This window comes from Streptomyces sp. NPDC091387, assembly GCF_044756945.1.
In the GTDB taxonomy this organism is placed as follows: domain Bacteria; phylum Actinomycetota; class Actinomycetes; order Streptomycetales; family Streptomycetaceae; genus Streptomyces.
Map to the genome: position 1 here is coordinate 1 of NZ_JBIVTZ010000004.1, position 458544 is coordinate 458544.

Below are 458544 nucleotides of genomic sequence, written 5' to 3' on the forward strand. Positions count from 1 at the left end.
TTCTCGACCGCCTTCGCCAGCACCAACGACGTACCGATCGCATCCGTGCCGTGCAGATCGTCGTCCTCGACGTGAACAGCCTTGTCCGCACCCATCGACAACGCCTTGCGCAACGCGTCCTTGGCATCCTCCGGACCCACCGTCAACACGGTGACCTCCGCGCCATCGACCCCGTCCGCGATCTGCAACGCCTGCTCGACCGCGTACTCATCCAGCTCCGACAACAGCCCGTCGACATCCTCACGATCCAACGTCAGGTCATCGGCGAAATGCCGGTCACCGGTCGCGTCGGGCACGTACTTCACACAGACAACGATCCTCAAGCTCACGCCGGCTCTCCTACTGCATCGTCATTTCCGGGCTGCCTTGTTGCACGCAGCATAGGCGCCTGATGGGGCGATTTCCGGTCGGTGCGACCGACGCTCCGACCGTAATATTACTCGCCAGTACACCCAGTACCTGCCCCATAGGCAAGCGCTCTGAACTGTGATCTGTCCAACGCCGCCCCGCCCCGTGCCACCAAGGGGTTCTCAGTCTCGCAGAGCCGTGAACCGCCCCTGGTGGTAGACCAGCGGCCGCCCGGAGCCGGCCGGGTCCCCGACCACCGCCTGGGCGATCACGATCCGGTGGTCCCCCGCCGGGATCCGCGCCACGACCCGGCAGACCAGCCACGCCAGCACGCCATCGAGCACCGGGACGCCTTCCGGCCCGCTGCGCCAGTAGGTGGACGGACCGAAGCGGTCGGCACCGCTGCGGGCGAAGGTGGCGGCCAGCTCCTGCTGGTGTTCGCCGAGTATGTGGACTCCGATGTGCTCCGCCTCCGCGACGACCGGCCAGCTGGAGGACGAGGTACCCACGCCGAAGGAGATGAGGGGTGGCTCGGCGGCCACGGAGTTGAGGGAGGTGGCCGTGAAGCCGACCGGCTGGTCACCGGCGGCGGTGATCACGGCGACTCCGGCCGCGTGCTGCCGGAACACGGAGCGGAGGAGGTCCGGGGATGCCGTCCGGGCGTTGCCGAGCTCGGGTGATGCCGTCATGGGAGATGCCGTCCTTCTGCGCGTCGGGGTACGGGGCCGTGGATGCTCAGGCGTCCGGACAGCGCGCACTCGCACAGCGGGCGAGGTCGACGTGGACCCGGCCGTAGAGAAGGAGTACTGGCGGCATAGCGTCAGACTGACGATGCATGGTGGGTGCAGTCAAGACCGTCCCACAAGGTGGGAGATGCGTCACGGTCCGTCATATCGCCAGCCCCAGTGCGGCCACGACATCGACGGTGCGTGGCTGCCCGACAGCCCGTCGGACGATCCGGCCCGAGGCGTCGAGCACCAGAACGGTCGGCGTTCTGCTGATGTCGAGCGCGCGCACGAGAGTGAGATGCGCCTCGGCGTCGATCTCCACGTGGACGACTCCGTCGACCATTCCCACCACCTCGTCGAGCGTGCGCCGGGTGGCCCGGCAGGGCTGGCAGAACGCGCTGGAGAACTGGACGAGAGTCGCCCGCTCCCCCAGTTCCACGCCGAGTTGGGCGATATCCAGCCTGTTCATCTGTGCCTGCCCGTCCACTTCCGGCCTCCTGTCAGAGCTCTGCCCAAAGAGTCAGCGTCCGCGTCCGCCGGGACATTCCCGGTTGTTCCACGTGACGAGAATCTCGCGCCCCGCGCCCGCCGAGACTGGCCACCGCGACGCGCATGGGGCACGATCGGCCCAATGCCGAAAACCTACGGCTGCGTAACTTCCGCCGGGAGGACCCTCCCCAGGCGCTGAAGAAGGGTCTCCCCCAGATGGCAGAACTCGTCTATCGGCCGGTCATCGGCGCCGCTCGTACGTTTTTCAAGGCGCTCGACCTGAAGATCGACACCCAGGGTTCGGAGCACATCCCGAAGACTGGTGGCGCGGTTCTGGTCAGCAATCACATCAGCTATCTGGACTTCATCTTCACCGGGCTGGCGACGCTGCCGCAGAAGCGGCTCGTCCGCTTCATGGCGAAGGAATCGGTCTTCCGGCACAGGGTCTCCGGACCGCTGATGCGTGGCATGAAGCACATTCCCGTCGACCGCAAGCAGGGCGAGGACGCGTATGCGCACGCCCTCGCCTCACTGCGCTCGGGCGAGATCGTCGGTGTGTTCCCCGAGGCGACGATCTCGGAGTCGTTCACGCTGAAGAACTTCAAGTCGGGTGCCGCCCGGCTGGCCCAGGAGGCCGGGGTGCCACTGATCCCGATGGCGCTGTGGGGAACCCAGCGGCTGTGGACCAAGGGCCGCCCGCGCAACTTCAGGCGCAGCCACATCCCGGTGACGATCCGCGTCGGCGAGCCGGTGGAGGCCCCCACCGACCAGTACGCGGGCGCGATCACCCGCCGGCTGCGGGAGCGGGTGCAGGAGCTCCTCGAAGCCGCTCAGCGCGCCTACCCGGTGCGTCCGAGGGACGCGAGCGACACCTGGTGGGTGCCCGCTCACCTCGGCGGTACGGCTCCGACCCCCGCCGAGGTCCGCGAGCGGGGCTGACAGCGACCGGGGCGTGGCCACGGCTGAAACGTCACTCCGGCCGGGTGTTCCCCGCCTGCGTGCCGCTCACTGATCAGAGTGCCGCCGGAAGCGTGTGCCAGAGCTGGGCTCGGTCGGCTGCGGCCCGCAGGCCGCGCAGAACCAGCGGGTGCGGTGCCGCATAGAGCTCCGGGTAGTCCGTTTCGTCGAACTCCGGCCGGACGGGCCAGGCCAGGTGCTCCTCATCCAGTGAGAACCGCGCGTCGACGCCCGGCCGGTTGCCTCTCGGGTCCTGACGGTCCCAGCGGTCCCGGCCGGGAAGGCGCAGCGCGATCAGGCCGTGCACGGGCCCCGGGTCCCCGTTGTCGTCGGCGAGCCGCTGGTAGCAGAGGGCTGCCGGGATGCCCTCCGCGCGCAGCAGGGCGGCCAGGGCGTGGGATTTGGCGTGGCAGATGCCGTTGCGGGTCGCCAGGACGTCCGAGGCGCGCCAGGTGACCCGCATGTCCCCCGAGTCGGCGGAGTGCGTGATGCTGTCGCGTACGAAGTCGAAGGCGGCAGCCGCGTATGCATATGCGTCTTCGGTTACGGAACGCAGGTGCGTGGCTGTCTCCCGGACCAGCGGGTGCCCGTGGTCCATCGCCTCGTCGGCAGCGAGGTAGGCGGCGCTTCCGGGGACCTGCTGAATCAGCTCCATGGCCGCCGAGCGTAGGTATGCGGCCGACCGGAAGTCAATGACTTTCCGGTCAGCCGCATATTCATGCAATGCTTACTGGGCTGCCATCTCTTCCTTGAGCGCGAGGACGAACGCGTCGACGTCGTCCTCCGTGGTGTCGAAGGCGCACATCCAGCGGACGTCCCCGGCCTTCTCGTCCCAGAAGTAGAAGCGGAAGCGCTTCTGCAGCCGCTCGCTCACCGCGTGCGGCAGTCGCGCGAAGACGGCGTTGGCCTGGACGGCGTGGAGGATCTCCACACCGTCCACCGCGCGGACCCCCTCGGCGAGCCGCTGGGCCATGGCGTTGGCGTGCCGGGCGTTGCGCAGCCAGAGGTCGCCGGCGAGCAGTGCCTCCAGTTGCACGGAGACGAAGCGCATCTTGGAGGCGAGCTGCATCGACAGCTTGCGCAGATGCTTCATGGCGCGGACTGCATCGGGGTTCAGGACCACGACGGCCTCGCCGAAGATCGCCCCGTTCTTCGTGCCGCCGAAGGAGAGCACGTCCACGCCCACGGTGTTGGTGAAGGTGCGCATCGGTACGTCCAGGGAGGCCGCGGCATTGGCTATCCGTGCCCCGTCGAGGTGGACCTTCATGCCGTGCCCGTGGGCGTGCTCGCAGATGGCGCGGATCTCGCCGGGTGTGTAGACCGTGCCGAGCTCGGTGTTCTGGGTGATCGAGACGACCTGCGGCATGGCGCGGTGCTCGTCGTCCCAGCCGTACGCCTGCCGGTCGATGAGCTCGGGTGTGAGCTTGCCGTCCTCGGTGGGCACCGTGAGCAGCTTGAGGCCGCCGACCCGCTCCGGGGCGCCACCCTCGTCCACGTTGATGTGGGCGGATTCCGCGCAGATGACGGCGCCCCAGCGGTCGGTCATCGCCTGGAGCGAGACCACGTTGGCGCCGGTTCCGTTGAACACGGGAAAGGCTTCGGCGGTGGGGCCGAAGTGGCTGTGCATCACGCGCTGGAGATGACCGGTGTACTCGTCCTCGCCGTAGGCGATCTGATGTCCGCCGTTGGCGAGGGCGAGGGCCGCCAGGATCTCCGGGTGGGTTCCCGCGTAGTTGTCACTGGCGAAGCCGCGTACCTGCGGGTCGTGATGACGACGCGCGTCGGTCCTTACGGTTGCGGGGTCAGCCACAGGCGCTTTCCGTTCACTTCCGGGGCAGGCCGGTCCCAGACGCCGGCGATGGCATCGGCCAGCTCCTTGACGTCGGTGAAGCCCGCGAACTTCGCATTCGGGCGCTCGGCGCGCATCGCGTCGTGCACCAGTGCCTTCACGACCAGGATCGCAGCCGCGCTCCGGGGGGCGTCCTCGCCCCCCGCCTTGCGGAAGGCGTCGGCGAGCGCGAGGGTCCAGGCCTCTGCCGCCGCCTTCGACGCCGCGTACGCGGCGTTGCCCGCGGTGGGCTTGCTCGCGCCGGCCGCGCTGATCAGCAGGTAGCGACCGCGGTCGCTGCGCTGCAGGCCACCCTGGAAGGCCAGCGAGGTGTGCTGGACGGTCCGGATCAGCAGCTTCTCCAGCAGCGTCCAGTCGGCGAGGTCCGTCTCGGCGAAGCCGGCGCTTCCGCGCCAGCCGCCCACGAGGTGGACGAGCCCGTCGATCCGGCCGAACTCCTTCTCCGTCCTGTCGGCCCACTCATGGGCGGCGCCGAGGTCGAGCAGGTCCACGGTGTCCCCGGTGACGGTGGCGCCGCCGTGGGCATAGCGGGCCGCGTCCACCGCCTCGGCGAGCCGGGCGGCGTTCGCGTCCGAGGCGACGACGATCGCGCCCGCCTCCGCGAGCCGGAGCAGCGTGGCCCGGCCGGCCGGTCCGGCCGCCCCCGCCACGGCGACCACGGCCCCTTCGAGCGCACCGCTCCCGCTGCTCCTGCCGTTTGTGTTCATGGTCACCGTCTCCTCGCTCCGTGCGCTCACGCGGCCGCCTGCCCGGCGTCCGCGGCGGTGATCCCCTTGGTGGAGGCGATCACGTTCTTCAGTTTCTTGGAGAGCGCCTCATAGAACATGCTGAGGGGAAACTCGTCCGGAAGCACGTCGTCGACGAGTTTGCGGGGCGGCTGGGAGAGGTCCAGGGCGTCGGGGCCCTTGGCCCAGCGGGAGCCGGGGTGCGGCGCCAGATACTCGGCGACCAGGTCGTACGCGGCGAACCAGTGGACGAGCTTGGGGCGGTCGATGCCGTCGCGGTAGAGCTTCTCGATCTCGCCGCAGAGCTGGTTGGTGATCTGCGGGGCCAGCTCCCAGTCGATCTTCAGGGTGTTGTCGGTCCAGCGCACGACATCGTGCTTGTGGAGGTAGGCGAAGAGGAGCTGGCCGCCGAGACCGTCGTAGTTGCGGACGCGCTCGCCGGTGACCGGGAAGCGGAACATCCGGTCGAACAGCACGGCGTACTGGACGTCGCGGCCCTGGCCGAAGCCGTCGGCCTCCAGCTTCACGGCCTCCCGGAAGGCGGTGAGGTCGCAGCGCAGCTCTTCGAGGCCGTACATCCAGAACGGCTGGCGCTGCTTGATCATGAACGGGTCGAACGGCAGGTCACCGTGGCTGTGGGTGCGGTCGTGGACCATGTCCCAGAGCACGAAGGCCTGCTCGCAGCGCTGCTGGTCGCCGACCATCTCGCGGATGTCGTCGGGCAGCTCGACGCCGAGGAGCTCGACGGACGCCTCGGTGACCCGGCGGAAGCGGGCGGCCTCCCGGTCGCAGAAGATGCCGCCCCAGCTGAAGCGCTCGGGGGCCTCGCGCACGGCGATGGTCTCCGGGAAGAGCACCGCGGAGTTGGTGTCGTACCCGGAGGTGAAGTCCTCGAAGGTGATCCCGCAGAACAGCGGGTTGTCGTAACGGGTCGCCTCCAGGTCGGCGAGCCACTCGGGCCAGACCATCCGGAGCACGACCGCCTCGAGGTTGCGGTCGGGGTTGCCGTTCTGCGTGTACATCGCGAAGACGACCAGGTGCTGCAGCCCGTCGGCGCGCTCCTTGGCCGGCTGGAAGGCGAGCAGCGAGTCGAGGAAGTCCGGGACACCGAAGCCGTCGGCCGCCCAGCGGCGCAGGTCCGCGACGAGGGCCCGGTGGTAGGCGGCGTCGTGCGGGAGCAGCGGGGAGAGCTGCTCGACCGCGGCGGTCACCCGGTCCAGCGTCGCCTCGGCGACCGCCGGGGCGGGTGCGCCCTCGGCGTCGAAGTCGATGGAGCCGTCCTTCGACTGCCAGGGACGGATCTCCTCCACGGCATCCTTGAGCGCGGGCCAGGCCGGGTGCTCGATCACCCGCTGAGCGGCAGTTATGCCGTCGGCTGCGGCGTCGTGCACAAGAATTTCCGTCATAACACTTCCTCCACAGGAGAACCTCGCGTCAAGTAACCGTATCCGTCTGTGGTTCTCCGAGACAAGTGGAGCCCTGGAAATTATCCTGTCCGACCCCATGGTCACCGCGTTTTTTCCTGTCGTGGAACGGTGCGGCAGTCGCTTCATTGGGCCGCCGGTCATGAGGGGCCCCGGAGGGGCTGGGCGCTCACCCGGCTTCGCACGGCCGCCCGGCAACCCCGTGCGAGACACGCCCACACACGAGTGACGCAGCTAGCGGGGCGCGCGCCGCGGCCGATAGGACGGACGGCGTCAGCTCTTCCCGTACCCCTCCGGAGAACCGCCGCGTGAGCATCCGTGCCGTCCTCGTCGCAGCCGTCATCACCGGGTTCCTGCTCGGCGCAGCCGATGTCCAGGGGCACGGCGCGCCGCTCGCCCGCCCGGCCGCGCCGCTCGCCGCGACGGGACGCCAGGGTGTCGAATCGCGGTCATGCCGTGGTGCCGCGTGGGTAGGAGCGGCACACGGGGAGACGCCGTCGACGGAAGCGAGAGTGCCTTGTCTTTTCTCACCATCGGTCACCGCGGGGTGATGGGTGTCGAACCGGAGAACACCCTGCGTTCGTTCGTCCACGCCGAGCAGGCGGGGATGGACCTCATCGAACTGGACCTTCACCTGAGCAAGGACGGCGCCCTCGCCGTCATGCACGACGCCGAAGTGGACCGTACGACCGACGGCAAGGGCCCGATCGCGGAGAAGACCCTGACCGAGCTGCGCGAGCTCGACGCCGGCCGGGGCGAGCGGGTGCCGGTCTTCGAGGAGGTCCTCGACGCCGTGGCATCCCCGTTGCAGGCGGAGATCAAGGACGTGGCCGCCGCCCGCACGCTGGCGGAGGTGATGCGGCGGCGCGATCTCGTCGACCGGGTCGAGGTGATCTCGTTCCATGACGAGGCGATCGCCGAGATCGCGCAGCTGGTGCCCGGGGTGCGCACGGCGCTCGTCGCCAGCCGCTGGGGCGGCGACCTGGTGGACCGCGCGAAGGCGGTGGGCGCCACCCGGCTGGTGCTCAACGTCCGGCGCATCACCCTGGAGCTGGTCGAGAAGGCGCACGCGGAAGGGCTGACGGTGGTCGGCTGGGTGGTCAACACCCAGGACCACCTGCGGCTCGCCCGGGGGCTCGGGCTCGACGGCGCGACCACCGACTTCCCGGAGATCCGCCGCGCGGGCCGGTTCACCGCATAGCCGCTTCTCAGCCCGTCGGCAGGTCCTTGACCAGCAGTTCGAAGGCGAGATCGTCGCGCTGCGGGATACCGAAGCGCTCGTCGCCGTACGGGAACGGGCTCATCTTTCCCGTACGGCGGTAGCCGCGCCGCTCGTACCAGGCGATCAGATCCTCCCGGACCGAGATCACGGTCATGTGCATCTCCCGCACACCCCAGCCCTCCCGGACCGTGCGCTCGGCCTCGGCGATGATCACCTTGCCCAGGCCCCCGCCCTGGAGCGAGGGACGGACCGCGAACATTCCGAAGTAGGCGGCCTCACCCCGGTGCTCGAGCTGGCAGCAGGCGACCGGTACGCCGTCGCGCTCCACCACGAGCATCCTGCTGCCGGGGGCCTCCACCACCGCGCGGACCCCCTGCGGGTCGGTCCGCCGGCCCTGCAGGATGTCCGCCTCCGTGGTCCATCCCGCGCGGCTGGAGTCACCGCGGTACGCGGACTGGATGAGCTCCACGAGTGCGGGGACATCCGTGTCGGTCGCGTCGCGGAAGGTCAGCTCTTCCGAATCCCGGGGCGGGGCGGTTTCCATGAGGGGGCTCTCCGATTCTCTGCTGTGGCCGTGCCGCAGCAGCGTAGCTCTGCGGCACGGCCTACGCTCCGGACCATGGTTCATGTGCTGAGCAGCCGGATCCTGTTGCACCCCACGGATCCCGAACGGTCACGTGTCTTCTACGGGGAGTCACTCGGGCTGCCCGTCTACCGGGAGTTCGGCACCGGTCCGGAGCGGGGGACGGTCTACTTCCTGGGCGGCGGCTTCCTGGAAGTGTCCGGCCGCGCTGACGCGCCACCGGCTCCCGGGCTGCTGCTGTGGCTCCAGGTGGCCGATGTGCGGGCGGCGTACGAGGAGGTGTCGGCCCGCGGTGTGGAGGTGCTGCGGGCTCCGAGACGTGAGCCCTGGGGGCTCGACGAGATGTGGATCTCCGATCCGGACGGGGTCCGCATCGCCGTCGTCGAGGTGCCCGAGGACCATCCGCTGCGCTTCCGGCCCTGACATCCGGGCCGCTCGCACCCCGCGCATCGCCATACACCCCCGTCGCGCGCTCCCCCAGTACTCCAGTGCGCCGCGTACAGACGTCCGGCCCCGGGCATCGACTAGACGACGGCGATGTCGTTCGCCCGGGGGAGGTCTGCTGTGCATGGACCGGCGGTGTCCGGCTGGCTGCTGATGGCGTTGTGCGCGCTGACGGGCGCGTACTGCCTGCTGCGTACCCGCGGCGGGACCGCGGAGGAGCGCAGGACGGCGCGTGCGGAGGCGCTGATGGGCTTCGGCATGGCCGCCATGGCGGTGCCCGCGGCCGTCGTCGCCCCGCCCGCGTGGGGATGGGCCGTGTACGCGGCGCTGTTCGGGGTCGCCGCGTTGCGCGCCCTCTGGTTCTCCCGCCGCAGCGGTCACCATCTGCACCATCTGGTCGGCTCGTCGGCGATGGTCTACATGGCCGTCGTGATGGCGGGTCCCGGCGGAGCGGCGCACGGCGGTCACGGATCGCACACCATGGCCGCGGCCGGGGGCGCCCCCCTGCTGACCGGACTGCTCCTCGCCTACTACGCCGCCTACGTACTGCGTTCGGGCGCCCGGCTGATCCCGGTGGCCGCGACGACGGCCGGTGGCGGGATCGTGGCGGGCGGACCGCCGTCGGCGGGCTGGGCGAACAGGCCGGAGCTGGCGCTGGCCTGCCGTCTGACCATGGGGATATCGATGTTCGCGATGCTGCTCACCCTGTGAGACAGCGGGCCCGTCAAACCGTGGCGTACGTCACTTGGCGGGCGCAGCCATACCCGTGCGTGCCGTGCCCCTCATAAGGTGACGCCATGTTGGTCTCCCTCGCGCTGCTGCTGCTCGGTGCACTGGCCGCCGTCGTGGCCCCGCGGCTGATGGCGCGGGCCGAATGGCCGGAGCGCGAGCCCGTCGTGGCGCTGTGGGTATGGCAGTGCGTGGTGGCCGGTGTTCTGCTCTCCTTCGCCCTGTCCATGACGTTCAGCGCGGCCGCGGCCTGGCAGGCGGTGCGCGGCCATGTCTTCGCCCCCGCGCCGCACGCCGTGGTCGACGCCTACGCCCTTGCCGCGTACGGGCCCTGGTCGGCGGTGATGGCGGTGCTGCTGGCACTGGGGGGTGTGTGGACGGCCGCGATGCTGACCCGGGAGATCCGCCGGGCGCAGCAGCGGCGCAGGCAGCGGCGTGCCGAACTCCTGGTGCGTTCCCCGCTGATGCCCGGCGAGGAGCCCGGCAGCGAACGGCTGGTGGTGCTGGAGGGGGAACGCCCCGACGCCTGGTGGCTGCCGGGTGCGGCACCCCAACTGGTCATCACCACCGCGGCGCTGGGACGGTTGAAGGGCCGTCAGCTGGATGCGGTGCTCGCGCACGAACAGGGTCACGCGAAGGCGCGCCACGACTGGCTGCTGAACTGCTCCTCCGCGCTGGCGTCCGGGTTTCCGCAGGTGCCGGTGTTCGCGGCCTTCCGCGGCGAGATGCACCGGCTCGTCGAGCTGGCCGCCGACGATGTGGCGTCCCGCCGCTTCGGCCGGCTGACGATCGCCCTGGCGCTGGTCGAACTCAACGAGGACCGGGGCGTGTTCGGCCCGTCCCCGACGCCGGACGCGCAGGTGCCGCTCCGGGTCGACCGGCTGCTGGCGCCTGCGGGGCGGCTCACCGCGGGACGCCGGCTGCGGCTGACCGCGGCGGCCGCGCTCGTGCCGGCGATTCCGCTGCTGGTCGCGCTCGTTCCGGCGATCAGCGCCCTGGGGTAGCGGCGCGGCGTCCCGGCCCGGCGGGACACACTCTCCGGGACCGGAGCACGGGAATGGCCCCACGTGCCTCGCGTCGGCGAGGATCCCTCCATGCACCACTCCCCGCCCCTCTCCCGTCCGGACCGCACCCGCGCCTCGCGGCAGACCCTGCGCACCGGGACCGTCTGCGCGGCCCTCTTCCTGGTACTGCTGGCCCTGGTCGCCGCGCGGTGGTCCCCGCTGACGAGCCTGGACCATACGGTCGCGGACGCGCTGCACCGGCGGGCGGTGACCGAGCCCGGCCTCGTCCACGTCAACCGGGTGCTGACGGACTGGCTGTGGGATCCCTGGACGATGCGCGGGCTGATCGCCGTCGCCGTGGTGGCCCTGTGGTGGCACGGCGCCCGGCTGCTCGCGGGCTGGGTGGCGGCGACGAGTGTGCTCTCCAGCCTGTTGCAGCAGGGGATCAAGGCCGCCGTCGGCCGGGAGCGTCCCCAGTGGCCGGACCCGGTGGACTCCGCCCACTACGCGGCGTTCCCCTCCGGGCACGCGATGACGGCTGCGGTGAGCTGCGGCCTGCTGCTGTGGCTGCTGCACCGGCGGGGCGCCGGACCCCGGATGTGGCGGGCGGCCCTGGCGGCGGCATGGGTCTCGGTGCTCGGGGTCGGCGTCACCCGGCTCTATCTGGGGGTGCACTGGCCGTCCGATGTGCTGGGCGGGTGGCTGTTGGGGGCCGCGCTGGTCGCGTTCTCGGTGGCGGGATTCGAACGGTGCGAGTCGCGCGAACGGCCTGCGCCGGGCGTCTGAACAGGCGTCCTTGCGGCGTCGTCGCCGCATCGGCAAGGATCGGGGCCATGCCGATCAAGGGTGTGCTCTTCGACTTCTCCGGGACGCTGTTCCGGATCGAGTCCGTCCGGTCCTGGCTCGCCGCGGCCCTCGCGGAGCGGGGGGTGAGCGTGGAGGAGTCCGACTTCGACCGGTACGCACGGGAGCTGGAGGCCACCTGTGCCCTGCCGGGCGGGCCCTCCCCGCAGCGGGTACCGGAAGCCCTGGCGGAGGACTGGGCCTCCCGTGACAAGAGCCCGCAGCGGCACCGGGCGGCGTACACCGGTCTGGCCCGCCAGGTCGCGCTGCCGGATCCCGGGCTGTACGACGCGCTGTACGAACGGCACCGGGTCCCGGCGGCCTGGTGCCCGTATCCGGACGCGGCCGAAGTGCTGGGCGGGCTGGCCGGCAGCGGCGTCCGGATCGGCGTGGTCAGCAACATCGGGTGGGATCTGCGGCCGGTCTTCCGGGCGCACGGCCTGGACGCCTTCGTGGACGCGTATGTGCTGTCCTTCGAGCACGGCACACAGAAGCCGGACGCACAGCTCTTCCACACGGCCTGCACACTTCTCGGACAGCGTCCGACGGATGTGGTGATGGTCGGCGACGACCGGCACGCCGACGCCGGAGCCGCCGCACTGGGCTGCGAGGTGCGGTTCGTGGACCACGCACCGCTGGCCGAGCGGCCCTACGGACTGCGGGAGCTCGGATTGGTGCCCGAGGTTGCCTGAGGAACATGTGAGAGATGTCCCTTGCGCCCAATGGGTCTGATAGACACATCGGGGCCTTAGCCTGGTAGGTATGCCCCCGACTCCGTGCCCGTCCGGTTCCGTGCGTTCCGCCGCAGTGGTGAATGAAGACATTCGCGAACTGTGGCAGCGCTCGGGCGGATGCCTGTCCCCGGAGGACGAGGAGCAGTACCAGCGACTGCTGGTCGAGTGGGCCGCGGCCACGGGCGGCGGCAGCCGGTCCGCTGCCTGAGTGCTGTCCGGTGGGGCGGCCCGGTTCGGCCCTCCGCGCGCCTCCCTGATCTGCCCGGGGCCGGGTTTCCGGTTCCCTGTGCGGCGGCCTGCGGCGCGTCGCACCCTGGAGGCATGACTCCTCCCCCGATCGTGATCTTCCGTCCGTCCCCCTCAGGCGGGCGACGCGTCACCGTCCAGCGCGACGGGCGGGTCCAGATACTCGGCCTCGCGCACTCCGACCACGATGTGATCGTGTTCCTGGAGGGCGCGGGGCTCGACGACCCCGAGCGGATTCTGGACAGCCCCGAGTGGGTGGAGTGGCGGGGCGGGCGGGCGCACCGGTACGAGGCGGCCTGAAACACCCCGGTGGGCCGGGCTCCGCGGGGTGCGGCCCCCTTGCACTCCGGTCCCGCCGGGTGAGGAACCCCGGCGGGACCGTGTGGCAGTCAGGGCCGGCGGGCCGTCCCGCCCTGCGGCGGTCCGGCCGTCGGCTCAGCGGTCGAAGTAGTCCGGCTGCGTCTGGACGTTCAGCTCGTCCGTCCGCACCCGCTTCGCGGGGTCGGTGCGCCGGTCGTCGATCCTCAGGACGTCGAAGCCCTTCTCGATGTCGTTGGAGTAGATGTAGCCGTTGTAGTAGTACGCCGACCACGAGCCGGCCGTGGTGACCTCGTCCGTGGTGACGGGACCGCGCTCGAAGAAGCCGATCTCCTTCGGCTTCGACGAGTCGGTGAAGTCCCACACCGAGACTCCGCCCTGGTACCAGGCCTGGACCATCAGGTCACGGCCCTTGACCGGGATGATCGAACCGTTGTGGGCGACGCAGACCTCGGTGTCGGCCTGCGGGCGGTCGATCTTGAAGTAGCTGCGGAAGACCAGCTTGCGGTGGTCACCCTTGCCGACGATGTCGTAGATGCCGTCGGCCCCGCGCTTCGGGCCGATCTCCTCGTTGCAGGTGGCCGCGCCGCCGCCGCCGAGCTCATCGGTGAAGACGACCTTGTCCGCGCGCTGGTTGAACGTCGCCGAGTGCCAGAACGCGAAGTTCACGTTGTCCTGCACCCGGTCGATGATCTTCGGGTTCTCCGGGTCCTTGATGGAGAACAGCAGGCCGTCGCCCATGCACGCGCCGGCGGCCAGATCCTTGGAGGGCAGCACGGTGATGTCGTGGCAGCCGGTGGTCTTGGACACGCCTGGATTCGTGGGGCCGCCCGGGTTCCCGCCGTCCGGGAAGAGCACCGGGAAGTTCACGACGCGGGACTTCTCGGGTGCCTGGCGCGGCACCTTGATGACGGAGATCCCGTCGTGCGGCGGCCGGCAGTCGGGGAACGTCTCGCTCGGCGAGTACGAGGAGACGTAGATGTAGACGTTCTTGCGCTCGGGGATGATCGTGTGGGTGTGCGATCCGCACGCGGTCTCGACGGCGGCGACGTACTTCGGGTTGCGCTTGTCGCTGATGTCGAAGACCTTCATACCCTCCCAGGAGGACTTCTCCGTGGCGGGCTGGGTGGTGCTCGCGCACGAGTTGTCGCTGCGTGAGGAGTCGGTCGACAGGAAGAGCAGGTTCCCGGAGACGGAGATGTCGTTCTGGGACCCGGGGCACAGGACCTGGGCGACCGTCTTCGGCTTCTTCGGGTTGCTGATGTCGAAGATCCTGAAGCCGTCGAAGTTCCCGGCGAAGGCGTACTTCCCCTGGAAGGCCAGGTCCGTGTTCAGCCCCTGGAGCGCGTCCTTCGGGACGTTGGTGAGATGGGTGATGTTGCCGCTGTGGACGATCTCGTCCACTCCGGGTATCTCACCGCTCCGGATCGCGGCGGTCGCCTCCGCCTCCTGGCGGGTGGAGACTTCGGTTCGGGTCGCGGCCGAGTCACCTGGGCCGGGTGTCGCGGCCGCGGGTCCGGCCATCAGCAGAGTGGCGAAGAGCCCGGCGGCGGCCGCCGCCACGCCCAGACGTCTGCGCCGCACCGGGGTGGTGTGCAACGAGGTCACTGCGTCCTCCCATGGATCCGAATGTGGTTGACCGGTTCACGGACTCCGGCAGTATCGTCCTTGCCATGGCCATATCAACAGATGGCAACAGAGACGTAATGAAAGTTTCTGATCGCAGCTGTGCGTTGACGTGCTAGGACAGAGCGAAACCAACCATGTCTCAACGGAGGTCGCTTTGTTGATTCGCCGTCAGGTCCGATGGTTCCGCGGATTCGCCCTCGCTGCCGCCGTCACCGCGGCCGTACTCACCTCGGCCGGCTGCGACGGGAGCGGCGGTGACAACGGTGCGAAGGACCGGGCGGGCGGCGGCGGTTCGGTCGTGGCGCCCGGAAAGCCGGGCGAGCCGGCACGTACGCTCTCGGCCTCGGAGGCCGCGAAGGCCGCCGCCGGGGCGGACACCCCCAACTCCGCCGACGTCCGCTACGTCCGGATGATGATCCAGCACCACTCCCAGGCGCTGGTACTGACCCGTCTCGTCCCCTCCCGCTCCGGCTCGGCCGCGGTCAAGCGGCTCGCCGAGCGCATCACCGCGTCCCAGCAGCCCGAGATCGGCGCGATGAAGGGCTGGCTCAGCCACCACGGCCGGACGGAGCAGGCCGACGGCCACGACCACGGCGCGATGCCCGGCATGGCCACCGCGGAGCAGCTCGAACAGCTGCGGGCCGCGAAGGGCAAGGCCTTCGACCAGCTGTTCCTCAAGCGCATGATCACCCACCACCAAGGCGCGGTCACCATGGCGACCGAGGTGCTCTCGCAGGGGAACAACATCCAGGTCGAGGAGATGGCCGACGACGTCATCGCCCAGCAGACCACAGAGATCAGCCGGATGCGCGCGCTGCCCTCCTGACGAAACACCGGCGCACCTCTCCCCCCGCCGGGCCCGCCGGTGCGATGCTGGAGGCACCCTCCGGGAAGAGGTGCGCCGTGCAACGCGTTGCCGTCGTCGGCTCCGGCCCCAGCGGGATCTACGCCGCCCAGGCCCTGGTCACCCACCCCCTGCTGCCCGATGAAGGAGCTCCGCGAGCTCGGCGGGCTTCCCGGGGCACGGATCGTCGTGGACCCGGCGGAGCTCGTCCTGGACCCCGCGTACGCCGGTACGGCACCGGGCGCCCCGGCGCTCCCGGCGATGGTGCGGCGGAACCTCGACGTGCTGCGCGGGTGGGCCACGGACGCCCCCGGCGCCGGACGCGCACCGGCCCGGACCCTCGGGCTGCGGTTCTACCTGCGCCCGGTCGAACTCCTTGAGCGCCGGGGGCGGGTGGCCGGTGTGCGGTTCGCCCGAACGGCACCGGACGGCAGCGGCGGCGTGCGGGACACCGGCACGTTCGAGGAGATCGAAGCCCAGCTCGTCCTGCGGGCGGTCGGCTACCGGGGGATGCCGCTGCCCGGCCTGCCCTTCGACCCGGTGCACGGGACGGTGCCCCACCTGGCCGGACGGGTGCTGCGGGACGGGGCCCCGTCGCCCGGACAGTACGTCGCGGGGTGGATCAAGCGCGGCCCGACCGGGGTCATCGGATCGAACCGGTCATGCGCCAAGGAGACGGTCGCGTCCTTGGCCGCGGACGCCCCGCTGCTCGCCGGACGCCCCTCCGCACCGGATCCGGTGGCCGTGTTGCGGGCGTACGGACTGCGGCCGGTGGAGTGGGACGGCTGGCTGTCGATCGAACGGGCGGAGGCGGCCCTGGGACGATCGCTCGGCCGCGGGCCCGTGAAGATCCCGGACTGGCCGGGACTGATGGACGCGGCCCGGGGCGACGGCCTCGCGTAGGGGCCCGCCCTGCGCTGGTGCGGGCAGCCGGCCGGCTTACGCGAACCCGTCAGCCCTCGCCGGAGCGGTCAGCCCTCGCCGAGCCGGTCCGCCTGCCCGTTCGCGGCTTCCAGCACACGGTCCAGCAGCCCGGGGAACAGCGCCTCCAGGTCCTCCCGGCGCAGGACGTTCATCTTGGCGGTGCCCCGGTAGATCTGCTGGACGATGCCGCTCTCGCGCAGCACCCGGAAATGGTGCGTGCTGGTGGACTTGGTCACCGGCAGATCGAACCGGGAGCAGGTGAGTTCCTCGTCGGCGGCGGCCAGTTCACGCACCACGCACAGCCGCACCGGGTCGGAGAGCGCGTGCAGCACCGACTCGATCCTGATCTCGTCACGTGCCGGGTGGGCCAGCGTGCGGGCGCCGACGACCGGGGCGGTGGCACTGGCAGGGGTCACGGTGGCTCCGCATCGTCGCTTCGTCCGGGGTTCCCATAATACGAGATCCGTCGTAGCTCGACGCCGGTCACACGAGGAGACCGGGCACACGGGCCGGCGGTGAGCCGTCACGCGTAGTTGCGCAGCTCGGGCCACATCACACCCCAGGGGCGGCGGGGGCCGGTGCAGACGTAGACGTGCCCTCCCGATTCGATGTTGTGCACGCCGCCGGGGGTGGCGAGGGTGGCGGCCACGCGGACGTGCCGGAAGTACCGGCGCAGGTGGGCGGTGTACCCGGGGGCGTACGCGGGGCCGGGGGCGACGGCCACCACGGTCGTGGCGTCCGGGTTGCCCGCGCCCCACCACCAGTCGGTGTTCTGCGCGCCCGCGGCGGTGGGCAGTCCGGCGCTCCGGCCCAGTTCGTTGATGGCGCCGGCCTCGCTGTAGTCCGCCGCGAAGATCACCGCGTTCGCACGCTGATCGGACGGGAGCCCGGTCCACACCTGCTGTACGGTGCCGACCAGTTGGGGCCAGCCCAGGGTCTCCCCCGACGTCGCGCTGATGCCGTACGTCCAGGCCACGTCCGAGGACGGCAGCACCGGCAGCACGATGACGGCGGAGAGCGTGGCCGAGACGGCCGTTCCGGCCAGCAGGGCGCGCAGCCGTTCGGGGCGGGAGTGCAGCCAGTCGTCGAGTCCCACCGCCCCGGCCGCCAGCAGGCACACGTACAGCCCGCCCAGGTAGTACACCTGGGCTCCGGTCGTCACGGCGAACAGCACGAACAGGACGGCGTACGTGATCGTCAGGCACCGCCACAGCGGTGGGCCGGACCGCCACAGGAACCTCAGGCCCGCCACCCACAACAACGTCATCACCAGACAGGACATGCTGAGCTGCCCCACGATCCAGGTGACGATGTTTCCCGGGCCGCCGTGCTCCGCGTTCAGTGCCCGCGTCATCTCGAACATGGCCCAGCCGTGCCGCGCCTGCCACCACAGATCGGGCAGCACGAGCAGCACGGCGATCGCCGCGCCCGCGAGCAGCCGGCGGTCGGCCAGGGTCCGGCGGGCCGGACCGAGCAGGGCCACGGCCAGCAGGACGGCCCCGAAGATCGCCGCAAGGTGATTGAATTCCGCGCCGATGCCGACCAGCGCTCCCGCGGCGAGCCACCAGCGCGTGTCGCCGGTCCGGCCGATCCGCGTGACCGTGAACGCGATCGCCGCCCAGGCCAGCACCTCGTAGGACGTCGTGTTGGCGACGTGCCCGCTGCTCAGCAGCACGGGCATGGTGCCCGTCGCGATCGCGGCGAGCAGCTGCGCCCGCCGCGTGCCGCCGAACTCCCGCGCGGTCAGCCCGCCCACGACCACCGTGCCGGCGGCGGCCAGCGCGGGCCACAGCCGCAGACCCGCCTCCGAGACGCCGAACAACGACAGCGAGAGCCGGGCCAGCAGCGGCGCCAGTGCCGGCTGATCCACGTAGCTCGCCTGGAGGTGCCGGGCGGAGTCGAGGAAGTACAGCTCGTCGCGGTGGAAGCCGTAGCGCGTGGACAGCGCCATCAGCAGGGCGAAGACGACGCCGGCGACGGCGAACACCCGCCGGTCCAGCGGCGCGATCCCCGCGCCGTCCGCCCCGGTCCGGGCGTCCCCGGTCCCGACTGTCCCGGTCCCGTCCGTACGCGCCGCGTCCGTCATCCCCGTCACCCCCCGGTGCTCGGCCCCTCGGTCGCGCCATCCGCGCGGCCGGGGCTGCCGGGCGCGCACGGCGCCCGAGCCGCTCGCACTTTACGCACCAGGGCCACACCCGGTGAAGAGATCCGGGCAAGCACGAGGTCAAGGAGACGAGGTCGGGGGAATGCGGCCCCGGGCAGGGCCCGGTACTCGGTTCCCGAATCCCCGTCAGCCGCTCAGCAGCTCCGGGTCCTTGGCCAGCGAGGCGAGACGGCCGCCCGGATCAGGGATCAGCCTGCGGCTCGACAGGTCGAGGACGCCCGCGACACCGGTGATGTCCGCCGCCACCGTGCCGTCCTCCTTGAGGATCTGCTGCGCGACCGTGAAGGTCTTTCCCTTCCCGTAGTCGAACCGGCAGGAGACCCGCACCCGCTCGCCGCCCCGCAGTTCCTTCAGGAACTTCACCGTGACCTCGAGCGCGACGGGCCCTACCCCGTCGGCCAGCAGCTTCTCCTGGGGCAGTCCGGCGGCTCGCAGCAGCTCCCAGCGCGCGTGCTCCGCGTACTGGAGATAGACGGCCTGGTTCAGATGGCCCTGCGTGTCGAGTTCGTAGCCCCGCACGGTCACGTCCACAAGGAAGGTCATGAACGCCGCAACAGCCGGGCGCAGTCCGGCATTCCCTCACAGGGGCCGGCGGGCGCCGCGGAGCACGGGCCGACCGTCGCTGTCCGGACCCTTTACGTACCTGTCATGCCCAGGTAACTTCCTGACCGCAAGAGATTGCAGCAAAATTCAGACAGCCCTTGCTGTCGGATGCACTGCTCGCCCGAACCCCGAGGCGCGTCCGGGTTCTCCGGCGGGACCCGCGGGTGCCCGATGGGCACCCCGCTGTTGGCCGCGGCGGCCCGGGAGGCCGTCGTCCTCCCCTGGAGAGACACATGAAACGCTCCCCCCACCTGCGGCTCAGACGGCCCCTGGCAGCGGCGGCGGCCGCGGCCGGGCTGCTGGGTCTGCTCACCGCCGCACCGGACCCGGCGGGCTCCTCCTCCGCCGTACCCGTGGCGGCTGCCGGGAACACGGCGACGGTCTTCTACTACACCAAGACCCGTGACTGGTCCGCGTACAGCCTCCACTACGCGCCCGACGGCGGTGCCTGGACCGCCGTGCCCGGCGTACGGATGGAGGCCGCGTGCACGGACTGGGTCAAGAAGACCGTTTCGCTGGGCAGTTCGGCGGGCCTGGCCGCCACCTTCAACAACGGGAACGGGGTCTGGGACAACAACTCCGGGAAGAACTACGCGCTGGGGACCGGCACCATCACCGTCAAGGACGGGGTGGTGGCGCACAGCGACCCGTGCGCCGGCACCGGGACCGATCCGGATCCCTCGCCCTCCCCGACCTCGGGTACGGGGAACACCGCATCGGTGTACTACTCGACCACGACCGTCGGCTGGAGCACCACCAACCTGCACTACCAGCCGGCCGGAGGCTCCTGGACCGCGGTGCCGGGCGTCGGCATGGAGGCGGCCTGCACCGGCTGGGTGAAGCGTTCGGTCGACCTCGGAACCGCGACGAACATGCAGGCCGCGTTCAACAACGGGAACGGGGTCTGGGACAACAACAACGGCGGTAACTACACCCTCCACGCGGGTGTTTCCACGGTCAAGGACAGGGCCGTGACCAAGGACGCCGCGGATCCGTGCGCCGCCGAACCGGCGGACACCGAGGCACCCGCCGCCCCGAAGGCGGTGAAGGCCGACGCGGACGGAGTGTCGGTCGTCCTCACCTGGGAGCCGTCCACCGACAACCGGGGCGTGACGAAATATCAGGTCACGCGTACCGGCGGCAGCGAGGGCGTGATGGTGAGCGACGTGGGCTCGACCGTCTTCTCCGACGCCGGTCTGGAGGAGAAGACGGCCTACAGCTACACCGTCAAGGCGGTCGACGCGGCCGGCAACACCTCGGCGGCCTCTGCCGCCGCGAAGGCGACCACGGGCACCAGACCGCCGGCGCCCGCACAGGGCAAGCCACTGGGCACCGACCCGCGCAAGGACCCGATCTACTTCGTCCTGACCGCCCGCTTCAACGACGGGGACGCCGGCAACAACAGGGGCGGCAGCCAGGACGTGAAGTCCGGCAACGCGGCCAATAAAGACCCCATGTTCCGGGGGGACTTCAAGGGTCTGGTCAACAAGCTCGACTACATCAAGGGGCTCGGGTTCTCGGCCATCTGGATCACTCCGGTGGTGCTGAACCGGTCCGACTACGACTACCACGGGTATCACGGCTACGACTTCTACAAGGTCGACGGCCGCCTCGAATCGGCGGGGGCCTCGTACCAGGACCTGATCAACGCCGCGCACGCCAAGGGCATGAAGATCTACCAGGACGTCGTCTACAACCACTCCTCCCGCTGGGGCGCCAAGGGCCTGTACACCCCGACCGTCTACGGCGTCCGGGACGACCAGTGGAGCTGGTACTACGACGAGAAGAACGAGGGCTTCGAGTACGACGGCGTGAGCGTCGAGACGAAGTCCGGGAAGTCGTACTACAACGGCGACCTGTGGTCCACCGCGGAGCCCTCGGGCAACACCTGCCTCAACTGGGGCAAGCCCACCGGATCCACCTCGGTCGAGGGGTACAAGATCTACAACTGCCAGTGGCCCAACCCGACTTCGGGGATGTTCCCGAAGGAGTACTACCACAACTGCTGGCTGGGGAACTGGGAGGGCGAGGACTCGCGCTCCTGCTGGCTGCACGAGGACCTGGCCGACTTCAACACCGAGTCGGCGCCGGTCCAGAACTACCTGATCGGCGCTTACAACAAGTACATCGACATGGGCGTCGACGGCTTCCGCGTCGACACCGCCGTCCACATTCCGCGCACCACCTGGAACCGCCGCTTCCTGCCCGCGATCCAGGAACGCGTCACCCAGCAGTTCGGCGCCGAGGCCGCGAAGAACTTCTTCGTCTTCGGTGAGGTGGGTGCGTTCGTCAACGACAAGTGGAACCGCGGATCGGTCAACCACTCGGCGCAGTTCTTCACCTGGAAGGAACGCAAGGAGTACAACGCGGACGACACCAAGGCCGCTCTGGAGATGTACGACTACGAGGAGAAGCTGGGCACCGGGGCGCAGCCGACCTCCAGCAACGCCTTCCTGAACGGAAATGTCTACCACACGCCGGACCACAGCGAGTTCTCCGGCATGAACGTCATCGACATGCGGATGCACATGAACTTCGGTGACGCCGACAACGCGTACAACAACGGCAAGGACTCGGACGACAGTTACAACGACGCCACGTACAACGTCGTCTACGTGGACAGCCACGACTACGGACCCAACAAGAGCAGCGAACGCTATGCGGGCGGTACCGACGCCTGGGCCGAGAACATGGCCCTGATGTGGACCTTCCGCGGCATCCCGACGCTCTACTACGGATCGGAGATCGAGTTCCAGGCCGGCAAGCAGATCGACTGCGGGCCCAGTTGCCCGCTGGCGACCACCGGGCGCGCCTACTACGGCGACCACCTCGCGGGCACGGTCGAGGCGTCCGGCTTCGGCAAGGTCTCCTCGGCCACCGGAGAGGTCGCCAGCACGCTGAGCAAGCCGCTGGTCAAGCACGTGCAGCGGCTCAACGAGATCCGCCGTGCCGTCCCGGCCCTGCAGATGGGCCAGTACTCCACCGAGGGCATCACCGGCCGGATGGCGTACAAGCGGCGCTACACCGACGCGGCGAGCGGAGTGGACAGCTTCGCCCTGGTGACGGTCACGGGTGCGGCCGGCTACTCCGGGATTCCCAACGGCACCTACAAGGACGCCGTCACCGGTGACACCCAGGTGGTGTCGGACGGCAAGCTGAGCGTGGCGGCCCCCGGCAAGGGCAACCTGCGGGTCTACGTCCTGGACCTCGGCGGCAGCAACGCGGCCCCGGGCAAGGTCGGGGCGGCCGGTCCGTATCTGAAGTAGCGCGGCGCACCAGGAGGCCCGGCCCGCGGAGTGCGAGACGTCCGCGGGCCGAGCCGTTCCATGGGGGCGGCCGGGGGTTCAGACCGTGACGGCGGTGAGGTGCGGGAACCTGAACTCGGTCCGGCTGCGGAAGACCTCGTCCGGGCGCAGCACGGTGCCGGGGTGGTCCGGCCGGTTGGGTGAGTCGGGCAGGTGCTGGGTCTCCAGGCAGACGGCGCTGTGGCGGTCGTGGCGGCCGCCGCCGGGGGCGGCCAGGGTGCCGTCGAGCTGGTTGGCGGTGTAGACCTGGATGCCGGGTTCGGTGGTCCACACCTCCATGATCCGTCCGGCGCCGGGGGCGGTGAGGCGGGCGGCCCGGCGCAGACCCGTGCCGGGTCCCCGGAGGATCCAGCAGTGGTCGAAGCCGCCCGCCCTGCGCAGCTGTTCGTCGGGGAGCGCGATGCGTTCCCCGACGGTGCACGGGGTGGTGAGGTCGAACGGGGTGGCGTGCACCGGCGCGGGCGGGCCCTCGGGGATGCCGTCCTCGTCGACGGGGAGATAGCGGTCGGCGTCCACCTGGAGGGTGTGGCCGAGGATGTCGCCCCGGGCGGCGAGGTCGAAGTAGGCGTGGTTGGTGAGGTTGAGGACGGTGGGGCGGTCCGTGGTCGCGGTGTAGTCGAGGGCGAGGGTGCCGGCCGCGTCGAGGGCGTAGGTGACGGTGACGTCGAGGGCTCCGGGGAACCCCATGTCGCCGTCGGGGCTGCTCAGGGTGAGGCGGAGTGCCGCCGCCGTGTCGGTGGCCTCCCCGACGGCCTGCCACACCCGGGTGTGGAAGCCGCCGGGCCCGCCGTGCAGGGCGTGTCCCCGGTCGGTGGCGGGAACCTGGTGCTCCGCCTCGTCGAGGGTGAAGCGGCCGTGCGCGATGCGGTTGGCGAAGCGGCCGATGAGGGCGCCGAAGAACGGGTTGCCGCCCGTGTAGTCGTCCAGGCCCGCCAGCGACCGGACGACCGAAGCGGGGGCTCCCCCGGTGTCCGGCACGGTGAGCCGGTGCAGGATTCCGCCGTAGGTGAGGATCTCGGCCCGGACTCCGGTGCCGGAGTCGAGCGTCCAGAGATCGACGTCCGTGCTCCCATGGGCGCCGAACGGTTTGCGGTTCACGGTGGGGCGGGGCATCAGAGATCCTTGCGACGAGCGGACGGCCGGGCGGGGTAATACCGGTCGGGGTGCTACGGTCCGGCCTGCTCGGCAGGGGGCCGGACGGTGGATTCCCGGACGATCAGCCGGTAGCCGGGCCGGGGCCGCCGGGGTGCGGGCACCGCGTCGCCGGAGAGGCGCTCGACGAGGCTGTCGACGGCGAGCCGGGCGATGGCCTCCTTGTCCGGGGCGACCGTGGTCAGCGTGGTGGCTCCGTAGAGGCTCTCCTCGATGTCGTCGAACCCCACGACGGCGACGTCCTCCGGGATGCGCAGACCGCGTTCGGAGAGGGTGCGCATCGCCCCGATGGCGATGAGGTCGTTGTACGCGAACACGGCGTCGGGCTGCTCCCCCCGGTCCAGGAGGGCGGCCATGGCGGTGGCCCCGTCCTCGCGGCCGTAGCCGTCGGTGACCACGACCAGCGACTCGTCGGGGGCGATGCCCTCGGCGGCGAGCTCCTCCCGCCAGCCGCGCAGCCGCAGGTGGGCCGGCTGCCGTTCACGGCCGGTGCGCGAGCCGAGGAAGGCGATCCGCCGGTTCCCCTGGTCGATGAGGTGGCGCACGGCCTCACGGGAGGCCGCCACGTTGTCGATGGCGATGTGGTCGTACGGTGCCTCGTACTCGCGCTCGCCCAGCAGCACCAGCGGTGCCGTCTCGGTGCGCGCCATCAGGTCCTCGGTCTCCAGGTGGATGGGGCTGAGGATGAGGCCGTCGATCACGTGGGACCGGAACCCCTGGCTGACCAGGAGTTCCTTCTCCCGCAGCCCGCCGGTGTGGTCGACCAGCACGGTGTAGTCGTGCCGGGCGGCCGCGTCGACGACCTCACCGGCCAGCTCCGCGAAGTACGGGTTGCCGAACTCGGGGACGGCGAGGGCGATGATGCCCGTGCGGCCCTTGCGCAGATGCCGTGCGGTGAGGTTCGGCCGGTAGCCGAGCTCGTCGATGGCCTGCTGCACCTTGGCGCGCATCTTCGGTGTGACGTGCTGATAGTTGTTCACCACGTTCGACACGGTCTTGATGGATACGCCCGCCCGTTGCGCAACGTCCTTGAGGCTGACGCCCACGGCACTCCCTGAATCGACTTGACGCGCGTTGACGCGCAGTGGCCCGGCTCCGCCGGTTCGGCTCGACCCGTGCCGGGGCCTCGGCCCCGGCACGGGTTCAAGTGGTTCTGCGGCTGCGCGCCAGATAGCGCTGGGCCACGACGACAACGATAAGGAAGCCTCCGCTGACCACCGACTGGTACGAGGAGTTCAGCGAGCCGATCTGATTGATCAGGTTCTGGATGACGGCGAGCAGCAGGACGCCCCAGAGCGTTCCGCTGATCGACCCGGCGCCACCGATCAGGAGTGTGCCGCCGATGACGACGGCGGAGATCGCGTCGAGCTCCATGCCCACGCCGACGATGGTGACCCCGGACGAAAGCCTGGCCGCGTTGAGCGCGCCGGCGAGTCCGGCCAGCAGTCCGCTGAGCGTGTAGACCAGCATCTTGGTACGGGCCACGGGCAGGCCCATCAGGGTGGCCGCGTCGCTGCTGCCGCCGACGGCGAAGAGCGTCTGGCCGAACGAGGTGCGCTGCAGCAGCAGCCCGCCGATGCCGAACAGTACGAGGGCGATGAGGATCGGGTAGCCGAAGCCCCACACGCTCCCCTGCCCGAGCTCGGCGAAGGCCGATCCCTTGGGGACCAGGTAGGTGGTGGCTCCCTCGTCGGTGAGGGCGAGGAGTATGCCGCGGGCCCCCAGCAGGGTGGCGAGCGTGACGATGAACGGTGCCATCCCCGCGCGGGCGACGAGGAAGCCGTTGAGCAGTCCGATCGCGCCGCACGCCACGAGTGGTACGAACAGTGCGGCCAGAAAGCCCCATTGGGAGGCCCAGGCGGCGAGCACGCCGCCCAGCGCGAAGACGGATCCGACGGACAGGTCGATGCCGCCGGTGATGATGACCATGGTCATGCCGAGGGCCACCACGGCGAGGAACGACGCCTGTACGGTCACGCCGCGGGCGTTGTCCAGGGTGGCGAACGTCGGGTAGATGAACGACGCGACGATCACGACCGTGAGCAGGACCGCGAGCACGCCCTGGCGCTGGAGGAGTTCGGCGAGCCGTTGGCCGAGCGGGGGTGGTGCGCCGGTCACGGGGCGGGGCGCGCCGCCACCTGCCGCTGCGGAGGTCTTACGCGGTGCCGGGGCCTGGGCCACCGGTGCGGGTGAGGTTTCGTTCATCGGGACCGACGCTCCCGGGCGACGTAGACGGCGGCGATGATGATGGCCGCCTGGGCGATCTGTGCGGTGGAGTCGGGCAGGTCGTGCTTGACGAGGGTGGCGCGCAGCAGCTGCATCAGCAGGGCGCCCGCCACGGTGCCGAGCACCCGGATGGAACCGCCGTTGAGCGGGGTGCCGCCGACCACGACCGCCGTGATGGCGGAGAGTTCCATGAGGGTGCCGAGCGAGGAGGGGTCGCTGGCGGTGAGCCTGGCGGTGGCGAGGATGCCGGCCAGTGCGGCGAACACCCCGCAGAGCACGTACACACCGATGAGCACCCGGCGCACGGGCAGTCCGGCGAGGGAGGCCGCGGACCGGTTGCCGCCGATGGCGACGACCTGGCGGCCGAAGGTGGTGCGCTGGACCAGGAAGGCTACGGCGACCGCGAGGACCGCCGCGATGAGGACGACCAGCGGGATACCGAGGAAGGATCCGGTGCCGAGCGACAGCAGGTCGGGGTTGACGATCTGCTTGAGCTGCCCGTCCGCCATGACGAGGGCCAGGCCGCGGCCGCCGACGAACAGGGCGAGTGTGGCGACGATCGGCTGGAGTCCGACGAGCGAGACCAGCGTGCCGTTGACCGCTCCGACGAGCGCACCGGCCAGCAGCGCCATGACGAGCGCGGGCACCAGCCCGTAGCCGAGATAGAGCGGCAGGAGCGCGGCGGCCACCGCCATGGTCGAGCCGACGGAGAGGTCGACGCCCTCGGTGCCGATGACCAGGGCCATGCCCAGGGCAACGATGACGATGGGTGCGACCTGGACGAGCTGGGTGCGGAGGTTGTCCGCGGTCATGAAGTGTTCGGTGAACAGGGCGTTGAAGAGGAGCACCACCGCGACGGCGACGTACACGCCGTACTCCTGGTACCAGGCGGGGTCGCGCAGCCGCGCCAGCGGGCGGGCGGCGGGGGTGGAGAGCGTGGCCTGGGTCATCGGGGGTCCTCCTGAGCGGCCGGGGCCTTCCCTGCGGGCGCCGGTGAGTGGTCGGCGAGCACTTCGAGCAGATGGCTCTCTGCCACCTCGTCGCCCGCCAGTTCACCCGCGACCGCGCCGCCGCGCAGGACGACGATGCGGTCGGCGCCCTCGATGAGCTCCTCGATGTCGGAGGAGATGAGCAGGACGGCGAGGCCCTCGCGGGCGAGGTCGTCGATGAGGCTCTGGACCTCGGCCTTGGCACCGACGTCGATGCCGCGGGTGGGCTCGTCGAGCAGCAGGACCTTGGGCTCCAGGCAGAGCCAGCGGGCGAGCAGGACCTTCTGCTGGTTGCCGCCGGAGAGCTCGCCGACCTTCTGTTCGGGGCTCGCCGCCTTGATCCGCAGCCGCTTCATGAAGATGTCGACGATGCGGTCCTGCCTGGCACGGGAGACGACACCGGCGCGGGAGAGGCGCGGCATCGCGGCCAGCACGATGTTCTCGCGCACCGAGAGACCCGGGACGATGCCCTCGGCCTTGCGGTCCTCGGGCAGCAGGCTGATGCCGGCCCGGACGGCTCCGGCGGAGGTGAGCCTGCGCAGGATGCGCCCGCCGACCCCGATCTCACCGGAGTCCAGGCTCAGCGCACCGGCCAGGGCCTTCGCGGTCTCGCTGCGGCCGGAGCCGAGGAGCCCGCCGAGGCCGAGCACCTCACCGGCGTACAGGGACAGTGATATGTCGTGGAGCTGGTGGTTGCGGGAGAGGCCGGTCGCGGTGAGCACCGGGGTGCGCGAGGCGTCGTGGCCCTCGGAGCCGAAGCTGGTGAGGCCGGTGCGGCGGACCTCGGCCATGTCGCGGCCGAGCATCATCGAGACGAGCTGCATGCGGTCGAGGTCGGCGAGGTCGCCGGTGTGGATGTGGCGGCCGTCGCGGAGCACGGTGACGCGGTCGCAGATCCGGTAGAGCTCGTCCATGCGGTGGCTGACGTAGAGCACCGCGATCCCGCGTGCGCGCAGGTCCTCGATGACCCGGAAGAGGGTCTCGACCTCGCGCGGCTCCAGCGAGGAGGTGGGTTCGTCCATGATGACGACCTGGGCGTTGACCGAGACGGCACGGGCGAGGGCGACCATCTGCTGGGTGCCGATGCCCAGGGTGTGCAGGGGCCGCTTCGGGTCGACGCGTACGCCGAAGCCGTCGAGCAGCTCGGTGGTCTCGCGGTGCATACGGCCGAAGTCGATCAGGCCGAAGCGGTTCTTCGGCTCACGCCCGAGGAATATGTTGCGCGCCACGCTCATCAGCGGGACGAGGTTCACCTCCTGGTAGATCGTGGAGATGCCGGCCTGCTGCGCCTCGAACGGCCGGGCGAAGGCGATCTGTTGCCCGGTCAGCCGCAGCTCGCCCTCGTCGGGCTGGTAGACGCCGGTCAGCACCTTGATCAGGGTGGACTTGCCGGCTCCGTTCTCCCCCACCAGTGCGTGGGTCTCCCCGGCGCGCAGGGAGAAGGAGACGTCGTCGAGGGCGACGACGCCCGGGAACCGCTTGCTCACCGAGCGCGCTTCGAGGACGGCCCCGGCCGGCGCGGGGGCCTGCTCCGCGTCGGTGGTCTCCTTCACGAAGGAGGCCGGCGTGGTGGATTCACCGGCGTCGGCGGCGGATGCGGTCGCCTCCTTCGCGTCGGCGGCCGGCTCCGGCGGCTGCGGTACTGCTTCGGGTGGTGCCATGGCTTGTCTCGGCCTTCCGCTCTTCCAAGGGTGTGGGCCCGGTGGCCGCCGTGACGGGTGGGAGCGTCATGGCGGCGGTCCGTCGCCGGGGAGCCGGTGGGAGCCGGGCGGGACGCGTGCGGATCGGTACGCGTCCCGCCCGGTCCGGCGGCTGCCTGGCGGTGCTACGGGCAGGTGGGGCGGGTCCTGTTCAGAACGCGCCGCCGAGCGAGGCCTTGGCGTTGGACTCGTCGTAGGCACGGTCGGAGATGATGACGTTCTCCGGGATCTCCTCGCCGCCGTAGAACTTCTGGGCGGTCGCGAAGGCCAGCGGGCCGAAGCGCGGGTTCGACTCGATGACGGCGTTGTACTCGCCGTTGACCAGAGCCTGGACGGCGTTGCGGGTGCCGTCGACGGAGACGATCTTGACGTCCTTGCCGGGCTTCTTGCCGGCGGCCTTCAGCGCGGTGACGGCGCCGAGACCCATCTCGTCGTTCTCCGCGTAGACGGCGGTGATGTCGGGCTTGGACTGGATGAGCTGCTCCATGACCTGCTGGCCCTTGTCGCGGGCGAACTCGCCGGTCTGCTGGGCGACGATCTTCAGGCCGGGCGCCTTGGCCTTGAGCTGGTCGACGAAGCCCTTGGTGCGGTCGGTGGTGACGTTGTTGCCGGAGGCGCCGAGGAGGATGGCGACCTTGCCCTTGCCGCCGGTCGTCTTGATCATCGCGTCCGCCGCGCGCTTGCCCTGCTCGACGAAGTCGGAGCCGAGGAAGGCCACGTAGTCCTTGCACGCGGTGGAGTTGAGCTTGCGGTCGACGGTGAGGACCGGGACCTTCTTGGCGGCGGCGGCCTTCAGCGCCGGCTCCAGGCCGTCCGAGTTCAGCGGGGCGACGATGAGGAACTGGGCGCCCTGGGACAGCATGTCCTGGATGTCGCTGATCTGCTTGGACAGCTGCGACTGGGCGTTGGTGGTGAGCAGCTTCTTGACGCCGACCTTCTTGGCCTCGTCCTTGATGGACTGGGTCTCGGCGATCCGGAACGGGTTGGCCTCCTTCTCCGACTGGGAGAAGCCGACCACCGCGTCCTTCAGGTCCAGCTCGGGCGACCCGTAGGTCTGCAGCGAGCAGCCGGAACCGGACGAGGAATCGGGGGACTTGGCCGCCTGGGCGCCCTGGCTGCTGTCAGCGCTCGCGTTGTCCGAGCCCTCCGACTTGGAGCAGCCGGAGGCGGCCAGCGTGGCGGTGGCGGCGAGGAGGCAGGCCACGGCGAGGGTACGGGTTCGGCGCTGGATCATCATGCGCGGGAGCTCCTTGGCGGGTTGACGGCACGCCGACGGGCGTGCGGTCGGGCATGGCTGGACGATGCATCGGCCGCTCGGCGGCTGATGTCACTGCATTGCTCACGACCCCCGCCAGTGCTTCACGGGGGTGGGCCCCAGCTGCACGAACTGCGGTCGTGAGAGTCTGCGCGGCCTCTCGGCGGCTCGGTTTACAACGTTATATAGGCGGCGCGGCACGGGCGGCAAGAGCGTTGTCGATGCGTTTCCAAAATGTGTCGGAGTTGCCCGCGGCCGAACGGCGCCCCCGGCCCGCCGGTTGCCGCCGCACCCCTGGACAGTCGCTCGACACCGTGTTGTCATACCGCCGGCAGTAATTTTTCCAACGTTGCAAGAACGTTGCCGTGCAGCCCTCCGGCCGCGACGGCGCTCCTTGCCGTGCGCACGCCCCGGCATCCCCCCCCGGACCGGTGCGTCACGGCAGCCCGCACGTGTCATGCGCCTTCCCCGAGCCGGAGTCCCCGCACGGCCGGCAGAGAGCAGGAGACCCCTCTCCATTCCCCTGAACCGCGGACAACTCATGGCGGGCGCAGTGGCCACGGCCGCCGCCACCACGGCGGCGACCGGCCGCTGGGCCACCACCGCGACCGCGGCCGAGCACCGGACCAGACCGGCTCACGGCGGTCACTACTCCCCCAACGCCGCGCCCCTGCACCCGACGGCGTTCCTGAAACTGCCGCCGGGCCGGGTCACCGCGCGCGGCTGGCTGGCCGGACAGCTGGGACTCCAGCTGGACGGCCTCTGCGGCCGGTACGAGGAGTTCTCGCACTTCCTCGACTTCGGCGCCACCTACTGGGTCCGCCCCGAACTGGGCGGCTGGGAGGAGGTCCCGTACTGGCTGCGCGGGTACACCGACCTGGCGATCGTCACCGGTGACGCCAAGGCGCCGGCGGCCGTCCGCCGCTGGTTCGACGCGATCCTCGCCACCCAGCAGTCCGACGGCTTCTTCGGCCCGAAGTAACTGCGTACGTCACTGAACGGCGGCCCGGACTTCTGGCCCTTCCTGCCGCTGGTCCAGGCACTGCGCTCCTGGCAGGAGTACTCCGGCGACACCCGCGTCATCCCGTTCCTCAGCAGGTTCTTCCGCTACATGAACGCCCAGGGGCCGGGGGCCTTCAACACCAGCTGGATCGCGCTGCGCTGGGGCGACGGCCTGGACAGCGTGTTCTGGCTCTTCAACCGCACCGGTGACACCTTCCTGCTGGACCTCGCCGACAAGATCCACGCTAACGGCGCCGACTGGGGCGAAACCTGGTCAACCCGCACAACGTCAACATCGCGCAGGGCTTCCGCGAGCCCGCCCAGCACGCGCTGCGCAGCGGTTCGGCCCAGGACACCCGCAACACGTACGGGACGTACGGCAAGGCTACGGACCAGTACGGCCGGTTCCCGGGCGGCGGCTTCGCCGTGGACGAGAACGCGCGCCCCGGGCACGGCGACCCCCGGCAGGGCTTCGAGACCTGCGGGATCGTCGAGTTCATGGCCGGCCACCAGTTGCTCACCCGGATCACCGGCGATCCGCTGTGGGCCGACCGCTGCGAGGAGCTGGCGTTCAACTCGCTGCCGGCCGCCCTCGACCCCTCGGGCCGGGCGGTGCACTACATCACCAGCGCCAACAGCGTCGATCTGGACAACGCCGCCAAGAAGGACCGGCAGTTCCAGAACGGCTTCGCCATGCAGGCGTTCCTGCCCGGCGTCGACCAGTACCGCTGCTGCCCGCACAACTACGGCATGGGCTGGCCCTACTTCACCGAGGAGCTCCGGCTCGCCACCCCCGACAGGGGGGCTCGTCGCCGCAATGTACGCCGCCTGCTAGGTCACCGCGAAGGTCGCCGGCGGCACCGAGGTCACCTTCACAGAGGAGACCGGATACCCGTTCACGGACACGCTGCGCCTGAAGGCGCCCGCGCGACTGCGCTTCCCGCTGGTGCTGCGAGTGCCCGCCTGGTGCGACGCCCCGGAGATCGAGGTGAACGGGCGCCTTGTGGACGCCCCTGCCGGTCCCGCCTTCACCCGCGTCGAGCGCAGCTGGTCCGACGGCGACAGAGTGACTCCGCGCTTCCCGCAGACGACCACCGTCCGCACCTGGGGGCGCAACCACGGCTCCGTCAGCGTGGACCGCGGCCCGCTCACGTACTCCCTGCGGATCGGTGAGGAGTACCGGCGCATCGGCGGCACCGACCGGTTCCCGGAGTACGAGGTGCATGCCACCGGTCCGTGGAACTACGGGCTCGTCCTGGACGGGAGGAAGCGGGCCGCCTCACTGCGCCCCCACACGGTCCGCCGCCCCAGGGACGCCAACCCGTTCACCCTCGACGGCACCCCGCTGACCACGACCGCGCGGGCCCGCCGGATCCCGGAGTGGACCGCGGACGGCGAGCACGTCGTCACCCCGCTCCAGGACAGTCCGGCCCGCAGCACGGAGCCGGTGGAGGAGGTCACGCTCGTCCCCATGGGGGCGGCACGGCTGCGCATCACCTCGTTCCCGACGGCCGTTCCCGGCGGCTCGCCCTGGCTGACCGGCGGCTGGTAGCGCGTCCGCAACCGGCATACCGGCAAGGTCCTCGGCGTCGACAACATGTCCACCGCAGACAGCGCCCACGTCGTCCAGTTCGACGACAACGGCACCGACGACCACCTCTGGCAGCTCGTCCGACCCGCGGCGTTCCACGTACTCCCCGCACAGCTCCCCGCGCCGCCCGGCGCGTGGAGCTTCCCCGTGACGGCGGCGACGGCCGGTGCGCTACCGCGTCGCGCCGGCCGGTGCGACGTAGGTGTGCAGCAGGGCCGTGCGGCCGTCGGCGGTCCGCCAGTCGCCGGGGCGGCTGCCGGCATGGCGCCAGCCGGCCCGCTCGTAGAGCGCGACGGCGGCCCCGCCGCCGTCCTCCACCTCCAGGACCAGCCGCAGACCGATGGCTGTCGCGGCTGTCGTCGCGGTCGCGAGCAGCGCACTCGCCACTCCGCGCCGCCGGGCCGATGCCGTGGCGAACAGCCTTGACACCGAAGCCAGTTCGTCCGGCGGGAGGCCCGCATCCGCCGCCATGACGCGGTCGGTCCGGGTGAGTGCCACATGCCCGAGGACGTCCGTGCCGTCCACGGCCACCCAGGCCTCCAGCAGACCGTCGGGGGTGAGCCAGCCCGCCGGGTCGGCCGGCCACCGCGCCGGGTAGCGGTCCGCCTCGTGCACCGTGGCCAGCGCCTCGACGCACGCCTTCATGTCGTCGTCGCGGCGGCGACGGATCTCGGGCCGTTCCATCCCTCGATCCTCACACGACGCCCGGACCGGCCGGGCCGCCGGGGCATGGCGCTGCCTGCCGTCACGGCTGTGACGGCAGGCAGCGGGTCACCGTGCCGTACGGTCTACGGCTGTTCGGTACCGTGCAGCTTGCTCACCTCGTCCGCGGTCAGGGCCTTGTCGTACACCCTGACCTGGTCGATGGAGCCGTTCCAGAAGTCGCCCTTCGCGCCCGCGTACTGGGCACGGCCCACGGAGAGCGGGCCGGTGCTGACGTCCGCGGATCCGGCCGGGGCCGTGGCGGCGAGGCTGCCGTCGACGTACAGCTTCAGCTCGTCGCCGTCGCGCACGCCCACCAGGTGGTACCACTTGCCGGTCTCGGGCGTCATCTCCGCCCGCGCCCGCTTCCCGCCCGGCGTGCTGAACGCGAACGCGCCCTGCCCGTACTGGAGATAGAACGGGTTCTCCGTGCGGCGGCCGTCCTGGCTGACCACCGTCGCGTAGTTGCCGGGCAGCGCGTCGAGCGAGGCCCAGGCCGAGACGGTGTAGTCGCCGGTGGTGTCGACGACCGGGCTCGCCGTCTCGGCGTACTGGCCCTCGCCGTTGAGCTTCAGCGCGGAGCCGTGGACGCCGGGCGTCCAGGTGGTACCGGCGGAGAGGGTGAGCGGGAGGTGGTTGGGGCCCTGGTCGCTCGCCTTGGTGCCCTTGCCCTCGTCGAGGTTCCAGGCGGCGCCGCCCTTCACCTCGTCGCGGTGGCCGGCGGCCGCACCGGCCGCGACGACCTGCTCGTTGATCTGCCGGACCTTCCTGGCATCGACCTTGATCTCGCGCCGGTCGTAGGTGTAGAGGCCGTTCAGCTCGTTCTCCAGGTCGCTGACCTGAGTGTACACCGAGCCGGACAGTTCGGCGCCGGCGGCCGCGAGGTAGTACGTGCGCGTGTTGTCCACGTACTTGGCCGTGAGGGCGTCCTTGTCCGCGACCCCGCTGTAGATCGCCGCGGGAGCACCCGGCCACATGTGGCCGGCGGTACGGAGCGTGAAGCCGCCGTGCTCACCGTCCATCGCCGCCCGGTCGTCCGGGAACGGTGCGTCGTTGTTGACGTAGTCGTGGTGGTCGATGATGTCGCCCTTGCCCGAGTCACCCTTGGACGAGCAGCAGTTGACACCGCTGTGCGCGTTGACGACGCGGGAGGGATCGGCGGCCTCGACCGCCTCGGTGATCTCGCCGGTCTCGGTGCGGTCCCACTCGCCCCAGCCCTCGTTGAAGACGATCCAGCCGCCGATCGAGGGCGAGTTGTGGAGCTGCTCCATCATCTGCTTGCCCTGCGAGAGGAAGGCCTGCTGCCCCTTCTCGCCGGTGATGTCGGAGGAGACGAAGTCCTGCCAGACCAGCAGGCCGAGCTGGTCCGCGTGGTAGTACCAGCGCGCCGACTCCACCTTGATGTGCTTGCGCACCGCGTTGAAGCCGAGCTTCTTCTGCGCCTTCAGGTCGAAGGTCAGTGCGGCGTCGCTCGGCTGGGTGTAGAGGCCGTCGGGCCAGAAGCCCTGGTCCAGCATGGCGAGGGAGAAGAACGGCTTCCCGTTGAGGACCAGCTTCTGGTAGCCGCCGACCTTCTGGATGCCGAGGGAGCGCATACCGAAGTAGCTGTCGACGGTGTCCTGGGAACGGCCGTCGGTGAGGGTGACCTCGAGGTCGTACAGGTAGGGGTCGTCCGGGGTCCAGAGGTGCTGCTTCTTGACGGGCAGGCTCAGCGCGTGGTTCGCCGGGCCGGTGACCGTGCCGACGACCTTGCCCTTCTTGTCCCGGGCGACGGCCTTGATCCGCGCGCCGGCCGAGGCGTCGGCGGAGTTGACCGTCAGGGCCAGCCGGCCCTTGCCGATGTCGGGGGTGGTCGTCAGGGTGTCCACGGAGGCGGGGGCGACCGGCTCCATCCAGACGGTCTGCCAGATACCGGAGGACGGGGTGTAGACGATGCCGCCGGGGTTGCGGGACTGCTTGCCCTTCGGCTGGTCGTCACCGGTGGTGTCGGTGACCGCGACGACGATCTCCTGCGGGCCGCTGCCCTTGACCGCGTCGGTGATGTCGGCGCTGAAGGAGGTGTAGCCGCCGGTGTGCTCGGCGACCTTCTTGCCGTTGACCCAGACGCGGGCCTGGTAGTCGACGGCGCCGAAGTTGAGCTTCAGCCGGTTGCCCTGCTTGCCCTTGCTCCGGCCCTGGTCCACGGACCACTTCTTCGGCACGGTGACGAGCTTGCGGTAGAACATGTGGTCTTCGTGGCGTTCGAGACCGGAGAGCTGCGACTCGACGGGGAACGGCACGGTGATCCGCTCACCGAGCTTCTTCCCGAACACGGGCTGCTCGCCCGCCGCGGCTCCGGCGAACTCCCACGGGCCGTTGAGGTTCCGCCACTGGTCGCGGACCTGCTGCGGCCGCGGGTACTCGGGCAGCGGGTGGTTGCGGTCGAGCTTGTCGCCCCAGGTCGTGGTCAGCCGGTGCGTGGAGAGGTTCCTGGCCGTGCGGCTGATCTCGGGGACGGCCTTGCCGCCTGCCGTGAGACCGCCCTTGCCGTCGTACGCGACACGGACCTGCTGGCCCTTCTGGACGGGCGCGGCCAGGGTGACGGTCAGGGCCTTGGAGTTGCCGGACGCGCGGGCGACGGACTTCACCGGGATCGGCGAGGTGTCCGCCTCGATCCTGAGGTGGTCCTTCACCTGGGAGAACGTGCCGACCTTGTCGTCGAACGTCGCCTGGAGCCGCTGCCCGTCGCCCGCGACGCTCAGCCCGACCGGATAGACCTCGAAGTCGGCCGGCGGGGTGAAGGCCGACTCGGGCACGATCTGCTTCGGGAGCTTCGCGCTGGACCAGCGCAGGAACATGTTGGCGCCGCCGGTGTCCTGGAACATCTCCAGCTTGAACGCGTGCGGCTCGCCGGCCTTCAGCGCGACCGGCTCGCCGGTCTGCTCGTTGTCCCAGTCGGGCTCCCAGTGGTCGATGACCACCTTGCCGTCGATGTAGAGCCGGAAGCCGTTGTCGCCGCTCGCGGAGAAGGTGTAGTCGCCGGTCTCGGGCGCCTGGATGCTGCCGGTCCAGCGTGCGGTGGTGTTCTCGGTCCGGCCGGTCGTGGACTCGAACGTGCCGGTGAGGCCCGGGAAGTTGATCTCCGGGTCGAGGGCGACTCCGCCGAGCTTGTCGAAGTCCCGCGCGCCGGGCTCGGACATGCTGAAGTACTCGCCCTTCAGCCCGTGCACGGCGGTGGCCGGATTGTCGGCCCCCTTCACGGAAGCGGCGGTGGCTGCGGAAGAAGCGGGGGCGGCAGCGGCGGCGGGGACCAGGGTGGCCCCGACGGGTATCAGCAGCGCGGCGGCGCAGGCCACCGTTCTGAGCAGAGCGCGGGGTCGGGGCATTTGTCGTCTCAAGGCGTCGTCCTGTCGAGAGAGCTGAAGTGCCTCGAACCTGTGAGGCACAGCACACAATCGAACATTGAGCCACAGCACCAAACGCAAAACAACAGTCGTGCACAGAGAATTTTCAACGATAGAAAGATGGGGTGCCCAGGGGTCGCCCCGTGTGGCGACGGGCCCCCGCGATCGGTCGCGGGGGCCCGTCGTCCGGTGATCGCGCGACTACCGCGGCAGCCCGGAAGCTCGTGGCCCAGGAGGTGTTCGCCTTCGTGGAGAGGCGGTAGGCCAGCGTGCCGCCCCTCGCGAGCAGGCTCGCGTCCGTCCACGAGCGGTCGCTCCGCCTGCCGTTGACCGTCAGCACGTCGATGTACGCGTGCGTGGCGTCGGCGGCCGGGGCGGTGATCGTGATGTCCCTGCCGTGCGGGCGGTCGATGACGGCCTTCGGGAACAGCGGGGCACCCAGCAGCATGGCGCCGCCGCCCGGCGACTGCGGGTACAGGCCGAGCGCGGAGAAGACGTACCAGGCGGACATGGTGCCCAGGTCGTCGTTACCGGGCAGACCCCTCGGGCCCGTGCCGTAGACCGTGTTCAGGATCTCGCGGACGGTCGCCTGGGTCTTCCACGGCTGCCCGAGCGCGTTGTAGAGCCAAGGGGCGTGGATGCCGGGCTCGTTGGTCGGGTCGTAGCGCACGGAGTCGCCGCCCTTCACCGACCAGGAGCCGTCCGCCTTGTGGAAGAAGCCGTCGAGGCGCTGCGCCGCGACGTCCCGGCCGCCCATCGCCTCGGCCAGCCCCTGGACGTCCTGCGGCACCATCCAGGTGTACGTGGCGCTGGTGCCCTGCGCGAAGCCGAGTTCGCTGCCCGGGGCGAACGGGGAGACCCATGAGCCGTCCAGGTTGCGCGCCTGGACGTAGCCGTTGGCGCCGGCCCCGTCGGTGGCCGCCGCGTTGAACACGTTGCGCCACCAGCCGCCGCGCTCCTTGAACGCCTTGGCCTCCTTGTCGCGGCCCAGCAGTGCGGCCCAGCGGCCGAGCGCGTCGTCGGCGACCGCGTCCTCCAGGGTCTCTGCGGCGCCGCCCCAGCAGTGACAGACGTCCTGCGGCGCGTAGTGGGACTTCAGGTACTGGGCCAGATTGGGCCGCTGGCCGGTGCACTGGCCGGGACAGCCGGCGTCCGAGAGGCCGTCGTCGACGGGGACGGTCGCCTGGCGCGCCAGCGACTCGTAGGCGCCCTCGTAGTCGAAGTTCCGTACCCCCATGGCGTAGAACGTGGCGAGGGTCGCGGCGGTGGGGTCACCGGTCATGACATGGGTGGCGCCGTTGATGTGCACCCAGCGGTCCCACACGCCGCCGTTCTGCCGGGCGAAGTTGTAGAGCGACTGGGCGAAGTCCCCGGCGATCTCCGGTTTGAGCAGGGCCAGCAGCTGTATCTGCGCCCGGTACTGGTCCCAGCCCGAGAAGTTGCTGTACTGCGCGCCCTGTCCACGCGCCACCCGGTGCGGGGCGCCGTCCATGCCCGGGTAACGGCCGTCGGTGTCGCTGATCACGTTGGGCTGCATCAGGGAGTGGTACAGCGCGGTGTAGAAGGTGGTGCGCTGCGCCTCGGTGCCGCCGCCCGTGCGTACGGAGTTCAGCTCCCGGTCCCAGGTGCGGCTCGCGGAGGCCGCCACGTCGTCCACGTCGGCGTGCGGGGCGATCTCGGTGCGCAGGTTGGCCTCGGCACCGGCCTGGCTGACGTAGGAGATGCCGATCCGCATGTGGACATCGTTGTCGGAGGCGGTGTCGAAGCCGACCCAGCCGCCCGATCCGCGGCCGGCCCGGTCCGCTCCGGTGGCGTAGCCCTCGCCGCCGCTGCCGGTGGTCGAGCCGGGGGCGAGGGTGCCGTCCTTCCAGGTGCCGGTGGTGGAGAAGGCGCGGTCGAAGGAGGCGCTGAAGTAGAGCCGGTAGTAGCTCTTGCGGTTGTTGGTACCCCCGTTGGCCCGCCGTCCGCAGAACGCGCCGGTGAGCACGGAGCCGGTGACCTTGCGGTGCGCGGTGTCGATCTCGACCTGCGCATCCTCGCTGCCGTTGAGCGAGTTCGAGACCCGGAAGAGGAGGTTGGCGGGCTTCCCCGCCGGGAAGCCGAAGTCGGCCACGCCCGCGCGGCGGCTCACCGCGAGGTCCGCGGTGGCTCCGGAGTCGAGGCCGACGGTGTAGCGGCCCGGGACGGCGCGCTCGTCGTCGTGCGAGAAGTCCGCGGCGTAGACGGCGTCCTTGGTGTCGGCGGACGGCGACGAGGTGACGTCCCCGACGAACGGCATGATCGGGATGTCCCCGGCCGCACCGGGATTGCACCCCGCGCCGTTGACGTGCGTGAGGCTCAGTCCGCGCAGCCGGGTGGCGCCGTACTCGTAGCCGTTCGCGGCGCCGGTGCTCGTCTGGTCGCCCGTCGTGCTCGTCGGCGACCAGCCGATCATGCCGTACGGGAGGGTGGCGCCGGGAAAGGTGTTGCCGCCGTTGGCGCTGCCGATCAGCGGGTCGACATAGGCGGTGGGGCGTGCGGTGGGGGTCGCGGCCTCGGCGGCCGGGGGCAGGACCGCGGCGGCGAGTGCGCCGGTGACAAGTACGGCGGCTGTTCGCGCGGCGAGGCGCCGGGCCGCGGGGAACGGTCTGGTGGGCATGTAGCGGTACCTTCCAGGGAGTTCGGACAACGTTGTCTTCGTCCGGGGTGGAGCCGGCGACAACGGTGATCGATGCGCGGCCGAGCGTAGATCCCCCCGGCGCGGGAGGGAATGCCTCAACCGTCATCCCTGATGAATGCGCGGTGAACGAATGCCGCGGCCCGCCGGGCACACGGCCGCCCTCCCCGTACGTGCCGGACGCGCCGCCGGAGGGCGGCGGGCCCGGACGCACGGAGAGGGCGGATGGCCTCGGGTGCGGTCAGATCGCGTAGCCGTACTGCTCGGGGGCGCGCACCGTGCCGCTCAGCTCGCGCGCCGCGTACTGCGCCCACGACGGGCTGCGCAGGAGTTCGCGTCCGAGGAGGACTGCGTCCGCGCGGCCCTCATTAAGGATCTTCTCTGCCTGCTGGGGATCGGTGATCAGGCCCACGGCCGCGACGGGCAGACCGGTCTCCCGCTTCACGCGCTCGGCGAAGGGGACCTGGTAGCCGGGCCCGGTCGCGATACGGGCGCGGGGGGCGTTCCCGCCGGTGGAGACGTCCAGCAGGTCCACTCCGTGGGCCCGGAGCTCACCGGCCAGCCGTACGGTCTCGTCGGCGGTCCAGCCCTCGCGCTCGTCCTCGGCGTTCTCGGTGAGCCAGTCCGTCGCGGAGATGCGGAAGAGGACCGGCAGGTCCTCCGGCCACACCTCCCGCACGGCGTCGACGACCTGGAGTGCGAACCGGACGCGGTTCTCGTAGCTGCCGCCGTACTCGTCGGTGCGCTTGTTGCTGTGCGGGGAGAGGAACTGCCCGATGAGGTAGCCGTGCGCACCGTGCACCTCCACGGCGTCGAAGCCCGCTTCGAGCGCGCGGCGCGCGGCCTCGCGGAAGTCGGCGACGACGCCCTGGATCTCGTCCGCGGTCAGTTCGTGCGGCACGGGGTGACCGGTGTCGAACGGCAGCGGGCTGGGCGCGACGGGCGTCCAGCCGTGCGCGTCGGGGCCGACGGGTCCGCCGCCGGTCCAGGGGGCGGCGGTCGAGGCCTTGCGTCCGGCGTGCGCCAGCTGGATTCCGACGGCCGAGCCCTGTGCCTTGACGAAGTCGGTGATCCGGCGGAACGCCGCGACCTGAGTGTCGTTCCAGATGCCGAGGTCGGCGGGGCTGATCCGGCCCTCGGGGCTGACGGCCGTCGCCTCGGTGAGGATGAGCCCGGTGCCGCCGGTGGCGCGGGCCGCGAGATGGGCGAAGTGCCAGTCGGTGGGCACACCCGCGTCGGGCCCCACCGGTTCGGCGCTGTACTGGCACATCGGTGCCATCCACACCCGGTTGGGCACGACAAGCGACCTCAGGGTGAAGGGCTCGAAAAGGGCACTCACGACGGACTCCGTTTCGCCGGGTACGGAAGGATCGCTAGTACGATACCTCCCGTACTACGACGTCCGTCAAATTACGATGCCTCCCGTACGAGGTCCGGGCCCGCGCCCCTCAGGTCAGTGGGTTCTCAGGACAGTGGGTAGGACGTCCGGCCGGATTCCTCGTCGATCTCGTCGTGGGCCTTGGTCAGCAGCTTCATCGCCAGCTCGTTGAGGGCGCGGGCACCCGCGATCTCCTCGCCCACCCGGGGCTGCCCGGAGTCCGAGGGGTGCCGGCTGGCGTAGCCGTGGGCGCGCACCTCACTCCCGTCGGAGAGCCGCACCAGAGCGGCGGCGCGGGTGCGGTGGGTGTCCTCCTCGAATTCCAGCTCGATGTGCCATCCGACAGCGGTCTGCGTCATGGTGCTCACCTCCGGAGCGTGTGCCTCCAGGGTGCGCCCCTTCCGGCGGCGATGCGCGGCGGATCAGTGCGCCGGGCGCCCTCGGCGGCGCAGGGTGATGCGGGCGTCCGCGTCGTACAGCTGGTTCCAGCTGCGTCCGGCGCCCGACTTCCAGGTCACGTGGACGGTGGCCCCGTCGGTTCTGACCCCGTCCACCGTCATCGCACGGTCGCCGTCGCGTACGTCTCCGCGGCGCAGCTCGTCCGCCCTGACCGTGACGGGGTCCGCAGAGCGCACGCTCTCCACCTCGTCCGCCGCGAGGCCGAGGGCGGCGGCCAGTTCGCGGGCCCGGTCGGGGGTGCAGATCAGCGAGAGCTCTCCCGACGGAGTGCCGAGCCTGACCTCGACCCCCGCCCCGACCGGGGTCACCTCCAGGTGTCCGGCCGGCGCACCGCTGTCCTCGTCGTTCGCACTGTTCATTCGCTCTGCATCTCCCTTGCCCGGACTTCCCGGGTCCTCAGTGCGGCCGGAGGCTCTCCGGCCGGGCCCAGGCAGCTGGGCTTGAGGCCGCCGGTGCCGATCACCAGGCTCTGGAGCACCACCGTCGGATCGGCCATCCAGAATTTGAGCACACGCACACCGGCGGCGGCGATGTGGTGCACCGTACTGGTGATGCTGACGCTGTCGGAGGTGTGGCGGGCCCACTGCTCGTCGGACGTGTCGAAAGTTTCGTGGACCTCCCCGCACGTCCGGCGGGGAGGTCCGCGGGCGGCCGGTCAGTGCGCGGCGGGCTCGACCGAGGTGCCGCAGACGAGCCGCCGCCGGTGGTCGACGGTCCGCTCGGGCCCGGTGAGGCGCAGCCGTACCGTCCGGCGGACGCCGGTGGCGGCGCTGGACGTGGCGAGCCGCAGTTCGAGCTCGCCGGGCTCGACGACGCGGCGGCCGCCGATGCCGGTGAAGGACACCAGGTCGGCGTGGAAATGGAACCGGACCCCGGCTGCCGCACCGGCGGCGAGCGGCACCCGCGCGTAGCCGATCAGCCGGGCCTGGGGGCGGGTCGTCTGGGCGACCGGGTCGTGGACGTACAGCTGCACGACTTCGGCGCCCTCGCGGTCACCGGTGTTGCGGATGGTGAGTGCGAGGTCGGCCGAGCCGTCGGTGGGGATCTCGGCCGGCGCCGGATCGCCCGGCTCCCAGTCGAAGGAGGTGTAGGACATGCCGTGCCCGAAGGGGTAGAGCGGTGTCGGGTCCAGATTGCTGACTCCGCTCGCCAGCCCCAGCGGAGGCTGCAGATACGTCCACGGCTGGCCGCCCGGACCCTTCGGTACGCCGACCGGCAGCCGGCCGGAGGGGTTGACCCGGCCGGAGAGCACCCCGGCCAGCGCCGGACCGCCCTCCTCGCCGGGGAAGAAGGCCTGCACGACGGCGGCCGCCCGGTCCGCCCATCGCCCCAGCGCGTACGGGCGGCCGGTGAGCAGCACCAGGACCACCGGGGTGCCGCCGGCCAGCAGGGCGTCCAGCAGCTCGCCCTGGACGCCGGGCAGCGAGAGGTCGGCGGCGTCGCAGCCCTCACCGGAGGTGCCGCGGCCGAAGAGACCCGCCCGGTCGCCGAGGACGGCGACACACACATCGGCGTTCCCGGCCAGCCTGACGGCGTCCGGAATCCCGGACGTGTCCGTGCCGTCCACCTCGCACCCTGCGGTGAATTCGACGTCCGCGCCCGGGAATTCGCCGCGCAGCGACTCCAGCACGGTCGGCACGTCGATTCCCATCGCGGTCTCGGGGTGCGAGACGCCGACATGGCTGGGGAAGGAGTAGCAGCCGAGCATGGCGAGCGCGTCGTCGGCGCGCGGTCCGACCACCGCGATCCGGCCGGGGCCGCGCAGTGGCAGTGCGCCACCGGGGTTGGCGAGCAGCACACAGGCCTGCTCGGCGAGTTCGCGGGCCAGCGCCCGGTTCTCCGGCGGGTCGAGGTCGACGGTGTCCCTGGCCCGCTCGGGGTCCGCGTCCCGCAGGGCGGTGGGCAGCGGCGACCAGTCGGGGTCGAGCAGGCCGAGTTCGCATTTCTGCAGCAGTACGCGGTGCAGGGCCCGGTCGACGAGTTCCTCGGCCACGGTTCCGTCCCGTACGGCGGCGACGAGGGCGTCGCCGTAGCTGCGGACGGTGGGAAGTTCCACGTCGACGCCGGCGCCCAGGGCGAGCCGGGCGGCGTCCGCGCGGTCGGCGGCGACCTTGTGGAGGGTCTCCAGAAAGCCGATGCCGAAGTAGTCGGCGACGACCGTCCCGGTGAACCCCCAGGTGTCCCGGAGCAGTTCGGTGAGCAGGGCGGGGTCGGCCGCCGAGGGCACTCCGTCGACCTCAGCGTAGGAGGACATCACCGAGCGGGCGCCGCCCTCGCGCAGCGCCATCTCGAAGGGCGGGAGCGTCACATCGGCCATTTCGCGGGCCCCGGCCCTGACCGGCGCGAGATTGCGGGCTCCGGCCGATGCCGCGTACCCGGCGAAGTGCTTGAGGGTGGCGACGATTCCGGCGGACTCCAGTCCGCGGACGTACGCCGTGCCGATGGTCCCGACGAGGTAGGGGTCCTCGCCGATGGTCTCCTCGACTCGGCCCCAGCGCAGGTCGCGGGCGACGTCCAGGACGGGCGCCAGTCCCTGGTGGACACCGACCGAGCGCATGTCGCGGCCGATCCGGCGGGCCATCTCGGTGACCAGTTCCGGGTTCCAGGACGCGCCCCACGACAGCGGCACGGGGTAGGCGGTGGCGCCCCAGGCGGTGAAGCCGGCCAGGCACTCCTCGTGCGCGAGGGCCGGGATGCCGAACCGTCCTGACCCGGCGATCCGGCGCTGGGCGCGGGCCAGGGCGAGGGCCCCGACCCCGGGGTCGACGGGGGCGGTGCCGAACGGCCGGGTGAGCTGGCCGAGGCCGCGGGTGGTGAGCTCGTCCCAGTCGACCGGGTCGACCATGTCGTTCTGGTGCGGTGCTACCCCGTCGCCGTCGGCGTCGGCGCCCACCCAGATTCCGTACAGCTGGGCGGCCTTCTCCTCCAGGGTCATCCGGGGGACCAGGTCGGCCACCCGTGCCTGCGGGGTGAGCGCGGGGTCGCGCCAGGGGCCGTCGGCGGCCGGGGCCGCCTCGGTGCGGCGGGCGTGCGGGACAGCGGGGATTGCCATGGGGGCAGGGGTTCCTCTCATGAGTGCGGTGGTGCGGGGCGGCGTGGGTGCGTTACTTGCCGCCCACCCCCATCAGTCCGTTGACCAGCGCCCTGCGCGCCACGAGGTACACGGCGAAGATGGGCACGACGGAGAGCACGATCGCCGCCAGTACGGCGGGGATGTTCACTCCGAACTGGGACATGAAGGTGAAGAGACCGAGCGTCAGGACGCGCTTCTCCTCCGACTGGGTCAGGATCAACGGGAAGAGGAATCCGTTCCAGGCCTGCAGCGCCGAGAAGATGGCCACGGTGCTGATGCCGGCCTTGGACATCGGGATGGCGAGCTGCCACAGCATCCGCAGGGGGGTGGCGCCGTCGAGCGCCATCGCCTCGTACATCTCCTCGGAGACGTCCCGCATGGTGCCGCTCAGGACCAGCACGGCCACCGGCATCGCGAAGGCCGCGGTCGGCAGGATGATCGCGGGCAGGGTGTCGTAGAGGCCCATCTTGCCGATCAGCAGGTACAGCGGCACGATCACGGCCTGCGCCGGGATGGCCACACCCAGCAGGAAGGTCCGGAAGGCGAGCGAGGAGAGCCGGCTGCGGGTGCGCACCGCGACATAGGCGACGGGCACCGAGAGGGCCAGCACGATGGCCACGGTGGAGGCGGCCACGATCGCGGTGTTGCCCAGCAGGGTGAGGAAGCCGCTGTGCAGCACGGTGTTGTAGTTGTCCAGCGTCGGGTCGGTCGGGAACGCCAGCGGGTCGCCGCTGAGCGCCTCGTCCTGGTGCATCAGCGACGAGGAGACCAGCGTGTACAGCGGTACGACGACGATGACGAGCCAGACCAGCGAGCCGAGGCCGGCCAGCGGGTTTCCCCGCTTCCCGCGCCGGCGGGCGGCCTTGCCCCCGGCCCGGACCGTGGGCACCGTGGGCGGCGCCGTACGACGAGTGTCGACTGACATGGCGTCACATACCTTCCCGCGTCGACCGCATGGCGCCGAAGCCGCTGAAGCGCACCAGAATCAGTGACAGACCGGTGGCGACGATGACCAGGGCCGTGGCGATGGCCGCGGCGTAGCCGAGGTCGTAGGTCTGGAAGCCGGTGCGGTACATCAGGTAGGGCAGGATCGTGGTGTCCGTGCCGGGACCGCCCTTGGTCATGATCAGCACGGTGTCGAAGTACGTCAGCGAGCCGACGATCATCAGGACCGAGGAGGTCGTGATGGTGTTGCGCAGCTGCGGCAGGGTGATGTGGAAGAACTGCCGCAGCATCCCGGCGCCGTCGATGGCGGCCGCCTGGTAGAGCACCTCCGGGATCTGCCGGGCGCCGCCCTGGTAGATCAGGGTGTGGAACGGCATGAACTGCCAGCCGCCGACGAAGGCCACGGTGAGCAGGGCGCCGGTGGACGAGCCCATGATGTTGGGATCGACGCCGAACCAGGGGCCGATCTGCTTGATCACACCGAAGTTGGGGTCGAGCAGGGCGTGGAAGAGCATGGCGATGGCGGTGGTGGAGAGCAGCAGCGGGATGAAGAAGACCGCGGAGAGGAAGGTCCGGCTGCGCTGCCGGCCGGCCGCCCAGACGCCCAGCAGCAGCGCCACCGGAGTCTGGAAGGCCCAGCTGACCGTGGTGAGCAGCAGGCTCAGCCAGGCGGCCTGACGGAACTCGTGGTCCTTGAACAGCCGGGTCCAGTTGTCCGCGCCGACCGGGGTCGGGGAGTTCAGCCCGTCCCAGTGGCAGAAGGACAGATAGACGGCGATGGCCAGCGGGACGATCGCGAAGACGGCGAAGAAGAGGATGCCGGGCAGGGCCCAGCCGACCGGTGGGCGGCCGACGTCGCCTGCGGCCGCCTTCCTTCCTCCACGCACCTCGGTGTACCGGGAGATGGGGGACATCGTTACTCGACGGCCTTCATCGCGGCGACGAACTGCTCGGGGGTCGACTTGCCGGCGAACAGCTTGCTGATCTCGGTGAGCAGCGGGGTGGCGATCTGCGACTCCAGCGCCTGGTCCCAGGAGAGCGTGAAGCTCGGTGCCTTCCGGACCATCGTGTACTGGTCGTGCGCGAACCGCGGGTTGGGTGAGGAGTCCAGCATCGAGGCGGCGTCCGACGTGGTCGGGATGTCGCCGTTGTCGACGAGGGCCTTGCTGTAGGACTTGGCGGCCGCGGTCTTCAGGAACGCGATGGCCGCGTCCTTGTGCTTGGTCCGGGTGTTGACGGACCAGTAATTGGTGGGGTTGCCGACGACGTCCGCGGCGTCACCGACGCCGCCGGCCACGGTCGGGAAGGCGGTCCAGCCGAGGTCCTTCCTGGCGAACGCGGGCGCCTTGCCCAGCTGGGTCGGGTACTCCCACGATCCCATCAGGTGCATGGCGGCCTTGCCCTTGTTGAGCAGGGTGGGGGCGCCCCCGTTGCCGTAGTCGACGGAGTTGAAGTTCTTGCCGAACGCCCCGCCGTCGACGAGTTCCCTGACCGTCTTCGCCGCCTTGAGGACGGCGGGGTCGTCCCAGCCGGAGCTGTCGCCGCCCTGGATCCCGCGGAAGACCCCGGGGCCGCCGATCCGGTCGAGGAGGTACTCCATCCACATCAGCTCGGGCCACTTGTCGGAGCCGCCGAGGGCGAACGGCGTGATGCCCTTGCCCTTGAAGGCGGTGATGGCCTTCTGCATGTCCTCCCAGGTGTTGGGGGGCTGGAGCTTGTTCTGCGCGAAGAGGGTCTTGTTGTAGAAGAGCATCACGGGCTGCATGCCGCGCATCGGGACGCCGTACATCTTCCCGTCGAGGCTGCCCGCGGCGACGATCGACGGGAGGAAGCCGTCCTTGAGCGCGGGGTCGTTCTTGATCGTCGACGTGAGGTCGACGACCTGCCCGGCGTCGACGTACGGCTTGATGGAGCCGCCGCCCCAGTTGTAGAAGATGTCGGGGGCGCTCGGGGAGCCCATGGCGCTGCGGAGCTTGTTGACGTAGTCGGTGCCGGGGACGGAGACGAGCTTGACCTTGACGTCGGAGGTCTTGTTGAACTCCTTCACCGCCGCTTCCTGGATCTTCACGGCGTCGTCCCCGTAGACGTAGGCGGTGAGGGTTCCGCCGCCGCCCCCGCTGTCGCCGTCCGAGCCGCATCCGGCCAGCAGGCCGGCCATGACCATGGCGGCACCGGCCGCGGTCCATCTCGCCGTACGTGTGCCCTGAGTGAAAATACCCGACCGCATGATCGCACCTCTGTCGAATGTTTCGGTGTGACTTACGAATGTTGCCGGAACGGTACGGTCGGGTTTCGGGTGCGTCAAGAGGCCGGGGAACGGTATTTACTCCCGCCTGACCCAGCCGCCGACCGGGGCCGCAGGAAGCTACGATCCCTTTATGAGACCCGCGAACGTCCAGTCACATCAGGAGAACGCGCCTGCCGGCGCATCGCCGGAAGGCACCGCCACTCTGGCGGAAATCGCCCGAGCGGCCGGAGTCTCGGCTCCGACAGTTTCGAAGGTGCTGAACGGGCGCGCCGATGTCGCCCCCGGCACCCGCACCAAGGTGGAGGAGCTGCTGCTGCTGCACGGCTACCGCCGCAGACGCGGCTCCACCACCCAGTCCCAGCTCATCGACCTGGTCTTCCACGAGCTGGACAGCGCCTGGGCCATGGAGGTCGTCCGCGGGGTGGAGAACGTCGCGAGGGAGGAAGGGCTGAGCCTGGTCCTCTCGGAGAGCGCGGGCCGGCTCACCCCGGGGCAGACCTGGGTGGACGGAGTGCTGGCCCGTCGGCCGGTCGGGGTGATCCTGGTGCTCTCCGACCTCACCGCCGCCCAGCGCGCCCAGCTGACCAGCCGCAGCATCCCCTACGCGGTCGTCGACCCGGCGGGCGATCCCGGCGACGACGTCCCCTCGGTCGGGACGACGAACTGGCAGGGCGGTCTGGCCGCCACCCGCCATCTCACCGCCCTCGGGCACCGGCGGATCGGGGTCATCAGCGGCCCGTCCCGGATGATGTGCAGCCGGGCCCGGGTGGACGGCTACCGCGCCGCCCTGGAGACCGCGGGCCTGCCGATCGATCCCGCGCTGATCCGCGAGGGCGAGTTCCAGCACGAGGCGGGATACACCGCGGGCCTCGACCTGCTGCGGCAGGCCGACCGGCCGACCGCGGTCTTCGCCGGCAACGACCTCCAGGCCCTCGGCGTGTACGAGGCGGCGCGGGAGCTGGGCCTGCGCATCCCCGAGGACCTCAGCGTCGTCGGCTTCGACGACCTGCCGCTCACCCGGTGGATCGGACCGCCGCTGACCACGGTGCGCCAGCCGCTCATAGAGATGGCCGAGACCGCGGCCCGCCTGGTGGTCGACCTGGGCCGGGGCCGGCAGCCGGCGACGACCCGGGTCGACCTGGCCACCAATCTGGTGGTGCGCAGCAGCACGGCCGCCCCCCGCAGCTGACGGCGGCCGTCGCGGGGCGACGGCCACGACGCGACGGCACCCACTTCCCTCGCACACCGCACCGCGACAGGCACGACCGCGGAAGGCGCCGGTGTCCCGCGCCGTCCTGCGCGCCGCTGTCAGTGGCCGGGTGCAGACTGGCCGGTATCCGGCACAACGGCGTCTCGGGAGGTTCGGGTCATGACCGATGTTCTGCTCACCGTGGGTACCCGCAAAGGACTCTTCATCGGCCGCAGGCACGCGGGTGCGTGGGAGTTCGACGGTCCGCATTTCAATGCGCAGGCGATCTACTCGGTCGCCATCGACACCCGGGCGGAGGTCCCCCGGCTGCTGGTCGGCGGCGACAGCGCGCACTGGGGCCCTTCCGTCTTCCACTCCGACGACCTGGGCGCCACCTGGGTCGAGCCCAGACAGCCGGCCGTGAAGTTCCCGGAGTTCACCGGGACATCGCTGGAGCGGGTCTGGCAGTTGCACCCGGCGGGCCCGGAGGCCCCCGATGTCGTGTACGCGGGCACCGAGCCGGCCGCGCTGTTCCGGTCGCGGGACAACGGCGAGTCCTTCGAGCTGGTCCGCCCGCTCTGGGAGCATCCGACGCGTTCGAAGTGGGTGCCGGGCGGGGGCGGCGAGGGGCTGCACACGGTCCTGACCGACGAGCGGAACGCTCAGGCGGTGACGGTCGCGGTCTCCACCGCCGGGGTGTTCAGGACCGCGGACGGCGGCGAGAGCTGGACCCCGGCCAACAAGGGCGTCTCGGCCGTCTTCCTGCCGGACCCGAACCCGGAGTTCGGCCAGTGCGTGCACAAGGTCAGCCGGGACGCGGTCGATCCCGACCGGCTCTACCTCCAGAACCACTGGGGCGTGTTCCGCAGCGACGACGCCGGGAGCAACTGGACTGACATCGGCGAGGGGCTGCCCTCCGACTTCGGCTTCGCCGTGGCCGCGCATCCGCACCGGGCGGACACGGCGTACGTCTTCCCGATCAACGCCGACGCCGACCGGGTCCCGGCCGAGCACCGCTGCCGGGTCTTCCGGACCCGCGACGCCGGCCACAGCTGGGAGCCCCTGTCCGCGGGACTCCCGGAGGGGGCTCACTACGGCACGGTGCTGCGCGACGCGCTCTGCACGGACGACGCCGATCCGGCGGGGGTCTACTTCGGCAACCGCAACGGCGAGGTCTACGCGAGCGCGGACGACGGCGACAGCTGGCAGCAGCTCCTCTCGCACCTGCCGGATGTCCTGTGCGTCCGGGCGGCGGCCACCGGCGGTTGATCCATACCGTCGTATCAGCAGTAGAGTGCCGCCCGTGGCAGCACGACCTCTGAAAGAAATCATCGAGCCCGGCTGGGCGCAGGCCCTTGAGCCCGTGACCGAACGCATCGCGGCGATGGGCGACTTCCTGCGCGACGAGATCGCCGCGGGACGCACCTATCTGCCCTCGGGCGCGAACGTCCTGCGGGCGTTCCAGCAACCCTTCGAACAGGTGCGGGTCCTGATCGTCGGTCAGGACCCCTACCCGACACCGGGGCACGCGGTGGGGCTGAGCTTCTCCGTCGCACCCGACGTCCAGCCGGTGCCCGGCAGCCTGGACAACATCTTCCGGGAGCTCCACTCGGACCTGGGGCTTCCACGCCCGTCCAACGGTGATCTGACGCCGTGGGCCGAGCAGGGTGTGCTGCTGCTCAACAGGGCCCTGACCACCGCGCCCCGCCGGCCCGCCGCGCATCGCGGCAAGGGCTGGGAGGAGGTGACCCAGCAGGCGATCACGGCGCTGGTCGCGCGGGGCACCCCGCTGGTGTCGGTCCTGTGGGGCCGCGACGCCCGCAATCTCCGTCCGTCGCTGGGAGATTTCCCGGCGATCGAGTCCTCGCACCCCTCCCCCATGTCGGCGGACCGCGGGTTCTTCGGTTCACGGCCGTTCAGCCGGACCAATGAGCTGCTGGAACGCCAGGGCGCCCAGCCGGTCGACTGGCGACTGCCGTGACCGCTGGGTCCGACGGGGCCGGCGTCCCCGAACGGCCGGACCGTGTCGGGGACGCCGTCCGCGACGCGTACGTCCTCGGGGTGGACTCGGGTGGTTCCGGACTGCGGGTGGCCCTGGGCGCCGTGGGCTCGGACGCCCCCCTGGCCACGGCGGCCTGTGCCGAACCGGTGCGGACCGGGCCCCGCGGCATCGACGCCGCCCACCTGCTGGAACAACTGCTGCCCACCGCCACGGAACTGCTCGCCCGGCAGGGCGGCGGAGGCCGGATCGTAGCCGCCGCGATCGGTGCGGCCGGTATGGCCACCCTCGGCGACCAGCTGCGGTCCGAACTGCCCGCTGCCCTGGCGGACGCGCTCGGTGTGCGACGGCTGGCACTCGCCGCCGACGCCGTGACCGCGTACGCCGGAGCGGTCGGGCAGCGGCCCGGCGCGGTGGTCGCGGGCGGCACCGGACTGATCGCCCTCGGCACGGATCTGACGCGGTGGCGGCGGGCCGACGGCTGGGGCCATCTGCTGGGCGACAGCGGTGGCGGTGCCTGGATCGGCCGCGCCGGTCTCGATGCGGCGATGCGCGCCCACGACGGGCGGCGCGGCGGATCCCCGGCCCTGCTCGCCCGGCTGGAGGCGGTGTTCGGCCCGGCGCCCGAACTGCCCGGCCTGCTCTATCCGCGTACCGACCGGCCCGCGGTCCTGGCCTCGTTCGCTCCCGAGGTGGCCGCCTGCGCGGCACACGACCCCGTCGCCGAAGGCATTCTCCGCGACGCCGCCGGGCACATCGCGGAGGCGGCCGCCGCCGTGTGCCCGAAGCCCGGAGCGGACGACGAGGAATACGAAGTGGCGCTGACGGGTGGCCTGTTCCGGATGGGCGACCCGCTGCTCGTACCGCTGCGCGAGGAACTGGCCCGACAGCTCCCGCAGGCACGGGCGGTCCCCGGTTCGGGTGATCCCCTGATCGGCTCCCTGCGCATCGCGCAGGCGCTGGCCACCGGCGGTCTGCTTCTGCCGCACCATCCGACGCTGCTCTGCATTCCGTTGTCCGGGCCGGATCAACGGTCCGGCGGAGGGGTGACAGAGCAGGGCAGTTGACCGTTAAGCGACCAGACGGATAAATGCGGACAGACAACGCTCGACCGGACCCTCCCCGCGCAGCGGGGTACCCAAAACCAGTAGCATGCGGCGCCATGAGCACCCCCACTGGGCCCGCTTCCGGCCTGCCTGTACGAATGCCGCGACCTCGCCAGTCCGGACGGCACCGCCGCCCGGAGCCCGTGGTCGCACCTGAGGGCGCTGCCGCGCTCGTTCTTGCCGTTCCCGGTACCCCCTCTTCGGCCAGCCGCAGTCTGGCCGAAGAGGTGATCAGCATTGCCCGCTCCGAGCTGCCCGGTCTGAACGCCCTGATCGGTTACGTCGACGGCGACGATGCCGAGTACCCGACTCTCGCCTCCGCGCTCGCGCACTCCGCCGCCGAGCGCGTCGCGCGCTTCGAACAGGCGACGGCCGCCGGTCGTGAGGTCACTCCGCCCGAAGGTCCGGCCGCCGTCGTGGTGCCGCTGCTCGCGGGACCGGACAACGCCCTTGTGCAGCGGATACGCCAAGCGATCACGGACAGCCAGGCACCGGCCGAGCTGACCGATGTGCTCGGCCCGCACCCGCTCCTCGCCGAGGCGCTGCACGTCCGCCTCTCCGAGGCCGGTCTCGCCCGCGCGGACCGGGCGAGGCTGTTCACGGTGGCCACGGCCGCCGACGGAATCGTGCTGGCCACGGTGGGCGGCGAGGAGGCCGTGCAGGCCGCCGGAATCACCGGCATGCTGCTGGCCGCTCGGCTCGCGGTGCCGGTGATGGCCGCCGCACTCGACGTCGAGGGTTCGGTCGCGTCGATCGCCGCACAGCTCAGGGACTCCGGCTCGCTCCAGCTGGCCGTCGCCCCGTACCTGGTGGGTCCCGAGGTGGCCGAAGGGCTGCTGGACTCCGCCGTCAAGGAGGCGGGCTGCGCGGCGGCCGAGCCGCTCGGCGCCTACCCGGCGATCGGCAAGCTGGTGATGTCGATGTACACCACGACGCTCGGCATCGCCGCCCCGGTGGCGCAGGGGGCCCAGGCCCACTGATCCGTTCCGGGTGCGTTCTGTGTCGCTGGGCGGGGCCCGGGACCGGCTGATGAAGCCGGCCCCGGGCCCCGCCCGTGACGGACGCGGGTGGCGCCCCGACCGGTTCACCACCCGTCCGCGTGTACGGACGTCAGGCGAAGATCACACAGGAGGCCGCAGGAGCCTCCAGTGAGCCTTCCTGGGCCGGGATACCTGTCTCCGGGTCAACGGCGAACCAGGCGACGTTCCCGGACCGCTCATTGGCCGCGTACAGCCGTCGCCCGGCGGGGTCGAGGGCGAGGTCGCGGGGCCAGTGCCCGCCGCAGCTCACGGTGGTGACCAGGGACGCCTTCTCGCCCGTGGCGTCGAGACCGAGCACCGAGATGCTGTCGTGCCCCCGGTTGGCCACCCAGAGGAACCGGCCGTCGTGCGAGACGACGACCTCGGACGCGTAGCTCGCCTCGGCGCCTTCCCCGGTCGCCTCCGCGGGCAGTACGGGCGTCTCGCCGACCGTTTCGAGTACCCCTGCCACGGCGTCCCACCGGCACACCGTGACCGTGGGTTCGAGCTCGTTCAGCACATAGGCGTGCGCGCCGTCGGGGTGGAAGGCGAGATGGCGCGGACCGGTGCCGGGCCGCAGCACCGTCTCACCGTGCTGGCGCAGCTCCCCGGTGTCCGGGTCGAGTGCGCAGATCCGTACCGAGTCGGTTCCGAGGTCGACGCCGAGCACCCAGTTCCCCGAGGGGTCGGGGAGGACCTGGTGGGCGTGCGGGCCCTCCTGACGGCCGGTGTCAGGCCCGCTCCCCTCGTGCCGGAGCACGCTGCAGGCGGCGCCGAGTGAGCCGTCCTCGCGCACCGACAGCACGGTGACGCTGCCGGAGCCGTAGTTGGCGGTGAGCAGTCGGCCGCCCGCGAGAGCGAGGTGCGTGGGGCTGTCGCCGTCCACCGGCCGGGCGGCGCCGATCGGCCGCGGCACGTCGTGGGTGATGTCAAAGGCCGCGGCCGCGCCGGGCTCGGTCTCACTGACCGCGTACAGGACCGCGCCGCCGGGGCCGCTGCCCCGTCCCAGCACCAGGTACGAGGGGTCGGGAACGGCATCCGTCGCGCCGAGGACGGTGAGCGCCCCGGTGTCCTGGTCCACGGCGACGGCGGTGACTCCCCGCCCGCCCGCCGAGGTGAACGACCCGATGAATGCCCGTCCGGCACCGTTGCTGCTGACCACCGCACTGCCTTTCTCCGCCGAGTGACCACGACAGTGGGGACCGTCGCGATCTTCCGCGGCGACCGTAGCAGTGCGCCAGTTGGTCTGGACCAAAGGGTGCGGGGTCGGGCGGCGGCCAAGCGGGCACGGGCCCGCCGCCGAGGAGCCGTCAGCGCGCCCACCCCCGCGCTCCCGCCGCGGGCGACGGTTCAGGCGCCGGCCGGAATCCGACGCGGCCTCCGCAGGGGGACGGCCAGTTCGATCAGAGCCCGCTCCAGCGCATGGAGGTGGGCGAGCACCGGTTCGACGCCCGCCGGCTCCGTGGCCGCCGCGTGGTCGAGCCGGAGGTCCCGCCCGACGGTCGGCGCATCGGTGAGGGCCTCGACAGCGGCCTCCACGCGCCAACAGGCCGCGGCGAGCCGGACGTCGTGCGAGGCCTCGGGGTCGGCAGCGACGGAGGCCAGACCGCGCACCTCGCGTGCGCAGTCGTCGAGCAGCGCGAGCACATGCCGCGCCCGCCGCTTGCGGTCCTTCGTCGGGTTGAGCGGATGCACCAGCGGGGCGAGCGACAGGCGCACCCGGCCGAGGATCGCCTCCAGTTCGGCAACGCTCCGCGGCGGGTCGGCGTCCTCGCTCCCCGCGAGCCGGGCGGCGGCCTCCGCCGTGCACGTGTGCACGCACCGCAGCGCCCTCTCCACCCATGCCTCGGTCACCGAGTGCGTGGTCACCGGCAACACGAACAGCACCGCCAGTACGGCGCCGAGCGCTCCGACCGTCGTCTCGGTCACCCGCAGCACCAACAGACCCGCGTCGAGCACGCCGAGCAGCCCGTACAGCATGCTCGCCATCACGGTCACGGCCAGCATCATCCAGGTGTAGGAGACAGCGGCGGTGTAGAAGATCCCGAAGACGCTCAGCGCCACGACCACCGCGGCCACGACCGGCTCGTGGTGCAGCGGCACGGCCACGACGAAGCCCAGGCCGATCCCGAGGACGGTCCCCAGGAACCGCCGGAACCCGCGCACGACGGTCTCGCCCCGCGAGGTCGTGGCCACGAACACCCACCAGGTGGCGCCGACCGCCCAGTACCAACGCTGGTCGGAGAGCACCTGCCCCACCGCGAGCGCGAACCCTGCCCCGAACGTCGCCTGCACGGCCTGCCGCGTCGTGATCCGCCCGAGCCCTGCCGCACCGGCAGGGAGGGCGGCTGTCGCGGGTGCCGCAAGCCGCCGTTCGTAGCACCACGCCCCGAACCGCACCGCCGAGGACGCGACGAGCGACAGCAGCACGGCCGCGTACAGCTCGGGCAGTTGGCCGGGCACGGTGTGCAGGAACTGGGCCGAGAAGTAGGCCATGAAGCCGAACACACCCAGCGAGTGCCCGCGAGGCCCCCACCGCCGCGCGTACACCCCCACCCCCACAACGGCGAGGAACGCCAGGTCCCGCGCGACGGGCACATCGTGCAGCACGGCGGCGAGCGTGAGCACCGGGAGACCGACGGCAGGGAGAAGGGCGGTCGTGATCGCCTGCCCACGCACCGTCGGGTCGGTCACCGTGAACAGGGCGAGCAGCGCGGCCAGGCCACCGGTGATGGACGCCGCCAGCGAGTGCCCGGCCGCTCCGCACAGCACGACGGCGAGCCCGATGCCGAGCACGGCCCGGGACGCGAACCGCAGCCGGATCCGTCCCGGATCGTGTGCGACGAACGCCCTCTTCAGCAAGTCGCCCCGCCCCTTTCGCGCATGGAACCAGCGCAGACATGAGAAAGGCGCCGCAGAGATCCCCGGAGGACCCGCAGCGCCATTGATAGATCCATCTCAGCACCTGGAGGGCTAATGGTTCAACTCAGACCTAAGCTTATGGACCAATGGCACAAGATCACCGCACCGTGCCCGACCACAGCGAGCCATCGGACCAACCTGCCACGACACCGGCGCGGCTCACCCGGCCGGCAGCCAGGTGCCGACGGCACCGGGGCGCGGTCGCCCCAACCGGGGCAGTCACGAGGTGGGCCGGCCGGAGCCGAAGACCGGCGTCCACGACCGCGGTGACGGACACATCCGACTGCCGTTCCATCCCGGTGCCGCGCCCGCGACACACCCGCCCTCCGTGCGGCACCCCCTCCGCGGAGCCCGGCAACAGCCCGCTCCGGACGGTATGGACACGGCTGGTTGACATGACTACGCTCACCCTTGGTCTAGACCGCAGAACTCTCCGGACATCACCCCACATCTCCAGGAGCTACGTATGCGCAGAAGGATCACCTCCTTACTGGCCGGGCTCGGCCTGGCCGGGGCGGCACTGTTCGCCACCTCCGGCAGCGCCCAGAGCCACGGCTACACCGACTCCCCCATCAGCCGTCAGCAACTCTGCGGGATCGGCACCGTCAAGCACTGCGGGCAGATCCAGTGGGAGCCCCCGAGCGTCGAGGGTGCCAAGGGCTTCCCCGCCCGCGGACCGGCCGACGGCCACATCTGCTCGGGCGGCATCGGCCGGTTCTCCGAACTCGACGACCCGCGTGGCGGCGCCTGGCCCGCCACCAAGGTCACCGCCGGTCAGAACTACACGTTCAACTGGCGGATCGAGGCCCGGCACGCCACGACCGACTTCCGCTACTACATCACCAAGGACGGCTACGACCCCACCAAGCCGCTCACCCGGGCGGACCTGGAACCCCAGCCGTTCCTCACCGTCCCCTTCGGGGGCCGGCTGCCCGGCTCGACGGTGAGCCACTCGGGCGTGCTGCCGCAGAAGTCCGGCAAGCATCTGATCCTCGGCGTCTGGACGATCTCTGACACCGAGAACGCGTTCTACGCCTGCTCCGACGTGCAGTTCTGACGTCCCGCCGCCGCTCCTGACCGACCCGCCCCGCCCTGGGCCGGTACGGGGCGGCGGCTCCGGCGGTGCGCCGGTGCGCCGGTGCGCCATTGGTACAGTCGCTGCCCCGACCGACGTACCAGGAAGAGGCCGGCGGACCATGGCGGTGGACGCGCTCGACACCCGCATTCTGCGGCTGCTCATCGAACAGCCGCACACCAGCGTGCGCGAGTACGCACGGATCCTCTCGATCGCGCGGGGCACCCTCCAGGCCCGCATCGACCGGCTGGAACGGGACGGGGTGATCACCGGCAGCGGCCCGTTCCTCTCCCCCGCCGCGCTCGGCCACCCGGTACTCGCCTTTGTGCACCTGGAGGTCACGCAGGGGCATCTCGACGATGTCGGCGAGGCGCTCGCCGCCGTGCCGGAGATCGTCGAGGCCTTCTCGACCACGGGCGGCGGCGACCTGCTGACCCGGGTCGTGGCCCGGGACAACGGGCATCTGGAGGATGTGATCCAGCGGCTGATCCAGCTGCCGGGCGTGGTCAGGACCCGGACCGAGGTGGCCCTGCGCGAGCGGGTGCCGCACCGGCTGCTGCCCCTGGTGGAATCAGTGGGCCGGGCGGCGGCGGGTGGCCCGGGATGATCAGCGGCTGAGAGCATGTTCACCATGAACTCATCACGTGCACAGGCCCCTTCGGTCGTCTTCGACCTGGACGGCACACTCGTGGACAGCGAGCCGAACGCCTACGAGTCGGCACGGCTGCTGCTGGAGCGTTACGGAGTACCGGACTTCACCTGGGAGCAGAACGCCCGGTTCATCGGAATCAGCAACCGCGAGGCGCTGGCCGTACTGCGCACCGAGTACGGCATCGAGGCCTCCGCCGACGAACTGGTGGCGGGTCAGGACGCCATCTATCTGGAACTGGCGCGCACCTCGACCGAGGCCTTCCCCGAGATGCGGAAGTTCGTGGAGACGCTGCACGCGCGCGGCGTCGCCATGGCGGTGGCGTCGGGTTCGTCACCGGCCGCGATAGAGGCCGTGCTGAAGAGCACCGGCCTCGACGCGTACCTCACCGAGTACGTGTCCGCCGAGGAGGTCGCGCACGGGAAACCGGCACCGGATGTCTTCCTGGAGGCCGCCCGGCGCCTCGGCGTCGCGCCCGCCGGCTGTGTGGTGGTGGAGGACGCCGTGCCGGGCGCCTCCGCGGCTCGGGCGGCGGGCATGCGCTGCATCGCGGTCCCCTACGTCCCGGCGACGGCCGGCGATCCGGTGTTCGCGGCGGCGGATCTGCTCTTCCCCGGCGGTCAGGGCGAGTTCAGCGCGCAGGCCGCCTGCGCGTGGCTGTTCCCACGATCCGTACCGACGCCGCCCGACGGTCATCCGGAGGCCGCGCGCCGGATATCCTGATCTTGCTGCGTGTCCCCCACCCCGTCAGTTCCCGATGAGGTCGCAGCCGCGGCAGTCGAAGCGGTCCTCGGCCCGAGACATTGGATAGGTGTGCGCAGGTGCTGGTTGCTGGTCGGTACCGATTGATATCCGCCATCGGTCGTGGCGGGATGGGTGAGGTCTGGCGGGCCGCGGACGAGGTCCTCGGCAGGTCCGTCGCCGTGAAGCTGCTGCTGGGGGAGCACGCCGACGAGTCGGCCACCGCGCGCTTCCGGCTGGAGGCCCAGACCGCCGCCCGGCTGAGCCATCCGCATCTGGTGGCCGTGTTCGACTTCGGGTCCTGGGAGGACCGGCTCTTCCTCGTGATGGAGCTCGTCGAGGGCAGGAGCCTCGCCGATCTGCTGCTGGCTCAGGAGCGGCTGGACCCGGAACAGGTCGCCCGCATCGCGGGCCAGGCCGCCGCCGGACTGGCCGCGGCCCACCGCCAGGGGATAGTCCACCGGGACATCAAGCCCGGGAACCTGATGCTGGACGCGGAGGGTGCCGTCAAGATCGGCGACTTCGGCATCGCCCAGTTCGTCGACGATCCCTCCGCCGCGCTCACCACCACGGGCCATATCGTCGGCACCAGCCTCTACCTCGCACCGGAGCGGGCCCTGGGCCGTACGGCCGACGCCGCGTCCGACATGTACTCCCTCGGCTGTGTGATCTACCAACTGCTGCTCGGCCAGCCGCCGTTCCGCTCGGACACCCCGACCGCCACCCTCTACCAGCACGTGGACACGCCTCCCGTGCCGCTGCGGCAGCGCGGGGTCGAGATGTCCGCCGCCTTCGACTCGTATCTGCTGGGACTGCTCGCGAAGCAGCCCGAGGACCGGCCGACGGCCCAGCAGGTCGCCGACTGGTTCACCAGCGAGGCATGGCGGGGGCAGGCGGAGCCGCTGCCGATGTACCGGCCCGCTCCCCCGCGCGCACCGGCCGCGCCCTACGCGCCGGTGTCCGCACCGCCCTCCCCCGCCCAGCACCGGTCCGGGACCGGATCCGGCGAGGACTCCGGTGCTCCGACGACCTACCGGCTGCCCCAGGCGGCCGCCGGTCACGGGCGGCGCGCGGCGGGCCGGTCCAGGAACGTCCGGCGGCGCACCACGCGCGAGGCGATAAGACGCCGCCCGAGAGTGGCCAGTGCCATCGCGGGCACGGTCGCCTTCCTCGCCGCCGTGTACCTGGGGATGAGCCTGTTCTCCCCCGATTCCAGCTCGGCCACCACGCCCGACGACCTGACCTCCACGAGCGGTGCGGAATCACCGGCCCCCGACGGGGGCCGGTAGCCCGTCCGTTACCAGCGGTCGTGAACCGTCGCGCGGATCCTGCGGTCGTAGAGGTCGCGTACCGCGTCGAGCGTCTTCTGCGGCAGCGGCGCCAGCGCGGCCGCGGCAGCGTTGGCGCGGACCTGCTCCACCGAACGCGCGCCGGGGATCACGCTGGTGACGCCCGGCTGCTGAATGATCCAGCGCAGTGCGGTCTGCGCCGGAGTCGCCCCTTGGGGAGCGAGTGCGGCGAATTCGGCCGCCGCGGCCACGCCGGTCGCGTACTCGACTCCGGAGAAGGTCTCGCCCTGGTCGAAGGACTCTCCGTGCCGGTTGTACGTGCGGTGGTCCTCCGGGGCGAAGACGGTGTCCTCGGTGTACTTGCCGGAGAGCAGCCCGGAGGCGAGCGGCACGCGTGCGACGATGCCGACGCCGGCGGCGAGCGCCGCCGGAAGAACCTCGTCCAACGGCTTGAGGCGGAAGGGGTTGAGGATGATCTGGATGCTCGCGACGCCGGGGCGGGCGATGGCTGTCAGTGCCTCGGCGCACGTCTCGACGCTCACGCCGTAGGCGGCGATCCGCTCCTCGGCGACCAGTGTGTCGAGGGCGTCGTAGACCGCGTCCGAGGAGTAGACGGCGGTCGGCGGGCAGTGCAGTTGCACGAGGTCGAGGGTGTCGACGCCGAGGTTGGACCGCGAGCGGTCGTTCCAGGCACGGAAGTTGTCCAGGACGTAGTTCTCCGGCACCTGCTCGACGCGCCGGCCCATCTTCGTCGCGACGAGGACCCCTGCGTCCGGGCGCCCCTTCAGATAGCGGCCGATGAGCTGTTCGCTGCGGCCGTCCCCGTACACGTCCGCGGTGTCGAAGAAGGTGACGCCTGACTCGACGGCCGCGTCGAGCACGTCGAAGGCATCGGCCTCCCGCACCTCGCCCCAGTCCCCGCCGAGCTGCCATGTGCCCTGTCCGACGACCGATACGTCCCGTCCGGTCCTGCCCAGTTCGCGCTGCTCCATGAGGGTCATGCTACGTCGGTACGGAGTCCGGCGGGGCCCCGCGGCCGCACCGGCGAAGGGGTCGCCTCCGCCGGTGGGACCGGGGACGTGGACGGCCTCCGGGAGCCCGTCAGAACCTGGTGGCTCCCGGAGGCCGTCCACCCCGGCCGACGGCGTGGATCAGCCGGTGGCCCGGCCGAGTTCCGTGAGCAGTCGCAGCTCGTCCTCGGTGAGCCGCAGGGCGGCCGCCGCGACGTTCTCGGTGAGGTGACCGGGGTTGCCGGTGCCCGGGATGGCCAGTACGTGCGGGCCGCGCTGGAGCGTCCAGGCGAGCCGGACCTGCGCGGGCGTGGCGTCGTGGGCGCGGGCGACAGCCGCCACAGCCTCGCTCTCGACGGCGGCCGCCCCGGACTCGCGGCCGTGGCCGGCGATGGCGTAGAACGGGACGAACGCGATGCCCTGCTCCCCGCAGATCCGGAGCACTTCGTCGGAGTCCGCATGGCGGCCGGTTATGCCGTACCGGTTCTGCACACAGACGACCGGCGCGATGGGCAGGGCCTCGGCGAGCTGGTCGGCGCCGACGTTGGAGAGGCCCAGATGGCGGATGAGCCCCTCCTTCCGCAGCTCGGCCAGTGCGCCGAACCGGTCGGCGATCGGGTCGGGCCCGTTCATCCGCAGGTTCACCACGTCGAGATGGTCGCGGCCGAGCTGGCGGAGGTTCTCCTCGACCTGGCCGCGCAGATCCTCGGGCCGGGCCCAGTTCAGCCAGTCGCCCGACGGTCCACGGCCGGGGCCGACCTTGGTGGTGATGACCAGGTCGTCCGGGTACGGGCCGAGCGCCCGGTTGATCAGCTCGTTGGCCGAGCGCATCGGTGAGAAGTAGAAGGCCGCCGTGTCGATGTGGTTCACGCCGAGGTCAACGGCGCGGCGCAGCACGGCGATGGCCCGGTCCCGGTCGTGCGCGGTGCGGTCGTGACTGAACGCGGCACCGTTCTGGGCCAGACGCATGGCGCCGAAGCCCATGCGGTGGACGGTCAGGTCGCCCAGCTGCCAGGTACCGGCGGCCGCCGCGGTGGTTGTTCCCGAAGTCATGGCTGTCGTCTTCCTCGTTGGTGGCGGACCGGAGCCGACCACGTGATGGCGCGTCAGAGACGCTTGCATAATTGAACGGAAGGTGATATAGTTAAGTTGGATATTTTCGTTGCGTGATCTTGAATGCGGGTGCATACTAAACCCCGCTCCGCCGATGTGTCCACCCCCTTTCTCGGTCCTCCGGCGCCCGGTACCTCCGCGCCGTCTACCGTTCGCGAGCCGCCCAGCCGCCGCACCTCCCCCTGCCGCACACCCGGGCGCTCCTGTGTGCCGGCTGTGCGATCCCACCAGGGCGACTTGACCAGACTTGCCAACTCCCTTCTGAGCGACCCCAGTTCGTTGACGAGGTCAGGGCCACGTGTGAGTGTTCGGTCGCTCGATCACGGACACCACCTGGGCGGACGGCCGACGGCAGCCGCACGGGCGGGCGCGTCTCCCCACGCCGCTGCTCGTGATCGAGGTCCCCACGAACCGAGGAGCCTCGATGAAACGCAGACCGATGACGGCCGGGACAACCCTGGCCGTCCTCGCCGGAATGCTGGTCGCCACGAGCGGCCAGTCAGCATCCGCGGAACCGTCTCCCCCCGCCCCCGCCCCCCTCGCGGCTGCCGTGTCGGCCGCCGACCGGGCGGCGGCGAGTGGCCTCGACGCCCTGGCGAAGGGGCCCGAGGAGCGCTACGAACGGCAGAACGTGACCCCCTGGGTCAACGGGCTCTACTCGATCGCGTACCAGCGCACCTACCGCGGACTGCCGGTGGTCGGCGGCGACGCCGTCGTGGTGGCGGACTCCAAGGGACGGGTCCGCGGCGCCCAGTCGGCTCTCTCGCGGCGCATCAACGTACCGACCACCGCGACCGTGTCGGCCGGAAAGGCCGAGGCCGCCGCGCGCAAGAAGCTCACCTCGGTGGAGCGGGTGGACAGCCACCGGCTGGTCGTCCGGGCCACCGGCAAGAAGTCCCGGCTGGCCTGGGAGACCGTGCTGACCGGCCGTACCGCGAAGGCCCCCAGCCATCTGCACGTCTTCGTCGACGCGGGCACCGGCGCGGTGCTCGACAGCTATGACGACGTCAAGGCCGGCACGGGCAACAGCCAGTGGAACGGGCCCTCCCCACTCTCCATCAACACCACTTCCTCGGGCGGCAGTTACTCCCTCCGCGACCCCGGCAAGCCGGGGCTGAGCTGCGCCGACTACAGCACGGGCGGGGTCTTCACCAAGTCCTCCGACTCCTGGGGCACCGGCAACGCCTCCAGCAAGGAGACCGGCTGCGTCGACGTCATGTGGGCGGCCCAGCACGAGTGGGACATGCTGCGTGACTGGCTGGGGCGCAACGGTCACGACGGCAACGGCCGCAGCTGGCCGGTCAAGGTCGGGCTGAACGACGTGAACGCCTACTGGGACGGCTCCACCGTCTCCATAGGCCACAACAACGCCAACCAGTGGATCGGGGCCATGGACGTCGTGGGCCACGAGTTCGGCCACGGCATCGACCAGTACACCCCCGGCGGCGCCAACAACGAGTCCGGTCTCGGCGAGGGCACCGGCGACATCATGGGGGCGCTCACCGAGGCGTACACCAACGAGCCGGCCCCGTACGACGACCCGGACTACACCGTCGGCGAGAAGATCAACCTCGTGGGCAACGGGCCGATCCGGATCATGTACAACCCGGGACAGATCGGCGACCCGAACTGCTACAGCTCCTCCATACCCAACACCGAGGAGCACGCGGCCGCCGGTCCGCTCAACCACTGGTTCTACCTGCTGGCGGAGGGCTCCAGCCCCGGCGGCGGCAAGCCGTCCAGCCCGACGTGCAACAGCTCCTCCGTCACCGGCGTCGGCATCCAGAGCGCCGGCAAGGTCTTCTACGGCGGAATGCTGCTCAAGACCAGCGGCATGACGTACAAGCGCTACCGCACGGCCACGCTCACCTCGGCCAAGAACCTCGACGCCACCTGTGTGCTGTTCAACCGGACGAAGGCGGCCTGGGACGCCGTCAGCGTCCCCGCCCAGAGCGGTGACCCGAGCTGCACCCCGAGCGGCAACAACGACTTCTCGATGTCCCTTGACCCGTCCGCCGGATCGGTGAAGCCGGGCAACTCGGTGACGTCCACGGTCAGGACGACCGTCAGCTCGGGCAGCGCGCAGACCGTGAACCTGTCCGCGACCGGTCAGCCGAGCGGGGTGAGCGTCTCCTTCAGCCCGTCCGCCGTGCAGTCCGGTGCGACCTCGGCCATGACCGTCTCGACGACGTCGGCCGCGGTGCCCGGGACCTACACGCTCACCGTGAAGGGCGCCGGCACCCAGGACCACACCGCGCAGTACACACTGACCGTCAACAACGGCGGCGGCACCCCGGGCGGCACGCCTCCGGACATCAGCGTCGCCAATGTGCAGTCCCACCTGTCGCAGCTCGGCACCATCGCCTCGCAGAACGGCGGCAGCCGCCGGGCCGGCAGCGCCGGCCACACCGCCTCGCTCGCCTATGTGAAGGGCAAGCTCCAGGCCGCCGGTTACACCGTCAGCGAGCAGACCTGCGGCAGCTGCACCTACGCGGGCAAGAACCTGATCGCGGACTGGCCGGGCGGTCCCACGGACCGGACCGTGATGTTCGGCGCCCACCTGGACGGCGTCAGCGCCGGGCCCGGCATCAATGACAACGGCTCCGGCTCGGCCACCCTGCTGGAGAACGCCCTCGCGCTGGCCCAGCAGAACCCGACGATGACCAAGCACGTGCGCTTCGCCTGGTGGAACGGCGAGGAGCAGGGCATGCAGGGCTCCGAGTACTACGTCGGACAGCTCACCGCGGCCCAGCGCACCGCCATCACCGCGTACTACAACTTCGACATGGTCGCCTCCACCAACGGCGGCTACTTCATCAACAACCTCAACTCGGCCGCCTCGGCCCCGATGAAGGAGTACTGGGCCTCGCTCGGCCTCGCTCCGGAGGAGAACGTGGAGGGCCAGGGCCGCTCCGACGACTACTCCTTCCAGCAGGGCGGCATCGCCACCTCGGGTTACGCGACCGGCGCGAGCGACACCAAGACCTCCGCCCAGGCAGCCAAGTGGGGCGGTACGGCGGGCCGTTCGTACGACCCGTGCTACCACCAGTCGTGCGACACCACCAGCAACATCAACGCGACCGCCCTCGACCGCAGCGCCGACGGAGTCGCCTACACGCTGTGGAAGACGGCCGTCGGCACCACGGCGCCGGCCGATGACTTCTCCGTCTCGGTGAACCCGGTCTCCGGCAACGTCCAGCCCGGCGCCTCGGCCACCGCGACCGTCTCCACGGCCACCACCAGCGGTTCGGGTCAGAGTGTCCAGCTGACGGCGTCCGGTGCGCCGAGCGGTGTCACCGTCTCCTTCGCCCCGGCGACCGTGCAGTCGGGGTCCTCCTCGACGATGACCGTCTCCGCGGGGGCGCAGGCCACCGCGGGCACCTACACGCTCACGGTGACCGGAACGGGCACCGCCACCCACACCACCACCTACTCGCTGGTCGTCGGTGGCGGCGGCACGTGCCAGGCACGGCAGGTCGTCGCCAACGGCGGCTTCGAGAACGGCACGGCGCCGTGGACCCAGACGGACGGCGTCATCAACAACCGGACCTCGGAGAAGCCCGCGCACACCGGCGCCTACCAGGCCTGGTTCGGCGGCTGGGGCAGCACCCACAGCGACAGCGCCTCACAGTCACTGACCGTTCCCGCGGGCTGCTCGACGTACAGGCTGTCGTTCTTCGTGCGCACCGACACCGCCGAGTCGGCGGGAGACGCGACCGCCTACGACACGTTCACCGTCAAGCTGGGGTCGCGGACGCTGGCCACGTACTCGAACCTCGACGCGAGCAGCGGTTACGTCCAGCAGAGCTTCGACGTCGGGTCCGCCGCGGGGCAGACGGTGACGCTGGGGTTCACCAGTAAGGAGGACGCTTACCTCCAGACCAGCTTCGTCGTGGACGATGTCGCGCTCGACGTGAGCTGATCCGGGATCAGGGGGGCAGGGGCGGGGCGTGGTCCACATGCCCCGCCCCTGGCGTTTCAGCGGACCACCGCGGCCAGTCTGCGGACGAAGTCCTCGGTCTCGGGCCGGCCGGCGCCGCGGGCGGCCAGTCTGCCGTGCAGCCCGCGCAGTTCCTGGCCGAGCAGGGTCGACGGGTTCACCTCTGTGGTGTCGAGCACCGGAGCGGCCACGGCCTGCGCCGCCGACGGGTCGCCCGCGCAGGCATGGGCATCGGCCATCCGGACCAGGAACAGCATCCGGGCCGAGTGCATCCCGGGAGGCAGCAGCCCGAGCGCGGTGCGGGCCGCCCCGACCGCGCGCAGGGCGAGCCGGCGGTCGCCGGTGGCCGCCGCGAGATCGCGCAGCGCGCCCGCCGCGCCCGACTCCACCCGTAGCCGCACCGAGGCCACGGAGAGCCAGGGCGCCTCCGTCTCGTCCCGCTCCTCGACCCGGTCCAGCTGGGACCGGGCGCGGTCGATGTGCCTCAGGGTCTGCGGGGCGTCCCCCCGGACCGCGTGGCCGCGCGCCTGGTACAGATCGCTCATGGCGCCCGCCCAGGGCCGGCCCGCCGCGGCCTGCCTGATGGCCCCGCCGTACGCCAGCGCCGACGGCCCGTCACCCTCCAGCCGGGCCAGGGTGCTCATATCGCTCAGGGCCGCGACCTCGGTCCCCACGTGACCGGCCATGGCGGACCAGAGCAGTGACCGGTCGAGCCAGGCCATCGCGGTGCCGTTGCGGCCCCACAGCAGCCGCAGGCAGCCGGCCGACTGCGCGTACTCGGCTGCCAGCGGGGCCAGTTGGCGCTGGTAGGGGGCGGCGGGCAGCGCCATCCACCGGAGCATGGCGTGCAGTGTGCGCTCGACGACCGCGGTCGCTCCCGGCCAGGCGCGTTCCTCGTCGGCGCGCAGGCAGACGGCGAGCAGGGCCGTGAGCGCGTGCACGGTCTCGGTGTCCAGTGCGGGGTGCGACGAGGTGTCCGGGCCCAGGGCGCAGAAGGCGGCGTGCAGTTCGACGACATCGGCCAGCGCGGGTACGGCGCAGCCGTCCCGGCCGTGGGCCGGACAGGCGAGGCCGTACGCGGGAAGGCCGGCGGGCAGGTCGGTGCCGGGCGGCAGCATCGCGAGGAGGGCGCCGCCCGCGGGCTCGCCGGGCAGCGGGCCGCGGCGGTCCGGGGTGTCCGCGGGAGCCGGGGCGCCGCCGGCACCGCCCGTGGCCAACGCGGACTCCCGCGCCTCGGCCGCCTCGCAGGCGGCGAGCAGGTCGCCGCCCGCCGTCAGGAGGTCGTCCAGCCTGCGGGCCAGGGGCAGCGGCGTCCGGCGGCTGCCGTGTTCGAGTTTGCTGATGGCGGTGTGGTCGTAGCCGACCCGGGCGCCCACCTGGGCCTGCGTCAGCCCGGCCCGTCTGCGCCACTGGCGCAACCGGGCTCCGAAGGATCTCCATGCCTCCGCGCCACCGGGTCCGGACGGCGCGGGGCCCATGTCCCCGGTCACCGGAACCACCGTCGCGCCTGGTCAAGGGCGCCGCGCGTGCCACGCTCACGGCTCATGCCCCGGAGGATAGCGAGCACTCGCACCCGCTGTCCCGGGAGGGCGGCAAGATGTCCGGTAACAGGCGCGGTGGCCTCCGGTGCCCAGATCCTCCGGCCCGCCGCCGACGTCCGCGGATGGGGTCAGGTTGCGGTGGCAACGGCATGTCTCGCATCCGTCACTCCATGCGTACGCACCATCATCACCTGAATCGACGCGGCGTCAAGTCTGTGACAACGGAGGTTTGAAGGCGTACGGAACTAGGTCAATCGTGAACCGCCCGTCATCAACTCTTGTTCTCAATGGCGCCCGACCAAGCGGGTGTTGCACACCTATTGACGCGTAGGGAACCGAGGGAGAAGTATCCCCATCGGTCGGAGAGAGCGCTCTCCGGCTTCGTGTCGTGCACCCGTACCGCGACTCAGGAGAGTTCCCCATGTACGCACCCCCCGTGTTCCACAGACCCGTGCCCTCGACCGGAAGAAGACGCACCGGCGTGCTGGCCGCCGTCGCCGGTCTCGTCGTCTCGCTCCTGGCCTTCGTCCCGTCGGCCCCGGCGAGCGCCGCACCCACGCTGCTCTCCCAGGGCAAGACCGTGACCGCCTCCAGCCAGGAGAACTACGGCACCCCGGCCACCTCCGCCGTGGACGGCGACAACGGCACCCGCTGGTCGAGCGCCGCCTCCGACCCCCAGTGGATCGAGGTCGACCTGGGCTCCGCCGCCTCGGTCAGCCAGATCGCGCTGAGGTGGGAGACCGCCTACGCCAAGAGCTACAAGATCGAGTTCTCCACGAACAACAGCACCTGGAGCTCCGCCTACTCGACCACCACGGGTCCCGGCGGGAACGAGACCCTGAACGTCTCCGGCACCGCCCGCTACGTCCGGCTGACCGGCACCGCGCGAGCCACCCAGTACGGCTACTCGCTCTGGGAGTTCCAGGTCTTCGGCACCACCGGCGGCGGAGGCGGCCCGCAGATCCCCGGCGGCGGCGACCTCGGCCCCAACGTCCTGGTCTTCGACCCCTCGACGCCCAACATCCAGGCCAAGGTCGACGAGATCTTCAAGAAGCAGGAGTCGGCGCAGTTCGGCACCGGCCGCTACGCGCTGATGTTCAAGCCGGGCACGTACAACAACCTCAACGCCCAGATCGGGTTCTACACCTCGATCGCCGGTCTCGGCCTCAAGCCGGACGACACCACGTTCAACGGTGATGTGACCGTCGACGCGGGCTGGTTCAACGGGAACGCCACGCAGAACTTCTGGCGCTCGGCGGAGAACCTGGCGCTCAACCCGGTCAGCGGCACCGACCGCTGGGCCGTCTCGCAGGCCGCCCCGTTCCGCCGGATGCACGTCAAGGGCGGACTGAACCTCGCGCCGAACGGCTACGGCTGGGCGAGCGGCGGGTACATCGCCGACAGCAAGATCGACGGCCAGGTCGGCCCGTACTCGCAGCAGCAGTGGTACACCCGCGACAGCTCGGTCGGCAGCTGGGGCAACGGCGTCTGGAACATGACGTTCTCCGGCGTCGAGGGCGCCCCCGCCCAGAGCTTCCCCGAGCCGCCGTACACCACACTGGAGAACACCCCGGTCTCCCGCGAGAAGCCGTTCCTGTACCTGGACGGCAACGACTACAAGGTGTTCGTCCCCGCCAAGCGCACCAACGCGCGCGGTGTCTCGTGGAACGGCACACCGCAGGGCGAGTCCATCCCCCTGAGCCAGTTCTACGTGGTCAAGCCGGGTGCCTCGGCCGAGACCATCAACGCGGCGGTGCAGCAGGGTCTGCACCTGCTGTTCACGCCCGGCATCTACCACGTGAACCAGACGATCAACATCGACCGCGCCAACACGGTCGTCCTGGGCCTGGGTCTCGCCACGATCATCCCGGACAACGGCGTCACGGCCATCAAGGTCGGTGACGTGGACGGCGTGAAGCTCGCCGGTCTGCTCGTCGACGCCGGTCCGCAGAACTCCCAGGTCCTGGTCCAGGTCGGCCCCGACGGCGCCTCGGCCGACCACGCGGCGAACCCGACCACCGTCCAGGACGTGTTCGTCCGGGTGGGCGGCGCGGGAGCCGGCAAGGCCACCACCGCCATGGTGATCAACAACGACGACACCATCGTCGACCACACCTGGCTGTGGCGCGCGGACCACGGCGACGGGGTCGGCTGGGAGACCAACCGTTCCGACTACGGCCTCCAGGTCAACGGCGACGATGTCCTCGCGACCGGGCTGTTCGTCGAGCACTTCAACAAGTACGACGTGCGCTGGTCCGGCGAGAGGGGCAAGACGATCTTCTTCCAGAACGAGAAGGCGTACGACGCCCCCAACCAGGCCGCCGTCCAGAACGGCAGCACGAAGGGGTACGCGGCCTACAAGGTCGACGACTCCGTGACCACCCACGAAGGGTGGGGTCTTGGCAGCTACTGCTACTTCAACGTGGACCCGACGATCCGCCAGGACCACGGCTTCGAGGCACCGGTGAAGCCCGGAGTGAAGTTCCACGACCTGCTCGTCGTCTCCCTCGGCGGCCAGGGCCAGTACGAACACGTCATCAACAACACCGGATCGCCCACGTCGGGGACGTCCACCGTCCCGTCGAACGTGGTGTCCTTCCCGTGACGCCCCTCATGAGGTGAACCCACGGCGCGGGGTCCGGCAGCCGCTGCCGGACCCCGCGTCGCCGCCGCCACCGCCCTATCCGGGTGGCGGCTCCGGCTCGTCGAGCGTCTGCTCGGACCAGATCACCTTGCCGCGTTCGGTGTAGCGGGTGCCCCAGCGCTCGGCGAACTGGGCGACGAGGAACAGCCCCCGCCCGCCCTCGTCGGTCGTCGCCGCGTAGCGCAGATGCGGCGAGGTGCTGCTGCAGTCCGACACCTCGCAGATCAGGGCCCGGTCGTACAGCAGCCGCACGGTGATCGGCTCGGAGCCGTAGCGGATGGCGTTGGTGACCAGCTCACTGAGGATGAGCTCGGTGACGAACCCCTCCTCGTCGAGCCCCTGGTCGGCGAGCCACCGGGTGGCCTCCTTGCGAACGCCCGAGACGGCCGAGGCGTCGGGGGCCACCTCCCACTGCACGCGCCGGGCCGGGTCCAGGGTGCGGGTGCGGGCCACCAGCAGGGCGACGTCGTCACCCGGACGGTCGGGCAGCATGGCCTCCAGCACGTCGTCGCAGGTCTCCTCGGGCGTCCGGTCACGGTCGGCCAGGGCTTGGCGCAACTGCTCCAGGCTGTCGTCGATGTCCCGGTCGCGGCGCTCGATCAGCCCGTCCGTGTACATGACCAGACGGCTCCCCTCCGGCACCTCCAGCTCGACCGTCTCGAAGGGCATCCCGCCGATCCCGAGGGGCAGACCGGCCGGGATATCGGGGAACTCGACGGTGCCGTCGGGCAGCACGAGGGCGGGCCCTGGGTGGCCGGCCCGAGCCACCGAGCAGCGCCCGGTGACCGCGTCGTAGATCGCGTACAGGCAGGTGGCCCCGGTGACCGGCACACCGCCGTCGGTCTGCTCGTCCTGGTCGATCCGGACGACGAGTTCGTCGAGGTGGCCGAGGAGTTCGTCGGGCGGCAGGTCCAGCGTGGAGAAGTTGTGCACCGTGGTGCGCAGCCGGCCCATGGTGGCGGCGGCGTGCAGACCGTGTCCGACCACGTCGCCGACGACCAGGGCGACGCGTGCGCCGGACAGCGGGATGACGTCGAACCAGTCCCCGCCCACCCCGGCCTGCGCGGGCAGGTAGCGGAAGGCGACGTCCAGGGCGTTCTGCTCGGGCACACCGCGCGGGAGCAGGCTGCGCTGCAGGGTCACGGCCATCTCGTGCTCGCGGGTGTAGCGGCGGGCGTTGTCGACGCTGACGGCGGCGCGGGCCACCAGTTCCTCCGCGAAGGACAGGTCGTCGGCGCCGAAGGGCTCCTCGTTCCCCGCGCGCCAGAAGTTGGCCATGCCGAGGATGACACCGCGCGCGTGCAGCGGTACGGAGAGCAGCGAGTGGAATCCGTGTTCCAGGATTCTCGCGGACTGCTCGGGGTCGGCCTGGCGCCACTGCTCGGACGTGGTCAGGTCCGGCACCAGCCAGGTGTGGCCGCTGCTGCTGCCGATGGCCTCGGGGCCGGTGGGCACGAACCCGATGACGCGGCCGAGCGGGTAGAGGGGGTGGTCCGTGCCGGTGCCGGAGATGGCGGTGCGGCGTAGACGTATGACGTCGCCGGAGGGTGTCTCCGGTTCCGCTCCGCGCAGGACCGCGTCGGCGAGGTCGACCGTCGCGCAGTCGGCGAATCCGGGGGCGGCGACCTCGGCGAGCTCCCGTGCGGTCGTCGCGACGTCAAGGGTGGTGCCGATCCGGGCACCCGCGCGGTACAGGAGCGTCAGACGCTCCCGTACGGTCTCCGCCCGGCCGGTGACGGCGCGCAGTTCCGTGGTGTCCCGCAGGGTCGCCACGACGCCGGGTGGCCCGCCGCGGTCCCCCGTGGGACGGAGGTTGACGGCCAGCAGCCGGTTCCCGGCGGGGCGCACCTCGTCCGTGGCGACCCGGCCGGAGGCCAGCAGTTCGGCGGTACGCGGCTCCAGCCCCAGGTCCGTCACGGAGCGCCCTTCGGCGTCGGCGGGCAGCCCGAGGAGTCTTCGCGCCTCGTCGTTGGCGAGCAGCAGCCGGTGCTCGGGGCCGATGATGAGGACCCCCTCCCGGACCGCGTGCAGCACCGCGTCGTGGTGCTCGTACATCCGGGTCATCTCGGCCGGGCCGAGGCCCCGCGTCTGGCGTCCCAGCCGTCGGCTCACCAGGACCGCCCCGCCCGTCGTGAGGGCGAGCGCGGCGACGGCGGAGCCGATGGCGAGCGGGATGCTCGGGTTGGCGAGCTTGTTCACGGTCTCGACCTTGATGCCCACGGACACCAGCCCGGCGGGCGTGCCGTCGGGCCGTGGCACGGGCACCACGGAGACGACGGCGCGGCCGCGGCTGCCCGTGTAGGTCCGGGTGAACCCGTGTCCGTTCAGGGAATCCTTGTACCGCGGATCGATCTGTGTGCCGATCCGCTGGAGGTCGGGGTCGGTGTAGCGGATTCCGTCGGTCCCGGTCACGACGATGTACTCGACGCCGGTCTCGATCCGGATCTGTTCCGCGAGCGGCTGGAGCACCGAGGTGGGCTCCGGGCCGTCCAGCGCGGCGACGATCCCCGGGGCGTGGGCGAACGCCTCCGCGACGCTCAGCGAACGGGCTCGGGCCTCGTTCATGCTGTCGCGCCTGCCCTGAAGCACCAGCGAGACGACCGCGGCGGTGATGAGCAGCACCACGATGCCCAGCATCAGGAAGAAGACCTGCCCGGCCACGGTGCGAAAGCTGAAGAGGGCGCGCAGCCGGTCCCCCGGTGAGGACTGTTTCGCGTCCGAGCCGGAGGGCGCGGGCCGGTCACCACCCGGGCGTCCGCCATCGTGCCGATGCGGCCGCCGGGCGGAGCGGTGAAACCACGCCCGGAACCGACCTGTACCACACACATCTTTAGGTTTAACACGAATTGCCGGGGTCGGAACGCGGAGCGGGCCTCCTGTGCCGGACCGGGCTGCCCACCCGGACCGGGCGGAGGTGTTCCGGGCCGGCGGATGTTCCGATCGGGTGATGCGGATCCCGCCGTGCGCGCCCGTCCCCCGGTGCCTGCGGCCGCCGGGCATGATCCGGAGATGGTGCCTGTGTTCCTGACCAAGGCGGTCGAGCTGCTGCTCGGCCGGGAGGGCCGTTCGCTCCATCTCAGGGCGGTGGGCTGGGCGACGGTGATCCTCGCCCTGACACTGCTCGTCGGCTCCTGGGCGGTGCTCATGGCGGAACAGCACGCCGGAAACGCCACCATCACCAGCTATCCCCGGGCGCTGTGGTGGTCGGCGGAGACCGCGACGACCGTCGGGTACGGCGACTTCTACCCGTTGACCCTGTGGGGCCGGATCGTGGCCGTCGTGGTGATGGGCGCCGGCATCACCACGTACGGGATGGTCACGGCGGCCCTCGCCACCTGGTTCGTGGGGCACGAGCAGAAACGCCGTCACCGGCTCGCCGAGGCGGAGCAGACCGCGCGCCATGTCCGGGAGGAGACCGCTCAGGTCCTGCACGAGCGCTTCGACCGGATCGAGCGGCTGCTCGCCGACGCGGGCCACGGGCCGTCGCGCTGAGGGCCGTCCCGTGGGCCGGAAGCGGTCACGGAACGCGATCACCGGCCCGCGGGGGTGTGAACGGCGTGGCGCCGGGCATAGGTCGGGTGACCGACAGGAGGTGGTGGCAGTGGGCCGCATCAGGGTTGTCAGACGTCCCCAGCTTCCGTCACGGCCGCCGCCGCTCGATCTGCGCACTCCGTCCGGGCGTCCGCTGCCGTACTGACTCCGTCGTCGTCCTCCGTCTCCCTCGGGGCCGCACTCCGTGCGGCCCCGATCCGCGTTGCGGCGGCCGCGCCGGAGGAACCGGAGGCCCACCCACCTCGCACTCATGATCGCCCTGCCGCTGAGCGGCGTGAAGCGGCAGGATGTCGGTGTATACGGCCGCCTTCCCCTGGCGGCTCCGGCCGTCCCAGGAAAGGGCTCCCGATGCGGGAAGCGCACGCAGAACAGTCCCCGCCGGACGAGGAGCCCCACGGCCGGTCCGAGGAGGCCCAGGTGATCGTGGTGGGGGCGGGACCGGCCGGTTCGTCCGCGGCCTTCCACCTCGCCCGAGCGGGTGTCGACGTGCTGCTGCTGGAGAAGTCGGGCTTCCCCCGGGAGAAGGTGTGCGGGGACGGTCTGACACCTCGTGCGGTGCACCAGCTCATCCGGATGGGCGTCGACATCGACGCACCGGGCTGGACGCGGTCGCGCGGGATGCGCTGGGTGACCGGCGACCGGCAGGTGCAGATCGACTGGCCCGCGCTGGGCGGCTTCCCGGACTTCGGACTGACCCGCAGCCGCCACGACTTCGACGACATCCTGGCCCGCCACGCCGTTGCCGCCGGGGCCCGGCTGCGCACCGGTGTGAAGGTGACGGAGCCGGTGACCGACCGGGCCGGACGGATCACCGGCGTGAGCGCGGTGTCCGGGGCGGCGGAACCGGTGGTGCACCGGGCGCCGGTCGTGATCGCCGCCGACGGCGCCTCCGCCCGGCTGGCCCTCGCGATGGGGCTGCAGCGGGACACGAAGCGCCAGATCGCGACGGCGGCCCGCCGCTACTACCGCAGCCCCGAGCGTTCCCGGGAGGAGTTCCTGGAGCTCTGGGCCGACCTGCGCTTCCCCAGGAGCGACCGCTTCCTGCCGGGGTACGGCTGGATCTTCCCGATGGGGGACGGCCGCGTCAACGTGGGACTCGGCGCGATCCCCCACCGCCGCCACGGCAAGCCCGACCTGCGGGCCACCCTGGACCAGTGGCTGGCCCGTACACCGCACGAGTGGGGGCTCCGCGAGGAGAACGCCGAGGGGCCCGTCCGCAGCGCCGCGCTGCCGCTGGGCCTCAACCGCCATCCGCTGTACACCCGGGGCCTCCTCCTGGTCGGCGACTCCGGAGGCATGATCAGTCCGTGGAACGGTGAGGGCATCGGCCAGGCGCTGGAGGCCGGGGAGGTCGCGGCCGAGAGCGCCGCGCTGGCCCTGGCGATGCCCCCGGGCCCGCGGCGGGAGCGGGCGCTGCACCACTACCCGGTCGAGATGAACCGGCGCTGGGGGCGCTACTACCGGCTCGGCAACACGGCCGCCGATCTCGTCTTCAGCCGGTCCGGGTTCCAGCCCGTCCTGAACCGGTACGTGATGGGCTCGCCGTTCCTCCTCAACACGCTGGCCCGGCTGCTCAGCAATCTGACGGACACCCCCTCGCGCGATGTGATCGACCATGTCCTCAACACCGCGGTACGCCTCGTTCCGGCCCCGAACGCCCGCAGGCGCTGAGCCGGCCGGGCGCGCGGCTCAGCCGCTGACGTCGCCGGAACCCTCCGCCGCCGCCCGCCCGGGGCCGGCGGTGGCGGGCCGCGTACCGAAGGCGCGCAGGAAGGTGTCGACGCCCGCGCTGACGACCTTCTCCACATCCACCGGGTCCAGGGGCCTGGTGCCGAGGGCACTCATCCCCGGCAGCTCCTCGTAGACCAGCGCGATGAACTGGTTGGCCGCCCTGACCGGGTCCTCGATCCGCAGGTGCCCGGCGTTCGCGAGGCGGGCGAGCCGGCCCGCGAGTGCCTCGGTGAACTGGTTGGGCCCGCTGGCCCGCACCGCGTCGAAGAGATCCGGGAAGCGCACGGCCTCCGCGTACAGCAGCCGGCGCACGGATTCCGACTGCTCGTCGCAGTAGCAGTCGACGAGCTTGCGCGCGAGGTCCTCGAGACCCGGCCGCAGCTGGTCCGGGTCGGCCGGGAAAGCGGTGAGCACGTCGAGCGTCTTGGCGTTCGACCGGGCGGCGGTCTCCGTCATCACATAGCGGAACAGTTTCTCCTTCGATCCCAGATGGTTGTAGATCGTCGGCTTGGACACCCCTGCCTCCGCGGCGATCACGTCCAGGCTCGCCTGTGCGTATCCGACCTGCGCGAAGACCCGCAGAGCCGCCTCCACGATCGCCCGGCGCTTGTCCAGCCGCCCTCGGTCCACCGGGCCCCCGGCCGTCTGTCCGTTCTCGCCAGCGCTCATGCGGCCATGCTACCGTGCCAGCCACCAAATTTAACTACCCAGTAAAGTCAACTGGGTTGAGTGGTTAAAAGGAGTTGCCGTGCCTGTAACAAAGGCGGTGGGGAACGGGCCTGCCCGGCTCGATGCCGCCCTGCTCACGCTCGTCGGCGTCATGGTGCTGGGCGGGATGATGTCGTACCTGGACGCGACGATCGTCAACGTCGGGATCAGCACGCTGGGCGGCGAGTTCCACGCGACGCTGGCCACCATCGAGTGGGTCACCACCGGCTATCTGCTCGCGGTCGCCCTGGCGATCCCGGTGGCGGGCTGGGCCGTGGTCCGCTTCGGCGCCAAGCGCATGTGGCTGCTGGGCCTCTCGGTCTTCCTGATCGGTTCGACGCTCTGCGCCTTCGCCTGGAACGCGGAGAGCCTCATCGCCTTCCGCGTCGTCCAGGGCCTGGGCGGCGGCATGGTCGACCCGATCATGATGACCGTCGTCGCGGGCGCCGCCGGGCCCGCCAGGATCGGCCGGGTCATGGGTCTGGTCTCCGTGCCGATCACGCTCGGCCCGGTGATCGGCCCCGTCGTCGGCGGACTGCTGCTGGACAGCTTCTCCTGGGAGTGGATGTTCCTGGTCAACATCCCGTTCGCGCTCGCCGCGATCGCGCTGGCGTTACGGGTGCTGCCGGCCGACGCGCCCTCGAGCGGCGACCGCGTCCCGCTCGACGCCCTGGGCGTCGCCCTGCTCTCCCCCGGCTTCGCCGCACTCGTCTACGCACTGTCCCAGGCCGGCGGCGACGGCTTCGGCAGCACCAAGGTGCTCATCGGACTGGCTGTCGGCATCGTCCTGTTCGCCGCGTACGCCGTGCACGCGCTCCGCACCACCGCGACCCCGCTGCTCGATCTGAGGCTGTTCGCGAACAAGGGCTTCGGCGCGAGCGTGACCACCATGTTCCTGCTGGGCGGCGGCCTCTTCTCCCTGCTCTTCCTGCTGCCGCTGTACTACCAGCGGGTCCACGGTCACAGCGTGCTCGAATCCGGTCTGCTGCTCGCCCCGCTGGGCCTCGGCACCCTGATCGGCATGCCGGTCGCGGGCAACCTCGCGGACCGGGCCGGCGCCCGGCGGCTGGTGCCCACCGGCGCCCTGCTCATCGGGGCCGGTGCCCTCGTCTTCACCGGATCCGGCCCGGACACCCCCCAGATCGCCCTGACCGCGGCGCAGTTCGCCGCGGGCTTCGGCATGGGACTGGTGGGCGCGCCGACGATGGGCTCGGTCTACCGGACAGTGCCGGGCGAGGCGGTCGCGGGCGCCACCGGTGCGGTCTTCGTCCTCAACCAGATCGGGGCCTCGCTCGGGATCGCGGTCGTCGCGCTGATCCTGCAGGACGGCGGCTCCCACGCGACGCCCGCCGCCGACTCGTACGCCCATGCCTTCTGGTGGCCGGTCGCCACGTCCGTCGTGGTCTTCGCCGCGGGTCTGCTGCTGCCGGGCAGGCCCAGGCCCGAACCGGCCGCGGAGGAGGCCGGGTTCCCGGCGGGGACGCCGTCGGTCACCGACAGCGCCTGAACCGTTCACGGGGTACGAGCCGCCTCGCCGTCCGTGTCGTTCCAGCGGGCGGCGAGCAGCAGGGCGATGTCGTCGGGCCGGTCCGGTGCCTGTCTGGCCCGCCCGATCACGTGGTCCGCCGTATCGGCCAGCGGGGCCGGGCCGAAGTCGGCGATCGTGCGGCGCAGCCGCTCGATGCCCACGTCGATGTCCGTGCCCGACTGCTCGACCATGCCGTCGGTGTACAGGGCGAGCATCGCGCCGGGGGCCAGGCGCAGTTCGCTGACGGGGTAGGACGCGTCGGGGTCGACACCGAGCACGACTCCGCCCGACAGGTCCAGGACCACGGCCGTGCCGTCGGGGTGGCGCACTACGGGCTGGGGGTGTCCGGCCCGTACGGCGTGCGCGATACCGGTGGCCGGGTCCAGGACGACGTAGCAGCAGCTGGCGAACTGGCCGGGGTCGAGGTCGATGAGGAGCCGGTTGGTACCGCTCACCACCTCCTGCGGGTCGTGTCCGCTGAGCGCGAAGGCCCTTACGGCGCTGCGCAGTTGACCCATGGTCGCGGCGGCCGCGACACCGTGTCCCTGGACGTCCCCGATGACCAGCGCCAGCCTCTCCCCCGTCTCGATGACGTCGTACCAGTCGCCGCCGACGTCCATGCCCTGGGTGCCCGCGAGGTAGCGGCCGGCGGTGTCGACGCCGTCGATGACGGGCAGCCGGTGCGGCAGCAGGACGTCCTGGAGCCCGCGGGCGAGGGCGGCCTCCGTGTCGTACCGCTGGGCCCGTTGCAGCGCCTGGGCGATGAGGCCGGCCAGCGCGGTCAGGATCGTGCGCTCCTCGGGGCTGAAGCCGCGCGGCTGGTCGAAGCCGAGGATGCACGAGCCGACGTGCTGCCCGGAGGCGATCAGCGGCAGGAAGGCGCGGGCGCCGACATCGGCGTCCATGGGGATGCCGGGGTAGGCGGCGCCCAGATGCTGCATGGACTCGAAGAAGATGGGGCGGCCGGAGGTGAGTGTCTCCACGCCGGGGATGCGGGCGTCCAGGCCGACACCGTCGAACCCGTCCAGGAAGCCCTTGGGGAAGCCGGTCTCCCACTCCAGGTAGAGGCGGCCCTCCTTGAGCAGGTAGATCGCGAGCTGTCTGCCGCCGAAGGCGGGCAGCAGTTCCTCGGTGACCACGGCGGACACCTGCCGGGCCGTCACCGCCTCGGTCAGCGCGATCGCCAGCGCGACCGGCCGGTAGAGCGCGGCGGAACGGTCCGCGGGGGAACCGAGGCCCAGCCCGGGTGAGGTCACGGACCCCGGTGTGTAGGAGGGTTCCTCCGTGGGGGTGAGTACGGCCGTCAGCCCTTCGTGGCCCGGGTACAGGGAGATCGCGAGCCAGGGGGGAGGGGTGCGCCGGGCGAGGAAGTGGACCGGGGCGTCGGAGATCATCGCGGCCCGGTAGTGGTCCTCGTAGGCCGCGTTCGCGAACCATGGAAGGGCCTCCCAGAGCACCCGCCCGACCAGCTCGGACCTGGCGTGGCCGAGGAGTTCCTCGGCCAGGCCGTTGAGGTAGGTGATCCGGCCGAAGCGGTCCAGGGAGAAGATCCCCCGAGGCAGCCGGTCGGCCGCCTCGGGGACGACCGGGCCGATGCCGAGGTCCACCAGGAAGCCGGTCAGATGGCTCGCCGCACCGGCCCCGGGCCCGGCCGCGCTGTCCCGGCGGCCCGAGACCTCCAGCAGGTGCGAGCGGCCGTCGGGGCCGCGCAGTCGCATCCTGCGCACGACGGGCCCGCCCGACCCCGCCGCCTGGCGGGCCAGGGCCCACAGCCCGTACACGTCCTCCGGAGCCAGTTGTGCGGCCAGTGCGTCGATCGTGCCCGGGAACTCGGCGGGTCCGGTGCCGAGGATCGCGCACAGCTCGTCGTCGGCGCCGACGGCTCCGGTGGCCAGGTCCCAGTCGAAGCGGCCGATCCGTACGGGCGGCGAGCTGCCGGCAGGCAGTTGCACGGGGAGTGGTTCCTCGTCCCAGCGCGGTTTCGTGCCGCTGGACTCCAGCTCCGTCAGTGCGGTGCCGAGCCGTTCGGCGACGCCCCGCAGTCTGCGCCGTTCCGCGGTTCCCACCGGCTTGCCCGGTGTCGCCGGGCAGAGCACCGTCAGGACTCCGACCGGTTTGCCGCCGCTGAAGACCGGCATGTGCAGGGAGCCGAACGGGAACGGCAGGCCCGCCATCAGCTGCGGGTAGCGGCGCATGCCCTCCTCGGCGTCGGCGAGGTGCACCGCCTGGCCGGTACGGAAGGCGTCGGCCACCGGGAACGGGCGGTTCACATGCATCCGCCACCAGGGGCGGAAGAGCGGTCCGGGCAGCCCCGCCAGTACCGCCAGCCGCAGCAGACCCGGTGTGAGGGAGCGCAGATAGACGCCGCCCGCCTGTCCGCTCGCGGCCTCGACCCCGCTCACGACGGCCTGGGCGAGCACCAGCGACAGTTCGTCCGGCGCCCGGCCGCCCTCGAGCCTCTCGGGCACGCTGCCGCCCTCGCCGAGCGGAGCACCCCGGGCCGCGCCGTACCAGGTCACTCACCCAGGATGCCCCTGCGCAGCCGTGCTCCGCACTTCAGACGGAGAGTTCCTTACGACCGGAAATGCACCCTTTACACTTGTATGCGAGTCTGAAAGGCGGCCCATCGTCCGACATCCGCACAGGAGGCACGATCATGGGCAAGAAGCAGAGCCGGCACAACCGTGGCGCCCGCAGCGGCGGCCATGAGCAGTCCGCGGCCACCGCGGAGCCCAAGGAACAGACGAGCGCGGCGCCCGAGCCCGAAGGGGTGAAGGCGATCTCGGAGCACGTCTCGCACAGGCGGGAGCGGAAGTTCGGCCACAACTGACCTCCGGCACCGCCGCCGCAAGCGCAATGGGGCGGCAGCCGCCATCGATGGCGGCTGCCGCCCCATTGCGCTTGCGGCGAGGGCCCGTTGCGATGATGCGAAGGCCTTCGGAACTTCGGGGGCACGCCCTACCTGTCGTCGGCGGGCGGCCGGTGGTCACCGAGCCGGTCATTGAGCTTCTGCTGGGCGGAGTCGACCTGGCCGCTGTACTTGCCGTGCGTCTTCTTGTCGACGAAGTCGCCACCCTTCTCGACTCCCTGATGGGCCTGGTCCGGGTGCCCCTTGATCAGGTCCTTGATCTTGTCGAGCATGCTCATGACTCTCCTCCTCATGGAACGCTGACCTTCCCAGCATCTATGCGACACCCCGGTGCCGCACCCCGGGGCGGAAGTGGCCGCGAGGGGCGGCGAGCGCCCGGGGCCCAGAGAAGTTACCCACAGGTATGTAGTGACTTCTTGCGCACGCGCCAGTAGAACTCGTTCCCATTCGATCGAGAGTGAGGAACGTCACATGACGGACTCAAGCTTACCGGACAAGGGGTCGAGCGGTGTCTCGCGTCGCAGATTCATCGCTAGAACAAGTTTCATTCTGGGGGCCGCGGCCCTCTCCGGTCACGCCACCGCCGCCCAGGCGACGAGCCGCGCCACGGCCACCGCTATCGGCAACGGGGAGCACGTCCCGGTCCTGGTGATCGGCACCGGGTACGGCGGTTCCGTGGCCGCCCTGCGACTCGCCCGCGCGGGCGTCCACGTCCATATGGTCGAGATGGGCATGTCCTGGGACACCCCCGGGTCCGACGGCAAGATCTTCGCCAACACCACGAATCCCGACGGCCGCTCGTACTGGCTCCGCACCAAGACCAAGCAGCCCCTCAGCAACTTCTTCGGCATCCCCATCGACCGCTCGATCCCCCGCTACACCGGAATCCTGGACGCCGAGGACTTCAGCGGCATCACGGTGTACCAGGGGCGCGGCGTCGGCGGCGGCTCACTGGTCAACGGCGGCATGGCCGTCACGCCCCGGCGGGAGAACTTCGGCGCCATCCTCCCCACGGTCAACACCGACGAGATGTACTCCACCTACTACCCGCGCGCCAACGCCGGCCTCGGCGTCGGGACCGTCGACCCGGCCTGGTTCGACAGCGTCGACTGCTACCAGTACGCCAGGGTCGGGCGTAAGCAGGCCCAGCGCTCCGGCTTCCCGTTCGTCTTCGTGCCCGACGTGTACGACTGGGACTACATGGAGAAGGAGGCCGCCGGCACCGTGCCCAAGTCGGCCCTGGACGGCGAGATCCTCTACGGCAACAACTACGGCAAGAAGTCGCTGCAGAAGACCTACCTCTCCCAGGCCATGGCGACCGGCAACGTCACCATCTCGCCCCTGCACAAGGTGACTTCGGTGTCCCCGGCGTCGGCCGGGGGCTACACGGTCGTCATCGACCAGCTCCGCACCGACGGGAGCACAGAGGCCACCAAGACGGTGACCGCGGACAAGGTGTTCTTCGCGGCCGGCAGCGTCGGCACGAGCAAGCTGCTGACCGAGTTCAAGGCCACCGGCAAGCTCCCCGGCCTCAACGACGAGATCGGCAGGGGCTGGGGCGACAACGGCAACGTCATGTGCGGCCGCGCCAACCACCTGTGGGACCCGACCGGTGCGGTCCAGTCGAGCATCCCCTGCGGCGGCATCGACAACTGGGACGCCGGTGGCGCGTTCGCCGAAGTCGCGCCACTGCCGACCGGGATCGAGACGTTCGCCTCGTTCTACCTGTCGATCACGAAGAACCCGAACCGCGCCCAGTTCTCCTGGAACGCCGCGACGGGCAAGGTCGACCTGAACTGGCAGGCCGCGTGGAAGCAGCCGTCCATCAACATGGCCAAATCGATCTTCGACAAGATCAACGCGAAGGAGGGGACGATCTACCGGACCGACCTCTTCGGCGTGTACAAGATCTGGGGCGACCACCTCACCTACCACCCGCTGGGCGGTGCGGTGCTGGACCGGGCGACCGACAACTACGGTCGCCTGCACGGGTATACGGGCCTGTACGTGATCGACGGCTCGCTGATCCCAGGCAACACCAGCGTCAACCCGTTCGTCACCATCACGGCACTCGCCGAACGGAACATCGAGAAGATCATCGCCACCGATCTGTGACACCGGCCAGAGCAACGGGCCGGCCGGCAGGAGGCGGCGCACCAGCCTCCTCCCGGGTACGCCCCGGGCAGACGCGACGGGTCCGGGGCGTCCGGCTGCTCAGTGGCCGGGCAGTCAGTGGCCGGGCAGCACACACACGGCGTCGAGACCCAGTACGTGGTTGAGCCGGCCGAACGCCAGCCACGAGCCGATGCTCATGCTCAGCTCGACGATCTCGCGCTGGCTGTAGTGCGCGGTCATCCGGGTCCAGAAGTCCTCGTCCAGACCGTGGTGGTCCAGGGCGTACCGCTCGGCGTACTCGGCGGCCAGCCGGGTCCGGTCGTCGAAGACCCCGGCGGTGCGCCACTCGTTCACCGCGTCGGCGAACTCCTCCTCGACCTTCTCGCCGTCCCGTTCGGTACGCCAGTCGAGGCAGAACAGGCACCCGTTGATCTGCGCGATCCGCAGCCGGGCGGCCTCGAACTCACGCAGGCCCAGCGAGGTGTGCTCGTACACCGACAGGGAGAAGTTCGCGGCGGCCATCCCGATGCCCGGGACCATGTCGCCCCATACGTAGCCGATCGGTTCCTGACCCTCGGGTATGTCGATGATCATGGCTGTTTCCTTCCGAGTCTGCCGGCTGCGGGGCGCAGGGGGACGTCGAGTGCGTCGTAGAGTCCGGGTTCCGCGTCCACCAGCCAGTCGATGGCGTTCACCAGCCGGCCGACCGCGGTGGCGTTGCCGCCGGCCGAGCGGTTCTCGTCCTCGTCGGTGGCCTCGACCGTGACCTCGATGCGCGGACGGCCCTCGATGATCACGCGGTGGGCACCGGCGCCGTCGGGCGGCGACGGCCAGTCGGGGGCGCAGGACGGGTGGATGCGGGTGATGTGCTCGATGACGATGCGGGGCTCGCCCTCGACGATGCCCTGCACCTCGAAGCGGACCGCGCCCTGGGTGCCCGCCTCGAACTCGCCCATCGTCCGGGTGGTCACCGTCGTCTCCAGCGGCCGGCGGGCCATGGTCTCGCGGATGTCGTCGAGCTCCACGCCCAGGGCCCTGGCCATCAGCCGTATCTGTCCGCCCCACACCATCGTCGGGACGGAGGCCGCGAGCATCAGCGGCTCGTACTCCATGGGGTGTCCCATGCCGATCAGGTGGCGGACCGAGTCGGGCTGGTCGTAGGTGGAGTAGTCGAAGATCTCCTGGCAGCGGATCACGTCGACCGTGGTCCCGAGTCCGCTGATCAGCAGGGGCAGTACGTCGTTGCCCCAGCCGGGGTCCACACCGGAGACGAACAGCGAGCCACCGCCGTCGGCGACGGCGGCCAGGACCGGTTCGCGCAGCTCCGGCGGGGCGCCCCGCCGGTCGTAGAGCGCGTACAGGGCGGGTGTGACGACCACGGCGCCCGTCCGGACCGCCCTGGTGATGTCGGCCAGCGCATCGTCGGGGCGGATGTCCCCGGAGGCCGCGTACACGACCGCGCCGGGAGCGGTGGCCAGCACCGCGTCGATGTCGTCGGTCGCCGCGACGCCCAGATCGCGCCCGGTCCCGGCGAGGTCGCCCGCGTCGCGGCCCACCTTGCCGGGGTCATGAACAAGCACGTGCGCCAGTTTCAGGGCCGGATGGGCCTCGACGGCGCGGATGGCCGCGCGGCCGACATTGCCGGTACCCCAGACCACCGTGGAAATCATGCGGCGGAGGGTAGCGCGCGGGATGAAAGGTTCATAGTGCCATCGCCCACCCGGTTGGGGAGGGCCGCCGGGCAGGCCCGAGGGCTCCGCCCGGCCACCCCCACTCCCTAGTCGTCGATCGCGGTCCCGAACGCGGCGCCGGCCGCCGGGCCGCCGAGGGATCCGCCGTCGAAGGTCCACCCTCCTTGGACCGTCACACCGCCCGCGTCCGCCCGGAACGCCCAGATGACGCCGTTGCCCGCGTCCTCACCCGGCGCCGCGGCGAGCAGGCCGAGGCGGCCGTTCCGGTCCGGGTCGCTCAGCCGGACCTGGCCGCCCCAGTGGTCGCCCTTCTCCGCGACGCCCAGCACGAACCCGGAGTTCTGGTCCCAGGAGGCCGCGTCGGCGGCGGTGAGCCCGTCGGCCGAGCCGCGCAGCACCCACACGGCGCCGGCGTCCGCGACGTCGTAGATGTCCTCGCCCGGCGCGCCGATCGCCACGTCCGCGTATCCGTCGGCGTTGATGTCGGCCACGGAGAGGTCGCTCCCCCAGCCGTCGCCGGCCTCGGCCTTGCCGGGGATGCCCGGGGTGTCCTGGGTCCACCACACCGGCGGGGTGCCCGGACCCCCGGCGCCGACCGGCCCGTCGCCGGCGCTGCCGTAGTACACGCCGACGGTTCCGCCGGTCATGGTGGCGCCGCCGTCGTCGGGGCTGTTCGGCTCCCCGGTGACGAGGTCGTCGTAGCCGTCGTTGTTGATGTCACCGGACGCGACGGCCGGGCCGCCGCGCAGATCGCCCTCGTAGCGGAGTCCCTGGACCTCGCCGAGGAACAGCGACGACCAGCCGTGGCCCGCTTCCTCGCCCGTGTTCACTCCGGCGATGACGAGGTCGGCGAGGCCGTTGCCGTCGTAGTCGCCCGTGGTCATGGCCCTGGGCGCGATGGGGCGGCCCGGGGTTCCGGGGGTCAGGCGGTGGCGCGATGCGGGTACCAACCGTGCGGACGTGCGCTGCGGCGCCGCGTCGTACTGGTACAGGCCGAGGTTGTCGCGGTCGGTCACGGCCAGCTGGTCGCCCGGGATGTCGGGGCTGAAGTGTGCCGCCGCGAGGGCGCTGCCGAACCGGGCGCCGACCGCGAGCTGGTCGGCCTGCAGCCAGTCGCTGTCCGCGCCGGAGAGCCCCTTCGGGGATCCCCACAGCACGACGATGCCGCCCGCGTCGGTCACCGGCTCGATGTCCTCGCCGGGCAGACCGACGATCGCGTCGTCGTAGCCGTCCCCGTCCAGGTCGCCGGTGGCGAGGGTGCTGCCGAAGCCGTCTCCCGCCTCGGCGGCCCCCGGCACCCCGGTGGTGTTCTGGCTGAGCACAACGGGGTTGTAGGTCCCGATGCCCGTCTTCGCGCCGTACTGCACGGTCACGTACCCCGCGCCCTTCTTACCGCCGACGGTTCCGCCGGGCGCGCCGATGAGCACGTCCTCGTACCCGTCGCCGTTGAAATCGGTGTTGCGGTCGTTCGCACGCGTTCCGCCGGGTGTGCCGGCGTAGGCGGAGGGGGCGGCGATGCCGGCCCCTGCCATCAGGAGGAACGCGGCCGCCGCGATGGCGGCCGAACGGTTGGTGCGCACGAGCGGCTCCTCGGTTCAAGGATGACCGGGCGAGTCCGGGGGGACGCCGGGAAGGGCCCGTTTCCTTCCTGGCGCCCCGTTCGACCGCCTATGAGGCGTAAGGGTTGTACGGCACGAGAAAAGGGGTGGGAGGGAGCCGCTCGGCTCCCTCCCACCCCTGCGCGTCCTGCTCCCCCCGAAGGCGGAGCGGCGGTATGTCAGTAGGCCCCGAAGACGTTGTCGATCGAGCCGTACGTGGCCGCGGCGTAGTTGCACGCTGCGGTGATGTTGGCGACGGGGTCGAGGATGTCCGTCGAGGTACCGGCCACGTGGTACGCCTCGAAGGTGGGCTGGATCACCTGGAGGAGGCCCTTGGACGGGGTGCCGGCGGCTGCGTTCGAGTCCCAGTTGTTGACGATCTGCGGGTTGCCCGAGGACTCGCGGATGACGTTGCGGTGGATGCCGTCGTAGCTGCCGGGGATGCCGTTCTGGGCCATCACGGCCAGCGACTCCTTGATCCAGCCGTCGAGGTCGTCGGTGTACGCCGTCGCGGCCTGGGCCGGAGCGGCGGTGTCGGTCACCTCGGCGATGGGCGTGACCGTCCGCTGGGAACGGTCGGCGCGGTCGGTGCCCTCGGCCCGGTCGGACGACTGCGAGGCGTCGGCCGCGGGCTTGGACTCCGTCGCGGGCTTCGCCTTCGATTCGGCGGCGGGGGCCGCCTTGGGCGCGACGGCCGCGGACTTGGCGCCGATGGTCAGCTTGAGGCCCGGGTGAATCAGGTCGGGGTTTCCACCGATCACACTCCGGTTGTCCTTGTAGAGCCGCTCCCAGCCGCCACTGAGGGAATGTCCCCGGGCGATCTTGGAAAGCGAATCGCCGGAGATCACGGAATAGACGGTGGACTCCGTCTTGTTGACGGCAATTCCCTTGGCCGCAACGGAAGTCGGTGCCGCCGCCCTTTCCGCGACGACAGCGTGTGCCGGTGCGGCAGAAGCCGATCCGGCCCCGATCAGGGGGAGCGCGAGAACGACTCCGCCCGTGCTCACGGCGATGAAACCGCGGGTCAGGGAGGTGGACTTGGAACGACGGTGCTTACCCATGATGGGCATGGCGCATTTCCTCTCCGCCGCCTGCGAGGTGAGCTGTCGGGTTCGGACTGGAGATGTCCGGCCGCACGTGATGGCGACTTCACCCCTAGCCGCTCCGGATACCGGACCGGCGGCAAACCTGGGTCCCCCGCTCCTGCCGTACGTGAGTGGGTCGGGTTACCGGACGGCGGCAGGATTCGGCGTTCCATCCGGATTGACGGCGACCGTAAGCGAGAAACACCGAGCGAAACAAGCCCTGAATTCCGGATCTCAATTGATTCGCAAGATCAATTAAAGGAAACGCCCACCATCAGACCTTCACGAGGAAGTCAACTTTCTTGGCGCAACAGAGAACCGAAGCCGGACGCCCCGCGCCCGGAGCCGGGAGAGTGACGCTGGCCACTGAGCCCGAAAAGGGCGATTTGCTCAATATTCGTAACTTTTGAGGCACAGAAAAGGGACTCTGAGGTTTATTAGTAACTACTCAGATTAATTACTCAATCAGGACATTTTGACTGGCTTCGTGAGGGCCTCGGGCAGGAGGGCCCGGCCGACAACGGCAACGCCACGCGTCCGCGGGCAGGCGCGGGCCCGATTGCGAGACGTCCCGGCACGACCCCGGCTTCAGCCCTCGCGTCGGAGCCGCGCCGAGAGGTGGTGCTGGAGCGGCAGACCGACCGCCGCGAGGTCATGGACGAATTCGAGCGTGCCGTCGTCCGTCAGGGTGTAGCGGCGGCGGGTGGCGCTGACCTCCTTGGCGGTGGGGGCGAGCGCGACCTGATGAGTGGCGAGGTCGGCCGTACCGTCGGCCGCGCGGCCCGTCAGGATCTCGGCGATACCGGTGGGCTGGGTGATCAGCGCCTCCACGCGCCCGTCCGGCTGCATCCGCCACCAGCCGCTCTCCCTGGCCGACGGCCGCAGCGGGGTGCCTTCCGCGTCGATGAGCCAGGCGCGCGTCTCGTAGTGGAGGAAGGGACGCCCGTCGTGACTGAAGGTCACCTCCTGCGCGTACCGGAACTCCTCGGCGAGCGTCGGATACTCGCCGCGGCCCCGCCCGGTCCAGGTGCCCAGGAATCCGGTCAGCGGTGCGAGCAGCGCGTGCGGGGCGGGCGCCTCGTCCGGCCGGATCGCGTCGGGATACGGGTGCTTCTGGAGGGGGTCGAACATCTTGCGCGCTCCTGGGTCGGTGATAGTGGCGAGGGTGCCGGCTGGCAGCCTAGGCCCACGGAACGCGAGTGGGCCGCTTCAACGTCTCCACGGCATGCGATCTGACGACCTGACGCCATTGCGCCGTGTCACCTCTCCTGGCGGAAGTCCAACATGCAGAAGACCTTGTCGTAGCGGCGTTCGCCGACGGCGACGAAGTCGGGCAGCCGCCCGTACTCGGTGAAGCCCAGCGACCGGTAGAGGCGCAGGGCACCGCTGTTGTCGCCACGGGCGTCCAGCGTGAGGACCTCGATCCCCGCCCGCCCGGCATCCGCGATCAGCTCGGCGGTCAGTGCCCGGCCGATGCCGCGGCCGTGGGCCGAGGCGGCCACCGCGATCTTCTCGAGATCGGCGTGCGGACGATGAGTGGGCCGCGTATGGCGCAGCCAGTACCCCAGCCCGACGAGCCGGCCGTCCAGGTACGCGGCACGCAGGGCGGCGTCCGCCGCGTGCACCGCGGCGAAGACGTGGTCGAGGAGTTCCGACACCTCGTCGAACGAGGGGGGACCGGTCCACCCCAGTGCGGCGCCTTCGCGGACCAGGTCCGCCAGGATGCGATGGGCCGATGCCGCGAAGCGGGCCCGGAGGTCCGGATCGGACGTCAGCTCCATCGCATCCAGGATGACTGGCTCAAGGGTTCCGCCGCTGGTCGAAGCCGTGTTCATGACCGGCAGCCTAACCAGCCCGGAGCCCCGAGCCCCGAGCCCCGCAGGGCATCCTCGGCCCACGGATACCTGCGGATGCCCTGCGGGAGTCTGGGTCAGTTCCAGCGGTCCTGGTTGATGAAGTGGCTGAAGCCGCGCCAGGAGTTGGGGCCCATCTCGCCGTCGATGGGGCCGGTGTAGCCGTTCTGGGCGGCGAGGCGCTGGAGAGCGGCCCAGGTATTCGTGCCGGGATCCCCGTCGATGGGTCCGGTGTAGCCCCAGTTACGCAGGTTCTGCTGGAGCGCGGCGTAGGTGTGGGGCCCGGGGACCCCGTCGATCGGGCCGGTGTAACCCGACTCGATCCGCAGCCAGTTCTGCGTCCGCTGCCACATCACCGGACCGGGAACACCGTCCTCCTCCGTCGACGTCTTCGGCAGCCCACCACCACCGCCGCCGCCCAGGTAGTCCAGCGGGTTGACCCGGGTGCCGCCCGGCGTGATCAGGTGCCAGTGCACGTGCGGTCCGGTGGAGCTGCCCGAGCCGGGGGCCCCGACGGCGCCCCCGGAGTACCCGACGATCCCGCCCTTGCCGACCGAGGTGCCGTTGGCCAGCAGGAACTGGGACAGGTGCATGTACTGCGTCCGGTACCCGTCGCTGTGGGTGATGGTCACCGTGTGCCCACCGGTACCGTTGTCCGGGATGTTCGTGATGACACCGGCACCCGCCGCGGGCAGCGCGGTGCCGACGCCCATCCCGTAGTCGAGTCCGCCCAGCGAGCCGTCGTTGAGGTGGTCCTGCCAGGTACCCGTGATCTGGTAACCGCTGAACGGGTTGTAGATGTCCAGCGCCTGTGCGGCATTGCCCGAGAACAGCACACCGCCGGCGGCCAGGCCCAGCGTGGTGACCGAGCCCCGCAGCAATGTGCGCCGGCTCATCTCGATCCGCGGCCGGACCCCCTGGCCGTCATCGGTCCCATGATTCTTGCGCACGTCAACTCCCTTGTCATTACTACGACTTGACTTGCCAGAGCGAGGCGGAGCCACGGTAACCTACGCGCATAGATTTTGATAAGCACATGACACATCTCCGACGGGCACACGGCACACCCACTGCCGGGAGCCCCACCCCCCACACCGGAGGAAACATGCGCAGGAGAGACCTGATTCGCGCCGCCGTGGCGACGGCCCTGGCCCCGGCCGGGCTGCTCACGGCCACCGGTACCGCGACCGCCGCCGGCCCGCCCCGCACCCAGGCGGCCGACCTGGAGGGCCTGGACGTCTCGAACAACCAGGTCGGCATCGACTACGCCCGCGTCGCCGCGGAAGGACGGCAGTTCGTCATCGTCAAGGCCGGCGGATGCCAGCTCGCCGAGGGCCCCTACACCTCGTCCTCGTATCCCGGCCACATCGACGGCGCCCGCGCCGCGGGACTACGGGTGGGCCACTACTGGATGTCGGGAGACTTCCTCAGCCCCGTCGCCGCGGCCGACTACTTCGTGGACCACCTGCACGACTACCGCGTCGGTGACGTGCTCGCGCTGGACGTCGAGGTACTCGACGACTCCACCCGTCTGTGGAACGACGCCGATGTGGCCGCCTGGTTCAACCGGGTGCGCGCACGCGTCGGAAGCTACGTGCCCTGGTTCTACATCAGCACGGGCGCTCTGCGCGAGCACCTGGACCGCCACCATCGCCGCCGGCGCCCACCTGTGGGCGGCCTCCTGGGGAGCCAACGACGGCACCTGGCCCGGCGCACCCGACCTCGGCGGCCACTACCCCGACTGGGCCGCCCACCAGTACGCGTCTGTGGGCTCCGCCGGCGGCGTGTCCCCCGTAGACGTCAGCCGCGCGCGCTCCTGGGCGTTCGATCCCACCGAGCCGACCGACCCGCCGTCAGGTGGTGGGCTGCCGAAGACGTCGACGGAGGAGGACGGTGTTCCCGGTCCGGTGATGTGGCAGCGGACGCAGAACTGGCTGCGGATCGAGTCGGGTTACACCGGCCCGATCGACGGGGTCCCCGGGCCCCACACCTACGCCGCGCTCCAGCAGAACCTGCGGAACTGGGGCTACACCGGACCCATCGACGGGGATCCCGGCACGAATACCTGGGCCGCTCTCCAGCGCCTCGCCGCCCAGAACGGCTACACCGGCCCCATCGACGGCGAGATGGGCCCCAACTCCTGGCGCGGCTTCAGCCACTTCATCAACCAGGACCGCTGGAACTGACCCACACCACAACCCCCGCGGAACCGTCCGGAGCAGGAGGAACGACTGTCCGGCGGCACAAGGAATCCCCGGTCCGCAATTGCGGACCGGGGATTCTCCCGAGTATATTGAGTGTTTCTGTGCGCCCACAGAAAAGGCCCCTCACCGGGGGCCACTAAGCAAAACCTTATCCGGCAGGGAGCCATTTTGTCAACTCGGGAACGCTCCGAATTGCAGGGGGAGCAGGAATTCATCGACCGGCTCTACGACCGTGTCGATGCGCTGCGCGGAGTAGCCGCCCAGCACGTCCAGGACGCGCTGACGCCGGTCGGAACCGGTCTGCAGGCCCGTCTCGAACGCGATGTGCTCGTCGCCGAACGCTCAGGTCTGCTGGCTGCCCTGAATGCCGTGGACGGCTCGCTGTGTTTCGGCCGGATCGACCTCTCCAGCGGAACGGCGCACCATATCGGCCGGGTCGGAATCCGTGAGGACGACACCGCACACACCCCTCTGCTGATCGACTGGCGCGCGCCCGTGGCCCGCCCCTTCTATCTCGCCACCGGTCACACGACCATGGGCCTGCGCCGGCGCCGGCACATCACCACAGAGGGCCGCGTCGTTACCGAGCTGCACGACGAGATCCTCGACGTCGGGGACCGGGAGCGTACCGGCTTCGAGGACCCGAGCGGCGACGCCGTGCTGCTCGCCGCCGTGAACTCCGCCCGCACCGGCCGCATGGGCGACATCGTGCGGACCATCCAGGCGGAGCAGGACCGCATCATCCGCGCCCCGCACCGCGGTGTGCTCGTCGTCGAGGGCGGACCCGGCACCGGCAAGACAGCGGTGGCGCTGCACCGGGCGGCCTTCCTGCTGTACGAGCACCGCGAGCTGCTCGCCAAGCGCGCCGTCCTGATCGTGGGCCCCAACCCGGCCTTCCTGCGCTACATCGGCGAGGTGCTGCCCGCGCTCGGTGAGACCGGTGTCCTGCTCGCCACCCAGGCCGAGCTCTTCCCCGGGGTCCACGCCGACGGCACCGACACCGGCCGCGCCGCAGCCGTCAAGGGCGGTGAGGCGATGGCGGAGGCACTCGCCCTCGCCGTCCGCGACCGGCAGCAACTGCCCGAGCCCGGCGCCCCGCTGGTCATCGCGCACGACGACGGCGACCTCGTCCTCGACTGGGAGATCGCGTACGAGGCCCGGCAGGCGGCCCGCGACACCCGCCTGCCCCACAACCTCGCCCGCCCGCACTTCGCGTTCCGGATCATCGACGCCCTCACCTCGCAGCTCACCGAGCGCATCGGCGCCGACCCGCACGGTGGTCCCAACTTCCTCGGTCCCGACGACATCGCCCAGCTCGGCAGGAACGTCGCCCTCAGCAAGGAGGTGCACGCCGCCGTCGACGAGCTGTGGCCACCGCTCACCCCGGAGCGGTTCCTCACCGACTATCTGGCCGGTCCCGTGTACGTACCGGCCGAGGACGCCGAAGCCATCCGGCGTACGCCCGGCGAAGGGAACTGGACACCGGCCGACGTCCCGCTGCTCGATGAGGTGGCCGAACTCCTCGGGGTCGACGACAGCGCCGAGCGGGCCGCCGCCGAGGCCGAGCGCCAGGAGCGGATCGCGTACGCACAGGGCGTTCTGGAGCTGTCGAGGGGGTCGGAGTCGTACGAGTTCGAGGACGAGGAGTCCGAGACGCTCGCCGCGCACGACATCATCGACGCCGAACGGATGGCGGACCGGCAGGAGGAGGCCGACCACCGCAGCGCGGCGGAGCGCGCCGCCGCCGACCGGACCTGGGCGTTCGGCCACATCATCGTCGACGAGGCGCAGGAGTTGTCGCCCATGGCGTGGCGGCTGCTGATGCGGCGTTCGCCGACCCGCGCGATGACCCTGGTCGGGGACCCCGCGCAGACCTCCGAGGAGGCAGGCGTCGGCTCGTGGGAGAAGATCCTGGCGCCGTACGTCGGTGACCGCTTCGAACACGCCACGCTCAACGTCAACTACCGGACACCTGCCGAGATCATGGAGCTGGCCGCCGGGGTCGTCCGGGCCGAGGACCCCTCCTTCGAGCCGCCGGGCTCGGTGCGGTCCACCGGCGAGGTGCCGTGGACGAGGGAGTCCGGGGAGGATCTGGCGGGTGCGGTGGCGCAGGCGGTCTCGGAGCTGACGCCCGACGAGGGACGCCTCGCGGTGATCGCGCCGGCGGCGCTCCACGAGGAGATCGCGGCGCCGCTGGACGGAGTCACGGCCGGTGCCGAACCCGATCTGGCGCGCCCGGTGGTGCTGCTCGACCCGCGGCAGGCCAAGGGGCTCGAATTCGACCATGTGCTGGTCGTGGAGCCCGCCCGGTTCGGAACCAGCGATCTGTACGTGGCGCTCACCCGTGCCACGCAGCGCCTGGGCATCGTCCACCGGGAGAAGCTGCCCGAGTCGCTGCGCTGACGGCGCGCCGGGGCGGGGAACCGGCCGCACCAGTGGCCCCGGCGGAGTGCGGCCGCCGGGGCCTGCGGTCCGGGCGGCCGGGCGGCTACAGCGGCGTCGCCGCTTCGAGTGCGACGAAGAGCGCGAAGGCCGCGTTCAGCGAGGACAGCGTGGACAGGGCCGTTCCCACCGCGGCGACGGACGCCGCGATCCCCGTCGGGGTGTGTACCGGTGGCCAGCCCTGCTCCGGCGGCACCGGGCCCAGCAGCGCGGCGACCCGCCGGGGGACGGGGCCGGCCGCGGCGAACGCCGGGACGGTCTCGGTGGCGGCCCGGTGCGAGATGATCGCCGCCTTGCCGACCGTACGGGCCGTGAGCCGCCGGTCCCCGGTGGTGACGGCGGCCTCCTCGTCGGCCCAGCGCTCCGTGCTGTAGGTGATGGCCGCACGCAGCGGCCGCAGCAGCGGGTTCGCGCACCCGGCCAGCTGAACGGCGAGCAGCAAGCGGTGGTGCCGGCCGGCGAGATGGGCCCGCTCGTGCGCGAGGAGCGCCCGCTGCTCGGCCGGCGTCAGACAGTCGAGCATCGCGGAGGAGACCATGATCCTGCCGGGCGAGCCCGGCAGGGCGTACGCGTAGGGCACGGCGTCGGGCAGCACGGCGACTTCGGCCGTCGTCGACAGCCCTGCCAGTGTCCGGTGCGCGCGGGAACGGAAACGGTAGTGGCGCCATACGGTGGCCGTGCACGCCACGGCCACCGCCGCGAGCGCGGCGATCGCCGTCTTGCCGACGAACCTGTCGTGCGGAACGGCCTTCCTGACCTCGTCGTCGGACCAGCCGTCAGGAAGCGGGTTGCCGGGCAGCTGGGCCGTGCCGACCACCACCAGCAGACCGAGGCACAGGGTGCTGCACGACGCCAGGATCACGGCGATGGTCGCGAGCAGACGGGCGGCGCTTCGCGGGTGCAGGTGCTGCTCCGCCAGGCGTGCGATGGGCAGCGCCGTGAGTGGCAGGACCAGGGGCAGACAGACGAAGACACCCATCGGTCAACTCTCCGATTCGTCCGCGGGCGGGCCGGCCGGGCCGGGGCCGCTCTCGCCGAGCAGCGACCGCAGCAGATCCTCGTCGTCCGGCGACAGCGCGGAGACGAAGCTGGAGAGCACCGCGTCCCGGTCGTCCCGCTGGTCGAGGAGCCGGCGCATCCGAAAGGCGGTGAGACCAGCCCCGTTCGCCGTCGACTGCCACAGCACCGGACGCCCCGAACCCGTACGGGTGACTGCCTGCTTGTCGAGCAGCCGGGTCAGGATCGTGATGACCGTGCTGTACGACAGACCACCGTCGAGACGCTCCTGCACCCATGCCGCGTTGACGGGCTCGCTCGCCCCGCCCAGCACGGTCAGCACCTGGGTCTCCAGTTCGCCCTGCCCGCGCCGGCGGGCCCGCGGCTCCCCCGGCCGGCCGTCCTTCTCCGCACCCACGACGCGGCCCCTTTCACGCGACTGCCCGACAGCTCGTTCACATGCCGGGCGCCGGGGCATATTACCCGGCCGCCCCGATGTCTCGTGGGCCCGGCGGAGCCCGGGGCCGCACCCACGCACGCAAACTCTACAGTGCTGTAGATTTCAGGTGCTGTCATTCGGTGCCCGCCCGGTCACGCGTGGGCGCAACGATGCGTAGAGGGAGAAGACATGGGTGTGAGCCTCGCCAAGGGCGGAAACGTCTCACTGACCAAGGAGGCCCCGGGACTTACGGCGGTCCTCGTCGGACTGGGCTGGGACGTCCGCACGACCACCGGCACGGACTACGACCTGGACGCCAGCGCCCTGCTGTGCGACGAGGCCGGGAAGGTCCCCTCGAACGACCAGTTCGTCTTCTACAACAACCTGAAGAGCCCCGACGGTTCGGTCGAGCACACCGGCGACAACCTCACCGGCGAGGGCGAGGGCGACGACGAGATCGTCAAGGTCGACCTCGCCGCCGTACCGGCCGACGTCGCCAAGATCGTGTTCCCCGTCTCGATCCACGACGCGGAGGGCCGGGGCCAGAGCTTCGGGCAGGTCCGCAACGCATACATCCGCGTGGTCAACCAGGCGGGCGGGGCCGAGATCGCCCGCTACGACCTCAGTGAGGACGCCTCCACCGAGACCGCCATGGTCTTCGGCGAGCTGTACCGCAACGGCGCCGAGTGGAAGTTCCGCGCCGTCGGCCAGGGATACGCCGCCGGACTCAGCGGCATCGTCGCCGACTTCGGAGTCAGCCTCTGACCCGGTCCGGGTCACCCTCGTACCACCCCCTGCCGAAAGTGGAGCCATGACCGTCAATCTGACCAAGGGCCAGCAGATCAGCCTCACCAAGTCCGGCGGCGGGGAACTCACCGTCGTCCGCATGGGGCTGGGCTGGAAGTCCGCGCCCCGCAGGGGGTTCCTCGCCCGGCTGACCGCCCGTGAGATCGACCTCGACGCCTCCGCCGTGCTCTTCGCCGGCCAGGCCCCGCAGGACGTCGTCTTCTTCCAGCACCTGACGAGCGACGACGGATCGGTGCGGCACACCGGTGACAACCGCGTCGGCGGCGCGGGCGAGGGCAGCGACGACGAGTCGATCGTCGTCGACCTGCAGCGCGTTCCGGCCCATGTCGACCAGATCGTCTTCACCGTGAACTCGTTCACCGGCCAGACCTTCGAGGAGGTCGACAACGCCTTCTGCCGTCTGGTCGACGAGACGACCGGGCAGGAACTGGCGCGGTACACGCTGACCGGCGGCGGACGCCACACCGCGCAGATCATGGCCAAGGTCCAGCGGGCGGGCGCGGGATGGCAGATGACGGCCATCGGCAGCCCGGCCGAGGGGCGCACGTTCCAGGACCTGATGCCGGCCGTCGCCGCGCACCTGTAGGACCTGCCCGCCGGCACTCACCACTACGACCGACCCTGGAGTATTTCGCATGGCACTGTGGGACCGCATCAAGGAATCGGCCTCGACGATGCAGACGCAGCTCAACGCCAAGAAGAACGACCTGAAGAGCGGTGGCTTCCGCGACGCGAGCATGGCCATGTGCGCCCTCGTGGCCGCTGCCGACGGCTCCATCGACCTCACCGAGCGGCAGCGGGTGGCTGCTCTGATCGCGGGCAACGAAGTGCTTCAGAACTTCCCCGCCGAGGATCTGCAGCGCCGGTTCAACGACTACTGCCAGCAGCTGACCTCCGACTTCGAGTTCGGGAAGGTCAGCCTCCTCCAGACCATCGGCAAGGTCGGCAAGAAGCCCACCGAGGCCCGCGCGGTCATCCAGATCGGCATCGTCATCGGCGGCGCCGACGGCGACTTCGACACCACCGAGCGCGCCGTGGTCCGCGAAGCCTGCTTCGCGGCCGGCATCACGCCGAACGAATTCGACCTGTAGGCCTCAGGGTCCCGGGCGTGCCGCCGTCCGTACGCGGCACGCCCACTCGGCTCGCGCTCCGACGAACCCGCGGGACCCGGCCGGGCCCTACCCGCCGCTCCCCCGGGACGATCCGGGGCGCGACACCCCGGCGTCCGGCCGTGGCGCCTTGAAGGCCCACGCCATCTCCGGCTCCATCGCGAACCGGAAGATACGCCGCACCGGTGGCGTACAGAGCACGGTGATCACCGCGGCGCCGATCAGGGTCACCGTGATCTCGCCGAGCGGCGTGTCGAGCCACCGCGCGTCGTACCAGCCCCAGAAGCGGGAGCCCTTGGCGAGGAACCCGTGCAGGAGGTAGCCGTACAGCGTGCCCGCGCCGAGGACCGTGAACCACGTCCTGCGGCGCGGCACCCACGCGAGGAAGCAGGCGACCAGGACCACCGAGCAGCCGAACATGGCAAGCGTCATGACGGCGCCGGTCCAGCCCGGCGCCCCCAGCTCCTGGGCGCTGTCGCGGCGGTAGAACCAGGCCGCGTTCATACGGGGAGCCGCCCAGTAGGCGAAGGCCAGCGCGGCGGCGAAGACCGGCACCGCCAGGATCCGGGCCTCCCGGCGGCGGACGAGCTGGAAGTGCTCGGGCCCGAGGACCAGGCCGAGTACGAAGAACGGCAGGAACTGCAGCACGCGTTGCAGGTCGAGGTCGTCCCCGATGTCGGGCGACACCGCCGCCAGGATCGCGATCGCGAGGGACAGCGACAGCGGCCACCGGACGTTCTTCCACAGCGGCGTGGTCAGCCGCCAGATGAACAGCGCGACGAGGAACCACGTCAGGTACCACGGATCCAGCAGGCTGATCGGGTAGCCCGGGTCGTCGTCGGCGATCCACTTGAAGACGGTGTACGCCACCTCGAAGATCACATAGGGCACGGCCACACCGGTGACCAGCCGCTTGACCCGGTTCGGGCTCGCGTCGAAGCTGCGCGAGAAGTAGCCGGAGATGACGATGAACGCCGGCATGTGGAACGTGTAGACCGTGATGTACAGGGCGGCCGCGGCGCGGCTGTCACCCCGCAGCGGCTCCCACGCGTGTGCCATCGCGACCAGCACGATCGCCAGGTACTTGGCGTTGTCGAAGAACGCGTCACGCGCCCCGCGGCCGCCGGTCCCGGCGGGTGCCACCGGCTCCGGGGAGGCTGATCGCGCCGACCGCTCGTCCCGTTCGGCCGTCTGCGGTCCGGGCAGGAGCGCCGCCGCCCGATGCCCGGACGGCCGCAGTGACTCACTCACGTATTTCCCCCCTCAACGGTGGAACCCGCACGCACTATTGCTCGTCTTAGAGGGTTTACGGGAATGGAGTGGCTGCGGAACATTCCCCGCACGGTAGTCACTGATCCCCCGTCCCGTAAACCGGCGCCGCCCGCGGGACCGCCCAGCTCACGGCGGCCGCGCGTGGGCCATGCACCGTTCGTGCGCGTACCCCCTCCCCCACGGCCCGACCGGTGCGGACGGCAGGATTCCGGGAATCCTTGACACCCCGGATCGGCAGGAGGAGCATCCTCACGTCGTTGACAACGTTGTCGGAGCGACGCCGTTCCGGAGTGGTCACGGCGGGCCCGCTCCCGCCGCGTTGACCGCTCGTCACACACGAAGGGCAGGAACGGTGTCAGACACGCACAACCACCGGACGCACACCGGACTCAGAGTCATCAGCTCCGTCGCGGTCGCCGCCATGGCCGCGCTGGGGACCGCCACCACGGCCGCCCCCGCCTCCGCGGCATCGCCGCACGGCACCGTCAAGAACCCCGTGTCGTACGTCAATCCGCTGATCGGCACGTCCCACGCGGGCAACACCTATCCGGGCGCGGTGCAGCCGTTCGGCATGCTGGCCTGGAGTCCGCAGAACTCGAAGGGGAAGCAGGTCTCGACCCCCGCTCCCGGCGGCTACCAGTACGACGCCACGAAGATCCGAGGCTTCAGCCTCACCCATCTCAACGGCGTCGGATGCTCCGGCGCCAACGGTGACATCCCGATCATGCCGTACGTGGGTGACGTCGACTCCTCGCCCAGCGCGGACACCACCGACGCGAAGTACGCCGACACCTTCTCGCACAGCGACGAGACGGCGTCGCCCGGCTACTACAAGGTCGGCCTGGCAAGCGGCGCGTCCGCGGCGCTCACCACCACCGCCCGCACCGGCTCCGGGAAGTTCGGCTTCCCGGCGGGCAAGCCCGCGAGCATGCTCTTCCGCACGTCGAACTCGGAGAGCGGCAGCACCGACGCCACCGTGAAGATCGACAAGGCGGCCCGGACCGTGACGGGTTCCGTCACAGCGGGCAACTTCTGCGGTCCGCAGAGCGCGAACAACCGCAAGGACCTCTACACGCTCTACTTCACCGCGCACTTCGACAAGGCGTTCGCGAAGACCGGCACCTGGACGGACGGCACGGTCAGGTCCGGCTCCACCACGGCCTCCGGCGGTACGGGGTACAGCTCGTCCGGCAACGCCGTGGAGGGCAAGGGCTCGGGCGCGTACATCACCTTCGCCGACGGGACCACCGAGGCCGGGGCCAAGGTCGCCGTCTCCTACGTCAGCCCGCGGAACGCCGAGGCCAACCTCCGGACCGAGAACGGGCCCCGCGAGACCTTCGACTCCGTCAGGGACCGGGCCGCCGAGGTCTGGAACAGGACGCTGAGGTCGGTCGAGGTGGGCGGCGGCACCGACGCCCAGCGCGCCACCTTCTACACCGCGCTCTACCACTCCATGCTGGAACCCACCCTGACCAGCGACGTGGACGGCCGCTATCTCGGCGCCGACCGCAAGCCGCACCGGCTCGCCAAGGGCCAGAAGGCCCAGTACGGCACCTTCTCCGGCTGGGACCAGTACCGCGCGCAGGTGCAGCTCATGACGCTGCTCAATCCGCGGGCCGGCAGCGACTACGCGCAGTCGCTGTACAACTATGCGGGGCAGCGCGGCGGCGAGTGGGACCGCTGGCTGCTGGAGAACGGCAAGACGAGCGTGATGTCGGGCGACCCGTCGGATGCGGCTCTCGCCGGGATCTACGCCTTCGGCGGCCATGACTTCGACGTCAAGGGCGCCCTGAAGTCCCTGGTACGGGCGGCGACGGTGCCCACGGCGAACGACTCGGACAGCTCCGGCTGCAACGTCGAGTGCGTGGGCCAGCGGCCCGCGCTCGACAAGTATCTGGAGCTCGGTTACGTGCCTGCGGACAACTGCCACTGCTGGGGTGGCGCGGCCGAGACCCTGGAGGACGCGGCGGCCGACTACGGCCTGTCCGAGCTGTCCCGGCAGACCGGGCGGACCGCCGACGCGAAGAGGTTCCTGGACCGCTCGGGCAACTGGACGAACGTCTTCGACGCCAACGCCACCCCACAGGGCGGCTACATACGCGACCGCAAGGCCGACGGCACCTGGGCGGGCACCTTCACGCCGGGTACCGGCAGCGGCTTCGTCGAGGGGTCCAGCGCGCGGTACACCTGGATGGTGTACTCGGACGTGGCGGGCCTGGCCGGCGCGATGGGCGGTGACGACCAGGCGGTGAAGCGGCTGGACGCCTTCTTCCGCACGCCGGACGGGAAGTTCGACTTCTCGGCGAAGGACGACACGCGCTACGACGCGACCAACGAGCCGGACATCAACGCCCCTTACCTGTACGACTACCTGGGGGCTCCGTACAAGACGCAGGAGACGGTCCGCGCGGAGCTGGACCAGCTGTGGACCGACACCCCGGGCGGCATCCCCGGCAACGACGACGCGGGAACCATGTCGTCCTGGTACGTGTTCTCGGCGCTGGGCATGTACCCGCAGAACCCGAGCCGGGCCGATCTCATCCTCTCCGCTCCCCTGTTCCCGCACGCGGTGGTGCACACCGGGCACGGGAAGACGATCACGGTCGACGCACCTGCCGCCTCGGCGGACAACTCCTACATCCACGGCCTGAAGGTCAACGGCCGGACGTCCACGAAGCCGTGGGTCCCCGCCTCGCTCGTCACCCGCGGCGGCAGGCTCGACTACACCCTGGGCTCGACGGCGGACAAGACCTGGGGCACCGCGAAGGCCGACGCTCCGCCGTCCTTCCCCGGCGGCGGTCTGAAGTACTTCACCGGTGCCACCCCCGAGCAACTGAAGGTCGAGCCGGGTTCCGGCAGTGCGAAGACGACCGTCAAGGTGCGGAGCATCGAGACGAGGGCCACCACCGTGCACTGGACGGCCAAGGCCCCGGCCGGTGTCACCGTCACCCCGTCCGAGGGCGACTTCACGGTCCCGGCACGCGGTTCGGTGAGTGCGGAGCTCACCGTGTCGGCCGCGGCGGACACGGCCGAGGGCCACTACACGGTCCCGGTGACCCTGAAGTCGTCCGCGGGAGAGGAGCTGCCGAGGACATCGGCCGCGGTGACCGTCGCCGAGCGGAACAGCATGCTGTGGAACCGCAACAGCACCGCTGTCTCCACCGACGACGACAATCCGCAGGCCAACTTCGACGGTGAGGGCTGGAGTTACTCGGCCAAGGCACTCGCCGCTGCGGGCGCGGCACCGGGTGAGACGGTCTCGTCCGGCGGCTTCGACTTCGGCTGGCCCGAGGTGGGCGCGGGCGACCCGGACAACATCGAGGTGGCCGGGACCGAACCGCAGGTGCTGAAGGTTCCGTCCGCCTCCGGGGACACCCGGCTCAGCCTGCTGGGCAGCGCGGCCGAGGGCGAGGCCTCCGGTCGGGCCACGCTGACGTACACCGACGGCACCACGCAGCAGGCGGAGATCGGCTTCAGCGACTGGACGCTGGGCGGCGGCGCGCAGCAGCCGTCGTTCGGCAACACGGTCGCCGTCCACACCACGTACCGCGACGTCCAGGGCGGCGGTACGGACCCGGTGGGTACCGAGGTCTTCGCCACCGCACCGATCGCGCTCCAGGCGGGGAAGCAGCTCGCGAGCGTGACCCTGCCGTCCACCACGGACGGCGGTGTGATCCACGTCTTCGCGGTGGCCACGGCCTGAGTCACCCGAACGGAACGGGCCGTCGCGGCAAGGGGGTTTCCTTGCCGCGACGGCCCGTTCGTGGTGATCAGACGAGGTCGAACCGGTCCAGGTTCATGACCTTGTCCCACGCCGCGACGAAGTCCTTCACGAACTTCTCCCTGGCGTCGTCGCTCGCGTAGACCTCCGCGACCGCGCGCAGCTCCGAGTTCGACCCGAAGACGAGGTCGGCGCGGCTGCCGGTCCACTTCACCGTGCCGGAGGCGTCGCGGGCCTCGAAGGTGGTGGCGTCCGCGGAGGTCGCCTTCCACGTCGTGCCCAGGTCGAGCAGGTTGACGAAGAAGTCGTTGGTCAGCACCCCGGGGGTGTCGGTGAGGACCCCGAGCGAGGACTGCTGGTGGTTCGCGCCGAGCACCCGGAGCCCGCCGACGAGAACCGTCAGCTCGGGGGCGCTCAGGGTCAGCAGGTTCGCCCGGTCGATCAGCAGGTACTCGGCCGGCAGCCGGTTGGCCTTGCCGAGGTAGTTGCGGAACCCGTCGGCGGCCGGCTCCAGCTCGACGAACGACTCCACGTCGGTCTGTTCCTGCGACGCGTCGACGCGTCCGGCCGCGAAGGGCACCTCGACGTCGAAGCCGGCGTCCTTGGCCGCCTTCTCGACACCCGCGGCACCGGCGAGCACGATGAGGTCGGCGAGCGAGACCTGCTTGCCGCCGGACCGGTCGGCGTTGAAGGACTCCTGGATGCCCTGGAGGGTACGCAGCGCCGTCGCCAGCCGGTCCGGGTCGTTGACCTCCCACGTGTTCTGCGGCTCCAGGCGGATGCGGGCGCCGTTGGCACCGCCGCGCTTGTCACTGCCGCGGAAGGAGGAGGCCGCCGCCCACGCGGTGGAGACGAGCTCGGAGACCGACAGGCCCGATTCGAGGATGCGGGCCTTGAGGGAGGCGACGTCCGCGGTGTCGACCGTCTCGTACGTCCGCTCCGGGAGCGGGTCCTGCCACACCAGTGTCTCAGCCGGGACCTCGGAACCGAGGTAGCGCACGACGGGTCCCATGTCGCGGTGGGTCAGCTTGAACCAGGCGCGGGCGAAGGCGTCGGCGAACGCGTCGGGGTCCTGGTGGAAGCGCCGCGAGATCTCCTCGTAGGCCGGGTCGAACCGGAGCGAGAGGTCGGTCGTCAGCATGGTCGGTGCGTGGGTCTTCGACGCGTCGAAGGCGTCGGGGACGGTGTCCGCACCGGCGCCGTCCTTCGGTCGCCACTGCTGTGCGCCTGCGGGGCTCTTGAACAGCTCCCACTCGTACCCGAAGAGGATGTCGAAGAAGCTGTTGTCCCACGTGGTCGGGGTGTTCGTCCAGATGCCCTCGAGCCCGCTGGTGATCGCGTCGGCACCCTTGCCGGTGCCGTACGTGCTCTGCCAGCCGAGGCCCTGCTGCTCCAGCGGGGCGGCCTCCGGGTCCGGGCCGACGTTGTCAGCCGGGCCGGCGCCGTGGGTCTTGCCGAAGGTGTGGCCGCCGGCGATCAGGGCGACGGTTTCCTCGTCGTTCATCGCCATGCGGCGGAACGTCTCACGGATGTCGCGGGCCGCGGCGATCGGGTCCGGAGTGCCGTTGGGGCCTTCGGGGTTGACGTAGATGAGGCCCATCTGGACCGCGCCGAGGGGGTTCTCCAGCTCTCGGTCACCGGTGTAGCGGTCGTCACCGAGCCAGGTGGTCTCGGGGCCCCAGTAGACGTCCTCGTCGGGCTCCCACACATCCGCGCGGCCGCCGCCGAAGCCGAAGGTCTTGAAGCCCATCGACTCCAGGGCGACGTTGCCGGTGAGGACGATGAGGTCGGCCCACGAGAGGTTCTTGCCGTACTTCTTCTTGACCGGCCACAGCAGCCGGCGTGCCTTGTCGAGGCTCGCGTTGTCCGGCCAGCTGTTGAGCGGGGCGAAGCGCTGCTGGCCGGCTCCGGCACCGCCGCGGCCGTCACTGATCCGGTAGGTGCCGGCGCTGTGCCAGGCCATCCGGATCATGAAGGGGCCGTAGTTGCCGAAGTCGGCGGGCCACCAGTCCTGCGAGGTGGTGAGCACCTCGGCGATGTCCCGCTTGACGGCCGGCAGGTCGAGGGTCTTGAAGGCCTCGGCATAGTCGAACTCCTCGCCGAGAGGATTGGCCACGGCGGGGTTCTTGGCGAGGATCTTCAGGTTGAGCCGCTCCGGCCACCACTGGCGGTTTCCGCCGCCCTGGGTCGGGTGCGGCGCACGACCGTGCGCCACCGGGCAGCCGGAGACCTCCTCCGCCTTCGGGTCGGTGACGATCGCGTCGTGGTTCTCAGTCATGGAAATCCTTCCGGACGGGGCGGATCACGTTGCTGTGGAACTGAGGGTGGCGGAACTGAGAGTGAGGGAACTGAGGGTGAGGGAACTGAGGGTGAGGGAACTGAGGGTGAGGGAACTGAGGGTGAGGGAGCTGAAGGTGGTGAAACTCAGGGGGCTGCGGCTCGGGGGCATGCAGCCCAGGACGGTGGCATCGCGGACCGGATGCCCACGTGAGCGCACCCGTCTCCTGAAGCCACTCAATTTCTCCTGCTGTCGACCTGTCCCTTGGCTGTCAGCCGGAACCGATCCTACGATGGACCTAGTCCAAGTCAATACGGCAGACGGTTCTGCACACATCATTCGTCGGACAACGCACAGTTAGGCTGGTGGGCATGAGTGACCTGCTGGAACGGCTTCGTGGACGTGGCTGGCGCATGACCGCGCAGCGCCGGGTGGTTGCCGAGGTCCTCGCCGGCGAGCACGTCCACTTCACGGCGGACGAGGTACTCGAACGCGCCACCGCCCTGCTGCCGGAGATCTCGCGCGCCACCGTGTACAACACGCTCGGCGAACTGGTCTCGCTCGGCGAGGTGATCGAGGTGGGCACCGACGGCCGGGCCAGGCGCTACGACCCGAACGCGCACCACCCGCACCAGCACCTGGTGTGCTCCGCGTGCGGCACCATCCGGGACGTCCACCCCGACACCGACCCGCTGGCCGGGCTGCCGCCCTCCGAACGGTTCGGCTTCACCGTCTCCGAGGCCGAGGTGACCTACCGGGGCCTGTGCCCCGACTGCGCCGGCGGCTGATCCGGACAGCCCGGGACCCCCGAGGCGTCCGTGCCCCGGAGGTCCCTCGACGCGTTCACCGGCGCCGCGTCGGTGCGGAGCCGCTCAGGGGAGCGAGATCTCCGGCTTGTAGAGGTCGAGCCACAGCGCCAGGTCCAGCGTGCGCTCCAGGCCGCGCCGGGACGCCTGGGTGATCTGCGGTGCGTCGTGCCGCGCAGCGCGCGCGACCCGGTCGCGGTCGACGAGGTCGAAGACCGGATGTGAGGGCTGCGCCAGCAGGTCCTTGGCGTGCCCCTGCAGGGCGAGCGCGTACTTGGGGTCCTGGGTGGAGGGGTAGGGGCTCTTGACCCGGTCGTAGACCGACTTCGGCAGCACGTCCGCCGTCGCCTCGCGCAGCAGGGACTTCTCCCGGCCGTCGAAGGACTTCAGCGACCAAGGCGTGTTGTACACGTACTCGACGAGGCGGTGGTCGCAGAAGGGCACGCGCACTTCGAGCCCGACCGCCATGCTCGCCCGGTCCTTGCGGTCGAGCAGAACACGCACGAAGCGCGTCAGGTGCAGATTGCAGATCTTGCGCATCCTGAACTCGAAATCGCTCTCGCCGTCCAGCCGTTGGACCCCGGCGACCGCACTGTCGTAGCTGTCCTGGATGTACGACGGGAGATCGAGGGCGGCCGTCAGATCGGGCCTCAGCACATCGGAGTCGTCACCGAAGTGCTGAGCGAAGCGCACGAGCCAGGGGAACGTGTTGGCGCGCCGCGCCTCCTCGTCGAAGAACTGCAGGTACCCGCCGAAGACCTCGTCGGCCGACTCCCCGGAGAGCGCGACGGTCGAGTGCTCGCGGATGGAACGGAACAGGAGGTACAGCGAGGCGTCCATGTCTCCGAAGCCCATCGGGATGTCCCGGGCCCGGATCACCTGGGCCCGCACCTCGGGGTCGGCCAGCGCGTGCGAGTCCAGCACGATGTCACGGTGGTCGGTGCCCGATGCCCGTGCGACGTCGTGCACGTACGGCGTGTCGGGGGTGGTGCGCAGCTCGTCGGCGACGAAGTTGTCGGCCTGGCCCACGAAGTCGACCGCGAAGCTGCGCACCGTCTCACCGTTCGCGGCAAGCTGACGGGCGGCGATCGCCGTCATGGCGGAGGAGTCGAGACCCCCGGAGAGCAGTGTGCAGCGCGGTACGTCCGCGACCAGCTGGCGCCGGACGATGTCGTCGAGGAGTGACCGCACATGGGCGATGGAGTCGTCCTTGCTGTCCGTGTGCGGGCGGGTCTCCAGCTGCCAGTAGACGTGCCGGCGCAAGCCGTTGCGGTCGACCGTGACAACCGTGCCCGGCTCGACCTCGCGCATCCCGTCCCACACGGCGTGGCCGGGCGTCTTGACGAACGCGAAGAGTTCGCGCAGCCCGTCGAGACCGACGCGGGCGCGGGCCAGCGGGTTGGCCAGGATCGCCTTGGGCTCGGAGCCGAACAGGACGCCGTCCGGGGTCTCGTAGTAGTAGAAGGGCTTGATGCCCATCCGGTCGCGGATCATGACGAGCTTGTCGTGGCGCCCGTCCCACAGGGCGAACGCGTACATGCCGTTGAGCCGCTCGGCCACCGCTTCACCCCACTCCAGATACCCGCGCAGCACGACCTCGGTGTCGGAGTCCGTGGTGAACCGGTGACCACGCCCCGTCAGTTCACGGCGCAGCTCGGTGAAGTTGTACGTCTCGCCCGAGTAGACGAGGGCCACCGTGCCCTGCGGTGTGTCGGCCGTCATCGGCTGGCGCCCGCCGGGCAGGTCGATGATCGCCAGCCGACGGTGCCCGAGGGCGGCCGGACCGTTGATCCATGTGCCGCGGTCGTCAGGGCCGCGGCAGGACATCGTCTCCGTCATCGCGTCCACGGTCGCGGACGCACTCCGCAAGTCGCGTTCGAAGGAGACCCAGCCGGTGATGCCACACATGCGCTACCTCCTGCGTGCTGTCGTCGGCCGGGGCCCGGGAACCACAGCTGAACAGCGGATTCGAGGTCTGCGCCACTCCTGGCCGAACTAGATGTACTGCACAGTTACGCATCGAGGGTGCGTCCTGTCATTGCATACGGTCAACGTGGCCGTAACACGACGGGGCCCGCCACCCGCAGCCTTTCGGCCGCCCGCCGCACCGCACGGGACCACGTCGTCACGGGCCGCGCCGCACCCCACCCGCTCGGGCGGGGGCGCGGGGCCGGACGGAGCAACACGTTCCGGCCACGGGCAAAGACTTACTCAATGTTGTGCATCGCTCCGCGGAGCGCAAGTGTGCTGGGCCGAACGTGGCAGGCATGTCGTCCGGGGGCGCGGTGCCCTAAAGTCGCCGGATGCGACGAAGGACAGGATTCGCGATGGCTGGGGTCGCGGCCCTGGCCTGGGGCGAGTGGTTGAACCGGCGCTGGTCTCGAGCCCTCGTGGGGAGCAGCGGGGGCGCATCCGAAGCCGTGGTCGTGTTGGGCTACCGGAACCCTCAATCGACGGCCAACTTCATCAACCGCTGGCGAGTCCGCGCCGGAGTTCGCTCCGTCGCCGCTGACAACGTGCGAGACACTCGCGTGATTTTCAGCGGCGGTCCAGCCGGCAGCCGCACTGCGGAGGCCCAGTTGATGGCTGAGTACGCGAAGTCGGTGCTCGAGTTCGACGGCACCGTTCTCCTCGAAGGCCGAAGTACGACGACATGGGAGAACATCACGAACGTGATCCCCTTGCTTGAGGACGTCGACCGCATCAAGATCGCCTCCCAGCCGGCTCACGCGTTCAAGGCCCGCGTGTACCTGCGACGACAGCGCCCTGATCTGGCCGAGAAGCTCGTGCGTGCGGATGACTACCGCCCCGGCGAGTGGATGGTCGCCAAACCACTGCTGGCTCTGTACGGGCTCTGGACACTCCGCGGGATCAGGGCCGGTGAACAGAAGACTTCGCTGTAAACGGCCGCTGTCCCGTCGGCGTCACAAACGGTGGCCCTCCCGCAAGGCCTCCTCGCGATCGGCGGGCGCCCATCACGCCCCCCTCGCCCCGGTCCGGGGCAGTCTCGTGGCCCCCGCGGCGGCGGAACTGGCAGAAGCCGAGGACCCGCCAGAAGGTGTCGCCGAAGGCCGCGGGGACGTCCGGGCCGCGGGCGGACAGCCGGTTCTGCAGGACCACGGCGTGGGCGGCGGTGCCGACCGAGCCGCCCACGGTGTTGAGGAGGTTGAGCGCCCCGGACGCACGCGGGAGTTGCTCGGGCTCGGTGCGGCTGTAGACGATGTTCATCACGGGCGCGCCGACCATGCCGATGCCGATGCCGCGGAGCGCGAGCGACGCGGCGATCACGGTGTCCGGGAGGTCGTGGCCGAGCTGGGTGAACGGGGCCGTGCCGATGAGGATCAGCACGATGCCGGCGACCACCAGGGTTCTCGGCACGGCCTTGTTGATGGTGCGGTTGACCAGCACCGACCCGGCCGCCGCGCCGAGCCCCTGGGGTGCGAGGAGCAGCCCCGCCTCCCAGGCCGACATCCCGCGGCGATCCGGCAGTACAGCGGCAGCAGGAACATCGTGCCGAACACCGACGCGCCCAGGACGAGCAGGGCGACGGCGGCGGCGCCGAAGGGGGCCGGGCGGACAGCCGGGGGTCGACCAGCGGGGTGCCGCGGGTCCGCAGGCCGTGCACGGTGAAGCCGGCGAGCATCGCCGGCCCCACGGACACTCCGACGGTGGCCGGGACGGTGCGGCCGTGGGCGACCTCGGTCAGGCCGAACACCAGCACGGCCAGGCCGGGTGAGAGCAGCGGGGCTCCGCGCAGGTCGAACGGGGTCGGCCGGTTCGATGGCGGTATCGCCGGCACATGGCGGCGGGCGAGGAGTGCGGCGACCAGGCCGACGCGCACAGCACCGAGCCGAGCAGGAACACGCCCACCGCGGCGAGCCACGTCCACCGGCCGCCGAAGCGGTCGGCCGGCCAGCCGGACGCGGGCACGGCGGCGACCACGGCCAGCAGGTAGGCGGTGGTGACCCACTGGACCTCCGCGACGGAGACGTCGAACTCGTCGGTCAGTGTGTCGATTCCGACGCTGACGATCGTGGCGTCCAGGGTGGCCATGAAGGTGCCGAGCACCAGCATGAACGCGATCCGCAGCAGGTGTCGGTCAACCCGCTCGTCCAGTGGAGCCGCATTCGCGCTCATCGGCCCTCCAAGAGGTCGAGCACGTCGTTGTCGAGGTGCTCGACCAGGGTGCGGAGCAGATCGAGCAGTTCCTCGGCGAGTCCGTCGGCGGCTGCGCCGATCCGGTGGGCGAGCACACCTGTCCAGCCGTCGCCGTCCGGCATGACGGTCAGGGTCACCGACAGGGGCCGGGCGGGGGATGTCGTCCGCGTCTTGGAGGCATAAGGCCCCCGCACCGCGCTTCTGGTGTGACTGAGCACTTCACTTGGCGAGTGAGCGCGTAAGCCGGGCACTGGAATATCCGGTACCGACGGCTTGGTGAGCCGGGACAAGGATCCACTCGAATCCACTGGCCTGAACGCCAACAAGGCGGACAAGACCGATGAGCGACGATCAAGTTGTCAGTGGCGGACTTTAGGGTCAGCCCTATGACAGCAGACCTGGTCCGGGCCTCCTGGACTCGCATCGACGCGTGGCTGCGCGAGCACGCACCCCGCACTTTCGCCACGCTACGGCCGCCCGCAGGGGACGACGAGATCGCGGCAGCGCAAGAGGAGCTCGGAGTCACCTTTCCTCCGGACCTGGTCGCTTCACTCCTCCGACACAACGGGGCGCTGGAGGGACCTGAGGCGTTCCGGTTCAGCACGGGCGACCGGCTGCTCGAAGTGAGCGGAATCCTCGGCGATACCGGGTTCATGCGCGGCATCGACCAAGGCCTCGACGGGGAGGCCGAGGGCTACTGGCTTCACGGCTACGTGAAGTTCGGTTCTCACGACGTGACGTCGGACGGTCTTCTGATGGACTGCCGTACTGGGCGGGACACCTTCGGCGCGATCGGGCGGTTCTTCGACGAGACCGGCACCGGTTTCGGGGAGGCAGACTCGCTGGGTGGGTATCTGGCCGAATTGGCCGGCCGGCTCGAGCGAGGCCAGGAAGCTGGTGTCGTCACGTTCAACGGCCGGCTGTTCTGGGAGGGACCTCTGCCTGCCAGGCCGGAGTTCAGTGCCGACGAGCCCCTTCCCGCACCGGATGAGCATCTTCCAGAGCTGGACCTGTCCCATGGTCCCACCGACCTCCTCCACGTGAGCTACCTGGACGGGCACGAGGGACTCGGTGCGCTGATCGCGATCCTGCCGTGCGAACAGGTGGTTGAGGCCGCGCGGAAGCAACTGCGCAGACTGGCGGTCGAAACAGGCCTGAACAACTACCCGGAGGTCGAGGAAGCCCTGAACGCGTGGGAGCGCGGTGCGGCCCCGCCACGGCCGGACCAGAACGATCCGCTCGCCCTGCGCCTGCGCGCGGTGCTCGCGCAGGCCGACACCGGCCGAGACAGCACTCGCAGGTGGGCCGCGGAGAAGATAGCCCTGGGGATCTGGGGATCCCCCTACAGGTCCGTGTGCGAGAGCGCGGAGATCCGGAGTCACTTCACTGTCGACTGGCGTGCGGATCTCCATGCGGACCTGGGCAATCCGCCGCTGCCACCGATACCTGACGACCAGTTCTGGGGAGCTCTGAGCAACCCCGCCATCGACTCCAGTTGGTACGCAGCTCAGTACGAGCAAGACCGGAGCTGACCCCAGGTTTTCCCTTCCGCGTGAGCACTTCGTCCGGCGAGTTGAGCAGGGTGCTGGTACGGCCCAGTTGTTGATGTTGTCTTGGGCCCTTCCCCGCGTACGGCGCGTGCCCCGCGGTGTGCTCTCGTCATGCCTGCGGGCAGTCCGAGCGCGGCGGTCATCAACCGACCGTGGCGGGCGGCGGGGTCCACCGGCGGGTGCGGGGCACCGTGCCGGAGACTCCGTAGTCCTTCTTGAGCTGTTCCGGGATGGCGTAGTGCATGACGCGTCCGCGGGTGAGGGAGGACAGTTCGAGGACGGAGGTGAGGTGGCCGAGGCGGTCCAGCGCCCAGGCGCCGAGCGGGGAGCGGTCCTCGATGGTCTCCAGCAGGCCGAGGAGGTGCGGGAGCGTCCTGACGACGGTGCTCCACGGCGTGCGGGGCACCGCGAGCCAGTCGGCGCAGGTGTCTCCGACGAGGTAGCGGATGAGAGCGGAGACGATCGGATCGAGCAGGGTCCCGGGCACCACCTCCTCGTAGAGGTCGATGAGCTGCCCGGTCAGGACCGCGCCCTCCTCGGAAGGCCCCATGTGCCGGACCATGTACAGGTCGAGGAACTGGCGGGCCTCGTCGAGGGTCTCGGGGACGGCGTCCTGGTCGATGCCGAGCATGGCACCGACGACGCGCCAGGCGTAGTAGTACGCTTCCGCGCCCTCCACCGACATGTGGATGCCCAGGCGGTGCAGGCTGTCCAGCACGAGCAGCGAGAAGAACATCTGCCCGCCGATCATGTCCTCCTGACAGATCGGCGTTCCGAGCGCCTCGGTGTCCCACCGGTCCTCGCGTGTGAGGTGGTGGCGGATGGAGGCGTGCAGGAGGCGGACCTTCTGGGCTGCCGGGATGAAGCGGCTGCCGGCCTCGAAGGCGTCGGGCTGCATCAGGTAGACGGTGAACTGCCCGGTCTCCGCCATCCGTTTGGAGGGGTACTTGAGCCCGTGGCTGGCCGACAGCAGCTTCGCCACATGCGGTACGACGTAGCAGGCGGGCATGGAGGCGAAGGACAGTGCGGTGGAGATGTGCAGATTGTTGTCGATGAAGAACAGCCGGGCCTTCTCCATCTCCTCCCAGTCCACCCAGGCCGGTGGGACACGGGTGGCATCGAGGTACTCGCGTGCGACGTCGGGCAGCCCGTCCGGCAGCGGGGCACCGGCGGTGGAGACGTAGCGCATCAGGGTGTTGAACGTGCCCACCTCCCCGCGTTCGAAGAGTGCGGCGACGGTGGCGTCGGCGAGTTCGTCACCGCCCTGACGCAGGGCGTCCATCGATGCCTCGGTGTAGGTCATGGCGGGGTTCCTTGCTTTCCACGGAATCGTCCACGGCCGGCGGGAGCGCCGGCGGCGGAGGGAGGCACGGGTTTGCGCCACCCCGGTGCGAGCGTCAGGACAGGCGGAGCGCCGCCGACTGTGTCAGCGCGGTGAGGGCAGCGGCGGCGTGCGACGGCACGTCCAACTCGTCGAGGGCGCCGAGCGCTTCCTCGACCCGTGCGTTGATCATGCCCTCGATGCGGGCGGGGGCCCCGAGCCTGCGCATCATCTCGCGGACCGCCTCCACCTCCTGCGCGCCCGGGTTGCGCCGGCCGACGAGGGTACGCAGCCGTTCCCGCTCTTCGTCGTCGGCGAGGCGCCAGGTCTCTGCCAGCAGGGCCGTGGGCCGGTGTCCGCGCACATCGTCGGCGTTGGCCTTTCCGGTCTGTTCCGGGTCGCCGAACAGGCCGAGCAGGTCGTCCCTCAGCTGGAAGGCCTCGCCCAGCGGCAGCCCGTACGCGCGGTAGCCCTCGCTCAGCCGCGTCCCGGCCCCTGCCAGGGCCCCGCCGATGAGCAGGGGCTGCTCGACGGTGTACTTGGCTGTCTTGTAGCGGATGACCTTCAGCGACGCCGCGGTGTCCGGACCGGCTCCGGTGCGCAGGATCTCCAGGCACTCGCCCGCGATCAGCTCGCGGGCCATCACCGACCACAACGGGCGGGCTCGGGCCAGATACGCGGCGGGCAGCCCGCTCTCGGTGAAGAGCTGCCCGGCCAGCGCCATCAGCAGGTCTCCCACCAGCATCGCCAGCGACCTGGCGGCAGCGTCGGCGCGCGGGCGACGGCGTACGGCAGCGCGCAGGGCGATGTGCGCGGTGGGCCGCCCGTGCCGCAACGGGCTGTCGTCGATGAGGTCGTCGTGCACGACCGCTGCGGCATGCACCAGTTCCAGGGAGGCCGCCGCCCGCACCAGCGCGTCGTTGTCCGGCTGTCCCACCGCGCGCCAGCCCCAGTAGCAGAACGCCGCCCGCAGCCGTTTGCCGTCCGCGACCACCGCCTCGAGCTGCTCGGCCACCGGGGCCAGGAGCGGGTCGATCTCCGCGAACCGGTCCGCCTCCTGGGCGACGAAGCGGTGCAGTATCCCGTCGACGCGGGTCTTGAACGCGGCCGGCTCCCACCGGTCGGACGTCACCGGCCTGCCTGCCGGTCCAGGGCGCGCCGGGCCAGGATCTCCAGGTGGGCCGGCGGGGCGGCCGCGTACCGGTCCAGCACCAGACGCCCGCGCGCCGTCAGATCGCGCTCGGCCTCCGCGACCAGCTCCGCGGCGTCCGAGCGGCGCAGCAGCCCCCGCACCGTCCCCAGGGCCGAGCCCAGCGTGCTCACGGCCAGATCGGTCAGCCCTGCCATCAGCAGTACCGCCTGGCCGTCCAGGCCCTTCCGTTGTTCCGCTTCCCGCGTCATCCCGTGTCCCCCGCCCGGTGCCCATCCAGACGGCGCCGGTCGCACGCCGTCCATCCGAGGATCGCGCCATACCCGGCCCGAAAGCGGAAAAACTCACGATCGAGTGATCACATCGTTCGACCGTACGGATCATGTTCCCGTGCCGGACACCGGCCAGGGCGTACGTCCCACCCCGCCACCGCAGGCCGTGCGCCAGGTGTCGGTCGGGGGTGCGCGGAGGCGGGCGGTGGGCGGGTGCCGTCGTGGTCAGCCCGACTTCGGCGGTTTCTGCGTGTCGAAGGCGAAGAGGGTGTTCTTGTCCGCGGCCACGATCACCGCACGCCCAGCGACGGTCACGCGCGGGCCGGCCCCCTGCTCGCCCGTCAGACCATCGGCCTGCGGGTCCGTCGTCCACAGGGTTTTGCCGTCACGCGGCGACAGCGCGACCACCCGGCCGGTGGCCGAGCTGAAATACAGCGCACCGGCTCCCGCGACGGGACCCGACGCGCCCTCCACGCCCATCTGCCGCGACCACTTCTTCCGGCCGGTCGCGGGGTCGAGCGCCGTGACGAGACCGGTCTGGCTGCTCACGTAGACGGTGCCGTCCGCCATGCCGGGCGTCCCCGCGTACGTCTTGGCCAGTCGGGAGTACGTGACCTTCCGCGCGGCCGGGTCGACCCGTGCCACCCCGTCGTAGCCGGTCAAGGCGGTGCCCTCGATGTGCTCCTGGAGGAGGACGAGCCTGCCGTCGGCGACGCCCGTCGGCACGGCGGGGCCGTCGACCGCGATGGGCCTGCCCAGCTTCCCCGAGGGGCGATCGACCGTGTACAGGGTGGGGTGGCGCACCTCTGAGGCGTCCACCTCCGCGTGCGTCGCGCACATCGCGAGGAGCTGTGGGCCCACCGGGACGGGGGCGCACAGCGTGCCCGCGGGGAACGACGTCGTCCAGGTGACGTCGCCGCTGTGCGCGTCCCGGGCCTCGAAGCGGGAGTTGGAGGCGTCGACCGTCACGACGGTGGAGCCGACCACGACGGCGTCCTGACTCCGTCCCGTGACGGCTGTCGACTGGGCGCCGGACGGCACGGACCACAGCTCACGCCCGTCGTCCGCGTCGACGGCCACCACCTCGCTGGGAGGGCCCTGCGGGGCGTCCTGGGCGGCGAAGCGGTAACCGAGCACCGTGTCGTCGGTGGCGCCCACCAGGTGCGAGCCCTGGACGGGGACGCCCGGACTCTTCGCCGTCCACACCCGCGAACCGTCCATGGCCCTGATGCGGGTCGCGACAACACCGCCGCCCCCGCAGAACAGCGCGTCGCCGCGCGCGACGCAGCGCAGCTCGTCGGGGATGTCCGCACGGCCGCCCGGCACGGTCTTGCGCCACGGCCGGAAGCCGTCCGGAAGTGCGGCGCCCGGCGCCGCGACGTTGCTGCCCTTGTCGGCGCTGATGGTCCCGGTGCCGTTCCCGCCGAAGCCGCCGGCCTGCAGCGTGGCGACGCCGCCGCCGATCGCTGCCACCGCGACGGCGGCCGCGAGCACGGGACGCCATCGGCGACGCAGACGGTGGCCGATGGGGGTGCCGGTGCTCCCCGTACCGGGACCGTCCGGGGAGGTGGTCGGGGCATTCGGCGCCGGGGTGGCGCGCGTCGAGAGGTGATACTGGGTGATCATGTCGCGGGTGCGGCCCGTGCCGGCCCCTTCCGCTTCGGTCCCACCGAGGTCGGCCGGCAGGTCCCGCAGCAGGACGAGGAGTTCGTCCGCCGAGGGGCGCCCCTCGGGCTCCTTGTCCAGGCACGGTTCGACGACAGCCCGCAGAGCCTCCGGCACGGCGCCCAGCGACGGTTCCTCGTGCACCACCTGGTACGCCGTCATGTACGGGCTGTCCGCGTCGAAGGGGCCGTGGCCCGTCGCCGAGTACACCAGCAGCGTCCCCAGCGAGAAGACATCGGACCGCGGCCCCACACCACGCGGCGCCTGCAACTGCTCCGGCGACATGAAGGGCGGCGTGCCGATGACCCGCCCCGTCATCGTCAGCGTCTGCTGGTCCACGGCGCGCGAAATACCGAAGTCGATGACGCGTGGGCCCTCGGGCGAGAGCACGACGTTCGAGGGCTTCAGGTCACGGTGGACGACCCCCACCCGGTGGATGTCACGCAGCGCCTCGGCCAGCCCGATGGCGAGCCGCCTCAGCTCCGCCCCGTTCAGCGGGCCCTTCATGGCGATGCGCTGGGCGAGCGTGTGCCCCTCGATATAGGTCGTCGCCATCCACGGCTGCTCGGCCTCGGGGGCGGCGTCGACCACGGCGGCGGTGAACGCACCGCTCACCCGCCTCGCGGCCGCCACCTCCTGCCGGAAGCGGATGCGGAACTCGTCGTCCCCCGCGTACTGCTGGTGGATCAGCTTAATCGCGACAGGCCGCCCCGAGCTCGTACGGGCCAGAAAGACCGTGCCCATGCCACCCGAGCCGAGCCGAGCCTCAAGCGGATATCCGCCGATCTCGACCGGGTCACCTCCGCGCAGCGACACTCTTCCCGACCTCCCGTCCCCCGTGCGCCTCTGCCGCCACGGGCCTGCGTACCTGTCCTGCGCACAAACTAGTGCCGCATCAGGCAACGTTTGCCCTCTTGTGATGTGACGCGCTACCCGGGTCCTGTCCTAGACAGCGCGTGGCCGTCAGGCTGTGCGGGTGGCAGAACGAGTACGCGTCCGTGAGATCGATGACGATGAGGGCAGACGGCTGCTGCGGATCATCCGCCGCGGCACCGGCTCGGTGGTGACTTGGCGGCGGGCCCAGATGGTGCTGCTGTCCGCGCAGGGCATGGCGGTGGCGAAGATCGCCGAGGTCACTTTCAGCAGCGCGGACCGGGTCCGAGACGTGATCCATAACTTCAACACCGACGGATTCGAATCCCTTTACCCGAAATACCAAGGCGGCCGGCCCAAGACCTTCACGCTGCCCGAGCGGCGCGAGATCAAGAAGATCGGCAAGTCCAAGCCAGCCGAGCACAGCCTGCCGTTTTCGACCTGGAGCCTGACCAAGCTGGCGGACTTCCTGGTCGCCGAGGGGGTGGTCGACGACATCAGCCACGAGGGCCTGCGCATCCTGCTCCGCGAGGAAGGCGTCTCCTTTCAACGGGTAAAGACCTGGAAGGCGTCCCGTGACCCGGACTACGCGGCCAAGAAGGCGCGCGTGGAGCACCTGTACGCGATCGCCGACGGCGAGGTCATACCTGAGGAGGGCGAACCGGAGGTGGTGTTCTGCATGGACGAGTTCGGGCCGCTCAACCTCCAGCCGCACCCGGGCCGGCAGTGGGCCGAACGCGGCGGCAGGCACAAGGACCCCGACCGCGAACCCAGGCCCCGGCGGCGGGCGACCTACACCCGCCCGCACGGGGTCCGGCACCTGTTCGCCGCCTATGACCTGGGCAAAGACAAACTCTACGGCCACATCAAGAAGACCAAGAACCGGTTGAAGTTCCTGGAGTTCTGCCGCTACCTGCGCACCCACTACCCGCCGACGGTCCGCCTGGCGATCGTGTGTGACAACTACTCGCCGCACCTGACCACCAAGCGATGCCGCCGGGTGGCCGACTGGGCCGAGGCCAACAACGTCGAGATCGCCTACACCCCGACGAACTCCTCCTGGCTCAACCGCATCGAGGCCCAGTTCACCGCCCTGCGCTACTTCACCCTCGACGGCACCGACCACGCCAGCCACAAAGAGCAGGGCAGCATGATCCGCCGTTACATCATCTGGCGGAACAAGCACACCGCCGATGAAAGCCTGCGCAAGGTTGTCGCCAGGGCCAACGTCGCTTGAATCAAGTGACGACCCGGCGATAGACCTGCCGTGAACCGCCTTCCGGCCCCGGATCTGCGGCCTCGGCAGGGGCGAAACCGAGACACTCGTAAAAGACGCGTGCGCCGCTGACAACGGCGCCCGGGTGGTCGGCCCCGAAGGTGACCACCTCAATGCTGCCCGGGCCGCGCACGAACCTTCGTGTTGCGTCCACCATCAGCGCACGACCGACGCCCTTCCCGCGTTCCTTCTCCGAGACGACGAGCCAGTGGACGTGGTAGGTCGGCTCCTTGGCACCGAACAACAGGCCGCCGAGGAGATCCGAGCACGAAGAGACGGCGACGAGCGCTGCAGACCGGCCAATGTGCTTGTCGACAGCGCTATGGAATCCGGGATCTCCGACCATCGGACCGAACCAGTGCTCGACCTGAGCTGCCAGGCCAAGAAAGCCAGCGAAGTCTTGCTCTCGTGCGAGTCTGACGATCATCCGAGCAGTCTGGCAGACGAGGCAAACATTGTCTGATGCGGCACTAGCCGCAGGGCGGTACGGGAGAGCAAAGCGGGTGACGAGCAGGGAGCCCAGGGCCGCTCCGGTGCAGTACGTGGTGCAGCCCCGCCAAGGACCTCGGCGGGGCTGCACCAGGCCGTGAGGCCCCGGCTCGGTGGGGCCCGTCGGCTACTGCTGAAGCGGGGCTGGGCGCGCCACGCGGTAGCGGAGGTAGACGACTCCTGAGCCGATGGTGCGGGTCTCGACGAGTTCGAGGTCCACCCGGCTCTCGTGGTGGGGAAAGAACGGAATACCGCCGCCCACCAGCACCGGGTAGACCCTGGCCCGGTACTCGTCGATCAGGCCCAGCGCGGCCGCCTCGGCGGCGAGAGCAGCGCCGCCGATCGCGATGTCGCCCGCGTCCGGCTCGGCTCGCAACCGCTCGATCTCCTCCGCCAGGCCGCCGGCGGCCAGGCGGGCATTGCCCTGCACCGTCGACAGCGTGGTGGAGAACACCACCTTGGGGAGCGGGTTCCAGATCGCGGCCCACTCACGCATCGAGTCGTCGAGCGTCGGGTCCTGGTCCGCGGTCTCCCAGTACAGCATCGTCTCGTACAGCCGTCGTCCCAACAGGTGGACGCCGACCTCCCGGATCTCGTCGGTGACGAAGCGGAAGATCTCCTCGTCGGGCGCCGTCCATGCGAAGTCGCCGTCCGGCCCGACGATGTAGCCGTCGAGGGAGACGCCCATCGAGTAAGTCACGCTGCGCATCGGAATTCCTCCTCGGGAGCAGGTTTCGACACTACGACCCGCCGGGTCGTGGGCCGCCGCAGGACTGGTCACATGGCCGCGCGTGGCACTCATCCGGCGGGTCAGGCGCTGGTCCGGTGCTGGTCGGCGGCCCAGGAGGCGAGGATGCGCAGGCCGTCGTGGGTTGGGGAGCCGACTTCGGCGGTCCATACGACGAGCTGCTGGTCGGGGTCGGTGCTGGCGGTCAGGGTGTCCCAGTCAAGGGTGAGCTCGCCGGCGACCGGGTGGCTGAGGACCTTCGTCCCCACGCTGAGAACGGCGACGTGGTGCGCGGCCCACCACTGACGGAAGTCCTCGTCCTGAACGCACAACTCGCCGACCAGAGCGGTCAGACGGGGGTCGTCGGGATACTTCGCCGCCTCCATACGCAATTGCGCGACCGCGGTACGGGCAACGCTTTTCCAATCGGCGTACAGGGTGCGCATCGCCGGGTCGGTGAAAAGAATGCGCACGTAGTTGCGGTGCTTTTCCGGGACGGCGGCGAAGTCGGTGACGAGGGCCGCTGCGAGAGGGTTCCAGGCGATGACGTCCATCCGGCGTCCCATCACGACGGCGGGCGTGGAGGTGAGGTCGTCCAGGACCCTGCGCAGCTGCGGCTGGACCTTCTGCCGGGCCCTGCGGCGCGGCTTCGCGGTCTCTTTCCCGGCCAGGCCGAACAGGTAGCGTCGCTGGTCAACGTCCAGCTGCAGGGCCTGGGCCACGGACTCCAGCACCGGCGCGGAGGGTGGCAGCCGCCCCTGTTCCAGGCGGGTGTAGTAGTCCGTGGAGATCGACGCGAGGTGAGCGACCTCTTCCCGGCGCAGCCCGGCGACCCGGCGCGGGCTCGCGCTGCTGGGCAGCCCCACGGCACGGGGGCTCAGCTCGGCTCGGCGGGCCTTGAGGAACTCACCCAGCTCGTTCAGGTGCGGTGTCGGACTCATACCCCCAGTGTGGCAGCGGGAGCGCCGGCGGTGAGGGGGAAGGATCCTTCCCAGGATGTTTCTTCCCAGGAACAAATCCTCCTCTGCACGGCCGCGCGCACAGGTGCAAACCTGGAATGACGCCGGGCAGGAAACGGGAGGAAAGAGCGTCGTGTGCATCGTGCCGGAAATGGAACCCGCACCGCGGAAGGTCATCGACGACGCCTCCCCCGGAACCACTGAGCCCTCTTCTTCCTTCCACGCAGGAGCTCCACTTCTCATGAGCAAGGTCATCTTGGTTACCGGTGCCGGCCGCGGCCTGGGCACCGACATCGCCCGCCAGGCCCTGGCCACCAGGTCGTCGCCACCGGCCACCGGCCCGAGACGGTCCTCCGGGCGCTCGGCGGCGAGCAGGACAACCTGCTGGTCACCGCGCTGGACATCACCAGCACGGACGCGGCCCAGACAGCCGTCGAGGCCGCCGTCACGCGGTTCGGGCGCATCGACGTACTGATCAACAACACCGCCATCTGACGTCCGTTTTCCCCAGACACCGGATCCGCGCCAAGGAGCACGTCATGGAATTCGTCAACCCGCAGCCCACCGGCAAGGGCCCCGAGGCCTGGTTCAACGGAGACGTCTGGTTCGACGTCATCCACGCAGGCCGGGAGCCTTCCCGTATCCGCGCCAACATGGTGCGCTTCGCCCCCTGCGCCCGCACCGCCTGGCACCGTCACGCCGTCGGCCAGACCCTCCACGTCGTCGCGGGCATCGCCCTGATCGGCACGCGCGACGGCACCGTGTACGAGGCGCATCCGGGTGAGACCGTCACCTGCCCGCCCGGCGAGGAGCACTGGCACGGCGCCACCGAGGACCGCTTCATGCAGCACCTCGCCCTGTGGGACGCGACCGCACCGGACGACGACCGCGCCGAGACGACCTGGCTGGAGCACGTCACCGACGCCCAGTACCAGGCACCTCGCACCCGCAGCAGCAGCAGCAAGAACAGCTGACTCACAGCGGTCGGCGACGGCGACGGGGTGGCTCTCGGCTGGAACGTAGCTGCGGCAACAGGCTGGAGGTTGAATCCTCCACGAAGCCGATGGTCACACAGGGGTGTTCGTCCGGCGGCTCTGCGCGGGCGTGGTCGCCCGGTCAACCGCCGCAGCAACACCGCGGGCATCGCCCGGTACACCCGTAACTCCGATCCGCAGAAACGATGTTCGTAGGCGCGTACCTGCCTGCGATGCAGCATCAAGATCCCCTGGGCGCGCTCCACGACCCACTGCTCGGCCTGGGTAACGAGTCCGGTCTGCGGTGGGGTTGCGCTCCACGACCTCCACCTCGATGTTCGCCTTCTCCCGCACCCGTCAGCGCAGCAGGTCGTGAATGGTCTGGTCGGTGCCGTCGTCGCGCCAGGTGCAGAAGTAGTACTTCACCGCGCTGGGCGGCTGAACTTCATGCGGAAGCAAGTCCCGCTGAGAACCGGTCCGCCCCTGGCAGAGCAGCGCGTTGATGATGTCCCGCATCTCGTACCGGCCGGGATGCCGCACAGCTACACGTTCAGGCGACGGAAGGAATGCCCCTGCTCTGGCATGCCGCCCTCTGAGACCCAGAGGGCCGCATCTCAGGGGCCTGTTCGTGGCCGGACCGCTCTCGCACCGACGACGCCGAGCGCCGCGCACGCAAGAAACGAGAACGCGGTGCCCATGTGGTCGGCGAGTGCGCCGACGACGGGGGAAGCCACGGCCTGTCCCGCAGAGATCATGAGGAAGCCCAGTGCGACCGCGGCAGCCGTGGTCTCGGGGTGCATGCGGGTGATCCAGAAGAAGATCACGGTGGTGAGCGTGACGTAGGCGGCCCCGAAGACCGCGATCCCGGCGAAAGCGGCAATGAGGTGGCCGGGCAGTAGTCCAATCACGGCGCTCGCCGTGCCCAGCAGGGCGAGGGCGATGGTCCAGACGCGACGGAGTCCGTGGCGTGCGATCAGGTCGCCGGCGGACAGGCCGACGAGTTCAGCCGCGCCCAGGACCACCCATAGCAGCACGGAGACAGTGGCACTCATCCCTCCGGCGTTCATGACGTGCTCACGGCCGAAGTTCCAGGTGGCCGAGCTGGCCGCTCCGAACAGTGCTGCCGCGCCCAGCGCCGTCCAGGACCTGCGGTCACGCGCCACAGCTGTCAGTGCGCCGAGCGGACGCACAGCGTGGGTGTCCGCACCGGAGGCACTTCGGCCCGGCAACAACAGGGTGACCCAACAGGTCACCGCGACAGCCACTACGGCGAAGGCCGCCCATGCGATGCGCCAGTGACCGAGGGCCGAGAGCGCCACGAAGCCGGAGGCCACGATGCCGGCGGCGGGACCGGCGTTGACGATGGCCTGGGCGCGGTCATGATGGCGCTGGGGGCCCCAGCGCCCTATCGCCTCGGCCAGTGGCGGGGATGCCACTCCGGTGCTGGCTCCTGCTATCAGTACGCCCATGGCCAGCATGCCTGCGTCTGTCGCAGCGGCGACCAGCGCCATACCCACCGCTGCGGTCACTCCGGCGGCAGCAGCCACTGGGCGCGGCCCGAAGCGCGCGACGGCCGCGGCCGCGGCAACGACGGTGACGCAGTACGCAGCGAAGCTGCCGCCGGCAATCACACCGGACAGAGTGCCGCCGAAGTGGAAGGCGTCCTTGAACGCGGGCAGGAACAGCCCGTAAGCGAAGCGCGCGAGCCCGTAGCAGACCGCGATCAAGGCCAGCCCCGAGGCGGTCAGCCCCCACGGGCGTACCACCGTCGACGATGGCGTCGCCATACCCTCACCTCCATGAGGTAGAACGGTCACTCTTCTATGTAGAACGATTGGTATCATAGTCGACGTGGACAACGTGAAAATCGATGCGCGCTCGGCCCGCAGTCGCCTTCTGGACGCCGCCGACCAGCTCTTCTACGCCCACGGCATCAACGCCACAGGCGTGGATGCCGTCATCGAAGCGGCCCAGGTGGCCCGCATGACCTTCTATCGGCACTTCGGCGGGAAGGACGCCCTCGTAGCGGCATACCTCCAAGCGCGCGATGCGCGCTGGCGGGCCACTATGGAAGAGTGCGTCAGCGCCGCCGGTGACGATCCCGACGCCCGGCTTCTCGCCGTCTTTGATGCCCTGCGTCTATGGCACGCGGACCCGCGCTTCCGCGGCTGCTCCTTCGCCAACGCCGCCGCAGAACTCACCGCGCCCGACCATCCGGCTCGCGCTGTCGTCACCGCCCACAAGCAGGCGCTCCGCGTCCGCATCACCGCACTCGCCCGAGCCACCGGACATCCCGCACCCGACCGGCTGGTCAATCAGCTGCTCCTTCTTTTCGAGGGCGCCACCACGACCCAGGCACTGGGCACCGTCAGCAACGCCGCGGACGAAGCCCGCGCCATCGCCAAGGACCTGATCAACTCCCACACGGGGACGTCGCACAACACCGCCTTGTAGGACGCCACTGGGCAGGGAGTTACCGATTCAGGCGGCCCGGACGGGAGCAAACCGGCGGTCGTCCACAAACGGTCTTTGCCGGGCACCCCTACCAGTGGCCGCTGGACCCGCCGCCGGAACCCTGGAGCTCGGGGTCGGCCCGGCCGTGCAGGGCGTCGGCATGGATGGAAACCGAACGCCGGGCTTCCGATCGGTGACACACGAATGAGTGCTGCCTGACGCCCAATCCGATCGCGAGGATCGGGACACCGCCGCCGGTCACATCAGTGGGTTCGGCAAGATACTCACCCAACGCCTCGGCGCCACGCTCCTCACCGGGATCGGCGCCTTGATGCCGGCCAACTGCCGGGCCTCACCGGCTTCGCGATCCACCTGCTCCGAGACCTCGACGCCGCGACAGCCGGACTCACCCTGGAGTGGAGTTCCGGCAGTGTTGAAGGCGCCGTGAACCGAATCAAGAAGATCAAAAGGCAGCCCTACGGACGAGCCTGATTTGAACTACTCCGCAACATGATGCGGCTTCAATAGCCCTCCACGACCGCTCTCCCGGTCTGCGGCAGAGCGGCGAAAGACATCGCCCGCGTGTTACCGGCCCTGACATGATCGGTGACATGAAGGTACTTGTGATCGGAGCGACAGGAACGATCGGCAGTGCTGTCACCAGTGCGCTAGAGGCTTCTCATCAGGTGGTCAAGGGATCCCGCAGGGGGCCGGTGAAGGTGGATGTGGAGGACCCGTCTTCCTTGGACGCCCTCTTCGACCAGTTGCCGGATCTCGATGCAGTGGTGTGCTGCGCCGCCAGCGGCCCGCTTGTGGATCTGGAGTCAGTGACGGATGAAGAGATCGCGGCTGGAGTACAGGGCAAGCTACTGGGGCAGGTCGCGCTGGCCCGACGAGCTGCGCGCCGTCTGCGCGACGGCGGCTCCATCACCCTGACCGGGGGCACCTTCGCCACCCCGCTGGCCGGCGGCTCGCTGGGAGCTCTCGTCAACACCGGCCTTGAAGGCTTCGTCCGCAACGCGGCCAGTGAGCTGCCGCGAAGGATCCGCATCAATCTGATCAGCCCTGGATGGATCAAGGAAACCCTGGAAAGCATGGGCGCAGACGGAAACGAGGGAACTCCCGTTTCAGAGGTAGCCCAGGCGTACGTGACATCGGTGGAAGGCACTGTGCAAGGCCAGACCATACGTCCGTGATCGTCAACGGAGGCCGGTCCGCCGCCCTCGAGTACGGCGGGCCGGCTACCTGAGTGCGGGACAGCCGAACGCCTCACGTTCAACGGCACCCTCATCGAAGCCTGCACCGACTCATACCGCCCCGCCAGCACCCGTGCCCCAGCCCAAGTAGAAGAACACTCCAAGGCCGGTTGACGTCACCCCCGGCTGGCCAACCGGATCCCGGACTACTGGCCTGACCTGGTCCAGAACTGACGCGGTGCGAACCCTTCGCGCCGCAACCAGTGTTCGGTATAGACAATCCGCTCCGCCTCGACCACGACGAGAGGTCCGGACGGAGGTTCATCGAGAGCGCGCGACCGCTCGACGTGGTCGGACTGCCAGCGAAACGCAGGCCAGTAGTGCTCGAAATCGGGGTCTTCCTCCGACAGAACGCGAGCCCGCCCGAAGACCTGAGCCCCTCGACTGCTGGCCTGTCCGACCAGCGGAGCGAAGACACCCGCCGACACCCGCGGGTCAGCAGCGAGGTTCCTCATTTTCGGCGATGCAGGATCCGTGCTGAACATCACGGCGAAGTCGAGGTGGAAGTACCGCACTGGCGTCGCGAGCGGCCCCTCCGGGCCTGCCGTCGCGATCACGCACATGTTCTGCGACGACAGCAGGTTGAGTATGCGCTCTTCCAGACGCTCTCGGTCAAGGTGCTTCTTCGGGGACGGGCCGGCCAGCCACTCGTTGGTCACAGGCATGATCGAGTCTCCCACGCTTCACCCCTTGGTCTTCCGAAGCCGGGCGGCCACGACAATCGCCAGCGCCGTCAAAGATGGGTTCTGGCACAGATCTTGGGAAGCTGTCGCGGAGCGTGACATCGTTGTTCGATCAGGAGGGACTGGCTCGTGCAAGACGGCGCACGCCTCGGCCTGCCGACAGCTGGAAGTGACGCACTATCAGGTCCCTGCCGGTCCCTGCCGGTCCCTGCTGCAATCGGTTGCCGACGGTGACGATGCCGGTCATGCAGACCGATGCACCGTTCTGGGACTCGCCGGTATGCGCCGGGATCGACGATGTGGAGGTCGAGGCGGTCACGGCCGCGTTCGGGTCGAGGCGGTGGCGAGAGGTCGTGCAGGCGGCGCCACGGCACTTCGGGACCACACCGCCCAGCCGTGACCGGGACCTCTCGCATGAGATTCAGGTCAGCGACGCGGAAGCCACAGCAGCAGCGATCATCCCGCTGCGGATCACCGCCCGCGTCGCCGAACTCGTCACCCAGGAGCACCGGGAGGTGGTGACGTGTTCCCTATTGAATCGGCGTGTTGAAGCCGACCTGACGGGGTGGCGCGGTGAGCAAGTGGCGCGTGTTCTGGGTCCCCAAGGCAACGCCGATCATGTCTCCTCACGCACCCGAGCTGGTGGGACAGGCAGAGCTGGCGGAGCGCGAACAGCCGACCGGGATCAGACCCGGCGATCCGATTCCGCTGGCACCGGACTGCCGCATCGACGTGGGGGCTCCAGCCCGTCCGCACTCGCACACACCGGCCGCCGATGCAAATGATCTGCGGCAGGAGGGATGCCGGCCTACTGCCGTGCATGGCGAATCGGGAGGAGCCTGATCGCCAAGTGACCCCACGGCGCGCCCCGGCCATCACCGACAGATGCGTTCTTTACCGTACCGGGAGTGGCTTGCCGCAGTCGCTGTCGGGACGGGGCCCGAAAATGCGCCGTTCCTCGGGGGCGATCTGCACGTCGTTGATGCTCGCCTCGCGGCGGGTCATGAGTCCCTGCTCGTCGAATTCCCATAGCTCGTTGCCGTAGGAGCACCACCACTGCCCGTTTTCGTCGCGGCACTCGTACTGGAAGCGGACTGCGATGCGCTGATCGCTGAACGCCCACAGCTCCTTGCGAAGCGCGTAGTCGAGCTCCCGCTGCCACTTGGCGGTGAGCAGTTCGACGATGTCGGCGCGCCCCGCGACGGATGTACCGCGGTTTCGCCAGACCGAGTCCTCCGAGTAGGCCAGCGAGACCTTTTCCGGATCTTGGGTGTTCCAGGCGTCTTCCGCAGCCTGGACCTTCTGCAGTGCTGTCTCGTGGGTGAACGGGGGCAGCGGGGGGCGATCCGTCATGGCGTCTCCTATGACCGACTCAGAGGGAGAACGGCCGTTCTCCCTCTCCTTGATACGGTAGAGAACAGAAATTCTCCCGTCAATGCGACCAAGACCGCAGCAACGAGCAGGGGCGGACCGTGAAACTGGACGAGGCCCGTGACCAGGCACTGGATGCCGCCGAGAACCTCTTCTACGCGCGAGGGGTCCAAGCCGTCGGAATGGCGCAGATCAGGGACGCCTCCGGGCTCTCCCTCAAACGGCTCTACCAGCTCTTTCCTGCCAAACAGGATCTCGTCGAGGGCTACTTGGCCCGCCGCGATGTCCGATGGCGTCGGAGCATCGCCGAGTACACAAGCCGCCACGAGGACTCCAAGGAGCAGGTCCTGGCCGTCTTCGACTGGCTGCGGCAGTGGTTCGAGGAGCCCGGATTCCGGGGTTGCGGCTGGATCAACTCATACGGGGAACTGGGCGCCGCCTCGCCGGCCGTCACGCAATTGGTCCAAGAGCACAAACAAGCGTTCGCGGATTGGCTGATCGATCTCGTCGGTCGCACCGGGCGGCCTGCTTCCACGGGCCAGCAGATCTTCCTGTTGGCAGAGGGTGCCATGGTCACCGCCGGCATCACGGGTTCCTCCTCGCCCGCGGCCCAGGCACGCGACGCCGCATCGGTCCTGCTCGCCGCCCAGGCCAGCACGGACTCCCCCAGATAACCCCACCGTCCGCGCAGTACGCCGAAGATGAACTTGAACACCTCGAGTCGCATAGCGCGGGCGGACCCAGATCACAACACCTCGCCCACCGTGGCGCCCCGAGCAGTCACTCACTTCAATGCGCCTGGCTGCGACCGCGCCTTCCTCACATAGCCCTGCACGTCATCCACGGGCGGGAAAGGGATTGAACCGCGGGCCAGTGGTACGGGGCAACAGCCTTCAACACGCAGAGCTTGACAGGGAACGACCACCACAAGGGCTGACCGATGTACTCGATGGGGGCCGCACTCGACCTCGATGTCGACCTGGCGCGCTCCGTCGTCGGCGAGCGGGCCCCGTACCGCGCCCGGAGCGCCCACTGCCCCGCCGGCGCGTGGCCGGGCAGCTTCGGCCCGAAGCCTCCAGGGCCGGCCCTCTGCCGGCCGTGTTCGTGCGGCTACGGTTAAACCGCTTTCACGGCGCCGGGTCCAGGCGCCGAAGGCCGGGGAAGGCGGCGGGGGTTGCCCAGCCGCGCAGTACGGCATCAATCGTTGACCGGAACGCGGTCTCGGCCGCGGTGCCGTCGAGACCGCCGGCGAGTTCGAGGGTCACGAGCCCGTGCAGGGCGACCCACAACGAGACGGCGATCAGCGTGGTGTCGCCCGCGAGGATCTGGTCCGCCACGGCACGGTCGATCGCCGCGACAAGCGGTCGCACCGGGTCTCGGTCGCCGACCCGGGTCGACGGCACGAAGGACTGTGCGCCCCCGAACAACACCGCGTACAGGTGGCGGTGTTCGCGTCCCCACTGGCGATACGCCACGGCCAGCGGTGGTGCCAGGAGCCAGTCAATGTCGCCCGAATTCTCGGGCCTCGGGCGCAACCGCGGTCTTCGGGGACCGGCGATCGTCCGATGGCGTTGGGCGTATCAGGCGCGGTCGTGGAGGGTGACCTGGTAGCCGTCGGGGTCGGCGAAGGCGAATGTCCGGCCGAAGGGGCCGTCAACCGGTGCGGAGACGATGGTGTGACCGTCGGCGACGAGAGCATCGTGGATGGCCTGGACGTCTGTGGCGTGGAGCCAGATCGCGGCACCGACGCCGGGCTGAGCAACGGATGCGAGATCGGTGCCGGGAACGACCTCGCGGAGTGCGAACGCGATCGGCTTCGTCTCGAAGACGACGGCGTGCGGAGGTCCGGCCTGCGAGCGGACGAGGCCGAGGTACTGCTCGTAGAACGCCTGCGAGGCGTCGAGGTCGCGCGCCTGGAGCGAAATGAAGTCGGGGCCGGTGGCGGGCATGATGATGCTCCTTCTCTTCGTGTCAGATTCCTGACACAGGCCAACGTATGTCAGAATACTGACATGAGTCAAAAAGGCGCCGGCGTCGACCTGGACAAATCACTGGGCTACCTGCTGAAAGAGGCTTCGAGCGCCTTGCGCTCAGCCATGGAGGAGGTGCTGCGGCCACTCGGAATGAGCGTGACGCACTACTCCTGCCTCGAGCTGCTGGCTCAACGGCCCGGCTTGTCGAACTCCGAGCTTGCGCGTGGCGCGTTCGTGACACGACAGTCGATGAACGTGCTGCTCCAGCACCTGGAACGAGAGGGCCACGTGACCAGGCCTGCGGAGGCGCCCGTCGGGAAGGCTCTTCCCGCGCGGCTCACGCCTCGCGGCCGACGGAGCCTGGAGAAGGCGACCGTAGCGGTCCGGTCCATCGAGGTCAGAATGCTGGCCGGTATGACCGAGTCCGAGCAGTCAGGCGCGTTCCGGATCCTGCAGAGCATGATTCATTCCCTGCGCGACAGCGACGACGGCGCATAGCTCGTTCCTCGACGTACGTCTCGCCGCACCCGGACAGGAGTGCAGCCGAGCGTGGAACTCCATGCGGGCGACCTCGAACCCGACGGCCCCCGTCCACACCCTCTTCCGCGAGGAACGCGGCCCCGGCGAATTACCTTGCCTTCCTCGGCCTCACCGCGCCCTGCCGGCACGAACAGCTACACGAACCGGCCCGGCGCACACGGCCTCATTCGGTCCCGACAGCATTCTGGATCAGGCGACTTGCCAGCGTCCGGCCGCGGCCGAGGGGATCCGGGGTCCGTCCTCGCTGCAGGCCGGCCATGGCTCCGTCGTACACGAGCAGTACGTCATCCGCCAGGGTGGCGGGATCGTCGGTGGCGACAGTCCCCGCGAGCCGGTTCAGCCGGGCGAGGAGGAGCGTGGACTCCGCCGTGATCACGGCGTGGACGGGGTGGTCGAGGTCGGGCAGTTCGGTGCACTGCCCTGGTGACGCGAATCGCTTCGTCACTGCCCTGGTGACGCGAATCAGTTCACCACTGCCCTCGGCGGCAGCATCGCCGACCCGAAGCGCTCTGGGCCCTCCGGTCCGCCGAGGCGCTCTACCAGGCCGGTCTGACAACCGAAGGGCGATCGGAATCAGTTTCCGCCGCATTCAGCACCCTGCCGGAGCGCGACGCCATCTGCCCCGCCGCGTGCACCTGCGGTACCGGCGCCGTCCAGCCGAACCGCACCGCACCCCATGGCACCCCACACACATGGCTGGATCACGCCCGCCCGATCATCGGGAACCGTCCCGGACCCCAGGCTGGTCGACATCACAAGGCACCAAGGGGAGGGGTACGGGCGTGGACGCTCTCGCGGCGGCGGTACACACACTTCTGGAAGATCCGGACGCGGCCACGGAAGTAGAGGTGACGACTCCGGAAGAAGCGGCACGCGCCGTCGGGCTCCTCGACCAAGGGCTGCGCAGCGGCCGCGGGGTCCACCGCAAGATGGCCGAGGGCGCGCTGCACGGCGCCAAGACACTCTCGACCGACCGGCTCCAGGTCCTCTCCGAGTTCGTCCAGAACTCCGACGACGCGGGAGCCCGACAGCTCCGCATCCTGCTGCGGTCCGACGACATTCTGGTCGCCCACGACGGAGCCGGGCTGCGCCTGACCGATCTCCTCCCGCTCGGCATGCCCTGGCTCACCGGCAAGACGGCCGACGCCGAAGCCACCGGCAGGTTCGGCATCGGACTGTCCACGCTCAGGGCCCTCACCACGGAGTGGGAGGTGCACTGCCACCCCTTCCACGTGCGCTTCTCCGGTACCGATCTCGAACCCGCGGCGCCGCCGGAACTCCCCCACGGGATCTCCGGACCCGAGTGGACCGTCTTCCGCATCCCGCTGGCCCCCGGCACGCTGACCGCGGCCCAGCTCCTTGAATGGTTCGCGGACTGGAACGACGCTTCCCTGCTCTTCCTGCGTCACCTCCGCGGCCTCGATGTGACGGCGGGCGAACACAGCACCGTACTGACCCTGTCCTGGGAGGACGTGACACAGCGTCGGCTTCTGATCGAGGGCGTCGAGCACGAGGTGAGTGTGCAGCACGCCCGGGCGACCGACGGAGCGCTGTGGCGTGTGTACACGGCGCAGGTGGCACCGCACCCCGACTGGGAACGGAGCCACAAGGCGCTGGGTTCCGTCGTGCCCGTGGGCATCGCGCTCCCCCTGGAGCGCGGGGCGAGCGGCAGCGTCCATGCCGGCCTGCCCGTCGCCCCGTTGGACGTGGCGGCCCGCGTCCACACTCAGTTCGACCCCGTCGCCAGCCGCGAGGGTTTCGCCGGCAGCCGCCTCAACGCGCAGCTCGTCCCCGTGATCGCCGACCTGTGGGCAGCCTGCGTGCGCGACGTCCTGGAGAGGGTGGATCACACAGCGTGGCACCTCATTCCGCTTCCCCGCCCGTCGGGCTCCGCGCCGGCCAACCTGCTCCAGGACCGGATCCGCACCGAACTGGTCACCCGCGCGAGACAGTTGCTCGCCGCCGAGCTGGCCTTCCCGGTCGCGGAGGGTGGCACCCAGGCCCCGCTGGCCGATTTCGCGGTCGAGGAGGCGCCGCTGTCGGGGGTCCTCGATGACACCGACATCGCCCGGCTGGGCAAAGCCCCGTACGCACTGCCTGCCGCCGTCCGCGACAGCGGGGGCCGCTGGCGGCAGGTCCTCGCGGACTGGCGTGCGGCGGGTGCCGCGGATCTGTGCGCCGAGGTGCGGGTCACGGACGCGCTCAGCCTGTTCTCCGACGACGGGTGGCAGGAGGTCCCGCGGCTCGTACGGCTCGCCGCGGTCGCACTCGACGCGGGCCACGAGTCCGTGCTCGCAGGCCGGCGTTGCCTGGTCACCGCCGACGGCCGCCGGCTTCGGCCGCAGCCCTCGGAGAACGTGTTCGCCGACGCGTCCGGCGAGGCCACGGGCCCCTTGGACGTACTGGGCGCGGTCATGGACCTGGATCCCGCCTACGCGGAGGACAACGCCTGGGCGAAGACCGTCACCGCATGGCTGCAGCGGCGGAACTGCCTGGTGCGCCGCGAAGACACGGCAGCCGTACTGAAGATCGTCGCACGGCGCGGAAGAGCCGGCGGGCGACTTCCCGACGGCGACGAGGCGGCGGAGGCCGCCCGGCTTGTCGCCCTGCAGCAGGCGCTCGGCGAGCTGCCCAAGAAGCTGCGCGACCCGCTCGGTCCGGGCATCGGACGGGCCGTCCTCCTCAACGGCTTCGCCTACGACAAGGACGGGACCGAGCAGTCCCACCGCGTGAGGCCCAACGCCGCTTATGTTCCCCAGGCGTTGGAGACCGCTGACGGAGACCGGTTCGAGGTCGCGGCACGTCGGACTCCCGGTCTCATCTGGGTGCGCCGCTCCTACGCGCGATCACTGCTCTCCGCCGCCCAGGCAGGCGGTCTGAGCCAGACGGCGTTCCTGCGGCTGCTGGGCGTGGCGGACGCTCCCCGGCTCACTCCGGCGCACGAGGCCCTTTACCCGGGCTACACCAAGACGTACCCGGGCGATCTCCGTCACGGCCTCGCACGGAACTGCACGTGGTCCGTCACGGACCGGCGGATGGAGATGATGTCCAAGGGAGCCGACCACACCCTGGACGACCTGACCAGCAACGACCTCGTCGCCGTGGTCAAGAACATCGCGGCCGAGAAGGACGTGACCGAGCGACGACGCCGCACAGCCGCCCTGCTGCGCACCCTCACCACGCCGCTGGCCAGTTCGGAGCAGTCCGTCGTCCCGATGGCCAAGGGCCACTACAAGTGGAACGTCATGGGTGAGACGGCGGCCATCTGGGTGTGGCGGCTCCGGGAGACCGCCTGGCTGGAGGACAGCCGGGGCCGGCTCCGCCCGCCGACCGAACTCACCCTGCGCACACCGGATACGGAGGCCTTGTACGGGCCGGAAGATCCCGGATATCTGCACCCGGCGATCCACAAAGCCCTGGCCACCCGCACGGAGGCCCTCACCACTCTCGGTGTCTGCGGCGATCCCGACGTCCCGCGCCTGATGGAACGGCTGCGTGAACTCCGGGACCGTGAGGCCGACGACACCGCCGATACCGATGTTCACACCGGTACGGGCGTGCCGGACAGCCTGAGGGCGGAGGCGCTGCTGGTCTATCAGTCCCTGGCGCGGAGTCTGACTCACCGTTCGGGAGAGGCGACCCAGACGGCGGTGGAGAAGCAGATCCGTCAGGAGTTCCGGTACCAGGGACTCGTCCTGACCGACCAGGGCTGGCTGGGGACCGGCGAGTGTTTCCGGGGACCTGCGATCCTGAGGGGCTTCCGTCCCTTCACTCTGACCGGGGCGGACGTCGACCCGCTGTGGCGGGTACTGGGCATCCCCGAACCCGGGCTCGATGACCTCATCGAGGTGCTGAAGGAGATCTCCGGGACGGGTACGGCCCCCGACGCCGAGCGCGAAAGGGTCATGCTGGAGGCTCTGCGCAGCCTGCGGGACGTGATCTCCTGCGACGACAAGCCGATGTCGCCGGGGCTCCAGAGCAGGCTGAGGAGTCTGCCGCTGTGGACCACGGCCGGCTGGGTCAAGGGCAAGGGCCGATCGGTGTTCGCCGTGGCCGACTCCGGGGTTGATCGGGTGCTGACGGACCGGCTGCCGCTGTGGAGGCCGGGAGGGAACGTGCAGCAGTTCGCGGCGCTGTTCGGGCGGCTGCGCGTCACACCCCTGGACGTCGCGGGCGCCCAGGTCGCGTACGAGACCGGAGGCGGCTGCGTGGACGGGGCTGCGGGAGCCGCCCTGGACCAGCCGGTCGACGCGAGCCTCACGGAGGACTTCCGGCGGGGAGTCGCCGCGCTCCAGGACCTTCTGGTGCGCGACGAGCCCGGGACGGCCGAGGCCTTCACCGGCTGGAACTGGCTGGCGGGCCTGGAGGTCCGGCTGCTCCCTGGCCTGCGGATCCGCCTCGATCCAGGAGAGACGTACGAGCTCATCGAGCTCCCCGTCGACGCGCAGATCGATCGCGGCCGCAACACACTGTTCCTGCGCTCGCACACGGCACTGACCACCAAGACGGGCGCGGGCGCGGCCATCGCCGCCCACTTCGCGCAAGAGCGGTCGCGGGTGGGCCACGGCTGGCGGGACGTCTGGGAGGAACGCCTGGTGGAGGCGGGGGCAGGAACCGCGCTCACATCGGCGGGCCAGCGGGACCGCGAGGAACGACAGCGGCTCGCCGAAGAACTGCACCGGCGGGCACAACGGGCTCCCGCCGCGCCGATGCCGACCGGGAAGCCGGCCCCTCAGCGAGGCACGGGCACGGGTCCGGCTGCGCCCGTCGGCCCGACCGGCACCATCCCGGCCCCCCGCAACGGTTCAGCTCCCGCGCCCGGAAGCCCCGGGACGGTGACCGGGTCCGGCCCCGGCTCCGGCACCCGGCCCGGCCCGCAGCACACGCCGGTCGCCCGCCCCCTGGTGGACGCGGTCCACTTCGACGTACTGCCCGGCAAGGTCACCCGCACGGGAACCCCGTCCACACCGGGCGGCGCCCCTGCCCGTACGCCGGGGACGCCGGGGTCTTCTCCCCGCCCGCCCGGAATCCCACTCCCCCGGCCCAGGACCGGAGGAGCCCCGCCGCGCAACCAGGCCTCACCGCTCGGCTACGCCGACCACCACAAGGAGGAGCTCGTCATCCAGGCGCTCCGCCGGATCCTCCAGGACCAGGGTGTCGAGCTGGACGACCAGCGGGGTGCGTCGGGGATGGGCGCCGACGCATATGACTCGACCGGGCGCTATTACGAGATCAAGGCCCACGGACGTGCTGTCCCGGGCGAGTTGACCCTGACGCGTACGGAGTTCGTCCGGGCCTGGTCCGAGGGCGAGAACTACACGCTCGTGATCGCCTCACACCTGGAGAAGGGCGCCGGCAAGCCGACCCTCCGCCTGGTGAACGACCCCGTGCACCGCTTCGAGGTCGAACCCCCCACGGATGTCCGTCTCAAGGGCGTGCGGGACCTGTCGGTGGAGTCGACCGTGTACGAGTGGCCCGGCACCGAGTAGTACCCCGCCTCACCCCGGGTCCGCAGGCTCGTCCCTGCGGACCCGGGGCGCAGGCAACCATCCGTAGCTGCCGACTGTCAGGTACGGCATGAAGATCTCTTTCCTTTTACACAACGCATATGGGATAGGAGGGACGATCGCTACTACGTTCAACTTGGCCCGAGCGCTGGCCGATCGGCACGACGTGGAGATCATCTCGGCTCTCCGGAACCGGGAACAGCCCCGCCTCACACCCGATCCGCGCGTGCGGCTGCGGCCCCTGGTGGATCTGCGGCACGAACAGAACGACCCGCGGCATCTGACACCGGCGAAGATCTTTCCCTCGTCCGAGTACCGCTACCGCGAGTACAGCGCGCTCACCGACGAGCGCATCGGCGAGGCACTGGCATCGCTCGACGCCGATGTCGTCGTGGGTACCCGCCCCGGCCTCAACGTCCACCTGGCTCTCCAGGCCCCCGCGCGGACTGTGCGGGTCGGACAGGAGCACCTCACGCTCGACAACCACCCGCCGCGGCTGCGCAACGCGCTGCGCCGGGTCTATCCGCGCCTGGACGCGATCACCCCCGTCACGGAGGCCGACGCCGCCGTCTACCGGCGCAAGATGCGGCTGCCGGGCGTGCGGGTGCAGGCGCTGCCCAACAGTGTCCCGGCCCCGACCCTCCCGCCGGCGGACGGCCGCGAGCGCGTCGTGGTCGCCGCCGGACGGCTGGTGCCGGTGAAGCGGTTCGACCTGCTGATCGAGGCCTTCGCCGCGGTCGCCGCGGAGTATCCCGCATGGCAGTTGCGCATCTACGGCAAGGGCGAGGAGCAGGAGCGGCTGCGTGGGCTCATCGACCAGCTGGGGCTGTACAACAATGTCTTCCTGATGGGCCCCGTGACCCCGATGGAAGCCGAGTGGGTCAAGGGCTCGGTCGGGGCGGCGACATCCGATTTCGAGCCCTTCGGCATGACCATCGTCGAGGCGATGCGCTGCGGGCTGCCGGTCGTGAGCACCGACTGTGCGTACGGCCCCGGCGAGATCATCACCCCTGGCGAGGACGGCCGGCTGGTTCCCGTCGGAGACCGGGACGCGCTGGCCGGCGCCCTGCTGGACCTCGTGGGCGACGGCGAACTGCGCCGGCGCATGGGGCGCACCGCGCTGGAGAACTCCCGGCGTTACGCACCCGCCCCCGTCGTGGCCCAGGCCGAGCGGTTGTTCGAGGAACTCCTGGCGGCCCGGAGTGACGGCCGGCCGGCGCGCGGGACGGACCATGCCTTGGTGAGCGGCGGTTACGCGGCCAGGGACACCATGCTCGTCGCGGCAGGCAATGTCGTGAGGGTCGCACGGAAGGCGCGGCGATGAGTGGCAACGACTGCGTCGGAATGAGTGGACAGGTAGCGAAGCCCCGCGGGGAGATGACGGTGGAGGAGGAAGGGCGGTTGGTCGTGCGCGTACGGCTGCCGCTGCCCGCCCCGGCCCGTCCCCGGCTGCTGCTTCAGCTGCGCCCGAAGAAGGGGGAGCCGGAGGAGACCGGCCGCCACGTCGAGCTGGAGCCCGCGGGGAAGGACCAGTGGCAGGGCGTACTGGAGGCGGCCCCGGCTCTTGAGGAAGGCCGCTGGGATGCCTACGTCGTGGGCGTACCGGGCGAGGAGCGCACACCTCTGCTGCCCGGTCTGCGTGATCTGCGCGCGCTGGTGTCCGGCGGGGGCGACGGCCGGACAGCGCCGGTGGCGGTCCGGATCCCGTACGCCACCAAGGACGGCCGGCTCGCCGTACGGGCCTGGTGGCGGGCCATGCACGCGGAGGCCGGCCGGATCGTCCTCGCGGGTGACTCGATGACCGTGACGGCGCGGCTGTTCGGCGCCCGGCTGGGCGAGGGCGCGGCGGTGTCGCTGCACAGACGGGGGCAGGGCACCGCCGTACGGCAGGTCGCACTCCGGGCCGAGGGCGACCAGGACTTCTCGTTCACCGTTGACTACGGGGAGCTCGTGGCGGACGGCGGAGGGCCGGGAGCAGGGAAGGCGCCGGTGGTCTGGGACGTGTACGTCCAGCCGGCCACCGGCGCGCCGCGGATCCGGGTGGCCCGGCTGCTGGATGACATCGCGGACCGCAAGGCGGTCTTCGTCTACCCGGCCACCGTGCTCGGCGGGGTATCGGCGCGTCCGTACTACACGTTCGACAACGACCTCTCCGTGGAGGTCGGACCGCACCGCGCGCGGTGAACGAAGGCGAAGCCGGCCTTCCCCTCACTGCGCACGGAGGCGGAAGAGCACCCATACCCACATAGCGGGGCACACCCGCATGGTCTTGCCGGGTGTGACGACGGCACGGTGCTCGATGTCGATTCCTCGCAGGTCGGGTCCGGTGCGAGCGCTGTCCCTGGCCGAGGTCGGCGACGGCAGCGGGCGTGCGGACGCGACCGGAGTGTGCCGGTGCCCTCGCTGGTAAACTGAAGTCACGCTTCGAGAATGTTGGGGCCCGTGCCGTGGGGTACGGGCCCCGGCGCGTTCCGGGCGCCAGACCGAGGAAGGTGCCCGATGAACGCGAAGCCGCCGGCCCCGAAGGGCGAACTCACAACGCCGCAGTCGGCTGCCCCTGGCCTGCCGCCGGTCGATTCCTTCGACGCGCTCGGACTCCCGCCGCAACTTACGGTGACGATGACCGGCCTCGGCGTGACGGAGCCCTTCCCGATCCAGGCGGCGACCCTGCCCAACGCGTTGGCCGGCCGTGATGTCCTCGGCCGCGCGCGAACCGGCTCCGGCAAGACGCTTGCCTTCGGACTCGCGCTGCTGGCTCGGACGGCAGGCAGGCAGGCGGAGTCGAAGCGGCCGCTCGCCCTGGTCCTGGTGCCGACCCGTGAGCTCGCGCAGCAGGTGAGCGACGCGCTGGCCCCGTACGCGCAGGCGCTGAACGTACGGCTGGCGACGGTGGTCGGAGGGCTGGCGATCAACCGGCAGGCGGCGCTGCTGCGGACCGGCGCCGAAGTGGTCATCGCGACGCCGGGACGCCTCGCCGACCTGGTGTCGCGCCGGTTCTGCGATCTGCAGCAGGTGCGGATCACCGTGCTGGACGAGGCGGACCAGATGTGCGACCTGGGGTTCCTGCCGCAGGTCTCGGAAATCCTGGACCAGGTCCGCCCCGACGGACAACGGCTGCTGTTCTCGGCCACGCTCGACCGCAATGTCGACCAGTTGGTGCGCGACTACCTGCACGAGCCGGTAGTCGCCTCGCTCGACCGGGTGGCGGGCTCGGTCGCCACGATGGAACACCACGTGCTGAACATCCACCCCGCCGACAAGTACGCGACCGCGACCGAGATCGCCGCGCGGGACGGCCGGGTCCTGATGTTCCTGGACACCAAGGCCGGTGTGGACCAGTTCACCCGGCACCTGCGGGCCAGCGGCGTACGGGCCGGCGCCCTGCACAGCGGGAAGTCGCAGCCGCAGCGCACGCACACGCTCGCGCAGTTCAAGAACGGCGAGATCACCGTGCTGGTAGCCACCAATGTCGCGGCGCGCGGCATTCACATCGAGGCGCTCGACCTCGTCGTCAACGTCGATCCGCCGGCCGACGCGAAGGACTACCTGCACCGTGGGGGGCGTACGGCTCGTGCCGGGGAGTCCGGGAACGTGGTCACGCTGGTCACCCCGAACCAGCGGCGAGACGTGAACCGGATCATGACCGACGCCCGGATCCGGCCGACTGTCACCCAGGTGCGCTCCGGCGAGGAGAAGCTGACCGCCATCACCGGGGCGAAGCGTCCGCCCATCGAAGGGAAGGGCAGCGGCAACGTCGCCTTCCGTGGCATGGGCACTCGTCCGGGCCGCCCCAAGGAGTCCCGCAGAACGGCCGACGCCCGCAAGACGGCGGAAGCACGCGCGGCGGCCCGCGTACGCAAGGGCCGCTGACCCGGACTGACTTACCGGAAGAGGACCGAGCGCCTCCGAGGCTGCCGCCCGCCCGAGCAGACCGGATCCGAGCCGCTCAGCAGTGGTGGTCTGCCGGGGCGTCGTGTTCGCCCGACCTTGTTGTCGATCTGCACGTGCAGTGCGGCCAAAGGGTGTTCGGATCCGTGTGCACAAACGGGTCCTGGATGCCCTTCGCCCGTACCGGGGAGTGAACCGCAGGGCAGGGCTGTGCGTCGCGTGGTGCGCGTCTGGCGGCCTACAGCGCCGTCTCCACATCGCTGGCGCTGTGCAGTGATCGCGAACTGCGCGACCTTGTGGATACGGCTGCGCCGATGGGTTCCGGCATCGGCGGGACCACAGCGTTGCTGGAGGTCGGCGGAACCCCCGTCTTCGTCAAGCGGCTGCCGCACCCCGGGCAGGCGCTGCCCGAGGAACTGGCCGACGTGGAGAAAGCTGTCGCCTACTGGGCTGAAAGGTCAAGGCCCTGGCCTGCCAACTGCCCGCCGAGACCTGCGCCCCGCTGTCGCGCTGGTCGTGCCCAAAACGGGCAGGCGAGGTCGTCGCCAGCCTGTCTGGTGGACGAGGTGATCAAGACCTCCGGTACGCGCTCACCGGCGGTGGACGCTGACGGCATAGCCGCCGCCGTCGTAAGGGTCGGCATCCCAGGTGGCGAAGCGGTCGACGAGGGTCAGGCCGGCCGCAGAGCAGGAGTCGTCGTAGTCCGCCAGTGTGAGGTTGGGCGGCACCGGCAGGTGGGCTTCGTCCAGGCCGAAGCCGGCGACGAGCAGGCCACCGGGGCGCAGGGCCGCGGACAGGTGCTTCACCACCGTCGTCTCGGTACCGGGGGCGAGCAACGGGAAGATATTGCCCGCAGCGACGACGAGGTCGAAGCCTCCCGCAATGCCGAGCAGGGCCGGCTCGAACTCGGCCAGATCGACCTGGAACCAGGGCAGTCCGGGCGACTGCTTGCGCGCCACCGCCAGCATCGACGCGTCAAGGTCCACCCCGACGCAGTCGTACCCGAGTTCCGCGAGTCGGATCATGACGCGTCCGGTACCGCACCCGGCATCCAGCACCCGCGCTCCGACAGGCACGAGCGCTGCGCAGAACCGCGCCTCACCGTGCACGTTCTTGCCACTACGGGCCAGGGTCTCGAATCGTGCGGCGTAGTCTTCCCCGGACGCTTTCCCGGCCATATCCGTCCAGCGACTCATAAGGCCAATCATAGGGTGCGCGTGTGGCCATGCGAAGAAGTGGCTGGACTCAGGGCGCTCCCCTCCGGTCCGAGCGGGAGCATCCGGCGCAACAAGCTCGTTCACGTCCCAGGACTTGTTCCGCGCCCGAATCACGAGGGTGGTCGGCAGTCTCCGGCGTACTCAGCCTCTTGTCAGACACCGCTGTTACGTTGAGGTGAGGATCTTGCCTCGACCCTGGAGAGGGCGCATGTACGACGAACGGCTCGCTGAGTTCTCCCGCGCGCGACTGGACGGCCGTCCGATACCCGACGATCTGCGCGTGCTGCTGGTGGCGCAGTGGGAAGGCCGCACCGACTTCGCCCGCCTTCTCCACCTCGAATTCTTCGAAGCGGGAGAGGACCACCCGCTCCTGGACACCAGCTATCTGAGCGAGAAGGAACTCGCGGACCCGGAGTTGCAGGCCGTCAACGCCGCAGCCGCGGAGATGGCCACGTACGTCAAGCTCGTGGCGAAGGGCGGAAAGGGGTGGATCGGCTACTGGCTGCACCCCGACGAGCCCACGGACCGTGCCTGGCACCTCATAGAGCTGGACACCGAGTTCACCTTCTGGAGCCTGGTCGGCCTCACGCTGACCGAGGGGGCCGCTGCCGAACAGGCGAGCTACCAGGATGAGCCCGACGAGCGAATCGCGTTCACACAACTCGCCGCCGAACTCGCCGCGCTCGGCCTGCCGCTGAGCACCCAGGACTACGACGCCCTCGATGACACCGAGTACAGGGTGGACCCGGAGAAACTCATGGAGGAGCTGGTCGAAGCCGAACACGCGAAGCGCGGTCCTCGCTGAGCGGGAAGACGCCGGGGCCCCGGGTGCCACAACGGGGAGTGGTTGCTCTATTCGCCGCCGCCGGTCATGAAGTATCTCGTTCGTCGGCCGAGGAGGCGAGCGGGCGACACGACGCGACGCGACGCGAAATTATGGCCTGCTAAATCCCATCAACTACTTGGTCTGTTTGGAGTCGTCATGATGTGGCGGGGTGGAGAACCCTGCTGATCGCGCTCCGTTTCATCCGCCTACGCCGCACTCGTTGCGACCTCAGGCGCCGCATCACTGTGCGCATAATCCGCTTTCCGCAGCCGGTTCTACGCCAGCTGTCCCGCAGGACTCGCCGGCCATCCATACATCACCACAGCCACGGACGGGGCCGAACCGCGAGCTTGGAAGCAGTGACGACATTTGCCCCACCCTGATCAGCTGATGGGAAGCGGGCGGGGGCAACCTGTGTCCGGATCGGTCCAGCGCGCGCGCCCCGTCCCGCTTCCCTCCGTTTGGTACCTTTCACTGGACACGTAAATCGATCGGATGTTCGTTTTTGGATCTCCGACAGTCCGTTGTCGGCAGCAGACGCCCACGTTCTCCGACGTGCGGCGGGCCACTCAATCGGACCGGGTGAAGCTCATGGCAGGAACCGACCACGAGAAGGCGCTGGACACCGCGCTCGCACAGATCGAGCGGAAGTTCGGCAAGGGCGCGGTCATGCGCCTCGGCGAGCGGACCAACGAGCCCATCGAGGTGATCCCGACCGGGTCTACCGCGCTGGACGTGGCACTCGGTGTGGGCGGTCTGCCGCGCGGCCGCGTGGTGGAGGTGTACGGACCGGAGTCCTCCGGTAAGACGACGCTGACGTTGCACGCAGTAGCGAACGCACAGAAGGCCGGCGGCACGGTGGCCTTCGTCGACGCCGAGCACGCTCTGGACCCGGAGTACGCCAAAAAGCTCGGCGTCGACACCGACAACCTCATCCTGTCCCAGCCGGACAACGGTGAACAGGCGCTGGAGATCGTCGACATCCTGATCCGCTCCGGCGCGATCGACTTGATCGTGATCGACTCCGTCGCGGCCCTGGTCCCACGTGCCGAGATCGAGGGCGCCATGGGTGACTCCCACATGGGTCTGCAGGCCCGTCTGATGAGCCAGGCGCTCCGTAAGATCACCAGTGCGCTCAGCCAGACGAGGACAACGGCGATCTTCATCAACCAGCTGCGCGAGAAGATCGGGGTGATGTTCGGCTCGCCGGAAACCACGACCGGTGGCCGGGCGCTGAAGTTCTACGCCTCGGTGCGCCTCGACATCCGACGGATCGAGACGCTCAAGGACGGCACCGACGCGATCGGCAACCGCACCCGCGTCAAGGTCGTCAAGAACAAGGTCGCACCGCCCTTCAAGCAGGCGGAGTTCGACATCCTCTACGGCCAGGGGATCAGCCGTGAGGGCGGGCTGATCGACATGGGCGTGGACAACGGCTTCGTGCGCAAGGCCGGCGCCTGGTACACGTACGAGGGCGACCAGCTCGGCCAGGGCAAGGAGAACGCCCGCACCTTCCTCAAGGACAACCCCGACCTCACCAACGAGATCGAGAAGAAGATCCTCGAGAAGCTCGGAATCGGGGTACAGCCGAAGCCCGCGGTCGCCGAGGACACGGGCACCGTCCCTGTCCCTGATGCCGCCGGGGCCTCGGCGGGAAACGCCGCCTGACACGTGCGGGCGCGGCCCGGCCGGAGGTCAGGATCCCGACGCGTTCAGCATCGCGACGCGCTCGGGGGGCACGGGTCAGTTGCGCGTCCCGCGCGAGCATTGTCGAGGTCCGCGTCCACCGAACTCCGTCGAGACAACTGCCCCGCTACCTGGTCGTGCCCTCCACTCGATGTGTCATCGGATGCGAGAGCCGTGTTCCGTGGCACAGGGCCTCGGGGCGTGGGCACTGCCGGTAGCGTGATCGTCTGCCGCATGGAATGTCCATGTGTCCGGTCGGCCCGTGCGGCGGATTCCGGTGGCGAGCGATGGGACCGTGATGAGCGAACTGACGAAGCCCAGAATTGAGGTTCTGGAGGGTGACGCGCCCACCGAGCTGACGATCCGGGACCTCGTGGTTGGGGACGGACCCGAGGCGCAGCCGGGCAGGGTCGTCCAGGTTCACTACGTAGGGGTCACGTTCGCGTCCGGAAGGGAGTTCGACTCCTCCTGGGAGCGGGACCGGCCGTTCAAGTTCGCCGTCGGCGGTGGCAGGGTCATCAAGGGCTGGGACCGGGGAGTGAGGGGAATGAGGGTGGGCGGCCGACGCGAGATCATCGTTCCGCCGCGTCTCGGTTACGGCAAGCAGTCGCCCTCTGCGTTGATCCCGGCGGGCTCGACGCTGATCTTCGTCGTGGATCTGCTCACGGTCGCGGGCGGGCCCGCCGGGGCGAGGCCAGGCTTGACCGGCTCGGCCTGAACCCGGCGCTCCTGAGGGGCCGGGGCGATCACTTGTTCTTCGACCCGCTTGGGGAGTGCGAGCGGGCCCGGGATACGGTCCCGGACCCCGCCTGCCCCGGCCAGTGGACGAGGACTGGGCCTGTCCCCCGGATGTTGAGCTGGAGCAGGTGATCGGCGTGGGTGAGGGGAATGGCGGAGCGGGAGTCCGGGGCCGGTTCCTCGGCCGGCGGCTGGTGGGTGAGGCCGTCGGTGAATCCGCGGGCGGAGACGGCGCAGGCGAGGAGAGTGTGGGTCCGGGGCGGCCGGGTCGTTCGATGTCCTACTGCGTACCGAGCTCCTTGAGCATTTGCTGTGGGTGACGATGACCGGTCGTCTCGTAGCCGATCACGGTGACGAATGGCGCGAGCATGACCACGACGATCCAGCCGGCCTGGACGATCAGCGTCCAGCGGATGTTGGCCATGCCGACGGCGTGGACCGGCGGGGACTGCCGGGCGGCGCGCCACCACTGGAGCACCATCGCGATCCGCATCACGACGTAGCCGATGACCATGGCACGCAGTTCGAGGTGGCCGCCCTCCCTGACGGAGTGGAACATCGCGGGCAGGCCGAGCGAGAACACGACGACGCCGATCATCTGCAGCATCGTCACGGCCCGGTAGAGCCAGTCGTCGGTGGCGAAGGCAGAGGCGAACCAGCCGAAGCTGATCCAGGCGATGCTGATCGCGAACATCGCCAGGACGAACGCGATGACCGCCTGGCCCGCATGTCCCTCGGCGACCATCTCGGCGAACTGGAACGCAGCCGTGCCGACGGCGACCACGAAGGTCAGGTCGGACAAAAGCTCCAGCGGCGAGGCGGTCCGTCCGTGCTCTTCCGGATCACGGCCGGTCATGGGGACCAGCCGTCGCGACAGACCGAGCTTGCCGGACTTGCCGATGGGTCGGGAATCATTTCATGTGCGGCAGTATTTCTGACGCCGCACCTGCTCGCCCGGCCACACTGCCGACGCAGAATCCTCCGGTGACAACGGCGGAACACCGTACCCGCCCGGTCCCCAACAGCAGCGCGGGGTAGGGCTGTTCGGGAAGCGGCGCTCCTGGACGGCGTTCCTCCCCGCGCCCCCGGGCGCCGCCGCGCTGGAGTCGCTGTTCACCGAGTACGCACTCGGTACGCGGTGCCTTCCGGGTCCAGCCGCAGTGGCTCAGGCTTCGGTGGGTCGCTCGACTGACGGGACTTCCGGGACCGGCGGTTCCGGGCTCGGCCTGCCCGGCAGCAGGAGGCACAGCGGGACGGCTGCGGCGGTGAAGGCAGCGGCCCACCAGAAGGCGTCGCCGAACCCCGCTGCCAGGTCGGTGGAGGTGTGGGCACCGGCGGAGGTGCGCTGCACGATCACGGCGAGGAGCGCGGTGCCGGCGGAGCCGCCGATCTGCTGGGCCATGCGGCCGATCCCGGAGCCCTGGGGGATTTCCTCGGGCTCGAGTCCGACAAAGGCGGCACCCATGATCGCGATCATGGCGGCGCCCAGGCCGATGCCACGTACGAACAGCACGGCCATCAGCATGGTGTTGCTGGTCGAGGCGGTGACGAAGCCGAACGGCACGGTGGCAGTGCAGGTGATGACGAGGGCGATGACGGCGACCGGGCGGGCACCGAAACGGTCCATGTACCGGCCTGCGAGCGAGCGGGAGATCAGGGTGCCCACGCCCTGCGGGATGAGCAGCAGGGCGGCGCCCAGGGCGGATTCGCCGCGGACCTGCTGCCAGTACAGGGGCAGCAGCAGCATGGTTCCGTAGAGAGCGGCGCCGGACAGGAAGACCAGTACCGACGAGGAGGCCAGGGCGCGGTGGCGGAACAGCCTGATGTCGATCAGGGCGTCCCGTCCGCGACGCAGTGCCCAGGCGAGGTAGCCGAGCAGCAGGGTGAGCCCGGCGATCAGGGGCAGCCACGCCTGAGGGCTGGTGAAGCCGTCGGATCCGCCGAGCTGGGTCAGGCCGTAGATGGCGGCGGCGACGCCGGGCGAGAGCAGGAGCATGCCGACGACGTCCAGGCGCGGGCGGGGAACAGGCTGATCCTTGGGCAGGTTGCGGGCGGCGAGCCAGGCGCCGACGGCGCAGAAGGGCACGTTGAACAGGAAGATCCAGCGCCAGTCGCCCAGGTGCAGGATGATGCCACCGAGGACCGGGCCGATGACCGGGCCGAGCGCGGTGGGCACGGTGATCAAGGACATGACCTTGCCGATGTTGCGGCCCTTGGCGGCCTGCATGATCAGGGTGGTGATCAGCACCATCATGATGCCGCCGCCGAAGCCCTGGACCACCCGGAAGGCGATCAGGCCGGCGACGTTCCGGGCTGAGGCGCACAGCAGTGAACCGATGAAGAACAGGCCCAGTGCCGCGATCCACAGACGCTTGCCGCCCAGGGCCGCCTGGAGCCATCCGACCACCGGCATCACGGTGGCCAGGGCCAGCAGGTAGGCGGTGCTCACCCACTGGACGGTGGAGATCGGGGCGTGCAACTGCCCGGAGAGGCTGTCGATGGCGACGCTCATGATCGTGGTGTCGAAGATGACGGCCAGCGCACCGATGATCAGGGTGTAGGTCAGGCGTCGCAGGGCCGGGTCGATGCGGTCGGGATCCGCGGCGACGGATGGTGGCTTCACGCCGTTGGCGTTCATCAACGCCTCCTAAGATATAAGTGCCTATCTTACGAGCGTCAGGTTAAGCCGCTAGAATTAGATAGGCAAATCTATCTACTCGTTCAGGGGAGTACGCATGGCCGAGCGACGGCGCGGAGCGGCACTGGAGGCGGCGCTGCTCGACGCGGCCTGGGACGAACTCACCGGCCACGGATATGCCAGGTTCACCATGGACGGCGTCGTCAAGCGCGCGGGCACCAGTCCCCCGGTCCTGTACCGCCGCTGGCCGGACCGCGACAAACTCGTCCGGGCCACCATCACGCACGCCCTGCGCAAGCACGTCCTGGACGTCCCCGACACCGGAAGCCTGCGCGAGGACGTCCTGACCCTCATGCGGGAGATCAACGCCACCCGCCTACCGCTGGTCACCGTCATCAGCACGTTCCTGGCCGACTACCAGCAGCAGACCGGAATCACCCCCAGCGACCTGATCGACCCTTCCGCCACAGGACGCAAGGAAGCCGTCGACGCACTCTTCGACCGCGCGGCCGACCGCGGGGAGATCAAGCCCGAACACCTCACCGAGCGCGTCAAATCCCTCCCCTTCGACCTGCTGCGCCACGAGTTCCTCACGACCTTCGCCCCCGCGCCCGACCACGTCCTCGAAGAGATCATCGACACGCTCTTCCTGCCCCTGGTGCGCTGAGCCGACAGCCACGGGGACAGAGCCCGGTCCAGGCGAGCGGCCGGTCAGGAGCCCTGGTGACGTCGGCAGGGACGTTCCACACGACGAGCGTCAAGACCGGGCTGGGGCCCGGCTGATGGAGACGGTCCGCAGGCAGGTTCCTCGGGGCACGCTCAGTTGGCGTTCGTGCCGTCCGTGTCGTAGTGGACGGCCTTGCTGACATGCGGTTCGAAGGCCGTGAGGACGCTCCAGCTCGCGCCGCCGTCCAGTCGCTTCCAGGCGGTCACGGGGCGGGAGTCCATCGTCACCGTCGCGATGTTCCGGTCGGTCACGATCGAGATGTGCAGCCGCACCGGGCTGCCGGAGGACCTCCCGCAGACAACGGTGAGCTTGCCGTGCGTGAACTCCTCGACCTCGTCGATCCGGGGAGCCGGAACCTTCTTGAGGGCGTACAGCACGCTGTCGGTGAGCTGATAGGGAGTCGTGCCGGTGGGCACCGGGACACGGATCTCGGCGGTGCACGGCACAAACGCGGCCTCGGCCGTCAGCGGCAGCCCGTGCCATGCGGTCGTGCGTCGGGCGTGCCACGTGTTCGACGTGGCGATCGCGACGGCGAGGACGGCTCCCGCCACAAGACCGAAGAGCGTGCCCTGGAGCAGCGAGTCCGCCCAGGCGCTCGAGTCCTCCGATATGAGCCCACCGACCATGGCACCGCTGACGACGACGGCAGTCAGGACGGTGTACACGGCGCTGCGACGCACGGTCGCGAGCCAGTAGCTGAGCATGTTCGAGGTTCGCGGTTCCTGTGTGAGGGGTGGATCGGATTGGGTCGGTGCCCGGCGGCTCTGCGGGCGAGCCGGGACGACAGGGCCATCGAAGGTCCTGTTTCGTTACAAGAGAAAGCACTTTCCCGGGTGAGGAAGCGTATCGGGCCGTACCCGTGCGTCCGCGTTGAGGGCAGCGGTCGCGGAATGGTCTCGCAGGCCGGGGCCGTGCTGCTGGTGGAGGCGGTCCGCGAGTCGGGCCTGGATGCCGATGCTGAGCCCGACCGGCCCCGCACGCTGCGGGAACCCAAGCGCCTGAGACCGCGGCTGTTCTTCGTACTGCCCAACTGGTCACACCACCACCAGCCACATGTGTCCTCCCCACGAGCACCGTTCCCACTGGTGTCTCGGCCACTCGGCGAACAACAGCTGTACCTACGACCGCCTGCGTCGATGGCTCCGCAGACGCGGCACACGCCCACACACATCGCTCACAGAGGCGCCGCATCCTCCGCCCGGCGCGGCCGCCACCGCTGGGGCGTCGAACGAACCGTGTCGGGGCTTCGGGTGATCTCCACCCGATGCCACACACCGACCCAACCCCTTTGTGGCCCCTGGGCTGCTCCCGGCCTCGTCCGATGGGGAAGACTGAGCTCATGAGAGACATCGTTTTCACGCGCGCGAGCGGCTGGATCCCCAACGTGATCCGTGAGGACGGTGAGCTGAAGCTGACGCTCGGTGCCGGGGCCGACGCCAACCATGCGCCTCGCACGTTCACGTTCCCGATCGGGGAAGCCCATCTCGCGGTGATCCGGGAGGACCTGGCCAGACACCTGCTGCTCTGGAGTGCGGTCCTTCCGTTGTGCGACGCCGCCGGAACCCGGGGCCGGCTCGACGAGAACGCCGCCATCGCGCTCCTGGACCCGGTCCTCCTCTCCACGCCCGCGGACGTCGACGCGCTCTTCCAGCGCATCCGTTGGGACAGGGGTCGGCTCATAGCCCATGGGGCTGCCATCGATCTGCTCGAGCGCGGTCAGGTCTGCGCGGCGATGCGCGCGGCGACGGAGACGCCCAACGGGAAACGAGCTCAGGAGTACCACGCGAACCGCCGTCGCACCGAGCGCGGTTCGGTGCTCGGCCCCCTCGACGCCGCGCTTCTGAAATACACGGGCCAGTACCTGCACGGCGCGACGGTTCCGAGGCGGATGCCCGACGCCGTCGACTCCGCGCTGCTGCCCGAGGTCATGCGTGTGATCGCCACCGCGGAGCAGGCATGCGCCGGGATGCGGATCGGCCGCGATCCGCGGCGGGGGAAACGCGCCACGGACAAACGCGACTGGGACCGGATGGCTACGACGGTCGACGCGGCCGTGCATCGCGCACACCCTGGGCTCGTCGACGAGGCGGTGCGCACCGTGAGCTTCCTGATGTGCTCGGAGGCCGCGGACCGTTCCAGGAGCACGCCCATGGATGATGACGCGGAGACGGCCGGTGACCGCGCCCACTTCGGCGGGGGTACGAGGAAGACGCCCTTGTCGTTCACCGACGACAAGGGCGTCGAGAAGAAGTGGCTCCCGGACAGCTCCCGCACTGCCACCGCCGAGTTCTGGGAGTTCGTCGGCGACCGCTCTGCCGCGGACAACGAAGTGTTCACCATCGAGGACGAGGAGATGGGCGAAGGAATCCAGCTCCACTTCTACGCGGACTCCATCGCCCGGATCACGACCGTGCGCGAGAGTGCAGGCGGCGGGTCGGATCCGGAGTACCGGGTCGAGTACAGCCTGGTCGACGGGATCGGCGGGTACCGGAACCTGGTGAGCGCGTTCGTCCGCGGCGGCTGCGCCGCACTCGAACACCACGGCTCTTGGATGCCGGATGCCACTGAGTTCGAGCGCGCGCGCCGGCGGCGCGACGCCAGGTAGTCCCAGCGGGAGCGGACCCACGGCGTGAGGGGTACGTAGATCCGGTCGCACGCACCCCGGCTCGGGCCAGGGGCATCGCGCTCTGGCCCCGGGCTTTCGTCACGAGTGGTGTCCGGTAGGTGGCCGGGAGCAGAAAGCGGTCCCGACCTGCAACGATAGGACGTGCTGGGGGTCCTGTGCGTGGCGAGGAGAGAAGCAACGTCCAGGTGAAGAAGGGTATCGGGTCCTGGCTGTCCGTCCGTGTCAAGGGCGTTGGCCGCTCGGTCGTCTCGCAGGCCTGATCGGTGCAGCAGGTCAAGACAGTCCGCAAGTCGGGGCTCGACCGGTCCCGGATGGTTCACAGTCCGATGTCGCGGCCGTTGATGTCGGCGAGCGACTCACGGCGTATGAGCAGCCGGGCGCGGCCTTCGTGGACGGCGGCCACGGGCGGGCGGCCGACCGCGTTGTAACTGGACGCCATGGAGAGGTGGTAGGCGCCCGCGACCGGGATGGCCACCAGGTCTCCCGGGTGGACGTCGCCCGGCAGTGGCGCGTCGGCGGCGAGTACGTCACCCGCCTCGCAGTGCCGGCCGACGACGGTCGCCGTGCAGGGCTCGGCCGTCGAGCGGCGGCCGATGAGGCGGGGCGCGTAGCGGGCGCCGTACAGCGCGGGCCGCGGGTTGTCGCTCATCCCGCCGTCCACGGCCACGAAGACGCGGTCGCCGGTCCGTTTGACGGCCAGTACCCGGTAGAGCGCCACGCCTGCGGGCCCGACCAGGGCGCGGCCGGGCTCGACGGTGAGACGGGGTACGGGGATGCCGGCGGCGGCGCAGCTCATGGCCAGTTCGCGGCGGACGCGGTCGCCGAGGGACGGAATGTCGAGCGAGTCCTCGCCAGGCCGGTAGGCGACTGCGTGCCCGCCTCCCATGTCCAGCTCGGGCAGCACGACTCCGTGCTGTCGGTGGACCTGGGCCAGCAGTCCGACCATGCGTCGGAGCGCGGTCAGGTAGGGCTTGGCCGTGGTGATCTGCGAGCCGATGTGGCAGTGCAGTCCGGCCAGTTCGAGGTGCGGCTGGTCGAGGATTCGGGTGATGGCGTGCTGGGCGCTGCCGTCGTTGAGGGAGAGCCCGAACTTCTGGTCGTCCGTGCCGGTGCGGATCGCCGCGTGGCCGCCCGCGCTGACGCCGGGGATTACCCGGACCAGCACCTTCTGCCGGACGCCGTCCGGGACGAGCACGGCCAGCCGGGCGATCTCCCACGCGCTGTCGATGACGATCCTTCCGACCCCGAGACGCAGTGCGGCGCTCAGGTCGTCCGGGCTCTTGGCGTTGCCGTGCAGCACGATGCGGTCGGGAGGAAAGCCGTTGGTGACGGCGAACTCCAGCTCACCTGCCGAGCAGACGTCCAGGCCGAGGCCCTCCTCCCGTACCCAGTGCAGGAGGGCGCGGCAGAGGAATGCCTTCGCCGCGTAGACGACGTCGGTGTCCGGGAAGGCCCGCACGTAGGTGCGGCAGCGTTCCCGCACCTCGCCCTCGTCGAGAAGGTAGACCGGGGTCCCGAACCGCTCGGCCGCCTCGACGAGCGACACCCCTGCGACCGCGACATCGCCGCGGGAGGTGAGCCGCGCGGAAGCGGGCCAGACGGACAGGGCTGCGGCGTTGCCCGGCGGCACCGGGACCGGCACCGGGACCGCGTGCGGCATCGTCGGTACGGATGTCGGAGCCGACAGGGCAGGCAGTGTCGTGTTCATGTTGTTCCCCCAGCCGGTCAAGAGGTCGATGCAGGAATCAGCGACGGTGTGCCGCTCGCGCTCAGCGCGTCGACCGGTCGCAGATCCCGCGCCGGACGGCGCTCCCGCCGAGGTTCGCCGGCCGCACGGCCGCCCGTCCCGGGGGCGGTCATCAGCGGGTCGACGGTGAGGCCGACGACGCCCAGGGGCGCGACGAGCGCGCGCACCGCCGGCTCGGAGAGCCGGATCCACGCCTGCTGCTCCCCGAGGGTGCGGGTCAGGCGCCGCTCACTGGTGAAGGCGACTGCGGTCCGGCCGCCGAGGGGCGTACGGAAGAGCCGCGCGCTGGAGCCCATGGCCCCCTGCCGGACCGGAACGAACAAGGCTCCGGCCCGGTCCGAATGAAGGGGGTCGGGGTCCTCGGTGCACTGGTTGTCGTACATGGCACTCCTCGTGGAGACGGGTGGCTCGCCCAGGACTCCTGGCCGGCCGGGTCGTACCAGTGACGCTATGCCCACTCCTGCGGGGCACGAGGTGTCCGTTAGCAGGCCCTTGATCCCGAACGCCGGACCCTTGACGCGTGATTGACGGCAGTGCTTCACAGCGACCTGTTCAACCCGGTGCCGGACGAGTGCCCGTACCGGAGATCGAGGAGCCCGGCCGGTGCGGATGCCCCGGCGAACCACAGGATCGCGATCGTCGACGCGTCGGACCGCCACGGCAACCTCGCCTTCGACAAGTCCGCCCGCGACTTCAACCCCCTGGCCGCCATGGCCGGTCAGGTGACCATCGCCGAGGTCGAAGACCTCGTGGAGCCAGGCACGTTGAGCCCGGACCAGATCCACCTGCCCGGCGGGTTCGTCCAGCGCGTCGTCGCGCTCACCGCGCGGCAGGCGTCCGACAAGCAGATCGGGAAGAGGACGGTGTGGCTCTGATGGCCTGCCGCGACCCCGCCGCACATGTCACGGACGGGCGAACCGCCGCGTGAGGTCTGCCGCCGGTCCGGTGTTCCCGGACAGCCACCGGACCGGCGTGCCCTGCGGGTGGCTGGCCGTACGCACCGACAGCGAGCAGGGATCAAGGGAGCGGTCCGTCGAGGATCCGCCCCACCAGGGCGCTCGGACAGTGCAGGGCGATCAGCTCGGCGAGCGGGGCGGGGCGCCCGCCGCCGGAGATGAGCATCACCTTGGTGGGTGGTCTGTCCGGCGGATCGCCCAGCAGCACGATGCGGTCCCGGCGGGCGTAGTCCGCCAGTGCGGGGGCAGCGCGGAGCACATGGGCATCGCGACCGCTGAAACCGGCCGCGCCCACGCCCTCGGGAAGGGCGGGCAGGACCAGGTCCCGGAGCGCTGCCAGACGGGGCCCAGGTCCAGGTCCACCAGTCGGTCACTGGTCCGGGGATCAGTGATGCGGGCCCCGTTGCAGAGGATCATCGGGGTGTCCAGCCCGAGTTCCCGGTGGTATGGAGTGGCGGACTACTCGTTCCGGCCGGTGGCGATGACGACGGTGCCGCCGCACTCCCGGTAGCGGCGCAGGGCCTCGACGCTGCGCGGGACCATGCCGAAGTTTCCGGTCGACCAGGGTGCCGTCCAGGTCGGTGACGATCCAGGCATGGCTCAGCCCGGCCTCCGGCAGGGCGGTCACCGGCCCGTCCCGGCGGCCCGGCTGGTGTACCAGTCGGTGAACTCCCGAAGGGCGGTGGGCAGCAGGTCACGGGTGTGCGCCAGGTAGCACGGCTGGTCCCAGCCGGGGTCGCCGCCGAACGGCACGTAGGTTCCGGGCGCGCCTGGCCGACGAGCAGCTGGGCGGCGCAGATGTCCCACGCGTTGACGGTCGTGCCCAGAGCCGCGTCGCTCCATCCCGCGGCCACATGCGCGAGGGTGAGTGCGGCGCTGCCCGTGCGGCGGACGGTGCCGTAACGGGAGACGAGGCCGGCGAACCGCGCCGCCGACTCGGGGTCGCCGGATGCGAGCTCCCTGCTGCTGGGGAATCCGGTGATCAGCAGTGCGCGGCTCTCCTGCGCCGTTCCGGCCGATACCAGCGGCCGGTCACCCAGGCGGGCACCGGAGAGGTCGGCCGAGAAGATGTGGCGCGCGATCGGGTCGACCACGGCGGCGGCCACCGGACGGCCGTCGAGCACGGCGCCGATCGCGGTACAGAAAAACGCCAGCCCGTGGGCGAAGTTGGCGGTGCTGTCGATCGGATCGACGCACCAGGAGATCCGGCCGCTGCCCTCCAGCCGGCCGCCCTCCTCGCCGACGACCGTGCTGTCCGGCACCTTGCCCAGCAGGGCGTGCCGGATGCGTTCCTCGGCCCGCCGGTTGTGCTCGGTCACGGGGTCGTGCGCGTCGCGCTTGAACTGCACGTCCATCCGGCTGCGGAAGGCGGCCCGCAGATCGGGCGCCACCGCGAGCGCGGCCTCCACCGCCACCGTGCGCAGATGGGAGGAGAGTGCCTCGGTCTCGTTCATGCCTGGCCCCCTCGGTCGGCCGTGTGGTCGCTCCCGGTGACTGCTCGACGGAGCAAGTCCAGCAGTCCGGTGCCGTCGTGGACGACGGTGTCGGGTCGCGGGGTGTGCGGCGTGGTCGAGGCGGTCCTCGGGGCGCATCAGCACCGTGCGTCCGACGCCCGCCCGGATCCCGCGCACCACGTCGCGGTCGTAGTGGTCGCCCACGTACCAGCAGCCGCCGGTTCCGTACTCAGGGCCTGTGCGGCCAGCAGGATCAGCCGCGGGCCGGGCTTGCGCAGTCCGGCCTCGTAGACGTGCACGCCGAGGTAGGGCGCGATGCGGCAGACCCTCCAGGCTCCTCAGCACCGACGCACGAGGCAATGCAGCCGCCACAACTGGCTCTGGTTCCACGAAAGTCATCGAGAGCGAGCCGAGCCGTTCGGTCACACATGGCTCAACCCGCCCGCCATATCGCGCAGTAGTTCCCGGACTCCGCGAACAGGGCGTTAACCGAAGGCATTTGTGGCGGCAGTTGAGTCGTGCACCCGGTGCAGGCGATCGGGCACTGGCCACCCCTGGTCTCGGAACGCCTGGAAGACGTCGGGAACTCGTTCGGCCGGCGCCGCGCTCGCATCGCGGAAGAGGGCGAGGCGGTCCTCTCGGTGAAATGGGTGCGGCCCGGAGATATTGAACCTGCCGGTCACGGTGGAGTGCGCCACGGCCAGGACCCCCGTAGCTGCCACGTCGGCAACGTCGACAGCCCGGTGCAGCAGGTGGCGGGCCCGCACAGGCAGTGGTTCCGGGAAGCACCGCGCTATGCGCAGCGTGACCGAAGGAACGGCGCAGGCGGCGACCAGTTCCTCCGCAGCAAGTTTGGTCTCGTCGTAGATGTCCCTGGGAAGCGGAGTGAGTTGCTCGTCCACCCAGACGGCACGGTCGGTGGGCACCAGGGCGTGTCCGTACACACTCGTACTGCTGATGTAGAGAACCCGCAGAACGCCGAGGCCGGCGGCATCGTCGAGCAGGCCCTCAGTCGCACCGACGTTCACGGCTCGGAACTCTGCATCGGCCAGGCGCCCGACGTGCGGGGCGTGCAGTGCGGCGGTATGGACGCGGACTCAGCTCGCGGCTGCGGTTCGAACCCCGGGGCAAGGAGCGTGTCCCTGCCAGGTCCGTACTGCGCCCGGTACAGATTCTCGCTAGCGTTGGTACGTACGGCGTGCCTCGACGAACAGGGAGCCCGACGATGCCCTCACCACCGCACCCGGCGCGAGGCGACATCGGCAGACGTGTTGCCACGCGCCGCAAGCAGCTTGGCCTGTCCACGCAGGACGTGGCCCTGCGTGCAGGTGCCGCACCCGGATATATCAAGTACGTGGAGGAGCAGTCGGCGGCCCCCGGGGTGGGCTTTCTGCTGCGGCTGGCCAACGCCCTCGAAACGACAGTCGAGGAGTTGACCGGCACTACCGCGGATCTGCCGACCGGGCTGGAGAAAGCGGCCCGGCAGGCCCGGATGGTGCAGCTCGACGAAACCGAGTCCTGGGCGTTGCTCGGCGATCACGGTGTGGGGAGGGTGGCACTGACCGGTGGGGACGGTCCGGTCGTGCTGCCGCTCAACTACCAGGTGCTGGACGGTGAGGTCGTGTTCAGCACGGGGGAGCACTCCCCGCTCGCCGCGGCAGCCGGTACGGAGATCGCCTTCGAGGCCGATCACATCGACGAAGCCTTCAGCAAGGGCTGGAGTGTGCTGCTCGTCGGCCCCCTTCGCGCCGTGACGGACGAGGAAGTCGCTCGACGGCTCCGGGAGGCGGCGTACTCGACACCGTGGGCGGGGGACGGGCGCGAACACGTTGTGGTTCTCGCGCCCCGCCGCGTCACCGGGCGCAAGATCATCGTTAGCGGTGCGCCGGGAGACGCCGACTGAGCTCGGGGGACATCCCCGAGGGCCCTCCCCCGGCGGCCTCCGGCGGACAGCCCCGCACTCCGGTGGAGCTCCGAGTGCCGGGACAGCTTCTGGCGGGCAGGAACGGATACGTGTTCCGCCTCATGACCCGTAGTGGCTGAACCCCGACGTCTGCCACACCCGACCGTCGGGCACGATCGCGAGCGCCTCGTAGCCGTCCAGTGTCTCCAGCGGGCCCTGTGCCCCCGGACCTCTGGCGGAGACCGCTGTGGCGTACGCGTCGGTCATGGTCAGCCTCGTCCCGACCAGTGTGAGTGAGGCGAACGCGCCGGCGAGGGTGCCGGTGAGCGGGGATGAGTGTCCTGCGGGCTCGTCGACGAGGTAGTACACGGTGGCCTGCCGGCGTGCGGCTATCGCGTCGATTTCACCGCGCAGGGCGAGGCCGTCGGCGCGGCGGGCCCGGTAGACGAGCGTTCCCTGTCCGGGCAGTGTCTCGAAGAGCGCACGCAGGGGTGTGATGCCGACGCCGCCGGCCAGGAGCAGGACCTTGGGTGTGGTGCGGAGGTTCGCGGTGAAGGCGCCGTAGGGGCCCTCGGCCCGTACGGCGCCCGGTGCCAGGTGGGCCGATGCGGCTCCGGTCCTCTCCATCGTTCGTGCCGTCATCAGCGCCCACGGCGGAACCGCCACCGTCACCAGCAGCCCTGGACATACCGGCTTCCGCCTGAAAGTGCCGAACTGACACCTTCCGGCGCCCGCCGGCGCACCGATGGATCGGGCCAGTGGGCCGCTCCGCCGGTATGTGAGGCCGTGGTGGGGAACCTGTCCGCCGGATGGTGCCGTGACCATGGTCCGGCCGACTGCGATTCCGAAGCACGGTGGCAGTGCCCGTCCGGCGCCCCCGGCGCCCGGCTCGCTCAGCCGTGGGGCTTGTCGGACAAGTTGCCGCGCCGGACGGAGACAGCGCCCGCGTCGCCGATCCGGTAGACCTGAATGACTGAGCAGCCGGCGACGACAACGGCCAGGACGACGCGACGGCGTGGACCGGAACGCGGAGGATCGCCGTCCCGGTCCGCCGGTTTCTCGACTGAGCCGTCTCGGAGGCGAAGGAGGACCGACGGCCCGCCCACCACACGGCGGCCGTGACGAGAAAGCTTGGTCCACCGACTGGAGAACCCGCCGGCGTGCGGAATTTCGGCGGCACGCACCTCTGGGAGCGATCTTGGTCAACCCAGGAAGCTCAGCCGCACCTGCCGGTCCGCGTTGTCGACGTTCGTGTCGACCAGGCACACCGACTGCCACGTCCCCAGCTCCAGCCGCCCCGCGATCACCGGCAGCGTCGCGTGCGGCGGTACGAAGGCCGGGAGTACGTGGTCGCGGCCGTGGCCGGGGCTGCCGTGGCGGTGCTGCCAGCGGTCGTCGGCGGGGAGCAGTGCGTGCAGGGCGGAGAGGAGGTCGTCGTCGCTGCCCGCACCGGTCTCCAGGACCGCGATCCCGGCTGTGGCGTGCGGTACGAAGATGTTGAGCAGGCCGTCCCGGCCCGCGGCGGCCCGGGTGAGGAACTGTTCGCAGTCGGACGTCAGATCGGTGACGGTCTCCGTGGTTCCCGTGGTGATGTGCAGGACGCTGGTGGTGAAGGCGGTGGGCATGGCTTCATTCTCCTGCCCGTACGGCAAGATCGCGCGTCCACGTGCCGAGACACCATTGACCGTTTCCTTGAGGGATCGCTACCTTCAGCGCCATGTTCCGATCAGCTCTGCTCACTTCGCGCGGTCACATCGACCTGCTGCGGGTGGCCTCCGCCGCGTGTTGTCGCGGCTGCTGACGTTCCCTCAGCGCTTTTCCCGTCAGTGACCGGGCGCGGGACGCCCGCACGCTCCTGACGACGTACGCGTCCTGCCCCGCCTCTCCCGTCATGCTCGGCCCCGTCCGACGCCCGCGCCGGGTCCTCCGCGACCTCCGCCGGTGCGGCGCGGCTGTCGCGTGCCCGGGTGCCGGGGCACGCCCCTCCCCATGAACCGCTCGTGGAGCCCTCATGACTCTCGACCATGCTCTCGCCCCACCCGGCATATCTCCTCAAAAACCGAAATCCGGCCCGCCGGAGGGTTCGGCCGGCCGCCGCCCGCTCGACCTGGAGCCCGTGACTCCGGCCGCCGCCCCCGGAGCGCGGCTGCGGAACGTGCCGCGGTGGCTCCGGCGCACCGTCGGGCCGCTGCTGCTGCTCGCCCTGTGGCAGGTGTTCAGCGCCACCGGTGTGCTGCATCCGGACGTACTGGCCTCGCCCGGCACCATCGCCCGCGCGGGATCGGACCTGATCGCCGACGGGACCCTGACCTCGGCGATGGCCATCTCGCTCCAGCGGGTGGCCGTGGGGCTGGTGCTCGGGGGCGCCGTCGGGACCGCGCTCGCACTGGTCTCGGGGCTCTCCCGGCTGGGCGAGGATCTGGTCGACGCGAGCGTCCAGATGCTGCGCACCGTTCCCTGGGTCGGGCTGATCCCCCTGTTCATCATCTGGCTGGGAATCGGCGAGGCCCCGAAGGTGGCGCTGATCGCGCTCGGGGTGGCCTTCCATCTGTACCTCAACGTCTACGCGGGCATTCGCGGCGTCGATCCCCAACTCATCGAGGCAGGGCAGTCGTTGGGGCTCGGACGCTGGGGCCTCGTACGGCATGTGGTGCTGCCGGGGGCGCTGCCCGGGGCCATGACGGGGCTGCGCTACTCGCTGGCGACCGCCTGGCTGGCGCTGGTGTTCGGCGAATCGGTCAATGCCGATGCCGGTATCGGCTTCCTGATGAACCAGGCCCGGGAGTTCTTCCGTACCGACGTGATCGTCGTCTGCCTGGTGGTCTACGCCTTCCTCGGCCTCGCCGCCGATGTCATCGTCCGCATTCTCGAAAGGCTGCTGCTGCAATGGCGACCGACGTTCACGGGCCAGTGATCACCCGCTCCCCCGCCCCGGCCGACGCACTGCCGGAGGCCGCCGTACGTGTCGAGGGGCTGACCCGCTCCTTCGACGGCCGGGCCGTCGTCGACGGCCTCGATCTGACCCTGCGTGCCGGGGAGTTCACCGTGCTGCTCGGGCGCAGCGGATGCGGGAAGTCGACCCTGCTGCGGGTGCTCGCCGGCCTCGACCGGGAGATCCGGGGGACGGTACTGGTTCCCCGGCGCCGGGCGGTCGCGTTCCAGGCGCCGCGGCTGATGCCGTGGAAGCGGGTCTGGCGCAACGTACTGCTCGGACTGCCCGGGAAGCCCGAACGCGCCGTGGCCGAGAAGGCGTTGGCGGAAGTGGGGCTCGCCGAACGGTCCGGGGCCTGGCCCAGGACGCTCTCGGGCGGTGAGGCGCAGCGTGCCTCGCTGGCCCGAGCGCTGGTCCGCGAGCCCGATCTGCTGCTGCTCGACGAGCCGTTCGGCGCACTCGACGCGCTCACCAGGATCAAGGCCCAGCAGCTGGTGGCCGAGCTCTGGCAGCGCCGCGGCTGCGCCGTGCTGCTCGTCACGCACGACGTGGACGAGGCGCTGCTCCTCGCCGACCGTGCGCTGGTGATGCGGGACGGCGCCATCGCGTACGAGACCCCGGTGACTCTGGACCGCCCCCGTAACCCCGGCACCCCGGAGTTCGCCGCGCTGCGCACCCGGCTGCTCACCAAACTCGGCGTGGACACGACTCCCGCGCCCGCCGATACCGCCTCGACGTCCTGAAGCTCCCGCACATCCCCTGTCCGGACCGGAGAGAGACGATATGAATCGCCGTACCCTGCCCGCGCTGCTGCTGCCCTTCGCCCTGCTGCTCACCGCCTGCGGCGGCGCGACCTCCGCCTCCACGGCGGGCAGCACCGACGGCAAGGGCAGCGTCACGCTCAACATCGGTGACCAGAAGGGCGGTTACGAAGCCATCCTGCGCGCCTCCGGTGAGCTGGACGACCTCGACTACCGCATCAAATGGTCCACCTTCACCTCCGGCCCACCTCTTCTCGAAGCGGTCAACGCCGGGGCCGTGGACATCGGCGGGGTCGGCAACACCCCGCCGGTGTTCGCCGCCGGCGCCGGTTCCAAGGTCGTGGTGGTGGGCGCCACCCACGGTTCGTCGGCAGGTGAGGCGATCGTGGTCCCCAAGGACTCGCCGCTGCGGGACCCGGCCCGGCTCAAGGGCGCGTCGATCGCTGTCGCCCAGGGCAGCTCCGCCCATTTCCAGCTGATCAGCTCGCTGAAGAAGGCGGGGCTCAGCCTCTCCGACGTGAAGCTGAAATACCTTCAGCCGGCTGACGCGCTGGCCGCGTTCAGCCGCGGCAAGGTCGATGCCTGGGCGATCTGGGACCCGTACACCTCGCAGGTCCTGCGCGGCGGCAAGGCACGGGTGCTGACCACGGGTGAAGGGGTCGTCAACGGTCTCGGGTTCCAGGTCGCCTCGCCCGCCGCGCTCAAGCAGTCCGGGAAGTCCAAGGCCATCGGCGATCTGCTGGTCCGGCTCAACCGGGCGCAGAACTGGGTGTTCAAGCACCCCGAGGCGTGGGCGAAGGTCTGGGCGAAGGAGACCGGGCTGCCCTACGAGGTGGCGCTGGACGCGGTGAAGCTGTCGTACGGCACCCGGGTCCCCGTCGCCATCGATCCGGCCGCGATCGCCTCCGAGCAGGAGATCGCGGACACCTTCGCCGATCTGAAGCTCATCCCGCACCGCTTCGTCTTCAAGGACTACGTCGACACCCGCTTCAACCGCGATCTCCCCGCGTCCTCGACGGCTCCCCGCTCGTACGGAAAGGCCTCCTCATGAATGTCCACCTGCACTGGTTCCTGCCCACGGGCGGCGACGGGCGCACGCTCGTCGACCGGCACGCGTACACCGACGGCGGGATCAAGCGGGACCGGATCACTCCGGTCAGCGGGGTGCGCGCGCCCGACATCGAGTACCTGGCGCAGATCGCCAAGGCCGCCGAGCAGCTGGGGTTCGAGGCTGTGCTGACGCCGACCGGGACCTGGTGCGAGGACGCCTGGCTGACGACGGTGGCGCTGGCCCAGCACACCGAGCGGCTGAAGTTCCTGGTGGCGTTCCGGCCGGGCGTGATCTCGCCGGTGCTCGCCGCGCAGATGGCCGCGACGTACCAGCGGATCACCCGGGGGCGGCTGCTGCTCAACGTCGTGACGGGCGGTGACTCCACGGAGCAGCGGAGGTTCGGCGACCATCTGGACCACGACCGGCGCTATGCCAGGACCGCGGAGTTCCTGTCGGTGGTGCGGGGTGCGTGGAGCGGTCAGCCGTTCGACTTCGACGGTGAGCACTACCAGGTGGAAGGCGGGCTGACGGCGCTGCCGCCGGACCCGCTGCCGGAGGTGTTCTTCGGCGGCTCGTCGGCGGCGGCCGGGCCGGTCGCGGCGAAGCACGCCGATGTCTACCTGACCTGGGGCGAGCCGCCGGCCGATGTGAAGAAGAAGATCGACTGGATCCGGGGGCTCGCCGAGGAGCAGGGGCGTACCGTCCGCTTCGGCATCCGGCTGCACACCATCTCGCGCGACTCGTCCCGCGAGGCGTGGGCGACCGCCGACCGGCTGCTCGGCGACCTCGACGCCGACACGATCGCCGCGGCCCAGCAGGCGCTGGGACGGAGTGAGTCGGTGGGGCAGCAGCGGATGCTGGCGCTGCACGGCGGTTCCCGCGACAAGCTGGAGATCGCGCCGAACCTGTGGGCGGGCGTCGGCCTGGTCCGGGGTGGTGCGGGCACCGCGCTGGTGGGCAGCCACGCGGAGGTCGCGGACCGGATCGAGGAGTACCACTCCCTGGGCGTGGAGCACTTCGTGTTCTCCGGGTACCCGCATCTGGAGGAGGCGTACTGGTTCGGTGAGGGCGTCGCTCCGGAGCTCGCGGCCCGGGGGCTGCTGTCGACGGTCCCGGCGTCCCCGCTGTCGGCGGTGCCCGCGGCGAACGGCCGTCCGGCCTCCGCGCCGGGCGGGGCGCCGCTGCTGTTCGCCGGAGGACGCTGAGCTCTCCACGGGACAGCGGGAAGATCCGCGACCCCGCCACAGTTGGTAGAAGCGTGAACAACACCGGGGTGCAGTCAGTGGATGTCGTGGTGGTAGGCGCCGGACAGGCAGGTCTGTCCGGCGCCTACCACCTGCGCCGTACGGGCCTGGAGCCGGACCGCGACTTCGTGGTGCTCGACCACGCCCCGCGCCCCGGTGGCGCCTGGCAGTTCCGCTGGCCGTCGCTGACGTACGGCAAGGTGCACGGTATGCACGCGCTGCCCGGCATGGAGCTGACCGGTGCCGATGACAGCAGGCCCTCCTCCGAGGTGATAGGCGAGTACTTCGACGCGTACGAGCGCGCCTTCGGCCTGCGGGTGCACCGGCCGGTCGAGGTGAGCGCGGTGCGCGAGGGCGACGGCGGGCGGCTGCTCGTGGAGACCTCCGAGGGTACGTACGCGACGCGGGCCCTGATCAACGCGACGGGGACCTGGGACCGGCCGTTCTGGCCACGCTACCCGGGCCAGGACACCTTCCGGGGCCGCCAACTGCACACGGCGGACTATCCGGGGCCCGCCGGGTTCGCCGGACAGCGGGTGGTCGTGGTGGGCGGCGGGGCCTCCGGTACCCAGCATCTGATGGAGATCGCCGAGGTGGCCGCGGACACCCACTGGGTGACGCGCCGGCCGCCGGTCTTCCGGGAGGGCCCGTTCGGCGCGGACGAGGGACGCGCGGCCGTCGCCATGGTCGCGGACCGGGTGCGGCGCGGGCTGCCGCCGCAGAGCGTGGTGAGCGTGACCGGGCTGCCGGTCACCGACGCCGTCCGGCGCGCCCGCGCGTCGGGGGTGCTCGACCGTCTGCCGATGTTCGACCGGATCACACCGGCCGGAGTCGCCTGGGACGACGGCCGCACCGTCGAGGCCGATGTCATCCTCTGGGCGACCGGCTTCCGGCCCGCCGTCGACCACCTCGCCCCGCTGAGGCTGCGCGAAGCCGGTGGCGGCATCCGGGTGGAGGGGACACAGGCGGTACGCGACGAGCGCGTCCAACTCGTCGGCTACGGACCGTCCGCCAGCACGATCGGCGCCAACCGGGCGGGGCGGGCCGCCGCACGGGCGATCGGACGGCTGCTGGACCGGGCCGAACCGGCTGCGGAACGTACGGCCGCCGCGGCCTGAGCAGGCGGGGGCGGGCGGCTGCCGGAGTCTTGAACGGGGCGGCCGTGGCACGCCGAAGGCGGGCGCCGGCCCGGTGCTCAGCCGTTGCCTGCGCTGCGGCGGTTGCGGTTGAACTCCGCGACGTTGCGCTGCTGCTCCGCGTAGTCGGCGGTGAAACGGGTGTCGCCCGGCGCGACGGTGACGAAGTAGAGCCAGGGGCCCGGGGTGGGGCTGATCGCGGCCACCATCGCCTGCTCCCCCGGATTGCCGATGGGTGTGGGCGGCAGCCCCTTGCGCTCATAGCTGTTGTACGGGCTGTCGATCTTCGTGTCGCCCGTGGTGGTGTCCAGGGTGCTGCGGTTCATCGCGTAGTTGAGCGTGGAGTCCATCTGGAGCGGCATGTCGCGCGCGAGCCGGTTGTGGACGACCCGGGACACCTTGCCCATGTCCGGCACGGTGTCCGCCTCGGCCTGCACGATGGCAGCGATCGTCACCGTCTGGTAGACCGTGACGCCGTTGCGCCGCGACCCGGCCGTGATGTGGTCCGCGCCGAACCGTTTGACCGCCGTGTCCACCATGTAGCGCAGCAGGCTCTCCGGGGTCGTACCGGAGGTGACGGGGTACGTCGCCGGGAAAAGGTACCCCTCGGGGTTGCCCTTCGCGGCGGCCGGCAGAGGCAGGTCCGCCGTGGCGACGGCCTTCTCCGCGGTGCCGGAGGGCTTGTCGAGAACCTTGTCCACGGCCTCGTACACCTGGGAGGCCCGCCACCCCTCGGGGATCACGAGGGACCGGGTCCGCTCGGTCGTCTGCTCCCTCGTCAGCAGCGGTACGAGTACGGCGGCGGCCACCACGAGGACGAGGACGGCACCGACGAGCAGCGCCAGCCGGCCGCGCCGGGTCGGGCGGAGCTTGCGACGGGGCGGGGTGTCCGGGGACTCGTTCACCATGCGGGCACGCTATCCCGCACCGATCCTTCCGTCCGGCACCCCGCCTCCGGCGACACGCACCCCGCAGGCAGCACCCCACGCACCGCGCCCCCAAGGCCGAACACGCGAACAGGGGATCGGATGTTCGCTGAAACGTGTGGTCGCATCGGTATTCGTTGCTCTACTGCTGTGCGGCACATGACGATTACAGGGTGCAAGCGAAGGGCTGCAGACCGCGACTGCGCTGCCCCAGAGATGCACCATGCACAAGGCGAAACACCAGATGAACGTCCTCACCAACCTGCTCGCCGGCGTCGTCCACTTCGTGGGTTGGCTCATCCGACCGTTGTTCGATCAGGCGCCGTCGCTCCCCGTCCCACGGAAGCGGCGGCGCCGTCGCGTGAGCCGCCCGCGCCCGTGCGCGGTTCACCGCCTCCGGGGGTTCACTGCGCCGCGAAGGCGGAGAACATTTCGACGAGCGGCTGCGGCGCCCGGTCGTTGAAGATCGCCTCCAGCCCCTCGGCGGACTCCTCGGCGCTCTTCCGGCTCCGCTCGAAAAGGGGTGCCTCGTAGGCGGCCAGGGCGGCTTCGATGTCACCCGGGTGAGCGGCCAGTGCCCGGCCCAGGTCCGCGCCGTCGATCATGGCGAGGTTGGCGCCTTCACCCGCGAAGGGGGACATCAGGTGGGCGGCATCGCCGAGCAGAGTGACGCCCGGGGTGCGCTTCCACTCGTGCCCGACGGGCAGTGCGTGGATGAGGCGCGGCACCGGCAGGCCGTCGCAGTCGGTGATCAGCCGGCGGAGGCCGGGCGCCCAGTCCGCGAAGTGCTCGGTCAGTGCGGCCCTGGAGGCCTCCGCGTCGGTGAAGTCGATCGTCGACAGCCAGTCCTCGGCCGCACGCAGCGCGGCGTAGACGTGGAGGCTGCCGTCGGATTCGCGGTGCGCGAGGAATCCCCGGTTGTCGCCGAGCGCGAAGAACATTCCCCCGCCGATGAGTTCGGCGCATTCGGGGTGCCGGGTGTCGGCCTCGAAGAGGTCCAGTTCCACGAAGGAGATGCCGGTGTAGGAGGGGACGGCGTCGGAGAGCAGCGGACGGATGCGGGACCAGGCGCCATCCGCCCCGACGAGCAGCCCCGCCGTGAAGGCGGCGCCGTCGGCGAGCGTGACCCGGTGCTGCCCGGCGTCGGCCGGCCCGGCACCGGTGATCTTGCTGCCCCAGCGCACGGTGCCTTCGGGCAGTGAGTCGAGCAGCAGGTCGCGCAGGTCTCCACGGTCGATCTCGGGCCGGTCGCCCGCACCGTCGTCGGCTTGATCCAGCAGCACCCGGGCCCGCTTGTCCAGAACCCGCATGGCCTCGCCGCCGGGGTGGACCTTCTCCCGGAAGCGCTCGTGCAACTCGGCGGCGCGCAGGGCGGCCTGGCCGGTGTCCTCGTGGATGTCGAGCATGCCGCCCTGGGTGCGGGCGTTCCGGTCGGCCTCCAGGTCGAAGACGGCCGCCTCGATCCCGTTGACGTGCAGGACACGGGCGAGCGTGAGGCCGCCGAGACCGGCGCCGATGATCGCGACGGGGTAGTGGTGCGTGGTGCTCATGGTGGTACCTCCAGCTCGTGCGGGAATACCGGCCGCGACGTCTGGTGCACTGCGAGCCGGCCCCCCTCGACGGCAACAGAAGGGCGAGGGGCACACACCCACCATAACGAACACGTTCGTAGCGAACAAGTTCGTTCCCGCGATGGGGTACCTACGGTCCGGCCGCTCAGCCTGTCGCGGGGGCCAGCTGGGTGTCCCTGCGGACCAGAGCGGCATAGCGCCCGTCCTGGTCGAGCAGTTCCTCGTGGCTGCCGCGCTCCGCGGTCCGCCCGCCGTCCAGGACGACGATCTGGTCCGCGTCGCGCACGGTGGAGAGCCGGTGGGCGATGGTGAGCGTGGTGCGTCCGGCGGAGAGCGCGTCGATGGCCTCCTGCACGGCGAATTCGGTACGGGTGTCGAGGGCGCTCGTCGCCTCGTCCAGGATCAGCACCGGCGGGTCGCGCAGGATCGTGCGAGCGATGGCCAGGCGCTGCTTCTCACCGCCCGAGAAGCGGTGGCCGCGCTCACCGACCAGGGTGTCGTAGCCGTCGGGCAGCGAGGCGATGTGATCGTGGATCTGTGCCGCGCGGGCCGCCGCCTCGATCTCCTCGTCGGCGGCCTCCGGCTTGGCGAAGCGCAGGTTCTCGGCGACGGAGGCGTGGAAGAGGTACGTCTCCTGGGAGACCACCCCGATGGCCCTGGCGAGGGTGTCGAAGTCCAGATCGCGCACGTCGACGCCGTCCAGCGTGACCCGGCCGCCGGAGACGTCGTACAGGCGCGGCACCAGGTAGCTGAGGGTGGACTTTCCGGAGCCGGTGGGACCCACGACCGCCAGGCTGCCGCCGGCGGGCACGGCCACGTCGACGCCACTGAGGATGGGGCCGCTCTTCTCGTCGTAGCTGAAGTCGACGTTCTCGAAGCGGATCTCGCCGCGGACCTTCTCCAGCCGGACCGGGTTCTCCGGCTCGGTGATGTCCACCGTGAGGTCGAGGTATTCGAAGATCCGCTGGAAGAGCGCGAGGGACGTCTGCATCTGCACCCCGGTGGAGAGCAGGCTCACGGCGGGTCGGAGCAGGCCCTGCTGGAGCGAGACGAACGCGACGAGCGTACCGATGGAGACGGCGGGTCCGCTGGACTGCAGGGTGATGCCCGCGGCCCAGTAGATGACGGCCGGCATGGCGGCCATGACGATGCCGATCGTCGACATCCGCCAGCGTCCGGCCATGCTGGAGCGCACTTCGAGGTCGACCAGCCGTTCGGACTCCTCGGTGAATCCCTTGGTGAGCGAGTCCGACCGGCCCATGGTGCGGCCGAGCAGGATGCCACTGACGGAGAGCGATTCGGTGACGGTGGCCGCCATGGCGGCCATCTGCTTCTGCCGCTGGGTGGTGATCCTCTTGCGCTCCCGGCCGACCCGGCGGCTGATCCAGACGAAGACCGGCAGCAGGAGCAGCGAGACGACGGTGAGCCGCCAGTCGAGCGCGAGCATGGCGACGACGGTGGCGATGACCCCTGTGAGGTTGGAGACCAGCGAGGTCGCCGTCGAGGTGACGGTGGCCTGCATGCCTCCGATGTCGTTGGCGATCCGGGACTGGACCTCGCCCGTGCGGGTTCTGGTGAAGAAGGCCAGCGGCATCCGCTGGAGCTGGGTGTAGACCGCGGTGCGCAGGTCATGCATCACGCGCTGGCCGACGGTGGTGGAGATGAGGGTCTGCAGCACGCCGAAGACGCTGTTCATCACGGCGGTGAGGATCATGCCGAGGGCGAGCAGCGAGAGCAGCCCGGTCCGCCCCTGCGGGATGGCGGTATCGAGGATTTCGCGCAGCAGGAACGGCGAGGCGACCGACACCAGCGACGAGGCGCCGACGAGCAGTCCGACCACCGCGAGGCGGCCGCGGTACGGATGGAAGAGGCGGAAGATGCGGCGCAGCTCGGCGGGCGGCTGCTCGGCATCCTTGGGCGGGGGCGTCCACGTGGGTTCGTCGGGTTTCATGGGCTCCTTCGTCGGGCGTGCGGCAACAGGGAGGGAAGGCTGCGACCGCCTGCGACGGTATGCGCGTCAGCGGTCCGCGACGGTCCGGATCGACGGCCCGTCGGGATTTCGGTCCGTGACAGTCGAGCAGATAGGAGCATAGCTCATTGTTACCTGTACTCACAGTGAACCACATCCTGATATTGTTCCCCGTATGGATTCCCCCGACCCCGACGGCCTGCTCGCCGAACAGCTGCTGCGGCTGACCCGCAGGCTCCAGCGCATTCAGAGCCGTCAGCTGGAGCCGGCCGGCATCACTCCCGCGCAGTTCCGGCTGCTGCGCACCGTCGCCCACTACGACGGTCCACCGCGGATGGCGGATCTCGCACAGCGCCTCGACGTGGTCCCGCGCGCCGTGACCACGCTGGTGGACGGCCTGGAGGCCAGCGGCCGGGTGCGCCGGGCCCCCGATCCGGACAGCCGCCGGGTGGTCAGGATCGAGATCACCGACGAGGGCATCGCCACCCTCCGGTCGCTGCGCAACGGGCGCCGCGCGGCCGCAGAGGAGATCCTGGCTCCATTGACCGCCGATCAGCGCGAGGTGCTCGGCGGGCTGCTGACCGCTCTGGTCGACGGAATGCCGGAGCGCCGCTGCTGACCGGGCGCGAAGCACCGCGCCGAGCCGCCGAGGGGATCTCGAATGCCGCTGCTGGAGCCGAAGCCGGAAGCCCTGAGCCCCGGCGCGATGCGCAGCCCCACCCACGACCGGGTGACCGACGAGAGGGCGCCGGGCACACCCGAGCCGCTGCGGAGCGAGCTGACCGCGCTGCTGGGGCAGGGGAAGGTGCTGTGGAAGATCTCCGACCTGGTGCGGTACGCCTCCGATGCGAGCCCCTACCGGTTCGTGCCCCAGGTCGTCGTCGTCCCCGAGGACATCGACGACGTCTCGGCGATCCTGTCGTACGCGCACGGCAAGGGCCGCAACGTCGTCTTCCGGGCCGCGGGCACCAGCCTCAACGGCCAGGCGCAGGGCGAGGACATCCTCGTCGACGTACGGCACCACTGGGCGGGCATCGAGGTCCTGGACGGCGGCGCGCGGGCCCGCATCCGGCCGGGGACCACGATCATGCGGGCCAACGCCACCCTCGCCCGGCACGGCCGGCTGCTCGGCCCCGACCCGGCCAGCGCCATCGCCTGCACGATCGGCGGGGTCGTCGCCAACAACGCCTCCGGGATGACCGCGGGCATCAGCCGCAATTCGTACCGGACCGTGTCGTCGCTCACCTTCGTGCTGCCCGGCGGCACCGTGGTGGACACCGGCGACCCCTCGGCGGACGAGGACCTGGCGCACGCGGAGCCGCAGCTCTGCGCGGGGCTGCTCGCGCTGAAGGCGGAGATCGAGGCCGATGCCGCGCTCACCGCCCGGATCAGGGCCAAGTACGAGATCAAGAACACCAACGGCTACCGGCTGGACGCCTTCCTGGACGGCGCCACCCCGGTGGAGATTATGCGCGGGCTCATGGTCGGCTCCGAGGGCACCTTCGGCTTCATCTCCGAGGTCGTCTTCGACACCCTGCCGCTGGACCGCCACCTCTCCACCGCACTGCTCTTCTTCCCCTCCCTGACCGCGGCCGCGGCGGCCGTCCCGCTGTTCAACGAAGCGGGCGCCATCGCCGTCGAGCTGATGGACGGCAACACCCTGCGCGCCTCCGTCAGCGTCCAGGGGGTGCCCGCCGACTGGGCCGGGCTCCCGAAGACGACCGCGGCGCTGCTGGTGGAGTTCCGGGCACCGGACGAGGCCGGCCGGGAAGCGTACGAGCGGGCGGCGGCCGGTGTCGTACGCCGGCTGGAGCTGGTCCGGCCCGTCACCTCGGTCACCAATGAGTTCACCCGGGACGCCGGGACGATCTCCGGCTACTGGAAGGCCCGCAAGGCCTTCGTCACCGCGGTCGGCGGCTCCCGGCCCTCCGGTACGACCCTGATCACGGAGGATTTCGCCGTCCCGCCCTCGCGGCTGTCCGACGCGTGCGAGGCGCTGCTGGCGCTCCAGGCCGAGCACGGGTTCGACGCAGCTGTCGCGGGCCACGCGGCCCACGGCAACCTGCACTTCCTGCTCGCCTTCGACGCGGCGAAGCCCTCCGACGTCGACCGGTACGCCGCGTTCATGGCGGACTTCTGCAAGCTGACGGTGGAACGGTTCGACGGCTCCCTCAAGGCGGAACACGCCACCGGCCGCAATATCGCCCCCTTCCTGGAGCTGGAGTGGGGACCCCGGGCGACCGAACTGATGTGGCGGACCAAGCAGCTCATCGACCCCGACGGGGTACTGGCGCCCCGCATCGTCCTGGACCGCGACCCCAGGGCCCATCTGCGCGGCCTCAAAACCATCCCCCGGGTCGAACCGGTGGCCGACCCGTGCATCGAGTGCGGGTTCTGCGAACCGACCTGCCCCAGCCACGACCTGACCACGTCACCGCGCCAACGCATCGTGCTGCGACGGGAGATGATGCGGCAGCCGGGCGGATCGCCGGTGGAGACCGGACTGCTCGACGCGTACGGCTACGACGCCGTCGACACCTGCGCGGGCGACTCCACCTGCAAACTCGCCTGTCCGGTAGGGATCGACACCGGCGCCATGATGAAGGACTTCCGCCATCAGCGGCACTCCCCGCGCGAGGAACGGATCGCCGCGCTCACGGCGAAGAACTTCCGCGCCGTGGAGGCGGCGGCCCGGCTCGCGGTCGCCGCGGCGAGCCGGATCGACGACCGGCTGCTGGAAGGCGTCACCGGTCTCGCCCGCCGGGCCGTGCGCCCCGATCTGATGCCCGCCTGGCTGCCGGAGATCCCCGGGGCCGCCGCCCGCAAGCTGCCGCGCACCTCCAGGGCGGGAGCGAGCGCCGTCTACTACCCGGCCTGCGTCAACCGCATCTTCGCCGGCCCCGAGGGGCAGCACGCACCGTCCCTGCCGCAGGCCGTGGTCGCCGTCTCTGCGCGCGCCGGAAAGCCGGTCTGGATCCCGCCGGACACCGCCGGGACCTGCTGCGCGACGATCTGGCACTCGAAGGGCTACGACACGGCGAACGCCGTGATGGCCAACCGGATCGTGGCGGCGGCCTGGGGCTGGACAGCGGGCGGAAAGCTGCCGCTGGTCGTGGACGCCTCCTCGTGCACGCTGGGCATCGCCCATGAGGTGGTGCCGTATCTGACCGAGGACAACCGGGCGTTGCACCGCGAGCTGACCGTCGTCGACTCCCTGGTCTGGGCCGCCGACGAACTCCTGCCGGAGCTGACGGTGCTGCGCCGCGCCGGTTCCGCGGTCCTGCACCCGACCTGCTCGATGGAGCACCTGGGCGATGTGGAACACCTGCGCGCGGTCGCCGAGGCCTGCGCGAGGGAGGTCGTGATCCCGGACGACGCCGCGTGCTGCGGGTTCGCGGGCGACCGCGGGATGCTGCACGAGGAGCTGACGGCCTCGGCGACCGCGAAGGAGGCCGCAGAGGTGAACACCCGGGAGTACGACAGGTATCTCTCGGCCAACCGGATGTGCGAGATCGGCATGGACCGGGCGACGGGCCGTTCGTACTACTCGGTGCTGATGGAACTGGAGCGGGCGACCCGGCCCGGTCCCGGTCAGGTCTGAAGGCCGGCGCGGTCGCCCATGACGACGACCGGGTGCTGCTTCGGGTCGAGGGTGCGCAGCAGCTTCTCCATGGCGGCCTTCGGCAGGCTCACACAGGCCGATGTGCCGCTGCCGTGGTCCATGTGCAGCCAGATGCTGCCGCCCTTGGACTGTCCCTCGGGTCGCGTGGGGTCGTTGGGAGCGGTGCCCTTGACGCGGTTGTAGTCGATGGCGATGACGTAGTCGAAGTCGTGCCAGTGGGACTTGGCCCAGTAGTGCGGGGCCTGGATGGACGCCGTCTCCGTGTACGGGAGCAGGGCGCCCGGGTCGGGCAGCACACCGCCCGCGTCGGTGAGGCTGAAGACACCGACCGGGCTGCGCTTGTCGTCCTCGTGGTGGTCGGCGGCCCAGCCCTTCTTGCCGTTGTGGGCCTTCCAACCGGCGGCCTTGTCCCAGGTGGATCCGGTTCTGGTGTAGAGCACGACCGTGGAGTCCGCGGAGTTCCTGCCCTCGCCGTAGACGGCGACGACCTGACGGGTGTTGTCCGGGATCTGCGACTGCAACCGGTCGCCGACATCCGGAATGCGCTTCAGGTCGGTCGTCCGCGCCTTGTCCTTGTCCTTCGGCTTCCCGGCGTCGGCCGACCGCGCGTCGCCCTTGTCCGCGTCGGAACCTCCGCCGCACGACGTCAGGGTCGTGAGCAGGACACCGCAGGCGGCCGCCGAGACCACCACTCGTACCGCACCGGCTATATGCATTCGCCCATGGTCGCACTCCATCGCGTTCGGCCCCGCCAGCCCGTGCGGGCCGCGGCGAATGCGTGCCGAATCTTTACTCCCGCACCCGCCGGCGCCTGCCGCTCGGCCGGCCCGGGTCCGTGCCCCGGCCGCTCTCCCGGCAGGTAAAAGGGTTTGCCGCGCCCCCGGCGGGACGCGAGGATTGGACGGTTTGGTCCCCCCACACGCTTCTCCCCACGTGCTTCTGGAGGTCCCTCGCGGACCTCAGCTCCTTCCGACCTCTTGGGACGTCATGCAAATTCGCGATCTTCCGTACTCGGATCCCGGCGATCCCGACGTCCGGTCGGGCCCTCGCTTCCTGATCTGGCTCGGCCGCAACCAGATCCGCGGACAGCTCAAGGCCATGTCATGGGGCCTGCTGCACCAGTGCTCCATCGCCGGGCTGCCGCTCGGCGTCGGGTTCGCCGTCCAGGCGGTCGTGGACCGGTCCGGCGGGCGGCTCGCGCTGGCCGGCGGACTGATCGCGGTTCTCGGCGTACTGATCGCCGTGGGCGACACCATGCTGCACCGGACCGCCGTCACCAACTGGATCACCGCCGCCGCCCGGATCCAGCAACTGCTGGCCCGCAAGACCGCGGAGCTCGGCTCGGCGCTGACGCGCCGGGTCGCCGCGGGCGAGGTCGTCGCGGTGTCGACAGGTGATGTGGAGAAGATCGGCTGGTTCGTCGAGGCGCTCTCCCGTTTCGCCGCCGCCGCTGCCGCCCTCGTCATCGTCTGTGTCGGGCTCGTCCTCTATCTGCCCTCGCTGGGCGTGCTCGTGGCGCTCGCCATGCCGCTGCTCGCCCTGGGCGTCCTGCCGCTGCTCCCCCGCGCCACCCGCCGCGCCGACTTCCAGCGCGAGAAGGCGGGCAAGGCCACCGAACTGGCGTCGGACACCGTGGCCGGGCTGCGCGTCCTGCGCGGCATCGGCGGCGAGGAACTGTTCCTCGGCCGCTACCGGCGTGCCTCGCAGGAGGTCCGCAAGGCAGCCGTGCGCAGTGCGCGGATGTGGTCGTTGATCTCCGCGATCCAGGTCCTGCTGCCGGGCATCCTGCTGATCTCCCTGGTCACGTACGGGGCCGCACTGGCCCGCGACGGGAAGATCGACGTCGGCCAGCTGGTGACCGTGTACAGCGCGGCGACGCTGCTGCTGTTCCCGCTGCGCCACTTCGAGGAGATCGCCATGGCGTACTCCTTCTCGCGGCCGTCCGCGCAGCGCGCGGTCCGGGTGCTCTCGCTCAGCCGGGTCGCCCGGCCGTCGACGGTCGACGCCTCGCCCACCGGGGATCTGTACGACCCGGTCAGCGGACTGATGGCGCCCGAGGGCCTGTTCACCGCGGTGGTCTGCGGCGATCCGGACGAGGCCGGGCGGCTCGCGGACCGGCTCGGCGGCCACGCCCAGCCGGAGGTGACGAAGGACGGTGCCGCCGAGGACGGGACGGCGGCACACGAGGTGCCGTCCGTGCTGCTCGGCGGTGTCCCCCTGGACGAACTGGACCTGGACGCGGCCAGGACCGCCGTTCTGGTCCAGGACAAGGACCCGGTGCTGCTCTCCGGCACCCTGCGCGACCTGCTGGACGTGCCGTCGTCCGGCCGGGTGACCGCCGGGGACGCGCTGTCCGCCGCGCAGTGCGACGACGTCCTGAACGCGCTGGCACAGGCGTCCGTGGACGCGGACGGCGACCCGATGAACACCCGGATCACCGAACGCGGCCGGTCGCTCTCCGGCGGCCAGCGCCAACGCCTGGCCCTGGCCCGGTCACTGGTGACCGACCCGGAGGCACTGGTCCTCGACGAGCCGACGTCCGCCGTCGACTCGCACACCGAGGCGCGCGTCGCCGCTGGGATCAAGGCGCTGCGCAAGGACCGTACGACGGTGGCCTTCGCCTCGTCCCCGCTGCTGCTCGACCTGGCGGACCGGGTGGCGCTGGTCCACCGGGGCACTGTGGTGGCCGTCGGCACCCACCGTGAACTGCTGCGCGGCGAACCGCGATACCGGGCCGTCGTCACCCGCGAGACCGACGACGAGATCCCGGACCGGCCGCGCAAGGACGAAGCGATCCACGCGATCGACACCATCGAGGAAATCGAGGAGCGCGCATGACCGGCGTCGCACCACCGGCCTACGACCCGGCCGCGCCCGAGTCGGCCACCACCCTGCCGGTCGGCACCCCCACGACCGTACGGACGTACGCCAGGGAACTGATCCGGCGCCACCGGCGGCCCTTCACCGTGGTCACCCTGCTCAACACGGTCGCGGTGGTCTCCTCGATCGCCGGACCGTACCTGCTGGGAGGGCTCGTCGAGGACCTGTCCAACGGGGTCACCGACCTCCATCTGGAGCGCACCGCCGCGGTGTTCGCCGTCGCGCTGATCGTGCAGACCGTGGTCACCCGGATGATGCGGCTGCGCAGCGCGATGCTCGGTGAGGAGATGCTGGCCGATCTGCGCGAGGACTTCCTCGTGCGGTCGGTCCGGCTGCCGCCGGGCGTACTGGAGCGGGCCGGGACGGGAGATCTGCTCTCCCGGATCACCACGGACATCGACCGCCTCGCCAACGCGATGCGCGAGGCCGTGCCGCAGCTGGCCATCGGTGTGGTGTGGGCGGGGCTGCTCCTGGCCGCGCTCACCGTCACCGCTCCCCCGCTGGCGCTCTCGGTGCTCATCGCGCTGCCGGTGCTGATCGTCGGCTGCCGCTGGTACTTCCGCCGGGCGCCGTCCGCGTACCGCTCGGAGGCCGCCGGGTACGCGGCGGTCGCGGCCATGCTCGCGGAGACGGTGGACGCCGGGCGGACCGTGGAGGCGCACCGGCTGGGTGCGCGCCGGGTCGCGCTCTCGGACCAACGGGTCAAGGAGTGGACGGCCTGGGAGCGGTACACGCTCTTCCTGCGGTCCGTGCTGTTCCCCATCATCAACGCCACGTACGTGACGATCCTGGGCGCGGTCCTGATGCTCGGGGGCTGGTTCGTGATCGAGGGCTGGCTCACCGTCGGGCAGCTGACGACGGGCGCGCTGCTCGCACAGATGATGGTCGATCCGATCGGTCTGATCCTGCGCTGGTACGACGAGTTGCAGGTCGCCCAGGTGTCGTTGGCGCGTCTCGTGGGGGTCCGCGAGATCGAGCCGGACGCGGGTGACGCGGCGGTGGCGCCGGACGGGCGTGATGTGCGCGCCGACGAGGTGCACTTCGGCTACCGGGCCGGTCTCGACGTGCTGCACAAGGTGTCTCTCGACGTCGCTCCGGGCACCAGGCTGGCGCTGGTCGGCCCGTCCGGTGCGGGCAAGTCCACCCTGGGCCGGCTGCTGGCCGGGATCTACGCCCCGCGTACCGGTGAAGTGTCGCTGGGCGGTGCGCGGTTGTCGGAGATGACCGCGGAGCGGGTCCGTACGCATGTGGCGCTGGTCAACCAGGAGCACCATGTGTTCGTGGGTTCGCTGCGGGACAACCTGTTGCTGGCCCGTGCCGGTGCCGGGGACGCGGAGCTGTGGGCGTCGCTGGCCGCGGTCGACGCGGACGGCTGGGCCACCGCACTGGACGAGGGGCTGGACTGCGAGGTCGGCTCGGGCGGTGTGGTGCTCACTCCCGCGCAGGCGCAGCAGATCGCGCTGGCCCGGCTGGTGCTGGCCGATCCGCACACGCTGGTGCTGGACGAGGCGACGTCTCTGCTGGACCCGCGCGCGGCCCGCCATCTGGAACGCTCGCTGGCCCGGGTGCTGGACGGCCGTACGGTCGTGGCCATCGCGCACCGGCTGCACACGGCGCACGACGCGGATGTGATCGCGGTCGTCGAGGAGGGCCGGATCAGCGAGCTGGGCAGCCATGACGAACTCGTGGCGGCGGACGGCGCGTACGCGGCGCTCTGGCGGTCCTGGCACGGCTGACCGGGGCGGGACGGTCCCCGGATCCACCGGCTCTCCGGGGATCGTTAGGGTCGGGTACATGGCAGATTCCTATGTGGATCCGGGGACCCCTGACTGTCGCAGCGCGCTGCGGTACCTGTGGTGGCTGGTCACCAGCCAGGGCCGCCGGATCGCCGCCGGTGCGCTGCTCGGCAGTGCCTGGATGGTCTGCCTGACGCTGCCGCCGTACCTGCTGTCGCGCGCCATCGACGACGGGCTGGAGCCGGGGCGGTGGCCGGCGCTGGCCGGCTGGGTCGCGGCGCTGCTGGGTGTGGGGGTGCTGAACGCGTGGCTGGCCATCATGCGGCACCGCACGATGACCAGGGTGCGGCTGGACGCCGTCTTCCGTTCCGTGGCGGTCGTGGTCAGGCAGGCGACCCGGCTGGGCGGGGCGTTGCCGCGCCGGGTCACGGCCGGGGAGGTCGTCACGATCGGGTTCCGCGATGTCGCCATGATCGCCGCCACATTGACCATCACCGGTCCCGGGGTCGGCGCGGTTCTCGCGTATGTCGTCGTGGCCGTGCTGCTGCTGACCGTCTCACCGCTGCTCGCCGTGGTGGTGCTGCTGGGGGTGCCGCTGCTCGTGGTGCTGGTCGGCCCCCTGCTGTGGCGGTTGCAGGGCGTCGAGGCGGCGTACCGGGAACAGCAGGGCGGGCTCGCCGCCCGTTTCGAGGACATGGCCAAGGGCCTGCGTGTCCTCAACGGCATCGGCGGCAAGGAGGTGTACGCCGAGCGCTACCGGCTCGGTTCGCGTGCCCTGCGGGCGGAGGGGTACCGCGTCGGTGCGGTGACCAGCTGGATCCAGGCCCTCGGGGTCGGCCTGCCCACCCTGTTCCTCGGTGCCGTGACCTGGCTGGCGGCCCGGATGGCGGCTCAGGGGACCATCACCGTCGGCGAACTGGTCGCGGTCTACGGGTACGCGGCGGTGCTGGTGGTACCGGTCACGTTCTTCATCGAGGGCGGCTACGACCTCAGCCGCGGCCTGGTCGCCGCCCGCAGGGTCATCCGGTTCCTGGTCCTGGAGCCCGACTCCGCGGGCGGGGAGCCGACTTCGGACGCGCCCGGCGCGCCGTCCACGCTCCGTGATCCGGAGTCCGGCGTCGAGGTGGTGCCCGGCGGGATGACCGCACTCGTCAGCGCCCGGCCGTCGGACTCCGCGGCGGTGGTCGACCGTCTCGGCCGGTTCGTGGAGTCGGCCGCGACCTGGGACGGGATACGCCTCGACGAGATCGACCTGACGCGGATTCGGCGGCGGATCCTGGTCGCGGACAACGAGGCCGACCTGTTCGCCGGACCTTTGCGCGAGGTGATCTCCGGGGCGCTGGACCGGGACGAGGAGACCATCGGGCGCGGCGTCCACACGGCCGTGGCGCAGGACGTCGTCCGCGGTCTGCCGGACGGACTCGACTCGCGGATCGACGCGCAGGGCCGCAACCTCTCCGGCGGGCAGCGGCAGCGCGTCCGGCTGGTCCGGGCCCTGCTGGCCGATCCCGAGGTGCTCCTGGCCGTCGAGCCCACCTCTGCGGTCGACGCGCACACCGAGGCGGCCGTCGCGGCCCGGCTGCACGCCGCGCGGTCCGGCCGCACCACGGTCGTCACCAGTACCTCACCGCTCCTGCTGGACCGGGCGGACACCGTGTACTACCTGGTCGACGGCTCCGTCGCGGCCGTCGGCAGCCACCGTGAACTCCTGGACGGGCCGCCCGGGTACCGCCTGCTGGTGTCACGCGGGACGGACGGCGACGACCCCGGCCGCCCGGCCGAAGGCACCGTCCCGCCGGCCCGGAAGGCCGTGCGATGACCGCCGGCCCACAGGCGTCGGACCGGGCCCTGCCCGTCGCCGACCCGGCACGGGTACGCCGGGCGGCGCTGCGGCTGATCCGGCTGGACGGCCGTGCCTTCGCCGCCATGATCGCGCTCAACGCGCTCGCCGCCGGCGCCGGACTCGTCGGCCCGTGGCTGCTCGGCCGCATCATCGACGAGGTCAGGGCCGGCGGAGGGGTGGCCGCGGTGGACCGCCTCGCACTCACCATCCTCGCCTTCGCACTGGCCCAGCTGCTGCTGGCCCGGTACGCCGGCTACGTCGCGCACCGCTTCGGCGAGCGGACTCTGGCGCGTATCCGGGAACAGTTCGCGGAGCGGGCACTCGCACTGCCCGCCGCGGTCGTCGAGCGGGCCGGCACGGGCGACCTGATGGCCAGGGGCACCACCGATGTCGCCGCGGTCGGCGCCACGCTCCGGGATGCCGGGCCCGACGTGCTCATTGCCGGGGTCCAGGCGCTGTTCATCCTCGGAGCGGTCTTCGTGCTCGATCCGCTGCTCGGCGCGTGCGGCGTGCTGGGTCTGCTCGGCATCTGGTTCGCCGCCCGCTGGTATCTGCGCCGGGCCCTCACCGCGTACCTCGACGAGGGAGCCGCCAACTCGGCCCTCGCCGAACAGCTCGCGGCCACCGCCGCCGGCGCCCGTACCGTCGAGGCCCTGGGGCTGGGGCAGCGCCGCATCGCCGCGTCCCAGGAGGCGATCGAGCGATGCCGGAGCACCCGGAACCGGACGCTCTTCCTGCGCAGTGTGCTCTTCCCCGCCGTGGACATCTCCTACGTCATCCCGGTGGCCGGCGTCCTGCTGATCGGCTTCGCGCTGCACGAGCACGGCGCGATGAGCCTCGGCGCGGTCGTCGCCTCGGCCCTGTACCTGCGGCAGCTGTCCCAGCCCCTGGACACCGTCCTCCAGCGGATGGAGGAACTCCAGAGCAGCAGGGCCTCCTTCGCGAGGGTGGAGGGCCTCGGCCCGGCGGCGCAGGCCCCTGCGCCCGCCTCCGTCACGCCGGACGGCGACCGGATCGACGTGGCCGGTGTCCACTACGCCTACGACGACGGGGCCGACGTCCTGCACGGTGTCGACCTGACGGTCAGGCCCGGCGAGCGGCTGGTGATCGTCGGCCCCTCCGGTGCCGGAAAGACCACGCTGGGCAGACTTCTGGCGGGCATGGACACGCCGCGGGCCGGCTCGGTGACGGTGGGCCGGGTCCCGGTCGCCGGACTGGACCCCGACGTGCTGCGCCGGCACGTCGTCCTCGTCACCCAGGAGCACCACGTGTTCCTCGGCACGGTGAGGGAGAACCTGCGGATCGCCTCGGCCGGTGCCACCGACGCCGAACTGCACGCGGCACTCGCCGCCGTCGGCGCCGAGTGGGCCGATGAACTGCCGGACGGCCTGGACACCGACCTGGGCCAGGGCGAGCACCGGCCGGACGGCGCCAGGGCGCAGCAACTCGCCCTGGCACGCGTGGTGCTGGCCGACCCGCACACCCTGATACTCGACGAGGCCACCGCGCTCCTGGACCCGAGGACCGCCCGGCACACGGAGCGCGCGCTGGCCGCCGTCCTCGAAGGCCGGACCGTCGTCGCCATCGCGCACCGCTTGCACGCGGCGCACGATGCCGACCGGGTGGCCGTGATGGAGGACGGCCGGATCACCGAACTCGGCTCCCACGACGATCTCGTGGCGGCCGGCGGCGCGTACGCCACGCTCTGGCGCTCGTGGCACGGCGAGCGGCCGCCTTCCCCCTGAACCGGCGCAGCCGGGGCGGACGACGCGTCAGTTCCCCGCCCCGGTACGGAAGTCGGTGAGCCACCTCGACGTGGCCCCGATGCCGCCGAAGGTGTAGAAGTGCAGCTTGAGGACACCGTGGCGGCGGGTGTCGTAGCCGTCGGCCAGGGCACGGATGAAGCGGTCGGGGCCGGCCGTGCCCATCAGGTTGGTGAGCGAGAATCCGTACTTCTTCGCGATGGACGTGCTCGTGCCGACGCCGAAACGCGCGGCGTACGTCATCAGTCGCTTGATCCCGGCGGGGCCGGGGACCCCGACGCGCACCGGTGCGTCGATGCCCCGTTTCCGTACCGCCTCGACCCAGGCGAGGACCGGGTCCGCGTCGAAGCCGAACTGGGTGATGACATCGCCGGACAGTCCACGCCGGGCGAGGGCGGCGGTCTTGTCCTCGATCGCCGACCAGAGCGCCGGGCCGGCGATGGCGGGGTGCCCCTCGGGGTAGCCGCCGATACCGACGTGCCGGACCCCGTACGACTGGAGCAGCCCGGACCGGATGAGCGCGAGGGCGTCGTCGTAGGGGCCGTGGGGTGTGGCGGGGTCTCCGCCGATGACGAGGACGTTGTCGGCCGTGCCGTCGGAGCGGAGCGCGGCGAGGAGTTCCTCCAGTTCGGAGCGGGAGCGCAGCCGGCGGGCAGAGATGTGCGGGACCGGGGTGTATCCGAGCCGCCGGACGGCGCGGGCCGCGGCCAGCCGCATGTCCAGGTCCTCGTTGCCGAGGAAGGTGATGTTGATCCGGGTGCCGGCCGGGATGCGGTCGCGGGCCTCTTCGAGCCGGGGGACGTCCTTGCCCGTCATCTCCAGGGAGAAGTCCTCCAGCAGCGCGGCGATGGCCGGGGCAGAGGGCGTGGAGAGCGCGTCCATGGTGCTCCTTGTCCGTGTGGTTCTCCCTTGACCACAGTTTGCCGGTAGGGGGGCGGGGCCGGGGCGCGGGGGTCCCCCGGCGGTGCGCGGGTGCGCTGCCGGGGGACCGCAGCCGTCCGTCAGCCCACCTGGGCCCGCCCGGCGGCCGGCGCGTCGCTGGAGGAGGCCGCGACGGTGGACGTCCCGCGCGGGCGGCGCAGGAGTGTCGCGGAGACCAGGGCGGCGAGCAGCGTGAGGGCGGCGGCGACGACCAGGCAGAGACGGAGGCCGTCGAGGAAGGCGTCGCCCACCGCGCCGAGGGCCTGACCGGTGCCGGCGCCCAGGTTCATCTGGGCGACCGCGCCGAGACCACCCGCTCGGGCGGTCTCGGTGATGCTCTGCCCGGCCGCTCCCGTGATCCCGGCGTCGGCGAGATGCGCGGGGAAGGTGTCCAGGGCGCGGGCGGTGAGGAGGGCCCCCAGGACGGCCGGGCCGAGTGCCCCGCCGACCTGCCGGAAGGTGTTGTTGCCGGCCGCGGCCATACCGGCCAGGTGGGGAGGCACGGCGGCGACCGCGGTCGCCGTCATGGGGGTCAGGACTCCGCCCATCCCCAGGCCCAGCAGCGCCAGCCGCCAGGCGATGGAGGCGAACGACGTGTCCGCGTCGACGGTGGTCAGCGAAAGCAGCGAGCCGGAGACGACGAGCAGTCCGGCGGTGATCAGGACGCGGGCGGACACGCGGTGCATCAGCCGCCCGACCGGGGCGCCGGCGACGATGGCGGCGCCGGTGACCATGAGGAGACGCCAGCCCGCCTGGAGGGTGTCGAGCTGCTGCACCAGGCCGAAGTAGAGGCTCAGGAGGAAGAAGAAGCCGATCAGCGCCAGGAAGGTGATCATCGCGACGAGCGTGGTGGCGGTGAACGCCGGGCTGCGGAACAGCGTCAGGTCCAGCATCGGGCTGTCGCTGCGCCGCTCGGCCACGACGAAGGCGACGGCGCCGGCCGCGGCGATGAACAGCGCCACCAGTACCGGGGTGTCGGTGAACGAACCGGCGCCGCCCTCGATCACGCCGTACACCAGCGCGGTGATCGCCGACGCGGCGGTGATCTGGCCCGGCCAGTCCAGCCGCCGCCCGTGCGGGGCCCGCGAGTCGGTCAGCAGCCGGGCGGCGACCCCCGCCGCGAGCAGCGAGACGGGAATGACCAGGAGATAGATCCACCGCCAGGCGGCGTGTTCCAGGATGACCCCGGCGATCAGCGGACCGACGGCCAGCGCCAGCAGGAGCGAGGTGGCCCAGAGGCCGATGAACTTGCCGCGCTCCCGGTGATCGGGGACGGCGTGGCTGATCAGGGCCAGCGTGGTGGGCAGCAGCGCGGCCGCACCGAGTCCGGCGATGGCCTGGCCGGCCCACAGCATCTGGATCGACTGGGCGGTCAGTGCGACGGCGGCGCCGACGGCGGAGAACAGCAGGCCCGCCTGGAACACCCTCTTGCGCCCGTGGACCTCGCCGAACACACCGGCGGTCAGGATGAACGCGGCCATGGGCAGGACGAACGCGTCCTGGACCCAGGACAGCTGGGCCGTCGACGCGCCCAGAGCCGCCTGGATGGCCGGCAGGCTCACGGAGACGGTGGTCACCGGCAAGTAGGCGACGAATACGCCCAGGCAGGCCATGGCGAGCGTGGCGGCCCGCCGGTCGGTCGGCCCGCTCGCCGAGGATGTGACGTTCACGGATGCACTCCTTTGCGGCGCAGCGCGCCGCGATTGATGTCCAGCGGGGGTTCCGTCCGCTCCGAGCGCCGGTTCCCGGCCGCGTCGGTGTCCCGTACGGCCCCGAGCGCCGATCCGCAGGTGGGAGACGGGGCCGGGGAATGTCGGGCCTTCGTCGGACGGACCCGCACGCCAGCATCCGTGACACCGGGCGGAATCAACGAAGCGGCTGCTTCAATTGATCGGAAACCTCTGCGGACTCGCACCCCATGGCACACTTCCACCGTGATCGACGCCCTGGACATGCACATCCTCCGCACGCTCCAGTGCGCGCCGCGCGCCCCGTTCCGGCTCATCGGCGAAGTGAACGGGGTGTCGGAGCAGACCGCGGCCCGCCGCTATCACGCGCTGCGCCGCAGCGGTGTGATGCGCGTGGTGGGCCTGGTCGATCCCGCTGTGCACGGGGAGGCGCAGTGGGTCGCGCGCATCCGCTGCCGTCCCGACCGGGTCGGCCCGCTCGCCGACGCACTCACCCGGCGCCCCGACATCGCCTACGCGAGCATCGCCTCCGGCGGCTCGGAGATCATCTGCGTCATCCGTTCACCGCTCGCCGCCCAGCGGGAGGACATGCTGCTCCAGCAGCTGCCCAGGTCCGCCGCCGTGCTCGACATGAGCATCGATCTGCTCATTCACCCCTTCGACACCCCCGGCGCGCCGGGGTGGACCGGCTACGGCGGACATCTCACCCCGGAACAGGAACAGCGGCTGACCGGCGGCCCGTCCCCCGCCCCGGCCGGGCCGCTCGTCCCGCCGACCGCCGAGGATGTCCCGCTCCTGGACGCCCTCGCCGAGGACGGCCGTACCTCGCACACGCAGCTCGCCGGGCTCACCGGCTGGTCCAAGGGCCGCGTCGCCCGCCGCCTGGAGGCCCTGGAGTCGTCCGGCACGCTCTCGTACGACATCGACCTGCTGCCCGAACGCCTCGGCTACCACCTCAACGCGACGCTCCGGCTGCGCGTCGCCCCCGCCCACCTGGAACGTGCCGGGCACGAGATCGCCCGGCACGAGGAGGTCGCGTTCGCCGGCGCCACCAGCGGCGACCACAACGTGATGGCCATCGTCACCTGCCGCGACGGCGAGGACTTCTACCGCTACCTGACCACCCGCCTCGCGGCTGTGCCCGGCGTCGACTCCTACGGGGTCAGCATCCGGGTCCGCCGCCTCAAGCAGGCCGCCTCGCTGATCTCCCACGGCCGCCTGGTGCATCCGGCACCCGGGTAGGAGCGGGTGCCGGGCGCGTCAGATGAGGTTCATCGCGGCCGCGCCGCCCACTCCCCCGAGCACCATGAACACCGGCATCAGCACCTTGATCTCCACCCAGCTGCCGGCCCGGAAGCGCATCGCCTTCGGCGGGCCGATGGGGTACCAGCGCTTGCGGCCCACCGGGATCGGCCAGAGGATCGGGCAGCCGGAGACGGTCAGCGCGTCGCCGATGTCGTGGACGAGAGCGCCCAGCACGATCGGCAGCCCGAGCCAGAGGTACTCCTGACCGGGGGCGTCGAAGAGCCAGTCCGAACCGTTGCCCGGCTTGTCCAGGACGCCCGCGAGGATCCACGCGCTGGTCGCGCCGAGCAGCCACACCAGGACGTCACTGGACACCCGGGCGGCCCGCCACAGCAGCCCCTCGACGGCCAGCACCAGGTGGACGAAGAGGATGCCCAGCACCGCCCACCGGCCGCCGGTGATCGCCGCGGCGGAGGCCCCGGCACCGATCAGGACCGCCCACAGCCAGGTGTGGGTCAGGGTCCGGTGGCCGCCGCTGCGGTTCGAGTCGCCCCGCATCTTGGTGGCCTTGTAGACGGCGTGCGAGAGCGTGTCGACTATCTCGCAGAGGCCTCGGGAGATCGGCCCGAAGGCGCGCGAGATCGTCGCCGACTTGTGGTCGAGATCCGGTGCCAGCGCGGCGCCCGCGGTGATCAGCGCGCCGACGACCAGGACGGGCCACGGCATGGCGTGGCCCGCGGCTGCCGCAGCCGCGCCCACCCCCAGCCAGGCCGCCGCCCCTGACAGAGAGTGTGCCGGTCCCATCATGACTGTTTCCGCCCCCGTAGGTATTGACCAGTTATTGACAAAAAGTTGACAGGTGTTGCCGCGTCCGGGCTCGGGCCACCGCCGTTGCGGTGCGGCCGAGTTGAGAGGGCAGCGTATCGTCCGTGATCTTCGTGCGATCCTCCGGTTCCCTCATCCGGGCGGAAGGCAGGCAAGATGGGGGCGTGACCCTAATCGATCAGCTGCCCCCGACCGACGACCCCGACGCCCTCTTCGAGGCATTCTCGTCATGGACCGAGACGCAGGGCATCACCCTCTATCCCGCTCAGGAAGAGGCGCTGATCGAGGTGGTCTCCGGGGCCAACGTGATCCTTTCCACCCCCACCGGCTCCGGAAAGAGCCTGGTCGCGGCCGGTGCGCACTTCACGGCTCTGGCCCAGGACAAGGTCACCTTCTACACCGCGCCGATCAAGGCGCTGGTCTCGGAGAAGTTCTTCGACCTGTGCAAGATGTTCGGCACGGAGAACGTCGGCATGCTCACCGGCGACGCCTCGGTCAACGCCGACGCCCCGGTGATCTGCTGCACCGCCGAGGTGCTGGCCTCCATCGCGCTGCGTGACGGGAAGTACGCGGACATCGGCCAGGTCGTGATGGACGAGTTCCACTTCTACGCGGAGCAGGACCGCGGCTGGGCCTGGCAGATCCCGATCCTGGAGCTGCCGCAGGCCCAGTTCATCCTGATGTCGGCCACCCTCGGCGACGTCAGGATGTTCGAGGAGGACCTGACCCGCCGCACCGGCCGGCCCACCTCCGTGGTGCGCTCGGCGACGCGTCCGGTCCCGCTCAGCTACGAGTACCGGCTGACGCCGATCACCGAGACCATCACCGAGCTCCTGGACACCCGGCAGTCGCCCGTCTACATCGTGCACTTCACGCAGGCGTCGGCCGTCGAGCGGGCGCAGTCGCTGATGAGCATCAACATGTGCACCAAGGAGGAGAAGGAGAAGATCGCCGATCTCATCGGCAACTTCCGCTTCACCACCAAGTTCGGCCAGAACCTCTCCCGTTATGTGCGGCACGGCATCGGGGTGCACCACGCGGGCATGCTGCCGAAGTACCGCCGGCTCGTGGAGAAGCTCGCGCAGGCGGGTCTGCTGAAGGTGATCTGCGGTACGGACACGCTCGGCGTCGGCGTCAACGTCCCCATCCGCACGGTGCTGTTCACCGCGCTCACCAAGTACGACGGCACCCGGGTGCGTACGCTGCGCGCCCGTGAGTTCCACCAGATCGCGGGCCGGGCCGGGCGGGCGGGCTTCGACACGGCGGGCTTCGTCGTCGCCCAGGCCCCCGAGCACGTCGTCGAGAACGAGAAGGCGGTCAAGAAGGCAGGCGACGACCCGAAGAAGAAGCGCAAGGTCGTCCGCAAGAAGGCGCCCGAGGGCTTCGTGTCCTGGTCGGAGAGCACGTTCGACAAGCTGATCCAGTCCGATCCGGAGCCGCTGACCTCCCGTTTCCGGGTCACGCACACCATGCTGCTGTCCGTCATCGCACGTCCCGGCAACGCCTTCGAGGCGATGCGGCACCTGCTGGAGGACAACCACGAGCCGCGCCGGGCGCAGCTGCGCCACATCCGCCAGGCCATCGCCATCTACCGCTCGCTGCTGGACGGCGGCGTGGTGGAGCGGCTCGACACCCCGGACGCGGAGGGCCGCATCGTGCGGCTCACCGTCGACCTCCAGCAGAACTTCGCGCTGAACCAGCCGCTGTCCACGTTCGCGCTCGCCGCGTTCGAGCTGCTGGACGCCGACTCGCCCTCGTACGCGCTGGACATGGTCTCGGTGGTGGAGTCGACGCTCGACGACCCGCGTCAGATCCTCGCCGCCCAGCAGAACAAGGCGCGCGGTGAGGCGGTCGGGCAGATGAAGGCCGACGGCATCGAGTACGAGGAGCGGATGGAGCTCCTGCAGGACGTCACGTACCCGAAGCCGCTGAGCGAGCTGCTGTGGCACGCGTACGACGTCTACCGCCAGAGCCACCCGTGGGTGGGTGACCACCCGGTGTCGCCCAAGACGGTGGTCCGCGACATGTACGAACGCGCCATGACCTTCACCGAGTTCACCTCGAACTACGAGCTGGCCCGGACCGAGGGCATCGTGCTGCGGTACCTCGCGGGCGCCTACAAGGCGCTGGAGCACACCATCCCGGACGACATCAAGTCCGAGGACCTGGAGGACCTCATCGCCTGGCTCGGCGAGATGGTCCGCCAGGTCGACTCCAGTCTGCTCGACGAGTGGGAGCAGCTCGCCAATCCCGAGGTGGAGACGGCCGAGCAGGCGCAGGAGCGGGCCGACGAGGTCAAGCCGGTCACGGCCAACGCCCGCGCCTTCCGGGTGCTCGTCCGCAACGCGATGTTCCGCCGGGTCGAGCTGGCCGCGCTGGACCGGGTCCGCGACCTCGGTGAGCTGGATGGCGGCTCGGGCTGGGACGAGGACGCGTGGGGCGAGGCGATGGACGCGTACTGGGACGAGTACGAGGAGCTGGGCACCGGTCCGGACGCCCGCGGGCCGAAGCTGCTGAAGATCGACGAGGACGCCGAGCACGGTCTGTGGCGGGTCCGGCAGACGTTCGCCGACCCGAACGGCGACCACGACTGGGGCATCAGTGCCGAGGTCGATCTCGCCGCGTCCGACGAGGAGGGCCGCGCGGTGGTCCGCGTCACCTCCGTGGGCCAGTTGTGAGGGCGTCCGTACCGACGGCGCCGCCGCGAGAGTGGAGACGAACAGCATGACGAACCCCGCCGAGCGCCTGGTCGACCTGCTCGACCTGGAGCGGATCGAGGTCAACATCTTCCGCGGCCGCAGCCCGCAGGAGTCCCTGCAGCGGGTCTTCGGCGGGCAGGTGGCCGGGCAGGCACTGGTGGCGGCCGGCCGCACCACCGACGGGGACCGGCCGGTCCATTCGCTGCACGCCTACTTCCTGCGTCCGGGCCGTCCCGGGGTGCCGATCGTCTACGACGTCGAGCGGATCAGGGACGGCAGGTCCTTCACCACCCGCCGGGTGACGGCCGTGCAGCAGGGGCGCACCATCTTCAACCTGACGGCGTCCTTCCACCGGCCCGAGCCGGCGGGCATCGAGCACCAGCTGCCGCCGGCGCGCGTGGTCCCGGACCCGGAGGAGCTGCCGACGGTCGCGGAGGAGGTCCGCGACCATCTCGGCGCGCTTCCCGAGGCGCTGGAGCGGATGGCGCGGCGCCAGCCGTTCGACATCCGCTACGTCGACCGGCTGCGCTGGACGCAGGAGGAGATCAGGGACGCGGACCCGCGCAGCGCGGTCTGGATGCGAGCGGTCGGCCCGCTGGGCGACGACCCGCTCATCCACACCTGTGCGCTGACGTACGCGAGCGACATGACGCTGCTGGACGCGGTACGGATCCCGGTGGAGCCGCTGTGGGGGCCGCGGGGCTTCGATATGGCATCGCTGGACCACGCGATGTGGTTTCACCGTCCGTTCCGGGCCGACGAGTGGTTCCTGTACGACCAGGAGTCGCCGGTGGCGACGGGCGGGCGCGGTCTGGCGCGCGGCCGGATCTACGACCGTGCCGGGAATCTGCTGGTGTCCGTGGTGCAGGAGGGGCTGTTCCGGCGGCTGGGCGAGCAGCCTTCCTGACGGCTCGGGCGCCGGAGCGCGCCTGACGGCTCAGGTCCCGGGCAGCGGGTCCTGCTCGGCCACGCGCCGGCGGGTGCGGATGTCGGGCGGCGCCGGGTGCAGTTTGGCGTCGCAGGCGGGGCCGAGACCGGTGCGGCGCGAGGCCGTACCGGTCAGCGGGCGCCCGCACAGCCGGCAGCGCACCTGGCGGCGGCCGGTGGCCGCGGTGGTACCGGGCAGCGGTTCGGCGTCGGTCGCGGTCAGCGCTTCGAAGGACTCCACCCCCCGATCCTCTCAGGATCCCGGCGCTCGTGCGGCGACTCGCGGTCGGCTCGCAGCGCCCCGAGGGCGCCCTGCCGCACTGTCAGAAGTCCTCCGCCCTCCGGGGTCCCGCGCAGAGCGCCCAGATGATGAAGACGTCGATGGCGATGAGCACGATGGACCACAGCGGATAGTGGGGCAGCCACATGAAGTTGGCGAGCGCCCCGAGCCCGGCCAGGACGACGCCGACGGCGCGCGCCCATACGGCGCCGGTGAACAGCGCGAGGCCGGCGAGGACGATGACGATGCCCAGGACGAGGTGGATCCAGCCCCAGCTGGCCAGGTTGAACTCGAACACGTAGTTGCGGGTGGCGACGAAGACGTCGTCCTTGGCGATGCCGGAGATCCCCTGGAAGATCGCCATGATCCCGCCGAAGATCATCAGAACCGCGGCGAAGACGGTCCAGCCCGCCAGAAAGGGGTGTCGTGGTTCCGCGGCGGTGCTGTGTGCCGCTCGCGGTTGGCTTCCGGTGCCGGCCATATCGGCCTCCTCGGGTAGCAGAACCACCCGGCGGGGCCCCACTGGCCCGGCCGGACCTCCCCCGGGACCCAGCCTCGCACGACAGCACCGGAACGGCAGCACGGCAGGTCGGCGGACAGGACTGCGCACCGGATTATCTCGGAACAGAGATATCATCTCTTCTGTGAGAGAGATGGGGAACGCCGAACCGGGCAGCGTCGATGCCAGGCTCGCGGAACGGCTGGGCGAACTCCGCGCGGAGCGCGGCTGGTCGCTGGAGGAGCTGGCGCACCGTACGGGGGTGAGCCGCTCGACGCTCTCGCGGCTGGAGCGCGGCGAGCTGAGCCCGACCGCCGCCCTGCTCGGCCGGCTGTGCACCGTGCACGGGCGGACCATGTCGCGGCTGCTGCTGGAGGTGGAGGCGGAGCCACCGCGGCTGGTCCCCGCCGGGCGCCAGCCGGTGTGGCGGGACGAGGAGTCCGGCTTCGTGCGCCGTTCGGTCTCGCCGCCTCATGCCGGACTGCGCGCGGAGGTCGTCGAGGGGGTGCTCGACGCTGGCGCCTCGATCGCGTACGAGAATCCGCCCGTCCCCGGTCTGGAGCAGCACATCTGGGTCCTGGAGGGAACGGTCGAGATCACCGTGGACGACATCGTGCACACCGTCAGCACCGGCGACTGCCTGCGGTTCCGGCTCCGCGGCCCTTCGCGTTTCCACTGTCCGGGCCCGGCGAGGGTCCGTTACGCACTGATGATCGTTCTGCCGTGAAAGGACCTGTCGCATGACCGAGATCGTCCCGGTGTCCGGACCCGAACTGGTCACGTACGCCGATGAGCTGGCCGCACTCCTGGTGGAGACCGTGGACGCGGGAGCCTCCGTGGGGTTCCTCGCGCCGATGGACCGGGGCGCGGCCGCCTGCTGGTGGCGGGAGCGCGCCGCGTCCGTGGCGGCCGGCCACCATCAGATCTGGATCGCCCGGGACGGTGAGCGGATCGCCGGGACCATCGCTCTGGTCCGGGCGCCGCTGCCGAACGCCCGCCATCGCGCGGAGGTCGCCAAGCTGATGGTCCGTCCGTCGGCGCAGGGCCGGGGCCTGGGCCGGTCGCTGCTGGACGCGGTCGAGCGCTCGGCGGCCGAGGACGGCGTCACGCTGCTCGTCCTGGACACCGAGAGCGGCAGCCCCGCGGAGCGGCTGTACCGCTCCGCGGGCTGGACCGAGTGCGGCTCCATTCCGGAGTACGCCGGCGATCCTGCGGGGGTCCTCAAGCCGACCACGTTGTACTACAAGGCGGTCGGCTCCGCCTGAGCCGGCGCGGACTCAGGCGGCGAGTCCGTCGAGGTCCTTGCGGACGACGCCGTCCTTCATCACCACGAGGACGTTCGCGGGATCACCGAGGGCGCGGATGCCGTCGAGCGGGTTGCCGCGGGCTATGACGACATCGGCGCGCTTGCCGGGCTCCAGGGTGCCGGTCTCGTGGGCGATACCGAGGAGCTCGGCGGCCTCCGCCGTTCCGGCGCGCAGCGCGCCCATCGGGGTCATGCCGCAGTCGACGAGGTGGCCCAGCTCGCGCAGGTTGGTGCCGTGCTCGGCGATGCCGCAGTCGGTGCCCATGGCGACCCGCACCCCGCGCTCGATGGCGTGCGGGATGTGCTTGCGGGCGACCTCCTGCCAGTGCTTCTTCTTCGCGTACGCCCAGGGCGCCGCCCTCTCCGGGTCCGGGTCGGTGTGGGCGGTGGTGAGCGTCGGTACGAGGAACGTGCCGCGCTCCAGCATCAGGTCGATGGCCTCGTCGTCGATCTCGTAGCCGTGCTCGATGCTGGCGACCCCGCCCCGTACGGCGTTGAGGATGCCGCCCCTGCCCTGGGCGTGGGCGGCGACCTTCTTGCCCCGGTGCCCGGCGGCGATCTCCGTGATCGTGCGGATCTCGTCCTCCAGGAATCCGTCGTCGTCGGGCTGGTCGGTGGGGCTCCACACACCTCCGGTCGCGGCGATCTTGACGCAGTCGGCGCCCTGGTGAGGGTGGCGAAAGGCTGCTCCACGGGGCGCCTCCGGGGCGGGAAACTGGCTGGATCTGATGAGGTAGGGCGATGCTAATCTCCGATCATCAGGTGACCCTGAATTGCTTATCCCTGTCATAAATCACGATCCAATGCATTTTTTTCCCATAATGCTTCCCGATGCGGATCTCAGATGACCGAAAACCTGCCCTCGCTCAGTGAGCTCGATCTGGCCCTGGTCAACGCGCTGCAGATCAGTCCCCGCGCACCCTGGACCGAGCTGGCGAAGGCCCTCGACATCGACGCCGCGACCGTCGCCCGGCGCTGGGAGCGGCTGCGGACGGCGGGCCACGCCTGGGTGACCGCCTATCCGTTCGGTGGCTCGGGGGCCGGTGCGCTGATCGAGATCGACTGCGCGCCGGGACAGGCGGGCGCGGTGGCCGAGCTGCTGTCGGCGGACCCGCACGCGGTGACCGTGGAGCACGCGGCGGGCGGCCGCGACCTGCTGATCACGGCCATGGCCACCGGCTTCGGCGCGCTCTCGCGCTACATCGTGGACCGGCTCGGCACGATCCCCGGCATCACGGCGACCCGGGCCCATCTGGTCACCCGCAGTTACACGGAGGGAAGCGTCTGGCGGCTGACGAGCCTGAACCGCTCCCAGCAGGAGACGCTGGCCGCGTCCCGGCGATCGGCACTGGGCAGCTCCCAGCAGTCGCCCGAATACGCGGAACTGGTCACGGCGATCGGCGAGAACGGGCGGATGTCACTGAGCGAACTCGCGGAGACCCTGGACGTCTCGGTGAACACCGCGAGCCGCCGGCTGAACCGGCTGCTCGAATCGGGCCGGCTGGTGCTGCGCTGCGACCTGGCGCGTTCGCTGTCCGGCTCACCGGTCGCCGTGACCTTCTTCGGTACTGTCTCGCCGGAGCACCTGGACTCCACGGCAAGGGAGTTGGCGAAGCTTCCGGAGATCCGGCAGTGCCTCGGCCTGGCCGGTCCACAGAATCTGATCGCGACGGTCTGGGTGTCGTCGCTGGTGGATGCCCAGGATCTGGAGGTGCGTCTGGCCGCGGCCCTCCCCCATCTGCGGATCGCCGACCGGGCGGTCGCGCTGCGCGCGGTCAAGCTGATGGGCAGGCTACTGGATCCGGACGGCCGTGCGATCGGCTTCGTCCCGATGAACCTGTGGGCATAAGTAGGGACCTGTGGGCGTAAGAATGGTTGTGCAAGCCACTTACGAGGAGACCCTCATGACGCTGTACGACATCCCGCTCCACACCCTGACCGGCGAGCCGACCACCCTGGGCGCCTACCGGGGCCAGGCCGTCCTGCTGGTGAACGTTGCCTCCAAGTGCGGACTGACCCCGCAGTACGCCGGCCTGGAGCGGCTCCAGAAGACTTACGGCGACCGGGGGTTCACCGTGCTCGGCGTGCCGTGCAACCAGTTCGCCGGCCAGGAGCCCGGGAGTTCGGAGGAGATCCAGGCGTTCTGCTCGGCGACGTACGGGGTGAGTTTCCCGCTGCTGGAGAAGACGGACGTCAACGGTGCGGGCCGGCACCCGCTCTACGCGGAACTGACCCAGCTCGCGGACGCGGACGGCGAAGCCGGTGACGTCAAGTGGAACTTCGAGAAGTTCCTGGTCTCCCCGGCGGGCGAGCCCGTCGCCCGGCTCCGTCCCGCCACCGAGCCGGAGTCCCCGGAGCTCGTGGCCGCGATCGAGGCCCAGCTCCCCGGCTGAGCGGAAGCTGTCGGGTGACCCGCGACCGGACCGTCGCCGGTCGCCCGACGGCGCTCAGGCGTGGCTGAGCAGGAGCGAGCCCTTGGGGTAGGTGACCCCGCCGTCCACGTTGGCCACCTGAATGCTCACGGGCGTGCCTTCCTTGATGTTGCCGCTCTTCCACGGGCTGCAGTAGGGGGAGTTGTGACCGCGCGTGCTCACGGTCCGGTCCCAGGTCCCGTCGCGGCCGATGTCGAGCTTGACCTCTATGCCCCAGCCGTCCGCGGTCGTGTCGCAGGCGCGGATCGCGTCGCCGGGGATGCCGCTGTAGGGGTCGGGGTTCCATCCGCCGTATCCGCCGAAGGTCGCCTCGATCGTCTTCGGCGCGGCGGACGCCGTGCCCTGTGCCGCGACGACGAGCCCGAACGCGGCGACGGCAGCGGCCACGACACGTCCCGCGGTGAACTTCAGCATGGGTGGGTCCCCTCCATCAACCGGGCACGATCTTCACCGGGAATCTACAGGGGATGGCAGGTGCACAGCATCTGCCACGACAGCGCCCCGGCCCCCGCTCCTGCCGGTGCGGCAGGAGCGGGGGCCGGGGCGTGCGGGCCGGGACCGGGTGTCAGCGGATGGGCATCCCGGACAGCGTGCGGGCGATCACCAGGCGCTGGATCTCGCTCGTCCCCTCGAAGATCGTGTAGATCGCGGCGTCCCGGTGCATCCGCTCCACCGGGTACTCACGGGTGAAGCCGTTGCCACCGAGGATCTGGACGGCCTGCGCGGTGACCTCCTTGGCGGTCTCGCTCGCGTACAGCTTGGACATGGAGCCCTCCGCGGACTCGAACGGCTTGCCGGCGGCCGCCATCCAGGACGCGCGCCAGACCAGCAGCCGGGCCGCGTCGATCCGGGTGCGCATGTCGGCGAGCTGGAAGGCGATGCCCTGGTTGTCGATGATCGGGCGGCCGAACTGGGTCCGGGTCTTCGCGTAGTCGAGTGCGACCTCGTACGCGGCACGGGCGGTGCCGACCGCCATCGCGCCGACGGCCGGGCGGGACGCCTCGAACGTGGCCATCGCGGCGTTCTTCACGCGCTCGCCACCGCCGGAGGCGGCACGCTCGTGGGCCCGTGCGAGGCGCTGGTCGAGCTTCTCCTTGCCGCCGAGCAGGCAGTGGCCCGGGACGCGTGCGTCCTCCAGGACGACCTCCGCGGTGTGCGAGGCCCGGATGCCGTGCTTCTTGAACTTCTGGCCCTGGGAGAGCCCGGGCGTGTCCGGCGGCACGATGAAGGAGGCATGCCCCTTCGAACCGAGCTCCGCGTCAACGACCGCGACCACGACGTGGACGTTGGCGATGCCGCCGTTGGTCGCCCAGGTCTTGGTGCCGTTGAGCACCCACTCGTCCTTGGCCTGGTCGTACACCGCGCGGGTGCGCATCGAGGCGACGTCGGAGCCGGCGTCGGGCTCGGAGGAGCAGAAGGCGGCGACCTTCACATCGTTGGCGTCGCCGTACATCTGCGGGATCCAGGTGCCGATCTGCTCCTCGGTGCCGTTGGCGAGGACACCGACGGCCGCCAGGCCCGTGCCGACGATCGACAGGGCGATGCCCGCGTCACCCCAGAACAGCTCCTCCATCGCCACCGGGATGCCGAGGCCGGTCGGGTCGAAGAACTGCTGGGCGTAGAAGTCCAGGGAGTAGATGCCGACCTTGGCCGCCTCCTGGATGACGGGCCAGGGCGTTTCCTCACGCTCGTCCCACTCCGAAGCGGCCGGACGGATCACATCCGCGGCGAAGCCGTGAAGCCAGTCACGGACCTGCTTCTGGTCGTCGTTGAGCTCGAGCGTGAACTCGGCCATATTCCCCTCCACGTACTGCCGTGAAAAACTGTTCGTTACTTGCGGTAACAACAGTCTGTTACCGGCAAGTAGCCTCTGTCAACCGGTCAGCCACAGATCCGCGCACCGCTGGGCAGGGTGTTACGTTGCGCAGGCAGGACGGACAAGCACGGCCAGGGGTGGGAGAAACAGCATGGAGACCACACGACAGGCCGAGCGCCAGCGGACCGCGGCCGGGCGCCGCCGCCGCGAGCTGCTCGAGGCCGCCGACCGCGTGGTGCTCAGGGACGGCCCGGGGGCCTCGATGAACGCCATCGCGGCGGAGGCCGGGATCACCAAGCCCATCCTCTACCGGCACTTCGGCGACAAGGGCGGCCTCTACCGCGCCCTGGCCAAGCGGCACACCGACGCACTGCTCAGCGCACTGCGGGCGGCGCTCGACGCCCCCGCCGACCGCCGCGCCCGGGTTGAGGCGACACTCGACACCTACCTCGCCGCGATCGAGGCCCGCCCCCAGGTCTACCGGTTCCTGATGCATCCGTCCGACGACGCGGCGCCCTCGCCCGAGCAGGGCTTCGACGTGGGACGCCACTCGGCCCCGCTGCTGCGCCGACTCGGGGAGGAGCTCGCCGCGGTCATCGCCGAGCGGGTGGACCTCGGGCCGGACAGTCAGGTCATGGCCCGGATATGGGGCCACGGCATCGTCGGCATGATGCACGCCGCGGGCGACTGGTGGCTGGGTGAACGCCCCTGCACACGGGCCCAGTTGGTGAGCAGCCTGGCCGATCTGCTGTGGGGCCGGCTGTCCGCGGCGGGCGACCGCCCCGGCGGCCCCGGGTTCTGAGCCCCCGACGCCGCCACCCGGTCAGCCGGTACGCCCCCAGGGCGCCCGGCGGGCCGCGCGCAGGGCGCGCGTCCGACGCAGCCCGGTCAGCCGGTCGGTGTAGACGGTGCCGTCGAGGTGGTCGCACTCGTGCTGGAGGCAGCGGGCGAAGAACCCGGTGCCGCTGACCCGGACCGGCTCCCCCTCGACCGTGACCCCCTCGACGACCGCGTGGTCGAAGCGGGGCGTTCCGGCCTCGATGCCCGGCAGCGAGAGACAGCCCTCCGGGCCCCGCACGGTGATGCCGTCGGCCTCGACGAGCGTGGGGTTGACGAGGTGTCCCAGGTGCCGGACGTCCTCGTCGTCGGGGCAGTCGTAGACGAACACCCGCAGCGGTACGCCGACCTGATTGGCCGCCAGCCCGACGCCCTGCGCCGCGTACATCGTGGCGTACATGTCCTCGACCAGCCGGGCGAGCGAGGGCCCGAAGTCCGTGACCGGTTCGCAGGTGCCGTGCAGCACGGGGTCGCCGAGCAGACTCATGGCCCGGACACGTCCGGAACTGCCGGGGATCGGGCGGTTTCGCATGGCGGACATCGTACGGTCCGCTGGAGCGTCGAACAGACAACCGCCCGTGGGACGGCTGCGCCCAAGCGGGACCGCCGTCGCCCGCCGCCGCAGCCGGGGTGACCTCGGTCACGCCGACCGCCTCACGGAGTCGCCGCCCCGCACATTTCCCCGCCCCGCGGGCGGCGGACGAGCCCCACCGGCGCCCCGGAGCGGACCCCGCGCCGCAGGGAACGGGTGTGTGGAGTGAGACATGACGGGCAGTCAGGCCTCTCGGCCCCTCCGGCATGACCCCGGCACCGCGACATGGCCGAGGTCCCGTCCGCGAGGAACCACGCCCCTCCTGAGCTCCTTGACCGAGGGATTTTCGGCATGGTGTTACTTCACCCGCCCCACATTCCACCGGAACTCCACGTCCCGAGCGGTGCCGCCGTGCCTCCGGCGCGCCGGACATCGATAGGCTGGGCGCGGACCGATGCAAGGAGGATCTAGGACGATGGCAGGCAACACGGAGCCGTTGTCGCCGCGGGCCAAGCTGGCCGTGACGGCGGGCAAGGCCGCTGCGGCGGTGTCGCGGGCAGCCGGGCGGGGCAGCGGATCGGTGATCGGCGGCCGGGTGGCGCTCAAGCTCGACCCCGACCTGCTCGGCAGGCTGGCACAGCACCTGGACGTGATCCTGGTGTCGGCGACGAACGGCAAGACGACCACGACCCGGCTGATCGCCGAGGCACTGCGGGCCGCCGGCCCGGTCGTGTCGAACGCGCTCGGCGCCAACATGCCCGCGGGCATCACCTCGGCCCTGGCCGGCGGCTCGGACGCGCAGTACGGCGTGATCGAGGTGGACGAGAAGTACCTCGCCGGGGTCGCCCGCGACACGACGCCCAAGGTGATCGCGCTGCTCAACCTCTCCCGCGACCAGCTGGACCGGGCCGCGGAGACCCGGATGCTCGCCGAGAAGTGGCGCGAGGGGCTGTCCGGCTCGAAGGCCGTGATCATCGCCAACGCCGACGACCCGCTGATCGTCTGGGCCGCGTCCTCCTCCCCCAACGTGGTGTGGGTCGCGGCCGGCCAGGCGTGGAAGGACGACGCCTGGTCCTGCCCGTCCTGCGGCGGTGTGATGCAGCGCCCCGGCGACGACTGGTTCTGCGGCGAGTGCGGTTTCCGCCGCCCGCCCCCCAGCTGGGTGCTGCACGGTGACTACGTGCTGGACCCGCACGGTTCGGCCTGGCCGATCCACCTCCAGCTGCCCGGCCGTGCCAACAAGGCCAACGCCACCAGTTCGGCCGCCGTGGCGGCCGTCTTCGGAGTACCGCCCCAGGTCGCCCTGGAGCGGATGTACCACGTGCAGGCCGTCGCCGGCCGCTACGACGTGGTCACCTTCCTCAACCGTGAGCTGCGGCTCCTGCTGGCGAAGAACCCGGCGGGCTGGCTGGAGACCTTCTCGCTGATCGACCCGCCGCCCACCCCGGTGATCCTCTCCGTCAACGCCCGCGGCGCCGACGGCACGGACACCTCCTGGCTGTGGGACGTCGACTACACCCAGCTCGCGGGTCACCCGATCTTCGTGCTCGGCGACCGCAAGCTGGACCTCGCGGTCCGGCTCGAAGTGGCCGGTCTCGACTTCCGGGTCTGCGAGAACCTCGACGAGGCCGTGCAGCAGGCACCTCCCGGCCGTATCGAGGTCATCGCCAACTACACCGCCTTCCAGGATCTGCGCCGTCGTGTCGGCAACTGACCCCGGCCCCGGGCCCCTCCGGAGAGGACGAAGCATGAGCAACAACAGCCTGCGGCTGGTGTGGGTCTACCCGGACCTGCTGAGCACCTACGGCGACCAGGGCAACGCCCTGGTGGTGGAGCGCCGGGCCCGCCAGCGCGGTCTCGACGTGTCGCGCGTCGACGTCCGCAGCGACCAGCCGGTTCCCACGTCGGGCGACATCTATCTGATCGGCGGCGGTGAGGACCGTCCGCAGCGGCTCGCCGCGGAGCGGCTGCGCCGCGACGGCGGTCTGAGCAGGGCGGCGTCCAACGGCGCGATCATCTTCTCGGTCTGCGCCGGCTACCAGATCCTCGGCCACGAGTTCGTCAACGACCTGGGCGAGCGCGAGCAGGGCCTCGGACTGCTCGACGTGGTCTCCACCCGCGGCGAGGGCGACCGCTGCGTCGGCGACGTGCTCGGGGACATCGACCCGCACCTCGGGCTGCCGCCGCTGACCGGTTTCGAGAACCACCAGGGCGTCACCCATCTCGGGCCGACGGCACGCCCGTTCGCCCGGGTGCAGTTCGGCCGGGGCAACGGCACCGGCGACGGCACGGAGGGCGCGTACAACGACACCGTCTTCGGTACGTACATGCACGGGCCCGTGATGGCGCGGAACCCGCTGATCGCCGACCTGCTGCTGAAGCTGGCGCTCGATGTGAACGCGCTGCCGCCGACCGACGACCGCTGGTACGAGGCGCTGCGCGCCGAGCGGATCGCGTCGGCGACACAGCCCGCCTGATGAGGCGAAATTCGCTCAGCTGAGCGGAGTCCAGCAGGCGGACGCCCGGTTCGGTCCCGCCACCCTGCGCCGGTAGGGTGGCGGGATTCCAGCCGGACGACGTGGTCCGGTCGTCGGCCCACGTTGCAAAGGTTTCCCGGGCAATGCGAATTGGTGTGCTCACCTCCGGTGGCGACTGCCCCGGCCTCAATGCGGTCATCCGTTCCGTCGTCCACCGTGCGGTGGTCGACCACGGTGACGAGGTCATCGGCTTCCACGACGGGTGGCGGGGCCTCCTGGAGTGCGACTACCGCAAGCTCGACATCGACGCGGTCGGTGGCATCCTCGCCCGTGGCGGCACGATCCTCGGCTCCTCCCGGGTCCAGCCCGCACACCTGCGCGGTGGCGTGGAACAGGCCAAGGGGCACGTGGCCGACCTCGGCCTCGACGCGATCATCCCGATCGGCGGCGAGGGCACCCTCAAGGCGGCCAGCCTGCTGTCCGAGGCGGGGCTGCCGATCGTCGGCGTACCGAAGACCATCGACAACGACATCGCCTCCACCGACGTGACGTTCGGCTTCGACACCGCCGTGGGCGTGGCCACCGAGGCCCTCGACCGGCTGAAGACCACCGCCGAGTCCCACCAGCGGGTCATGATCGTCGAGGTCATGGGCCGCCACACCGGCTGGATCGCCCTGCACTCGGGCATGGCGGCCGGCGCGCACGCCATCGTCGTCCCCGAGCGGCCCTTCGACATCGACGAGCTGACCGAGCTGGTCGGCCGGCGCTTCTCGGCCGGCAAGAAGTTCGCGATCGTCGTGGTCGCCGAGGGCGCGAAGCCGCGCGCGGGCTCCATGGAGTTCGAGTCGGGCGTCAAGGACGTCTACGGCCACGAGCGCTTCGCGGGCGTGGCCACCCAGCTCTCCATCGAGCTGGAGCAGCGCCTCGGCAAGGAGGCCCGCCCGGTGATCCTCGGCCATGTGCAGCGCGGCGGGACGCCGACCGCGTACGACCGGGTCCTGGCGACCCGCTTCGGCTGGCACGCGGTGGAGGCGGCGCACCGCGGCGAGTTCGGCATGATGACGGCGCTGCGCGGCACCGACATCACCATGGTCCCGCTCGCGGACGCGGTGGAGACCCTGAAGACGGTCCCGGCCGAGCGGTACGCCGAGGCCGAGTGCGTGCTCTGAACGACACCACCACCTGAGGACTGCCCCCGGCCGCAACCGCGGCCGGGGGCAGTTCTACTCTGGTCGGGACAACCGGCACGAAACGGGGACGTCCCGGCGACCCCATCAGGAGTGAACAGATGGATCACAGCGGGCACGGCATGAACATGGATCTGCCGCCGTTCACGCTGGGACGCGGGCTCCAGTTCTCCGCGGACCCGATCTTCCTGATCGGCTGCGTGCTCGCCGTGATCCTGTACGGATACGCGGTGCTGCGGCTGCGCAGGCGTGGGGACGCGTGGCCGGTCAACCGGATCGTCTTCTTCGTCATCGGTGTGCTGAGCATCGCCCTGGTGATGTGCACCAAGCTCAACGACTACGGCATGGTCATGTTCAGCGTGCACATGGTGCAGCACATGGTGATCAGCATGCTGTCACCGATCCTGCTGTTGCTGGGCGCACCCGTGACGCTCGCGCTGCGTGCGCTGCCGGTCGCGGCGCGTGGCCGGAAGGGGCCGCGCGAGCTGCTGCTGATGCTGCTGCACAGCCGGTACATGAAGATCATCACGCATCCGGTGTTCACGATCCCGCTCTTCATCGCCAGCCTGTACGGCCTGTACTTCACCCCGCTCTTCGACTACCTGATGGGCTCGACGGCCGGGCACCTCGTGATGATGCTGCACTTCCTCGGGGTCGGCCTGGTCTTCTTCTGGCCGATCATGGGCATCGATCCGGGGCCGCACCGCCCGGGTTATCTGATGCGGATGCTGGAGCTGTTCGCCGGGATGCCGTTCCACGCGTTCTTCGGCATCGCGCTCATGATGGCCTCCCAGCCCATGGTCGAGGTGTACAAGAACCCGTCGGCGTCCCTCGGCATCGACGCCCTGTCCGACCAGAACGCGGCGGGCGGGATCGCCTGGGCGTTCAGCGAGATCCCGTCGGTGCTGGTGCTGCTCGCCCTGGTTTTCCAGTGGTACCGCTCGGATCAGCGGACCGCGAAGCGCTCGGACCGGGCCGCGGACCGCGACGGAGACCAGGAGCTTCACGCGTACAACGCGTATCTCGCCTCGTTGCAGGCGCGCGGACAGTAGCGGTGGACACGCGTTCGGGGTGACGATGGCAGTCACGGCCGCGCGGCCGACGAGGAGCGTGCGCGCATGTCCGGATCCACGAAGACCATGGGAGTGCTCACCGTAGGGGCGCTGGTGACGGTGACCGGCTACACGGTGGCGCTGGGAAGCAACGGCTGGCTCTGGTTCGGCTGGGTGGTGCTGGGGCTGATAACGATCGGAATGGTGGCCACCCGCGAGACCTGAGCCGGGTGAGGCCTGGCCCGGCCGGGTCCAGGCCTCACCCGGCGGACTCAGAAGCGGAACACCGGGCCGGTGGCCGCGTCCATCGCGCACGCGCTGGGGAACGTGTGCTTCCAGTCGACGGCCTCACCCCGGGCGGTGACGGTCACGGGGTCGTGCTCGTGGGTGCACGGATGCGGACCACCGGCGAGGGCGTCGAAGTCGCCTTCCGCCTCGTCGAGGGCCGCGCAGGCGCCGGCCGCGTCGGGGTGCCGGTCCTCGGAACCGGGCGGGCAGTGCAGGACGAGCCCACGGATCCAGGTGTTCTCGCTGCCGGAGACGGTCAGGAGGATTCCCCGGTCCGGGGCCGGGGCGGCCACAGCGGGCACGGCCGCGCCGAGGGGCAGCAGGACGGCGGCGAGGACGGCGCGCACACGCATGCGGGGCTCCTGGGGTGAGCGTGCGGGAGTGACCGCGGCTTGCGGACTTGGCCAGACCATCCCGGCGCCGCCGCCGTGACAAGCCGCCGCGCCGCCCGCACCGCCTCCCGGTGGCGGGGCGGGTCCGGCCGGAGTACGGAGGGACCGGGCTCTGCCCGCCGCACACAAGGGCCCGTACACGTCGCGCAGGCCTTCGCGTACACCTTCGCGTACGGGGAACGGCACGCCCGGGGTACCTCGCGGCCCTCTCGTCCCTCGTACACCGAAGCAGCTGCCTGTCACTCTCCGTTGCGGGTGTGCACACGCGGCCCGATGCGTGTGAGGTTTGCCGTCCACCCGCACGCAAACACCCACCTCGCCCTCCGTTGCTGTGTCTCCTGGCAGGGACTTCTCCCCCGTTGGCCGCTCACCACACGGCACGCCCCTTCCCCTGCTCGCAGGCGTACGACGGCGGCGTCCGGGGCGGTCCGACACCGACGCACCTCGCCGAGAGGCACCTCCTCGGTCACCGAACGCATCCATCCAGAGCGTCACCACTCACGCTCCATCGGGGCTCCACGCAGCCGCCCGGACGCGATTGCGAACGCCCGCCACCGGGTGCGGTCGCCACGCCCGGAGGCCGTCAACCAAGCTTCACGCAGGGCCCGTTCGACGTGTGGCCGAGTTAACGCACTCTTAAGGCAGTTGTGATTTAAGTCTTGACAGGTGCCTATCACCACGCCACTTTGGGAGCGCTCCCACAATCAAGACCTGCACACTCCACTCCCTCCCTTCTCCCCCAATGCCGGGTGACGAGACGGGCGGTTCGGGGCGCAGCCGCGCTCCCCGTCCCGTTCCGCGCCGCCCGGCAGAGGAAGGCGTTTGTCATGAGCTTGGTGAAGCGCTGCAGGCACAGCCGCGCCGGGGTGGTCCCGGCCCTCCTGGTCGGCGCCCTCGCCCTCGCCACCACCCTGGTGGGCGGGCCGGCGACCGCGGCCCAACAGGGCACATTGCATGAACTCGCCGCCGCCCAGGGCAGGTACTTCGGCTCCGCCACCGACAATCCCGAACTGCCCGACGCCGCGTACGCGGCCATCCTGGGCTCCGAGTTCGGGCAGATCACCCCGGGCAACTCCATGAAGTGGGACACCACAGAGCCTGCCCAGGGCCGGTTCGACTTCGCCAAGGGCGACGTGGTCGCCGACTTCGCACAGCAGCACGGCCAGACCGTGCGCGGCCACACCCTCGTCTGGCACAGCCAGCTGCCCGGCTGGGTCGGCGCGCTGCCGTCGGCGCAGGTGGAGGCGGCGATGACGAACCACATCACCGAGGAGGTCACGCACTACCGGGGTGCGGTCGCCGCCTGGGACGTGGTGAACGAACCGTTCAACGAGGACGGGACCTTCCGCACGAGCCCCTTCCACACCGCCATGGGCAGCGACTACATCGCCACCGCCCTGCGCACCGCGCACGCCGCGGACCCGGACGCCCGGCTCTACCTCAACGACTACAACATCGAGGGGCTCGGCGCGAAGAGCGACGCGATGTACGCCCTGGCGAGCGAACTGATCGCCGAGGGCGTACCGCTGGACGGCATCGGGATGCAGGCGCATCTGGCCGTTCAGTACGGCTTCCCGTACCAGATGCGGGAGAACATGCGGAGGTTCGCCGATCTCGGCCTCGACGTCGCCGTCACCGAGCTCGACGTGCGGATGCGACTGCCCGCCGACGCGGCCAAGGTGACCACCCAGTCCTCCTACTACCAGCAGGTCGTCGAGGCCTGCCTCGCGGTCGAGCGCTGTGTGGGCATCACCGTGTGGGACTACACGGACAAGTACTCCTGGGTCCCGGGCACGTTCCCCGGTGAGGGCGCGGCCAATCTCTACGACGAGAACCTCGCGCCGAAGCCGGCCCACGACGCGGTACGGACCGCGCTGGGCGGCGGGGACGACGGTGGCGGGGAGGACGGTGACCCCGGCGCGCTGAAGGTGCGGTACCGCAACAGCGACGGCTCGGGTACCGACAACCAGATCAAGCCGGGCCTCCAACTCGTGAACACCGGCGGTACGGCGGTCAGCCTCTCGTCGGTGACGGTCCGGTACTGGTTCACGGGCGACAACGGGGCTTCCGCGTACAACAGTTGGTGCGACTGGTCCCCGATCGACTGCTCCACCGTGACCCACCGGGTCGTCGCCGTGGCCACTCCGGTGGCCGGCGCCGACCACTACCTCGAAGTGGGCTTCACCACCGGCACTCTGGCGCCGGGCGCCTCCACGGGCGAGATCCAGCTGCGCCTGAACAAGGCGGACTGGTCGAACTTCGACGAGTCCGACGACTACAGCCACGACAGCGGCACGTCATACGCCGACGCCGCCAAGATCACCGCCTATGTCGGGGGCGAGCTCGCCTGGGGCATCGAGCCCTGACCGCCGGCGCACCCCGCGTCCGCCTCCCCGCTCCTCCCCCGTCGCCGCTTCACATCCCTCCCCTCCGTCCCCCTCCCCAACGACACCCGCCACTGGAGGATTTGTGTCGATATCACGTAGAACATTCGGCAGCGCCCTGGGCGGCAGCCTGCTCGCCATGGGCCTGGCACAGGGCACCGCCGTCGCCGGGCCCGCCACCCCGGGTGCCGCCGGCGGCAGTGCCCGCGCCACGGCGGCCGACGACCCGTACACCCAGGCCTTCCTGACCCAGTACGGGAAGATCAAGGCGGCGGCGAACGGCTACTTCAGCCCGGAGGGTCTCCCGTACCACTCGGTCGAGACCCTGATGGTCGAGGCGCCGGACCACGGCCACGAGACCACGTCGGAGGCCGTCAGCTTCTGGATGTGGCTGGAGGCGGCGTACGGGCGGGTGACCGGTGACTGGGCCCCGTTCAACGCCGCCTGGACGGTGGCGGAGAAGACGATCATCCCGCGGCACGCCGACCAGCCGACCAGCGACGCGTACAACCCCGGAGCCCCCGCGACCTACGCCCCCGAGCACCCGCTCCCGGACGACTACCCCTCCGCCCTCGACGGCTCGGTCCCGGTCGGCACGGACCCGCTCGCCACCGAACTCGCCTCGTCCTACGGGACGATGGACATCTACGGCATGCACTGGCTGATGGACCTGGACAACGTCTACGGGTACGGCAACAAGCCGGGCACCGGCGGCGAGTCCGGTCCGGGCGCCGGGGCCTCGTACATCAACACCTACCAGCGCGGTGCGCAGGAGTCGGTGTGGGAGACGGTCCCGCAGCCCACCACCGACCTCTTCAACTACGGCGGTCCCAACGGGTACCTGGATCTCTTCGTCGGTGACGCGAGCTACGCCGAGCAGTGGAAGTACACCAACGCGCCGGACGCCGACGCCCGCGCGGTGCAGGCCGCCTACTGGGCGTTCCGCTGGGCCTCGGACCAGGGCAAGGGGAGCGAGGTCGCCGCCTCGGTGGCGAAGGCCGCCAAGATGGGCGACTACCTGCGCTACGCCATGTTCGACAAGTACTTCAAGCGGATCGGTGACTGCACCGACCCTGGATCCTGCCCCGCCGCGTCGGGCCGGGACTCCCAGCACTACCTGCTGTCCTGGTACTACGCCTGGGGCGGCGCCGCCGCGGGCAGCGGCGGCGGCTGGGCGTGGCGCATCGGTGACGGCGCCTCCCACCAGGGCTACCAGAACCCGCTCTCCGCCTGGGCGCTGTCCAACGTACCGGCGCTGACCCCCAAGTCGGCGACGGCCAGGGGCGACTGGTCCAAGAGCCTGACCCGGCAGCTGGAGTTCCTGACCTGGCTGCAGTCCAGCGAGGGCGCCTTCGCCGGCGGCTGCACCAACAGCTGGGACGGCGCGTACGGCGAGCCGCCGGCCGGGACGCCCACGTTCTACGGCATGGCCTACGACTGGCAGCCCGTCTACCACGACCCGCCGAGCAACAACTGGTTCGGCTTCCAGGCATGGGGCATGGAGCGCGTCGCCGCGTACTACTACGTCACCGGCAACGCGTCCGCGCGGGCGGTGCTCGCCAAGTGGGTCGCCTGGGCCTCCGGTGAGACGACGGTGGGCGCCGACGGCACGTTCCGTTTCCCCTCCACCCTGAGCTGGACGGGACAGCCCGACACCTGGGACGCGGCGTCCCCCGGGGACAACGCGGGCCTGCACGTCTCGGTCGTGGACTACGCCAACGACGTCGGCGTGGGCGCCGCGTACGTGAAGACGCTCACCTACTACGCCGCCAAGTCGGGTGACGAGGACGCCGCGGCGCTGGCCAAGGCGCTGCTGGACGCGATGGCGCTGAACACCACCGACAAGGGCATCTCGGTGCCGGAGACCAGGAAGGACTACAACCGGTTCAACGACGAGGTGTACATCCCGGCCGGATGGTCGGGCACGATGCCGAACGGCGACACCGTCGAACCGGGCGCGACCTTCATCGACCTCCGCAGCTGGTACAAGGACGACCCGGACTGGCCGAAGGTACAGGCCTATCTGGACGGCGGCGCCGCGCCCTCGTTCACCTACCACCGCTTCTGGGCGCAGGCGGCACTCGCCCTGGCCTTCGCGATCTACGCGGAGCTGCTGGTGGAGGGCGGCGGAACCGGCGGCGACACCGAGGCGCCGACGGCACCGGCCGGGCTCACCGTGACCGCGACGACCAGCAGCAGCGTGTCGCTGTCCTGGTCGGCCGCCACCGACAACGTCGCGGTGACCGGCTACGACGTGTACCGCAACGGGGTGCTGGCGGGCAACGCGAGCACCCGGACGTTCACCGACGCGGATCTCGCCGCGGCCACCGAGTACAGCTACACCGTCGCGGCCCGGGACGCGGGCGGCAACACCTCGCCGCTGTCGGCCGCGGTCACCGCCACCACGAAGTCCGGCGGCTCCTCCGGCACCGGTGCGGTGAAGGTCCAGTACAAGAACACCGACTCCTCCGCCACCGACAACCAGATCCGGATGGGCCTCCAGGTCCTGAACACGGGCAGCGCCCCGGTCGACCTGTCCACGGTGACGGTCCGGTACTGGTTCTCCTCCGACGGCGGCGCGAGCACCTTCGGCACGTACTGCGACTACGCCGCGCTCGGCTCGGCGAACATCACCCACAAGGTGGTCGCCGCGACCGGCGCGAAGACCGGCGCCGACCGGTATCTGGAGGTCGGCTTCACCGGTGGCGCGGGCACCCTGGCCGACGGCGCCTCGACGGGCGAGCTCCAGCTGCGCCTCAACAAGAGCGACTGGTCGAACTTCAACGAAAGTGACGACTACAGCCGCGCCACCGGCACCGTGTACGGCGACGCGTCGAAGGTCGCGGCGTACGTGGGCGGGGCACTCGCCTGGGGGATCGAGCCATGAGCGACTACCGCGTCAGAAGCACGGCGGCCGGACGTACCGGCCCCCGGTTCCCGGCTCTGACCGGGGCGTTGGCAGCCTTCCTCCTCGCCGCGGCGGCGATGCTCACCGGCGCCTCCCCGGCCTCGGCGGCCCCGGTCACCGACTGCACCCCGTGGGGGACCACCGAGCTCCGGGGCGGGGAGTACCTGTACCAGCAGAACGAGTGGAACTCCGAGTCCGAGCAGTGCGTCGACGTGGACCCGGACACGGGGTCCTGGAGCGTCACCACGTCCTCGTTCTCGCTGCCGACGAACGGCGCCCCGGCCACGTACCCCTCCAGTTACAAGGGCTGCCACTGGGGTCTGTGCACGGCGGACAGCGGGCTGCCGTTACGGGTGGACGAGCTGGGCAGCGTACGTACCGACTGGTCGACCACCCAGGTCGGCTCCGGCGCGTACAACGTGTCGATGGACCTCTGGTTCAACTCGGCGCCGGTCACCGACGACCAGCCGGACGGCACCGAGCTGATGATCTGGATGAACCACCGCGGCGGTGTCCAGCCCATCGGGTCCCGCACCGCGACCGTCCAGCTCGACGGCCGGACCTGGGACGTGTGGACCGGGCCGGGCGCCTCGGGCTGGAAGGTGATCTCGTACGTGCTGCAGAACGGCGCCACCGAACTCACCGACTTCGATGTGAAGGGCCTGATCGACGACGGTGTCGGCCGCGGCTCGATCAGCCCCGCGCACTACCTGATCGACGCGGAGGCCGGGTTCGAGATCTGGCAGGGCGGCCAGGGCCTGGGGATGGACGAGTTCTCCTTCGCCGCGAGCACGGAGCCGGAGAGCGGCGGGACGACCGGCGCGCTCAAGGCCCAGTACAAGAACAACGACGCGTCGCCCGGCGACAACCAGATCAGGCCCGGCCTCCAACTGGTGAACACCGGCACCACGCCCGTCGATCTGAGCAAGGTCTCCCTGCGCTACTGGTTCAGCGGTGAGTCCGGCGCGGCCTCTTACGGCACCGCGTGCGACTACGCGGTGATCGGCTGCGGCACCGTCACCCACCGGGTGCGGCCGGCCCATTCCCCCGCACCGGGCGCGGACCACTACCTGGAGGCCGGCTTCACGAGCGGCAGCCTGGCCGCGGGCGCCGCCACCGGTGAGATCCAGCTGCGGCTCAACAAGGCCGACTGGTCGGCCTTCGACGAGTCCGACGACTACAGCAGGGCCACCGGCACGGTCTTCGCCGACACCTCGAAGGTCACTGTGTACATCGACGGCGCCCTGGTCTCGGGCACCGCCCCGTGAGAGGCCGCTGAACCCGGCCGGCCACCCCACCGCACTCCCGATGGCGGGACGCCCATCCGCCCCGCTGCACCCGCCATCGGGGTACCACCGACGACCTCACCGACCCACCGCGGACCGCCCGTCTCCGCCGACGGCGGCCGACAGCACCACCCCCACGAACCCGTCTGCGGGGAGCTTCCGCAGACGTACGAGAGGAGCACGGAGCCGCAATGAGAACCAGAGGCACCATCACGCACGGGCTACGCCGAAGGCTGGCCGCACTCTCCGCCCTTGCCATGGGCGCGGCACTGGCGGTCGCCATCCCCACCCCCGCCTCGGCGGCGGCACGGGTGGACAACCCCTATGTGGGCGCCACGGCATACGTGAACCCCGACTGGTCCGCCAAGGCCGCGGCCGAACCGGGCGGCAGCTCCATCGCCGACGAACCGGGATTCGTCTGGATGGACCGCATCGCGGCCATCGAGGGCTCGGCTCAGGCGATGAGCCTGCGCGAGCACCTCGACACCGCACTGGACCAGGGCGCCAACCTGTTCCAGGTCGTCATCTACGACCTGCCGGGACGGGACTGCGCCGCGCTGGCGTCCAACGGTGAGCTCGGACCCACCGAGCTGGACCGGTACAAGGACGACTACATCGACCCGATCTCCGAGATCCTCGCCGACCCGGCGTACGCGAACCTGCGCATCGTCACGATCATCGAGCCGGACTCGCTGCCCAACCTGGTCACCAACGCGGGTGGTTCCGCGGGCTCCACAGAGGCCTGCGCGACCATGAAGGCGAACGGCAACTACGAGAAGGGTGTCGGCTACGCCCTGCACACCCTCGGCGCCATTCCCAACGTCTACAACTACGTCGACGCCGCCCACCACGGCTGGCTGGGCTGGGACTCCAACTTCGTCCCGGCGGCACAGGAGTTCAAGAAGGCCGCCACGTCGGAGGGCGCCACGGTCGCCGACGTCACGGGCTTCATCGTGAACACGGCCAACTACTCGGCTCTCAAGGAGCCGAACTTCAAGGTCACCGACACGGTGAACGGCACCCAGGTCCGCCAGTCCAAGTGGATCGACTGGAACTACTACGTCGATGAGCTGTCGTTCGCCCAGGCGCTGCGCACCGAGCTGGTGAGCCAGGGCTTCGCCTCGAACATCGGCATGCTGATCGACACGGCCCGCAACGGCTGGGGCGGCAGCGGCCGGCCCGCCGGCCCCGGGCCGCAGACCAGTGTGGACGCCTATGTCGACGGCGGCCGGGTCGACCGGCGCATCCACGCGGGCAACTGGTGCAACCAGAGCGGCGCCGGCATCGGCGAGCGTCCCACCAGCGCCCCCGAGCCCGGCATCGACGCGTACGTCTGGGCCAAGCCCCCGGGCGAGTCGGACGGCAACAGCGCCCCCGTCGACAACGACGAGGGCAAGGGCTTCGACCGGATGTGCGACCCCACGTACACCGGTAACGGCCGCAACGGCAACAACCTGACCGGCGCCCTGCCGAACTCCCCGCTCGCGGGTCACTGGTTCTCCGCGCAGTTCCAGGAGCTCGTCCGCAACGCCTACCCGGCGCTCGACGGCACCCCCGGCGGTGGCGGCAATGACACCCAGGCGCCGACCGCGCCCACCGGAGTGACCGTCACGGCGAAGACCAGCGGCAGCGTCTCGCTGTCCTGGACCGCGTCGACCGACAACACCGGCGTGACCGGCTACGACGTGTTCCGCGGCGGGGTGAAGGTGGGCTCCACCACCACGACCTCGTACACGGACACCGGTCTGACGGCCTCGACCGCCTACAGCTACACCATCAAGGCCAAGGACGCGGCCGGCAACGTGTCGGCGGCCTCCGGCGCGCTCTCCGCCACCACGTCGGCGGGCGGCGGGACCGGAACGGGCGCCCTCAAGGTCCAGTACAAGAACACCGACTCCTCCGCCACCGACAACCAGATCCGGATGGGTCTGCAACTGGTCAACACCGGCAGCACCTCGGTGAACCTGTCCACGGTGAAGGTGCGGTACTGGTTCACCCCAGAGGCCGGGGCGTCCACCTTCGGCACCGCGTGCGACTACGCGGTGATCGGCTGCGGAAACCTGACCCACGGTGTGCAGTCCTCCGGCAGCTCCGCGGCCGGTGCCAGCCACTACCTGGAGGTCGGCTTCGGCAGCGGCACGCTCGCCGCGGGCGCCTCCACGGGTGAGATACAGCTGAGGCTCAACAAGAGCGACTGGTCCAACTTCAACGAGGCGGACGACTACAGCCGTTCGACGACCACGAGCTACGCCGACGCGCCGAAGATCGGCGTCTACGTGACCGGCGCGCTCGCCTGGGGCACCGCGCCCTGACCGTCCCGCCCGGGGAACCGACCGGGCTGACCGGCCACCCCACGGCCCGCCCCCTGCCGGACATCCGGCCGGGGGCGGTGCCGTGCCGGGCCGCGGGCCCGGACGCGGTTCCGCCACCACCGGATGGCACACTCCCCCCATGAACACCGCACCGGAGACGACAAGCCATCGGGCAGCGGTCGCATGGACCCTCGCCCTCGCGGCACTCGGAGCAGTCACCGGCCTCGTCTGGGACGGACCGTTCCTCGCCGTCACCTGCGGCCTCTCGCTGGGAGGCGGCGCGGCCCTGGGTACGGCCCTGTCGCGCCGTCGGATGATCACGACCATCCAGGAGGACCGGGGCAAGGCCGTCGCGCTCGGGTACGCCGACGGGATCGGCGAGATGGTGGTGCTGGGGATATCCGCCTACGGGGTCTCCGTCTTCCCGCTCTCCGGCCCCGACGCGGTGCACCCCGCCGAGCGCACGGCGCGCCGCGAGGCCGCGTACCGGCTCACCGCGGCCGACAACCTCCCGCACCACATCCGCGAGGCCGCGGCCGCCGCGCTCGAAGCGATCGACGAGGAACGCGACGTGGAGGCCCGGTCCGCCATCGAGGACCTCATGAAGGCCGTCCACGAACAGCGCCGCGCCGCCTGACCTCCGATGCGGCCCCGGCCCCGGGGCCCGCAGGATGTGGTCGGCCGGCCGCCCCCACGCCGAAGAGCTCATCGCCCGGACGCATCCCGGCTGCATCGACCCGCCCGATGGCGGGTAGACGGGACGACGGCTGCACATAAGGTGTCATCTGCTGAGGTCTCCACTGACCTGGCAAAACGCAGCTGTGGAGCCGATCCGGCCGAACTGGGAGCCGCCCCGTGTTCTATTACCTGCTCAAGTACGTCGTCCTGGGGCCGCTGCTGCGGTTGTTCTTCCGCCCCGTCATCGAGGGCACGGAGCACATTCCGGCGGACGGCGCGGCGATCGTCGCCGGTAATCATCTGTCGTTCTCCGACCACTTCCTGATGCCCGCGATCATCAAACGCCGTATCACCTTCCTCGCGAAGGCCGAGTACTTCACCGGTCCCGGGGTGAAGGGCCTGCTGACCGCCGCGTTCTTCCGGAGCATCGGCCAGATCCCGGTGGACCGGTCCGGCAAGGAGGCGGGGCAGGCGGCGATCCGCGAGGGGCTCGGCGTGCTGAGCAGGGGTGAGCTGCTGGGCATCTATCCGGAGGGCACCCGTTCGCACGACGGACGGCTCTACAAGGGCAAGGTCGGGGTCGCGGTCATGGCGATCAGGGCGCAGGTGCCGGTGGTGCCGTGCGCCATGGTCGGCACGTTCGAGATCCAGCCGCCCGGCAAGGTCGTACCGCGCATCAAACAGGTCACCATCCGCTTCGGCCCGCCGCTGGACTTCTCCCGCTACGCCGGTCTGGAGAACGAGAAGGCAGCGATCCGGGCGGTCACCGACGAGATCATGTACGCGATCCTCGGCCTCTCCGGCCAGGAGTACGTCGACGAGTACGCGGTCAAGGTGAAGACCGCCGAACAGGCGGAACGTCCGGGAAAGTTCCCCAGACTCCGACGCTGAGGGCGGATTCGCGGTCCGTGAACCCCGCTGGTCGGGGCTCCGTACCGGCCCTAGCGTGCGGTGCATGAGCAAAGTACACGCATGGGTGCTGGGAGCGACGGGCCAGATCGGGCGGGCCGCGGTGCGCTCACTCGTCGAGGACGGCTGGACGGTGACCGCGGCCTCGCGCGGCGGCGGCCGTGACGACCGCTGGGACGAGGGAGTACGCACGGCGGCTCTGGACCGCGACGAGGAGGGCGCGCTCGCTGCGGCGCTCGGTGACGGCTGCGACGTACTGGTCGACATGGTGGCGTACGGAGGGCAGCACGCCCGGCAGCTGACGGACCTCGCGGACCGGATCGGGTCGGCCGTGGTCGTCTCCAGCGGTGCGGTGTACGAGGACGACCGCCGCCGCAGTTTCGATACGCAGGGCGAGCCCGACGGGTCGCCGTGCTATCCCGTACCGATCCCGGAGTCGCAGCCCACCGTCCCACCGGGCGAGGACACGTACGGGACGCGGAAGATCCAGCTGGAACGGGATCTCCTCGCGGCGGGGGACACACTGCCCGTCACGCTGTTGCGGGCGGGCGCCGTTCACGGTCCGTACTGCCGCTCACCGCGCGAGCTCTACTTCGTGAAACGCGCTCTGGACGGCCGCGCCCGGCGCGTGCTGGCGTACGGGGGAAAGTCGCGCTTCCATCCGCTGCACGCCGCCAACGCCGCCGAACTGATCCGGCTGGCCGCCCTGCGGCCCGGCTCCCGGGTGCTCAACGCCGCCGACCCCCAGGCGCCGACGGTCGCGGAGATCGGCGAGGCGGTCGACGCGGTACTGGGGCGGGAGACGGAGACCGTGCTGATGCCGGGCGCCGCCGCGCCCGGCGGCGTCGGTCTGTCGCCCTGGGGCGCCCCGCATCCCATCGTGTACGACATGACGGCCGCCGAACGCGAGCTCGGCTACCGGCCGGTGACGGGCTATACCGAGTCGCTCCCGGAATCCGTCGAGTGGATCACCGCGCACCTGGCGGGGCGTGACTGGACGGACGCCTACCCCGCCATGGCGCGGGCGTACGGCACAGGGCTCTTCGACTACGCGGCGGAGGACGCCTGGCTGGAGCGGTACGACCGGACGGGGTGACACGGCGTTCAGCCGGCCGCGGCCGTCAGCTCGTCGTGCGCACGGTCCAGCACGGCCCGCAGCTCCCTCGCGTCGGCGGCCACCGCCGTCACCAGCACGGCGGGTCCGGCGAGGCGGGTGAGCACGGTGGTCGGCCCCAGCAGTCCGCTCTCCGGAGCCTTGTCATCGAACGAGGGTTCCACGAAGAGCAGTTGACCGACGGCCCGATGGCCGCCGAGCACGGCCGGGCCGTCCCAGCCGCCGGGGGCGCCGGGCCCGTACGCCACCTGCTGGTCCAGGAGCGGGCGCCCGGCACGGCGGACGGTGAGCCTGCTGAGAAGGGTGCCGGGGCTCTCCCCGTGGCGGCCGAGGATCTGCTCCTCGCGCAGCACCAGCCGCGCGGTGGGCGCGAGTTCGGCGGTGGTGCGCATGATGAGTTCGCTGCCGTGCGCGGAGATGAGCTGTTCCGGAAGCCAGTTGAGTGCCGCCCCCTCCCCCGCCGTGAGCCGTACCTCGTAGTGGGCGGGTCCGGACTCCGGCCCGGGGCCGGGCAGGGCGACGGTGGCCGCCGCCGAGCCGACGGTGAGCCGGGCTCCGGGCTCGGCCCGCGCCTCGATGGCGAGCCGGTCGCCGCCGAGCGGTCCGCTCATCGCGCCGACGACGGTGACGCGGGCCGATCCGGGTGACCCGGACCTGGTCCGCCGCAGGGCGAGCGGCCCCTCGCTCTCCAGAACGGGCAGCGACGTGCCGCCCCGGTTGTCGCGTACGGCGGTGATGCGGGCGGTGGCCCGGACGCTCATGCGTTCCAGGAGGCGAGCTGCCCCCGTACCCAGGCGGCGACGGGTCCGACGCCTTCGCCGGAGGTGAGCGAGGTGAGCAGGACGGGCAGTTCGCCCCGCTGTTGTGCGGCGTCGCGCGCCATCCGGCCGAGGTCGGAGCCGACGTAGGGGGCCAGATCGGTCTTGTTGATCACGAGCAGGTCGGAGGTGGTGACGCCGGGCCCGCCCTTGCGCGGGATGTCGTCACCGCCGGCCACGTCGATGATGAAGATCTGGGCGTCGACGAGCCCCTTGGAGAAGGTGGCCGTGAGGTTGTCGCCGCCGGATTCGACGAGGATGAGGTCGAGCGGCCCCACCGCGTCCTCCAGGTCCTCGACGGCTTCGAGGTTGGCGGATATGTCGTCGCGGATGGCGGTGTGCGGGCAGGCGCCGGTCTCCACGGCCTGGATCCGCTCGGGCGGCAGTACCGCGTTGCGCAGGAGGAACGCGGCGTCCTCGCGGGTGTAGATGTCGTTGGTGACGACCGCGAGGGACAGCTCGTCGCGCAGGGTGCGGCAGAGTGCGGCCACGGTGGCGGTCTTGCCGGAGCCGACCGGTCCGCCGAGCCCGATGCGCAGGGCCCGCCGGGTGCCGTCGGGGCGTGCGGCGTCGGCACCGACCGCGGCCGGGCCGGGGTGGGAGTGGTCGAGGTGCATGGTGCGGCTCCTGGGCTGTGTCGGGGCAACGAGCGGGTCTGCGGGGCGGGGCGGGGCGGTTACGGGCAGGGTCAGGAGGCGAACAGCCGGACCGGCCAGGCGGCGTGGGCCTCGGCGGTGATGTCGAGCAGCGGGGCCGAGGCGGCGGGCAGGTCGTCGATGCTGCCGCGGGCGGCGGCGGCCGCCAGTCCGGCGACGTGGTCGAGGTCGGGGGCGAGCCGGGCGAGGACCGCGGTGGCGTCGAACGGGTTGAGGGAGAGCAGCCGGACGACCGCCGTGGCCGGTCCGCTGACCGCTTCGTACGCGACGCAGTGCGCGGCGTCCTCGGGCCCGAGCCCTGCCGCGCGGGCGGTGAGGCCCAGCACGACGGGCTGATGGGCGCCGCGCGGGCGGTCCCGCGCGAGCGCGTCGAGTTCGCCGCTGGGCCAGGTCGCGCGGGCTGCCCGCATCAGCTGGCGGCCGAGCCTGCGCGCGACCGCGCGCAGCGCCGGTGAGGGGGTGCGGGCGTCGGCGGCCTCGTCGAGGGCGAGCGGGTCGTGCCCGTGGGCGGCCGCCGCGGCGAGCGCCGCGGCGGTGAGCCCGGTGGTGTGGAGGCGGCCCCGGCAGAAGTCGGCGAGGTCCTCTGCGTTGCGGATGCGTCCTGCCCCGACGGCCGGTTCGGCGCCACCGGAGTGGGCGTGGCCGCCGGCGGGGAACCGGCCGTCGGCCAGGACGAGCAGGGCTGCACGGCTCATCAGGTGACCGTTCTCAGAAGAGGAAGTAGCGCTGGGCCATGGGGAGTTCGGTGGCGGGGTCCGGTTCGACCCGTTCGCCGTCGATGGTCACGGCGAAGCTGTCGGGGTCGACGTCGACCCGCGGCAGCGCGTCGTTCTCGCGCATGTCGGCCTTTCCGACCCCGCGGGTGCTGGTGATCGGGACGAACCGCTTCCCGAGTGCGAGCCGCTCCGGCAGGCCGTCCTCGATGGCCGCCGCTGCCACGAAGTTGAACGAGTTGGCGGCCGGCGCCCGGCCGACGGCGCCGAACATGGGCCGGGGCAGGACGGGCTGCGGCGTGGGTATGGAGGCGTTGGCGTCGCCCATCTGCGCGTACGCGATCTGGCCGCCCTTGATGACGGTCTGCGGCTTCACCCCGAAGAACGCCGGTTCCCACAGCACCAGATCGGCGAGCTTGCCGGTCTCGACGGAGCCGACCTCCTGGTCGAGGCCCTGGGCCACCGCGGGGTTGATGGTGTATTTGGCGACATAGCGACGGACGCGGTGGTTGTCCGCGCGCCCGTCGCCCGGCAGCGCGCCGCGGCGCCTCTTCATCACGTGCGCGGTCTGCCAGGTGCGCAGGACGACCTCGCCGATGCGGCCCATGGCCTGGGAGTCGGACGAGATGATCGAGATGGCGCCGAGGTCGTGGAGGATGTCCTCCGCCGCGATGGTGGAGGGCCGGATCCGTGATTCGGCGAAGGCCAGGTCCTCCGGTACGGCCGGGTTGAGGTGATGGCAGACCATCAGCATGTCGAGGTGTTCCTCGATGGTGTTGACGGTGTGCGGCCTGGTCGGGTTGGTGGAGCTGGGCAGGACGTACGGCTCCGAGACGACGCTGATGATGTCGGGCGCGTGCCCACCGCCCGCCCCTTCGGTGTGGTACGCGTGGATGGAGCGCCCGGCGATGGCGGCCAGGGTGTCGGCGACGAACCCTGCCTCGTTGAGCGTGTCGGTGTGGATGGCCAGCTGCGCGCCGGTCTCCTCGCAGACGCCGAGGCAGGCGCCGATGACGGCCGGCGTCGCCCCCCAGTCCTCGTGGATCTTGAAGCCGAGTGCACCTGCCCGCAGTTGGGAGTGCATGGCGTCACGGGACATGGTGTTGCCCTTGCCGAGCAGACCGATGTTGAGGGGGTAAGCCTCCAGCGCCGCGAACATCCGGGCGAGGTGCCAGGGGCCCGGGGTGATGGTGGTGGCCTTGGTGCCCTCGGCCGGGCCGGTGCCGCCGCCGACGAGGGTGGTGATGCCGGAGGAAAGTGCCTGGTCCATGAGGGTCGGCGAGATGAAGTGCACATGCGCGTCGATGGCGCCCGCGGTGATGAACTTCCCGTTGCCCGCGATGATCTCGGTCTCCGGGCCGATGACCAGCTCCGGATGGACACCGTCCATGGTGTCCGGGTTGCCGGCCTTGCCGATGCCGGTGATCCGGCCGTCGCGGATGCCGATGTCCGCCTTGACGATGCCCCAGTGGTCGATGATGACGGCGCCGGTGACGACCGTGTCGGGGGCGCCCTCCGCGCGGGTGGTGCGCGCCTGGCCCATGGACTCACGGATCACCTTGCCGCCGCCGAACACCGCCTCGTCGCCCGCGAGTCCGGGTCCGCCGCTGCGGTCCTCCTCGATCTCCACGAGCAGATCGGTGTCGGCGAGACGGATCCGGTCGCCGGTGGTGGGACCGAACAGGTCCGCGTACACGGCGCGATGGAGTTCAGCCATCGAGAGCACCTCCGGTCTCGCCGCGCAGACCCGGGACGATCCGCCGTCCGGCCAGGGGGACGAGTTCGATGTCGACGGGTATGCCGGGCTCGAAGCGGACGGCGGTTCCGGCGGCGATGTTCAGCCGCAGACCGCGGGCTGCCGTCCGGTCGAACTCCAGGCCGGGGTTGGCCTCGGCGAAGTGGTAGTGCGAGCCGACCTGGACCGGCCGGTCGGCTGCGTTGAGCACGGTGAGTCGCGTGACGGGCCGCCCCGCGTTGAGCGGCACCGGCCCGTCCGCGTACAGGATCTCGCCCGGGGTCATCGGCGGCCCGTCAGACGATCGGGTCGTGGACGGTGACGAGCTTGGTGCCGTCCGGGAAGGTCGCCTCGACCTGCACGTCATGGATCATCTCGGCTATGCCGTCCATGACGTCGTCGCGGCTGAGCACCTTGCGCCCGGACGCCATCAGTTCCGTGACCGTGCGGCCGTCGCGGGCACCCTCCATCAGATGGGAGGTGATGAGGGCCACCGCTTCCGGGTGGTTGAGCCGCAGCCCGCGGGCACGGCGCTTCTCCGCCACATCCGCGGCTACGTGAATGAGCAGACGTTCCTGCTCGTGCGGGGTCAGTTGCACGTGTCCACCTCACAGTCGTCCGCCCAGTACCGGCCCTGGGCGCAGCGCGACACTAGTCGCCCTCAACAGACTGTTGAATGCCGAACCGGTGTCACGCGGCGAGGTATTGCACGTTAGAGCCGAAGTTTTTCCGACGCGTTAACTGGTCTTTTGCACATCCATGGACATGAGCCCCCACAGCCCGTCCTCCAGGGTCTCGGGGCCGAGGTCACCGAACATGGCCGTCTGGACGATGAATCCCTGGGCGGTGGCGATCAACGTGCGGACGACCTGCTCGTCCGGCACGTCGGCGGTGAGCACGCCCTGCTCCCGGTACAGCCCGACCAGCTCGGACCAGGACGCCCGCAGCCCGTCGTACGCCTCGGTCAGGGTGGCCGCCAGCCGTTCACTGCGCAGGGTCTCGGACCACACCTGCACGATGAGCCCGGCGTACGCCCGCCGGTCCAGCCCGCGCCCGCCGTCCACGCCTTCGGCGAAGAGGGTGCGCACCACGCGGCCGATCAGCACATCGGGCGTGGGCGGCGGGCTGACCTGGGCCGCCCGCTCGAACGCCTGCCGGACACCACCGACCGCCTCCCCGGCGATGGCCGCGATCAGATCCTCCTTGCCACTGAAGTAGCGGTAGACCGCGCCGGCCGACAGCCCGACCTCCTTCAGCACGTCCTGCATCGAGGTGCCGTGGAACCCGTCGCGGGCGAAGCAGCGCGCGGCGCCGTCGAGGATCTGCCGGCGGCGGGCGTCGAGGTGTTCCTGGGATACACGGGCCATACCCCAATGTAAAACGAACATTCCTTCTTGACAAGCCTCCGGCGCCGGCGGGACAGTGGACCTCACGTAAAACGAACGATCATTCTCTTTGAATCGAGGCGCCCGTCATGCCCACTGCCCCCAACCGTCGCCTGGTGGCGGTCGTCCTCCTGGTGCCCGCCGTGGTGGCCCTCGCCCTCTGGGCCTTCGCCTGGCCCGCCGCCCGGATGGCCCCGCGCGAACTGCCCGTCGGCGTCGTCGGCTCCGGACCGGCCGCCGACCAGCTCCAGGAACGGCTCGAAGAGCACGACGGCGCTTTCGAGATCCACCGCTACGGCTCCGGGGCCGCCGCCCGTACCGCGATCGAGCACCGCTCCGTATACGGAGCGGTGGCAGTGACCGCGAACGGCCCCCAGCTGCTGACCGCGACCGCGGCGAGCCCGGTGGTCGCCCAGCTGCTGCACGACGCGGTCACCGCCCAGGCCCCGGACGGCGTCGCGGTCCCGGTGACGGACGTGGTGGCGGCACCGGCCGCGGATCCGCGCGGCAGCGTCCTGGGAGCGAGCATCCTGCCCCTGGCGATCGCGGGCGTGGCCGCCGGCGCCGCGGTGACCCTGCTGGGCCTGCGCGGCGGCCGGGCGGTCACGGCCCTGCTCGGGGTCGCCGTCCTCGTGGGCATGGTGTCCGCCGCACTCACGGACAGCTGGCTCGGGGTGATGGCCGGCGACTGGTGGAGCGAGGCGGGCGCGTTCGGACTCACGGTGCTCGCGATCGGCGCGACGGTGGCCGGGCTCGCCGCACTGATCGGCACCGCGGGCGTCGGGCTGGGGTCGCTGCTGATGGTGCTGGTGGGCAACCCCTTCTCTGGCGTCACCAGCGCACCCGAACTGCTCCCCCGGCCGGTCGGCATGGTAGGCCAGTGGCTTCCGCCGGGCGCGGGCGGATCACTGCTGCGGTCCGTCGCGTTCTTCGACGGCAACGCGGCGGGCCGGGCACTCCTGGCCCTCACCCTGTGGGCCGCCCTGGGGCTGACCGCGGTGCTCATCGGCGGCCGCCGCACGACCGCGACCACGCACTCCGCCGCCGAACCCGAGCGCCACCCCGCACTGGCCGGCTGACACCTCCAGGACACGCTGTGCACCCCTGCCCTCCACGGGCGGGGGTGCGCGGCGTTTCCGTGTCAGTTCCCCGGATCGTGCTGCCGCCGGTGCTCCGCGGCGATTCCGAAGCGGTGCCGTTCGCCGGGAGTGGATTGCAAAGAGCCGATCGAGGAGACCGAGCTGATCACCTGCTCCTGCTCCGCCGCCTCCTCGCCCTCAAGCCGCTCCAGGTCAGCGGCCGATACGAACGCCACGAGCGGCTTGCCGTGCCGCGTCACGACCACCCGCTCACCGCCGTAGACGACACGGTTGATCAGTTCGGCGAGCTCAGCTCGGGCTTGCGTCACCGGAATCTCGTAGGCCATGCTCCCTAGCTTATGCAACGTCCATCTTGTCCGCTGTGGTGGAGAGCGACGGCGAATGTGCGCACCTGGTGATCTCGTAGGGGAACCAGTACAGCCGGCATGAGGTGTAAGGGGTGAACTCCTCGATGCTGGTCATCGCCCCTATCCCGGACGGGATCCGGACCAGGTCGCTGCCGTGGAGCACGAAACGCTTGACCGCAGTCAGCTTGGCAATGCTCGGTGGCAAGGTCACGATCTGCCGCCGTTCCACTGGGCTGAGCTCAACCAAGGGACGGACCTCCTCCCGTCCGTCGGTCGCAGCCTCATCAACCAGCTCCAGCAGTCGCTGCCACCCAGGGGCCGAAGTGTCCTGAGACTCGGCGTGGAAGGCGACGCGCGCCCGCGAATGCAGCCTGGCCTGGTCGAAGCACCTGCACTCGTCCCGATAGGTGGCCCCCCACCGACGCCGGGTCCGATGTGTCGCCCGACCCCGACTCCCGTGCCCGCCCGTCGAATTCACCTTCCGTTCACGGGACAACCTTCTGCGCGTCGCGGGTGTCTCCTATGCGAGCTCTCACACCTCGTACGCCACTGGCTCCGCGTACGCGACCAAGGAGAATTTCGTGGGCATTCGCGCCATGCTGGCCGTAGCCGTCTGTGCTGCCACGGCTTTGTCGGGCGGCACGGCCGTCGCAGCTCCCGGCGGCACGTCCGCGGGTACGGCCGGACGTACAGCAGCTACCACCGTGCGCGAGGACTTCAACGGGGACGGCTATCAGGACCTCGCCGTCGCCGCCCCCGCCGCCACGGTGGCCGGCCATTCCTGGGCCGGTTACATCACCGTCAGCTACGGCTCGGCCAAGGGCCTGACGACAGCGAACACCACGGTCATCGATCAGAACACCCCGGGCGTGCCGGGGGTGCCCGGTGACGATCACGGCTTCGGCTACCGGATGTTCGCCGAGGACCTCGACCACGACGGGCTGACCGACCTCGCCCTGGTCACCCATGAATCGTTCTTGTTCGAAGGCTCCGCCATCAACGGCTCCGTCATCGTGCTGTGGGGCCGCACCGGCGGCATCACCGGGCAGGGCGCGGCCCGTATACCGGCTTCGAGCGACACCCAGGTGGGCGACAACCTCACCGCCGGTGACTTCGACGGCGACGGGACGAGGGACCTGATGATGCTTCACGGCGACGACGGGGATTTCCGCAGCGTGCTCTACGGGCCGTTCACCCGGGCCGGGGCACCCGCCCGCGAGCAGCGGATCAACATGTTCAGCACGGACAACTCCATGTCGAACACCGCGGCCGGGGACTTCAACGGCGACGGCATCGACGACCTGTGCACGTTCTACGTGTACGAGAACCACGCCGAGGGCGGCAAGCTGTGGCTGGGCACCCCGAAGGGCCTCTCCACGAAGTCCACCCCGCTCCCCGGCGCCGCGGCCACAGCGGTCGGTGACTTCGACAAGGACGGCAAGGACGACCTCGCCACCCGGGTGATCCCGAACGGCATCACGGAGGACCTGCCCACGGACCCCGGCACCGTCAAGATCTACTACGGTTCCGCGTCCGGGCCGAGCACGACCCGGACCAGGACGATCACCCAGGACACCACGGGCGTGCCCGGGGCGAGCGAGAAGGGCGACCAGTTCGGCGCCCGGCTCGGGGCGGGTGACGTGAACGGCGACGGGTACGCCGACCTGGCCGTGGGGGTGCCCTTCGAGGCCATCGAGTCGGTCAAGGGAGCGGGCGCGGTGGTGCTGCTGAAGGGCGGCGCGGGCGGTCTGAGCGGCACCGGCGCCAAGTCGTTCCACCAGGACACGACCGGCATGCCGGGGGTGGCAGAGAGCGGTGACCACTTCGGCGGCTCGGTCCGGCTGCTCGACATCACCGGCGACGGCAAGGCGGATCTGGCGGCCGGCGCCCCCGACGAGGACCTCGACGCGGTCGCGGACGGCGGTGCGGTGTGGTCGCTGCGCGGTGCCGCCGCCGGCCTGACCACGACGGGCGCCTTCGCGTTCAACCCGGTCGACCTGGGCGCCCTCGTGCCGGGAGCCCGGTTCGGTCTGGACCTGTCCAACGACAACGGGCCGAACATCGGATGACGGGCAGCGGGTCGCTGCCGCCGGCCGGTGGCAGCGACGATGGGATGGTCCCGTGATCAGGGGGAGCCGTTGCATCAGTGCAGCCTGGCGTTCTTGATGACGTTGATGGTGGCGGGTGCGGCTCCCCCGATCAGCCCGATGCCTCCCAGTCCGGCTGCGGCAGGGATGTGTTCGCTCCGGCCGGTGACTGCGAGGACCACGGCGCTGGCAGCGGCTAGCAGAGCCGTGAGCGATCCAGCGGCCTGAATCACCCGGGAGAGCCTGCTCTGCGGTGCTGCCGCTGTACCGTCCTCATTGGTCATTTTGGTCATTCATGCGCCATCAATCTCAGTGTTCGACTAGGACACGTCCCACCACGACCACCTGGGGAGTTCTCCCGCAGCACCACGCTCGCCAGAGCATCGGTGCAGCAGGAGGGCTCCCCAACATCGTTGTGGGGGACGTTTGTTGAAACCAGCGGCTTCACTCCGCATCTGGATCACGTTCCCGCGTAGACACGCCCGAAGGCCACTGCGGCTTGGCCGAAAGGTGATCTGACAGGGTGTTCTGGAGCCCCTGCCCGCTCCGCCGGCGCCGCCCTGCTGATCCGCTCAGCGGCGGGCGAGAGCCTCCGGGAGACGGTCCTCAGCAACGAAGTATGTGAAGCTGGACCGCTGACCGATCGTGTGACGAGCGTTCAGTTGAGGATCGTGTAGGAACGGTCAAAGGGGTCAACCAGTGCTTGCAGACGTGTGCCTGCAGACAGACCGGCGCCACCGGTGCGGCTTTGAGTCACTTCGAAGGGTTCGAATCCGAGCCCGCTGACCCGCATGGCCACCTCGTAGGTGTGCCCTTCATCCGACGCTGTGAGGGTAGCGGTGAGAACTTCCGCGGTCGCTCGGACACCAACGGCTTCAAGGCGTCGGGTTCCCGCGCGGTTGCGGCCGGCCAGAAGCCACAACGCGATACCCCCAGGAACGCTTACAGCTGTGGTGAGCGTTCCGGCGAGCAGAACGATCCAGTGACGATCGGGAAGCAGCGGCGTGACAGCGAGTACGGCCGGTCCGCAGGAGACGACCAGGGCCGCTACACCTTTCATGAGCACCGCACCGACGCCGTTGAGGGTCGAGACCTGGGAGGGTTGGGCCCCGCTGCTGGTGACCATCCCCGTAAGTTAGCCGCATGGTCCGGGTCGTGGCCACAGCAAAGAGGCTCGGGGGCCAGCAGATCGATCCGGGCCCTTCGAGGACAGCCCAGTACGACCCGTCGCCGGTCTCTGGGTCTCCGCGTGGTCCGGCTTCGGTGACAAACGGTCCAGGACCGATGTCAGCGGACAATGTCTTCGCGGAGCACGTCCTCTCGCCTACGGTCGTCTTCATGAACAGCGACGGAGTAGTGGTGGATGAGGCGGTCCGTGCGGCGTGGGACACCTACCGGGTCCTGGAGAGGCGGACGCCCGCCAAGGAGCGCCGGCAGGCGCAGCAGCGGGTGAAGACCGTGACGGACTCCGTCGGGCGTGAGGAGATCTCGCGGGGCACGGTGTTCCTGGTGGGGGTGCTGACCGGGTACCTGATCGCTGAGCCGCCCGGGGGCGGGGAGCAGCTCGATCCACTCAATGACCTCATTCCTGCCGTGATCCGCCGGCTGCCCTCCTTCGAGATGGCCGACCCGGAGCAGGTGCCGATGGTGACCGGAGTCCTCATGGCAGCCGCCATGGGCATGGATACCGTGGCCTGGCGCGACCGGTTCGGGACGATCCCGCCGAAGGAGGCCATGGTCCACGGCTTCGTACTCTGGCTGCTCGCGGACCTCTTCGACTCCATGGTCGATAAGCCGGGAACCATCGACCAGTTGATGCGCGAGACCTTCGAGACCATGGACACCTCGGAAGGCTGACGTGGTGGTGGGACTTCGTCAGCCGTCTGCCCGGCGCGGCGCCGCCTACCCAGCACCGACGCCCGGATCAGCTCTGCAGGCGCTGAGACCAATCAGTGGTGCACGCAACTCCGTACGCGCTGGAGCATATGGACAGCTGGCCCGGCCGTGGCCTTCTTCCCACGGCCGCTGCGCTTACCGAAGGCACTCCACCAGCCTTTGTCCCTGCAGATCCGCCAGGCGGTCCGCTCAGCCATCGGCTCACCGGCGGCCCGGGCCTCGTCGAGAAGGAAGCGGTGACCGAACTCGGGATCATCGCGATGCGCGTCGAACAGGACGTTGCCCCGGTACGCCTCGGCGAGCTCGGAACCTGTGACCGGCGAGGCCGGCCACCGGGAGTAGGCCTGGCGGGCCGGCCCGAGTACCCGGCACGTCACCGCCACCGGCACCAGCACCAGCACCCGGTGAGGGGCAGCGGCGGTGACCGGCTCGCGGACGAACGGGTACATCATTTTGGCGGCAGGTTCGCCTGCGACAGATACGCCGCAGCCCTCCGCAGGACCTCGTTCTCCTGCTCCAGCAGCCGGATGCGTTTGTGGGCCTGGATCCCTCATCGGTGCCTGCACGGCGCAGCCACTTCGACAGCGTGATCGAGTGGACGCCGAAGCCGGCGGCGATCTGTCCCAGCAGGACGCCGGGCTCACGGTTGCGCGCGACCCGCACGACGTCCTCGCGGAACCCCTTCGGATCCGGCTTGGGCACCGCAACATCCTTCCAGGCCGCCTCTCAGCAAGCCAGGTCAGGTGTCACCTATCCGTCCAGCAGTCCCTCTCGCCCCGTGGAACGTCGTCGAGGTCAGGGACTTCCTTCTCAGCATCCAGGGCGAACGTCTGCTCGCTTCACTCATACTCTGCCTCATGGGCCTCCGCCCCGCCGAGGTCGCCGGACTGCGCTGGGAGGACGTCAGCTTCGACGGCGGGATACCAACTCCGTACTTCGCGGGTGGCAATGGATGATGGGTTCCAGCGGGCATGCGCAGTCGTATGCCCTGCGGTTATCGGCGACCATCCTGTGCGCGCTCGCTGCGCCGGAGGGCCCGATGCCGCTTGCCCGGCAGGGTGGCGGCCAACTCGCCCACCAGGGAGACGTCGTGGCACGTGCCATCCCGGCCGCCCCGGCACCACCACACCGGTGGGCCTGCCGAGTCTGCTTCGCTCTGGCACCAGCCATCGGTGGTTCCTGCGGGCCGAGGGTGCATTCCGATGTTGTGTGCCGAGCAGATCGGCCAGACCTGCCAGAGCAGCTCCGCGAGGGTTTCTTGCGCCGCATCCGCGATCACGGACAGGACCGTCGCCGCATCGTCCGGCTCTGGCGGGTCGTCCTCCTCCAAGTCGCACGAATTGACCGAGTTGCCGTGCCAACGGCCGTCCGGCATCGCCACGTAGATCTGATCTCTATCGTTGGATCCCCGGGGCAGCGGCTCGCAAGACGGGGCAAGCATCAGTATCAGCGCGTCCTGGCCTGGCAGGGTTGCCATCAGGTCGCGGTTGACCACGGCGAGCGCGGCCTCCAACTTCGGCCACTGGCCGGGCTCGACTCGCCTGGGTTCCGGGAGATGCTGCCACTCGTGACCAGGACCGATACTGAAATGCGACATGTAGTTCACCGAGGCATCGTCCCAGCCATTCCATTGCTCACCGGTGGCTGAGGGCGAAACTCTTCTCCCTGCTAAGGCCGTTCAGGTCTCTGGCCAGCGGGGCTGTGGGTTCGAGGCCGAGGAGGTCGAGCTGGATACCCGGGGTGATGACGGTCGCGCGCAGATACGGCGACTTCAAAGGCCTGCTGGCCGTCACCCCCCTCTTCGTGCAGGACAACAAGCGCGTCGCCGCGCTGAATTGCGGTGATCGCGCTGGGATCGGCCTGTTCGGGAGTGCGAGTGGTCAGCAGCGCATACCAGCCGTCGACGGCTGCCGCGGGCTGGAGTACGTCTTGGTCGAAGTGCCAGGACAGGGTGGGCCGGCCGGTTTCGCCGGTGGTGATCTCGGTGTGCAGGCAGCCGGAGACCCGGCGGGTCTTGGTGATCACGCCGACGCGTGCGCTGATCTTCCCGGCGGGGTTGTAGGAGCGGCCGCCGGCTGAGTGCTGAAGCTTGTCGAGGTCCTCGCGGGCCTTGGCCAGGCGTTTGTCACGGCCCGCTGCTGGCCTTTGGCGTTGTCGGCGGAGTGCACCAGGATCCGGCGTATCTCAAGCGGAGGATCGCTCTCGCGGGCCCGGCCAGCAGATGGGTGTCCTCCGGGATCCGGTAGGTCTCGTGCGCTCCGGGGGGTGTCCTCGCCGCGGGCCGGGGTGTCGTCCATGACGGAGGCCGGTTCAGGGCCGAGGGCGGCGTAGGCCGCGTCCTCGACCTTGGAAGCGGGGGCCGGGGCGATGAAATCGGTCCCGGCCTTGATCAGGGCAGTGACGTTGCCGTACGAGATGAGCTTGCAATCGGCGATCAGCAAGAACTTCTTCGGCCTGGCCATCGCGCGCAGACTCTTCATGGTGCCGGTGATCTGCGAGATCTCCGCGGCTCCGCCCTCGATGACGCGGGACAGCAGCGGGATGCCGCCGCGCCGGTCACCGCCAGTCCGGTCTGGGTCTGCTTGAGGTCGCGGCGGCGGCCCTTGGGACGGCCGTGCTTGATGCGGGGATATTCCTCGGCCGGGTAGGCGCCATACAGCGACATCGATGTCATGTCCCAGTGGAACGTGGAGACATCAATGCCGAACTCGCTGATCGCCCGGGCCCGACGCTGTCGGTGATCTCCGTCAGGTGCGAGGCAACGGCATCCGGGGCCCGGCCCAGATGGTCGTCGTTGAGCAACTCCGGCTCGATCGCGAAGTCTTCCTCCACCGTCCACTCCCCGGCCCAGCGATCCACCCGCCACAAGTGCGTGGGCGCGGTCAGCCAGTTGACCACCACCTCATAGCCTTCTGTACGTCCTGTACATTTTCTACAGACGCGCGCGCAGGCGGCCTCACGGACCCCTGCGCGCCCCGGAGGAGAGGTCTTCGCCATGTACCGCCCCGCCGCCCGCTACGTACTGCCCGAGTTCACCGAGCGCACGTCCCAGGGGACCCGCACGCTCGACCCGTACTCCAAGCTGCTGGCCGAACGGGTCGTCTTCCTGGGCACTCCGGTCGACGACGTCGCGGCCAACGACCTGGTCGCCCAGTTCATGTACCTGGAACACAACGAACCCGACCGGCCCATCCAGCTCTACATCAACTCCCCCGGCGGCTCGTTCGGAGCCATGACCGCCGTCTACGACACGATGGCGTTCCTCACCTGCGAGGTGGAGACCTTCTGCCTCGGCCAGGCGGGCGCCGCAGCGGCCGTACTGCTGGCCGCGGGAGCCCCCGGCCGACGGCACGCGCTGCCCGGCGCACGGGTCGTGCTGCAGCAGCCGGAACTCGCCGAACCGGTACAGGGACAGCCATCCGATCTGGAGATCGAGGCCCGGGAACTGGCCAGGATGCGCGAGACGCTGACGGGCATGCTGGTCCGTCACACCGGCCGCTCCGCCGAACAGGTCACCGCCGACACCGAGCGCGATCTCATCCTCGACGCCGAGGGCGCCAAGGCCTATGGGCTGATCGACCACATCGTGCAGAGCCGGGGGCCCGTGCCGCCGCCGCCCGTCGCGCGGTGAACCCCCGATGCAGCCACCGGAGTTCCCGCCGCTGCCCGCCCTGACCCGCGCGGAGGGCGAGTTCATCGACCGCTATCTGCAAGTCGTCGACCAGGTGGGCCGGATCAATCCGGCCCACGCCGACGACACCTACCGGGCCCTGCGCGCCGCGCAGGCGCTCGCCTCGCACGCCGCGGCGCTGCGGGACGCGCTCGCGTTGATGCATGAGCGGGGTGAAGCCCGGATCCACTCCGCCACGTTGACGCGGGCGCTGCGGGTACTGGACGGCGAGCGTCGCGCCGGGCGGGTCACCGTGCCGCCGGCCCGGACGAGTTGATCAACTCACCTGCGCCGACACGCCCGACGGGTGGACCGAATTATCTCGCTCGTTCGGCGTAGGCGATACCTCGCACGAGGGACAGCTCAACTTGCGCTTTCGAGATGGGCTATGGGTGAAATCTCCCGTTCCGCCGCTGGTACGGCACCGGCAGGGGGCCTCCGGCAACGCCCCGAAAGGCCCCCTGTCCACCCGAACAGCCCAGCCGTGACGAGCCTCACATATCACTGTTTCACCTCGGAAATCCGGCGTTCGGTGAGTCAAGATCCCTGGGACGACAAGCCCCCGCCACCGCGGCGGGGCGGTCCGGGCGGACGCCGAGTCCTGCCGCTGTCCGGATGCCTGGTCGACAGGAGTGGATCGGCAGGAGTGGAGGACCCGAGCACAACGGGCCGACCGGATCTCCGGTTGTCCCTCGGGGTGAAGCCGCCTTGTGCGGCCGGGCAACTTCGCCAGCCCGAACCCGACAGGTCATCCTTCACAGGCGGCTGACGAAGGGTTGCGCATGAGTGCGCAGGTTCATGTCCCGTCTCTGCTCGGCCGGGCCGCGACGGCCTCGGTCATGACTCTCGCCGCTGTCGGTGGCACGCTGTTCGTCCCCGGCGCCGTGACCGACGCCCAGGCCGCGACCCATTCGATGAAGGCGCTCAACATCGCCGCGTCGAAAAAGGGATCGCCATACCGGTGGGGCGCGAGCGGCCCCAGCCGCTTCGACTGTTCAGGGCTGACGCTGTACTCGTTCAAGAAGGCGGGCAAAAGTCTCCCGCGCACGGCCCAGCAGCAGTACAACAAGACCCGCCACATCTCGGCCTCGAAGCGGCAACGCGGCGACCTGGTCTTCTTCCACTCCGGCCGCAGCGTCTTCCACGTGGGCATCTACGCGGGCAGCGGCAAGATCTGGCACTCGCCGAAGACTGGCGCCGTGGTCCGGCTGGAGAGGATCTGGACGAAGAGCGTCTACTACGGGCGGGTCCGTTGACGCCTCCGCCCCGCCATCGGATCCGCACCTGAGGTCAGCGCAGCAGGGTACCGGTCACCAGCACAGCCCCGAGTGCGGTGAGTGCCGCGCCGCTGCCGCCCTCGATCGCGCGGGCGGTGCGCGGCCGGCGCAGCCACCGGCCCAGGCGGTCCACCAGGAGCGCCACGGCCGGGAACCAGACCAGTGCGAGCAGCACGACGATCGCGGCCAGCAGCAGCGTCCTGGGCAGCGGGTCGGCCCCGGTGGGGACGAACTGCGGAAGGAGGCTGAGGAAGAGCACCGGCGCCTTGGGGTTCAGTGCGTTGGTCAGGAAGCCCTGGCGCAGTGCGCGTCGGGTCCCGATGACGGCCTGCCCGCCGTCCGGCCGCTCCCCCGCGGCTTCGGCGGCGTGCGCCCGCCCGTCGCGGCGCAGGGCGGTGCGCAGCGCGCTGATGCCCAGGTAGAGCACGTACGCCCCGCCGAGGAGCTGAACCGTACGGAACAGCACCGGGACCGCCACCAGTACGGCGGCCAGTCCGGCGACGGCGAGCGCGGTGTGGACGAGCAGGCCCCCGGCGACACCGAGCGCGGTCGCCACCCCCGCCGACCGCGAGGCGAGGGCGTTGCGCACGACGACGGTGAAATCAGCTCCGGGCAGCGCGACCATGGCGGCGGCGACTCCGAGGAAGGCAGTCAGTTGGGCGTCCATGGCTCCACCCTGGACCCGAACGGCCTTTAGCATGTACTTGCAATCTTGTGGGTCTGCCAAAAGGAATGCTTAATGTACGACCCGACACGGCTCGCGGCACTGGTGGCGGTCGCCGAGGCCGGTTCGATCACCCGGGCCGCCGCCCGCCTGGGCTACACCGCTCCCGCGCTCTCCCAGCAGCTCGCCAAGCTGGAGCGGGAGGCCGGTGCCGCGCTGCTGGTCCGGCACCACCGGGGCGCCCGTCTCACGGCCGCGGGCGAGCTGCTCGCCGGCCGGGCCCGACGGGTCCTGGACGAGATGGACCAGGCCCGCCACGAGCTGGCCCGCCTGGCCGGGCTCTCCGGCGGACGGCTGCGGGTCGGCACCTTCACCACGGCAGGTATCCATCTGCTGCCTCCCGTGCTGAGCGCCTTCCGCCGGGCACATCCGGACGTGGAGCTGGTCGTCACGGAGTACGAGCCGCCGGGCGGGGTCGCGGCGGTGGCGGCGGGCGAGGTCGATCTCGCGCTGACGCACGCGTACGAACCGGCCGCCGCGACGCCGCTCCCCTCGGGCGTCAGCGCCGAGCCCCTGCTGGTCGAGGAACTGGTGCTGATCACCGCTGTCGGGCAGGTCCTGGCCGACGGCAGCGGGCGGCTTCCGGTGACGGACCTGGCGGGCCGGCCACTGATCAGCAGCGCGCCCACGCATCCGCCGCGGCGCGGAGTGGAGAACGCGCTGGCCGCGGCGGGCGCCCTGCCGGCGGTCGTCTGCGAGTCGCCCGGCTACGCGCTGGTGTGCGCCCTGGTCAGCGCGGGCATCGGCATCGCGGTGGTTCCCGAGATGGTCGCGGCGATGTCGCCGACGCCGCTGTCCGTGCGGAGGCTGGAGCCCGCCGCGTTCCGCCGGACGATCTCGGTGGTGCACCGCGGTGACCGGTCGAGCGCCGCGGCGGCGACCCTGCGGGCCCTGCTGCGCAGCGGATTCGGCCGGGCCGCCGCGCCGCAGTGACCCTGACGGCGGGGCACCGGTCCGGTCAGCCCTGGACGGGGACGTTCCAGGGGAGGGTGATCCAGACGGTCTTGCCGCCGTCGGCGGTGGGTGTGACGGTCAGCCGGCCACCGTACTCCTTGGCCAGGGAGCGGATGATCACCATGCCGCGCCCGTTGTCCTGCTGGACGGCGGCGGGCAGTCGCTGGGGCCAGCGGGGGTGACTGTCCGTCACCCCGAGGTACAGCTGTTCCTCGCGCTCCAGCCGTAGGTCCACGGTGAAGGTGGGCGACTGGCCGAACGTGTGCTGGACCGCGTTGGTCGCGAGCTCCGAGACGATCAGCCGGATGGTGTCCGCGGCCTCGTTCCCGTCGGGCAGTCCCCATTCGGCCAGCACCCTGGCCACATACCTCCGGGCCGCGGAGACCGAGACCGGCTCGCTCGGCAGAGTGACGCTTGCCTCTTGATGGTCCGCCATGGCCGGCCGCCCCTTTCCCACCCGGAACCGACCCGCGATCGGTCCGTGTTGTGCTTCGCGCCAGATTGCCACTGATGCTGCCCTCTGTAACGACGATCCACCAAGATATGCATATATCTGTCGCTCAAAGCGGTGAACTCTTCGCTGGACGCGGTACGGGAGCGGCACACTGTCCGCTCGGCAGGGAGTGGGAGGGAGGCACCACATGCAGCACGGTCCTGCGGTGCGACGCCGCAAGCTCGGGGAGGAGCTGCGGAGTCTGCGCCATACATCCGGGCTCACCAGCCGGGACGCCGCGCAACTGCTCGGGTGGCACCAGTCGAAGGTGAGCCGGATCGAGACGGGTGTCAGTGGGGTGCGGCCGGCGGACGTCACCCGGCTGCTGGACGCGTACGCAGTGGACGACCCGCAGTTGCGGGATGTCCTGAAGGCGCTCGCCGGTTCGGCGGGCGGGGGTGGCGCGGGCTGGTGGCATGCCTACCGCGGCCTCATCCCGCCCCAGTACCGCGACTTCATCAGCCTGGAGTCACAGGCGCGCACCGCGCGCACGCTGGAGACCTCGGTGGTGCCGGGCCTGTTGCAGACCGCCGACTACGCGCGGGCGGTGACCCGGGCCGCGCTGGACGGGCTGCCGTCCGGCCAGCTGGACTCGCTGGTGGAGGTGCGGCTGGCCCGGCAGGGGGTGCTCCGGAGCGATCCGCCGCTGAGGCTGAGCGCGGTGCTCGACGAGGCGGTGCTGAGGCGCGCGGTCGGCGGCCCGCGGGTGATGAGGGAGCAATTGCGCCATCTCGTGCGGCTGGCTCAACTACCCCATGTGCAACTTCAGTTGCTGCCCTTCACGGTCGGCGGCTATGTCGGCCTCACCGGACCTTTCGTTATCTTCTCATTTCCGAGCACTTCTGATCTGGATGTGGTCGTTCTTGACCATTTGACGAGTAGCCTCTACCTGGAGCGGAAAGAAGACCTCGAGGCGTACAGCTCGGCCTTCCGCACTCTGCAGGCGCACGCGCTGTCGCCGGAGCACTCGTTGGACCTGATCGCCGCGATCGACCGCGCCGGTCAGTAACTACGGACTGCCCGAGGGGGGCGTCATGTCGGATTGCCTCGCACAGCACGCGTTACGTTGGCGGCGCAGCAGCCGCAGCACGGGAATGAACAACTGCGTGGAAGCCGCGCCGTTCGGCAGCAGGCGGCTGGCCGTGCGCGACTCCAAGGACGTGTCCAGGCCACCGCTCCAGTTCTCGTCAGCGGCCTGGACCTCCTTCGTCTCCGGTCTGAGCCTCGGCTCGGTCCGGTGACGCGGCGGCGGACCGGTCACGGCGCCGGACGACGGCGGTGCCGTCTCAGGCGTCCGGAGCGGTCCGCCGTACGGTCGCGACCGCGGTCGCGATCTGCTCGTCCGTCAGGTCGGCGCGTGCCGTCAGCCGCAGCCGGGAGATGCCGTCGGGCACCGAGGGCGGCCGGAAGCACCCGACCGCCATACCGGCCGTCCGGCAGTCGGCCGCCCAGCGGACCGCGGCGTCGGCCGACGGCGCGCGTACCGAGACCACGGCCGCGTCGGGCCGCACAGCGGTCAGACCGGCCGCGGTCAGCTGTCCGTACAGCGCGGTGGCCACCGCACGGGCCCGGCCCGCCCGTTCCGGTTCGCGGCGCAGCAGCCGCAGGCTGCCGAGTGCGGCGCCGGCGGCGGCGGGGGCGAGTCCGGTGTCGAAGATGAACGTGCGCGCGGTGTTGACCAGGTGGTCGATGACACGGGCGGGGCCGAGGACCGCGCCGCCCTGGCTGCCCAGGGACTTGGAGAGGGTGAGCGTGGCGACGACCCCGTCGCCGCCCGCGAGTCCTGCGGCCGCGAGCGCGCCGCGACCGCCGTCCCCGAGCACCCCCAGACCGTGCGCGTCATCGACGAGCAGCGCGGCGCCCTCGTCACGGCAGGCCTCCGCCAGTGCGCCCAGCGGCGCGGCGTCGCCGTCGACGGAGAAGACCGAGTCGGTGACCGCCAGCGCCCTGCCGCCGTGCGCGTGCAGGCTCTTGCGCACGGCGTCGGGGTCGGCGTGCGGCACGACGGCGGTCTCGGCCCGGGAGAGCCGGCAGCCGTCGACGATCGAGGCGTGATTGCCCGCGTCCGACACGATCAGGGAACCCCGCCCGGTGAGGGCGGTGAGGGCCGCGAGGTTGGCCGCGTAACCGGAGGACAGTACGAGGGCCGCCTCGAAACCGCAGAAATCAGCCAATTCCCGTTCGAGTTCGGCGTGCAGTGCGGTGGAACCGGTGACCAGCCGGGATCCGGTGGCCCCCGCACCCCAGCGGTGCGCCGCGTCGGCCGCTGCCGCGGTCACCTCCGGGTGCCTGGTCAGGCCGAGGTAGTCGTTGCTCGCGAGATCCAGCAGTTCCGTCTCGGCGGGCCGGGGCCGGAGCGTCCGGACGAGTCCGGAGTCCGCACGGCGGCGCGCCTCGTCGTCGATCCAGTCGAACGGGGCGAAGGGCATGTGCGGTCCCTTTTGTAGGCAACTCACAGACCTTAACCGGGGGCGAAGCCGTGCAGGGTGTGGCCATGCACACACCCTCGCGCCTCTCTGTTGTCCGGTTCTTCCTTGGCTCCGGGGCGTGCCGTGCGTCAGGATCATCGCCATGGACCTCCTGAACACGCTGGCGGACAAGGGGCTGCGGCGCGAGCTGCCGACCCGTGAAGAAGCGCTCGCCGTACTGGCGACCCCGGACGACGATCTGCTCGACGTGGTGGCCGCGGCCGGAAAGGTACGCCGCCAGTGGTTCGGGCGGCGCGTGAAGCTGAACTATCTGGTCAATCTGAAATCGGGGCTCTGCCCCGAGGACTGCTCGTACTGTTCGCAGCGGCTGGGTTCCAAGGCCGAGATCCTCAAGTACACCTGGCTGAAGCCCGACGAGGCGTCGAAGGCGGCGGCCGCCGGGGTGGCGGGCGGCGCCAAGCGCGTCTGTCTGGTGGCCAGCGGCCGGGGTCCGACCGACCGGGACGTGGACCGGGTGTCGCAGACCATCGAGGCGATCAAGGAGCAGAACGAGGGCGTCGAGGTCTGCGCCTGCCTCGGTCTGCTCTCCGACGGGCAGGCCGGCCGGCTGCGGTCGGCCGGGGCCGACGCGTACAACCACAACCTCAACACGTCCGAGGGGACGTACGGGGAGATCACCACCACCCACACCTACGCGGACCGGGTGGAGACGGTCCACCAGGCACAGGCGGCGGGTCTCTCCGCCTGCTCGGGGCTGATCGCGGGAATGGGTGAGAGCGACTCCGACCTGGTCGACGTCGTGTTCGCGCTGCGCGAGCTGGACCCGGACTCGGTACCGGTCAACTTCCTGATCCCGTTCGAGGGGACCCCGCTCGCCAAGGAGTGGAACCTGACTCCGCAGCGCTGCCTGCGGATCCTGGCGATGGTGCGGTTCGTCTGCCCGGACGTGGAGGTACGGCTCGCGGGCGGGCGTGAGGTGCATCTGCGCTCGATGCAGCCGCTCGCCCTGCACCTGGTCAACTCGATCTTCCTGGGCGACTATCTGACGAGCGAGGGCCAGGCCGGGCAGACCGACCTCGACATGATCGCGGACGCCGGTTTCGAGGTCGAGGGTGCGGGTACGACCACGCTCCCCCGGCACCGCGCGGATGCGGGAGGCAGCTGCGGTTCGCAGGCGGACGAGTGCGGTTCGCACTCCGGCGGCTGTGCGCCCTGCGGCGACGAAGCGCAGGCGCAGGCCGCTCCCGCGGAACCCTTGGAGGCCTCGGCGGCACGCACGGATCTGGTGACGGTCCGCCGTCGCGGCGCGGGGACGGATCTCGCACCCAATGCCTGAGCCGCTCTCCCCCGCGGATCTGCGCGCCCTGGACCGGGCCCACGTCTGGCACCCGTACGGCCCGATGCCGGGCCGGCAGGAGCCGCTGGTCGTGGAGTCCGCGTCCGGGGTACGGCTCCGGCTCGCCGAACCGGCCCAGGGGCACCACGAGCTGGTCGACGGCATGTCGTCCTGGTGGTCGGCCGTGCACGGCTACAACCATCCCGTGCTCAACGAGGCGGCCCGCAGCCAGCTGGACCGGATGAGCCATGTGATGTTCGGCGGGCTCACCCATGAGCCCGCCGTGCGGCTGGCGGCCCGGCTGGTCGAGATCACGCCGGAACCCCTGCAGCACGTCTTCCTCGCCGACTCCGGCTCGGTCTCGGTCGAGGTCGCCGTGAAGATGTGCCTGCAGTACTGGCGTTCGGCCGGCCGGCCCGCCAAGCAGCGGCTGCTGACCTGGCGCGGCGGGTACCACGGGGACACCTGGCAGCCCATGTCGGTGTGCGACCCCGAGGGCGGGATGCACGAGCTGTGGTCGGGAGCGCTGCCGCAACAGGTCTTCGCGGACGAGCCCCCGGCCGGTTTCGACACGGAGCCGGACGCCGCGTACGCGACGCATCTGCGGGAACTGATCGCGCACCACGCCGACGAGCTGGCCGCGGTGATCGTGGAGCCGGTGGTGCAGGGGGCCGGCGGGATGCGGTTCCACTCGCCGGGCTGGCTGCGCGTGCTGCGCGAGGCGTGCGACGCGTCCGGCGTGCTGCTGGTGTTCGACGAGATCGCCACCGGATTCGGCCGTACGGGAAAGCTCTTCGCCGCGGAACACGCCGGGGTCTCACCCGATGTGATGTGCGTGGGCAAGGCCCTCACCGGCGGCTATCTGACGATGGCCGCGACACTGTGCACGACCGCGGTGGCCGAGGGCATCTCGCGCGGCGAGGTGCCGGTGCTCGCCCACGGCCCCACGTTCATGGGCAATCCGCTCGCCTCTGCGGTCGCCTGCGCCTCCATCGACCTGCTGCTCGGCCAGGACTGGGAACAGGAGGTCAAGCGGATCGAAGCGGGTCTGCGCGACGGACTGTCCGCCGCGTCCGACCTGCCCGGGGTTCGGGACGTGCGGGTGCTCGGCGCCATCGGCGTCGTACAACTCGATCACGAGGTGGACATGGCGGCCGCGACCCGGGCGGCGGTGCGCGAGGGCGTGTGGCTGCGGCCGTTCCGCGATCTCGTCTACACCATGCCGCCCTACGTGACCGGCGACGACGACGTGGCGCGGATCTGCCGCGCGGTGTGCGCGGCGGCGCGGGAGGGCTGAGATGAGCGTTCTGGTAGTGACGGGTACGGGCACGGAGATCGGCAAGACGATCGTGACCGCGGCCGTGGCGGCGGCCTCGGCGGGCCGCCGCGTGGCCGTGCTCAAACCGGCCCAGACAGGTCTGTCGCCCGGCGAGCCGGGCGACGCCGCCGAGGTCGTGCGGCTGGCCGGCAGCCATGTGACGGCCGTCGAACTGGCTCGATTCCCCGAACCGTTGGCGCCCGCCACGGCCGCCAGACGAGCCGGCCTCGCGCCGGTGCGCCCGTACGAGGTGGCCGAGGCAGCCGAGAAGCTGGCGGCCGAACACGATCTCGTCCTGATCGAGGGCGCGGGCGGGCTGCTCGTACGGTTCGACGACGACGGGGCGACCCTGGCGGACGCGGCCCGGCTGCTTTCCGCACCGGTCCTGGTGGTGGCGCCCGCCGGCCTCGGCACGCTCAACTCCACGGCCCTGACCGCGGAGGCCCTGCGCGCCCGCGGACTCGACTGCCTCGGGGTGGTGGTCGGCAGCATGCCCGCCGAACCGGATCTGGCGGAGCGCTGCAATCTGACGGACCTCCCGGTGGCCGCGGGGGCACCGCTGCTGGGCGTGATCCCGGCGGGTGCGGGATCGCTGCGGCCGACGGAGTTCCGTGCGCGCGCCGGAAGCTGGCTGGCCGCACAGTTGGGTGGGGTCCGTCCGCCGGACTGACCCGCTGGACGGAGAGGCCGGGCTGACACTCTGGGCCGAGAGGCCGGTCAGAGAGCGCGTCATACCGCGTCACGCGAAAGATCTGTCAGAGATCTGTCATGGAGGAGGTCCGTCATGCGGTTGCGGAGCACGAGGAGTCCCGAGGACGCGGTGCACCATCCCGTCTTCGCCCGCTGCTACGCCCGGATGAGTGTGGCCGCGGAGACCACCGCAGGCCTCGCCAGGGTGCGGAAGGAACTGCTGTCCGGGCTCACCGGGCGGGTCATCGAGATCGGGGCGGGCAACGGGCTCAACTTCACCCACTACCCGCCGTCGGTCTCCGAGGTGGTGGCGATCGAACCGGAGCGCACGCTGCGGCAGTTGGCGGTACGATCCGCGCTCGGCGCCGGAATCCCGGTGGATGTCATGCCGGGTACGGCGGAGAACCTGCCGGTGGGGGACGAGACGTTCGACGCCGCCGTCCTCTCCTTGGTGCTGTGCACCGTACGGGATGTGCGGCGGTCGCTCGCGGAGGCCCGGCGGGTCCTGCGACCGGGCGGTGAGCTGCGCTTCTTCGAACACGTACGGGCCGACGACAGGGCCATGGCCGCCACGCAGCGCGTGCTGGACGCCACCTTGTGGCCGCTGCTCACCGGTGGCTGTCACACCTCACGTGACGCGTTGGCCGCGATCGAGGCGGCCGGGTTCGTGGTGGACACGCATCGGGCCGTCCGCGTTCCCGAGAGCGGTGTCCGGCTCCCCACGTCCGCCTGCGTGCTGGGAATTGCCCGGCGGCCCGGCGCGCGGCCGGAGGGGACTGAGGGGGCGGCCGCGGCCCACTGAGAGCGTTCGGTCACGGGGAGGGAGTCAGCCGCTCACAGGCTCCACTGGCGTAGTTCGTCGGCGATGGCACGGACGTCCGCCTTGCCCTCCTTGACCAGCAACGCCAGGTCGCGCACCTGCTCGGGCGAGGTGATGACCTTCAGCCCCGACGCGACGAGGTAGCCGTAGGCCACGGCGGAGGCGAACATCGCGTTGGACCGTTCCAGCGCGGGCACGTGCAACAGCAACTGCAACAGTGAAGCGGCCCGGGAGTGCGGGTCGCTGTAGACGGGGCTGCCGAAGATCTCCGCCTCGTGCCGGGCGACGGCGGCGACGAGGGCGCCCCAGTCGGTGACCTGCGGGTCGCCGGGCGTCTTGTGCTCCGCGACCATGAGCAGCCAGGAAAGATGGATCCGGAGATTCAACGGGTACCTTTGCGCTCCGGGCCGAACTCCTCGGCGAACACCGATTCGTACTGCTTCATGAAGTCGGCGGCTGCTTCGACGAAGGTGTGTCCGACCTCGCCGGCATCCTGTTTGACGAGCTCTTCTATGTAGCGGTTCACGCTCATCCCCCTCTGGAGCGCGCGCTGCCGCGCGGCCTCGGCGGTCGCCTCGTCCACTCGAACGTTCAGCTGAGTCTTGGGCACCCCATCACGCTAGCGCGGGATCGCTAGCATCGGCAAGGGGAACGGGCGCGGACGCCCCCGGACCCCCTGACGGAAGCCGGATCGCACTCGGCGGAGTCAGGCCGAGGGGGGCGCGTCCCGGCCCGCCCGGCGCACCTCCGCAGGCCGCCGGACCTGTCCGCGCGGGCCGGGCCGGACTCATCCCCGTGGGCCCGCCGGGCACAGGCGTCGGTGCCCTCGCGCGCCTACGGTCGAAAGGTGACCGACGGATACCCCACCCGATCTCCCCCTCGTCAGAACAAGTAGTCATAATTCCAGGTCAGGCAGGCGACGTCAGCGCGGTCGGACCAGAACGGCGTCTAATGCGTGCCAACCGTCCAGATCCCGCGACGACTCATGGAGTGCACATTGAGTACGACGTTCCGTTCTCGTCTCACCGCCAGGTTCGGTCGCAGTTATCTGGCCAGGATTCAGAAGCACGGAATCGGGTCCTCCACGATCAGGCTGCTGCCCGAGGAGCTGCTGATGCTGCTGCGCAGGGACGGCTTGGATCCGGTCCGGCAACTGGCCTGCACGCGGGCGGACGCTCCGGTGTCCAAGGTCTCGCTGCCGTTCGGTATGGACGCCTGGGTGGTCACCGGCTACGAGGAATCGAAGGCCGTACTCGGATCCGCCGAAGGATTCAGCACGGACTTCGCCCACCTGGCCACGAATGCCGGGATAGCCGCCACGCAGAGTCCCGGCGGACTCGGGTTCAACGATCCGCCCGTGCACACGCGGCTGCGCCGCATCCTCACCCCTGAGTTCACGATGCGCCGGCTCCGCCGCCTGGCTCCCAGGATCGACGCCATCGTCGAGGAGCGCCTCGACGCGCTGGAGGCCGTGCGGGGCCCGGTCGACCTGGTCCACGAGTTCGCGCTGCCCATCCCCTCCCTCACCATCTGCGAACTGCTCGGCGTGCCGTACAAGGACCGCGACGACTTCCAGCAGCTGGCCATGGACCGCTTCGACCTCTTCACTGGAACGACCGCGCCCTTCGGCGCCATGTCCGCATCGCTGGAGTACTTCAGGGAGGTCGTCAGGGCCCAGCGGAAGAAGCCGGGCGACGGCCTGCTCGGCATGATCGTGCGGGAGCACGGCGACAGCGTCGACGACGAGGAACTCGCCGGCCTCGCCGACGGCGTACTCACCGGCGGGTTCGAGACGACGGCCAGCACGATCGCGCTCGGCTCCCTCGTACTGCTCCAGAACGAGGATGTCCTCGCTCGGCTCCGTACGGACGACACCATGACCGTCCCGTTCGTCGAAGAGGTGCTGCGCTACCTCTCCGCCGTACAGATCGCCTTTCCCCGGTTCGCCCGGCAGGACATCGAGATAGCCGGGGTTGTCATTCCGCGCGGGGACATGGTGCTCTGCTCCCTGAGCGGTGCCAACCGGGACGAGTCGTACGTCACGGACGACGGCCGCTTCGACCCGCACCGCACCACCCCCGCGGGGCATCTCGCCTTCGGCCACGGCATCCACCGGTGCATAGGCGCCGAACTGGCACGGATGGAACTGCGCTCCGCCTACCCGGCCCTGGCCCGGCGGTTTCCCGGTATGCGGCTCGCCGTGCCTCCGGAGGATCTCGCGTTCCGCAAGCTGTCGATCGTCTACGGCATCGAGTCTCTGCCCGTGCACCTGCGCTGAGGCCGGTGCGGGCCACTGGGGCGCGTGATCGGGTCGGAATTCGTTCGCCGTACGGAGCGGCATTCTGCTTGGCTCACCCGATGAGTGATCTCCACATCCGCCGCGCCGCCCCCACGGACATCGACGCCGTGCTGCGATTCTGGCGTGCGGCGGCAGAAGGTACGAGCATCAGCGACGACCACGACGGGGTGGGACGTCTCGTCGCACGCGACCCCGAAGCCCTGCTCCTCGCGGAGCGTGACGGGGTTCTGGTCGGAACCGTCATCGCCGGTTTCGACGGGTGGCGGTGCTCCGCCTACCGGCTGGCCGTGGCCCCGGACTGCCGCCGACAAGGCATCGCCGGCGCTCTGATGGAGGCGGCGGAGCAGCGGTTCGCCGCACTCGGCGGCCGACGCGTCGACGCCATGGTCCTGGAGGCCAACGAGCCCGCACACCACACCTGGGACGCGGCCGGCTACCGCCGCGAGGACCACTGGCGGCGCTGGGTGAAGCCGCTGCGGGGCTGAGGGCGGAGATCTGAGTGACGCGTGCGAAAGCCGTCGGCGACGGCCTCCGCACGTCCTTCACTTCTCCCCTGCCCCCGCAAGCAACTTTGCCGATCCTTTACCATGGGTGCTCCCCTGCCGATCCATACGAAAGGTGTGAGCGTCCGTCCATGGGCGAGCCTCCCAGTAGCCGATATCGCCGATACCGAGCGATCCCTCTGTCCCTGCCCGATCATGGGACGGAGGTGAACCGATGATCGAAGTGCTTCTTCTGCTCGTGGCGGTACTGCTCTCCCTTGCCTGCGGCGCCTTCGTCGCGGCGGAGTTCTCCCTGACCACGGTCGAGCGCGGCCAGCTCGAACGGGCCGTGGAGCAGGGTGAACGTGGCGCGTCGAGCGCCATGAAGGCGGTACGCAGCCTCACCTTCCAGCTCTCCGGGGCCCAGCTGGGCATCACCGTCACCAATCTGGTGGTCGGCATGCTCTCCGAATCCTCGATCGCGAAACTGATCCGGGGGCCGATCGAGGCCGTCGGGCTGTCGTCCAGCGTGTCGTCGTCCGTGGCGCTCGTCATCGGTACGGCCCTGTCCACCGTGTTCCTGATGGTCGTCGGGGAACTCGTCCCGAAGAACTGGGCGATCTCCTCGCCGCTGGCGGTCGCGAAGACCGTGGCCACCCCGCAGCGCGTCTTCACCGCCCTCTTCCGGCCCTTCATCAGCCACCTCAACAACACGGCCAACCGGATCGTGCGCCGTTTCGGGCTCGAACCCGCCGAGGAGCTGGCAACGGCCCGCAGCCCTCAGGAGCTGGTGGCCCTGGCCCGGCACTCCGCAAAAGCCGGCGCCCTGGAGGCGGACACCGCCGAACTCTTCGTCCGCACCCTCAACCTGTCGGCGCTCACTGCGGAGAACGTGATGACCCCGCGGGTCCAGGTCACCGCACTGGAGGTGCGGGCCACGGCGGAGGACGTCGCCAACGCCACCCGGGCGACCGGACTGTCCCGGTTCCCCGTGTACCGGGGCAGCCTCGACACCGTGGTCGGCGTCGCCCACATCAAGGACGTACTGGCGATCCCCGCCGAGCAGCGACCCCGTAAGCGGATCGCCGACATGCTGCGCGAGCCGCTGCTCGTACCGGAGACGCTGACCGTGGACCGGTTGCTGGACCGGCTGTCCGGCAAGCTCGCCATGGCGGTCGTCATCGATGAGTACGGCGGCACGGCCGGGGTCGTCACGCTGGAGGACATCGTCGAGGAGGTAGTGGGCGAGGTGCGGGACGAGCACGACCCGCACGAGACGCCGGACCTCGCACCCGCCGGTGAGGACGCCGACGGACGCACCCTGTGGTCGGCCGACGGCGCTGCCAGGACCGACCAGTTGGAGAGGATCGGACTGAGAGTGCCGGACGGACCGTACGAGACCCTTGCCGGGCTGATCGCCTCGGAGGTGGGCCGGATCCCCGCCGTGGGTGATTCGGTCGAGTTCGCCGGCTGGCGGCTCGACGTGGTGGACGCCTCCGGGCGCCGCGCCGCGCGGGCGCTGCTGCACGCACCGCTGCCTGGCTCCGACGAGCCGTCGGAGGACGAGCGATGACCGCCGTACAGCTCTTCATCGGCCTGATGACGCTGGTCGTGAACGCCTTCTTCGTCGGTGCGGAGTTCGCTTTGATCTCCGTGCGGCGCAGCCAGATCGAACCGCAGGCGGAGGACGGGAACCGGCGCGCCCGCAGCGTCATCTGGGGCCTGGAGCACGTCTCCGCGCTGCTCGCCGCGGCGCAGCTGGGCATCACCCTCTGCACGCTGATCCTCGGTATCGTCGCGGAACCGGCCATCGCCCATCTGCTGGAGCCGGTCTTCGACGCCGTGGGCATGCCGCACGGGCTGGTCCATCCGATCTCGTTCGTGATCGCACTGTCCGTGGCGACGTATCTGCACATGCTGCTGGGCGAGATGGTGCCGAAGAACATCGCGCTCGCCGAGCCCGTGCGGACCGCGCTGCTGCTGGGTCCGCCGCTGGTGGCACTGGCCCGAACACTGCGTCCGGTGATCTTCGCGATCAACGCCTTCGCCAACGCTCTGCTGAAACTTCTGCGGGTGGAGACGAAGGACGAGGTCTCGGCCACCTTCTCGGACGACGAGCTGGCCCGTCTGGTCAAGGATGCCGGGGATGCGGGACTGGTCGACGACCGGGCGGCGGAGCGGCTGCACCACGCGCTGGAGCTGGGCCGCCGCCCGGTACGCGATGTGGTGCTGCCGGTGGACCGGGTGATGTACACGAGGGTCGGTACGACTCCCGAGGAGCTGGAGCGGCTCTCGTCCGAGACCGGGTTCTCACGGTTCCCGGTGATGGACAGCGAACAGCGGATCCTGGGCTACCTCCATGTCAAGGACGCCCTCGACGCCACGCCTCGCGATGTGCCGTTCCCGGTGACGGCGATGCGGCCGATCGCCCGGGTACGGGCGTCCACGCCTCTCGACGACGTGCTGACCGCGCTGCGGCGCAGCCGTACGCACCTTGCGGCGGTCGTCGACGAGGACGACCGGCTGGCCGGAATGGTGACGATGGAGGACGTGCTCCGGGAACTTGTGGGACGAGCGCAGTCCCGCTGATCTCGGAGGCGCGGGCCGGGCGGTCTGGAGCGGGGCTGGGCTGGATCTGGGGCTGGGGCTGGGTTTCTGGGGCTGGGGGCTGGGTTTCTGGGGCTGGGGGCTGGGCTACGTGGTCTGAGTACGGGTAGAGGCCCTGGCTCGGGCCCGCCGCTCCTGTCCCCTCCCCGGGCCCCAGCCCGCCTTCTCCGGACATCCGGGAGGGGCCGGGCGGCCCCGCGATACGATCGCATCGCCATGGAAATGAATGCCACCTACACCAGTCTCGTCGCGGTCGGCGACTCGTTCACCGAGGGCATGTCGGACCGACTGCCCGACGGTTCGTACCGGGGCTGGGCCGATGTCCTCGCCACCCGGCTCGCAGCCCGGACTCCGGGATTCCGATACGCCAACCTCGCTGTGCGCGGGAAGCTCATCGGCCAGATCGTCGACGAGCAGGTGGACGTCGCCGCGGACCTGCGGGCGGATGTCGTGACGCTGGTCGGCGGTCTCAACGACACCCTGCGTCCCAAGTGCGACATGGGTATGGTCCGCGGACGGCTGGAAGAGGCCGTGGAGCGCCTCGCGCCGTCATGCAAGAAGCTGGTGCTGATGCGCAGCCCCGGGCGCAACGGACCGGTGATGGAACGGTTCCGGCCGCGAATGGAGGAGTTGTTCTCCCTGGTCGATGAGCTGGCCGCCCGGCACGACGCGGAGGTCGTCGATCTGTACGGCTCACCGACGCTGGGCGACCCCCGGATGTGGGATGTCGACCGGCTGCATCTGACCGCCGAAGGACATCGCAGGGTGGCCGAGGCCGTCTGGCAGTCGCTGGGCCTGCCCCAGGAGAACGACTGGCAGTCGTTGCTGCCCGCATCCGCCCCGCCGCACTGGGCCACCCGGCGCGTCGACGATCTGCGCTTCGCCCGTGAGCACCTGTTCCCCTGGATAGGGCGGCGTCTGACCGGCCGCTCGTCGGGGGACGGACGGACGGGAGCGCAGTTCAGCGCCGAGCAGGGCCAGGCCTTCTGGGTGACCCCCGACGATGCCGCTGCTCCGGGCCCGGTCGGCGCGTGGCGCCGCGTGGCCGCCGGCGACTAGCCTCCCGCCCTCTTCGCGCTCTTCCGGACCGCTGCGCGCCAGGCTCTACCCCCCTTCCTGGTAAGGGAGTTGCTCCTCGGACAGGCTGGTGTGGACGGGGCCGGTGGGGAAGCATGGCCGTGCGCGGTACGGAGAGCGTCCGTGCACAGGCTGAGCGACGTGAAGAGGGTGGATGACGGATGGCTGACGAGCGGGACAGCCGGACAGCGGTGGACGGGATCGACACAGGCACGCCGCATTCGGCACGGGTGTGGAACTACTGGCTGGGCGGCAAGGACAACTTCGAGGCGGACCGTCGGCTCGGGGCGACGGTGGAAGAGCTGTACCCGCAGATCACCGAAATAGCGCGCGCCTCCCGGGCATTCCAGGCGCGAGCGGTGCGCTACCTGGCCGGCGAGGCGGGAGTACGGCAGTTCCTGGACCTCGGCACCGGCCTGCCGACGGCGAATGCGACACATGAGGTCGCCCAGAGCGTCGTCCCTGCAGCACGCGTCGTCTATGTCGACAACGACCCGATCGTCCTGGCCCACGCCCGTGCCCTGCTGTCCAGCCGGCCCGAAGGGGCTACGGACTATGTGCACGCGGACCTCACGGACGCGCAGACGGTGTTGCGCGAGGCCGCCCGGACGCTGGACCTGGAGCGACCGGTGGCCGTGATGGTGCTCTCGACACTGGGGCACGTGGCGGACCCGGACGAGGCTGCGGCGCTGCTCCGCAGCTACCTGGACGCACTGCCTGCGGGAAGCTGGCTCATGCTCTGCGACACCGTTGAGACGCCGGAGACCCGGGCGGGGTCCGACGAGTACGCCAGCGGGGGCGCCATGCCGTACATCTCGCGCCCCAAGGAGATCATGGCGACCTTCGCGGACGGACTCGACCTCGTGGAGCCAGGCTTCGGCTCGATCAGCCTCTGGCGCCCCGACGGGCCCGTGACCGGCGAGCCGGTCGACCAGTGGGGATTCGTGGCCGCCAAGCGGTAGCAACCGCTCGGGCAGGTCGGCGCTCCAGCCGTCCGGCACGCCAACTGTCACCGATCTGTCATCGCCCCTCGGCCACGGGCGGGGGCGAGGCGGGCACGAGGGCTGCGCGGGGCGAGGGCTGCGCGGGGGCGAGGGCTGGGCGGGGGCGGCAGAGACACCTGACACTCGTGACCGACGGAGACAGCCGGCACTCGTGACTGGGCACTCGTAGCAACCCACAAACCGGGCCGCGGCGCCGACCTGCACAAACCGCCAGTAGAATCACGACACGTGACTGCTGTGTCTGCGAAGCCTCGCATCCCCAATGTCCTGGCCGGCCGCTACGCCTCCACGGAGCTGGCCGTCCTTTGGTCCCCCGAGCAGAAGGTGAAGCTGGAACGTCAGCTGTGGCTGGCGGTGCTGCGCGCCCAGAAGGACCTCGGGATCGAGGTGCCCGACGCCGCTCTCGCCGATTACGAGCGCGTCCTCGACCAGGTCGACCTGGCCTCGATCGCCGAGCGCGAGAAGGTCACCCGGCATGACGTCAAGGCCCGCATCGAGGAGTTCAACGCTCTCGCCGGCCATGAGCAGGTCCACAAGGGCATGACGTCCCGGGACCTCACCGAGAATGTCGAACAGCTTCAGATCCGGCTCTCCCTGGAACTGATGCGCGACCGCACCGTTGCCGTGCTGGCCCGGCTCGGCAGGCTCGCGGGCGAGTACCGCGAGCTGGTCATCGCCGGCCGCTCCCACAATGTCGCCGCGCAGGCCACGACGCTCGGCAAGCGCTTCGCGACAGCGGCCGACGAGCTTCTGGTCGCCTACGGCCGCCTTGAGGACCTGCTGGGCCGCTATCCGCTCCGCGGTATCAAGGGGCCCGTCGGCACCGCTCAGGACATGCTCGACCTCCTGGGCGGCGATGCCGGCAAGCTGGCCGACCTTGAGCAGCGCATCGCCGGCCACCTGGGCTTCGCGCAGGCCTTCACCTCGGTCGGCCAGGTCTACCCGCGCTCGCTCGACTACGACGTGGTGACCGCACTGGTGCAACTGGCCGCCGCACCGTCCTCGGTCGCGAAGACCATCCGGCTGATGGCCGGGCACGAACTGGTGACCGAGGGCTTCAAGCCCGGCCAGGTCGGCTCGTCCGCGATGCCGCACAAGATGAACACCCGCTCCTGCGAGCGCGTCAACGGGCTGATGGTGATCCTGCGCGGTTACGCGTCGATGACCGGCGAGCTGGCGGGCGACCAGTGGAACGAGGGCGACGTGTCGTGCTCCGTGGTCCGCCGGGTGGCCCTGCCGGACGCGTTCTTCGCGTTCGACGGTCTGGTGGAGACCTTCCTGACGGTGCTCGACGAGTTCGGTGCCTTCCCGGCAGTCGTCGCCCGTGAACTGGACCGCTACCTGCCGTTCCTCGCCACCACCAAGGTGCTGATGGGCGCGGTGCGCGCGGGTGTCGGGCGTGAGGTGGCCCACGAGGCCATCAAGGAGAACGCGGTGGCTTCCGCTCTGGCCATGCGCGAGCAGGGCACGGAACGCAACGAGCTGCTGGACAAGCTGGCCGCCGACGAGCGCATTCCGCTGGACCGTGTCCAGCTGGACGAACTCATGGCCGACAAGCTCTCGTTCACGGGCGCTGCGGGCGACCAGGTGACAGCCCTCGTGTCCCGCATCGAGGAGATCACCAAGCAGCACCCGGAGGCCGCCGGATACACGCCGGGCTCCATCCTGTGACGGCCCTCGCCACCGGACGATGACACCCGACGAGCTACAGGCCGCCCGTGACCGCACTGTTCCCGATGTGGTCGCGGGCGGTCTGCGCGTGCTGTTCTGCGGAATCAATCCGAGCCTGATGACTGGTGCCACGGGCCACCACTTCGCTTTCCCCGGCAATCGCTTCTGGCCGGTTCTCCATCTTTCGGGTTTCACATCGCGGCAGTTGAGGCCCTCGGAACAGTCCGAGCTGCTCCAGTACCGGCTGGGCATCACCAACGTGGTCGCCAGAGCCACGGCCCGAGCCGATGAGCTGTCCGCCGAGGAGTTCCGCGCGGGGGGAGAGATCCTCACCGCGAAGGTGGAACGGCTGCGGCCGCAGTGGCTGGCGGTGGTCGGCATCACGGCCTACCGGACGGCATTCGGTGAACGCCGGGCCCAAATCGGACCGCAGGAACGGATGATCGGCGGATCGCACGTCTGGGCCCTGCCCAACCCCAGCGGCCTCAACGCCCACTGGACCACTCAGACGATGGCCGAGGAGTACGGGCGGCTCCGCACGGCCGTCGCCACTGACCCGCTCGCCGACACCGACGGGGCCTGACTGCCGGGGCCCGACGACTGCCGACGCCTGACCGCCGAAGTCAGGCTGCCGAAACAGGGAATCTGCTGCTCCTACCAGGACCCTGCTGCCGGAGTCGGGACCCGACTGCCGCTCCGACCCGGCCGCCGAACCGTTTGCTCGATGGGCGCGGCAAGCCGGGGCGACGCGCTCAGTAGAGGCACCGCCGGCCTCCCCTCACACACCTGAAGCGATCCACACGCCTCACAGCGGGTCTATCTCCGTCACTACGACGGTCAGCTCGCACCCGGGCCCGTCCTCCTCCAGGCAGAGCCCCAGGGCGATCCACCGTTCCTCGATGCGCCAGAGCCGGAAGTATTCGCAGCCCGCAGCTGTCTCGGCCCAGGGATCGGGTATCACCTCGCCGGACATCATGCGCTCCTGCGCGCTCCACAGACTGATCATCTGCGGCTCGCCCCAGCGCGCACCGAGCAAGGTGATCAACGCGTCGTGCTCCGCGAGACACTGCGCCCGGTGCTCCAGCCGCGCCGCCTCGTCCTCGTCCCAGGCATCGTCGTCCGCGTGCAGGAAGGCGGTGTGATAGCCGGGCCCGCTGACTCCCGTGCCCGATCGGACGCGCTCCACGGGAAACTCCCGGGCGCGCATCCCGTCGATGAGGCGGAGCTGATGTGCGGTGGTCATGCCGTCAGTAAACCGCCCGCCACTGACAACCGAAGCCCCGCCCCATGCTTTGAGCCGTTTTAGGACGCCTCGTCCCGGCATCTCAGCACCCCAACACCACCCGTCCCGGCGCCACAGTGTCCCGACATCTCCGCGCCCCGGCACCGCAGCGTCCTGCCGTTCTGGCAGGACAGCACCGCTCAGGCGTCGCGCCGTCTCAGCGCCCACCACCCGGCCAACAGCGCCGCCGCGGCCCAGGCCGCGGTAACGGCCAGTCCTGCCCAGGGTCCGAGGCTGCCTTCCGGGTGCTGGTGCAGCACCAACTGTCCAGCCCTGTCGGGCAGATAGTCCGCCGCGTTGCCTGCAATGTCCCCGATCACGAACGAGACGATCAGGATAGAAGGAATGAGCAGACTGAGCACGGCAACCGCGCTGCGCAGCAAGACCGTTACCCCCGCCGCGAAGAGTGCCATCAGAGCCAGATATATTCCGCCCCCGAACGCCGCTCGCACAGCGCCTGGTTCCCCCAGCCCGATGGCGTACTCCCCCATGAACAGCTGCCCCACCAGAAACGAACCGAACGAGGTGATGAGGCCTACCGTCAGCACCGCTCCACCGACGAGTGACATCTTGATCATGTAGAAGTGGGTGCGGCGCGGAACGGCCGCGAGCGACATACTGAGCGCGCCATTGAGGTACTCGGACGAAATCGCAGTCGCGCCGAAGCTGATGGCTGCGATCTGGCCGAAGTTCAGCGCGTAGAACGCGCCGAAGACGAGTTCAGCGTCCGCATTGTCCGCCTCGGCCTGGCCGACCGTGGCGAAGGTGAGCACCGTGACGACCATGGTGACGAGGAAGACGGCGATCAGGGATCCCAAGATGGAGCGCACCGATCTGATCTTGATCCACTCGGAGCGCAGGACTGCTGTTGTCGACATCGTCAGGCCTCCTGACGGGTGGTGGGCGGGACAGCGGCGGAAGCGAATTCCGCGGCACCGGCGGTGAGGTCGAGGTAGGCCTGTTCCAACGTGGCCTGCTCGTCGATGAGCTCAAGGACCGCGATGCCCTCTCTGGCCGCCATCGCTCCGATCTCCTCCGCCTTCGCGCCGTCGACGGTCCAACGCCCGTCGTCGCCCTGCGTGGTCCGGTAGCCCGTGCGCGTCAGAACCTCACCGAGCCGGGAGGGTTCGGTCGTGCGTATCCGCACCCTGGGCCGACTGCGGGAGTCGAGGAAGTCCCGCATCGGCAGATCGATGAGGAGCCGTCCCCGCCCGAGCACGATCAAGTGGTCGGCGAACGACGACGTCTCGTTCATCAGGTGACTGGAGACGAGCACCGTGCGACCTTCTTGGGCGAGCCGCTTCATCAGTTCCCGGATCCAGACGATGCCCTCCGGATCCAGCCCGTTCGACGGCTCGTCCAGCATGACCACCTCCGGTTCACCGAGCAGCGCCGCCGCTATACCGAGACGCTGGCGCATGCCGAGAGAGAACGTCTTGATCCGACGTCCGCCGACCTGGGCGAGGCCAGCCTCCTCCAGCACCTCGTCGACCCTCCGGGGGCCGATGCCGTTGCTCGTCGTGAGCGTGAGCAGGTGGTTGCGAGCCGTCCGCGATCCGTGAGCGGCCTGTGGATCGAGGAGTACCCCGATGCGGCGCAGCGGCTCGTCCAGAGCCGCGTACACCTGCCCGCCGATGGTGGCGGTACCCCCTGTGGGCCGGTGCAGCCCGAGGACCAGCCGCATGGTGGTGGACTTGCCTGCCCCGTTGGGCCCGAGGAATCCGGTGACCCGGCCGGGCCGCACGCTGAAGGTGAGGTGGTCCACAGCGCGGGTCGCGCCGTAGTCCTTCGTGAGCTCGTGGACATCGATGCTGGTCATGTCCTCAGCCTGGCGGCCCCGCCGGCGACGGTCCTCCCCCGGCGGGGTGGATCGTCTCCCTCGCTCGGGGGAGCCGCCGCACCCGAGCGCGCTGGCACGATGGGCGGCATGTTCCGCTTCCTCCACCCGTTGGCCGCGCAGGTCACCTACACCCGCTGGCTGCATCTGCTCATGCCGTCAGCCGTCGTGAGCGTGTGGCTGTTCATCTCGATGGACACCCCGTGGGTGCCCGTCGTCCTCGCGGCGCTCGTCGGCCTGATACCCGGCATGCGGCTCGCCGAAGGGTTCCAGGCGCAACTGCTGCTCACGCCCGCGGAGCGTGGCGACCCCGACGCGACCATCTCGGTGGCACCGTCCACCTCCTGGTCCGAGCGCTGGCGGACCGCGCTCTGGCTGGAGGTCCGGCTGCTGTGCGCGGGCCTGGCCGGCCTTGCCACGGTGTGGCTGCCGGCCACGACGTTCGACCTCGTCCGCTCCTCGGCCCTGGGTTCGAGACCGAGCGACGAATGGCTTGCCGGCGGACTCGAAGCGCACTGGTGGGCTGCGATTCTCGCTCCTGTTCCCCTGCTCTTCATGCTCGCCGTGATCGTGGGCTGCGGGGAGCTGATCACCGCGGCCGCCCGTTGGCTGCTCGGCCCGACACCGGCCCAGCGGCTGACAGTGCTGGAGGAGCGCACCGAGCAGCTCCTCGAACGCAATCGGATCGCGCGGGAGCTGCACGACTCGATCGGGCATGCCCTCACAGTGGCCGTGGTGCAGGCGGGTGCCGCAAGGGCGGCGGGCGACCCCGAGTTCACCGAACGGGCTCTGGTGGCGATCGAGGAGACCGGCCGTGACGCGCTCGAAGACCTGGAGCGGGTACTGAGGGTGCTGCGCGAGTCAGGTAAGCCTCCAGGGCAACGGCCGTCGCTGAGCGAGGCGGCTCGGTTGCTGGACTCCGCCCGGGGGGCCGGGGCCACGGTCGATGCCGAGGTGTCCGGTCCGCTGGAGCAAGTACCGGGGTCGGTGTCCCGTGAGGGGTACCGCATCCTTCAGGAATCCCTCACCAATGCCCTGCGGCACTCGGGGACCGTCCCCGTCCGGGTCCGTATCACCGTCGCGGAGGGAAGGCTGGAGTTGGAGGTGACCAACCCGTTCACGGGTTCGACCAGTACACCCGGAGGTGGAAGCGGGCTGCGGGGCATCCGTGAGAGAGCCGCCCTGCTGGGCGGAAACGCCAAGACCGGCCTGTACGGAGGGGAATGGATGGTGCACGCGAGCCTTCCGCTGGACCGCATACGCTGACCGGATGCCGGTTACCGTTCTTCTGGTCGACGACGAACCCCTGGTCCGCGCAGGTCTGCGAGCAGTCCTGGAGGCCCAGCCCGATATCGAGGTCGTCGGTGAGGCGGGGGACGGAGCCGCGGTGATGCCGCTGGTGCGTCGGCTGCGCCCCGACGTCGTCGCGATGGACGTCCGCATGCCGCTGATGGACGGGATCGAAGCGACCCGGGTGGTGCTGCGCACGGTGCCCGATCCGCCGAAGATCCTGGTGGTGACGACGTTCGAGAACGACGAGTACGTGTACGAGGCGCTCCGCGCGGGGGCGGACGGGTTCCTCCTCAAGCGGGCCCGGCCCGCGGAGATCGTTCATGCGGTGCGGCTGGTGGCGGAGGGCGAGTCCCTGTTGTTCCCGGCGGCAGTCCGGCAGCTCGCCGCCCAATACGGTACGAGCAAGGCGCGGAAGGCCATGGACCAGGCTTCGCTCACCGAGCGCGAGGCCGCGGTGCTGCGGCTGATGGCGCGGGGGCTGTCCAACGCCGAGATCGCCGCGAAGCTCGTGGTGGGTGTGGAGACGGTGAAGACCCATGTCAGCGGCGTGCTGGCGAAGTTGGGCGCCCGGGACCGCACCCAGGCGGTCATCGCGGCGTACGAGTCGGGATTCGTCACCCCCAGTTGAACCCCAGCTGATTCCGGTTCTTCCCGGACCGCGTTGCGTCCCGCGGTCGCCCTGCCCCTGAGCAACGAGTACGATCCGCCTGACATGCGCACGAGCTGGGAGGACACACCGTGGGCCGGCTGACCGGTGGGGACCCGTCGTTGCTGCGTCGGATCAATTCCGCGGTAGTGCTGCACGCCCTCAGGGGCGCCGGCTCCCCGACCCTCACGGACCTGACCCGGATCACCGGTCTGTCGCGGCCGACGGTCGAAGGTGTCGTCGAGGGGCTCTTCGAAGCCGGCCTGGTCGTCGAGTCGGCGCCCGACGGTGCTGAGGCACGACGGCAGGGCCGTCCGGCCCGCCGGTTCCGGTTCCGTGCCGAGGCAGGACACCTGCTGGGCATCGAGATCGGGCCGCACCGGGTCTCGGCGCTGCTGTCAGGTCTGGACGGCCGGATCATCGGCGCCGGTTCACGTGAGGTGTCGGAGACCGCCTGCGCCGACGACCGTCTCGACAAGGTGCGGACCGTGGTCGCCGAAGTCCTGCGGCGGACGGGCGTGGCCCGCAGCAGCCTGCGGGCGGTCGGGGTCGGCAGTCCGGGCATCGTGGAGGCCGACGGCACCGTCCGGCTGGGCACCGCACTGCCGGACTGGACCGGCCTGGCGCTCGGTGAACGACTGCGACGCTCCTTCCGCTGCCCAGTTCTCGTGGAGAACGATGCGAACGCCGCAGCCGTCGCGGAGCACTGGAAGGGCGCGGCCACGGAGTCCGACGACATCGTGTTCGTGCTGGCGGGGCTGAGTCCGGGAGCGGGTTCCCTGATCGGGGGACGGCTGCACCGCGGTTTCGGCGGTGCGGCGGGCGAGATCGGTGCGCTGCACCTCCTAGGCCGTGACGTCACGCCGGAGAGGCTGCTGTCCACGACGGACACGCCGCTGGACCCGCTTGACGAGCATGCGGTGGCCGCCGTGTTCGCGAAGGCGCGGCACGGCGACGAGCAGGCGCAGGCGGCGGTCGAGCGGTTCATTCAGCGGCTGGTCCACGATGTGGCGGCGCTGGTGCTGGCGCTCGATCCCGAGCTGGTGGTCGTCGGGGGGTGGGCAGCCGGACTGGACGGAGTACTGGACCCGCTCCGCGGTGAGCTGGCGCGCTACTGCCTCCGGCCCCCGCGGGTGGCGCTGTCGCTGCTCGGCGAAGCCGCTGTGGCCACGGGTGCGCTGCGGCTGGCACTCGACCACGTCGAGGAGCAGCTCTTCGCGGTGGAGGGAACGGTGACGGCCCGCCGCTGAGTGCGACGGGCCGGAACAGTGCGGATCCTGGCGGGTGACCGGGAGGCAGCTCGTCAGGACGCCTGGCGCTCCTGCTCGTGGTGGCTGATCTCCACGTCGCCCGAGTCGCCGAAGGTGAGCCGGCAGGTGTCGGCCCGGTAGGTCGCGATGGAAACGGCAGCCGTGCCGCCTGCGGCGAGGTACCGGGTGGTGACGACGAGGACGGGAGCCCCGGGAAGCCGGTCGAGCTCCTTGGCATCGTCCGCGCGGGCAGAACCGAGCTCCACCGAACGGTCCTGGCCGTCGAGCTCGAGCCGGTGCAGTTCACGCACGACGTTGCGGGCCCTGGCGGTGCCGGAGGGACTGTCTATGGCGGACAGTTCGGGGACCGAGGACGACGGCACGTACAGTAGCTCCGCCGCGACGGCCTGCCCGTGGGAGGCGCGGATCCGGCGCACGATGTGGACGGGCTCGTCGCTCCCCACGTCGAGCGCACCGGCCACCGCCGCAGGTGCGGCCGCGGACTGGCAGTCCACCGACTGCCACGCCTCGCCCGCGCCGCCTCCGGTCCAGTCGTGCTGAGCGGTGGAGACGGCCACGCCCACGCGCGGCGGCGCGACCGTGGTCCCGACCCCCCGGCGGCGCTGCAGTCTGCCTTCGAGTTCGAGCTGCTCCAGTGCCTGCCGGAGCGTGGCACGGGCGACGCCGAACCGGGCGGCGAGCTCCCGCTCGTTGGGAAGGATCTCCCCCACCGCAAAGTCCGAGTCGAGTGCCTCACTGAGCACGGTCTTGAGGTGCCAGTACTTCGGCTCCGGTACCGATTCCAGCTGCGTGGTCCCCACCCTTGTCCTCCGCAATCGCCCAACGGCTTTTCCGCGACGTTATTTATTAAAGGTTCCTGTCTTAACGTTGCGACCATAGGACGGCACACCCCCTTGGTCAAGACCAATCCTTAGCCGGTAACGCTGTGAAACGGGCCTCTGCCGCAGAGCGTTCACAGGACGTTCGTGGACCGGTGCGCGTCGCGCAGCACAAAGCCCCACGTCCGGGCAGGTTCGTGGGGCTTAGGGAGCGATGCGGGCGGTTGTCGGCCGAGGCGGCCGGAAGGGGATGTGCCGGTTGAGGCGGCCGGCAGAACCGGTCGGCTACGCGTCACCGAAAATGGTGAGTTTGTCAGGATTGCGAACGATGTACACACATTGGATCAGTCCGCCCCGCACATCGACCTGCATGACCGAATCCGGCTTTCCGCCGATGAGAACCAGCAGCGCCGGACCACCGTTCAGCTCCAGGCTGCGGGCCTCCAGATCCGGGACCAGCCCCTGGGCGATCGCGTGAAGGAAGCGGGCGACCTTGTCCGCACTCTCCAGGATCCGCAGCGGCGCCTTCGACTTCCCGCCACTGTCACCGACGAGCCGCACGTCGGGCGCGAGGAGCGCGAGCAGCTCCTCGAGGTCACCGCCCGCGGCCGCCGCGAGAAAGCGTTCCGTGAGGTCACGGCGGCGCACGGGATCGACGTCGTAGCGCGGCTTGCGCTCCTCCACATGGCGCCGGGCGCGCCCGGCGAGCTGACGGACGGCGGCTTCGGTCCGGTCGAGCGTCCTGGCGATATCGCCGTACGGAAAGCAAAAGGCCTCGCGCAGGACGAAGACGGCACGCTCCAGCGGGGACAGCGATTCGAGGACGACGAGCACCGCGACCGAGACGGAGTCGGCGAGCACGGCCTGCTCCGCGGTGCCGGGCGCGGCGGGGCCGAAGTCGGTGAGAAGGGGTTCCGGCAGCCAGGGACCGACGTACGCCTCACGCCGCGTCCGGAGCTGGCGCAGTCGGTCGATGGCGAGGCGGGTGACGATCGTCACGAGGAAGGCGCGCGGTTCGCGCACGTCCTCCCGCACCGCGGACGACCACCGCAGCCACGCCTCCTGGACCACGTCCTCCGCGTCGGCGATCCGGCCGAGCATGCGGTAGGCCACACCGGTGAGTACGGGCCGGTGCTCTTCGAAGACGTCGGTCACGGTGTCGGCTGTCACCGCCCCATCCCAGCCGACCCGCCGCACCGTGTCCAGTTCGAATCGACCGGACCCCTTGAACTCGAAGCTACCTGGCGGTAATTGTTGTTGACGCATCGTCTAAGTCGTCTGCAGGCACGGCCGTCCCGTGCCGGAACAACCGGGAGCATCTCCATGGCAGCCACGGTCTCGTTCACCGTCGAGTCACCCCGGGGGCCGCGGACCGTGTCCCTCGCGTACGAGCGGACGGGTGCCGGGGAGCCGTTGCTGCTGCTCCACGGCATCGGCCACCACCGCCAGGCCTGGGACCCGGTGGTCCCCGTCCTCGCCGTGGAGCGGGACGTGATAGCCGTCGACCTGCCCGGCTTCGGTGCCTCCCCCGCGCTGCCCGACGGTGTCTCGTACGACCTTGCGTCCATGGCACCGCTGCTCGGAAACTTCTGCGAGGCGCTGGGCCTGGACCGCCCCCATGTGGCGGGCAACTCGCTCGGTGGTCTGCTGGCGCTGGAGCTCGGGCGCGAGAGGCTCGTACGCTCGGTGACGGCGCTCTCGCCCGCCGGATTCTGGACCGCGCGCGAGCGGCGCTACGCGTTCGGCACCTTGCGTGCCATGCGGCTGGCCGCCGGTTCGATGCCGCTGCCGCTCATAGAGCGGCTCTCCCACACCCCGGCCGGCCGCACCGTCCTGACCAGCACCATCTATGCCCGGCCCGGCCGCCGTTCACCGGAGGCCGCGGTTCTGGAGACGGTCGCGCTGCGCGAGGCGACCGGGTTCCGCGAGACGCTGGCCGCCGGACGCGAAGTCCTGTTCACCGACGATGTGCCGGAGCTACCGGTGACCATCGCCTGGGGCAGCAGCGACCGGTTGTTGCTGCGCCGCCAGGGCATCCGGGCCAAGCACACCGTCCCCGGCGCCCGGCTGGTCCGGCTGCCCGGCTGCGGCCATGTCCCGATGAACGACGACCCGGCTCTCGTCGCACGGGTCATTCTCGACACCAGCCGCTGAATCCGTCCCGGACCGGTGCCGGTGCAGAACGCCCGACCCGAGCGCCACTCCCAGCCCGACCAGACAACTGCCCGCGGCCTGCGCGACACCGTACGAACCGGTGCCGACCAGCGGGGCGGTGAGCGCGGCGGAGACCGGGATCAGACCGGAGAAGAGCGTGGCGCGCTCGGCGCCGATGCGCTGCATGCCCATGTACCAGCAGACGAATCCGACGACCGTGACCACGGCGGCCTGCCAGAGCAATGCCGCCGTCTCGCCGGGTGAGGGCACTCGCAGGAAACCGCCGCCGTCCAGCATCAGCCCCAGTGCTGCCGACTCCGCGGCGGCGATCACACAGACCGTGGCGGAGAGCAGTTTCGGGCCGAGCGGACGCAGTACGGGAACGGCGATGACGGCGAAGCCCACCTCACCGGCGAGCGCACCGACGGAACAGACCATGCCCGCCGTGTCGGTGCGGCCCCAGCCCTGGACCGTGAAGGCACCCGCGGCGACCAGCGCGGCGGCGTAGAGCACCGTGCGGGCCGGACGGCGCCCGTCCAGCAGCGGAACGAGCACCGCGACGAGGATCGGGGCGCACCCGACGAAGACTCCCGGAACGGCAGGTTCCGCACTCCGCTCGGCGGCCAGGACGGCCAGGTTGAAGCCGACCATCCCGACAGCCGCGAGCAGTGCCAGCCGCGCCCACTGCCGGCCGCTGAGCGTGCGCAGCACAGCAGTGGGCGGAGGCGCTCCACCCCGCCGCAGAAGAGGCAGGAGCAGCAGGCCGGCCAGTCCGTAGCGGAGCGCCTGGCCACCCGCGTACGGGTAGTCGCCGAGGACACTGTTGGCGGTGAAGGAAGCACCCACGAGGGTGCAGGCGATGGCGGCGAGAAGGGCCCCGCGCAGGTAGGTCACGTTCATGGCACCGACGCTAGGCAGCCGGGCGGTCCGGTTTAAGGTCCACTTCCATGACGTCTTCGGGGACCAATCCAGCACCGGACAGCGGCGGCAGCGACCGGGAACCCGTCTCCGCCGCATGGGAGCTGCTGCTTCCGGCAGCGTCCGCCCCGGCCCGCGGGCGCGGTCGCGCCCTCCAGTCGGCACTGCGCGAGGCGGTCCGGTCCGGCAGGCTGACGCCGGGGACACGGCTTCCGTCCAGTCGTGAACTCGCCGCCGACCTCGGACTCTCCCGCGGTCTGGTCACCGAGGCGTACGAGCAGCTGACCGCCGAGAGCTATCTGCACAGCGGGCGCGGGGCGGGAACATGGGTGAGCGGATCGGTGCGGGCGGCGGCGGACCGGGCCCACGATCTCGCCCCGCGCGCCCCCGGCACGCTCGTCGACTTCCGGCCCGGCACCCCTGACCTCTCGCTCTTTCCGCGCACCGCCTGGGCCGCCACGCACCGTTCGGTGCTCGGCAGGCTGCCGCACAGCGCCCTGGGCTATCCCGATCCGCGAGGGCTGCCCGAGCTGCGGATCGCGCTCGCGTCCCTGCTGACGAGGCGTCGCGGGGTGGTGGCCGATCCGGAGCGGGTGCTGGTCTGTTCGGGCGTGGCGCAGGCGACCACCCTGCTCGGATTCGTGCTGCGGGAACGCGGGATGCGCACGGTCGGCGTCGAGGATCCCGGGAGCCCCGAGCACGCCTTGCTCTTCGCCTCGACGGGGCTGGCCACTTCCCGGCTGCCTCTCGATGACGAAGGGCTGGCCACCGAGCCGCTCGCGCGCTCCGGGGTCCGTGCCGTGATGACCACCCCGGCCCATCAGTTCCCCACCGGAATCGCGTACTCCGCCGCCCGCCGCAGTCTGCTCCTGGACTGGGCCAGGAGCGTAGACGGGGTGATCATGGAGGACGACTACGACGGTGACTTCCGCTACGACCGGGCGCCCGTGGGCGCCCTGCAGGGTCTGGATCCGGAGCACGTGGCGTACACCGGGTCGGTGAGCAAGTCGCTGGCACCCGGTCTGCGGCTGGGGTGGCTGCTGGCACCGGCGTCGATGACGGACGAGATCGTCGACCGCAAACGCACGATGGATCTCGGTAACCCTGCCGTCGACCAGGCGGTACTCGCCGACTTCATCACCCGGGGCGGCTACGACCGTCAGCTGCGACGCTGCCAGCGCGCCTACCGGGAGCGCCGCGACGTCCTGACCGCCGCACTGGCCGAGCACTTCCCAGGTACCGAGGTCAGCGGTATCGCCGCGGGACTCCACATCATCGCCCGGCTGCCCGAACGGTACGGTCCCGAGGCCGGTTTCGCCGCCCGTGCCGCCGGTGCCGGGATCGCGCTGCGGCTGATGAGCGACTGCGGAACCGTGCGTCCCGCGGACCGCTCCGTGAACCTGGTGATGGGGTACGCGCACCTGGCGCCCGCGGACATCGCGCGTGGTGTGCGGTTGCTGTCCGAGGCCCGTCAGGGTCTTCACTGATCGGCGTCGATGACGCCGGGGGCCGGGTATTCACCTGGCGTTGGTGTGCCCGTCTCCGTCGGGCGCGAGGGTGGCCCGGTCGATCAGGACCGCTCGCCCCACCCACTGCCCCGGAGGCGCTTCGATGCCGTACCGTCCGCGAATTCCGTCCCCCGACCGCCGTACCGTGCTGCGCGGTTCACTCGCCGCCTCGGCCGCGTTCACCCTTCCGGCGGTGGGCGCGGCGGCCCCCGCCTTCGCACGGTCGGGCCGGCCGGACGCGGCCTGGGGTGTGCAGGTGGGCGATGTCACGGCCTCCTCCGCGCTCGTGTGGGTGCGTTCCGACCGTCCGGCCCGGATGGTGGTGGAGACCTCGGCGACCGAGTCGTTCCGGCGCCCGCGCCGCTGGCACGGTCCGCTGCTCGGTCCCGGCACGGACTTCACCGGGACGACACCGCTCTACGGTCTGCCGCCGGGCGAGCAGGTGCACTACCGGGTGACGCTCGCGGCCCCGGACGACCCCCGCCGCACCGGTGAACCGGTGTACGGGACCTTCCGCACCGCGCCGGCGCGACGCCGGGACGGAGTGCGGTTCCTGTGGTCCGGGGACATCGCGGGACAGGGCTGGGGCATCAACCCGGACATCGGCGGATACCGGGTGTACGACGAAATGCGCCGCCTCGACCCGGACTTCTTCCTCTGCAGCGGCGACAACATCTACGCGGACGGGGTGATCGAGCCCAGGGTGCCGCTGCCCGACGGCCGTGTCTGGCACAACATCACCACCGACGAGAAGGCGAAGGTCGCCGAGACCCTGGCCGAGTACCGGGGCAACTTCCGCTACAACCTCCTGGACGAGAACCTCAGGGCGTTCAACGCACAGGTGCCCTCGATCATCCAGTGGGACGACCACGAGGTGCGCAACAACTGGTACCCCGGGCAGATCCTCGACGACGACCGGTACACCGAGAAGAACGTGGACGTGCTCGCGGCCCGCTCGACGCGCGCCTTCCGCGAGTACTTCCCGGTGTCCACGCTGCACCAGCAGTCGGGTACCGACAGGGTGCACCGGGTGGTGCGGCACGGTCCGCTGCTCGATGTGTTCGTCCTGGACATGCGGTCCTTCCGCAACGCCAACTCCCCCGGCCGGCAGCCCGACGACACCACCGGAATCCTCGGCTCCGCGCAGTTGGCCTGGCTTGAGCGCGAACTCTCCCGGTCCCGGGCCGTGTGGAAGGTGATCGCCGCGGACATGCCGCTCGGCCTGGTCGTGGCGGACGGCACGACGGACTACGAGGCGGTGGCACAGGGCGATCCCGGGGCGCCCCTCGGCCGCGAACTGCAGATCGCCGAACTGCTGCGGTACATCAAGCACCACCGGATCACCGGCACGGTCTGGCTGACGGCCGACGTGCACTACACCTCGGCCCAGCACTACGCCCCCGAGCGGGCGGCGTTCAAGGACTTCGCGCCCTTCTGGGAGTTCGTGACGGGCCCGTTGGCCGCCGGGCAGTTTCCTTCCAATCCGCTCGACAGCACATTCGGACCCGATCAGGTGTTCGTTCAGGCCCCCGATCGGGCGAATTTGTCACCGATGGAGACCCCGCCCCTCTTCGGCGAGGTCGATATCGACGGGAACAGTGGCGAACTGACGGTCCGGCTGCGGGCGCAGGGCGGCGCCGTGCTGTTCAGCAAGGTGCTGCAGCCGGGGCGAGTGGGGCAGTGAGCGGGAAGGCCTGACCGGCTCAGGGGCGGGGTGGGGCGGGAGCTCCGCACCCCGGCCTCCCGAAAGCGCCCAGGCCCGATTGTCAGTGGTGGGTTCTAACGTTTTCTTCATGACCCGATCCGTTCAGGCGCTGGCCTACTCACGTCCCTCCCTCCTGAAGTCCTCGCAGGCCGGGCAGTTGCTCGGCCTGGAGACAGCGGGCGGGCTCACGCCGCGCGGCGCCGAGCCCCATCCCCGGTTCTTCGAGGGCTTCCTCACCTCTCCCCAGGTCGCGGCCCGCGGGCTGCTCGCGGTGGCGGACGTGGCGGCCGCGCGCTACTACCAGCGGACGCTGCTGTCCTCGCTCGACCCGGTGGTGACGGGAAACGGCGACCGGCTGCGCTTTGAATCGTTCTCCGGCTGCTGCGGGGTGTACGCGCGGCTGGACGTACTGCGGGAGGGCCTGGACGGGGCCCGGACGGGTCACGGCACGACCAATGTGGATGTGAACAATCCACTGCGCGAGGCGCTTTCACGGATAGCTGGTGACGATCCGCTGCATCTGCGGGTGGGACCGCAGGAGATGGCGGTCACCACCCTGGAGGGCCCCGTCGTGGAGAAGAAGGTTCCGTTGCCTGACCGGTGGCTGCGGGGCTTCGCAGAGGCGCAGGTGGCATCCGCCGCTTTCGATCTGCGGGCCGAGCTCCCGGCGGCGGAGGCCGTCCGGTTCCTGCGGTCGCTGCCCCGCTCCTCTGGCCACGCGTCGCGAGGCGCCCAGTGGGTGATTCCCGCCGGGAAGACCCTGCGGCCGACGACGAGGCCGGTGGCGGGGGCCGTCTGTCTGCCGGGGCCGCAGCGGCTCGTCTCGCTCCAGCGGGTTCTTCGGCACGCGACGGCGCTGCGCGTGTACGGCCCGGTGGCCGACGGCGCCGCCGCCGCGAGTGCCTGGGAGGTGGTGCTCCCAGGGATGCGGCTCACCCTGACGCTGTCGCCCGAGGCCTCCCGCGGCTTCTCGGGCGAGGGCGGAGTGCTGGAGGCGCTCGCCACCGATGACGCCGCGGCCGACGCCGAGCTCATCTCCGTGCTCCTGGCCTGGGAGCCCCGGATCGAGCCGGCCGACCTGGCCGAGCAGTCGGGCCTGCCGGTGGAACGGGTGCGGGCGGCGCTCGTCCGGCTGGGTACGGCGGGCCGCGTGGGGTACGACCTCGCGGACGCGGCCTACTTCCACCGCGAACTGCCGTACGACGCGGACCGGGCCGAACGGCACAATCCGCGGCTGGTGGCCGCCCGGCAGCTCGCCGAGTCCGGTTCGGTCGTCCTCGACGGCGACCTGGCGGCCGTGGCCTCGGGCGACAACCGCTACCAGGTCCGCGAGAAAGCCGGTGCGCTGAGCTGCACCTGCCAGTGGTGGGCCGACTACCGGGGCCGGCGCGGCCCCTGCAAACACGCACTGGCGGTCCGGATGACCCGCCGGGGCGCGACGGTCACCGCAGGTGCGCGATGAAAGAGCTGCTCATCGCCGTGCGCGAAGGCCGCCATCGCGACGTTCCCGCCCTGCTCGCCCCGCTTGACCGGCCCGAACGCAGGCTGGCACTGGCCGAGTTGAAGGTGATACGCAAGGAGGCGCGGGAGTGGGAGTGGCGCGAGCGCACCAGGGCTCAGAAGGCCCTGCTGGTGGCCGGTGCGGGCTGCCACACCGGGGCCGCGGGCTGCGCGACCTGGATCGGGGCCCGGGAGCTGCGCGAGTGGCCGCGTTCCCCCTACCCGTGGGTGCTGGAAGTGCTGGCCGACCGCGATCCGGCCTGGCTCGCCGACCTCGCCCGACGGCTGGCTGCCCGCTCAATCGAGTCCGAGGCGGAGTACCGGCTCGTGCTTGAACTGGTCCGGATGGCGGACTGCCCGCTGCCCGTCTCCGACGGCATCGTCCGTGGCTGGGCGGAGCGCGTCGGCAGGTCGCGATGGCAGCAGCGTCCGCACCCGCCGTTGACCGACATCCTGCGCACCGAACCGCACCTCGACGTACTGGCGCCGCACCTCATGGACATGCCTGAGCTGCCCGTGCCGGTGGCCTGGAGCAGCGATGCGGACCAGGGTGCCCACTGGCCGTCCGCGCTGACGGCCCTCGCCGCAGAGGGCCTGCTGGACCGGACCCTTCTCCTCGACCGCTGCACCACCCGACTGCTGCGCGGCGGGAAGACCGCCGACCTGCGCTTCTGCCTGTTGCTGATGCGTGGTCTCGAACCCACGGTCCAGGAGGAGGCCGAGCGGGTCGCGGACTGGATCGCCATGGCCGCGGACGGCCCGTCGCCGGTGGCCGGACACGCACAGGAGGTGCTCGCCCGGCTGGACGGTCACGACAGGCTGTCCGTGGCTCAGCTGGCCGATGTCTCGGGTGCGGTGCTCTTCCGCACGGAGAAGAAGCTGGTGACTTCCCAACTGGTGCTGCTGGGCAAGGTGCTGCGCCGCGACAAGTCGGTGGCCGGACAGCTGCTGCCCGTGGTCGCCGAGGCGTTCGGGCACCCGGACATCGGGATCGAGGAGCGCGCGCTCAAGCTCACCGCCCGCCACCTTCCCTCGGCCCCACCCGCCGTTCACCAGGAACTGGCGGACATGGCTGCGCAGTTGGGGCCGGTGCACCGCGCCGCGGCCCTCTCGGTGTTCGGTGATCTGCTCGACGCGGAGCCGGCCGACGACGCCTACGAGGAGATCCTGCCTCCGGCCCCCGTCCCACGGCGTCTCGCCCCGGCGCCGGAGGACACGGCCGAGCTCGTCGAGGACGTGGTGGCCCTGGCGCGGTCCGGGTCCTGGGAGGTCACCGACTTCGAACGGACTCTGGACGGACTGATCCGGTGCGCCCACACGGACCGGACGGCCCTGACCGAAGCCCTGCGCCCGGCGCTCGCCGGGCAGTGGTGGGCGGGGGCCGGTGAGCAGGACGAGATCGACCGGCGGTTCAGCAGGAACCACGACGGCCGGCACCTCGTCGCCGCGTCGCTCCTCGGACGGATCTCCGAACGGGCGATAGCCCAGGGCCGGGCCCGGTGGACGGGAACGGGCACCTGCTTCCACGCCGCCCTCGACGGCGTGATGTACGCACGGCTGTGGGAGGCAGCCGCCGCGGTACGGACCGGGGAACTGCCCTTCCTGCTGGCCACGCCCACCTGGCACACCGGGTCCCTGGACCCGGTGGAGCTGGTCGGCCGGCTGCGCCGCTATCAGGAGCTGGGGATCGAGCCGGGGCCCGCCGACTTCTCTCAGGCCCTGCTGCGCGTCCGGCGAAGCGACGGTCACGAGGCCGCCGATCAGGCCGCAGGGCTCGGCACCGTGGAGGGCGACCGGCTGGCCGCGTGGATCCGGGCGGACGAACCGGTGGCACCGGTGCTCCGCGGCCACGTGGAGGCGGAAGTACCCACGCCCGGGGGCTGGTTCCAGCAGTCGGCGGCGGGAGCGCGGCGCATCCTCCTGGCCACCAGGGAACGCCTGGTCATCCAGCAGGAGTTCCCCCGCGCCTTCCACTGGCTCGGGCGACCGCACTCCCCCGTGCAGCAGCGCTGCTACCACTGGGGGACCAGCGCCCCGCAGTGGATGGCCGCACTGCCGGAGGACGGCGAGACACTGGCGGCGTGGCTGCTGCCTTCCGTCACCACGTGCGTCGAGGAACAGCGCGGGGGTGCCTGGCCCCTGCCGGCTCTCGTCGAGACCGGAGGACCCGCTGCCGGCGCCATTCATCTCGCGCTGGCCTACGGTCTCGGGGCCCGCTACCCGGAGGACCGGCTGTCGGCGGTGGACGCCCTGCTGCTCCTCGCCGCCCGGGGCCGCCTGGATGCGGCGCTGCTCGGCAAGGAGCTGACCGTGCTCATCGACCGGGAGCTGGTGAAACCCGGACGGCTGGCGAGCTCGGCGGCTGCCGCCGCGGCCACCGGCGCGTACCGGACCGTGCTCTCCGTTCTGGTCCCGGTGCTGCCCGCGCTGCTGTCCCGCGAGCGGGCTCCCCGTGGACTGAGCGACCTGCTCGCCGTGGCCGCGGAGTGCGCGGAGCACGGTGGCCCGCCGAAGACCGGGCCGATAGCCGGCCTCGGCGCAGTCGCCGCGCGTGGCGGATCGACGCAGGTGGTGCGGCAGGCGGCACGGCTGGAGGCCGCCTGGGGCCGGGCGGCTGCGTGAAGCCTCACCGGGCATGGCTCGAACACTCTGGCCAACCGGCCAAAAATAGATGATAGGCGACTAGATGCACACTTAACCCATCGGTCACAAGGCGTTCGTGATCAGGCAACACCGCTCCGTCACAGTGAGGGCATGACTGATGTGACATCCGCGAAGAGTGTCCGCCGCCCCCACCACTGGCGACGGGATCTCATCGAACTCGCCGCCCTGTTCACCGCGGTCGCCGTTGCCGACGCGATCGCCAACCTGATCGGGCACCAGCCGGACGGGCCGTATCTGCTCATCGCCTCGGCCCTGGCGCTGACCGCGACCGCCGCGTTCCACACCTGGTGGGCGCGGCGGCACAGCCACGCGCCACCGCCGGATACCGACGGGGCGCGCGGCCTGCACGACTCCGCCTCGCAGCCGCTTGCGGCGGGCGTCTCCCCGGCGCCGGTGACCGGGTCCGGGGAGACGGCGCTGTGGCGAATGCGCACCACGGTCAGGGACGCCCCCGGCAGCCTGGCGGCGCTCTGCATCGTCCTGGCCGAGCACCGGATCGACATCCTCACCCTGCAGACGCATCCGCTGGCACAGGGCACGGTCGACGAGTTCCTGCTGCGCTCCCCCGCCACGCTCCCGGCAGCGCAGCTGACCCGGGCGATCTCCGCCGCGGGCGGCAGCTCCACCTGGATCGAGCGCGCCGACGCCCATGATCTGGTGGACGCTCCGACCCGGGTGCTCGGCCTCGCCACCCGCACCGCGCTGGACGCCGCCGAGCTGCCCCTCGCCCTGCGCCAGCTGCTCGGCCGGTGCACCATCCACTCGCTGCCCGCCGTCTCGATCAGCGGACGCGCGACCGGCGAGACCGCGCCCGTCGAAGGGGTGCTGGAGGAGAGGGTGATGCGGCTGCGTGACCCGTCGGGCGGCGTCATCACCGTCGAGCGGCCCTATCTCCCGTTCACGCCCACGGAGTTCGCCAGGGCGCGCGCCCTAGTCGAGCTCGATGCCCGGCTGGGCCCCCGTGTTCCGCGCAGCGAGCACGTGCTCACGCTGCCCGAGGGCAACGAGATCACCGTGCGCCGCGCGGACAGCGCCGATCTCGAAGCGGCCCGAGCCATGCACGACCGCTGCTCGGAGCAGACGCTGCGGCTGCGCTACCACGGCCCGGTCCGCGACGCCGACCGCTATCTCGACCACCTGCTGAGCCCGCGCTTCGGCCGCACCCTCGCCGTACAGACGGCGTCCGGCCGGCTGGTGGCCCTCGGCCATCTGCTCTGGGACGGCGACGAGACCGAGGTCGCCCTGCTCGTCGAGGACGACTGGCAGCGCCGGGGCATCGGCTCCGAGCTGCTCGCCCGCCTGGTGGCGCTCGCCGTCGAGGCCGGCTGCGAGAGCGTCTACGCCGTCACCCAGGCGTCCAACACCGGCATGGTCGCCGCCATGCGCGCGCTCTCGCTGCCGCTCGACTACCAGATCGAGGATGGCACGCTGGTGATCACCGCCCGGCTGACCGCGACTCCGGTACGGGCCCTGCCCCTGCCCCCGCACGAGCAGGCACACCACTGAAGCCCTGACGTACGGGCTCCTCGCCGCTCAGCGCCTGACAGAGATCGGCCCAGATGTCCTCGACATCCTCCAGGCCGACCGACATCCGCAGCAGCCGGTCACCGACCCCCGACGCCTGCCGGTCTCCCTCGTCCACAATGCGGTGGCTGATGGAGGCGGGGTGCTGGATCAGGCTGTCCACGCTGCCGAGACTGACGGCGGGCGTGATGAGCCGTACCCCGGCGATCACCCGGTGCGGGTCCCCGAAGATCTCGAAGGAAACCATCGCACCGCCCAGTTCCGGGTAGTGGACGCGGGCGATCCGCGGGTCGGCGGCCAGCCTGCGGGAGAGTTCCGCGGCGCTCGCGGACGCGGCCCGCACCCGTACCGGCAGCGTGGACAGACCGCGTAGCAGCAGGTACCCGGCCATCGGATGCAGCACGCCGCCGGTCGCGAAACGCACCTGGCGCAGCCGGGCGGCGAACTCCTCGTCGCAGGCGACGACTCCGCCCATCACGTCCCCGTGACCCCCCAGGTACTTCGTCGCGCTGTGCAGCACGATCCGCGCGCCGTGCTCGACGGGCCGCTGGAGCACCGGTGTCGCGAAGGTGTTGTCGACGAGCAGCGGCACGGAGCCGCAGGAGTGCGCGACCGAGCGGATGTCCACCTCTTTGAGCGTCGGATTGGCGGGCGTCTCGACGATGACCAGACCCGTGTCGGGCCGGATCGCGTCGGCGATGCCCGCCGGATCGGTCCAGGTCACCTCGGTGCCCAGCAGCCCGGCGCCGAGCAGATGGTCGCTGCAGCCGTACAGCGGGCGGACCGCCACCACATGGCGCAGTCCGATGCTCGCGCGGGCCAGCAGGACAGCGGTGAGCGCCGCCATGCCGCTGGCGAACGCCACGGCGCTCGCGGCCCCTTCGAGCCGAGCCAGGGCCGTCTCGAACCGGGCGGTGGTCGGGTTGTCGAGCCGGGCGTAGACCGGCGGCCCGTCGAGCCGGGCGCCGGTGGTGGCGAAGGAGTCGATCCGCGCCGCCTCGCCCCTGGAGTCGTACGAGGGGTAGGTGGTGGACAGGTCGATCGGCGGTGCGTGCAGGCCGAGAGCCGCGAGGTCGTCGCGTCCGGCGTGCACGGCTTCGGTGGCCAGCGCCCTGGACCGGGTTGTCGTCGAGGGCGCCATCGAGGATTCGGTGTCCATGTCACCACTCTGAACACACGCCGGGGAATGTGCGCCAAACCCCGTGCTACGTTCGGTGGATGACCGATTCCATCGCCCTGGACACGGTGGATCTGCACATTCTGCGCCTGCTGCAGAACGATGCCCGGACCACCTACCGCGATCTCGCAGCCGAGGTCGGGGTCGCCCCGTCGACCTGCCTGGACCGGGTCACCCGGATGCGCCGCACAGGCGTCATCCTCGGGCACCAGCTGCGACTGGATCCGGCCAGAATGGGACGCGGGCTGGAGGCCCTGCTGTCCGTCCAGGTCCGGCCGCACCGCAGAGAGCTCATCGGCCCGTTCGTCGAACGGATCAGGACACTGCCCGAGTCCCGGGCGCTCTTCCACCTGACCGGTCCCGACGACTATCTGGTCCATGTGGCCGTTTCCGATACCGCCGACCTGCAGCGGCTGGTGCTGGACGAGTTCACCTCGCGCCGAGAAGTGGCCCGGGTGGAGACCAGACTGATCTTCCAGCAGTGGGAGTGCGGACCGCTGCTGCCGCCCTCGGCCCCAGCGGCCGGGCCGGGCACATGTCAGGCCTCAGAGCCCGTTTGATGGTGACGGGGAGCCCCTCTCCGTATGAGGATGTCCACATGTCAGACACTCCCAGCAGCGCGCTGCCCCGCCAGGTCGCCGACGCCTACGTCAACGCGTTCATCCGACTCGACCCGATTTCCGGCACCTTCCTCGGTGTCGCGGAAAGCTCGCGCCGCCTTCCCGACTTCTCCCCCGCCGGCCAGGAAGCACTGGCCGAACTGGCTCGCGCCACGCTCGCCCGGCTCGACGCCGCGGAACAGCTGCCCGGTGCGGCCGACGACACCGAGCGCCGTTGCGGCCGTCTCCTGCGCGAGCGGCTGACGGCCGAACTCGCCGTCCACGAGGCCGATGAGTCGCTGCGTGCCGTCTCCAACCTGCACTCCCCGGCGCACTCGGTCCGTGAGGTGTTCACCGTGACGCCCACCGAGACGGACGAGGACTGGGCGGCGGTCGTCGACCGGCTCCGTGCGGTTCCGGCCGCGCTCGCCGGCTACCGGGAGTCGCTCGCGCTCGGTCTGGAGCGCAAGCTCCACGGCAGTCCGCGCGCCACGGCCACCTTCATCGACCAGCTCGACGAATGGGTCGGCGACGGTACGACGGGGTTCTTCCAGGACTTCGCCGCCGCGGGCCCGGCCGCTCTGCGCACCGGTCTCGACGACGGCGCCCGGCAGGCCGCGCAGGCGCTGGAGGAGCTGCGGCAGTGGATGCGCGAGGTGTACGCCCCCGCCATCGAGGGCGCACCCGAGGTGGTGGGCCGTGAGAGGTACGCCCGCTGGTCGCGCTACTTCAACGGCACCGACCTCGATCTCGACGAGGCGTACGCGTACGGCTGGTCCGAGTACCACCGGCTGCTCGCCGAGATGCGGACCGAGGCAGCGAAGGTGCTGCCCGGCGCGGGCCCCTGGGAGGCGCTGGCCCATCTCGATGTGCACGGCAAGCACATCGAGGGGGTCGACGAGGTCCAGGCTTGGCTGCAGGGGCTGATGGACGAGGCGATCGAGGCCCTGGACGGTACGCACTTCGAACTCGCCGAGCGGGTCCGCAAGGTGGAGTCCCGGATCGCCCCGCCCGGCGGCGCGGCGGCGCCGTACTACACGGGTCCGTCCGAGGACTTCTCCCGCCCCGGCCGCACCTGGCTGCCGACCATGGGCGAGACGCGGTTCCCGGTGTACGACCTGGTCTCCACCTGGTACCACGAGGGTGTCCCCGGTCATCACCTCCAGCTCGCCCAGTGGGCCCACGTCGCCCAGAGCCTCTCGCGCTACCAGGCGTCCATCGGCATCGTCAGCGCCAACGCGGAGGGCTGGGCGCTGTACGCGGAGCGGCTGATGGACGAGCTGGGCTTCCTTCCCGACGCCGAGCGCCGCCTGGGATACCTGGACGCGCAGATGATGCGCGCCTGCCGGGTGATCGTGGACATCGGCATGCACCTGGAGCTGGAGATCCCGGCCGACTCCCCGTTCCACCCCGGTGAGCGGTGGACGCCCGAGCTGGCCCAGGAGTTCTTCGGCAACCACAGCGGCCGGCCCGCCGACTTCGTGGAGAGCGAGCTGACCCGCTACCTCTCGATGCCGGGACAGGCCATCGGCTACAAGCTGGGTGAACGCGCCTGGCTGCTCGGCCGGGAGAACGCCCGCGCGGCGCACGGGGACTCCTTCGACCTCAAGTCCTGGCACATGGCCGCCCTTTCGCAGGGGCCGCTGGGTCTGGACGATCTGGTCGACGAGCTGTCGAAGCTCTGACCGGGCCGGCGGGCCGGGCCCCGGGGACGCCCCTGTGGTCCGGCGCGCCGCTGTCAGCAGCCGCAGTCCTCGGAGCCGGCCGGCGCGGTGAGCGGATCGGCGCCGCGCCGTTCGGGCCCCTGCCGGGTCTCGAACCCGAGGCCCTCGCGCACCCAGTACTCGAAGCCGCCGAGCATCTCCTTGACCCGGTAACCGAGTTCGGCGAGGGCGAGCGCGGCCCGGGTGGCACCGTTGCAGCCGGGCCCCCAGCAGTAGGTGACCACGGGCACGGCCGGGTCGAGCAGTTCGGGTGCCCGCTCGGTGATGAGCCCCGTCGGCAGGTGGACCGCACCGGGGATGTGTCCCCGGTCCCAGGCGGCGGTGGAGCGGGCGTCGAGGAGTACGAAGCCGGGGTCACCGCCGGCCGCCAGCGCGGCGGCGACGTCGGAGGCATCGGTGTGGAGGGCTAGCGAGGCCGCGAAGTACGCGGCGGCCGCGGCCGGATCGGCGGGCGGCACCCGGAGCACGGAATGGCCTGCGGTGGTGGCGGGCTGCGATGTCATGGTCGAAAATCTATGGCCGACGACGCCGTGCCGGAAGATGAGATCCCCGGCAGAGGGCTTGATCTGCCGGGGATTTCCCTGTTCTCTCGATGCATGACCGACTATTCCCCGGATGACACCGACTGGCGCATCCTCGATGTCCTTCAGCGCGAGGGCCGCGCCACGTTCGCGGAGCTCGCACGGGCGGTGGCGATGTCGTCGAGCGCCGTGACGGAGCGGGTGCGCAGGCTGGAGGAGGCCGGGATCATCAGCGGGTACGCGGCGGTGGTCGACCCGGAGCGGCTCGGGCTGCCGATTCTCGCCTTCGTCCGGCTGCGCTACCCGAACGGCAACTACAAGCCGTTCCACGACCTCCTCGACACCACGCCCGAGATCCTGGAGGCCCACCATGTCACCGGCGACGACTGCTTCGTACTGAAGGTGACGGCCCGCTCCATGAGCCATCTGGAGGCGGTGTCCGGAAAGGTCGGGGCGCTGGGGTCCGTCACCACGAGCGTCGTCTACTCCTCGCCGCTGCCGCGGCGGGCGGTCAGCCGCTGACCCCGTCCGCGGCCAGGTGGCGCACCGCGGATCCGTGGCGTTCCTTCACCACTTCGAGCTGGGCCGGGATGCGCCGGCGCAGGTCCGCGACATGGCTGACGATGCCGACGCTGCGGTCCCGCTCCCGCAGCGAGTCCAGCACGTCGAGCACCTCGTCGAGGGTCTGGTCGTCCAGGCTGCCGAAACCCTCGTCGATGAAGAGGGTGTCCAGGCGTACGCCGCCCGCCTCGTCGGTGACCACGTCGGCGAGGCCGAGTGCCAGGGCGAGCGAGGCGAAGAACGTCTCACCGCCGGAGAGCGTGGCCGTGTCGCGTTCACGGCCGGTCCAGGCGTCGATGACGTGCAGTCCGAGCCCTGCCCTGCGGCCACCGGTACGGGCGTCGGAGTGGACCAGGGTGTACCGGCCGGACGACATCCGCCGCAGCCGGGCGGTGGCGGCCGCCGCCACCTGTTCGAGGCGGGCCGCCAGGACGTAGGACTCCAGCCGCATCTTGCGTTCGTTGTCCGCCGAGGTGCCGGCGGTGAGCCCGGCGAGCCGTGCGATCCGCTCGTACTCCTCGCGTACCGGGCCCAGTCCACGTACCTCGTCCGCCGCGCGCCGGGACAGCCTGCCGAGTTCGGTGCAGCGCTCCCGCGCCGCGGCGTGGGTGCCCGCCGCGTCCCGCAGCAGCCGCTCGGCCGTGTCGAACACCGGCTGCGCGGCGTCCGGGGCGGCCGGGGGCAGGCCGGCGGCGGCGCGGGCATCCGTCTCGGCGAGCCGGTCGGCGACCGCCGCGGCCTCGGCCTGCCAGGCGTCGATCCGGTGCTGGAGCTCTCGCTGCCGGGAGTCGGGGAGCACCGTCCCGGCGGCGTCCTGCGGGGTGTCGAATCCGGCCCGGAACGCCGCGTCGGCGAGCCGGTCGTCGGCCTCCTTCAGCCGCGCCGCCGCGCTCTCCTCCTCGCGCAGCGTCGCGGCGGCCTCGACGAGCAGGGCGACCCGGTGCTGAAGGAGGGCGGCGTGCTCGGTGACGCTGCCCGCCGCGCCGCGGGCCTGTGCCAGCACCTCTTCCAGTGCTGCCTGTTCGGCGTCGAGGCCTTCGCGCCTGGAGGTACGGGCCGCGGCCCGGCGTTCGGCCTGCTGCCGGGCCCCGGCCCGCTGTTCCTGCTCGCGTTCGGCGGCCGCGAGGGCCTCGCGCGCCGCGTGCGTCCCAGTGGCGGTCCGGTAGGCCTCCGTGTGCTCCCGGGTCAGTGTGTCCACGAGATCGGTGAGCGCTGCGACCGTCGGCCCGGCCGCACGGTCCTGGTCGCCCGGAGCGTCGGCGGCCTGGCCGTCCCCGGTCTCCGCGGCCTCCGCGGCCTCCGCACGAGCCGCCGCGTGCCGCTCACGTACGGCCGCGAGCGCGTGCTCCGCCTCGGTGCGCGCCTGTTCCGCGCGCCGGTGGGCGGCCTCCGCGGCGTCCTCCGTGGCCTGGTCGACGTGTCCGTCGCCGGCACGGGCGGGCCGCGGGTGGTCGGGCGAGCCGCATACCGCACAGGCCTCGCCGTCGGCCAGTTCTCGGGCGAGCTCCGCCGCGATGTCGCGCAGCCTCCGTTCGCGCAGGCCGAGCCAGGCCTCGCCGGTGGCGAGGGCACGCTCCCGGGCCGCACCGAGGCGCTCCTCGGCGTCCGACACCTGTGCGGCCAGCGCGTCCCTGCGCCGGGCCGCGTCCAGACGGCGGCGGGCCGGGTCGAGCCGCCCTGCCAGGAGTTCGGCGCGGGTCGCCGCTTCCTGGGCCGCCTCGATGCGGGTGTGCAGACCGTTCCGGGTGGACTCCCAGCCGGCCAGCCAGCTGTCGGCGTCCCGGATCAGTTCGTCGTCCGCGCGGGCCTGCCGTTCCAGCGCGGTCCGTTCGCTGTCGATCTCGGCGCCGCGCCGCTCGGCACGACGTGCGGCGTCCAGACCGCCGAGTTCCTCACGGAGTCTGCGTTCCAGCGCCGTCAGCTGTTCGGCACCCGCGTCGGCCAGGTCGCCGGGCAGTCCGGCCCGGGAGCGGTCGCGGGCCGCGTCCGCCCGCCGGTGCGCCCGCCCGGCCTCCTCGCGAAGCTCCAGCGCGGGCGCGACGAGATCCGCCTTGCGGGCGCGCTTCAGCCGCTCCTGCGCCTGATCGTGCTCGGCACGGCCGGCCTCCAGCGCGGTGGCGCGCCGCCGGGTCTCCTCGTACCGCTGCTGGAGCCCGGCCAGTTCGCGTGCGCTGTCCAGGGCCAGCCGGGCGGCCGTCTGCCGGCCCTCCGCCGCCCTCAGCACCGACGCGGCGATGTCGAGGCGTTCCCGGGCGCTGCTGCGCGCCGTCGCGGCCCATTCCAGTACGGCGTCCGCGAGCCCCGGTTCACCCGGCTGGATGCCGGGCAGCGGGCACTCGCTCGCGGCGGGTCCTGCCGCCTGGGCGATCCGCTGGGCGACGGCGAGGATCCTCTCGTCCCCGGCCCTCACCTGTGTCCCGGCGGCCCGGCGCAGCTCGGCGAGGTGCTCCTCGACCGCGGCGAAGCGTCGGGTGTCGAAGAGCCGGCCGAGCAGTTTGCCGCGCGCCTCGGCGTCGGCGCGCAGGAAGCGGGCGAAGTCGCCCTGCGGCAGGAGGACCACCTGGCAGAACTGGTCCCGGCTCATTCCGATGAGCTGGGTGATCTCCTCGCCGATCTCCTGGTTGGAGCGGCTCAGCGCCCGCCACCCCTCGTCGGGGACGTACTCACGCAGCCGGCTCTGCGCCTTCTCCGTGGTGTAGCCGTCGCCCTTCTTCTTGGGGCGGGTCTGGGCGGGGCTCCGGGTGATCTCCAGGCGGCGCCCGCCGATGGTGAGTTCGAGCCGGATCTCGGTCAGCAGGTCCACCGGGGCGTGGTCGCTGCGCAGCGAGGTTCCGGGGCTCTGCCGGGCTCCGGGCACGGCGCCGTACAGTCCGTAGCAGACGGCGTCGAGGACCGAGGTCTTGCCGGCACCGGTCGGTCCGTGCAGCAGGAAGATCCCGGCCGCGGAGAGCGCGTCGAAGTCGATCTCCTCGGTGGCGCCGAACGGTCCGAAGGCGGTGATGCCGAGCCTGTGGAGCCTCATCGGTTCACCTCGCGCACGCTGTCGTCGACCCGTACGTGGTCGAAGGCGCCGCGCAGCACCGTCCGCTCCGGCTCGTCGGTGCCGTACCCGCCGCGGACATGGGCCACGAAGTCCTCCGCGATGCTCTGGTCGTCGCGTCCGCGCAGCCGCTCGGCGTAGGAGGTCTGCGGGTCCTCGGGGGCCCGTTCCGGTTCGAAGGCGAGGCTGAGCGTGTGCGGGAACCGCTCGGCGAGTCGGGCCATCGGCTCGGCCGGGCGGACCGGGTCGGTGAGGGTGGCCTCCACCCAGGAGAGTTCGTGCCGGTCCAGCGCGGGGTCGTCGAGGAGGGTGTCGAGACGGCCGCGGAGCCTGGCGAGGGGGCGGGGCACCGGGCACTCGATCCGTTGCGCGTCGATCGCGCCCGCGCCGTCCAGGTCGATCAGCCACATCGTCTTGCGGTGGGCGGCCTCGGAGAAGGAGTAGGCGAGCGGGGACCCTGAGTACCGGACGCGTTCGGTGACGGTCTGGCAGCCGTGCAGATGTCCCAGCGCCACGTAGTCGACGCCGTCGAAGACCCCGGCGGGAACCGATGCCACCCCGCCGACGGTGATGTCGCGTTCGCTGTCGCTCGGCTCGCCGCCCGCGACGAAGGCGTGGGCGAGGACGACGGAGCGGGTGGTGTCCGCACGCGTTCCGAGATCGGCGCGGACCCGGTCCATGGCGGCGGTCAGCACGGCCTCGTGCCCGGGCCGCTCGGACTTGAACATGTCCTTGACGAGGGCGGGTTCCAGGTACGGGAGCCCGTAGAACGCCACGTCGCCGTGCGCGTCCGCGAGCACGACCGGGGTGGCGCAGTGCGCGGGATCGGTACGCAGGTGGATGCCGGCCCGCCCGATGAGCCCGGCACCGACACCGAGCCGGCGGGCCGAGTCGTGGTTCCCGGAGATCATCACGGTGGGGACACCGGCCGCGGCGAGCCGGTGCAGCGCGTCGTCGAAGAGCTGGACGGCGGAGAGCGGCGGCACCGCCCTGTCGTACACATCACCCGCCACCAGTACGGCATCGACCTCGTGGTCACGGACCGTCGCCACCAGGTGGTCGAGGTAGGCGGCCTGGGCATCGAGCAGCGAGACCCGGTGGAACGACCGCCCCAGGTGCCAGTCCGATGTGTGCAAAATCCTCAAGACCAGGCTCCGACCTGCATGTTTCGCTTCCTCTACCCGTGGGGCCGCACTCCTTGTGCTCCGGAGGGGCCCGGACCCGGCGGCCGGTGCTCGTCACACCCGCGCGGCCCTGCCCCTGGCCCCCCGCGCACCACAGTACTCAGGCGTCCCCGTAGGACTCGCCGCCCAGCTCCAGTTCCGCCTCGCCCGCCGTCGCGCCGGCCAGCCAGCGGCGGAACTCCGCGACGTCGGCGTCCGGCAGCCCGATCTCGATGGTCACCGCCTCGGCGTAGCGGACCTCGCGCACGGTCCGTCCGGTGGCCCTCAGTTCGTTCTCCAGCCTGCCCGCCCGCTGGTGGTCCACGGTGACGGTCGCGAGCCGGAAGCGCTGCCGGGTGAGCGTGCCGAGCGCGTCGAGGGCCTCGCCGACCGCTCCGCCGTAGGCCCGGATCAGCCCGCCCGCGCCGAGTTTCACCCCGCCGAAGTAGCGGGTGACGACCGCGACGACGTACCGCATCTCGCGACGGGTCAGCATCTGGAGCATGGGTACCCCGGCGGTGCCTCCCGGCTCGCCGTCGTCACTCGCCTTCTGTACGGAGGCGTCGGCGCCGATCACGTACGCGAAGCAGTTGTGGGAGGCGGTCGGGTGTTCCCTGCGGACGCGGGCGACGAACTCCTGCGCCTCCTGTTCGGTGGCGGCGGGGGCGAGCGCGCAGATGAAACGCGATCGGTTGACCTCGGTCTCGTGCACGCCCGCTCGGGCGACTGTCCGGTACTGCTCCTGCATCCGGCCAGCCTATGCGCAGGTACGGGAATGGTCCGGGGCGGCCGTCCGTTGTGCGGATCATGTACGCAGACACGGAGACGATCCGCAGAATCCTGACCGGGACGGGCGACACCTGGGCGGTGGTGGGGCTCTCCGACAACCGCTCCCGCGCGGCCTACGGCGTGGCCGAGGTCCTCCAGCGCTTCGGGAAGCGGGTGGTCCCGGTGCATCCCAAGGCGGAGCGGGTGCACGGCGAGGACGGCTACGCCTCACTGGCCGACATCCCGTTCCCGGTCGACGTGGTGGACGTCTTCGTCAACAGCGAACTGGCCGGCCCGGTGGCCGACGAGGCGGTCTCGATCGGCGCCTCCGCGGTCTGGTTCCAGCTCGGGGTGATCGACGAGCAGGCGTACGAACGCACCCGGGCGGCCGGGCTCGACATGGTCATGGACCGGTGCCCCGCCATCGAGATCCCCGCGCTGGGACGCTGAGGGACGGCTCCGGTCCACCGGTCGGCCGTGTGTGCGGGGTGTCACACTCCGCTTCCGGCTGGAACAATGGCCCGCTGTGAGTACTGCACCTGCCCTCGGTGTGCTGAGCGCCTCCCACACCCGTGCCCGGCTGGCCGGACAGCTGGTCCGGCTCGGCGTGGAGCGGGGCGGCGTCCTGCTGGTGCATGCCTCGCTGCGTGCGGTGGGAGCGGTGGACGGCGGGGTCCGCGCCGTGACCGACGCCCTGCGGGACGTGCTGGGAGCGCAGGGCACGCTGGTCGTCCCGGCCTTCACTCCGGAGAACTCCGACACCTCCCCGCAGTACCGCGCCCGGGTCCGCGGTCTCGGCGACCGGGACCGGGACGCCGTGCGGGCTGCCATGCCCGCGTTCGACCCCACCAGCACGGCCGCCCCGTCGATGGGCCGGCTGGCCGAGACGGTGCGCCGGTCCCCGGGCTCCGTGCGCAGCGCCCATCCGCAGACGTCGTTCGCGGCCGCGGGCCCGCTGGCCGGTCATGTGGTGGCCGGCCACCGCCCCGACTGCCATCTCGGCGAGGACTCCCCGCTGGCCCGGCTGTACGAGCTGCGGGCGCAGGTCCTGCTGCTGGGGACCGGCTTCGGCTCCTGTACCGCGTTCCATCTCGCCGAGTACCGCGTCCCGTCCCCGCCCTTGCGCACCTACCGCTGTGTGGTGCGCGACGGCGGCGGGCGGCGGCGGTGGTGGGAGTACGCGGACGTGGCTCTGGACGACAGTGATTTCGCGGCCCTGGGTGCGGACTTCGAGCGGTCGGGCCGGCCCCCGGCCGTCGCCGCCGGCCCGGTCGGCTCGGCCCCGAGCCGTCTGTTCCGCTTCCCCGAGGCGGTCGGCTTCGCCACCCGGTGGCTGCCCGCGCACCGTCAGGGCGGCGCGGGCGACCGCTTCAGCCCGTGATGCCGAGACCTTCGACCACGACCGCTCCTGGCAGCGCCGCAAACGCCTTGCCCGGCATGATCAGTTTGCCCCGGCGGCTGCCGCTTCCGATCAGGACCCATTCCTGGTCCACGACGGCGGGATCGATCAGCAGGGGCCAGCTGTCCGGTAGTCCGACGGGAGTGATGCCGCCGTACTCCATGCCCGTGTCACCGACCGCCGTCTCCATCGGGGCGAACCGCACCTTGCGGACGCCGAGGTGCTTGCGAACGGCCCCGTTCACATCGACGCGGGAGTGGGACAGCACCAGGCAGGCCGCCAGGGTGACGTCTCCCCCGCGCTTTCCCGCCACGACGACGCAGTTGGCCGACCGGCTCAGCAGCTCGGCCCCGTGGTGCTCGACGAACGCCGCAGTGTCGGCGATCTCCGGGTCCGTGTCGACGTGGATGATCTGCTCGGCGGGAAAACCGCCCCAGCCCTCCCGGACCGCCGCCGCCACCGGTGCGGTGAGCAGTTCGAGGCGTTCGGCAGCGGGGCGGGCATCCTCGAAGGAGCCGATGGGTGCGCGCATGCGCGCCACGCTAACAGCGCCGCGCTCCGGCCCGGTTGGGCGTCTCATCTGACGGGCGGGATGGACACGGCCATGGTGAGTTCGACGGGCTCGGAGCCCTCGTTCCGGTAGGTGTGGGGATGGTGCGCCTCGAAGGTGGCGGAGGTGCCGGCGGGCACGGTGTACGAGGTTCCGTCGACGACCAGGGTGAGATCGCCCGCGGTGACGTGGAGCAGTTCGACGGTCCCCTCGGGGTGCGGATCGGAGGCGCTGCCGTCGCCGGGCGCCAGCCGCCAGGACCAGAGTTCCAGCGGGCCCCGCGCCTCGGTGCCGACCAGCAGGGTCGTGGCGCTTCCCGCCTCCGTGGACCACATGCGGACCGCCTGACTGGCGGGCACCAGGCGGACCGGGGAGCCCTGGTCGTAGTCGAGCAGCGTGGTGATGCTGACGCCCAGCGCGTCGGCGAGCTTCACCGTGGTGCCGACACTCGGGTTGGTGCGTGCCTGCTCGATCTGGATGATCATGCCGCGACTGACCCCGGCACGGGTGGCGAGAGCGTCCAGGGTGAAGCCCCGCTCCCCGCGCCAGCGCTTGAGATTGCGCGCGAGGGACTGGGTCAGCTGGTCGAGATCAGTCACATTCCGTCCAATATTTTGGATGACAGGGTCAAAAATACTGCACTACGGTGTGGTGTACCCAACCGTCCACCGCACTGTACTGCGAGGCTCCCGCATGACCGTACTCTTCGCCCTCGCCACCAGTCTGCTGTGGGGGCTGGCCGACTTCGGCGGCGGGCTGCTGACCCGGCGCGTGCCCGCCCTCACTGTCGTGGTCGTCTCGCAGACCGCCGCGGCGGCCGTGCTCGCGGTGATCGTGACCGTCACGGGCGCCTGGAGCGAGGCGAGTGGGCAGCTCTGGTTCGCCGTCGCGGCCGGCGCGGTGGGGCCGGTCGCGATGCTGAGCTTCTACAAGGCACTGGCGCTCGGGCCGATGGGTGTGGTGTCCCCGCTCGGTTCGCTGGGGGTCGCCGTACCGGTGAGCGTCGGGCTGATCGCGGGCGAGCGTCCGGGGCTGATGCAGTTCGCCGGGGTCTCCGTCGCGGTGGTGGGCATCGTGCTGGCGGGCGGGCCGCAGCTGCGGGGCGCCCCCGTGCAGCGCCGGGCGGTGCTGCTGACCCTGGTGGCGGCGTTCGGCTTCGGGGCCGTGATGTCCCTGATCGCGCACGCGTCCACCACCGTCACCGGCCTCTTCCTGGCCCTCTTCGTACAGCGCGTCACCAACATCGCGGTGGGCGGCACGGCACTGTACGTCTCGGTGCGCCGCGGGGCCCGTGCGCTTCCGGAGGAGGGCGGGGTCGCCGTGGTGCGGGCCGCGCTGCCCGCCCTGGCGTTCGTGGGTCTCGCGGACGTCGCGGCCAACGGGACGTACTCGATCGCCGCCCAGCACGGGCCGGTCACCGTCGCCGCCGTACCGGCCTCGCTCTACCCGGTGGTCACGGCCCTGGCCGCGCGCGGCTTCCTGGGGGAACGGCTGCGCGGCGTGCAGGCGGCGGGCGCCGGACTCGCACTGGTGGGCACGGTGCTGCTCGCGACCGGGTGACGGGAGCGGGCGGCCCCGGCTCCGGCGGTCAGCTCTCGTCGAGTTCCGCGACGGCCAGCAGCTGTTCGGGAGTCACACCCTCCGGGATCGGCACCGGGGCCGGGGTGCGCAGGGGCGGCTGCCAGCCCTTCTCCGGGTCCCAGCTGCGTACGACACGGGCCGGGGCGCCGGCCACCACCGCGTGGTCGGGCACCTCTCCGCGGACCACCGCCCCCGCCGCCACCACCACGTTGCGCCCGAGCCGGGCACCCGGGAGGATCACCGCTCCGGTGCCGATCCAGCAGCCGGGGCCGATGGCGACCGGCTCCATCCTCGGCCACTGCCGGCCGACCGGCTGCTGCGGATCGTCATAGCTGTGGTTGGTCGAGGTGATGTAGACGTACGGCCCGCAGTACGTGTCCGAGCCGATCGTCACCGTGGTGTCGGCGACGACGTGGCTGCCGCGGCCGAGCACCACCCCGTCGCCCAGGGTCAGTATCGGGTCGGTGCCCAGGTCCAGATCGGGCATGAGGCCTGCCGTGAGAGTGACCTGTTCACCGATGATGCAGTGGTTGCCGAGCTCGATCCACCGCTCCCCGAAGACCGTGCCCTGCGGGAAGGCGAGCCGGGTGCCCTCGCCGATCCGGCCGAACCGCAGCCCGCCGGGGTGCGCCGGCGTGACCGCACCCGCCTCCCGCACCCAGCGCCAGCAGCGGTGGACGGCCCTCGACAGGGCGCGCCGCCGCCAGGCGGTCAGGGAGGAGACCGTGTCTCTGTTCTTCGGCACTCGCACACGGTAGTCGGCACGCCCGGGGCCGGTATCCGCGCCGGCCTGTGATCTTCACCCCACCGGGACCCGGACCCGCGTGCCCGTCGCATACCGTTTGCCGGCGGGACCGGACAGCCCGGCCGGAACGGCCGGGGCCCACACGCACCGGAGCACGGAGGAACGCGCGATGGCAGAGCAGGCGTTGATCACCGCGATGGGCGGCAAGGAACCGGACATCGACGCGTCCGCGTTCACCGCACCGACGTCGGTCGTGATTGGCGAGGTCACCATGGCGGCCGGGTCCAGCGTCTGGTACCACGCCGTACTGCGCGCGGACTGCGGCCCCATCGTCATCGGCGCCGGTTCCAACATCCAGGACAACTGCAGCGTCCATGTCGATCCCGGTTTCCCCGTCACGGTCGGCGAGCGCGTCTCGGTCGGGCACAACGCGGTGCTCCACGGCTGCACCGTCGAGGACGACGTGCTGATCGGCATGGGGGCCACCGTCCTGAACGGTGCGCACATCGGCACCGGTTCGCTGATCGCCGCCCAGGCCCTGGTGCCGCAGGGAATGCGGGTGCCGCCGGGTTCGCTGGTCGCGGGCGTGCCGGCCAAGGTCAAGCGGCAGCTGACCCAGGAGGAGCTGGACGGCGTGAAGTTCAACGCGGTCGGCTATGTGGAGCTGGCCAAGGCGCACCGCGAGGCGTTCGAGGACTGAGCACGGACGCGGGGGATCCCGGCCGCCCAGCGAGGATCCGTACGGGTCAGTCGGCCGCCGGTACGGTCCCCGGCTCGGGTGTGGAGTGCGCCGTGGAGCGCGCGGCCGCCTTCTTGGTCCGGTTCTTGAGGACCAGCATCGAGGTGAGCCCGATCAGGACCGCGATCGCCAGTCCCAGGTACGAGAACCGCTTGAGCCACTCCTCGGCCACGACACCCACCGAGTAGATGACGGCCGTGGTGCCGCCCGCCCAGGCGATCCCGCCGAGCACGTTGGCGATCAGGAACTTCCAGTACGGCATGTGCAGAACACCGGCGAGCGGCCCGGCGAAGATGCGCAGAAGTGCGACGAAGCGGCCGAAGAAGACCGCCCACATGCCCCACTTCTGGAACGAGCCCTCCGCCATGGCGATCTGGCCCTCGCCGAAGTGCCGGGGGAACTTTCCGCCGAGCCAGGCGAGCAGCGGCCGTCCGCCCCTGCGGCCGATGGTGTAACCGATCGAGTCGCCGATCACCGCCCCGGCCGTGGCGCAGGCGCCCAGGATCCACGGGTTGATGCCGTCGTGTCCCGCGGCCAGCAGCGCCGCGCTGATCAGGACGATCTCGCCCGGCAGCGGGATGCCGAGGCTTTCCAGACCGATGACGACGCCCACCAGCAGGTAGACGCTGATCGCGGGGACGTTCTCCAGCCATTCCTGGATGTGCAACGCCGGTTCCTCCGTAGTGATGTCCTGTCGCACGCCGGACAACTCCTCGGCGCACAGCGGGAAGCCTACCCGGCGCGCCGCCGGCCCGGACAGCACGAAGGGCCGCCCCGCACCCCTGCCGGGTGGGCGGCGGCCCCTGCGGTGCGGGCCGGGCTCAGCCGTTCGGTCGCAGCGTCCAGACCACCGTCATCTCGCCGGTCACGGCGCCGTCCGCGCGCTGGATCTCGATGGTCACAGGGAATTCGGGGCGCTTGCCCTCGTCGAGTTCCGCGACGACGTCCGCCACCGGCCGGCCGAGGGTGGCGGTCGCGGTGACCTCGCCCATGGCCAGCTTCGTGTAGCCGATCTCGGCCTTCACGGCGAGCGGGACGGCACGCGTCAGCTGGTCCCCGAACGCGGCGATGACGATGGCGCCGCTCGCCGATTCCGCCAGCGTGAACATCGCGCCGGCGTGCGGTCCGCCGACATGGTTGTGGAAGTCCGTCTGGTCCGGCAGACGGACCACCGCGCGTTCGGCGGTGGACTCCAGGAATTCGAGGTTGAGGGTCCGGACCATCGGAACCGTCGCGGCGACCATCTCGCCCGCGGTCATGTGTTCAGCGCTCATGAGCTTGATGTTACTCACGGGTAGATGTGTTTGGCCATGCCTCCGCCATCACCCGGCCCACGCCTGATCCCGTTCTTCACCGACCGCTCACGGGGGCGGCCGTAGCCGACCGGAGGACGCACCTCTATCGTTACTCGCCATGTGGCCAGGACAGCAGCCGCCCGGGGGCGAGCAAAACCCGCAGGACCCGAACCAGAACCCGTACCAGCAGCCGGGTTACCAGCAGCCGAATCCCTACCAGCAGCCGGGATACCAACAGCCGGGCACACCCGAGCAGCAGCCCGGTTACGGCTACCCGCAGCAGGGTCAGCCGGGGCAGCAGCAAGGTCAGCCGGGCTACCCGCAGCCCAACCCGTACCAGCAGCCGACCGTTCCGCAGTACGCGGTGGCCGGTCCGCCCGGCGGGCCTCAGCCCGGCAACGACAAGAAGCGGACGACCGTCGTCGCGATCGTCGCGGCGGTCGCGGTCGTCGCCGCCGCCGTGGTCACGGGTGTCGTCGTGATGAACAAGGACGACGACAAGGACGGCAAGAACGTCGCCGACGACAAGAAGTCGTCCGCGCCCGCCAAGCCCTCCGAGTCCGCGTCGCCGGAGGAGAACCCGCGCGGTGCCGGCGAGGACGCCAAGCCGCTCATCGCGGGCTGGAAGGTGGTGACCAACCCGAAGTGGGGCACACAGTTCGACGTGCCCGGCGACTGGGAGGTCTCGCGCCCCGGCGTCTCCTCGTTCTTCGAGGACGACAAGAAGGGTGACGGCTCGCCGCTCATCGGCTTCTCCGCGCCGGCCGACCTGAAGAGCAAGTGGTGCGTCGACGACGCCGACCACGACGGCACCAAGGAGAACACCAGCCTGGCCGGTACCGGCACCCGGGGCGCCGAAGGTGCCACGGACGCCGATGTGAACGCCAGGAACGAGGCGGGCACCTGGGCGTGGGCGGCCTATGCCCAGCACATGCCGAAGAGCACCATCAAGATCAGCAAGCCGAAGCAGTACACCACCAAGGCGGGTCTGACCGGCAGCCTGGTCACCGCCACGGCGCCCAATGTCACCAAGAAGAAGAAGTGCGACAGCGACGGCAAGACCATCGCCTTCACCTTCAAGAACAGCAGCGGCGCCTTCTCCTCCTGGGTGCTGTACGGCGCCGCCGGTGTCCCCGACGAACTGCCCGACTCGACGATCCAGAAGATTCTGAGCACGGTGCGCCTGGTGGAGATCTCCGAGCCCTGATGCTCCGCCGCAAAGCATTTGGCACCGCGGGGTCACTGCGGCGATAGTCCCTGGGTGACAGCCGCCGACCTCGCACCCCCGTCGGCCCGCCCCTCCGGGGCGGGCCGCAACTACCGGCTGCTGACCGCCGCCGCGATCATCACGGGCCTGGGCACCAACGGCGCGCTGATCGCGGCGGCGTTCGCGGTTCTGGAGTCGGGAGGCGACGCCGGCGACGTCGGGCTGGTCGCCGCCGCCAGGACCGCGCCGCTGGTGCTCTTCCTGCTGATCGGCGGGGCGGTCGCGGACCGGCTGCCGCGCCACCGGGTGATGGTCGCGGCGAACACCCTCAACTGCCTCTCGCAGGCCGCCTTCGCCTGGCTGGTCCTGGCCGGGGACGCCCGGCTGTGGCAGATGATGGTGCTCACCGCGCTCTGCGGTACCGGGCAGGCCTTCTTCGGCCCGGCGGCCGAGGGCATGCTGATGTCCACCGTCAGCGGCGAACAGGCGAGCCGCGCCTTCGCCCTCTTCCGGATGTCCGTGCAGGGCGCCGCCATCGGCGGAGCGGCGCTGGGCGGCGCCATGATCGCGGCGATGGACCCGGGCTGGGTGCTGGCGATCGACGCGGCCGCCTTCGCGGTGGCCGGCGCTCTGCGCTCCTTCCTCGACGTCAGCCACATCCCCTCGCGTGCCCCCGGTGGCGGTCTGCTCGCCGATCTCCGGGACGGCTGGCAGGAGTTCGTCGGCCGCACCTGGCTCTGGGCCGTCGTGGCGCAGTTCTCCGTGGTGGTCGCCGCGGTCGGGGCCGCCGAGGCGGTCTACGGGCCGCTGGTCGCCCGGGACCAGCTCGGCGGTGCCCGCCCCTGGGGCCTCGCGCTGGCCGCGTTCGGCGTCGGCACGGTGGGCGGGGCGGTACTCATGATGCGGTGGAAGCCGCGGCGGCTGCTGCTGGCCGGGACGCTCTGCGTCTTCCCGCTGGCACTGCCCTCGGCGGGGCTCGCCGTGCCGCTGCCGGCGGCCGGGCTCTGCGCGGTGATGTTCGTCAGCGGGGCCGCCATCGAGGTGTTCGGCGTGTCCTGGATGACGGCGCTGCATCAGGAGATCCCGGAGGAGAAGCTGTCGCGGGTCTCGGCCTACGACTGGTTCGGCTCGGTGGCCATGGTGCCGCTCGCCACCGCGCTCGCCGGTCCGGTGGAGTCCCTGGTCGGGCGCAGTCAGGCACTGTGGGGCTGCGCCGCGCTGGTCGTCCTGGTCACCGGGGCGGTGCTGTTCGTACCGGACGTCCGCAATCTGACGCGCCGGACCGCCCCCGCCGAGGTGGTGGCCGGGAGTACACCCGCGTCAGCCGATGCCGAAGGAGCCGTCGGGCGGCTCGGGTGAGTCGACCGCCTCGTCGTCACCGACCGGCCTGGCGCCCTTGACGAGCCCGGCCACGGCCGCGCCGTGCTCGACGCGGGCCACGAACGGGTCGGCGGCGCAACGGCGGATGAGCGCGGCCGTGTCGACGGGGGTGTGGGACGCGACGAGGACGACGTTGCCGAAACGCCGGCCGCGCAGCACCGCCGGCTCGGCGATCACCGCGAGCTCCGCGAAGACGGACCCGAACGTGGCCAGCTGCGGGCGCAGGAAGTCGAAGGGCGCCCCGTCCGCGAGGTTGGCGGCGTAGATCCCGCCGGGCCTCAGCGCCCGCGCCGCGGCCTGCGCGTAGGGGACGGAGGTCAGGTGGGCGGGCACCCGTGAGCCGCCGAAGACATCCGCGATCAGGACGTCCACGGAACCGGGTGCGGTCGCCTCCAGATGCTCGCGGGCGTCCACGCCGTGCACGGTGATCCCGCTGCCGTCCGGCAGCGGCACGTACTCGGCGACGAGGTCGAGCAGCCCCCGGTCGGCCTCGGCGACGTCCTGCCGGGATCCGGGGCGGGTGGCCGCGACATAGCGGGGCAGGGTGAGGGCCCCGCCGCCGAGGTGCAGCACGTCGAGCGGTGCGCCCGGTTCGGCGGCGCAGTCCACGACGTGGCCGAGCCGTCTCGTGTACTCGAATTCCAGGTGTTCCGGCGCGTCCAGGTCGACGTACGACTGGGGTGACCCGTCGACGGTCAGCAGCCAGGCCCGCTCCCGGTCCACGTCGGGGAGCAGTCTGGCGGTGCCCCGGTCCACGTCGCGGACGACCGGTATCGACTCGTTCACTCCCCCATTGTGCGGGCCCGCCCGGCTGCTCATGACCACGGAGCACGGCCGGGTCCGCCTCCCGTGGGGTTCGGGGGCGGACCCGGCCGCGCCGTTACGGCTCCGGGCTCAGAGCAGCCCGGTGACCGTGCCCGCGCCGATCGTGCGGCCGCCCTCGCGGATGGCGAAGCCGAGGCCGGTCTCCAGCGGTACGTCCCGGCCCAGCTCGACGGTCATGGTGACCGTCTCACCGGGGCGCGCCACCGCCGCCGCGCCGAGGTCGACGTCACCGACGACATCCGCGGTGCGGATGTAGAACTGCGGCCGGTAGCCGGTGGCGACCGGGGTGGTCCGGCCGCCTTCCCGCCCCGACAGGACGTACACCTGCGCGGTGAACCGCCGACTCGGTGTCACGCTGCCCGGTGCGGCCACGACATGGCCGCGGCGGACCCGGTCGCGCTCGACCCCGCGCAGGAGCAGCGCGACGTTGTCGCCGGCCTCGGCGGACTCCATCGGCTTGCCGAAGGTCTCCAGACCGGTGACGACGGTCTCGGTGTCCGCGCCGAGCACCGCGACCCGGTCACCGACGCGGACGGTGCCGCGCTCCACGGCGCCGGTGACCACCGTGCCCCGGCCGGTGATGGTCAGGACGTTCTCCACCGGCAGCAGGAACGGCGCGTCGGTGTAGCGCACCGGCATCGGTACGTAGGTGTCGACGGCGTCGAGCAACGCCTCCACCGCCGCCGTCCAGCGCGGGTCGCCCTCCAGGGCCCGCAGACCCGACACCCGCACGACGGGCACGGTGTCGCCGCCGTACCCGTGCGCGGACAGCAGCTCGCGCACCTCCAGCTCGACCAGGTCGGCCAGCTCGGGGTCACCCGCGTCGGCCTTGTTCAGCGCGACGACGATGTGGTCGACGCCCACCTGGCGGGCGAGCAGCACGTGCTCGGCGGTCTGCGGCATGATCCCTTCGAGCGCGGACACGACGAGGATCGCCCCGTCGAGCTGGGCAGCGCCGGTCACCATGTTCTTGATGTAGTCGGCGTGGCCGGGCATGTCGACGTGCGCGTAGTGCCGGGTGCCGGTCTCGTACTCGACGTGCGCGATGTTGATGGTGATGCCGCGCTGCGCCTCCTCCGGCGCCCGGTCGATGCGGTCGAACGGGACGAACGTGCCGGTGCCGCGGTCGCTGAGGACCTTGGTGATGGCGGCGGTCAGGGTGGTCTTGCCGTGGTCGACGTGGCCCATGGTGCCGATGTTGAGGTGCGGCTTGGTGCGCACGTATGCCGTCTTGGGCATGGCTCATTCCTTGGATTTCGAAGCTGAGAGAGAAGACCCCAGGGCCCCGCCGACCCTCCCCTTACGGGGTCCGCCGGACTGTCGGGGGAGGGTCAGCTTCGGGCGCCGCCGATGGGCGCCGCCGCAGCGGTGAACACTGCTGCTGCGAGTGCTGTGGTGACGGCTGCTGCCGTGGTGACCGCGACGTTCGCGGCAGCCTTCGGCGCGTCCGCGACTGCGGACTGCGCTGCGAGGAAGGCGTACCGGAACATGCCTCGATCATGTCGGACGGCCGCGCGCCGGTCGAGCGATTTACGGCGGGCGGTACGGGAGTCGGCGGCGGCGCTCTTCGCCCGCCCCTCAGAGGTGCTTGGTGGCCTCTCGTGCGGACAGCGGCGACAGCCGCCCGCGGGCGCCGTCGACGAAGTCGCGTACAACCTCCGGGTCGGTCTTCGCGTACTCGCGCAGGGACCAGCCGATCGCCTTGCGGATGAAGAAGTCCGGGTGCCCGGCCCGGCGCAGGCAGTACCCGAAGAGCCGTCCGGTGTCGGTGGCTTCCTTGTAGCGCAGCTGGTGCAGCAGTGCGGTGCGGACGATCCAGGGGTCGTCGTCCTCGATCCACGCGTCCATGTCCTGCCGGAGCGCCGGGTCCGCGGCCACCAGCGGACCCGCGACATGTGCCGCCAGCAGATCGACGGTGTCCCACCAGGGCACGGTGGAGACCAGATGGCGCAGGACCGGCAGGAATCCGGACGAGCAGCGCGCGGCGTGGCGGCGGAGGTAGTCGGCGGCGAAGTACTGGTACTCGCGCTCGGGCAGCTCCCAGCAGCGCAGCGCGATGGCGGCGCAGTCCGCCTCACCGGGACGCGCGGTGCCTTCCAGGACGGTGCGGGACAGCTCCCGGCGCCGGGGGGTGGGAATGCCGAGGAACGGTGCGACGTCCTTCATGTACGCGGCGGCGGACCGGGCGCGCACGGGGTCTGCGGCCGTCGGATACAGCGCGGTGAGGCGCTCCAGGACGGTGTCGGCAAGCGCGCTGCCGGGGAGCCCGGGGGCGGCTCCGGGCGTATCGCCGGCGGTTTCGGCTCCGTCGCTCATAACGGTCACATTACGACGATCACACCTTGTGTCGGATACTCTCCCCGCATGCTCGACCCCGTCTCCGTCTCCCGGCCCGCCACCGGTCTCGCCGCGCGCTGCACGAGGGTGCTGTTCTCGCCCTGGTCCCGGCTCTCACTGCTCGTGGCGGTGCTGCTGGCCGCCGCGACGACGATGCTGCTCCTCGAACCCCAGCGGCTGCTCGCCTCCGGCTGGCCGGCCCACCTGAGCGGCGGGGCCGCCGCGGTCGTGCTCTTCGGCCTCGCGTACGGCGTGTCCACGGTGGCCTTCGTGCCGCGGCCGCTGCTCAACCTCGCCGCCGGGGCGCTGTTCGGCACGCAGGCCGGTCTGGCGGCGGCGCTGGCGGGCACGGTGCTGGGCGCGGGCATCTCGTTCGGGCTCGGCAGGGTGCTGGGACAGGACGCGCTCCGCACGCTGCTGCGCGGGCGCTGGATGCGGGCGGCGGACGGGCAGCTGAGCAGGCACGGATTCCGCTCGATGCTGGCGCTGCGGCTCTTCCCCGGAGTGCCCTTCGCCGCCGCCAACTACTGCGCCGCCGTGTCGCGCATGGGGTATCCCCCGTTCCTGGCCGCGACCGGGCTGGGGTCGATCCCCAACACGGCCGCGTACGTCGTGGCGGGCAGCGAGGCCTCGTCGCCGACGTCGCCCGCGTTCCTGGCCGCGATGGGGTTCATCGTGCTGACCGGTGCCGGCGCGGCCGTCGTCGCCTGGCGCAGGCGCCACCGGCTGGGTGCCGAGTGACGCGGGGGTACGGCCGGGGGTTGTCGTAATCCTGTTCACCCGGGGGCGATACGCTTCCCGCGACCGACAGACGGTCTCCGGGCCCCATGCGGCCCTGCCCTCACATGACCGCAATCCGCACGCTGCCGACGGCGCCCATGGCTGTCGGACGATGCATGATCACTTCAGGATGGCCCAAGCCCCATGAGCTGGTTCGAATCCTTCGTCCTCGGCCTCGTTCAGGGACTGACCGAGTTCCTGCCGATCTCCTCCAGCGCGCATCTGCGGCTCACCGCGGCGTTCGCCGGCTGGCACGATCCGGGGGCGGCGTTCACCGCCATCACCCAGATCGGCACGGAAGCCGCAGTCCTCATCTACTTCCGGAAGGACATCGTCCGGATCGTCGGGGCGTGGTTCAAGTCGCTGACGAACCGCGCGATGCGGAGCGACCACGACGCGCAGATGGGCTGGCTGGTCATCGTCGGCTCCATCCCGATCGGCGTACTGGGCGTGACGTTCAAGGACCAGATCGAGGGCCCCTTCCGCGACCTGCGGCTGATCGCCACCACGCTGATCGTGATGGGCATCGTCCTCGGCATCGCCGACCGCATGGCCGCCCGTGACGAGACCGGCGGCAAGCACCGGGCGATCAGGGAGCGCAAGTCCCTGAAGGAACTGGGCATCAAGGACGGCCTGATCTTCGGCTTCTGCCAGGCGATGGCCCTGATCCCGGGCGTCTCCCGCTCCGGCGCCACGATCAGCGGCGGGCTGCTGATGGGCTACACCCGCGAGGCCGCGGCCCGTTACTCGTTCCTGCTCGCCGTCCCGGCGGTGCTGGCCTCCGGCGTCTTCGAGCTGAAGGACGCGGGCGAGGGACATGTGGCCTGGGGTCCGACGATCTTCGCGACGTTCATCGCGTTCGGTGTGGGCTACGTGGTCATCGCCTGGTTCATGAAGTTCATCACGACGAAGAGCTTCATGCCGTTCGTCATCTACCGCGTACTGCTCGGCATCGCGCTGTTCGCGCTGGTGGCGGCGGGTGTGCTGAGCCCGCACGCGGGTGAGTCGGCGGGCTGACCGAGGTTCTCCGCCGCGCACCGTTCGCTTCGCGCGTCCGACGCATACGCCTGGGCCGGATCGGCGGCCGGCCACCGAATCACGACCTACGCGGCCTTCTGGCCGCGGATCTCTACCTGAACCGGACCGGGATCCCGTGGCGCCACCTCCCGCATGACTGCCCCCGTTGCAAGGGGACACCGGTCGCTCAACGGGCGGCGCCAGAAGCGGAGAAGTCAGCGCGACCGTCCGTGCGGTGCCGCCTCGGACGAAGCCGCTGCGGCTTTGCAGTGCCGGTGGTCGCTGGGAGTGTGACCGAGCGCAGCACGGAAAGTCCGGCTGAATCGGGCGGGGTCGGTGAACCCCCATCTCGCACCGATGACATGAATGGGGACCGCGGACAGGTCCGGATCGACGAGGTCGGCGGCGCAGCGTGCGAGCCGCCGTCGGCGTATGGCTGCGGACACCGTCTCGCGTCGCTCCTGGAACAGTCGGTGCAAGAGCCGTGTCGAGATTTGGTGGTGCGCGGCGATAGGGGCGGGCGAGAGGTCCGGGTCGGGCAAGTTGTCCTCGATATACCTGTCGATGCGGCGCAACAGCATCCGGTGACGCGCGTGGGGCGACAAGCGGCTGGAGTCATTCAGATGATGGGCGAGAAAAGCTGTCGCCAGGTCCAGCGCCGCCGAACCGAGCGGTTCGCAATGCCGTTCATCCAGTGTTGCGGCCTGTCGGACGAGAGACTTCAGGAAGTCCGCGAACACCGCTCCGACGCCGGTCGCGGACGACATCCGCTGTGCGAGCAGCTCGTCCATCCTGCGCTCCGGAAGGGGGAGTGTCGCCCTGGGCAGGTGCATGAGGACAGCGCTGGAGGTGGCGGCTCCCGGGGCAAGGGTGGCCAGCCCGCTGTAGGGGCGGGAGGAACTCCACACCGTCAGGTCGCCCGCGGACAGCTGGATGTCCCGGCGTGACTGGGAGACTCCCATCGCCCCGTCCAGGACGAGGACGAGTTCGTAGGTCTCCGGATCCGATCGTCGGATCAGCCGTTGGGTGCGCTCCGATCTGAGACCCGGGAAGGACATCGTGGTGATCTGCACGGCAGGCGTCACCAGGGCACCCGTGGTTCCTGCGAAGCCCGCCGCGTATTCGCTCGTGATTCGGGTCGGGGCTACGCTCCGGCTCACCGTCTCGCACCACCAGTCGAACCTCGCATCCGGAGACAGAGCCGTGGTGTCGAACGCGGTGAAGCCCACGTGAGGCCGCCCTTCTCTCATCTCCCGCATCTCCCACGAGAGCGCCATGCTCCCAGCGTCGGGTCGCCCGCGACGCACACAACGGGGATACGGCTTGATCTATACCTGCCACGAGGAAGTGCCGACGCAAGGTCCCCCGGAAGCACTGGGCGCGAAGAGACAAGGATTCGTGCACTCCTCGCCAACGACACCACCGTGATGCCCGGAGCAGACTCTCTGTCAGCACGGTGATCGCCGCAGTATCGGGGGGAGCGGGGAGCGAACGTGCGCCTGCCGGAGGCTCTCCCAGCTGGGGAGAGCCTCCGCTTTCCGCTGGTCGGCGCGCGTCCGGTTCCGCTCCATGACGCCGCCACCCGTGCCGTACTGGTCGATTCGTCACCGAGCTCCTCTGCACATCCCCCTAAAAGGAGAGTCTCTCTTGCGCCGTCTGACCAGCATCGCCCTGCGCTGCGCCCTCGCCCTCGGAGTCGCCGCCGGCCTCGTAGCCACCACCGGACCGACTGCCGCAGCTGCTGGGTGCGGGAGCCTCAAGCCCGGCAGCTACTTCTGTGATGTCACGTACACGCCGAACGGCCTGATCCTGATCTACACCAACCTCCACTCCGACCACCACGAGTACGCGCACTGGAAGGTCGTCGGCTCCACCGGTCAGGAAGTGTGGTTCGACCGGTCCACCAATCCCTCTGCAGGGTGGGACCCCTACGTGAACAAGACGTACATCGTCCCCGGGGACGCCGGTGTCCAGGACTCCGCGTCGTTCAACTCCCCCATCTACGACGGGTCGCCCTGGCAGGCCAGGGCGTGCACCTGGACAAGCGGGAAGACTTACTGCAGCAAGTGGCACTGACCTCGCCGTTCCGCTTGGCGTGCAGAACTGCCCATGGAAGCTCCGCCACCTTGAAGTGACTGGTCAACGGGGTGGCGTGACCTCGTTTCGGGGTGCCTGTGCTGGTCGTGGGCGGCAGTCCGTGCTGCCGATCGTCCGGCGGGGTGGTCTCGCCGGTGAGTTCACCGTCGCCGAACGGTCTACTCAGCGACACGACCGTTCTCGACAGGAGTGCCATGTCCACCATCCAGCCTGTGATCCTGACTGCCGACCAGGACGTTCTGCTCGGCTTCTATACGAAATTGTTCGGCGCCGAGGAGATCTTCCGGGTGCCGGAGGAAGGCGCCGCCTTCTGCCTCGGCCTGCGCATCGGCGACACCGACCTCGGGCTGGTGGCCAAGACGGACCTGGGGACCGGGGCGGCGTCGCGGATCCTGCTCAGCATCGGTGTCGACGACGTCGACGAGACGCTCGCCCGGGTGGAGGCGCTCGGCGGCTCGGTCGGCGGAGGCCCCGAAGACATGCCGTGGGGACAGCGCGTCGCCCACATCAAGGACCCCGACGGCAACCCGGTGAACCTCACTCAGCCGATCCCCGCCCGGTGACGCGGCTCCGGGGCGCGTGCTGATCGTGGGCCACCTGCGGTAGAGGTCAATGGCCGGCAGTGGCCCCGATGCTCGTCAGGACGAGCAGCGCGCGCCGCGACGGCCGCCGGGGCATCGTCGCGCTCGGCTGCGTCTACGAGCGCGACACCGTCACCCGGCCAACGCCCACTCACACTCACACTCACCGAACGAAGCGGCCTCCTAATCCCTGACCTTGAGGAAGCGCATCCGGGTTGCGCCGTTGCTGTCGGTGCCGCCGGCCTCGGCGTTGGAGATCTTGCCGCCGGTGAGGACGAACATCAGGTGCAGGCGGACCGTCCGGGGGCCGGAGGCGACCGTGTACTCGGTCATGATGTGTGTGGTTCCGCCTTGCTGCTCCTGCCTCTCCGCGTTGATCGCCGCGATCTGGGTGAAGCTCGTCAGGAGGGTGTCCGTGGTCTCGTCCCGGAGCCAGCCGATGATGTAGCCGCTGCCACCGGTGGCGGAACCGAGCGCGTACCGTACATCGCTGTCGATGTGATACACCCCGGCTTCCGGAAGCACGATGTCGGACTCGGGGATCGGGACGTCGGTACCGGTCCGGGCCAGGAGGTTGGCGTTCTGCCGCTCGGCGTTGTGGAACGCGCTCACCGGAGTGAGGCGGGCGCCGATCTCCCACGTCTCGGGGCAGCCGGGCGTGCCGGTGACGTCGATGTCCACCGACCGTTCGATGCTGCTGTTGCCGCCGGGAGCGATACCCGTCAGGTCGATCCGCGGCACAAGCAGCCCACCGGTCGTGTTCCGTGCGGCATTGCACGGGGACGGGTCCAGAGCCGGCGTGTCGGGCGCGTACAGACAACCGTCGCTGCCCCGGGTGATGGCGTTGCCCCGGTCCGTGGAGATGCACGGGGGCCGGGCGGTGGCGCATCCGTCCTGGCAGGAGGCGACCGGGATGACCGGCGGGACCGCGGCATAGGGAGTATTCGAGCCGTCGAGGGTGTCGGTCGTGCAGGTGACCGTGCCATCGCAGTCGCGGCAGGTCGTACGGAGGAACGGCCTGCCGCAGCCCGGGGAGGACGCCTGGACGGTGAGGACGAAGCTGTCGACGGTCCACCGCTTGGGACCGACTCGGCAGGTGTCGTCGTTGCCGGTTTCCAGGTTGAGCTCGACGACGATCTTTCCCGCGAGAACGTCCGCGAGGGGCACGGTGGTCGGGGGGATGACGCCGTTGTCGTCACCGCCCGCCGGCAGATCGGGTGGGCCGAGGAGATCGGTGCGGATCGGAGTCGTGCCGTTCCACAGGGCGAAGCGGCCGTAGAGCTGGCAGGCCGTGCTCCTGCCGTCGTTGTGCACATGGACCGAGGCGCTGATCGTGACGCCGGTGGGGTTGCCGCGCAGCGCCGTGGGATCGATGTGCACGACGCCGGCGAGCCAGGTGTGCTGCCCGTTGTGCGTCCCGTCGTCGGCCGGGAACGTGCCCGTGCCGCTGTTCAGGATGGTCTGGACGACGACAGGGTCCAGCGCGGCATGGGTGTTGGCGATGGTGTAGTACGGCGTCGGGTCGGTGCTGCTCGCGGTCGCTGCGATCCGGTACGGCGCGGAGTCGCGCAGTGGGGTCGTCTCGCAGTGCTCGCACGGCTTGGAGCCGGGACAAGCGGCGGGGGGACAGGCCGGCTTGGAGGGCTGACAGCCGCCGATGGCGACGGGGGACTGCCCGCAACCGCATCCGCTCATGGGTCAACTCCTTATGTACGGTGGGGTGGTGGCAGTGGTGGTGACCGCCCTGCCCGCATCGAGGCGGTTGGCGCACGAGGGGGGTGGCGCGCGCCGGGCTCGTCGGCCGAAACGGATGAAAGTCGGTCCGGTGCAGGCACGTTGAGGAATACCGGCGGACCTGAAGTCGGCCGCGCGACCGGGGAGCGGAAGGAGACCGTCCGGCGGACTGCTCGCCGGACCATTGCTGACATGACGTCGATCGTCATGTCAGCTACGTTTCCCGCAGCCGGTCATGTCCTTGGGGTGGGAGACAGAAGCGGCCCTGTCGGACCTTCTTCGCTATTCTGCTACGGGTACCTGGTTACTGGGCAAACCGCGTTGGGCGCCCGGACATGAGACCTGACGCCCAGTCACTTGACGTCTTCGTTGTCATCCCTAATGTACTATCCCGTGATCTGTCGGGCATTAACCCGTTAGGGTGGTCGAATTCACCGTCGAGGTGGGCTGCACTCCGCCTCGCTGCCCTCCTCATCCGGGCACGTAGTTGACCAAGGCGGTTGAACGGCGGCGCTGGGCCTCTGACCGGAGAAATCCGGTGGTCCCGGCTTGAAAGGCACCCATAGCATCCCCCCATGACCGAAGAAACCGGGATCGCGGGCACCGAGCATGACGCAGAGGCTGAAAGGGAAGTTTCCTGGCGTGCCAAGTCCGTCGGTCTCGCAGCAGTCGACATGGACGACGCCGAGCTCTTGCACGGCTGGCGATCCGATCCGGTATCCGCCTATGAAATCGGCATCTGGCCGCGCTCCCTCACCGCGATGCGCGAGCGCATCGAGCGTGACAGTGACGACGACGATCGTGACGACTTCCTCGTTCTGCTCCCTGACGGCACCCCTGTCGGCCACACTGCGCTGAGCGGCCAGGACATCGTCAACGGCACGGCGGAGGTCGAGCTGATGCTGGCTGCTCAGCATCGTGGACACGGCCACGGCACCGACGCCCTCGACGCTCTGGTGGACCTGGCGTTCGACGAACTCCCCTTGTACCGCCTCACGGCAGAGACTCACACCAGCAATGCCCCCGCCCTCGCCGTCCTCGCCAAATCCGGCTTCGTACACGAAGGCATCAGCCGCGCCGCCTGTCTCCGTCGCGGCCGCCGCCACGACCTCGCCGTGTTCTCACTGCTCAGGCCCGAACGGGAAGAGCTGAACCGCCCTCGCGCCTGGGACGCCTGACTAGACGGACAGCCATTGCCCAGCTCCCCCGTCAGAGCATCGAGGAGACATGCTCTGGTCCCGGCCAGGCACGGCGTGATGCGCTGACCATGGGGTCAGCGGTGTTCCCGAGACTTGCTCATGCGTGCCCGAACCAGAGCCCGAGCGGCGTTCTACACCCCGACCGCGCGGAACGATCACCGCGCGTACAACTGCCGGTCAAGGGCTGTCCCGCAATTCGTGCGGAAACGATGTCGTAGGCAGCTGTCGACTCGTCGTGAAGTCAGTCCAGGCCGGTCGCCCATGCCGTCAGTGCGGCAAAGTCGTCGATGGCAAGGCCGTGTCGGGGGTTGATCCGGTGCAGCAGGGCCGGACCGTGGTGCTGTTTCTTCACCCAGGCGCGATCGGCGTCTGTGATCTCGTCGTCGATCCAGGCAAAGGCCCGGCCCTTCGCCCACGCGACGATCTCCGGTGTCTTCCAGAACACGCCGCCGCCGGGCTGAATCCGCGGCGAGGGCCAGGGAATGAAGGGCAGCTGGGGCAATCCCAGGACTGGCGCGATGAACGCGTTGGCTTCTTCCTCCCACGTGGTCGCCCACACCAGGTCGAAGGGAAGCGCCTCCAACGCCGGGCCGTGATCCGGGTTGAGCCACACCCGCAGCGGCTTCACGGGCTTGTTCGGCTGTCCCCACTCGGTCAGCCGGCGCCGCTCAGCCGCCTCCCAGCGAGGTGTCAGTATGCGGTGCGTACGGTAGCCCTCGGGCCGGTGGTGCGGCTTCGCGGCATACGGATTCAGCGGTCCGTCCACATCCACCAACAGCACTGGCCGCACCGGCTCATCCTCCACTGGTCCGCATCGCACAGTACCGGCCGGTGACGAGACCGCCGAGTGAAATTCGGACACGTCCGGAAGCCGGTGCCGGTTCTGCGGCACGAGGGTGCGGAAGCGGTCCACAGGGGCCGATCACCGAGTCGTCCATACGCAGTGTGCGCGGGACCCGGACGAGCGTCTTTACGGGTGGTCGACAGCAGTCAGTGCTCTCGCTCGTTGAACCGGGCGATCCGCGGGGACAATTCCAGGAGCCTCTCCACGCGAAAGGTGGGGAGCCGCTCGGCGTCCTCGCTGTGCCACTGGATCCTTGCCCAGGGGCCGCGGTGCACGAGTGCCGTGAGCATGCCGGCTGCGACAGCGGGTGCGAGGTCGTTGTCGACGCGGTCGCCGACGTACAGGATCTCGCCGGGGTCGGCCGGGACGACGTCGGCGAGGCGCACGAAGAACTCGGGGTCCGGTTTGCTCGCACCCCAGTCGTCCGACGTGCCGATCAGGTCCACGTCCGGAGTGAGGAGCGTCCGGAGGATGCGGCCTGCGTGTGCCGTCTGGTTGCCCGCGATGCCCAGCCACAGGCCGTCCGCCCGCAGAGCCTTCAGGGAGTCGCGGACGTCGGGGTACAGGTCGGACTCGTCGAAGCACTCGGGCCGGCCGGCATCGGCGCGAGCCTGTCGCTGCTCGGCGAGGTCGAAACCCGGCCGGAACTCCTGGAACACCTCGCGGTAGTCCCGGCCTTGGGCGATGACGGCCCCGAACACGGCGGCGAACGTGTGCCGCGGGACGCCGAGCCAGTCAGCCCAGGCGCCGTACTCGCGGGTCTCGTCCACCAGGCACTCACCGACGTCGAATACGACTGCGCGAATCATGCACCGATCCTACTTGGGCGCATTGTCCCAACGACCTCGTATCCTGTGTGCCATGCCTACTCCCCCTGCGCCCGGCGCCGACGTGCGTTCGCTTGCCTCGGTGAACGCGGACATCCGCGCGCTCTGGCAGCAGGGCCGCGGGCGGCTGTCGCCCGAGGGGCGCCGGGAGTACGAGCGGCTGCTCGCCGAGTGGGCGGCCGTCGTCCGCGGCGACGCGGCCGAGGCGGCATGACGGACTCCGGATCAGGCTCCGGCGGGCCTGCGGCAGGTTGCTCGCCATGACTGAGCTCGGACCCGTCGCCTGGCCGCCTGCAGCGATACGGACCGAACGGCTCACGCTCCGCGAGCCCTTGGCCGGGGACCGGGCCGCGTTCATCGAGCTGTTCGCATCGCCGGAGGTGCACCTCTACCTCGGTGCCCCTCGGCCCCGTGATGAGCTCGAGCGCGTGATGCCCCGGGTGCCCGGGCGGCGCCCCGGCCTCTTCGTGATCGACCTCGACGGCGCGATGATCGGCCTGGTCACGCTCGACCGCCGCGACCCGGGGCGTCCGGGGCACCTCCGTCCGGATGCCGGGGAGGCCGAGCTCGGCTACATGTTCCTGCCGGAGGCGTGGGGGCACGGGTACGCCGCCGAGGCGTGCACGGCAGCACTCGACTGGTTCGGCGACGCGCTTCCCGGCGAGCCGGTGGTGCTCTGCGCCCAGACCGCTAACCACCGCTCGGTGAGCCTCGCGGCGAAGCTGGGGTTCACCGAGGTGGAGCGGTTCGAGGAGTACGGGGCCGAGCAGTGGTTCGGTGTGCGGCCCGCTGTCACGCCGCCCGGTTGAGCTCGTCGGTCGGCCTCCCGTACCCAGGCCGGGGGCGGACGGCCTGGGTACGGCGAGGGCGACGGCGACCGTAGAACAACGTCCTCGGCGCTTGGGGCCTGTGCGACGCCGGACCGTCTTGCAAGTGGTGCCGGCGGCCGATGCAACGGCGGTCGCCGACACCCTGGGTGGACTCGCCGGCGGCCCACCCTCCCGCTCACCCCCGGTCTACCGCGTCAACGACCCTACGGTTGAGGCGACTTGCCGCCTCTCCGGAGGTGCCAGAAGCGGGCATTTCGTTCAGGCGTGGCGGCGGCCGCGCCGACGGAACGTGTACAGGCACAGGGCTCCGGCGGTGGCCAGCATGGCGCCGGTGCCGGCGATCAGCGGGGTCGTGGAGCCGCCGCCCGTCTCCGCCAGGTTCCCGGTGTCGGCGCCGCCCTTCTCCGCGTGGCCGTCCGGCGCGTCGGCGTCGGTGCCCTTCTCGGAGGCGGGGGCTCCCTCGCCGCCCTGCGCCTTCGGGTCGGGGGCGGCGGTGTTGCCCTGCTCGGAGGATCCGGCCGCGGCGGGGGCGGGTACGCCGCCGAGGCTGACCGATACGGTGGCCGACCCGCTCCCGGAGCGGCCGACCTTGACCCGGACCTTGTTCGCCGTGTCGGTCAGCGAGGTGATGGCGTCCTCTTTCCCCTTCCCTTGGCCCGGAGTGGGGTCGATGAGCCGGGAGGAGTTGTAGTTGCCCTCGGGCACCCGATAGGCGTGCACACCTTCGATCGCGGCGTCGAGGTTGCCGTCCTCGTCGTCGGTGTAGGACGGGTCCTCGTGGCGGTACTCCACGACCAGCCTGTCCTTGCCCAGCGGAATATCGAGGGCCCGGACGCCTCCGGCCGCGCCGCCGTAGAGCGGGCTGAGGGTGAAGGTGGCGGACTTCTTCACGGTGACGGCCTGGCCGCCGGGCAGCCAGGAGCGGCTGATCAGCTCGGGAGCGGAGAAGCCGACGCCGACGCCCCCGCCGCCCATCGGGGACTTGCCGCTGTACCCCTCTCCGGCGGTGCAGCGGCCGAGGTCACCGGCCGGGCACTCATCGCGCTCGTGGTGGCTGTAGCCCTGGTTGTGCCCGAACTCGTGGACCGTGGCGGCCTTGCTGGTCCTGCCGTCCTCGCCTATCTGGAGCCAGGTGTTCGGACCGGGCACGGAGCCGAGTCCGGACCAGCCGCAGTCGCTTCCGGCACCCGGCTGCAGAACGGAGATGCTGTCGTAGTCCTCCTTCTGGGTGTAGCCGTCCGCCAGCACGGCCTCCCTGGCCGCCTTGTTCACGGCTCCGGCGTCGCACGGGTTCTGCGGCAGGTCCAGTTCGTACGGTCCGACGACTTCGTCCTCGGCGGCCGGGACGTAGGTGAAGGCTCCTTGGGAGACCTTGGTGTAGTAGCCGGCGATCGACTGGGAACCGCCGAAGTACTCCTTCCCGGCGTCCTTCTTGACCGCCTCGACGTCGGAGTGCTTGGCGTCCTTGAAGTCGACCACGACGACGAGTACCCGGTTCCTGGCCGGGTTCTCGTCGGCCGCGTGGGCGGGGGCGGCCGTGCCGACGGTGGCGAGCACGGCGGCGGTGGCCGCGGCGGTGGCGAGTCCCGTACGGGCGCGCTTGTGCATGGGGGGTCCTTGGGGATCGGTGGAACGTTGCAGGAGTGGGGAGTGCCGCCGCCCGGCCCCGTCCCGCGACTTTGCTGATCCTTTACCCAAGGCCGCACCAAGGAAGGAACGGTCTCCCCCGACCTGGCCGACGTTGTCCGCCGCCACACCAGATGCCCGCGACGCCATCAGCCGTACGCGGGCAGCGCGGTGAGGTTGCCGTCGAACAGCGCGCCGTCGTAGCGGAAGCCGAACGAAGGGGAGGCGTAGTAGTGGTGGTTGGTGCCGATGTCCGTGGTGTGCCGCCGGCCGTCGGCGGCGTTCGCCCAGTCGTTCAGCCCCAGGTACATCCGGTCGCCCTGCTGCCTGAACCGCGCCTCGCCGCTTCCCTCCTCCTCCCACAGTCCCCACAGCTGATGGGCGTCCGCGGGCTTGCAGTCCTTCTGGACGACCGGGGCGTCGTCGGTCTCGGTCCCCTGGTTGGCCAGGCACTTGCCGGTCCCGGCGTTGCGTATCTGCAGCCGCCCGTCATCGCCCGGTCGCAGCAGGTCCCACACCTGGTGGCGGCTCCCGTCGCAGGGCGCCTCCCGGGCCTGGACGCCAGCGGCGGTGCTGCCGCCGGGGATCTCCATGCACCGGCCGGTGGAGGCGAGCCGGAGCCGGGTGCGGTCCTCCGCCTTCGGCAGCCATACGGGCGGGGCCGGCGGAACGGAGGGCGAGGAGCTCGCGGTGGTATGCGGGGGCCTCGTGGCAGGGGTGGGGCGGACCCGGGGACCGGGTGACACCGAGGTGGTGGCCGCCGCCGAGCGCCCGGGGGCTCCGCCGGGCGCGGGCGAGGCCGCCGGAGTCCCCTCGCCCCGGTCCAGGAGGAGCAGGCCGCCGGCCACCAGGGCGGATGCGGTGACCACGGCGGCGCCCAGCAGGGCGAGCTTTCCGCCCGTCGTGGACGCGGCGGCGCCCACTCCACCGCTCGCCGAACCCGCCGCCGCGCCACCGGCCGCCGCTCCGAACTGAGCGTCGAGATAGGCGCGGCCACCCCACAGCAGCAGCCCCGCCGACAGGACGGCCCCCAACCGCCGGTCCAGGTGGGCGAGTTCATCGAGCGCCCGTCGGCAGTCCCCGCAGTCCGCCAGATGCCGGCCCAGCCGTCGGTCACGCCGGGATCCGCGGCGGACGGCCGCGGCGAGCAGCGAACCGTGGCGCCGGCACTCCTCGCTCCGGCTGCCGCTCTCGGCGTGTGCGCGGAGATACGCCTCACGCAGCCCTTCCCTGGCCCTCGCGGTGAGCGAGGTGACGCCACTGGCGCTCATGCCCAGCAGAACGCCGATCCGTTCGGCGGACTCGCCCTCCACGACGCTGTGCCACAGGGCCGCCTGCCAGCGCTCGGACAGGGTGTGGAAGCCGCGGACGATCATGTCCCGGTCCTCCTGCGCGATCACCCGCTCCTCGCCCCCGGCGTGCTCCGCTCCCCCGGCGGCCGCAGCGGCGGCCGTTCGTTCATCGAGCCACTGCTCGAAGTCCTCGCTCAACTCGGTACGTCGTTCGGTGGCCGCCCATTCCCCGGCGGTGTGCCGCACCACGGTGAGCAGGTACGGCCGCCAGGCGGCCTCGGGCCCCGCGCCGGACCGCACGACGCGCAGGACACGGGCGAACGCCTCCGAGGCGAGATCCTCGGCGGTGTGCGGTTCGCGGGCGAAGGTACGGGCGTAGCCGAGGACGGCCGCATGGTGGCGCCGGTACAACTCGGCAAGCGCGGCCTTGTCCCCCGACTTGCGTACGTCGGAGCCGAGTTCGGTGTCCGAGCGGCTGTCGGTGGGCTCCGTTCGGCCCGCAGGCCGGTCCGGCCTGGCGTGCATACCCGTCATTCGTCAGCCTTGTCCTGAGTGCTCGTCCGTCCACGCTTCGCCGTCCCAACGGGACCACGAAGTGACGTCCCGGGCGGGGCCGGCACTTCGGCGGGCCCCGGGCACGGCTCACCGTAGTGCCCCGCCACGGTCGGCCCCAGCGCCCTCTTCACCGCCTGTACAGCCGCGGATCCGCCGCCCGCAGGACCGTCGCAGCCACCTCCCGGCGGGGGCCGAGGAGGCGCTCGACCCGTGCGGAGAGCAGGGACACCGCTCCCGGGCGCGAAGCCGCGGCGCGCGTCGCGGCGCACCGTCCGCGACGGCGCCGCGCGAGCTGCCGCGCCGACGAAGAGCCCGACACCTTCACCTCTTGGTCACAACTCCGTCACTTCCGGAGCATGTAGGTCCATGCCCGTGGCCGGTGTGGCTACGGTCGGCTCTCCACGAACTCCGGGGGGACCCATGACGCACAATCCGCCGCCGCAGCCGCCGCCCTGGGGCCCGCCACCCAAGCCCACCGGGCCCAACCCCTACGTGTCACCGCCGCCTGCCGGGAACCGGCCGGGCTGGACGAGGAAGCGGATCATCATTCCCGCGGCGGTCATTCTCTTCACCGTCGGTGTCGGGATCGGCGGCTCCGACGACGGCACCCGGACGGAGAAGGCCGCCGACGCGAAGGCCGCGCCTGCGGCAACCGTCACGGCCACGGTGACCGCGACGGAGTCGGCCGAGCCCCTGCCCGCCGTCACCGAGACCGTCACCGCGGAGCTGAAGCCGGTGCCGGCCGTCACGAAGACGAAGACCGTCAAGGTCACCGTCGCACCCGACTCCGGCGGGTCCGGTACGTCAGGCGGCTCGGGGTCGGGTGGAGGCAGCGATTCGGCGTACTACGCGAACTGCACCGCTGTCCGCGCCGCCGGCGCCGCACCCATCCACGCCGGGGAACCCGGCTACGGACGGCATCTCGACCGCGACGGTGACGGGGTCGCCTGCGAATAGGCGTTCCGTGGCAGTGCCTGGGGCGGACGGCGCCGGCCCCGGCACTTACGTCACCGGTGGGCCGCGGGCACGAACTCCCGGATCGCCGGCGCCAGCCGCTCCGGCTGGTCCAGCGGGACGAGCGTGCGGCTGTCCGCGATCTCGGTCAGCCGCCCCTGCGGGAGGAGCGCCGCGAGGCGTCGGCCGTGTTCGGGCGGCATCACGCGGTCCTCGGCGGCCCAGACGACGAGCGCGGGCCGGCCGAAGGACGGCAGGGCCTCGGCCGCCCCGGCCAGCCTGCGGGCATCCGCGTCCGCCGCCCGCAGTGCCCGGACCGCATCGCGGCGGATGCCGGGGCGGGTCATGACGGGCCGCGTCCACCGCCGGGTGGCCGCGTCGCCGCGCTCGGTCAGCCGGCCGAACGCGATCGGGAGGCGGCGGACCGCCCGCAGCCGCATCTGCTGCATGAACAGGCCGAAGAGCCGGGGCGAGAGCCTCCCGGCGCGCGCGAGGGTCGTACCGGTCACGCGTGCCGGGTAGTTGTCGAACGCCTCGCAGGAGACGAGCACGACCCGCCCCACCCTGTCGCCGTCTCCTTCACCGATGAGCAACTGCACGAGGGCCCCGCCGGTGTCGTTGCCGACGAGCGTGACGTCCCGCAGGTCCAGGCGGTCGAGGAATTCGGCGACCAGCCGGGCCGCCCCCAGGAGTGACGGGTCGGCGTCCGCGCGCATCGGGTGAAGATGCGCGCCCAGAGGTAGCGTCGGCACCAGGCACCGGTGACCGGCGGACAGCCCGGCGACCGTTGCGTCCCACAGGGACGCATCCATCATCAGCCCGTGCAGCAGGACCACCGCGGGGCCGTCGCCGCCGGTGTCCTCGTAGACGATCGTCCCGGCGGACAGGTCGATCTCCTTCATGACCGTCGGGCCGGCGACGCGTCCGCGGCGGCGGGCTCCCCGGCGGGCACCGGGTCGAGCAGGTGGCGGTGCAGGAAGGACAACTCCGCCCGGAGCGCCGGTTCGTGCTCGTCCAGGAACGGCGCGTAGTGCCCGCCGGGGAAGCGGACCAGTTCGGCCCCTGACGCGCGCCCGGCCGCCCGGACAGCGGGTTCGCTCAGCGCTGTCCGGTCCTGGTCGCACACGAGGACCAGCAGCGGGACGCGGATCCGTGGCGCGTCACGGCCGGGCCGGTAGAGGGTGATGCCGCACACCGAGCGGGCGGCGATCACCTGCTGCCATTCCGGGTACCGGTTGCCCGGGTTGAGGACCCTGTCGCTGTCGACGCTGTCCGGCGTGGTGAGCATCGCGACGGTGCCCGGCCGGCCCGCGAGCGGCACCAGCACGGGGCGCCGGCCGAGGAGAGCGCCCGCCGCGTCCCGCAGGACCGTGCCGGTGAGCCGCAGCATGGCGAGCGGCTTCTGATAGCGCGTCGCGTTGCGGGAGCAGGCCGGCCCGTCGGCGTTGGGCGTCTGGGCGACGGCGGCCGCCAGGTGCGGGTTGCGGGCCGCCACGCGCAGGACGTGACCGCCGGACAGGGAGAAGCCCCAGATCGCGATCCGGGCCGGATCGACGCCCGGGAGGGTCGCGGCGCGGTCGATCGCCGACTGCCAGTCGGCGAGCTGGTCCTTGATGCGCAGGACCTGGCGCGGGAGGCCGCCGCTCTCGCCGAGGTACCGGTAGTCGAAGGCGAGGACCGTGAACCCGGCTTCGTGGAACCGCGCGGCGAACAGGTCGGTGCCCGGCTCCTTGGTCACCCCGCCGCCGCCGGCCATGATCACGCAGCCGCCGTTCGTTCCCGGGTAGTGCCAGGCGGCGCATTCGGTGCCGTCGACGTCGAATCGAATCTTCTGGCGTTCTGCGGGTGTACGCATGACGACCTCCGGATGGGCGGGATTCATCCCTCCCAAAAGTGAACCACGTGGTTCACGACGCGTCCATCGCTTACGCGGTCCCGCCCTGCGGCCCGCCGGGCAGGCGCCGTCACTCCTCGGCGGCCTCCTCGCGCTCCAGCGCGCGCATCAGCCCTTCGAACCCGGCGGCGACCCCTGCGGTGTCTCCGCTGGTCCTGGCGTCCACCAGGAAGCCGCGGAGCGTCGCGAGGACCATCTCGGCGACCTCCAGCTTGCGGCGCGCGGACCAGTGCTCCGGGCAGACGGCGAGCAGGGTGGGCAGATACTGCTGGGACGCCTCGCGGCCGAGTGCGGCGTAGCGTTCGGAGTCATACATCGCCAGGCCGATGGCCTGGTCGAGGACCCGTGCGTCCTCGCTCACCAGGATGGGCCAGATCGCGCGCACCCAGTCGCCCAGCGACCGGCGGACCGCTCCTTCGGTGGCGGCGGCCAGCGCCTTGGCGATGCGACGGCCGCGCAGTTGGAGGACCGCCTGCACGAGCAGGTCGTCGGCACCGTCGAAGTGGTACAGGAGCACCTTGTGCGTGGTGCCGGCCGCGCGTGCGGCGCGCCGCAGCGAGAAGTCCACGAGCCCGTTGGCCGCGAGGTCCTCGGTGACCCGGTCGAGCAGTTCCCGGCGCCGGGCCTCACCGCGCGGCGACCCCGCCGATCGCCGGTAGCCCGCTCGTTCCGGTGAGCCTTCGTCGGCAGAGATGTTCATGCCGACAGCTTCCATGATGCGCCGCGCCCGCACAGCCGGGGCCCCACGCGGGACGGCTGGAGGTCACCGGGGCGGGCGCCCCGGTACCGGACTGCCCCCGTGCCCACCGGAGCGGGCACGGGGGCAGTCCGGACCTCGGCCGGGGTGCCGTCACTCGGTCTCGACGAAAGGCGGAAGATCGGGTTCGACGAACAGCCCCTGGTAACGCGGTGTCGGTACGGCCTCGACACGGCCCGGGGCCTCGGCCACCGAGCCCGCCGCGCTCTCGTCCGAGCGCCGCTGAACCTGGCGGGTCGGGGTATCAGCCATCGGGTCTCCTGTACATCGCAGTTGCTGTGAGAGCCCCGCGCCGGCCGGTCCGTGGACAGCGGCGACGACGGGGGTGTGGCATCGTCCCGGTCCCACACCCACCAGGGCACCGGTATCCGACGAGACTTGCAGAGACTATCCGTTGCCGCCGGTCCGGCCGTCGGCACCGTCGCCGGTGCGCCCCGTGTTCGCCTTCACGGCCGCATCAGTGAGCGACGACCGCCCACACCAGCGCTGCCGCGACGGCCGCCGCGTAGCAGCCGACGGCAGCCCGCACGACGGACACGCGGGTGTGTGGGCTCCACGATGTCATGGCCAGGAGGCGTACCAGTACCGGGAGCACCAGGACGGCGTGGAGGCTGACGCCGTGCAGGGGCTTGAGCGATGCCGTGGAGGCGTAGCCGGCCAACTGGTGCCCGGTGCGGGTCAGATACACGCCACGCGCGATCATGGCCGCACCCGACAGCAGCCCGATGACGAGAATCCCGCACCCCGCGCGCAGCGCGAGCGCCATGCCGGGCGGTCCGCCGGGCCGCCGGAGGAACGCCGCGGCCGAGAGCGTGGAGAGGGTGACGACCAGCGCTCCCCCGCCGACGGCCGGCGTCATGGACACCCCCGTGCCGAAGGGGGTCTCCATGTTGAAGTGGGACGGCACGCGGCGCCACGCCTGCACGGTGATTCCGGCGACCTCCAGCCCGCAGTCCGCGGCGAACGTCCCCAGCAGCACGGTGCGGGTACGGACACCGATCCGCAGGTACGAGGAGACCCGGGCGATCGCGATGAGCGTCAGTCCGAAGGCAAGGCCGAAGGTGACGGGCTTGCGCCAGGACACCGGGCCGTCCCAGGAGCCGCCGTCGACGACGAGGACGACGAGGTGCGCCAGTCCCGACGCGATGAGCACGGCCCCCGTCGCGCAGCAGAACCCTTCGACCGGCCGCACCTTGCGCAGGCCGGGCGAAGGGGGGCGGGCCGAGTGCGTGGCTGCCCGCACGTCCGGCCGGGACTGTCGCTGTCGTCCGGTTCTCCATGGTGCGCAGGATCCCCCGGCGCGCGTCGCGGCGTCGTCGTACGCCGGAAGGCAGTGGCCGTACGCCCGGTGGAGTAGCGCGGGGTTCCGGGACCGGCGGGTGCCGGCCCGCGCCCCGCCTCACCGGTTGGTGCGGTCCTCCTGCCACTGGGCGTACGGGACACGGGAGATCTCCCGTACGCCTCCGAACGTGCCCCACTCGTCCTTGCCGAGGCGGGTCAGCGGGCGCAGCCTGGCGGCTTCCGGATGCCCGTCCGTCATGACGTCCTCGTCGACCACGGCATGCACCACGCGGCCGAAGACGACGGTGGAGTCGCCGAGCAGGACCGTGCTGTGCAGTTCGCATTCGAGGGCGACCGGCGATCCCGCCACCCGCGGCGGCTTCACCTTCAGGCTGGGTTCCGGTTCGACGCCCACGGCCGTGAACTCGCTGACGCCCCGGGGAAAGTCGGTCGCGGTCGCGTTGATCTGCTCGAAGAGGTGCTCCGGGGCGAAGTTGACCACGAAGGAGCCGGTCGCCTCGATATTGCGGAGCGAGTCCTTGCGCCCGACCGAGGTGAACTGGACGACGGGCGGGCTCACACAGGCGATCGTGAAGAAGGAGTGCGGTGCGAGGTTGGCCGTCTCGCCGTCCGGGGTGACGGTGGAGACCCAGGCGATGGGCCGGGGAACGACCACGGCGGTGAGCAGCCGGTAGAACGTGCCCCGGTCCGTGCACTGGGGGTCGAAGTCGATGCGCATGCCGCCGAGTATGCCGTGCGGCAGACGGCGGTCCGACGACCCGCCCTACGCTTCCGTCTCCCCCGGGCCCTCGGTGCCGAACTGCTCGGCCCGCAGCGCGAGGTCCTGCAGCACGTCCGCCGACGACACATCCGTCTGACCCGAGTCGTGCACCTGTGCCAGCATGGCGAACGCCAGGGTGAACGCTCCGACCAACTGCTCCACCGCACCCCCGACCTCACGGCCGACGAGCCCCACCACATCCTCGATCGTGGCGTCCTCGGGGATCGCGATCCGCGGCATGGTCTCGTTCAGGAGGGCGGTCACCACGGTCGAGTCGTTGCTCGGGTCACCTCGGTCCGGGCTCTCCTCCAAGAGCCTGCGCATCTCGCCCGCCTCTGTGAGGATGCCGACCACACGCTTCACGACTTCGCTCTGCTCCATCCCGCGAGCATAGGTGCAGGCGCCGCAGCAGACGAGGACAAGAGCGTCCATTTCATTCGTGATCTCCGCGCGTTGTCCTGTCGCCTCGGTACGGCCGTGGTTCCATGTGCCTCGCGGGCCACCGGATACGGCCGCTCCCAGGGCCGTGGCCACGTGCGTCGGGCACCGCCGTACCGTGCCCGGAGGCCCTCTTCCTGCCCGCGCCGTAGCGTACGAAGTACGTCCCCGGCACGCACGTGCCGGACCGGCACACGTACCAGCGGACTCCGGAGACAGCCATGGCCAGCAGCGAGCTTCCCGTGATCGCCGGGGTCGACGGTTCGTCGCCCGGCCGTGAGGCACTGGACTGGGCGGCCCGCGAGGCGCTCGTCCGGGGGCTTCCGTTGGTGGTCGTGCACGCGGTCCGGCACACCCGACGGGCCGGCCAGGAGGCGCAGCGGCGCGAGGCGGAGGAACTGCTCACGGAGTCCGTCCGCCGGGTGAACGAGATCGCTCCCGGGCTGCACCCCACGACACTCGCGCCGCTCGACTTCCCGGCGGCGGCACTGACCTCGCTCGGCCGCGCCGCGTCGATGGTGGTGGTCGGCTCGCGCGGGCTCGGCGGCTTCCGCTCGCTGATGCTGGGGTCCAACAGCCTGGCGACCGCGTCCATGGCCCGGGGCCCGGTGGCCGTGGTCCCCGGCTGACGCCGCCGTTCGCCGCCCGGCCGCGCCCGCGGCGCCGCCCCCGCGCGGCCGCCGCAGGCCTGCCGCGTGTGCACGGCACTTGGCCCCTGACGCCCGTGGGCACAGACTGACCCGATGACGCAGCGTGTGGACCTCTCGACCGTGATGGACCGGATCTCCATCGATGCAGTGATCACCGGCTACGCGGTGGCGGTGGACGACGGCGAATGGGCCGACTACCAAGCCCTGTTCACCTCTGACGGCCGCGCCGACTACCGCACCGCGGGCGGCGTCGAGGGGCCCGCCTCCGAGGTCGCGCAATGGCTCTCGCAGACCATGCTGCTCTTTCCCGTGAGGCAGCACCTGATCGTCAACCGACGCCTCGACCTCCAGGATCTCGGCGGCTATCCGGGCGACGGCGCCCAGGTGCAGGCCGACTACATGAACCCGATGCGGCTCGGGAACGACGCCGGGAACGTCGGGACCCCCGAAGACACAGCGCCTCCGACCGCGCCGAACTTCGTGTCCGGCGGGCGGTACGCCTTCGACCTGGTCCGCACGGACAGCGGCTGGCGGATCCGGGGGGTGACCGTTCACGAGAAGTGGCGGAGCATGACGGGTGCCCTCGCCGCCGGCTGATCCGCGCCGGTCCGCTTCCGCTGCCCCACACTGGGGGAGAACAGGGGGACGGGGCCCGAAGGACCCGGTGTTGCGGGCAGGACGATCGCGGGCAGGACTAGGGAGGCGCGGCATGTGGACCGGGGCCGGGCAGCGGCGCGCGTGGGGCGAACGGATACTCGGCTCCGCCCTGTGGCGCGGCGTCGTCGCGCTCCTCGCCGGTGCGCTGCCGGCGCTCGCGTTCCCCGCGCCCGCACTGTGGTGGTTCGCCTATGTCGCCCTGGTTCCCCTGCTGCTGCTGATCCGGTCGGCCGGTACGGGCCGCCGGGCGGCGCTCGACGGGTGGCTCGGCGGGACCGGTTACATACTGGCCGTGCACCACTGGCTGATGCCGAGTCTCCACGTGTTCATCGTGGTGCTGGCGGCCCTGCTCGGTCTGATGTGGGCGCCGTGGGGGCTGCTGGTCTCCCGCCTGCTGAGCGGGCGGCTGTCCGCCGGTGCGGTGGTGACGGCCGTGATCGTGGTCCCGTGCGGCTGGCTGATGATCGAACTGGCCCGCTCCTGGGAGGCGCTGGGCGGCCCCTGGGGGCTGCTGGGCGCGAGCCAGTGGCAGGTGACACCCGCGCTCCGGCTGGCTTCGGTGGGCGGGGTCTGGCTGGTGAGCCTGCTGGTGGTGGCGGTGAACACCGCGCTCGCCGTGCTGCTGGTGACCTCGGCCGCCCGTACGGCGGCCGTCGTCTCGCTCGTGGGGGGTGCCGTGGCGGTGGGCACGGTGTGGATGTGGGCGCCGCAGCCGGAGCGTTCCGGGGTGGCGCGGATCGCCGTCGTGCAGCCTGGTGTCATCGAGGGGCCCGGCAGTGTGCAGCGCCGTTTCGCCCGCAGTGAGGAGCTGACGCGCTCGCTGGCGGGCCGCGATCTCGACCTGGTCGTGTGGGGCGAGAGCAGCGTCGCGGTGGATCCGGTGCGGCGGCCCGATGTCGCGGCCCGGATCGCGGCGCTGTCGCGGCTGGTGGGCGCGGACGTGCTGGTGAACGTGGACGCCAGGCAGACCGACGCGTCGGGCCGGACCGGGATCTTCAAGAGCGCGGTGCTGGTGGGTCCGCGGGGGTTGACCGGGGACCGCTACGACAAGATGCGGCTGGTTCCCTTCGGCGAGTACGTCCCGGCCCGTGCCGCACTCGGCTGGGCCACCTCGATGGGCAGGGCGGCGGGCGAGGACCGGCTGCGCGGTACGCGGCAGGTGACGATGACGCTGCCCGGCGCGAACGGGCTGCACATCGGTCCGCTGGTCTGTTTCGAGTCCGCGTTTCCCGACATGAGCCGGCGGCTGACCCGGGACGGTGCACAGCTGCTGGTCGCCCAGTCCTCCACCTCGTCGTTCCAGCACGGCTGGGCACCCGCCCAGCACGCCTCGCTCGGGGCACTGCGGGCCGCGGAGAACGGCCGCCCGATGGTGCACGCCACGCTGACGGGTGTCAGTGCGGTGTACGGCCCGCAGGGTGAGCGGATCGGTGCCCCGCTCGGTACGGACACGGGCGGGGCCGCGGTGTTCGGCGTCCCGATGGCCGGCGGCACCACGCTGTATGTCCGGCTGGGTGACTGGCCGTTGTACGGCGCCCTGGCCGTCCTGGCCGCCTTCTGCGCCTTCGAAGGGGTACGGTCCGTGCGCGGCAGGCCCGGTAGGCCCGTGCCGGTGGGTGCGGTCACCGCGGGCGTCGCGGGCGGCGGGGCTGCGTCCGTACAGGCCCCCCGTCCGGTGGCGGAGTCCCGGACAGGTTCCGCGCAGTGTGACCCGTGAGTGTGCGCGTCGCCTCTTGGGTGATGGCGTCGGCTCCTGGGTGGTGCGCGTTCAGAACGTGTTCCGGCCCGGACCGTTCACGGAGACGATGTCGCCCATGGCGTCGACGGTGAGCGCGATCCGTTCGACCTTTCGGGTCACGCCCAGCACCAGCCACACCACGCCCCACAGGAAACAGCTGAAGACCGTCAGGACGGCGTGCAGCACATGGTTCAGGGGGCGGCCCCTGACCATGACGACCTGGGTCTCCGAGCGGGTCTCGACGCGCCAGCCGCTCGCGATCCGCTGGCTGACCGCCCAGTCGAGGATCAGGGCGCGCTGCATGGCGTCGGGCGGGCGTCCGTCCGCCGAGTAGTAGCCGGGCGGGGGCTGGAGCGCGCTCCAGCCCTGGGGCTCGTGGCGGGGTTTCACGAGGTCACCTCCACGGGCCGACGGTCCATCTCATCAGCCTGCATCGGCCCCGGTCCGCACGCATCCCGAGGACCGGCGGGCGGGAACGGGGCCACCCCGCGCCCGCCCCCGACGGGCGGGCCCGCGCAAGGCCCTACGCGCAGTCGAGGTCACGCAGGATGCGCTCGCACAGCTCGTGCGTCTCCAGGGCGTCCCTGGCGCTCAGCGGCTTTCCGGCCCGCACGGAGTCCAGGAACGACAGCACGCTCTGCTCGATGCCGCGCTGGCGGGCCACCGGCACCCAGTCGCCGCGCCGCCGTACGCTCGGCTGGCCCTTGTGGTCGATCACCTCGGCGAGGTTGACGACCTCGCGCTTGGAGTCCTGGCCGGAGACCTCCAGCCGTTCCTCGGTCGAGCCGCTGAGCCGGTTCATCGCGCCGATGGCGGTGAAGCCGTCGCCGGACAGCTGGAGCACGACGTGGTGCATCAGGCCGTCGCGGATCCTGGCCCGTACGACGGTGTGCTCGACCGGCCCGGGTACCAGGAAGCGCAGGGTGTCGACCACGTGGATGAAGTCGTCGAGGACCATGGTCCTCGGCTCCTCCGGCAGTCCGACGCGGTTCTTCTGCATGAGGATCAGCTCGCGCGGGTGCTCGGCGCACTGGGCGTAGCCGGGCGCCACCCGGCGGTTGAAGCCGACGGCGAGACCGACACCGCGTGCCTCGGCCAGCTCCACCAGCCGCTCGGAATCCGCGAATCCGTACGCGAGCGGCTTGTCGACATAGGTGGGCACGCCCGCCTCGATCAGCCGCCGGGTGATCTCCGGATGCACGGCGGTCGGCGCGTGCACGAACGCCGCGTCCAGCCCCTGGGCGAGCAGCGATTCGAGGTCGGTGTGGCACTGCGCGGCCGGGATCCGGTGGGCCTCGGCGACGGTGGCCAGAGTGGCGGGGGTGCGGGTCTGCAGATGCAGTTCGACCCCCGGCAGGGTGGTGAGCACCGGCAGATAAGCCTTCTGCGCGATGTCGCCGAGCCCGATGCAGCCGACCTTCACAGGGTCTCCTTCTCGCTGTTCAACGCCGTGCGTCGCGGTTCCCGTCCGTGGTGGTCCACCGCGGTTGTACCGGCGCGTCCTACGTCCCGGCAGCATACGTGGGCTGCGGAGGCCGCCAGTCGGCGATGCCGTCGAAGGTGCGCAGGACGAGGCCCGGTCCGAGCCGGGAGACCGTGGACATCAGGAAGTCGCGCACCGCGACCGACACCGGCCCGGACAGGCACATCAGCCGTGAGACCTGTGCCGCCCTGCGGACGACGGCGGCGGTACGGGGCAGCCGGCCGGCGGTGTACGCGGCGAGGCCCGCGCCCAGGTCCGCACCCGGTGCCACGTGGTGGGCGAGCACGATCGCGTCCTCGATGGCCTGGTTGCCGCCCTGGCCCAGCGTGGGAGCCATGGCGTGGGCGGCGTCCCCGACGAGCACCGCGCGGCCCCGGTGGAAGGCGGGCAGCGGGTCGGTCATCTGGTACACGTCGTTACCGAGGACACCTCCGGGTTCGGCGGCGGCGATGATCCCGGGGATCGGCCGGTGCCAGTCGCCGAACCGGCGCCGCAGTTCCGCGCGCTCGTCATCGGCGGCCCGCGCACCCGCCGGGGCGACGGCGGCCCCGTACGCGTAGATCCGGCCGTCCTTGAGCGGCTGGGTGCCCCAGAGCGCGCCACGGCCCCAGGTCTCGTGCGGGGCGAAGGCCTCGGCGGGCGCGGGGACCAGGACCCGCCAGGTGGTGAAGCCCGCGTACGACGGGCCGGGGTGGTCCGGGAAGAGCGCGCCCCGTACGGCCGAGTGGACGCCGTCGGCGCCGATCACGAGCTCGGCCTCCATGTCCCCGTCCGGAGTGCCGATCACGGCGGGCCGGCCGCCCGCGGTACCCGGGTCCACGAGGTGGGCGGGACAGCCGGTGCGGATGGCGGAGCCGGGGAGCCCGGCGGCGACGCGGTCGATCAGGGTGGCCCGGTGCAGCAGGACGAGCGGGCCGCCGAACCGTTGGGCCGCCGCGGTGCTGTCGGTCCTGGAGAGCCAGCGGCCGTCCGGTGAGCGCATGCCGCCCTCGCCCTGCCAGGCGGCGAGGGACCTGATCTCGTCGCCGAGCCCGATGACATCCAGGGCACGCTGAGCGTTGGGCGCGAGGCTGATTCCGGCGCCGACGGGTTCCAGCGAATCGGCCCGTTCCAGCACGGTGACCTGCCAGCCGGACCGGTGGAGGGCCACCGCCGCGGTGAGACCGCTGATTCCGCTGCCGATGACGACCGCACGGGGCGTGTCCATGGCTCCTCCTCGTTCCCGGTTCTTCGGCGTTCCCGGCCTTCGAAACTACACCTGTAGTGAGCGTCAGGCTACTACAGCTGTAGTTTCGACGGTAGGTTGAGCCCATGGCGACACGCACCACCGGCTCCACCCGGGGCGAACTCATCACCGACGCGGCACTCGCCCTGCTGGCCGAGCGCGGCATGCGGGGGCTGACCCACCGCGCGGTGGACGAACGGGCCGGCCTCCCCCAGGGCTCGACGTCCAACTACGCCCGCACCCGGCAGGCCCTGCTGGAGGCGACGGTGCGCCGGCTGGCGGAGCGCGAGTCCCGGGTACTGGCACCCGGCGAACTCCCCGCACCGGTCCCGGCGGCCGAGGTGCCCGGACGCTCCGATCCGTCCGGGTCTCCCGGCCAGGACGCGCTGATCGCCGGTCTCGCGACGGCTCTGCACCGCTATCTGGCCTACCACCCCGAACTGCTCATCTGCCGGTACGAACTCGCTCTGGAGGCCACGCGCCGCCCCGAGCTGCGGACCTTCTTCGACGCGACGGGCCGCCAGTTCCGCGAGCCCCTGGTGGCCCTGCTGACGGCGGCCGGATCGACCGAGCCCGAACGGCACACGCTGTCGCTGGTGGCCTGGTGCGAGGGGCTGATGTTCTCGTGTGCGGCAGGCTCCTACAGCCGCTCCGTGCCGTCCGAGGCGGAGCTGCGCACGGGCTTCGGCGAGCTGCTGCGCGGAATGCTCGGGCACTGACACCCGGGTACCGCACCGCCTCCGTGGGATGCGACACGCGGGGCGCCGCGCTGACGGGGTCACTCATGCGGACCAATCCGAGCGTTCCGGCTCACGCAATGACTGTTCCGCACAGCAGAGTTGATCAGGTGCATCGAACCAGAACCACCGCGAAACTCCTGGTCGCCGTGGCGGTCACGGCCCTGTCCGGGTGTGTGTCCGTGCAGCCGAGGCCGAGCGCCCCGCCCGCTCCGGCGGCCGACCGGCCCGCCCAGGACCTGTCCCCGCAGATCGGCCGGCCCCCGGTCCGCGACATCCTGGAAGCCGTACCGGACCCGAAGCCGTCCAGCGCCGGCACCGGCCGGGCGTCCGCCGCCCCTCCGGCCACCCGCCCCGCCGTGCCCCGCGGCGCACCCCGCGCCCCGCAGCCGCGGCACCTCCCGGGCCCGGCGCACCCGCGGCGGGCCCTGCCCACCGTGCCCGTACCCGCGCTGCCGGCGCCCGTCACCGGGACGGACGTCTGCGCGCTCGGACGCGGATACGGGCACTGGCCGGCGGGCAGTCCGCAGTCGCGGATCTGCGACCACACCTACGGGCACTGACCGGGCCGGCCGACGGGAGGCCGGCTGGACCGCTCCGCCGGTCCGGCCCCGCTCCCCCTCACAGCTCCCGCAGCCGCCGCTCCAGCCGCCCGATGGCCGCCCGGACCCCGCCCCCGTAGCCGTCGTCGACGCCGTCGTCCGCGAGCACGCAGGAGGCGTCCCGGGCCCGGTCCAGGTGGATCCGGGCCCGGGACGGGTGCCGGAGCTTCACGTAGTCCGCCGCGAGGTTGAGGTGGAGCGACGGGTAGAAGGCGCGCACCGCGAGCGCGTCGCGGTCCTCCGCGACGCGCTCGTCGGTCAGCGCCTGGGCGGCGGCCAGCGCCCGCAGGTCCCAGGCCAGCTCGTCGCCGGGATCGTCCTGGGTGTCAGCCATGTAGTGGGCGAGGGTGCACCGGTGCAGGGCGTCGCCGTCCGCACCGATCTCCGCCCAGAGGAGGCCGAAGCGATTGCGGGCCTCCTCGCGGTCACCGCCGTGCAGCAGCATGATGGCCTGGCCGATTCTGGTCATGACGACGTCCCGCGACGTCTCCTGCTGCTCCGTCACTGCGGTCTCCCTCGCACCCGTCCGTCTGTGCCCGGCCGAATCCGTGGGGTTCCGGACGGTTCCGGATGGTTCCGGCCGGTCCGACGCTAACCGCAGCGACGCGCAATCGCACTCAGGCTCCGGCGCGCCATCAGCCCAGGTCGGGGATGCGCCAGTCGATGGGCTGGTGCCCCTGGGCCGCGACCGCCTCGTTGATCCGGGTGAACGGGCGGGACCCGAAGAACTTCTTCGCCGAGAGCGGCGAGGGGTGCGCCCCCTTCACCACCACATGGCGCTCCTCGTCGATCAGCGGGAGTTTCTTCTGCGCGTAGTTGCCCCAGAGCACGAAGACCGCCGGGTCGGGCCGGGACGCGACCGCGCGGATCACCGCGTCCGTGACCTTCTCCCAGCCCTTGCCCTTGTGCGAGTTGGCCTCGCCCGCGCGCACCGTCAGCACCGCGTTGAGGAGCAGCACCCCCTGCTCGGCCCACGGCATCAGATACCCGTTGTCCGGGACCGGCAGGCCGAGCTCCTCCTTCATCTCCTTGTAGATGTTCCGCAGGGAGGGCGGGGTCTTCACGCCGGGCCGCACGGAGAAGCACAGGCCGTGCCCCTGGCCCTCGCCGTGGTACGGGTCCTGCCCCAGGACCAGGACCTTCACCTTGTCGTACGGGGTCGCGTCGAGCGCGGCGAACACCTGCCCCCGGGGCGGATAGACCGGACCCGCGGCCCGCTCCTCCTCGACGAACTCGGTGAGCTCCTTGAAGTACGGCTTCTGCAGCTCTTCGCCGAGGACGCCGCGCCAGGACTCGGGCAGCTGGTCGGTGTCGGTCACGTCAACAACCTCCGGTAAGCAATCAGTTCTTGATCTCAGAACCTACCGGCGACCACTGACAACGCAGCCGGGAGCCTCCCCGGAAGGCCCTGTGGGGCGGCTGGTACCGCTACCAGCTGGCCTTGCGGTACAGCTCCCACATCTGCATGACCGTCTGGGGGTCGAGGGCGCGCTCGCCGCCGCCGATGTCCTCACCCGCGGCCACGTACAGCTTGCCCTGCCACAGCGGGAGCAGCCGGACGTCGTCGACCAGGATCTTCTGCGCCCGCACGAACTGCTGGCTGACCGCGCCCCGGTCGCTCTCCTTGCGGGTCTGCGGCAGCAGCTCCTTGGTGATCTCGTCCTTCGTGTACGGCATGCCCGTGACGCTGTCCTTGCCCAGGAAGGGGGCTATGAAGTTGTCCGGGTCGGGGAAGTCCGGGAACCAGCCTCGGCCGAAGACGGGGTACTCGCCCTTGGTGAAGCCCTCCTGGAACTTCTTCCAGGGCTGGCTCTTCAGAGTGATCTTGAAGAGCCCGGAGGACTCCAGCTGGCGCTTGATCTCGTCGAACTCGGGGGCCGTCGAGGAGCCGTAGCGGTCAGTGGTGAACCAGAAGGTCATCGCGACGGGCTCGGTGATCCCGGCGTCCCTGAGGATCTTCTGCGCCTTCTTCCGGTCCGGGTCGCCGAAGGTGTCGAAGAAGCTGGTCGTGTGCCCCGCGATGCCCTTGGGCACCATGGAGTAGAGCGGCTCCGCTGTGCCCCGGTAGACCTTGGCCACCAGTGCGTCCCGGTCCACCAGCTGGGCGATCGCCCGCCGCACGGCCGGTTTCCCGGCGGCCGGGTCCTCGGGGTTGAAGACCAGGAAGCGAATGTCGGCGCCGACCGTCTCGACGAGCTGGAGATCGCTCTTCTTGTCCTCGTTGTCCTCCAGGCTGACGACCTCCTCGGCGGACAGCCCGCGGTAGGTGGCGTCGATCTCGTTCTTCTTGAGCGCCGTCACCATGGCGCCGGACTGCTTGAAGTACCGGATGGTCACGGCGTCGTTCTTGCGGTCGGCGAAACCCTTGTAGTCGGGGTTCTTCACCAGCTCGGAGCGGTCGCCCTGCTTGTAGGCCTCCAGCAGGTACGGTCCGGAGCCGGTGACCTTGCCGTCGTTGCGGATCTTGTGTGCCGAGTAGTCGCTCGGCGCGACCAGCGACATGGCGGGCGTGGCCAGCACGAACGGGAACGTCGCGTCCGGCTTCGTCAGATGGAAGATGACCTCGTAGTCGCCCTTGGTCTCCACCCGGTCGAGCGAGCCGAGCATGCCGTTGGGCCCACCCTTGACCGCGATCGTCCTGATCCGGTCGATGGAGTACTTCACGGCCTCGGCGTCGAGCTTGTCGCCGTTGGAGAACTTCAGACCCTCGCGGAGCGTGCAGCGGTAGGCGGTGCTGGTCATGTCGGTGAACTTGCAGTGATCCGCGGCATCGGGCTCGGGACTCGTACTTCCGGTGGGGAAGCTCACCAGAGTCTGGAACACATTGCGCATCAGCTCCCAGGAACCGTCCCACGCCGCCGCCGGGTCGAGGGTGGAGGGTTCGCTGGTCGTCCCGACAGCTATCTCCTGATCCACATCCGCACCGCTGTCGGACAACAGACCGCAGCCGGCCAGCAGAGACAGGGAAGCAAGGGCTGCAGCAGCCTGCAGACTGGCCCGGTAGAACACGCGCACGCTCCTCGATCAGCCATGGGTCGGCAGACCATACCGCAGCGCCCCGTCGGGTCAATCCGTAGGCCCGACAGGGCACTTGAGTCAATCAGGGCCAAACCAGCTCAGGGTGTCTCAGCCCACGCCCGCGTTCAGGAAGATCCCTCCGTCGACCACCAAAGTCTGTCCGGTGATCCAGTCGGCCTGGTTCGACGTGAGGAAGGCCGCGGCGCCGCCGATGTCCTCGGGCACACCGAGCCGTCCGAGCGGGTAGGACGCGGCCGCCTCCGCCTCACGGCCCTCGTACAGCGCCTGGGCGAACCTGGTCTTCACGACCGCCGGGGCGATCGAGTTGACCCGCACGACCGGCGCGAACTCGTGCGCCAGCTGAAGGGTCAGGTTGATCATCGCGGCCTTGCTCATGCCGTACGCGCCGATGAAGGGCGAGGCGGAGACGCCCGCGACGGAGGCGATGTTGACGATCGCCCCGCCGTTCTCCTTCTGCCAGGCCTTCCAGGTCCGCTGCGCGAAACCGAGCGCCGAGACCACGTTCGTCTCGAAGACCTTGCGGGCGACGTTGAGGTCGAGCTCGGCGATCGGGCCGAAGACCGGGTTCGTGCCGGCGTTGTTGACCAGGAAGTCGACCCGGCCGAACGCCTCCATCGTGCGCTCGACTGCCACCGCCTGGTGCGCCTCGTCGTGTGCCTTGCCCGCCACGCCGATGACGCGGTCGGAGCCGAGCGCCTCGACGGCCTCCTTCAGCGCGTCCTCGCCGCGTCCGGTGATGCACACCCGGTCGCCGCGGGCGACGAGCGCCTCGGCGATGCCGTAGCCGATGCCCCGGCTCGCGCCGGTGATCAGCGCGACCTTGCCACTGTCCTGCACAGTCATGATGTCCGCAGCCCTTCGGGTCAGTTGAGCGGTCCGCCGGCCACGTACATGACCTGGCCGGAGACGAAGCCCGCGTCGTCGCCCGCGAAGAAGGCGATGGCGTTGGCGATGTCCTCGGGGAAGCCGACGCGCTGCACCGGGATCTGGGTGGCGGCCGCGGCCTGGAACTCCTCGAAGCCCATGCCGACACGGGCCGCGGTCTGCGCGGTCATCTCGGTGACGATGAAGCCGGGGGCCACGGCGTTGGCGGTGATGCCGAACTTGCCGAGCTCCTTGGCGAGGGTCTTGGTGAAGCCCTGCAGACCCGCCTTGACCGCGGCGTAGTTGGCCTGGCCCCGGTTGCCCAGGGCGGAGGAGGAGGACAGCGAGACGATACGGCCGAACTTCTGGTCCACCATGTGCTTCTGGACGGCCTTGGCCATCAGGAACGCGCCCTTGAGGTGCACGTTCATCACGGTGTCCCAGTCGGACTCGCTCATCTTGAAGAGCAGGTTGTCACGGAGCACGCCCGCGTTGTTGACGAGGATCGTCGGGGCACCGAGCTCGGCGGCCACCCGTGCGACGGCGGCCTCCACCTGGGCGCTGTCCGACACGTCGCAGCCGACGGCGAGGGCCCGGCCCCCGGCGGCGGTGATCTTCTCGACGGTGTCCTTGCAGGCCGCCTCGTCCAGGTCGAGTACGGCGACGGCGCGGCCCTCGGCCGCCAGGCGTACCGCGGTGGCGGCACCGATGCCCCGTGCCGCTCCCGTCACGATGGCTACGCGCTGCTCGGTGGTGGACATGCTTGGTTCTCCTCGCCCTTGGATCGCGGCTCAGCGGACGTCAGGCACATTCCCTGCGGAACGCTTCCCGATAACTGAGCAACCGCTTAGTACCTTCAGCAGTCGAGACGCTAGAAGGCCTGGCACCCGGTGTCAACGGCCCACGGACGCAGCGGCGCATGTCACACCGCACGGCGCTGCCGCCGCGAGTGCGGCGGCAGCGCCGTGCGGCCGAGGATCAGCGCACCAGCAGGTCGAGCAGCCGCTCCACCTCGGCGGCGGGGTCGGTGGTCAGACCGCTGTGCACGGGGCTCGGCTGGATGACGGTCGAGCGCGGGGCGATCAGCCAGCGGAAGCGACGCCCTGCGTCGTCGCCCACGGCCTGACCCGCGTCCGCGCCACCGCGGCAGATGCCCTCGACGGCGCGCAGTGCGGCGCGCACCCCGGTCACGTCGGCGCTTGGGTCCAGCGCCTTGAGCTTCCCCTCGTCGAGTTCGGTGCGGGCGGCGACGAATCCCTTCGGGCGGCAGTAGACCACCACGCCGGCGTTGAAGAACTCACCGCGCTCGACCCGCGGCACCACACGCAGCAGGGCGTACTCGAAGACAACGCGTTCACTCACGGCCGGCCGCTCTCGTCGCTGTTCTCGGGTTCGTGCCGCGGGGCGAGCCGCTCGGCGAGCCAGCCCGGGGCCCCGGACGGCTTGGCGGCGGTGGGCGCGTCCAGGGTGATCCGCTCGTGGATGGTGGCCGCTCGCGGCAGCAGCGCCTCCACATAGGCGCGCCGGAGCTCGTCGGTCGAGTCGAACCCGGGCTCGTCCACCAGCCACTCGTCGGGCACATCGGCCGCGACCTCGGTGAGCAGTTCCTCGGTGACCAGCGGGGCGAGTTCCGCGGCGGCCGCGGCGACATCGGGGGCGAAGGGGGCCAGCGCGTGGTCCGAGGCGTTGTAGGGCTTGGCCGCGGAGGCCTGGGCGCCCGGCCAGTTGTGGTGCCAGATCATGGTGGCACCGTGGTCGATGAGCCAGAGGTCACCGTGCCAGATCAGCATGTTCGGATTGCGCCAGGACCGGTCGACGTTGTTGATCAGCGCGTCGAACCAGACGACGCGTCCGGCCTCGCGCGGATCGACCTGGTAGGCGAGTGCGTCGAACCCGAGGGAGCCGGGGAGGAAGTCCATCCCGAGATTGAGGCCACCACTGGCCTTCAGGAGCTCCTGCACCTCCTGGTCGGGCTCGGCGAGACCGATGACCGGGTCCAGCTGCATCTGCACGAGGTCCGGGACGCGCAGCCCGAGCCGTCGGCCGAGCTGCCCGCAGATCACTTCCGCGACCAGCGTCTTGCGCCCCTGCCCGGCACCGGTGAATTTCATGACGTATGTACCGAGGTCGTCGGCCTCGACGATCCCTGGGAGCGAGCCACCCTCACGCAACGGCGTGACGTAGCGAGTCGCTACGACTTCTACCAACACTTTCCCAGGCCACCCATCTCTTCAGCCTTGCGATCCACGGAGGACCTGTCCGGAGCGTAGAGGCAGGGATCACCGGTCAGCGGCGCTGGGGAGAATCTGGGGAGTACCGGCCGACGAGCCGGTCCCCCGCTCCTCAAGCAGACTGTCGATGGTGCCGCGCCCCCTGCTGTCGGCTTCCGGCATGAAGTGAGCATAGTAACCGAGGGTGATCGTCGGCGAGGAGTGTCCGAGCCGCCGAGCCAGGGTGCGGTGGTCCAGGTCGCCGCGGGAGCGGCGCGAAGCGCGGTCGATGGCTACGGCACTGCGGGGCATTCATCCAGGCCACCGCATGCGGGCCTGGTCGCGTGCGGACTTTCTGTGTGGCCCGTCCAGGGTCAGCTCCACCGCGACGCCGGGCGCGTAGGGCAGGCGTCGGCGGTGGCAGAAGCCCCGCGGGTCCGGGGCCCGGCTCCAGCTGAAGGGTCAGTGGTCGTCGGTGATGCGGGTGGCGATGCCGTTGCTGAGCTTCACCTCGGCGGAGACGCCCTTCTTCGCGGCGGCTTCCAGTTCCTGCTCGGTGCACTTGGTGGCGGACTGGTCGTTCTCGTCGCCGCAGATGTCACCCGCGCCCCAGATCTCCGTGCCCTCGGACGTGAAGAATGCCTGCTCCTCACCCTTCGGGCCGCTGACCGTGTACTTGCCGGGCGCCAGGTACGACACATTCCCGAACCACGTGCCGCTCACGCCTTTGCCCTGCTTGCCCTGGCCGGCCCCGTCGCCGGCGGTCTCGGGGGTGGATTCCGAGCCGGTCTTGGCAGTACCGCTGGAGTCGCTCCCCGCGGCCGGCGCCTTCGTGCCGGAGGTGGTCGACGCGTCGGCGTCGCTGTCCGCACTCGATGAGTCCTTGGCCTCGGCAGCCGCCTCCGTCGAAGAAGCGGTGGCCGTTGCGGCCGAGGAGGCATTGTCGCCCGTGTCGCCCTGACACGCCGTCAGCAAAGCGGTTCCGGCGACGAGGGCGGCGGCAAGCAGAACGGAACGGGTGCGCAGGGAGGCCATGAGGGGGGGTCCTTCGAAGAGTTGGAACAGCTGACTTCTGTGAACTGCTTGTGCATGCACCATGCACCACGTCGTACGCCGAGAACGGGATGTCCTTGATCCACAACGTTCCTGTGACCATTCACGGACACAACAAGGGATCGTCGTCCTGAAAGCGGATACTTTCGTCCGCTGCTCGCCGCACGGAACGGGCGGGGACCCGGCGTGGAGTGCGTGAACGTCGTCGGAATCGTGCGCGTCACGCACGCCTTCGGCTCAGAGCTTCTCCGTCAGCAGCTCGTGAATCGTCGCGATGAACGGGTCCGTCCTGTGCACCCGCCGGGTACACATCGCCGCCACCGCGGTGCCCGTGTCCGGGCGGAAGCCGAGGAACATCTGCTGTCCGAGCGTGGCTCCCGCGTGAAAGCAGACCGGGCCGCGTGCCGACGGATGGCGGAACCAGGTGAGCGTGTGCGTATGGGCGTGCCTCAGTCCGCGCCGCAGCAGCGGGTGCCGTACGTACGAGAGCGCGGCGGTCAGCGGGTGCGTGGGCGCGGCGGTCGCCGGGAGGTGCGCTTCCAGGAAGGTGAGCAGGTCCTCGGGCGTCGACCGGACCGCTCCGGCGGCGCTGAAGCCGCCGGTGTCCAGCGCGGGCAGCGGGCTGCCGTCGCGCCGGTGCCCCACGGCGTCGTCTCCGGGCTGCGGGCTCGGGCGCAGTCGGGTGCCGTGCAGGCCGAGCGGGTCCAGTACCTCCTGCTGGAGCAGCGTCTCCCAGGGTGTACCGGTGGCGGCGGCCAGAGTGTGGCCGAGTACGGAGACCGCGAAGTTCGAGTAGTGCCAGCGCGTGCCCGGCCGGTGGCGCGGGCGGGCACGGAGGAAGGCCCGGACGACGCGGTCGGCCGGGTAGCGGCTGTACGGCGCGGTCGACCATCGGGGCAGCGCCTGCGGGTAGAAATCGGCCGGCAGCGCGGGGAGGCCCGAGGTGTGCGTCATCAGATGGCGCAGCGTGATGGCGCGTACGGAGGGATGCACCCGGTGGCCGGGGGCCAGCAGTTCGGCCGCCGAGTCCTCGTACCGCAGGCGGCCCGCCGCGACGAGTGCGGCCAGGAGCAGCCCGGTGAAGGGCTTGGACGCGGAACCGAGCTCGTAGCGGGGTGCGTCGCCCGGCTGCACGGCTCCGTCGATCCGGTACGTGCGCCGGCCCCGGTGGCTGAGCGCGATCACGAGGTCGGGTGCGTCGATGGTCCGGGCCGCATCGGCCAGCAGGCGGGCCCTCTCGCCGTCGCCCCGGGACGGACGGCCGGCGGAGGTCCGGCGAACCTCCTGCGGCGCCGTCACACGGGGGCCGGGGCAGTGAGGTCCGACAGGGCTCGGGACAGGGCCAGCGCGGAGGCGAACGCCGCGACCAGTGTGGGGTGGTAGACGAGGTCGAAGACGGACTCCTCGTCACCTTCCGGCATGCCGCCCATCACCGGCATCGCTCCGTCCGGCTGCTGGGCCCCGGCGAATCCCGCCCAGGCCGCCGGATCGAGGGTCGGCTCGGGGAGGCAGGCGTCGACGACGAGCAGTTCGCCCAGCAGGTCCCAGCGCCCGAGGTCGAGCCAGTCGTCGAGCCACACCGGGAGCCAGAGGGCGAGGTACTCCGCCACGTCGGCGGGCAGCCCGGCCGGGTCGGCGCCCCAGTCGGTCAGATGGAAGACCGTGTGGGTGATGTCGTAGCCGATGTTGCCCTCGACGGTCCAGGGCTCGGGGTGCCGGGACAGCCAGGTGCGCCGGTACGCCTCGTCGACCGGCATGCTCGGCTCCAGTCCGAAACGGCGCTCCATGGCGCTGAGTCCGAGCCTGCGTACCGGAACGACCTCCAGTGCGCCCCAACTGCTCAGGCGGTGGTTCAGCCGGACAGCCGTCTCCAGGGACGGTTCCCGGAAGCCCAGCTCCCGGAACGGTACGTAGACCTCCATCGGTACGGGACAGAGCGGTTCGCGCCGCTGGCCGTCGACCAGCCGGCTCCCCGAGCCCAGCAGTTCGTGCCAGGCGTGGTCGAGGAGCTTGCGGGCCAGAGCGGCCTGCTTGGAGCCCGCGACGCCTTCCCGGAAGATGACCTTGCTGATGAGCGCCAGTTCGCCGAGCGGCTTGAACCGGTCGAGGACCCCCACCTCGGGAGGCGGGTCGTCGTCCAGACGGAATCCCGCCCGGTGCTCGTACAGCCATCCCAGGGCCCGTGCGCCCACGTCATGGACCTGCTGGATGCCGTTCACGCGGCAACTCCCTTCGTGCGGCCGGCGCGGGGACCGGTGCGGCTCATACGGCGGCCCCGGTGTCCGCCGCGGCGGCATCCGCCCGGTGCGTCGTGAGGCGCTTGAGGGACAGCGCGGCGGCGAAGGCGGTCACCAGGGTGGAGTGGTAGCAGGCGAGGAAGGGGTACGGGTCCGGCTCCGGGCCCGCACCGTCCGGCCGGGCGGTCTCCGGCGGGACGTCTGCGTGGGGCGGCTGCTCCGGGGAGACCGTGGGGCCCGTCTCCGGTACGGCACCGCTCGGGGCCTGTGCGGCGGCGAGCGCGGGCCAGACCGCGTCCAGCAGGTCCGTGGGCGGCGGCCCCGGCAGGGCCGCGGCGACCGCGAGCAGTTCGCCGGTCAGGTCCCACTGCAGACTCTCCAGACAGCCGTCGATCCAGGGTGGCAGCCAGGCGCGCAGATAGGCGTCGATGTGGGCGGGCATCCACTCGGGAGCACAGCACCAGTCCGTGATGTGGAAGACGGTGTGGGTCAGCGCGTAGCCGGAAGGCCCCTCGAACATCCACGGTTCGGACAGCCCGCCCAGCCAGGTGCGCGCGAGGACCTCACCGGCGTCGGCGTGCGGGCCTGCGCCGACCCGCCGCTCCGAGTTGATGAGTCCCAGCTGCCGGTTGGCGTGCTGCTCGATGTGGGCCCAGCCCCTGGTCCCTTCGAACGTCCCGGCCAGCCGCTCGAAGCCCTCGTTGCGCAGCCCGTGTCCGGCGAAGGCCGCGTAGATCTCGTACGGATACGCGGCAAAGGGCTCGCCGCGCAGCAGCTCCAGCAACAGGTCGCCCGCGTGCACCTGGTCCCACGCGAACGCGATGAGGTCCCCGGCCACCCGGTGTTCGGGAGTGTCCGGGGCGGTGCTGCGGCGGATCGTGGTGCACAGCTGGGCCAGTTCGCCGAGGGGCTTGAGGGTGCGGTTGACCTCGGCGTGCGGGTCCAGCACATCCGGGGGGAGCACGAAGCCCGCGCGGTGGGCGTCGGCCCAGCCGAGCGCCTTGCGCAGTACGGCGGGCAGGACGGACAGCGCCGTGCCCGCCGTGACGCCCGGGGCGGTGGCCACCGACGCGGTCACCGCGCCCGGCCCTCGGCCGTCAGCCGGGCCGCCCGTACGTGCAACGCGACCCGGGAGTCCGCGCCGCCCATGAGCTCGACGAAGTCGAGTCCGCGGTCCAGGCCCAGGCTGTCGGGCCGGCTGTCCAGCATGGCCAGCCAGCGGCCGGCGCCCGCCGCCTGGAGCCAGTTGCGCCGCCGCACCGCGCGGACGAACCCGCGGGACAGGTCCAGGACCCGGTGGGCGGCGGCCCGGTGAACGGCGGACGAGGCTGCGGGGACGGCGAGCGGGGCCAGCACGGAGAGCTGATGGGTGAAGGCCTGCCAGGGGGCCCGTTCGAGCCACGCCGCGTTCGGCTCGTCGGTGCCGGGTGCGCCGGCCGACGGCTGTCCGGTGGCCGATGCCGTCCGGTGCAGGGCGGACATCATGCCCCAGTGGCTCCAGACCGCGGCATCGGAGGCGTCGGGCCGGGGCGGGAAGTCCCGCACGGCACGCTGGAGCACGGCGATGTCTCCGGGGTGCGGATTGCGCCCGTACAGCACGCTGGGCAGAAGCAGATCGGCGCCGATGACGCGTACCGCGGCGATTCCTGTCCGGTTGTCCTCGTCGATTCCGGCCGCGCCGCAAACCGTGGCGAGGTGGTCCCCGCTCCGAAGAGCGAGGACCACCTCTGTTGCCAGGTCATGCACGGCACCCGCGAGGGGGGACGAAGCATGTGACTGGTCCATTTGCTACCGACTAGCCCTTCTTCGGGCGGGGGGTCGGCGGCGAGAGCAGCAGTGCGGAGCCGCCTCCGAGGAGGGCGAGGTACGCGCACTCGCGGGAGTCGCGGTAGAAGCCTTCGGCCTCGCCCGGGTTGAGCGCCTCGTCGAGGTCGAGCTCGATGTCGGTGGCAGTGGATTCCTTGGTGTACATGGGTGGTGCCCCGTCCTGTGGGAAATGGGGGGTTGCCGTACGTGTTCGAGTGCAATGCATGGAATGCGAAACCGCAAATCGAATAGTCCGGTCAGGGAATTTCCCTATTCAATTGAATGGGGAAATCACAAGGCTTGCCGCACGGTACCGACCTGGCATTATGCGTATTCAGCTCACCGAACGGGGGTAGTGCGCGGGGCGCATTCAGCGCGTGGGCCGTGCATCCGGACAATCGTGCCCTTGGGTGGGGGCCTGGTAGGAGATCCAAGGGCGACAGCCCTCAGGCCGTCCCGTCCGAATCGGTGAGGGCCGCGAGCAACTGATCGGTACGGTGTGCCGCGGTGGCCGGGTCCGGGCCGGTCGCGGCGACCATTCCCCAGCGTTCCGGGACACAGGCGACGGCACGCATCAGCCCGCCCACCGGTGCCATCGTCGCTGCTGTCGCTTCCATCCGGCCGAGCGTCTGCGTGGCCGAGGGCCGGAACACCCGGGTCGCCGCGTACCGGTCGGTGATCCCTTCGCGGCGTGCGGTGTCCTGGAAGGTGCGCAGGTACTCCGCTCCGTGCGAGGAGAGGTTGAAGTCGATCGCCCCGACCAGCAACCGGTCGCCGAACCGGCCTCCGACGTATCCGACGGCGAAGTCGACGCCTCCGGTGGCCAGCCCCCGGTGGCTGCCGTCCCGCATGCTCTGGGGGCCGAGGAACGCGGCCCGGATCGCCTCCAGCGCTCCGCGGATGGTCCGGTACGCCGTGTCGGGCAGACCGAGCGCGGCCCAGGCGTCCGCGTCGAGATAGCTGTTGCCCACCCAGGAGTAGCCGTTCAGGACCTGGAGCGTGACGCCGTCCGCCACCCGCCCGTAACGGAAGTGGCCCGAGGGGACGACCGGCAGCCGCGTGCCGCCCAGCTCCACCGAGAGGAACGCGGCCCAGGCTTCGAGGAGGTAGTCGTCCCCGAGCGGATAGGCCGCCTCGGCCTCCGCGGCGAGCCGCTCGGTGTCGCCGAGGTCGATGTCGCCGACGATCCGGGCCCCGTCCCCTGCCTCGCTCGGTTTGAATCCGGCCGTCCGGAGCCCGTAACGGGTACGGAGCAGCTCAGCGGCATCGAGCACTCCGGCGACGAAGGCCTCCCGTGACACGTCCGTGCGCAGCACGGTGTAGCCGGGCAGTACGGGGATCTCCAGGCCGAGGAGTTCGTAGGCCTCGCCCAGCCGCTGCTCGGCCGTGAGCAGGGCGTCGGCGGAGAGCCCGTTCGGCGTGAGGGTGCGGGCGGCTTCGACGGTGGGATGGATGTGTCGCTTGCGGTTCCAACGGGTCGCGACGGCAGGGCTGTTGGCGTCGGTGACCAGCCGGTCGAGACCGGTCCTGCGGCGGAGCCAGAGCAGGAAGATCTGCATCTCCAGGTCCAGCGCGTACAGGCGGATCACCGCGTCGGGGCGGTCGCGCAGCCAGTCGATGACGTGGCCGAGCGGGGTGTCGGCGCCCCGCTCGTGCGCGTCGGCCAGGGTGAGGAGTGCGTGGCTGAGGTAGTAGTGGTCCCGGTCGCCCGCGTCGACGGAGGGCACGCCCCACTGGCCGACCGCCTCCGCCCAGGGCGCGGTCCGTCCGACCGAGAGGTCGGCCGTGGAGCCGAGGAAGACCGCGCGGGCCTCCACATAGGTCGCCACGTCGTGCGGAACCCGGTCGGCGCGGAGCTCGGCAAGATCGCCCTCGAGGGCCCGCAGTGTCGGGGTGGCCGAGTGGAGCAGCAGGGCGGGAAGCTCGCCGGCGGACCGCGCGTAGCACGGAGCCAGCTCCTTCTGGGCGAGGAGCGCGACCGAGGAGCAGTCCGTACCGAGAAGCCGGTCGGCGACCTCTGCCACGTGCGTCGCGTCGAGGACGCGGTGGCCGGTGAAGAAGCCCGCCCAACAAATGTCCTCGCCGTCCCGCGACTTGTACACGGACGGTGTGACGGGTACGAGCACGGGGGCTCCTTGTCGGGCGGGCGGTGACGGCCGGAAAGCGATAAGTCCTAGGACGCGAGGGCGGCCTTGAAGACAACCGTCACATACGGTAGGTCGAATTCCGTGCGTCCGGCGAGTTGTGGGTGCGTGGCGGCAAGTCGCCTGATCTGTTCCTTCAGTTCTTCCTGGCGTTCCGGCGTGCAGTTCAGGTAGTAGGACCGGGAAGTGATGAGTCCGACGAGGGATTCCACGGTCTGCGGTGAGGAATGCGCGAAGAATCCGATCTCGACGGCGCCGAACCGGGATCCGAAGGTGGGGTCGCGCAGCCATCCGGAGAGGCGTTCGGGGTCGTTGCCGCGGAGGGCGGCGAGCACACCGTGCAGCAGGATCGCCGCCGCGGTCTGCGGGTCCGTGCCGGTGTCCTCGTCGGCGAGGATCCGGGAGAGCTCCGCCGACCACGGGACTTCCTCGTCGCGGAGGTTCCAGAGGGTGGCGAGTGTTCCTCCCGGGCGGATCACCCGGGCCATCTCGGCGTGCGCGGGCTCGGGGTCGAACCAGTGGTAGGCGTGGCTGACCAGGACCGCGTCGACGCTCGCGTCCGCGAGGGGGATCTTCTCGGCGCTGCCCGCGTGCACGTTCGCGGCCGGTGCGGACGCGGTGATGAGTTCCCGCATCTCGTCGTCGGGTTCCACCGCGGACACCTGGTGGCCGTCGGCCAGCAGCGCGCGGGTGAGGATGCCCGTACCGGCGCCGAGGTCGAGCACGGTGCGGGGCTCCTCCCCCAGCACCCAGCGGAAGCTCTCCCGCGGGTAGTCCGGGCGGGTCCGGTCGTACGCCTGCGCTCCGCGTCCGAAGGAGCTGCCGCGCTGCTGCCAGGACTGTTCCGTCGTCATGTCGTGACGCCTCTCGCTCGTGAATGGGCCGTTGAGTTCTTTCGTGGGTTCCTTCGTGCGTTCTCCGGGGCTGGTCATTGGTTCCGGTAGAACATGCGCAGCCGGTCGGGGTGGTAGCGCACGTGCATCGGGTGTGCCTCGCCGTGCACGGCGTTGGCGACGGCCTGGGCGACCACCGGGGCCTGGGCGAAACCACCGGTGTTGTGGCCGCCGGTCACCACCACGAGACCGCCGTGGGCGTTGGGCGCGATCTCCAGGACCGGCAGGCTCGACGCCGTCCACGGGCGTACGCAGTGCCGTTTGCTCCGCTCGAGGAGTCCGTCCGCTCGCGCCGCCTCGAACGCCTCCGGGAAGAACAGCGCCGCGGTGTCCTCGACCGCGGCGTGGAGGGCGTCGAGTTGCGCGGGGTCGATGTGCGCGGGGTCGGCTCCGGTCCAGCCGTAGCCGGATCCCACCACCAGTGACGGCGTCCCGTCCGGTGCTGTCGTCACGGTGACGTTGGTGTCCTCCGCCACATGGCCGGACCTGCTGATCTTGAGGGAGTTCAGCAGTCGGGGCAGCGGGTTCGGCAGGGTGAGCCAGACGCCCACCACGCCGTGGATGAGTCCGTGTGCGGCGGTGCCGCGCAGCAGTTCGCCGCCGTACGCGCCCGGGGAGAGCACGTAGTGGTCCGCGCGCACAGGCCCTTCCGCGCAGCGCAGCCCGTCCGGCAGCCCGTTCGCGTCGGTGTGCAGGCCCTCGACGGGCCTCTCCCAGTGGAACCGGGCGCCCTCTTGTTCCAGCAGGCCGATCAGCCGGGCGAGGAAGCTGTGTATCTGGACGGTGAAGCCCGTCACCTCGATGCCTCCGGCGAGGATGCCGGCCGTGCGGGTGTGGGACAGCGCCGGGTAGCCGTGGGCCACCTGCTCCGGGGTCAGCACCCGGTGGGCCGCCCCCAGTGCCTGTTGCCGCGTGATCTGGGCCCGGAGTCCGGCGGGGTCGGTGTAGAGGCGGAGGATGCCCTCGCGCAGACCGACGTCACGCGCCAACTCCGGCTCCTTTCTCAGGAGTTCGTTCCACAGCGGTTGCGACAGGCGATTGAGGAGGAGTATGTCGTCGGTGTAGGCGCGGGCGAGCCACGGCGGTATGCGCGCGCTGTCGCGCACCCAGCCGAGCTCCTCCTCCCCGAGCGCGGACGGTTCGGCGAGACACCAGCCGTTGTCCTTGAGCGGCCGCAGGAAGGGGACCGGGCCCGTCGTCGCGTTCCCGTGGTAGCCGTCGGTCTCGGTGAGGGTGAACATCCGCCCGTCGCCGCCGCCCCGGCTGGCGCCGTACGCCGTCCAGTGGGCGCCGCTCCTGGGGTCGGGCGCGCTGTCGTAGACGGTCACCCGGTGCCCCGACCGGAGCAGGCGCAGCGCGGTGATCAGGTTCACCACGCCGGCGCCCACCAACGCCACCGATCCACGGCGGGGCCGGACCGCGGCGAGTCGGCTGGAAAGCGTCGGCGCTGTCACCGCGGTCAGCCAGCGCAGCTCCGCCAGCGCCAGGGCCCGCGCGTACCGTTCGCGTCCCGTGGCGGCCCGGTCGGTGAGGTGGACCACCGCCAGGTGCGCGTCCACCACGTCCACCGCGTCCGGTGCGGACTCTGCGGCTCCTTCCCGCCCGCCGTCCGCGTCAGGTGCCACGAGGACGACGACGAGCGGCGCGTCGCGAGCCGTCGCACGCCGCCAGGCCGCCGCTTCCGCGGCGTCGGGCACGGTACGGGTGAGCAGGACATCCGGGCGGTGCCTGGCGAGACCGGCACCGCGCCGGCCTGCCGGTAATCGGGAGAGCCCGGGGCGGTAACGCAGGCCCGGACCGCGCACGAGGGATAGGATGTCAGCGGGCAACGAGTGATCCACAAGTACCAACAACAGCCGCTCCCGGTTGCGTAGGGCGGAACGGGTGCGTCCTGACAGCCGCGTTCCGTACTGCCGTGCACGTGCGGGTGTACGTCCGGGTGGGGACGTACACCTCGACGAGAGTTGGTTCCGCAGAGCGTTCGCCGTACTGGCATTGAACCCCACGGCCGCTCTCGCGGGCATCGCGATCGTCTTGAACCGCCACCCCACCACCGGAAGGACAAATCACCCTTTCGGTACGTACGGCTGCACGCGCGGCCGTACGCGTGACGGGCCGTCTCCGCCGCCGTGTGATGACCCACCGGTGCGCGCGGTGATGCGGACGGTGAGTTCGATGCCCTGCGAGGCGGTCCCCGGGGCGCGGCGGATAGCATGGCCGCATCTCGCCTCGTTGTTGAGGAGCGGGTGGTGTGCCGGGAAGCCTGGTCGGCGACGTAACTGTCGCGCGCCCGGAAAGGCTTGCTGTGCCCCTCGCCCTTCGTGTCCGTCCCCCGTGCCCGTGAAGCCGTCCGACTGCGCGGTGAGCTGACCGGCGGCGGAGCACCATGCCCGCCGGCAACCTTCCCGAGCCGTCGCTCGCGCCCCTGGCCTTGCCGAGACGGGTCTCGGCGACGCCGCCTTCCTCGCACCCGACGCCGGTGCCCCGCTTCCGGCTGCCGCGGCAACTGCCCGCGTGACCCGCGTGCTTCCCGTCATCGGCAGAGCCACGCCCCGCGTGCTGCGCGGGCCGGGGTCCTCGGCGCCCTATGGGCGCCCGGCTCCGGGCCGGCCAGTAGCCTCCGACTGGATTGAGAGTTCAGAGATGTCCCCGCAGCGTCCTTCGTCACCGCCTCCCGCCCTGCCCCGGGAGCCGGTGATCCAACAGGTGCTCGCCTGCTTCGACGCCTATGCCCGGGTCCGCGGGACGCGCGACAGCATCCTGCCGGCCTCCCGGGTCACACCCCGGGACGAGCAGCGGGCCTTCGACGAACTCCGGCAGGCCGTCACGCGACTCCGCGACGTCGCAGGTGAGGACGACTGACCGGCACGGCGGTCGTGGAGGAGGGAGGTGCCGTCAGGGCGCGGGCGGAGTCCCCCAGGGTGCCGCCTCCTCCAGCTGCGCAGCCAGGGCGAGCAGCACTCCCTCGCCGCCGAGGGGCGCGGCGAACTGGACGCCGAGCGGCAGCCCTTGGCTGTCGTGACCGAAGGGGACGGACATGGCGGGCATCCCGGTCACGTTGTGGACGCTGGTGAAGGCGGCGTAGACGGAGGCGTGCCGGTAGATCGACTCCGGAACCGACGTGTCGAGGGTGCCGAGCAGCGGGGTGGGCTGCGCGAGGGTCGGGGCGAGCAGTACGTCGAACCGCCGGAACGCGGCGCCGGCCTCCCAGCCGATCTCCTGGGCGCGGCGCAGCGAGCGGCTGACGTCGGCCGCCGGGAGGCCGCGGTAGTGGTCGTACAGCACGCGGGTGAAGGGCTCGATGTCGTCGTCGGCCAGGGGCCTGCCGAGCCCGGCGAGCCGGGCGTCGATCTGGGCGACGAGGTCGGCGCCCATCAGGACGCCCGAGGTGCGGCCGACGTCGTCGGGGCGGTACGGGGCGGTGGTCTCGGTGACGTCGTGGCCGAGGCGTTCGCACAGCAGGGCCGCGGCGCGTACCGCCCGCTCGCAGTCCGGGTGCACGCCGGGGCCGTCCGGCAGTGCGGTGAGCAGCCCGATCCGCAGCCGCCCGGGGGCGCGGCGGGCCAGTTCGGCGAAGGGTGCGGCGGGGGCCGGTGCGGCGTACGCGTCGCCGGGCAGCGGGCCCGCGGCCACGTCGAGGAGCAGGGCGCTGTCCCGGACGGTCGTGGTGAGGGCGTGGTGTGCGGAGAGCAGGCCCGAGAGGGTGGTGGGGCGGGGTGCGGGCGAGACGCGCCCCCGGCTGGGCTTGAGGCCGAACAGTCCGCAGGCGGCGGCCGGGATGCGGATCGAGCCGCCGCCGTCGCTCGCGTGCGCGACCGGGACCATCCCGGCCGCCACCGCGGCCGCGGAGCCGCCGCTGGAGCCGCCCGGCGAGTGGGCGGTGCTCCATGGGTTGCGGGTGGGGCCGAAGAGTGCCGGTTCGGTGGAGGCGTTGAGGCCGAGTTCTGGGGTGTTGGTGGTGCCGAGGACGACGGCTCCGGCGTGCCGGTAGCGGGCCACCAGTTCGCTGTCGTGGCGGGCCGTCGCGTCGGCGAAGAGCCGGCTGCCGCCCGTGGCGGGCAGTCCCGCGACGTCGGTGCCGAGGTCCTTGACCAGCATGGGGACACCGTGCAGCGGGCCGTCGGGCAGTCCGGCCGCGATCTCGGCGCGGGCGGCGTCGAACCGGGTGTAGACCACCGCGCCGAGGGCGGGGTCGAGCGTCCGGATGCGGGCGATCGCCTCCTCGGTGACGGTACGGGCGTCGGTCCGGCCGTCCCTGACCGCTGCGGCCGTCGCGACCGCGTCCGGCCCCCTCACTTCACGTATCCGGCGGGTGTGCCCCAGGTGTCGCGGCGGGTGGTTTCGCGGTCGACGAGGACGCAGCGGGTGCCGGTGAAGTTGGTCGGCATGCACTTGTTGCAGTGGATGCACAGGGACGGGGTGGTGGCGTCGTCCCGCAGGCGGTTGATCAGGTCGGGTTCGCGCAGCAGGGCGCGGGCCATGGCCACGTACTCGAAGCCCTCCCGCATCGCGAGTTCCATGGCCGGCTTGTCGGTGATGCCGCCGAGCAGGACCATCGGGAGCTTCACGGCGGCCCTGATCTGCCGGGCGTCCTCCAGCAGATAGGCGTCCCGGTAGGGGTAGCTGCGCAGGAACCGCTTGCCGACCGCCTTCACCCCGAGCTTGATCGGCTGCGGCATGATCGCGGAGAACTCCCGGAGCGGGGCGTCGCCCTTGAAGAGGTACATCGGGTTGAGCAGGGAGCTGCCCGCGGTCATCTCCAGGGCGTCGACCGTGCCGTCCTGTTCGAGCCACTGCGCCACCGGGATGGCCTCGTCGAGCCAGAAGCCGCCGGGCACCCCGTCGTCCATGTTCATCTTGGCGATGACGGCGATCCGGCCGCCGACGGCGTCGTGGACGGCCCGCATGATCTCGCGGGCGAACCGGGCCCGGTTGGGCAGGCTGCCGCCGTAGGCGTCGGTGCGGTGATTGATCCGGGGGCTGAGGAAGGAACTGGCCAGGTAGTTGTGGCCCAGGTGGACCTCGACGGCGTCGAAGCCCGCGTCGACGGCGCGGCGGGCGGCCTCGGCGTGTGCCTCGGTGATGCGCCGGATGTCGGTGACGGACGCCTCCTGGGCCCAGCTGAGGGTGGTGGCGTGGAAGTGCCTGGACGGGGAGAGGGCCGGGGCGCCGTTGCCCTTGGGGTTGGCGACGGGCCCGCCGTGGCCGATCTGCGCGGCGATCGCGGCGCCTTCGGCGTGCACGGCCTCGGTGAGGACGCGGAGTCCCGGCATCGCCTCGTCGGTCCAGTGGATCTGGTGCCGGTCGGTCCGGCCCTCTCGGGCGACGGCGCAGTAGGCGACGGTCGTCATGCCGACGCCGCCCCGGGCGTAGGCGACGTGGAAGTCGACGAGGTCCTGGGTCACCAGGGACTTGTGGCTGAGTCCCTCGTAGGTCGCGGCCTTGATGACGCGGTTGCGGAGCATGAGCGGGCCCAGTTGGGCGGGGGCCAGGACATCGGGTGCCTCGGTGGTGGTCACGCGTGGTTCCTTTTCGGTTCGACGTGATGACAGGCGACCCGGTGTCCGGGCCGGATGTCCCTGAGCTGGGGCTCCTCCTCGGAGCACAGGCCGGTGGCCAGCGGGCAGCGGGTGCGGAAGCGGCAGCCCGACGGCGGGTTCAGGGGTGACGGGAGCTCGGCGGCGGGGCCGGCCGGCGGGGCGGGGTCGCCGACGGCGCCGGGGCCGCGCTGGGCCTCGGGGAGGGAGGCGAGCAGCAGCCGTGTGTAGGGGTGGACGGCCTCGTGCTGCATCCCGTCGGAGGGGAGCACCTCGCAGACCTTGCCGAGGTACATCACCAGGACGCGGTCGCTGATGTTCTTCACCACGGAGACGTCGTGGGCGATGAAGACCATGCTCAGCCCGCGCCGCCGCGTCGTCGTCTCCAGAAGGTTGAGGATCTGCGCCTGCACGGACACGTCGAGGCTGGAGACGGCTTCGTCGCAGATCAGCACCTCGGGGTCCAGGAGCAGCGCGCGGGCGATGCAGACCCGCTGGCACTGGCCGCCGGAGAGTTCGTGCGGTCTGCGGTCCCGTACGGTCGCGGGGTCGAGGCCCACGTCGCGCAGTGCCTCGTCGATCCGGGTGTCCCGGTCGCGGGCGTCGTCGCCGCTCCCCCAGATCGACGGGCCCTCCCACACCAGGTCCTTGACCCGGCGGCGGGGGTTCAGGGCGGAGACCGGGTCCTGCATGATGATCTGCATCCGCGCACGGGCCCGGCGCAGTTCCTCCGGGGGCAGGCCCGTGAGGGTCACCCCGCCGAGCCGTACGGTGCCCGAGTCCGGGGGCGGCAGCTGGATGAGGGCGCGGCCGACGGTGGACTTGCCGCAGCCGGACTCCCCGAGAATGCCGAGGGTCTCGCCCGCCGCGACGTCCAGGCTGACGCCGGAGACGGCGTGCACCTTCCGCCCGCGCCCGGCGGGGAACTCCACGACGAGGTGCTCCGCGCTCAGCGCGGGCGGCCGCGCGCCCCGTTCGGTGGAGGTGGAGGTGGAGGTGGACGTTGCGGTGGCGCGGGTGCTGGTCATACGGCGGCCTCCTCGGCGGCGCCCAGGGGGTGGTGGCAGGCGACGACGCCGCCGGCGTCGCGGTCGCCGGCGTATGCGGCGAGCGGGGGCGATTCGGTGGCGCAGCGGTCGGTCGCCGCGCCGCAGCGGGGGGCGAACCGGCATCCGGGGGGAGGGTGCAGCAGGTTGGGCGGGCGGCCCTCGATCGTGGGGAGCAGGGTGTGCGGGGGCAGGTCGAGGCGGGGGATGGAGGCGATGAGGGCGCTGCTGTACGGGTGCCGGGGGCGGTCGAACACAGCGGCGGTGGGCGCGTACTCGACGAGCCGGCCCGCGTACATCACCGCGACCCGGTCCGTGCGGCCGGCGACGGTGGCGAGGTCGTGGCTGATGAGGACGGTCGCCATCCGGAGGTCCCGGGCCAGGGTCTGGAGCAGGTCCAGGATCTGCTTCTGCACGGTGACGTCGAGCGCGGTGGTCGGTTCGTCGGCGATGAGCAGCCGGGGGCCGCAGGCCAGGGCCATGGCGATGACGACGCGCTGCCGCATTCCGCCGGAGAGTTCGTGCGGGTACTGGCGTGCGCGCCGGGCCGGTTCGGGGATGCCGACCTGCCGGAGCAGGTCGACGGCGCGTTCCCGGGCCTCGGCGCGGCTCAGGCCCTGGTGCAGCCGGACGCTCTCGGACAGATGCGTGCCGACCTTCTTCACCGGGTTCAGGGAGGTCATCGGGTCCTGGAAGACCATGGCGACCTCGGTGCCCCACAGGGCCCGCCGCCCCGCAGGGCTCAGGGCGTGGACGTCCTGCCCGCCGAGCAGGACGGTGCCGGAGACGGTGGTGCCGGGGCCGTCGGTGATGAGGCCCATGAGGGTGCGGCCGAGCACGGACTTGCCGGATCCGGACTCGCCGACGATGCCGAGGGTCTCGCCCTCGGACAGCGACAGGCTGACGCCGTCGACGGCCTGCACGGGGCCGCGGGGGGTGTGGAAGGCGGTGCGTACGCCGGTGGCCGTCAGCAGCGGCGGGGCGCCGGTGGCGCTGGGGGGTACGGGGGCCTCGGGCAGCGGTGCGGTGGTCACAGTTTCACGCTCCGGGAGTCCCATCGGCCACGGGCCTTCTCGCCGACGATGTTGAAGGCGAACACGGTGAGGAAGAGGAAGGCGCCGGGCACGAGGACGATGTGCGGGTGCTCCTCGAAGACCCGGCCCTCCCCCTCCGCGATCATGTTTCCCCAGGTGGGTTCCGGTGGCTGGATACCGAGTCCGAGGAAGCTGAGGGAGGCCTCGGCGACGATAAGGACCGAGATCATCACGACGGCCAGGGACAGCAGGGGCAGCAGGACGTTGGGCAGCAGTTCGCGCAGCAGGATGCGGGAGCGGGTGGCTCCCATGGCGCGGGCCGCGACGACGAACTCCCGGTTGGCGTACGCCATGGTCGTGGCGCGGGCGAGCCGCACCATGCCGGGGACGGTGAGCAGCGCCAGGGAGAACGCGACGTTGCGCAGCCGCGGCTGGAGCACGGTCGCGAGCGCGATGAGCAGGATGAGCGGCGGTACGGCGAGCAGTGAGTTGGTGGCGATGCCCACGGCCCGGTCGGCGGTCTTGCCGAAGTAGCCGGCGACCATGCCGACGGCTCCTCCGACGACGGTGCCGATGGCGACCGCGGACAGGGAGATGAGCAGCGAGGAGCGGGCGCCGTAGAGGGATCTGGCCAGCAGGTCGAGGCCGAAGCCGTTGGTGCCCAGGGGGTGGGTGCCGGTGAACGCCGGGGGGCTGAAGACGGGTTCGAGGACGGTGGACGCGACGTCGCGGTCCTCGGCGAGCCCCAGCCACGGGGCGAACAGGATCGCGAGGCCGAGCAGCAGCAGCCAGCCGGCGCCGAACCAGAACACCACGTCGAAGCCGGGGCCCGCCCACCGCTTGCCGAGCCGGGAGGCACCGCCGAGTGCCAGGCCGAGGCCGAGCAGCGCGACGGCCGCTCTGGCGAGCGGGACGAGCTGGGCCGTGGTCGCCCCGAACACCAGGAGGGCGAGGCCGGCGGCGGTGAGGGCGACGGCGGTGAGCAGGGGCGGGGGGAAGGCGGTCCGCGTGCGCGGAACGATGTCAGACATGGACACGTCGCGTCCTCGGGTCTAGATAGCCGTAGGAGAGGTCGATGCCGGCGTTGATCACCACGTAGATCACGGCGATGGTGAGCACGGCGCCCTGGACCATCGGGTAGTCGCCCTGGCCCGCCGCGTTGACGATGAGGGTCCCCATGCCGGGCAGTTGGAAGAGGTACTCGACGACGACGGTGCTGCCGATCAGCCGGCCGAGGCTGAGGCCGAGCAGGGTGACCAGGGAGAACGAGGAGGGGCGCAGGGCGTCGGAGAACAGGATGCGCAGCGGGTTCATGCCCTTGGCGCGGGCGGCGAGGATGAAGTCCTCCCGCAGGGTCACGATGAGGTCGCCGCGCAGTACCCGGGTGAACATGGCGAGTTCGGCCAGGGCGACGGTCAGGGCGGGCAGGAATGCGTGGTGCAGATTGCCCGCGAGGTCGCCGTCGCCGAGCCGTACCCATTCGGATCGGGGGAACCAGCCGGCCGAGTTGACCAGGACGAGGACCAGCAGCAGACCGGCCAGGAAGCTGGGCACGGACAGCACGCCGAAGGTACCGGCGCCGATGATCCGGTCGGCGGCCGAGCCCTCGCGGTACGCCGACCACATGGCCAGCGGCACGGCGATCAGCAGGGCGATGAGCAGTCCGAGCGCCGCGATCTCGAAGCTGACGGGCAGCGCGGACAGCACCCGGTCCGTGACGTCGCTCCGGGGTGGTACGACGGAGTGACCGAGGTCGCCGGTGAGGGCGTTGCCCAGCCAGTGGAAGTAGCGGGTGACGACGGGCTGGTCGAGTCCGAGGTCATGACGGAGCCCGGCGTACTCGGAGGGTGCCCGGCCCGCCCCGAGAATGTCGACGGCGGGATCGCCCGGCATCAGGACGACCAGGGAGAACACTCCCATGCTCGCGATCAGGAGCACGCCCACCAGTTCCAGGGCCCGGACGGCCAGGCGGCGAAGCGCAGCGGGACTCATGGTTCCTCCAGATCTGGGGCCTGTCGTTCGGCCCGTCGCGCACCACGGTCCGGTGGGGCCGGGCGGGCCCGGTGCGCACGGGGCGGGAGCGCCGGGCCGCGGGACGTCACTTGCTGATCCATGCCTGCCCGAGGAGGGCCATGTACTCGTCGGTGGGCACGATGCCGTGGACGTTCTTGCCCCAGGCGGTGAAGCCGGCGCTCGCGCCGAGGTTCACCACGGGCACGTCCTCGTTGAAGAGTGTCTGGACGTCGTCGAGGATCCGCTGGGTCTGCGCCTGGCCCCGGGCGCCCTGGAGTTCGACGAGCAGTTCGTCCATCTTCGGGTTGGCGTACGCGCCGGGGTTGCCGTAGCTCTTGGAGTTCAGGACGCTCTGGAGGCGGTGGTAGGGGTCGCTCTCGGAGATGCTCGCCGCGCCGCGGCTGATGTCGAAGTCGTGCTCCACGTAGGTCTTGGACACCCGGTCGGCGATGGAGGAGACCAGGTCGAGTTCGACGGTGAAGCCGACCCGCTCCAGCATCGCCTTGGTGACGACCGCCTTGGCCCGGGAGACGGGGTCGGTGCCGTCCATGTAGGTGAGGGTGCCGTCGAAGCCGTCCTTCTTGGCCTCGGAGACGAGCTTCTTCGCCTGGTCGAGGTCGATCCCGAGGGGCTTCACCGAGGAGTGCAGGCGTGATTCGGGCGGGAAGATCTCCTGCCCCGGCAGGCCCTTGCCCTCGTAGGCGCGTGCGGTGTCGAGCTTCGGGTCGAGGGCCAGGGCCATCGCCCGGCGGACCCGCAGGTCCGCACCGGGGCGGCCGTCACGGGTGTTGATGGTGATCATGTTGCCGAGGCCGGTGAGGGTCAGCTCCCCGGGGTGGCCCTCGTGCACGGCGTCGTCGACGACGTCGGGGCTGCGCATGTACGTCACGTCGGCGGTGCCGTCGTTCAGCGCGTCGAGTTTGGAGCGGTCCGACTGCGGCCAGGTGAAGCGCAGCGCGTCGAGGTAGGGCGCGCCCTTCCAGTACTTCTTGTTCGCCTTGAGGATCATCTCCTCCTGGGGGGCGTACGTGCCCAGGGTGAAGGGTCCGGCGCCGATCGGCCGGAACGTCTTCGAGGCGTACGCGGCGGGGGCCACGATCATGCCGGGTGCCTGGGCGAGCATCGCCGGGAAGGCGGCCCAGGAGTTGCGGAGGGTGAAGACGACGGTGGAGTCGTCGGTGGCCCGTGCCGTCGCGAGGTTCGGGGCGAGCAGCGCGGTGTCGGCGCCCTTGCTCCGCTGGTACCAGGCGATGCTTCCGACCACGGCTTCGGCGTTCAGGGGTGTGCCGTCGGAGAACGTGACGCCGTCGCGGAGCTTCAGCGTCCAGGTCTTCAGGTCGTCGCTGCTGTGCAGCGATTGGGCCAGCCACGGCCGGTACTTCTTCGCCGCGGTGTCGTAGCGCATCAGTACGTCGTAGACGGCGGCGAGCGCGGAGCCGCCGGACGCGCCCGTCGCGTAGGTGACGGCGGGGCTGAGGCTGCGGGCCTCCGCGTAGTCCGCGAAGCGCAGGGTGCCACCGCGGACCGGTTCGCCGCCCTTGGGCTGGTCGCCGACCGTGCCGAACTCGTAGCGGCCGCGTTCGGCCGTGCGCTGCTTGCCGCTGCCCCCGTCGTCGGGTGAGGCGCATGCGGAGGTGAGCATGGCCGCGACGGCCAGGCCCGCTGCGAAACGGGCTCTCACCCGTGGTGCTCGCTTCATTTCTTCCTCCAGTTGTCCGGGTGCGGGAAGCGGAGTTCGTCCGGTGCGGGAAGCGGCGAAGAGCGTGGGGGCCGGATCAGATGGGGGACGCTACGGCCGGCGAAATCCGGCCGACGTGACGCATCCCACTCACCGGGAACCGGGCCCGGGGGCGGCCAGGCCCGGTGGGACGAGGGCTCCCGCTCCCGGCGGCGCCGTGGCACGGTGTCCCAGTGACCGGAACCGGCCGGGGGGCAGGGACCCCGTACTGGCCGACACTGGCGTCGACCGCGATCCCAGTGGAGTTCACGACGCCCAGGAGTTCCCGATGCCCAGCGAAACGGATCACCGCACCTCCGCCCCCGCTCCCGCCCCGGCGAACGGCCTCACCGGCCCGGACGGCCGGTTCGAGCTCGCCGACGACGATGTGCTGGGCACCCGGCTGCCGGTGTTCACCCACCGGCAACGGGCCCTGCACGAGGTACTGCACGCGTCCGTCGCGCACGCCGGACGCGACTTCATCGTCACCGCGGACCGCCGGATCACCTTCGCCCAGCACGCGGCGCGGGTCGCCTCACTGGCCCGGGTACTGCGTGAGGAGTACGGCGTCGCCAAGGGCGACCGGGTGGCCATCGCCGCCGCCAACTCCCCGGAGTGGATCGTGACGTTCTGGGCCACCGTCTCGATCGGCGCGGTGGCGGTCGGGTTCAACGCCTGGTGGTCGGCGCGCGAGATGGCCCACGGCCTGAGCAACGCGGAGCCCGCCCTCGTGGTGGCCGACGCCAGGCAGTCGGCGAAGCTGGCCGGCTGCTCGGTCCCGGTGCTGTCCATGGAGGACGACATCGTCCGCTGCGCCACGGCCCACGCCGACGCGCCGCTGCCGTCCGCCGACGTCGCCGAGGACGATCCGGCCGTGATCCTCTACACCTCGGGCACCTCGGGCCGCCCCAAGGGGGCCGTGCACACGCATCGCAACCTGCTGGCCGTCGTCGAGTACCACCGCATGAACGACGCCCTGCTCCAGGAGTTCGGCGACCCGCTGCACCCGCAGGACCGCGTGTACCTGCTGACGCTGCCGCTGTTCCACATCGCGAGCCTGCACAACCTGGCCGTGCCGCGGCTCGCCACCGGTAGCCGGATCGCCCTGCACCAGGGCGCGTTCGACGTGGACGCGGTGCTCGCCATGGTCGAGCGGGAGCGCGTCACCAACTGGGGTGCGGTGCCGACGATGGCCCACCGGCTGCTCGAACACGGCGGGGCCCACCGGTACGACACGTCCTCGCTGACGGCGTTCTCGCTGGCCTCCGCCCCCTCGTCGACCGAGTTCAAGGAGCGGCTGCGCAAGAGCCTGCCGTTCGCGAAGGACTCGCTGGTGGACAGCTACGGGCTGACCGAGACATGTACGGGCGTCGCCGCGGCGAGCCCGCAGGATCTGGCGGCGGCTCCCGGTACCCTCGGCCGGCCCGTCGCCGGGGTGCAGCTGGAGATTCGCGACCCCGGCGGCGAGGTGCTCGGCGAGGGCGAGGAGGGCGATGTCTGGGTCCGCAGCCAGTACAACATGCTGGGCTACTGGCGTGATCCCGAGGCCACCGCCGGTGCGATCGGCCCGGACCGCTGGCTGCGCACCGGGGACCTGGGGCAGCTGCGCGAGGGCCGGCTCCATCTCAGCAGCCGCCGCTCCGACCTGATCATCCGGGGCGGCGAGAACGTCTACCCCGCCGAGGTCGAGACGGTCCTGGCCGAACACCCGGACGTCCGGGAGTGCCTGGTGCTGGGGGTGCCGCATCCCGACCTCGGTCAGGAGGTGGCCGCCGTCGTGGTGCTCGCGGCGGGCTCGACGGTCACCGAGGAGGCGCTGCGGGAGTACGCGGGACACGAACTGGCCTATTTCAAGGTGCCCAAGCGGTGGCGGCTGACCACCGACGAGCTCCCGCGCAACGCGACCGGCAAGGTGATCCGGCCCCAGGTACGGATCTGACCATACGGATCCGACGCCCTGCCCATGGCTCAGAACGAAGGTGCCCCGGCCGCCCGACGCGGCCGGGGCACCTCGGGTGACCGCTCAGAAGTCCGCGGGTCCGCGCAGGGTCGCCTCGGCGCCCCCGTCGACGTACAGCACCTGCCCGGTGATGTGGCTGTTCTCCTCGGAGACCAGGAACAGCACGGCCGCCGCGACGTCCTCGGGCCGCAGATAGCCGTTGAGCGGCATGGGGACGGCGGTGTCCATGACCTTCTTCATCTCCGGATCGTCGAAGAGCCCCGCGCTCATCGGGGTGAGCACGATGCCGGGCGCGACCACGTTCACCGGGATTCCGGCGTCGGCCCACCCCTCGGCGACCGCGGTGCGCCGCGCCCACTGGGCGAGCGCCGCCTTGGACGAGGGGTAGAGCTGCCGGGCGCGGCCGTCGGCGACGGCCCGCTCCGCGTGTGCCAGGGCGGTGGCCTCGTCGTCGGCCAGGCAGGCGGCGACGACGTCCGGGTCGCTGGGCTGGGTGCCGGAGATGGAGCCGATGACCACGGCCCTGGGCCGCTGCGCCGCGGCGAGCGCCGGCCGCAGCGCCGTCAGGAACTCGGTGGTGCCGAAGTAGTTGACGGTCACCATCGCGGTTCCCGGTACGGAGGTGCCGGCGCAGGTGACGACCGCGTCCACCACTCCCCCGGCCGCGTCGCGGGCCGCCGCGGCGGCGGTGGCGCGGCCTTCGGGTGTGGACAGGTCGGCGTCGACGTCGCCCCCGCGCAGGTCCACCCCGATCACCCGGTCGCCCCGGGCGCGGAGCAGAGTGGTGAGTGCGGCACCGATCCCGGATCCGGATCCGGTGACGACGACATTGCGGGGCATGGGTACTCCTCAGATCGATCGTGCTGGTGTGGGCCCCGGCCCTCGGGGTCAACGGCGCGCGTGCGCGGCCACTGGCCCGGGGACGGGCCCCTTGCGCACCGTAGAGGTTCCGTCCCCCCGGCGGGCGTGCGCGGTCCCGCTGGCCGGGCAGTGTCGCGGCCCGCCGGGCGTGCCGGAACACCGTGTCAGAAGCCGCGTCCGGTGCCGATGGGGCTCCTGCGGGTACCTCGTCCGGCCAGGATCGGGCCGAGCAGGAGGCGGCAGGCCAGCCGGATGCCCTCCTGCGCCGCCTCGACCGTCGAGCGCTCGTACAGGACGGTGGTCAGCAGGCCGTACCAGGCCTGTTCCAGGATACGGACCACCCGCCGGTCCCGTTCGCAGGGGTCGGTCACCCCGGCCGTGCGCAGGACGAGGTCCATGAGGATCTCGTCCGTGCGCCGGGCCGGGCTGCCCTCGCCGAGGTGGGAGACATTGCCGGACTGCATCATCGCCAGGGCCAGCAGCGGCTGCTCGAAGAGCTGCCGGCTCGCCCCGGTGAGCAGGTCGGTCACCGCCTCCACGGGGCCGGTGCCCGGCGGGGGCGCGGGGGTGCCGGCGTCGAGGCGGAGCACCTGGTCGTGCATGACGGCGGCGAACAGGTGGATCTTGGAGGGGAAGTAGCGGTACAGGGTGGCGATCGCGACGCCGGACTCCCGGGCCACGTCGTGCATCTGCATCCGTTCGAGGCCGTGCTCGGCGCCGAGGCGTGCGGCGGACCGCAGGATCCGGGCGTAGCGCTGGCGCTGCTTGGCCGAGGTGGGGTGTGCGGGGGTTCTCTCGCCGTTCGTTCGGGGCACGGTGCCGACTTCCTTCCGCCGGAGCCGACGATGATCTCCCGCGCGCCGCCGGTCCGGCGCGTCCCGTTCCGTTCACCGGGACGGGGCCCGCGCGCACGGGGTGGGGGAACTTGGATGGCCTCTCGACCTTGCGTCCTGTCCCGACCGAGAGAGGTTCCCCATGCGGCTCGGCATCAACAGTCCCGTCGTCACGGCCGTCCCCGGCGTCCACTCCCCCTGGGAGCGCACGGCCGGAATCGAGGAGCTGGGAGCGGTCGCCGAGGCCGCGGACCGGCTCGGCTTCGACCATCTGACCTGCTCGGAGCATGTCGCGGTGCCCGTGGACATCGCCCGGCAGCGCGGCGGAACCTACTGGGATCCGCTCGCCACCTTCGGCTATCTGGCCGCCAGGACCCGTCGGATCCGGTTCGCCACCCAGGTCCTGGTGCTCGGCTACCACCATCCGCTGGCGCTCGCGAAGCGCTACGGCACGCTGGACCGTGTCTCGGGCGGACGGCTGGTGCTGGGGCTCGGCGTCGGCAGTCTGGAGGAGGAGTTCCGGCTGCTGGGTGCGGAGTTCGGGGGCCGGGGCGCGCTCGCGGACGACGCGATAGCGGCCCTGCGGGCCTCGCTGTCCAGCCGTGAACCCGCTTACCACGGTGAGCACTTCGACTACGCGGGGCTCATCGTGGAGCCGCACGCGGTGCAGGCCAGGGTGCCGCTGTGGATCGGTGGCCGCACCCCGCGTTCGCTGCGCCGGGCGGTGGCGCACGGCGACGGCTGGGTGCCGTTCGGGCTGCCGCTCGACCGGCTGCGCGAGATGGTCGGCGCGGCCGAACTCCCGGAGGGCTTCGAGGTGGTGCTGAGCGCGGGCCGCCCGCTCGATCCGTCCGGCGAAGCGGACCGCACGTCCGAGGCGCTGCGGAAGGTGTCCGACGCCGGTGCCACGCTGGTCAGCGTGGCGCTGAGCGCGGAGTCCGCGAGCCATTACGTCGAACAGCTGGAGGCGCTCGCCGTGCTCGCGGGCACCACGGCGGCCACGGAGGCACGGGCATGAGCGCGGACCGGCTGGCAGCGGTCGAGGCCCGGCTCGCGGCTCTGGAGGACGAGCGCGACATCGCCCGCGCCATGGCCTCGTACGGGCCGCTGGTGGACGGCGGCGAGGCGGACGGTGTCGCGGCGCTCTGGGCACCTGACGGAGTGTACGACATCGACGAGATCTTCCTCGCGGGCCGGGAGCGGATCCGTGAGATGGTGCGGTCCCCCGCGCACCAGGGCTGGATCCGGCAGGGCTGTGCCCATCTCGTGGGTCCGCCGCACATCACGGTCGTCGGCGACGAGGCCGTGGCGGTGTGCCACTCGCTGATGGTGGTGCACGAGGCGGGCCGGTACGTCGTGCGCCGGGCCACCGCCAACCACTGGCGGCTGCGCCGTACGGAGTCCGGCTGGCAGGTGGTCACCCGTACCAACCGGATCCTGGACGGCCGCCCGGAGTCCCCCGCACTGCTGGCCAGAGGAGTACGCGGGGAGCCTGCGAGCTCCTGAACACAGTTGTGGCGGGGGCTGTATGACTGTGCGTCATCCATCCCCGCCACGGTGTGGCGTCAGCGCGCCCCGTACACCGGCTGAGGCGTCTCGGCCGCCGCGAGCAGTCCGGACGCCGCCGCCCCCGCCTCGGCCGGGCTCCAGCGGGCGCCGTTGTCGGCGGTGGGGCCGGGCCGCCAGCCCTCCATCACCGTGATCCGTCCGGCCTCGGCCTCGAAGACCCGGCCGCTGACCCCGGCGCACGCCGCGGAACCCAGCCATACGACGAGCGGCGAGACGTTCTCGGGGGCCATCGCGTCGAACCCTCCCCCGGCGGGCGCCGCCATGGTCTCGGCGAAGGTCTCCTCGGTCATCCGGGTGCGGGCGGCCGGGGCGATCGCGTTGACCTGGACCCCGTAGCGGCCCATCTCGGCGGCGGCCACCAGGGTCAGGGCGACGATCCCGGCCTTGGCGGCGGAGTAGCTGCCCTGGCCCACGCTGCCCAGCAGCCCGGCCCCGGAAGCGGTGTTGACGACCCTGGCCTCGTGCACCCGCCCGGCCTTCGCCTCTGCGCGCCAGTGCGCCGCCGCGTGCTTGAGCGGCAGGAAGTGGCCCCTGAGGTGGACGCGGGTCACGGCGTCCCAGTCGTCCTCGTCCAGGTTCACCAGCATCCGGTCGCGGAGGAATCCGGCGTTGTTGACCAGGGTGTCGAGGCGGCCGAAGGAATCGAGCGCGGTCGCGACGAGGGAGGCCGCGCCGTCGGCGGTGGCTATGTCCGCGTTGTGCGCGACGGCCTCGCCGCCCGCCGCGATGATCTCCTCGACGACCCGCTGGGCGGGGCCGGTGGCCGTACCGGAGCCGTCGGGGCCCACGCCGAGGTCGTTGACGACGACTTGTCCGCCCTCGGCGGCGAAGGCCAGGGCGTGGGCGCGGCCGAGTCCGCGGCCCGCGCCGGTGACGACGGCGACGCGTCCGGCGCACAGGGCTGTCGATGAGGTCATGACGAGTGTCCTTTCGAGGGGCGACGAGCGGAGAACGGGGCGCCGGGACCACTGAGTGGCATGACGCTCTCCCGCGGCGTCCGTATCACTGCTACGTTGAATCTAACAAACGTTTGGTGGAAAGGTAGCTGATCTGCTCATGGGTGTCTCCACCTCCGCCCCGGAAGAGGGCGTCGCCGTCGTCACCGTGGACTTCCCCCCGGTCAACGCCCTGCCCGTACAGGGCTGGTACGACCTCGCCGCCGCGGTCCGCGCCGCCGGGGCTGACCCGGACGTCCGCTGCGTGGTACTCACCGCCGAGGGCCGCGGGTTCAACGCGGGCGTGGACATCAAGGAAATGCAGCGCGCGGACGGGCCCGAGGCGCTGATCGGCGCCAACCGGGGCTGCTTCGAGGCGTTCGCGGCGGTCTACGAGTGCGAGGTCCCGGTGGTCGCCGCCGTGCACGGCTACTGCCTGGGCGGCGGCATCGGCCTGGTGGGCAACGCGGACGCGATCGTGGCCAGTGACGACGCGTCCTTCGGACTGCCGGAGCTGGACCGGGGCGCGCTCGGCGCGGCCACGCATCTGGCCCGGCTGGTTCCGCAGCACCTGATGCGGACCCTGTACTACACCTCGCGCACCGTGACGGCCCGCGAACTGCACCGGCACGGTTCGGTGTGGAGCGTCGTCCCGCGCGGCGAACTGCCCGGAGCCGCCCTGGAGCTGGCCCGGGAGATCGCCGCGAAGGACGGATACCTGATCCGGCTGGCCAAGGCCGCCATCAACGGCATCGACCCGGTCGACGTACGCCGCAGCTACCGCTTCGAGCAGGGCTTCACCTTCGAGGCCAATCTCAGCGGCGTCGCGGACCGCGTGCGCGACACCTTCGGCACGGACAAGGAGCAGCAGGCGTGACACACGACAAGACGATGACGGCCGACGACGTCGTCGGCCGGCTGGAGAGCGGAATGACGGTCGGCATCGGCGGCTGGGGTTCGCGCCGCAAGCCGATGGCCCTCGTCCGGGCGCTGCTGCGTTCGGACGTCACCGATCTGACCGTGGTGTCGTACGGCGGCCCTGACGTCGGCCTGCTCGCCGCCGCGGGCCGGATCCGCAAACTGGTCGCGGCGTTCGGGACCCTCGACTCCATACCGCTGGAGCCGCACTTCACCGCCGCCCGGCAGCGCGGCGCGTTCGAGATGGTCGAGCTCGACGAGGCGATGATGATGTGGGGGCTGACGGCGGGCGCGCAGCGGCTGCCGTTCATGCCGGTGCGTGCCGGGCTCGGCTCGGACCTGATGGAGGTCAACCCGGCCCTGCGTACGGTCACTTCGCCGTACGAGGACGGGGAGAAGCTGGTCGCCGCCCCGGCCCTGCGGCTGGACGCCGCCCTGGTCCACCTCAACCGCGCGGACGTACAGGGCAACGGCCAGTACCTCGGCCCCGACCCGTACTTCGACGACCTGTTCTGCGAGGCCGCCGACCACAGCTACGTCTCCTGCGAGCGGATCGTGGAGACGGCGGACCTGCTCAAGGAGCACGGGCCGCAGACGCTGCTGGTCAAGCGGCTGTTCGTGGACGGGGTCGTCGAGACGCCGAACGGCGCGCACTTCACGTCGTGCGTGCCCGACCACGACCGGGACGAGAGCTTCCAGCGCGCCTACGTCCGGGCCGCCCGGGACCCCGAGGCATGGCCCGCCTTCGTCGAACGGTTCCTGTCCGGCGACGAGGCCGCCTACCAGGCCGCCGTCACCGCGTTCCACCAGGAGGAAGCATGAGCGGCACCGAGACCACCGGCATCGCGACGGTGAGCCGCGCGGAGTACTGCGTGGTGGCCTGCGCCGAGGCGTGGCGGGACGCGGGCGAGATCCTCGCCAGCCCGATGGGCACCGTCCCGGCCATCGGGGCGCGGCTGGCGAGGCTCACCTTCTCACCCGATCTGCTGCTGACCGACGGCGAGGCGCTGCTGATGGGCGACACCCCCGCGCTGGGGACGGGGCCCGGGAGCATCGAGGGCTGGCTGCCGTTCCGTCAGCACCTGACGCTGACCGCCACCGGCCGCCGGCACGTGATGATGGGCGCCAGCCAGATCGACCGGCACGGCAACCAGAACATCTCCTGCATCGGCCCGTGGGACAGGCCCACCCGGCAGCTGCTGGGGGTGCGCGGAGCCCCGGTCAACACCCTGAACAATCCGACGAGTTACTGGGTGCCCAAGCACTCGGCGCGGGTGTTCGTGGAGCACGTCGACATGGTCAGCGGGGTCGGGTACGACCGGGCGGCCGCCGCCGGACCCTCCGCGACCCGCTACCACCGCATCCCCGAAGTCGTCAGCAATCTGGGCGTCTTCGACTTCGAGACCCCGGACCGCACCATGCGGCTGCGCTCCCTCCACCCCGGGGTGAGCGTCGAACAGGTCACCGAGGCGACCGGGTTCGGCCTCACGATCCCCGGCGACGTCCCGTTCACCCGGGACCCCACGGACGCCGAACTCCGGCTGATCCGCGAGGTCATCGACCCGAAGGGGCTGCGCGAGCGCGAGGTCCCGGCATGACGGGGCCCGTGCCGGTGCCGACCGCGCTCACCGAGCTGACCGGGGTGCGCTATCCGCTCGTGCAGACCGGGATGGGGTGGGTGGCCGGCCCCCGGCTGGTGTCCGCCTCCGCGAACGCGGGGGCGCTCGGCATCCTGGCCTCCGCGACGATGACCGTCGAGCAGCTGCGCGCGGCGATCCGCGAGGTCAGGTCCCGTACGGACGCGCCGTTCGGCGTGAACCTGCGGGCGGACGCGGGCGACGCCGGCGAGCGGGTACGGATCATGATCGACGAGGGCGTGCGGGTGGCGTCGTTCGCGCTCGCCCCGTCGAAGGAGCTGATCGCCCGGCTCAAGGACGCCGGCGTCGTCGTCATCCCGTCCGTGGGGGCCCGGCGGCACGCGGAGAAGGTCGCCGCGTGGGGCGCCGACGCGGTGATGGTGCAGGGCGGTGAGGGCGGCGGCCACACGGGCGACGTGGCCACCACCGTGCTGCTCCCCCAGGTCGTGGACGCCGTCGGCATCCCGGTCATCGCGGCGGGCGGCTTCCACGACGGCCGCGGCCTGGTCGCCGCGCTCGCCTACGGAGCGGCCGGGATCGGGATGGGGACGCGCTTCCTGCTCACTTCCGACAGCACCGTCCCGGCGGCGGTGAAGGCGAAGTACCTGGCCGCCACCGTCAAGGACGTCACGGTCACCGACCGCGTCGACGGCCTGCCGCACCGCATGCTGCGCACCGAGATGGTCGACGCGCTGGAGCGTTCCGGCCGGGCGGCCTCCCTGCTGAGGGCGGTGCGGCACGCCTCGGCCTTCCGGAAGGAGTCCGGCGCGAGCTGGCCCCAGCTGATCCGCGACGGACTGGCGATGAGGCACGGCAAGGAGCTGACCTGGAGCCAGGTGCTGCTGGCCGCCAACACCCCGATGCTGCTCAAGGCCTCACTGGTCGAGGGGCGTACCGACATCGGGGTCATGGCCTCGGGCCAGGTGGCGGGGCTGATCGAGGACCTGCCCTCCTGTGCGGAGCTGGTCGAGCGGATCATGAACGAGGCGTCGGCGGCTCTGAAGTCCCTCCCGGGGGCGGGCTGAAGCCCCTGGCGCACGCGGACGGAGGGGGCTCCCGGATCCACGGGCTGCCCCCTCCGTCCATCGGCTCATTCCGACACGTATCAGGAGGGCTGGATCAGCCCGGCCTTGCCGTAGATGCTCGCCACGCGTGCGCCGGGCGGTCCCGAGGCGAAGCCCATGGCGATACTGAACACGCCGGGCCGGTTGAGGTCCGGAATGAGGACGCCGAGCCCCTCCGGTTCCCGGTAGTCCAGTGAGTACGCGGCTGCGGTGTGGGCGGGATTGACATTCTGGTTGAAGGGCGAAGGCGGGGCAGGGGAGAAGGCGCCCGTGGTGAGCTTCACGGAGCTGATGAACGTATTTCCGACCCCGGGCTCCGAGATCACCACTTCTTGGCCGTTGATCTTCTGGGTGGAACCGTAGCTGTTGCCGTGCAGCATGTAGAGGTACTGACCGACGACGACGTAGCCCTGGAGGAAAGGGTTGCCGTAAGTGGTGAGGGGCCATCCGGGGACCGCCTTGACGGACGGCTCGCTGATGGTCGCGAGCGGCTCGCTCCAGATGTTGAGGCGCGCCAGATCGAGGTCGTGCACCTGGAACTTCATCACGCCGTCCGTGTCGCGGTAGCGGATGGCGAGCCGACCGTACACCGGGTCGACGGAGGCGGTGTAGGTGTTGGAGCCCGGGACCGGCTTGTACTTGGCGAGCGTGGACGAGGTGGTGTCGAGCACCTGGCCGTCGGTGAAGGGGAAGCGGGCCAGGCGAGTGCCGCGGCTGGTTGTCTTGTCCGGGTCATCCGGGTGCACCGGGTCCGCCACCTCCGCGCCGTCGGCCTCCGTCCACAGATAGGCCTTGCTGCCGACAGGTTCGACGCCGATGCTCATACCGTGCCCGAAGCCGCGCAGATACATGTGGCCGAGGGTGTTGCCGGACGTGTCCCACTTGGTGATGGTCAGGTCACCGCGCCTGTTGCGATCGGCACTGCTGACCGGGGCGGACTCACCCGCGAGTTGCAGTCCTCCCTGCGTCACCTGCGCCAGGTAGATATGGCCGTTGGCGTTGTCGTAGCCGAACGACTGGATGATGGTGGCATCACGGGTGGCTTTCTCGCGTATCCACTTGCTCGACGCACTGTTCAGATCAAGCCGGGGGGAAGGCACCATCAGGGCGGAGCCCGGCGCGGGATACGTGGCGGCCGATGCCGTCTCGGTGCCGAGGGACACGGTCGCGGCGGTCAGCGCACTGGCGCCGCTCCACGCGAGCAGGGAGCGGCGGCTGGGGCGGGAATTCCTGTCCTGGGTCATGGCGCCCATTCAAGCGACTGGTGTGGGCGGACTCAATCATTCCCCCCTTGATCTTGCAAGATGGTCCGCAGGCACCGCCGAGTCCCAGCCCCGCCGTCAGGCCCAGGGGGCGAACGGCGGGCGGGCCGGGGCGGGGCCGAGGGTGGTCGTGCCCGGTTCCGCGCGGTGACCGAGGCCGGTCCGGTAGGCGTTCAACGCCGCTTCCGTCCGGCCCTCGCCGCGCAGCAGGTCTCCGAGCAGCCGGCAGATGTCGGCGAGGTCTCCGGCGGCCCCCGTCTGTTCCAGCAGGGAGAGCGCGGTGGCGTAGTGCAGTTCCGCCGCCTCGGCGTCCCCGGCCTCCTCGGCGATCAGTCCGAGAAGCCGGTGCGCACCGCCGGCGTGCACCGCACCGCGGCCGGGCTTGAGGCCGGCCAGCAGGCTTTCCAGCAGCTCCGCGGCCTCCGTCGACTTCCCCCTCCTGCGCAGGACATCGGCGAGCTCGACCTCCACCTGTGAGACGTACAGGGCCGCCCGTTTGGACACCAGCATCGAGTGCGCGGTGCGCAGTTCCGTCTCCGCCCGCACGAGGTCGTCGTGCTGGGCACAGACGTAGCCCCGCATCCAGTGGCAGTGAGCGAGCTCGGTACGGATCTGCAGCTGCTGGTAGAGCTCGGTGGCCCGCGCCAACGACGTCTGGGCGGCGTCGGCCCTGCCTTCGGCGATCAGCGTGCGGGCCACCGTTCGGTGCATGGTGGCGACCAGCGCGGGGTCCGACACCTGGGGCACCAGGGCGAGTGCGAGTTCGGCGGCCTGCGCGGCGCGGGCGTGGGCGCCCATGTCCATGTACGGCGCGATCGAGGCCGTGTAGAGCTGGAGCAGCGCGCCCGGATCGTGCAGCCCGGACGTGTTCAGCTCGTCGATCGCGCTTTCCAGCAGGTAGCAGGAGTAGCGCAGTTCACCGGCGAGGTAGTGGGCGACCGATCGGCCCCGGACCGCCCGCGCGCGGGCGGGGAGCGGTTCGCCGGCCAGCGCGTGTTCCGCCGCCCGGAACCGGTCCAGGGCATCGGTCAGCTCTCCGGCCTCCAGCGCGCATTCGCCGAGCCCGACGAGCGCGGCCGCCCGTTCCTGCGTGAGTCCGTACCGCTCGGCCCGGCCGAGGATCTGTTCGTAGGCGGCCCGTGCGTCGGCGGCGTCCTCGACGGCCAGGAGCCGCTGGGCGTCGGCGAGTTCCATCCGGAGGGCCGTGGCGATGTGGGTGGGCCTGCCCGTGGCGAGTTCCTCGTGGGCGACGCCGAGGCGTTCGGCGATGTGCCGGAGGGCGGCTTCGGAGGGCCGCACCTTGCCGGCCTCCAGCGTCGAGACGTAGGCGGCGGTGTACGCGGGCTCGGCGAGCTGCCGCTGGGTCAGTTCCCGTTCCTTGCGGAGCCGCTTCACCCGGCTGCCGATCGCGGCCGGTGCGTCCTGCTCCTGCGCCTGTTCCCGCCGCGGGCGGACCGGAGCCTCACCGGTCGTCCGCCCCGGTTCGCCGGTCGCGCTGCTGGTTCCCGCCATGACTTGTCCCTCGTCCCGCGTCTGCCGGTGGTCTGTTGCCAACGGCACACCCGCCACCCTAGGTTGAGCGTCGACTTAAAGACACTTACATTACCGCTTTACTTCACTTCCGAGCCGGACACCAGAGCGAGGATTGACATGCGCACGAGCAGAACTGCCGTCATATCAGTGGGCGTCGCGCTCACCGCGATAGTGGGGGCGGCCCTCGCCGCTCCCGCGGTCGCCGCGGACCCGGAGCCCCGACAGGAGCGGCGCGTCACCGTCGAGTACTTCCCCGAGCCCGGCGGCGAGGGACGGCGGACCGAGGTCCCGGCCACCACGGAGGCGGCGACCGGGCGCGCCACGGCCCGCGGCGTGGCACCCGCCGCGGGGACGACGGACGGGGAGGTCGGGGAGGTGTCCGTGACCGGCCCCTCGGCCGACCGGCTCGACGTAGTGATCATCGGCGACGGCTACACCGCCGACGAGCAGGACGCCTTCCACGCCGCGGCCGCCGGCAAGTGGGCGGACATCACCGGCATCGAGCCCTACGCGAGCTACCAGGGCCTCATGAACGTGTGGACCGTCGACGCGGTGTCCGCCGAATCCGGAATCACCGGCGACCCCGGCACCGACGTCGTCAAGAACACCGCGCTCGGCAGCTACTTCTGGTGCTCGGAGACCGAACGGCTCATCTGCGCCGACATCGACAAGGTCGCCACCTACGCCGCCAAGGCCCCCGACGCCGACCTGGTCATCGTCGTCTCGAACTCCACCAAGTACGGCGGCGCCGGCTACTCGGGACTGGAGGCGGAGGGTTACCCGTTCGACGGCGTCTCGACCCTCTCCTCGGACAACGCGCAGTCGAGCATGATCGCCGCCCACGAGATCGCCCACTCGGTCGGCCTGCTGGCGGACGAGTACACCTACGACAGCTACGGCACCTGGCCGGGCGGCGAGGTCACCGATATCAACTCCAGCACCTTCACCGCGGAGAAGATGGCCGCCAACCGGACGAAGTGGTACCGCTGGCTCGGCGAGACCGACCCCACGGGCGGCACCGTCGGCACGTACGAGGGCAGCAGCTACTACCCGTTCGGGATCTACCGCCCGACCTCCAACTCGCTGATGCGGGCCCTGGACGTGCGCGACTTCAACCTGCCCGGCCGTGAGGCCATGATCGCCGGCTTCTACCGCGAGGCCAACGCGCTGAGCAGCAGGGTCAGCACGAGCAGCGCGGTCCTCAGGACCGGTCGCATCAAGGTGTCCCGGGCCGAGCTCACCGGTCTGGCCTCGCCCGAGCTGCGCTGGTACGTCGACGGCGTACGGGTCAAGCGGGCGCAGGGCCTCACCACCGTCGTCCCCGCCGCGCTGGGCGTCAGGGCGGACGGCAGGACACACACCGTCACGGTCGAGTCCACGGACCGGACCGAGTCGATCCGCGACCCCAAGGTCCGCGCCGAGGCCACGCAGAGCCTGTCCTGGACGGTCAGGGCATCCGGGCACAAGGCCCACAAGCGGCACTGACGGCAGCACGCGGCACCCGGTTCTCCGCCGGGCCCAGGCACAGGGCCGGCCCGGCGGAGGACCGCACCCAACCGGGCCATCCCAGAGGTGCGTTCACACCTCGCGTGAGACCGGGTCCCCGGCGGGTACGGGCGCCGGGGTGGCCCCGTGCTCGGACAGGAGCCGCATGACGTGGCCCACCCACGCGAGCCGCTCGTCGACGGTGGCGTCGGCGGGAACCTGGATCTTCGCCCCCGCGTAGGAGAACGCGCCTTCGGCCGCGCGGAGGCAACGGCGTACCTCGTCGGCGTCCATGAGGGAGGTGGGCTCGTCCTCGGTGAGCGGCAGGTGGGCGTCGGCCCACGGTCCCCCGTACTCGTTCGCGGCCGGGCCGGCGCCGGAGAACATGACGCCCTCCAACAAGCCTTCGGAGGCGAGCCGTTCGATCTGGACGAGCGGCCGGGCCGGGTCCTGTGCCTCGATCGCCGAACGGCCCCAGTTGATGGTGATGCCGATCCCCCCTTCGCGCGCCAGGGCGATCTCGTCCTCCAACGGCAGGAACCGCTTCTCGCCGGGGACGGTCGGCGCGTAGGCGTCGCAGTGCTCCAGGACGAGCCGGGTGGACCAGCCGCCCGCGGCCGGTTCGCTCGCCGCGATCTCGTCGAGGGAACGGGCGAACATCTCGCCCACCGCGGTCGTCGAGGGCGCGGTGTGGATGTGGAGGGCGGCGACCGACTGCTCGCCGGTGAGCTGGTTCACCTCTTCGGCGGCGATGCGGGCCTCGCGGAGGAATGCGAGCGCCGCCCGTCGGCCGTCCTGGTCCCCGGAGGCGAGACCGAAGACGCCCGTGGCCCCCACGCGCATCATCGTGCCGGGAATCAGAGTGATCACCGAGCGGGTGAACCGGCCGCGCATCTGTGCGGCCAGCCAAGGGACGTCCTCGCCGAGGCCGTCGCGGAACGGGATCTCCAGCCCGTCGGCGATCCCCCGGCCCGCGAGCCCGTCGTAGAACTCTTCCTGGTCGGCGCGCAGGGAGGGCAGTGCCGCGTATGCCCCCACCAGGGCGGCGGGCCGTGCTGTGTTCATGGTGTCGGTTCTCCCGTGCTGACGAGTCTCGGGCCCCTTCCGGTGCGCGGCCCCGGGGCGACTCTACCCAACATCAGACGTCTGATGTTTAGCGTGGACGGCTCCTGCCGCTGCCCGGTGGACCCCTGCTCACGGGGCCACCGGCCAGCGTTCTCGGAGTCCGGTGTTCAGAGGCGCTCGATGATGGTGACGTTGGCCTGGCCGCCGCCCTCGCACATGGTCTGCAGGCCGTAGCGGCCGCCGGTGCGCTCCAGTTCGTGCAGCAGGGTCGTCATCAGCTTGGTACCGGTGGCGCCGAGCGGGTGGCCGAGCGCGATGGCGCCGCCGTTGACGTTGACCTTGTCCGGGTCGGCGCCGGTCTCCTTCAGCCAGGCCAGCACGACCGGGGCGAACGCCTCGTTGATCTCGACCAGGTCGATGTCGTCGATGGACATCCCGGCCTTCTTCAGGGCGTACGCCGTCGCCGGGATCGGCGCCGAGAGCATCCGGATCGGGTCCTCGCCGCGCACCGAGAGGTGGTGGATGCGGGCGCGGGGGGTGAGGCCGTGCTCGGCGACGGCCCGCTCCGAGGCGATGAGCAGCGCCGAGGCGCCGTCGGAGACCTGCGAGGAGACCCCGGCGGTCAGCCGGCCGCCCTCGACGACCGGCTTGAGGCCGGCCATCTTCTCCAGCGAGGTGTCGCGGCGCGGCCCCTCGTCGACCCGGACGTCTCCGTAGGCGACGGTCTCGCGGTCGAAGCGGCCCTCGTCGATGGCGTGCAGGGCCCGCCGGTGCGAGCGCAGGGCGAACTCCTCCATGTCCCGGCGGCTGATCCCCCACTTCTCGGCGATGAGTTCGGCGCCGTGGAACTGGTTGACGGGCGCGTCGCCGTAACGGGCGCGCCAGCCCACGGAGCCCGCGTACGGGCCGTCGGTCAGCCCGAGCGGTTCGGCGGCCTGGCGGCTGGCGAAGGCGATGGGGATCATCGACATGTTCTGGGTGCCGCCCGCGACGACCAGGTCCTGGGTGCCGGACAGGACACCCTGGGCGGCGAAGTGGACGGCCTGCTGGGAGGAGCCGCACTGGCGGTCGACGGTGGTGCCGGGCACCTCCTCTGGAAGGCCCGCGGCGAGCCACGCGGTGCGGGCGATGTCGCCGGCCTGCGGGCCGACGGTGTCCAGGCAGCCGAAGACGACGTCCTCCACGGCGGCTGGGTCGGCCCCGCTGCGCTCCATGAGCGCCTTGATGACGTGGGCCCCGAGGTCGGCGGGGTGGACGGCGGACAGCCCGCCCTTGCGCCGGCCGACCGGGGTGCGTACCGCGTCGACGATGTAGGCCTCGGCCATGACTGCTCCTTCGTGAGGGACATGATGGGATGTCAGGTGCGGGGGGTGATGCCTTCCAGGACCATGGACAGGTACTGGCGGGCGATCTCCTCCGGGCTGTGGGTACCGCCGGGGCGGTACCAGGAGGCGGCGACCCAGACGGTGTCGCGGACGAAGCGGTAGACGAGCCGGACGTCCAGGTCGGCCCGGAAGGCCCGCTCGGCGACGCCGCGTTCCAGGGTGCGCAGCCAGGCGTCCTCGAACTTCGCCCGGGAGCCGGTGAGATAGGCGAAGCGCGGCTGGGCGGAGAGGTGCCTTGACTCCTTCTGGTAGATGGCGACCGCGGGGCCGTGCCGGTCGATCTGCCGGAAGGACTGGGTGACGAGCGCCTCGATGGTCGCCCCGGGCCCGAGTCCGGCGGCCAGGACGGTGCCGTAGCCCGCCCACAGCTCGTCCAGGAAGGCCGAGAGGATCTCGTCCAGCATCGATTCCTTGGAGTCGAAGTGGTAGTAGAGGCTGCCCGCGAGCAGCCCCGCCTCGTCCGCGATGCGGCGGACGGTGGTGGCGTTGTAGCCGAGCGCGGCGAACACCTCGGCGGCGGTCGCCAGGAGTTCGGCGCGTCGTTCGGCGTTGGCGTTCGCGGCGATGGGGTCACGCCCTCTGGCTGCTGACGGAGACGGTCTCCCCGGTCATGTAGGAGGAGTAGCCGCTGGCCAGGAAGACGATGACGTTGGCGATCTCCCAGGGCTCGGCGTAGCGGCCGAAGGCCTCGCGTTCGGTGAGTTCGGCGAGGAGCTCGGGGGTGGTGACCTTCACCAGGTGCGGGTGCATGGCCAGGCTCGGGGCGACGGCGTTGACGCGTACGCCGAAGTCGGCGGCCTCCAGGGCCGCGCAGCGGGTGAGGGCCATCACGCCGGCCTTCGCGGCGGCGTAGTGGGCCTGGCCGCGCTGGGCGCGCCAGCCGACGACGGAGGCGTTGTTGACGACGATGCCGCCGCTGTCGCGGTCCTTGAAGTGGCGCAGGGCGGCGCGGGTGCAGCGGAAGGTGCCGTTCAGGGTGACGTCGAGGACCTTCGACCACTGTTCGTCGGTCATGTCGACGAGGTCGGCGGTGCCGCCGAGGCCCGCGTTGTTGACGACGATGTCGAGGCCGCCGTGGCGCTCCGCGGCGAACGCGAACAGTGCGTCGACCTGCTCCTGGTCGGTGACGTCGCAGGGCAGGGCGGCGACGTTGTCCGCGCCGAACTCCTCGGCGAGGGCGGTGGCGCTCTCCCCCAGCCGGCGTGCGTGGGCGTCGCCGATGACGATGCGGGCGCCCTCCTCCAGGAATCTGCGGGCCGTCGCCCCGCCGATCCCGGCGCCCGCGGCGGCGGTGATCACGGCGGTGCGCCCGGCCAGGAGGGAGTGTCCTGCTACGTACGACGGCTGGGTGGTCACGGGCGGATCTCCTTGGGCAGGCCGAGGACGCGCTCGGCGATGATGTTGCGCTGGATCTCGTTGGATCCGGCGTAGATGGTGTCGGAGCGGGAGAAGAGGAACAGCCGCTGCCAGTCGTCGAGTTCGTACGGCTCCCCGGTGGCGGTCATGCCGCCGGCGCCCAGCACGCTCATGGCGAGTTCGCCGAGTTCGCGGTGCCAGGTGGCCCAGAAGATCTTGCCGATGGACGCCTCGGGGCCGGGTGCGCCGGCCGCCACGCCGTCGAGCATGCGCAGGGCGTTGCACCGGATGGTCTCCAGGCCCGTCCAGGCGCGGGCGAGCCGGTCGCGGATCAGCGGGTCCTCGGCGGCGCCGTTGCCGCGGGCCAGGGCGATGAGGGTCTCCAGTTCGCGCCGGAAGCCGACCTGCTGGCCGAGGGTGGAGACGCCGCGTTCGAAGCCGAGGGTGGCCATGGCCACGCGCCAGCCGTCGCCCGGGGCCCCGACGATGTGCTCGGCGCGGGTGCGGGCGCCGTCGAAGAAGACCTCGTTGAACTCGGAGGTGCCGGTCAGCTGGGCGATCGGCCGGATCTCCACGCCGGTCCCGTCCAGTGGGACCAGGAGATAGGACAGCCCCCGGTGGCGGGTCGAGCCGGGTTCGGTGCGGGCGACCACGAAGCACCAATGCGCCTCGTGGGCGAGTGACGTCCAGATCTTCTGCCCGGTGACGACCCAGTCCTCGCCGTCCCGCACGGCCCTGGTCCGTACGTTCGCCAGGTCGGACCCGGCGTCGGGCTCGCTGTAGCCCTGGCACCACAGCTCCTCGACGGCGACGATCGGCGGCAGGAACCTGGCCCGCTGCTCGGGGGTGCCGAAGGCCACCAGTGTCGGGCCGAGCAGCTGTTCCCCGATGTGGTTGACCCGTGCGGGGGCGTCGGCCAGGGCGTATTCCTCGTGGAAGGCGACCTGTTGCCCGAGGGTCGCGCCCCGGCCTCCGTACTCCTTCGGCCAGCCCACGCAGGTCCAGCCCTCGGCGGCCATGTGCCGTTCCCAGCCGAGCCGTTCGGCGAAGGCCTCGTGCTCGCGGCCGGGTCCGCCGCGGCCCCGGAGGCCCGCGAAGGAGCCGGTGAGGTTGGCGGCCAGCCAGCCGCGGATCTCGGTGCGGAACTCCTCGACGCTGCTCATGGGGGTACGTTAATCTACCAAACACTTGTTAGGGAAGGAGGGGCCGATGTCCGCTGCCCACGACGAACCGGTGCGCTACGAGAAGCGGGGCCCGGTCGCGACGGTGACCATGAACCGGCCCGACTACCGCAACGCGCAGAACTCCGCGATGACCTACGCCCTGGACCGGGCGTTCTACCGCGCGGCCGACGACAACGAGGTGAAGACCGTCGTACTGGCCGGAGCGGGCAAGCACTTCTCCGCCGGCCACGACATCGGCACCCCCGAGCGGGACGCCCATCTGCCGTTCGAACGCCGGGCGGGGCTCTGGTGGGACCACTCGGACAAGGAGGGCGCGGAGAGCCGGTTCGCCCGCGAGTCCGAGGTGTATCTCGGGATGTGCCGCCGGTGGCGGGAGCTGCCCAAACCGCTCATCGCGTCCGTTCAGGGCGCGTGCGTGGCGGGCGGCCTGATGCTGGCCTGGGTGTGCGACCTGATCGTGGCGTCCGACGACGCGTTCTTCGCCGATCCGGTGGTCCGCATGGGAATCCCCGGTGTCGAGTACTTCGCGCACCCCTGGGTGATGCCGCCGCGGATCGCCAAGGAGTTCCTCTACACCGGCGACCGGATGAGCGCGCGGCGCGCGTTCGAGGTCGGCATGGTCAACCGGGTCGTGCCCGGGGAGGAACTCGCCGAGCGCACCAGGGAGCTGGCCCTGCGGATCTCCGAGATGCCGCGCCTGGGCCTCGCCCTCACCAAACGCGCCGTCAACCAGGCGGAGGACCTCCAGGGCATGCACACCGGCATGGACTCGGTGTTCGGCCTGCACCACCTGGCGCACGCCCACAACGCCGAGACCGCGCCCGACGCGCTCGGCGGCATGGACATCCGGGCGATGAAGGAGGCGGGTGCCTGATGGACCTCGATTTCGACGCGGCCGACGAGGCGTTCCGTACCGAGGTGCGCGACTGGCTGGCCGCCCACGTCCCGGCCGCTCCCCTGCCGTCCCTGGAGACCGCGGAGGGGTTCGCCGCCCACCGGGAGTGGGAGGCGGCCCTGGCCGCGGACCGCTGGTCGGTGGTGTCCTGGCCCGAGGAGTTCGGCGGGCGCGGCGGCTCCCTGCTGCGCTGGCTGGTCTTCGAGGAGGAGTACTACGCCGCCGGGGCGCCCGGCCGGGTCAGCCAGAACGGCATCAGCCTGCTGGCCCCCACCCTCTTCGAGCACGGCACGGCCGAGCAGCGGGCCAGGATCCTGCCGGCCATGGCGCGCGGCGAGGTCATCTGGGCGCAGGCCTGGTCGGAGCCGGAGTCCGGCTCGGATCTGGCCTCGCTGAGGTCGACGGCCGTACGGACCGAGGGCGGCTGGCTGCTCAGCGGCCAGAAGACCTGGTCCTCCCGGGCCGCCTTCGCCGACCGGGCCTTCGGCCTGTTCCGCAGCGATCCGGACGCGGACCGGCCGCACCGGGGACTGACGTATCTGATGTTCCCGCTGGACGCCGAGGGTGTCACGGTGCGCCCCATCGGGCGGCTCGACGGGAAACCCGCCTTCGCGGAACTCTTCCTGGACGAGGTGTTCGTCCCGGACGAGGACGTCATCGGTGAGCCCGGACAGGGCTGGCGGGTCGCGATGAGCACCACCGGGAACGAACGCGGACTCACCCTGCGCAGTCCGGGCCGGTTCACGGCCGCCGCGGACCGGCTGACCGCCCTGTGGCGCGAACACGGCGACCCGGCGGACACGGCGCTGCGCGACCGGGTGGCCGACGCGGTGATCGGGGCCCGCGCCTACCGGCTGTTCTCCTACCGGGGCGCCTCCCACGTGCTGCACGACGAGGGCGGGCCCGCCGGGGCCGCCTCCAGCCTCAACAAGGTCTACTGGTCCGAACTGGACATCGCCCTGCACGAGACGGCGCTCGACCTGCTCGGCCCGTACGGCGAACTCGCCGACCACGCGGCCGAGTCGCCCGCCGCCGGGGGCTGGGCGGAGGGCTACACCTTCTCCCTGGCCGGCCCCGTCTACGCGGGCACCAACGAGATCCAGCGCGACATCATCGCCGAGCGGCTGCTCGGCCTGCCGAAGGGACGCCGGTGATGCGCTTCTTCCCCGACGCCGAGCAGCGGGAGTTCGCCCGCTCCCTCGACGCCCTGCTCACCTCCTGCGACACCCCGGCCGCGGTACGGTCCTGGGCCGGCGGCGACCACGGCCGGGGGCGGGCCGTCTGGGCCCGGCTCGCCGAGGCCGGGGTGTTCGCGCTCGCGGTCCCGGAAGCGCACGACGGCTTCGGCCCGCTGCCCCTCGAACTGGCCCTCGCCTTCGAGGCGCTGGGGCGTCACGCCGTACCCGGACCGCTGGTCGAGACGGTGGCCGCGGCGGCCCTCCTGGACCGGCTCGGCGACGAGCGCGTCGCCGCCGGGCGGCTGCCCGGTATCGCCTCCGGGAAGTCCGTCGTCTCCCTCTGCCTGACCTCGCTCGGTCCCTACGCCCTGGACGCCGACATGGCCGACGCGGTGTTCGTGGTGGACGGCGACACCCTGCGTGTCGCCGCCGGGCCCGGTCCCGTGCAGCCGTCGGCCGATCCGGGGCGGCGGCTGTCGAGGCCGTCGGGCGGGACGGTCCTCGCGCGGGGCCCGGCGGTGACCGCCGCGGCCGGGTACGCGGCCGATGTCGCCGCGCTCGCCACGGCCGCCCAGGCGCTGGGGGTCGGCCGGACCCTGCTCGCCCGTACCGTCGCCTACGTCACGCAGCGCACCCAGTTCGGAGTGGCGATCGGCTCCTTCCAGGCGGTCAAGCACCGGCTGGCGGACACCCTGCTGGCCCTGGAGTTCGCCGAGCCGCTGGTGCACGGCGCCGCGCTCGCCCTCGCCGCCGGCGACGACGGGGCGGGGCGGGATGTCGCCGCGGCCAAGGTCACGGCGGGCGAGGCCGCGTACGGGGCGGCGCGCGCGGCCCTCCAGTTGCACGGGGCCGTGGGCTACACCGACGAGCTCGACCTGTCGCTGTGGATCCGCAAGGCCCGGCCGCTGCGCGACGCGTGGGGCACCCCGGCCGCGTGCCGGGCCCGCGTACTGACCGGCTGACCGCACACCGAGGGGAGCAGCCGGATGAGGCTGACTGAGGAGCAGGAAGAGCTGCGGTCGGCCGTACGGTCGCTGCTGACGAGACATCAGGGAGCCTCTGCTTGGCGCCCGTTGGCTGAGCAGATCGGCGCGGCCGGTCTCGCCGTGCCCGAGGAGTACGGCGGGGTGGGCGGCGGCGCCCGGGACGTCCACGTGCTGATGGAGGAGCTCGGCCGGGGCCTGAGTCCGCTGCCGTGTCTGGGCTCCGCGGTGCTCACGGTCGGGGCGTTGCTGGCCTCCGGTGACGAGGCGGCCTGCGGACGGCTGCTGCCGGGGCTCGCCGAGGGCACCTCGGTGGGCGCGCTGGCCTGGGCGGAGCGGGGCTCCTGGGAACCGGACGCGATCCGCGCCGGGGCCGTGCCGGGCCCCGGCGGAGGCTGGCTGGTCACCGGGGCCAAGGAACACGTGCTGGACTGGCCCGTCGTCGACGTGCTGCTCGTCGCCGCCCGCACGGCTTGCGGGGTCTCGCTCTTCGAGGTGCCGGCCCATGCCGCCGGGGTGCGCCGGGAACCCGTCGTGACCATGGACGGCACCCGTGGCCAGGCCCGATGGGTGCTGGACGCGGCCGAGGGACGCCTGCTGGGTGCGGACGGCGACGGCGGGCGGAGCCTGGAGCACGTGCGGGACCTCGCGTGCACGGCCCTCGCCGCGGAGCAGGTGGGCGCGGCCGGACGCGCTCTGGAGCTCACCGTCGCGTACGCCCGGGACCGGGTGCAGTTCGGCCGGCCCATCGGGTCCTTCCAGGCCGTCAAGCACCGGCTGGCGGACGCCTATGTGCTGGTGGAGTCGGCGCGTTCGGCGGCGCTCGGGGCCGCGTTCGCGGCGGACGAGGACCCGGACGCGCTGCCGCGGGCCGCCGCCGTCGCCAAGTCCGTCTGCTCCGAGGCGTTCTCGGCGGTGGCCGGCGAGATGATCCAGCTGCACGGCGGGATCGGGATCACCTGGGAACACGACGCGCACCGCTACTTCAAGCGGGCGCACGGGGCGGGCGAGCTGTTCGGCCCGCCCGCGCGCCACCGGGCCCGGCTCGCCGCCGGACTCGGACTGACCGCGCACTGAATCCGTCGGACGAGAGGGGCCTCACATCATGGACACCGAAAGCCCGTTGGACTTCACGGGGCGCGTGGTGCTGGTCACCGGCGGCACCAAGGGCATCGGGGCCGCCATCGCCGGGGCGTTCCTCGGCGCCGGGGCGGACGTGGTGGTCTGCGGCCGCACCACCCCGGACACCCTGCCCGCGGCCGGGGGCCGGGAGGCCGTCTTCGTGGCGGCCGACGTGCGTGATCCGGCGGCGGCGGCCTCGTTGGTGGACGCCGCCGTGGAGCGCTTCGGCCGGCTCGACGTACTCGTCAACAACGCGGGCGGCTCCCCGGACGCCGACGCGGCCACCGTCTCGCCGCGGTTCGTCGAGAGGATCGTCGCGCTCAACCTGCTCGCGCCGTTCTATGTGGCGCAGGCGGCCCACCGCGCCATGCGGGCCCAGGACGGCGGTGGTTCGGTCATCAACATCGGCAGCGTCTCCGCCCATGACCCGCAGCCCGGCACCGCCGCGTACACCGCCGCCAAGGCCGGGCTCCTGGCGCTCACCAAGGCGCTGGCCCTGGAGTGGGCGCCCGCGGTCCGGGTCAACCACATCACCACCGGGCTGATCCGCACACCGAGCGCGGCGTCGGTCTACGGCGCGGACGGCGGGGCCGCGGTGGCGGGCGTCATCCCGATGGGCCGGATGGCCGTGCCCGAGGACGTCGCCCGTGCCTGTCTGTTCCTCGCGGGCGACCTGTCCGGGTACGTCAACGGGGCGGACCTGGCGGTACACGGCGGCGGGGAGTTCCCGGCCCGCTACCTCGCCGCGAAGGCGGCCGCCGCACCGGAGTGAGGAAGCGGCGAGGTCCCGGACCCCGCGCGGGGTCCGGGACCTCGGCCCGCGCTCAGACCAGGTTGTCCTCGACCGTCAGCCCGAAGGCTCCCCGGCCGTACATGGCGAGGGCGCGCTCCACGTCGTTGGCGACGTGGACGCTGCCCGCGTGGGCGTCGCGCCAGGCGCGTTCGACGGGGTTGCCGCGCCGCAGCGCGTTGCCGCCCGCGGTCTTGAAGAGCAGGTCGATCGCGCCGACGGCCCGTTCGGTGCCCCGGACCTGGTCGCGCCGGGTGCGCAGCCGCAGCTCCATGGGTATCTCCTGTCCGGCCGCCGCGAGTTCGGACAGCTCGCGCAGGTTGCGGTCCATCTGCAACACCGTCGCGTCGATGTCGGAGGCGGCGCGCGCGATGGCGACCTGGGCGAACGGGTCCTCGGTGAACCTGCCGCCGCCCAGGCTGAGCCGCACCCGCTCCTTCATCCGCGACACGTACGACGCGTAGCCGCCGGACACCGCCCCGATCACCGGTGCGGTGACGGCGCTCGTGAAGATCGCGCCGAACGGCAGCCGGTACAGCGGACCCGGGTTGACCTGCTGCCCCGGCACCTTCAGCCGGGCCTGCTCGTAGTTGCGGAGCACCCGGTGGGCCGGCACGAACGCCGACTCGACGAGGATGTCGTTGCTCGCCGTACCGCGGAGCCCCACCACGTCCCACATGTCCTCGATCCGGTAGTCGGACCGCGGCACCAGGACGGTGAGAAAGTCCACCGGCCGTCCCTGCGCCCCGACGACGAGCGCGCCGAGCAGCGCCCACGAGGCGTGTTCGCAGCCCGAGGAGAAGCTCCACCGGCCGGTGAGCCGGTAGCCGCCGTCGACCGGGGTCAGCCGGCCCACGGGGGCGTACGACGAGGAGATCCGGGTGTCCCGGTCCTCGCCCCACACGTCCTCCTGCGCCCGCTTGGGGAACAGGCCGAGCTGCCAGGGGTGGACACCCAGGACGGACGCCACCCAGCCGGTGGAGCAGCACACCGCGGAGATCGCCCGCACCACCTGGTAGAAGTCGACCGGGTCGGCCTCCAGGCCGCCGTACCGGGCCGGCTGGAGCATCCGGAACACCCCCGCCCCGGCCAGCTCACGGATCGTGGCGTCCGGTATCCGCCGCTCCTCGTCCGTGGCCACGGCCCGCTTCTCGATGGCCGGCAGCAGGGCGCGCACCGACTCCAGAACCTCGTTGCCCATAGTCCGTCCTCCATGCCCTTGTCGCACTGTGCGGTGTGTCCGTCAGATCGTCCGCAGGGCGGCCTTGTCCACCTTGCCGGTGGCGTTGCGCGGGAGGGCCCCGAGGACGACGACCTCACGGGGCACCTTGAAGTTGGCGAGCCGCTCGCGGCAGTGGCCGACGAGTTCGTCCGGTCCGGTCCCGGTGCCGGGCCGGACCGTCACGTACGCGCGTCCGACCTCCCCGAGCCGCGCGTCGGGGACTCCGACCACGGCGGCCTCGGCGACGGCGTCGTGTCCGGCGAGCACTTGCTCGACCTCCGCCGGGTAGACGTTGAAGCCGCCGACCACGAACATGTCCTTCGACCGTCCGGTGATCACCAGGTTGCCGCGTGCGTCGAGGTGGCCGACGTCACCGGTGTCCAGCCAGCCGTCGGCGTCGACGGCCGCCGCGCTCGCCACCGGATCGTCCAGGTAGCCGAGCATCACGTGGTAGCCGCGGACCAGGATCCGGCCGTCCTGCCCGGCCGGCAGCGGGTGCCGGCCGCCGTCTGCCACCAGCACCTCGGTACCGTCGATGGGGCGGCCCGCGGTCCGGGCCACGGTCTCGTCGTCGTCGTCCGCCGAGCACACGGTGACCGTGCCGCAGGTCTCGGTCAGCCCGTAGGCGGTGAGCACCTCGGGGAAGAGTTCGGCCCGCATCCGCCGCACGAGCGCCACCGGCACGACGGCGGCGCCGGTCACCGCCAGTCGCAGCGACGACAGGTCGAACCGCTCCCGGCCGGGCGCGTCCAGCAGTTCGGTGTAGATCGTGGGCGGGCCGGGCAGCACGGTGATCCGTTCGGCCTCGACGGCGCGCAGGACCAGGTCCACGTCGAACACCGGCTGCAGCACCATCGTGGCGCCCCGCAGCAGGCAGGCCAGTACCCCGGCCTTGTAGCCGAAGCAGTGGAACATCGGGTTGACGACGAGACAGCGGTCGTCGCCGGTGACTCCGGTCCGGCTGCTCCAGGCCCGGTACGTGGCGAGGTTCTGCCGGTGCGTGGTCAGGGCGCCCTTGGGACGGCCGGTCGTGCCCGAGGTGAAGAGGAGGTCGGACGGGTCGTCGGGGTGCACGGCCGCGGTACGGGCGGTGGCCTCGGTGTCCGGCAGTTGCTCGCCGCACCGGAGGAAGCCGTCCCACGGCAGGGTGCCGGCGCGCTCGGTGCCGTCGAAGGCCACCACCCGTTCCAGGCGGGGCAGTCCCGGCACCGGCCGCCCGTCGTCGCCTTGCCCCTGGCCCGTGCCCAGCATGGCGAGGTAGTCCTTGCCCAGGAAGCCGTTCTCGACGAACAGCAGGCGCACGCCGCCGCGTTCCAGGAGCCAGCTCGCCTCCGCTCCCTTGTAGCGGGTGTTGACGGGCACCAGCACCGCGCCGGCCGAAGCGGCGGCCAGTGCGGCCACCACCCAGCGGTGGCTGTTGGGCGCCCAGACGGCGATCCGGTCGCCGGGGCGGGTGCCGAGGGCGATCAGCGACTTCACGGCCGCTCGCACCCGGTCGCGCAACTGCGCCCAGGTCAGCCGTACCTCACCGTCCACGACCGCGTCCCGGCCGGGGTGCCGGCTCGCGGCGAGGTCGAGGGCGCCGGGGATCGTGAGGGGGTGCTCGGTCTCGCTCATCTGCTCTCCGGGAGGGGCGGGCCTGCGCGGTGAGCGCGGGAGGGGACGGGCGATGACATCCCGTCAGGTGGACGGAGGCAGAAGCCGCTTGGATGCCTCATGGGCTCCGAGGACCAGGTCGGCGCGGGGGAATCCGCTGCGCTTCTCCGCCGCTCCCGCGTTGCCGCCGGCGACCCGTACGGGTCCGTCGGCGAGGTGTTCCAGACCCTCGCGGGCGATGTCGTCCGGCTCGGCGACGTTCAGTCCGGGCAGGTCCATGCGCAGCCCCGCGCGCTCCATGGCGGGGGTGCGGGTCACGCCGAGGACGAGTTCCAGGACGTGTACGCCGTAAGGCCGCAGTTCCAGCCACAGCCCCTCGGCGAAGACACGGCTGAAGGCCTTGGCCGCCGAGTAGATGCTGATCTGCGCCTGGCCCAGGTAGCCGGCCAGGGAGCCGACGAGCAGGATGCCGCCTCGGCCCCGGTCCTTCATCAGGGCGCCGAAATGGTGGGTGAGGGCCAGCTGCGCGGTGATGTTCAGATCGAGGACGCCCTGCACCCGGGCCAGGTCGCCGGTCACGAATTCATGGCCGTAGCTGTTGGCTCCGGCGTTGAAGATCAGCAGGCCGACCTCCAGGCCGTCGGTGACCGCGCGGACGGCGGCCAGGGCGCCGGGGTCGAGCAGGTCGAGTTCGAGGGTGCGGACCTCGACGCCCTTGGCCCGTACCCGGTCGGCGGTCTCGTTCAGGGGGCCGGGGGTGCGGGCGATCAGCACCAGGTTGATCCCGGCGTCCGCGAGCCGGTCGGCGAACGAGGCGCCCACTCCCTCGGAACCTCCGGCGACGACCGCCCACGGCCCGTACTCGGTCTTGTTCGGCATCGGATACCTCATCCTTCTGTCCTGGCCGGCGGTGCCGTGACCGTAGAACGGCCGTCGGGGCGGCGCCGCCGGGGATCCCACTGGCCGGGACGGCGTCGGCCGCCCCCGGTCAGGCCGGGTCGGCGGACCGCCGCGTCATGTGCCGTACGGCGAGGGAGGCGAAGACCATGGCGGTGCCGAGGGGGACGCCGGGGCCCGGGTAGACCCGGCCGGTGAAGGAGGCGCTGGTGTTCCCGGCCGCGTACAAACCGGGCAGCGGACGGCCCTGACCGTCGAGGACGCGGGCGTGGGCGTCCGTGCGGAGTCCGCCCTTGGTGCCGAGGTCCGCGAGGACCAGCCGGGCCGCGTAGTACGGCGGCCGGTCGAGCGGGACCAGGCACGGGTTGGGCCCCGGGGCGTTCCTGTCGGCGAAGAACAGGTCGTAGGGGTCCTCGCCGCGGTGGTGGTCCTCGTCGGTCCCGGTGGCGGCGAAGCCGTTGAAACGGCCGACGGTGTCCGTCAGCGCGCCGGCCGGTACCCCGATGAGCGCGGCGAGCTCCGGCAGCGAGTCCGCCCGCACCCAGGTGCCGGCCGCCAGGTGCCGCGCGGGGTCGGCGGGCGGCACGGTGATGGCGGGCAGGGCGCCGCCCTCCCGGGAGTCGAAGACCAGGTGGACAAAGTCCGCCGCTCCCCCGGCGGCGGCGATGGCCCGGCCCATGCGGTCGTAGGGCAGCGACTCGTTGGCGAACCGCCGCCCCGTTCCGTCCACGACCAGGCCGCCGCGCAGACCGAGGGTGAACGCGGCCGAACCGTCGGGGAGTTCGGCCCCCGGGCACCACCAGGCCTCGTCCATGAGATCCGTGGCGGCACCGGCCGCGACGGCGGCGCGCAGCACCTCCCCGGTGTTGGTCCCCCGGGGCGCCATGCTCCAGTCGGCGCTGCCCGGCACCCGGTGCTCGGCGCGCAGCGCGGCATCGCCCTCGAAGCCGCCCGCGGCCAGCAGCACACCGCGCCGGGCCCGCACCCGGACCGTGCCCCGCGGCGTCCGGGCCACGACGCCGGTGACGCGTCCGTCCTCGGTGACCAGCCCGGTGACCCGGTGCCCGGTGCGGATCCGCGCGTTCCCGGTACGGGTGGCGGCCAGCAGGAGGCGGCCGATCAGGGCGCGGCCCGCGCTCAGCGGCCCGGCCGGGTGTTCCAGGCCCGCGCGGTCCCGGTCGACCGCCGGGCGTACCAGGGGCAGCAGTTCGCCGAGCAGCTCCGGCGCCAGGTCGAGCGGTACGAAGGAGCGTCCGGCGTCCTTCCGGCCGGGGGCGGCGACGTAGTCGGGGAAGGCGCGCCACTCGAACGCGATGGCCGGGTCGTCCTCCAGCCGGGCGACCAGTTCGGGAGCGTGCCGCAGGAACGCCTCCAGGCGCTCGGTCCCGGCGTCGCCGGTCAGGGCCCGCAGGTACGCTCCGGCCGCCTCGGTGGAGTCGTCGAGTCCGGCCCGCTCCTGCACCTGGGTGCCGGGCAGCCAGCAGGCCGCCCCGGAGTAGGCGGAGGTGCCGCCGAGCAGCGCCGTCCGTTCCAGTACGACGGTGTCGAGGCCGTCCGATGCCGCTGTCAGGGCCCCGGTGAGCGCTCCCGCACCCGATCCGACGACGATCACGTCATGGGTGGCGTCCCATTCCTGCCGGCCGTCCCGCATGGGGGTGCCCTCCTGCCGCTCGGTGGTGTGAGGGCTCAGCAGACCGCCTCCGGGGCGGCGGGCGCGGGGCCGGTCCCGCTGACCGGTACGGGCGGGGGCGGTCGGCATCTGACGCGGAACCGGGCCCGGCGTATTGTCTGAGGCGCCATTGCCAACCGAGCGCCGGGAGGGAGAGCGTGCCCAGAATCGCCGAGGCCAGGGCGGGGGCCGAGCCCACTTCGCCCCGGCAGCGCGCACGCCGTCAGAGCATCCTGAGGGTGGCGGCGGACATCGCCGCCTCGACGGGGCTCGAGCGGGTGCAGATGCACGAGGTCGCCAAGTCCGCGGGGGTGGCGATCGCCACCCTGTACCGGTACTTCCCGTCGAAGACCCATCTGTTCACCGCGCTGATGGCCGACCAGATCGAGGGATTCGCGGCGCGGGTCCCCGACCGTGCTCCGGGCACCCGGCCCGAGGACGCCGTCTTCGAGACGCTGGGCAGCGCCACCCGTAACCTGCTGCGCCGACCGGCCCTCGCCACCGCGATGATCCAGTCGGCGAACGCCGCCCGTGCCACGACCGTCCCGGACCTGGCGCGGATCGACTCGGGTTTCCTCGATCTGCTGCTGCGGGCCTGGGGCGTGGAGAAGCCCACGGATCACCACATCGCCCGGCTGCGGCTGCTGATCCTGCTCTGGTACGGGGTCCTGCAGTCCCGGCTCAACGAGCGGCTCACCCCGCAGGAGGCCGACGCCGATCTGCGGATGGCGTGCCATCTGCTGCTGGCTCCCGGCCAGGACGCCGGCTGACCCGGCCGGCGCGCCCGCCGCCGGCCGGGTCGGCCCGCGGGTTCACGGGGCCGGCTGGGTACCCGTCGTGTCGAGTCCGGCGACGCTGTGGGCGGCGTACGTGCGGTGCGGGTCGCGGCCGCTGAAGTACGGCGTGAGCCGGGCGTCGAGCTCCTCCGGAGTGAAGGTGCCGTCGGCGGCGGTGAACTTCTCCTCCACGGTGGGCGGGGCGAGCAGGGCGACCATGTCGCCGTAGGCGACGAACACCTGACCACTGATGTTGTCGGCGGCCGGTGAGGCCAGGTACCCGACGAGGGTCGCGACCCGCTCGGGCGCCATGATGTCGAGGCCGCCCGGCGCCGCCACGCCCTCGCCGAAGGCGTCGGCGGTCATGGCGGTACGGGCCCGCGGGCAGATCGCGTTGGCGCGCACACCGTAGCGGGCCAGCCCCTGTGCGGTCGCCAGGGTCAGCGCGGTGATGCCGGCCTTGGCGGCGGAGTAGTTCGGCTGGCCGGGGGCGCCGAACAGGAAGGCCTCGGACGAGGTGTTGACCACACGGCCGTAGACCGGGGCGCCCGTCGCCTTGCTCGCCGCGCGCCAGTGCACGGCGGCGGCGCGCGAGACACCGGCGTGGCCCTTGAGGTGGATCCGGATGACGTCGTCCCAGTCGGACTCGGTGAGGTTGAACAGCATCTTGTCCCGGAGCACGCCCGCGTTGTTCACGACGATGTCCAGGCTGCCGAAGGTCTCCACGGCGGCCTGCACCAGGCGGTCGCCCATGGACCAGTCCCCGACGTCACCGTTGACCGCCACCGCCTCCGAGCCCAGGGCCTTGATCTCGGCGACCACGTCGTCGGCCGACGGACCGATGTCGTTCACCACCACCCGGGCGCCGAGCGCCGCGAGTGCCAGGGCCTCGGCGCGGCCGAGCCCCGCTCCGGCACCGGTGACGACGGCGGTCCGCCCCTCCAGGGTGTTCGTCGCGCTCATGCTGCCTCTTTCCGTGTTCCGTCGAGCCGATGGATACGCAGGGCGCGCCCCGGGAATGTCACGGGGTCCGCCCCGGCCGCCGAAACTAGTATCGATTTCAGTTTTTGGGCCGGTGCTGTCCCGTTGAGTGGACGAAGCCGACCGAGACGGAGCCGAGCCCCGCGAACTCGGCGCGGAACCCGTCCCCCGGCCGTACGTCGACCGCCCTGGTGCACGAGCCCGGCAGGATGACGTGTCCGGCCTCCAGGACCACCCCGTAGGACGCCACCTTGCGGGCCAGCCAGGCGACGGCCTCGGTCGGGTCGCCGAGCACCGCGCTCGTGTTCCCGCGGGCGATCTCCTCGCCGCCCCGGTACAGCACGGCTTCGATGTCGGCCGGGTCCAGGCTGTCCGGCCGGACCCTGGCGGAGCCGAGGACGACGCCGGCGGACGAGGCGTTGTCGGCGATGGTGTCGGCGAGCCCGATCCGCCAGTCCTTGATCCGGCTGTCGATGAGTTCGAGGCTGGGGACGACGTACTCGGTGGCCGCGAGGACGTCCGCCGCGGTGCATCCCTCCCCGGGCAGGCTCCGGCCGAGTACGTACCCGATCTCGACCTCGATCCGCGGGCAGCAGTAGCGGTCGGTGCCGACGGGGGTCCCCTCGGGCAGCACCATGTCGGAGAGCAGGTGGCCGTAGTCGGGTTCGTCCACGCCCATCATCTGCTGCATGACCTTCGACGACAGCCCGACCTTGTGCCCGCTGACGGTGCGGCCCTCGGCCAACTGCCTTCGGATGTTGATCAGTTGGATCTCGTAGGCGTCGGCCGCCTCGATGGCAGGGTAGCCGGTGGTCAGCGGGTCGACCGGGGTCCGGTCCCGCTGTGCGGCCCACAGCACCTCGGCGGCCTCGGCTCGCTGCGCGGGGTCAATCATCGGGGGTCTCCTCATGGGTGGTCGGGTCGGTGGCGAACCGGGCGCGGCCGCCGGAGAGCACCGTGCGGGCGTCGTCGGCGGCCACCTCGAAGCGCACGGCGGCCCCGCGCCCCTCGCCGTCTGCCCCGGCGTCGTCCCAGCCGTGCACGGTGAGCCGGTCGCCGGGGAAGACCGGCGCGGCGAACCGGGCCTCCAGCTCCACGAGATCGGCGGGGTGCGCGCCGAGTTCGCCAGCCAGTGGCAGCAGGCTCGTGGCGAGCGTGCACAGTCCGTGCAGGAAGGGCCGGGGCATCCCCGCGGCCTTCGCCGCCACCGGGTCGATGTGCATGGCGTGCCGGTCGCCCAGCAGCCGGTAGAGCGCCGCCTGCCGGGAGTGCGTGACCACCGTCCGGGTGTGCCCGGCCGGCCGGTCCGGGCGGCGCGGGGCGGACGGACCGCGTTCGCCGCCGAAGCCGCCGGAGCCGGGGGCGAAGATCGACCACGTCGCCGTGAAGTACGCGCAGGACACCTCCACGTCGAAGACGGCTGCCGATCCCTTGTCCCTGACCCGGGCGACCCGTGCCGTCGTCGTCAGTTCACCCGACGCCTCCAACGGCCGCTTCACAAGGAGGTGCTGGCTGCCGTGCACCGCGGTGGTGACGTCGAAGGCACCGAGGGCTCCGAGGGCGTCGGGCGCCCACTGGGCGAGGGTCAGCGCGAAGGTGGGCAGCACCCGCAGACGCTCCTCGTACACCAGGTCGAGCCGGTCGGCGGGTGCGCCGACCGCGAGTGCGTAGAGGATCGCGTCGCGCGCGGTGAAGGAGACCGTACGGGTGCCGAGTTCGCGGCCCTGCCACGGGGAGACGGTCATCGGTCGGCCCCCAGGATCAGGCCGCTGGTGGGGACTCCGGTGCCGGCGGTGACCATGACGTGCTCGGCCCTGTCGGGCTGGTTCACCGAGGTGCCGCGGATCAGCCGGACGCCCTCCGCGATGCCGTTCATACCGTGCAGATAGGCCTCGCCGAGCTGCCCGCCATGGGTGTTGAAGGGCAGCCGGCCGCCGAGCTCCAGGTGGCCGTCGGCGATGAAGTCCTTGGCCTCGCCGGGCTTGCAGAAGCCCAGCTCCTCCAGTTGGGGAAGGACCAGCGGGGTGAAGTGGTCGTAGAGGACCGCCGCGTCGATGTCGTCGGGCCCGAGCCCGCTCTGCCCGTACAACTGCCTTCCCACCAGGCCCATTTCTGGAATGCCGGTGATGGTGGGGCGGTAGTAGCTGGTCATCATGTGCTGGTCGGCCCCGAGTCCCTGAGCGGCCGAGCGGATCACCGCGGGCGGGCGGGGGAGGTCGCGGGCGCGTTCGGCGGAGACGATCACCAGGGCCTGGCCGCCGTCGGTCTCCTGGCAGCAGTCGAGCAGCCGCAGGGGTTCGGCGATCCAGCGGGAGTCGCGGTGGTCCTGCAGGGTGATGGGGCGGCCGTGGAACCAGGCGGCCGGATTGTTCGCGGCGTGCTTGCGGTCCACCACGGCGACCCGGCCGAAGTCGTCGGTGGTGGCGCCGTACTCGTGCAGATAGCGGCGGGCGAACATGGCGACCCACTGGGCGGGGGTGCTCAGCCCGAACGGGGTCATCCAGGCGTAGGCGGCCCGGTCCGCGGTGGTGTCCATGGGCCGGTCGGCCTGCCCGAGCCCGTACCGCTCGCCGGACCGCTCGTTGAACGCCCGGTAGCAGACGACCACGTCGGCGATCCCGGTGGCCACGGCCATGGCCGCCTGCTGCACGGTGCCGCAGCCGGCCCCGCCGCCGTACCCGATGCGGGAGAAGAACGTCAGATCGCCCATCCCGGTGTTGCGGGCCACGTGGATCTCGCTGTTGGTGTCCGCGGTGAAGGTGACCAGCCCGTCGACGTCGCAGGGTTGCAGCCCGGCGTCGGCGAGGGCGGCGAGCACGGCCTCGCAGGCGAGCCTGAGTTCGCTGCGGCCGGAGTTCTTGGAGAACTCGGTGGCGCCGATGCCGGCCACGGCGGCCGCCCCGGACAGCCCCGTCGGCGTACTCATCGTGCCTCCAGGGGAAGTCGCACGGACACGGTCCCGGTGAGGTGGGCGCCCAGGCTGTTGGTGCCCCGGACGGCGATCTCGACGCTGCGGTCCTCGTCGGACCTCCCGGTGACGGTGCCGGTGAGCACCATCGTGTCGCCGGGGTGGTTGGGGGCGCCGAGCCTGATCCGGATGGCCCGGACGACGGCGGCGGGACCGGCCCAGCCGGTGACGTACCGGTCGACCAGGCCGTTGCTGGTCAGGATGTTCATGAAGATGTCCTTGGAGCCGCGTTCCCGGGCGAGTGCGGGGTCGTGGTGCACGTCCTGGTAGTCGCGGCTCGCGAGTGCGGTGGCGACGATCAGGGTGCGGGTGACCGGGATCGACAGCTCGGGGAGTACGTCCCCGACGGCCACCCCGGCATAGCCGCGGGTGTCGGGCCGCGGGGTCACTCGGTCACCGCCCCACCGGTCACCAGGGCGCCGAGGCGTTCGAGGTCGGCGCCGGCACCGCCCAGGGTGGTGGAGATCTGCTTGCCCCACAGGAAGTGGCGGTGCACCGGGTAGTCGGTGTCGACGCCGATGCCGCCGTGGACGTGCTGGACCCGGTGGACGGTGTTCAGGCCGCCCTCGGTGGCCCACCACTTGGCGACCAGCGCGGCCCGGTCGGCGGCCTGGGCGTCGAAGGGCGGGGCCAGCGCGTCCACCGCGTGCCAGAGCGTGACCCGCATCGCCTCGATGTCGATGTAGCAGTCGGCGAGCTGGTGCTGCACGGCCTGGAAGGTGGCGAGGGGGCGGCCGAACTGCTCGCGTCCGCGCAGGTGGGCGGCCGCGTGCGCCAGCGCCCCGTCGGCCACGCCCACCTGGACGGCGGCCAGGGCCAGGAACGCGTTGCGGACGAGGTGTTCCACGGCCCCGCCGCCCGGCTTGCCGACGGCCTCGGCGGGGGCGCCGTCGAGGGTGAGGTGGGCGCTCATGTCGTGGCTGGTGGTCTCGGCGTACTCCCGGCTCACCCCGGGGGCGTCCGAGGGGACCAGGAAGACACCCGGCCCGTCGCCCGTGGCGGCGGTCACCAGCACCTGCCGCGCACCGGCCGGCGCCGGCACCACGGCCTTGACGCCGCTGAGCCGCCAGCCCGTTCCGTCCTCGACGGCGGCCGTCCGGGGCCTGAGCGGGTCGGCGGGGCCGAACTCCTCCAGGGCGACGGTCGGCCGGGCGCTGCCGTCCACCAGGCCCGGCAACAGCTCGGACCGCTGGGTCCGGCTGCCGTACGCGGCCACGGTGAGCGCACCGGTCAGCGCGGGCCACAGCGGCACCGGCGCCACCTGCCGGCCCTGCTCCTGGAGGAGCACACAGAGTCCGGCCGTGCCGAGCCCCGCGCCGCCGTCCTCCTCGGGCAGCACGGCCGCGAGCAGTCCGGCCGCGGCCAGGTCCGCCCACAGCCGTTCGTCCACGCGCGTCGGTGAGTTCTCCACCTCGCGCAGCCGCTCGGGCGTGGCACGGTCGGTGAGGATCTCCCGGGCCAGGTCACGTACCGCTTCGAGCTCTTCTCCCAGGGAGAAATCCATCAGGGCGCCTCCGTCGGGGCTGGCCGGAACACCGGCAGGGTCGGTTCGGGGCCGGCGTCGAGCCAGTCGAGGACCACGGGCATGCCGATGGTGACGTCCTCGGGCGCGACACCGGTCAGGCCGGTGATGAGCCGGGTGCCTTCGGCGAGTTCGACGACGGCGACGAGATACGGCGACTCGAAGGCGGGATGGCGGGGGTGGTGGTTCACGACGAAGCTGTAGACGCGGCCGCGACCGCAGGCCTCGGCCGTGTCCCACTCCAGTGACCGGCACTCCGGGCAGCAGGGGCCCGGTGGGTGGCGCAGGGTGGAGCAGTCCGCGCAGCGCTGGATGAGCAGCCGGTGCTGGTTCGCGCCCTCGAAGAAGAAGGCGTTGTCCCGGTTGACCGCGGGGCGGGGCCGCGGGGCCAGGGCCGGCGGCGGCGCCTCCGCAGGCTCGGGGCGGAACCTCAGGGTCCGCCACCGCTGGGTGGCGACGGTCTCGCCGTGCTGGTCGGTGTACGTCTTGAGGGTGGTGACGAACCGTCCCGGGCCGAGGCCGGTCCGCTTCCTGGCCGAGACCGACTCGACGGTCTCCCGCACGGCGACGTGGTCGCCCGGCGTCAGCTCCCGCAGGAAGGTGAACTCGGAGTCGGTGGCCACCACGGATGTGTAGCCCCCCTCGTCGAGGAGGGCGACCAGTTCGTCGAAGGCGCTCGGGCCGCCGGGTGGCGCGGCGACGGTGGCCGCGTAGCCGCGCATCGTCCAGGCCTGGACCATCGACGCGGGTGCCACCACCCCGTCGCGGCCGGTGGCGCGGGCCGCCGCGTCGTCGGTGTACACCGGGTTGGTGTCGCCCATGGCCTCGGCCCAGTGCCGGATCATCGGCTGGTTGACCGGGTCCTGGGCCGGGGTGGGGGCGCGCAGTTCGCGCCCGGTGAAGGCCTGCAGCCGCTCCTCGTACCCCGGTCCGTGCCCGCCGTGCCCGGTCATGCGCCACGCCCCTTGCGCGGCAGTCCGAGTCCCTGGGTCGCGACCATGTCGCGCAGGATCTCGTTGACGCCGCCGCCGAAGGTGTTCACGATGCCCTGCCGGGAGAGCTGTTCGACCTGCCCGGCGAGGACCGCGCCGGGCGATTCGGGCCGGATGCGCCCGGCCGCGCCGAGGATCTGGGTCAGTCCGCGCTGGACGTCGATGTGGGTCTCGGTGCCGTACGCCTTGGCGGCGCCCGCGTCTGCGCCGGTCAGCGTGGCACGGGCGACGGCCGCGGTCATCTTCCAGTTCATCAGCCGCATCGCCTCCAGCCGGGCGTACGTGCGGGCGAACTCCTGCCGTACCCAGGGCACTTCGGCCGTGCCGTTCTCCCGGGCCCAGTCCAGGACCCGTTCCCAGAGCTGGATCATGCGGCCGCCGAGGGCGGCGAGACCGATGCGTTCGTGGTTGAGCTGCGCGGTGATCAGCCGCCAGCCGCCGTCCACCTCACCGACCACGTCGGTGGCCGGGACCCGGATGTCGCTGTAGTACGTCGCGGTGACGGCCATCCCGCCGACGGTGCGGATGGGGCTCCAGGAGAAGCCGGCGTCGGTGGTCGGCACGATCAGGATGGAGATGCCCCGGTGCTTGGGGGCGTCCGGGTCGGTGCGGGCGGCGAGCCATACGTAGTCGGCGGTGTTGGCGCCGCTGGTGAAGATCTTGCTGCCGTTGACGAGGTAGGTGTCGCCGTCCCTGACCGCCCGGGTGGTCAGGGAGGCGAGGTCGGTGCCGGCGGCGGGCTCGGTGTAGCCGATCGCGAACACGATGTCGCCGGAGAGGATGCCGGGCAGGAACCGCTTGCGGTGCTCCGCGGAGCCGTGGGCCATGAGGGTCGGGCCGACCGTGTTGACCGTGACGAACGGGAAGGGCAGGCCCGCCCGTTGGACCTCGTCGAAGAAGACGTACTGGTCCTCGGCGGGCCGGCCCTGCCCGCCGTACTCGGTGGGCCAGCCGATCCCCAGCCAGCCGTCCGAGCCGAGCCGTTTGACGACCTCGCGGAAGCGGTCGCCGCCCACGCCCTCCTCGCCGGTACGACGGCGTTCGTCCTCGGGCATCAGACCCGAGAAGTACGCCCGCAGTTCCCGCCGCAGCTCCTGGTGCGCGGCGCTCTCGCGCAGTTGCATGTGTGGTTCTCCTTGGATGTCGCCGCCGGGGCGGTCGGGCGGGGCGCGGACGGACGGGTGGCGCGCGTCAGGGCAGGAAGCGTGCGCGCCCGTTGGCCAGGAACTCCCCGCGCAGCAGGGCCTTCTCGTCGTCGTTCATCAGGGTGTACGCGGGCTCGCCCCGGCCCGCCCAGCGGTACACCGGGTCGTCCGTGCGCCAGCCCTCGAGCTGCATCTCCTTCTTGCGCAGCTTGTTGGAGCCGGTGGTGGGCAGGGCGTGCGAGACGCGGACGAAGCGGGGGGCGCCCTTGCTTCCCAGGTCCTCCTGGCGGGCCAGGAAGGCGGGCAGGTCCAGGTCCTCGAAGCGGGTTCCCTCGGCGATCTCGACGGCGGCCATGACCTGGTCGCCGGAGCGCGGGTCGGCCACGCCGAAGACCCCGGCGGCGACGACGCCCCGGTGCCTGCGCAGGACGCGTTCGGTGAGGAGGGCGGAGGTGTTCTCGCCGTCGACCCGTATCCAGTCGCCGGAACGTCCCGCGAAGTAGAAGTAGCCGGCCTCGTCGACGTATCCGAGGTCGCCGGTCCAGTACCAGCCGTGCCGGACGCGTTCGGCGTTCGCCGCCTCGTTGTTGTAGTAGCCCTCGAAGCGGGCGGCGCCCTCGGTGTCGACGATCTCCCCGACGGCCTCCTCCGGGTTGCGGACGCGCCCGTAGGAGTCGAGTTCCGCGGGCGGGCAGGTCGCCCGGGTCGTGGGGTGGACGATCCGGACGCCGGGCCGGGCCGGGATACCCAGCGCGCCGGTGGGTGCCTCGGGGGCCCGCCTGAGCATGCCGCTGCCCTCGCTGGAGCCGTATCCCTCGACGAGCCGGCAGCCGAAGCGCCGCAGGAACAGGGCCGCGTCCTCGGGGGACGCCTCGGTGCCGAAGGCGTGGGTGAGCAGGTTGTCGGCGTCCTGTCCGGTCTCGGGGCGGGCCAGGATGTAGCCGATCGCCTTGCCGACGTAGGTGAAGTAGGTGGCCCCGAAGTGGCGGACGTCGGGGAGGAATCCGGACGCGGAGAACTTGCGGGTCAGGGCGATGGTGGCGCCCGCGGTGAGGGCGGGGGCCCACAGGGCCATCAGCGCGTTGCCGTGGAACAGCGGCATCGGGCAGTAGCAGGTGTCGGCGCGGGTGATGTCGTACTTGGCGCAGTTGGAGGCGCCGAGGGCGGCGAGCCGGCCCTGGGAGCAGATCGCCGCTTTCGACGCGCCGGTGGTGCCGGAGGTGAGGAGCAGCAGCATCCGGGTGGTGGCGGTGACATCGGGGGCGCGTGCGGGCCGGACCGTGTCCGTGTGGGCGGCGAGGCCGGTGGCGTACTCCGGTGTGTCGAGGACGAGGAAGCGGTCGCGGTCCACTCCGATGTCCAGACCGTCCAGCAGCGCGGCGCCCGCCCGGTCGGTGACGATCACCTGGCAGTCGGTGTGCCGTACCTCCCGGGCGAGTTCGGCGCCGCGCCGGGTGGGGTTGATGCCGACGACGGCCGCGCCCGCGAGGGCGGCGGCGCCGAGCCAGAAGACGTACTCGGGCTCGTTGTCCAGGAGTACGCCGATGTGGAACGGCCCGTCGGTGCGCAGCTCCTCGGCCCAGGCGGCGCGGGCCGCGCTCTCCTGGACCACCTCGTCCCAGGTCCAGGTGCGTTCACGGGTCAGCAGCCCCGGGCGGTGGTCCCCGGACCGGGCGAGCAGCAGGTCGGCAATGGTCTCGTGTGGCAACGTCGGTCCCTCTCACCCGGTGCCCGGGTCTGCCGGTGTCGGTACGCGGACGGGTCGCGTCGGGTACGCCTCGTGGATGGTCGTGGCGTCCGCGGTGGGGGCGGGGTCGCGGTCCGCGCCGCGCCGGTGGCGACGCTAGCCGCGGTCGGGACGGCCCGGCCGGGACGATCCCGCTGAACGGGAGAGGGGCCCTTGGAAGGGCCGGAGGCGGGACCGGAATCAGGGCCGGGGCCGCAGCAGACGGCCGGGGAGGCAGCCCACTCCCCCGGCCGTCTCCCCCGCGGGTCAGCCGAAGTTGGCCTGGCCGCCGTCGAGCGGCACCGTGGCGCCCGTCAGATAGCGGGCGTCGGGGCCGCACAGCATCGCGACCGCGCGCCCGATGTCCTGCTCGCAGTCGCCGACGTACCCCAGCGGTATGGACGCGCAGAACTCGGCGGCCTCCTCCGGGTGGGCGTCCTGCCAGCCGGCGTAGGCGGGCGAGGTCGCGTGCGGGGCGATGGCGTTGACCCGGATTCCGTCGCGGCCCCATTCGTTGGCGGCGGCCCGGGTCAGGGAGCGCAGCGCGGACTTGGCGGCCGCGTACGCGCCGTAGGTGCTCAGGTCCCAGCGGACCATGGCGGAGGTGACCAGGTTGATGATCACTCCCCCGCCGTCGCGCTTCAGGTGCGGGTGGGCGGCCTTCATGAAGGCGAACGCAGCGAACGGGCCGCTGTCGAAGCCCTCGCGGAACTGTTCGTCGCTCAGCGACAGCAGCGGCCCGTAGCAGCCGGTGTAGGCGTTGTTGACCAGGATGTCGATCCGGCCGAAGCGTTCGGCGACGTCCTCCACCACGGCGGGGATCCGTTCCGTGTCCCGTACGTCGAGGACGAACGGCTCCGCCTCCGCACCCCGTTCGCGCAGCATCGCGCACGTGGCTTCCAGCTTCGCCGCGGTCCGGCCGAGGACGGCGACGGATGCTCCGTCGGAGGCGAGGGCGAGCGCGATGCCCTGGCCCACGCCCTGGCCGGCCCCGCTGATGACCGCCACTCTTCCGTCGAGGTTTCGCATGGGCTCCACTCCCTCAACTGGGCCGGGGGAGATGCTTGTTGATGAACAGTCCGGTCACGGTGACGCAGCTGCGGCCGCCGGCGGAGATCTCCCCGGCCGTGCGGATCCGTGAACCGTCCACCGAGATCTGGCGCCCGGTGACCGTCAGGGGTTCGAACAGCGGGGTGGGCCGCAGGTAGCGCAGGGTCAGCTCCGCGGTCATCCCGGAGGGGCCGGCCCAGTGGTTGGCCACTCCCAGGGTGTGGTCGAGGAGCAGGGCGGAGACGCCGCCGTGCACATGGCCGGGCGGGCCCTGGTAGGGGAGGTCGAGCGTCACGACGCCCTCGACGGAGCCGTCGTCCTTGCCGCGCAGGTGCAGCGGCGGGGCGAGGGCGTTCTCCGGGCCGGTGACGGGGTCGTGCCGGGTGACGCCCTCGCCGCGCCACATCTCGGCGAGGCGGTCCTCGACGGAGGGGGCCTTCTCGGTGAGTCCGTCGGCGACGGCGTCGAGTTGAGCGGCTATGGCGTCCATGTCGGCGCCGGACCGGTCGCCGGCGCGGAGCAGGGCGGCGACCACCCGGCGGGCCGCGGCGACGGCGGCGTCGACGCCGTCCTTGTGCGGTTCGGCGACCAGTCTGGGGCCGGTCGCGGGTGCGGTGGTGTCGTGCGGGGGGACGTTCATGAGGTCACCGTCGCCGTCGCGTGGGTGAGCACGGGCGCGCCGTCGCGTTCGGGGCAGGCCGCGTGCAGCACGAGCCGCCCGGTGCCGTCGTCCGCCGGTGCGTCGTGCCATACGGAGGTCACCAGGGTCTCCCCGGGAACGAGGGGGCCGGCGAAGCGCACGGTGAGCCCGGTGAGCCGGGTGACGTCACCGTCGAGCACTCCGTCGACGAGGGCCTTGCAGACCAGTCCGTAGGAGGCGAGCCCGTGCAGGATCGGCCGGTCGAACCCGGCGGCCCGCGCGAACGCGGGGTCGGCGTGCAGCGGGTTGAGATCTCCGTTGAGCCGGTACCACAAAGCCTGTTGAGGTGTGGTGGCGCTGGTGAGGACGGAGTCGGCGGGCCGGTCCGGCGCCCTCCAGTGCTCCTCCGGTCCCGGCTCTCCGCCGAAGCCGCCCTCGCCGCGCGCCCAGATCCGGGTGGTGGTGGTCCACAGCGGCTCGCCGTCGGCGTCGGTGGCCGCGGACTCCAGGACGACGAGCGCGGCCGTGCCCTTGTCCCGGATCTCGGCGACCCGAGAGCGGAGGGTGGCGGTGCCCGATGCCGGGAGCGGCCGGTGGACCTGGAGTCCCTGGCCCGCGTGGAGCAGGGCCCGCAGGTCGATGTCGATGCCGGGCAGGTGGAGGCCCGGTGCGGCCTCCTCGCCGCAGGAGATCCCGGAGCCGGCCACCACCGCGAAGGTCGGCAGCACGGCGAGAGCCTTCTCGAAGGTCAGGTGCAGCTCGGGTCCGGTGGCGGCGTCGGCGCCCGCGCCGAGGCTCAGGTGGTAGAGGAGTACGTCGCGGGTGGTCCAGCGGATCTCGCGGACGGACGGGTCCGCGGTCAGCGCCTTCTCTCGGTCGATGGGCATGTCAGCCTTTCTCGGTGGGCTCGGGGTCGCGGGGCAGGCCGAGGATGCGCTCGCCGATGATGTTCAGCTGGATCTCCGTCGTACCGCCCGCGATGGACAGGCAGCGGGCGTTGAGGAACTGCCAGGTGGCGTCGAGGCGTTCGCCCTCGCCGGTCAGTGCGGCGGAGCCCTGCCAGTCCACGCAGGTCTCCCAGACCCCCTGCTGGTGTTCGACGCCGAGCAGTTTGGCGACGGACGCCTCGGCTCCCGGCTGCTGGCCGGAGACGGTGCGCAGGGTGGTGCGCAGGGCGAGGACGGCACCGGACTGCGCGTCGCAGAGGTGGCCGCCGAGGGTGGTGAGCTGTTCGTCGTCGAGGCCGTCGGAGGCGGCGGCGATCTCCAGCAGCGCCTCCGCGCCGGAGCCGACCGAGTCGTGGGACAGGGCGACGCGTTCGTTGGCGAGGGTGGTGCGGGCGAGCTTCCAGCCGTCGCCCGGGGAGCCGACGAGCAGCTCGTCGGGGATGAACACCTCGTCGAGGAACACCTCGTTGAACTCGGCGTCGCCGGTGATCTGCCGCAGCGGCCGGATGTCGAGGCCGGGGCTCGTCATGTCGAGGAGGAAGTAGGAGATCCCCTTGTGCTTGGGCGCGTCGCTGTCGGTACGGGCGAGCAGGACGCCCCAGTGGGCGTCACGGGCCATGGACGTCCACACCTTCTGGCCGGTGACGCGCCAGCCGCCGTCCGTCTTCTCGGCGCGGGTGGTGAGTCCGGCGAGGTCGGAGCCCGCGCCCGGCTCGCTGAACAGCTGGCACCAGACGATGCCGCCGCGCAGGCTCGGCCCGAGGAAACGCTCCTGCTGGGCCGGGTCGCCGTGGGCGATGATTGTGGGCACCACCCAGCCGCCGATGATCATGTCGACGGGGGTGAGGTCCGCGGCCCGGAGCTCCTCGGCGATGACGAGCTGCGTCACCGGGTCGGCGCCCTTGCCCCAGGGGGCCGGGAGATGGGGGGCGGTGTAGCCGTGGTCCGCGAGGTGGCCGAGGCGCTCCCTGCCGTCCAGGGCGGCGGCCGGCCGCAGTTCGGCGCGGATGTCCTCGCGTACGGCTTCGGCCTCCGCGGGCAGCTCCACGCCGAGTGTGCGGCGGGTGCCTTCCAGGGTGAGGCGGGCGACCCGGCGGCGCCAGGCGGCGGACGGGCCGAGGACGATCCGGAGGGTCTGGGCGCGGCGCAGCGCGAGGTGCGCGTCGTGCTCCCAGGTGAAGCCGATGCCGCCGAGTACCTGGATGCAGTCCTTGGCCACGGAGAACGCGGCGTCGACGCCGGCCGCTCCGGCGACGGCGGCGGCCAGCGAGGCCTCACGGGCGTCTCCCACGCCGCCGGGGGCTGTCGCGCGGGCGGCGTCCCAGGCGCAGGCACGGGCCTGTTCGGCCTGTGCGAGCATCCGGGCGCAGCGGTGCTTGACGCCCTGGAACTGGCCGATGCGGCGGCCGAACTGCTCCCGGACCCGGGCGTACTGTGCGGCGGTGGTCACGCAGCGGTCCGCGAGGCCGGAGGACTCGGCGGCGAACAGCGTCGCGGCGAGGTCCCGGGGCCGCTGGGGATCGAGGTCGAGCAGATCGGCGGCCGGCACCGGGACCGACCGTGCGGTCACCCGGGACGAGCGGCGGGTGAGGTCGTGGCTGCGGACGTCGGTGGTCTCCACGGCGGCGCGGGGCAGGACCAGCCAGGTGGTGCGGCCGTTGTCGGAGGCGGGCAGGACGAACACGTCGGCGAGGTGCCCGCCGATGACGAGGTCGGACGTTCCGGTGACGGTGGCCGTGCCGTCGGCGGCGCGCGCCAGGACGAGGGTGCCGGGGGCGAGTCCGACCGCGCCGAGGGTGGTGCCGGCGGCGAGCGGGGCGAGGTACTGGCGGTGTCCGGCCGCGTGCAGGACGGCAGAGGCGAGCGTCGTCGGGAGGTAGGGGCCGGGGGCTGTCGCGCGGCCCAGTTCCTCGGTGACGACGGCGAGTTCGACGAGTCCGTAGCCGGCGCCGCCCACCTCCTCCGGCAGGTGCAGCCCGAGCAGTCCCTGTTCGGCTAGGCCGCTCCAGCAGGCGGGGACGGTCTCCTTGTCGGCGTCGGCCGCCGCGCGGAGGGTGTCCTGCGTGATGTGCCGGTTCGCGAAGGCGCGTACGGCGTCGCGCAGGTCGCGGTGTTCCTGGGTGAGTCCGATGGTCATGGCGCGCCCCCTCAGATGCGTTCGATGACGGTGGCGGTCGCGTGCGCTCCACCGGCGCACATGGTGATCAGGGCGGTGGCCTTCCCGGTCCGTTCCAGTTCGTGCAGGGCCTGGGTGAGAAGCCGGGCGCCGGTGGAGCCGACGGCGTGACCGAGCGCGATGGCGCCGCCGTTGACGTTGACCTTGTCCAGATCGGCCCGGTGGACCTGTGCCCAGGACAGGACGACGGAGGCGAAGGCCTCGTTGATCTCGACGAGGTCGATGTCGGCGAGGGTCATCCCGGCGGTGCGCAGGACGCGTTCGGTCGCGGCGACGGGCCCGTCGAGGTGGTAGTACGGGTCGGAGCCGACCATGGCGGAGGCCACGATGCGGGCGCGGGGGCGGAGTCCCTCGCGGGCGGCGCGCTCCCGGCTCATGAGCAGGACGGCGGCGGCGCCGTCGCTGATCTGGGAGGAGTTCCCGGCGGTGTGGATGCCGTCGGGGAGGACCGGGCGGAGAGCGGCCAGGGCCTCGGCGGTGGTGTCCCGCAGCCCCTGGTCGCGGGTGACCGTCGCGGTCTCGCCGGTGGGCCCCCCGGGGCCGGCGACCGGGGCCTGGATCGGGATGATCTGGCGGTCGAAGCGCCCTTCGGCCCAGGCGCGGGCGGCCTTCTGCTGGGAGGCGAGGCCGAGGGCGTCCGCGTCGGCCCTGGTGATGCCCCGGTTGCGGGCGATGCGTTCGGCGGCCGTGAACTGGTCGGGCATGTCCAGGGACCAGCTGTCCGGTACCGGGGAGCCGTTGTCGGGGGTGAGCGCGGCGCCGAGGAAGACGCGGCTCATGGACTCGACGCCGCAGCCGATGCCGGTCTCGATGGCGCCGGCGGCGATCAGGCCCGCGACCAGGTGCACGGCCTGCTGGGACGATCCGCAGGCACAGTCGACGGTGGTGCACGCGGTGGTGTGCGGGAGTCCGCTGTGCAGCCAGGCGTTGCGGGTGACGTTGTTGGACTGTTCGCCGGCCTGGGTGACACAGCCGCCGATGACCTGCTCCACGGTGCCGGGCGCGATGCCCGCCCGCTCCACCAGGCCCTTCTGGGCGAGCCCGAGGAGTTCCGCCGGATGGAGTCCGGACAGGACACCGCGGCGCCGGCCGACCGGCGTCCGTGCGGCTTCGACGATGACGGCCTCGGTCATGGCTCTCCGTAGGGGTGAGGGGCCCGTGGGGGCCGGGACACTGATGAAGGAAAACTAGAATTTGTTCTCGAAATAGGCAAGGGCCAGTCCCGCTCAGTGGCCCGGCCCACCTGGCCGCGTCCCGCGCGGCGAAGGCGATCACCCCGGCGCCGCCGCGGCCGTCTCCCTCAGCCCCACGCACGACAGGTCGACGGCGAACACGGCCGCCCCCTCGGACACCAGGTGGCCCGCCCGATGCCCGGCCCCGCCCCGGTGAGCAGGACTTTCACACCGTCGAAACGGTTCATCTCTGCCCCCTCCGCCGTACATACCGATGAACGGGGCGGCGGATGGTACCCGCGGTCGCCGGGGCGGCACGGCCGTGGTCCCACGGACCGGGACCGGGGTGCGCCGGGTCCCCGGAGCGCCGGTACCGGTCAGTGGGACTCCCCCGCCCGCACGCCGGGGTACGCGCCTAGCGTCCGGACCCCGGAGACCAAGCGGCGTAAAGGGGATGAGAGCAACGTGAGCGCAGTCGAGTCGGCACACGACGACGTCAGGGACATCGAAGCCACCGCGGCACCCACGCGTTTCGCGCGCGGCTGGCACTGCCTGGGCCTCGCGGAGAAGTTCAAGGACGGCAAACCGCACGCGGTCCGGGCCTTCGGCCAGAAGCTCGTGGTGTTCCAGGCGGGCGACGGCACGCTCAGCGTCCTGGACGCCTACTGCCGCCACATGGGCGGCGATCTCTCGCAGGGCACCGTCAAGGGCGACGAGGTCGCCTGCCCGTTCCACGACTGGCGGTGGGGCGGCGACGGCCGCTGCAAGCGGATCCCGTACGCCAAGCGGGTTCCGCTGCGGGCCCGCACGGCGGCCTGGACGACGCTCGACCAGGACGGCATGCTCTTCGTCTGGAACGACCCGGAGGGCAATCCCCCGCCCGCCGACGTGACCATCCCCCGAATAGAGGGGGCGACGAGCGACGAGTGGACCGACTGGCTCTGGTACGAGACCGTCATCGACGCCAACTGCCGCGAAGTCGTCGACAACGTGGTGGACATGGCCCACTTCTTCTACGTCCACTACTCCTTCCCGACGTACTTCAGGAACGTCTTCGAGGGCCACACGGCCACCCAGCACATGCGCGCCACCGGCCGCCCCGACGCCCGCCCCCAGGAACAGGACGACAGGCCGAAGACCACCGGCAGCAACTCGGTCGCCTCCTACCACGGCCCGTCGTTCATGATCGACGACCTCACCTACCACTACGAGACCGGTGACACGCAGTCGGTACTGATCAACTGCCACTACCCCGTCGACGCGAACCGGTTCGTGCTCCAGTACGGGATCATCGTGAAGCGCTCCCCGACCGCGGCCGGCGACGCCGCCGATGAACTCGCCTCCGGTATGGGGCAGTTCATCAAGCTCGGCTTCGAGCAGGACATCCAGATCTGGCAGAACAAGACCAGGATCGACAACCCCCTGCTCTGCGAGGAGGACGGCCCGGTCTACCAACTGCGGCGCTGGTACGAGCAGTTCTACGTGGACGTGGCCGACGTGAAGCCGGAGATGACCGACCGCTTCGAGTTCGAGCTGGACACCACACGGCCGGTCGAGGCGTGGCAGAGGGAGGTCGAGGGGAACCTCGCCCGCAAGGCCGCCGCCACCGAGGGCTGGCCGGCCTGATGCGGGTCGACAACCGCCTCGCCGACGGGGCACCGATGCGGTCGCTGGCCTGTGAACGGTGCGCGGCGCAGGTCCTGGTGCGCAAAAGCAGCTGGCAGCAGACGAGTGTGCAGTGGGACGGCCGGTCCCTGGCGCTCTGCGCGGAGCGCGATCCGGCCGACGGCTCCTTCGAGGGCTGCGGGTCGCTGCGCGACACGATCCGCGAGGCCGCGCTGCGGGGCACGATCGAGCTCGCGGACGGGGCCGGCTCCGCCACCGCCGCCCGCTGATCAACGCCGACGCACGCCGGCCCGGCCCCGGCCATTCGGACCGGGCCGGGGCGGCGTGCACGGCTGTCGCGCCCCGCCGGTCCTGAAGCAGCCCCGTCGACACACGCGTGCCGGGCATCGCGCGTCCCGGACTCGACCGGATCCGCCTCCACCGCAGCGTCGTTCACGCTGCGGTGGAGGCGGTTCCGACGTGGAACCCCGGTCCATGGCTCAGGGGCACCCGACAGCCTCTCGGGCCGGCACATCGGCCTCGCCGCCGTGGCATCCGGCCGTCGCGGCGCGGCCGTCGTGTCGACCGGGCGGTCCTCAGGTGGCCTTGCCCGGCGGGGTGAAGGCGGCCAGTGGCTCGGAGCCGGACCAGTCGTGGCCCCAGTAGCTGTCGGCGGTGATCTCCTCTGCGGTGTAGTGCCTCTCGTCGACGCGCATCCCGTCGCAGCCGTACTCGATGTCCCAGCCGCCGGGCGCGCGTACGTAGAACGACACCATCTTGTCGTTGGTGTGCCGGCCCAGCGTGGAGGAGAGGGAGAATCCCCGTCTGCCCACGTTGTCGAGGGCGCGGCCGACCGCGTCCAGGCTGTCGACCTCGACCATCAGGTGCACCAGTCCGGGTTCCTCGCCGTGCGGGGCGGGGCAGACGGCGAGGCTGTGGTGGCGTTCGTTGACGCCCATGAAGCGCACCCGGCGGGGCGGGGCCTCGGGCGACCGGCCGCTGAGCCGGATTCCGCCGCGCGGCAGGAAGCCGAGCACCTCGGTGTAGAAGGCGACGGTCTCGTCCGCGCAGGTGGTGGGCAGCACGACGTGCCCCATCCCCTGGCCGCCGGTGACGAACCGCTGGCCGAACCCGGTCAGTACGGGGCTGTGGTCGAGGATCGGGGCGAAGTACACCTCGACGGGCACTCCGGCCGGGTCGTCGAAGACGATGCCCTCCTCCACGCCCCGGTCGTCGGCCTCCTTCGCGGAGAGCGGCTTCACCGCCGTGCCGGAGGCCTCGACAGCGCGGCCGACGGCGGCGAGCGCGAACTGGTCCCGCACCTCCCAGCCGACGGACAGCACCCGGTCGCTGTCGCCGGGCAGGACGACGAGGCGGGCGCGGCGCTCGTCCATGCGCAGGTAGAGCCCGTCGGGGTCCGGCCCCGAGCCCTCGGCGAAGCCGAGGGCCTCCACGGTGAGTTCGCGCCAGCGGTCGATGTCACGTGTCTGGACCCGGAGGTATCCGAGTCCGCGGATCTGCGTCATGTGCGTTCCTCTCTGGTCCCGCTGCGAACAGAAGGTTTCTAGATCATCGAGCGCATCGGCCCGTGCGGCGGCTCGATGCCGATCTCCGTGAGCGCCGAGGCGTGGAAGACGGAGCCCGGTACGTGGATGGCGTGCGCGAGACCGGTGTGCGCGTCGCGCCAGAACCGCTGGATCGGGTTGTCCAGCCGCATCGCGTTGCCGCCGGAGCGGGCGACGATCTCGTCCACCGCGCGGACCGCCCGCCAGGCGGCCGCCGCCTGGGTGCGCCGGCCGACGGCCCGTCGCTCGAAGCCGATCTCCCGGCCGGCCGCCACCGTGTCGTACATCTGGCAGACGTTGTCCAGGAGCGCCGAGCGGGAGGCCGCGATCTCGGCCGCCGCGTCGCTGACGGCGTACAGGACGTACGGGTCGTCCCGCACGGCCTGGCCGGTGATCTGCACCCGGTCGCGCTGGTAGTCGAGGTGGTGGGCGAGGGCGCCCTCGCAGATGCCGATCACGGCGGCGGTGATGCCGAGCGGGAACGCGGCGGAGAACGGCAGCCGGTAGGCGGGGTTGGCCAGCCCCGACTCGGCGGCCAGGGACCCGTCCACGACCTTGGCGTACTCGATGACGCGGTGGGCGGGTACGAAGGCGTCCTTGACGATGACGTCCTTGCTGCCGGTGCCGCGCAGCCCGACCACGTCCCACGAGTCGTCGACGATCTCGTAGTCGGCGCGCGGCAGGATGACGTGCACGGACTGCGGGGGGTTGATCCGGTTGCCGTCGCTGTCGGCGAGGAAACCGCCGAGGAAGATCCACCGGCAGTGGTCGGTGCCGGAGGAGAACTGCCAGCGGCCGTTGAAGACGTGGCCGCCGTCGACGGGCCTGAGCAGGCCCATCGGTGCGTACGGGGAGGCGATCCAGGTGTCGGGGTCCTCGCCCCAGACCTCCTCCTGGACCCGGGGGTCGGCCATCGCCATCTCCCACGGGTGGACGCCGACGACGCCCGCGACCCAGCCGGTGGCCCCGTCCAGGGAGGCGATCCTCATGACGGTCTCGGCGAACTCGCGCGGGTGCAGTTCGAGGCCGCCGTGGGCCTTGGGCTGGAGCATGCGGATAGCGCCGACCTCGCGCAGGATCTTCGCCGCCTGGTCGTCGAGCCTGCCGAGCGCCTCATTGGCGGGGCCGAGCGCGCGGATCTCGTCGGCGCGGGCTTCGACGGCGTCAAGTACCGGATTGGACATGGCTGTTCTCACTTCCCCGGGGTGTTCTGGGCGTCGGCCGTGGCCCGGTTCCTCGCCGCGAGGGCGACCGCGATCTCGATGAGCTGGTCCTCCTGGCCGCCGACGAGCTTGCGGCGGCCGGCTTCCATCAGGATCTCGGCGCCGGACACCTGGTAGGTCTCGGCCTGACGGGCGGCGTGCTTAAGGAAGCTGGAGTACACACCCGCGTAGCCCATCGTCAGGGACAGCCGGTCGAGCAGGCACTCGCCGTCCATGACGGGCCGCACCACGTCCTCGGCCGCGTCGATGATCTTCAGTACGTCGATGCCGGTACGGATGCCCAGTTTCTCGGCGACGGCCGCGAACCCCTCGACGGGGGTGTTGCCCGCGCCCGCCCCGAAGCGACGGGTCGATCCGTCGATCTGAAGGGCCCCGGCGCGTACCGCGAGGACCGAGTTGGCGACGCCGAGGCCGAGGTTCTCGTGGCCGTGGAAGCCGACCTGGGCGTCGTCGCCGAGTTCGGCGACCAGGGCGGCGACACGGTCGCTGGTCTGCTCCATGATGAGGGCACCCGCGGAGTCGACGACGTAGACGCACTGGCAGCCGGCGTCGGCCATGATGCGGGCCTGCCGGGCCAGTTCCCCGGGCGGTTGGCTGTGCGACATCATCAGGAAGCCGACGGTCTCCAGGCCGAGTTCGCGGGCCAGCCCGAAGTGCTGGACGGCGATGTCCGCCTCGGTGCAGTGGGTGGCGATGCGGCAGATCGCGGCGCCGTTGTCGGCGGCCTCGCGGATGTCGTCCTGGAGACCGAGACCGGGCAGCATCAGGAAGGCGATCTTCGCCCGGCGGGCGGTCTTCACCGCGGCCTTGATCAGCTCCTGTTCGGGGGTGTGGCTGAAGCCGTAGTTGAAGGAGGACCCGCCGAGGCCGTCGCCGTGGGTGACCTCGATGACGGGGACGCCCGCGTCGTCGAGGGCGGCGACGACGGAGGTGACGTGGTCGACGGTGAACTGGTGCTGCTTTGCATGTGATCCGTCCCTGAGGGACGAGTCGGTGACCCGGATGTCCAGGTCGGAGCTGTAGGGCATGGCTCGTGTACTCCTCGGTGTGCGGCGGTCAGGCACCGGCGCGGCGGGCGGTGATCCGCTGGGCGAAGCCCTCGCCGACCCTGGTGGCGGCGGCGGTCATGATGTCGAGGTTTCCGGAGTACGGCGGCAGGAAGTCGCCCGCGCCCTCCACCTCGATGAACACCGCGACCCGGGCGAACCCGCCGCTGACCGCGGTCGGTTCGTCGAACTGCGGCTCTGCGCGCAGCCGGTAGCCGGGTACGTACGCGGCGACTCGGGCGACGGTCTCGCGGATCGACGTGGTGACGGCGTCCCGGTCGGCGTCGGCGGGGACGGCGCAGAAGACGGTGTCCTGCATCAGCATCGGCGGCTCGGCCGGGTTGAGGATGATGATGGCCTTGCCCTTGGCGGCGCCGCCGATCGTCTCGATGCCCCGGCTGGTGGTGAGCGTGAACTCGTCGATGTTGGCGCGGGTACCGGGCCCTGCGGACGGCGAGGCGACGCTCGCGACGATCTCCGCGTAGGCGACCTCGGTGACCCGGGAGACGGCGTGCACGATCGGGATGGTGGCCTGTCCCCCACAGGTGATGAGGGAGACGTTCGGCGCGTCGAGGTGGTCGCCGAGGTTGACGGCGGGCACGACCGCCGGGCCGATCGCGGCGGGGGTCAGGTCGATGGCCTGGATGCCGAGTCCGGCGTACTTGGGCGCGTTGGCCCGGTGGACGTACGCGGACGTGGCCTCGAAGACCAGGTCCGGCCGCTCCTCGCCGGCCAGCAGGGCGTCGACGCCGTCGGCGCTCGTGTGCAGGCCGTGGTCGGCGGCGCGCTTGAGGCCGGGGCTCTGTTCGTCGATGCCGATCATCCAGCGCGGCTCGATGTCCCGCGAGCGCAGGAGTTTGTACATCAGGTCGGTGCCGATGTTGCCGGATCCGACGATCGCGGCGGTCGCCTTGGTCACGGTTCGAACCTCATCCGGGTCGAGTGGGAACGGGGAACAGATGCGGGAGGGGGTGGCTCAGCCGTCGTAGGTGGCCTTCAGCCGGTCGCTGAGCGGGCGCGCCTGGCAGGCGAGGATCAGGCCGTCGGCGAGGTCGGTCGCGTCGAGGACCTCGTTGCGTTCCATGGCCACCTCGCCCTCGGTGAGGAGGCAGGCGCAGGCGCTGCAGTTGCCCTCCCGGCAGGAGTACGGCGCGTCCAGTCCGGCGGCGAGCAGTACGTCGAGCAGCGGGGTGTCCCGCGGCCATCGGACGGTGTGGCGCACTCCGTCCAGCTCCACCTCCGCCGTGCCGGCGGGCCCGGCCCCCTCCGGCTCCGGCGCGGGCCCGCGTTCCGCGAACGGGTCGCCGGTCAGTGAGGTGAAGCGCTCCACGGTGATCCGGTCCGGTGGTACTCCCAGCCCGGTGAGCGCTCCGGTCGCCAGGTCCATGAAGGGGCCGGGCCCGCAGACGAAGGCCGGGCGCCCGGCGTAGGGGCTGGCGAGGGCTCGCAGGCCGGATGCGGTGGGCCGGCCCTGGACGGACTCCAGCCAGTGCAGGACGGTGAGCCGGTCGCCGTACTCCTCGGCCAGCGCGGCCAGTTCGTCGCGGAAGATGACGGACCGCTCGTCGCGGTTGGCGTAGAGGAGGGTGACCGCGCCCGTCCCGGCGTGCAGGGCGGAGACGAGGATCGACATCACCGGGGTGATGCCGCTGCCCGCGGCGCACAGCAGGAAGTCGCCGTCGAGCGAGTCGGGGGTGAAGGTGCCCGCGGGCCGCAGCACCTCCAGGGTGTCGCCCTCGGTGACGTGGTCGCAGATCCAGTGCGAGGCGTACCCCCCGACGGTGCGCTTGACGGTCACCTTCAGGTGCTCGTCGCGCGCCGGGGAGCTGCACAGCGAGTAGCAGCGGGCGGCTCCGCCGGGGCGCTCCGAGGGCACCCGGACGGTGAGGAACTGGCCGGGCCGGTACGTGAACCGGGCCCGTTCCCCGTCCGCGGGCTCCAGGACCAGCGAGTGCGCGTCGGCCGTCTCCCGGATCACCTGGACGACGCGCACGGTCAGCGGAGCGGGTCTCATGGCGCGCCCCCGGTGGTGCCGGCCCCGGCGGACGAGGCGGCGCGGGCGGCGGCCGCGTGCCGGGCCGCGATGTAGCCGAACACGATGGACGGGCCGATGGTGGCGCCCGGTCCCGCGTACTCGTTGGCCATCACGGACGCGGAGGTGTTGCCGGTGGCGTACAGCCCGGTGATGGCCGAACCGTCCTCGCGCAGGACCTGGCTGTGCTCGTCGCAGACGAGTCCGCCCTTGGTGCCGAGGTCGCCGACCTCGATCCGGATCGCGTAGTAGGGGGCCTTGACGATCTCGTCGAGGTTGGGGTTCTTCATCGTCGGGTCGCCGTAGTAGCGGTCGTAGGCGCTGTCGCCGCGCCCGAAGTCGGTGTCCCGGCCGGTCCGGGCGAAGCCGTTGAACCGTTCGACGGTCGCGGCGAGGGTGTCCGCGGGGACGCCGATACTCCGGGCGAGCGCGGCGATGCTGTCCGCGCGGTGCACGGTGCCGTTCTCGTAGAACGCCCTGGGGAACGGCATGCCGGGGAGGATCTGGGCGAACGGGTAGCGGGCGCGGGCCTTGGCGTCCATCACGAACCACGCGGGCGTGTGCCCGCCCTCGATCTGGTCGTGGACGAAGTTCACGTACGGCGAGGACTCGTTGGTGAAGCGCCGGCCGTCGCCGGAGACGATCACCGACGGGGGGATGCACCGCTCGGAGACCAGCGGGATCGTCGCACCGGACGGGTGGTGCACGGACGGCATCCACCAGGCGTCGTCCATGAAGTCGAGGGCGGCGCCGAGTTCCTTACCGGCGACGATGCCGTCGCCGACGTTCTCGACGGCTCCGGCGCTGTGGTTGTCCCGGCCGCCCTCCGGCAGGTACTTCTCGCGCATCTCCTGGTTGTGGTCGAAGCCGCCGGTGGCGAGGAGGACGCCGTGCCTGGCGCCGACCCGCACGGCGCCGCCGTCCCGTTCGACGACGACTCCGGTGACCCTGCCGCTCGGGTCGGTGACGAGCCCGGTCATCGGGCTGCGCAGCCACACGGGGACGCCGGCCTCCTTGAGGGCCATGCGCATCCGTGCGACGAGCGCCCGGCCGCCGGTCGCCATGTGGCGGCGGCGGACCGTGTTGGACGAGACGCGCCAGGCGGCGATCACGGAGGCCCAGCGGCCGCGCCAGGTCCGCTTGACCATGGCGAGGTCCCGGTAGTCCTTCGCGGTGATCCACAGTCCGAGCGGGCCCTTGAGGCTGTTGGGCCGCTGGTGCCTCTCGTCCTCGCCGAGCTTGCGGGTGTCGAAGGGCAGCGCCTCGACGGACCGGCCGAGCGGGCGGCCGCCCTCGTACTCGGGGTGGTAGTCGGCGTAGCCCTTGACCCAGAAGAAGCGCATCCAGCGGCTCCTGCCGAGCAGTTCCATCGCGGCCGGCCCCTGGTCGACGTAGGCGTCGAGGCGGGCGCCCGGTACCCGGTCACCGGTGAGCCGGTCGAGGTAGCGGCGCACGGAGGCCCGGCTGTCGTCGTGGCCCCTGGCCCGCAGGGTCGGGTTGTTGGGGATCCAGATGCCGCCGCCGGAGATCCCGGTCGTGCCGCCGTACATCGCGCCCTTCTCGACGACGACGGTGGTCAGGCCGCTGTCGGCCGCGGTCAGTGCGGCGGCCATGCCGCCCCCGCCGCTGCCGACCACGACGAAGTCGAACTCCTCGTCCCAGGCTTCCCGGGCCCCGGCGCTCACGCCGCGTCCTCACGGGTGAGGAAGGCGAGGACCGCGCTCTCCCAGGCGGCCTTCTGTTCGATCATCACCCAGTGCCCACAGTCGGGGAAGACGTGCAGTTCCGCGTCCGGAATGGTGCGCATCGGCAGGATCGACATGTCGACCGGGCTGACCCGGTCGTCGCGGCCCCAGGTGAGCAGGGTCTTCGCCCGGAGCCGGTGCAGCATGGCCCAGTACGGTGGCTCGTCGGACGCGGCGGCGTCGGCGGCCCGTGCGGCGAACGCCTCGCTGCCGTACATCAGCCGGGCACTGGCGAGCGTCTCCGGGTCGGTGGCCTGCGCCCACCGCTCCTCGATGAGTTCCTCGGTGACCAGGGACGGGTCGTGCACCATGGAGTTCAGCCAGCGGACCAGGCGTTCACGGGACGGTGCGTCGGTGAACTCCGTGAGCAGCTTGATGCCTTCGCCGGGCCCCGGGCTGAACAGATTCCGGCCGATGCCGCCGATCGTGACGAGGCGGCGCACCCGGTCCGGGTGGGCGAGGGCGAACCTGGTGCCGACGATGCCGCCCATGGAGTTGCCGACGATGTCGGTCTGCTGGAGGCCGAGCCCGTCCAGGAACCGGGTCACGGAGGCGGCGGCCGTCGCCATGGGGTGGCCGCCGGCCGGGTCGCTGACCCCGAATCCGGGGAACTCCAGGACGAGGCAGCGGAAGTGCCCCGCGAACGCGGCCAGGTTGTGCCGGTAGTTGCGCCAGCCCGTGACCCCGGGGCCGGATCCGTGCAACAGGAGCAGGGGCGGGCCCTCGCCGGCCTCGTGGTAGCGCAACACGCCCTGATCGGTCGTGAGCTCGCGCAATGTGGAGTCGTGGCTCAGCTCCGTCATCATCCCTGCCTCAATTGGCCTCGGTGTTCGGGTGGGTCCGGGCCGCCGCCGGCCCTGGGCGGCCGTGAGTGCCGCGTGAACAGTTCCTGGACGGTAGCCACGCCCCGCGGGAGGGCGCGGCGGCCGTCTCGGTCAGCGGGATGCGTACGGTCACGGGGCCGCCGACGGCCTCAAGGGCCCGGCGGCCGACGGCGTTCCACTGATCGGGAGCGCGTTCCCGGCGGGCGCGGCCGGTGTCCTAGCTTCGGCCCCCTGCCCGGTCCCGGGCACACCACCGCACCGTCCCCGTCGAGGTGAGTCCGATGACCGCAGAGTCCCTGTCCGCGACCGAGGCCTGTGAGGAGACCGAGCCGACACCCCTGCGGATGCGGCGCACCATGGGGACCTTCGCCTCGGGGGTCACGGTGGTGACGGGCATCGGCCGGGACGGTGAACCGGCCGGCTTCGCCTGCCAGTCGTTCGCGTCCGTGTCGCTCGAACCGGCCCTGGTGCTGTTCTGCGCCGACCACCGGGGGCGTACGTGGCCGAGGATCAGGGAGTCCGGCCGGTTCGCCGTGAACATCCTGGCCGAGGAACAGTCGGATCTCTGCGGCCGGTTCGGGTCGGCCCGGGGCCGCAAGTTCGAGGGGCTGGACTGGGAGGTGTCCCGCTGGGGAACGCCGTCGCTGCCCGGGGTCCTGACCCGGGTGCACGCCGATGTCCAGGACGTGCGCGGTGCGGGCGACCACGATGTGGTGGTGGGCCGGGTCCTCGCTCTGGAGACCGTCACCGACCAGCGGCCGATGCTCTTCTTCCGCGGCGGCTTCGGCGTCGGGGGCCCGGTGGCCGCGGTCCCCGACCCGTGGGGCTGGGGCGCCCCCTGGGGGTGAGGCGCCCCCCCTTCGTATACGGGCCCTCCTGCCGGTGGCCGCGGTCCGCCGGCAGGAGGCCGTCCGCGCTCTACTGCCAGTCGCCGTACTGTCCCGCGGCCAGCAGCCGGTCCATGGCCTGCGGGGACCAGGTCTCCTCCGGCACGGCCGCCGCGCGCCGCGCCCCCCTGACCGGCGCCTCCTGCTCGGGGAACAGTTCGCGGGACACCTGCCGGGCCGCGTCCACGACCAGCGGGGCAACCTTCTCCAGCGGGGACAGGGCGTCCCCCACCAGTGAGATCGCCGCGACCGGGCCCTCGGGGCCGCGCACGGCGGTGGCGACACAGGCGATGTCGGGGAAGCACTCGCCGCGTTCGAAGGCGAGGCCGTGACGGCGCCGGATGCGGTTGAGTTCCTGGTGGAGGGTGCCGAGGTCGGAGATGGTGTGCCGGGTCAGGCGGCCGATGGCACCGGCCGCCCTGGTCTCGACGTCCTCCGGTTCGAGCCAGGCCAGCATGGCCTTGCCGAGCGCGGTCGAGTGAGCGGGGGCCCGGCCGCCGACACGGGACGGGACCGCCGCGGCGAAGCGGCCGCCGACCTTGTCGAGGTAGTGCACTTCCGCACCGTCCAGGACGGCCAGATGGACGACCAGGCCGGTCTTGATCTGCAGGTGGTGCAGCCGGGCGGCGGCGGCCTCGCGGATCCTGCTGTGCGCCCCGTCCCCGCCGCCGAGGCCGAGGGCGCGGCGGCCGAGCCCGTAGCCGAGTCCGGTGTGTTCGAGCCAGCGCAGCCGTACGAGCTGGTCGAGTATCCGGTGCGCCGTCGACCGGGGAAGCCGCGTGGACCTGGCCACTTCCTCCAGTGACAGCCGGGCGGTCCGGCCCTCGAAGACGTCCATGATCAGCGTCACCCGCTCGACCATCGACGGTGGCAGCTCGCGACGGTCCGGCACATGTACGTCGAGAGCCTCATGGACAGCCGTCATGGGAGCCTCCAGTCACAGACTGAAATGAATTCTTGTTTTCCGGAATGTAACAGCGCCCCCCGAGCCCAGTGAAGAGATGCGCGCACCCTCTTTTCGACGCGCGGGGCACCACCACCCCGCGGACCTCCGCCGCCGCACGGCCGGACGCCTCCGAGCCGGACAGCCGGCCGATTGCCGACGAACCGTCATGAACCGGGAAATCCCCGGGTCCGCCCCACGTGACGCAGACCATCCTCTGTGTCCGCGATCTCTGGGTAGGTCTCCGGTACGGTGTCGAACGCTTCGGGCCCGAGAAACCACGGAGCAGTCCGCCGCCGCCGAGTGACCGCGGGACGCCGACCGGCGTACTCGTGCGACATCGCCCGTCCTGACGCCACGCGCTCGTGACATGACTGGGGAGTTTGATGTTCGACAAGGTATTGGTCGCCAACCGTGGCGAGATCGCGATCCGCGCGTTCCGCGCGGCGTTCGAGCTCGGGATCTCCACGGTGGCCGTGTATCCCCACGAGGACCGCAACTCCCTCCACCGGGCCAAGGCCGACGAGGCCTACCGGATCGGTGAGACCGGCCATCCCGTGCGCGCCTACCTCTCGGTCGACGAGATCATCAAGGCCGCCCGGAAGGCGGGCGCCGACGCGATCTACCCGGGCTACGGCTTCCTGTCGGAGAACCCGGACCTGGCGGCCGCGTGCTCCGCGGCCGGCATCACGTTCGTCGGCCCCCCGGCCTCGGTGCTGAACCTGACCGGGAACAAGTCCCGGGCGGTCGCCGCCGCCCGGGAGGCCGGCGTACCGGTCCTGAAGTCCTCCGAACCCTCCGAGGACGTCGACGCGCTCGTCGCCGCCGCCGACGACATCGGCTTCCCGGTCTTCGTCAAGGCCGTCGCGGGCGGCGGCGGGCGCGGCATGCGCCGGGTCGCCGAGGCCGGCGAGCTGCGCGAGTCGATCGACGCGGCCATGCGCGAGGCACGCTCGTCCTTCGGCGACGCGACGGTCTTCCTGGAGCAGGCGGTGATCAACCCCCGTCACATCGAGGTGCAGATCCTCGCCGACGCCGAGGGCAACGTCGTGCACCTGTACGAGCGGGACTGCTCGCTCCAGCGCCGCCACCAGAAGGTCGTCGAGATCGCGCCCGCCCCGAACCTCGACCCGGAGCTGCGGGACCGGATCTGCGCCGACGCCGTCGCCTTCGCCCACCACATCGGCTACGTGAACGCGGGCACGGTCGAGTTCCTCGTAGACGAGCGCGGCAACCACGTCTTCATCGAGATGAACCCGCGCATCCAGGTCGAGCACACCGTGACCGAGCAGGTCACCGGCCGCGACCTGGTGATCGCCCAGCTCCGCATCGCGGCGGGCATGACACTGCCCGAACTGCACCTCACCCAGGACGACATCACCCTCAACGGCACCGCGATGCAGTGCCGCATCACCACCGAGGACCCGGCCAACGGCTTCCGGCCGGACACCGGCACCATCTCCGCCTACCGCTCCCCCGGCGGGCCCGGGGTGCGGCTGGACGGCGGCACCGTCCACACCGGCGCGGAGGTGTCCGCCCACTTCGACTCGATGCTCGTCAAACTCACCTGCCACGGACACGACTTCACCAACGCGGCCCGCAGGGCGCGCCGGGCCATCGCGGAGTTCCGCATCCGGGGCGTGGCGACCAACCTGCCGTTCCTGGGCGCGGTGCTGGACCAGCCCGACTTCCGGGCGGGACACATCACGACGAGTTTCATCGAGGAACACCCGGAGCTGATCCGGGCCCGTCCCTCGGCCGACCGCGGCAGCCGGATGCTCGGCTACCTCGCCGAGACCACCGTCAACCGGCCGTACGGCCCCCGTCCCTCCGTCATCGACCCGGCGGACAAGCTGCCGGTCCTGCCGGCCGGGACACCGCCGGACGGTTCACGCCAGCGCCTCGCGGCCCTCGGCCCAGAGGCCTTCGCCGCCGAGCTGCGCGCCCAGTCGGCCGTCGCCGTCACCGACACGACGTTCCGCGACGCCCACCAGTCGCTGCTGGCCACCCGGGTGAGGACCCGGGACCTGCTCGCCGTCGCACCGCACGTCGCCCGGACCGCGCCGGAGCTGCTGAGCCTCGAATGCTGGGGAGGCGCCACCTACGACGTGGCGCTGCGCTTCCTCGCAGAGGACCCGTGGGAGCGGCTGGTGAAGATCCGGGAGGCCGTGCCCAACATCTGTACCCAGATGCTGCTGCGCGGCCGCAACACGGTCGGCTACACGCCCTACCCCACCGAGGTCACCGAGGCGTTCGTCGCCGAGGCCGCGACCGCCGGAATGGACATCTTCCGGATCTTCGACGCCCTCAACGACGTGTCCCAGATGCGTCCGGCGATCGACGCCGTACGCGCCACCGGCACCTCGGTCGCGGAAGTGGCGCTCTGCTACACCGCGGACCTCTCCGACCCCGGCGAGACCCTGTACACCCTGGACTACTACCTGCGTCTGGCCGAACAGATCGTGGACGCGGGCGCCCATGTGCTCGCCATCAAGGACATGGCCGGGCTGCTGCGCCCGCCCGCCGCCCGTACCCTCGTCACCGCGCTGCGCGAGCGGTTCGACCTGCCGGTCCACCTGCACACCCACGACACGGCCGGCGGGCAGCTCGGCACCCTGATCGCCGCCATCGACGCGGGCGTGGACGCGGTGGACGCGGCGGTCGCCTCCATGGCGGGCACCACCAGCCAGCCCCCGCTGTCCGCGCTGGTGGCCGCCACCGACCACACCGAGCGCGCGACGGGCCTCTCCCTGCAGGCCGTCGGCGATCTGGAGCCCTACTGGGAGGCGACCCGCAAGGTCTACGCCCCCTTCGAGTCCGGACTCGCCTCGCCCACCGGCCGGATCTACCACCACGAGATCCCCGGCGGCCAGCTGTCCAACCTGCGCCAGCAGGCCATCGCCCTCGGCCTGGGCGACCGCTTCGAACTCATCGAGGACTGCTACGCCGCGGCCGACCGCATGCTCGGCCGGCTGGTGAAGGTGACGCCGTCGTCGAAGGTCGTCGGTGACCTGGCGCTGCATCTGGTGGGCGCCGGGGTGGAGGCGGCGGACTTCGAGGCCGACCCGGGCAAGTTCGACGTGCCGGACTCCGTGATCGGGTTCCTGCGCGGCGAGCTGGGCGACCCGCCCGGCGGCTGGCCCGAGCCGTTCCGTACCCGCGCGCTCCAGGGCCGCCCGGCGAAGTCCGAGACGCCGCGGTTGTCGGACGAGGACCGTGAGGGTCTGCGGGACTCGCCGCGGGCGACGCTGAACCGGCTGCTGTTCCCCGGCCCGACGAAGGAGTTCGAGGCGCACCGCGAGACGTACGGGGACACCTCGGTCCTGCCCACCCGTGACTTCCTGTACGGGCTGGAGACGGAGACCGAGCACACGGTCACGCTCGAACCCGGTGTCACTCTGCTGATCGAGCTGGAGGCCATCTCCGAGGCCGACGAGCGCGGGTTCCGCAGCGTACTGGCCACCCTCAACGGGCAGTTGCGCCCGGTGTCGGTGCGGGACCGGTCCGTCGCCACCGAGGTCAAGGCCGCCGAGAAGGCGGACCGCGGCAACGCGGGCCATGTCGCGGCGCCGTTCGCCGGGGTCGTCACCCTCAAGGTGGAGGAGGGTGCTTCGGTGTCGGCCGGCCAGACCGTCGCCACCATCGAGGCGATGAAGATGGAGGCCTCGATCACCGCCCAGGCCGCCGGGGTGGTGCGACGCCTCGCGATCGGCCGGGTCCAGCAGGTCGAGGCGGGCGATCTGCTCATCGAGACCGCCTGAGCCACCGGAGCGGACTCCGGCCCCGGACAGCGCGGCGTCCGGTCCCCGCGGGCGCCTGTGCGCACCGGGGGCCGGACGTCCGACGGCCGGAGTGCTGTTACGCGTCGTCGTCGTCGACCCAGCTCATGAGCTTGCGGAGCTCGCGGCCGGTGGTCTCCAGCAGGTGGTCGCTGTCGGCCTTCTTGTACTCGTTGTACTTGGGCAGACCGTTGTGGTACTCCGCCATCCAGGCCTTGGCGAAGGTGCCGTCCTGGATCTCCGCCAGGACCTTCTTCATCTCGGCCTTGGTGTCGGCCGTGATGATGCGCGGGCCGGTGACGTAGTCGCCCCACTCCGCGGTCTCCGAGATCGACCAGCGCATCTTGTCCAGACCGCCCTCGTACATGAGGTCCACGATCAGCTTCAGCTCGTGCAGGCACTCGAAGTACGCGATCTCCGGCTGGTAACCGGCCTCCGTCAGCGTCTCGAACCCGGCCTTCACCAGAGCGGCGGTACCACCGCAGAGAACGGCCTGCTCACCGAAGAGATCGGTCTCGGTCTCCTCCGTGAACGTCGTCTTGATGACACCCGCGCGGGTGCCACCGATGCCCTTGGCGTACGACAGGGCCAGCTCCAGGCCCTTGCCCGTCGCGTCCTGCTCGACGGCCACGATGCACGGAACGCCGCGGCCCTCCTCGTACTGACGCCGGACCAGGTGACCCGGGCCCTTCGGGGCGACCATGCAGACGTCGACATTGGCCGGCGGCTTGATGAAGTCGAAGCGGATGTTCAGGCCGTGGCCGAAGAACAGCGCGTCGCCGTCCTTGAGGTTGTCCTTGACGGACTCCTCGTAGACCTGGGCCTGGATCGGGTCCGGAACCAGGATCATGATGACGTCGGCCTCGGCGGACGCCTCGGCCGGAGTCACCACACGCAGGCCCTGCTCCTCGGCCTTCGCCCTGGACTTCGAACCCTCGTGCAGACCGACACGGACGTCGACACCCGAGTCGCGCAGCGACAGCGCGTGGGCGTGGCCCTGGCTGCCGTAACCAAGGACCGCGACCTTGCGGCCCTGGATGATGGACAGGTCGGCATCGTCGTCGTAGAACAGCTCGGCGGGCATGGGGAGTTCTCCTTGGTTCCTGGGATGTGAGGGTGTGCGGACGGAAGAGGGGAAGACGGGCGTACTACGCGCTCTGCGCGCGTGCCGCGGTGGCGGTGCCGGCCGGGGTCAGGCGGATCGGCCGGGCCTCTCGCGCGGTGCGGTCGGCCAGGGCCCGGGAGCCGCGGCCGATCGCGATCGCGCCGGACTGGACGAGCTCCTTGATGCCGAAGGCCGCGAGCATCCTGAGCATCGCGTCGAGCTTGTCGCCGGAGCCGGTCGCCTCCAGGGTGACGGCGTCGGGCGAGACGTCCACCGTCCTGGCCCGGAACAGCTCGCCGATCTGGACGATCTGGGAGCGGGAGCCGTTGTCGGCGCTCACCTTCACCAGGACCAGTTCGCGCTGGACGGCGGAGTCGGCCTCCAGCTCGACGATCTTCAGGACGTTGACCAGCTTGTTGAGCTGCTTCGTCACCTGCTCCAGGGCGAGTTCGTGGTCGACCCTGACGACGATGGTGATGCGGGAGAGATCGGGGTGCTCGGTCGTGCCGACGGCGAGCGAGTCGATGTTGAAGCCGCGGCGCGAGAACAGGGCGGCGACCCGGGCGAGGATGCCGGGCGTGTTCTCGACCAGGACGGAGAGCGTGTGCTGGGACATGTCGGGAGGTCCTCTCAGTCGTCCGCGGAGTCGCCGAAGTCGGGGCGTACGTCGCGTGCGGCCATGATGTCGTCGTTGGAGGTGCCGGCAGGGACCATCGGCCACACCATCGCGTCCTCGTGGACGATGAAGTCCACCACGACGGGGCGGTCGTTGATCGCGTTGGCCTTGTCGATGATCGCGTCGAGCTCGTACGGGTTCTCGCAGCGCAGGCCCACACAGCCCATCGCCTCGGAGAGCTGTACGAAGTCCGGGACCCGGGTGCCGCGGTTGGTGGTGGATCCCACTCCGCGGGTCGAGCCGGTGGTGGCGTTGGTGGCGCCGTCGTGCAGCACCGTGTTGGAGAAGCGGGCGCCGTAGAAGAGGCTCTGCCACTGGCGGACCATCCCGAGCGCGCCGTTGTTGATGATCGCGACCTTGATCGGGATGTTGTTCAGCGCGCAGGTGGTGAGCTCCTGATTGGTCATCTGGAAGCAGCCGTCGCCGTCGATCGCCCAGACCGTACGGTCCGGCATCCCGGCCTTGGCACCCATCGCCGCCGGCACCGCGTACCCCATCGTCCCCGCGCCGCCCGAGTTGAACCAGGTGCCGGGTTCCTCGTGCGGGAGGAACTGCGCCGCCCACATCTGGTGCTGGCCCACTCCGGAGGCGAACAGCGTTCCCTCCGGGGCGAGTTGGCCGATGCGTTCGATGACCTGCTGCGGGGAGAGCAGCCCCGGGTCCGCGGGGAGTTCGTAGCCGCGCCGGTAGGTGCTCCGCCAGCGGTCCAGGTCCCGCCACCAGTCGGCGTAGTCGCCGGCGTTCCCCTCGTCCCGCTCATCGCGCACGGCGGCGGCCAGGGCGGCGAGCACCTCGCGGGCGTCGCCGACGATCGGAACGTCCGCGAGCCGGTTCTTGCCGATCTCCGCCGGGTCGATGTCGGCGTGGACGACCTTGGCGTGCGGGGCGAAGCCGTCCAGCTTCCCGGTGACCCGGTCGTCGAACCGGGCGCCGAGCGCGACGATCAGGTCGGCCTTCTGGAGCGCGGCGACCGCCGCGACGTCCCCGTGCATACCGGGCATTCCCACGTGCTGCGGGTGGCTGCCGGGGAAGGCGCCGAGCGCCATCAGGGTGGTGACGACGGGCGCCCCGGTCAGTTCGGCCAGGGTGCGCAGTTCGTCGGTGGCGCGCGCCTTGAGCACTCCGCCGCCGACGTACAGGACCGGTCGGCGGGCCGCGGCGATGAGCCGGGCGGCCTCGCGGATCTGCTTGGGGTGCGGCTTGGTGACCGGGCGGTATCCGGACAGTTCCAGCACCGGCGGCCACTGGAAGGTGGTGGCCGCCTGGAGGGCGTCCTTGGTGATGTCGATGAGTACCGGTCCCGGGCGGCCGGTGGAGGCGATGTGGAAGGCCTCCGCGATCGTCCGGGGGATGTCGTCGGGGTTGGTGACCAGGAAGTTGTGCTTGGTGATCGGCATGGTGATGCCGACGATGTCCGCCTCCTGGAACGCGTCCGTGCCGATCGACTTGGAGGGGACCTGGCCGGTGATCGCGACCATCGGCACGGAGTCCATGTGCGCGTCCGCGATCGGGGTCACCAGATTGGTGGCACCTGGGCCGGAGGTCGCCATGCACACCCCCACCTTGCCGGTGGCCTGGGCATATCCGGTGGCCGCGTGCCCGGCGCCCTGCTCGTGGCGGACCAGCACATGACGGACCCGGGTGGAGTCCATCAGGGGGTCGTACGCCGGAAGGATGCAGCCGCCCGGGATACCGAACACGGTGTCCGCGCCGGCCTCTTCGAGAGCGCGGATGAGGGACTGGGCGCCCGTCACCTGCTCGGCGCCGGTGTCCGGCTGCCCGGTGGTACGGGTCCGCACTTGCGGGAGGAGGGCCGCGGGGGCCTGCTGCACAGCGTTTGACATCGTCAGTTCCAAAAGTCCGTAGGAGTGTTGTCGAGGACGTTTCGGTGATCGGCAGCCGCGGGAGCGGCCGGGTGGTACGTGCCCGCCGCCGGGTGATCACCGCAACGGTGCACCCGGCGGACCCCGGGCCGGGTCAGGGCGGCGTCCCCGCCGTCCGCAGGGCGTCGCAGGCGTGCCGTACGACGTCGAGGCCGGAGAGCCTCTTGACGAGCGGCCCCTCCACGTTCAGCTCGCCGCGCACCGCCACCGCCGCCGCGTAGCCCCGGTCCACCGGGACGTCGAGGAGGGTCCAGCCGGACGGCGGGTACGGGCCCTCGGGGCGGCCGGAGCCGACGTAGTCGAGGGCGGGATCGCGGCCGAGACCGGTACCGAGGCCCTTGAGGTAGGCCTCCTTGCGGGTCCACAGCCGGGCCAGCGCCGCGGGCCGTTCCGCGGGGCCGAGCGCGGCCAGTTCGGCCTGCTCGTCCACGTGCAGCATCGAGGCGAGTTCCGCGGTGTCCTCCTCGTCGCCCACCAGTTCCACGTCGACCCCTATGGGGGCCGCCGCGGTGCCGACGACGGCGAGATCGCCGCGGTGGGACAGGGAGAAGAACAGCCGGTCGTCGGCGTCGACCACGGTGGGCCGGCCGTGCGGTCCGCCGCAGCAGGGGCAGGTGTCCCGGCCGAAGTGGACGTCCTCGGGGCGCAGGCTCAGGTACGAGCCGAGCAGCCGGCGGAGGGCGACATGCGCGGCCGTGAACCGGGTTCGGTCGGCGGCGTGCATGAGGGTGGCGGCACGTTGACGCTCGGTCGCGTCGAGCACCTGTTCGTCCAGGATGCCGAGGGGGACATCCGAGACCCTCAGGAGCCAGAGGTCCAGTGAGCCGGGGAGTGGCAGCTCACGAACGACCCACGGCAGGGTTTGTTCCACGGGGTCTCTCCTGTTCGTACGAGAGTGACAGGCGAGCCGGGTCTCACCGCGTGGCCGGCGCGACCGGCAGGTCGCGCCTTCCGCGCAGCGGCCCGATCAGGAGGAGCAGCGGGGTCAGGGCGAGTCCGGCGGTGAGCAGCCACAGGGTGGGCCGCATACCGAGGACGGTGCCGAGGGTTCCGCCGAGCAGTGAACCGATGGGGATGGCGCCGAAGTTGGCGACCGAGATGCTGGCCGAGACGCGGCCGAGCAGCTGGGGCGGGCAGTAGCGCTGGCGGAACGCCCCCTGGATCACGTTGGCGAGCACGACGCCGAGCGAGAGCACGGCGCTCCCGACCACCAGCGCGGACAGGGTCCAGTTCTTGTTGGTCAGCGGGATGAGCAGGGCGAACGGGGCGCTGAAGACCGTGGCGACCAGCAGTCCGCGGGCCGAGCCGAACCGGGCGATCAGGCGTTTCGCGTTGGCGGCACCGAGGATGCCGCCGACGCTGCTCGACGCGAGGAGCCATCCGGTGGCGCCTTCCGGTACCCCGAGCCCGCGGAGGATGAAGACGGGCAGGATCGCCGCCTCGGCCGTGAGCAGCAGGTTGGTGACGGTGCCGTACAGGGTGAGGACGCGGAGGTAGGGGTCCTTGAAGGCGAACCGGAGGCCCTCCTTGATGTCCTGCACCAGGGCCGGCCGTTCGGTGGGTTTCTCCGGGATCGGCTCCTTCTTGCGGATGCCGGACAGGCAGAGCGCGGAGACGAGGAACGTCGCCGAGTTGACGAGGAGTCCGGAGGTGGCGCCGAACACCTGGGCCAGCAGACCGCCCCCGCCCAGCCCCGCGACCTGGGCGACCGATTCGCTGCCCTGGAGCTTGGCGTTGGCCTCCTGGAGGTCCTCGGGTCCGACGATGGAGGGCACGTAGACCTTGTACGAGATTCCGAAGAACACCGCGGCGAACCCGTTGATGAGTGCCACGAACAGCAGTTGGGTCAGCGTCAGGATTCCGAGCCAGCCGGCGACCGGCACGCTCGCCAGGAGCACGAGCGGGACCAGGTTGCAGATCTGCATGATCGGCCGTCGCCGCATCCGGTCGACCCAGGCGCCGGCCGGCAGGCCGATCAGCAGCCAGGGCAGCCAGGGGGCCGCGGCGAGCAGACTCACCGAGAAGAGGCTCTCCTTGAGCGTCACCGTGGCCACGAGGGGCATGGCGACGGCGGTGATGTTGATGCCGACGCGGTTGGTCGTCTCACCGATCCACAGGAGCCGGAAATCGCGGTTGGCGCGCAGTCCGCCGCGCGTCGGCGGTTCCTGCTCCGTGTCGCTGTCGCGCTCGGTCAGTCGGGCGTTCATGACGTCACCGCCCTGAGTACGGCCTGCGTGAGCAGCGCGTTCCCGTCCGACCAGCGTGTGCGCCGGCCGGTCAGCTCTGTTCTCAGTACGTCCCGCCGGGTGGCGAGCGTGCGTATCCCGTCGGCCGTGGAGCCGGGTCCGCCGCCGTGGGCGCACGCCTCGGCCACCCGGTCGGGGGCCAGTCCGCCGTCGTCGACGGCGGTGAAGCGGGCCGCGTCCGCCAGCGACCGGCCGGAGTCCAGGGCGCCGAGCACGGTCTCACCGACCAGATGGTGTGCGGCTCTGAACGGCATTCCGTCCAGCACGAGCCGCTCCGCCAGGTAGGTGGCCGAGGTGAAGCCGTCCACGGCCCGCTCCGTCATGCGCTCGCGCTCCGGTTCGGTGCCCGCGACCACCAGGCTCAGCAGCGTCACCGCGTCGGTGGTGCCGCTGAGGCCGGGCCACAGGTGCCGTACGGCCTCGGTGCCGACCGCGATGGCGTTGGTGTAGCCGCCGGTGGTCATCGCGGACGCCGCGCCGACGAAGGCGCCCAGGCTCGCACCGGACCGGCCCTGGATGTGTTCGAGGAGGAACGGGTTGCGCTTCTGCGGCATCATCGAGCTGGACCCGACGAGGGTGTCGCCCACCCGCAGCAGCCCGAACTCCTCCGACGTCCAGGTGCTCAGGTCCCGGCCGGCCCGCGCCAGCGCGACGCCGAGGACGGCGGACGCCGACAGCAGGTCCAGGACGAAGTCGCGGGAGGCCACGGCGTCGACGGAGTTGGGCGCCGCGGAGCTGAAGCCGAGGAGTTCGGCGGTGCGCCGGGGGTCGATGGGGACGGAGGTCCCGCCGATCGCGCCGGCTCCCAGCGGGTTGACGTCGATCTGGCGTCCGGCGTCCAGCAGTGCCTCGTACGCGCGCAGTACGGCGCCCGCGACGCCGGCGAGGTAGTGGCCGTAGCTGATCGGCACGGCGGGCTGGCCGTGGGTGTAGGCGGGCATGACCACGTCCCGGTACGCCTCGGCCCGGTCGAGGAGCACCCCCGCGAGCCGGTCGACGGCGTCGAGCAGTGCCAGGTAGGGGCCGCGGGTCTTCAGCCGGGTGGTGGTGGCGTTGAGGTCGTTGCGCGAGCGGCCGGTGTGCAGGATGCCGCCGGTCCGGTCGCCCAGCTGCTCGATGAGGTGTCCCTCGTAGGCGAGGTAGACGCCGCGCGGCATCGGCCTGGAGCGGACCGGTGCGAAGTCCTGCCCACGCAGTTCCTCGATGGCGCGCAGCAGGGCCGCGGCCCGGTCGGCGTCGACGATCCCACGCTCGGTGAGCATGATCAGGTGGGCCCGGTCGACCTCGCTGATGCTGCGGAGTTCCTCGCCGAGTCCGTCGGCGGTGTCCGGCAGGTACTGGTCGTAGACGATGCGGTGCGCCTCGGCGTCGAGCGCGGCCTTGAGCCGGCCGGTGTCGACGCCGTGCGCGGGCGCTGTGGTCATGCGTATGCCTCCTCTGTGTGCAGATCCGCGTAGGACACGGCCTCGCCGAGCAGGGCGACGGCCCGGTCGGCGGCTTCCGCGGCCCGTCCCGAGCGGTCCGCCACGGCGATGACGTGGCCGATGCGGCCCCGGAAGTCCTCGGCGGGGCCGACGGGTTCGCCCGGGGCGCGGTAGAGCAGCGCCTCGACGGTGCCCGGTACGGTCCGGGCCCGGTGCGCGGCTTCTTCCAGTGCGGCGGGCGGCGCCAGGATGCCGTCCCGCGCGCAGGTGAGGAACCGGATCGAGGCACGGGCGTATCCGCCGCGCTCCAGTTCGGGAGCGGCGCCGAGCGCGGCCAGCACCTGGGCTCGTACGAGGTCGATCCCGCAGGCCCTGCGGACCAGTTCGGGGATCATGCCGCCGGCCAGCCGGGGGTTGACCTCGATGACCTCGGCGGTCCGGGTGCCGGTGAGCCGCAGTTCGACATGGGCGGCGCCCCAGCCGAGGCCGAGCGCCCGCACCGCGCGTACCGCGGTCTCGCGCAGGGCGATGTCCTGCTCGCCGGGGAGCGCGGCCGGCACGTCGTGCCCGGTCTCGACGAAGGCCGGCAGCGGTCCGACGTGTTTGGCGACGGTGACGACTGCTTCGGTGCCGAACACCTCGACGGAGAACTCCGGCCCGGTCAGGTACTCCTCGACCAGGATCCGGCCCGGTGCGGCGATGCCCCGCTCGTTGACGGTGGCCGACAGCAGTGTCCCGGCGTGCTCGGCGACCTCGTCGAGGTCCGCGCAGAGCCGTACGCCCAGACTCCCCGAGCCCTGCACGGGTTTGACCACCACGGGCAGTCCGATGCCGAGGGCCGCGTCGATCGCGCCGGCGACCTCGGAGACGACGGCGAAGTCCGCCGAGCCGACGCCCGCGCCGGTCAGGGTCCGGCGCTGCTCGGCCTTGTCGCGGCAGGCCCGCACGGCCTCGGCCGACGGGCCGGGCAGCCCGAGCCGGTAGGCCAGTGCGGCGGCGGTGGGCACGTAGTACTCGGAGCTGGTCAGCACACCCGCGACGGTGGCCTCGTTCTCCAGCGCCCGGACGGCCGCCCACAGCGCGGACTCGTCGGAGGTGTCCACGACGACCGTCCGCAGCCGGTCCTGCGCGGCGTACGGGTAGCGGCCCGGGTCCGCGCAGAGCAGTACCGGCACCACACCCAGTTCGGCCGCGCGCCGCGCGAACAGCCGTCCCGTACCGGTGGTGTTGCTCTCCACCAGGAGCAGCAGGCGCTCGCTCATGAGCCGACCACCGGCATCACCACGTCGTCGAAGCCGCGGCGGGCCCACAGCAGCCGGGACCAGGCGGCGGTGGCGTCCAGCGGGTGTTCGACGGTGCGGGGGCCGCCCGCGGCGGGGGCGGGGACGATGCCCTGCTCGCTCAGCCAGGTGTCGTTGTAGACGGTGGACTGGTAGCGGTAGCCCTCGTCGGGGAGGACCATCACGACGGTGCTCTCCGGGTTCTGCTCGGCCCACCAGGACGCCACCTGGAAGGACGCGCCGCTGGTCGGGCCCATGAACAGGCCGTGCGCGCGGTAGAGCTCGTGGGTCGCGTGGAACGCCTCGGGGGCGGTCACCCAGTGGACCTCGTCGTAGGCGTTGTGGCTGACGTTGCCCGGGTGGATGCTGCTGCCGAGTCCGCGCAGTGTGCGCGGACCGTCCGGGCTGCCGAAGATGATGCTGCCCTGGGTGTCCACGCCGACCAGGTGCAGTGCCGGGCCGGTCTGCCGCAGTGCGGCGGCGAGTCCGCCGGTGGAGCCGCCCGAACCCACCGGGCCCACCAGGCAGTCCACGGCTCCGACGGTGTCCCCGATCAGATCGGCGACGACGCCGTACGCGCCGGGGTTGTCGGGGTTGTCGTACTGGCCGGGCACGAAGGCCTCGGGGTCCTGGCGGCGCAGCTCCTCCACGCGGGCGAGCCGGGCGCCCTGGATGCCGCCGGCCTGGCCGGTGTGCTCGACGATCTCCACGGTCGTGCCGAGCATTTCGAGCCGGGTGCGCAGATCGCGGTCGATGGCCGAGTCCCCGACGATGGTCAGCGGGTAGCCGCGCAGACGGCAGACCATGGCCAGGCCCAGGGCGAAGGTGCCGGAGGAGGTCTCGATGATCCGGGTGCCGGGGGAGATCAGGCCGGCGGCCTCGGCGCGGTCGAGTATGTAGCGGGCGGGCAGCAGCTTCATCAGGCTGAAGGCGGCCGCGTAGAGGTTGTCGCTCACCTGGATGATCCGGGGCAGCTCCGTCGCCTCCACGATCGAGGAGTGAGCCTTGGGCAGAGTCGTCGTCGTCATGTCAGTCACCCGTTGTGTAGTTCCACTGCTCGTGAATTCCGAGCTCTTGCAGGAGGTCCTGGGCCACGTCGGTCCGCGCCTCGACCTCGGGGTCGTCCCGGTCGAAGAGGAGTCCGGCGATGTCCCCGCTGTGCGCCGCCTGTATTCCGACGGCTCCGGTGGTCCGCGCGATGTCCCGGATGCGGTCGAGCTCCGGGATCGGCAGATGGCGCTGGTTGATCTCCGTGCTGGCGGTGGCCACCGATCCCAGCAGGGCCACGTCCTTCATCTGGATGGCCTCCCGGAGCATCGCCTGCAGCCGGGTGAAGAGGTCGATGTCGTCCTGCCCGTAGCGGGCCGGCGAGAGGGCCAGCGTGTCCACGCCCCGCCCGCCGCCCTCGGGGCGGGAGCCGAAGCCGAGAATCCGCAGGGCCGGCATCCGGTAGCCGAAGTCCTCGATCACCGTGCCCTCGCGCTGGGCGAACAGGACGGTGGACTCCTCGAACATGAGGGAGTCGGAGGCGGTCTCGGCGCGCACCGCGATCCTGGCGACCTCCTGCGGGGGCAGCGGGCTGACGAACGCGTCCTTGACCGCCCAGATCGCGGCGAGCACGTCACTCGTCGACGAGCCGAAGCCCCGGCACAGCGGTACGTCGCCGGTGAGGTCCAGATGGCCGCCCGCCGGCTCGGCGCCCGGCGGTGTCACGGCGCGGACCGCGAGTTCGGCCGCGCGCCGTGCCTTGCCCTTCCACTCCGGCGTGACGGTGACCTCGTCGCCGGGGGCGGGGATGAACGTCGCGCGGGTCGCGTGAATGGTGCAGGGAAGAGTGACGAGACCTCGGGTGAGCCCGCTGTCGCCGGTGAAAACGCCTTGCAGGATCTCACCGTGGTGGACGGGGGCTGAAGCTACCCCGACACGCCAGCCGGAATGATCAACCATTTCCTTGACTTTCTGTTGCCGGGAGCCATGGCCTGCGGATGGGTTCACGCTATGCAGGCCGGAACCTGCCGCCCGGCGGCAAGAGCGGCAGCCCGCGGGCAATTTGGGGGGCCGCGGCCGGCCGGGAACGCGCAGGTGCCCGGGTCCGCCGTGGTGGCGGTCCCGGGCACCTGGGCCGTGTCGTGAGGATCAGTGGCGCACGCCGCGCAACTCGTCCGCCAGCACCTTTCCGATCTCGCGCAGGGGCTCGGCGGTGGTCATGTCCCAGTGCTCGCAGTCGATGTCGTACTCCTCGACCCGGCCCAGGACATGGGGTGCCCAGGAGTCGGCGCCGGTCGCCGCGGCGGGTGTGCGGGCGGCGTTGAAGAACACCGTGTCGCCGCCGAACCGCCGCTGCGGAACGTACCGGTAGCGCATCTCCAGGTTCCCGGCCGTGGCGGCGACGACCGCGGCGGCCTGGGCCGGTTCCAGCGCGCCCAGGATCGCGTCCTCGGCGCGCAGCACGGCGGCCAGCTCCGCCGCGTCCGGGGCGCTGTCGGCGCACCGTACGTCGAGTTCGGCGCCGCGGTCCCCGAGCAGGGCGGTCAGGACCTCGCGGCCGGTGACGGCGGGTGGCCGGAACCCGTCGGGCAGCGGGTAGGAGTCGAGCAGCGCCAGGAGCGCCACTTCCTCGCCCTGCTCCTCCAGCCGGGCCGCGATGGCGTGTGCCACGAGACCGCCGAACGACCAGCCGAGCAGGTGGTACGGGCCGTGGGCCTGGACCGAGCGGATCTCGGCCACATAGCTGTCGGCCATCTCCTCGATGCCGGCCGGCCGGTCCGCCGGACTCGTCAACTCCCTGGCCTGCAGGCCGATCAGCGGCCGCTGTCCGCCGATGTGCCGGAGCAGTCCGGCGTAGGACCAGCTCATCCCGGAGATCGCGTGGACGCAGAACAGCGGGGCCTCGGTGGCGGCGGGGCCCGCGGCGCGGATCGGCAGCAGCGTCTCCATCGGGTCGCCGCTCGTGTCGGAGGCGATGTGCTCGGCGAGCAGTGCGGGCGTCGGGTACTGGAAGAGGTCCCGGATGGTGACGCGGGTCTCCCAGATGCCGCGGATCCGGCCGATCAGCCGGGTGGCGAGCAGGGAGTGGCCGCCCAGTTGGAAGAAGTGGTCGTCGATGGTGACCGACTGCACCCCGAGGGTGGCGGCGAAGAGGCCGCACAGGACTTCCTCCGCCGGGGTGCGCGGTGCCCGGCCGCCGCCGGTGCCGGCCTGTGGCGGTTCGGGCAGGGCGGGCCGGTCGAGCTTGCCGTTGACGGTCAGGGGCAGTGCGTCCAGGGGCACGATCGTCGCCGGAACCATGTACTCGGGCAGCGCCGCGACCGCGTGCCGGCGCAGCTCGGACACGTCGGGCCGGCCGCTGCCCTCGGTGGGCACCACGTATGCCACCAGGCGCTTGTCACCGGGCCGGTCCTCCCGGATCAGCACCGCCGCCTGCGCGAGGGAGGGGTGCCGCAGCAGTGCCGATTCGATCTCGCCCGGCTCGATGCGGAATCCCCGCAACTTGATCTGCTGGTCGGCCCGGCCGAAATACTCCAGTGCCCCGTCCTGGCTCCAGCGGGCCAGGTCGCCGGTCCGGTACATCCGGGAGCCGGGCGCGCCGTGCGGGTCGGCGACGAAGCGTTCCGCGCTCAGTGCGGGCTGCCCGATGTAGCCGTGGGCGAGGCCGTGCCCGGCGACGTAGAGCTCGCCGGGGACGCCCGGCGGCAGCTGCCGGAGGTTCTCGTCGAGCACGTAGGCGTGCTTGCCGGTGATGGGCCGTCCGATCGGAATGGCGGGCGCCGGCCGGGTGAGGACGTGGGCGGTGGTGAAGCCCATGCTCTCGGCCGGTCCGTAGCCGTTGACCAGGTGGAGGTGGGGGTGGTCGGCGAGCGCCTTGGCGGTGTGGGCGGGCGAGGCCGCCTCACCGGCGGTCATCGCCTCCTTGATCCGGGAGAAGACCACCGGGTGCTCGTCGAGCATGTGGTTGAACAGGCTCGCCGACATCTGGAGGGTGGTGACGCCGTGCCGCTCGACGAGCTCCGCGATCTGGTGCGGGTCGGTGTGCTGGCCGGGCTGCAGGACGCAGACGCCGCCGTGCAGGAGCGGTCCGAACACCTCCAGGGCGAAGGCGTCCCAGGAGACGGGCGAGCTCTGCAGATAGGTCTGTTCCGGTCCGAAGTCCAGGTAGTCGGGGCCGATGAAGGTGGCGGCCAGGGCTCGGTGCGAGGCGGCGACGCCCTTGGGGAGTCCGGTCGACCCGGAGGTGAACATCACGCAGGCGAGGGATTCGGGGTGCCCGCCCGTCTCCACCGGTGTCCCGGGCAGGCCGCTGATCGCGGGGATCTCCGCGGTCAGGTCGACGAGGGTGGCCGGGGTCGACAGGGCCGTCAGGTGGGCCTGGGTGACCAGCGCCGACGGACCGGTCTGCCCGAGCACGGTGTTCAGCCGGTCGGCCGGGAACTGCGGGTCGAGCAGGGTGTATCCGGCCCCGGCCTTCAGGGCGGCGAGCAGGGAGGCGATGAGCTGCGGTGAACGCTCCAGGTGGATGGCGACGACGCTGCCCGGGGTGACGCCGCGCGAGGTCAGGTGGCGGGCCAGCCGGTTGGACCAGATGTCCAGCTCCTGGTACGTCACCCGCTGCTCCTCGTGGACCAGCGCCACCGAGTGCGGGGTGCGGGCGGCCTGTTCGGTGAAGAGTCCGTCGAGCCCCAGGGCGGGCGCCGGTGACGGTGCGCCACTCCACTCGCGCAGCCGGGCCCGCTCGTCCTCGGAGACCGTCTCCAGTTCCGCCAGCGGCAGATCGGGGCTGGCCACGGCCCCGGTGAGGAGCCGGACCAGGCGGTCCGCCGTGGCCTCGACGGTGCGTGCCTCGTAGAGGTCGGTGGTGTACTCGATGAGGATGTCGAGGCCGTCGGGGCGCCCGTCCGCGGTGCGGTGCTCGGCGAAGGCGAAGGTGAGGTCGAACTTCGCGACGGAGACCGGCGGGGCGGCGAACTCGCTCTCCAGTCCGGCGAGCCGGGGGGCCTCGTTGCTGGTGTCCCCGACGGTGAGCATGATCTGGAAGAGGGGGTGCCGGGCGGTGGTGCGCTCGGGGTTGAGTGCTTCGACCAGCCGGTCGAAGGGCAGGTCCTGGTGGGCCCAGGCGGCGAGGTCGGTCTCCCGGACGCGGGTCAGCAGCTCCCGGAAGGTCGGGTCTCCGCTGGTGTCGGTGCGCAGGACCAGGGTGTTGACGAAGAAGCCGACGAGGTCGTCGAGCTTCTGGTCGGTGCGGCCGGCGACGGGTGAGCCGAGCGGGATGTCGTGCCCGGCACCGGACCGCGCGAGCAGCGTCGCGACGGCCGCCTGGGCCACCATGAAGAACGTGGTCCCGGTGTCCTGGGCCAGCGACATCAGGGCGGTGTGCAGTTCGGCGGGGCAGTGCACGGCGTGGGTGCGCCCCCGGTTGGAGGCGACGGCGGGGCGGGCGTGGTCGGTGGGGAGTGTGGCCTCCTCCGGCAGGTCGGCGAGCACCTCGCGCCAGTGGCCGAGTTGGCGCTCCTCGTCCCGCTCCAGGAGGCGTTGCTGCCAGAGGGAGTAGTCGGCGTACTGGACCGGCAGCGGCTCCCAGGCGGGGGCGGCGCCCTCGGCGCGGGCCGCGTAGGCGGTGGCGAGGTCACGGAAGAGCGGACCGTTCGACCAGCCGTCGGAGGCGATGTGGTGGATCACGAGCAGGAGTACGTGGTCCTCGGCTCCGAGCTTCAGCAGCTTCGCCCGGTACGGGGTCTCGGCCGACAGGTCGAAGGTCCGGCCGGCCTCGGCGGCCAGGCGTTCCGTGAGCGCGTCCTCAGTGGTGCTGATGAGGGGCAGGTCGGTGGTGGTCGGGGGCAGGACGTGCTGGTACGGGATGTTCTGGTGGGTGGGGAAGACGGTGCGCAGGCCTTCGTGCCGGGTGGTGAGGTCGGTGAGGGCCAGGGCGAGGGCCCGCTGGTCGAGGCCTCCCTTGAGCCGCAGGGCCAGGGGGATGTTGTAGGTGGCGGAGGGGCCCTCCATCTGGTCGAGGAACCACAGCCGCTGCTGGGCGGAGGAGAGCGGTACGCGCTCCGGCCGCTCCTGAGGCATCAGTGCCGGCCGCCGCTCCCCGCTGCCCTCGGCCGCGATCCGCTCGGCCAGTTGCGCGACGGTCGCGTACTGGAAGAGGTCCCGGATGGTGATCTCGGTGTCCCACACGGCGCGGATGCGGCTGACGAGCCGGGTGGCGAGCAAGGAGTGCCCGCCGCGCCGGAAGAAGTGGTCGTCGATGGTGACCGACGGCAGTCCGAGCACGGCCGCGAAGAGACCGCACAGGACTTCCTCCGCGGGCGTCCTGGGCGGGCGGCCCCCGGCGTCGGCGCTCAGCAGGGGTGCGGGCAGGGCGCGTCGGTCGACCTTGCCGTTGGTGGTGAGGGGGATCTCATCGAGGACGACGAAGGCGGCCGGGACCATGTACTCCGGGAGTGCGACGGAGATCTCGCGGTGCACGGCGTCGGTGTCGATCCGGGCGCCTTCGGTGGCGACGAGGTACGCGGCGAGGCGTTTGTCGCCGGGCCGGTCCTCCCGGACGACTACGGTCGCCTGACCCACGCTCTCGTGGGCGGCCAACGCCGTCTCGATCTCGCCCAGTTCGATACGGAAGCCGCGGAGCTTGACCTGCTGGTCGGCCCGCCCCAGGTACTCGACGGAGCCCTGGAGGTTCCACCGGACCAGGTCGCCCGTCCGGTACATCCGCGTACCGGGCGGACCGAACGGGTCCGCGACGAAGCGCTCCGCCGTCAGCGAGGCGCGGTTGAGGTATCCCTGCGCCAGGCCGGCGCCGGCGATGTACAGCTCGCCGGGAGCGCCGGGGGCGGCGAGCTGAAGGGCGGCGTCGAGGACGTAGAGACGGTGGTTGTCGAGGGGCTCCCCGATCGGGATGGCACCCGCGTAGTCGAGGGGCCGGTGGACGCGGTGCGTGGTGGCGAAGGTCGTGGTCTCCGTCGGACCGTAACCGTTGACGACGGTGACGTCCGGGCAGCGGTCCATGACCCGGCGTACCGCCTCCGGCGGAACGACGTCACCGCCCGCCCACACCTCGCTCACCCCGGCGAACGCCTCGGGCGCCTCCTCCGCCATCACGCGGAAGAGTCCCGCGGTCAGCCAGAGCGAGGTGATGCGGTGCTCGGCCAGCAGCCGCTGGTAGTCGGCCGGGGCGAGGTGGCCGCGCGGTGCGACCACGACCGTGCGGCCGTTCAGCCACGGCACCCAGATCTCGTACGTCGAGGCGTCGAAGGCGGCCGGTGAGTGGAACAGCACGCGCCGGTGGCTGCCGTTCGCGTACATGGTCTGGGCGGCCAGGTCCGCGACATTGCGGTGGGTGACCGCGACGCCCTTCGGCACCCCCGTCGAACCCGACGTGAACATCGCGTAGACGGGCTGGTCGGGGTGGATGGCGTACGCCGGAGCGGTGGCGGGAAAGTGGCCGAGGTCGGTGGCGCCGCCCAGGACGACGACCTGCGCGTCGGCGTCCAGGACGACCTGGTGGTCCGCCAGGGCCCGGTCGGTGAGCAGGACCGGAGCCTGCGTGTCGGCGAGGATCCGGACGAGCCGGCTGTCGGGGTCGGTGGTGTTCAGCGGGGCGTACACGGCCCCGGCCTTGACGACGGCGAGCAGAGCGGTGAGCAGGTCGGCCGAGCGCTCCATCAGGACGGCGACGACGTCGTGCTGCCGGATCCCGAGGCCGACGAGGTGGTGGGCCAGCCGGTTGGTGACCTCGTCGAGTTCGGCGAATGTCAGGTCGCCGTCCTCGTCCACGAGGGCTATCGCGTCGGGGGTGCGGGCGGCCTGTGCGGCGAACAGCTCGGCCAGGCTCTTCCCGGACGAGCCGGTGGCGGCGCCGCTCCGCTCCTCCAGGAGCAGCCGCCGCTCGTGCTCGCCGAGCAGGTCGAGGACGGACAGCGGGGTCTCTGGCGAGGTGACGACGGCTTCCAGGAGGCGGATCAGCCGTGCCATGAGCGCCTCGATCGTCCGGGCGTCGTAGAGGTCGGTGGCGTACTCGATGGTGATGTCCAGGCCGTCCGGGCGGCCGTCGCGGGTGCGGTGCTCGGCGAAGCCGAACGTCAGGTCGAACTTGGCGATCTGCAGGGCGCTGTACTCGGTCCGGGCGTCGAGCCCCGGGAACCCGATGACGTCGGAACCGGCCTCGCCCATGGTCAGCATCACCTGGAAGAGCGGGTGACGGGAGGCGGAGCGCTCGGGGTTCAGTACCTCGACCAGCCGGTCGAAGGGCAGGTCCTGGTTGTCCCAGGCGGCCAGATCCGTCTTGCGGACCCTGGACAGCAGTTCACGGAAGCTCGGGTCGCCCGTGACGTCCGTCCGCAGCACCAGGGTGTTGACGAAGAAGCCGACCAGCCCGTCGAGTGCTTCGTCGATGCGCCCCGACACCGGGGAGCCGATCGCTATGTCGAGGCCGGCGCCGGAGCGCGAGAGGGCGGTCGCGACGGCGGCCTGGACGGCCATGAACAGGGTGGCACCGGATTCCCGCGCCAGCTGAGTCAGCGCGGTGTGGGCACCGGCGGGCAGCCGGGCGTCGCAGGTGGCGCCCACGTACGAGGCAGAGGCGGGGCGCGGACGGTCGGCCGGCAGCGTCCCCTCCTCCGGCAGGTCCGCCAGCGCCTGCTTCCAGAAGTCGAGTTGACGCGATCCGGCGCTCTCCGGGTCGTCGCCCTCGCCGAGCAGTTCCTGCTGCCAGAGGGTGTAGTCGGCGTACTGGACCGGCAGCGGCTCCCAGGCGGGGGCGTGGCCCCGGACCCGCGCCTCGTAGGCGGTGGCGAGGTCCTGGAGCAGGGGCGCGGTCGAACCGCCGTCCGACACGATGTGGTGCATGACGATGAGCAGGACGTGTTCCTGCGCGCCGAGGGCGATGAGGCGGGCCCGGACGGGCAGGTCCAACGCGAGGTGGAAGACCTGGGCGGACTCCTCCGCGAGGACGGCCGGCAGCGTCGCGGTGTCGGCCGGGACGACCTCGAGCGGGAGCTCCACCTCTTCCTCGGCGAGGATGCGCTGATACGGGGTGCCGTCCTGGTCGGGAAAGAGGGTGCGCAGGCTCTCGTGTCTGCCGACGAGGTCCAGGAGCGCCGAGTGGAGCGCCAGGCTGTCGAGTTCGCCGTTCAGCCGGACGGCGAGCGGGATGTTGTAGGTGGTCGAGGGCCCTTCCATCTGGGCGATGAACCACAGCCGCTGCTGGGCGAAGGACAAGGGGATCACTTGGTCACTCCCATCCGGCGCATCGGCCGAAGTTTGGGCCGCGCGGCCGCGGCGCCGTCGAGCTTCTCGACGAGCGTGGCCACGATCGGGTTTTCGAAGAGGGTCGCCACGGAGAGTTCGACCCCGAGTACGGTGCGGATCCGGCCCGCGAGCCGGGTGGCGAGGAGCGAGTGCCCGCCGAGGTGGAAGAAGTGGTCGTCGATGGTGACCGAGGTCAGTCCGAGGACCTCCGCGAAGAGTCCGCACAGGACTTCTTCCTTGGCGGTGCGCGGTGCGCGCCCGGTGGCGTCGTTGACGATCTGCGGTGCGGGCAGGGCGCGTCGGTCGACCTTGCCGTTGACGGTGAGCGGGATCTCGTCGAGGACGACGAAGGCGGACGGGACCATGTACTCGGGCAGCAGCCCGGACATCTGTCGCTGTACGTCCCCGGGTTCGATCCGTGCTCCGTCGGCCGCGGTGAGGTAGGCGACGAGGCGTTTGTCGCCGGGCCGGTCCTCCCGGACGACGACGGTGGCCTGGGTCACGCCCGGCTGTCCGACGAGGGCGGTCTCGATCTCGCCCGGTTCGATGCGGAAGCCGCGGAGCTTGATCTGCTGGTCGGCCCGGCCCAGGTATTCGAGGGAGCCTTCGTGGTTCCAGCGGACGAGGTCGCCGGTGCGGTACATCCGCGTCCCGGAAGGACCGTACGGATCGGCCACGAAACGGTCCGCCGTCAGCGCGGGGCGGTCGAGGTAGCCCTGCGCCAGGCCGGCACCCGCGATGTACAACTCGCCCGGAACACCCGGCGCGACGAGCCGCAGACCCTCGTCCAGCACATACGCCCGGTGATTGTCCAAGGGCTCCCCGATGGGAATCGCACCCGCGTAATCCAGAGGCCGGTGAATACGGTGCGTGGTGGCGAACGTCGTCGTCTCCGTCGGACCGTAACCATTGACCACGGTGACCTCCGGGCAACGCTCCATCACCCGGCGCACCGCCTCCGGCGGAACCACATCACCACCCGCCCACACCTCACGCACCCCGGCAAACGCCTCGGGTACTTCCTCCGCCATCACCCGGAAGAGTCCTGCGGTCAGCCAGAGGGCCGTGATCCCGTGCTCGGCGATCAGTCCTTCGTACGCGGCTGCGTCGAGGTGTCCTGCGGGGGCGACGACAAGCGTGCCGCCGTTGAGCCACGGCACCCACATCTCGTAGGTGGAGGCGTCGAACGCCATCGCCGAGTGGAACAGCACCCGCCCATGACCACCGTTCGCGTACATCGTCTGCGCGGCCAGGTCCGCGACATTGCGATGCGTGACCGCGACGCCCTTCGGCACCCCCGTCGAACCCGACGTGAACATCGCGTACACCGGCTGATCCACATGCACCGCAACCAACGGATCCGACGCATCACCCTCACCACCCCCCACCGGCCCCAACACCCGCACCCCCGCCGGCACCACCAACGAACCCGCACCACGGTCCGTCACCACATGCGACACACCCGACCCACCAACAATCAACTCCACCCGCTCCGAGGGATATCGGGTGTCCAGCGGTACGTACACCGCACCCGCCTTCACCACGGCCAACGTCGTCACCACAGCACTCACCGAACGCTCCAGGAACAACGCCACCCGGCCACCCGGCCGCACACCCTCACCGATCAGCACACGCGCCGCACGATTGGCCAGCACATCCACCTCACGGTAGGAGAACTCACGCCCCTCACCCACCACCGCCACCGCATCCGGCGTCCGCGCCACCTGCGCCGCAAAAAGCTGCGCAAGCCCCGCACCCGGCGAACCGGTCACCTCACCAACCCACTCCCCCAACAACACCCCACGCTCATCCCCCGACAACAACTCCAGCTCACCCAAAGGCACATCCGGCTCTGCCGCCGCAGCACCCAACAACCGCACCAGACGCTCACCCGCCAACTCCACCGACCGCGCGTCATACAAATCCGTCGCATACTCGATCGTGATGTCCAGCCCACCCGGCCGACCATCCACCCCACGATGCTCCGCGAAGCCGAAGGTCAGGTCGAACTTGGCGATCTCCACCTTGGAGAACTCGTACGCCGCTTCCAGTCCCGGAAGTTCGGGCGCCTCGGCCGACATGTCGCCGACGGTGAGCATGACCTGGAAGAGGGGGTGCCGGGCTGTGGTGCGCTCGGGGTTGAGTGCTTCGACCAGCCGGTCGAACGGCAGGTCCTGGTGGCTCCATGCGGCGAGGTCGGTCTCCCGGACCCGGGTCAGCAGCTCCCGGAAGCTCGGGTCACCACTGGTGTCGGTCCGGAGCACGAGTGTGTTGACGAAGAACCCGATGAGGTCGTCGAGCGCCTGGTCCGTACGGCCGGCGACGGGTGAGCCGAGGGGGATGTCGTGCCCGGCGCCGGAACGCGACAGCAGGGTCGACACCGCCGCCTGGGCCACCATGAACAGCGTGCTGCCGGTGTCCTGGGCCAGCGAGGTGAGCGAGTCGTGCAGGGCGGGCGGGCAGTGCACGGTGTGCGTGGTGCCCCGGTTGGACGCGGTGGCCGGCCTGGGCCGGTCGGCCGGCAACGTGGCCTCCTCCGGCAGCTCGGCCAGTGCCGAGCGCCAGTAGTCGAGTTGGCGCTCCTCGTCGCTTCCCAGGAGGCGTTGCTGCCAGAGGGAGTAGTCGGCGTACTGGACCGGCAGCGGCTCCCACGCGGGGGCTGCGCCCTCGGCGCGGGCCTCGTAGGCGGTGGCGAGGTCACGGAAGAGCGGACCGTTGGACCAGCCGTCGGAGGCGATGTGGTGGATGACCACCAGCAGGATGTGCTCCTGCTCGCCGAGCGAGAGCAGATGCGTGCGGATGGGGGGCTGGACGGCCAGATCGAAGGTGGCCGCGGAGAGGTCGGCCAGTTGTGCGGTGAGGGCGTCCTCGGTGGTGCTGATGAGGGGCAGGTCGGTGGTGGCCGGGGGCAGGACGTGCTGGTGGGGGGTGCCCTCGTGGGTGGGGAAAACGGTGCGCAGGCCTTCGTGCCGGGTGGTGAGGTCGGTGAGGGCCAGAGCGAGGGCCCGCTGGTCGAGGGCGCCCTTGAGCCGCAGGGCCAGGGGGATGTTGTAGGTGGCGGAGGGGCCCTCCATCTGATCGAGGAACCACAGGCGCTGCTGGGCTGAGGAGAGCGGAACACGCTCCGGCCGCTCCTCCGGCATCAGCGCCGGCCGCGGCAGTTCGCCGCTGCCCGCGGTGACGCACTCCGAGAGGGCGAGCACCGTCGGGTTGCGGAACAGGTCCTTCACGCCGAGCTGGACGCCGAACGCCCGCCGGATGCGGCTGATCAGCCGGGTGCCGAGCACCGAGTGGCCGCCCCGGTGGAAGAAGTGGTCGTCGATGGTGACCGACGGCAGTCCGAGCACGGCCGCGAAGAGACCGCAGAGCACTTCTTCCTGCGGTGTGCGTGGTGCCCGCCCGTTGGTGGCGTGGGCGACCTGGGGTGCGGGCAGGGCGCGTCGGTCGACCTTGCCGTTGACGGTGAGCGGGATCTCGTCGAGGACGACGAAGGCGGCCGGGACCATGTATTCGGGCAGGGCGGCCGAGACGTGCCCCCGCAGCTCCGCCACGTCGATCCGGGCGCCTTCGGTGGCGACGAGGTACGCGGCGAGGCGCTTGTCGCCGGGCCGGTCCTCCCGGACGACGACGGTCGCCTGACCCACGCTCTCGTGGGCGGCCAACGCCGTCTCGATCTCGCCCAGTTCGATACGGAAGCCGCGGAGCTTGACCTGCTGGTCGGCCCGCCCCAGGTACTCGACGGAGCCCTCGATGTTCCACCGGACCAGGTCGCCCGTCCGGTACATCCGCGTACCGGGCGGACCGAACGGGTCTGCGACGAAGCGCTCCGCCGTCATGCCCGGCCGGCCGAGGTAGCCACGGGCGAGACCGGCACCGGCGATGTACAGCTCGCCGGGGGTACCCGGAGGCACGAGCCGCAGGCCCTCGTCCACCACGTAGACGCGGTGGTTGTCGAGGGGCTCCCCGATCGGGATGGCGCCCGCGTAGTCGAGGGGCCGGTGGACGCGGTGCGTGGTGGCGAAGGTCGTGGTCTCCGTCGGACCGTAACCGTTGACGACGGTGACGTCCGGGCAGCGGTCCATGACCCGGCGTACCGCCTCCGGCGGAACGACGTCACCGCCCGCCCACACCTCACGCACCCCGGCGAACGCCTCCGGAGCCTCCTCCGCCATCACCCGGAACAACCCGGCCGTCAGCCACAGCGAGCTGATTCCGCGCTCGGTCAGCAGCCCGCCGAGGGTCCCGGGGTCGAGGTAGCCCGGGGGCGCGACCACGACCGTGCCCCCGTTCAGCCACGGCACCCAGATCTCGTGCGTCGAGGCGTCGAAGGTGTGCGGTGAGTGGAAGAGCACCCGGGTGTGGCTGCCGTTCGCGTACATGGTCTGGGCGGCCAGGTCCGCGACATTGCGGTGGGTGACCGCGACGCCCTTCGGCACCCCCGTCGAACCCGACGTGAACATCACGTACAGCCACTGGTCGGGATGGGCCGGCGGGGCCGGCTGCGTCGACGGGAGGTGGGCGAAGCCCTCGGTGCCGTCGAGCACGACGGTCCGCGCGGTGGTCCGGGCCACGACCGGGTGATCGGCCAGTACCTTGTCGGTGAGCAGGACCGGCGCCCCGGTCTCGGCGAGGATCCGCAGCAGGCGGGTGTCGGGGTCCGCGGTGTTGAGCGGGGCGTAGACGCCTCCGGCCTTGACGACCGCGAGGAGCCCGGTGAGCAGGTCCGCCGACCGCTCCATCAGGACGGCGACGACGCTCTCCGGCCGGACGCCGAGGCCCACGAGGTGGCGGGCCAGCCGGTTGGCGTCCGCGTCCAGCTCCGCGTACGTCAGCTCGCGGTTGCCGTCGACCAGGGCGATCGCGTCCGGGGTGCGGGCGGCCTGCGCGGCGAACAGCTCCGCGAGACCGGCGTCGGAGGAGCCGGTGACCCCTCCGTTCCAGCCCTCCAGCAGCTGGTGTCGCTCGTCAGGGCCGATGAACTCCAGCTCCCCGACGGGGATTTCGGGGCGTTCGACGGCGTCGCCCAGCAGCCGGACCAGCCGGTCGGTGACTGCCTCGACGGTGCCGGCGTCGTACAGGTCGGTGGCGTACTCGACCCTGATGTCCAGACCGTCCGGGCTGCCGTCCACGGTGCGGTGCTCGTGGAAGGAGAAGGTCAGGTCGAACTTGGAGATGTCCAGCGAAGTGAAGCCCGACTCGGCTGATATTCCAGGGAGTTCGACGGAGGGGGTGAGCGCCTCCTGAAGGGTGAGGACCACCTGGAAGAGCGGGTGGCGGGCGGTGGAACGCTCGGGGTTGAGTGCCTCCACCAGCCGGTCGAAGGGCAGGTCCTGATGGGCCCAGGCGGCAAGATCGGCTTCCCGGACCCGGGTCAGCAGTTCGCGGAAGCTCGGGTCGCCCGTGAGATCCGTGCGCAGCACGAGGGTGTTGACGAAGAAGCCGACCAGGTCGTCGAGGGACTGCTCCGAGCGGCCGGCGATCGGGGCGCCGATCGGGATGTCCTCCCCGGCGCCGGAGCGGGACAGCGCGGTGGCGACGGCGGCCTGCGCCACCATGAACAGGGTGCTGCCGGTCTCGCGGGCCAGCCGGGTCAGCCCGGCGTGCAGCTCCGCGGCGACGTGAACGCCGTGGGTGGTGCCGCGGTAGGTGGCCACCGCCGGGCGTGGGCGGTCGGCCGGCAGGGTGGCCTCGTCGGGCAGCCCGTCCAGCGTGGCGCGCCAGAACTCCGCCTGCCGCTCCCCGTCCGCCGCGAGCAGTTCCTGCTGCCAGAGGGTGTAGTCGGCGTACTGGACCGGCAGCGGCTCCCACGCGGGGGCGGCGCCCTGGGTGCGCGCCGTGTAGGCGGCCGTGAGGTCCCGCAGCAGCGGGGTGGTGGACCAGCCGTCGGAGGCGATGTGGTGCATCACCACCAGCAGGACGTGCTCCTCGGCCCCGAGGGCGAACAGGGCTGCACGGACGGGCAGTTCGGATTCGAGAGCGAAGCTCCGCGCGGCGTGGTCGGCGAGCTCGGCCTCCAGCGTGTCCCCGGACGTCGCGATGACGGGCAGTTCCACCCGGACCTCGGCCGCCGGGAGCTGCCACTGGTAGGCGGCGTCGTCCGCCATCCCGAAGAGGGTGCGCAGCGACTCGTGGCGCACCACCAGGTCGGTGAGCGCGAGTTGGAGCGCGTCCGTGTCGAGTGCGCCCGTGAGGCGCAGGGACAGCGGGATGTTGTACGTCGCGGACGGTCCCTCCAGGTGGTGGAGGAACCAGAGGCGCTGCTGCGCCGAGGAGAGCGGCACCCGCTCCGGGCGCACGGCCTCCCGCAGGGCGGGGCGCTGCGCGGTCTCCTCGCCGCCCGCTTCGACGTACTCGGCCAGAGCCGCGACTGTCGGGCCCTGGAAGAGGTCCCTGACCGTGATCTGGACGCCGAAGGCCTGCCGGATGCGGCTGATGAGGCGGGTGGCGAGGAGCGAGTGCCCGCCGAGGTGGAAGAAGTGGTCGTCGATGGTGACCGAGGTCAGTCCGAGGACCTCCGCGAAGAGGCCGCACAGGACCTCCTCGCCCGGCCCCCGGGGCGCGCGCCCGGCGGCCTCGCCACTCAACTGCGGTGCGGGCAGGGCACGTCGGTCGACCTTGCCGTTGACGGTGAGCGGAATCTCGTCGAGGACGACGAAGGCGGACGGGACCATGTACTCGGGGAGGATGCCGGCCATGGCGCGGCGCACGGACTCGGTGTCGATCCGTACTCCGTCGGCGGCGACGAGGTAGGCGACGAGGCGTTTGTCGCCGGGCCGGTCCTCCCGGACGACGACGGTCGCCTGACCCACGCTCTCGTGGGCGGCCAAAGCCGTCTCGATCTCGCCGAGTTCGATGCGGAAGCCGCGGAGCTTGATCTGCTGGTCGGCCCGGCCCAGGTATTCGAGGGAGCCTTCGTGGTTCCAGCGGACGAGGTCGCCGGTGCGGTACATCCGCGTCCCGGAAGGACCGTACGGATCGGCCACGAAACGGTCCGCGGTCAGCGCGGGGCGGTCGAGGTAGCCCTGCGCCAGGCCGGCACCCGCGATGTACAACTCGCCCGGAACACCCGGCGCGACGAGCCGCAGACCCTCGTCCAGCACATACGCCCGGTGATTGTCCAAGGGCTCCCCGATGGGAATCGCACCCGCGTAATCCAGAGGCCGGTGAATACGGTGCGTGGTGGCGAACGTCGTCGTCTCCGTCGGACCGTAACCATTGACCACGGTGACCTCCGGGCAACGCTCCATCACCCGGCGCACCGCCTCCGGCGGAACCACATCACCACCCGCCCACACCTCGCACACCCCGGCAAACGCCTCGGGTACTTCCTCCGCCATCACCCGGAAGAGTCCTGCGGTCAGCCAGAGGGCCGTGATCCCGTGCTCGGCGATCAGTCCTTCGTACGCGGCTGCGTCGAGGTGTCCTGCGGGCGCGACGACAAGCGTGCCGCCGTTGAGCCACGGCACCCACATCTCGTAGGTGGAGGCGTCGAACGCCATCGCCGAGTGGAACAGCACCCGCCCATGACCACCGTTCGCGTACATCGTCTGCGCGGCCAGATCCGCGACATTGCGATGCGTGACCGCGACGCCCTTCGGCACCCCCGTCGAACCCGACGTGAACATCGCGTACACCGGCTGATCCACATGCACCGCAACCAACGGATCCGACGCATCACCCTCACCACCCCCCACCGGCCCCAACACCCGCACCCCCGCCGGCACCACCAACGAACCCGCACCACGGTCCGTCACCACATGCGACACACCCGACCCACCAACAATCAACTCCACCCGCTCCGCCGGATAACGCGTATCCAGCGGCACATACACCGCACCCGCCTTCACCACGGCCAACGTCGTCACCACAGCACTCACCGAACGCTCCAGGAACAACGCCACCCGACCACCCGGCCGCACACCCTCACCGATCAGCACACGCGCCGCACGATTGGCCAGCACATCCACCTCACGGTAGGAGAACTCACGCCCCTCACCCACCACCGCCACCGCATCCGGCGTCCGCGCCACCTGCGCCGCAAAAAGCTGCGCAAGCCCCGCACCCGGCGAACCGGTCACCTCACCAACCCACTCCCCCAACAACACCCCACGCTCATCCCCCGACAACAACTCCAGCTCACCCACCGGCACATCCGGCTCTGCCGCCGCAGCACCCAACAACCGCACCAGACGCTCACCCGCCAACTCCACCGACCGCGCGTCATACAAATCCGTCGCATACTCGATCGTGATGTCCAGCCCACCCGGCCGACCATCCACCCCACGATGCTCCGCGAACGAGAACGTCACGTCGAACTTGGCGCATCGCAGCCAGGTGAACTCCGACTCGGTATCCAGGTCGTCGGCGACGAGTGTGGGTGTGTCCGCGTCGGTCAGCGTCAGCATCACCTGGAACAGCGGGTGCCGGGCGGTGGTGCGCTCGGGGTTGAGCGCCTCCACCAGCCGGTCGAACGGCAGGTCTTGGTTCCCCCATGCGGCGAGGTCGGTCTCCCGGACCCGGGTCAGCAGCTCCCGGAAGCTCGGGTCACCACTGGTGTCGGTCCGGAGCACGAGTGTGTTGACGAAGAACCCGATGAGGTCGTCGAGCGCCTGGTCCGTACGGCCGGCGATCGGTGAGCCGAGGGGGATGTCGTGCCCGGCGCCGGAACGCGACAGCAGGGTCGACACCGCCGCCTGGGCCACCATGAACACCGAGGCGCCCGACTCGCTCGCCAGTTCCGCGAGCCGGGTGTGGACTGCCTCTGCGCAGTGCACGGTGTGAGTGGCGCCGCGGTAGGAGGCGACGGCCGGCCGCTGCCGGTCGGCGGGCAGGGTGACTTCCTCCGGGAGCTCGGCCAACGCCCGCTTCCAGTAGTCGATCTGGTGCGCGGCGACGCTCTCCTGGTCCGCGGGGTCACCGAGTATGCCGCGGTGCCAGAGGGCGTAGTCCGCGTACTGGGCGGGCAGCGGGTCCCATGCGGGGCGCTCACCGCGCGCCCGGGTCGCGTACGCGGTGCTCAGGTCGCGCATGAGCGGCTGGTAGGACCAGCCGTCGGAGACGATGTGGTGCATGACCACCAGGAGTACGTACTCCTGCTCGCCGAGGCTGAACAGCCTTGCGCGGAAAGGCAGATCGGCCGCCAGGTCGAAGATGCGCTCGGACTCGGAGGTGAGCAGCGCGGCGACGGTGTCCTCGGTGGCCGGGGTGACCGGCAGTTCGACGCGGACGCTGTCGGCCGGCAGGATCCGCTGGTAGGTCCGGCCGTCGGCCTGGCCGAACACGGTGCGCAGGCTCTCGTGCCGTCCGGCGACATCCCTGAACGCCGATTCGAGTGCGCTTACGTCGAGTTGGCCCCGTACCCGGACGGCGAGCGGGATGTTGTACGTCGCGGACGGGCCCTCCAGCTGGTCGAGGAACCAGAGCCGCTGCTGGGCCGCCGAGAGGGGCAGCGGCTCCGGCCGCTCCTGGGCTGTCAGGGCGGGGCGGGCGGACTCGCCGCCGCCGGTGGCGACGTATCCGGCGAGCAGGGCCACGGTCGGGTACTCGAAGAACTGCCGCAGGGTCAGCTGGACGTCGAGGACGGTGCGCACCCGGCTGACCAGCCGGGTGGCGAGCAGGGAGTGGCCGCCGACGGCGAAGAAGTCGTCGTCGATGCCGATCGACGGCAGGCCGAGGGAGTGGGCGAAGAGCCCGCAGAGAACCTCCTCGACGGGGTTGCGCGGGGCCCGGCCGTTGGGTGTCGCGCCGAGTCGGGGTGCGGGCAGTGCGCGCCGGTCCAGCTTGCCGTTCGGGGTCAGCGGCAGGGTGCCCAGCGGGACGACGGCCGAGGGGACCATGTACTCGACGAGGTGTTCGCCCACGTGGCGCAGGAGTTCCGCGCCGTCCAGGACGCCTGGCTCGGCGGGTACGGCGTAGGCCACCAGGCGCTTGTCGCCGGGCCGGTCCTCGCGGACGATGACCGCGGCCTGGGCGACGGAGGGGTGGCGGACGAGCACGGTCTCGATCTCGCCGAGTTCGATGCGGTTGCCGCGGAGCTTGACCTGCTGGTCGGCGCGGCCCAGGAAGACGACCTCGCCGTGCTCGTTCCACGCGGCCAGGTCGCCGGTGCGGTACATGCGGCTGCCGGCGGGTCCGTACGGGTCGGCGGTGAACCGCTCGGCGGTCATGGCCGGCAGCCGTCCGTAACCCTGGGCGAGGTGCGGTCCCGCGACGTAGAGTTCACCGGCCTCGCCGGGGGCGGTGTGGCGCAGTTCGGCGTCCAGGACGTACATGGCGGTGTTCGCCATCGGGATGCCGAGGTGGAGCCGGTCGAGGGTGCGCACCTCGGGGGTGAAGGTCTGGTAGCTGCAGAAGACGGTCGCCTCTGTGGGGCCGTAGACGTGCACGAATGTGGTGTCCGGGCATTGGTCGAGGGCTCGTTGGAGGGCGACGCCGGACAGGACGTCGCCGCCGGTCCAGATCTCGCGCAGCTGCCTCAGCCCGTCGATCGCCTCGCTGGCCATGGCGTCGAAGAGGGCGGTGGTGAAGTAGGCGGCGGTCACCCTGTGACGGGTGATGGCCTCGGCGAGTTCACCGATGTCGATCTTCGGGGCGGACAGGACGACGGCCAGTCCGCCGCGCAGCAGGGGAACCCACAGTTCGTAGGTGGAGGAGTCGAAGGGCAGGGGCGAGTAGGCGAGCACCCGCTCGTGGGCGGCGGCGCCGAAGCCGGGGTCCAGGGCCAGTTCGACGACGTTGCGGTGGGTGTTGACGACGCCCTTGGGGGTGCCGCTGGAGCCGGAGGTGAACATGATGTACAGCGGCTGGTCGGGGTGGACCGTGATGTCGGGTGCCGTGGGCGCGCTGCCGGCCGTGGCGCTGTGGTCGTCGAGCCGCAGGGTGGGCAGGTCCGCGGCGAAGTCCGTCTCTCCGGCCTCGCGGTCGGTCACCAGGAGGGTGGCGCCGGTGTTGCCGAGGATCCAGCTGAGCCGCTCCTCGGTCTGGCGAGGGTCGAGGGGTACGTAGACGCCGCCGCTCTTCAGCACGGCGAGGACCGTGATGACGTAGGCGAACGAGCGGTCGAAGAGGAGGCCGACGGCGTCGCCGGGCTGTACGCCGTCGGTGACGAGCCGGTGTGCGAGTGCGTTGGCCGCACTGTCCAGCTCCCGGTAGGTGAGGCTGCGGTCCTCGCGGACGAGGGCGACGGCCTGCGGGGTGCGGGCGGCCTGCGCGGCGAAGAGCGTGTGCAGGCTCCCCTCGGGAAGGTCCTCGGCCGTGTCGTTGTACGTGGCGACGTGCGCGGGGACGCCGACGCCGAGGATGAGGGCTGGGTCTGCTTGCGGCTGGGACATCTCGACACCTTCTTGGTAGCTCGGATCTCGTGGTCTCGCGGCGTGCCGGGAGACCGACGGAGCCACGGTGGATGACGTGCGGATGGTGCGAAGTCGTGGGGTGGGGACGGGAGTCAGCCGGTGCGGGATGCTGTCGCGGCGTCGGCGGGCAGCAGGATGTCGTCCGCTTCCAGTGCGTTCGCGTGGTACTTGCCGACGGAGCTGATCAGCAGCCGGAGTTCCAGGGCGATGCTCTCGGCCAGCCGGACGAGGCCGGCGTCGGCGTCCTCGTCGACGGCGAGGAGTGCGGCCCGGCCGAGGCCTACGGCGCGGGCGCCGAGCGCGAGTGCCTTTGCGGCCCGGCCGCCTTCCCAGATCCGCCCGCTGGCGAGCAGGCAGTGGTCGGTGGCCCCGATGCGGGTGAGGCACTCGCCGAGCGGGAGCCCCACCTGGCCGAGGAAGCCGGTCGGGGCCCAGGCGGTGCCGCCCTCGGCTCCGTCCACCGTGACGGAGTCGGCGCCGGCCGCCCAGGCGGTGGCCGCGGCGAGGGCGATGTCGCGGCCGGGGTGCAGTTTTACCCAGACCTTCACGCGGGGGAAGTTGTTCCGCATCAGCCGGATCTGCTGGCGCAGGATCTCCTCGGTGAAGGTGCCGGGGCTGCTGATCCGCAGGACCGAGTCGCTGTCCGCGCCGAACACCTCGTCCAGGGCGTACTGTTCGGCGATCCTGCCGCCGGCCTCGCGGCCCAGAACGGTGAGGCCGCCGAGCCCCGGCTTCGCACCCTGGCCGACCTTCAGTTCGAAGGCGAGCCGGCCGGTGGCCAGCAGCGGTTCGGAGACGGGGTCGCTGTAGACCAGGTTCCACACCTCGGCGTCCGCGTCCTCGGTGGACTGCTGGACCACCACCCCGCCGTGCTCGTCGTCGGCGGCGGCGGTGTAGGCGGCGATCCGGCCGAGCAGCGGGGAGGCCGCGGAGTCGGAGGCGGCGCGGTAGCCGTTGACCGGCACCACGTTCTCCCCGATGACCATCGGGATGCCGAGCTGTCCGGCCTGCCGCCCGGCCGCCTCGCCCAGGTCGTGGCTGGCGACCTGGGTCGAGCCGAACGCGGACACGTACAGCGGCAGTCGGGAGGCGAACCCGCCCACGGAGGTGCCGAGTTCGACATCGGTGTAGAGCGGTTCGCGGGCCAGGTCGATGAGCTTCTTCAGCCGTTCCGGCATGAACACCGGGGGCACGATCCTGGCGCGCTCCAGCACGTCGTACGGGTCGTGGCCGGCCGGGATCGCGCCCAGCAGGCTGCCGCCGTAGGAGTCCAGGGCGGGGAAGACCGCCGCCGCTCCGGCCCTGGCCCGGTGCCGCACCTGTTCCTCGGGGAAACCTTCTGCGCTCAGTACGCTCATGCCGACACCACTCCGGGGAGCTTCGGGTAGGCGCTGGCCTCCCAGGCGGCGGTGCGGCCGGTGACGTAGCGGGTGAAGCGCTCCAGGCCGATGCCGAAGCCGGCGCTGGCGGGGATGCCGCGGCGGGCCAGGTCGAGGTACCAGCCGTACTTCGCGGGGTTCTCGCCGGTCTCGCGCATCCGGGTGACCAGGGCCGCGTAGTCGTGTTCGCGTTCGCTGCCGCTGGCCAGCTCGCCGTAGCCCTCGGGGGCGATCAGGTCGAAGTTGCGGAGGATGCCGGGGCGGTCGGTGTCCTCCTGGTCGTAGAAGCCCCGCGAACCCTTGGGGTAGTCGACGACGAAGAACGGGCGGCTGGTCTTCGCGGAGAGGATCTCCTCCCCCTCCCAGTCGATCTCGGCACCCGGGTCCTGCGGGTGGCCGAGCGCCACCAGGTCCGCGGTGGCCTCCCGGTGCGTGGTGCGGGCGAACGCTCCCTGGACCACTTCCCGGAAGGCGTCCCGGTCCCGGCCCAGGAGCTCCAGTTCACCGGGCATCTCGCGGACGACCTCGTCGACGACGTGCGCCACGAGCCGTTCGGCGAGCTCCATCGCGTCCTCGCGGCCGGCGTCGCGGATCTCCACGTCTATCTGGTGGAACTCGGCGAGGTGGCGGTGCGTGACGGCCGTCTCCAGCGGTTCCAGGCGGACGTTGGGAGCGATGTAGAAGATCTTCTCGAAGGCCATCAGCGATGCCTGCTTGTAGAGGATCGCGCTCGTCATCAGCTTGTACTTGTGGCCGTAGAAGTCGATGTCGACCTGCTTGGAGCCCCGGATGCCGGGGTCGGTGACCGGTCCGATGACCGGCGGCAGCAGTTCCTGGAACCCCTGCGCGGTCAGGAAGGAGCGGGTGGCCGCGAGCATGCGGCTCTGGACCCGCAGCGTGGCGCGGGTCGGCTCGGCCATCAGGTGCTGGTCGGGAGAGGCCGGGAACGCGGGCGCGATGCGGCCGTAGGGCTCGGCGATCGTACTGGTCATGGTGCTACCTCCTGGGTGTGCTGCCGATGGGCTGCCGGGCGTCGGGCCGCCGAGGGAAGCGGGGGGCGGGAAACGGACGGGGGAAGGGTGCGGTCGTGCCGGCGCTGGACGAACGACAGGGCGTCGAACAGCCCGGCGGCGGTGAGCCGGCGGCCGCGGTCGCGGACGGGCCCCAGGGGCATCGCCCCGATCTCGGACCAGGCGAGGCGGCCGGACCCGTCGATGAGGCTCCGGGAGCGGCCCGCGTTGTCGGGGTGCAGGCAGAAGGGGACGTCGAGGTATCCGCGGGCGAAGGCCTTCAGCAGGGCCTGGCCCAGGTCGTCGTCGAGGTTCAGCACGGCGTCCACCAGGGCGCGGGCCTCCGCGTAGACCGCGTTGTCCGCCGGGTCGGTGTGCGGGAGCGGCACGGACGCGGGCCGGGGCCCGGCCGCCGCGCGGTGCCGGGACGCGGCGCGTGCGGCGACCCGCAGGGCCTCGACGTTCTCCGTCACGGTCGGGATGCGGTGTGCCTCGGCGGCCGTCTTCACGATCAGCCGGGCCGCGCCGGTCTCCACGGCCAGTTCGGCCGAGCGCTCCAGGAGGTCCAGCGATCCGCGCCGGGTCTGCGGGTAGAGACCCATGTAGGTGTAGAGGACGATGTGCCAGTCGGTGTCCGGCAGGAATTCGCCGGCCAGCCGGCGCAGCGCGTGCACCGCGTCGCGGTCCTGCGCCGCGTTGGTCTGCTGGGCGTAGCTGAGCGAGATGCTGCGCAGTCCGGCCCGGTGGAAGAACAGCGCTTCCAGCGCGCTGATCGCGACGAGGAGTCCGGGTGGGCAGAGCTGGCCGAGCATGCAGCCGCCGAAGGTCTCCAGGTGCGGTTCGGCCCCGGTGCCGCGCAGTCCGGCGAGGAACTCGCAGCTCTCCTGCCAGTTGCGTACGGAGTCCAGGAGCGGGGTGCGCCCGTAGGGCAGGCAGTAGGAGACCGGGCCGCCCTCGGTCGCGTCCAGGCCGAGCCGGGCCAGTGCGGTGACGATGCGCTGGGGGCGGGCGGAACCGTGCCGGATCTGGACCGGGAAGCCGGCGTCCCGGACACCGTCCAGGACCCAGCGCGAGGTGTGGGGGCTGTAGGAGGTGATGGGGAATCCGTTGAGCGGGACGCCGCTGTTCAGCGCGCGGGCCGCGGACGCCTCGTCGCTCACCCGGGTGTAGCTGTCGATCGTCATGGTGCCGACGACCGCGTCGGCGGCGCCCTTGGTGGCCAGTAGGCCGGCCCGCATCAGTGCGGGGTCGGAGAAGCCCATGCGGGGCTGCACCACGAGGGTGCCGCGGTCCTGGGCCTCGGCGACGAAGCGGCCGAAGGAGAGCGGGCGCCGGTGCACGGTGGTGCGGCTCTCCGGGGCTGCCGCGAGGGCCGGCGGGGTCATCGTTCCACCTCTCTGGGCAGTGAGCCGACGTAGGACTCGAAAGCGGTGAGATCGGCGCCGTCCTGGAAGACCGCGTCGAACCCGGCCCTCCTGAGGACGTCGGCCTCTTCCTCCCCGCCGCCGGAGACGCCGAGCTTGCCGCCGATGACGGCGGGCAGTCCGGTCAGCTCCCAGCGCGACCGGATGGCCCCGATCAGCGGCTGGGCATCGTTGAAGCCGTGTCCGTTGACGCTGCTGACGACCAGCAGGTCGGGCTGGAACTTGCAGCAGGACTCGACGATCTCGTCCTCTGGCACGCAGGAACCCAGATTGACGACCTTGTGCCCGAGGTCTTCGAGCAGCAATTGGATGTAGATGAGATTCCAGGTGTGCGCATCGGATTGCAGTCCGGTGACAACAACGTCCAGCGGCCCGGATCGATGACGAGCCGCCCATTCCGCAGGCTTCATTGTTCGCTTCGTCCACATCATTGGATGACAGGGGGAGAAAGAGGTCCAGGTGTGACCTGAACTTCCTTTCGGCCACCACCGTAGATTCGCCGCGCAGACTATTCCGGCGTGACCGGCGGCAACTGGGCGGCAGGACGGGAGCAGTTGGCCGAAAGCCCTGTGCCGGGCGGGTGGCGGGGCGTGAGACTGACCGGACTGCGCCCGCAGAATTCACCGCCCGGCCCCGTGCACACCGCCGGCGAACGACCGAGGAGTCATGACATGGCAGAGACCGGCCACAGTGTCCGTGCGGCGGACGTGCTCGCGGACGTCCTGGCACAGGTGCGGGAGAGGGTCGACCGGAGGGAGGCGCTCGGCGAGGCGCAGATCGCCGTGCTCGAAGCGGCGGTGACCATCGTCCGTGCCGGTCAGACCGGGTTCGAGGGCGGGCCGGTGGAGCGTTCGGAGCTGGTGCGCGAGGCGCTCGGCGCGGTGCGCGCGGCGACCGTGGCCACCGGGGTCGCCCTCACCTACGCCCATCAGACGGCCCGCGTGCTCGCCTGATCGGCGCTCCGTGGTGCCGCCGATCTGCCTGGGCTTCTGCCCGGCGAACCGGCCTACGGCTCCTAGCCTGTGATGCAGGCGAGAAGAACTCCGTCAGACCGACGACCGAATGCATACCTTCGTCCAACCGAGGTGGAAATCATGGCAACCAACCCGTTCGAGGACCCTCAGGGCCGTTATGTGGTGCTGGCCAACGAAGAGGGCCAGTATTCGCTGTGGCCGGCCCGGATCCAGCAGCCGGCGGGCTGGGAACTGGTGAGAGACGAGGGCAGCAAGCAGGAGTGCGGCGAATACATCGAGGCGAACTGGACCGATATGCGGCCGCGTTCCGTCGTCGCGGCGATGAGTGGCTGAACCGGCTGTTCGTCCCGTGCCGGAAGGGCGGGTGCGAGGCGCCTATCGCGTCGCGCACCCGCCCTTTCCGTGCGTGCGTGAACGGAATGATCGTCGGGCGTACGCACGAAGCTCCCGGCGGCCGTGGGTTCCCCATCGAGAACCTCATGGCTGCCGGGAGCTTCGTGCGTACGCCCCGGTCCGCCGAACGCGGTTCGGGCGGTCAGTCCTGGGCGCCGGCGACGCACCATTCCAGGACCGCCGCGGCGGCGGTCATCTTGTGGTGGGCCTGGCGCCAGGCCAGGCTGGCCGGGCCGTCGAGCACCTCGTCGGTGACCTCCTGCCCGCGGACCGCGGGCAGGTCGTGCAGGAAGACGGTCCGCGGGCCGCCGAAGCGCTCCAGGAAGCCGCGGTTGATCTGGAAGCCGTCGAAGTCGCTGAGCCAGTCGGGGTTCTCCTTCGTCACGCCCATGGTCTGCCACCGGCTGGTGTACACCGCGTCCACCGGGCCCTCGACCTCGTCGGGCGTCACGATCTGGGTCACCAGGGCCTTGCCGCCGCTCAGTTCAGCCGCCAGGTCCAGGGTGTCCTTGGGTACTTCGTATCCCGGCGGGCACAGCAGGGTGAGACGCAGGCCGGGGGTGAGGGCGGCGGCGAGCGCGAGGGCCGCGCCGGAGCTGTTGCCCTCGCCGACGGCGAGCAGGTGCAGACCGTCGAGCGAGCCGAACCGCTCGGTGAGCGTGGCGAGATCGGCGATCGCCTGGGTCGGGTGCTCGTCCAGGCTCAGGGCGTTGACGACGGCCAGGTCCTCGCTGCTGCCGAGCCGGCGGATCTCGTCCACGTCCCCGTTGGTCCGTACGACGAGCGCGTCGAGGTACTGCCCGAGGACCCGGGCGGTGTCCTCCACCGTCTCGCCGGTGGTGAGCTGGAGTTCGTTCGGACCGAAGGTGATCACATCGGCGCCGAGCCGGGTGGCCCCGCTCCAGAAGGACGTACGGGTCCGGGTCGAGGACTTGCGGAAGTAGAGGCCGATCTGGCGTCCGGCCAGCGGCTTCGGGACGATGCCGTCGCGGCCGAACGAGGCGGCGCGCCGGACGAGGTGGTCCAGCTCGGCGGGCGTGAGGTCGGCGAGCGAGATCAGGTTGCGCATGGGTGGGGTGCCTTTCACGAGGACGAGGGCAGGGCGGGGGCGAGGACGGGAACGGGAGACGGGCGCGCGGGACCGGATCGGGCGGGCCGCCCTCAGTCGACGAGTACCGGGACGAGAGCGGCGGGCACCGTCTCCCGATCCGCCGCGAGCACCGCACGGACCAGGTTGAGCACCGTGAAGCCCACCGAGTCGCCCGCCGTGGCGGGCAGCCGGCGGATCAGACCGCGGACCAGCAGGGCGTGCACATCACGGGCGGTGCCCGCCAGCGAGGTTCCGCAGGCGCGTGCCGCGTCGTCCACCGACCACGGCTCCTCCAGGGTCGCCAGTGTGCGGAGCAGGGCCTCCGCCTGCGGGGCGAGCCCGGTCACGGCGGTGGTGAGCCGCTCACTCAGGGTGGGGCCGGCGGCGGGGTCGGTGGGCGTCACGCCGTCGAGCAGGACCAGCGGTGTGGTGCGGGCGATGTCCAGGAGCTGCTGGGGGGAGTACAGCAGCAGCCACGAGGCCGCGGCCTCCAGTGCCTGCGGAATCCCGTCCAGCGCCCGGCAGATGTGGGCCACGGTGGTGACGACTGCGTCCGTGGGGAGGAAGTCGGGTCGCATGTAACTGACGTGGGAGAGCGTCAGCTCGACGGCGTGCCGGTCCGCGACGAGGGTGTCGCCGGCCGCGCCGACGGCCAGATCGGCGGCGGACGGCACCGCGAGCGGTGCCAGTGGGAGCAGCCGCCCGCCGGGCAGGTGCACCGGCCGGTCGGTGGTGGTGAGTATTTTCAGGTGCTCGCAGGCACGCAGCAGACTCAGCAGCCGAGGGGTGACGGAAGGTGACGCATCGTGACCGTCCAGTACGATCAGGGTCGCCTTGGATCCGATGAGGGTGGCCAGCTCCTCGAATTCCTCGCCGTCGCGGACGAGGGCGCGCACCCAGCCGGCCACGGTCGACTGCGGGCTGCTGGGGGCCGCCTCCGCGGTCTCGGCCGAGTCGTCCAGGGATACCCACAGCACCGGAACCCGGTCCCGGGCGTGAATGAGGGAGGCGGCCTCCTGGGCGAGCCGCGACTTCCCCACCCCCGGCAGGCCCACCAGCGTCAGCAGTCGCTCGTGATCCGTGCTCAACCGCGCTGTCAGCGCCTCCAGTTCCGGGCGCCGCCCCACCAGCGGACGCAGCGGAGGGGGCGGTGTGGCGAGGTCCGCCCCGTACATGTCCTGGAAGACCCGGCCCACGGCCTTTGCGTCGACGGAGAGTTCGAGCTCGACGCGTCGCGCGTCACTCAGTCTCATGGCATTGGCGAGGAGCTTCAGCGTTTCCCTGCGCGGGTGCTGGACCCTCCCCAGCTCCAGGTCTCGAATGGCCCGTACGCTCACCGTGGAAAGCCCCGCCAGCTGTTCCTGAGTGAGCCCCGCACGTCTGCGCGCATTCTGCAGCAGAGCGTCAAGCCCGGGTCCAGGCTGGGAATTCATCATTGTCTCCTCGGTCTCCACTTGCTCAGAAAATGCAATAGCCGGTTGCCCGGCCTCCCAGGACTGTCCGGAACACGCGCCCGGGAACGGGATCTTTCCGGTCCGCTCACGCTCCGTACTCTCCGTGGCAGCGAAGGCCTGCCGTCGATGAACAGCTTCCATCGAGCCATTCCCGAAGTCTTCCCGGTGCAGTACCGCGTCTTCCCGCACCCAGGGGCTACGATCGCCTCGCGCCTGGGTAGAGCTGCGGGTGGGCAGTGTTGAGGGGGAGGATGCGTGTCAACAGCGGCAGAGGTTCGTCTGCGTTTCAACATTCTTGGCCCGATAGAGGGGTGGGCGAACGGGACGCGGCTCCGGCTGGGGGGAGTCATCCAGGAGCGAGTTCTGGCCACTCTGCTTCTGGAGCCCGGAAAGGTGCTTCCGGTTTCCCGGCTGGTCGAGGCGGCCTGGGACGAAGAACCGCCGCCGACGGCGCCGCACCAAGTGCGCAAGGCAGTTGCGGATCTCCGAAGGCGGATACCGGGGGGTGCCCACGTCCTGCTCACCGATGGGCCCGGCTATCGCGTCGCCGACGAACAATGCGATATCGACTTGGCTGAATTTGGCCTACTGATCCGAAAAGCGAAGCAGACGGCGTCCGAGGGCCGTACGGCAGAGGCCGCCGAGATATTGCGCGGCGCCCTCGCCCTGTGGCGGGGGCCCGTTCTGTCGGGCGACGGCGGTCCGGTCATCGAGGCCGCGTCGACGTCCATCGAGGAGCGCCGGCTGACCGCGGCGGAACAGCTCTTCGAACTCCACCTGGGACTGGGCGAGGCCTCCGAACTCGTCGTCGAGCTAAGGGAACTGGTCCAGCAGAACCCGTTGCGCGAGTCCCTGCGCGGCCAGTTGATGATCGCCCTCTACCGGTCCGGGCGGCAGGCAGAGGCGCTGGAGGAGTACGGCAAGGTGCGCGAGCTCCTCGTGGAGGAACTCGGCATCGACCCCGGCCCCAATCTGACCAAGCTGTACGAGGGAATCCTCCGGGACAGCCCCGAACTGGCCGGACCCAGGCCGGCGGCCGCCCCGGTCATGTCCGTGGCCCTGCCCGCCGAACCCCCCAGCACCCTCCCGTACGACCTCGCGGACTTCACCGGACGGGACCGGGAACTGGCCGAGATCCTGCGTGCCGCCAAGGACGGCGGTGAGCAGGGCCCGCAGATCGTGGCCATCGACGGCATGGGGGGCTGCGGCAAGACCTCGCTCGCGGTACGGGCGGCGCACCGCCTCGCACCGGAGTACCCGGACGGCCAGCTCCACATAGACCTGCGCGGTTACACGCCCGGCGACCAGCCGGTGACCGCGGGCATGGCGCTCGACAGTCTGCTGCGGGCCCTCGGCGTTCCCGGCAACCTCATCCCCGACGACGTACCCGCCCGCACCGCCCTGTGGCGGGCCACCCTGGTCGGCAAGCAGCTGCTGATCCTCTTCGACAACGCGGCGGACGCCGCCGCCATCCGCCCGCTCCTGCCCGCCTCCCCCGGCAGCCTGATCATGGTCACCAGCCGGGCCCGGCTGGTCGATCTGGACGGCGCGCGGTGGATCTCCATCGGGGTGATGCCGCCCCAGGACAGCGCGATGCTGGTCGCCGAGACGCTCGGTGCCCAGCGCGTCGCCGCCGAGCCCGAGGCGGCCGCCGAGCTCGCGCAGCTCTGCGGCCACCTCCCCCTCGCCCTGCGGATCGCCACTGCCCGGCTGCGCAACCGCCCGCGCTGGACCCTCCAGTACCTGGCCGAGCGGCTGCGCGACGAGACCCGAAGACTCGACGAGCTCAGCTCGGGCGCCCGCAGCGTCTCCGCCACCCTGCGCCTGTCGTACCAGGCTCTGGACGAGGAGTGCCGGAACGCGTTCTCGACGCTGGCGCTCCATCCGGGCAGCGACATGGACATCCACGCCGCCGGCGCGCTGCTCGGCACGGGCGCCCGGGACGCGGAAGACCTGCTGGAGATGCTGCTGGACGTCCACCTCGTACAGCAGCCGGAGATCGGTCTCTACACCTTCCACGACCTGGTGCGCAGCTTCGCGCAGAGCCTGCTCGTCGAGTCCGCGGAGGACTCCGGTGCGGTGGAGCGGCTGTTGGGCTACTACCTGACCGCCACCGAAGTGGCGTGCGATCTTCTCTATTCCGGGCGGCGCCGGCGCAGCACCGGCATCCCGCCCTCCACGGCCGAAATGCCCGACCTCGGCACCGCCGAGCGGGCACGCAAGTGGTTCCTGCGTGAGCAGACGGCGCTCCTCGCGGCCGTCACGCTCGCCGAACGCAAGGGCCACGACCGCTATGTGGTCTGCCTGTCGCGCAATCTCGTCTTCCAGCTCAACGACCTCGGTCTCCTGGAGGACTTCGGCGAGCTGAGCCGGGTCGCGGTCGCCGCCGCCGGACGCCTGCAGGACCTGGCGCTGCTGGGGGTGAGCCTCTCCAATCTGGGCGTCGCCTGCTGGAAACTCGGCCGTCTCGCCGAGGGGCTCGAGGCCGCCCGGGAGAGCCGGGACGTCGCGATCCGGCTCGGCGACCTGCACACGCAGGCCCACAGCGAGAGCATCCTCGGCCAGTTCAACAGCCTGCTCGGCGACTTCTCCGCGGCCCTGGGCCACATGGAGACGGCCATCGCGCACGAACGCGACCTGGACATGCCGCGCGCGGAGGCCGAGAGCCTGACCATCCTGAGCACGCTCTACGAACAGTGGGGACGGTACGAGGAGGCGCGGGACGCGGCGCTGCGGTCGGCCGAACTGAGCCGGCGGCTGGGGCAGCACGAGGGACTGCCCGGAGCCATCACCGACCTCGCGTTCGCCCATGTCGGCCTGGGCGCCTACGAGGAGGCCGACCGCTGCCTGGCGGAGGCCCGCGGACTCTACGGGGACGCCGGCAACGAGGTGAACCTCGCCCTGACCCTGGCGCTGTCCGCCGATGTGGAGAACCTGCTGGGCCGGCCGCCCCTCGACCCGGACCAGGCGGAGCGGGCCCTCGGCCTCATGCGCACGAACTCCTCTCCCCTGCGCCGGGCCAAGGTGGAGAACGTGGTGGGCCGGCTGCGCCGGCGCCAGGGCGACATGGCGGCGGCGCTCGCGCTCCACACCCATGCCCATGAACTCGCCTCGTCCCTCAGCTACCGCATCGAGGAGGCCTACGCCCTGGCGGGCATGGCCGACGCCCTCGGTGACACGCCGGACGCGGTCCGGTACCGGGCCGAGGCCGAGAAGCTCTTCACCGAGATGGGCGTGCTGAAGGGCCACCGTCGCGGCTGACGGCCGGCCGCCGCAGCAGCAGCACCCGTCACGGCACGTCGTCCCACCGCCCCGGAACAGCACCGCGCCCCGCACCGAGGCTCCGGTGCGGGGCGTGCTTGTCGGGGCGCGGGATCTCACACCGTGGGGGACGTCGGGCCCTTGTCGTCGTTGGTCGTGTCGGTGATGACCGTCGGGCCCTTGTCGTCGTTCGGGGTGGCGACGATGACCGTGGGGCCCTTGTCGTCAGCGAGTATGTGGGTGCCGATCACCGTGGGGCCCTTGTCGTCGTTCGGGGTGGCGACGATGACCGTGGGGCCCTTGTCGTCGGCGAGCGTGTGGGTGCCGATCACCGTCGGGCCCTTGTCGTCGGCCACAACCTGCTGGGTGCTCCGGGGGCTGTGCGACTGCCCCGCCTCAACCGTGACGCCGATGCCGAAGGCCAGCGTCGCCGCGATGATTCCGAAGAGCCCAGCAAGCTTGTGTCCCATGGTCCCGCCCCTAAGTGGTGTTTGTGGGTTTTTGCGGTGTTCCGCTTCCCGACACCACTGATGTTGCTGACAGGCGTTCCCGGTCCGTTCCTGCCCCGATACCGCCGCCGGGAACTGCCGCGGGAACGGACCGGAAACGCCTATGCCAGGGGACTTTCAAGCACGACCGGTCCACTAGTCCAGGTCGAGCTGGCAGGCGGTGACGCGGGGGCCGACGGGCGTGAGCACCACGCGGGTGCGGGCGGCGCCCGACTCATGGCCGGCCAGGTCGAGCAGCGATCTCACGAGGGAGCGGAGCACCGCGCGCTCCGCCTCGTCCAGGACGGCCACCCCGGCATCGTCCCCGGGCGGCCACTCCACGATCCCGGCCACCGTGTGCATGCCGTCCTCGGTTCTGGTCTCGACGCTGAGCTGGGGGCCCTCCAAGGACTCCGGTGCGGCGTACGGGTGGGAATGAACGCCGGACGCGACATGCTCGGCCCACCGCTCCACGGTGGTCAGGTCCTCGAAGGCCTGGCGCAGCTCCGTCCCGTCGGGCGAGCGGTCCCTGGGGTCCTTCACTTGAGTACTCCTCACTGCAGACAACTACGCAACGACCCTTGCCGTCCCGGCTCCCGGTTCGCTCCCGATCCGTTCCCGCTGCGTTCCCGTTCCCTCGTTCGCTAAGGGAACGCAGCGGTAATCGGTGGCCGCATGATGACCCCGTTCGATTGAGACAGGGATCCGTGGTGATCCGCAGGTGATGCGACATCCGGGAGATTGAGGCGTGGTAACCAAACCATTCGACGGCGGCGGCACGAGGTGCCGGAAGCCGGTACACGACGGACCCGAATCCTGATGGGCGCCCGGACATCAAAGGACATTCCCGGCCGTTTCTCAGGAATGGGCCCCTTTCTCCTCGTCTGGTCGGGTCAGGCGGTATCCCTGGCGGGCAGCGCGGCGGTCCGGTTCGCCTTCATCGTCGAGGTGTGGTCGTCCGGTGAGCGGGCGACCGCCGTCACCGTTCTCTCGCTGTGCGCCATGCTGCCGCAGGCCGTATTCAGTCCCATTGCGGGCGCAATCGTCGACCGGATATCCAAGCGCGCCGCGCTGCAGATAGCCGACGCCGGCGGGCTCCTCGTCGTGGGTTCGCTGGCCCTGTCCCACTACCTCGGCGCGTTCCAGGCCTGGCAGGTCTATCCGGCCGCCGTGCTGCTCGGTGTCTGTGCCGCCTTCCAGTTCCCGGCCCTGTCGTCGGCCGTTCCCCTGCTGGTCCGCAAGGACCAGCTCGACCGCACCAACGGCCTGTTGGCGGGTGCGAAGAGCGCCGCCGGAATCGGCGGCCCGGCGCTGGGCGGTCTCCTGCTCGCGCTCTTCGGCATCGGCCCGACCCTCCTGGTCGACGTGGCGAGCTACGCGTTCGCCCTCGTCGGCGTCCGCATCGTGCGCTTCGCCGGCGACCGGGTGGCGCAGAAGCCCGGCGCACCGCGGCGGCGGATCACCGCCGACTCCGTCGAGGGACTGCGCTATCTGTTCCGGGTGCCCAGTCTCCGCGACCTGATCATCAACTTCTGTGTCGTCAACCTGGTCATGGTCTTCGGCTTCGCCCTCATCTCGCCGATGGTGCTGCTCCGGGCCGGGAACGGCGCACTCGCCGCCGTCAACACCTCGGTCGGGGTCGGCGGAGTGGCCGGCGCCCTGCTGATGGCCGCCTGGGGCGGCCCCGCGAACCGGGGCCGGGGCATGATGCTCGGCGTGGTCGGCATGTGCCTCTCCGGCCTGGTGGTGATGGGCCTGGTGGGCGGTGTGACCGGCTGGTGCCTGGCCATCCTGGTCGGCGCGCTGCTCATGACCCTCGTCAACGCCTCGATGCAGACGATCGTGCAGACCAAGGTCCCCCACGAATGGCAGGGCCGGGTCTTCGGCGCGGTGATGTTCCTGTCGCAGATCTCCGTACCCGTGGCCATGGCGGTCTCCGGACCGCTCGCCGACCACGTCTTCGAACCGCAGGCCGCCCAGGGCTCCGGCCTCTTCACCGTGCTCGGGCCCCTCGTCGGCGACTCACCGGGCAGCGGTATGGCGGCCATGTTGTTCCTGGCCGGCATCGGCGGGACCGCGGTCGCCATCTGGGGGCTCGCCAGCCGTTCGATCAGGGACATCGACACCCTGCTGCCCGATCTCGACGCCCCCGGCGAGCCGGCCGGGCAGAGCGAACACCAGGGAGGTGAACGCGATGAGGTGCGCGCATGAACTGTTCGAGGAGCAGGTGACGCTGGCGCCCGGCGCGACCGCGCTGATCGACGGCGACGAGCGGATCGACTACGCCGAACTCGACGTACGGGCCGACCGGCTGGCCGCTCTGCTGGTCGCTCGGGGCATCCGTTCCGGTGACACGGTCGGGGTGTACCTGGAGCGCTCCGCCGCGCTCGTCGTGGCGGTGCTCGGCATCCTCAAGGCGGGGGCAGGCTATGTGATGCTCGACCCCGGCTTCCCCGCCGCACGGCTGCGCGCGATGGCCGAGGACGCGGGAACGGCCGTGGTCGTGTCGGCCCGGGGCACGGCGCCCGAGGGGCTCGGCGTGACACACCTGCACATCGAGGACGCCCCGGGGGAGCGGCCGCTGCCGCGCGGCACCGTCCCGGTCCGGCCGGACGACATCGCGTGCGTGATGTTCACCTCCGGATCGACCGGGCGGCCGAAGGGCATCGCCGCGTCGCACCACGCGCTCACGTCCACCCTCACCGGACAGGACTTCGCGTCCTTCGGCCCCGGCGCCGTCTGGCTCCAGTGCGCGCCGCTGTCCTGGGACGCGTTCGCCCTGGAACTGTGGGGGCCGCTCATGAACGGCGGGACCTGCGTCCTGCACCCGGGCCGGCGGCCCGAACCCTTCCTGATGGCACGGCTCGTCGCCGAGCACGGCATCACGTCCATGTACCTCTCCGCGTCCCTCTTCAACGTCGTCGTCGACGAGTACCCGCACGTACTGGACGGGCTGCGGGAACTCGTGGTGGGCGGCGAGGCACTGTCCGCACCTCACGCGGCCCGCGCCCTGGAACACAGCCCGGACCTGCGGCTGAGCAACGGATACGGACCCGTCGAGTGCATGGTCTTCCTGACCGTCCACCCGGTGGACCTCGCCGGACTCGGCGCCGGACCGGTGCCGATCGGCCGTCCGCTGGCCGGCAAGCGGCTGTTCGTCCTCGACGAGGAGATGCGTCCGGTCCCGGACGGCGGGATCGGAGAGATCTACGCCGCCGGGGCGGGCGTCGCCCGTGAGTACCGGGGGCGGCCCGCGCTGACCGCGGAGCGCTTCGTCGCCGCCCCGTCCGGTGAGCGCGTCTACCGCACCGGTGACCTGGGACGGCGCCGCGCGGACGGAGTCCTCGAATACCTGGGGCGGGCCGACAGTCAGGTGAAGATCCGGGGCTTCAGGGTGGAGCCGGGTGAGGTCGAGAGCGTACTGGCCAGGCATCCCGGCATCGACCGGGCGGCCGTCGTCGCCCATGAACACCCTGCGGGCGACCGCCAGCTGACCGCGTACGTGGTGCCGCACGGCGGTGTCCGGCAGGGCTTCCGGGAAACGGAGTTGCGGGCGTACGCGAGCAGCGTGCTGGCCGACTACCTGGTGCCGGCGGTCTTCGTCCCGCTGGACGCGCTGCCGCTGACCCCCAGCGGGAAGCTGGACCGGGCCGCGCTGCCGGAGCCCGGGGCCTCTGCGGCACCGGCCGGCCGGGCGGCGGCGAGCGGGACCGTGGCCGCGCTGTGCGGCCTCTTCGCCCAGGTGCTCCGCGCGGAGGCGGTCGGCCCGGACGACGACTTCTTCTCGCTCGGCGGCCACTCCCTGCTCGCCGCACGGCTGCTGGGACGGATCCGTACCGTGCTCGGTGCCGAGATCGACATCCGCGGGCTCTTCGAGGCGCCCACCCCGGCGCTGCTCGCCCCGTTCGTCGACACCGCTCCCCCGGCACCCGTCGCCGCTCCCTGCCCCGGTACCGCGTCCGGTGCGCTTCCGGTCTCGCACGCGCAGCACCGGCTGTGGTTCCTGGACCGGACCGGGGCCGGGGCCGCGTACAACCTGCCGATGCTGGTGCGGCTGCGGGGTGCGGTCGACGCGGCCGCGCTGGGTGACGCCCTGGCCGGGGTCGCCGACCGGCACGAAGTACTCCGGACCGTCTTCGAGGAGGCCGACGGCGCCCCCGTACGACGGGTGCTGAGCGGGGCGGCCGCGCGGCCGCCCCTGCGTCACCTGCGCGTCGCCGGGGACTCGGTGGACCGGGAGATCGCACGGGAGGCCCGCCACCGCTTCGACCTGCGCACCGAACTCCCTCTGCGCGCAACCCTGTTCACCACCCGGGAGCGGCCGGACGAGCACGCGCTCCTGGTGCTGGTCCATCACATCGCCGGTGACGGGTGGTCCCTGCGGCCGCTCTTCCGCGATCTGTCCCGCGCCTACGCGGCAGGGGCCGCGGGCGCCGACGCCGGACTCCCGCCGCTCGCCGTCCCGTACGGGGAGCACGCCCGTCACCAGCTCAACCGGCTCGGCTCGCCGTCCGATCCGCACGCGCTCGCCGCCCGCCAGCTCACGTACTGGCGCAAGGAGCTGGACGGACTGCCGGCCGGCGGTCCGCTGCTGCCCCGTCGCGCCGGGCGGCCCGCCGTACCCGGCCCGGCCGCCGGGACCGTGGTGTGCCGGCTGGACGCGGCGGCCCACGCCAGGGTCGTCGAGTCGGCCCGCGCCCGGGGCGCCACCCTCTTCATGGCGCTGCACGCCGCGCTGGCCACGGTGCTCGTGCGGGCCGGTGCGGACGAGGACCTGGCGGTCGGCGCGCCGGTGGCCGGCCGGGCCGGGGACGGCAGCGTAGAGGACGTCGTCGGATTCTTCGTCAACATGCTGGTGCTGCGCACCGATCTGTCCGGCGACCCCACGGCCGCGGAGCTGCTCGCCCGGGTGCGGGAGACGGACCTGGCCGCGTTCGGCCATCAGGACGTGCCGTTCGAGGACGTGGTCGGGGCCCTCAACCCACCGCGCTCCCCGGGCCGTCAGCCCTTCACCGACGTGGTCCTCGCGCTCCAGAACAACGCACGGGCCGAGGTCACCCTGCCCGGTGCCGAACACGGCGTCGAGGTCGTGCGCACCGGCGCCGCCCGGTTCGAACTCCTGGTGGACGTCACGGACTCCACCACGGCGGACGGTGCACCGGACGGGCTGACCCTGACCTTCGAGTACCGCGGGGAGGCCCTGGAGGCCGACTTCGTCCAGTGGCTCGCACGCGCACTCCCGCAGGCCCTGGAGGCGGCCGCGGCCGCTCCCGGCACGCCGCTGTCGCGGCTGGGGCTCACAGCCCCGCCCCGACAGGCCGGCCACGGCGACCGGATCACGGCACCGGCCCGGCAGGGAGGCAGCGCGGAACGCCCGATGACCGCGCTGGAGCGGGAGATCGCCACCGTGTGGTGCGAGGTCCTCGGCGTGCCGAGCGCCGGCCCGCACGACGACTTCTTCGCCCTCGGCGGCAACTCCCTGCGCGCGGTACGCGTCGTCGCCCGGCTCGGCGCCGGCCGGCCGGTGACCGTGGCCCAGCTGTTCGCCGCGCCCACGGTCGCCGCCTTCGCGGCCGAGCTGGAACGGGCGTCCGCCCTGCCCGGACCGGTCGCCCCGGCCCCCATCCCGCGCCGCCCCCGGGTGCCCCGGCGCCCCGAGACACCGACCCAGACCCAGCCCAGCAGGAAGCAGGAGGAGCGGCAGTGGACCTCAGTGTGATGTTCTTCGGTGCGGACAGCACCACCGCCGGCGAGGCCCGGCACACCGAGACGTACGAGGACATCCTCGCCGTGGCCCGTACGGCCGACCGGCTCGGGTTCCACGCCGTCTGGACCCCCGAACGCCACTTCCAGCAGGTGGGGCAGGTCTTCCCCAGCCCTCCGGTGCTCAGCGCGGCGCTCGCCGTCGCCACCGAGCGGATCGGGATCCGGGCGGGCAGCGTCGTCCTGCCGCTCCACCACCCGCTGCGGGTGGTGGAGGACTGGGCCGTCGTGGACAACCTCTCGCACGGGCGGGTCGGCCTCTCCGTCGCCACCGGCTGGCACTCCAAGGACTTCACGCTGGCCCCCGAGCAGTACGCGGACCGGCGGCGGACCGCCCTGGAGACCATTCCCCGGCTGCGGGCGCTGTGGGCGGGCGAGTCCGCCGAGTACCCCGACGGCACCGGCACTCCGGTCTCCGTGACACCCCAGCCCCGTCCCGTGCAGGACACCCTGCCGCTGTGGGTCACCACGTCCGGCAACCCGGAGACCTGGGAGGCGGCCGGCGGGCTGCGCGCCGGAGTGCTCGGCGCGACGGTCGGGCAGAGCAGGGAGGAGCTGGCCGAGAAGATCGCCCGCTACCGCGCCGCCTGTGCCGCGGCCCCCGACCAGCGGGGCACCGACGCACACGGCCGGGTCACGCTCATGGCCCACACCTACGTCGGCGCCGACGACGCGGAGGTCCGCCGGATGGCGGGCGCCCCGCTCAAGACCTATCTCGCCTCGTACGTCCGCCAGACGGCGGCCAACCGGTCCGCGGACCCCACGACCGCACAGCTCACCGAGGAACAGACCGCGATGATGGCCGACTTCGCCTTCGAGCGCTATCTGAGCTGGGGCAGTCTGCTCGGCTCCCCCGGCCACTGCGCCAAGATGCTCGCCGATCTGGCCGAGCTGGGCGTCGACGAGGTCGCCTGCTTCATCGACTTCGGTATCGGACGGGACGACGTACTGGCCGGGCTGCACCGGCTGGCCGAACTGAAAGAGAACCTGTGATGAGCGCCCCCACCGTCTCGCGCCCCGTTCCGGGCGCCGCATCCCCCTCCATGGCCGACCGGTTCGGCGCGCTCGGCCGCGAACAGCGGGTCCGGCTGATGCGCCGCCTCCTGGAGGCGGGGCGGGCCCGTGAGATACCCGCCGTCATACCGCCGCGCGACCCGGCCCGCCGGGTGCCGCTCAGCCCCGCGCAGCACGACCTGTGGGTGTACGACTCGCTGTATCCCGGCACCCCGGCCCTCAACCTGTGCGCCGCCTACCACTTCGAGCGGCCCGTCGACCCGGCGCACCTGGAGGCGGCGCTGACACTGATCCAGCGTCACCACGACATCCTGCGGACCCGGATCGTGACGGACCCGTCGGGCGAGCTGCACGTCGAGTTCCCCGACGACGGGGCCTTCGCCCTGGAGCACGAGGATCTGCGGGGCACCGGCGGGACAATCGACGAGGCCTTCGAGGCCTTCCGCAACCGCCCCTTCGACCTGGGCCGGGACAAGCTGATCCGGGCCCGGTTCGTCCGGGTCGGCGGACAGCGCTCCACCCTGATGCTCAGCCTGCACCACACCATCAGCGACTGGTGGTCGTTCGATGTGCTGCAGAACGAGTTCGCCCAGGCGTACGGCGCCCTGCGCGACGGTCTGGAGCCGCCCCTCACCCGGCCCGAGGTCCAGTACGCCGACTTCTCGTCCTGGCAGAGCGAACTGGTGGAGGCCGGGGTCTTCGGGAACCGGCTCGACTTCTGGCGCCGCTACCTCGCCGACCCGCCCGGTCCGCTGACCGTGCCCGGTGCCGGCACCGGCACCACCACCGAGGGCGACGGCATCGCGAACGTCCCCTTCCACATCGACGCGGCGACCACCGCCGCCGTACGGGCCCTGGCCCGGGAGCGCGGCGCCTCCGTCTACGTCGTCCTCATGGCCGCCTTCGCCGTCCTGGCGCACCGGGTCAGCGGCGCCGACGACCTGGTGATCGGTACCCCGATCGCCAACCGTGCGGCCAAGGGCCTCGACCAGGTCATCGGGTACGTCATGAACGCCGTGCCGACCCGCTGGCAGGTGCGCCCCGACCGGTCGTTCGCGGATGTGCTCGCCGGGTTCGCCGTCGACTTCCCGGATCTGATGGCCAACGCGGACGTGCCCGTCGGCCGGATCGTGTCGGCGGCCGCGCCCGAGCGCAGCGCGGGCCGGGCCCCGCTCTACCAGTGGGTGTTCATGCACCTGACGCAGCAGCCCAGCGTCACCGTGATGAAGGAGTTCGCGGAGCCCGAGCGCATCCACACCGGAGGCGAGCACGACCTCGTCGGTGTGGTGAAGGACAGCGGCGACGGCATGGAGGGCAGCTTCGGTCTGCGCACCGACGTCTTCAGCCCGGCGACGGTGGCCCGCTGGACGCAGTGCTACGTCGAGCTGCTGCGGCAGATCACCGCCGACCCCACGGCGCTCGTCGGGGACATCGACCTGGTCCCCGCGGCCATGCGCGGTGAACTGCTGGCCGGCTCCGCCGGGGCCGCCGCCCCCGCCCCCCTCTCGCTGCCCGGTCTGGTGACCCGGCAGGCGGCCCGCACGCCGGACGCGCCGGCCGTCGAGTCCGCGGGGCACACCCTGAGCTACGCCCAGCTGGACGACCGGGTCGCCCGGCTGGCCGGCCGGCTGGTGCGCCTCGGCGCCGGCCCCGGGCGGATCGTGGCGCTCGCCCTCGCCCGCGGCAGCGACTGGCCGGTGGCGGCGCTGGCCGTGCAGCGCACCGGCGCCGCGTATCTGCCGCTCGACCCCGCCCACCCGGCCGGGCGCGTCCGCCGGGTCCTCGCCGAGGCCGCGCCCGTCCTCCTGATCACCGAACCGGGCGCCGCGTCCCTGGGGACGGACCTACCGACGCTGGTCCTCGACGAGGACGCCTGGGCCGGGGCACCGCTGCCGCCCGGCGGCCCGGCGCCCCAAGACGTCGCCCATGTCATCCACACGTCCGGCTCCACCGGCACGCCCAAGGGCGTGCTGGTCACCCACGCCGGGGTGGCCGCGCTCACCCGGAGCCTGGTGGACGGCGTCGCACTGGACGCCGGCAGCCGGGTGCTCCAGCTCGGGCCGCCCTCCTTCGACATCTCCGTCGGCGAACTGTGCCTGGCCTTCGGCTCGGGCGGCACCCTGGTGCTGCCGCCCCCCGGACCGCTCGTGGGCGCTGACCTCGGGAGGGTGCTGGAGGAGCGGCGGATCTCCTGCGCGTTCGTCCCGCCGTCCGTGCTCGCGACCGTGCCGGCCGGACCGCACCCGGGGCTGCGCGCGCTCGTCGTCGGCGCGGAGGCCTGCCCGCCGGACCTGGTGGCCCGCTGGGCCGTCGGGGGACGGCGCTTCCACAACGCCTACGGGCCCACCGAATCCACCGTCGTCGCCACGGTCTCCGGGCCGCTGGACGCCGACGGAACGGTGCCGCCCATCGGCACACCGGTGGCGGGCACCACGGCGTACGTCCTGGACGAGCGGCTGCGGCCGGTGCCGGCCGGGACGGGCGGCGAGCTCTACCTGGCGGGTGACGCGCTCGCCCGCGGCTATCTGGGGCGTGCCGCGCTCACCGCAGAACGGTTCGTCGCCGACCCCTACGGTCCGCCAGGCAGCCGCATGTACCGCACCGGCGACCTCGTCCACCGGGACGACGGCGGCCTCACGTACTACCTCGGGCGCGGCGACGAGCAGGTGAAGCTGCGCGGGCTGCGGATCGAGCCGGGCGAGATCGCCGCCGCCCTGGTGGAACACCCGTCCGTGGAACAGGCGGTGGCCGTCGTACGGCACGACCGGGGCACCGCGCAGCTCGTCGCGTACGTGGTTCCCGCCCGGGGAGCGGAGAGCGACGCGGACGCGCTGCTCCTGCACGCCGCCGAGCGCCTGCCCGCGGCAATGGTCCCGGCGGCCGTGGTCACTCTGGACGCGCTGCCGCTCTCGTCGCACGGAAAGCTCGACCGGGACGCCCTCCCGGCGCCGGCGGGGCGGACCGGGGACACCGTCCGGCTCCCGGGGTCGGCGCGCGAGGAGATCCTGTGCGGGCTCTTCGCCGAGCTGCTGGATCTCGAACAGGCCGGTGCAGACGACGACTTCTTCCGTCTCGGCGGTGACAGCATCATGGCGATCCAGTTCGCCGCACGGGCGCGGGCGGCCGGTCTGCTGCTCTCGCCGCACGACGTGTTCACCGTACGCACCCCCGCCCGGCTGGCCGTGCTGGCGCGGACGCCCGACGCCGACACCCCGGCGGAGGCGGACACCGGAACGGGACGGCTGCCCCTCACCCCGGTGATGCACTGGTGGCGCGAACAGGCCGTGGACACCTCGGCGTTCACCCAGTCCATGCTGTTCCCGCTGGCACCCGGCACCGGACTCGACGCCGTCGAGGAGGCTGTCGCCGCCCTGACCGAGCGGCACGCCGCGCTGCGGATGCGGCTGGTGCGCGACGGCGACGCGGGCTGGGAGCTGGAGGTGCCCGCCGAGGGCGCGCCGGCCGGTGCGCGAGCCGTCCGGCTGGCCGTCGCGGCGGACACCGATCTGCACTCCCGGGCGACGGAGCTGGCACGCACCGCCACCCTGCGGCCCGAGGACGGCGAGATGGTCCGGGCGGTGTGGCTGGACCCCGGGCCCGGCCGTCCCGGGGCCCTGGTCCTGACCGTGCACCACCTGGCCGTCGACGGGTTCTCCTGGCGGGTGCTCGGCCAGGAACTCGCCGCGGCGCTCGACCGGCGCTCCGGGGACGGGGCGGCGCCCGCGAGGACCGCGTCGTTCACCCGGTGGTCCCGGCTGCTGTCCCGGGAGGCCGCGCTGCGCACCGGTGAACTCCCCTGGTGGGAAAGGCAACTGGCGGACGGTGCGGCACGGCTCACCGGCGACCGGGAGCCGGGCGGGCGCCGCGAGACGCTCACCTTCGAGCTGGGCCCCGAGCTCTCCCGGAGCGTCCTCGTGACCCTGCCGGCCGACTTCAACTGCCGTCCCGACGCGGTGATGCTGACCGCGCTGACCGCGGCGGCCGTCCAGCGGCGGGGAACGGGATCCGCTCTGCTCGTCCATCTGGAGGGCCATGGGCGCGAGGTGATCTCCACCGAGGTCGATGTGTCGGGCACCGTCGGCTGGTTCACCACGCAGTTCCCGGTCCGGCTGGACCTCGGCGCCGCCTCGGTGGAGCCGGGCGGCCGGCCGGGCGAGGCCCTGAAGTCCGTCAAGGAGCAGTTGCGGGCGGTGCCTTCGGGCGGGCTCGGCTGGGGGCTGCTGCGCCATCTCCACCCGGAGACCGGCCCGGCACTCGCCGCGCTGCCCGCGCCCGATGTGCGCTTCAACTATCTGGGCCGGTTCACCGCGACCGACGCGGCGGGCGGGCGGCTGCTCGACCTCGGGCCGGACGCCGTGCCGCTCGCACACAGCCTGGAGGTGGACGTGCTGGCCCGCGAGGAGAACGGCGAGCTCCTGGTGGAGGCGAGCTTCTCGTACCCGTCGGGGGTGTTCACGCGGGACGAGGTAGGAGCGCTGGCCGGGGCGTGGTCCGAGGCGCTCGGCATCCTCGCCGACCACTGCGGGCCGGACGGCGGAGCCGTCCACACCCCGTCCGACTTCCCGCTCGTCGACCTCACCGGGGACCAGCTCGAACTGCTCGCGCAGGACATGGACTTCGGTGACCTCGACGGCTTCGACGCCGCGCACGACGAAGAGGAAGGGGATCGACGATGAACGCGCGCATCGCGGACGTACTGCCACTCTCCCCGCTCCAGGAGGGCCTGCTCTTCCACGCGGCCCGGGAGACCGGGGGACCCGACCCCTATCTGGTGCAGGCCCGGTTCCGGACCGGCCCGGGAACCGCGCAGGAGACGGTACGGGCCGCGGTCACCGCACTCCTGGACCGGCATCCCAACCTGCGCTCCTGCTTCCGGCACGAGCGCCTGGACCGGCCGGTCCAGGTCGTGCCGAAGGCGGTCACGGTGCCGTGGGCCGACGTGGACCTGACGGGCCTCGCCCCGGAGGAGGTGAACGTACGGACCGAGGAGGCGCTGCGCGAGGACGCGGCACTCCGCTTCGACCTGGCCCGCCCGCCGCTGGTGCGTGCCACGTTCCTGCGGAACGACACCGGCGGCGAACTGATCGTGTCCTTCCACCACATCCTCCTGGACGGCTGGTCGATGCCGGTCGTCGAGCGGGATCTCGCGGCCCTCGTGGCAGGGCGGCCGCTGCCGCCCGCCGCGCCCTACCGGGACTATCTGGTGTGGCTGGGCGGTCAGGACCGGAACAAGGCAGAGGCCGCGTGGGCCGAGGCACTGGCGGGCCTGGAACGGCCCGCGCTGCTGGCCCCCACCGGACCGGACACGGCACCCGACCGTTCCCAGGTATGGCTGACCACGGATCTCACCGCGATGCTGGTCCGGCGGGCCGCCGACGCGGGCGTCACCCTCAACACCCTCGTACAGGTCTCCTGGGCGCTGGTGCTGGCCAGACTGACCGGCTCCCGCGACCTGGTGTTCGGCGCGGTCGTCTCGGGGCGCCCGCACGACCTGCCCGGCGTCGAGTCCATGGTGGGCCTGTTCATCAACACCCTGCCGGTACGGGTCCGGCTGCGGGACGGCGAGCGGGTGGACGAGCTGCTGCGCAGGATCCAGGACGAGCAGTCCCGGCTGCTGGCCCACCACCACGCCCGCGCCGCCGAGGTGCAGCGCGCCGTGGGGGTCGGTGAGCTCTTCGATTCGATCATCGCCTTCGAGAACTTCCCCCGGACCGACGGGAGCGAGGACGCCCCCGACGCGGTGCGCCTGGCGAAGGTGACGGACGCGACGCACTACCCGGTCACGATCGCGGCGGTCGCCGAGGACAGGCTGCTGCTCTCGGTGAGCTGCCGGCGGGGCATCTCGGCGGCCGCGGTCACCGGGCGCCTGGCCCACGTACTGGAGCAGCTGGCCCGTTCTCCGCGGACGCCCGTGGACGACGTCGACGCGCTGCCCGTCGCGGAGCGGCACGCGCTGCTGGCCCTGGCCGACGGACCGGCCAGGGCGCCCGCCGCGCCCGCCACCGTGACCGGGCGGTTCGCCGCCCAGGCGGCCCTTACCCCGGACGCGCCGGCCGTCGACGCGGACGGCGAGATCCTCAGCTACGCCCGGCTTGACGCCGCGTCCGACGAACTGGCGGGCCGGCTCGTCCGGGCCGGTGTGGCGCCGGGGCGGACCGTGGGCCTGCTGCTGCCCCGCTCCGCGTCCATGGTCGTCGCCCAGCTCGCGGTCCTGAAGGCGGGCGCCTGCTGGCTCCCCCTCGACCCGGCGCATCCGCCGGAGCGGCTGGCCCAGTTGCTGGCCGCGGCGGCCCCCGTCCTCGTCGTCACCGCGCGAGAACGCTCCGCCGCGACCCGGCTGCCCGCCGGTACCGCGGTACTCGACGTCACCGAGGAGTCCGGCCCCGCGCCCTTCGACGGGGTCACCGTCCATCCCGGGGCCGCCGCGTGCGTGCTCTACACCTCCGGCTCCACCGGAGAGCCCAAGGGAGTGGTCGTCCCGCAGCGGGCGATCACCGAACTCGCCGCCGACGGCCGCTTCGCGGGCGGCGCCCACCGCCGGGTGCTGCTGCACAACCCGTACACGTTCGACGCCTCGACGTACGAGGTGTGGGTCCCGCTCCTGAACGGCGGGACCGTGGTCGTCGCCCCCGCGGAGGCGATCACCCCCGACCTGCTCAAGCGGGTGGTCCCCGACCGGGGGGTCACCGCGCTCATGCTCACCCCCGAACTGCTGCGCACCGTCGTGGAGATCGCGCCCGACGCGCTCTCCGGGCTCCGCGAGGTGTGGTCCGGCGGCGACGTCCTGGCGCCCGGCACCGTGCGCCGCCTCCACGAGCACTGCCCGGGGACGGTCGTCGTCAACGGGTACGGGCCCACCGAGACGACGGTGTTCGCCACCGCGCACACCGCCACGGAGGAGTCGGCGGCCCACCCGGGCGGCGTCCCCATCGGGCGCCCCCTGGACAACACCCGCGCCCATGTCCTGGACGACCGGCTGCGTCCCGTCCCGGCGGGCGCCACCGGCGAGCTGTACATCGGCGGCACCGGGCTCGCGCTGGGCTACCTCGGGCGGCCGGTGTCCACCTCGGAGCGGTTCGTCGCCGATCCCTACGGGCCGCCGGGCAGCCGTATGTACCGCACCGGGGACCTGGTGCGCCGACTGCCCGACGGCGCCCTGGAGTTCGCGGGCCGGGCCGACGACCAGGTCAAGGTGCGCGGATTCCGCGTGGAGCCCGCCGAGGTCGAGACCGTGCTGGCCGGCTGCCCCGGCGTGGCGCGGGCCGTGGCCGGCGCCCGGCCGGACGCGGCCGGCGGCAAGCTGCTGGCCGCCTGGCTGGTGCCGGCGAGGGGCGCGGGGGACGGTTCCGGTGCGCTCCCGGACGAGGCGGAGCGGTGGCGGCGCACGCTCGACCGGGCGCGGGCGCACGCCGCGGAGCAACTGCCCGCGCACCTGGTGCCGTCCCTGTGGGCCCGTATCGAGGAGGTGCCGCTCACCCGCCACGGGAAGGTCGACCGGGCCGCGCTCCCCGACCCCGGTCCCACCGGTGAACCGGCGGTCCACCGGACTCCGCGCACCCCGCGCGAGCGCGAACTGTGCGCCCTGTTCGGCACAGTGCTGGGCATCCCCGCCGTCGGGCCCGACACCGACTTCTTCCTGGCGGGCGGCCATTCGCTGACCGCGCTGCGCCTGAAGTCGAAGATCGAGACGGTGCTCGGCGTCCGGATCCCGCTCTCGGCCCTGTTCGACGCTCCCACTCCGGCCGCTCTCGCCGCCCGGCTCGACGCGCCGGCGTCCGGGAAGGACCCGGCGCCGCGCATCGCGCTGCGTCCCGCCCGCAACCGCCCCGCGACAGCGACAGCGACAGCGACAGCGACAGCCGATCCGCAGCACACCAGCCTGGCGCCCGTGCTCACCCTGCGGGCCGGCGGGGACCTCACCCCGCTCATCTGCGTGCACCCGGGGCTCGGCCTCGGCTGGTCGTACGTGAACCTGCTGCCGCACCTCGATCCGGCCCGTCCCGTACACGCCCTCCAGAGCCCGGCACTGCTCACCGGCGTGGACCGGCTCCCGGCGTCCATGGGCGAGATGGCGGACCTGTATCTGCCGCGCGTCCGTGAACTCCAGCCGCGGGGGCCCTATCTGCTCCTCGGCCGGTCCTTCGGCGGTGCCCTCGCCCACGAGCTGGCGGTACGGCTGCGCCGGGCCGGCGAGGAGGTGCGGATGCTCGCCGTGGTGGACGCCATGCCGATGCCGGACGGGATCCTCGACACCCCGCTGGACCCCGCCGCCGTCGAGGACGAGATGCTGCGCATCCTGCTCCACTCCCACGCGCCCGGCGTGCCGGTTCCGGACGGGCCGCTGGACCGCACCACGGTGTTCTCCACCAGCCAGGAGGGCGCCTTCGACGGCCTCTCCGAGGCCCGTCTGCACACCATGGTCGACATCGGCGCGCACCACAGCGCACTCGTACGAAAGTGGCGGCCGTCCGGCTACGGGGGCGGGATCACCCTCTTCTCCGCTACCCACGACGCCTGGCCGACCACGGCCGAGAAGACCGGCGCCTGGCGGCGCGTGGCCGCCTCGCTCGACGTCCACGAACTGGACTGCGGCCACAGCGACGTCCTCGACCAGGGCCCGGCGGCGAAGATCGCCGCGGTCCTCGAATCCGCCCTCCGAAGGGACTGAAACCCATGACCGTCGACACCGTCGATCTCATCGACCTCTACGCCGGGGAGGGCGGCGGGAACGAGGAGTACGAGTTCCCCGCCTCCGATGCCCAGAGCCGTCTGCTGGTCCTCGACCAGCTGAATCCGGGCACCGCCCAGTACAACGTGCCGGTCGCCTTCGCCGTGCACGGGCCCTTCGACACCTACGCGTTCGGCCGGGCGCTCGACGCGCTCGTCGCCCGCCACGAGGCGCTGCGGACGGTCTTCCGGACCGCCGAGGACGGCACCCCGGCGCAGCGCGTCTCGGCCGTCGGGCGGGTACGGCCGTCCATTCACCGGGGCGTGCCCGCGGACCGCGTGGACGCCCTGATCCGTGCCGAGGCCGCCCGCCCCTTCGACACCGCGGCGGGGCCGCTGCTGCGCTGCGCCGTGTACGCGGTGGACGACGGCAGTCACCGGGTGCTCCTCGTCGCCCATCACCTGGTCTGCGACGGCTGGTCGCTCGGCCTGATGCTGGACGGGCTGTCCGAGGGATACGGGCACGAGACCCGGGGCTCGGCGTACCGGCCGGCCGAACTCCCGCTCCAGTTCCCCGACTACGCGGCCTGGCAGCGGGAGCGCACCGCCGACGGCGCGTTCGAGGCGTCGGTGGAGCACTGGGTCGACCGCCTGCGCGGCGCGCCCACCGCCGTGGAACTGCCGCTGGACCGCCCGCGCCCGCCGGTCCGCACGGCCGCGGGCGGCACCGAACGCTTCCTGCTCGGCACCGAGATCAGGGAACGGCTGGCGGAGGTCGCCTCGGCCCAGGGCGCCACCCCGTTCATGACGATGTTCGCGGTGTACACCGCGTTCCTCTCCCGTCTCTCGGGCGGCGAGGACCTGGTCGTCGGCTACCCGGCGTCGGGGCGCGAGCGGCCCGAACTCCAGGAGATGGTCGGGATGCTGACCAACACCCTGGCGCTGCGCGTGGACGTGTCCGGCGATCCGTCGCTCGACGAGCTCACCCGCCGCGTGCGGGCCTCCCTGCTGGCGGCCCGGCCGCACCAGGACGCACCGTTCGAGGCGGTGGTCGACACCCTCGCCCCGGTCCGTGAGACCAGTCACGACCCGGTGGTGCAGGTGGCGCTCAGCTACGAGGACGAGGCCGCGCCCGGTCTGCGGCTGGCCGGTGCCACGACCGAGCGGCTCGCCCTGACGCTGGACACCGCCAAGTTCGACTTCCACCTGTTCGTGGAGCGGTGGGACGATCTGCTCGCCGCCCAGTTCATCTACCGCAGCGACCTGTTCGAGGCCGCGACGGTCCGCCGCTGGACGGACAACTTCCGCACCCTGCTGGCCGGGCTCCTCGCGGACCCGTCCGCGCCGCTGTCCACCGTGGAGCTGGTGGGGGCCGACGAGCGCCGCCGGACCGTCGACGGCGCCGACCGCCTCGCCGAGGCCGCGCCGCTGGACCGCCTGGTGCCCGACCTGATCGCCGACCGGGCGGCCGAACACCCCGACGCCACGGCCCTGGTGTGCGGCAGCCTCCGTCTGAGCTACGCCGAACTGCTCGGCCGGGCGGACGCGCTGGCCGCCCGGCTGCGCGCGGCCGGGGTGCGGCCCGGCTTCCGGGTCGGCCTGCTCCTGCCCCGCTCGGCCGACCAGGGCATCGCGGCCCTCGCCGTCCTGCGCGCGGGCGGCGCCTACGTACCACTGGACCACGCACACCCGGAGGCCAGGCTCCGCCACATGCTGGAGAGTTCGGGCACGGGTCTCCTGCTGACCGCCCGGGACACCGCGGAGAAGGGGGCGGGTCTGGAGGTGCCGTGCATCCGGGTCGACCGCCCGGCCGTCACGGACCCCGTCATGCCCGCGCCCGCCCCGGCCGCCGCGCCGATGCCCGGGGACCTCGCCTACGTCCTGTTCACCTCGGGCTCCACCGGCGCCCCCAAGGGCGTCGCCGTCGAGCACCGGGCGCTGGTCAATCTCACCCGGGCGGTCCGGCACTCCTTCCCGGTGAACGCCGACGACCGGGTGCTGCAGTTCGTCTCGTTCGGCTTCGACGTCGCCGTCTCCGACCTGTTCTTCCCCTGGGTGGCGGGAGCGGAGCTGCACATCCCGCGGGAGGACGAGCGGATCGGCGAAGCGCTGCTGGAGCGGCTGCGGGACTCCCGCATCACCTATGTGTTCCTGCCGCCGTCCGCCGCGATGCTGCTGCCCGACCTCACCGGGCAACTGCCCGACCTGCGGACGGTCGCGGTCGGCGGCGAGGCGTGCCCCGCCGAGCTGGTCGGACGGCTCAGCGCGCCCGGCCGGCGGATCGTGAACGCGTACGGCCCCAGCGAGGTGACCGTCTACGCGACCACCGGGGACCTCACCCCCGGCGAGCCGGTGGCGCTCGGCGGCGCCGTGCCCGGGGCCCGTGTCTACGTCCTCGACGAACGCCTGCGGCCGGTCCCCGCCGGGGTAGCCGGTGAGATCTACGTGGCCGGTGCCTCACTGGGGCGGGGCTACATCGGGCGGCCGGCCCTGACCGCGGAACGGTTCGTCGCCGACCCGCACGGCGCACCCGGCACCCGGATGTACCGCACCGGCGACCTCGGCCGGATCGACGCGCACGGCCTCATCCACTACCTCGGACGCACCGACCTCCAGGTCAAGCTGCGCGGCGTGCGCATCGAACTGGGCGAGATCGAGACCCTGTTGGCCGGGGCGCCGGGTGTCGCGCTGGCGGCGGCCACGGTGCGGGGCACGGGCACGGAGCAGCGGCTCGTGGCGTACGTGGTCGGCCGGGACGGGGAAGCGGCCCCTGACGCGGAGCTGCGCGCCCACCTCGCCCGGCGGCTGCCGGGGTCGATGGTGCCCGAGGTGTTCGTGCGGCTGGACGAGATGCCGGTCAGCAGCAACGGCAAGCTCGACCGGGCCCGGCTCCCGGAACCCGTCACCGTGCGGTGCCGGCCGGACGGCTCTGCCACCGTCGCGGGCACCGCGACCGAGCAGCTGGTGGCCGGTCTGTGGGCCCGGGTCCTCAACCTCGAACGGGTCGCCGTGACCGATCACTTCTTCGATCTGGGCGGCAATTCGATCCGGCTGCTCAGCGTCCTGTCCGCCCTGCGCGAGCTGGGGACATACGGCGAACTCAGCCTCGTCGACCTGTTCCGCCACCCCACCGTCACCTCCCTCGCCGCCCACCTCGACCGCTCGGTCCCCGGGCCCGCCGCCGGGGCCCCCGGCACCGGTCCCACCCCCGAATCGGCCGCCGCCCGCGGCGGTGACCGGCACGCACGACGCACCGCCGCCGCCCGACGGCTCAGCTACCGGAAAGGCTCCACACGATGACCGAGAACGCAAGCGCCGCCGAGCCCCTCGCAGCCGACTCCGCGATCGCGGTCGTCGGAATGAGCGGCCGTTTCCCCGGCGCCCCCGACCTTGACACCTACTGGCGCAACCTGCTCGGCGGGCTCTGCTCGGTGACCGACTTCACCGAGGAGGAGCTGATCGCCGACGGCGCCGACCCGCAGGAGGTCCGCAACCGCGACTACATACCGGCCAAGGGCCATCTCGCGGACGCGGACCGCTTCGACGCGGAGCTGTTCGGCTTCAACCGCACCGAGGCGGCGGCCCTCGACCCCCAGCACCGGCTGCTCCTGGAGACGGCCTGGTCCGCGCTGGAGGACGCGGGCCGCAACCCGCTGGGCGGGTCCGCGCGCACCGGCGTGTACGTCGGCGGCGGCTCCACCGAGCACATGCTCGCGGCGCAGACCGACCCGAAGCTCGCCGCGTCCATCGGGGCGCTCCAGGTGCGCATCCTCACCGACCGCGAGTTCCTGGCCCCGTGGGTCTCCTACCGGCTGGGCCTGGAGGGGCCGAGCCTGACGGTGCAGACGGCCTGCTCGACCTCGCTGACGGCGGTGCACCTCGCGGTGCAGTCGCTGCTGCTCGGCGAGTGCGACACCGCGCTGGCCGGCGGTGTCGCCGTGGACACGGTGCACAAACGGGGCTACGTCCACCACCAGGGCGGCATCTTCTCCCCGGACGGGCGCTGCCGGCCGTTCGACGAGCGGGCCGGCGGCACCGTGCCCGGCAACGGGGTGGGGGTGGTCGTGCTGCGCCGGCTGTCCGACGCGCTCGCCGACAACGACCCGGTCAGGGCGGTCATCCGGGGCAGTGCCGTCACCAACGACGGCGCCACCAAGGTCGGGTTCACCGCGCCCGGCGTCGACCAGCAGACCGCCGCGATCGTGGAGGCCTGGGCCGCGGCCGGTCTCGACCCGGCCGACGCCCAGTACCTGGAGGCGCACGGCACGGCCACCGCACTCGGTGACCGCATCGAGGCGGCGGCGGCGAGCGCCGCCTTCAAGGGGGCGCTCGGTACCGGGCGGATCGGGATCGGCTCGGTGAAGTCGAACATCGGCCACCTGGACGCGGCGGCGGGCGTGGCCGCGCTGATCAAGTCGGTGCTCATGCTGGAGCACGCCACGCTGGTGCCGAACGCCGGCGCCGGCCGCCCGCACCCCGAACTGGGCTTCGACGAATCGCCGTTCCACCTGATCGAGCGGGCGGCCGCCTGGCCGGAGCCCGAACTCGGTCCCCGGCGGGCCGGCGTGAGCTCGGTCGGCATCGGCGGCACGAACGTGCACGTGGCCCTGGAGCAGGCTCCCCCGCGCGACGCTGCCGGGGCGCCGGACGGCCCTGAGGTGCTGCTGCTGTCCGCCCGTACCAGGGACGATCTCGACGCGCTGGCCGGCCGGCTGGCCGCGGCGCTGCGGGCGCCGGACGCCCCGTCCCTCGCCGACGCCGCGTACACGCTGCGCGTGGGCCGCGCCCCGATGGCCGTGCGCGGCTACGTGCGCGCCGGGGACCGCGCGGAGGCGGCG

The 458544-nt window shown here is 71.3% G+C and carries 385 protein-coding genes, 14 pseudogenes and 2 riboswitches (1 of these 401 only partly in view); of the genes and pseudogenes, 174 read left to right on the plus strand and 225 right to left on the minus strand.

Features of this window, described 5'->3' with window-relative positions; all coding sequences use genetic code 11:
* From ACIQM0_RS09400 to ACIQM0_RS09410, 3 genes are all read right to left on the minus strand, one after another.
* Positions 1-329 (minus strand): electron transfer flavoprotein subunit beta/FixA family protein (locus ACIQM0_RS09400; RefSeq protein WP_401285130.1); only part of this gene is annotated, 329 nt, incomplete at its 3' end.
* 201 nt (positions 330-530) lie between these two features.
* Positions 531-1037, minus strand: coding sequence for a flavin reductase family protein (locus tag ACIQM0_RS09405; protein WP_401285132.1), 507 nt, complete (start codon positions 1035-1037; stop codon positions 531-533).
* 199 nt (positions 1038-1236) lie between these two features.
* Positions 1237-1545 (minus strand): TlpA family protein disulfide reductase, encoded by a 309-nt coding sequence (locus ACIQM0_RS09410; protein ID WP_401285787.1) that lies wholly within the window; start codon positions 1543-1545, stop codon positions 1237-1239.
* Positions 1546-1781: 236 nt separating this feature from the next.
* On the opposite strand from ACIQM0_RS09410, the gene ACIQM0_RS09415 reads away from it, so the two are divergent.
* On the plus strand, positions 1782-2504 hold the full coding sequence (locus ACIQM0_RS09415) for a lysophospholipid acyltransferase family protein (RefSeq protein WP_363029897.1): 723 nt from the start codon (positions 1782-1784) through the stop codon (positions 2502-2504).
* Between the two features lie 73 nt (positions 2505-2577).
* Here the strand turns inward: ACIQM0_RS09415 and ACIQM0_RS09420 are convergent, their stop codons facing one another.
* The 4 genes from ACIQM0_RS09420 to ACIQM0_RS09435 form a co-directional block, all read right to left on the minus strand.
* A complete protein-coding gene (locus ACIQM0_RS09420) occupies positions 2578-3177 on the minus strand; it encodes a transglutaminase family protein (RefSeq protein WP_401285135.1) in 600 nt (199 codons plus the stop codon).
* Between the two features lie 72 nt (positions 3178-3249).
* Positions 3250-4332 carry a threonine aldolase family protein gene (locus tag ACIQM0_RS09425; protein ID WP_385035060.1) on the minus strand — a complete coding sequence of 361 codons (1083 nt, stop codon included), beginning with the start codon at positions 4330-4332 and terminating at the stop codon, positions 3250-3252.
* Entirely contained in the window at positions 4311-5078 is a 768-nt protein-coding gene (locus ACIQM0_RS09430; protein ID WP_401285138.1) for an SDR family NAD(P)-dependent oxidoreductase, read from the minus strand. Before ACIQM0_RS09430 ends, ACIQM0_RS09425 begins: the two co-directional genes overlap by 22 nt.
* Positions 5079-5104: 26 nt before the next feature.
* The gene (locus ACIQM0_RS09435; RefSeq protein WP_401285141.1) at positions 5105-6502 is read right to left on the minus strand and encodes a DUF6421 family protein; all 1398 of its coding nucleotides are present in this window, start codon (positions 6500-6502) and stop codon (positions 5105-5107) included.
* Between the two features lie 535 nt (positions 6503-7037).
* On the opposite strand from ACIQM0_RS09435, the gene ACIQM0_RS09440 reads away from it, so the two are divergent.
* The gene (locus tag ACIQM0_RS09440) at positions 7038-7721 is read left to right on the plus strand and encodes a glycerophosphodiester phosphodiesterase (protein WP_385035064.1); all 684 of its coding nucleotides are present in this window, start codon (positions 7038-7040) and stop codon (positions 7719-7721) included.
* A gap of 7 nt (positions 7722-7728) precedes the next feature.
* Here the strand turns inward: ACIQM0_RS09440 and ACIQM0_RS09445 are convergent, their stop codons facing one another.
* Complete coding sequence (locus ACIQM0_RS09445) at positions 7729-8286, minus strand: GNAT family N-acetyltransferase (RefSeq protein ID WP_401285143.1); 558 nt, start codon at positions 8284-8286, stop codon at positions 7729-7731.
* 75 nt (positions 8287-8361) lie between these two features.
* On the opposite strand from ACIQM0_RS09445, the gene ACIQM0_RS09450 reads away from it, so the two are divergent.
* From ACIQM0_RS09450 to ACIQM0_RS09480, 7 genes are all read left to right on the plus strand, one after another.
* Complete coding sequence (locus ACIQM0_RS09450; RefSeq protein ID WP_385035068.1) at positions 8362-8748, plus strand: VOC family protein; 387 nt, start codon at positions 8362-8364, stop codon at positions 8746-8748.
* Positions 8749-8889: 141 nt separating this feature from the next.
* Complete coding sequence (locus tag ACIQM0_RS09455) at positions 8890-9480, plus strand: DUF5134 domain-containing protein (RefSeq protein WP_401285147.1); 591 nt, start codon at positions 8890-8892, stop codon at positions 9478-9480.
* 86 nt (positions 9481-9566) lie between these two features.
* Positions 9567-10502: a M56 family metallopeptidase gene (locus ACIQM0_RS09460; RefSeq protein ID WP_401285149.1), complete on the plus strand. Its 936-nt coding sequence runs from the start codon at positions 9567-9569 to the stop codon at positions 10500-10502.
* Between the two features lie 90 nt (positions 10503-10592).
* Entirely contained in the window at positions 10593-11288 is a 696-nt protein-coding gene (locus ACIQM0_RS09465) for a phosphatase PAP2 family protein (RefSeq protein WP_401285152.1), read from the plus strand.
* 47 nt (positions 11289-11335) lie between these two features.
* The gene (locus tag ACIQM0_RS09470; protein WP_401285155.1) at positions 11336-12037 is read left to right on the plus strand and encodes an HAD family hydrolase; all 702 of its coding nucleotides are present in this window, start codon (positions 11336-11338) and stop codon (positions 12035-12037) included.
* Between the two features lie 70 nt (positions 12038-12107).
* Positions 12108-12287, plus strand: coding sequence for a hypothetical protein (locus ACIQM0_RS09475; RefSeq protein ID WP_401285158.1), 180 nt, complete (start codon positions 12108-12110; stop codon positions 12285-12287).
* 113 nt (positions 12288-12400) lie between these two features.
* Complete coding sequence (locus tag ACIQM0_RS09480; protein ID WP_073736035.1) at positions 12401-12625, plus strand: hypothetical protein; 225 nt, start codon at positions 12401-12403, stop codon at positions 12623-12625.
* A 135-nt stretch (positions 12626-12760) separates the two neighbouring features.
* Here ACIQM0_RS09480 and ACIQM0_RS09485 read toward each other — a convergent pair whose 3' ends face one another.
* On the minus strand, positions 12761-14251 hold the full coding sequence (locus ACIQM0_RS09485) for an LVIVD repeat-containing protein (protein WP_401285161.1): 1491 nt from the start codon (positions 14249-14251) through the stop codon (positions 12761-12763).
* A gap of 181 nt (positions 14252-14432) precedes the next feature.
* On the opposite strand from ACIQM0_RS09485, the gene ACIQM0_RS09490 reads away from it, so the two are divergent.
* Together ACIQM0_RS09490 and ACIQM0_RS09495 are read left to right on the plus strand one after the other, a co-directional pair.
* Positions 14433-15098 (plus strand): DUF305 domain-containing protein, encoded by a 666-nt coding sequence (locus ACIQM0_RS09490; protein ID WP_401285788.1) that lies wholly within the window; start codon positions 14433-14435, stop codon positions 15096-15098.
* A gap of 162 nt (positions 15099-15260) precedes the next feature.
* Positions 15261-16019 (plus strand): annotated as a pseudogene (locus tag ACIQM0_RS09495) (NADP oxidoreductase); the annotation flags it as partial.
* 68 nt (positions 16020-16087) lie between these two features.
* Here ACIQM0_RS09495 and ACIQM0_RS09500 read toward each other — a convergent pair.
* From ACIQM0_RS09500 to ACIQM0_RS09510, 3 genes are all read right to left on the minus strand, one after another.
* The gene (locus ACIQM0_RS09500) at positions 16088-16456 is read right to left on the minus strand and encodes an ArsR/SmtB family transcription factor (protein WP_401285163.1); all 369 of its coding nucleotides are present in this window, start codon (positions 16454-16456) and stop codon (positions 16088-16090) included.
* Between the two features lie 107 nt (positions 16457-16563).
* Complete coding sequence (locus ACIQM0_RS09505) at positions 16564-18126, minus strand: ArnT family glycosyltransferase (RefSeq protein ID WP_401285166.1); 1563 nt, start codon at positions 18124-18126, stop codon at positions 16564-16566.
* 204 nt (positions 18127-18330) lie between these two features.
* Positions 18331-18747 carry an acyl-CoA thioesterase gene (locus tag ACIQM0_RS09510; RefSeq protein WP_401285169.1) on the minus strand — a complete coding sequence of 139 codons (417 nt, stop codon included), beginning with the start codon at positions 18745-18747 and terminating at the stop codon, positions 18331-18333.
* Positions 18748-19040: 293 nt separating this feature from the next.
* Here ACIQM0_RS09510 and ACIQM0_RS09515 point away from each other — a divergent pair, with 293 nt between their 5' ends.
* Positions 19041-22073, plus strand: a complete 3033-nt coding sequence (locus ACIQM0_RS09515) for a carbohydrate binding domain-containing protein (protein WP_401285172.1) — start codon at positions 19041-19043, stop codon at positions 22071-22073.
* A 78-nt stretch (positions 22074-22151) separates the two neighbouring features.
* Here the strand turns inward: ACIQM0_RS09515 and ACIQM0_RS09520 are convergent, their stop codons facing one another.
* The 6 genes from ACIQM0_RS09520 to ACIQM0_RS09545 form a co-directional block, all read right to left on the minus strand.
* Positions 22152-23225, minus strand: coding sequence for an aldose epimerase family protein (locus ACIQM0_RS09520; RefSeq protein WP_401285175.1), 1074 nt, complete (start codon positions 23223-23225; stop codon positions 22152-22154).
* Between the two features lie 53 nt (positions 23226-23278).
* A complete protein-coding gene (locus ACIQM0_RS09525; protein WP_401285178.1) occupies positions 23279-24310 on the minus strand; it encodes a LacI family DNA-binding transcriptional regulator in 1032 nt (343 codons plus the stop codon).
* Between the two features lie 97 nt (positions 24311-24407).
* The gene (locus ACIQM0_RS09530; RefSeq protein WP_363029935.1) at positions 24408-25469 is read right to left on the minus strand and encodes an ABC transporter permease; all 1062 of its coding nucleotides are present in this window, start codon (positions 25467-25469) and stop codon (positions 24408-24410) included.
* Positions 25466-26440, minus strand: coding sequence for an ABC transporter permease (locus tag ACIQM0_RS09535; protein ID WP_266412749.1), 975 nt, complete (start codon positions 26438-26440; stop codon positions 25466-25468). Before ACIQM0_RS09535 ends, ACIQM0_RS09530 begins: the two co-directional genes overlap by 4 nt.
* Positions 26437-28140, minus strand: coding sequence for a sugar ABC transporter ATP-binding protein (locus tag ACIQM0_RS09540; RefSeq protein WP_401285181.1), 1704 nt, complete (start codon positions 28138-28140; stop codon positions 26437-26439). Before ACIQM0_RS09540 ends, ACIQM0_RS09535 begins: the two co-directional genes overlap by 4 nt.
* Before the next feature lie 190 nt (positions 28141-28330).
* Entirely contained in the window at positions 28331-29416 is a 1086-nt protein-coding gene (locus tag ACIQM0_RS09545) for an ABC transporter substrate-binding protein (protein WP_401285184.1), read from the minus strand.
* A gap of 535 nt (positions 29417-29951) precedes the next feature.
* On the opposite strand from ACIQM0_RS09545, the pseudogene ACIQM0_RS09550 reads away from it, so the two are divergent.
* Positions 29952-32108: pseudogene (locus ACIQM0_RS09550) on the plus strand (beta-L-arabinofuranosidase domain-containing protein); the annotation flags it as partial.
* Between the two features lie 90 nt (positions 32109-32198).
* On the opposite strand, the gene ACIQM0_RS09555 reads toward ACIQM0_RS09550, so the two are convergent.
* From ACIQM0_RS09555 to ACIQM0_RS09605, 11 genes are all read right to left on the minus strand, one after another.
* A complete protein-coding gene (locus ACIQM0_RS09555; protein WP_401285187.1) occupies positions 32199-32711 on the minus strand; it encodes a GNAT family N-acetyltransferase in 513 nt (170 codons plus the stop codon).
* Positions 32712-32815: 104 nt separating this feature from the next.
* A complete protein-coding gene (locus tag ACIQM0_RS09560; RefSeq protein ID WP_401285190.1) occupies positions 32816-36094 on the minus strand; it encodes a LamG-like jellyroll fold domain-containing protein in 3279 nt (1092 codons plus the stop codon).
* 124 nt (positions 36095-36218) lie between these two features.
* Entirely contained in the window at positions 36219-38750 is a 2532-nt protein-coding gene (locus tag ACIQM0_RS09565) for a GH92 family glycosyl hydrolase (RefSeq protein ID WP_401285193.1), read from the minus strand.
* A 259-nt stretch (positions 38751-39009) separates the two neighbouring features.
* Positions 39010-40107, minus strand: a complete 1098-nt coding sequence (locus tag ACIQM0_RS09570) for an NADH:flavin oxidoreductase/NADH oxidase (protein WP_401285196.1) — start codon at positions 40105-40107, stop codon at positions 39010-39012.
* A gap of 125 nt (positions 40108-40232) precedes the next feature.
* Complete coding sequence (locus tag ACIQM0_RS09575) at positions 40233-40505, minus strand: DUF1876 domain-containing protein (protein ID WP_401285199.1); 273 nt, start codon at positions 40503-40505, stop codon at positions 40233-40235.
* Between the two features lie 63 nt (positions 40506-40568).
* Positions 40569-40964, minus strand: coding sequence for a hypothetical protein (locus tag ACIQM0_RS09580; RefSeq protein ID WP_401285202.1), 396 nt, complete (start codon positions 40962-40964; stop codon positions 40569-40571).
* Positions 40961-41146, minus strand: coding sequence for a hypothetical protein (locus ACIQM0_RS09585; protein WP_401285205.1), 186 nt, complete (start codon positions 41144-41146; stop codon positions 40961-40963). The genes ACIQM0_RS09580 and ACIQM0_RS09585 overlap by 4 nt, the downstream gene beginning before the upstream one ends.
* Before the next feature lie 114 nt (positions 41147-41260).
* Positions 41261-43657: a glycoside hydrolase family 3 N-terminal domain-containing protein gene (locus ACIQM0_RS09590; RefSeq protein WP_401285207.1), complete on the minus strand. Its 2397-nt coding sequence runs from the start codon at positions 43655-43657 to the stop codon at positions 41261-41263.
* A gap of 52 nt (positions 43658-43709) precedes the next feature.
* Positions 43710-44603, minus strand: a complete 894-nt coding sequence (locus tag ACIQM0_RS09595) for a carbohydrate ABC transporter permease (RefSeq protein WP_401285210.1) — start codon at positions 44601-44603, stop codon at positions 43710-43712.
* A 4-nt stretch (positions 44604-44607) separates the two neighbouring features.
* The gene (locus tag ACIQM0_RS09600) at positions 44608-45537 is read right to left on the minus strand and encodes a carbohydrate ABC transporter permease (RefSeq protein WP_401285213.1); all 930 of its coding nucleotides are present in this window, start codon (positions 45535-45537) and stop codon (positions 44608-44610) included.
* Between the two features lie 2 nt (positions 45538-45539).
* Entirely contained in the window at positions 45540-46787 is a 1248-nt protein-coding gene (locus ACIQM0_RS09605; RefSeq protein ID WP_401285789.1) for an extracellular solute-binding protein, read from the minus strand.
* Positions 46788-47001: 214 nt separating this feature from the next.
* Between ACIQM0_RS09605 and ACIQM0_RS09610 the strand changes: the two genes are divergently transcribed.
* The 5 genes from ACIQM0_RS09610 (at position 47002) to ACIQM0_RS09630 (ending at position 52145) form a co-directional block, all read left to right on the plus strand.
* A complete protein-coding gene (locus tag ACIQM0_RS09610; RefSeq protein ID WP_401285216.1) occupies positions 47002-48060 on the plus strand; it encodes a LacI family DNA-binding transcriptional regulator in 1059 nt (352 codons plus the stop codon).
* Between the two features lie 180 nt (positions 48061-48240).
* The gene (locus ACIQM0_RS09615; RefSeq protein ID WP_401285219.1) at positions 48241-49329 is read left to right on the plus strand and encodes a WD40/YVTN/BNR-like repeat-containing protein; all 1089 of its coding nucleotides are present in this window, start codon (positions 48241-48243) and stop codon (positions 49327-49329) included.
* A 34-nt stretch (positions 49330-49363) separates the two neighbouring features.
* Positions 49364-50041, plus strand: a complete 678-nt coding sequence (locus tag ACIQM0_RS09620; protein ID WP_401285222.1) for a uracil-DNA glycosylase — start codon at positions 49364-49366, stop codon at positions 50039-50041.
* Between the two features lie 80 nt (positions 50042-50121).
* Positions 50122-51126: an N-acetylglucosamine kinase gene (locus ACIQM0_RS09625; RefSeq protein WP_401285790.1), complete on the plus strand. Its 1005-nt coding sequence runs from the start codon at positions 50122-50124 to the stop codon at positions 51124-51126.
* 95 nt (positions 51127-51221) lie between these two features.
* Positions 51222-52145 carry a sirohydrochlorin chelatase gene (locus tag ACIQM0_RS09630; RefSeq protein WP_401285225.1) on the plus strand — a complete coding sequence of 308 codons (924 nt, stop codon included), beginning with the start codon at positions 51222-51224 and terminating at the stop codon, positions 52143-52145.
* 130 nt (positions 52146-52275) lie between these two features.
* On the opposite strand, the gene ACIQM0_RS09635 is transcribed toward ACIQM0_RS09630, so the two are convergent.
* The gene (locus ACIQM0_RS09635) at positions 52276-53346 is read right to left on the minus strand and encodes a lactonase family protein (RefSeq protein ID WP_401285228.1); all 1071 of its coding nucleotides are present in this window, start codon (positions 53344-53346) and stop codon (positions 52276-52278) included.
* 188 nt (positions 53347-53534) lie between these two features.
* Positions 53535-55046, minus strand: a complete 1512-nt coding sequence (locus ACIQM0_RS09640; RefSeq protein WP_401285231.1) for an FUSC family protein — start codon at positions 55044-55046, stop codon at positions 53535-53537.
* A gap of 526 nt (positions 55047-55572) precedes the next feature.
* Here ACIQM0_RS09640 and ACIQM0_RS09645 point away from each other — a divergent pair.
* The 4 genes from ACIQM0_RS09645 (at position 55573) to ACIQM0_RS09660 (ending at position 58860) form a co-directional block, all read left to right on the plus strand.
* Positions 55573-56163 (plus strand): lytic polysaccharide monooxygenase, encoded by a 591-nt coding sequence (locus ACIQM0_RS09645; protein WP_401285233.1) that lies wholly within the window; start codon positions 55573-55575, stop codon positions 56161-56163.
* Between the two features lie 139 nt (positions 56164-56302).
* Positions 56303-56788, plus strand: coding sequence for an Lrp/AsnC family transcriptional regulator (locus tag ACIQM0_RS09650; RefSeq protein ID WP_385355167.1), 486 nt, complete (start codon positions 56303-56305; stop codon positions 56786-56788).
* Between the two features lie 24 nt (positions 56789-56812).
* Positions 56813-57553 (plus strand): HAD family hydrolase, encoded by a 741-nt coding sequence (locus ACIQM0_RS09655; RefSeq protein WP_401285237.1) that lies wholly within the window; start codon positions 56813-56815, stop codon positions 57551-57553.
* Between the two features lie 98 nt (positions 57554-57651).
* The gene (locus ACIQM0_RS09660) at positions 57652-58860 is read left to right on the plus strand and encodes a serine/threonine-protein kinase (RefSeq protein WP_401285240.1); all 1209 of its coding nucleotides are present in this window, start codon (positions 57652-57654) and stop codon (positions 58858-58860) included.
* Between the two features lie 8 nt (positions 58861-58868).
* Here ACIQM0_RS09660 and ACIQM0_RS09665 read toward each other — a convergent pair whose 3' ends face one another.
* Positions 58869-59861, minus strand: coding sequence for an aldo/keto reductase (locus ACIQM0_RS09665; RefSeq protein ID WP_401285243.1), 993 nt, complete (start codon positions 59859-59861; stop codon positions 58869-58871).
* Between the two features lie 150 nt (positions 59862-60011).
* Positions 60012-60923 carry an oxidoreductase gene (locus ACIQM0_RS09670; RefSeq protein ID WP_401285246.1) on the minus strand — a complete coding sequence of 304 codons (912 nt, stop codon included), beginning with the start codon at positions 60921-60923 and terminating at the stop codon, positions 60012-60014.
* A 499-nt stretch (positions 60924-61422) separates the two neighbouring features.
* Here ACIQM0_RS09670 and ACIQM0_RS09675 point away from each other — a divergent pair, with 499 nt between their 5' ends.
* Positions 61423-64905: a M28 family peptidase gene (locus ACIQM0_RS09675; RefSeq protein ID WP_401285791.1), complete on the plus strand. Its 3483-nt coding sequence runs from the start codon at positions 61423-61425 to the stop codon at positions 64903-64905.
* A 56-nt stretch (positions 64906-64961) separates the two neighbouring features.
* Here ACIQM0_RS09675 and ACIQM0_RS09680 read toward each other — a convergent pair whose 3' ends face one another.
* Positions 64962-66413 (minus strand): helix-turn-helix domain-containing protein, encoded by a 1452-nt coding sequence (locus ACIQM0_RS09680; RefSeq protein WP_401285249.1) that lies wholly within the window; start codon positions 66411-66413, stop codon positions 64962-64964.
* Positions 66414-66885: 472 nt separating this feature from the next.
* Here ACIQM0_RS09680 and ACIQM0_RS09685 point away from each other — a divergent pair, with 472 nt between their 5' ends.
* Positions 66886-69069 carry a discoidin domain-containing protein gene (locus tag ACIQM0_RS09685; protein ID WP_401285252.1) on the plus strand — a complete coding sequence of 728 codons (2184 nt, stop codon included), beginning with the start codon at positions 66886-66888 and terminating at the stop codon, positions 69067-69069.
* Positions 69070-69144: 75 nt separating this feature from the next.
* Here the strand turns inward: ACIQM0_RS09685 and ACIQM0_RS09690 are convergent, their stop codons facing one another.
* The gene (locus tag ACIQM0_RS09690) at positions 69145-71745 is read right to left on the minus strand and encodes a SpoIIE family protein phosphatase (RefSeq protein WP_401285792.1); all 2601 of its coding nucleotides are present in this window, start codon (positions 71743-71745) and stop codon (positions 69145-69147) included.
* 372 nt (positions 71746-72117) lie between these two features.
* On the opposite strand from ACIQM0_RS09690, the gene ACIQM0_RS09695 reads away from it, so the two are divergent.
* Positions 72118-72600 carry a potassium channel family protein gene (locus tag ACIQM0_RS09695; protein WP_401285255.1) on the plus strand — a complete coding sequence of 161 codons (483 nt, stop codon included), beginning with the start codon at positions 72118-72120 and terminating at the stop codon, positions 72598-72600.
* A 408-nt stretch (positions 72601-73008) separates the two neighbouring features.
* Positions 73009-74331, plus strand: a complete 1323-nt coding sequence (locus ACIQM0_RS09700) for a geranylgeranyl reductase family protein (RefSeq protein ID WP_401285258.1) — start codon at positions 73009-73011, stop codon at positions 74329-74331.
* 18 nt (positions 74332-74349) lie between these two features.
* Here the strand turns inward: ACIQM0_RS09700 and ACIQM0_RS09705 are convergent, their stop codons facing one another.
* Entirely contained in the window at positions 74350-75060 is a 711-nt protein-coding gene (locus ACIQM0_RS09705) for a TetR/AcrR family transcriptional regulator (protein ID WP_401285261.1), read from the minus strand.
* Between the two features lie 79 nt (positions 75061-75139).
* Between ACIQM0_RS09705 and ACIQM0_RS09710 the strand changes: the two genes are divergently transcribed.
* A complete protein-coding gene (locus tag ACIQM0_RS09710) occupies positions 75140-76606 on the plus strand; it encodes a DHA2 family efflux MFS transporter permease subunit (RefSeq protein ID WP_401285264.1) in 1467 nt (488 codons plus the stop codon).
* Between the two features lie 5 nt (positions 76607-76611).
* Here the strand turns inward: ACIQM0_RS09710 and ACIQM0_RS09715 are convergent, their stop codons facing one another.
* Complete coding sequence (locus ACIQM0_RS09715) at positions 76612-79146, minus strand: SpoIIE family protein phosphatase (protein ID WP_401285267.1); 2535 nt, start codon at positions 79144-79146, stop codon at positions 76612-76614.
* 137 nt (positions 79147-79283) lie between these two features.
* On the opposite strand from ACIQM0_RS09715, the gene ACIQM0_RS09720 reads away from it, so the two are divergent.
* Positions 79284-79457, plus strand: a complete 174-nt coding sequence (locus tag ACIQM0_RS09720; RefSeq protein ID WP_385035869.1) for a hypothetical protein — start codon at positions 79284-79286, stop codon at positions 79455-79457.
* A 128-nt stretch (positions 79458-79585) separates the two neighbouring features.
* Here ACIQM0_RS09720 and ACIQM0_RS09725 read toward each other — a convergent pair whose 3' ends face one another.
* Positions 79586-79774, minus strand: a complete 189-nt coding sequence (locus ACIQM0_RS09725; RefSeq protein WP_363031512.1) for an antitoxin — start codon at positions 79772-79774, stop codon at positions 79586-79588.
* 193 nt (positions 79775-79967) lie between these two features.
* Here ACIQM0_RS09725 and ACIQM0_RS09730 point away from each other — a divergent pair, with 193 nt between their 5' ends.
* Positions 79968-81611: a GMC oxidoreductase gene (locus tag ACIQM0_RS09730; RefSeq protein WP_401285271.1), complete on the plus strand. Its 1644-nt coding sequence runs from the start codon at positions 79968-79970 to the stop codon at positions 81609-81611.
* A 114-nt stretch (positions 81612-81725) separates the two neighbouring features.
* Here the strand turns inward: ACIQM0_RS09730 and ACIQM0_RS09735 are convergent, their stop codons facing one another.
* From ACIQM0_RS09735 to ACIQM0_RS09765, 7 genes are all read right to left on the minus strand, one after another.
* Complete coding sequence (locus ACIQM0_RS09735) at positions 81726-82205, minus strand: carboxymuconolactone decarboxylase family protein (RefSeq protein WP_401285274.1); 480 nt, start codon at positions 82203-82205, stop codon at positions 81726-81728.
* Positions 82202-83281 carry a dihydrodipicolinate reductase gene (locus ACIQM0_RS09740; protein ID WP_401285277.1) on the minus strand — a complete coding sequence of 360 codons (1080 nt, stop codon included), beginning with the start codon at positions 83279-83281 and terminating at the stop codon, positions 82202-82204. The genes ACIQM0_RS09735 and ACIQM0_RS09740 overlap by 4 nt, the downstream gene beginning before the upstream one ends.
* 107 nt (positions 83282-83388) lie before the next feature.
* Positions 83389-84882, minus strand: coding sequence for an esterase (locus ACIQM0_RS09745; RefSeq protein ID WP_401285280.1), 1494 nt, complete (start codon positions 84880-84882; stop codon positions 83389-83391).
* Positions 84883-85079: 197 nt separating this feature from the next.
* Positions 85080-85970, minus strand: a complete 891-nt coding sequence (locus ACIQM0_RS09750; protein ID WP_401285283.1) for a transglycosylase SLT domain-containing protein — start codon at positions 85968-85970, stop codon at positions 85080-85082.
* A gap of 5 nt (positions 85971-85975) precedes the next feature.
* Positions 85976-86162, minus strand: a riboswitch (cyclic di-AMP (ydaO/yuaA leader).
* Positions 86163-86573: 411 nt separating this feature from the next.
* On the minus strand, positions 86574-87116 hold the full coding sequence (locus ACIQM0_RS09755; RefSeq protein WP_401285286.1) for an FABP family protein: 543 nt from the start codon (positions 87114-87116) through the stop codon (positions 86574-86576).
* Between the two features lie 128 nt (positions 87117-87244).
* A complete protein-coding gene (locus ACIQM0_RS09760) occupies positions 87245-87820 on the minus strand; it encodes a GNAT family N-acetyltransferase (protein WP_401285289.1) in 576 nt (191 codons plus the stop codon).
* A gap of 95 nt (positions 87821-87915) precedes the next feature.
* Positions 87916-88788, minus strand: coding sequence for a peptidoglycan DD-metalloendopeptidase family protein (locus ACIQM0_RS09765; protein WP_401285292.1), 873 nt, complete (start codon positions 88786-88788; stop codon positions 87916-87918).
* Positions 88789-88943: 155 nt separating this feature from the next.
* Between ACIQM0_RS09765 and ACIQM0_RS09770 the strand changes: the two are divergent.
* The 3 genes and pseudogenes from ACIQM0_RS09770 to ACIQM0_RS09780 all read left to right on the plus strand — a co-directional run.
* Positions 88944-89414, plus strand: a pseudogene (locus ACIQM0_RS09770) (GH25 family lysozyme); the annotation flags it as partial.
* Positions 89415-89622: 208 nt separating this feature from the next.
* A complete protein-coding gene (locus tag ACIQM0_RS09775; protein WP_401285811.1) occupies positions 89623-90024 on the plus strand; it encodes a peptidoglycan-binding protein in 402 nt (133 codons plus the stop codon).
* A gap of 210 nt (positions 90025-90234) precedes the next feature.
* Complete coding sequence (locus ACIQM0_RS09780) at positions 90235-92445, plus strand: HelD family protein (protein WP_401285793.1); 2211 nt, start codon at positions 90235-90237, stop codon at positions 92443-92445.
* A gap of 85 nt (positions 92446-92530) precedes the next feature.
* Here the strand turns inward: ACIQM0_RS09780 and ACIQM0_RS09785 are convergent, their stop codons facing one another.
* Entirely contained in the window at positions 92531-93463 is a 933-nt protein-coding gene (locus ACIQM0_RS09785) for a M56 family metallopeptidase (protein WP_401285295.1), read from the minus strand.
* A 3-nt stretch (positions 93464-93466) separates the two neighbouring features.
* Positions 93467-93898, minus strand: coding sequence for a BlaI/MecI/CopY family transcriptional regulator (locus tag ACIQM0_RS09790; protein WP_401285298.1), 432 nt, complete (start codon positions 93896-93898; stop codon positions 93467-93469).
* 210 nt (positions 93899-94108) lie between these two features.
* Between ACIQM0_RS09790 and ACIQM0_RS09795 the strand changes: the two genes are divergently transcribed.
* The 3 genes from ACIQM0_RS09795 to ACIQM0_RS09805 are packed head-to-tail and all read left to right on the plus strand — an operon-like array spanning position 94109 to position 95817.
* The gene (locus ACIQM0_RS09795) at positions 94109-94684 is read left to right on the plus strand and encodes a TerD family protein (protein WP_401285301.1); all 576 of its coding nucleotides are present in this window, start codon (positions 94109-94111) and stop codon (positions 94682-94684) included.
* A 46-nt stretch (positions 94685-94730) separates the two neighbouring features.
* A complete protein-coding gene (locus ACIQM0_RS09800) occupies positions 94731-95312 on the plus strand; it encodes a TerD family protein (RefSeq protein ID WP_401285304.1) in 582 nt (193 codons plus the stop codon).
* Positions 95313-95361: 49 nt separating this feature from the next.
* The gene (locus ACIQM0_RS09805) at positions 95362-95817 is read left to right on the plus strand and encodes a tellurite resistance TerB family protein (protein WP_401285307.1); all 456 of its coding nucleotides are present in this window, start codon (positions 95362-95364) and stop codon (positions 95815-95817) included.
* An 87-nt stretch (positions 95818-95904) separates the two neighbouring features.
* Here the strand turns inward: ACIQM0_RS09805 and ACIQM0_RS09810 are convergent, their stop codons facing one another.
* The gene (locus tag ACIQM0_RS09810) at positions 95905-96978 is read right to left on the minus strand and encodes an acyltransferase family protein (protein WP_401285794.1); all 1074 of its coding nucleotides are present in this window, start codon (positions 96976-96978) and stop codon (positions 95905-95907) included.
* 550 nt (positions 96979-97528) lie between these two features.
* Between ACIQM0_RS09810 and ACIQM0_RS09815 the strand changes: the two genes are divergently transcribed.
* On the plus strand, positions 97529-100810 hold the full coding sequence (locus ACIQM0_RS09815; protein WP_401285795.1) for a GH92 family glycosyl hydrolase: 3282 nt from the start codon (positions 97529-97531) through the stop codon (positions 100808-100810).
* A 67-nt stretch (positions 100811-100877) separates the two neighbouring features.
* Here the strand turns inward: ACIQM0_RS09815 and katG are convergent, their stop codons facing one another.
* Complete coding sequence (gene katG / locus ACIQM0_RS09820) at positions 100878-103106, minus strand: catalase/peroxidase HPI (protein WP_401285310.1); 2229 nt, start codon at positions 103104-103106, stop codon at positions 100878-100880.
* Positions 103107-103477: 371 nt separating this feature from the next.
* Between katG and ACIQM0_RS09825 the strand changes: the two genes are divergently transcribed.
* Entirely contained in the window at positions 103478-103894 is a 417-nt protein-coding gene (locus ACIQM0_RS09825) for a Fur family transcriptional regulator (protein WP_401285313.1), read from the plus strand.
* A gap of 84 nt (positions 103895-103978) precedes the next feature.
* On the opposite strand, the gene asnB is transcribed toward ACIQM0_RS09825, so the two are convergent.
* On the minus strand, positions 103979-105820 hold the full coding sequence (gene asnB / locus ACIQM0_RS09830) for an asparagine synthase (glutamine-hydrolyzing) (RefSeq protein WP_401285316.1): 1842 nt from the start codon (positions 105818-105820) through the stop codon (positions 103979-103981).
* Between the two features lie 395 nt (positions 105821-106215).
* Here asnB and ACIQM0_RS09835 point away from each other — a divergent pair, with 395 nt between their 5' ends.
* Positions 106216-106815 carry a YdcF family protein gene (locus ACIQM0_RS09835; protein WP_401285319.1) on the plus strand — a complete coding sequence of 200 codons (600 nt, stop codon included), beginning with the start codon at positions 106216-106218 and terminating at the stop codon, positions 106813-106815.
* Here the strand turns inward: ACIQM0_RS09835 and ACIQM0_RS09840 are convergent.
* From ACIQM0_RS09840 to ACIQM0_RS09850, 3 genes are all read right to left on the minus strand, one after another.
* Complete coding sequence (locus ACIQM0_RS09840) at positions 106784-107383, minus strand: MFS transporter (protein WP_401285322.1); 600 nt, start codon at positions 107381-107383, stop codon at positions 106784-106786. The two genes, ACIQM0_RS09835 and ACIQM0_RS09840, sit on opposite strands and share 32 nt — an antisense overlap.
* Before the next feature lie 231 nt (positions 107384-107614).
* Entirely contained in the window at positions 107615-108049 is a 435-nt protein-coding gene (locus ACIQM0_RS09845) for an MFS transporter (RefSeq protein ID WP_401285325.1), read from the minus strand.
* Positions 108046-108192, minus strand: coding sequence for a hypothetical protein (locus tag ACIQM0_RS09850; RefSeq protein WP_401285328.1), 147 nt, complete (start codon positions 108190-108192; stop codon positions 108046-108048). Before ACIQM0_RS09850 ends, ACIQM0_RS09845 begins: the two co-directional genes overlap by 4 nt.
* 264 nt (positions 108193-108456) lie before the next feature.
* On the opposite strand from ACIQM0_RS09850, the gene ACIQM0_RS09855 reads away from it, so the two are divergent.
* Entirely contained in the window at positions 108457-109602 is a 1146-nt protein-coding gene (locus ACIQM0_RS09855; protein WP_401285331.1) for an SMI1/KNR4 family protein, read from the plus strand.
* Between the two features lie 160 nt (positions 109603-109762).
* On the opposite strand, the gene ACIQM0_RS09860 is transcribed toward ACIQM0_RS09855, so the two are convergent.
* From ACIQM0_RS09860 to ACIQM0_RS09875, 4 genes are all read right to left on the minus strand, one after another.
* Positions 109763-110923 carry an oxygenase MpaB family protein gene (locus ACIQM0_RS09860; protein ID WP_401285334.1) on the minus strand — a complete coding sequence of 387 codons (1161 nt, stop codon included), beginning with the start codon at positions 110921-110923 and terminating at the stop codon, positions 109763-109765.
* 94 nt (positions 110924-111017) lie between these two features.
* Complete coding sequence (locus ACIQM0_RS09865) at positions 111018-112073, minus strand: polyprenyl synthetase family protein (protein WP_401285337.1); 1056 nt, start codon at positions 112071-112073, stop codon at positions 111018-111020.
* Entirely contained in the window at positions 112070-112342 is a 273-nt protein-coding gene (locus tag ACIQM0_RS09870) for a polyprenyl synthetase (RefSeq protein ID WP_401285340.1), read from the minus strand. Before ACIQM0_RS09870 ends, ACIQM0_RS09865 begins: the two co-directional genes overlap by 4 nt.
* A 246-nt stretch (positions 112343-112588) precedes the next feature.
* Positions 112589-114844: a protein kinase gene (locus ACIQM0_RS09875; RefSeq protein ID WP_401285343.1), complete on the minus strand. Its 2256-nt coding sequence runs from the start codon at positions 114842-114844 to the stop codon at positions 112589-112591.
* Positions 114845-115004: 160 nt separating this feature from the next.
* On the opposite strand from ACIQM0_RS09875, the gene ACIQM0_RS09880 reads away from it, so the two are divergent.
* The gene (locus tag ACIQM0_RS09880; protein WP_401285796.1) at positions 115005-116138 is read left to right on the plus strand and encodes an IS630 family transposase; all 1134 of its coding nucleotides are present in this window, start codon (positions 115005-115007) and stop codon (positions 116136-116138) included.
* Between the two features lies 1 nt (position 116139).
* Here ACIQM0_RS09880 and ACIQM0_RS09885 read toward each other — a convergent pair whose 3' ends face one another.
* From ACIQM0_RS09885 to ACIQM0_RS09895, 3 genes are all read right to left on the minus strand, one after another.
* Positions 116140-116604 carry a GNAT family N-acetyltransferase gene (locus ACIQM0_RS09885; protein WP_401285346.1) on the minus strand — a complete coding sequence of 155 codons (465 nt, stop codon included), beginning with the start codon at positions 116602-116604 and terminating at the stop codon, positions 116140-116142.
* A 189-nt stretch (positions 116605-116793) separates the two neighbouring features.
* Positions 116794-117375, minus strand: a complete 582-nt coding sequence (locus ACIQM0_RS09890; protein ID WP_401285349.1) for a dihydrofolate reductase family protein — start codon at positions 117373-117375, stop codon at positions 116794-116796.
* Positions 117376-117476: 101 nt separating this feature from the next.
* Positions 117477-118334 (minus strand): helix-turn-helix domain-containing protein, encoded by an 858-nt coding sequence (locus tag ACIQM0_RS09895; protein WP_401285352.1) that lies wholly within the window; start codon positions 118332-118334, stop codon positions 117477-117479.
* A gap of 259 nt (positions 118335-118593) precedes the next feature.
* On the opposite strand from ACIQM0_RS09895, the pseudogene ACIQM0_RS09900 reads away from it, so the two are divergent.
* Positions 118594-118841 (plus strand): annotated as a pseudogene (locus ACIQM0_RS09900) (SDR family NAD(P)-dependent oxidoreductase); the annotation flags it as partial.
* Between the two features lie 50 nt (positions 118842-118891).
* Positions 118892-119326: a cupin domain-containing protein gene (locus ACIQM0_RS09905; RefSeq protein ID WP_401285355.1), complete on the plus strand. Its 435-nt coding sequence runs from the start codon at positions 118892-118894 to the stop codon at positions 119324-119326.
* A gap of 357 nt (positions 119327-119683) precedes the next feature.
* On the opposite strand, the gene ACIQM0_RS09910 is transcribed toward ACIQM0_RS09905, so the two are convergent.
* Entirely contained in the window at positions 119684-119998 is a 315-nt protein-coding gene (locus ACIQM0_RS09910) for a transposase (RefSeq protein ID WP_401285358.1), read from the minus strand.
* Positions 119941-121113 carry an MFS transporter gene (locus ACIQM0_RS09915; RefSeq protein ID WP_401285361.1) on the minus strand — a complete coding sequence of 391 codons (1173 nt, stop codon included), beginning with the start codon at positions 121111-121113 and terminating at the stop codon, positions 119941-119943. Before ACIQM0_RS09915 ends, ACIQM0_RS09910 begins: the two co-directional genes overlap by 58 nt.
* Before the next feature lie 64 nt (positions 121114-121177).
* On the opposite strand from ACIQM0_RS09915, the gene ACIQM0_RS09920 reads away from it, so the two are divergent.
* Positions 121178-121780: a TetR/AcrR family transcriptional regulator gene (locus tag ACIQM0_RS09920; protein ID WP_401285363.1), complete on the plus strand. Its 603-nt coding sequence runs from the start codon at positions 121178-121180 to the stop codon at positions 121778-121780.
* Between the two features lie 611 nt (positions 121781-122391).
* Positions 122392-122976: a short chain dehydrogenase gene (locus tag ACIQM0_RS09925; protein ID WP_401285797.1), complete on the plus strand. Its 585-nt coding sequence runs from the start codon at positions 122392-122394 to the stop codon at positions 122974-122976.
* A gap of 206 nt (positions 122977-123182) precedes the next feature.
* On the opposite strand, the gene ACIQM0_RS09930 is transcribed toward ACIQM0_RS09925, so the two are convergent.
* Together ACIQM0_RS09930 and ACIQM0_RS09935 are read right to left on the minus strand one after the other, a co-directional pair.
* Entirely contained in the window at positions 123183-123701 is a 519-nt protein-coding gene (locus tag ACIQM0_RS09930) for a pyridoxamine 5'-phosphate oxidase family protein (protein WP_401285798.1), read from the minus strand.
* Between the two features lie 912 nt (positions 123702-124613).
* Positions 124614-125072 (minus strand): nuclear transport factor 2 family protein, encoded by a 459-nt coding sequence (locus ACIQM0_RS09935; protein ID WP_401285365.1) that lies wholly within the window; start codon positions 125070-125072, stop codon positions 124614-124616.
* A 119-nt stretch (positions 125073-125191) separates the two neighbouring features.
* Between ACIQM0_RS09935 and ACIQM0_RS09940 the strand changes: the two genes are divergently transcribed.
* Positions 125192-125764: a TetR/AcrR family transcriptional regulator gene (locus ACIQM0_RS09940; protein ID WP_401285367.1), complete on the plus strand. Its 573-nt coding sequence runs from the start codon at positions 125192-125194 to the stop codon at positions 125762-125764.
* 453 nt (positions 125765-126217) lie between these two features.
* Here the strand turns inward: ACIQM0_RS09940 and ACIQM0_RS09945 are convergent.
* Together ACIQM0_RS09945 and ACIQM0_RS09950 are read right to left on the minus strand one after the other, a co-directional pair.
* Positions 126218-126571: pseudogene (locus tag ACIQM0_RS09945) on the minus strand (TetR-like C-terminal domain-containing protein); the annotation flags it as partial.
* 99 nt (positions 126572-126670) lie between these two features.
* Positions 126671-127039 carry a VOC family protein gene (locus tag ACIQM0_RS09950; RefSeq protein WP_401285368.1) on the minus strand — a complete coding sequence of 123 codons (369 nt, stop codon included), beginning with the start codon at positions 127037-127039 and terminating at the stop codon, positions 126671-126673.
* A 63-nt stretch (positions 127040-127102) separates the two neighbouring features.
* Here ACIQM0_RS09950 and ACIQM0_RS09955 point away from each other — a divergent pair, with 63 nt between their 5' ends.
* Positions 127103-127561, plus strand: coding sequence for a MarR family winged helix-turn-helix transcriptional regulator (locus ACIQM0_RS09955; protein ID WP_401285370.1), 459 nt, complete (start codon positions 127103-127105; stop codon positions 127559-127561).
* 205 nt (positions 127562-127766) lie between these two features.
* Here the strand turns inward: ACIQM0_RS09955 and ACIQM0_RS09960 are convergent, their stop codons facing one another.
* The gene (locus ACIQM0_RS09960) at positions 127767-128048 is read right to left on the minus strand and encodes a hypothetical protein (RefSeq protein WP_401285372.1); all 282 of its coding nucleotides are present in this window, start codon (positions 128046-128048) and stop codon (positions 127767-127769) included.
* A gap of 403 nt (positions 128049-128451) precedes the next feature.
* Between ACIQM0_RS09960 and ACIQM0_RS09965 the strand changes: the two genes are divergently transcribed.
* From ACIQM0_RS09965 to ACIQM0_RS09985, 5 genes and pseudogenes are all read left to right on the plus strand, one after another.
* Positions 128452-133092: a sacsin N-terminal ATP-binding-like domain-containing protein gene (locus ACIQM0_RS09965; RefSeq protein ID WP_401285374.1), complete on the plus strand. Its 4641-nt coding sequence runs from the start codon at positions 128452-128454 to the stop codon at positions 133090-133092.
* Between the two features lie 88 nt (positions 133093-133180).
* Positions 133181-134434, plus strand: coding sequence for a glycosyltransferase family 4 protein (locus ACIQM0_RS09970; protein WP_401285376.1), 1254 nt, complete (start codon positions 133181-133183; stop codon positions 134432-134434).
* Between the two features lie 20 nt (positions 134435-134454).
* Positions 134455-135294 (plus strand): hypothetical protein, encoded by an 840-nt coding sequence (locus ACIQM0_RS09975; RefSeq protein WP_401285378.1) that lies wholly within the window; start codon positions 134455-134457, stop codon positions 135292-135294.
* Positions 135295-135609: 315 nt separating this feature from the next.
* Positions 135610-136980 (plus strand): DEAD/DEAH box helicase, encoded by a 1371-nt coding sequence (locus ACIQM0_RS09980; protein WP_401285380.1) that lies wholly within the window; start codon positions 135610-135612, stop codon positions 136978-136980.
* 248 nt (positions 136981-137228) lie between these two features.
* A pseudogene (locus ACIQM0_RS09985) lies at positions 137229-137387 on the plus strand (protein kinase family protein); the annotation flags it as partial.
* 201 nt (positions 137388-137588) lie between these two features.
* Here ACIQM0_RS09985 and ACIQM0_RS09990 read toward each other — a convergent pair.
* Positions 137589-138194: a class I SAM-dependent methyltransferase gene (locus ACIQM0_RS09990; RefSeq protein ID WP_401285382.1), complete on the minus strand. Its 606-nt coding sequence runs from the start codon at positions 138192-138194 to the stop codon at positions 137589-137591.
* 229 nt (positions 138195-138423) lie between these two features.
* Between ACIQM0_RS09990 and ACIQM0_RS09995 the strand changes: the two genes are divergently transcribed.
* The 3 genes from ACIQM0_RS09995 (at position 138424) to ACIQM0_RS10005 (ending at position 141445) form a co-directional block, all read left to right on the plus strand.
* Positions 138424-139020, plus strand: coding sequence for a hypothetical protein (locus ACIQM0_RS09995; RefSeq protein WP_401285383.1), 597 nt, complete (start codon positions 138424-138426; stop codon positions 139018-139020).
* Positions 139021-139632: 612 nt separating this feature from the next.
* Complete coding sequence (gene recA, locus ACIQM0_RS10000) at positions 139633-140709, plus strand: recombinase RecA (protein ID WP_401285385.1); 1077 nt, start codon at positions 139633-139635, stop codon at positions 140707-140709.
* A gap of 316 nt (positions 140710-141025) precedes the next feature.
* Positions 141026-141445, plus strand: a complete 420-nt coding sequence (locus ACIQM0_RS10005; RefSeq protein WP_401285387.1) for an FKBP-type peptidyl-prolyl cis-trans isomerase — start codon at positions 141026-141028, stop codon at positions 141443-141445.
* A 300-nt stretch (positions 141446-141745) separates the two neighbouring features.
* Here the strand turns inward: ACIQM0_RS10005 and ACIQM0_RS10010 are convergent, their stop codons facing one another.
* Both ACIQM0_RS10010 and ACIQM0_RS10015 read right to left on the minus strand, forming a co-directional pair.
* Positions 141746-142321, minus strand: a complete 576-nt coding sequence (locus tag ACIQM0_RS10010; RefSeq protein ID WP_401285389.1) for a low temperature requirement protein A — start codon at positions 142319-142321, stop codon at positions 141746-141748.
* Positions 142322-142630: 309 nt separating this feature from the next.
* Positions 142631-144103: an MDR family MFS transporter gene (locus ACIQM0_RS10015; RefSeq protein WP_401285391.1), complete on the minus strand. Its 1473-nt coding sequence runs from the start codon at positions 144101-144103 to the stop codon at positions 142631-142633.
* Between the two features lie 97 nt (positions 144104-144200).
* On the opposite strand from ACIQM0_RS10015, the gene ACIQM0_RS10020 reads away from it, so the two are divergent.
* A complete protein-coding gene (locus ACIQM0_RS10020; protein WP_401285393.1) occupies positions 144201-144770 on the plus strand; it encodes a TetR/AcrR family transcriptional regulator in 570 nt (189 codons plus the stop codon).
* Between the two features lie 152 nt (positions 144771-144922).
* On the opposite strand, the gene ACIQM0_RS10025 is transcribed toward ACIQM0_RS10020, so the two are convergent.
* Positions 144923-145534: a hypothetical protein gene (locus ACIQM0_RS10025; RefSeq protein WP_401285395.1), complete on the minus strand. Its 612-nt coding sequence runs from the start codon at positions 145532-145534 to the stop codon at positions 144923-144925.
* 635 nt (positions 145535-146169) lie between these two features.
* On the opposite strand from ACIQM0_RS10025, the gene ACIQM0_RS10030 reads away from it, so the two are divergent.
* Entirely contained in the window at positions 146170-147435 is a 1266-nt protein-coding gene (locus ACIQM0_RS10030; protein ID WP_401285397.1) for a DUF6357 family protein, read from the plus strand.
* A gap of 337 nt (positions 147436-147772) precedes the next feature.
* On the opposite strand, the gene lysA is transcribed toward ACIQM0_RS10030, so the two are convergent.
* Positions 147773-149116 carry a diaminopimelate decarboxylase gene (gene lysA / locus ACIQM0_RS10035; RefSeq protein WP_401285799.1) on the minus strand — a complete coding sequence of 448 codons (1344 nt, stop codon included), beginning with the start codon at positions 149114-149116 and terminating at the stop codon, positions 147773-147775.
* Between the two features lie 65 nt (positions 149117-149181).
* Positions 149182-149586 (minus strand): SAV_915 family protein, encoded by a 405-nt coding sequence (locus tag ACIQM0_RS10040; RefSeq protein WP_401285398.1) that lies wholly within the window; start codon positions 149584-149586, stop codon positions 149182-149184.
* Between the two features lie 267 nt (positions 149587-149853).
* Between ACIQM0_RS10040 and ACIQM0_RS10045 the strand changes: the two are divergent.
* Positions 149854-150078 (plus strand): annotated as a pseudogene (locus ACIQM0_RS10045) (CoA-transferase); the annotation flags it as partial.
* Positions 150079-150220: 142 nt separating this feature from the next.
* On the opposite strand, the gene ACIQM0_RS10050 reads toward ACIQM0_RS10045, so the two are convergent.
* The 3 genes and pseudogenes from ACIQM0_RS10050 to ACIQM0_RS10060 all read right to left on the minus strand — a co-directional run.
* Positions 150221-150418, minus strand: coding sequence for a hypothetical protein (locus tag ACIQM0_RS10050; protein ID WP_401285400.1), 198 nt, complete (start codon positions 150416-150418; stop codon positions 150221-150223).
* A gap of 154 nt (positions 150419-150572) precedes the next feature.
* Positions 150573-151613, minus strand: coding sequence for an inositol monophosphatase family protein (locus ACIQM0_RS10055; protein WP_401285402.1), 1041 nt, complete (start codon positions 151611-151613; stop codon positions 150573-150575).
* Positions 151614-152098: 485 nt separating this feature from the next.
* Positions 152099-152695 (minus strand): annotated as a pseudogene (locus tag ACIQM0_RS10060) (NAD-dependent epimerase/dehydratase family protein); the annotation flags it as partial.
* Positions 152696-152838: 143 nt separating this feature from the next.
* Between ACIQM0_RS10060 and ACIQM0_RS10065 the strand changes: the two are divergent.
* The gene (locus ACIQM0_RS10065; RefSeq protein WP_401285404.1) at positions 152839-153516 is read left to right on the plus strand and encodes a helix-turn-helix domain-containing protein; all 678 of its coding nucleotides are present in this window, start codon (positions 152839-152841) and stop codon (positions 153514-153516) included.
* Positions 153517-153837: 321 nt separating this feature from the next.
* Here the strand turns inward: ACIQM0_RS10065 and ACIQM0_RS10070 are convergent.
* Together ACIQM0_RS10070 and ACIQM0_RS10075 are read right to left on the minus strand one after the other, a co-directional pair.
* Positions 153838-154128: pseudogene (locus ACIQM0_RS10070) on the minus strand (ferric reductase); the annotation flags it as partial.
* Between the two features lie 590 nt (positions 154129-154718).
* Positions 154719-155141, minus strand: coding sequence for a YjbQ family protein (locus tag ACIQM0_RS10075; protein ID WP_401285405.1), 423 nt, complete (start codon positions 155139-155141; stop codon positions 154719-154721).
* A 92-nt stretch (positions 155142-155233) separates the two neighbouring features.
* Between ACIQM0_RS10075 and ACIQM0_RS10080 the strand changes: the two genes are divergently transcribed.
* From ACIQM0_RS10080 to ACIQM0_RS10105, 6 genes are all read left to right on the plus strand, one after another.
* Entirely contained in the window at positions 155234-155317 is an 84-nt protein-coding gene (locus ACIQM0_RS10080) for a putative leader peptide (RefSeq protein WP_311307964.1), read from the plus strand.
* 210 nt (positions 155318-155527) lie between these two features.
* Entirely contained in the window at positions 155528-156430 is a 903-nt protein-coding gene (locus tag ACIQM0_RS10085) for an ABC transporter permease (RefSeq protein ID WP_401285407.1), read from the plus strand.
* Positions 156403-157191, plus strand: coding sequence for an ABC transporter ATP-binding protein (locus tag ACIQM0_RS10090; RefSeq protein ID WP_401285409.1), 789 nt, complete (start codon positions 156403-156405; stop codon positions 157189-157191). Before ACIQM0_RS10085 ends, ACIQM0_RS10090 begins: the two co-directional genes overlap by 28 nt.
* 40 nt (positions 157192-157231) lie before the next feature.
* Positions 157232-158260, plus strand: a complete 1029-nt coding sequence (locus ACIQM0_RS10095) for an ABC transporter substrate-binding protein (RefSeq protein ID WP_401285411.1) — start codon at positions 157232-157234, stop codon at positions 158258-158260.
* Entirely contained in the window at positions 158257-159465 is a 1209-nt protein-coding gene (locus tag ACIQM0_RS10100; protein ID WP_401285413.1) for an LLM class flavin-dependent oxidoreductase, read from the plus strand. The genes ACIQM0_RS10095 and ACIQM0_RS10100 overlap by 4 nt, the downstream gene beginning before the upstream one ends.
* A 68-nt stretch (positions 159466-159533) precedes the next feature.
* Positions 159534-160622: an NAD(P)-binding domain-containing protein gene (locus ACIQM0_RS10105; RefSeq protein ID WP_401285800.1), complete on the plus strand. Its 1089-nt coding sequence runs from the start codon at positions 159534-159536 to the stop codon at positions 160620-160622.
* 77 nt (positions 160623-160699) lie between these two features.
* Here ACIQM0_RS10105 and mltG read toward each other — a convergent pair whose 3' ends face one another.
* From mltG to ACIQM0_RS10120, 3 genes are all read right to left on the minus strand, one after another.
* Positions 160700-161548 carry an endolytic transglycosylase MltG gene (gene mltG, locus ACIQM0_RS10110; RefSeq protein ID WP_401285414.1) on the minus strand — a complete coding sequence of 283 codons (849 nt, stop codon included), beginning with the start codon at positions 161546-161548 and terminating at the stop codon, positions 160700-160702.
* A gap of 422 nt (positions 161549-161970) precedes the next feature.
* Complete coding sequence (locus tag ACIQM0_RS10115; protein WP_401285416.1) at positions 161971-163116, minus strand: FAD-dependent oxidoreductase; 1146 nt, start codon at positions 163114-163116, stop codon at positions 161971-161973.
* A 166-nt stretch (positions 163117-163282) separates the two neighbouring features.
* The gene (locus tag ACIQM0_RS10120) at positions 163283-165088 is read right to left on the minus strand and encodes an ABC transporter ATP-binding protein (protein WP_401285418.1); all 1806 of its coding nucleotides are present in this window, start codon (positions 165086-165088) and stop codon (positions 163283-163285) included.
* A 193-nt stretch (positions 165089-165281) separates the two neighbouring features.
* Here ACIQM0_RS10120 and ACIQM0_RS10125 point away from each other — a divergent pair, with 193 nt between their 5' ends.
* On the plus strand, positions 165282-165725 hold the full coding sequence (locus tag ACIQM0_RS10125; protein ID WP_363023777.1) for a MarR family transcriptional regulator: 444 nt from the start codon (positions 165282-165284) through the stop codon (positions 165723-165725).
* Between the two features lie 42 nt (positions 165726-165767).
* On the plus strand, positions 165768-168707 hold the full coding sequence (locus ACIQM0_RS10130; protein ID WP_401285420.1) for an FAD-binding and (Fe-S)-binding domain-containing protein: 2940 nt from the start codon (positions 165768-165770) through the stop codon (positions 168705-168707).
* Here ACIQM0_RS10130 and ACIQM0_RS10135 read toward each other — a convergent pair.
* A complete protein-coding gene (locus ACIQM0_RS10135; RefSeq protein WP_401285422.1) occupies positions 168698-169444 on the minus strand; it encodes a hypothetical protein in 747 nt (248 codons plus the stop codon). The genes ACIQM0_RS10130 and ACIQM0_RS10135 overlap by 10 nt on opposite strands.
* Before the next feature lie 271 nt (positions 169445-169715).
* Here ACIQM0_RS10135 and ACIQM0_RS10140 point away from each other — a divergent pair, with 271 nt between their 5' ends.
* The 4 genes from ACIQM0_RS10140 to ACIQM0_RS10155 are packed head-to-tail and all read left to right on the plus strand — an operon-like array spanning position 169716 to position 176932.
* Positions 169716-171566: an ABC transporter transmembrane domain-containing protein gene (locus tag ACIQM0_RS10140; RefSeq protein ID WP_401285424.1), complete on the plus strand. Its 1851-nt coding sequence runs from the start codon at positions 169716-169718 to the stop codon at positions 171564-171566.
* On the plus strand, positions 171563-173344 hold the full coding sequence (locus ACIQM0_RS10145; RefSeq protein ID WP_401285426.1) for an ABC transporter ATP-binding protein: 1782 nt from the start codon (positions 171563-171565) through the stop codon (positions 173342-173344). The genes ACIQM0_RS10140 and ACIQM0_RS10145 overlap by 4 nt, the downstream gene beginning before the upstream one ends.
* Positions 173345-173402: 58 nt before the next feature.
* A complete protein-coding gene (locus ACIQM0_RS10150) occupies positions 173403-175163 on the plus strand; it encodes an ABC transporter transmembrane domain-containing protein (RefSeq protein WP_401285428.1) in 1761 nt (586 codons plus the stop codon).
* On the plus strand, positions 175160-176932 hold the full coding sequence (locus ACIQM0_RS10155; protein WP_401285430.1) for an ABC transporter ATP-binding protein: 1773 nt from the start codon (positions 175160-175162) through the stop codon (positions 176930-176932). The genes ACIQM0_RS10150 and ACIQM0_RS10155 overlap by 4 nt, the downstream gene beginning before the upstream one ends.
* Positions 176933-176959: 27 nt before the next feature.
* Here ACIQM0_RS10155 and ACIQM0_RS10160 read toward each other — a convergent pair whose 3' ends face one another.
* A complete protein-coding gene (locus ACIQM0_RS10160; protein ID WP_401285432.1) occupies positions 176960-177832 on the minus strand; it encodes a methylenetetrahydrofolate reductase in 873 nt (290 codons plus the stop codon).
* Between the two features lie 119 nt (positions 177833-177951).
* Entirely contained in the window at positions 177952-179541 is a 1590-nt protein-coding gene (locus ACIQM0_RS10165; RefSeq protein ID WP_401285434.1) for a DHA2 family efflux MFS transporter permease subunit, read from the minus strand.
* Between the two features lie 264 nt (positions 179542-179805).
* Between ACIQM0_RS10165 and ACIQM0_RS10170 the strand changes: the two genes are divergently transcribed.
* Positions 179806-180801: an Lrp/AsnC family transcriptional regulator gene (locus ACIQM0_RS10170; RefSeq protein ID WP_401285436.1), complete on the plus strand. Its 996-nt coding sequence runs from the start codon at positions 179806-179808 to the stop codon at positions 180799-180801.
* An 18-nt stretch (positions 180802-180819) separates the two neighbouring features.
* Here the strand turns inward: ACIQM0_RS10170 and ACIQM0_RS10175 are convergent, their stop codons facing one another.
* Entirely contained in the window at positions 180820-181611 is a 792-nt protein-coding gene (locus tag ACIQM0_RS10175) for a metal-dependent hydrolase (protein WP_401285438.1), read from the minus strand.
* 182 nt (positions 181612-181793) lie between these two features.
* Between ACIQM0_RS10175 and ACIQM0_RS10180 the strand changes: the two genes are divergently transcribed.
* Together ACIQM0_RS10180 and ACIQM0_RS10185 are read left to right on the plus strand one after the other, a co-directional pair.
* Positions 181794-184307, plus strand: a complete 2514-nt coding sequence (locus tag ACIQM0_RS10180; RefSeq protein WP_401285440.1) for a DEAD/DEAH box helicase — start codon at positions 181794-181796, stop codon at positions 184305-184307.
* A 46-nt stretch (positions 184308-184353) separates the two neighbouring features.
* Positions 184354-185235, plus strand: coding sequence for an acyl-CoA thioesterase (locus ACIQM0_RS10185; RefSeq protein WP_385038762.1), 882 nt, complete (start codon positions 184354-184356; stop codon positions 185233-185235).
* Between the two features lie 30 nt (positions 185236-185265).
* Here the strand turns inward: ACIQM0_RS10185 and ACIQM0_RS10190 are convergent, their stop codons facing one another.
* Together ACIQM0_RS10190 and ACIQM0_RS10195 are read right to left on the minus strand one after the other, a co-directional pair.
* The gene (locus tag ACIQM0_RS10190) at positions 185266-185478 is read right to left on the minus strand and encodes a DUF6011 domain-containing protein (RefSeq protein ID WP_363023815.1); all 213 of its coding nucleotides are present in this window, start codon (positions 185476-185478) and stop codon (positions 185266-185268) included.
* Positions 185479-185578: 100 nt separating this feature from the next.
* Positions 185579-186016, minus strand: coding sequence for a hypothetical protein (locus tag ACIQM0_RS10195; protein ID WP_401285442.1), 438 nt, complete (start codon positions 186014-186016; stop codon positions 185579-185581).
* A 172-nt stretch (positions 186017-186188) separates the two neighbouring features.
* Between ACIQM0_RS10195 and ACIQM0_RS10200 the strand changes: the two genes are divergently transcribed.
* Both ACIQM0_RS10200 and ACIQM0_RS10205 read left to right on the plus strand, forming a co-directional pair.
* Positions 186189-186761, plus strand: coding sequence for a helix-turn-helix domain-containing protein (locus ACIQM0_RS10200; RefSeq protein ID WP_401285801.1), 573 nt, complete (start codon positions 186189-186191; stop codon positions 186759-186761).
* A gap of 13 nt (positions 186762-186774) precedes the next feature.
* Complete coding sequence (locus tag ACIQM0_RS10205) at positions 186775-187299, plus strand: GNAT family N-acetyltransferase (RefSeq protein WP_401285444.1); 525 nt, start codon at positions 186775-186777, stop codon at positions 187297-187299.
* A 12-nt stretch (positions 187300-187311) separates the two neighbouring features.
* Here ACIQM0_RS10205 and ACIQM0_RS10210 read toward each other — a convergent pair whose 3' ends face one another.
* Positions 187312-188130: an amidohydrolase family protein gene (locus ACIQM0_RS10210; RefSeq protein ID WP_401285446.1), complete on the minus strand. Its 819-nt coding sequence runs from the start codon at positions 188128-188130 to the stop codon at positions 187312-187314.
* Positions 188131-188184: 54 nt separating this feature from the next.
* On the opposite strand from ACIQM0_RS10210, the gene ACIQM0_RS10215 reads away from it, so the two are divergent.
* Entirely contained in the window at positions 188185-189189 is a 1005-nt protein-coding gene (locus ACIQM0_RS10215; RefSeq protein ID WP_401285448.1) for an Lrp/AsnC family transcriptional regulator, read from the plus strand.
* 55 nt (positions 189190-189244) lie between these two features.
* On the plus strand, positions 189245-189733 hold the full coding sequence (locus ACIQM0_RS10220; protein WP_363023754.1) for a glutathione peroxidase: 489 nt from the start codon (positions 189245-189247) through the stop codon (positions 189731-189733).
* Positions 189734-189787: 54 nt separating this feature from the next.
* Here the strand turns inward: ACIQM0_RS10220 and ACIQM0_RS10225 are convergent, their stop codons facing one another.
* Together ACIQM0_RS10225 and ACIQM0_RS10230 are read right to left on the minus strand one after the other, a co-directional pair.
* A complete protein-coding gene (locus tag ACIQM0_RS10225) occupies positions 189788-190186 on the minus strand; it encodes a hypothetical protein (protein WP_401285450.1) in 399 nt (132 codons plus the stop codon).
* Positions 190187-190337: 151 nt separating this feature from the next.
* On the minus strand, positions 190338-191567 hold the full coding sequence (locus ACIQM0_RS10230; RefSeq protein ID WP_401285452.1) for an acyl-CoA dehydrogenase family protein: 1230 nt from the start codon (positions 191565-191567) through the stop codon (positions 190338-190340).
* A 172-nt stretch (positions 191568-191739) separates the two neighbouring features.
* On the opposite strand from ACIQM0_RS10230, the gene ACIQM0_RS10235 reads away from it, so the two are divergent.
* Complete coding sequence (locus ACIQM0_RS10235) at positions 191740-192390, plus strand: TetR family transcriptional regulator (RefSeq protein ID WP_363023749.1); 651 nt, start codon at positions 191740-191742, stop codon at positions 192388-192390.
* Positions 192391-192411: 21 nt separating this feature from the next.
* On the opposite strand, the gene def is transcribed toward ACIQM0_RS10235, so the two are convergent.
* The gene (gene def / locus ACIQM0_RS10240) at positions 192412-192966 is read right to left on the minus strand and encodes a peptide deformylase (RefSeq protein WP_401285455.1); all 555 of its coding nucleotides are present in this window, start codon (positions 192964-192966) and stop codon (positions 192412-192414) included.
* 466 nt (positions 192967-193432) lie between these two features.
* Here def and ACIQM0_RS10245 point away from each other — a divergent pair, with 466 nt between their 5' ends.
* The 5 genes from ACIQM0_RS10245 to ACIQM0_RS10265 all read left to right on the plus strand — a co-directional run bounded on the left by ACIQM0_RS10245 (position 193433) and on the right by ACIQM0_RS10265 (position 197898).
* On the plus strand, positions 193433-194671 hold the full coding sequence (locus ACIQM0_RS10245; RefSeq protein WP_073736190.1) for a MurT ligase domain-containing protein: 1239 nt from the start codon (positions 193433-193435) through the stop codon (positions 194669-194671).
* 34 nt (positions 194672-194705) lie between these two features.
* Positions 194706-195434: a glutamine amidotransferase gene (locus ACIQM0_RS10250; RefSeq protein ID WP_363023745.1), complete on the plus strand. Its 729-nt coding sequence runs from the start codon at positions 194706-194708 to the stop codon at positions 195432-195434.
* 143 nt (positions 195435-195577) lie between these two features.
* A complete protein-coding gene (locus tag ACIQM0_RS10255; RefSeq protein ID WP_401285458.1) occupies positions 195578-196603 on the plus strand; it encodes a 6-phosphofructokinase in 1026 nt (341 codons plus the stop codon).
* 119 nt (positions 196604-196722) lie between these two features.
* Positions 196723-197673, plus strand: coding sequence for a cytochrome c oxidase assembly protein (locus ACIQM0_RS10260; protein WP_363023743.1), 951 nt, complete (start codon positions 196723-196725; stop codon positions 197671-197673).
* Positions 197674-197739: 66 nt separating this feature from the next.
* Entirely contained in the window at positions 197740-197898 is a 159-nt protein-coding gene (locus ACIQM0_RS10265) for a hypothetical protein (protein ID WP_037778359.1), read from the plus strand.
* Positions 197899-197945: 47 nt separating this feature from the next.
* Here ACIQM0_RS10265 and ACIQM0_RS10270 read toward each other — a convergent pair whose 3' ends face one another.
* Positions 197946-198314 (minus strand): SSI family serine proteinase inhibitor, encoded by a 369-nt coding sequence (locus tag ACIQM0_RS10270; RefSeq protein ID WP_401285461.1) that lies wholly within the window; start codon positions 198312-198314, stop codon positions 197946-197948.
* An 866-nt stretch (positions 198315-199180) separates the two neighbouring features.
* On the opposite strand from ACIQM0_RS10270, the gene ACIQM0_RS10275 reads away from it, so the two are divergent.
* The 8 genes and pseudogenes from ACIQM0_RS10275 to ACIQM0_RS10310 all read left to right on the plus strand — a co-directional run bounded on the left by ACIQM0_RS10275 (position 199181) and on the right by ACIQM0_RS10310 (position 209926).
* The gene (locus ACIQM0_RS10275; protein ID WP_401285463.1) at positions 199181-200719 is read left to right on the plus strand and encodes an endo-1,4-beta-xylanase; all 1539 of its coding nucleotides are present in this window, start codon (positions 199181-199183) and stop codon (positions 200717-200719) included.
* A gap of 148 nt (positions 200720-200867) precedes the next feature.
* Positions 200868-203624, plus strand: a complete 2757-nt coding sequence (locus ACIQM0_RS10280; protein WP_401285802.1) for a glycoside hydrolase family 48 protein — start codon at positions 200868-200870, stop codon at positions 203622-203624.
* A 98-nt stretch (positions 203625-203722) separates the two neighbouring features.
* Positions 203723-204412 (plus strand): annotated as a pseudogene (locus ACIQM0_RS10285) (hypothetical protein); the annotation flags it as partial.
* Between the two features lie 21 nt (positions 204413-204433).
* Positions 204434-204913 (plus strand): annotated as a pseudogene (locus ACIQM0_RS10290) (cellulose binding domain-containing protein); the annotation flags it as partial.
* 209 nt (positions 204914-205122) lie between these two features.
* Positions 205123-207243 carry a glycoside hydrolase family 6 protein gene (locus ACIQM0_RS10295; RefSeq protein WP_401285465.1) on the plus strand — a complete coding sequence of 707 codons (2121 nt, stop codon included), beginning with the start codon at positions 205123-205125 and terminating at the stop codon, positions 207241-207243.
* Positions 207244-207382: 139 nt separating this feature from the next.
* Positions 207383-207880: a hypothetical protein gene (locus ACIQM0_RS10300; RefSeq protein ID WP_401285467.1), complete on the plus strand. Its 498-nt coding sequence runs from the start codon at positions 207383-207385 to the stop codon at positions 207878-207880.
* Between the two features lie 218 nt (positions 207881-208098).
* Positions 208099-208812, plus strand: coding sequence for a lysophospholipid acyltransferase family protein (locus ACIQM0_RS10305; protein ID WP_401285469.1), 714 nt, complete (start codon positions 208099-208101; stop codon positions 208810-208812).
* Positions 208813-208876: 64 nt separating this feature from the next.
* A complete protein-coding gene (locus ACIQM0_RS10310) occupies positions 208877-209926 on the plus strand; it encodes an NAD-dependent epimerase/dehydratase family protein (protein WP_401285471.1) in 1050 nt (349 codons plus the stop codon).
* 8 nt (positions 209927-209934) lie between these two features.
* On the opposite strand, the gene ACIQM0_RS10315 is transcribed toward ACIQM0_RS10310, so the two are convergent.
* The 7 genes from ACIQM0_RS10315 to ACIQM0_RS10345 all read right to left on the minus strand — a co-directional run bounded on the left by ACIQM0_RS10315 (position 209935) and on the right by ACIQM0_RS10345 (position 215233).
* Complete coding sequence (locus ACIQM0_RS10315; protein WP_401285473.1) at positions 209935-210705, minus strand: urease accessory protein UreD; 771 nt, start codon at positions 210703-210705, stop codon at positions 209935-209937.
* Positions 210702-211379: an urease accessory protein UreG gene (gene ureG, locus ACIQM0_RS10320; RefSeq protein ID WP_385347266.1), complete on the minus strand. Its 678-nt coding sequence runs from the start codon at positions 211377-211379 to the stop codon at positions 210702-210704. The genes ACIQM0_RS10315 and ureG overlap by 4 nt, the downstream gene beginning before the upstream one ends.
* A gap of 71 nt (positions 211380-211450) precedes the next feature.
* On the minus strand, positions 211451-212113 hold the full coding sequence (locus tag ACIQM0_RS10325; RefSeq protein ID WP_363023729.1) for an urease accessory UreF family protein: 663 nt from the start codon (positions 212111-212113) through the stop codon (positions 211451-211453).
* 13 nt (positions 212114-212126) lie between these two features.
* The gene (locus ACIQM0_RS10330; RefSeq protein ID WP_401285476.1) at positions 212127-213848 is read right to left on the minus strand and encodes an urease subunit alpha; all 1722 of its coding nucleotides are present in this window, start codon (positions 213846-213848) and stop codon (positions 212127-212129) included.
* Positions 213841-214152 carry an urease subunit beta gene (locus ACIQM0_RS10335; protein WP_363023725.1) on the minus strand — a complete coding sequence of 104 codons (312 nt, stop codon included), beginning with the start codon at positions 214150-214152 and terminating at the stop codon, positions 213841-213843. Before ACIQM0_RS10335 ends, ACIQM0_RS10330 begins: the two co-directional genes overlap by 8 nt.
* Before the next feature lie 10 nt (positions 214153-214162).
* The gene (locus ACIQM0_RS10340) at positions 214163-214465 is read right to left on the minus strand and encodes an urease subunit gamma (RefSeq protein ID WP_123467820.1); all 303 of its coding nucleotides are present in this window, start codon (positions 214463-214465) and stop codon (positions 214163-214165) included.
* A 138-nt stretch (positions 214466-214603) separates the two neighbouring features.
* Positions 214604-215233, minus strand: a complete 630-nt coding sequence (locus ACIQM0_RS10345; protein ID WP_401285478.1) for a TetR/AcrR family transcriptional regulator — start codon at positions 215231-215233, stop codon at positions 214604-214606.
* Positions 215234-215340: 107 nt separating this feature from the next.
* Between ACIQM0_RS10345 and ACIQM0_RS10350 the strand changes: the two genes are divergently transcribed.
* Positions 215341-216330: an ABC transporter permease gene (locus ACIQM0_RS10350; RefSeq protein ID WP_401285480.1), complete on the plus strand. Its 990-nt coding sequence runs from the start codon at positions 215341-215343 to the stop codon at positions 216328-216330.
* 62 nt (positions 216331-216392) lie between these two features.
* On the opposite strand, the gene ACIQM0_RS10355 is transcribed toward ACIQM0_RS10350, so the two are convergent.
* Positions 216393-216677: a type II toxin-antitoxin system Phd/YefM family antitoxin gene (locus ACIQM0_RS10355; RefSeq protein ID WP_401285482.1), complete on the minus strand. Its 285-nt coding sequence runs from the start codon at positions 216675-216677 to the stop codon at positions 216393-216395.
* Between the two features lie 10 nt (positions 216678-216687).
* Complete coding sequence (locus ACIQM0_RS10360) at positions 216688-216909, minus strand: hypothetical protein (protein WP_401285484.1); 222 nt, start codon at positions 216907-216909, stop codon at positions 216688-216690.
* 385 nt (positions 216910-217294) lie between these two features.
* Here ACIQM0_RS10360 and ACIQM0_RS10365 point away from each other — a divergent pair, with 385 nt between their 5' ends.
* Entirely contained in the window at positions 217295-218767 is a 1473-nt protein-coding gene (locus ACIQM0_RS10365; protein WP_401285803.1) for an FG-GAP repeat protein, read from the plus strand.
* A 74-nt stretch (positions 218768-218841) separates the two neighbouring features.
* On the opposite strand, the gene ACIQM0_RS10370 is transcribed toward ACIQM0_RS10365, so the two are convergent.
* Positions 218842-219069: a hypothetical protein gene (locus ACIQM0_RS10370; RefSeq protein WP_401285486.1), complete on the minus strand. Its 228-nt coding sequence runs from the start codon at positions 219067-219069 to the stop codon at positions 218842-218844.
* A 374-nt stretch (positions 219070-219443) separates the two neighbouring features.
* On the minus strand, positions 219444-219911 hold the full coding sequence (locus ACIQM0_RS10375; protein WP_401285488.1) for a hypothetical protein: 468 nt from the start codon (positions 219909-219911) through the stop codon (positions 219444-219446).
* 158 nt (positions 219912-220069) lie between these two features.
* Here ACIQM0_RS10375 and ACIQM0_RS10380 point away from each other — a divergent pair, with 158 nt between their 5' ends.
* Entirely contained in the window at positions 220070-220642 is a 573-nt protein-coding gene (locus ACIQM0_RS10380) for a hypothetical protein (protein ID WP_401285489.1), read from the plus strand.
* A gap of 92 nt (positions 220643-220734) precedes the next feature.
* Here the strand turns inward: ACIQM0_RS10380 and ACIQM0_RS10385 are convergent, their stop codons facing one another.
* Positions 220735-221133 carry a hypothetical protein gene (locus tag ACIQM0_RS10385; protein WP_401285491.1) on the minus strand — a complete coding sequence of 133 codons (399 nt, stop codon included), beginning with the start codon at positions 221131-221133 and terminating at the stop codon, positions 220735-220737.
* A gap of 542 nt (positions 221134-221675) precedes the next feature.
* Positions 221676-222278, minus strand: coding sequence for a hypothetical protein (locus ACIQM0_RS10390; RefSeq protein WP_401285804.1), 603 nt, complete (start codon positions 222276-222278; stop codon positions 221676-221678).
* Between the two features lie 146 nt (positions 222279-222424).
* On the opposite strand from ACIQM0_RS10390, the gene ACIQM0_RS10395 reads away from it, so the two are divergent.
* Complete coding sequence (locus ACIQM0_RS10395) at positions 222425-222760, plus strand: hypothetical protein (RefSeq protein WP_401285493.1); 336 nt, start codon at positions 222425-222427, stop codon at positions 222758-222760.
* A gap of 591 nt (positions 222761-223351) precedes the next feature.
* Here the strand turns inward: ACIQM0_RS10395 and ACIQM0_RS10400 are convergent.
* Positions 223352-223582 (minus strand): hypothetical protein, encoded by a 231-nt coding sequence (locus tag ACIQM0_RS10400; protein WP_401285494.1) that lies wholly within the window; start codon positions 223580-223582, stop codon positions 223352-223354.
* Positions 223583-223676: 94 nt separating this feature from the next.
* Here ACIQM0_RS10400 and ACIQM0_RS10405 point away from each other — a divergent pair, with 94 nt between their 5' ends.
* From ACIQM0_RS10405 to ACIQM0_RS10415, 3 genes are all read left to right on the plus strand, one after another.
* Positions 223677-224312: an ATP-dependent Clp protease proteolytic subunit gene (locus tag ACIQM0_RS10405; RefSeq protein ID WP_401285496.1), complete on the plus strand. Its 636-nt coding sequence runs from the start codon at positions 223677-223679 to the stop codon at positions 224310-224312.
* Positions 224313-224319: 7 nt separating this feature from the next.
* A complete protein-coding gene (locus ACIQM0_RS10410) occupies positions 224320-224628 on the plus strand; it encodes a hypothetical protein (RefSeq protein ID WP_363023684.1) in 309 nt (102 codons plus the stop codon).
* A 305-nt stretch (positions 224629-224933) separates the two neighbouring features.
* A riboswitch (cyclic di-AMP (ydaO/yuaA leader) is annotated at positions 224934-225130 on the plus strand.
* A 3-nt stretch (positions 225131-225133) separates the two neighbouring features.
* On the plus strand, positions 225134-225607 hold the full coding sequence (locus tag ACIQM0_RS10415) for a C40 family peptidase (RefSeq protein WP_401285498.1): 474 nt from the start codon (positions 225134-225136) through the stop codon (positions 225605-225607).
* Between the two features lie 34 nt (positions 225608-225641).
* Here the strand turns inward: ACIQM0_RS10415 and ACIQM0_RS10420 are convergent, their stop codons facing one another.
* Positions 225642-226295 carry a LysE family translocator gene (locus ACIQM0_RS10420; protein WP_401285500.1) on the minus strand — a complete coding sequence of 218 codons (654 nt, stop codon included), beginning with the start codon at positions 226293-226295 and terminating at the stop codon, positions 225642-225644.
* Between the two features lie 72 nt (positions 226296-226367).
* Between ACIQM0_RS10420 and ACIQM0_RS10425 the strand changes: the two genes are divergently transcribed.
* A complete protein-coding gene (locus ACIQM0_RS10425) occupies positions 226368-227285 on the plus strand; it encodes a LysR family transcriptional regulator (protein ID WP_401285502.1) in 918 nt (305 codons plus the stop codon).
* 25 nt (positions 227286-227310) lie between these two features.
* Here the strand turns inward: ACIQM0_RS10425 and ACIQM0_RS10430 are convergent, their stop codons facing one another.
* A complete protein-coding gene (locus tag ACIQM0_RS10430; protein WP_401285504.1) occupies positions 227311-227742 on the minus strand; it encodes an ATP-binding protein in 432 nt (143 codons plus the stop codon).
* A gap of 205 nt (positions 227743-227947) precedes the next feature.
* Between ACIQM0_RS10430 and ACIQM0_RS10435 the strand changes: the two genes are divergently transcribed.
* The gene (locus ACIQM0_RS10435) at positions 227948-228808 is read left to right on the plus strand and encodes a helix-turn-helix domain-containing protein (protein ID WP_401285506.1); all 861 of its coding nucleotides are present in this window, start codon (positions 227948-227950) and stop codon (positions 228806-228808) included.
* Between the two features lie 25 nt (positions 228809-228833).
* A complete protein-coding gene (locus tag ACIQM0_RS10440; RefSeq protein ID WP_363023677.1) occupies positions 228834-229040 on the plus strand; it encodes a DUF397 domain-containing protein in 207 nt (68 codons plus the stop codon).
* A 45-nt stretch (positions 229041-229085) separates the two neighbouring features.
* Here ACIQM0_RS10440 and ACIQM0_RS10445 read toward each other — a convergent pair whose 3' ends face one another.
* Entirely contained in the window at positions 229086-230228 is a 1143-nt protein-coding gene (locus ACIQM0_RS10445; RefSeq protein WP_401285509.1) for an 8-amino-7-oxononanoate synthase, read from the minus strand.
* Between the two features lie 142 nt (positions 230229-230370).
* On the opposite strand from ACIQM0_RS10445, the gene bioB reads away from it, so the two are divergent.
* The 4 genes from bioB (at position 230371) to ACIQM0_RS10465 (ending at position 234374) form a co-directional block, all read left to right on the plus strand.
* Entirely contained in the window at positions 230371-231564 is a 1194-nt protein-coding gene (bioB, locus tag ACIQM0_RS10450; protein ID WP_401285511.1) for a biotin synthase BioB, read from the plus strand.
* Positions 231557-232861, plus strand: coding sequence for an adenosylmethionine--8-amino-7-oxononanoate transaminase (locus ACIQM0_RS10455; protein WP_401285513.1), 1305 nt, complete (start codon positions 231557-231559; stop codon positions 232859-232861). Before bioB ends, ACIQM0_RS10455 begins: the two co-directional genes overlap by 8 nt.
* A gap of 1 nt (position 232862) precedes the next feature.
* Positions 232863-233552, plus strand: a complete 690-nt coding sequence (gene bioD / locus ACIQM0_RS10460) for a dethiobiotin synthase (RefSeq protein ID WP_401285515.1) — start codon at positions 232863-232865, stop codon at positions 233550-233552.
* A gap of 114 nt (positions 233553-233666) precedes the next feature.
* Complete coding sequence (locus tag ACIQM0_RS10465) at positions 233667-234374, plus strand: class I SAM-dependent methyltransferase (protein WP_401285517.1); 708 nt, start codon at positions 233667-233669, stop codon at positions 234372-234374.
* Between the two features lie 32 nt (positions 234375-234406).
* Here the strand turns inward: ACIQM0_RS10465 and ACIQM0_RS10470 are convergent, their stop codons facing one another.
* Together ACIQM0_RS10470 and ACIQM0_RS10475 are read right to left on the minus strand one after the other, a co-directional pair.
* Positions 234407-234778: a fic family toxin-antitoxin system, toxin component gene (locus ACIQM0_RS10470; protein ID WP_363023666.1), complete on the minus strand. Its 372-nt coding sequence runs from the start codon at positions 234776-234778 to the stop codon at positions 234407-234409.
* A complete protein-coding gene (locus tag ACIQM0_RS10475; RefSeq protein ID WP_030921856.1) occupies positions 234775-235002 on the minus strand; it encodes a hypothetical protein in 228 nt (75 codons plus the stop codon). Before ACIQM0_RS10475 ends, ACIQM0_RS10470 begins: the two co-directional genes overlap by 4 nt.
* A 387-nt stretch (positions 235003-235389) precedes the next feature.
* Between ACIQM0_RS10475 and ACIQM0_RS10480 the strand changes: the two genes are divergently transcribed.
* The 8 genes from ACIQM0_RS10480 to mug all read left to right on the plus strand — a co-directional run bounded on the left by ACIQM0_RS10480 (position 235390) and on the right by mug (position 244115).
* On the plus strand, positions 235390-236670 hold the full coding sequence (locus ACIQM0_RS10480; RefSeq protein ID WP_401285519.1) for a cytochrome P450: 1281 nt from the start codon (positions 235390-235392) through the stop codon (positions 236668-236670).
* Positions 236671-236750: 80 nt separating this feature from the next.
* Positions 236751-237176, plus strand: coding sequence for a GNAT family N-acetyltransferase (locus ACIQM0_RS10485; protein WP_401285521.1), 426 nt, complete (start codon positions 236751-236753; stop codon positions 237174-237176).
* 232 nt (positions 237177-237408) lie between these two features.
* Positions 237409-238746 carry a hemolysin family protein gene (locus ACIQM0_RS10490; protein ID WP_385027965.1) on the plus strand — a complete coding sequence of 446 codons (1338 nt, stop codon included), beginning with the start codon at positions 237409-237411 and terminating at the stop codon, positions 238744-238746.
* The gene (locus ACIQM0_RS10495) at positions 238743-239762 is read left to right on the plus strand and encodes a hemolysin family protein (RefSeq protein WP_363023660.1); all 1020 of its coding nucleotides are present in this window, start codon (positions 238743-238745) and stop codon (positions 239760-239762) included. Before ACIQM0_RS10490 ends, ACIQM0_RS10495 begins: the two co-directional genes overlap by 4 nt.
* A gap of 234 nt (positions 239763-239996) precedes the next feature.
* The gene (locus tag ACIQM0_RS10500; protein WP_401285524.1) at positions 239997-240839 is read left to right on the plus strand and encodes an SGNH/GDSL hydrolase family protein; all 843 of its coding nucleotides are present in this window, start codon (positions 239997-239999) and stop codon (positions 240837-240839) included.
* Between the two features lie 179 nt (positions 240840-241018).
* Positions 241019-241819 carry an SAM-dependent methyltransferase gene (locus ACIQM0_RS10505; RefSeq protein ID WP_401285526.1) on the plus strand — a complete coding sequence of 267 codons (801 nt, stop codon included), beginning with the start codon at positions 241019-241021 and terminating at the stop codon, positions 241817-241819.
* A gap of 270 nt (positions 241820-242089) precedes the next feature.
* Positions 242090-243532 (plus strand): adenylosuccinate lyase, encoded by a 1443-nt coding sequence (gene purB, locus ACIQM0_RS10510; RefSeq protein ID WP_385027953.1) that lies wholly within the window; start codon positions 242090-242092, stop codon positions 243530-243532.
* A gap of 19 nt (positions 243533-243551) precedes the next feature.
* Positions 243552-244115 carry a G/U mismatch-specific DNA glycosylase gene (gene mug, locus ACIQM0_RS10515; protein WP_401285528.1) on the plus strand — a complete coding sequence of 188 codons (564 nt, stop codon included), beginning with the start codon at positions 243552-243554 and terminating at the stop codon, positions 244113-244115.
* A gap of 222 nt (positions 244116-244337) precedes the next feature.
* Here the strand turns inward: mug and ACIQM0_RS10520 are convergent, their stop codons facing one another.
* The 3 genes from ACIQM0_RS10520 to ACIQM0_RS10530 form a co-directional block, all read right to left on the minus strand.
* Complete coding sequence (locus ACIQM0_RS10520; protein ID WP_401285530.1) at positions 244338-244775, minus strand: hypothetical protein; 438 nt, start codon at positions 244773-244775, stop codon at positions 244338-244340.
* Positions 244776-244954: 179 nt separating this feature from the next.
* The gene (locus tag ACIQM0_RS10525) at positions 244955-245692 is read right to left on the minus strand and encodes an ABC transporter permease (RefSeq protein ID WP_401285532.1); all 738 of its coding nucleotides are present in this window, start codon (positions 245690-245692) and stop codon (positions 244955-244957) included.
* Positions 245693-245694: 2 nt separating this feature from the next.
* Positions 245695-246633: an ATP-binding cassette domain-containing protein gene (locus tag ACIQM0_RS10530; RefSeq protein WP_401285534.1), complete on the minus strand. Its 939-nt coding sequence runs from the start codon at positions 246631-246633 to the stop codon at positions 245695-245697.
* Between the two features lie 108 nt (positions 246634-246741).
* Here ACIQM0_RS10530 and ACIQM0_RS10535 point away from each other — a divergent pair, with 108 nt between their 5' ends.
* The 3 genes from ACIQM0_RS10535 (at position 246742) to ACIQM0_RS10545 (ending at position 249840) form a co-directional block, all read left to right on the plus strand.
* Positions 246742-247917 carry a sensor histidine kinase gene (locus tag ACIQM0_RS10535; protein ID WP_401285536.1) on the plus strand — a complete coding sequence of 392 codons (1176 nt, stop codon included), beginning with the start codon at positions 246742-246744 and terminating at the stop codon, positions 247915-247917.
* A gap of 4 nt (positions 247918-247921) precedes the next feature.
* Positions 247922-248572, plus strand: coding sequence for a response regulator (locus ACIQM0_RS10540; RefSeq protein WP_401285538.1), 651 nt, complete (start codon positions 247922-247924; stop codon positions 248570-248572).
* Between the two features lie 110 nt (positions 248573-248682).
* Entirely contained in the window at positions 248683-249840 is a 1158-nt protein-coding gene (locus ACIQM0_RS10545; protein WP_363023645.1) for an ROK family transcriptional regulator, read from the plus strand.
* A 53-nt stretch (positions 249841-249893) separates the two neighbouring features.
* Here the strand turns inward: ACIQM0_RS10545 and ACIQM0_RS10550 are convergent, their stop codons facing one another.
* Complete coding sequence (locus tag ACIQM0_RS10550; RefSeq protein WP_401285541.1) at positions 249894-250661, minus strand: GntR family transcriptional regulator; 768 nt, start codon at positions 250659-250661, stop codon at positions 249894-249896.
* 303 nt (positions 250662-250964) lie between these two features.
* On the minus strand, positions 250965-251849 hold the full coding sequence (locus ACIQM0_RS10555; RefSeq protein WP_401285543.1) for an RNA polymerase sigma-70 factor: 885 nt from the start codon (positions 251847-251849) through the stop codon (positions 250965-250967).
* A 153-nt stretch (positions 251850-252002) separates the two neighbouring features.
* On the opposite strand from ACIQM0_RS10555, the gene ACIQM0_RS10560 reads away from it, so the two are divergent.
* Positions 252003-252833, plus strand: a complete 831-nt coding sequence (locus ACIQM0_RS10560) for an alpha/beta fold hydrolase (RefSeq protein WP_401285545.1) — start codon at positions 252003-252005, stop codon at positions 252831-252833.
* Between the two features lie 51 nt (positions 252834-252884).
* Here ACIQM0_RS10560 and ACIQM0_RS10565 read toward each other — a convergent pair.
* Positions 252885-253850 (minus strand): annotated as a pseudogene (locus ACIQM0_RS10565) (DMT family transporter); the annotation flags it as partial.
* Here ACIQM0_RS10565 and ACIQM0_RS10570 point away from each other — a divergent pair.
* The 5 genes from ACIQM0_RS10570 to ACIQM0_RS10590 all read left to right on the plus strand — a co-directional run bounded on the left by ACIQM0_RS10570 (position 253781) and on the right by ACIQM0_RS10590 (position 262634).
* Complete coding sequence (locus ACIQM0_RS10570) at positions 253781-255238, plus strand: PLP-dependent aminotransferase family protein (RefSeq protein ID WP_401285547.1); 1458 nt, start codon at positions 253781-253783, stop codon at positions 255236-255238. The pseudogene ACIQM0_RS10565 and the gene ACIQM0_RS10570 overlap by 70 nt on opposite strands.
* A gap of 124 nt (positions 255239-255362) precedes the next feature.
* On the plus strand, positions 255363-256943 hold the full coding sequence (locus ACIQM0_RS10575; protein WP_401285549.1) for an alkaline phosphatase D family protein: 1581 nt from the start codon (positions 255363-255365) through the stop codon (positions 256941-256943).
* Between the two features lie 109 nt (positions 256944-257052).
* The gene (locus tag ACIQM0_RS10580) at positions 257053-258426 is read left to right on the plus strand and encodes an SWIM zinc finger family protein (protein WP_401285551.1); all 1374 of its coding nucleotides are present in this window, start codon (positions 257053-257055) and stop codon (positions 258424-258426) included.
* The gene (locus tag ACIQM0_RS10585; RefSeq protein ID WP_401285553.1) at positions 258423-261086 is read left to right on the plus strand and encodes a DUF6493 family protein; all 2664 of its coding nucleotides are present in this window, start codon (positions 258423-258425) and stop codon (positions 261084-261086) included. The genes ACIQM0_RS10580 and ACIQM0_RS10585 overlap by 4 nt, the downstream gene beginning before the upstream one ends.
* Before the next feature lie 132 nt (positions 261087-261218).
* Positions 261219-262634: a GNAT family N-acetyltransferase gene (locus tag ACIQM0_RS10590; RefSeq protein WP_401285555.1), complete on the plus strand. Its 1416-nt coding sequence runs from the start codon at positions 261219-261221 to the stop codon at positions 262632-262634.
* Here the strand turns inward: ACIQM0_RS10590 and ACIQM0_RS10595 are convergent.
* Entirely contained in the window at positions 262564-263811 is a 1248-nt protein-coding gene (locus ACIQM0_RS10595; protein WP_401285557.1) for a trans-sulfuration enzyme family protein, read from the minus strand. The genes ACIQM0_RS10590 and ACIQM0_RS10595 overlap by 71 nt on opposite strands.
* 59 nt (positions 263812-263870) lie before the next feature.
* On the opposite strand from ACIQM0_RS10595, the gene ACIQM0_RS10600 reads away from it, so the two are divergent.
* A complete protein-coding gene (locus tag ACIQM0_RS10600; RefSeq protein WP_401285558.1) occupies positions 263871-264389 on the plus strand; it encodes an Lrp/AsnC family transcriptional regulator in 519 nt (172 codons plus the stop codon).
* Between the two features lie 38 nt (positions 264390-264427).
* Positions 264428-266113: a DUF885 domain-containing protein gene (locus tag ACIQM0_RS10605; RefSeq protein ID WP_401285560.1), complete on the plus strand. Its 1686-nt coding sequence runs from the start codon at positions 264428-264430 to the stop codon at positions 266111-266113.
* A 53-nt stretch (positions 266114-266166) separates the two neighbouring features.
* On the opposite strand, the gene ACIQM0_RS10610 is transcribed toward ACIQM0_RS10605, so the two are convergent.
* The gene (locus tag ACIQM0_RS10610) at positions 266167-266655 is read right to left on the minus strand and encodes a rhodanese-like domain-containing protein (protein WP_401285562.1); all 489 of its coding nucleotides are present in this window, start codon (positions 266653-266655) and stop codon (positions 266167-266169) included.
* Between the two features lie 93 nt (positions 266656-266748).
* Here ACIQM0_RS10610 and ACIQM0_RS10615 point away from each other — a divergent pair, with 93 nt between their 5' ends.
* Positions 266749-267195 carry an Lrp/AsnC family transcriptional regulator gene (locus ACIQM0_RS10615; protein ID WP_401285564.1) on the plus strand — a complete coding sequence of 149 codons (447 nt, stop codon included), beginning with the start codon at positions 266749-266751 and terminating at the stop codon, positions 267193-267195.
* Here the strand turns inward: ACIQM0_RS10615 and ACIQM0_RS10620 are convergent.
* From ACIQM0_RS10620 to ACIQM0_RS10630, 3 genes are all read right to left on the minus strand, one after another.
* Complete coding sequence (locus ACIQM0_RS10620) at positions 267185-270256, minus strand: AAA family ATPase (RefSeq protein ID WP_401285566.1); 3072 nt, start codon at positions 270254-270256, stop codon at positions 267185-267187. The two genes, ACIQM0_RS10615 and ACIQM0_RS10620, sit on opposite strands and share 11 nt — an antisense overlap.
* Positions 270253-271419, minus strand: a complete 1167-nt coding sequence (locus ACIQM0_RS10625) for an exonuclease SbcCD subunit D (RefSeq protein WP_401285567.1) — start codon at positions 271417-271419, stop codon at positions 270253-270255. Before ACIQM0_RS10625 ends, ACIQM0_RS10620 begins: the two co-directional genes overlap by 4 nt.
* A gap of 139 nt (positions 271420-271558) precedes the next feature.
* Positions 271559-272185, minus strand: a complete 627-nt coding sequence (locus ACIQM0_RS10630) for a YigZ family protein (protein ID WP_401285569.1) — start codon at positions 272183-272185, stop codon at positions 271559-271561.
* A gap of 59 nt (positions 272186-272244) precedes the next feature.
* On the opposite strand from ACIQM0_RS10630, the gene ACIQM0_RS10635 reads away from it, so the two are divergent.
* Together ACIQM0_RS10635 and ACIQM0_RS10640 are read left to right on the plus strand one after the other, a co-directional pair.
* On the plus strand, positions 272245-272655 hold the full coding sequence (locus ACIQM0_RS10635; RefSeq protein WP_401285571.1) for a CoA-binding protein: 411 nt from the start codon (positions 272245-272247) through the stop codon (positions 272653-272655).
* Between the two features lie 76 nt (positions 272656-272731).
* Positions 272732-273586 carry an aminoglycoside N(3)-acetyltransferase gene (locus ACIQM0_RS10640; RefSeq protein ID WP_401285573.1) on the plus strand — a complete coding sequence of 285 codons (855 nt, stop codon included), beginning with the start codon at positions 272732-272734 and terminating at the stop codon, positions 273584-273586.
* Here ACIQM0_RS10640 and ACIQM0_RS10645 read toward each other — a convergent pair.
* Together ACIQM0_RS10645 and ACIQM0_RS10650 are read right to left on the minus strand one after the other, a co-directional pair.
* Positions 273576-274136: a YbaK/EbsC family protein gene (locus ACIQM0_RS10645; protein WP_401285575.1), complete on the minus strand. Its 561-nt coding sequence runs from the start codon at positions 274134-274136 to the stop codon at positions 273576-273578. The genes ACIQM0_RS10640 and ACIQM0_RS10645 overlap by 11 nt on opposite strands.
* 44 nt (positions 274137-274180) lie before the next feature.
* Complete coding sequence (locus ACIQM0_RS10650) at positions 274181-274753, minus strand: helix-turn-helix domain-containing protein (protein WP_401285577.1); 573 nt, start codon at positions 274751-274753, stop codon at positions 274181-274183.
* A gap of 94 nt (positions 274754-274847) precedes the next feature.
* Between ACIQM0_RS10650 and ACIQM0_RS10655 the strand changes: the two genes are divergently transcribed.
* A complete protein-coding gene (locus ACIQM0_RS10655) occupies positions 274848-275714 on the plus strand; it encodes an EamA family transporter (RefSeq protein WP_401285579.1) in 867 nt (288 codons plus the stop codon).
* Positions 275715-275742: 28 nt separating this feature from the next.
* Here ACIQM0_RS10655 and ACIQM0_RS10660 read toward each other — a convergent pair whose 3' ends face one another.
* Positions 275743-276480 carry an acyltransferase gene (locus ACIQM0_RS10660; protein WP_401285581.1) on the minus strand — a complete coding sequence of 246 codons (738 nt, stop codon included), beginning with the start codon at positions 276478-276480 and terminating at the stop codon, positions 275743-275745.
* A gap of 169 nt (positions 276481-276649) precedes the next feature.
* On the opposite strand from ACIQM0_RS10660, the gene ACIQM0_RS10665 reads away from it, so the two are divergent.
* On the plus strand, positions 276650-277180 hold the full coding sequence (locus ACIQM0_RS10665) for a gamma carbonic anhydrase family protein (RefSeq protein WP_385034905.1): 531 nt from the start codon (positions 276650-276652) through the stop codon (positions 277178-277180).
* A gap of 46 nt (positions 277181-277226) precedes the next feature.
* Here the strand turns inward: ACIQM0_RS10665 and ACIQM0_RS10670 are convergent, their stop codons facing one another.
* Together ACIQM0_RS10670 and ACIQM0_RS10675 are read right to left on the minus strand one after the other, a co-directional pair.
* Positions 277227-277886 (minus strand): DedA family protein, encoded by a 660-nt coding sequence (locus tag ACIQM0_RS10670; RefSeq protein WP_401285805.1) that lies wholly within the window; start codon positions 277884-277886, stop codon positions 277227-277229.
* A gap of 154 nt (positions 277887-278040) precedes the next feature.
* Positions 278041-278478: a DUF4442 domain-containing protein gene (locus tag ACIQM0_RS10675; RefSeq protein WP_401285806.1), complete on the minus strand. Its 438-nt coding sequence runs from the start codon at positions 278476-278478 to the stop codon at positions 278041-278043.
* Positions 278479-278632: 154 nt separating this feature from the next.
* Between ACIQM0_RS10675 and ACIQM0_RS10680 the strand changes: the two genes are divergently transcribed.
* Entirely contained in the window at positions 278633-279721 is a 1089-nt protein-coding gene (locus ACIQM0_RS10680) for a hypothetical protein (protein WP_401285583.1), read from the plus strand.
* A gap of 54 nt (positions 279722-279775) precedes the next feature.
* A complete protein-coding gene (locus tag ACIQM0_RS10685; RefSeq protein WP_401285585.1) occupies positions 279776-281080 on the plus strand; it encodes an MFS transporter in 1305 nt (434 codons plus the stop codon).
* On the opposite strand, the gene ACIQM0_RS10690 is transcribed toward ACIQM0_RS10685, so the two are convergent.
* From ACIQM0_RS10690 to ACIQM0_RS10705, 4 genes are all read right to left on the minus strand, one after another.
* Positions 281042-281887 carry a spermidine synthase gene (locus ACIQM0_RS10690; protein ID WP_401285587.1) on the minus strand — a complete coding sequence of 282 codons (846 nt, stop codon included), beginning with the start codon at positions 281885-281887 and terminating at the stop codon, positions 281042-281044. The genes ACIQM0_RS10685 and ACIQM0_RS10690 overlap by 39 nt on opposite strands.
* A 108-nt stretch (positions 281888-281995) precedes the next feature.
* Positions 281996-283165: an elongation factor Tu gene (tuf, locus tag ACIQM0_RS10695; RefSeq protein ID WP_401285589.1), complete on the minus strand. Its 1170-nt coding sequence runs from the start codon at positions 283163-283165 to the stop codon at positions 281996-281998.
* Positions 283166-283257: 92 nt separating this feature from the next.
* On the minus strand, positions 283258-283416 hold the full coding sequence (locus ACIQM0_RS10700) for a hypothetical protein (protein WP_401285591.1): 159 nt from the start codon (positions 283414-283416) through the stop codon (positions 283258-283260).
* Between the two features lie 88 nt (positions 283417-283504).
* Positions 283505-284242 (minus strand): DNA alkylation repair protein, encoded by a 738-nt coding sequence (locus tag ACIQM0_RS10705; protein WP_401285593.1) that lies wholly within the window; start codon positions 284240-284242, stop codon positions 283505-283507.
* A gap of 48 nt (positions 284243-284290) precedes the next feature.
* Between ACIQM0_RS10705 and ACIQM0_RS10710 the strand changes: the two genes are divergently transcribed.
* The 3 genes and pseudogenes from ACIQM0_RS10710 to ACIQM0_RS10720 form a co-directional block, all read left to right on the plus strand.
* Positions 284291-285004 (plus strand): TVP38/TMEM64 family protein, encoded by a 714-nt coding sequence (locus tag ACIQM0_RS10710; protein ID WP_401285595.1) that lies wholly within the window; start codon positions 284291-284293, stop codon positions 285002-285004.
* A gap of 183 nt (positions 285005-285187) precedes the next feature.
* The gene (locus ACIQM0_RS10715) at positions 285188-286060 is read left to right on the plus strand and encodes an undecaprenyl-diphosphate phosphatase (protein ID WP_401285597.1); all 873 of its coding nucleotides are present in this window, start codon (positions 285188-285190) and stop codon (positions 286058-286060) included.
* A 65-nt stretch (positions 286061-286125) separates the two neighbouring features.
* Positions 286126-286224: pseudogene (locus ACIQM0_RS10720) on the plus strand (transposase); the annotation flags it as partial.
* A gap of 51 nt (positions 286225-286275) precedes the next feature.
* Here ACIQM0_RS10720 and ACIQM0_RS10725 read toward each other — a convergent pair.
* Positions 286276-287289, minus strand: a complete 1014-nt coding sequence (locus ACIQM0_RS10725; RefSeq protein WP_401285599.1) for a helix-turn-helix domain-containing protein — start codon at positions 287287-287289, stop codon at positions 286276-286278.
* A gap of 418 nt (positions 287290-287707) precedes the next feature.
* Here ACIQM0_RS10725 and ACIQM0_RS10730 point away from each other — a divergent pair, with 418 nt between their 5' ends.
* Together ACIQM0_RS10730 and ACIQM0_RS10735 are read left to right on the plus strand one after the other, a co-directional pair.
* Positions 287708-288136, plus strand: coding sequence for a hypothetical protein (locus ACIQM0_RS10730; RefSeq protein WP_401285600.1), 429 nt, complete (start codon positions 287708-287710; stop codon positions 288134-288136).
* A 215-nt stretch (positions 288137-288351) separates the two neighbouring features.
* Positions 288352-288720, plus strand: coding sequence for a VOC family protein (locus ACIQM0_RS10735; protein ID WP_401285602.1), 369 nt, complete (start codon positions 288352-288354; stop codon positions 288718-288720).
* Positions 288721-288921: 201 nt separating this feature from the next.
* On the opposite strand, the gene ACIQM0_RS10740 is transcribed toward ACIQM0_RS10735, so the two are convergent.
* Positions 288922-290433: a hypothetical protein gene (locus tag ACIQM0_RS10740; protein WP_401285604.1), complete on the minus strand. Its 1512-nt coding sequence runs from the start codon at positions 290431-290433 to the stop codon at positions 288922-288924.
* 614 nt (positions 290434-291047) lie between these two features.
* On the opposite strand from ACIQM0_RS10740, the gene ACIQM0_RS10745 reads away from it, so the two are divergent.
* Positions 291048-291650, plus strand: a complete 603-nt coding sequence (locus ACIQM0_RS10745; protein ID WP_401285606.1) for a GNAT family N-acetyltransferase — start codon at positions 291048-291050, stop codon at positions 291648-291650.
* A gap of 262 nt (positions 291651-291912) precedes the next feature.
* Here the strand turns inward: ACIQM0_RS10745 and ACIQM0_RS10750 are convergent, their stop codons facing one another.
* A complete protein-coding gene (locus ACIQM0_RS10750; protein ID WP_401285807.1) occupies positions 291913-292452 on the minus strand; it encodes a hypothetical protein in 540 nt (179 codons plus the stop codon).
* A 209-nt stretch (positions 292453-292661) separates the two neighbouring features.
* Positions 292662-293324 carry an HAD family hydrolase gene (locus ACIQM0_RS10755; RefSeq protein ID WP_401285608.1) on the minus strand — a complete coding sequence of 221 codons (663 nt, stop codon included), beginning with the start codon at positions 293322-293324 and terminating at the stop codon, positions 292662-292664.
* 52 nt (positions 293325-293376) lie between these two features.
* Between ACIQM0_RS10755 and ACIQM0_RS10760 the strand changes: the two genes are divergently transcribed.
* A complete protein-coding gene (locus ACIQM0_RS10760) occupies positions 293377-293556 on the plus strand; it encodes a hypothetical protein (protein ID WP_363023574.1) in 180 nt (59 codons plus the stop codon).
* Between the two features lie 46 nt (positions 293557-293602).
* Positions 293603-294151, plus strand: coding sequence for a GNAT family N-acetyltransferase (locus ACIQM0_RS10765; protein ID WP_401285610.1), 549 nt, complete (start codon positions 293603-293605; stop codon positions 294149-294151).
* A 279-nt stretch (positions 294152-294430) separates the two neighbouring features.
* On the opposite strand, the gene ACIQM0_RS10770 is transcribed toward ACIQM0_RS10765, so the two are convergent.
* Together ACIQM0_RS10770 and ACIQM0_RS10775 are read right to left on the minus strand one after the other, a co-directional pair.
* Positions 294431-295780, minus strand: a complete 1350-nt coding sequence (locus tag ACIQM0_RS10770) for an LAETG motif-containing sortase-dependent surface protein (protein WP_401285612.1) — start codon at positions 295778-295780, stop codon at positions 294431-294433.
* Between the two features lie 167 nt (positions 295781-295947).
* Positions 295948-297624 (minus strand): sigma-70 family RNA polymerase sigma factor, encoded by a 1677-nt coding sequence (locus ACIQM0_RS10775; protein WP_401285614.1) that lies wholly within the window; start codon positions 297622-297624, stop codon positions 295948-295950.
* A 441-nt stretch (positions 297625-298065) separates the two neighbouring features.
* On the opposite strand from ACIQM0_RS10775, the gene ACIQM0_RS10780 reads away from it, so the two are divergent.
* Positions 298066-298602 carry an excalibur calcium-binding domain-containing protein gene (locus tag ACIQM0_RS10780; protein WP_401285616.1) on the plus strand — a complete coding sequence of 179 codons (537 nt, stop codon included), beginning with the start codon at positions 298066-298068 and terminating at the stop codon, positions 298600-298602.
* A gap of 50 nt (positions 298603-298652) precedes the next feature.
* Here the strand turns inward: ACIQM0_RS10780 and ACIQM0_RS10785 are convergent, their stop codons facing one another.
* The 7 genes from ACIQM0_RS10785 to ACIQM0_RS10815 form a co-directional block, all read right to left on the minus strand.
* Positions 298653-299501 (minus strand): alpha/beta fold hydrolase, encoded by an 849-nt coding sequence (locus ACIQM0_RS10785; RefSeq protein WP_401285618.1) that lies wholly within the window; start codon positions 299499-299501, stop codon positions 298653-298655.
* On the minus strand, positions 299498-300454 hold the full coding sequence (locus ACIQM0_RS10790) for an alpha/beta hydrolase (protein WP_401285620.1): 957 nt from the start codon (positions 300452-300454) through the stop codon (positions 299498-299500). Before ACIQM0_RS10790 ends, ACIQM0_RS10785 begins: the two co-directional genes overlap by 4 nt.
* A 109-nt stretch (positions 300455-300563) precedes the next feature.
* Complete coding sequence (locus tag ACIQM0_RS10795) at positions 300564-301193, minus strand: TetR/AcrR family transcriptional regulator (RefSeq protein WP_401285622.1); 630 nt, start codon at positions 301191-301193, stop codon at positions 300564-300566.
* Positions 301194-301343: 150 nt separating this feature from the next.
* Positions 301344-301502 carry a hypothetical protein gene (locus ACIQM0_RS10800; protein ID WP_401285624.1) on the minus strand — a complete coding sequence of 53 codons (159 nt, stop codon included), beginning with the start codon at positions 301500-301502 and terminating at the stop codon, positions 301344-301346.
* Between the two features lie 205 nt (positions 301503-301707).
* Positions 301708-302493 carry a hypothetical protein gene (locus ACIQM0_RS10805; protein ID WP_401285626.1) on the minus strand — a complete coding sequence of 262 codons (786 nt, stop codon included), beginning with the start codon at positions 302491-302493 and terminating at the stop codon, positions 301708-301710.
* Between the two features lie 156 nt (positions 302494-302649).
* Positions 302650-303270, minus strand: coding sequence for a flavin reductase family protein (locus ACIQM0_RS10810; protein WP_401285628.1), 621 nt, complete (start codon positions 303268-303270; stop codon positions 302650-302652).
* Between the two features lie 45 nt (positions 303271-303315).
* Complete coding sequence (locus ACIQM0_RS10815) at positions 303316-303693, minus strand: hypothetical protein (protein ID WP_362960932.1); 378 nt, start codon at positions 303691-303693, stop codon at positions 303316-303318.
* A 278-nt stretch (positions 303694-303971) separates the two neighbouring features.
* Between ACIQM0_RS10815 and ACIQM0_RS10820 the strand changes: the two are divergent.
* From ACIQM0_RS10820 to lnt, 3 genes and pseudogenes are all read left to right on the plus strand, one after another.
* Positions 303972-304370 (plus strand): annotated as a pseudogene (locus tag ACIQM0_RS10820) (universal stress protein); the annotation flags it as partial.
* Positions 304371-304493: 123 nt separating this feature from the next.
* Entirely contained in the window at positions 304494-304997 is a 504-nt protein-coding gene (locus ACIQM0_RS10825; protein WP_401285630.1) for a nuclear transport factor 2 family protein, read from the plus strand.
* Positions 304998-305109: 112 nt separating this feature from the next.
* Positions 305110-306774 carry an apolipoprotein N-acyltransferase gene (gene lnt / locus ACIQM0_RS10830; RefSeq protein WP_401285632.1) on the plus strand — a complete coding sequence of 555 codons (1665 nt, stop codon included), beginning with the start codon at positions 305110-305112 and terminating at the stop codon, positions 306772-306774.
* Positions 306775-306825: 51 nt separating this feature from the next.
* Here lnt and ACIQM0_RS10835 read toward each other — a convergent pair whose 3' ends face one another.
* The 3 genes from ACIQM0_RS10835 to ACIQM0_RS10845 form a co-directional block, all read right to left on the minus strand.
* Positions 306826-307185, minus strand: coding sequence for a hypothetical protein (locus tag ACIQM0_RS10835; protein WP_401285634.1), 360 nt, complete (start codon positions 307183-307185; stop codon positions 306826-306828).
* A gap of 133 nt (positions 307186-307318) precedes the next feature.
* Positions 307319-308218 (minus strand): Gfo/Idh/MocA family protein, encoded by a 900-nt coding sequence (locus ACIQM0_RS10840; RefSeq protein WP_401285636.1) that lies wholly within the window; start codon positions 308216-308218, stop codon positions 307319-307321.
* 79 nt (positions 308219-308297) lie between these two features.
* Positions 308298-309485, minus strand: a complete 1188-nt coding sequence (locus ACIQM0_RS10845; RefSeq protein ID WP_401285638.1) for an FAD-dependent oxidoreductase — start codon at positions 309483-309485, stop codon at positions 308298-308300.
* 104 nt (positions 309486-309589) lie between these two features.
* Between ACIQM0_RS10845 and ACIQM0_RS10850 the strand changes: the two genes are divergently transcribed.
* Positions 309590-310222 (plus strand): TetR/AcrR family transcriptional regulator, encoded by a 633-nt coding sequence (locus ACIQM0_RS10850; protein WP_401285640.1) that lies wholly within the window; start codon positions 309590-309592, stop codon positions 310220-310222.
* A gap of 128 nt (positions 310223-310350) precedes the next feature.
* Positions 310351-310803, plus strand: coding sequence for a hypothetical protein (locus tag ACIQM0_RS10855; protein ID WP_401285642.1), 453 nt, complete (start codon positions 310351-310353; stop codon positions 310801-310803).
* 58 nt (positions 310804-310861) lie between these two features.
* On the opposite strand, the gene ACIQM0_RS10860 is transcribed toward ACIQM0_RS10855, so the two are convergent.
* The 16 genes from ACIQM0_RS10860 to ACIQM0_RS10935 all read right to left on the minus strand — a co-directional run bounded on the left by ACIQM0_RS10860 (position 310862) and on the right by ACIQM0_RS10935 (position 326893).
* Positions 310862-311347: a hypothetical protein gene (locus ACIQM0_RS10860; RefSeq protein ID WP_401285644.1), complete on the minus strand. Its 486-nt coding sequence runs from the start codon at positions 311345-311347 to the stop codon at positions 310862-310864.
* A gap of 130 nt (positions 311348-311477) precedes the next feature.
* Positions 311478-312161 (minus strand): uracil-DNA glycosylase, encoded by a 684-nt coding sequence (locus tag ACIQM0_RS10865; RefSeq protein WP_363023542.1) that lies wholly within the window; start codon positions 312159-312161, stop codon positions 311478-311480.
* A gap of 109 nt (positions 312162-312270) precedes the next feature.
* On the minus strand, positions 312271-313851 hold the full coding sequence (locus tag ACIQM0_RS10870) for an ABC transporter substrate-binding protein (protein ID WP_401285646.1): 1581 nt from the start codon (positions 313849-313851) through the stop codon (positions 312271-312273).
* Between the two features lie 117 nt (positions 313852-313968).
* The gene (locus ACIQM0_RS10875; protein ID WP_401285648.1) at positions 313969-314724 is read right to left on the minus strand and encodes an SDR family oxidoreductase; all 756 of its coding nucleotides are present in this window, start codon (positions 314722-314724) and stop codon (positions 313969-313971) included.
* A 20-nt stretch (positions 314725-314744) separates the two neighbouring features.
* The gene (gene fabG, locus ACIQM0_RS10880) at positions 314745-315506 is read right to left on the minus strand and encodes a 3-oxoacyl-ACP reductase FabG (protein ID WP_363023536.1); all 762 of its coding nucleotides are present in this window, start codon (positions 315504-315506) and stop codon (positions 314745-314747) included.
* A 217-nt stretch (positions 315507-315723) separates the two neighbouring features.
* On the minus strand, positions 315724-316107 hold the full coding sequence (locus tag ACIQM0_RS10885; RefSeq protein ID WP_363023534.1) for a DUF3037 domain-containing protein: 384 nt from the start codon (positions 316105-316107) through the stop codon (positions 315724-315726).
* Positions 316104-316955, minus strand: coding sequence for a HipA family kinase (locus tag ACIQM0_RS10890; protein ID WP_401285650.1), 852 nt, complete (start codon positions 316953-316955; stop codon positions 316104-316106). The genes ACIQM0_RS10885 and ACIQM0_RS10890 overlap by 4 nt, the downstream gene beginning before the upstream one ends.
* A 462-nt stretch (positions 316956-317417) precedes the next feature.
* Positions 317418-317990, minus strand: a complete 573-nt coding sequence (locus ACIQM0_RS10895; protein ID WP_401285652.1) for a hypothetical protein — start codon at positions 317988-317990, stop codon at positions 317418-317420.
* Between the two features lie 255 nt (positions 317991-318245).
* Complete coding sequence (locus ACIQM0_RS10900; protein ID WP_401285654.1) at positions 318246-319307, minus strand: serine hydrolase domain-containing protein; 1062 nt, start codon at positions 319305-319307, stop codon at positions 318246-318248.
* Positions 319304-320227 (minus strand): DUF6895 family protein, encoded by a 924-nt coding sequence (locus tag ACIQM0_RS10905; RefSeq protein ID WP_401285656.1) that lies wholly within the window; start codon positions 320225-320227, stop codon positions 319304-319306. Before ACIQM0_RS10905 ends, ACIQM0_RS10900 begins: the two co-directional genes overlap by 4 nt.
* A 43-nt stretch (positions 320228-320270) precedes the next feature.
* The gene (locus ACIQM0_RS10910) at positions 320271-321323 is read right to left on the minus strand and encodes a DUF6895 family protein (RefSeq protein ID WP_401285658.1); all 1053 of its coding nucleotides are present in this window, start codon (positions 321321-321323) and stop codon (positions 320271-320273) included.
* Positions 321320-322030 carry a hypothetical protein gene (locus ACIQM0_RS10915; protein ID WP_401285660.1) on the minus strand — a complete coding sequence of 237 codons (711 nt, stop codon included), beginning with the start codon at positions 322028-322030 and terminating at the stop codon, positions 321320-321322. Before ACIQM0_RS10915 ends, ACIQM0_RS10910 begins: the two co-directional genes overlap by 4 nt.
* A 10-nt stretch (positions 322031-322040) precedes the next feature.
* Complete coding sequence (locus ACIQM0_RS10920; RefSeq protein ID WP_363023523.1) at positions 322041-322217, minus strand: hypothetical protein; 177 nt, start codon at positions 322215-322217, stop codon at positions 322041-322043.
* Positions 322218-322497: 280 nt separating this feature from the next.
* Positions 322498-324177 (minus strand): hypothetical protein, encoded by a 1680-nt coding sequence (locus ACIQM0_RS10925; protein ID WP_401285662.1) that lies wholly within the window; start codon positions 324175-324177, stop codon positions 322498-322500.
* A gap of 47 nt (positions 324178-324224) precedes the next feature.
* Positions 324225-325049, minus strand: a complete 825-nt coding sequence (locus tag ACIQM0_RS10930) for a class I SAM-dependent methyltransferase (protein WP_401285664.1) — start codon at positions 325047-325049, stop codon at positions 324225-324227.
* 74 nt (positions 325050-325123) lie between these two features.
* On the minus strand, positions 325124-326893 hold the full coding sequence (locus ACIQM0_RS10935; protein WP_401285666.1) for an FAD-dependent oxidoreductase: 1770 nt from the start codon (positions 326891-326893) through the stop codon (positions 325124-325126).
* Positions 326894-327731: 838 nt separating this feature from the next.
* Between ACIQM0_RS10935 and ACIQM0_RS10940 the strand changes: the two genes are divergently transcribed.
* Entirely contained in the window at positions 327732-327950 is a 219-nt protein-coding gene (locus ACIQM0_RS10940; protein ID WP_401285668.1) for a hypothetical protein, read from the plus strand.
* A gap of 33 nt (positions 327951-327983) precedes the next feature.
* On the opposite strand, the gene ACIQM0_RS10945 is transcribed toward ACIQM0_RS10940, so the two are convergent.
* The 7 genes from ACIQM0_RS10945 to ACIQM0_RS10975 form a co-directional block, all read right to left on the minus strand.
* Complete coding sequence (locus ACIQM0_RS10945) at positions 327984-329384, minus strand: amidase (protein WP_401285670.1); 1401 nt, start codon at positions 329382-329384, stop codon at positions 327984-327986.
* On the minus strand, positions 329381-330607 hold the full coding sequence (locus ACIQM0_RS10950; protein ID WP_401285672.1) for an NADH:flavin oxidoreductase: 1227 nt from the start codon (positions 330605-330607) through the stop codon (positions 329381-329383). Before ACIQM0_RS10950 ends, ACIQM0_RS10945 begins: the two co-directional genes overlap by 4 nt.
* Entirely contained in the window at positions 330604-331653 is a 1050-nt protein-coding gene (locus tag ACIQM0_RS10955) for an oligopeptide/dipeptide ABC transporter ATP-binding protein (RefSeq protein WP_401285674.1), read from the minus strand. The genes ACIQM0_RS10950 and ACIQM0_RS10955 overlap by 4 nt, the downstream gene beginning before the upstream one ends.
* A complete protein-coding gene (locus ACIQM0_RS10960) occupies positions 331650-332729 on the minus strand; it encodes an ABC transporter ATP-binding protein (RefSeq protein ID WP_401285676.1) in 1080 nt (359 codons plus the stop codon). The genes ACIQM0_RS10955 and ACIQM0_RS10960 overlap by 4 nt, the downstream gene beginning before the upstream one ends.
* Entirely contained in the window at positions 332702-333736 is a 1035-nt protein-coding gene (locus ACIQM0_RS10965; protein ID WP_401285678.1) for an ABC transporter permease, read from the minus strand. The genes ACIQM0_RS10960 and ACIQM0_RS10965 overlap by 28 nt, the downstream gene beginning before the upstream one ends.
* A complete protein-coding gene (locus ACIQM0_RS10970) occupies positions 333729-334697 on the minus strand; it encodes an ABC transporter permease (protein ID WP_401285680.1) in 969 nt (322 codons plus the stop codon). The genes ACIQM0_RS10965 and ACIQM0_RS10970 overlap by 8 nt, the downstream gene beginning before the upstream one ends.
* A gap of 106 nt (positions 334698-334803) precedes the next feature.
* Positions 334804-336417 (minus strand): ABC transporter substrate-binding protein, encoded by a 1614-nt coding sequence (locus ACIQM0_RS10975; protein ID WP_401285681.1) that lies wholly within the window; start codon positions 336415-336417, stop codon positions 334804-334806.
* A gap of 307 nt (positions 336418-336724) precedes the next feature.
* Between ACIQM0_RS10975 and ACIQM0_RS10980 the strand changes: the two genes are divergently transcribed.
* Positions 336725-338374 carry a class I adenylate-forming enzyme family protein gene (locus tag ACIQM0_RS10980; RefSeq protein ID WP_401285683.1) on the plus strand — a complete coding sequence of 550 codons (1650 nt, stop codon included), beginning with the start codon at positions 336725-336727 and terminating at the stop codon, positions 338372-338374.
* 84 nt (positions 338375-338458) lie between these two features.
* Here ACIQM0_RS10980 and ACIQM0_RS10985 read toward each other — a convergent pair whose 3' ends face one another.
* Both ACIQM0_RS10985 and ACIQM0_RS10990 read right to left on the minus strand, forming a co-directional pair.
* Positions 338459-339235 carry an SDR family oxidoreductase gene (locus ACIQM0_RS10985; RefSeq protein WP_401285685.1) on the minus strand — a complete coding sequence of 259 codons (777 nt, stop codon included), beginning with the start codon at positions 339233-339235 and terminating at the stop codon, positions 338459-338461.
* A 185-nt stretch (positions 339236-339420) separates the two neighbouring features.
* Complete coding sequence (locus ACIQM0_RS10990; protein ID WP_401285687.1) at positions 339421-340071, minus strand: TetR family transcriptional regulator; 651 nt, start codon at positions 340069-340071, stop codon at positions 339421-339423.
* A 160-nt stretch (positions 340072-340231) separates the two neighbouring features.
* On the opposite strand from ACIQM0_RS10990, the gene ACIQM0_RS10995 reads away from it, so the two are divergent.
* Together ACIQM0_RS10995 and ACIQM0_RS11000 are read left to right on the plus strand one after the other, a co-directional pair.
* Entirely contained in the window at positions 340232-341107 is an 876-nt protein-coding gene (locus tag ACIQM0_RS10995) for an LLM class F420-dependent oxidoreductase (RefSeq protein ID WP_401285689.1), read from the plus strand.
* Positions 341104-341595 (plus strand): nuclear transport factor 2 family protein, encoded by a 492-nt coding sequence (locus ACIQM0_RS11000; protein ID WP_401285691.1) that lies wholly within the window; start codon positions 341104-341106, stop codon positions 341593-341595. Before ACIQM0_RS10995 ends, ACIQM0_RS11000 begins: the two co-directional genes overlap by 4 nt.
* 59 nt (positions 341596-341654) lie before the next feature.
* On the opposite strand, the gene ACIQM0_RS11005 is transcribed toward ACIQM0_RS11000, so the two are convergent.
* Positions 341655-342575 carry an SDR family oxidoreductase gene (locus ACIQM0_RS11005; protein ID WP_401285693.1) on the minus strand — a complete coding sequence of 307 codons (921 nt, stop codon included), beginning with the start codon at positions 342573-342575 and terminating at the stop codon, positions 341655-341657.
* Between the two features lie 139 nt (positions 342576-342714).
* Here ACIQM0_RS11005 and ACIQM0_RS11010 point away from each other — a divergent pair, with 139 nt between their 5' ends.
* From ACIQM0_RS11010 to ACIQM0_RS11025, 4 genes are read left to right on the plus strand one after another with little or no spacing between them, the layout of a single operon-like run.
* Positions 342715-343470 carry an enoyl-CoA hydratase family protein gene (locus tag ACIQM0_RS11010; protein WP_401285695.1) on the plus strand — a complete coding sequence of 252 codons (756 nt, stop codon included), beginning with the start codon at positions 342715-342717 and terminating at the stop codon, positions 343468-343470.
* Positions 343471-343484: 14 nt separating this feature from the next.
* Positions 343485-344333: a CoA transferase subunit A gene (locus ACIQM0_RS11015; RefSeq protein ID WP_385034408.1), complete on the plus strand. Its 849-nt coding sequence runs from the start codon at positions 343485-343487 to the stop codon at positions 344331-344333.
* Positions 344330-345109 (plus strand): CoA-transferase subunit beta, encoded by a 780-nt coding sequence (locus ACIQM0_RS11020; RefSeq protein WP_401285697.1) that lies wholly within the window; start codon positions 344330-344332, stop codon positions 345107-345109. The genes ACIQM0_RS11015 and ACIQM0_RS11020 overlap by 4 nt, the downstream gene beginning before the upstream one ends.
* Positions 345106-346173, plus strand: coding sequence for an NAD(P)H-dependent flavin oxidoreductase (locus ACIQM0_RS11025; RefSeq protein ID WP_401285698.1), 1068 nt, complete (start codon positions 345106-345108; stop codon positions 346171-346173). Before ACIQM0_RS11020 ends, ACIQM0_RS11025 begins: the two co-directional genes overlap by 4 nt.
* Positions 346174-346253: 80 nt before the next feature.
* Here ACIQM0_RS11025 and ACIQM0_RS11030 read toward each other — a convergent pair whose 3' ends face one another.
* Positions 346254-347456, minus strand: a complete 1203-nt coding sequence (locus tag ACIQM0_RS11030) for a teichoic acid biosynthesis protein C (RefSeq protein ID WP_401285699.1) — start codon at positions 347454-347456, stop codon at positions 346254-346256.
* Positions 347457-347552: 96 nt separating this feature from the next.
* Positions 347553-348986, minus strand: coding sequence for a helix-turn-helix domain-containing protein (locus tag ACIQM0_RS11035; protein ID WP_401285700.1), 1434 nt, complete (start codon positions 348984-348986; stop codon positions 347553-347555).
* A gap of 138 nt (positions 348987-349124) precedes the next feature.
* Here ACIQM0_RS11035 and ACIQM0_RS11040 point away from each other — a divergent pair, with 138 nt between their 5' ends.
* Positions 349125-350492, plus strand: a complete 1368-nt coding sequence (locus ACIQM0_RS11040; protein ID WP_401285701.1) for a M64 family metallopeptidase — start codon at positions 349125-349127, stop codon at positions 350490-350492.
* Between the two features lie 93 nt (positions 350493-350585).
* Here the strand turns inward: ACIQM0_RS11040 and ACIQM0_RS11045 are convergent, their stop codons facing one another.
* The 5 genes from ACIQM0_RS11045 to ACIQM0_RS11065 form a co-directional block, all read right to left on the minus strand.
* Positions 350586-351557 carry a DUF4862 family protein gene (locus ACIQM0_RS11045; protein WP_401285702.1) on the minus strand — a complete coding sequence of 324 codons (972 nt, stop codon included), beginning with the start codon at positions 351555-351557 and terminating at the stop codon, positions 350586-350588.
* A 167-nt stretch (positions 351558-351724) separates the two neighbouring features.
* Positions 351725-352882: an acetyl-CoA C-acetyltransferase gene (locus ACIQM0_RS11050; RefSeq protein ID WP_385036038.1), complete on the minus strand. Its 1158-nt coding sequence runs from the start codon at positions 352880-352882 to the stop codon at positions 351725-351727.
* 32 nt (positions 352883-352914) lie between these two features.
* Positions 352915-353508 (minus strand): TetR/AcrR family transcriptional regulator, encoded by a 594-nt coding sequence (locus tag ACIQM0_RS11055; RefSeq protein WP_401285808.1) that lies wholly within the window; start codon positions 353506-353508, stop codon positions 352915-352917.
* A gap of 4 nt (positions 353509-353512) precedes the next feature.
* Entirely contained in the window at positions 353513-354298 is a 786-nt protein-coding gene (locus tag ACIQM0_RS11060; RefSeq protein ID WP_401285703.1) for an SDR family oxidoreductase, read from the minus strand.
* Complete coding sequence (locus ACIQM0_RS11065) at positions 354295-355461, minus strand: acyl-CoA dehydrogenase family protein (RefSeq protein ID WP_401285704.1); 1167 nt, start codon at positions 355459-355461, stop codon at positions 354295-354297. Before ACIQM0_RS11065 ends, ACIQM0_RS11060 begins: the two co-directional genes overlap by 4 nt.
* 46 nt (positions 355462-355507) lie before the next feature.
* Here ACIQM0_RS11065 and ACIQM0_RS11070 point away from each other — a divergent pair, with 46 nt between their 5' ends.
* From ACIQM0_RS11070 to ACIQM0_RS11090, 5 genes are read left to right on the plus strand one after another with little or no spacing between them, the layout of a single operon-like run.
* Positions 355508-356356 (plus strand): enoyl-CoA hydratase, encoded by an 849-nt coding sequence (locus tag ACIQM0_RS11070; RefSeq protein WP_363023489.1) that lies wholly within the window; start codon positions 355508-355510, stop codon positions 356354-356356.
* Complete coding sequence (locus ACIQM0_RS11075) at positions 356356-357531, plus strand: acyl-CoA dehydrogenase family protein (RefSeq protein WP_401285705.1); 1176 nt, start codon at positions 356356-356358, stop codon at positions 357529-357531. The genes ACIQM0_RS11070 and ACIQM0_RS11075 overlap by 1 nt, the downstream gene beginning before the upstream one ends.
* Positions 357531-358517, plus strand: coding sequence for an acyl-CoA dehydrogenase family protein (locus tag ACIQM0_RS11080; RefSeq protein WP_401285706.1), 987 nt, complete (start codon positions 357531-357533; stop codon positions 358515-358517). The genes ACIQM0_RS11075 and ACIQM0_RS11080 overlap by 1 nt, the downstream gene beginning before the upstream one ends.
* A gap of 24 nt (positions 358518-358541) precedes the next feature.
* Positions 358542-359615 carry an acyl-CoA dehydrogenase family protein gene (locus ACIQM0_RS11085; protein WP_401285707.1) on the plus strand — a complete coding sequence of 358 codons (1074 nt, stop codon included), beginning with the start codon at positions 358542-358544 and terminating at the stop codon, positions 359613-359615.
* Positions 359616-359643: 28 nt separating this feature from the next.
* Positions 359644-360432 (plus strand): SDR family oxidoreductase, encoded by a 789-nt coding sequence (locus ACIQM0_RS11090; RefSeq protein WP_401285708.1) that lies wholly within the window; start codon positions 359644-359646, stop codon positions 360430-360432.
* A gap of 52 nt (positions 360433-360484) precedes the next feature.
* Here ACIQM0_RS11090 and hsaA read toward each other — a convergent pair whose 3' ends face one another.
* The 4 genes from hsaA to ACIQM0_RS11110 form a co-directional block, all read right to left on the minus strand.
* On the minus strand, positions 360485-361651 hold the full coding sequence (hsaA, locus tag ACIQM0_RS11095; protein WP_401285709.1) for a 3-hydroxy-9,10-secoandrosta-1,3,5(10)-triene-9,17-dione monooxygenase oxygenase subunit: 1167 nt from the start codon (positions 361649-361651) through the stop codon (positions 360485-360487).
* A 42-nt stretch (positions 361652-361693) separates the two neighbouring features.
* Positions 361694-363289 (minus strand): FadD3 family acyl-CoA ligase, encoded by a 1596-nt coding sequence (locus ACIQM0_RS11100; protein WP_401285710.1) that lies wholly within the window; start codon positions 363287-363289, stop codon positions 361694-361696.
* 63 nt (positions 363290-363352) lie between these two features.
* Entirely contained in the window at positions 363353-364147 is a 795-nt protein-coding gene (locus ACIQM0_RS11105) for an SDR family NAD(P)-dependent oxidoreductase (protein WP_401285711.1), read from the minus strand.
* Positions 364148-364256: 109 nt separating this feature from the next.
* Positions 364257-365924 carry an FAD-dependent oxidoreductase gene (locus tag ACIQM0_RS11110; protein WP_401285712.1) on the minus strand — a complete coding sequence of 556 codons (1668 nt, stop codon included), beginning with the start codon at positions 365922-365924 and terminating at the stop codon, positions 364257-364259.
* Between the two features lie 68 nt (positions 365925-365992).
* On the opposite strand from ACIQM0_RS11110, the gene ACIQM0_RS11115 reads away from it, so the two are divergent.
* Positions 365993-366604, plus strand: coding sequence for a TetR family transcriptional regulator (locus ACIQM0_RS11115; RefSeq protein WP_401285713.1), 612 nt, complete (start codon positions 365993-365995; stop codon positions 366602-366604).
* A 42-nt stretch (positions 366605-366646) separates the two neighbouring features.
* Here ACIQM0_RS11115 and ACIQM0_RS11120 read toward each other — a convergent pair whose 3' ends face one another.
* The 14 genes from ACIQM0_RS11120 to ACIQM0_RS11185 form a co-directional block, all read right to left on the minus strand.
* Positions 366647-367573: a 3-oxoacyl-ACP reductase gene (locus tag ACIQM0_RS11120; protein ID WP_401285714.1), complete on the minus strand. Its 927-nt coding sequence runs from the start codon at positions 367571-367573 to the stop codon at positions 366647-366649.
* 97 nt (positions 367574-367670) lie between these two features.
* Complete coding sequence (locus ACIQM0_RS11125; protein ID WP_401285715.1) at positions 367671-368486, minus strand: 2-keto-4-pentenoate hydratase; 816 nt, start codon at positions 368484-368486, stop codon at positions 367671-367673.
* Positions 368479-369336 (minus strand): MaoC/PaaZ C-terminal domain-containing protein, encoded by an 858-nt coding sequence (locus ACIQM0_RS11130; protein ID WP_401285716.1) that lies wholly within the window; start codon positions 369334-369336, stop codon positions 368479-368481. The genes ACIQM0_RS11125 and ACIQM0_RS11130 overlap by 8 nt, the downstream gene beginning before the upstream one ends.
* On the minus strand, positions 369333-370517 hold the full coding sequence (locus ACIQM0_RS11135) for a lipid-transfer protein (protein WP_401285717.1): 1185 nt from the start codon (positions 370515-370517) through the stop codon (positions 369333-369335). Before ACIQM0_RS11135 ends, ACIQM0_RS11130 begins: the two co-directional genes overlap by 4 nt.
* On the minus strand, positions 370514-370948 hold the full coding sequence (locus tag ACIQM0_RS11140; RefSeq protein ID WP_401285718.1) for a MaoC family dehydratase: 435 nt from the start codon (positions 370946-370948) through the stop codon (positions 370514-370516). Before ACIQM0_RS11140 ends, ACIQM0_RS11135 begins: the two co-directional genes overlap by 4 nt.
* Entirely contained in the window at positions 370945-372063 is a 1119-nt protein-coding gene (locus tag ACIQM0_RS11145) for an acyl-CoA dehydrogenase family protein (RefSeq protein ID WP_401285719.1), read from the minus strand. The genes ACIQM0_RS11140 and ACIQM0_RS11145 overlap by 4 nt, the downstream gene beginning before the upstream one ends.
* A complete protein-coding gene (locus ACIQM0_RS11150) occupies positions 372063-373034 on the minus strand; it encodes a bifunctional MaoC family dehydratase N-terminal/OB-fold nucleic acid binding domain-containing protein (protein ID WP_401285720.1) in 972 nt (323 codons plus the stop codon). Before ACIQM0_RS11150 ends, ACIQM0_RS11145 begins: the two co-directional genes overlap by 1 nt.
* Complete coding sequence (locus tag ACIQM0_RS11155) at positions 373031-374197, minus strand: acyl-CoA dehydrogenase family protein (RefSeq protein ID WP_401285721.1); 1167 nt, start codon at positions 374195-374197, stop codon at positions 373031-373033. The genes ACIQM0_RS11150 and ACIQM0_RS11155 overlap by 4 nt, the downstream gene beginning before the upstream one ends.
* Positions 374198-374264: 67 nt before the next feature.
* Complete coding sequence (locus ACIQM0_RS11160; RefSeq protein WP_401285722.1) at positions 374265-375926, minus strand: AMP-binding protein; 1662 nt, start codon at positions 375924-375926, stop codon at positions 374265-374267.
* Between the two features lie 285 nt (positions 375927-376211).
* Positions 376212-376973, minus strand: coding sequence for an SDR family NAD(P)-dependent oxidoreductase (locus ACIQM0_RS11165; protein WP_401285723.1), 762 nt, complete (start codon positions 376971-376973; stop codon positions 376212-376214).
* A gap of 13 nt (positions 376974-376986) precedes the next feature.
* Positions 376987-377634, minus strand: coding sequence for a PaaI family thioesterase (locus tag ACIQM0_RS11170; RefSeq protein WP_401285724.1), 648 nt, complete (start codon positions 377632-377634; stop codon positions 376987-376989).
* On the minus strand, positions 377631-378521 hold the full coding sequence (locus ACIQM0_RS11175; RefSeq protein WP_401285725.1) for a MaoC/PaaZ C-terminal domain-containing protein: 891 nt from the start codon (positions 378519-378521) through the stop codon (positions 377631-377633). Before ACIQM0_RS11175 ends, ACIQM0_RS11170 begins: the two co-directional genes overlap by 4 nt.
* A 1-nt stretch (position 378522) precedes the next feature.
* Positions 378523-380718 carry an acyl-CoA dehydrogenase gene (locus ACIQM0_RS11180; protein ID WP_401285726.1) on the minus strand — a complete coding sequence of 732 codons (2196 nt, stop codon included), beginning with the start codon at positions 380716-380718 and terminating at the stop codon, positions 378523-378525.
* A gap of 11 nt (positions 380719-380729) precedes the next feature.
* The gene (locus ACIQM0_RS11185; protein WP_401285727.1) at positions 380730-381890 is read right to left on the minus strand and encodes a steroid 3-ketoacyl-CoA thiolase; all 1161 of its coding nucleotides are present in this window, start codon (positions 381888-381890) and stop codon (positions 380730-380732) included.
* Between the two features lie 504 nt (positions 381891-382394).
* Here ACIQM0_RS11185 and ACIQM0_RS11190 point away from each other — a divergent pair.
* A complete protein-coding gene (locus ACIQM0_RS11190; protein WP_401285728.1) occupies positions 382395-383555 on the plus strand; it encodes a Rieske 2Fe-2S domain-containing protein in 1161 nt (386 codons plus the stop codon).
* A complete protein-coding gene (locus ACIQM0_RS11195) occupies positions 383555-383824 on the plus strand; it encodes a ferredoxin (protein ID WP_401285729.1) in 270 nt (89 codons plus the stop codon). Before ACIQM0_RS11190 ends, ACIQM0_RS11195 begins: the two co-directional genes overlap by 1 nt.
* Before the next feature lie 306 nt (positions 383825-384130).
* Here ACIQM0_RS11195 and ACIQM0_RS11200 read toward each other — a convergent pair whose 3' ends face one another.
* From ACIQM0_RS11200 to ACIQM0_RS11230, 7 genes are read right to left on the minus strand one after another with little or no spacing between them, the layout of a single operon-like run.
* Positions 384131-385060 (minus strand): VOC family protein, encoded by a 930-nt coding sequence (locus ACIQM0_RS11200; protein ID WP_401285730.1) that lies wholly within the window; start codon positions 385058-385060, stop codon positions 384131-384133.
* A gap of 38 nt (positions 385061-385098) precedes the next feature.
* Positions 385099-386283, minus strand: a complete 1185-nt coding sequence (locus tag ACIQM0_RS11205; protein ID WP_401285731.1) for an acyl-CoA dehydrogenase family protein — start codon at positions 386281-386283, stop codon at positions 385099-385101.
* 8 nt (positions 386284-386291) lie between these two features.
* On the minus strand, positions 386292-387350 hold the full coding sequence (gene dmpG, locus ACIQM0_RS11210; protein ID WP_401285732.1) for a 4-hydroxy-2-oxovalerate aldolase: 1059 nt from the start codon (positions 387348-387350) through the stop codon (positions 386292-386294).
* Positions 387351-387378: 28 nt separating this feature from the next.
* Positions 387379-388287 (minus strand): acetaldehyde dehydrogenase (acetylating), encoded by a 909-nt coding sequence (locus ACIQM0_RS11215; RefSeq protein ID WP_401285733.1) that lies wholly within the window; start codon positions 388285-388287, stop codon positions 387379-387381.
* 57 nt (positions 388288-388344) lie between these two features.
* Positions 388345-389382, minus strand: coding sequence for a 2Fe-2S iron-sulfur cluster-binding protein (locus ACIQM0_RS11220; protein WP_401285734.1), 1038 nt, complete (start codon positions 389380-389382; stop codon positions 388345-388347).
* Positions 389379-391085, minus strand: coding sequence for an FAD-binding protein (locus ACIQM0_RS11225; protein ID WP_401285735.1), 1707 nt, complete (start codon positions 391083-391085; stop codon positions 389379-389381). The genes ACIQM0_RS11220 and ACIQM0_RS11225 overlap by 4 nt, the downstream gene beginning before the upstream one ends.
* Positions 391082-391951 (minus strand): alpha/beta fold hydrolase, encoded by an 870-nt coding sequence (locus ACIQM0_RS11230; protein WP_401285736.1) that lies wholly within the window; start codon positions 391949-391951, stop codon positions 391082-391084. The genes ACIQM0_RS11225 and ACIQM0_RS11230 overlap by 4 nt, the downstream gene beginning before the upstream one ends.
* Before the next feature lie 299 nt (positions 391952-392250).
* Here ACIQM0_RS11230 and ACIQM0_RS11235 point away from each other — a divergent pair, with 299 nt between their 5' ends.
* Positions 392251-392817 carry a flavin reductase family protein gene (locus ACIQM0_RS11235; protein WP_401285737.1) on the plus strand — a complete coding sequence of 189 codons (567 nt, stop codon included), beginning with the start codon at positions 392251-392253 and terminating at the stop codon, positions 392815-392817.
* Between the two features lie 70 nt (positions 392818-392887).
* Here ACIQM0_RS11235 and ACIQM0_RS11240 read toward each other — a convergent pair whose 3' ends face one another.
* The gene (locus ACIQM0_RS11240; RefSeq protein WP_385039621.1) at positions 392888-393718 is read right to left on the minus strand and encodes an IclR family transcriptional regulator; all 831 of its coding nucleotides are present in this window, start codon (positions 393716-393718) and stop codon (positions 392888-392890) included.
* Positions 393719-394185: 467 nt separating this feature from the next.
* Here ACIQM0_RS11240 and ACIQM0_RS11245 point away from each other — a divergent pair, with 467 nt between their 5' ends.
* Positions 394186-397560: a pyruvate carboxylase gene (locus tag ACIQM0_RS11245; RefSeq protein WP_401285738.1), complete on the plus strand. Its 3375-nt coding sequence runs from the start codon at positions 394186-394188 to the stop codon at positions 397558-397560.
* A gap of 97 nt (positions 397561-397657) precedes the next feature.
* Here ACIQM0_RS11245 and ilvC read toward each other — a convergent pair whose 3' ends face one another.
* From ilvC to ACIQM0_RS11320, 15 genes are all read right to left on the minus strand, one after another.
* Positions 397658-398662, minus strand: a complete 1005-nt coding sequence (ilvC, locus tag ACIQM0_RS11250) for a ketol-acid reductoisomerase (protein WP_401285739.1) — start codon at positions 398660-398662, stop codon at positions 397658-397660.
* A 64-nt stretch (positions 398663-398726) separates the two neighbouring features.
* On the minus strand, positions 398727-399299 hold the full coding sequence (ilvN, locus tag ACIQM0_RS11255) for an acetolactate synthase small subunit (RefSeq protein ID WP_401285740.1): 573 nt from the start codon (positions 399297-399299) through the stop codon (positions 398727-398729).
* Positions 399300-399313: 14 nt separating this feature from the next.
* Complete coding sequence (locus ACIQM0_RS11260) at positions 399314-401203, minus strand: acetolactate synthase large subunit (protein ID WP_401285741.1); 1890 nt, start codon at positions 401201-401203, stop codon at positions 399314-399316.
* A gap of 133 nt (positions 401204-401336) precedes the next feature.
* Entirely contained in the window at positions 401337-402113 is a 777-nt protein-coding gene (locus tag ACIQM0_RS11265) for a 4'-phosphopantetheinyl transferase family protein (protein WP_401285742.1), read from the minus strand.
* A 43-nt stretch (positions 402114-402156) separates the two neighbouring features.
* A complete protein-coding gene (locus tag ACIQM0_RS11270; RefSeq protein ID WP_401285743.1) occupies positions 402157-403449 on the minus strand; it encodes an MFS transporter in 1293 nt (430 codons plus the stop codon).
* Positions 403446-404912 (minus strand): argininosuccinate lyase, encoded by a 1467-nt coding sequence (gene argH / locus ACIQM0_RS11275; RefSeq protein WP_401285744.1) that lies wholly within the window; start codon positions 404910-404912, stop codon positions 403446-403448. The genes ACIQM0_RS11270 and argH overlap by 4 nt, the downstream gene beginning before the upstream one ends.
* Positions 404909-406174: an ATP-grasp domain-containing protein gene (locus tag ACIQM0_RS11280; RefSeq protein WP_401285745.1), complete on the minus strand. Its 1266-nt coding sequence runs from the start codon at positions 406172-406174 to the stop codon at positions 404909-404911. Before ACIQM0_RS11280 ends, argH begins: the two co-directional genes overlap by 4 nt.
* A complete protein-coding gene (locus ACIQM0_RS11285) occupies positions 406171-407220 on the minus strand; it encodes a PLP-dependent cysteine synthase family protein (RefSeq protein WP_385355373.1) in 1050 nt (349 codons plus the stop codon). The genes ACIQM0_RS11280 and ACIQM0_RS11285 overlap by 4 nt, the downstream gene beginning before the upstream one ends.
* Before the next feature lies 1 nt (position 407221).
* The gene (locus tag ACIQM0_RS11290; RefSeq protein ID WP_385039905.1) at positions 407222-408139 is read right to left on the minus strand and encodes a kinase; all 918 of its coding nucleotides are present in this window, start codon (positions 408137-408139) and stop codon (positions 407222-407224) included.
* 189 nt (positions 408140-408328) lie between these two features.
* The gene (locus ACIQM0_RS11295) at positions 408329-415417 is read right to left on the minus strand and encodes an amino acid adenylation domain-containing protein (protein ID WP_401285746.1); all 7089 of its coding nucleotides are present in this window, start codon (positions 415415-415417) and stop codon (positions 408329-408331) included.
* Entirely contained in the window at positions 415414-426768 is an 11355-nt protein-coding gene (locus tag ACIQM0_RS11300) for an amino acid adenylation domain-containing protein (protein WP_401285747.1), read from the minus strand. Before ACIQM0_RS11300 ends, ACIQM0_RS11295 begins: the two co-directional genes overlap by 4 nt.
* 113 nt (positions 426769-426881) lie before the next feature.
* Positions 426882-428147, minus strand: coding sequence for a glutamate synthase-related protein (locus ACIQM0_RS11305; RefSeq protein ID WP_401285748.1), 1266 nt, complete (start codon positions 428145-428147; stop codon positions 426882-426884).
* Positions 428144-429160, minus strand: a complete 1017-nt coding sequence (locus ACIQM0_RS11310) for an asparagine synthetase A (RefSeq protein ID WP_401285749.1) — start codon at positions 429158-429160, stop codon at positions 428144-428146. Before ACIQM0_RS11310 ends, ACIQM0_RS11305 begins: the two co-directional genes overlap by 4 nt.
* Entirely contained in the window at positions 429157-430563 is a 1407-nt protein-coding gene (locus ACIQM0_RS11315; protein WP_401285750.1) for a methylaspartate mutase, read from the minus strand. Before ACIQM0_RS11315 ends, ACIQM0_RS11310 begins: the two co-directional genes overlap by 4 nt.
* Positions 430560-431030, minus strand: coding sequence for a cobalamin B12-binding domain-containing protein (locus tag ACIQM0_RS11320; protein WP_401285809.1), 471 nt, complete (start codon positions 431028-431030; stop codon positions 430560-430562). The genes ACIQM0_RS11315 and ACIQM0_RS11320 overlap by 4 nt, the downstream gene beginning before the upstream one ends.
* A 243-nt stretch (positions 431031-431273) precedes the next feature.
* On the opposite strand from ACIQM0_RS11320, the gene ACIQM0_RS11325 reads away from it, so the two are divergent.
* Together ACIQM0_RS11325 and ACIQM0_RS11330 are read left to right on the plus strand one after the other, a co-directional pair.
* Positions 431274-431555, plus strand: a complete 282-nt coding sequence (locus ACIQM0_RS11325; protein ID WP_363028976.1) for a hypothetical protein — start codon at positions 431274-431276, stop codon at positions 431553-431555.
* A gap of 141 nt (positions 431556-431696) precedes the next feature.
* Positions 431697-431909, plus strand: coding sequence for an MbtH family protein (locus ACIQM0_RS11330; RefSeq protein WP_401285751.1), 213 nt, complete (start codon positions 431697-431699; stop codon positions 431907-431909).
* A 202-nt stretch (positions 431910-432111) separates the two neighbouring features.
* Here ACIQM0_RS11330 and ACIQM0_RS11335 read toward each other — a convergent pair whose 3' ends face one another.
* Entirely contained in the window at positions 432112-433038 is a 927-nt protein-coding gene (locus ACIQM0_RS11335) for an ornithine carbamoyltransferase (RefSeq protein ID WP_401285752.1), read from the minus strand.
* A 92-nt stretch (positions 433039-433130) separates the two neighbouring features.
* Entirely contained in the window at positions 433131-434654 is a 1524-nt protein-coding gene (locus ACIQM0_RS11340; protein ID WP_401285753.1) for a helix-turn-helix domain-containing protein, read from the minus strand.
* A gap of 429 nt (positions 434655-435083) precedes the next feature.
* Between ACIQM0_RS11340 and ACIQM0_RS11345 the strand changes: the two genes are divergently transcribed.
* Positions 435084-437774 carry a BTAD domain-containing putative transcriptional regulator gene (locus ACIQM0_RS11345; protein ID WP_401285754.1) on the plus strand — a complete coding sequence of 897 codons (2691 nt, stop codon included), beginning with the start codon at positions 435084-435086 and terminating at the stop codon, positions 437772-437774.
* A 116-nt stretch (positions 437775-437890) separates the two neighbouring features.
* Here ACIQM0_RS11345 and ACIQM0_RS11350 read toward each other — a convergent pair whose 3' ends face one another.
* A complete protein-coding gene (locus ACIQM0_RS11350; RefSeq protein ID WP_385034427.1) occupies positions 437891-438244 on the minus strand; it encodes a hypothetical protein in 354 nt (117 codons plus the stop codon).
* A gap of 174 nt (positions 438245-438418) precedes the next feature.
* On the minus strand, positions 438419-438805 hold the full coding sequence (locus ACIQM0_RS11355; RefSeq protein ID WP_401285755.1) for a hypothetical protein: 387 nt from the start codon (positions 438803-438805) through the stop codon (positions 438419-438421).
* 321 nt (positions 438806-439126) lie between these two features.
* Here ACIQM0_RS11355 and ACIQM0_RS11360 point away from each other — a divergent pair, with 321 nt between their 5' ends.
* The 7 genes in view from ACIQM0_RS11360 to ACIQM0_RS11390 are tightly spaced (at most 5 nt apart) and all read left to right on the plus strand, a layout consistent with a single transcriptional unit that may run on beyond the window.
* Positions 439127-440473 carry an MFS transporter gene (locus tag ACIQM0_RS11360; RefSeq protein WP_401285756.1) on the plus strand — a complete coding sequence of 449 codons (1347 nt, stop codon included), beginning with the start codon at positions 439127-439129 and terminating at the stop codon, positions 440471-440473.
* Positions 440457-443981 carry an amino acid adenylation domain-containing protein gene (locus ACIQM0_RS11365; protein ID WP_401285757.1) on the plus strand — a complete coding sequence of 1175 codons (3525 nt, stop codon included), beginning with the start codon at positions 440457-440459 and terminating at the stop codon, positions 443979-443981. The genes ACIQM0_RS11360 and ACIQM0_RS11365 overlap by 17 nt, the downstream gene beginning before the upstream one ends.
* Entirely contained in the window at positions 443966-445018 is a 1053-nt protein-coding gene (locus ACIQM0_RS11370) for a MupA/Atu3671 family FMN-dependent luciferase-like monooxygenase (protein WP_401285758.1), read from the plus strand. Before ACIQM0_RS11365 ends, ACIQM0_RS11370 begins: the two co-directional genes overlap by 16 nt.
* A complete protein-coding gene (locus ACIQM0_RS11375; RefSeq protein WP_401285759.1) occupies positions 445018-449715 on the plus strand; it encodes an amino acid adenylation domain-containing protein in 4698 nt (1565 codons plus the stop codon). The genes ACIQM0_RS11370 and ACIQM0_RS11375 overlap by 1 nt, the downstream gene beginning before the upstream one ends.
* Entirely contained in the window at positions 449712-453707 is a 3996-nt protein-coding gene (locus ACIQM0_RS11380) for an amino acid adenylation domain-containing protein (RefSeq protein ID WP_401285760.1), read from the plus strand. Before ACIQM0_RS11375 ends, ACIQM0_RS11380 begins: the two co-directional genes overlap by 4 nt.
* Positions 453708-453712: 5 nt before the next feature.
* On the plus strand, positions 453713-457006 hold the full coding sequence (locus ACIQM0_RS11385) for an amino acid adenylation domain-containing protein (RefSeq protein ID WP_401285761.1): 3294 nt from the start codon (positions 453713-453715) through the stop codon (positions 457004-457006).
* Positions 457003-458544, plus strand: the 5' portion of a protein-coding gene (locus ACIQM0_RS11390) for a beta-ketoacyl synthase N-terminal-like domain-containing protein (protein WP_401285762.1). 489 nt of this gene lie beyond the right edge of the window; only the first 1542 of its 2031 coding nucleotides appear in the window; the start codon lies at positions 457003-457005; its stop codon lies off the right edge, out of view. Before ACIQM0_RS11385 ends, ACIQM0_RS11390 begins: the two co-directional genes overlap by 4 nt.

Coding starts and splice junctions, on each gene's coding strand:
- ACIQM0_RS09405 (WP_401285132.1), bottom strand. CDS start 1,037: ATGACGGCATCACCCGAGCTCGGCAACGCCCGGACGGCATCCCCGGAC.
- ACIQM0_RS09410 (WP_401285787.1), bottom strand. CDS start 1,545: ATGAACAGGCTGGATATCGCCCAACTCGGCGTGGAACTGGGGGAGCGG.
- ACIQM0_RS09415 (WP_363029897.1), top strand. CDS start 1,782: ATGGCAGAACTCGTCTATCGGCCGGTCATCGGCGCCGCTCGTACGTTT.
- ACIQM0_RS09420 (WP_401285135.1), bottom strand. CDS start 3,177: ATGGAGCTGATTCAGCAGGTCCCCGGAAGCGCCGCCTACCTCGCTGCC.
- ACIQM0_RS09430 (WP_401285138.1), bottom strand. CDS start 5,078: ATGAACACAAACGGCAGGAGCAGCGGGAGCGGTGCGCTCGAAGGGGCC.
- ACIQM0_RS09435 (WP_401285141.1), bottom strand. CDS start 6,502: ATGACGGAAATTCTTGTGCACGACGCCGCAGCCGACGGCATAACTGCC.
- ACIQM0_RS09445 (WP_401285143.1), bottom strand. CDS start 8,286: ATGGAAACCGCCCCGCCCCGGGATTCGGAAGAGCTGACCTTCCGCGAC.
- ACIQM0_RS09450 (WP_385035068.1), top strand. CDS start 8,362: ATGGTTCATGTGCTGAGCAGCCGGATCCTGTTGCACCCCACGGATCCC.
- ACIQM0_RS09460 (WP_401285149.1), top strand. CDS start 9,567: ATGTTGGTCTCCCTCGCGCTGCTGCTGCTCGGTGCACTGGCCGCCGTC.
- ACIQM0_RS09465 (WP_401285152.1), top strand. CDS start 10,593: ATGCACCACTCCCCGCCCCTCTCCCGTCCGGACCGCACCCGCGCCTCG.
- ACIQM0_RS09470 (WP_401285155.1), top strand. CDS start 11,336: ATGCCGATCAAGGGTGTGCTCTTCGACTTCTCCGGGACGCTGTTCCGG.
- ACIQM0_RS09475 (WP_401285158.1), top strand. CDS start 12,108: ATGCCCCCGACTCCGTGCCCGTCCGGTTCCGTGCGTTCCGCCGCAGTG.
- ACIQM0_RS09480 (WP_073736035.1), top strand. CDS start 12,401: ATGACTCCTCCCCCGATCGTGATCTTCCGTCCGTCCCCCTCAGGCGGG.
- ACIQM0_RS09505 (WP_401285166.1), bottom strand. CDS start 18,126: ATGACGGACGCGGCGCGTACGGACGGGACCGGGACAGTCGGGACCGGG.
- ACIQM0_RS09510 (WP_401285169.1), bottom strand. CDS start 18,747: ATGACCTTCCTTGTGGACGTGACCGTGCGGGGCTACGAACTCGACACG.
- ACIQM0_RS09515 (WP_401285172.1), top strand. CDS start 19,041: ATGAAACGCTCCCCCCACCTGCGGCTCAGACGGCCCCTGGCAGCGGCG.
- ACIQM0_RS09520 (WP_401285175.1), bottom strand. CDS start 23,225: ATGCCCCGCCCCACCGTGAACCGCAAACCGTTCGGCGCCCATGGGAGC.
- ACIQM0_RS09530 (WP_363029935.1), bottom strand. CDS start 25,469: ATGAACGAAACCTCACCCGCACCGGTGGCCCAGGCCCCGGCACCGCGT.
- ACIQM0_RS09535 (WP_266412749.1), bottom strand. CDS start 26,440: ATGACCCAGGCCACGCTCTCCACCCCCGCCGCCCGCCCGCTGGCGCGG.
- ACIQM0_RS09540 (WP_401285181.1), bottom strand. CDS start 28,140: ATGGCACCACCCGAAGCAGTACCGCAGCCGCCGGAGCCGGCCGCCGAC.
- ACIQM0_RS09545 (WP_401285184.1), bottom strand. CDS start 29,416: ATGATGATCCAGCGCCGAACCCGTACCCTCGCCGTGGCCTGCCTCCTC.
- ACIQM0_RS09555 (WP_401285187.1), bottom strand. CDS start 32,711: ATGGAACGGCCCGAGATCCGTCGCCGCCGCGACGACGACATGAAGGCG.
- ACIQM0_RS09560 (WP_401285190.1), bottom strand. CDS start 36,094: ATGCCCCGACCCCGCGCTCTGCTCAGAACGGTGGCCTGCGCCGCCGCG.
- ACIQM0_RS09565 (WP_401285193.1), bottom strand. CDS start 38,750: ATGCCCACCAGACCGTTCCCCGCGGCCCGGCGCCTCGCCGCGCGAACA.
- ACIQM0_RS09575 (WP_401285199.1), bottom strand. CDS start 40,505: ATGACGCAGACCGCTGTCGGATGGCACATCGAGCTGGAATTCGAGGAG.
- ACIQM0_RS09580 (WP_401285202.1), bottom strand. CDS start 40,964: ATGAACAGTGCGAACGACGAGGACAGCGGTGCGCCGGCCGGACACCTG.
- ACIQM0_RS09590 (WP_401285207.1), bottom strand. CDS start 43,657: ATGGCAATCCCCGCTGTCCCGCACGCCCGCCGCACCGAGGCGGCCCCG.
- ACIQM0_RS09595 (WP_401285210.1), bottom strand. CDS start 44,603: ATGTCAGTCGACACTCGTCGTACGGCGCCGCCCACGGTGCCCACGGTC.
- ACIQM0_RS09600 (WP_401285213.1), bottom strand. CDS start 45,537: ATGTCCCCCATCTCCCGGTACACCGAGGTGCGTGGAGGAAGGAAGGCG.
- ACIQM0_RS09605 (WP_401285789.1), bottom strand. CDS start 46,787: ATGGTCATGGCCGGCCTGCTGGCCGGATGCGGCTCGGACGGCGACAGC.
- ACIQM0_RS09610 (WP_401285216.1), top strand. CDS start 47,002: ATGAGACCCGCGAACGTCCAGTCACATCAGGAGAACGCGCCTGCCGGC.
- ACIQM0_RS09615 (WP_401285219.1), top strand. CDS start 48,241: ATGACCGATGTTCTGCTCACCGTGGGTACCCGCAAAGGACTCTTCATC.
- ACIQM0_RS09630 (WP_401285225.1), top strand. CDS start 51,222: ATGAGCACCCCCACTGGGCCCGCTTCCGGCCTGCCTGTACGAATGCCG.
- ACIQM0_RS09645 (WP_401285233.1), top strand. CDS start 55,573: ATGCGCAGAAGGATCACCTCCTTACTGGCCGGGCTCGGCCTGGCCGGG.
- ACIQM0_RS09650 (WP_385355167.1), top strand. CDS start 56,303: ATGGCGGTGGACGCGCTCGACACCCGCATTCTGCGGCTGCTCATCGAA.
- ACIQM0_RS09655 (WP_401285237.1), top strand. CDS start 56,813: ATGAACTCATCACGTGCACAGGCCCCTTCGGTCGTCTTCGACCTGGAC.
- ACIQM0_RS09665 (WP_401285243.1), bottom strand. CDS start 59,861: ATGACCCTCATGGAGCAGCGCGAACTGGGCAGGACCGGACGGGACGTA.
- ACIQM0_RS09670 (WP_401285246.1), bottom strand. CDS start 60,923: ATGACTTCGGGAACAACCACCGCGGCGGCCGCCGGTACCTGGCAGCTG.
- ACIQM0_RS09675 (WP_401285791.1), top strand. CDS start 61,423: ATGACGGCCGGGACAACCCTGGCCGTCCTCGCCGGAATGCTGGTCGCC.
- ACIQM0_RS09685 (WP_401285252.1), top strand. CDS start 66,886: ATGTACGCACCCCCCGTGTTCCACAGACCCGTGCCCTCGACCGGAAGA.
- ACIQM0_RS09690 (WP_401285792.1), bottom strand. CDS start 71,745: ATGCTGGGCATCGTGGTGCTGCTCATCACCGCCGCGGTCGTCTCGCTG.
- ACIQM0_RS09695 (WP_401285255.1), top strand. CDS start 72,118: ATGGTGCCTGTGTTCCTGACCAAGGCGGTCGAGCTGCTGCTCGGCCGG.
- ACIQM0_RS09700 (WP_401285258.1), top strand. CDS start 73,009: ATGCGGGAAGCGCACGCAGAACAGTCCCCGCCGGACGAGGAGCCCCAC.
- ACIQM0_RS09705 (WP_401285261.1), bottom strand. CDS start 75,060: ATGAGCGCTGGCGAGAACGGACAGACGGCCGGGGGCCCGGTGGACCGA.
- ACIQM0_RS09720 (WP_385035869.1), top strand. CDS start 79,284: ATGGGCAAGAAGCAGAGCCGGCACAACCGTGGCGCCCGCAGCGGCGGC.
- ACIQM0_RS09725 (WP_363031512.1), bottom strand. CDS start 79,774: ATGAGCATGCTCGACAAGATCAAGGACCTGATCAAGGGGCACCCGGAC.
- ACIQM0_RS09730 (WP_401285271.1), top strand. CDS start 79,968: ATGACGGACTCAAGCTTACCGGACAAGGGGTCGAGCGGTGTCTCGCGT.
- ACIQM0_RS09735 (WP_401285274.1), bottom strand. CDS start 82,205: ATGATCATCGACATACCCGAGGGTCAGGAACCGATCGGCTACGTATGG.
- ACIQM0_RS09740 (WP_401285277.1), bottom strand. CDS start 83,281: ATGATTTCCACGGTGGTCTGGGGTACCGGCAATGTCGGCCGCGCGGCC.
- ACIQM0_RS09750 (WP_401285283.1), bottom strand. CDS start 85,970: ATGCCCATCATGGGTAAGCACCGTCGTTCCAAGTCCACCTCCCTGACC.
- ACIQM0_RS09755 (WP_401285286.1), bottom strand. CDS start 87,116: ATGTTCGACCCCCTCCAGAAGCACCCGTATCCCGACGCGATCCGGCCG.
- ACIQM0_RS09760 (WP_401285289.1), bottom strand. CDS start 87,820: ATGAACACGGCTTCGACCAGCGGCGGAACCCTTGAGCCAGTCATCCTG.
- ACIQM0_RS09785 (WP_401285295.1), bottom strand. CDS start 93,463: ATGGGTGTCTTCGTCTGTCTGCCCCTGGTCCTGCCACTCACGGCGCTG.
- ACIQM0_RS09795 (WP_401285301.1), top strand. CDS start 94,109: ATGGGTGTGAGCCTCGCCAAGGGCGGAAACGTCTCACTGACCAAGGAG.
- ACIQM0_RS09800 (WP_401285304.1), top strand. CDS start 94,731: ATGACCGTCAATCTGACCAAGGGCCAGCAGATCAGCCTCACCAAGTCC.
- ACIQM0_RS09805 (WP_401285307.1), top strand. CDS start 95,362: ATGGCACTGTGGGACCGCATCAAGGAATCGGCCTCGACGATGCAGACG.
- ACIQM0_RS09815 (WP_401285795.1), top strand. CDS start 97,529: ATGGCCGCGCTGGGGACCGCCACCACGGCCGCCCCCGCCTCCGCGGCA.
- katG (WP_401285310.1), bottom strand. CDS start 103,106: ATGACTGAGAACCACGACGCGATCGTCACCGACCCGAAGGCGGAGGAG.
- ACIQM0_RS09825 (WP_401285313.1), top strand. CDS start 103,478: ATGAGTGACCTGCTGGAACGGCTTCGTGGACGTGGCTGGCGCATGACC.
- asnB (WP_401285316.1), bottom strand. CDS start 105,820: ATGTGTGGCATCACCGGCTGGGTCTCCTTCGAACGCGACTTGCGGAGT.
- ACIQM0_RS09835 (WP_401285319.1), top strand. CDS start 106,216: ATGCGACGAAGGACAGGATTCGCGATGGCTGGGGTCGCGGCCCTGGCC.
- ACIQM0_RS09840 (WP_401285322.1), bottom strand. CDS start 107,383: ATGTCGGCCTGGGAGGCGGGGCTGCTCCTCGCACCCCAGGGGCTCGGC.
- ACIQM0_RS09845 (WP_401285325.1), bottom strand. CDS start 108,049: ATGAGCGCGAATGCGGCTCCACTGGACGAGCGGGTTGACCGACACCTG.
- ACIQM0_RS09850 (WP_401285328.1), bottom strand. CDS start 108,192: ATGCCGGACGGCGACGGCTGGACAGGTGTGCTCGCCCACCGGATCGGC.
- ACIQM0_RS09855 (WP_401285331.1), top strand. CDS start 108,457: ATGACAGCAGACCTGGTCCGGGCCTCCTGGACTCGCATCGACGCGTGG.
- ACIQM0_RS09860 (WP_401285334.1), bottom strand. CDS start 110,923: ATGACCTACACCGAGGCATCGATGGACGCCCTGCGTCAGGGCGGTGAC.
- ACIQM0_RS09870 (WP_401285340.1), bottom strand. CDS start 112,342: ATGACGCGGGAAGCGGAACAACGGAAGGGCCTGGACGGCCAGGCGGTA.
- ACIQM0_RS09885 (WP_401285346.1), bottom strand. CDS start 116,604: ATGATCGTCAGACTCGCACGAGAGCAAGACTTCGCTGGCTTTCTTGGC.
- ACIQM0_RS09890 (WP_401285349.1), bottom strand. CDS start 117,375: ATGCGCAGCGTGACTTACTCGATGGGCGTCTCCCTCGACGGCTACATC.
- ACIQM0_RS09895 (WP_401285352.1), bottom strand. CDS start 118,334: ATGAGTCCGACACCGCACCTGAACGAGCTGGGTGAGTTCCTCAAGGCC.
- ACIQM0_RS09905 (WP_401285355.1), top strand. CDS start 118,892: ATGGAATTCGTCAACCCGCAGCCCACCGGCAAGGGCCCCGAGGCCTGG.
- ACIQM0_RS09915 (WP_401285361.1), bottom strand. CDS start 121,113: ATGGCGACGCCATCGTCGACGGTGGTACGCCCGTGGGGGCTGACCGCC.
- ACIQM0_RS09925 (WP_401285797.1), top strand. CDS start 122,392: ATGAAGGTACTTGTGATCGGAGCGACAGGAACGATCGGCAGTGCTGTC.
- ACIQM0_RS09930 (WP_401285798.1), bottom strand. CDS start 123,701: ATGCCTGTGACCAACGAGTGGCTGGCCGGCCCGTCCCCGAAGAAGCAC.
- ACIQM0_RS09935 (WP_401285365.1), bottom strand. CDS start 125,072: ATGACGGATCGCCCCCCGCTGCCCCCGTTCACCCACGAGACAGCACTG.
- ACIQM0_RS09950 (WP_401285368.1), bottom strand. CDS start 127,039: ATGCCCGCCACCGGCCCCGACTTCATTTCGCTCCAGGCGCGCGACCTC.
- ACIQM0_RS09955 (WP_401285370.1), top strand. CDS start 127,103: ATGAGTCAAAAAGGCGCCGGCGTCGACCTGGACAAATCACTGGGCTAC.
- ACIQM0_RS09970 (WP_401285376.1), top strand. CDS start 133,181: ATGAAGATCTCTTTCCTTTTACACAACGCATATGGGATAGGAGGGACG.
- ACIQM0_RS09975 (WP_401285378.1), top strand. CDS start 134,455: ATGAGTGGACAGGTAGCGAAGCCCCGCGGGGAGATGACGGTGGAGGAG.
- ACIQM0_RS09980 (WP_401285380.1), top strand. CDS start 135,610: ATGAACGCGAAGCCGCCGGCCCCGAAGGGCGAACTCACAACGCCGCAG.
- ACIQM0_RS09990 (WP_401285382.1), bottom strand. CDS start 138,194: ATGAGTCGCTGGACGGATATGGCCGGGAAAGCGTCCGGGGAAGACTAC.
- ACIQM0_RS09995 (WP_401285383.1), top strand. CDS start 138,424: ATGTACGACGAACGGCTCGCTGAGTTCTCCCGCGCGCGACTGGACGGC.
- recA (WP_401285385.1), top strand. CDS start 139,633: ATGGCAGGAACCGACCACGAGAAGGCGCTGGACACCGCGCTCGCACAG.
- ACIQM0_RS10005 (WP_401285387.1), top strand. CDS start 141,026: ATGAGCGAACTGACGAAGCCCAGAATTGAGGTTCTGGAGGGTGACGCG.
- ACIQM0_RS10010 (WP_401285389.1), bottom strand. CDS start 142,321: ATGACCGGCCGTGATCCGGAAGAGCACGGACGGACCGCCTCGCCGCTG.
- ACIQM0_RS10015 (WP_401285391.1), bottom strand. CDS start 144,103: ATGAACGCCAACGGCGTGAAGCCACCATCCGTCGCCGCGGATCCCGAC.
- ACIQM0_RS10020 (WP_401285393.1), top strand. CDS start 144,201: ATGGCCGAGCGACGGCGCGGAGCGGCACTGGAGGCGGCGCTGCTCGAC.
- ACIQM0_RS10025 (WP_401285395.1), bottom strand. CDS start 145,534: ATGCTCAGCTACTGGCTCGCGACCGTGCGTCGCAGCGCCGTGTACACC.
- ACIQM0_RS10030 (WP_401285397.1), top strand. CDS start 146,170: ATGAGAGACATCGTTTTCACGCGCGCGAGCGGCTGGATCCCCAACGTG.
- lysA (WP_401285799.1), bottom strand. CDS start 149,116: ATGCCGCACGCGGTCCCGGTGCCGGTCCCGGTGCCGCCGGGCAACGCC.
- ACIQM0_RS10040 (WP_401285398.1), bottom strand. CDS start 149,586: ATGTACGACAACCAGTGCACCGAGGACCCCGACCCCCTTCATTCGGAC.
- ACIQM0_RS10055 (WP_401285402.1), bottom strand. CDS start 151,613: ATGAACGAGACCGAGGCACTCTCCTCCCATCTGCGCACGGTGGCGGTG.
- ACIQM0_RS10065 (WP_401285404.1), top strand. CDS start 152,839: ATGCCCTCACCACCGCACCCGGCGCGAGGCGACATCGGCAGACGTGTT.
- ACIQM0_RS10075 (WP_401285405.1), bottom strand. CDS start 155,141: ATGCCCACCGCCTTCACCACCAGCGTCCTGCACATCACCACGGGAACC.
- ACIQM0_RS10080 (WP_311307964.1), top strand. CDS start 155,234: ATGTTCCGATCAGCTCTGCTCACTTCGCGCGGTCACATCGACCTGCTG.
- ACIQM0_RS10085 (WP_401285407.1), top strand. CDS start 155,528: ATGACTCTCGACCATGCTCTCGCCCCACCCGGCATATCTCCTCAAAAA.
- ACIQM0_RS10090 (WP_401285409.1), top strand. CDS start 156,403: ATGGCGACCGACGTTCACGGGCCAGTGATCACCCGCTCCCCCGCCCCG.
- ACIQM0_RS10095 (WP_401285411.1), top strand. CDS start 157,232: ATGAATCGCCGTACCCTGCCCGCGCTGCTGCTGCCCTTCGCCCTGCTG.
- ACIQM0_RS10100 (WP_401285413.1), top strand. CDS start 158,257: ATGAATGTCCACCTGCACTGGTTCCTGCCCACGGGCGGCGACGGGCGC.
- mltG (WP_401285414.1), bottom strand. CDS start 161,548: ATGGTGAACGAGTCCCCGGACACCCCGCCCCGTCGCAAGCTCCGCCCG.
- ACIQM0_RS10115 (WP_401285416.1), bottom strand. CDS start 163,116: ATGAGCACCACGCACCACTACCCCGTCGCGATCATCGGCGCCGGTCTC.
- ACIQM0_RS10120 (WP_401285418.1), bottom strand. CDS start 165,088: ATGAAACCCGACGAACCCACGTGGACGCCCCCGCCCAAGGATGCCGAG.
- ACIQM0_RS10125 (WP_363023777.1), top strand. CDS start 165,282: ATGGATTCCCCCGACCCCGACGGCCTGCTCGCCGAACAGCTGCTGCGG.
- ACIQM0_RS10130 (WP_401285420.1), top strand. CDS start 165,768: ATGCCGCTGCTGGAGCCGAAGCCGGAAGCCCTGAGCCCCGGCGCGATG.
- ACIQM0_RS10135 (WP_401285422.1), bottom strand. CDS start 169,444: ATGCATATAGCCGGTGCGGTACGAGTGGTGGTCTCGGCGGCCGCCTGC.
- ACIQM0_RS10140 (WP_401285424.1), top strand. CDS start 169,716: ATGCAAATTCGCGATCTTCCGTACTCGGATCCCGGCGATCCCGACGTC.
- ACIQM0_RS10145 (WP_401285426.1), top strand. CDS start 171,563: ATGACCGGCGTCGCACCACCGGCCTACGACCCGGCCGCGCCCGAGTCG.
- ACIQM0_RS10150 (WP_401285428.1), top strand. CDS start 173,403: ATGGCAGATTCCTATGTGGATCCGGGGACCCCTGACTGTCGCAGCGCG.
- ACIQM0_RS10155 (WP_401285430.1), top strand. CDS start 175,160: ATGACCGCCGGCCCACAGGCGTCGGACCGGGCCCTGCCCGTCGCCGAC.
- ACIQM0_RS10160 (WP_401285432.1), bottom strand. CDS start 177,832: ATGGACGCGCTCTCCACGCCCTCTGCCCCGGCCATCGCCGCGCTGCTG.
- ACIQM0_RS10175 (WP_401285438.1), bottom strand. CDS start 181,611: ATGATGGGACCGGCACACTCTCTGTCAGGGGCGGCGGCCTGGCTGGGG.
- ACIQM0_RS10185 (WP_385038762.1), top strand. CDS start 184,354: ATGACGAACCCCGCCGAGCGCCTGGTCGACCTGCTCGACCTGGAGCGG.
- ACIQM0_RS10195 (WP_401285442.1), bottom strand. CDS start 186,016: ATGGCCGGCACCGGAAGCCAACCGCGAGCGGCACACAGCACCGCCGCG.
- ACIQM0_RS10200 (WP_401285801.1), top strand. CDS start 186,189: ATGGGGAACGCCGAACCGGGCAGCGTCGATGCCAGGCTCGCGGAACGG.
- ACIQM0_RS10205 (WP_401285444.1), top strand. CDS start 186,775: ATGACCGAGATCGTCCCGGTGTCCGGACCCGAACTGGTCACGTACGCC.
- ACIQM0_RS10210 (WP_401285446.1), bottom strand. CDS start 188,130: ATGACAGGGATAAGCAATTCAGGGTCACCTGATGATCGGAGATTAGCA.
- ACIQM0_RS10215 (WP_401285448.1), top strand. CDS start 188,185: ATGACCGAAAACCTGCCCTCGCTCAGTGAGCTCGATCTGGCCCTGGTC.
- ACIQM0_RS10220 (WP_363023754.1), top strand. CDS start 189,245: ATGACGCTGTACGACATCCCGCTCCACACCCTGACCGGCGAGCCGACC.
- ACIQM0_RS10225 (WP_401285450.1), bottom strand. CDS start 190,186: ATGCTGAAGTTCACCGCGGGACGTGTCGTGGCCGCTGCCGTCGCCGCG.
- ACIQM0_RS10230 (WP_401285452.1), bottom strand. CDS start 191,567: ATGGCCGAGTTCACGCTCGAGCTCAACGACGACCAGAAGCAGGTCCGT.
- ACIQM0_RS10235 (WP_363023749.1), top strand. CDS start 191,740: ATGGAGACCACACGACAGGCCGAGCGCCAGCGGACCGCGGCCGGGCGC.
- def (WP_401285455.1), bottom strand. CDS start 192,966: ATGTCCGCCATGCGAAACCGCCCGATCCCCGGCAGTTCCGGACGTGTC.
- ACIQM0_RS10245 (WP_073736190.1), top strand. CDS start 193,433: ATGGCAGGCAACACGGAGCCGTTGTCGCCGCGGGCCAAGCTGGCCGTG.
- ACIQM0_RS10250 (WP_363023745.1), top strand. CDS start 194,706: ATGAGCAACAACAGCCTGCGGCTGGTGTGGGTCTACCCGGACCTGCTG.
- ACIQM0_RS10255 (WP_401285458.1), top strand. CDS start 195,578: ATGCGAATTGGTGTGCTCACCTCCGGTGGCGACTGCCCCGGCCTCAAT.
- ACIQM0_RS10260 (WP_363023743.1), top strand. CDS start 196,723: ATGGATCACAGCGGGCACGGCATGAACATGGATCTGCCGCCGTTCACG.
- ACIQM0_RS10265 (WP_037778359.1), top strand. CDS start 197,740: ATGTCCGGATCCACGAAGACCATGGGAGTGCTCACCGTAGGGGCGCTG.
- ACIQM0_RS10270 (WP_401285461.1), bottom strand. CDS start 198,314: ATGCGTGTGCGCGCCGTCCTCGCCGCCGTCCTGCTGCCCCTCGGCGCG.
- ACIQM0_RS10275 (WP_401285463.1), top strand. CDS start 199,181: ATGAGCTTGGTGAAGCGCTGCAGGCACAGCCGCGCCGGGGTGGTCCCG.
- ACIQM0_RS10295 (WP_401285465.1), top strand. CDS start 205,123: ATGAGAACCAGAGGCACCATCACGCACGGGCTACGCCGAAGGCTGGCC.
- ACIQM0_RS10300 (WP_401285467.1), top strand. CDS start 207,383: ATGAACACCGCACCGGAGACGACAAGCCATCGGGCAGCGGTCGCATGG.
- ACIQM0_RS10310 (WP_401285471.1), top strand. CDS start 208,877: ATGAGCAAAGTACACGCATGGGTGCTGGGAGCGACGGGCCAGATCGGG.
- ACIQM0_RS10315 (WP_401285473.1), bottom strand. CDS start 210,705: ATGAGCGTCCGGGCCACCGCCCGCATCACCGCCGTACGCGACAACCGG.
- ureG (WP_385347266.1), bottom strand. CDS start 211,379: ATGCACCTCGACCACTCCCACCCCGGCCCGGCCGCGGTCGGTGCCGAC.
- ACIQM0_RS10325 (WP_363023729.1), bottom strand. CDS start 212,113: ATGAGCCGTGCAGCCCTGCTCGTCCTGGCCGACGGCCGGTTCCCCGCC.
- ACIQM0_RS10330 (WP_401285476.1), bottom strand. CDS start 213,848: ATGGCTGAACTCCATCGCGCCGTGTACGCGGACCTGTTCGGTCCCACC.
- ACIQM0_RS10335 (WP_363023725.1), bottom strand. CDS start 214,152: ATGACCCCGGGCGAGATCCTGTACGCGGACGGGCCGGTGCCGCTCAAC.
- ACIQM0_RS10345 (WP_401285478.1), bottom strand. CDS start 215,233: ATGGCCCGTGTATCCCAGGAACACCTCGACGCCCGCCGCCGGCAGATC.
- ACIQM0_RS10350 (WP_401285480.1), top strand. CDS start 215,341: ATGCCCACTGCCCCCAACCGTCGCCTGGTGGCGGTCGTCCTCCTGGTG.
- ACIQM0_RS10355 (WP_401285482.1), bottom strand. CDS start 216,677: ATGGCCTACGAGATTCCGGTGACGCAAGCCCGAGCTGAGCTCGCCGAA.
- ACIQM0_RS10365 (WP_401285803.1), top strand. CDS start 217,295: ATGCTGGCCGTAGCCGTCTGTGCTGCCACGGCTTTGTCGGGCGGCACG.
- ACIQM0_RS10370 (WP_401285486.1), bottom strand. CDS start 219,069: ATGACCAATGAGGACGGTACAGCGGCAGCACCGCAGAGCAGGCTCTCC.
- ACIQM0_RS10375 (WP_401285488.1), bottom strand. CDS start 219,911: ATGGTCACCAGCAGCGGGGCCCAACCCTCCCAGGTCTCGACCCTCAAC.
- ACIQM0_RS10380 (WP_401285489.1), top strand. CDS start 220,070: ATGTCAGCGGACAATGTCTTCGCGGAGCACGTCCTCTCGCCTACGGTC.
- ACIQM0_RS10385 (WP_401285491.1), bottom strand. CDS start 221,133: ATGATGTACCCGTTCGTCCGCGAGCCGGTCACCGCCGCTGCCCCTCAC.
- ACIQM0_RS10390 (WP_401285804.1), bottom strand. CDS start 222,278: ATGTCGCATTTCAGTATCGGTCCTGGTCACGAGTGGCAGCATCTCCCG.
- ACIQM0_RS10395 (WP_401285493.1), top strand. CDS start 222,425: ATGACGGTCGCGCGCAGATACGGCGACTTCAAAGGCCTGCTGGCCGTC.
- ACIQM0_RS10405 (WP_401285496.1), top strand. CDS start 223,677: ATGTACCGCCCCGCCGCCCGCTACGTACTGCCCGAGTTCACCGAGCGC.
- ACIQM0_RS10410 (WP_363023684.1), top strand. CDS start 224,320: ATGCAGCCACCGGAGTTCCCGCCGCTGCCCGCCCTGACCCGCGCGGAG.
- ACIQM0_RS10415 (WP_401285498.1), top strand. CDS start 225,134: ATGAGTGCGCAGGTTCATGTCCCGTCTCTGCTCGGCCGGGCCGCGACG.
- ACIQM0_RS10420 (WP_401285500.1), bottom strand. CDS start 226,295: ATGGACGCCCAACTGACTGCCTTCCTCGGAGTCGCCGCCGCCATGGTC.
- ACIQM0_RS10425 (WP_401285502.1), top strand. CDS start 226,368: ATGTACGACCCGACACGGCTCGCGGCACTGGTGGCGGTCGCCGAGGCC.
- ACIQM0_RS10430 (WP_401285504.1), bottom strand. CDS start 227,742: ATGGCGGACCATCAAGAGGCAAGCGTCACTCTGCCGAGCGAGCCGGTC.
- ACIQM0_RS10435 (WP_401285506.1), top strand. CDS start 227,948: ATGCAGCACGGTCCTGCGGTGCGACGCCGCAAGCTCGGGGAGGAGCTG.
- ACIQM0_RS10440 (WP_363023677.1), top strand. CDS start 228,834: ATGTCGGATTGCCTCGCACAGCACGCGTTACGTTGGCGGCGCAGCAGC.
- ACIQM0_RS10445 (WP_401285509.1), bottom strand. CDS start 230,228: ATGCCCTTCGCCCCGTTCGACTGGATCGACGACGAGGCGCGCCGCCGT.
- bioB (WP_401285511.1), top strand. CDS start 230,371: ATGGACCTCCTGAACACGCTGGCGGACAAGGGGCTGCGGCGCGAGCTG.
- ACIQM0_RS10455 (WP_401285513.1), top strand. CDS start 231,557: ATGCCTGAGCCGCTCTCCCCCGCGGATCTGCGCGCCCTGGACCGGGCC.
- bioD (WP_401285515.1), top strand. CDS start 232,863: ATGAGCGTTCTGGTAGTGACGGGTACGGGCACGGAGATCGGCAAGACG.
- ACIQM0_RS10465 (WP_401285517.1), top strand. CDS start 233,667: ATGCGGTTGCGGAGCACGAGGAGTCCCGAGGACGCGGTGCACCATCCC.
- ACIQM0_RS10485 (WP_401285521.1), top strand. CDS start 236,751: ATGAGTGATCTCCACATCCGCCGCGCCGCCCCCACGGACATCGACGCC.
- ACIQM0_RS10490 (WP_385027965.1), top strand. CDS start 237,409: ATGATCGAAGTGCTTCTTCTGCTCGTGGCGGTACTGCTCTCCCTTGCC.
- ACIQM0_RS10495 (WP_363023660.1), top strand. CDS start 238,743: ATGACCGCCGTACAGCTCTTCATCGGCCTGATGACGCTGGTCGTGAAC.
- ACIQM0_RS10500 (WP_401285524.1), top strand. CDS start 239,997: ATGGAAATGAATGCCACCTACACCAGTCTCGTCGCGGTCGGCGACTCG.
- ACIQM0_RS10505 (WP_401285526.1), top strand. CDS start 241,019: ATGGCTGACGAGCGGGACAGCCGGACAGCGGTGGACGGGATCGACACA.
- mug (WP_401285528.1), top strand. CDS start 243,552: ATGACACCCGACGAGCTACAGGCCGCCCGTGACCGCACTGTTCCCGAT.
- ACIQM0_RS10520 (WP_401285530.1), bottom strand. CDS start 244,775: ATGACCACCGCACATCAGCTCCGCCTCATCGACGGGATGCGCGCCCGG.
- ACIQM0_RS10525 (WP_401285532.1), bottom strand. CDS start 245,692: ATGTCGACAACAGCAGTCCTGCGCTCCGAGTGGATCAAGATCAGATCG.
- ACIQM0_RS10530 (WP_401285534.1), bottom strand. CDS start 246,633: ATGACCAGCATCGATGTCCACGAGCTCACGAAGGACTACGGCGCGACC.
- ACIQM0_RS10535 (WP_401285536.1), top strand. CDS start 246,742: ATGTTCCGCTTCCTCCACCCGTTGGCCGCGCAGGTCACCTACACCCGC.
- ACIQM0_RS10540 (WP_401285538.1), top strand. CDS start 247,922: ATGCCGGTTACCGTTCTTCTGGTCGACGACGAACCCCTGGTCCGCGCA.
- ACIQM0_RS10560 (WP_401285545.1), top strand. CDS start 252,003: ATGGCAGCCACGGTCTCGTTCACCGTCGAGTCACCCCGGGGGCCGCGG.
- ACIQM0_RS10570 (WP_401285547.1), top strand. CDS start 253,781: ATGACGTCTTCGGGGACCAATCCAGCACCGGACAGCGGCGGCAGCGAC.
- ACIQM0_RS10575 (WP_401285549.1), top strand. CDS start 255,363: ATGCCGTACCGTCCGCGAATTCCGTCCCCCGACCGCCGTACCGTGCTG.
- ACIQM0_RS10580 (WP_401285551.1), top strand. CDS start 257,053: ATGACCCGATCCGTTCAGGCGCTGGCCTACTCACGTCCCTCCCTCCTG.
- ACIQM0_RS10585 (WP_401285553.1), top strand. CDS start 258,423: ATGAAAGAGCTGCTCATCGCCGTGCGCGAAGGCCGCCATCGCGACGTT.
- ACIQM0_RS10590 (WP_401285555.1), top strand. CDS start 261,219: ATGACTGATGTGACATCCGCGAAGAGTGTCCGCCGCCCCCACCACTGG.
- ACIQM0_RS10595 (WP_401285557.1), bottom strand. CDS start 263,811: ATGGACACCGAATCCTCGATGGCGCCCTCGACGACAACCCGGTCCAGG.
- ACIQM0_RS10600 (WP_401285558.1), top strand. CDS start 263,871: ATGACCGATTCCATCGCCCTGGACACGGTGGATCTGCACATTCTGCGC.
- ACIQM0_RS10605 (WP_401285560.1), top strand. CDS start 264,428: ATGTCAGACACTCCCAGCAGCGCGCTGCCCCGCCAGGTCGCCGACGCC.
- ACIQM0_RS10610 (WP_401285562.1), bottom strand. CDS start 266,655: ATGACATCGCAGCCCGCCACCACCGCAGGCCATTCCGTGCTCCGGGTG.
- ACIQM0_RS10615 (WP_401285564.1), top strand. CDS start 266,749: ATGACCGACTATTCCCCGGATGACACCGACTGGCGCATCCTCGATGTC.
- ACIQM0_RS10620 (WP_401285566.1), bottom strand. CDS start 270,256: ATGAGGCTCCACAGGCTCGGCATCACCGCCTTCGGACCGTTCGGCGCC.
- ACIQM0_RS10630 (WP_401285569.1), bottom strand. CDS start 272,185: ATGCAGGAGCAGTACCGGACAGTCGCCCGAGCGGGCGTGCACGAGACC.
- ACIQM0_RS10635 (WP_401285571.1), top strand. CDS start 272,245: ATGTACGCAGACACGGAGACGATCCGCAGAATCCTGACCGGGACGGGC.
- ACIQM0_RS10645 (WP_401285575.1), bottom strand. CDS start 274,136: ATGCGCGCACCCATCGGCTCCTTCGAGGATGCCCGCCCCGCTGCCGAA.
- ACIQM0_RS10655 (WP_401285579.1), top strand. CDS start 274,848: ATGACCGTACTCTTCGCCCTCGCCACCAGTCTGCTGTGGGGGCTGGCC.
- ACIQM0_RS10665 (WP_385034905.1), top strand. CDS start 276,650: ATGGCAGAGCAGGCGTTGATCACCGCGATGGGCGGCAAGGAACCGGAC.
- ACIQM0_RS10675 (WP_401285806.1), bottom strand. CDS start 278,478: ATGACCGCGGGCGAGATGGTCGCCGCGACGGTTCCGATGGTCCGGACC.
- ACIQM0_RS10680 (WP_401285583.1), top strand. CDS start 278,633: ATGTGGCCAGGACAGCAGCCGCCCGGGGGCGAGCAAAACCCGCAGGAC.
- tuf (WP_401285589.1), bottom strand. CDS start 283,165: ATGCCCAAGACGGCATACGTGCGCACCAAGCCGCACCTCAACATCGGC.
- ACIQM0_RS10700 (WP_401285591.1), bottom strand. CDS start 283,416: ATGTTCCGGTACGCCTTCCTCGCAGCGCAGTCCGCAGTCGCGGACGCG.
- ACIQM0_RS10705 (WP_401285593.1), bottom strand. CDS start 284,242: ATGAGCGACGGAGCCGAAACCGCCGGCGATACGCCCGGAGCCGCCCCC.
- ACIQM0_RS10710 (WP_401285595.1), top strand. CDS start 284,291: ATGCTCGACCCCGTCTCCGTCTCCCGGCCCGCCACCGGTCTCGCCGCG.
- ACIQM0_RS10715 (WP_401285597.1), top strand. CDS start 285,188: ATGAGCTGGTTCGAATCCTTCGTCCTCGGCCTCGTTCAGGGACTGACC.
- ACIQM0_RS10735 (WP_401285602.1), top strand. CDS start 288,352: ATGTCCACCATCCAGCCTGTGATCCTGACTGCCGACCAGGACGTTCTG.
- ACIQM0_RS10740 (WP_401285604.1), bottom strand. CDS start 290,433: ATGAGCGGATGCGGTTGCGGGCAGTCCCCCGTCGCCATCGGCGGCTGT.
- ACIQM0_RS10745 (WP_401285606.1), top strand. CDS start 291,048: ATGACCGAAGAAACCGGGATCGCGGGCACCGAGCATGACGCAGAGGCT.
- ACIQM0_RS10755 (WP_401285608.1), bottom strand. CDS start 293,324: ATGATTCGCGCAGTCGTATTCGACGTCGGTGAGTGCCTGGTGGACGAG.
- ACIQM0_RS10760 (WP_363023574.1), top strand. CDS start 293,377: ATGCCTACTCCCCCTGCGCCCGGCGCCGACGTGCGTTCGCTTGCCTCG.
- ACIQM0_RS10765 (WP_401285610.1), top strand. CDS start 293,603: ATGACTGAGCTCGGACCCGTCGCCTGGCCGCCTGCAGCGATACGGACC.
- ACIQM0_RS10770 (WP_401285612.1), bottom strand. CDS start 295,780: ATGCACAAGCGCGCCCGTACGGGACTCGCCACCGCCGCGGCCACCGCC.
- ACIQM0_RS10775 (WP_401285614.1), bottom strand. CDS start 297,624: ATGACGGGTATGCACGCCAGGCCGGACCGGCCTGCGGGCCGAACGGAG.
- ACIQM0_RS10780 (WP_401285616.1), top strand. CDS start 298,066: ATGACGCACAATCCGCCGCCGCAGCCGCCGCCCTGGGGCCCGCCACCC.
- ACIQM0_RS10785 (WP_401285618.1), bottom strand. CDS start 299,501: ATGAAGGAGATCGACCTGTCCGCCGGGACGATCGTCTACGAGGACACC.
- ACIQM0_RS10790 (WP_401285620.1), bottom strand. CDS start 300,454: ATGCGTACACCCGCAGAACGCCAGAAGATTCGATTCGACGTCGACGGC.
- ACIQM0_RS10795 (WP_401285622.1), bottom strand. CDS start 301,193: ATGAACATCTCTGCCGACGAAGGCTCACCGGAACGAGCGGGCTACCGG.
- ACIQM0_RS10800 (WP_401285624.1), bottom strand. CDS start 301,502: ATGGCTGATACCCCGACCCGCCAGGTTCAGCGGCGCTCGGACGAGAGC.
- ACIQM0_RS10810 (WP_401285628.1), bottom strand. CDS start 303,270: ATGCGCATCGACTTCGACCCCCAGTGCACGGACCGGGGCACGTTCTAC.
- ACIQM0_RS10815 (WP_362960932.1), bottom strand. CDS start 303,693: ATGGAGCAGAGCGAAGTCGTGAAGCGTGTGGTCGGCATCCTCACAGAG.
- ACIQM0_RS10825 (WP_401285630.1), top strand. CDS start 304,494: ATGACGCAGCGTGTGGACCTCTCGACCGTGATGGACCGGATCTCCATC.
- lnt (WP_401285632.1), top strand. CDS start 305,110: ATGTGGACCGGGGCCGGGCAGCGGCGCGCGTGGGGCGAACGGATACTC.
- ACIQM0_RS10845 (WP_401285638.1), bottom strand. CDS start 309,485: ATGGACACGCCCCGTGCGGTCGTCATCGGCAGCGGAATCAGCGGTCTC.
- ACIQM0_RS10850 (WP_401285640.1), top strand. CDS start 309,590: ATGGCGACACGCACCACCGGCTCCACCCGGGGCGAACTCATCACCGAC.
- ACIQM0_RS10875 (WP_401285648.1), bottom strand. CDS start 314,724: ATGACTGTGCAGGACAGTGGCAAGGTCGCGCTGATCACCGGCGCGAGC.
- fabG (WP_363023536.1), bottom strand. CDS start 315,506: ATGTCCACCACCGAGCAGCGCGTAGCCATCGTGACGGGAGCGGCACGG.
- ACIQM0_RS10895 (WP_401285652.1), bottom strand. CDS start 317,990: ATGGCCTCCCTGCGCACCCGTTCCGTTCTGCTTGCCGCCGCCCTCGTC.
- ACIQM0_RS10915 (WP_401285660.1), bottom strand. CDS start 322,030: ATGGACCAGTCACATGCTTCGTCCCCCCTCGCGGGTGCCGTGCATGAC.
- ACIQM0_RS10920 (WP_363023523.1), bottom strand. CDS start 322,217: ATGTACACCAAGGAATCCACTGCCACCGACATCGAGCTCGACCTCGAC.
- ACIQM0_RS10930 (WP_401285664.1), bottom strand. CDS start 325,049: ATGACGACGGAACAGTCCTGGCAGCAGCGCGGCAGCTCCTTCGGACGC.
- ACIQM0_RS10940 (WP_401285668.1), top strand. CDS start 327,732: ATGTCCCCGCAGCGTCCTTCGTCACCGCCTCCCGCCCTGCCCCGGGAG.
- ACIQM0_RS10955 (WP_401285674.1), bottom strand. CDS start 331,653: ATGACCAGCACCCGCGCCACCGCAACGTCCACCTCCACCTCCACCTCC.
- ACIQM0_RS10960 (WP_401285676.1), bottom strand. CDS start 332,729: ATGGGACTCCCGGAGCGTGAAACTGTGACCACCGCACCGCTGCCCGAG.
- ACIQM0_RS10965 (WP_401285678.1), bottom strand. CDS start 333,736: ATGTCTGACATCGTTCCGCGCACGCGGACCGCCTTCCCCCCGCCCCTG.
- ACIQM0_RS10970 (WP_401285680.1), bottom strand. CDS start 334,697: ATGAGTCCCGCTGCGCTTCGCCGCCTGGCCGTCCGGGCCCTGGAACTG.
- ACIQM0_RS10975 (WP_401285681.1), bottom strand. CDS start 336,417: ATGAAGCGAGCACCACGGGTGAGAGCCCGTTTCGCAGCGGGCCTGGCC.
- ACIQM0_RS10980 (WP_401285683.1), top strand. CDS start 336,725: ATGCCCAGCGAAACGGATCACCGCACCTCCGCCCCCGCTCCCGCCCCG.
- ACIQM0_RS10985 (WP_401285685.1), bottom strand. CDS start 339,235: ATGCCCCGCAATGTCGTCGTCACCGGATCCGGATCCGGGATCGGTGCC.
- ACIQM0_RS10995 (WP_401285689.1), top strand. CDS start 340,232: ATGCGGCTCGGCATCAACAGTCCCGTCGTCACGGCCGTCCCCGGCGTC.
- ACIQM0_RS11000 (WP_401285691.1), top strand. CDS start 341,104: ATGAGCGCGGACCGGCTGGCAGCGGTCGAGGCCCGGCTCGCGGCTCTG.
- ACIQM0_RS11005 (WP_401285693.1), bottom strand. CDS start 342,575: ATGACCTCATCGACAGCCCTGTGCGCCGGACGCGTCGCCGTCGTCACC.
- ACIQM0_RS11010 (WP_401285695.1), top strand. CDS start 342,715: ATGGGTGTCTCCACCTCCGCCCCGGAAGAGGGCGTCGCCGTCGTCACC.
- ACIQM0_RS11015 (WP_385034408.1), top strand. CDS start 343,485: ATGACGGCCGACGACGTCGTCGGCCGGCTGGAGAGCGGAATGACGGTC.
- ACIQM0_RS11020 (WP_401285697.1), top strand. CDS start 344,330: ATGAGCGGCACCGAGACCACCGGCATCGCGACGGTGAGCCGCGCGGAG.
- ACIQM0_RS11025 (WP_401285698.1), top strand. CDS start 345,106: ATGACGGGGCCCGTGCCGGTGCCGACCGCGCTCACCGAGCTGACCGGG.
- ACIQM0_RS11030 (WP_401285699.1), bottom strand. CDS start 347,456: ATGACCCAGGACAGGAATTCCCGCCCCAGCCGCCGCTCCCTGCTCGCG.
- ACIQM0_RS11035 (WP_401285700.1), bottom strand. CDS start 348,986: ATGGCGGGAACCAGCAGCGCGACCGGCGAACCGGGGCGGACGACCGGT.
- ACIQM0_RS11040 (WP_401285701.1), top strand. CDS start 349,125: ATGCGCACGAGCAGAACTGCCGTCATATCAGTGGGCGTCGCGCTCACC.
- ACIQM0_RS11045 (WP_401285702.1), bottom strand. CDS start 351,557: ATGAACACAGCACGGCCCGCCGCCCTGGTGGGGGCATACGCGGCACTG.
- ACIQM0_RS11050 (WP_385036038.1), bottom strand. CDS start 352,882: ATGGCCGAGGCCTACATCGTCGACGCGGTACGCACCCCGGTCGGCCGG.
- ACIQM0_RS11065 (WP_401285704.1), bottom strand. CDS start 355,461: ATGAGCAGCGTCGAGGAGTTCCGCACCGAGATCCGCGGCTGGCTGGCC.
- ACIQM0_RS11070 (WP_363023489.1), top strand. CDS start 355,508: ATGTCCGCTGCCCACGACGAACCGGTGCGCTACGAGAAGCGGGGCCCG.
- ACIQM0_RS11075 (WP_401285705.1), top strand. CDS start 356,356: ATGGACCTCGATTTCGACGCGGCCGACGAGGCGTTCCGTACCGAGGTG.
- ACIQM0_RS11080 (WP_401285706.1), top strand. CDS start 357,531: ATGCGCTTCTTCCCCGACGCCGAGCAGCGGGAGTTCGCCCGCTCCCTC.
- ACIQM0_RS11085 (WP_401285707.1), top strand. CDS start 358,542: ATGAGGCTGACTGAGGAGCAGGAAGAGCTGCGGTCGGCCGTACGGTCG.
- ACIQM0_RS11090 (WP_401285708.1), top strand. CDS start 359,644: ATGGACACCGAAAGCCCGTTGGACTTCACGGGGCGCGTGGTGCTGGTC.
- hsaA (WP_401285709.1), bottom strand. CDS start 361,651: ATGGGCAACGAGGTTCTGGAGTCGGTGCGCGCCCTGCTGCCGGCCATC.
- ACIQM0_RS11100 (WP_401285710.1), bottom strand. CDS start 363,289: ATGAGCGAGACCGAGCACCCCCTCACGATCCCCGGCGCCCTCGACCTC.
- ACIQM0_RS11105 (WP_401285711.1), bottom strand. CDS start 364,147: ATGCCGAACAAGACCGAGTACGGGCCGTGGGCGGTCGTCGCCGGAGGT.
- ACIQM0_RS11110 (WP_401285712.1), bottom strand. CDS start 365,924: ATGCCGACCGCCCCCGCCCGTACCGGTCAGCGGGACCGGCCCCGCGCC.
- ACIQM0_RS11120 (WP_401285714.1), bottom strand. CDS start 367,573: ATGAGCGCGACGAACACCCTGGAGGGGCGGACCGCCGTCGTCACCGGT.
- ACIQM0_RS11125 (WP_401285715.1), bottom strand. CDS start 368,486: ATGATTGACCCCGCGCAGCGAGCCGAGGCCGCCGAGGTGCTGTGGGCC.
- ACIQM0_RS11130 (WP_401285716.1), bottom strand. CDS start 369,336: ATGACCGTCTCCCCGTGGCAGGGCCGCGAACTCGGCACCCGTACGGTC.
- ACIQM0_RS11135 (WP_401285717.1), bottom strand. CDS start 370,517: ATGAGTACGCCGACGGGGCTGTCCGGGGCGGCCGCCGTGGCCGGCATC.
- ACIQM0_RS11145 (WP_401285719.1), bottom strand. CDS start 372,063: ATGGATTTCTCCCTGGGAGAAGAGCTCGAAGCGGTACGTGACCTGGCC.
- ACIQM0_RS11150 (WP_401285720.1), bottom strand. CDS start 373,034: ATGACCGGGCACGGCGGGCACGGACCGGGGTACGAGGAGCGGCTGCAG.
- ACIQM0_RS11155 (WP_401285721.1), bottom strand. CDS start 374,197: ATGCAACTGCGCGAGAGCGCCGCGCACCAGGAGCTGCGGCGGGAACTG.
- ACIQM0_RS11165 (WP_401285723.1), bottom strand. CDS start 376,973: ATGCGAAACCTCGACGGAAGAGTGGCGGTCATCAGCGGGGCCGGCCAG.
- ACIQM0_RS11170 (WP_401285724.1), bottom strand. CDS start 377,634: ATGAACGTCCCCCCGCACGACACCACCGCACCCGCGACCGGCCCCAGA.
- ACIQM0_RS11175 (WP_401285725.1), bottom strand. CDS start 378,521: ATGCCCATCGACCGAGAGAAGGCGCTGACCGCGGACCCGTCCGTCCGC.
- ACIQM0_RS11180 (WP_401285726.1), bottom strand. CDS start 380,718: ATGACCATCGGACTCACCCAGGAACACCGCGACCTGCGCGACGCCGTA.
- ACIQM0_RS11185 (WP_401285727.1), bottom strand. CDS start 381,890: ATGACCGAGGCCGTCATCGTCGAAGCCGCACGGACGCCGGTCGGCCGG.
- ACIQM0_RS11195 (WP_401285729.1), top strand. CDS start 383,555: ATGCGGGTCGACAACCGCCTCGCCGACGGGGCACCGATGCGGTCGCTG.
- ACIQM0_RS11200 (WP_401285730.1), bottom strand. CDS start 385,060: ATGACGCAGATCCGCGGACTCGGATACCTCCGGGTCCAGACACGTGAC.
- ACIQM0_RS11205 (WP_401285731.1), bottom strand. CDS start 386,283: ATGTCCAATCCGGTACTTGACGCCGTCGAAGCCCGCGCCGACGAGATC.
- dmpG (WP_401285732.1), bottom strand. CDS start 387,350: ATGCCCTACAGCTCCGACCTGGACATCCGGGTCACCGACTCGTCCCTC.
- ACIQM0_RS11220 (WP_401285734.1), bottom strand. CDS start 389,382: ATGAGACCCGCTCCGCTGACCGTGCGCGTCGTCCAGGTGATCCGGGAG.
- ACIQM0_RS11230 (WP_401285736.1), bottom strand. CDS start 391,951: ATGATGACGGAGCTGAGCCACGACTCCACATTGCGCGAGCTCACGACC.
- ACIQM0_RS11235 (WP_401285737.1), top strand. CDS start 392,251: ATGACCGCAGAGTCCCTGTCCGCGACCGAGGCCTGTGAGGAGACCGAG.
- ACIQM0_RS11240 (WP_385039621.1), bottom strand. CDS start 393,718: ATGGTCGAGCGGGTGACGCTGATCATGGACGTCTTCGAGGGCCGGACC.
- ACIQM0_RS11245 (WP_401285738.1), top strand. CDS start 394,186: ATGTTCGACAAGGTATTGGTCGCCAACCGTGGCGAGATCGCGATCCGC.
- ilvC (WP_401285739.1), bottom strand. CDS start 398,662: ATGCCCGCCGAGCTGTTCTACGACGACGATGCCGACCTGTCCATCATC.
- ilvN (WP_401285740.1), bottom strand. CDS start 399,299: ATGTCCCAGCACACGCTCTCCGTCCTGGTCGAGAACACGCCCGGCATC.
- ACIQM0_RS11260 (WP_401285741.1), bottom strand. CDS start 401,203: ATGTCAAACGCTGTGCAGCAGGCCCCCGCGGCCCTCCTCCCGCAAGTG.
- ACIQM0_RS11270 (WP_401285743.1), bottom strand. CDS start 403,449: ATGAACGCCCGACTGACCGAGCGCGACAGCGACACGGAGCAGGAACCG.
- argH (WP_401285744.1), bottom strand. CDS start 404,912: ATGACCACAGCGCCCGCGCACGGCGTCGACACCGGCCGGCTCAAGGCC.
- ACIQM0_RS11280 (WP_401285745.1), bottom strand. CDS start 406,174: ATGAGCGAGCGCCTGCTGCTCCTGGTGGAGAGCAACACCACCGGTACG.
- ACIQM0_RS11285 (WP_385355373.1), bottom strand. CDS start 407,220: ATGACGACGACGACTCTGCCCAAGGCTCACTCCTCGATCGTGGAGGCG.
- ACIQM0_RS11290 (WP_385039905.1), bottom strand. CDS start 408,139: ATGGTTGATCATTCCGGCTGGCGTGTCGGGGTAGCTTCAGCCCCCGTC.
- ACIQM0_RS11300 (WP_401285747.1), bottom strand. CDS start 426,768: ATGTCCCAGCCGCAAGCAGACCCAGCCCTCATCCTCGGCGTCGGCGTC.
- ACIQM0_RS11305 (WP_401285748.1), bottom strand. CDS start 428,147: ATGAGCGTACTGAGCGCAGAAGGTTTCCCCGAGGAACAGGTGCGGCAC.
- ACIQM0_RS11310 (WP_401285749.1), bottom strand. CDS start 429,160: ATGACCAGTACGATCGCCGAGCCCTACGGCCGCATCGCGCCCGCGTTC.
- ACIQM0_RS11315 (WP_401285750.1), bottom strand. CDS start 430,563: ATGACCCCGCCGGCCCTCGCGGCAGCCCCGGAGAGCCGCACCACCGTG.
- ACIQM0_RS11320 (WP_401285809.1), bottom strand. CDS start 431,030: ATGTGGACGAAGCGAACAATGAAGCCTGCGGAATGGGCGGCTCGTCAT.
- ACIQM0_RS11325 (WP_363028976.1), top strand. CDS start 431,274: ATGGCAGAGACCGGCCACAGTGTCCGTGCGGCGGACGTGCTCGCGGAC.
- ACIQM0_RS11330 (WP_401285751.1), top strand. CDS start 431,697: ATGGCAACCAACCCGTTCGAGGACCCTCAGGGCCGTTATGTGGTGCTG.
- ACIQM0_RS11335 (WP_401285752.1), bottom strand. CDS start 433,038: ATGCGCAACCTGATCTCGCTCGCCGACCTCACGCCCGCCGAGCTGGAC.
- ACIQM0_RS11340 (WP_401285753.1), bottom strand. CDS start 434,654: ATGGAAGCTGTTCATCGACGGCAGGCCTTCGCTGCCACGGAGAGTACG.
- ACIQM0_RS11350 (WP_385034427.1), bottom strand. CDS start 438,244: ATGGGACACAAGCTTGCTGGGCTCTTCGGAATCATCGCGGCGACGCTG.
- ACIQM0_RS11360 (WP_401285756.1), top strand. CDS start 439,127: ATGGGCCCCTTTCTCCTCGTCTGGTCGGGTCAGGCGGTATCCCTGGCG.
- ACIQM0_RS11365 (WP_401285757.1), top strand. CDS start 440,457: ATGAGGTGCGCGCATGAACTGTTCGAGGAGCAGGTGACGCTGGCGCCC.
- ACIQM0_RS11375 (WP_401285759.1), top strand. CDS start 445,018: ATGAGCGCCCCCACCGTCTCGCGCCCCGTTCCGGGCGCCGCATCCCCC.
- ACIQM0_RS11380 (WP_401285760.1), top strand. CDS start 449,712: ATGAACGCGCGCATCGCGGACGTACTGCCACTCTCCCCGCTCCAGGAG.
- ACIQM0_RS11385 (WP_401285761.1), top strand. CDS start 453,713: ATGACCGTCGACACCGTCGATCTCATCGACCTCTACGCCGGGGAGGGC.